General features: G+C 45.1%; 353 protein-coding genes, 6 rRNA genes, 1 pseudogene and 3 riboswitches (2 of these 363 cut by a window edge). Of the genes and pseudogenes, 94 read left to right on the top strand and 266 right to left on the bottom strand.

The genetic code is table 11. The features are described from left to right. A protein-coding gene (locus tag MHI38_RS21655) for an ABC transporter ATP-binding protein (RefSeq protein WP_341181942.1) crosses the window boundary here: on the bottom strand, positions 1-806 show its start. Its footprint begins 1,015 nt before the window's first position; only the first 806 of its 1,821 coding nucleotides appear in the window; its start codon is at positions 804-806; its stop codon lies beyond the left edge, outside the window. Between the two features lie 260 nt (positions 807-1,066). Beyond that, positions 1,067-2,092, bottom strand: coding sequence for a CotH kinase family protein (locus MHI38_RS21650; protein ID WP_341181666.1), 1,026 nt, complete (start codon positions 2,090-2,092; stop codon positions 1,067-1,069). Between the two features lie 269 nt (positions 2,093-2,361). On the opposite strand from MHI38_RS21650, the gene MHI38_RS21645 reads away from it, so the two are divergent. From MHI38_RS21645 to MHI38_RS21630, 4 genes are read left to right on the top strand one after another with little or no spacing between them, the layout of a single operon-like run. Next, positions 2,362-3,144 carry a hypothetical protein gene (locus MHI38_RS21645; protein ID WP_341181665.1) on the top strand — a complete coding sequence of 261 codons (783 nt, stop codon included), beginning with the start codon at positions 2,362-2,364 and terminating at the stop codon, positions 3,142-3,144. Between the two features lie 52 nt (positions 3,145-3,196). Continuing rightward, on the top strand, positions 3,197-3,334 hold the full coding sequence (locus MHI38_RS21640) for a hypothetical protein (RefSeq protein WP_167375667.1): 138 nt from the start codon (positions 3,197-3,199) through the stop codon (positions 3,332-3,334). After that, positions 3,335-4,696: an arsenic transporter gene (locus MHI38_RS21635; protein WP_090917646.1), complete on the top strand. Its 1,362-nt coding sequence runs from the start codon at positions 3,335-3,337 to the stop codon at positions 4,694-4,696. Positions 4,697-4,709: 13 nt separating this feature from the next. Further along, positions 4,710-5,378, top strand: coding sequence for a DUF2642 domain-containing protein (locus tag MHI38_RS21630; RefSeq protein WP_341181664.1), 669 nt, complete (start codon positions 4,710-4,712; stop codon positions 5,376-5,378). Between the two features lie 140 nt (positions 5,379-5,518). On the opposite strand, the gene MHI38_RS21625 is transcribed toward MHI38_RS21630, so the two are convergent. Beyond that, complete coding sequence (locus tag MHI38_RS21625; RefSeq protein ID WP_341181663.1) at positions 5,519-6,259, bottom strand: nuclease-related domain-containing protein; 741 nt, start codon at positions 6,257-6,259, stop codon at positions 5,519-5,521. Positions 6,260-6,613: 354 nt separating this feature from the next. Next, a complete protein-coding gene (locus MHI38_RS21620) occupies positions 6,614-7,540 on the bottom strand; it encodes an NAD(P)-dependent oxidoreductase (RefSeq protein ID WP_341181662.1) in 927 nt (308 codons plus the stop codon). A gap of 567 nt (positions 7,541-8,107) precedes the next feature. On the opposite strand from MHI38_RS21620, the gene MHI38_RS21615 reads away from it, so the two are divergent. The 3 genes from MHI38_RS21615 to MHI38_RS21605 are packed head-to-tail and all read left to right on the top strand — an operon-like array spanning position 8,108 to position 11,878. Further along, positions 8,108-9,244 (top strand): endospore germination permease, encoded by a 1,137-nt coding sequence (locus MHI38_RS21615; RefSeq protein ID WP_186809784.1) that lies wholly within the window; start codon positions 8,108-8,110, stop codon positions 9,242-9,244. After that, positions 9,201-10,706, top strand: a complete 1,506-nt coding sequence (locus MHI38_RS21610; protein ID WP_341181661.1) for a spore germination protein — start codon at positions 9,201-9,203, stop codon at positions 10,704-10,706. The genes MHI38_RS21615 and MHI38_RS21610 overlap by 44 nt, the downstream gene beginning before the upstream one ends. After that, a complete protein-coding gene (locus MHI38_RS21605; RefSeq protein WP_154959766.1) occupies positions 10,703-11,878 on the top strand; it encodes a Ger(x)C family spore germination protein in 1,176 nt (391 codons plus the stop codon). Before MHI38_RS21610 ends, MHI38_RS21605 begins: the two co-directional genes overlap by 4 nt. Before the next feature lie 85 nt (positions 11,879-11,963). Here the strand turns inward: MHI38_RS21605 and MHI38_RS21600 are convergent, their stop codons facing one another. Further along, positions 11,964-12,467, bottom strand: coding sequence for a hypothetical protein (locus tag MHI38_RS21600; RefSeq protein WP_154959765.1), 504 nt, complete (start codon positions 12,465-12,467; stop codon positions 11,964-11,966). A gap of 26 nt (positions 12,468-12,493) precedes the next feature. Then, positions 12,494-12,856: a hypothetical protein gene (locus MHI38_RS21595; RefSeq protein ID WP_341181660.1), complete on the bottom strand. Its 363-nt coding sequence runs from the start codon at positions 12,854-12,856 to the stop codon at positions 12,494-12,496. 157 nt (positions 12,857-13,013) lie between these two features. On the opposite strand from MHI38_RS21595, the gene MHI38_RS21590 reads away from it, so the two are divergent. Beyond that, on the top strand, positions 13,014-13,541 hold the full coding sequence (locus tag MHI38_RS21590) for a hypothetical protein (RefSeq protein WP_154891238.1): 528 nt from the start codon (positions 13,014-13,016) through the stop codon (positions 13,539-13,541). 108 nt (positions 13,542-13,649) lie between these two features. On the opposite strand, the gene MHI38_RS21585 is transcribed toward MHI38_RS21590, so the two are convergent. Both MHI38_RS21585 and MHI38_RS21580 read right to left on the bottom strand, forming a co-directional pair. Next, positions 13,650-13,946, bottom strand: coding sequence for a WXG100 family type VII secretion target (locus tag MHI38_RS21585; protein ID WP_090917626.1), 297 nt, complete (start codon positions 13,944-13,946; stop codon positions 13,650-13,652). A 39-nt stretch (positions 13,947-13,985) separates the two neighbouring features. Beyond that, positions 13,986-15,326 carry a lipase family protein gene (locus tag MHI38_RS21580; RefSeq protein WP_341181659.1) on the bottom strand — a complete coding sequence of 447 codons (1,341 nt, stop codon included), beginning with the start codon at positions 15,324-15,326 and terminating at the stop codon, positions 13,986-13,988. Between the two features lie 175 nt (positions 15,327-15,501). Between MHI38_RS21580 and MHI38_RS21575 the strand changes: the two genes are divergently transcribed. Further along, positions 15,502-15,750 carry a DUF1433 domain-containing protein gene (locus tag MHI38_RS21575; protein WP_154891236.1) on the top strand — a complete coding sequence of 83 codons (249 nt, stop codon included), beginning with the start codon at positions 15,502-15,504 and terminating at the stop codon, positions 15,748-15,750. 301 nt (positions 15,751-16,051) lie between these two features. Here the strand turns inward: MHI38_RS21575 and MHI38_RS21570 are convergent, their stop codons facing one another. The 15 genes from MHI38_RS21570 to MHI38_RS21500 form a co-directional block, all read right to left on the bottom strand. Continuing rightward, entirely contained in the window at positions 16,052-16,339 is a 288-nt protein-coding gene (locus tag MHI38_RS21570; protein ID WP_154891235.1) for a hypothetical protein, read from the bottom strand. Positions 16,340-16,544: 205 nt separating this feature from the next. Then, positions 16,545-17,111 (bottom strand): hypothetical protein, encoded by a 567-nt coding sequence (locus tag MHI38_RS21565; protein WP_221789199.1) that lies wholly within the window; start codon positions 17,109-17,111, stop codon positions 16,545-16,547. A gap of 586 nt (positions 17,112-17,697) precedes the next feature. Continuing rightward, positions 17,698-18,801: a toxic anion resistance protein gene (locus MHI38_RS21560; RefSeq protein ID WP_341181658.1), complete on the bottom strand. Its 1,104-nt coding sequence runs from the start codon at positions 18,799-18,801 to the stop codon at positions 17,698-17,700. A 15-nt stretch (positions 18,802-18,816) separates the two neighbouring features. After that, a complete protein-coding gene (locus MHI38_RS21555; RefSeq protein WP_221789200.1) occupies positions 18,817-19,545 on the bottom strand; it encodes a hypothetical protein in 729 nt (242 codons plus the stop codon). Positions 19,546-19,699: 154 nt separating this feature from the next. After that, positions 19,700-20,740, bottom strand: coding sequence for an ATP-grasp domain-containing protein (locus tag MHI38_RS21550; protein ID WP_221789201.1), 1,041 nt, complete (start codon positions 20,738-20,740; stop codon positions 19,700-19,702). Then, the gene (locus tag MHI38_RS21545) at positions 20,737-21,564 is read right to left on the bottom strand and encodes an HAD family hydrolase (RefSeq protein ID WP_221789202.1); all 828 of its coding nucleotides are present in this window, start codon (positions 21,562-21,564) and stop codon (positions 20,737-20,739) included. The genes MHI38_RS21550 and MHI38_RS21545 overlap by 4 nt, the downstream gene beginning before the upstream one ends. After that, positions 21,561-22,712, bottom strand: a complete 1,152-nt coding sequence (locus MHI38_RS21540; protein WP_221789203.1) for a cysteine protease StiP family protein — start codon at positions 22,710-22,712, stop codon at positions 21,561-21,563. Before MHI38_RS21540 ends, MHI38_RS21545 begins: the two co-directional genes overlap by 4 nt. 11 nt (positions 22,713-22,723) lie before the next feature. Then, a complete protein-coding gene (locus MHI38_RS21535; protein WP_221789204.1) occupies positions 22,724-24,124 on the bottom strand; it encodes a phosphoribosyltransferase family protein in 1,401 nt (466 codons plus the stop codon). Further along, on the bottom strand, positions 24,060-25,256 hold the full coding sequence (locus tag MHI38_RS21530; RefSeq protein ID WP_260510944.1) for an HpcH/HpaI aldolase/citrate lyase family protein: 1,197 nt from the start codon (positions 25,254-25,256) through the stop codon (positions 24,060-24,062). The genes MHI38_RS21535 and MHI38_RS21530 overlap by 65 nt, the downstream gene beginning before the upstream one ends. 145 nt (positions 25,257-25,401) lie before the next feature. After that, entirely contained in the window at positions 25,402-26,136 is a 735-nt protein-coding gene (locus MHI38_RS21525; protein ID WP_221789206.1) for a TerC family protein, read from the bottom strand. Positions 26,137-26,165: 29 nt separating this feature from the next. Next, positions 26,166-27,410: a TerD family protein gene (locus MHI38_RS21520; protein WP_154891227.1), complete on the bottom strand. Its 1,245-nt coding sequence runs from the start codon at positions 27,408-27,410 to the stop codon at positions 26,166-26,168. Between the two features lie 22 nt (positions 27,411-27,432). Then, positions 27,433-28,014, bottom strand: coding sequence for a TerD family protein (locus tag MHI38_RS21515; RefSeq protein WP_154891226.1), 582 nt, complete (start codon positions 28,012-28,014; stop codon positions 27,433-27,435). Positions 28,015-28,135: 121 nt separating this feature from the next. After that, positions 28,136-28,711 carry a TerD family protein gene (locus MHI38_RS21510; RefSeq protein ID WP_154891225.1) on the bottom strand — a complete coding sequence of 192 codons (576 nt, stop codon included), beginning with the start codon at positions 28,709-28,711 and terminating at the stop codon, positions 28,136-28,138. A 63-nt stretch (positions 28,712-28,774) separates the two neighbouring features. Further along, entirely contained in the window at positions 28,775-29,368 is a 594-nt protein-coding gene (locus MHI38_RS21505) for a TerD family protein (RefSeq protein ID WP_341181657.1), read from the bottom strand. A gap of 39 nt (positions 29,369-29,407) precedes the next feature. Beyond that, positions 29,408-29,854 (bottom strand): TerB family tellurite resistance protein, encoded by a 447-nt coding sequence (locus tag MHI38_RS21500; RefSeq protein ID WP_154959756.1) that lies wholly within the window; start codon positions 29,852-29,854, stop codon positions 29,408-29,410. Positions 29,855-30,292: 438 nt separating this feature from the next. On the opposite strand from MHI38_RS21500, the gene MHI38_RS21495 reads away from it, so the two are divergent. Next, positions 30,293-31,546 (top strand): MFS transporter, encoded by a 1,254-nt coding sequence (locus tag MHI38_RS21495; RefSeq protein WP_186811758.1) that lies wholly within the window; start codon positions 30,293-30,295, stop codon positions 31,544-31,546. A gap of 195 nt (positions 31,547-31,741) precedes the next feature. On the opposite strand, the gene MHI38_RS21490 is transcribed toward MHI38_RS21495, so the two are convergent. The 17 genes from MHI38_RS21490 to MHI38_RS21410 all read right to left on the bottom strand — a co-directional run bounded on the left by MHI38_RS21490 (position 31,742) and on the right by MHI38_RS21410 (position 46,044). Next, complete coding sequence (locus MHI38_RS21490) at positions 31,742-33,031, bottom strand: galactokinase (RefSeq protein ID WP_341181656.1); 1,290 nt, start codon at positions 33,029-33,031, stop codon at positions 31,742-31,744. Between the two features lie 522 nt (positions 33,032-33,553). Next, complete coding sequence (locus MHI38_RS21485; protein WP_341181655.1) at positions 33,554-34,042, bottom strand: stalk domain-containing protein; 489 nt, start codon at positions 34,040-34,042, stop codon at positions 33,554-33,556. Between the two features lie 333 nt (positions 34,043-34,375). Then, the gene (locus tag MHI38_RS21480) at positions 34,376-34,975 is read right to left on the bottom strand and encodes a hypothetical protein (RefSeq protein WP_308722329.1); all 600 of its coding nucleotides are present in this window, start codon (positions 34,973-34,975) and stop codon (positions 34,376-34,378) included. 277 nt (positions 34,976-35,252) lie between these two features. Then, the gene (locus MHI38_RS21475; RefSeq protein ID WP_341181654.1) at positions 35,253-35,417 is read right to left on the bottom strand and encodes a hypothetical protein; all 165 of its coding nucleotides are present in this window, start codon (positions 35,415-35,417) and stop codon (positions 35,253-35,255) included. Between the two features lie 32 nt (positions 35,418-35,449). After that, positions 35,450-35,878: a hypothetical protein gene (locus MHI38_RS21470; RefSeq protein WP_154959751.1), complete on the bottom strand. Its 429-nt coding sequence runs from the start codon at positions 35,876-35,878 to the stop codon at positions 35,450-35,452. A 119-nt stretch (positions 35,879-35,997) separates the two neighbouring features. Further along, complete coding sequence (locus MHI38_RS21465; protein WP_154959750.1) at positions 35,998-36,483, bottom strand: hypothetical protein; 486 nt, start codon at positions 36,481-36,483, stop codon at positions 35,998-36,000. 77 nt (positions 36,484-36,560) lie between these two features. Then, positions 36,561-36,938, bottom strand: a complete 378-nt coding sequence (locus MHI38_RS21460; RefSeq protein WP_154959749.1) for a hypothetical protein — start codon at positions 36,936-36,938, stop codon at positions 36,561-36,563. Positions 36,939-37,041: 103 nt separating this feature from the next. Further along, positions 37,042-37,371 (bottom strand): hypothetical protein, encoded by a 330-nt coding sequence (locus tag MHI38_RS21455; RefSeq protein ID WP_154959748.1) that lies wholly within the window; start codon positions 37,369-37,371, stop codon positions 37,042-37,044. A 17-nt stretch (positions 37,372-37,388) separates the two neighbouring features. Next, entirely contained in the window at positions 37,389-37,859 is a 471-nt protein-coding gene (locus MHI38_RS21450; protein ID WP_341181653.1) for a hypothetical protein, read from the bottom strand. 56 nt (positions 37,860-37,915) lie between these two features. Beyond that, positions 37,916-38,551: a hypothetical protein gene (locus tag MHI38_RS21445; RefSeq protein ID WP_341181652.1), complete on the bottom strand. Its 636-nt coding sequence runs from the start codon at positions 38,549-38,551 to the stop codon at positions 37,916-37,918. A gap of 17 nt (positions 38,552-38,568) precedes the next feature. After that, entirely contained in the window at positions 38,569-38,880 is a 312-nt protein-coding gene (locus MHI38_RS21440; RefSeq protein ID WP_341181651.1) for a hypothetical protein, read from the bottom strand. A gap of 167 nt (positions 38,881-39,047) precedes the next feature. Further along, a complete protein-coding gene (locus MHI38_RS21435) occupies positions 39,048-41,486 on the bottom strand; it encodes a DEAD/DEAH box helicase family protein (RefSeq protein ID WP_154959744.1) in 2,439 nt (812 codons plus the stop codon). Next, positions 41,470-41,796, bottom strand: a complete 327-nt coding sequence (locus MHI38_RS21430; protein WP_154959743.1) for a nucleoside triphosphate pyrophosphohydrolase — start codon at positions 41,794-41,796, stop codon at positions 41,470-41,472. The genes MHI38_RS21435 and MHI38_RS21430 overlap by 17 nt, the downstream gene beginning before the upstream one ends. Before the next feature lie 358 nt (positions 41,797-42,154). Further along, positions 42,155-42,988: a hypothetical protein gene (locus MHI38_RS21425; RefSeq protein WP_154959742.1), complete on the bottom strand. Its 834-nt coding sequence runs from the start codon at positions 42,986-42,988 to the stop codon at positions 42,155-42,157. Between the two features lie 9 nt (positions 42,989-42,997). Then, complete coding sequence (locus tag MHI38_RS21420; RefSeq protein WP_154959741.1) at positions 42,998-44,254, bottom strand: DNA methyltransferase; 1,257 nt, start codon at positions 44,252-44,254, stop codon at positions 42,998-43,000. Positions 44,255-44,543: 289 nt separating this feature from the next. Further along, positions 44,544-45,224: a hypothetical protein gene (locus MHI38_RS21415; RefSeq protein WP_341181650.1), complete on the bottom strand. Its 681-nt coding sequence runs from the start codon at positions 45,222-45,224 to the stop codon at positions 44,544-44,546. Positions 45,225-45,522: 298 nt separating this feature from the next. Then, on the bottom strand, positions 45,523-46,044 hold the full coding sequence (locus MHI38_RS21410) for a hypothetical protein (RefSeq protein ID WP_154959739.1): 522 nt from the start codon (positions 46,042-46,044) through the stop codon (positions 45,523-45,525). A 141-nt stretch (positions 46,045-46,185) separates the two neighbouring features. Here MHI38_RS21410 and MHI38_RS21405 point away from each other — a divergent pair, with 141 nt between their 5' ends. After that, the gene (locus MHI38_RS21405) at positions 46,186-46,527 is read left to right on the top strand and encodes a helix-turn-helix domain-containing protein (RefSeq protein WP_154959738.1); all 342 of its coding nucleotides are present in this window, start codon (positions 46,186-46,188) and stop codon (positions 46,525-46,527) included. A 58-nt stretch (positions 46,528-46,585) separates the two neighbouring features. Here MHI38_RS21405 and MHI38_RS21400 read toward each other — a convergent pair whose 3' ends face one another. Genes MHI38_RS21400 through MHI38_RS21390 form a run of 3 tightly spaced genes read right to left on the bottom strand, consistent with a single transcriptional unit; the run spans position 46,586 to position 52,485 of the window. Further along, complete coding sequence (locus tag MHI38_RS21400) at positions 46,586-48,445, bottom strand: DNA/RNA helicase domain-containing protein (RefSeq protein ID WP_154959737.1); 1,860 nt, start codon at positions 48,443-48,445, stop codon at positions 46,586-46,588. Between the two features lie 40 nt (positions 48,446-48,485). Further along, positions 48,486-49,313 carry a hypothetical protein gene (locus MHI38_RS21395; RefSeq protein WP_341181649.1) on the bottom strand — a complete coding sequence of 276 codons (828 nt, stop codon included), beginning with the start codon at positions 49,311-49,313 and terminating at the stop codon, positions 48,486-48,488. 34 nt (positions 49,314-49,347) lie between these two features. Next, the gene (locus MHI38_RS21390) at positions 49,348-52,485 is read right to left on the bottom strand and encodes a DEAD/DEAH box helicase (RefSeq protein WP_341181648.1); all 3,138 of its coding nucleotides are present in this window, start codon (positions 52,483-52,485) and stop codon (positions 49,348-49,350) included. A gap of 245 nt (positions 52,486-52,730) precedes the next feature. Here MHI38_RS21390 and MHI38_RS21385 point away from each other — a divergent pair, with 245 nt between their 5' ends. Beyond that, positions 52,731-53,111: a hypothetical protein gene (locus MHI38_RS21385; protein ID WP_154891199.1), complete on the top strand. Its 381-nt coding sequence runs from the start codon at positions 52,731-52,733 to the stop codon at positions 53,109-53,111. A gap of 140 nt (positions 53,112-53,251) precedes the next feature. Here MHI38_RS21385 and MHI38_RS21380 read toward each other — a convergent pair whose 3' ends face one another. The 15 genes from MHI38_RS21380 to MHI38_RS21315 form a co-directional block, all read right to left on the bottom strand. Then, complete coding sequence (locus MHI38_RS21380; protein WP_154891198.1) at positions 53,252-53,536, bottom strand: DUF4183 domain-containing protein; 285 nt, start codon at positions 53,534-53,536, stop codon at positions 53,252-53,254. Positions 53,537-53,618: 82 nt separating this feature from the next. Beyond that, positions 53,619-54,440 carry a DUF4183 domain-containing protein gene (locus MHI38_RS21375; protein ID WP_341181647.1) on the bottom strand — a complete coding sequence of 274 codons (822 nt, stop codon included), beginning with the start codon at positions 54,438-54,440 and terminating at the stop codon, positions 53,619-53,621. Positions 54,441-54,840: 400 nt separating this feature from the next. Beyond that, a complete protein-coding gene (locus MHI38_RS21370; RefSeq protein WP_154891197.1) occupies positions 54,841-55,503 on the bottom strand; it encodes a hypothetical protein in 663 nt (220 codons plus the stop codon). A gap of 133 nt (positions 55,504-55,636) precedes the next feature. After that, on the bottom strand, positions 55,637-56,881 hold the full coding sequence (locus tag MHI38_RS21365; RefSeq protein ID WP_154959732.1) for a hypothetical protein: 1,245 nt from the start codon (positions 56,879-56,881) through the stop codon (positions 55,637-55,639). Positions 56,882-56,925: 44 nt separating this feature from the next. Beyond that, complete coding sequence (locus tag MHI38_RS21360) at positions 56,926-57,411, bottom strand: hypothetical protein (RefSeq protein WP_154959731.1); 486 nt, start codon at positions 57,409-57,411, stop codon at positions 56,926-56,928. Further along, complete coding sequence (locus tag MHI38_RS21355) at positions 57,408-58,628, bottom strand: WXG100 family type VII secretion target (RefSeq protein ID WP_341181646.1); 1,221 nt, start codon at positions 58,626-58,628, stop codon at positions 57,408-57,410. The genes MHI38_RS21360 and MHI38_RS21355 overlap by 4 nt, the downstream gene beginning before the upstream one ends. A 323-nt stretch (positions 58,629-58,951) precedes the next feature. Next, positions 58,952-59,428 carry a hypothetical protein gene (locus MHI38_RS21350; protein WP_154960824.1) on the bottom strand — a complete coding sequence of 159 codons (477 nt, stop codon included), beginning with the start codon at positions 59,426-59,428 and terminating at the stop codon, positions 58,952-58,954. 18 nt (positions 59,429-59,446) lie between these two features. Beyond that, positions 59,447-59,842, bottom strand: coding sequence for a hypothetical protein (locus tag MHI38_RS21345; RefSeq protein WP_154960823.1), 396 nt, complete (start codon positions 59,840-59,842; stop codon positions 59,447-59,449). 118 nt (positions 59,843-59,960) lie between these two features. After that, positions 59,961-60,251 carry a SitI3 family protein gene (locus tag MHI38_RS28795; protein ID WP_423246141.1) on the bottom strand — a complete coding sequence of 97 codons (291 nt, stop codon included), beginning with the start codon at positions 60,249-60,251 and terminating at the stop codon, positions 59,961-59,963. A gap of 206 nt (positions 60,252-60,457) precedes the next feature. Beyond that, positions 60,458-60,928, bottom strand: a complete 471-nt coding sequence (locus MHI38_RS21340; protein ID WP_154891196.1) for a hypothetical protein — start codon at positions 60,926-60,928, stop codon at positions 60,458-60,460. 18 nt (positions 60,929-60,946) lie between these two features. Beyond that, on the bottom strand, positions 60,947-61,360 hold the full coding sequence (locus MHI38_RS21335) for a CdiA C-terminal domain-containing protein (RefSeq protein ID WP_341181645.1): 414 nt from the start codon (positions 61,358-61,360) through the stop codon (positions 60,947-60,949). Then, positions 61,323-61,688, bottom strand: a complete 366-nt coding sequence (locus tag MHI38_RS21330) for a hypothetical protein (RefSeq protein ID WP_341181644.1) — start codon at positions 61,686-61,688, stop codon at positions 61,323-61,325. Before MHI38_RS21330 ends, MHI38_RS21335 begins: the two co-directional genes overlap by 38 nt. Then, positions 61,685-62,137: a WXG100 family type VII secretion target gene (locus tag MHI38_RS21325; protein WP_154891195.1), complete on the bottom strand. Its 453-nt coding sequence runs from the start codon at positions 62,135-62,137 to the stop codon at positions 61,685-61,687. Before MHI38_RS21325 ends, MHI38_RS21330 begins: the two co-directional genes overlap by 4 nt. A 208-nt stretch (positions 62,138-62,345) precedes the next feature. Then, the gene (locus MHI38_RS21320) at positions 62,346-63,800 is read right to left on the bottom strand and encodes a DUF2207 family protein (protein WP_154891194.1); all 1,455 of its coding nucleotides are present in this window, start codon (positions 63,798-63,800) and stop codon (positions 62,346-62,348) included. A gap of 195 nt (positions 63,801-63,995) precedes the next feature. Further along, positions 63,996-64,472, bottom strand: coding sequence for a DUF4362 domain-containing protein (locus MHI38_RS21315; RefSeq protein WP_341181643.1), 477 nt, complete (start codon positions 64,470-64,472; stop codon positions 63,996-63,998). A 196-nt stretch (positions 64,473-64,668) separates the two neighbouring features. Here MHI38_RS21315 and MHI38_RS21310 point away from each other — a divergent pair, with 196 nt between their 5' ends. Further along, positions 64,669-66,288, top strand: coding sequence for a stalk domain-containing protein (locus MHI38_RS21310; RefSeq protein ID WP_341181642.1), 1,620 nt, complete (start codon positions 64,669-64,671; stop codon positions 66,286-66,288). A 235-nt stretch (positions 66,289-66,523) separates the two neighbouring features. Here MHI38_RS21310 and MHI38_RS21305 read toward each other — a convergent pair whose 3' ends face one another. Then, positions 66,524-70,153 carry a glycoside hydrolase family 2 TIM barrel-domain containing protein gene (locus MHI38_RS21305; protein ID WP_341181641.1) on the bottom strand — a complete coding sequence of 1,210 codons (3,630 nt, stop codon included), beginning with the start codon at positions 70,151-70,153 and terminating at the stop codon, positions 66,524-66,526. A 556-nt stretch (positions 70,154-70,709) separates the two neighbouring features. Here MHI38_RS21305 and MHI38_RS21300 point away from each other — a divergent pair. Both MHI38_RS21300 and MHI38_RS21295 read left to right on the top strand, forming a co-directional pair. Continuing rightward, the gene (locus MHI38_RS21300; protein ID WP_090921784.1) at positions 70,710-71,027 is read left to right on the top strand and encodes a transposase; all 318 of its coding nucleotides are present in this window, start codon (positions 70,710-70,712) and stop codon (positions 71,025-71,027) included. Positions 71,028-71,038: 11 nt separating this feature from the next. Next, positions 71,039-71,902 (top strand): IS3 family transposase, encoded by an 864-nt coding sequence (locus MHI38_RS21295; protein ID WP_341181302.1) that lies wholly within the window; start codon positions 71,039-71,041, stop codon positions 71,900-71,902. Positions 71,903-72,100: 198 nt separating this feature from the next. On the opposite strand, the gene MHI38_RS21290 is transcribed toward MHI38_RS21295, so the two are convergent. From MHI38_RS21290 to MHI38_RS21235, 12 genes are all read right to left on the bottom strand, one after another. Then, the gene (locus MHI38_RS21290) at positions 72,101-74,092 is read right to left on the bottom strand and encodes an IucA/IucC family protein (RefSeq protein WP_341181640.1); all 1,992 of its coding nucleotides are present in this window, start codon (positions 74,090-74,092) and stop codon (positions 72,101-72,103) included. Continuing rightward, a complete protein-coding gene (locus tag MHI38_RS21285; protein ID WP_341181639.1) occupies positions 74,052-75,314 on the bottom strand; it encodes a type III PLP-dependent enzyme in 1,263 nt (420 codons plus the stop codon). Before MHI38_RS21285 ends, MHI38_RS21290 begins: the two co-directional genes overlap by 41 nt. Beyond that, positions 75,311-76,087: an aldolase/citrate lyase family protein gene (locus tag MHI38_RS21280; RefSeq protein ID WP_154891190.1), complete on the bottom strand. Its 777-nt coding sequence runs from the start codon at positions 76,085-76,087 to the stop codon at positions 75,311-75,313. Before MHI38_RS21280 ends, MHI38_RS21285 begins: the two co-directional genes overlap by 4 nt. Continuing rightward, positions 76,084-78,144 carry an IucA/IucC family protein gene (locus MHI38_RS21275; RefSeq protein WP_341181638.1) on the bottom strand — a complete coding sequence of 687 codons (2,061 nt, stop codon included), beginning with the start codon at positions 78,142-78,144 and terminating at the stop codon, positions 76,084-76,086. Before MHI38_RS21275 ends, MHI38_RS21280 begins: the two co-directional genes overlap by 4 nt. After that, complete coding sequence (locus MHI38_RS21270; protein WP_308722422.1) at positions 78,122-79,852, bottom strand: IucA/IucC family protein; 1,731 nt, start codon at positions 79,850-79,852, stop codon at positions 78,122-78,124. Before MHI38_RS21270 ends, MHI38_RS21275 begins: the two co-directional genes overlap by 23 nt. Then, complete coding sequence (locus MHI38_RS21265; protein ID WP_253496984.1) at positions 79,809-81,263, bottom strand: MFS transporter; 1,455 nt, start codon at positions 81,261-81,263, stop codon at positions 79,809-79,811. The genes MHI38_RS21270 and MHI38_RS21265 overlap by 44 nt, the downstream gene beginning before the upstream one ends. Continuing rightward, the gene (locus tag MHI38_RS21260; protein WP_154891187.1) at positions 81,257-82,612 is read right to left on the bottom strand and encodes a diaminobutyrate--2-oxoglutarate transaminase; all 1,356 of its coding nucleotides are present in this window, start codon (positions 82,610-82,612) and stop codon (positions 81,257-81,259) included. The genes MHI38_RS21265 and MHI38_RS21260 overlap by 7 nt, the downstream gene beginning before the upstream one ends. A gap of 72 nt (positions 82,613-82,684) precedes the next feature. Further along, entirely contained in the window at positions 82,685-83,707 is a 1,023-nt protein-coding gene (locus tag MHI38_RS21255) for a hypothetical protein (protein ID WP_154891186.1), read from the bottom strand. A 413-nt stretch (positions 83,708-84,120) separates the two neighbouring features. Further along, positions 84,121-84,945, bottom strand: a complete 825-nt coding sequence (locus tag MHI38_RS21250) for an ATP-binding cassette domain-containing protein (protein WP_154891185.1) — start codon at positions 84,943-84,945, stop codon at positions 84,121-84,123. A gap of 13 nt (positions 84,946-84,958) precedes the next feature. Continuing rightward, positions 84,959-86,002 carry a FecCD family ABC transporter permease gene (locus MHI38_RS21245; protein ID WP_154891184.1) on the bottom strand — a complete coding sequence of 348 codons (1,044 nt, stop codon included), beginning with the start codon at positions 86,000-86,002 and terminating at the stop codon, positions 84,959-84,961. Then, positions 85,999-87,012 (bottom strand): FecCD family ABC transporter permease, encoded by a 1,014-nt coding sequence (locus MHI38_RS21240; protein ID WP_154891183.1) that lies wholly within the window; start codon positions 87,010-87,012, stop codon positions 85,999-86,001. The genes MHI38_RS21245 and MHI38_RS21240 overlap by 4 nt, the downstream gene beginning before the upstream one ends. 96 nt (positions 87,013-87,108) lie before the next feature. Further along, a complete protein-coding gene (locus MHI38_RS21235) occupies positions 87,109-88,128 on the bottom strand; it encodes an ABC transporter substrate-binding protein (RefSeq protein WP_154891182.1) in 1,020 nt (339 codons plus the stop codon). Positions 88,129-88,607: 479 nt separating this feature from the next. Between MHI38_RS21235 and MHI38_RS21230 the strand changes: the two genes are divergently transcribed. Both MHI38_RS21230 and MHI38_RS21225 read left to right on the top strand, forming a co-directional pair. Further along, on the top strand, positions 88,608-89,183 hold the full coding sequence (locus MHI38_RS21230) for a hypothetical protein (RefSeq protein WP_090917504.1): 576 nt from the start codon (positions 88,608-88,610) through the stop codon (positions 89,181-89,183). A 217-nt stretch (positions 89,184-89,400) separates the two neighbouring features. Then, the gene (locus MHI38_RS21225; protein ID WP_308722305.1) at positions 89,401-91,173 is read left to right on the top strand and encodes a glycoside hydrolase family 13 protein; all 1,773 of its coding nucleotides are present in this window, start codon (positions 89,401-89,403) and stop codon (positions 91,171-91,173) included. Positions 91,174-91,392: 219 nt separating this feature from the next. On the opposite strand, the gene MHI38_RS21220 is transcribed toward MHI38_RS21225, so the two are convergent. The 3 genes from MHI38_RS21220 to MHI38_RS21210 are packed head-to-tail and all read right to left on the bottom strand — an operon-like array spanning position 91,393 to position 95,560. Further along, positions 91,393-92,745, bottom strand: coding sequence for an ANL family adenylate-forming protein (locus tag MHI38_RS21220; RefSeq protein ID WP_253497001.1), 1,353 nt, complete (start codon positions 92,743-92,745; stop codon positions 91,393-91,395). Then, positions 92,742-94,166 carry a hypothetical protein gene (locus tag MHI38_RS21215; protein ID WP_341181637.1) on the bottom strand — a complete coding sequence of 475 codons (1,425 nt, stop codon included), beginning with the start codon at positions 94,164-94,166 and terminating at the stop codon, positions 92,742-92,744. Before MHI38_RS21215 ends, MHI38_RS21220 begins: the two co-directional genes overlap by 4 nt. Then, a complete protein-coding gene (locus tag MHI38_RS21210; protein ID WP_261769426.1) occupies positions 94,163-95,560 on the bottom strand; it encodes an alpha/beta hydrolase in 1,398 nt (465 codons plus the stop codon). Before MHI38_RS21210 ends, MHI38_RS21215 begins: the two co-directional genes overlap by 4 nt. A gap of 500 nt (positions 95,561-96,060) precedes the next feature. Between MHI38_RS21210 and MHI38_RS21205 the strand changes: the two genes are divergently transcribed. After that, positions 96,061-98,217: an alpha-amylase family glycosyl hydrolase gene (locus MHI38_RS21205; RefSeq protein ID WP_341181636.1), complete on the top strand. Its 2,157-nt coding sequence runs from the start codon at positions 96,061-96,063 to the stop codon at positions 98,215-98,217. Positions 98,218-98,374: 157 nt separating this feature from the next. Here MHI38_RS21205 and MHI38_RS21200 read toward each other — a convergent pair whose 3' ends face one another. From MHI38_RS21200 to MHI38_RS21185, 4 genes are all read right to left on the bottom strand, one after another. After that, positions 98,375-99,661 (bottom strand): MFS transporter, encoded by a 1,287-nt coding sequence (locus MHI38_RS21200; protein ID WP_341181635.1) that lies wholly within the window; start codon positions 99,659-99,661, stop codon positions 98,375-98,377. Positions 99,662-99,890: 229 nt separating this feature from the next. Further along, positions 99,891-100,727: a sugar ABC transporter permease gene (locus MHI38_RS21195; protein ID WP_341181634.1), complete on the bottom strand. Its 837-nt coding sequence runs from the start codon at positions 100,725-100,727 to the stop codon at positions 99,891-99,893. After that, entirely contained in the window at positions 100,724-102,079 is a 1,356-nt protein-coding gene (locus MHI38_RS21190) for a carbohydrate ABC transporter permease (protein WP_090917488.1), read from the bottom strand. Before MHI38_RS21190 ends, MHI38_RS21195 begins: the two co-directional genes overlap by 4 nt. A gap of 68 nt (positions 102,080-102,147) precedes the next feature. Continuing rightward, positions 102,148-103,437, bottom strand: coding sequence for an extracellular solute-binding protein (locus tag MHI38_RS21185; protein WP_154984649.1), 1,290 nt, complete (start codon positions 103,435-103,437; stop codon positions 102,148-102,150). Between the two features lie 448 nt (positions 103,438-103,885). Between MHI38_RS21185 and MHI38_RS21180 the strand changes: the two genes are divergently transcribed. Continuing rightward, on the top strand, positions 103,886-104,920 hold the full coding sequence (locus MHI38_RS21180) for a LacI family DNA-binding transcriptional regulator (RefSeq protein ID WP_154891249.1): 1,035 nt from the start codon (positions 103,886-103,888) through the stop codon (positions 104,918-104,920). 183 nt (positions 104,921-105,103) lie between these two features. Here MHI38_RS21180 and MHI38_RS21175 read toward each other — a convergent pair whose 3' ends face one another. Next, the gene (locus tag MHI38_RS21175) at positions 105,104-105,862 is read right to left on the bottom strand and encodes an SDR family oxidoreductase (RefSeq protein ID WP_154891176.1); all 759 of its coding nucleotides are present in this window, start codon (positions 105,860-105,862) and stop codon (positions 105,104-105,106) included. Between the two features lie 195 nt (positions 105,863-106,057). Here MHI38_RS21175 and MHI38_RS21170 point away from each other — a divergent pair, with 195 nt between their 5' ends. From MHI38_RS21170 to MHI38_RS21155, 4 genes are all read left to right on the top strand, one after another. Next, positions 106,058-106,651: a TetR/AcrR family transcriptional regulator gene (locus MHI38_RS21170; protein ID WP_341181633.1), complete on the top strand. Its 594-nt coding sequence runs from the start codon at positions 106,058-106,060 to the stop codon at positions 106,649-106,651. 90 nt (positions 106,652-106,741) lie between these two features. After that, positions 106,742-107,779 carry a cupin domain-containing protein gene (locus tag MHI38_RS21165; RefSeq protein WP_090917478.1) on the top strand — a complete coding sequence of 346 codons (1,038 nt, stop codon included), beginning with the start codon at positions 106,742-106,744 and terminating at the stop codon, positions 107,777-107,779. A gap of 123 nt (positions 107,780-107,902) precedes the next feature. After that, the gene (locus MHI38_RS21160; protein ID WP_341181632.1) at positions 107,903-108,622 is read left to right on the top strand and encodes a YoaK family protein; all 720 of its coding nucleotides are present in this window, start codon (positions 107,903-107,905) and stop codon (positions 108,620-108,622) included. A gap of 112 nt (positions 108,623-108,734) precedes the next feature. Continuing rightward, the gene (locus MHI38_RS21155) at positions 108,735-109,349 is read left to right on the top strand and encodes a hypothetical protein (protein WP_154891173.1); all 615 of its coding nucleotides are present in this window, start codon (positions 108,735-108,737) and stop codon (positions 109,347-109,349) included. A 91-nt stretch (positions 109,350-109,440) separates the two neighbouring features. Here the strand turns inward: MHI38_RS21155 and MHI38_RS21150 are convergent, their stop codons facing one another. From MHI38_RS21150 to MHI38_RS21135, 4 genes are all read right to left on the bottom strand, one after another. Further along, complete coding sequence (locus MHI38_RS21150) at positions 109,441-110,580, bottom strand: toxic anion resistance protein (protein WP_090917471.1); 1,140 nt, start codon at positions 110,578-110,580, stop codon at positions 109,441-109,443. Positions 110,581-110,639: 59 nt separating this feature from the next. After that, on the bottom strand, positions 110,640-112,328 hold the full coding sequence (locus tag MHI38_RS21145; protein ID WP_341181631.1) for a vWA domain-containing protein: 1,689 nt from the start codon (positions 112,326-112,328) through the stop codon (positions 110,640-110,642). A 12-nt stretch (positions 112,329-112,340) separates the two neighbouring features. Further along, positions 112,341-113,072: a hypothetical protein gene (locus tag MHI38_RS21140; protein WP_154891171.1), complete on the bottom strand. Its 732-nt coding sequence runs from the start codon at positions 113,070-113,072 to the stop codon at positions 112,341-112,343. A 693-nt stretch (positions 113,073-113,765) separates the two neighbouring features. Next, complete coding sequence (locus MHI38_RS21135; protein WP_154891170.1) at positions 113,766-116,084, bottom strand: beta-L-arabinofuranosidase domain-containing protein; 2,319 nt, start codon at positions 116,082-116,084, stop codon at positions 113,766-113,768. A 207-nt stretch (positions 116,085-116,291) separates the two neighbouring features. On the opposite strand from MHI38_RS21135, the gene MHI38_RS21130 reads away from it, so the two are divergent. Together MHI38_RS21130 and MHI38_RS21125 are read left to right on the top strand one after the other, a co-directional pair. Next, on the top strand, positions 116,292-117,059 hold the full coding sequence (locus MHI38_RS21130; RefSeq protein ID WP_154891169.1) for a helix-turn-helix transcriptional regulator: 768 nt from the start codon (positions 116,292-116,294) through the stop codon (positions 117,057-117,059). Between the two features lie 123 nt (positions 117,060-117,182). Beyond that, positions 117,183-117,698 carry a GNAT family N-acetyltransferase gene (locus MHI38_RS21125; RefSeq protein WP_154891168.1) on the top strand — a complete coding sequence of 172 codons (516 nt, stop codon included), beginning with the start codon at positions 117,183-117,185 and terminating at the stop codon, positions 117,696-117,698. A 198-nt stretch (positions 117,699-117,896) separates the two neighbouring features. Here the strand turns inward: MHI38_RS21125 and MHI38_RS21120 are convergent, their stop codons facing one another. After that, positions 117,897-118,940 carry a 2,3-butanediol dehydrogenase gene (locus MHI38_RS21120; protein ID WP_154891167.1) on the bottom strand — a complete coding sequence of 348 codons (1,044 nt, stop codon included), beginning with the start codon at positions 118,938-118,940 and terminating at the stop codon, positions 117,897-117,899. 141 nt (positions 118,941-119,081) lie between these two features. Between MHI38_RS21120 and MHI38_RS21115 the strand changes: the two genes are divergently transcribed. After that, positions 119,082-119,987 (top strand): LysR family transcriptional regulator, encoded by a 906-nt coding sequence (locus MHI38_RS21115; RefSeq protein WP_154891166.1) that lies wholly within the window; start codon positions 119,082-119,084, stop codon positions 119,985-119,987. A 104-nt stretch (positions 119,988-120,091) separates the two neighbouring features. On the opposite strand, the gene MHI38_RS21110 is transcribed toward MHI38_RS21115, so the two are convergent. The 3 genes from MHI38_RS21110 to MHI38_RS21100 all read right to left on the bottom strand — a co-directional run bounded on the left by MHI38_RS21110 (position 120,092) and on the right by MHI38_RS21100 (position 124,069). After that, positions 120,092-121,846, bottom strand: coding sequence for a methyl-accepting chemotaxis protein (locus tag MHI38_RS21110; RefSeq protein ID WP_154891165.1), 1,755 nt, complete (start codon positions 121,844-121,846; stop codon positions 120,092-120,094). 529 nt (positions 121,847-122,375) lie between these two features. Then, on the bottom strand, positions 122,376-122,741 hold the full coding sequence (gene cdiI / locus MHI38_RS21105; protein ID WP_154891164.1) for a ribonuclease toxin immunity protein CdiI: 366 nt from the start codon (positions 122,739-122,741) through the stop codon (positions 122,376-122,378). A gap of 20 nt (positions 122,742-122,761) precedes the next feature. Next, complete coding sequence (locus tag MHI38_RS21100; protein ID WP_186809774.1) at positions 122,762-124,069, bottom strand: WXG100 family type VII secretion target; 1,308 nt, start codon at positions 124,067-124,069, stop codon at positions 122,762-122,764. Between the two features lie 330 nt (positions 124,070-124,399). On the opposite strand from MHI38_RS21100, the gene MHI38_RS21095 reads away from it, so the two are divergent. Both MHI38_RS21095 and MHI38_RS21090 read left to right on the top strand, forming a co-directional pair. Continuing rightward, the gene (locus MHI38_RS21095) at positions 124,400-125,014 is read left to right on the top strand and encodes a TetR family transcriptional regulator (RefSeq protein WP_154891163.1); all 615 of its coding nucleotides are present in this window, start codon (positions 124,400-124,402) and stop codon (positions 125,012-125,014) included. A gap of 16 nt (positions 125,015-125,030) precedes the next feature. Beyond that, positions 125,031-126,011, top strand: a complete 981-nt coding sequence (locus MHI38_RS21090) for an alpha/beta fold hydrolase (RefSeq protein WP_154891162.1) — start codon at positions 125,031-125,033, stop codon at positions 126,009-126,011. Positions 126,012-126,142: 131 nt separating this feature from the next. On the opposite strand, the gene MHI38_RS21085 is transcribed toward MHI38_RS21090, so the two are convergent. The 16 genes from MHI38_RS21085 to MHI38_RS21010 all read right to left on the bottom strand — a co-directional run bounded on the left by MHI38_RS21085 (position 126,143) and on the right by MHI38_RS21010 (position 165,297). After that, entirely contained in the window at positions 126,143-127,501 is a 1,359-nt protein-coding gene (locus MHI38_RS21085; protein ID WP_154891161.1) for an amino acid permease, read from the bottom strand. 623 nt (positions 127,502-128,124) lie between these two features. Then, on the bottom strand, positions 128,125-128,583 hold the full coding sequence (locus tag MHI38_RS21080) for a GNAT family N-acetyltransferase (protein WP_154891160.1): 459 nt from the start codon (positions 128,581-128,583) through the stop codon (positions 128,125-128,127). Positions 128,584-128,718: 135 nt separating this feature from the next. Further along, complete coding sequence (locus MHI38_RS21075) at positions 128,719-130,107, bottom strand: DUF1963 domain-containing protein (protein WP_341181630.1); 1,389 nt, start codon at positions 130,105-130,107, stop codon at positions 128,719-128,721. Positions 130,108-130,127: 20 nt separating this feature from the next. Further along, entirely contained in the window at positions 130,128-131,309 is a 1,182-nt protein-coding gene (locus tag MHI38_RS21070; protein ID WP_154891158.1) for an alanyl-tRNA editing protein, read from the bottom strand. Between the two features lie 225 nt (positions 131,310-131,534). Next, a complete protein-coding gene (locus tag MHI38_RS21065) occupies positions 131,535-132,386 on the bottom strand; it encodes a DUF2785 domain-containing protein (protein ID WP_341181629.1) in 852 nt (283 codons plus the stop codon). Next, positions 132,383-133,162 carry an alpha/beta fold hydrolase gene (locus tag MHI38_RS21060; protein WP_445667241.1) on the bottom strand — a complete coding sequence of 260 codons (780 nt, stop codon included), beginning with the start codon at positions 133,160-133,162 and terminating at the stop codon, positions 132,383-132,385. Before MHI38_RS21060 ends, MHI38_RS21065 begins: the two co-directional genes overlap by 4 nt. Further along, the gene (gntC, locus tag MHI38_RS21055) at positions 133,159-134,280 is read right to left on the bottom strand and encodes a guanitoxin biosynthesis PLP-dependent (S)-gamma-hydroxy-L-arginine cyclodehydratase GntC (protein ID WP_154891155.1); all 1,122 of its coding nucleotides are present in this window, start codon (positions 134,278-134,280) and stop codon (positions 133,159-133,161) included. Before gntC ends, MHI38_RS21060 begins: the two co-directional genes overlap by 4 nt. Before the next feature lie 20 nt (positions 134,281-134,300). Continuing rightward, positions 134,301-136,922, bottom strand: a complete 2,622-nt coding sequence (locus MHI38_RS21050; RefSeq protein ID WP_154891154.1) for an amino acid adenylation domain-containing protein — start codon at positions 136,920-136,922, stop codon at positions 134,301-134,303. 26 nt (positions 136,923-136,948) lie between these two features. Next, positions 136,949-150,838: a non-ribosomal peptide synthetase gene (locus MHI38_RS21045; protein ID WP_341181628.1), complete on the bottom strand. Its 13,890-nt coding sequence runs from the start codon at positions 150,836-150,838 to the stop codon at positions 136,949-136,951. A 17-nt stretch (positions 150,839-150,855) separates the two neighbouring features. Further along, positions 150,856-152,148, bottom strand: coding sequence for an MFS transporter (locus MHI38_RS21040; protein ID WP_154891152.1), 1,293 nt, complete (start codon positions 152,146-152,148; stop codon positions 150,856-150,858). Then, positions 152,136-153,680, bottom strand: coding sequence for a serine hydrolase domain-containing protein (locus MHI38_RS21035; RefSeq protein WP_154891151.1), 1,545 nt, complete (start codon positions 153,678-153,680; stop codon positions 152,136-152,138). The genes MHI38_RS21040 and MHI38_RS21035 overlap by 13 nt, the downstream gene beginning before the upstream one ends. Positions 153,681-153,709: 29 nt before the next feature. Continuing rightward, positions 153,710-154,729: a fatty acid desaturase family protein gene (locus MHI38_RS21030; protein WP_341181627.1), complete on the bottom strand. Its 1,020-nt coding sequence runs from the start codon at positions 154,727-154,729 to the stop codon at positions 153,710-153,712. 44 nt (positions 154,730-154,773) lie between these two features. Next, positions 154,774-159,222: a non-ribosomal peptide synthetase gene (locus MHI38_RS21025; RefSeq protein WP_154891149.1), complete on the bottom strand. Its 4,449-nt coding sequence runs from the start codon at positions 159,220-159,222 to the stop codon at positions 154,774-154,776. 525 nt (positions 159,223-159,747) lie between these two features. Beyond that, positions 159,748-161,895, bottom strand: a complete 2,148-nt coding sequence (locus MHI38_RS21020) for an alpha/beta hydrolase family protein (protein ID WP_154891148.1) — start codon at positions 161,893-161,895, stop codon at positions 159,748-159,750. 492 nt (positions 161,896-162,387) lie between these two features. Then, positions 162,388-164,157 carry a dihydroxyacetone kinase subunit DhaK gene (gene dhaK / locus MHI38_RS21015; RefSeq protein WP_154891147.1) on the bottom strand — a complete coding sequence of 590 codons (1,770 nt, stop codon included), beginning with the start codon at positions 164,155-164,157 and terminating at the stop codon, positions 162,388-162,390. Beyond that, positions 164,158-165,297, bottom strand: coding sequence for a glycerol dehydrogenase (locus tag MHI38_RS21010; protein ID WP_090917434.1), 1,140 nt, complete (start codon positions 165,295-165,297; stop codon positions 164,158-164,160). It abuts the gene before it with no gap. 367 nt (positions 165,298-165,664) lie between these two features. Between MHI38_RS21010 and MHI38_RS21005 the strand changes: the two genes are divergently transcribed. Both MHI38_RS21005 and MHI38_RS21000 read left to right on the top strand, forming a co-directional pair. Continuing rightward, positions 165,665-166,696 carry a PocR ligand-binding domain-containing protein gene (locus tag MHI38_RS21005; protein WP_308722289.1) on the top strand — a complete coding sequence of 344 codons (1,032 nt, stop codon included), beginning with the start codon at positions 165,665-165,667 and terminating at the stop codon, positions 166,694-166,696. A gap of 106 nt (positions 166,697-166,802) precedes the next feature. Next, positions 166,803-167,792, top strand: a complete 990-nt coding sequence (locus MHI38_RS21000; protein WP_308722288.1) for an aldo/keto reductase family protein — start codon at positions 166,803-166,805, stop codon at positions 167,790-167,792. Positions 167,793-167,798: 6 nt separating this feature from the next. On the opposite strand, the gene MHI38_RS20995 is transcribed toward MHI38_RS21000, so the two are convergent. The 4 genes from MHI38_RS20995 to MHI38_RS20980 are packed head-to-tail and all read right to left on the bottom strand — an operon-like array spanning position 167,799 to position 171,142. Then, positions 167,799-168,674 carry a LysR family transcriptional regulator gene (locus MHI38_RS20995; RefSeq protein WP_154891144.1) on the bottom strand — a complete coding sequence of 292 codons (876 nt, stop codon included), beginning with the start codon at positions 168,672-168,674 and terminating at the stop codon, positions 167,799-167,801. Positions 168,675-168,702: 28 nt separating this feature from the next. Beyond that, on the bottom strand, positions 168,703-169,176 hold the full coding sequence (locus MHI38_RS20990) for an SMI1/KNR4 family protein (RefSeq protein ID WP_339835719.1): 474 nt from the start codon (positions 169,174-169,176) through the stop codon (positions 168,703-168,705). Then, entirely contained in the window at positions 169,173-170,267 is a 1,095-nt protein-coding gene (locus tag MHI38_RS20985) for a threonine aldolase family protein (protein ID WP_341181626.1), read from the bottom strand. Before MHI38_RS20985 ends, MHI38_RS20990 begins: the two co-directional genes overlap by 4 nt. Before the next feature lie 14 nt (positions 170,268-170,281). Continuing rightward, a complete protein-coding gene (locus tag MHI38_RS20980) occupies positions 170,282-171,142 on the bottom strand; it encodes a LysR family transcriptional regulator (RefSeq protein WP_308722285.1) in 861 nt (286 codons plus the stop codon). Between the two features lie 268 nt (positions 171,143-171,410). On the opposite strand from MHI38_RS20980, the gene MHI38_RS20975 reads away from it, so the two are divergent. The 6 genes from MHI38_RS20975 to MHI38_RS20950 all read left to right on the top strand — a co-directional run bounded on the left by MHI38_RS20975 (position 171,411) and on the right by MHI38_RS20950 (position 175,144). After that, positions 171,411-172,403 (top strand): quinone oxidoreductase family protein, encoded by a 993-nt coding sequence (locus MHI38_RS20975; protein ID WP_308722421.1) that lies wholly within the window; start codon positions 171,411-171,413, stop codon positions 172,401-172,403. Between the two features lie 84 nt (positions 172,404-172,487). Continuing rightward, on the top strand, positions 172,488-172,790 hold the full coding sequence (locus MHI38_RS20970; protein ID WP_090917420.1) for a hypothetical protein: 303 nt from the start codon (positions 172,488-172,490) through the stop codon (positions 172,788-172,790). A gap of 60 nt (positions 172,791-172,850) precedes the next feature. Next, positions 172,851-173,069, top strand: a complete 219-nt coding sequence (locus tag MHI38_RS20965; RefSeq protein ID WP_154891140.1) for a bacteriocin immunity protein — start codon at positions 172,851-172,853, stop codon at positions 173,067-173,069. 26 nt (positions 173,070-173,095) lie between these two features. Then, entirely contained in the window at positions 173,096-173,617 is a 522-nt protein-coding gene (locus MHI38_RS20960; RefSeq protein ID WP_154891139.1) for a hypothetical protein, read from the top strand. Continuing rightward, complete coding sequence (locus tag MHI38_RS20955; RefSeq protein WP_154891138.1) at positions 173,617-174,030, top strand: hypothetical protein; 414 nt, start codon at positions 173,617-173,619, stop codon at positions 174,028-174,030. The genes MHI38_RS20960 and MHI38_RS20955 overlap by 1 nt, the downstream gene beginning before the upstream one ends. A 322-nt stretch (positions 174,031-174,352) precedes the next feature. Next, positions 174,353-175,144 (top strand): formate/nitrite transporter family protein, encoded by a 792-nt coding sequence (locus tag MHI38_RS20950; RefSeq protein WP_090917411.1) that lies wholly within the window; start codon positions 174,353-174,355, stop codon positions 175,142-175,144. A 174-nt stretch (positions 175,145-175,318) separates the two neighbouring features. On the opposite strand, the gene MHI38_RS20945 is transcribed toward MHI38_RS20950, so the two are convergent. The 5 genes from MHI38_RS20945 to MHI38_RS20925 all read right to left on the bottom strand — a co-directional run bounded on the left by MHI38_RS20945 (position 175,319) and on the right by MHI38_RS20925 (position 186,357). Beyond that, positions 175,319-175,771 (bottom strand): GNAT family N-acetyltransferase, encoded by a 453-nt coding sequence (locus MHI38_RS20945; RefSeq protein ID WP_154891137.1) that lies wholly within the window; start codon positions 175,769-175,771, stop codon positions 175,319-175,321. A gap of 267 nt (positions 175,772-176,038) precedes the next feature. Next, on the bottom strand, positions 176,039-181,012 hold the full coding sequence (locus tag MHI38_RS20940; protein WP_341181625.1) for a DUF5724 domain-containing protein: 4,974 nt from the start codon (positions 181,010-181,012) through the stop codon (positions 176,039-176,041). A gap of 36 nt (positions 181,013-181,048) precedes the next feature. Continuing rightward, positions 181,049-181,468 carry a hypothetical protein gene (locus MHI38_RS20935; RefSeq protein ID WP_341181624.1) on the bottom strand — a complete coding sequence of 140 codons (420 nt, stop codon included), beginning with the start codon at positions 181,466-181,468 and terminating at the stop codon, positions 181,049-181,051. 414 nt (positions 181,469-181,882) lie between these two features. Next, positions 181,883-184,015, bottom strand: coding sequence for an assimilatory nitrate reductase catalytic subunit NasC (gene nasC, locus MHI38_RS20930; protein WP_373323222.1), 2,133 nt, complete (start codon positions 184,013-184,015; stop codon positions 181,883-181,885). 35 nt (positions 184,016-184,050) lie between these two features. Then, positions 184,051-186,357: an FAD-dependent oxidoreductase gene (locus tag MHI38_RS20925; protein WP_154891134.1), complete on the bottom strand. Its 2,307-nt coding sequence runs from the start codon at positions 186,355-186,357 to the stop codon at positions 184,051-184,053. Positions 186,358-186,862: 505 nt separating this feature from the next. Here MHI38_RS20925 and MHI38_RS20920 point away from each other — a divergent pair. Then, positions 186,863-188,095 (top strand): nitrate/nitrite transporter, encoded by a 1,233-nt coding sequence (locus MHI38_RS20920; protein WP_154891132.1) that lies wholly within the window; start codon positions 186,863-186,865, stop codon positions 188,093-188,095. An 83-nt stretch (positions 188,096-188,178) separates the two neighbouring features. Here the strand turns inward: MHI38_RS20920 and fabF are convergent, their stop codons facing one another. After that, a complete protein-coding gene (fabF, locus tag MHI38_RS20915; RefSeq protein ID WP_154891246.1) occupies positions 188,179-189,417 on the bottom strand; it encodes a beta-ketoacyl-ACP synthase II in 1,239 nt (412 codons plus the stop codon). A 148-nt stretch (positions 189,418-189,565) separates the two neighbouring features. Here fabF and MHI38_RS20910 point away from each other — a divergent pair, with 148 nt between their 5' ends. Continuing rightward, on the top strand, positions 189,566-190,414 hold the full coding sequence (locus tag MHI38_RS20910; protein WP_145332942.1) for a helix-turn-helix transcriptional regulator: 849 nt from the start codon (positions 189,566-189,568) through the stop codon (positions 190,412-190,414). Positions 190,415-190,488: 74 nt separating this feature from the next. Further along, positions 190,489-191,163, top strand: coding sequence for a response regulator transcription factor (locus MHI38_RS20905; protein ID WP_341181623.1), 675 nt, complete (start codon positions 190,489-190,491; stop codon positions 191,161-191,163). 21 nt (positions 191,164-191,184) lie between these two features. On the opposite strand, the gene MHI38_RS20900 is transcribed toward MHI38_RS20905, so the two are convergent. From MHI38_RS20900 to MHI38_RS20875, 6 genes are all read right to left on the bottom strand, one after another. Then, the gene (locus MHI38_RS20900; protein ID WP_341181622.1) at positions 191,185-194,403 is read right to left on the bottom strand and encodes a response regulator; all 3,219 of its coding nucleotides are present in this window, start codon (positions 194,401-194,403) and stop codon (positions 191,185-191,187) included. A 242-nt stretch (positions 194,404-194,645) separates the two neighbouring features. Then, complete coding sequence (locus MHI38_RS20895; protein ID WP_341181621.1) at positions 194,646-196,634, bottom strand: methyl-accepting chemotaxis protein; 1,989 nt, start codon at positions 196,632-196,634, stop codon at positions 194,646-194,648. 199 nt (positions 196,635-196,833) lie between these two features. After that, positions 196,834-197,670 (bottom strand): MetQ/NlpA family ABC transporter substrate-binding protein, encoded by an 837-nt coding sequence (locus MHI38_RS20890; protein WP_154891129.1) that lies wholly within the window; start codon positions 197,668-197,670, stop codon positions 196,834-196,836. Between the two features lie 51 nt (positions 197,671-197,721). Continuing rightward, positions 197,722-198,393 carry a methionine ABC transporter permease gene (locus MHI38_RS20885; RefSeq protein WP_090917387.1) on the bottom strand — a complete coding sequence of 224 codons (672 nt, stop codon included), beginning with the start codon at positions 198,391-198,393 and terminating at the stop codon, positions 197,722-197,724. After that, positions 198,390-199,217: an ATP-binding cassette domain-containing protein gene (locus tag MHI38_RS20880; RefSeq protein ID WP_154891128.1), complete on the bottom strand. Its 828-nt coding sequence runs from the start codon at positions 199,215-199,217 to the stop codon at positions 198,390-198,392. Before MHI38_RS20880 ends, MHI38_RS20885 begins: the two co-directional genes overlap by 4 nt. A gap of 154 nt (positions 199,218-199,371) precedes the next feature. Further along, positions 199,372-201,705, bottom strand: coding sequence for an outer membrane protein assembly factor BamB family protein (locus MHI38_RS20875; protein ID WP_186809772.1), 2,334 nt, complete (start codon positions 201,703-201,705; stop codon positions 199,372-199,374). Positions 201,706-202,036: 331 nt separating this feature from the next. On the opposite strand from MHI38_RS20875, the gene MHI38_RS20870 reads away from it, so the two are divergent. Next, positions 202,037-202,999, top strand: coding sequence for a copper amine oxidase N-terminal domain-containing protein (locus MHI38_RS20870; RefSeq protein ID WP_341181620.1), 963 nt, complete (start codon positions 202,037-202,039; stop codon positions 202,997-202,999). Between the two features lie 169 nt (positions 203,000-203,168). Here the strand turns inward: MHI38_RS20870 and MHI38_RS20865 are convergent, their stop codons facing one another. The 7 genes from MHI38_RS20865 to MHI38_RS20835 all read right to left on the bottom strand — a co-directional run bounded on the left by MHI38_RS20865 (position 203,169) and on the right by MHI38_RS20835 (position 212,968). Next, positions 203,169-203,870 (bottom strand): ankyrin repeat domain-containing protein, encoded by a 702-nt coding sequence (locus tag MHI38_RS20865; protein WP_341181619.1) that lies wholly within the window; start codon positions 203,868-203,870, stop codon positions 203,169-203,171. 9 nt (positions 203,871-203,879) lie between these two features. After that, entirely contained in the window at positions 203,880-205,391 is a 1,512-nt protein-coding gene (locus tag MHI38_RS20860) for an S-layer homology domain-containing protein (protein WP_341181618.1), read from the bottom strand. Between the two features lie 120 nt (positions 205,392-205,511). Further along, the gene (locus tag MHI38_RS20855) at positions 205,512-206,204 is read right to left on the bottom strand and encodes a response regulator transcription factor (RefSeq protein ID WP_090917376.1); all 693 of its coding nucleotides are present in this window, start codon (positions 206,202-206,204) and stop codon (positions 205,512-205,514) included. Beyond that, positions 206,197-207,678 (bottom strand): sensor histidine kinase, encoded by a 1,482-nt coding sequence (locus tag MHI38_RS20850; RefSeq protein ID WP_308722274.1) that lies wholly within the window; start codon positions 207,676-207,678, stop codon positions 206,197-206,199. The genes MHI38_RS20855 and MHI38_RS20850 overlap by 8 nt, the downstream gene beginning before the upstream one ends. Before the next feature lie 319 nt (positions 207,679-207,997). Beyond that, on the bottom strand, positions 207,998-208,666 hold the full coding sequence (locus MHI38_RS20845; RefSeq protein ID WP_154960199.1) for a pectate lyase: 669 nt from the start codon (positions 208,664-208,666) through the stop codon (positions 207,998-208,000). A gap of 333 nt (positions 208,667-208,999) precedes the next feature. After that, positions 209,000-211,837 (bottom strand): S-layer homology domain-containing protein, encoded by a 2,838-nt coding sequence (locus MHI38_RS20840; protein ID WP_308722273.1) that lies wholly within the window; start codon positions 211,835-211,837, stop codon positions 209,000-209,002. Between the two features lie 249 nt (positions 211,838-212,086). After that, entirely contained in the window at positions 212,087-212,968 is an 882-nt protein-coding gene (locus MHI38_RS20835; RefSeq protein WP_090917367.1) for a radical SAM/SPASM domain-containing protein, read from the bottom strand. Positions 212,969-213,197: 229 nt separating this feature from the next. After that, positions 213,198-213,300, top strand: a riboswitch (TPP riboswitch). A gap of 156 nt (positions 213,301-213,456) precedes the next feature. On the opposite strand from MHI38_RS20835, the gene thiM reads away from it, so the two are divergent. From thiM to MHI38_RS20815, 4 genes are all read left to right on the top strand, one after another. Beyond that, positions 213,457-214,266 (top strand): hydroxyethylthiazole kinase, encoded by an 810-nt coding sequence (thiM, locus tag MHI38_RS20830; protein ID WP_253497137.1) that lies wholly within the window; start codon positions 213,457-213,459, stop codon positions 214,264-214,266. After that, positions 214,266-215,078 carry a bifunctional hydroxymethylpyrimidine kinase/phosphomethylpyrimidine kinase gene (thiD, locus tag MHI38_RS20825; RefSeq protein ID WP_341181617.1) on the top strand — a complete coding sequence of 271 codons (813 nt, stop codon included), beginning with the start codon at positions 214,266-214,268 and terminating at the stop codon, positions 215,076-215,078. Before thiM ends, thiD begins: the two co-directional genes overlap by 1 nt. Next, positions 215,078-215,743 (top strand): thiamine phosphate synthase, encoded by a 666-nt coding sequence (gene thiE / locus MHI38_RS20820; protein ID WP_341181616.1) that lies wholly within the window; start codon positions 215,078-215,080, stop codon positions 215,741-215,743. Before thiD ends, thiE begins: the two co-directional genes overlap by 1 nt. Positions 215,744-216,118: 375 nt before the next feature. Next, positions 216,119-216,574 (top strand): Lrp/AsnC family transcriptional regulator, encoded by a 456-nt coding sequence (locus MHI38_RS20815; protein ID WP_090917359.1) that lies wholly within the window; start codon positions 216,119-216,121, stop codon positions 216,572-216,574. A 33-nt stretch (positions 216,575-216,607) separates the two neighbouring features. Here MHI38_RS20815 and MHI38_RS20810 read toward each other — a convergent pair. Continuing rightward, positions 216,608-217,793: pseudogene (locus MHI38_RS20810) on the bottom strand (MFS transporter). Positions 217,794-218,056: 263 nt separating this feature from the next. On the opposite strand from MHI38_RS20810, the gene MHI38_RS20805 reads away from it, so the two are divergent. Beyond that, positions 218,057-218,800, top strand: coding sequence for a MerR family transcriptional regulator (locus tag MHI38_RS20805; RefSeq protein WP_341181615.1), 744 nt, complete (start codon positions 218,057-218,059; stop codon positions 218,798-218,800). 130 nt (positions 218,801-218,930) lie between these two features. On the opposite strand, the gene MHI38_RS20800 is transcribed toward MHI38_RS20805, so the two are convergent. The 12 genes from MHI38_RS20800 to MHI38_RS20745 form a co-directional block, all read right to left on the bottom strand. Next, the gene (locus MHI38_RS20800) at positions 218,931-219,341 is read right to left on the bottom strand and encodes a hypothetical protein (RefSeq protein WP_341181614.1); all 411 of its coding nucleotides are present in this window, start codon (positions 219,339-219,341) and stop codon (positions 218,931-218,933) included. Positions 219,342-219,686: 345 nt separating this feature from the next. Further along, positions 219,687-220,343: a deoxynucleoside kinase gene (locus MHI38_RS20795; RefSeq protein ID WP_341181613.1), complete on the bottom strand. Its 657-nt coding sequence runs from the start codon at positions 220,341-220,343 to the stop codon at positions 219,687-219,689. Further along, a complete protein-coding gene (locus tag MHI38_RS20790; RefSeq protein WP_090917349.1) occupies positions 220,340-220,963 on the bottom strand; it encodes a deoxynucleoside kinase in 624 nt (207 codons plus the stop codon). Before MHI38_RS20790 ends, MHI38_RS20795 begins: the two co-directional genes overlap by 4 nt. Before the next feature lie 236 nt (positions 220,964-221,199). Further along, positions 221,200-221,316: ribosomal RNA gene (gene rrf, locus MHI38_RS20785) — 5S ribosomal RNA — on the bottom strand. A gap of 138 nt (positions 221,317-221,454) precedes the next feature. Further along, positions 221,455-224,382 (bottom strand): 23S ribosomal RNA (locus MHI38_RS20780). Between the two features lie 340 nt (positions 224,383-224,722). Continuing rightward, a 16S ribosomal RNA gene (locus tag MHI38_RS20775) occupies positions 224,723-226,279 on the bottom strand. The 16S, 23S and 5S rRNA genes sit together here, the layout of an rRNA operon. A gap of 698 nt (positions 226,280-226,977) precedes the next feature. Next, on the bottom strand, positions 226,978-227,145 hold the full coding sequence (locus tag MHI38_RS20770; RefSeq protein ID WP_154891696.1) for a DUF3934 family protein: 168 nt from the start codon (positions 227,143-227,145) through the stop codon (positions 226,978-226,980). Positions 227,146-227,285: 140 nt separating this feature from the next. Continuing rightward, positions 227,286-228,506 carry an MFS transporter gene (locus MHI38_RS20765; RefSeq protein WP_090923097.1) on the bottom strand — a complete coding sequence of 407 codons (1,221 nt, stop codon included), beginning with the start codon at positions 228,504-228,506 and terminating at the stop codon, positions 227,286-227,288. Between the two features lie 21 nt (positions 228,507-228,527). Beyond that, entirely contained in the window at positions 228,528-229,133 is a 606-nt protein-coding gene (locus MHI38_RS20760; protein WP_154985244.1) for a TetR/AcrR family transcriptional regulator, read from the bottom strand. A 129-nt stretch (positions 229,134-229,262) separates the two neighbouring features. Next, on the bottom strand, positions 229,263-230,414 hold the full coding sequence (locus MHI38_RS20755) for a S1C family serine protease (protein ID WP_154891694.1): 1,152 nt from the start codon (positions 230,412-230,414) through the stop codon (positions 229,263-229,265). A 12-nt stretch (positions 230,415-230,426) separates the two neighbouring features. Continuing rightward, entirely contained in the window at positions 230,427-231,635 is a 1,209-nt protein-coding gene (locus MHI38_RS20750; protein ID WP_154891693.1) for a hypothetical protein, read from the bottom strand. A 347-nt stretch (positions 231,636-231,982) separates the two neighbouring features. Then, positions 231,983-232,408: a VOC family protein gene (locus tag MHI38_RS20745; RefSeq protein WP_145414606.1), complete on the bottom strand. Its 426-nt coding sequence runs from the start codon at positions 232,406-232,408 to the stop codon at positions 231,983-231,985. A 275-nt stretch (positions 232,409-232,683) separates the two neighbouring features. On the opposite strand from MHI38_RS20745, the gene MHI38_RS20740 reads away from it, so the two are divergent. Next, a complete protein-coding gene (locus MHI38_RS20740; RefSeq protein ID WP_154891692.1) occupies positions 232,684-233,439 on the top strand; it encodes a class I SAM-dependent methyltransferase in 756 nt (251 codons plus the stop codon). Positions 233,440-233,561: 122 nt separating this feature from the next. Here MHI38_RS20740 and MHI38_RS20735 read toward each other — a convergent pair whose 3' ends face one another. Further along, positions 233,562-235,727, bottom strand: a complete 2,166-nt coding sequence (locus MHI38_RS20735) for a penicillin-binding transpeptidase domain-containing protein (protein WP_308723278.1) — start codon at positions 235,725-235,727, stop codon at positions 233,562-233,564. 175 nt (positions 235,728-235,902) lie between these two features. Between MHI38_RS20735 and MHI38_RS20730 the strand changes: the two genes are divergently transcribed. The 5 genes from MHI38_RS20730 (at position 235,903) to MHI38_RS20710 (ending at position 242,890) form a co-directional block, all read left to right on the top strand. Next, positions 235,903-236,307, top strand: coding sequence for a CBS domain-containing protein (locus MHI38_RS20730; protein ID WP_090923108.1), 405 nt, complete (start codon positions 235,903-235,905; stop codon positions 236,305-236,307). 384 nt (positions 236,308-236,691) lie between these two features. Beyond that, positions 236,692-238,968 (top strand): glycosyltransferase, encoded by a 2,277-nt coding sequence (locus MHI38_RS20725; RefSeq protein ID WP_341181612.1) that lies wholly within the window; start codon positions 236,692-236,694, stop codon positions 238,966-238,968. A gap of 18 nt (positions 238,969-238,986) precedes the next feature. Beyond that, positions 238,987-240,174 (top strand): carbohydrate binding domain-containing protein, encoded by a 1,188-nt coding sequence (locus tag MHI38_RS20720; RefSeq protein ID WP_341181611.1) that lies wholly within the window; start codon positions 238,987-238,989, stop codon positions 240,172-240,174. Between the two features lie 41 nt (positions 240,175-240,215). Then, positions 240,216-241,637, top strand: a complete 1,422-nt coding sequence (locus MHI38_RS20715) for an MBOAT family O-acyltransferase (RefSeq protein ID WP_090923114.1) — start codon at positions 240,216-240,218, stop codon at positions 241,635-241,637. Between the two features lie 14 nt (positions 241,638-241,651). After that, the gene (locus MHI38_RS20710; RefSeq protein ID WP_341181610.1) at positions 241,652-242,890 is read left to right on the top strand and encodes an alginate O-acetyltransferase AlgX-related protein; all 1,239 of its coding nucleotides are present in this window, start codon (positions 241,652-241,654) and stop codon (positions 242,888-242,890) included. Between the two features lie 76 nt (positions 242,891-242,966). Here MHI38_RS20710 and MHI38_RS20705 read toward each other — a convergent pair whose 3' ends face one another. Next, positions 242,967-243,416: a hypothetical protein gene (locus MHI38_RS20705; RefSeq protein ID WP_154891686.1), complete on the bottom strand. Its 450-nt coding sequence runs from the start codon at positions 243,414-243,416 to the stop codon at positions 242,967-242,969. Between the two features lie 245 nt (positions 243,417-243,661). Here MHI38_RS20705 and MHI38_RS20700 point away from each other — a divergent pair, with 245 nt between their 5' ends. From MHI38_RS20700 to MHI38_RS20690, 3 genes are all read left to right on the top strand, one after another. Beyond that, complete coding sequence (locus MHI38_RS20700; RefSeq protein WP_222592197.1) at positions 243,662-244,228, top strand: hypothetical protein; 567 nt, start codon at positions 243,662-243,664, stop codon at positions 244,226-244,228. Between the two features lie 197 nt (positions 244,229-244,425). Then, positions 244,426-246,663 (top strand): S-layer homology domain-containing protein, encoded by a 2,238-nt coding sequence (locus MHI38_RS20695; RefSeq protein WP_341181609.1) that lies wholly within the window; start codon positions 244,426-244,428, stop codon positions 246,661-246,663. Between the two features lie 280 nt (positions 246,664-246,943). Then, the gene (locus MHI38_RS20690) at positions 246,944-248,395 is read left to right on the top strand and encodes a CAP domain-containing protein (RefSeq protein ID WP_341181608.1); all 1,452 of its coding nucleotides are present in this window, start codon (positions 246,944-246,946) and stop codon (positions 248,393-248,395) included. Between the two features lie 111 nt (positions 248,396-248,506). Here MHI38_RS20690 and MHI38_RS20685 read toward each other — a convergent pair whose 3' ends face one another. Together MHI38_RS20685 and MHI38_RS20680 are read right to left on the bottom strand one after the other, a co-directional pair. Next, positions 248,507-249,052, bottom strand: a complete 546-nt coding sequence (locus MHI38_RS20685) for an isochorismatase family protein (protein WP_154891682.1) — start codon at positions 249,050-249,052, stop codon at positions 248,507-248,509. Next, entirely contained in the window at positions 249,049-249,420 is a 372-nt protein-coding gene (locus MHI38_RS20680) for a DUF1801 domain-containing protein (protein ID WP_154891681.1), read from the bottom strand. The genes MHI38_RS20685 and MHI38_RS20680 overlap by 4 nt, the downstream gene beginning before the upstream one ends. 194 nt (positions 249,421-249,614) lie before the next feature. Here MHI38_RS20680 and MHI38_RS20675 point away from each other — a divergent pair, with 194 nt between their 5' ends. Continuing rightward, complete coding sequence (locus MHI38_RS20675) at positions 249,615-250,697, top strand: saccharopine dehydrogenase (protein WP_154891680.1); 1,083 nt, start codon at positions 249,615-249,617, stop codon at positions 250,695-250,697. Between the two features lies 1 nt (position 250,698). Here MHI38_RS20675 and MHI38_RS20670 read toward each other — a convergent pair whose 3' ends face one another. After that, positions 250,699-251,358 (bottom strand): M48 family metallopeptidase, encoded by a 660-nt coding sequence (locus MHI38_RS20670; RefSeq protein ID WP_373323306.1) that lies wholly within the window; start codon positions 251,356-251,358, stop codon positions 250,699-250,701. Between the two features lie 163 nt (positions 251,359-251,521). Here MHI38_RS20670 and MHI38_RS20665 point away from each other — a divergent pair, with 163 nt between their 5' ends. Then, the gene (locus MHI38_RS20665) at positions 251,522-252,280 is read left to right on the top strand and encodes a GNAT family N-acetyltransferase (RefSeq protein ID WP_154891679.1); all 759 of its coding nucleotides are present in this window, start codon (positions 251,522-251,524) and stop codon (positions 252,278-252,280) included. 121 nt (positions 252,281-252,401) lie between these two features. On the opposite strand, the gene MHI38_RS20660 is transcribed toward MHI38_RS20665, so the two are convergent. Beyond that, positions 252,402-253,304: an SDR family oxidoreductase gene (locus MHI38_RS20660; RefSeq protein WP_090923140.1), complete on the bottom strand. Its 903-nt coding sequence runs from the start codon at positions 253,302-253,304 to the stop codon at positions 252,402-252,404. A gap of 177 nt (positions 253,305-253,481) precedes the next feature. Continuing rightward, a complete protein-coding gene (locus MHI38_RS20655; RefSeq protein WP_154891678.1) occupies positions 253,482-254,858 on the bottom strand; it encodes an amino acid permease in 1,377 nt (458 codons plus the stop codon). 288 nt (positions 254,859-255,146) lie between these two features. On the opposite strand from MHI38_RS20655, the gene MHI38_RS20650 reads away from it, so the two are divergent. Together MHI38_RS20650 and MHI38_RS20645 are read left to right on the top strand one after the other, a co-directional pair. Further along, positions 255,147-255,509 carry a DUF6713 family protein gene (locus tag MHI38_RS20650; protein WP_341181607.1) on the top strand — a complete coding sequence of 121 codons (363 nt, stop codon included), beginning with the start codon at positions 255,147-255,149 and terminating at the stop codon, positions 255,507-255,509. 33 nt (positions 255,510-255,542) lie between these two features. After that, entirely contained in the window at positions 255,543-256,535 is a 993-nt protein-coding gene (locus MHI38_RS20645; protein ID WP_154891676.1) for a DUF4003 family protein, read from the top strand. A 145-nt stretch (positions 256,536-256,680) separates the two neighbouring features. Here the strand turns inward: MHI38_RS20645 and MHI38_RS20640 are convergent, their stop codons facing one another. The 3 genes from MHI38_RS20640 to MHI38_RS20630 all read right to left on the bottom strand — a co-directional run bounded on the left by MHI38_RS20640 (position 256,681) and on the right by MHI38_RS20630 (position 260,082). After that, positions 256,681-257,721: a phosphotransferase gene (locus tag MHI38_RS20640; protein WP_154891675.1), complete on the bottom strand. Its 1,041-nt coding sequence runs from the start codon at positions 257,719-257,721 to the stop codon at positions 256,681-256,683. Between the two features lie 75 nt (positions 257,722-257,796). Beyond that, positions 257,797-259,569: a sulfate permease gene (locus MHI38_RS20635; RefSeq protein WP_154891674.1), complete on the bottom strand. Its 1,773-nt coding sequence runs from the start codon at positions 259,567-259,569 to the stop codon at positions 257,797-257,799. 183 nt (positions 259,570-259,752) lie between these two features. Further along, positions 259,753-260,082, bottom strand: a complete 330-nt coding sequence (locus tag MHI38_RS20630; protein WP_154891673.1) for an ArsR/SmtB family transcription factor — start codon at positions 260,080-260,082, stop codon at positions 259,753-259,755. 132 nt (positions 260,083-260,214) lie between these two features. Between MHI38_RS20630 and MHI38_RS20625 the strand changes: the two genes are divergently transcribed. After that, positions 260,215-260,934: a suppressor of fused domain protein gene (locus MHI38_RS20625; RefSeq protein WP_154891672.1), complete on the top strand. Its 720-nt coding sequence runs from the start codon at positions 260,215-260,217 to the stop codon at positions 260,932-260,934. A 111-nt stretch (positions 260,935-261,045) separates the two neighbouring features. Here the strand turns inward: MHI38_RS20625 and MHI38_RS20620 are convergent, their stop codons facing one another. From MHI38_RS20620 to MHI38_RS20580, 9 genes are all read right to left on the bottom strand, one after another. Continuing rightward, complete coding sequence (locus MHI38_RS20620) at positions 261,046-262,623, bottom strand: glycoside hydrolase family 43 protein (protein WP_154891671.1); 1,578 nt, start codon at positions 262,621-262,623, stop codon at positions 261,046-261,048. Beyond that, positions 262,620-263,519 (bottom strand): carbohydrate ABC transporter permease, encoded by a 900-nt coding sequence (locus MHI38_RS20615; RefSeq protein ID WP_186375587.1) that lies wholly within the window; start codon positions 263,517-263,519, stop codon positions 262,620-262,622. Before MHI38_RS20615 ends, MHI38_RS20620 begins: the two co-directional genes overlap by 4 nt. A gap of 15 nt (positions 263,520-263,534) precedes the next feature. Then, entirely contained in the window at positions 263,535-264,509 is a 975-nt protein-coding gene (locus MHI38_RS20610; RefSeq protein WP_186811797.1) for an ABC transporter permease, read from the bottom strand. A gap of 305 nt (positions 264,510-264,814) precedes the next feature. Next, a complete protein-coding gene (locus MHI38_RS20605) occupies positions 264,815-266,485 on the bottom strand; it encodes an extracellular solute-binding protein (RefSeq protein WP_154891704.1) in 1,671 nt (556 codons plus the stop codon). A gap of 155 nt (positions 266,486-266,640) precedes the next feature. Continuing rightward, a complete protein-coding gene (locus MHI38_RS20600; RefSeq protein WP_154891670.1) occupies positions 266,641-268,245 on the bottom strand; it encodes a response regulator transcription factor in 1,605 nt (534 codons plus the stop codon). Positions 268,246-268,256: 11 nt separating this feature from the next. Further along, positions 268,257-270,059, bottom strand: coding sequence for a sensor histidine kinase (locus tag MHI38_RS20595; protein ID WP_186809824.1), 1,803 nt, complete (start codon positions 270,057-270,059; stop codon positions 268,257-268,259). An 81-nt stretch (positions 270,060-270,140) separates the two neighbouring features. After that, on the bottom strand, positions 270,141-270,848 hold the full coding sequence (locus MHI38_RS20590) for a DNA alkylation repair protein (protein ID WP_154891668.1): 708 nt from the start codon (positions 270,846-270,848) through the stop codon (positions 270,141-270,143). A 205-nt stretch (positions 270,849-271,053) separates the two neighbouring features. Beyond that, positions 271,054-273,231 carry a 1,3-beta-galactosyl-N-acetylhexosamine phosphorylase gene (gnpA, locus tag MHI38_RS20585; RefSeq protein WP_341181606.1) on the bottom strand — a complete coding sequence of 726 codons (2,178 nt, stop codon included), beginning with the start codon at positions 273,229-273,231 and terminating at the stop codon, positions 271,054-271,056. Between the two features lie 2 nt (positions 273,232-273,233). Beyond that, positions 273,234-274,262: a glycoside hydrolase family 88/105 protein gene (locus tag MHI38_RS20580; protein ID WP_090923166.1), complete on the bottom strand. Its 1,029-nt coding sequence runs from the start codon at positions 274,260-274,262 to the stop codon at positions 273,234-273,236. Positions 274,263-274,439: 177 nt separating this feature from the next. Between MHI38_RS20580 and MHI38_RS20575 the strand changes: the two genes are divergently transcribed. Beyond that, positions 274,440-275,414 (top strand): AraC family transcriptional regulator, encoded by a 975-nt coding sequence (locus tag MHI38_RS20575; protein WP_090923168.1) that lies wholly within the window; start codon positions 274,440-274,442, stop codon positions 275,412-275,414. 101 nt (positions 275,415-275,515) lie between these two features. Here MHI38_RS20575 and MHI38_RS20570 read toward each other — a convergent pair whose 3' ends face one another. Then, on the bottom strand, positions 275,516-279,406 hold the full coding sequence (locus MHI38_RS20570) for an S-layer homology domain-containing protein (protein WP_341181605.1): 3,891 nt from the start codon (positions 279,404-279,406) through the stop codon (positions 275,516-275,518). Positions 279,407-279,811: 405 nt separating this feature from the next. Here MHI38_RS20570 and MHI38_RS20565 point away from each other — a divergent pair, with 405 nt between their 5' ends. Further along, positions 279,812-282,949: an ATP-binding protein gene (locus MHI38_RS20565; protein ID WP_186809823.1), complete on the top strand. Its 3,138-nt coding sequence runs from the start codon at positions 279,812-279,814 to the stop codon at positions 282,947-282,949. Continuing rightward, the gene (locus tag MHI38_RS20560) at positions 282,946-284,064 is read left to right on the top strand and encodes a response regulator (RefSeq protein WP_154891665.1); all 1,119 of its coding nucleotides are present in this window, start codon (positions 282,946-282,948) and stop codon (positions 284,062-284,064) included. Before MHI38_RS20565 ends, MHI38_RS20560 begins: the two co-directional genes overlap by 4 nt. A gap of 95 nt (positions 284,065-284,159) precedes the next feature. Here MHI38_RS20560 and MHI38_RS20555 read toward each other — a convergent pair whose 3' ends face one another. After that, entirely contained in the window at positions 284,160-285,332 is a 1,173-nt protein-coding gene (locus tag MHI38_RS20555; protein WP_090923180.1) for a DUF4317 domain-containing protein, read from the bottom strand. A 204-nt stretch (positions 285,333-285,536) separates the two neighbouring features. On the opposite strand from MHI38_RS20555, the gene MHI38_RS28790 reads away from it, so the two are divergent. Together MHI38_RS28790 and MHI38_RS20550 are read left to right on the top strand one after the other, a co-directional pair. After that, positions 285,537-285,617: a putative holin-like toxin gene (locus MHI38_RS28790; protein ID WP_418792770.1), complete on the top strand. Its 81-nt coding sequence runs from the start codon at positions 285,537-285,539 to the stop codon at positions 285,615-285,617. 385 nt (positions 285,618-286,002) lie between these two features. Next, the gene (locus MHI38_RS20550; RefSeq protein WP_308723289.1) at positions 286,003-287,172 is read left to right on the top strand and encodes a glycoside hydrolase family 27 protein; all 1,170 of its coding nucleotides are present in this window, start codon (positions 286,003-286,005) and stop codon (positions 287,170-287,172) included. 200 nt (positions 287,173-287,372) lie between these two features. Here the strand turns inward: MHI38_RS20550 and MHI38_RS20545 are convergent, their stop codons facing one another. Then, positions 287,373-288,209, bottom strand: coding sequence for a helix-turn-helix domain-containing protein (locus MHI38_RS20545; protein ID WP_341181604.1), 837 nt, complete (start codon positions 288,207-288,209; stop codon positions 287,373-287,375). Between the two features lie 198 nt (positions 288,210-288,407). Between MHI38_RS20545 and MHI38_RS20540 the strand changes: the two genes are divergently transcribed. Then, a complete protein-coding gene (locus tag MHI38_RS20540; RefSeq protein WP_341181603.1) occupies positions 288,408-289,943 on the top strand; it encodes a carboxylesterase/lipase family protein in 1,536 nt (511 codons plus the stop codon). 207 nt (positions 289,944-290,150) lie between these two features. Here MHI38_RS20540 and MHI38_RS20535 read toward each other — a convergent pair whose 3' ends face one another. Together MHI38_RS20535 and MHI38_RS20530 are read right to left on the bottom strand one after the other, a co-directional pair. Next, complete coding sequence (locus tag MHI38_RS20535; RefSeq protein ID WP_090923190.1) at positions 290,151-291,968, bottom strand: ABC transporter ATP-binding protein; 1,818 nt, start codon at positions 291,966-291,968, stop codon at positions 290,151-290,153. Further along, positions 291,961-293,697 (bottom strand): ABC transporter ATP-binding protein, encoded by a 1,737-nt coding sequence (locus MHI38_RS20530; protein ID WP_341181602.1) that lies wholly within the window; start codon positions 293,695-293,697, stop codon positions 291,961-291,963. Before MHI38_RS20530 ends, MHI38_RS20535 begins: the two co-directional genes overlap by 8 nt. A gap of 130 nt (positions 293,698-293,827) precedes the next feature. Here MHI38_RS20530 and MHI38_RS20525 point away from each other — a divergent pair, with 130 nt between their 5' ends. Beyond that, positions 293,828-294,664, top strand: coding sequence for a MerR family transcriptional regulator (locus MHI38_RS20525; protein ID WP_090923194.1), 837 nt, complete (start codon positions 293,828-293,830; stop codon positions 294,662-294,664). Between the two features lie 121 nt (positions 294,665-294,785). Here the strand turns inward: MHI38_RS20525 and MHI38_RS20520 are convergent, their stop codons facing one another. From MHI38_RS20520 to MHI38_RS20505, 4 genes are all read right to left on the bottom strand, one after another. Beyond that, positions 294,786-295,364 carry a DUF4256 domain-containing protein gene (locus MHI38_RS20520; protein ID WP_154891659.1) on the bottom strand — a complete coding sequence of 193 codons (579 nt, stop codon included), beginning with the start codon at positions 295,362-295,364 and terminating at the stop codon, positions 294,786-294,788. Between the two features lie 77 nt (positions 295,365-295,441). After that, complete coding sequence (locus MHI38_RS20515; protein WP_341181601.1) at positions 295,442-298,822, bottom strand: HEAT repeat domain-containing protein; 3,381 nt, start codon at positions 298,820-298,822, stop codon at positions 295,442-295,444. Between the two features lie 177 nt (positions 298,823-298,999). Then, positions 299,000-300,325, bottom strand: coding sequence for a sensor histidine kinase (locus tag MHI38_RS20510; protein WP_341181600.1), 1,326 nt, complete (start codon positions 300,323-300,325; stop codon positions 299,000-299,002). Then, positions 300,318-301,016, bottom strand: a complete 699-nt coding sequence (locus tag MHI38_RS20505; RefSeq protein ID WP_154960339.1) for a response regulator transcription factor — start codon at positions 301,014-301,016, stop codon at positions 300,318-300,320. The genes MHI38_RS20510 and MHI38_RS20505 overlap by 8 nt, the downstream gene beginning before the upstream one ends. A gap of 159 nt (positions 301,017-301,175) precedes the next feature. Here MHI38_RS20505 and MHI38_RS20500 point away from each other — a divergent pair, with 159 nt between their 5' ends. Continuing rightward, positions 301,176-302,006 (top strand): TVP38/TMEM64 family protein, encoded by an 831-nt coding sequence (locus MHI38_RS20500; RefSeq protein WP_341181599.1) that lies wholly within the window; start codon positions 301,176-301,178, stop codon positions 302,004-302,006. A 115-nt stretch (positions 302,007-302,121) separates the two neighbouring features. Continuing rightward, positions 302,122-302,724 carry a GNAT family N-acetyltransferase gene (locus tag MHI38_RS20495; protein WP_253497256.1) on the top strand — a complete coding sequence of 201 codons (603 nt, stop codon included), beginning with the start codon at positions 302,122-302,124 and terminating at the stop codon, positions 302,722-302,724. A gap of 138 nt (positions 302,725-302,862) precedes the next feature. Here the strand turns inward: MHI38_RS20495 and hemG are convergent, their stop codons facing one another. From hemG to MHI38_RS20470, 5 genes are all read right to left on the bottom strand, one after another. Next, positions 302,863-304,419 (bottom strand): protoporphyrinogen oxidase, encoded by a 1,557-nt coding sequence (hemG, locus tag MHI38_RS20490; RefSeq protein WP_341181598.1) that lies wholly within the window; start codon positions 304,417-304,419, stop codon positions 302,863-302,865. 24 nt (positions 304,420-304,443) lie between these two features. After that, complete coding sequence (locus MHI38_RS20485; RefSeq protein ID WP_445667240.1) at positions 304,444-305,634, bottom strand: TIGR04053 family radical SAM/SPASM domain-containing protein; 1,191 nt, start codon at positions 305,632-305,634, stop codon at positions 304,444-304,446. Positions 305,635-305,822: 188 nt separating this feature from the next. Further along, positions 305,823-306,983, bottom strand: coding sequence for a 5-methyltetrahydropteroyltriglutamate--homocysteine methyltransferase (locus MHI38_RS20480; RefSeq protein WP_341181597.1), 1,161 nt, complete (start codon positions 306,981-306,983; stop codon positions 305,823-305,825). A gap of 147 nt (positions 306,984-307,130) precedes the next feature. After that, on the bottom strand, positions 307,131-308,240 hold the full coding sequence (locus MHI38_RS20475; protein ID WP_341181596.1) for a winged helix-turn-helix domain-containing protein: 1,110 nt from the start codon (positions 308,238-308,240) through the stop codon (positions 307,131-307,133). Positions 308,241-308,736: 496 nt separating this feature from the next. Continuing rightward, the gene (locus tag MHI38_RS20470; protein ID WP_090923218.1) at positions 308,737-309,306 is read right to left on the bottom strand and encodes an SF0329 family protein; all 570 of its coding nucleotides are present in this window, start codon (positions 309,304-309,306) and stop codon (positions 308,737-308,739) included. Between the two features lie 229 nt (positions 309,307-309,535). Here MHI38_RS20470 and MHI38_RS20465 point away from each other — a divergent pair, with 229 nt between their 5' ends. Then, on the top strand, positions 309,536-311,686 hold the full coding sequence (locus MHI38_RS20465; RefSeq protein WP_341181595.1) for an ATP-binding protein: 2,151 nt from the start codon (positions 309,536-309,538) through the stop codon (positions 311,684-311,686). Between the two features lie 4 nt (positions 311,687-311,690). Further along, entirely contained in the window at positions 311,691-312,377 is a 687-nt protein-coding gene (locus MHI38_RS20460; protein WP_090923222.1) for a response regulator transcription factor, read from the top strand. A gap of 94 nt (positions 312,378-312,471) precedes the next feature. Here the strand turns inward: MHI38_RS20460 and MHI38_RS20455 are convergent, their stop codons facing one another. From MHI38_RS20455 to MHI38_RS20440, 4 genes are all read right to left on the bottom strand, one after another. After that, positions 312,472-317,421: an S-layer homology domain-containing protein gene (locus MHI38_RS20455; RefSeq protein ID WP_341181594.1), complete on the bottom strand. Its 4,950-nt coding sequence runs from the start codon at positions 317,419-317,421 to the stop codon at positions 312,472-312,474. Between the two features lie 339 nt (positions 317,422-317,760). Beyond that, positions 317,761-318,876 carry a response regulator gene (locus tag MHI38_RS20450; RefSeq protein WP_339835494.1) on the bottom strand — a complete coding sequence of 372 codons (1,116 nt, stop codon included), beginning with the start codon at positions 318,874-318,876 and terminating at the stop codon, positions 317,761-317,763. Positions 318,877-318,910: 34 nt separating this feature from the next. Beyond that, positions 318,911-321,991, bottom strand: coding sequence for a hybrid sensor histidine kinase/response regulator (locus tag MHI38_RS20445; RefSeq protein WP_339835491.1), 3,081 nt, complete (start codon positions 321,989-321,991; stop codon positions 318,911-318,913). A gap of 314 nt (positions 321,992-322,305) precedes the next feature. Continuing rightward, positions 322,306-323,298, bottom strand: a complete 993-nt coding sequence (locus tag MHI38_RS20440) for a tRNA-dihydrouridine synthase (RefSeq protein ID WP_154985198.1) — start codon at positions 323,296-323,298, stop codon at positions 322,306-322,308. 212 nt (positions 323,299-323,510) lie between these two features. Here MHI38_RS20440 and MHI38_RS20435 point away from each other — a divergent pair, with 212 nt between their 5' ends. After that, positions 323,511-323,984, top strand: a complete 474-nt coding sequence (locus MHI38_RS20435; protein ID WP_154985197.1) for a DinB family protein — start codon at positions 323,511-323,513, stop codon at positions 323,982-323,984. Between the two features lie 110 nt (positions 323,985-324,094). Then, positions 324,095-324,301, top strand: coding sequence for a DUF2536 family protein (locus tag MHI38_RS20430; protein ID WP_154891643.1), 207 nt, complete (start codon positions 324,095-324,097; stop codon positions 324,299-324,301). Positions 324,302-324,526: 225 nt separating this feature from the next. Here MHI38_RS20430 and MHI38_RS20425 read toward each other — a convergent pair whose 3' ends face one another. After that, positions 324,527-326,491 carry an AarF/UbiB family protein gene (locus MHI38_RS20425; protein WP_154891642.1) on the bottom strand — a complete coding sequence of 655 codons (1,965 nt, stop codon included), beginning with the start codon at positions 326,489-326,491 and terminating at the stop codon, positions 324,527-324,529. Positions 326,492-326,736: 245 nt separating this feature from the next. Between MHI38_RS20425 and MHI38_RS20420 the strand changes: the two genes are divergently transcribed. Next, positions 326,737-327,621 carry a GNAT family N-acetyltransferase gene (locus MHI38_RS20420; RefSeq protein WP_341181593.1) on the top strand — a complete coding sequence of 295 codons (885 nt, stop codon included), beginning with the start codon at positions 326,737-326,739 and terminating at the stop codon, positions 327,619-327,621. Positions 327,622-328,102: 481 nt separating this feature from the next. After that, on the top strand, positions 328,103-329,758 hold the full coding sequence (locus tag MHI38_RS20415) for a leucine-rich repeat domain-containing protein (RefSeq protein ID WP_341181592.1): 1,656 nt from the start codon (positions 328,103-328,105) through the stop codon (positions 329,756-329,758). Between the two features lie 102 nt (positions 329,759-329,860). On the opposite strand, the gene MHI38_RS20410 is transcribed toward MHI38_RS20415, so the two are convergent. From MHI38_RS20410 to MHI38_RS20335, 16 genes are all read right to left on the bottom strand, one after another. Further along, complete coding sequence (locus tag MHI38_RS20410) at positions 329,861-331,003, bottom strand: LicD family protein (protein WP_341181591.1); 1,143 nt, start codon at positions 331,001-331,003, stop codon at positions 329,861-329,863. Between the two features lie 71 nt (positions 331,004-331,074). Further along, a complete protein-coding gene (locus MHI38_RS20405; protein ID WP_154891638.1) occupies positions 331,075-331,923 on the bottom strand; it encodes a TylF/MycF/NovP-related O-methyltransferase in 849 nt (282 codons plus the stop codon). A gap of 17 nt (positions 331,924-331,940) precedes the next feature. Beyond that, positions 331,941-332,789, bottom strand: a complete 849-nt coding sequence (locus MHI38_RS20400) for a LicD family protein (protein WP_154891637.1) — start codon at positions 332,787-332,789, stop codon at positions 331,941-331,943. Continuing rightward, positions 332,779-333,507 (bottom strand): glycerophosphodiester phosphodiesterase, encoded by a 729-nt coding sequence (locus MHI38_RS20395; protein ID WP_154891636.1) that lies wholly within the window; start codon positions 333,505-333,507, stop codon positions 332,779-332,781. The genes MHI38_RS20400 and MHI38_RS20395 overlap by 11 nt, the downstream gene beginning before the upstream one ends. Next, positions 333,504-334,817 carry a metallophosphoesterase family protein gene (locus MHI38_RS20390; RefSeq protein ID WP_154891635.1) on the bottom strand — a complete coding sequence of 438 codons (1,314 nt, stop codon included), beginning with the start codon at positions 334,815-334,817 and terminating at the stop codon, positions 333,504-333,506. The genes MHI38_RS20395 and MHI38_RS20390 overlap by 4 nt, the downstream gene beginning before the upstream one ends. Before the next feature lie 38 nt (positions 334,818-334,855). After that, positions 334,856-335,956: a UDP-galactopyranose mutase gene (gene glf, locus MHI38_RS20385; protein ID WP_154891634.1), complete on the bottom strand. Its 1,101-nt coding sequence runs from the start codon at positions 335,954-335,956 to the stop codon at positions 334,856-334,858. Positions 335,957-336,026: 70 nt separating this feature from the next. Then, positions 336,027-338,435: an adenylyltransferase/cytidyltransferase family protein gene (locus MHI38_RS20380; RefSeq protein ID WP_222592196.1), complete on the bottom strand. Its 2,409-nt coding sequence runs from the start codon at positions 338,433-338,435 to the stop codon at positions 336,027-336,029. Between the two features lie 42 nt (positions 338,436-338,477). Next, entirely contained in the window at positions 338,478-339,845 is a 1,368-nt protein-coding gene (locus MHI38_RS20375) for a glycosyltransferase family 2 protein (RefSeq protein WP_154891633.1), read from the bottom strand. A gap of 5 nt (positions 339,846-339,850) precedes the next feature. Beyond that, positions 339,851-341,416, bottom strand: a complete 1,566-nt coding sequence (locus MHI38_RS20370) for a CDP-glycerol glycerophosphotransferase family protein (protein ID WP_154891632.1) — start codon at positions 341,414-341,416, stop codon at positions 339,851-339,853. Positions 341,417-341,468: 52 nt separating this feature from the next. After that, complete coding sequence (locus tag MHI38_RS20365; RefSeq protein ID WP_186809819.1) at positions 341,469-342,713, bottom strand: rhamnan synthesis F family protein; 1,245 nt, start codon at positions 342,711-342,713, stop codon at positions 341,469-341,471. Between the two features lie 27 nt (positions 342,714-342,740). Beyond that, positions 342,741-343,889: a rhamnan synthesis F family protein gene (locus MHI38_RS20360; RefSeq protein WP_154891630.1), complete on the bottom strand. Its 1,149-nt coding sequence runs from the start codon at positions 343,887-343,889 to the stop codon at positions 342,741-342,743. Beyond that, positions 343,889-344,719: a hypothetical protein gene (locus MHI38_RS20355; protein ID WP_154891629.1), complete on the bottom strand. Its 831-nt coding sequence runs from the start codon at positions 344,717-344,719 to the stop codon at positions 343,889-343,891. Before MHI38_RS20355 ends, MHI38_RS20360 begins: the two co-directional genes overlap by 1 nt. Positions 344,720-344,806: 87 nt before the next feature. Next, positions 344,807-346,144, bottom strand: a complete 1,338-nt coding sequence (locus MHI38_RS20350; RefSeq protein ID WP_154891628.1) for a Gfo/Idh/MocA family oxidoreductase — start codon at positions 346,142-346,144, stop codon at positions 344,807-344,809. Positions 346,145-346,161: 17 nt separating this feature from the next. Continuing rightward, complete coding sequence (locus tag MHI38_RS20345; RefSeq protein WP_154891627.1) at positions 346,162-348,684, bottom strand: hypothetical protein; 2,523 nt, start codon at positions 348,682-348,684, stop codon at positions 346,162-346,164. Between the two features lie 339 nt (positions 348,685-349,023). Next, positions 349,024-349,281: a CPCC family cysteine-rich protein gene (locus MHI38_RS20340; protein WP_341181590.1), complete on the bottom strand. Its 258-nt coding sequence runs from the start codon at positions 349,279-349,281 to the stop codon at positions 349,024-349,026. An 83-nt stretch (positions 349,282-349,364) separates the two neighbouring features. Beyond that, the gene (locus MHI38_RS20335) at positions 349,365-349,940 is read right to left on the bottom strand and encodes a TetR/AcrR family transcriptional regulator (RefSeq protein ID WP_154891626.1); all 576 of its coding nucleotides are present in this window, start codon (positions 349,938-349,940) and stop codon (positions 349,365-349,367) included. Positions 349,941-350,098: 158 nt separating this feature from the next. Between MHI38_RS20335 and MHI38_RS20330 the strand changes: the two genes are divergently transcribed. Next, the gene (locus MHI38_RS20330; protein WP_341181589.1) at positions 350,099-351,034 is read left to right on the top strand and encodes a ketopantoate reductase family protein; all 936 of its coding nucleotides are present in this window, start codon (positions 350,099-350,101) and stop codon (positions 351,032-351,034) included. 156 nt (positions 351,035-351,190) lie between these two features. Here the strand turns inward: MHI38_RS20330 and MHI38_RS20325 are convergent, their stop codons facing one another. The 14 genes from MHI38_RS20325 to MHI38_RS20260 form a co-directional block, all read right to left on the bottom strand. After that, positions 351,191-352,225, bottom strand: a complete 1,035-nt coding sequence (locus tag MHI38_RS20325; RefSeq protein WP_308723308.1) for a hypothetical protein — start codon at positions 352,223-352,225, stop codon at positions 351,191-351,193. Positions 352,226-352,269: 44 nt separating this feature from the next. Beyond that, positions 352,270-353,223 carry a class I SAM-dependent methyltransferase gene (locus MHI38_RS20320; protein ID WP_154985776.1) on the bottom strand — a complete coding sequence of 318 codons (954 nt, stop codon included), beginning with the start codon at positions 353,221-353,223 and terminating at the stop codon, positions 352,270-352,272. A 5-nt stretch (positions 353,224-353,228) separates the two neighbouring features. Next, on the bottom strand, positions 353,229-354,077 hold the full coding sequence (locus MHI38_RS20315) for an FkbM family methyltransferase (RefSeq protein ID WP_186812440.1): 849 nt from the start codon (positions 354,075-354,077) through the stop codon (positions 353,229-353,231). A gap of 38 nt (positions 354,078-354,115) precedes the next feature. Next, on the bottom strand, positions 354,116-354,928 hold the full coding sequence (locus MHI38_RS20310) for an ABC transporter permease (protein ID WP_341181588.1): 813 nt from the start codon (positions 354,926-354,928) through the stop codon (positions 354,116-354,118). 4 nt (positions 354,929-354,932) lie between these two features. Then, positions 354,933-355,742, bottom strand: a complete 810-nt coding sequence (locus tag MHI38_RS20305; RefSeq protein ID WP_308723311.1) for an ABC transporter permease — start codon at positions 355,740-355,742, stop codon at positions 354,933-354,935. Continuing rightward, a complete protein-coding gene (locus MHI38_RS20300; protein ID WP_308723312.1) occupies positions 355,720-356,724 on the bottom strand; it encodes an ABC transporter ATP-binding protein in 1,005 nt (334 codons plus the stop codon). Before MHI38_RS20300 ends, MHI38_RS20305 begins: the two co-directional genes overlap by 23 nt. 32 nt (positions 356,725-356,756) lie before the next feature. Next, positions 356,757-357,935 carry a radical SAM/SPASM domain-containing protein gene (locus tag MHI38_RS20295; RefSeq protein ID WP_221788390.1) on the bottom strand — a complete coding sequence of 393 codons (1,179 nt, stop codon included), beginning with the start codon at positions 357,933-357,935 and terminating at the stop codon, positions 356,757-356,759. 42 nt (positions 357,936-357,977) lie between these two features. Further along, a complete protein-coding gene (locus tag MHI38_RS20290; protein ID WP_154891619.1) occupies positions 357,978-359,066 on the bottom strand; it encodes a radical SAM protein in 1,089 nt (362 codons plus the stop codon). Positions 359,067-359,093: 27 nt separating this feature from the next. Continuing rightward, positions 359,094-360,209: a UDP-glucuronosyltransferase gene (locus MHI38_RS20285; RefSeq protein ID WP_341181587.1), complete on the bottom strand. Its 1,116-nt coding sequence runs from the start codon at positions 360,207-360,209 to the stop codon at positions 359,094-359,096. A 44-nt stretch (positions 360,210-360,253) separates the two neighbouring features. After that, complete coding sequence (locus MHI38_RS20280) at positions 360,254-361,612, bottom strand: hypothetical protein (protein ID WP_341181586.1); 1,359 nt, start codon at positions 361,610-361,612, stop codon at positions 360,254-360,256. Beyond that, positions 361,609-361,860, bottom strand: coding sequence for an acyl carrier protein (locus tag MHI38_RS20275; protein WP_090923305.1), 252 nt, complete (start codon positions 361,858-361,860; stop codon positions 361,609-361,611). Before MHI38_RS20275 ends, MHI38_RS20280 begins: the two co-directional genes overlap by 4 nt. Positions 361,861-362,238: 378 nt before the next feature. Further along, on the bottom strand, positions 362,239-362,772 hold the full coding sequence (locus MHI38_RS20270; protein WP_341181585.1) for a hypothetical protein: 534 nt from the start codon (positions 362,770-362,772) through the stop codon (positions 362,239-362,241). Between the two features lie 568 nt (positions 362,773-363,340). Then, complete coding sequence (locus MHI38_RS20265; RefSeq protein ID WP_341181584.1) at positions 363,341-364,834, bottom strand: class I adenylate-forming enzyme family protein; 1,494 nt, start codon at positions 364,832-364,834, stop codon at positions 363,341-363,343. Continuing rightward, a complete protein-coding gene (locus tag MHI38_RS20260; RefSeq protein WP_336121145.1) occupies positions 364,831-365,070 on the bottom strand; it encodes a phosphopantetheine-binding protein in 240 nt (79 codons plus the stop codon). The genes MHI38_RS20265 and MHI38_RS20260 overlap by 4 nt, the downstream gene beginning before the upstream one ends. A 104-nt stretch (positions 365,071-365,174) precedes the next feature. On the opposite strand from MHI38_RS20260, the gene MHI38_RS20255 reads away from it, so the two are divergent. From MHI38_RS20255 to MHI38_RS20245, 3 genes are all read left to right on the top strand, one after another. Continuing rightward, positions 365,175-365,312, top strand: a complete 138-nt coding sequence (locus MHI38_RS20255; protein ID WP_341181583.1) for a hypothetical protein — start codon at positions 365,175-365,177, stop codon at positions 365,310-365,312. 645 nt (positions 365,313-365,957) lie between these two features. Continuing rightward, positions 365,958-367,313, top strand: coding sequence for an MFS transporter (locus MHI38_RS20250; RefSeq protein WP_341181582.1), 1,356 nt, complete (start codon positions 365,958-365,960; stop codon positions 367,311-367,313). Positions 367,314-367,318: 5 nt separating this feature from the next. After that, positions 367,319-367,675 carry a hypothetical protein gene (locus tag MHI38_RS20245; RefSeq protein ID WP_341181581.1) on the top strand — a complete coding sequence of 119 codons (357 nt, stop codon included), beginning with the start codon at positions 367,319-367,321 and terminating at the stop codon, positions 367,673-367,675. Between the two features lie 18 nt (positions 367,676-367,693). Here the strand turns inward: MHI38_RS20245 and rlmD are convergent, their stop codons facing one another. Then, positions 367,694-369,319, bottom strand: a complete 1,626-nt coding sequence (gene rlmD, locus MHI38_RS20240) for a 23S rRNA (uracil(1939)-C(5))-methyltransferase RlmD (RefSeq protein WP_341181580.1) — start codon at positions 369,317-369,319, stop codon at positions 367,694-367,696. 190 nt (positions 369,320-369,509) lie between these two features. Continuing rightward, entirely contained in the window at positions 369,510-370,394 is an 885-nt protein-coding gene (locus MHI38_RS20235; RefSeq protein WP_090923311.1) for a diacylglycerol kinase, read from the bottom strand. 573 nt (positions 370,395-370,967) lie between these two features. Between MHI38_RS20235 and MHI38_RS20230 the strand changes: the two genes are divergently transcribed. Then, entirely contained in the window at positions 370,968-371,660 is a 693-nt protein-coding gene (locus tag MHI38_RS20230) for an NPP1 family protein (protein ID WP_341181579.1), read from the top strand. Positions 371,661-371,757: 97 nt separating this feature from the next. On the opposite strand, the gene bioC is transcribed toward MHI38_RS20230, so the two are convergent. The 8 genes from bioC to MHI38_RS20190 all read right to left on the bottom strand — a co-directional run bounded on the left by bioC (position 371,758) and on the right by MHI38_RS20190 (position 379,157). Then, a complete protein-coding gene (bioC, locus tag MHI38_RS20225; RefSeq protein ID WP_221788381.1) occupies positions 371,758-372,654 on the bottom strand; it encodes a malonyl-ACP O-methyltransferase BioC in 897 nt (298 codons plus the stop codon). Continuing rightward, positions 372,629-373,501: an alpha/beta fold hydrolase gene (locus tag MHI38_RS20220; RefSeq protein WP_260510826.1), complete on the bottom strand. Its 873-nt coding sequence runs from the start codon at positions 373,499-373,501 to the stop codon at positions 372,629-372,631. Before MHI38_RS20220 ends, bioC begins: the two co-directional genes overlap by 26 nt. Then, positions 373,498-374,676: an 8-amino-7-oxononanoate synthase gene (gene bioF, locus MHI38_RS20215; RefSeq protein WP_341181940.1), complete on the bottom strand. Its 1,179-nt coding sequence runs from the start codon at positions 374,674-374,676 to the stop codon at positions 373,498-373,500. Before bioF ends, MHI38_RS20220 begins: the two co-directional genes overlap by 4 nt. Continuing rightward, entirely contained in the window at positions 374,657-375,691 is a 1,035-nt protein-coding gene (bioB, locus tag MHI38_RS20210; protein ID WP_341181939.1) for a biotin synthase BioB, read from the bottom strand. Before bioB ends, bioF begins: the two co-directional genes overlap by 20 nt. An 8-nt stretch (positions 375,692-375,699) precedes the next feature. Then, positions 375,700-376,431, bottom strand: coding sequence for a dethiobiotin synthase (bioD, locus tag MHI38_RS20205; protein ID WP_341181578.1), 732 nt, complete (start codon positions 376,429-376,431; stop codon positions 375,700-375,702). Between the two features lies 1 nt (position 376,432). After that, positions 376,433-377,785 (bottom strand): adenosylmethionine--8-amino-7-oxononanoate transaminase, encoded by a 1,353-nt coding sequence (gene bioA, locus MHI38_RS20200; RefSeq protein ID WP_261769589.1) that lies wholly within the window; start codon positions 377,783-377,785, stop codon positions 376,433-376,435. 295 nt (positions 377,786-378,080) lie between these two features. Beyond that, positions 378,081-378,863 (bottom strand): sirohydrochlorin chelatase, encoded by a 783-nt coding sequence (locus MHI38_RS20195; RefSeq protein WP_341181577.1) that lies wholly within the window; start codon positions 378,861-378,863, stop codon positions 378,081-378,083. Positions 378,864-378,866: 3 nt separating this feature from the next. Further along, complete coding sequence (locus tag MHI38_RS20190) at positions 378,867-379,157, bottom strand: YerC/YecD family TrpR-related protein (RefSeq protein ID WP_017690665.1); 291 nt, start codon at positions 379,155-379,157, stop codon at positions 378,867-378,869. 474 nt (positions 379,158-379,631) lie between these two features. On the opposite strand from MHI38_RS20190, the gene MHI38_RS20185 reads away from it, so the two are divergent. Beyond that, positions 379,632-380,267 carry a tyrosine protein kinase gene (locus MHI38_RS20185; protein WP_341181576.1) on the top strand — a complete coding sequence of 212 codons (636 nt, stop codon included), beginning with the start codon at positions 379,632-379,634 and terminating at the stop codon, positions 380,265-380,267. A gap of 126 nt (positions 380,268-380,393) precedes the next feature. Beyond that, positions 380,394-381,482, top strand: coding sequence for a DNA alkylation repair protein (locus MHI38_RS20180; RefSeq protein WP_341181575.1), 1,089 nt, complete (start codon positions 380,394-380,396; stop codon positions 381,480-381,482). 184 nt (positions 381,483-381,666) lie between these two features. Here MHI38_RS20180 and corA read toward each other — a convergent pair whose 3' ends face one another. From corA to MHI38_RS20160, 4 genes are all read right to left on the bottom strand, one after another. Then, positions 381,667-382,626: a magnesium/cobalt transporter CorA gene (corA, locus tag MHI38_RS20175; protein ID WP_154960613.1), complete on the bottom strand. Its 960-nt coding sequence runs from the start codon at positions 382,624-382,626 to the stop codon at positions 381,667-381,669. Between the two features lie 318 nt (positions 382,627-382,944). Continuing rightward, a complete protein-coding gene (locus tag MHI38_RS20170) occupies positions 382,945-383,934 on the bottom strand; it encodes an inorganic phosphate transporter (protein WP_090923317.1) in 990 nt (329 codons plus the stop codon). 14 nt (positions 383,935-383,948) lie between these two features. Next, positions 383,949-384,566 carry a DUF47 domain-containing protein gene (locus MHI38_RS20165; RefSeq protein WP_154891600.1) on the bottom strand — a complete coding sequence of 206 codons (618 nt, stop codon included), beginning with the start codon at positions 384,564-384,566 and terminating at the stop codon, positions 383,949-383,951. A 356-nt stretch (positions 384,567-384,922) separates the two neighbouring features. Continuing rightward, entirely contained in the window at positions 384,923-385,996 is a 1,074-nt protein-coding gene (locus MHI38_RS20160) for a DUF3048 domain-containing protein (RefSeq protein ID WP_154891599.1), read from the bottom strand. A 347-nt stretch (positions 385,997-386,343) separates the two neighbouring features. Here MHI38_RS20160 and MHI38_RS20155 point away from each other — a divergent pair, with 347 nt between their 5' ends. Together MHI38_RS20155 and MHI38_RS20150 are read left to right on the top strand one after the other, a co-directional pair. Continuing rightward, positions 386,344-386,883, top strand: a complete 540-nt coding sequence (locus MHI38_RS20155) for a DoxX family protein (RefSeq protein WP_154891598.1) — start codon at positions 386,344-386,346, stop codon at positions 386,881-386,883. 241 nt (positions 386,884-387,124) lie between these two features. Further along, complete coding sequence (locus tag MHI38_RS20150; RefSeq protein WP_090923324.1) at positions 387,125-387,337, top strand: hypothetical protein; 213 nt, start codon at positions 387,125-387,127, stop codon at positions 387,335-387,337. A 144-nt stretch (positions 387,338-387,481) separates the two neighbouring features. Here MHI38_RS20150 and MHI38_RS20145 read toward each other — a convergent pair whose 3' ends face one another. From MHI38_RS20145 to MHI38_RS20135, 3 genes are all read right to left on the bottom strand, one after another. Continuing rightward, the gene (locus MHI38_RS20145) at positions 387,482-388,267 is read right to left on the bottom strand and encodes a DODA-type extradiol aromatic ring-opening family dioxygenase (protein ID WP_090923325.1); all 786 of its coding nucleotides are present in this window, start codon (positions 388,265-388,267) and stop codon (positions 387,482-387,484) included. Between the two features lie 113 nt (positions 388,268-388,380). Next, complete coding sequence (locus MHI38_RS20140; RefSeq protein ID WP_090923326.1) at positions 388,381-389,211, bottom strand: alpha/beta hydrolase; 831 nt, start codon at positions 389,209-389,211, stop codon at positions 388,381-388,383. Between the two features lie 285 nt (positions 389,212-389,496). Beyond that, positions 389,497-389,730 carry a hypothetical protein gene (locus tag MHI38_RS20135; RefSeq protein WP_090923327.1) on the bottom strand — a complete coding sequence of 78 codons (234 nt, stop codon included), beginning with the start codon at positions 389,728-389,730 and terminating at the stop codon, positions 389,497-389,499. A 411-nt stretch (positions 389,731-390,141) separates the two neighbouring features. Here MHI38_RS20135 and MHI38_RS20130 point away from each other — a divergent pair, with 411 nt between their 5' ends. Next, a complete protein-coding gene (locus MHI38_RS20130) occupies positions 390,142-391,014 on the top strand; it encodes a hypothetical protein (protein WP_341181574.1) in 873 nt (290 codons plus the stop codon). 117 nt (positions 391,015-391,131) lie between these two features. On the opposite strand, the gene MHI38_RS20125 is transcribed toward MHI38_RS20130, so the two are convergent. Then, complete coding sequence (locus MHI38_RS20125) at positions 391,132-392,079, bottom strand: AraC family transcriptional regulator (RefSeq protein ID WP_341181573.1); 948 nt, start codon at positions 392,077-392,079, stop codon at positions 391,132-391,134. A gap of 248 nt (positions 392,080-392,327) precedes the next feature. Next, entirely contained in the window at positions 392,328-395,456 is a 3,129-nt protein-coding gene (locus MHI38_RS20120; protein ID WP_341181572.1) for a copper amine oxidase N-terminal domain-containing protein, read from the bottom strand. A gap of 306 nt (positions 395,457-395,762) precedes the next feature. Between MHI38_RS20120 and MHI38_RS20115 the strand changes: the two genes are divergently transcribed. Then, on the top strand, positions 395,763-396,737 hold the full coding sequence (locus MHI38_RS20115) for a hypothetical protein (protein ID WP_341181571.1): 975 nt from the start codon (positions 395,763-395,765) through the stop codon (positions 396,735-396,737). 545 nt (positions 396,738-397,282) lie between these two features. Here MHI38_RS20115 and MHI38_RS20110 read toward each other — a convergent pair. The 26 genes from MHI38_RS20110 to MHI38_RS19985 all read right to left on the bottom strand — a co-directional run bounded on the left by MHI38_RS20110 (position 397,283) and on the right by MHI38_RS19985 (position 426,169). Beyond that, positions 397,283-397,888 carry a GNAT family N-acetyltransferase gene (locus tag MHI38_RS20110; RefSeq protein ID WP_341181570.1) on the bottom strand — a complete coding sequence of 202 codons (606 nt, stop codon included), beginning with the start codon at positions 397,886-397,888 and terminating at the stop codon, positions 397,283-397,285. Positions 397,889-397,909: 21 nt separating this feature from the next. Beyond that, complete coding sequence (gene ilvA / locus MHI38_RS20105; RefSeq protein ID WP_090923415.1) at positions 397,910-399,142, bottom strand: threonine ammonia-lyase IlvA; 1,233 nt, start codon at positions 399,140-399,142, stop codon at positions 397,910-397,912. Positions 399,143-399,391: 249 nt separating this feature from the next. Further along, positions 399,392-400,258 carry an alpha/beta fold hydrolase gene (locus MHI38_RS20100; protein ID WP_154892163.1) on the bottom strand — a complete coding sequence of 289 codons (867 nt, stop codon included), beginning with the start codon at positions 400,256-400,258 and terminating at the stop codon, positions 399,392-399,394. Positions 400,259-400,522: 264 nt separating this feature from the next. Then, positions 400,523-402,823 (bottom strand): glycoside hydrolase family 3 C-terminal domain-containing protein, encoded by a 2,301-nt coding sequence (locus tag MHI38_RS20095; RefSeq protein WP_154892162.1) that lies wholly within the window; start codon positions 402,821-402,823, stop codon positions 400,523-400,525. A 247-nt stretch (positions 402,824-403,070) separates the two neighbouring features. Beyond that, positions 403,071-403,676, bottom strand: coding sequence for a dienelactone hydrolase family protein (locus MHI38_RS20090; protein ID WP_154892165.1), 606 nt, complete (start codon positions 403,674-403,676; stop codon positions 403,071-403,073). 14 nt (positions 403,677-403,690) lie between these two features. Continuing rightward, positions 403,691-404,638 (bottom strand): ring-cleaving dioxygenase, encoded by a 948-nt coding sequence (locus tag MHI38_RS20085; protein ID WP_445667217.1) that lies wholly within the window; start codon positions 404,636-404,638, stop codon positions 403,691-403,693. Positions 404,639-404,943: 305 nt separating this feature from the next. Next, the gene (locus MHI38_RS20080) at positions 404,944-406,026 is read right to left on the bottom strand and encodes a hemolysin family protein (protein ID WP_154892161.1); all 1,083 of its coding nucleotides are present in this window, start codon (positions 406,024-406,026) and stop codon (positions 404,944-404,946) included. A gap of 47 nt (positions 406,027-406,073) precedes the next feature. Next, on the bottom strand, positions 406,074-407,411 hold the full coding sequence (locus MHI38_RS20075; protein WP_341181569.1) for a hemolysin family protein: 1,338 nt from the start codon (positions 407,409-407,411) through the stop codon (positions 406,074-406,076). Positions 407,412-408,139: 728 nt separating this feature from the next. Next, positions 408,140-409,405 carry a phosphoribosylamine--glycine ligase gene (gene purD, locus MHI38_RS20070; RefSeq protein WP_341181568.1) on the bottom strand — a complete coding sequence of 422 codons (1,266 nt, stop codon included), beginning with the start codon at positions 409,403-409,405 and terminating at the stop codon, positions 408,140-408,142. Positions 409,406-409,626: 221 nt separating this feature from the next. After that, positions 409,627-411,174 (bottom strand): bifunctional phosphoribosylaminoimidazolecarboxamide formyltransferase/IMP cyclohydrolase, encoded by a 1,548-nt coding sequence (purH, locus tag MHI38_RS20065; RefSeq protein WP_154960740.1) that lies wholly within the window; start codon positions 411,172-411,174, stop codon positions 409,627-409,629. Between the two features lie 335 nt (positions 411,175-411,509). Next, positions 411,510-412,127, bottom strand: coding sequence for a phosphoribosylglycinamide formyltransferase (gene purN, locus MHI38_RS20060; protein WP_341181567.1), 618 nt, complete (start codon positions 412,125-412,127; stop codon positions 411,510-411,512). Next, entirely contained in the window at positions 412,127-413,167 is a 1,041-nt protein-coding gene (gene purM, locus MHI38_RS20055; RefSeq protein WP_253497490.1) for a phosphoribosylformylglycinamidine cyclo-ligase, read from the bottom strand. The genes purN and purM overlap by 1 nt, the downstream gene beginning before the upstream one ends. 247 nt (positions 413,168-413,414) lie before the next feature. Then, positions 413,415-413,858 carry an immunity 26/phosphotriesterase HocA family protein gene (locus MHI38_RS20050; RefSeq protein WP_154892155.1) on the bottom strand — a complete coding sequence of 148 codons (444 nt, stop codon included), beginning with the start codon at positions 413,856-413,858 and terminating at the stop codon, positions 413,415-413,417. A gap of 12 nt (positions 413,859-413,870) precedes the next feature. Continuing rightward, positions 413,871-415,349, bottom strand: a complete 1,479-nt coding sequence (gene purF / locus MHI38_RS20045) for an amidophosphoribosyltransferase (RefSeq protein WP_090923359.1) — start codon at positions 415,347-415,349, stop codon at positions 413,871-413,873. Then, on the bottom strand, positions 415,334-417,577 hold the full coding sequence (gene purL / locus MHI38_RS20040; RefSeq protein ID WP_154892154.1) for a phosphoribosylformylglycinamidine synthase subunit PurL: 2,244 nt from the start codon (positions 417,575-417,577) through the stop codon (positions 415,334-415,336). Before purL ends, purF begins: the two co-directional genes overlap by 16 nt. Continuing rightward, a complete protein-coding gene (gene purQ, locus MHI38_RS20035; RefSeq protein WP_090923362.1) occupies positions 417,555-418,244 on the bottom strand; it encodes a phosphoribosylformylglycinamidine synthase subunit PurQ in 690 nt (229 codons plus the stop codon). The genes purL and purQ overlap by 23 nt, the downstream gene beginning before the upstream one ends. A gap of 4 nt (positions 418,245-418,248) precedes the next feature. Next, entirely contained in the window at positions 418,249-418,494 is a 246-nt protein-coding gene (gene purS / locus MHI38_RS20030) for a phosphoribosylformylglycinamidine synthase subunit PurS (RefSeq protein ID WP_090923368.1), read from the bottom strand. Between the two features lie 449 nt (positions 418,495-418,943). After that, on the bottom strand, positions 418,944-419,258 hold the full coding sequence (locus MHI38_RS20025; protein ID WP_341181566.1) for a hypothetical protein: 315 nt from the start codon (positions 419,256-419,258) through the stop codon (positions 418,944-418,946). A gap of 74 nt (positions 419,259-419,332) precedes the next feature. Further along, positions 419,333-420,205 (bottom strand): phosphoribosylaminoimidazolesuccinocarboxamide synthase, encoded by an 873-nt coding sequence (locus MHI38_RS20020; RefSeq protein WP_154892153.1) that lies wholly within the window; start codon positions 420,203-420,205, stop codon positions 419,333-419,335. A gap of 301 nt (positions 420,206-420,506) precedes the next feature. Further along, on the bottom strand, positions 420,507-421,805 hold the full coding sequence (gene purB, locus MHI38_RS20015; protein ID WP_090923371.1) for an adenylosuccinate lyase: 1,299 nt from the start codon (positions 421,803-421,805) through the stop codon (positions 420,507-420,509). Beyond that, positions 421,802-423,007 (bottom strand): 5-(carboxyamino)imidazole ribonucleotide synthase, encoded by a 1,206-nt coding sequence (purK, locus tag MHI38_RS20010; protein WP_308723342.1) that lies wholly within the window; start codon positions 423,005-423,007, stop codon positions 421,802-421,804. The genes purB and purK overlap by 4 nt, the downstream gene beginning before the upstream one ends. Next, positions 423,004-423,489 carry a 5-(carboxyamino)imidazole ribonucleotide mutase gene (gene purE, locus MHI38_RS20005; protein ID WP_090923373.1) on the bottom strand — a complete coding sequence of 162 codons (486 nt, stop codon included), beginning with the start codon at positions 423,487-423,489 and terminating at the stop codon, positions 423,004-423,006. The genes purK and purE overlap by 4 nt, the downstream gene beginning before the upstream one ends. A 157-nt stretch (positions 423,490-423,646) precedes the next feature. Then, a riboswitch (purine riboswitch) is annotated at positions 423,647-423,748 on the bottom strand. A gap of 316 nt (positions 423,749-424,064) precedes the next feature. After that, positions 424,065-424,499 (bottom strand): universal stress protein, encoded by a 435-nt coding sequence (locus MHI38_RS20000; RefSeq protein WP_090923374.1) that lies wholly within the window; start codon positions 424,497-424,499, stop codon positions 424,065-424,067. Between the two features lie 168 nt (positions 424,500-424,667). Beyond that, positions 424,668-424,931, bottom strand: coding sequence for a DUF1294 domain-containing protein (locus MHI38_RS19995; RefSeq protein WP_308723343.1), 264 nt, complete (start codon positions 424,929-424,931; stop codon positions 424,668-424,670). A gap of 114 nt (positions 424,932-425,045) precedes the next feature. Further along, entirely contained in the window at positions 425,046-425,183 is a 138-nt protein-coding gene (locus MHI38_RS19990) for a hypothetical protein (protein ID WP_167375798.1), read from the bottom strand. A gap of 89 nt (positions 425,184-425,272) precedes the next feature. Further along, positions 425,273-426,169, bottom strand: coding sequence for an ROK family protein (locus MHI38_RS19985; RefSeq protein ID WP_308723344.1), 897 nt, complete (start codon positions 426,167-426,169; stop codon positions 425,273-425,275). Positions 426,170-426,302: 133 nt separating this feature from the next. On the opposite strand from MHI38_RS19985, the gene MHI38_RS19980 reads away from it, so the two are divergent. After that, positions 426,303-427,481 (top strand): helix-turn-helix domain-containing protein, encoded by a 1,179-nt coding sequence (locus MHI38_RS19980; RefSeq protein ID WP_253497504.1) that lies wholly within the window; start codon positions 426,303-426,305, stop codon positions 427,479-427,481. A 148-nt stretch (positions 427,482-427,629) separates the two neighbouring features. Here the strand turns inward: MHI38_RS19980 and MHI38_RS19975 are convergent, their stop codons facing one another. Next, a complete protein-coding gene (locus tag MHI38_RS19975; RefSeq protein WP_154892148.1) occupies positions 427,630-429,762 on the bottom strand; it encodes a DNA topoisomerase 3 in 2,133 nt (710 codons plus the stop codon). Positions 429,763-430,201: 439 nt separating this feature from the next. Between MHI38_RS19975 and MHI38_RS19970 the strand changes: the two genes are divergently transcribed. Further along, positions 430,202-432,139: an amidase family protein gene (locus MHI38_RS19970; protein ID WP_154892147.1), complete on the top strand. Its 1,938-nt coding sequence runs from the start codon at positions 430,202-430,204 to the stop codon at positions 432,137-432,139. 306 nt (positions 432,140-432,445) lie between these two features. After that, positions 432,446-433,702: an S-layer homology domain-containing protein gene (locus MHI38_RS19965; protein ID WP_186809872.1), complete on the top strand. Its 1,257-nt coding sequence runs from the start codon at positions 432,446-432,448 to the stop codon at positions 433,700-433,702. 137 nt (positions 433,703-433,839) lie between these two features. Here the strand turns inward: MHI38_RS19965 and MHI38_RS19960 are convergent, their stop codons facing one another. From MHI38_RS19960 to MHI38_RS19910, 11 genes are all read right to left on the bottom strand, one after another. Next, positions 433,840-434,838, bottom strand: coding sequence for a beta-ketoacyl-ACP synthase 3 (locus tag MHI38_RS19960; protein ID WP_154892145.1), 999 nt, complete (start codon positions 434,836-434,838; stop codon positions 433,840-433,842). A gap of 209 nt (positions 434,839-435,047) precedes the next feature. Further along, a 5S ribosomal RNA gene (rrf, locus tag MHI38_RS19955) occupies positions 435,048-435,164 on the bottom strand. A gap of 149 nt (positions 435,165-435,313) precedes the next feature. Further along, positions 435,314-438,242 (bottom strand): 23S ribosomal RNA (locus tag MHI38_RS19950). Positions 438,243-438,575: 333 nt separating this feature from the next. Next, a 16S ribosomal RNA gene (locus MHI38_RS19945) occupies positions 438,576-440,131 on the bottom strand. A 601-nt stretch (positions 440,132-440,732) separates the two neighbouring features. After that, positions 440,733-442,109, bottom strand: a complete 1,377-nt coding sequence (locus MHI38_RS19940; protein WP_154891961.1) for an NCS2 family permease — start codon at positions 442,107-442,109, stop codon at positions 440,733-440,735. Positions 442,110-442,296: 187 nt separating this feature from the next. After that, a riboswitch (purine riboswitch) is annotated at positions 442,297-442,396 on the bottom strand. A gap of 559 nt (positions 442,397-442,955) precedes the next feature. Continuing rightward, the gene (locus tag MHI38_RS19935; protein WP_341181937.1) at positions 442,956-444,836 is read right to left on the bottom strand and encodes a flagellin; all 1,881 of its coding nucleotides are present in this window, start codon (positions 444,834-444,836) and stop codon (positions 442,956-442,958) included. A 167-nt stretch (positions 444,837-445,003) separates the two neighbouring features. Further along, the gene (gene guaA, locus MHI38_RS19930; RefSeq protein ID WP_154891960.1) at positions 445,004-446,542 is read right to left on the bottom strand and encodes a glutamine-hydrolyzing GMP synthase; all 1,539 of its coding nucleotides are present in this window, start codon (positions 446,540-446,542) and stop codon (positions 445,004-445,006) included. Positions 446,543-447,263: 721 nt separating this feature from the next. Then, a complete protein-coding gene (locus tag MHI38_RS19925) occupies positions 447,264-449,924 on the bottom strand; it encodes a transglutaminase domain-containing protein (RefSeq protein ID WP_154891958.1) in 2,661 nt (886 codons plus the stop codon). Continuing rightward, positions 449,866-451,251 (bottom strand): DUF58 domain-containing protein, encoded by a 1,386-nt coding sequence (locus MHI38_RS19920; RefSeq protein ID WP_154891956.1) that lies wholly within the window; start codon positions 451,249-451,251, stop codon positions 449,866-449,868. Before MHI38_RS19920 ends, MHI38_RS19925 begins: the two co-directional genes overlap by 59 nt. Beyond that, complete coding sequence (locus MHI38_RS19915; RefSeq protein WP_090924527.1) at positions 451,248-452,240, bottom strand: AAA family ATPase; 993 nt, start codon at positions 452,238-452,240, stop codon at positions 451,248-451,250. The genes MHI38_RS19920 and MHI38_RS19915 overlap by 4 nt, the downstream gene beginning before the upstream one ends. A 104-nt stretch (positions 452,241-452,344) precedes the next feature. Continuing rightward, entirely contained in the window at positions 452,345-453,649 is a 1,305-nt protein-coding gene (locus MHI38_RS19910) for a polysaccharide deacetylase family protein (RefSeq protein WP_186809854.1), read from the bottom strand. Positions 453,650-453,901: 252 nt separating this feature from the next. Here MHI38_RS19910 and MHI38_RS19905 point away from each other — a divergent pair, with 252 nt between their 5' ends. The 6 genes from MHI38_RS19905 (at position 453,902) to MHI38_RS19880 (ending at position 459,997) form a co-directional block, all read left to right on the top strand. Next, entirely contained in the window at positions 453,902-454,558 is a 657-nt protein-coding gene (locus MHI38_RS19905; RefSeq protein WP_154891954.1) for a VTT domain-containing protein, read from the top strand. A gap of 176 nt (positions 454,559-454,734) precedes the next feature. Beyond that, a complete protein-coding gene (locus tag MHI38_RS19900; protein WP_154891952.1) occupies positions 454,735-456,255 on the top strand; it encodes a spore germination protein in 1,521 nt (506 codons plus the stop codon). 20 nt (positions 456,256-456,275) lie between these two features. Beyond that, positions 456,276-457,475, top strand: a complete 1,200-nt coding sequence (locus tag MHI38_RS19895) for a Ger(x)C family spore germination protein (protein WP_154891950.1) — start codon at positions 456,276-456,278, stop codon at positions 457,473-457,475. Positions 457,476-457,481: 6 nt separating this feature from the next. Beyond that, entirely contained in the window at positions 457,482-457,718 is a 237-nt protein-coding gene (locus MHI38_RS19890) for a hypothetical protein (protein ID WP_154891948.1), read from the top strand. A 19-nt stretch (positions 457,719-457,737) separates the two neighbouring features. Beyond that, a complete protein-coding gene (locus tag MHI38_RS19885) occupies positions 457,738-458,847 on the top strand; it encodes a GerAB/ArcD/ProY family transporter (RefSeq protein WP_154891947.1) in 1,110 nt (369 codons plus the stop codon). Positions 458,848-458,872: 25 nt separating this feature from the next. Next, positions 458,873-459,997, top strand: a complete 1,125-nt coding sequence (locus MHI38_RS19880; protein ID WP_341181565.1) for a GerAB/ArcD/ProY family transporter — start codon at positions 458,873-458,875, stop codon at positions 459,995-459,997. Between the two features lie 113 nt (positions 459,998-460,110). Here MHI38_RS19880 and bcp read toward each other — a convergent pair whose 3' ends face one another. Both bcp and MHI38_RS19870 read right to left on the bottom strand, forming a co-directional pair. After that, on the bottom strand, positions 460,111-460,575 hold the full coding sequence (gene bcp, locus MHI38_RS19875; RefSeq protein ID WP_154891945.1) for a thioredoxin-dependent thiol peroxidase: 465 nt from the start codon (positions 460,573-460,575) through the stop codon (positions 460,111-460,113). A gap of 71 nt (positions 460,576-460,646) precedes the next feature. Further along, positions 460,647-461,373, bottom strand: partial view of an ABC transporter permease gene (locus MHI38_RS19870; RefSeq protein ID WP_336121188.1) — the 3' portion only. 59 nt of this gene lie beyond the right edge of the window; the window shows 727 of its 786 coding nt (coding positions 60-786); its start codon lies beyond the right edge, outside the window — the gene reads right to left on this strand; its stop codon occupies positions 460,647-460,649.

Raw genomic sequence — 461,373 nt, 5'->3', positions numbered from 1 at the left:
GCCGAACCTGATACGATATCCTTCCGTCCAAACCAAAGCACGGCGATAATACAACCGTTCATCATCAGCAGCATGAATGGCATCGTGGTCTCCGTCAGGCGAAGCGCGGAGATCGTGCCTTTCATCAGCTTGCCGCTGAAGCTGGCAAAGCGTTCAATCTCGTGGCCCATCCGTACAAAAACACGGATCAGCCGGATGCCTGTCAGATTCTCCTGGATGACACCGTTCACGGCATCCAGTCTGCGCTGCACATTGCGGAACAGCAGCGCTGCCTTTTTAATCATCCAGATCACAACAACAAGCAACACCGGCACCATAACAACAAGCAACAATCCCAGCCTCGGACTGACCACCACTGCCATAATCATGCTCCCAATCACTACAAGCGGAACACGGGTCATGAAGCGAAGACTCATAAAGATGGTATCCTGAACCTGGGTCACATCCCCGGTTAATCGTGTGATGAGCGATGATGTCGCAAAACGGTTGAACACGGCATAGGAAAACGTTTGCATCTTGTCATACAACTTCTCTCGCAGATCATACCCGAATCCAAGACTCGCATGCGAGGCAAAAAATGAACTTGCAATCCCGGCGGCAAATGCGATGACCGCACTGCCAACCAGCACGCCCCCCCACATCCATACGACGGCCAGGTCTCCCTGCTGGATGCCATTATCAATGATTTTCGAGATCAGATAAGGCTGAGCCAGCTCCACCGTTAATTCAATCAGCATCATAACTAACGCTGCAATGGCGGCGACCCGGTATTTTTTCAAGTGAACGAACAGCTTGAGCATTCCCATTCCTCCGGCCCGGAGCACGTTACTGGCGATACCGCATTACAATCACACCATCAGCTCCGTTATTCTCTTTCTTTAAAGCTATGTAAAATTTCACGTAACCAATACGACTATTATATCGCATTTTCCATCTGCACACCGTTATGTTCTTCTCATTCTTAATATTAACCTCAAATTTCAAGCTGCAATCGACTGCTCAAAAACATGGTGGCTTATCAAAATAAAATACCCGAGGCAGCGTCGCCCGTTGCCTGGGCATCCTTTTACAGCTGTTTTAACGCGGTACCCACGTAATCACGGCGCTCTCTCACATACGTGCGAATCTTCTCCGGTTCATTCAGAAAGACATTCATGGGCCACTTCATATAAGGGTCGTTCCCTACATCTTCCCGAATTCCATCGTGTAATCGATACACTAACGGCATGATTTTTTTCTCCGTAAAAGCAACCTCCAAATGCTGTTTCATCAGCTTCTTATACTGCTCACGGAACGTGCGGAATGCAAGCATCCGCCCCGTAAGTTTATTGTACCCCTGAATGCGAACCAGATTCGGATTGACCTTGGCGCCGTAACAATTTCTCCCCCAAGTCCCTTCGTAATCCCAAGGTAGGATACCGTATTTTCCACTTTTCACTTTTTCGTACCATGTATAGTTCTGATGGAAGCCGTCGAAGTTGCCTGTCAGCACAGCCCCGCTCAACCATCGTAAATAGTTGTCAATATCCACACGGGATTGTAAAAAACGAAACAGATCCATCTTGGACTTCATATTCAATTGTTGAATAAACCTGCGTAGCCTTTGGCGGTCCTCTGTATTGCCGCGGATCAGGCTGTATCCAGATAACTGGCTGTTTTCTGAATGAGTTGATCCGGTTGATAATGCAAAATTGGCATTGTCGTTGACGGCATAGAAAATACTCCGGACAGGCATTCTCCGCTGGCGAAAATAAGAAGATTTCACGCCTTCAATTCTTACATACACCCCTGCGAGTTGATCATTGAGATAAAGTACACAGTGGCGCGTAGCAGGCGCCGGAACCCGAATGGATTCAAAGAACTGAAATGAGAGTGCGTTCCGTAACAGTGAAGGGTCATCATATTCCGCATTGAAGTGGAACGTACGGCTTGCCGTGCGAATCTCGAATGATTTTTTCTCATAAGCGCGTGTATGCCCACCCCGGTACCGAATTCGAATGGGAAGCTGCTTGCCGTCCATCTGCATCGTGCCGTTCACAAACGCTTCTGACCATATGTTCGATGTTAATCGCTGGTATTCATTCGTCGACACATGGATGTGGTAGACAGGTAGAGTCATTTCCATCCGCCTTTCGGTCACCTGTGAGTTAAGCCCGTAGGCTATTACATCATCCTATGCACAAGCACAGCAGACCGTAAGGGCGAATGCACAGCCCATTTATGGAACCATCCGCGAAGTCACAATGTAAATTTGCTGAAAACATATCACACTAATCTATAAATTACCATTTTCCTCATAGATTACTGCCAATTTGCTATACAAATGGTTGTCTGCTGGTTCCTCAGATGCTAGGTACACATATGATTAAACTACAGACAGACTCCAATGACGAGTGGCAGGGATTCAACAAACATCAACGAACAACCGTCAGCGGCCTATCTGAACTTATATCTGGGAAGGGGCAAAATACAATGTCTATGAATGGTCAGGGAATGAGAGGTTTGGTTGGAAGAGAAGTCAAGATTAATCGTGGTGGACCCGATTCAATCCAAGGCACATTAATGGATGTACGCTGGGACTACATGGCTGTGAGCTGCAAAGAAGGTATGGTGTATGTGAATGATGCTCATGTCAAAAGTATTACTGACACAGGTCGTTCCGGCGGAGCCAGAGGACCTATGGGGAATCCGATTCCGGCGAACACATTCCTTGGCGTTATGCAGGCACTTCGCTTCCGTCCTGTACAGATCAACCGCGGAGGCCCGGAAAAAGTGGAAGGCATTCTGGCCGATGCCAACCAGAGTCAATTAATTCTGACGATGAAAAATCAGGAGATCATCCGTATTCCTTTACAACATGTGAAATCCGTCTCTCTGGTTCGCGGAAGCAGCAACAATAACAATAACAGCGGCAACAACGGTAAAAACACAAGCCAAGGGAATAAAACACAAAATACGCAGTCTGGCGGCAATCGTTCCCAAGGGAATCGCAGTGCAGGCAACCAAGCGTGCGGAAACAAATCACAGGGAAATAAATCGGGCAACAACAAGTCGCGTGGCAACAAGTCTCACGGGAATAAATCGGGTGGTAACAAATCACGGGGAAATCAATCTCGCGGAAATAAGTCTGGTGGCAGACGGTAATTTGTAAACAACAACAAACGAAGTTACTACCAGTTTAAAGGGGGGAATGATCATGCTGATCTTTATCGCAATCGTCTTGACAGGTGTGCCTTTGTATTGGATTGTTATGCCGGGAAGGCCCACTTCGACTCACGAACATCTGAAACAGTCTTCACAAGGACTTCTCCCCCTGGGAGGTGAATCACAGTAAATGCCTGATTACCAGTTGTGGTTAACCTTCGGGGTATTTATCATCACTGTCATTTTCCTGATGTGGCGGCCTGGCGGATTAAATGAATCGATTCCCACTTCGCTTGGGGCGCTGCTTCTTATCCTGACCGGTGTAAGCAGTTTGGGGCATATCCTGGGCATTTTCGAAATTGTATCTGGCGCAGCGATTACGATTCTTTCCACCATTGTCATGTCCATTATTCTGGATAGCATCGGCTTCTTTCGCTGGATCGCTGTGAACATGATTGAAAAGGCACGAGGTTCCGGATTCCGATTGTTCTGGCTGATTCTATTACTTTGTTTTCTCATGACCATCTTCTTCAACAACGACGGTAGCATTCTGATCACTACCCCCATCATCATTCGAATCTGTTCTATGTTACGTCTCAAAATTCATCAGCAGTTGCCCTACCTCATCTCTGGTGCACTCATCGCTACAGCTTCCAGCGCTCCGATCGGACTCAGTAATCTCGCTAACCTGATTGCTTTAAAGATGGTTGGATTAAACCTGAACACCTATACTCAGATGATGTTTGTACCATCCATGCTCGGAATTATCGCTATGACTTTGCTGTTACTCTATTATTTTCGCAGAAGCATACCCAAAGTTATTCATCAGTTCCCCGTATCCATGCAAAGTTCATCTGGATCAGGCTATCACCCACTGCAGACCACAGAATCTGAATCGGATAACTCCAAAACGAATGTAGACTGGTGGTTGTTCCGTGTCTGTATCGGGATTGTCGTGTTCATCCGGGCAGGATACTTTCTGGCTGAGCAGATCGGTATACACATGGAAATCGTCGCCATTACCGGTGTGGTTCTGATGCTTGCTGTACGGTGGTATCGTACACGATCAGGACTGAAAGATGTCGTCACACAGACGCCGTGGCATATTCTTCTCTTTGCCTTCAGCATTTATATTATTGTGGACAGTCTTCACCGAGCCGGGATGACAACATGGATTACCGAATTTACAGGCCCGATTGCCGAAAGAGGCAATGCCAGTCTGATTGCCGTATCCGGGTTATTACTAACGGTGCTGTCTAATTTGTTCAACAACTTGCCCTCAGTCATGATCGGAACATTCGCCGTTACTGACCTTCATTTGAGTGATACTCAACTTCATCTAGCATATCTCGCTAATATACTAGGCAGTGACATCGGAGCATTATTAACACCCATAGGCACACTTGCCACCTTAATCTGGATGTATATATTACGGACCCACCATATTCGGGTCTCATGGAAACAGTATATGAAAGTAACCTTCATTGTGATACCCATCAGTTTAATTATCAGCCTATTTTCCTTATATATCTGGGTGGCTATGCTGTATTGAGAGGAGGTATACTGTGAAATTTGCAACGACATGGTTAGGTAAAACGATAGAGTTTGAATTATCCGGCTGTAAACTGCCTATTCAGGGCGAAGTCATTGATGCAGGAGAAGATATCATCGTTGTCTATGGGAATCAGCGCTACATTTATGTGCCGCTTCATCATATTCAAACGTTGCATTTTACAAAATCAGAGGAAACTTCAACTAGCCTGAACCTACCTGCACCTGATCCCGAAATGGACCATGACAACATCTCTTATCGAAAAGTACTCATGAATGCTCGCGGAAGATTTAGTGAAATTTCCATTGGCGGGCGAACGCTACACGGTTATATCACCAGCATCATGAACGATTATTTTATCTTCTATTCTCCGTTGCATCATTCGGTTTATGTTTCCATCCATCATCTGAAATATATAATCCCTTCTCCCTCCAATAGCAGACCATTCGCGATGGAAAATCAACATTTTCCCATACAGCCATCATCCATCTCACTCTCTCGCACACTCGATCAACAGCTGCAAAAAATGGTAGGAGAACTCGTCATCTTAAATCTGGGTTACAAGCCCGAACAGACAGGACTGCTCAAAAGTATCAACGACAAGTTGCTTGAAGTCATTGATGCTGAAGGTGGTGCACGGTTCATGCACACTAGCCATGTTCAAACGCTTCATTTACCTTAATGTTTAAAATAGAACGCAAACAGGGATATTCCGGAGAATAGCACTATGGCCTGGAATACCCCTGTTTCATGTTTTTTTGCGAACCTTTACTTGTTAATCGTTAATCTGTATGCTGGCGATTTAATTGTCTATATAATTGCTTATTTAATTCCTTTAGCCTTCGCCATGTGCTCGGCCCGAATCTGATGATCCGTTGAATTTACTGCGTTCAGCATGTTCCAGATCGCCTGGGTGTCCTGTTCTTGATATAAGGTCTCCGGAAGTTCTGTCTCCAGTCGTTCTGTTTTGCGCTGAATGGTCTCCACAATTTCATGATCATAAATAATCATTTCATCGGAATTGACATACCTTACGGCTGGATCAACACTGATCCGGCAACGATTCGTGAACGTCACCATGGAAACCAGCCGAACACGCTTGTAATCCCCGAGGTGTGCCTGAATCGCTTCAACATGGGCGCGGTGTTGCATGAGCGGATTATACATTTTGACCCTGCTGCTGCTCACGGACCAATTCGCTTCGCGGCGGCCCCCACGAATCTCTCCAGTTGTCAGGTTCCGGGTTTCGATGACAAAGATCGCCCGCGGGCCAATTACAACATGATCAATCTGGGAATATCCCGAACGTGACTTTGGATTGGTAACCAGCAGATCGTTCAACACTTTATATTCACTGGGCAAACCAAGCAGTAATTCGGAAGTTGTTGGTTCTTGCGGTGTGCTGATCCAATCGGGTTCGGACTTCTTCTTTTTGCGCCGACTACGAGCCAGACGGGGAGGAATTGCTGTAACTGGCGGCAGAGCCGAAGCTGCAACAGAATCGGTAAGCGGGCTCACAAGCTCTGGCTGCGTCTTGAACAGAGACCAAATTTTCTTGAACATGGGCAAGCTCCGTTCTATTTGAAATGGTTAATGAAATATGGCTTATGAATTATGGTTTATGTAGATGTTTAGTACCTTTTTACATGAAAACTTCTATACCTTATGTCGGATAAAGTCGAACAAAAATAAAGAGACATTGGCCAAATTCATTGTTTCGTTAAATGCGCACGACAGTATATACCCAAACCTGCGACTTTAGACGCACATCAAATCCACAGTAAGTCCATATCAAATCCCTATCAAGTTCATTTCAAATCCATATGAAGTTCCCTTCAATTCCAAAATATAAAGAAAAAGCAGCATCCCCTTTTCCCTAAGCAAAAGAGTCCGCTGCTGTCTTCCCATGTTCATCTTCTACGCCTGGAGATAGTACGTGTACAGTACTTGTGTACCTTTCTCATCCAAGCCATTCTTCGATATTTCCTGATAGAGCGATTCCGCCAGAGCCAGTCCCGGTGTGTTCATGCCCATCGCTTGAGCAGACTCCAGTGCAATCCCCATGTCTTTGATAAAATGTTTCACATAGAATCCAGGCTCATAATCGCCTGCGATCATGCGCGGACCCAGGTTGCTGAGGGACCAGCTTCCGGCTGCACCGGTCGCAATACTCTTCAGCACATTCTCCGCGTCCAGTCCCGACGTCTTGGCATAGGCGAGTGCTTCGCATACGCCGAGCATGCCAGAGGCGATGGCAATCTGGTTGCACATTTTGGTATGCTGCCCGGCGCCGGGCTTGCCTTGCAGCACAATATTGGTGCCCATCTGCTCAAAGATCGGACGCACCGCTTCAAAAGCTTGTGCGTCACCACCCACCATAATGGACAGCCTGCCGTCCCGTGCGCCGATATCGCCGCCGGATACAGGCGCGTCCAAGGCATGCAAACCTTTAGCCTCCGCAGCTTCGGCGATGCGCGCAGCCAGCAGCGGGCTGGAAGTGGTCATGTCAATCAGGGTTGAACCTGATTTGGCATGAGCAACAAGCCCGCCTTCCCCGAGATAAATCTCCTCGACATCCTTGGGATAACCGACCATGGTGATGATCACATCACAAGCAGCAGCCAGTTCTGCCGGCGTTCCATGCCAAACAGCTCCTTCCTTCACGAGCGCTTCTGCCTTAGCGGCAGTGCGCGTGTATACATGAAGCGGATAGCCTGCACGCTGAATGTGACCAGCCATGCTTTTTCCCATAACGCCTGTTCCAATAAAGCCTACTTTGATCTCTTCAGGTGATTTAGTTGATTGTGTCATCACAAGTTTCCTCCCTGTTCTTGAGTGATCCATAGTGAATTTGATTGAGTGATTGATCGATAGTGATATTGAGTGCTTCATAGTTCATATGAGTGCTACATAGCAATTTTGGGTGATGCAATTGCTTGTCCATACTCTGTTGAAGAGGATGCGGACAGGGACACCGATGCGAGTGAGTAAGTGGATACTGATGCTATCATTCTCTAACGATCACCAGGAACGCTATTTGAGCAATATCACACCTTTTTATATTCTAACGATCTCAGGAGACCTTATTTCGGAGAATTGGTTCAAAAATGGGCGTTAATCTTGTCTTTTCAGCAAAATAAGGCTTCTGGTGATCGTTAGAATTCGAGAACTCCCCATTTCGCTTAAATAAGCTCATCTGAGATCGTTAGAATATTAAAGTGGTGAGCGAGAGCTCACTTCTTACAGCTTATACCTCGTACCTTGACCTATACCTTATATGTATATGTTATAGCTTTCTTTCCCCTCCGTCCATCTCGGGCTGATTTTTCTGTGAAAAAATCTGAAAAACGAATCATTTTCTCATAGACTGTACAATCTAACGAAAACACATCGAAATGGGAGGGGATGGACATGGATCAGGAAAAAGGGCAGATCACCATCTGGTTATCCATCTCCATTATTTTGCTCAGTGCCGGGCTGGTCTGTCACGTCTTGTCTGTCCCCGCCATTCTGGATGTGGCCGGAAGAGATGGCTGGCTCTCTGTTCTCGCTGCAGCGCCATTGTTCATGCTGTTCCTGGGTATGATGTACATCATTATCCGCCGTATTCGCGGACAGCGCTTGACCGATTGGATCACGCGTGAGTTTGGCGTCGTTCCCTCCTGGATCTTTCGCATTACTGCGGTCTTGTTGCTCTTCTCGCTAGGGACACACACCTTATATGAAACCACCAACTGGACGGTATCCACCTATCTCCCTTTTACACCGACCTATGTGCTGGCTGGTGGAGGTGCTCTGGTTGCTGCCTGGTCAGCAGCCAAAGGCATTCGTTCGATTGCAATGACATCCAGTATTTTATTACCTCTGGTCATTCTGCTTGGCTACTTTGTTATGTCAGCCAATATGAAATACAAAGATTACAGTCAGCTCTTCCCCATTATGGAACATGGCTGGACTCCCGTCATCCGAGGAATGATCTACTCTCTAGCGGGACTCATGGAGATCTGGGTGTTGATGCTCTTTCAACATGACATTAAAGGCAAACTACGCTGGTGGCATGTGTTGTTGCTTGGCCTCTTCATGATCAGCATGGCGCTGGGGCCTACACTCGGAGCCATTGTTGAATTCGGGCCAGAAGAAGCGGCGAAACAGCGGAATAGTCCATACGAACAATGGAAACTCGTCAATATCGGCAAACTGTTTCAGCACGTTGATTTTCTCTCGATCTACCAATGGCTCAGTGGTTCATTTGCACGTGTTGCCATCTCCATGTACCTGATTGTTGATCTGCTGGATATCCGCAGACCTAAGAAACGCTACATTACCATCCTCTGTCTCACGCTGATCATGTGCGCTTTGGCCATTCAGTGGTGGCGCATTGATTACGTTGATTATTATGTCGATCACATTCAATTTCCAGCCATGCTCTCTTACGTGGCAATCATCACCACTCTTTTGACACTGGCCGCTCTTATTCATAAAAAGGACAAGGAGGCTCCTGCTCATGGCTCAAACGCCGCGAACGAAACCAACCCGTCCAGGGACTAAACCGTTCCGTATCGATCAGCATCATCTGGAAACTTTTTTTGCAGGCTCCGATGATGTTATTATCGACAGCCACCGGCTTGGTGACGGACAGATGAAGCTGATTGTCGCTTATTGCAGCGGCATGGTCGATACACAAATTATCCATGACATCATCTTGCCGGAAATGAAGCGAACCTACGAGATCACACATTTCATACGCAAGTCTGACATTGAAAAAAATATTAACCTGCAATGGAACAGCGTTGACCTTGATGATGCGCAGTATGGAACGGAACTGATCTCCCTTCGTGTTTTTGAAGGGCATCTGCTCCTAGGCCTCCCCTCCCTGCAGACCATGTGGAGCATCGATATCTCCAATATGGCTACACGGACACCAGAAGAGTCGACGACAGAAGTCTCGATCCGCGGAGCAAGGGATGGTTTTATTGAACCACTTGCTGTCAATGTATCCTTGATTCGCAGCCGGTTGCGTACGGCCGAACTTGCATGCAGTATCGAACTCATCGGATCACGTTCAGCAACCAAAGTGGCTCTGATGTATATGAAAAACATCGCCAATCCAGCGTTGATCAAGGATATAAAACATCGTCTCCATACCATTCAAACCGAACGTCTTATGACAGCGAATGATCTGGAAGAGTTGCTCTCACCTGCCAAGATCACCTTGTTTCCCTTAACGCATTACACGGGTCGACCTGATTTTGCATCGGAATGCTTGATGAGTGGCCGCTTCGTTCTGATTGTAGACGGTAATCCCAGTGTAATTATCGGGCCTGTAAACCTGTTTCTGTTGCTCAAATCACCAGAGGATGCCAGCTTCCCCTTCCTTCCGGTGAATATGGGGCGCTTGCTCCGATTCATCGGTCTATTTGTCACTATATTTTTGCCGGGTTTCTATATCGCGCTGACTTCTTTCCATATGGATCAAATTCCGTTTCCCCTCGTCGCAACGATATCTGTCGGTCGCATGGGGCTTCCTATGGAGTCTGGCATTGAGATGTTTCTCATTATGCTGCTTATGGAGCTGTTCCGGGAAGCAGGCGTCCGTTTGCCCAGCGCCATTGGACAGACGCTAACCGTCGTCGGTGGTCTGATTATCGGAGATGCAGCCATTCGGGCCGGTATGGTCTCTCCGCTCATGATTGTCGTCATCGCCGTTACCGTTGTAGCTGGAGCAACCATTGTCAATCAAGTCATGACCAGCTCCATACTTATCCTTCGCTTCCTTTGTTTTATTTTGGGAGCTACATTGGGGATTTACGGGTTCATTCTGTCCATGATCCTGTTTCTGATCTATCTGACGGACTTAAAATCGTTTGGAATCCCATACCTTACACCCTTAACACCGCTGAATTTCAAACAAGCCATTGCCTCTCTGTTCAAAGTCCCTACGGGTTTGGGAAAACGTAGACCTATTTACCTGGAGACACAAAAACCGCGTAAGGATGGCAAAGGTCGATGAGCAACATACTACCGTGCTGGTTACAACGCTGGTTATTAAGTTTATTGAGTCTTTTGCTTTGCATCATGACCACCGGATGTTGGAGTGCATACGAGATTCAGCAGGTGGATTATGCCAAGGCCATTGGCATTGAATATAAGGACGGCATGTATCATATCTACGTGCAAACTCTTGATTTTTCAAGTATAGCCAAAACGGATAATTCAGGGAAATCATCCGAAGCACCTCCCATCTGGGTCGGACACGCTCAAGGAAAAACAATGAGTCTTGCCATTAACGAGTTATGGCGTGCCTCACAGCTTCACATCGCCTGGGGGCATGTGACGGCCATCGTCATGGCAGAGAGCGTACTAAACAACCGGCACATCCAGGATGTGTTTGACATGCTCGGACGATTCCCAGAAGCACGATATACCACATGGGTATACGGTACACGGGAGCCTTTGTTGGATATTCTGAGCACCGCTTCAATCTACAATTTGTCTCCACTGGACAGCATCCTGCACAATCCGTTGCCCAGCTACATGGAAAATTCACTGTTTGCACCTGTACTCAGCTTCGAACTGATTGCCAAGCACAATGATCCCGCAACCACGACGTATCTGCCTGTCATTGCCTTGAACAAGGACTTATGGCTGCAAAATAAAAAGGAACATGACTTGTTTTTAATTGAAGGAGCTTATTTTGAAAGGATGGGTGAAAAGTTCAATTTTTTGTCGCGAGACGAATTGTCCGGCTATCACTGGTTGATTAAAGGTATGCGCCGGGCTCCTCTATTGGTTCAAAAAAATGGTGTAATCTACGGGGCACTAAGTGTCGGTCTGCCCACAATAAAAATAGAACCGATCATCCGAGGAGAGAAAGTTACCTTTCGGATTGATGCCAAATATCTGACTGCACTGTATGAATATCTCGTTCCCATGACATATGACGAAATGACCCAAGTAAGCGAGGATACGCTTAAAGAGCAGATCATGGAAACCTATCGAAATGGATTAAAACGGGGAGTCGATGTATACGGCCTACAAGAAAAACTGTATCGCAAAAACCCGAAACTGTGGCACAAGTTATCCGGGGATGGGGAAAACCTCATTCTCACGGAGGATTCCATTGAAACTTTAAATATCCACCTGACGATTCCGTATACCGGTAAATACAAGAGGAAAGTGTAAAGGAAGAAACCCTGCTGCTGATAACAAAACATGTTCAGCAGTAGGGCTTTTAGACATCATTTTTTCATCGTAAAAAACGTTGCCATCAAGACTTCGAGCGTAAACGCTGCACTAGCTCCAGCACCCAACCGATGATGACTGCAAAGGATACGCCAAACAGTAAAATCGGAAAGTTGTAGTATAGCGTATTCGTATATTGGTTCAGCCAGCCAAAACGATACACTGCCGATTCTGGGTCATGTGTATAACCGTTTAGCTGCACACGCAGGTCTTCAAAGATATAGATTTCCCAGAAGACAGATAATACACACAACGCTGCAGCAACAATACTGACCGCCGCATTGCCCCATTTGCCCCAGTACTCGCGTTGGTCATAGAACCACCATTTTGTGACATATGCCGTCCAGAAACATAAGATCAGAAAAGTAAGCACGGATGGAAATAAAGCAAGAATGCCCAAATTGCCATTCCCAGATACACCTTTACCCATTTCATGCTTGATCGTCATTCCATCTACGGCAAAAACCATGAGCACATTCCATATCAGGAAGATCAGATACGGCTTGTTAATGCGTTTGATTACCTTCATTTCACCCTCTCCTCTCCTATCCCGGCTCACTTCCAATAATAGTCCATCACTCGTAATCGAGTAACAAGAATCATAAGTTGTGGGATAAACACAAAGGCAATATACACCAGAATAATTAACCACAGATGAGCGGCAAAATGTTCAGCACCAAACGATGGCTTTGGTCGCTCCACAAAGTACCACCATATCGGAATAGCAACAACCCATGTTAGTATCGTCGAAGCCAGCATATCCTTGACGTCACTCCAGAGAAAGCAAAATATAGCCGCAAATAAGATTGGAATCGTCCATGAGTTTAAGATAGGGCCCCAGCTCTGAAAAATGAAAATAATGGCGGGATACAGAAGAATAGTCGTCCATCTCCAGATTGGATTTTTATACATCCTCATATTTGACCTTCCTCCTTGTTTAACCTGTGTTGAACATCGATGCCTAGCATTGTTACGTCCTAATCATTCCGAATAGGAATGTATCCTTAAAAGTCAGGCATGTTTTTGGAAAAAATAGCTCATACTACCTTCAGGAAAATATTGAAGGAGTGACAACATGAGTTTAAAACGCATCGTTGCTATTGGAGCGATTCTGGCATGTACATCTCTAGTTTGGGGATGCGGTAACGGCAACAACAGCAATAACATGCCTACTGCCGAGCAAACGAACCCGAACGAACAACAAACCCGAAGCTGGGGAGATCCCAAACGGTTAGAAGCTTCTCACCTGGAAGCTCTGGAAAGAATGGAGAAAGATCATATCCATCGCATGGTTTCTCTGAGCGTTAACACGGATGGCAATCAGGTCATGACAACGCTAGAGCGTTCAAGTCAAAAACTTGAAGAGATGAGACCACTCGCCGAGATGCTCCAATATGAAGGCCACCCTGCTTTGTTACAACGAATTCAGGAAATGTCAGGAGATATTGAGGGCTCCAAAAATGCAGTCACCGAAATGAAAAACAATCCTCCGTCCGGAAAAATTAAAATCCAGTCTGCGAAAACAGATGCCCTGCAACACATCAACAGTTTTCGTGACTACCATGAATATGTACAAGGTCAGGTCAAGGTGATGAATAAGTAACAACAAGCCTCCTTTATCTCAGGCCAGCCACATATATTATAAATAGTTAGACTCGGAGCCTTTGATCTGCCGATTCTAACTATTTCTTCGTTATCGTCATATCTATAGTTATTGAGACATTCGTCTTGCTCTGCGATCTTCCCGATCTGCTTCCTCCATCTTACGAATATATCGTTTGAGTTCCTCTTTATGGGCTTCAAGTTCGGCAAGTTTAGTGGAGGCTCCTTCTACAAAAGACTGCATTTTGGAGGTTAATTCGGTTGCCGATACCCCTACCCAATCCTGCTTTAATCTTCCATGGATCGTTCGCATTTTCTGTTCCTGTTGCATAAGCCGTTGTTGTAACTGTTCACATTGCTGAACTGCTCTTCTTAAGTCTGATAAGGATACGGAAATTCTGCCCATGTCCTTCCTCCTGTTAGTCTGAATAAGATGCCTTGTGCTTTACTGCTGGTCTGCAATGACAAAATCTTCTCGCTTACGCTCAATGTAATCTGCAATCTCACTAATCGATTCCTGGTACCAACGATTGATCCGTTGCAGAGTCGCTGTCGCGTTATACGCAATTGGGGTAAAAGACTGACTTTCGCTTGTGGAAATATGCGTCTGAAACATCTGAATCGAAGCTTGCGCATCACTGGAAAACCCAGTTAGACTCATTCTCATTTCACGAGCAGACTGTGCTAACTCTTCCGGTGTTAATTGTATCTTTCCTCCGCCTAGTCCCCCTTGATTCCCAGCAATAGCTGTTATCAGTGTGCCTACTGCTCCTGAGGTGATTTTAGAGAAGGCAGCAAGAGCCTCTTGGTGTGCAGTCCATCTTGGAGAGATATCCAGGGTAGCACCTGTTTTCCGATCAATTAATGGACCAATCAAATTCCCTTGTTCATCAAAACTATATTGTTTCATGGAGTGATATCCTTTCCCCTCATCCTTGGAAAAGGAATCCATGAGTCTAACAATGTTGCCCATTTGCAGTTTATCCAGATCAAAACCGAGTTTTAAATCATGCACCAGCATCGGTGATCCAGCCCCGAGAGGTTGAAACGGGATTTTAAGCTGTAACTGAAATTTCCAATCCTGATACATCGCATTGGCCGACTCGAAATCTTGCCCTTTATATACGGTAACACCGACATGTCTGTCATATTCGACTAATCCGCCCGCACCTACAGAGTCATTAGGATGAACAACATTAAGTATTTTGTTATCGAAGTATCCTTCGTTAACCTTGGCAATGCTGGCATCATCCAGCAGATTCATCACACTTGGGGCACTGTAGGTCATCCCGGATACATCATTCCGAGCGGCAACATATTGAACTAAGCCACCACCAAGAGAATGACCTGTCACCGTAATATCTGAGTCAGGATATGTCTTCTGTACCACCTCATATAGTTCCTCAGCTTGGTGAAACTGATTGTTCTCCCATCGTTCATTATCCACTATAGCTTTAAATGGACTATTCTTAAAAATGTTATAACGTTCCGGGTCGGTCACTGCATCTTCAAGTCTTCTTGTTCTACCACCTAGAACATCGAAGACGTCTGTTTCCCAATCCGCTGCCTTATCTGTAAGCTTGCCTGCCGGTTCTGTACCACGATAACCTATAATTACTTGATTCGTTTTTGGATTCTCAAGTACAACTGCATCAAATCCTGAATACTTTCTATGCAATTCTGCACCATCAGGTTCGACTGTAGTCCAATCTTTATATTCATCCTTATCTAAAACATTACTTCTTCCAGCAGGGACATTCGTATAAGCAAGTTCTGATATTTTCATATATAATTCGTCCGGCTTGTAAGAATTCAATCAAATCACCCTTTTCTCAATTTAGAAGAAGTTGTATAATGCACAATATCTAACGACAACATTAGGAATATGAGGTGAAATATTGAAAAAGTCATTATTTCTTTTTCTAATACTAGGCACGGTTGCACTTACTTTATTAGGTTGTATGTCCAGCGAAAAAAAGGAGATTATCCAAAAGGCCGAGGAAGTAAGCTTGGCTTATTTCAAAGAAACCTACGGCATTGACGTTGTGTTTACAGATCATAAGTTCATCCCCGCGGATCTATCTCATACGGTTTCACTGACAGGGTATGTACAAGGACACAAAGATCAGGAAATTTTTGCAATGGTTGATTATGATACGTATACGGTAAAAACCGGTTCAGTACCTGATGCGATCAAATCCTCTAAATAGAATATAATGTCACCAGCTTGACCCTGCGTAAGAGCCTGATACTCCATCAGGCTCTTTTTTGGTATAAACGTATAGGATTGAATCTATCCTGCATTTTCCAAAGAAGTAGAATCATTATAGATCATCTAATACATATCGTGTATAACATCGCTCATAAATGAGTAAAAGGTCATTATGCACATCCTAATCTAAACCTAGTTTATTTGATTTATTCATAGGACGTTGTTACCAGAATATTAATATCATATTGCATCTTTACACGTGCTCTATCAACACTTCTTCATCGACCACATCTTGCGCTTCACTCCACCCAAAGGGATGCCCAGATAAATAAGCAGAAAAATACAACGGGAGCCAGCGCTCCGGCAGCAATCCATATCCATAACTTAACCGGTCTAGCGTCTCTCCAATACTTTTTGACCCCATTCAAACGTCCATTGCGCCAGTTGGCGGACTTTAACTGACGAATCATTCGCTGCATCACTTGCTCCCGTTCTTTCCCTTGCGGCACGTCTTCCAGTGCACGACGAAGCTCCTCATATAAATGCGCCTCTTCCAGACTTGTTTCTTCTAGATGTGGATTACTCATCTTCTAACCTCCCATATCATGATCCCTATACCTACTCAACAAACGAACCCACCCTAAAGTTTGGTCCATTTCATAAAAAAGACAAGTCGATGACAATACGTTCAACATTTTAATAATAGAAAAAAGCCCAAGTGTTCCTGGGCTTGTTAACTTCTTTTCAGGCATATTGAAATTTTAGCGAATCCAAGTTAATTAACATCGGGTTCTACCATCTCTTACGCGGATGATCTCCAGATTGATGACCGTTAATATCACCCAGACTTTCTATGGTATCTTTATAAATTTTAATGAGAGACTGAACCTTGCGAAAGTCAGGATCTTCAGGCCCGATTCCCTCCATAAACATTCTCTGAATGATCTGTTGAAAAAAGTCCACCCTTGCACCCAGTTGCTGTTTCTCCAGTTCAAGCACCTCTTCAAAACTATGATTCTCTATGTAATCCATTAACTCATCGTTCTGTGATGATCGATCATCCCACCGCTGATCCCTCTCGAACTCTTCCGAATCATCTGATTGTAGATTAACCGTGGTTCGCAGACGCGATAATACGATTTTTTCTTTGGCAAGCATCACATGAAAGTCCTTGTTTTGTAACAGATCCGAAACGACCAGACGACACATCTCCCGGTTCTCAATCAGAATGCCATCAAACGGATGCAGCTTCCATTCTCCATTGGAACAGAACAGATTAAAGTTGAAAAACTGACTACCATACTTGTATTGAATGTTAATTTTGGCCTCATCAATGATTTCGAAAGTAAACTCCAGCATGTTAGGCGGCTCCTTCTTCGACTTCCAAGGTTTGCCTTAATTTTATCAAAGACTCCCCGGAAAATACAGCATATTAACGTTCATTTAATTCCGCAATAGACTCTGCTTTTTCACTGCTAGCTACGACGATCAGAACACCCACGATACCGGCAATAATGAGAGATAACATGCCCTGCCCCCTTCACGATGAAGATGTACATGTTCACATGTGTATGCCAACAAACTTCAATGTATGCCCAGTATCGTCCGCATGAGATTGGAATAAACCTGTGCCAATTTCGGACTTGAGAGTTTCTTCTCATCGATGCAACTACAGAAAAGCAAAAAGAGACGCCACGGCGCCTCTCTTTTCATAAACTCTGATAAATACATAAGTTAACTTACTAAATAAGTTGAACTATTCTTTTATACATTAACGGAGAGGACAGAAAAAACCTGGAAAAGCGGAGCGCTCGCCTTTATCACCGGATTTTTACCTTTGTGAAAGGAAATCCAAAAAATCTGGGGATAACCGCTACTCTCCAGGTTCTTCTGTCATCGGAGTGGACTGTGTAAACTCTCTAGTTCAACTTATATAAACATCGAACTAATCCAGATAAGAGCTTAACGCATTCGCACCCGGTTGCTTTTTAGTCTGGATACTGCCGGCTTTGGGAGCTTCCAGGCCTAACCGTTCACTCATGCCAGCATTGAGCGCAGTCATCTTGGCTGTATAATCATTGCAACTTTCAATAATACGGCGATTCGACTGCTCCGAGAGATCCAGAGCTGACATCAAATCTCCAATAGCCTGATTAACCGATTCCATCGACATCGCCGGTTTGGCTAACAGATCATTTGTCTTTTCGGTCGTGGTTCGCAGCAATCTTGCATTCTCCTTGAACTGTTCTTCAATCGTTCTATTGGTGGCTTCCACAGCCGAGATGACCTTCTCCTGATCATTCAAAGCCATCGCAATCATGGCCGATACCGTGATCAAATTAGCCGTTTTATCAATCGCATTGTTTACGGAATCAATCAGTTTATCATTGTTATCATTAATAATATCGGTAGCCGCAATCGCCTGATTATAGAGCATAATCATCTCGGTCATGGATTGTGTACGCGTAACGACCTTTCGCAATCCGCGCTCCAAGTGAGCCTTGCGGTTCTCATTTTCCGGCTTGGCAATCTCCGCCTCGAATAGTTCCTTCAACTGATTACCAAAAGCAATTTTGGTTTGCAAGTTATAGATTTCCTGAATCGAAGAGCGTTTTAACTGACGCATGCTTACAATGCTTTCTTCCAGATTGTCCTTACCATCTCTTAACCCATTAATGATACTATCAATGTTGGTTCTGACAGACTGGTAGCGATAGACATAGTTTTTCAGTGGGCTTTTGCGCAGTAATCGTCCTACAAAACTCACATTTTTGCTCTGTTGCAAGCTTTCGCACTCATCACGTAGCTTCAAGATCATCGTTGACACTTCTGCCCGATTACCAGACATCAGATCATTAACAGGTCGGTCCAGCATTTTTAACGTTTGACCCGCTTTTTCTTGCGTTTTGACACCCAGTTTGCCGATATCATCCATTAACAGATCTAGCTGAACAACATCCGTCTGTGATACTTTCTGGATTAATTGGCTTGCTTCCTGGTTAATTCGCTGCTGATCATCCTGCTTCAGTTGAATATATTCCGTTGCCATCTCTGACCATCCCTCCTATAATTCGGAGCTACTATACCTTTGATGAATAAGCTCTGCTTTATTCTGAAGCTCCATTAAATCCTTATGTTCAATGGTAGATACAATCTCTGAAACTTTGGAATCCACATCCTTCAAACCATTTAACAACATTCGGCGATTCGTGCGCTTCGCTTCTCCACTCAAACGCAGGAAGGGATTAATAAATCCATTGAGATCTTTCAAAATCAATCTGCGCATCGTATGGTTAATATCACCATTGTTTAACTCTTTCAACGCCGGAATGACTCGTTGCAATCTGGCAAACAGAGCTAACGACTTCTCCACGATTTCATTGTCCAGTTCATTTTTTTGCCCTTCGGAGATCACCATATCCTCCAGCACTTCAAGATACTCAATGACCGGGCCAAAAACAGGGTCCATATCCGTCTGTTTATGCTTTGAACCGACTTCGGAAGCGCTAGTCATCTCTGCTTGTCCAGTAGTAGGATGAATTCGCTGATTAGCTGTACGTTCAACGGTCCCCTGCTCGCTGGATGCACTATTCAACGCTGATGGTTCAGGGTGTCGATTTGAATCCAATGTTTTCACTGCAGGCTCATGCGGCCTGGATGGAATCAAGGCACCAACCATTGTCGCCAAAGCCGGGATGGCCCAGGTTACAAATTCAGGGACAAAAAAGCTGCTTACAGCGGCAAGTCCATATCCGATCAGTGCACCTAATCCGATTTTTGTTTTGCGTAACATCTGTTTTCCTCCTGCCTGTAACAACACTATCGTATACAATGAACAAATGAAGACTACACTTGATCACTTCGCTGCGGTGTACCTCTCAAGATCATCTATATAATCGTATTGTAAAAAAATCAGTCAGAAGGTGTCAATCTTTGGCAACGGTTCTTTAATGATTCCTAACCTTCTGCTCATCCATAATGAGTGGCTGCTCTACATGACTTCCCAGTATGCCATACTGTGGGTGTAGTGGCCCCACCTCATAACCTAAAGCCAGCTTTACTGCCAGATAAGGGAAGTTGATCCCTGAAAGACAAGACACATGTAGTCCTCCAGACATCCTTGGGTTAATCTCTAGCAGTTTGGGAGTATCATTCTGATATTTCATCTGAATATTGAAGTTATATGGGATGCGATATGCGCTGGCCACCTCACTCGCGATGTTCAACAGGTCTGCATTTTCCTCTAGTTTTCTTAAACGACCGCCTGCTTTACGTCGAGGCACAGCTGCCAGCAGCTTCCCTTCACTGTCAGCCAGACAATCGATACTGTACTCATACCCCTGAAGTCTCTCCATAACCATAAGATTCGGAAAAGATTCTACAGAAGAAAAGGCTCGAAATGCATCTTCGAATGATATGCGATTCTGCGTATGTCCAGACAGTTCTTCCAGCGGATTACGACTATTGTCAATCACCCTGAATCCCATACCGCCTTCACCGTTACAAGGCTTGAAGCATACTTCATGTCCTGCGTTAGTGAGTGCTTCATAAGCATGTTTGAATTGAGATGCATTGCTGACCGTAAAGTAATCTGGAATGCTCATGATCCCGAGTTCACGAACAGATTCATAGAAGTGATCCTTCTCCATCAATTTTTCCATTAAGTCTGTATCTCTGCAAACCAAAACCTTGGTTCCTACCTCTTCAAAGAGATGTATATTCCGACTGATATCCAGCATGTGGAGACGTGGGATAAATAGATCAATCTGATGTCTGCGGCAAAAATCAACACAGAAATCAATATACTCTTTTCCTGTCACCTTCGGCTCCAGTTCTGCATGATCACATGCCTGAAGCGCCATGTTGTTCGGATCAGAATGTGTGCCATAGATTTCGAACTGCATCCCGTCTTCGTTGTTCCGAATCATATTCATATAGTGATATGCCACCGAAAACCAGCGGTTAAAATATATACGAGTCTTGGTCATGAGACGACATCTCCTATCGCAGCGTGGTGTATAGAGCGGACATATTTCAATATCTCGTCTGCGGCAAAAATACCGGATTGTTCGGTGAACTGGTAGTGAACCGTTTCAGGATTCCGCTGTTTCTCCCGATATAACTCTCCATGCCGTGGAGCAATCGCATAATCTGCATAATCGAGCAGACAGCGATCCAGTAAAGAATCACCGGACGCAACAACGGGTACATCGCCAATCTGATGGCGAATATATTCTACCGCAGCTCGTTTATTCACCGCCGAGGGAACCAGATATAACTTACGGCCTTGTATGGAAGCCTCCCAGCCCAGGGATTCCACACGCTTGATCTTCTCTGTAACTTCTTCTACCGGCATGAGATCACGATGGATGACAAAAGCGAAAAACAACTCATCACATAGTCGCTCTCCTATAACCCATTCCTTGTTCAGTACATCGTCAAAGATCTGACGCACCTCGGCAGCCGTTGCTGCATGCTCTTGAAGCTTGGAACGAACATGTTCGTTCCAAGAGGGATCGACCTTGCCATTCATCAGAATGTTGCCACCATTGCTAGTTATCGCATAGGACGGAATAACCTCTTGCTGAAAGATCTGTATCCGCTGATACTGTGCCACTGTCCGTGTCGTTACTGGAATGAACAGGATATCTTTGGGGAGTGTCATCAGTTGATTCAACGTCTCGGCTGACATAAAGGCAGACAACTCACCACGAATCCATTCTGCAGGAACCAACCCGGGCGCATCCTCACCAACGCCCATAGAACGGCGAGAATAGACCAGTGTCTGATCCAAATCACTTGCATAGATCATTCGCCGCCCCCCTTTACAGATCGAATAATGCCACAACATGAATAACTTAGCCCAGGGAATATCTCAACGGGAACTCCACGATCTTGAGCAAGTAGCATGATATGTTTCAGGTTAGGATTGTTCGGACGGTCAATCAGTATTTTCCAAGGCACACGGCGAAGCAGTACCCGTGTCGTCTCTCCAATCCCTGGCTTGATCAGATTTACATCCTGGATATCAAACGCCTGTTGAATGGATTGAATATCCTTCATTCCCTGCCATGTGACTTCTGGAGGATCGGCTAGCGCATCCTCTGCTTGAAGCGAGGCCTCCGTCTCAACTTTGGTAAAATATTCTGAAATCTTGTCTACATACATCGTCGACAGATCAGAAGAAGCCCACTCCTTGTACCATTTGGCTCCATGGAAGTCATTCGGTCCAATAAGATCGTCCCGTAGCACAGTCCGACTCATCAAACCCGATACGGTCGAGTTGAGACAGGCACTTGGAATCAAATAATCTTCTCGGGTGCCATAGGTATCTGAGCAATGACCGGGGTCAGCGAGTACGGCCAGATTATCATTCAACCGAATACCATAACGCTGATCCAGACTGTCGCAGGCATCGACCAGCACCTTGCGAATGGCTCCTTTGCCTGTCCAGCCATCGATGAATTGGATTGGCATATCAACCCCATGCTGTTGCCAAATATATAAAATGGCATTCTCATCTATTCCTTTGCCACGGATAATCGAAATGCTGTAATGAGGCAAGTCCACATTATATTTCATGGAAATATAACGTTTCACCAGAATGCCAATGGGCGTTCCTGCACGAGCCAACGAGACAAGAACGGTGTTCAATCCCCGCTTGCGTACAATAATCTCCGCTACCGTTGCGGCGGCTCTGGCTACTTTTTCCGCAGATTGTGCTAAAGTCTCGTGAAATAGCTCAATATATTCATCCGAAGGGTGATACTCGACAGGCAGCATCTCTGAATAATGCACGCCCGACTGAATTGCGTGTTCACGTTCTCCGGTCTCTTTTTCTAATGAAATGTTACTTAGATCCTTCAACAAAAATATAACATCGGACGGGTCATAACTCCCCATTGGTTCAGGAGGTTTAATCTGTTTCTTGATTATGCTTTCCATAGCAGGTAAGTTCATCGCTTGTCTTCTCAGCCTTCCTGTGGAGCACCGCAGTACACCACATGTATTTGCTTACATCCGAGTTGTAACAACACATCAAGCATAGGCCGCATGCGTTCCTCCGGCATATGTCTTTCCATCAAAACAAAGATCTCATCATATTGCCCAGGCAATATATTGTAGATATAATTTCGGACAGCCGGATCTTCTGGAGAAGCATATCCTTCACCTGCAACAACAGCATATCCCGGGCGATTGACCGTATAGATCGGACTTCGAGTCGTAGACTGATAGAGAACACCGTCGCCCATCTCAGCTGCAATCCGCATCGGGATATGCATAAACTCACCCGTTCCCATGACAAGGGTTCGTTGTCCTTTTCTTTTTTCACGTAAAATGGATGCAATCCTTGAGATGCCTGCACTCAGCATTGAATTAAGGCCGGAATGAATGCCGAATCGTCCTGAATATTTCAGGTAGGGCAGTGAACAGCGATTCCCCTCGGAATCTGCGGACACTATAGCCCAAGGCTCCAGTTCACCTGCTACAGATATAACACTTATCAGAGATGTGGATTCAGGGATTTTCTTTTCCCCCGAGATATCAATGGCTGGCTCACCCGTGACCTGAATTTTTCCTTTTAACAAAGAGAGAGGGGTGATGGTTATTCCAAGTTCATCTTCTAATGAAGAAAATTTTTGCTCATCTGCATCCGTACGCCAATCCAGTAATGACGCAATATAATAATGTTTACGCGGATAATTACGCTGAATATCCCGAATGATGTTTAACGTGGTGTTGCCTGTTGTAATCTCATCATCCACGAGGACCAGCGGCCCACCCTCAGCAAGGGAGGCAGAGTCCACTGCATAACAGCGATGAGACATGGCATGGGAATGCTCCTCCTCGAACTGGATATCCGGCTCAATCTCGGGAAGGTATTCTCTCGTAGAATGAATGTACGTTGCACGGTTAGCAAATAGCTCGTACATGCTGTGTCCCAAAGCTGTGGCCGTCTCGGCAAAACCAACAAAGCGAACCTCTTCAGGCAAACTCATCTGCACACCCATTAGATATTCATAAGCCTCACGGGCCTGTTCTGGATCGATTAGTCCACGGACCATTTGTTGCTTCCACTCTATAGTACGCTTGTCCTCTCCGTGCGTTATATCCTCATACAATAGAACGGCCAGAGCAGCGCCGCTTAGTAGTGAAGTATATGGATTAACGGCAATATGCTTGCCCAGCAGCTTGCTGACAAAGAGAAAAGATCTCTTTTTATTCAGGCGTGCCGCCATAGAGAACAGATTTTCCAATGGGATTGCAAGCGGATTATGTGTAGCCTCGACGGTGACTTCAAACTGATCAAGAATAGGAAACGTAAGTCTGTTCGTGTTTGGGCAAGAGCCCGACAAAATGCTGCTGTTCATGTAACACCCCATATATTTGTGATCGGATCAAGATTCGTTTAGCCCAACTTAAATGCGGTTTAATTTCGTTCATTTTATTGGTATACGTGCTTTTAAAAACACCCAGGCTCCCATCATTTCGAGCGATAATTCCCTGTGCGTCCATGAATTCCTCATGCGTAACCACATACATCGCCTGAACAGGTTTGATCTGTGTCGGATGGATGATTGTTTTACCTACAATGCCGTTCTCCTTATCCATCATCACTTCACGCATGAGCCCGTCCATGGAGTTCGTAATATATTTCATTCTGAGGTTCCGCCCTGTCTTGCCCAGAGATTCCTCGAATGGCGTCTGCCTTAATTGGGGTTTGAATACACGTTCACGCTGGCTAAAATACTCCCAGACCGGCCCGGATATCACATATCCCTGATCTGCACGCCCGAATAAATTGACAATATCAGCTATGCAATCACGTATCGTTGCAATGTCGTAAATCGTAAGCTCCGGGCTTCGCCGCAGACCGAACAGGCTTGAGAAATCTGTGGCTCCGATTCGGACATTCAATACATATGGTGCATACTCATCCACAATCTGTTTCAGATCCATCAATGTCTGCCAACGTGACTCACGGTAAATAACTTCCGCCGTCTCCAAAATGGGCATCGCATATAAGAGTGGATGTGAATGATCTTTCTGCTGATTATACTGGTGAACAAGCTGCAGATAAGCACGTCCATTCTCACAGCTAAACTTCGGCAGTACAACACCTGTTAATAAAGAGATTCGTTCTCCCAACATTTCTATAAGGTGTTCCAACTGTTCAGGGGATCTCATCCGGACGAATAATAAAGGCATGTCATCGGTGTGCAATTTCCCTGCCTCCATGTAGTCGGTAATCAGTCCAAGTTGCTGAGACAGACATTGTTCCGCAAATTCGACTTGCTCGTCGCCTACCGCATCTTCCAGATCAATAACGATGGTTGTAAGTCCTTCATGTTTACGTTGTAGAATATCGTCTGCTATATGCGGACGTGTGGCTGGCATGTACAAAGCAGCCCCAACAGCGTATGCCAGCATTTCTTTGGAGGTTCGGTGACTAAACGATATGGGCGAAGAAAAAAATAAAGCTTCTTCTTCCTCTGCATTCAAAAAACTAAAATATTTCAGGTTATTCTCCTCCTTGCACTTCTGACTTGAAGTCAGTTCTGCATCATAAAATGAATGCTGTCGGGGGTATAAAAACCAATCCCTCCAAGATGCGGAGGGATTGGTAGTAGGTGTGGCGATTTTAAAGCTAAGCCTTACCTTGATTTTCTTTTTTCTTTCTTGCAGAACTTATCAGCATTGCTCCAACAAATACAACAATCAGTAACGAGAAGAAGAGTACGTTAGGGATATGGAAGCCAAAAGCACTCAACATCATTTTTACAGAAATGATCGCGATAAGAATAAACGCCGCTTTTTCCAATTCAGGAAATTTGTCAATGAGTTTGAGGAACACTTGTGCAACTCCACGCATCATGAGTACCCCGATAATACCTCCGAGGAACAACACCCAAATCTGCTCACTGATACCAAATGCAGCAATAACACTATCGATACTGAAAGCAATGTCCATCAGTTCCACCATAAGTACGGTTTTCCAGAACGAGTATTGCTTTCCTTCCTGATTCTCCTCTTCCTGAGGCTTGAATAGTCCCTTGTAAGCAATGTAGAGAAGGTACAACGCCCCGAGGACCTTGACCAAGGTAATCTTGACAAGGAATGTTCCGAGCCCAATGGCAATAAACCTGAAAATATACGCACCTAAAATACCATAGAACAACGCCCGTTTCTGTTGCTCCTTAGGTAGGTGTTTAACCATTACAGCAAGTACCAGCGCGTTATCTGCGGACAAAAGCCCTTCCAGCAAGATCAAACTGCCGATGATTCCCCAACTTACGGGGTCGGAGAGTGTGGCTACGATTTCGGTCCAAGAGAAAAAATGACCATAATTCTCACTAATACTTCTAAAGAAATCACTAAACATGAACAGAGAGCCTCCGCTAACTCAAATTGTTATTTACTGCCGGCAGTCCAGCGCATACCCCATCCATGGGCTTCATCCAGAGCGCGGTGTCCATTATAGAACTGAACAATCCTCTCAATACTAAATGTTTCATCATTCACGTTGCTGAACATAGCGATTCCACACATACCTAAGGAACTTCCATATTCATTCATTCGCACGATGATATCCGGGCCGTCCTTCTGGTTAATCGTAACGACGCCGTCCGCTTGCGACCAGTTCGTAACCCCTTCATAGATGTAGGTGAATACGAGGAGTCGTTTGATTTCCGAAATACGTGCACCATTAATACGCAGATTCTCTCCCGTTTTCACTGAACCTGTCCGGTCATCCCCATCCAAAGCAATATAAGGGTACCGATTCAAAGAACCAAACGATTCACCTAACGCCTGAATTACTCCTTTGCTACCATCCTTCATTTCGAAAAGGCAACCCAGATCCAGATCCACGCTCTTGTTTCGCCCGAACAATCCCTTGCTCGTCTGTTGATTCCAGTTCAGATTAATTAGAATCTCACCAAGTCCACCTGCATTTTTCTTCAGATTGATGGTATCGCCCTTTTTCTTCAGCTCAATCTTGCTCAGGTTCAACTCAATCTTGGGTTGAGGCGGTGGAACTGGTGGAGCAGGAGGTTTCGGCGCAGGTGGCTGAGGCACTGGAGGGACGGGCTGTGAAGAAGTCGTGTCGTTCTCCACACTCACGCCAAAGTTACTGCATAGTGCATCCAGTCCACCGGAAAAACCAGCCCCTACAGCGTTGAATTTCCATTCTCCGTTATGTCGGTATAACTCGCCAATAACGATCGCCGTTTCCACGGTAAAACCACTCGCTAAATCATACCGCAACGCTTCCTGTCCGCTATTCGCATGACCAAAACGAATATAGGTGTTCTGAACCTGGCTAAAACTCTGGTTTTTGGACTCCCCTTCATAGATCGTCAGACTGAACGCAATCTTTTCAATACGGGCAGGAATTTGGCTCAGATCGATATCGAACTGCTTTTTATCCGATTGCTGCGGTGTGTCTTTGTAGGTAATAAAACCGCCTGTGGGCTGGTTATAGAAGATAAAATCTTCATCACCCGATACCTTTCCGCTAGCACCAAGAAGAAAAGCAGATGTGTCTAGTTCAAGGGCAGGAGAAGAATCCCAGCCAATGCCCACCGTCAGCCGGGTCAGCCCGGGATTCGTTTTAGTGAGGTCCGTTTTTTGCCCTTTGACGACTGTTACAGCCATAACAGATTCACCTATCCTTCTCTTATTTCGCGTCTAGTCCATAATTCTGGCATAACGCGGCGAGCCCGCCTGCAAAACCACTGCCGATCGCCTGGAACTTCCAGTCTGCACCGGAACGATAAAATTCGCAGAACACAACAGCCGTCTCGGTAGAGAAGTCTTCGCCCAGGTCATAACGTAAAACTTCACGGTCACTAGAAGCATCGACAACACGAACAAAAGCGTTGGATACCTGACCAAAATTTTGTGCGCGTGCTTCATAATCGTAGATCGTTACTGTAATGCCGATTCTCGTGATGTTTGCAGGGACCTTGCTGAAATCTACGATGATCTGCTCATCATCGCCCTCTCCCTCACCTGTCCGGTTATCTCCTGTGTGAGTCAATGATCCTGCGCCGCCTGTTGGATTGTTATAAAAGACAAAATCATCTGTTCCTTTGGCTTTGCCATCCTCATGAAGCAGGAAAGCGGAAGCATCCAAGTCGAAATCGACTCCGCCACTATATTTGTTGGTATCCCATCCCAGGCCCACTACAACTTTAGTCAGACCAGGGTTTGTTTTCGTAAGGTCAATCCGCTGTCCTTTAGCCAAGCTAATCGTCATCTATTCGTCCGCCCTTCTTTTCAGCAAAAGATTTTAAAAGATCTTAATGTAATGAAAAGGAAAACCGTCAGATCGACGGCTTTCCGGTATTGCTATACATGCAGAGCTTGATTAAAAAGTTCTATTGCAAGCCATAATCCCGAGTCAGTCCAACCAGACCGTCTTGGTAACCGCTACCGATTGCGCTGAATTTCCACTCACCGCTATGACGGTACAACTCTCCAACGACAACACCTGTCTCAATAGAGAAATCTTCGCCCAAGTCAAAACGGATCAATTCTTCGGAATTCGCTTCGTTTACAATGCGTACGTAAGCACGTGATACTTGTCCAAAGTTTTGGCTGCGCTCCTGAGCTTCATAGATCGTAATGGTAAACGCGATTTTCTCAACGTCAGCCGGAACGTTAGGCAGGTCGATTTTAATTTGCTCATCATCGCCATCGCCTTCTCCAGTGCGGTTGTCCCCTGTATGCACGACAGAACCGTTTTCATTTTGCGGATTATTGAAGAAAATAAAGTTTTTCTCCCCGTTCACTTTACCGTCAGCGTTAGCGCAGAATACGGAGACATCGAGGTCAAAATCTTTACCGCCATCATATTTGTTCGTATCCCAACCCAAACCTACAGTGATTTTAGCAAGTCCCGGGTTTGTTTTTGTTAAGTCAATCTTTTGACCTTTAGACAGATTAATAGCCATTTAAGATTCATCTCCGCTCACTATAATTTTAGTTGCTGAATTCATTTCAGGTAATCCTCATTTTTACGTATAACGACGAGCAAGCTCATCGATATGTACAGCATGAGCACCTTCACCAATAGCTGAGAATTTCCATTCGCCACCATGTCGGTACAGTTCACCACAGATGAGGGCTGTCATCCCTGCATAGCTATCAGACAGGTTAAAACGAACCAATTCTTGCGAACTTCTACCATCCAGGATACGAATATAAGCACGTTCAATCATTCCAAAATCCTGTTTACGATTAACACAATCATATATGTTCACGACGATCAGAATTTTATGAACATCAGCAGGTACGACGGAGAGGTTAATTTTGATTTGCTCATCGTCCCCTTCACCTTCGCCCGTCAAATTATCTCCGGAGTGAACGACAGATCTACATAAACTCTGTTTGTTATGAAAACAAACCAGATTTGTTTCTTTGGTTAGCTTTCCATTTTCACCTAATAGCAAAGCTGAAGCATCACAATCGATATTGGCTTGTTTTTTTCTCCCGAAAAACCCTTTCGAGGCTACAGGGTCCCAACCCAAACCGGCGATCACATGGGTTAATCCAGCTTTACCTTTGGTTAAATCAATTTTCTGTCCCTTTACCAAGTTAATACCGGCCACTAATATTCACCTCCTTTCAACTTCCCTATCTAATAGACTCTAGAGACTGAACTCACCTGGATTCAGGCCCAGAACAGCACAAATTTCAGCCACTACTCTGCGCTCTTGATCATCAAAGTTACCATCAGCAGCACCAATGGCACTGCATACACCTACAATGACACGCCCTACTTCAGGTTTGGACTTGAACTTGGCAATCGCCTTCAAAGCTTCCTGCTTCCCGATCTCAGGGGAAAATTCGAAATTATTCACATAATGATTGAATCTTTCAATCACGGTTGTCATATCAAAAACCTTCAATTCCTGACTCAGGTTAATGTAACCCGCCATCTTGTTCTTCTCCGAGGCATCGACGGACCCATCAGCAAAAGCAACCAGGGCACAACCAGCTACTACAGCATCCATGAAATCTTTGTTCTTAAATCGCTTGACTTGATCCTCTAACCCTTGCTTGGTTGAATTGAGCCAATTCTTAAAAGCACTCATATGTACCCTCCGTTAACTTCATAATAAATGCATTTATTCTGGTCAATACACTGTAAAATTCCAGTATACTGTTTACAACCTAAATGTCAGAAATCAACAGTTAAATTCTTCCTCAACTATACTCTTTTCTGTGCCAATTTTCTACAATAAAAAACAAAAACCAATCTTTTATACCAATCCATACTTTTTTCTAATATAATTCGTAATTTATTCATTTCATCTACAATTTATTACAATATTCGACATCACAATTCGACAATAAATGCATGTATGAACAACATCTCTTGAAGAAAACAGGGATCATATAATCTCCAAAATTTGCAGGTTTCTACCAAATGGCATAAATTAGTACTAGAGAAAGCCTTTAAATTAATCTATTACATGAGAATCCTATTCACACGCTACATACCAGTACCATATCTACGAACGGAGGAATATATGAAATCAAAATCAAACTACTCCAAGCTGTTCGGTGCCTTTTCCCTTACTTTTCTAGGAGATGGATTAACTCTCGCTGCCGTACCCTGGCTTGTCTCCACCCTAACAACGGATACGTTATATGCATCCATTACGATGACTGCCCTGCGATTACCTTGGCTGATTTTTAGCCTGCCGGTTGGTGTACTGATCGACCGATATTCACGCAAACATATGCTGGTTGGAGCCAGCTTTACCCGGATGATATTTCTATTATTCCTGACAATCTGTATCTGGGGAGGCTGGATCAGTATACCTTTGCTTGCCTTGTTTATGTTCGGGATTGGTCTAAGCCGCGTTGTCTTTGACAGCACCGTGCAGACGATCATTCCTCAGGTTGTAGAGGAGAAAAAACTGGAAAAAGCCAACGGCCAATTTACTGCCGGGCAACTGATCACCAGTGATATTCTGGGCGTAGCGCTTGGCGGATTCATTATTACGATGCATATCGTATACCCTTTTGCCATTGACACCGTGACGGCCATACTCTCGTTGTTACTCATTAGTGGCTTGCGAGGCAGCTTTCATCCCGCGAAATCAAAAGAATCCCAAGTTGAAGAACAGGCGGAGAAGGAAACTCGCCCGATGAAAAATTGGAAACGCGAGATGTGGTCCGGCATTCAGTATGTGTTTCAAGACCGGTTTCTTCGCGGCCTGGCCATCTTGTCGGTGACTATCACGTTAATGTTCTCGATGATTCTGGTGACTCAAATTTTCTTTGTACGTGAAGTATTACAGCTGGAAGCGTATGCCTTCGGTATTCTGATTTCCATTGCGACCATCGGCAGTATTCTGGGGAGTCAGGCTGTAGCTTATATGCGGAAACGCTGGAGTTCCAAGCAGCTCATTCTGCTCTCCATCCTGTCGATGGGGCTACTCTATGGAGCTGTTGGTCTAACGTCCAATGCGTATGTGGTCGGTGGTCTATACTTCTGCGCAGCCTTCTTCATTGTTGTCTATAACGTGGTCCGTTCGTCGATTCTGCAGCGCTCCGTCCCGAATGAACTGCTCGGGCGTGTAGGCAGTGTGTTCCGTTTCCTGTCGTTTGGCATAAGCGCTATCGGCACCTTGCTGGGCGGATTGCTCGTTCGCGTGAGCGAAACGTTTTTCGACCGTCTGTTCTCACTGCAATTACCTTATCTTTTACTTAGCGTTGTTTACATCCTGGCCTGCTTCCTGTTTGCTTCCAAAATGCGAAATGTACCTGAGCAGTGACAGTAGCAATCGTCAATATACGCACATATCGTTGATTCGCTTGCTTCAAAAACAGTGACAATCTTAACTGTCGTTTCACCATGAGGCTATTGGTGGATCTCCATTTTCAAACAAAAAAGCGGACTCGGAAGGAATATCCTACCCGAGTCCGCTTTTGAATTTATTCTGTCTTTTTATAGCTATAATCAAGCCTGATTAATTCAGTTCTGCATTCAAGCAGATCGAACCGTGCTGACGCACGTTAACGACAATGACTGGTGTATCCAACATACCGCGCATCCAGTTCATATACTCTTCTGCCTTCTCGTTTGGCACAATCGCCAGAATAACACCTGCGAATCCACCACCATGCACACGACATGCACCATCGCCAAGGTTGCTCAGGTAGTTCTCAGTCAAGGCAAGCGCCACGGAAATCTCTTGTGCACGGGAAGCCCCGCCTTGATACACGTTCTGCAGCCATTTCCATGAAGAGTTACCTGATGCAGTGATCAGTGACAAGAAATCAGCAAAACGTCCTTCACGCAGAGCGGATACCTGTCCATCCACGCGTGTGTTCTCAGCCAGGAAGTGCAATGCACGTAATACCGCACGGTCTCCTGCTGCTTCACGAATCGCAGGCAATTTTGCATAAATATCTTCTTCTGAGATTTCACGCACGTATTCAGCGCCAAGTGCTTTCGCAACAGCTCTCATCTCGTTAGGTACAGAAGCATAATCTTCTGTCAGGTCGGCATGGTTGCCACCTGTATTCACGATGACCAGGGAATATCCGTTTTTTTGGAAATTCCACTCCACAGGCTCAATCACAGGTTCAGCCGGATTTGCAAAATCAATCGAGATCAAACCGCCATATGCACAAGCCATCTGATCCAGCAGGCCGGACGGTTTGTTCCAGTAGTGATTTTCGGCATATTGTCCGATTTTAGCCAGCGTTACGACATCCAGCTTGCCATCGTTATAGAAATGGTTCAGGATCGTACAGATCAACATTTCGAAAGATGCAGAAGAACTTACGCCCGAAGCCGCAAATACGTTACTGGAGATATCCGCTTTGAATCCGCCGATGTTGAATCCAAGCTCTACAAAGCCCGCCGCCATACCACGGATCAATCCGGTAGTACCGTCATCTTCCGTGTTAGGTTTCAAGTCCGCAAGGTTGATAACATACTTTTTGTCGTATCCCTCAGAATAGAATGTAATTACGTTATCGCCTGTTGGCACAGCCACTGCAATCGTGTCCAGCGTAATACTTCCCGCCAGCACTTTACCATGGTTATGATCCGTATGATTACCGCCGATCTCACTGCGGCCCGGGGAACTGAATAGATGCATGTGCTCCTGCTCACCAAAATGCTCACGGAACGAAGCGTCCAGCTTCTCGTAACGGGCACCCTGCTCCTCTACATGCTGTGGTCCGTACATTTGCGCAAGCAAAGCCTGTCCCTGTTTTGATTGAATGAGTTCTGTTACCTGTGTGGTCATCTCTATTCCTCCCATTTCATATGCAAGCGGTATGTAACCGCTATCCCTTATGTCGTCTAAAATCCTTCATCGGATTAGCCATCCCCATTATCTCAGCTTCTGAGCCGAAAAGGTAGGGCAGAATTGAAATTTTGGAAGCGTTTTTTGAAACATGTGTCCATTTGGGAAATGCATAATCCCTAACTTGCACGAGATTATGGAATATGAATCTTGATGGTGTATTTTCTTCCATATTTTCGTTGAAAAGTTGCGGTAATATACGTACTGACTACAGGAATTTATTTGAGTAATATACGAACTGATGTGCTTGTAGTCTTTTTGGTTGCATATCTGGTCTGATCTTATTTTGTTTTGTTGATTTGTTCGCCCGCCTGAAAAAAGAAAAAACCTTTAAGACTTATGCTCCGTTGTGGGGGCATGTCTTCAAAGGTAAGGTTCGGATGGATCGTACTTCCTTCCATGAACAGTCTGCAAACATCGACCCATATCGTATCTAACTCAAACATCGTTGTGGACATGAATCTATTGGATGCTCGACATTTGTGCCGAGATGGACACGTTCCCCTCTTTCACGATAACCTCGTTGAAAAAAGGTTCAAAGAATGAAGCAGGCACATACGTTATGCCTTTTCTGGATTGAACGGGTACAGGCAACTCCACATCCTGAGTCAGATTGATGACTTTCAGCTTTCCCGTAAACTTGGCTAGCGTGCTGCCATCTTTCACGATAACCGATTGGATGCTGTCTTCTACACGAATGGCCTTCTCTGCTACGAGCCAGCTGACCTTGTAGCCCAAAGACTCTGCCGTAGCGCGCAAAGGCACAAAAACCGTTCCCTTTTGCTCGAAAGGCATCAATTCCGTTTTACTCGTCTGTATCTCTTTGCCGTTCACGGTTAAGGTGTAGGCCGGTGTGGATGCCGCTGCACTGACTTTGGTGGCTGAAGCATACAGCGTACCAGCTACGGTGACAACGCATAGTGCGGTAGCAAACAGTATCCATTTTTTCATAAATGGGTGCTCCTTTCTCGCTTATCCTCGGTTTGGGATTTATGTTTCAGACGTGAGTCGTAGCTGTTTTGTTTCACAGCATACGTTATGATCCCCAGTCTAATTACAAGCCTTGTAGCTCATAATTATGTGTCATAGCCCTATTGCAAAAAAAGCTTATCTGCTTCGTTAATGATGAAGCACAGATAAGCTTTCTTAAAGGCCTATTTTAATCAGTCCAATTATATCTACATTTTATTGTAATTAAAAAATATGAATCTCCAACAAAATTAGCTGGACATTAAACAAATACTTCAGCGATTTCCCTATAACTACACGCTCTAATTTTAGTAGTTATCTGAACTCACCAGCTAAATCAACTCCATCGAATGTAGCTTTTGGATAGTAAAACACAAGAATAGGTAACCCTGTGAAAGAATCAGTCTTATTCAACGTCAGATAACTTACCTTACCAGATGAAGCCTGGCTCACTGTATTATTATAAATCTTCCCCATTGAACCATTTTCAAAGTTGACAATACCTACACAATCAATCTTGATTTCTGCTCGAATATTTCTTTTTATTGCACTAGTGTCCCATGCATCCATATATAGTTTCCAACTATTTTTACCAAAACTAGAGTCATACTCTACATATCCGGTCAAGGCTAATGTTTTATCATTTCCTGTGAAATATTTCTTTGATGTAGATAAAATTGAAACTTCACCTTTATTTTGATTATATGTTATATTATTGTTTAAAGATGAATACTTTATTAAAAATTGTGTGTCCTCCTCGGAGAAAGGTTCGTTTATATCATACTTGTCCAAAATATTTTGTATTTTAGATGTAATATCTTCTTCTCCAACACTTGCATATGCTGAATTTGTAAAAATAGTAGAAATAGATGTAGAAACAAAAAGTATAATTAAAAATATACTGATCTTCTTCATTGTACTTCCTCCTGAAATTTATATTATGAAAGGGGTTTAGAAATGGATATTGTTTGGAGCAATATAATATTCTTCATTCTTGGTCCTATAGGTTTAGGAGTATTAATCTTCGGAATAATTTATTTTAGTAAGAAAAAGTCTTAAATTTATCACCTCCTACAAATAAACCTCCTCCCATATAATATTAAATATTCTACAATTATCCATTTAATCCTCTTTATAATTTTATTTTCCTATAAAACAATTGTGAATATATGTTTTATTCATTCTTATAACTTCAACATACCAATAGTACCTTAAGCGAGAACACACCATTTTCAAACCGCGTCATACTTCCCTTTGCCCGGCTCCACTTAGACATGGGCATGTCAATGATTAGCTTCACGATCTCATTTTCTGTCTTCTCATTCCATTCCGTGAGTGTGACCTTAACTTTATCCAAGAAGTCCTTTCGTTTCCGATACTCTTTCTCTGTCAGATACGTATAGAAAAATTCAAAAGCTTGTCATTGGCTTGGAATTGCTTATGCTTCTTACTATGCTGGAGATTGGCCGCTGTATTCATCCCCTCCATTTTTACTGCTCTATAGTAAGTCTCATTATCTTCTACTGCAATATATTCGTCTGTCTCTACATTTTTCACTTTAAATAATTTTGTACCTTTTTTATATTTGTTGGAGAACAGATTGGGTAATTTATCGCTCTCATTTGTAGAGTGTTTTTTAATTGTTCCAATTTCGATTTCCACATCGGTTGTAGGAACAGTGTCAGTTGTCACCTTGTAAACTCCCTTTTCCCAAGTTACGACATCAAATGCCCAACTTTGAAGTTCATTATGCCCTGAGTTTGAGCATGCCACAAGTAACAACATTGAAGTGAGAATGAATACCCAAGTCCTTCTCATAAAATAATCCTCCTACTACAAAATAATGTTATATCATAATCCGGAAAATTAACATTATGCCAGAAGTATAGTCGTAGGATAGTTAAAAACTTAGAATAAGAACCTCCAAATTCTGTTACCTATAAGGAGTTCGGGTTCACATAACACCAATCAGACAGATTAGAAGTTTTCAAAGCTTTATCTAGATCAGACAATGTATACACCCAATCTTCCTCTATCCAAACTATCATCTGTGTGTATCTCGTAAGAAAATGATACAGAAAGGTTAACGTGACCTCTTCATTTTGATAAACCTCATCAATAATAAGCGTGTTAAAGTATATCTGTCCATCCTCTCTCCATTCCAACTCTCTGTATTGATGTAGGGCAGGTTCGTCATACACATCAACTCTGATCATATCAGTCGCCACACTATTGTCTGAATCTTGTTGGTTTGGACGTGAAATACCCAAGGCACAATGTTTCATGTTCTGTTCTGAATCTACATCTTGAATTCCAGAAACGATATGTAATCTCGCTTCCCTACAGGCTTGTTGTATATCTCTCACCAAACGATCTATCGGTATATTACTGTTCTCTTCTACTAACACAAAAGCGGATGCCATTCCTTCATTACCTTCAAACCAAAACAGTCCATCACTTCTCTACTAGAAGTTGAGGCGGGCCTTTGATTTATACTTATTTATTTGTTAAACACGATATTCTCCTGTTCACTTTCAAAAACTTTATTCTCATATATCTGCCAGCACAAATGATAGTCTCCATCATGATCATCTATCAAAAAATATCCTGTTATATCCTGAATGTTAGCCATCTCAGAAAGTTGATTTTTCATAAAATCAAGGTGATACTCTCTGACATCTGCCCCATAAAATACATAAGCTGTCCAGTTAATTTGCTTCTCCGGGAATGTCCAGCCCGACTGGTAAATTGCCAATTTATCTTCATCTAGTAAACCTTCATTGTACTTCGCTGTGAAGTCATCTCTTATCTTTTTCACTTCGCTAACTGTATTCTCATCACACTCCAACCAACCTCTGACAGATACATACTTTCCCATGTCCAAAACTCCTTTGGTCAGTAAAAATGCAGTGAAAATCATTGCGTCCAGAATGACTCTATATAAGTTTACAGGGTCCGGACTGAAATTCCGTGTTGTTAGATCAATCTCTCAATATCTCCATCCATTTGAATATTTCATCTTTTAAGGATTCATCACATTGTTCAAGAGCTCCATCTAACAATATGTTAAACATCTCTTTACGACTTCCCGTTGTCAGCCACTTATCTAATTCAATATCCTTTAATCCTGGTGGCAACTCTTCAAAATCACTCCACCACTCCTCTATTGCATGCAATAACCACCCGATTTCGTCAGGGAATTTCGTGGCATTTTGATCTACAACGATAAAAACACACTGAATCACTGCACCTAATTGAGCATCTTGTATATAACGTGTTCGCTGATTATAACGAATTGCACTTTGTGACAAACGAATCTCCCCCCTACTCACTGATTCGGTATGGTGGGTGGATAGAGTTGTTTATGCTCCAGCTCAAACCATTGCTCAATATGGTTGCATAATAGAGGAATATCTTGAATCGCCAGTTCACAGACGTCATTATATGACGCTTGAAGCACATCCCGCAGCTCCATATTTACCTGATATGTCTCGGCTTGTTTCGCATAATATACATCAGCAGGTTCAACAACATAATTTTGATGTCTGGTTACAGGACTTACATGAATTATCCATTTCAAGTTACCTTTGAACTCCTCAATACATGGCTTTAATTGTTCGTAAACCTGATCGGCATTGTGAAATCTGAAATAAAAACCTGCAGGTTGCTCATAGATCCGGTTTGGATTGTACATCTCTGTCCTATTCCATTCGTACGATCCCAATTTGGCCAATGTATAAGCCATAAGTTCCTCTGGTAATAACTCATCTTTGTTTTTTAGATAAATACTCTTTGACACACTCTCCACCAACCTCTAGTTGATTCACACTTCCCTATATCCACTTGCCTTTTATTTTAGGAAGCAAAGTAATTACTCACAATTTGGGTTAGTTTATCATTTCCAAGCTCAATATTGGTTAAGTAGTCTATAAAAAATGTGTGGATGTGTTCTTCTTTGAATAAACTCAAATACTCGAATGCAGCTATCAACAATTCATCCTCTGAATAGGTCTGCTCTACCAGCCTTGTTATGGCGAACTGAATTACTTCGTATATGAACGTGCCACACTTCGCGTGTATTAGCATATTAAAAACAAAGTCAATCTCATCTTCGTTGTTACTCTCCAGAATATTTTTTATTTCGGAAACTTCTAATTCTGCGAGATAAAATTTGGCCTTAACTTGTCTGAAAGCGCGTAGAGCCCTTGGATCATCAGTATAAAACTCTTCCCAAAATGGGATATAAGCGAGCTCTCCGGGAACTCTGGCAGATGATTGATTAGACTTGTTTAAGATCGTCCATTCACCATATAGCTTATCTGAAACTACATCAAAAAACATCGAATCATACGGAACAACCTGCTTCGCATCATTTTCAATTCTATAGTACGTATTTCCTGAAGCCGTAGATTCTATTTCATATACGATATAGCTTTGATCCAATGATAAATTGGTTTGTAATGTTACTGTATCTTTAAGCTGCACTCTCATCGTCTCACTCCAATCCGTTATTCTTCTATGGATTGAATCGCGTACTCGATATCTTGCTCCATATCCAGGTCGGGATATTTCTTTTGCAGCTCTAACAGACAATGTATGAATGCTTGACTCTGAAATTCGGCAGACAAATCTTCAAATATCTCACATAACCAATACAATTCCGTTTCCTTACTTTGCTCTAAAAATGCAATCGCACTTTCCTCATTGCTTTTTAGGAAATTCACCAAGTCATGCCACATTAACTGAATTGCCGGATCATCAGGATGTAAGTTCCCTCTCTTCTGTACTAACGCATTTACTTCTCTAAGGAAATCTGCCATGTTGCACTCTCCTTAATGGTTGCCTGGAGTTATTGAAGCAATTGTTCAGATATTGACTCAGATCAGTGTTCAATCAAGTTTTCATCATAAAAACATAAGCAGCAACGAAGCCCATTTTGTCCCCGCTTCACTGCCACTTATATCTCATCAATATATCTAATTAGAGTTTATCCCCGCTCAAAATACGCATGCAACCGATACAGACATATTTCCCGTGTCCAGCGATATAACAATGCTCGTTCCTCTGAATTCTGCACTTCTACATTCAGCGAGAACACGCCATTTTCGAATCGCGTCATACTTCCCTTTCCCCCGCTCCACTTAGACATGGGCATGTCAATGATTAGCTTCACTATCTCATTTTCTGTCTTCTCATTCCATTCCGTGAGTGTGACCTTACCTTTATCCGAGAAGTCCTTTCGTTTCCGATACTCTTTCTCTGTAAGATACGTATGGAAAAATTCAGCCATTTCACCCGGTGTGATTGGTTCCATCCAGTGCACTTCGCCTCGCTCCAGCATATAGAGCAGCACGACCATTTTATAGCTTTTGTTCATCAGCGTCTTCTCTACATCCCGCAGCCATGCCTCGTGCCGAACATAGATCTCTCCCTCAGCCGGGGATAATAATTCCGCCCAGTAAAGGAAACCGACATATGAGCCAAATTCGCTCCGGTATCCGATGCTTTTAGACTGCCCCATAAGATGAAGCTCCAGATAAGTCGGGATGCGACCAAGCTCACGTTTGACAGCCAGAAAATCCTGATGCAATTTCTCGCGGCGTGGCATCCGCTTGCGGCTTAGCTCCTGAAGCAGATTCACTACCCGGGTCTCCAAATGGATGCCGCAGTTATCCGGAACCTCCGGTATAGCTACGTCCAGCGCTTTTCCACCACGTTCCTCTTCTCCCCGTACATCAAACAGGCTAAGCTTCACATCCGCATTGCGATAATTCCCGATCAGGTCGATGATAACACAGTGTGACTTTCCTTCGGCTAACCTCAACCCGCGACCTACCTGCTGGGTGAATACGGTAAGTGACTCGGTTGGACGAACGAAGAGTAGCGTATCTACGCTTGGAATATCCGTTCCTTCATTAAATAGATCTACGGTCAGCACAACTTCGAGTTCTCCCGCACCCAGTCGCCGGATGGCTTCCTCGCGCGACATTTCCGATGTACGGGAATGCAGACTAAGCACCTCTACCCCCTGACTGCGGAAATACGTAGCCAAGTAGTCCGCTTGACGAATGGATGAGCAGAAACCGATGGTTCTCGTCTGCTTGTGCCGCATCCAGGCCGCATAGATCGTTTCCACATGCTCCTCTTGTAACTGAACGGACATAAGCTGTTCTTCATCATATTTGGTACCGATTAAGCGAATTTTGGAATAGTCGGTATCATCGAATACACCGTAATACTGAAATGGCGCCAGCCACCCACGCCGGATTGCTTCGATAAAATGCATCTGGTACGCGACATTCCCGTCACACAGTGCATATACATCCTTACCATCCAGTCGATCCGGGGTTGCCGTAATGCCAAGTAGAAACTGTGGACGGAAATACTCAATGACCTTCATATACGTCTTCGCCGCCGCATGATGGAACTCATCCACCACGATCAGATCAAAGGTATCAGCCGCAAACACATCCCGATGTCGTTGCAAACTCAGCGTATAGATCGAAGCATACACACAGTCTGCCTCTCCATCCTTATGCTTACCGTTAAATATCCCATGACTACGTTCTGGCATGATCTGTTGGAACGATTTTTTCGCCTGATTCAAAATCTCTTCCCGGTGCGCTATGAACAAAATCCGCTGAAACCTTTGGGAGAAAAAGCCCGCCAGATAGGTTTTACCAAGTCCAGTAGCCATCACCACCATGGCTCTTTCATACTGTTCTTCCATCGTGGCGTCCAATGCTTCGAGCGCATCTAACTGAGCAAATCGCGGCTGAATAGGCAAAAGAGACAAAACAGCGGACTCTTGTTCGGTCGCCTCATCTGGCAGCCTTGTACCGAACTCTGCTTCCTCCATCTCCATGATCCGCTGGATCATCTCCGGGTTCTTCTGGTGATACTGCCGATACTCTTCTTCATACAACGCGATGGAATCCGGGTTCACTGGCAAAGTTGTCTCGTGATAGAAACTCTGCATGAACTTCTCCAAAGCCGACTGAAACGTATACGGCTCTGCCTCCGCATTCATTGCCAAGTTCCATTCATACCCCGTCTTGAGGGCCGTGAATGAGAAGTTGGATGAGCCGACAATCAGCATACCTTCTCCATGTTCATGATCAAACAGATACGCTTTCGGGTGAAAAGAAGTACCCATGCTTCGCCATAGCCTTGCTTCAATTCGTGAATCAACTTCACATAGCGCCCGTAATCCCTCTGGCTGTGTGATATATAGATAATCTCCCGCGAGCATCCGTACCTCTGCCCCGCGTTCTGCCGCTTGCTTCAAATGCGGAGCAAGTAGCTTGACTCCAGATTGCATAATAAAAGACGTCATAATATAAATCCCGGACGCATGTTGCATCCGGGTAATAAGTTCATCGGCCAGATTGTCGGTAATCAATTTTACATTAAGCTTCGTCGACATCGATCAGATACACTCTCTCCTGAAATCCTCCACGTGCCTCGGCTTTATCTGCACGCAATTTGTCCAGTTGTGCAACGTTGGCTCCATGCACCTCTGCCAGCGCCCGGATCACTTCGAGCATATCTGCCAGTTCCTCTAGCGCTTCTTGATTGCTTCCTGCACTCATGTATTCTTCCGACTCTTCACTCAGCTTTGTTCTCAATTCTTGCTTATATTCCTCCGGGTCCAGAATGCGCGTCCGGCACTCCTTACCGCTGGATGTAATAATATGCGGAATCTTGTCCCGCACCAATTTGTTGTATGTAGGCATGTGGTATATCATCCTCTCTACTTGTGGAAAATCTCCAGTACCGCGCCAGAATCTCCCTTTTTGCCATTATACCATTTGCCATGGATGGGGAGAGGTGGAGTTTATAAATAAATAGAAGCAGGAAAGAAAAAAACCTATTTTCTGATTAAGAGAAAATAGGTTTTTTCATTAGTCAAACACATAACTTATAGGAATTAAATCATCACAAAAATAAGCGTGTAATATTTATCGAATTAAGGATCCTGTCTTCTTTTACCGATACACTTATTGCACATCTCAATTCATTTTTGCACAATTTTAAAATTCTTTAACAAGGGAATAAGATTAGATACAACCAATATATATCAGAAAACTAATATTATAATTCCTCTTCAACATCTGATTTATCTAATAATATTTCAGCGTCACCTAGTATAAACATAGCCTGTTGCTCAATACTAGAATAAGCTTCATTGGCGAAGTATATCCCATCTATGTTAGGATCGTCTAGTCTTTGTTGCACGCTTAAATGTTCTGTAGGAAAAGGGAAATATATAAAAGCGTAAAATTTTGTGTGTGGAAACACTTTTTTAAATTTAACAGCTTTATTGATTATTTCGTCTGCTCTTTTATGAATATCTCTTTTCGACTCTATTCTTTTAACATCAATCCCTACAGAAATTGCACCCGATATAGGTGTAGCAGCATCTAACTCGTATTCTTTCTCTTCATAGGTGAATTTCCTCTTAATAAAACCAACTTTTGAATTACTATTGATCGCATCAAGTACTGTCTTTTCCCAGTTACCTTTATTCTTCCTTATCTCCTTATCTACAAAGAACCAACGATCCAGCTCACATATTGCAGGAATTGCAAGCTCATTCGGTAACATAGGCATAATATATCCAGCTAGAATAGATGCACTAGATACTGTGAGCCTCCCTTTGTATGTGTCAACATTTATTCCTAAGTCTCGTACGATTGCTCTACCAGCAACATTTACAACAGTAATCAATGGTTTCACTAATATCGGAAAATTAATGAATACTTCAGCCAGTTCTTGTGCTGTAATGTTTCCAAAATTTATAAAAGGAACTTCTTTATATATAAGGTTAGCTTCAAAAGCCTTAATTAACGTGACCTCTATTTCTCCTTGTCGTTCTATAACACCTGCCACTTGTGCTACTTGTTCTCTATGACTACTATAGTCCATTAACTGAAGTCACACCTTTCTATAAACTACTGCATCTTCATAATATACTTTATTTTTAACATACACTGATGATTTTGAATTCACATGGGCTAAATGATTTTTAATCACTTCACGTTTAACAATGAAAGCTTCGAGACCCAAGTTTTCACCCATTTCGACGTACATTTCGCCTAATTTCCCTTCAACCTCCTTAAAATAAGAAGACTGCACTACAAGACAGGCTTGGCCCCCTGATCGTAGAACTCTTATAATTTCTTTTATTGATTTAAGTGCATCTCTAAAATACTGTAAGTAGATAGGTAGATAATAAGACTTTGCCGCCTTTGTATGGTGATTTTCAACTTTAGTTAAGAACATTTTACAGATATTTCCCCACAAAGGATCAACCTCTAGTCCTTTATCGCTAATTACAGGTGCTCCCATAGTCCTCCGCCTTAATGAGTCAAACCCTGTGTTCTCCTCATACCCCAAAAATAACAATTCAGGTTTTGTTGATACAGCATAGTCGATTCTTGTTAGATATGGTGGCGAAGTGATAATATAGTCAACGGAATTACTATCATAACTTAAATCCTTACTGTCCCCCTCCACTATCTTCGGAATAGGAATACTGTTAATCAAAAGATTGTTGAAAGTTTTTTTTAAATCCTCACTCATAGTAAAGACTGCTTCTCTGAATAAATTAATAACATTAATCTCGCCTATGGAGGGATTAAGCATATTCTTTGTAAGCCATGTAGGATTACTACCATTATTAAATGATCCTATCGAACGAATGCAACGGAAAAGAGCAGTGTAAAAGAAAGCTATCAAATAATCTGGATAATCTCCACTTCCTAAACAAATATCTATAGCCGTTCGAATAGATTGTAACTGTAGATTATATTTTTCTTCAATAAAAGCGTTATTAACAACATTGACACTAAATAAATCATTGAAATCTACATTATTTATAATCATTTCAGCATATTCTAATAAATTATAATCAAGTAATTTTGCTGATTTAGCTTTTGAAAAAAAAACCATTACAGGATTTATTTCGTTGCCCAGACACTGTATTCCCTTTTTTTGGCATACTAATGCTGTGGTTCCACTCCCCATCCATGGGTCTAATACAACTGATTCACTATTAACGCCTAAATAATTTAACATGTCTTCTACGAAAGCCTCTGAGTACCCCGCATAGTAAGGATGCCAACTGTGGACTCCTTCTCTTTCATTTTTTTGCCGCTTGGCACTTCGAATATTTTCAGCATCTATATTCATCTAAAACACCTTTCAGCTGTTATACAACTTTCAATCCATTGATGTAGTATAACATAACTTCGGTTGTATTCTCTTTCGAATATTCTTTGAAATAAATGTTACTAAGCATAGTTAATTTCAACAAAAAAAATTAAACTTTACTACTTTGTAAATAACTTAAAAATGGAAAACAAAAAAACTCCTTAATATTAAGAAGTTTTTTAAAGAATATATTTTTAGTGACTTCTAAATCTAATTGAACTTTAATTGCCTAGCGAACAATTAAATACGATTAAACCAATCCTAAAAGCTATATATCTCTTTTGGCTTCCATAAAATCTGAAATTGTTTTAACAACACTATCAAGTAGATATTTACACGCATTTATAATGAAATCTGATGACTTTTCAAGAAATAGGAGTTGATGGTAAGTATCTAATCTAAATGTTCGAGCATCAATTTTCTCAAAATACTTTAACTTATCAAATAACTCACTATAATCAACTGGATGAACTACTCCACGACTATGTACAACCCTATTACGTATTGCAAATAGTAATTGTAAGTCTTTCCAGTTGCTTGATTCGTACAATTCACTCAGAGGTATCACCTGATTAACGCTTTGCAAAGCCCTCTCAATTGTAGAACCACTTAATTGTTTGTTACCGATTGCCACGAATTCTAGATTTGAATTATCTTGAAGATCCTTATGAATCTTCAAAATTGTATCCTCAAGCTCTGTAATGACAGAAGTAAGTATCGATGATCGAAGTAAATTAGGATAATCAACAGTTAATTGCTTCACACGATCCATGTTGTACTCCCAAAATCCCTCTTGCTCCTCCAGACTATATTTTTCTGCTAACTTCTGCATTCTTTCAAGTTGTGAGGTTGATTGTTCCTTAATTAGATTCTCCATGTCATTAGAGTATTCTTCAAAAAGATCGAATTGAAACATGAAAAGTCTATAAAATAATTTAGTTCTAATCATCATGTATCCTCCTTTTTGAATCATGATTAATTCTGGATGTTAGATTAATCGTTGGATTCCAATGATATATGGTCCCAAAGAATATGTCCACATAGTACCAATTGAGTATTGCACTTGATTCGGTAATTTTACATTATGCCCCCCCTTTTCTTTCCTTCATAAAAGGAACCTTATAATTACAGTAACTTTTCACTAATAAAATACATATCAATATTGAAAAATTTGATGCCGATTGGAATAAAGTTGTTCCTTATTTTTTCAATTATTGTACTAATTCATACTGTTTAGCTGATTAATATTAGGATAACTGATTTGAATCTTTCATCAACCGTGCGGATAACTCGTTCAATATCTCTTCTGTTCTTAGAAAAAGCCTTTCGATATTCTTTAGTTCTAGTAGCTGCTCATATGGGTAATCCACTAGGGAGGACATATGTTGAATCGTACCGATAAACAAAGCAATATCCAGTCCGGGCTCAGTATCCGTATGCACTAAAGGTAAAATCTCATTCATGGTAAGCGTTTTCGGTGGATGTACTTCATGATACTTTTGGATATATAATGCCTTGACCATAGAAGCTAGTGCCCAATCACATAGGATCAGAAAAGCCTGAAACTGATTGTGACTATTCATGATCTCGGCAAGTTTGATGTGATATGTCGAAAGCTGGTGATAGTCCGATATTGTATTACGCAGTCTATAGTCATCTAGATTATGTCTGAACTCAGATTGTATAGAGTCATAATGTTCTTGAAAACGTGGAGTAAAATCTTCTTGGTGATTACAATGCGCTTCGATAATAGACCAATTTCTTGCCATTGTCATCCCTCCAATGAGTTAATACCAATATTATACAACAAAATGATACTCATAGTAATCAAATTATTATTTTGTATTCTTCGTTTGGTGTTTAGCTTTAGGAAACTTGACTACACTTTTTAACATAGAGAGGTGAATACCATGAACGAGGATAGAGAAGTTTTAAAATTGGTCGGAGCCAGAATTCGTGCACTACGCAAAGAAAGAGGGTATTCACAAGAATCCCTCGGAGAAAAAGGCGGATTTCATTTTTCATACATAGGTCAGATTGAACGTGGTGAAAAGAACGTTTCTTTGGTCAACTTGGCAAAGATCGCTGAGTCCCTTGAAGTGAACTTAATTCAATTATTTGCGTATGTGGAGGAAGAATTTGAAGTAACCGAAGATGAGAAACAAATCAAAGAAATTGTACAACTGTTAAGAGACTCTAATTCAGAACATATACGCACAGCTAAAAATGTTGTAAAAGGAATACTGATGTAAAGAAACCCTAGCATCTTATCAGAATGATAGGGTTTCTTCATTACGTGCAATCAACAATTCATTGTATTTTTGTTCCACTTTGTAAGTAACTCATCAATTCTTTATCCCGGCAGTAAACATAACAACCTTTCATCCCCCGAGACATCAAAATTTTATAAATGTTTTTCACCAGCTTAGTTAATTCCTCGTTTTTAAACTTAAGCCCTTTTTTCCCCATTCTATCCTTGTACTCATCGTATTCTGAATAAAGCTCCATCTTTTCTGAATCAAACTTTAGATCATTTCCTATAATTACGCCCACATAATCAAACTCAAGACCCTGAGACGTATGAACACATCCAATTTGATCTATACCACTTTCATCTATAGCCCAAGTGCTTGATATGGAACGAGCATTCCAAGGCATAGCAAATTGATGTTCTTCAATGTTCACATCAGGAATTTCTCCATTGCGATTCCCGTCTTTATCAGCAGTCCAATTCCAAGCAAATCCCGCTAGCATTCTTGCTTTATATCCCTGATCATTTTTACTTTTGATCAAATCGTACAATTCGTTTGGTGAGTCCATTAGTTTAAATTCAAAAGATTCTTGATCCCACCCATCGAAATTAGCAGTAGGACGAATTTGCAATGCATCATCAACCCAATTCAGAAAACCCTCTGCCCCAGAACAACGAAACTGGGCTGCTAGTGAGTATTCATGAACTTCCGAATTATAAACTTTTGCTAAACGTTTAATTTCTGCAACGGAACCTATATCTTCAGGTCGAATACGTTGAAAATCATCTATGAAAAATACATTCACTTTAGAAGCTTTAATGATATCCTCGATCTGATTCTCCCCAAAGTATTGATATGCTCCTTTGCCCTTCAATCGGTGTGCTTCATCCACAACAAGCACGTCATACATGTTAGCTGATTCTTTGTAAAATTGACTTGATCCCGAAAATAACATCTTTGTCCGTGTCTTGTTTTTAGCCTGTCGTTTTGTCAAAGTTTCTACCATAACTGTTCGGAATGATGAATTGGGGGCAATAAATTTAACATTCAACTTGTTTCGGAGTAATCCACCAAGAGCATTCATGGATATTACGGATTTACCTGTTCCAGGACCACCGTCCACAATAATGGTTCGTTTAATATCTGTTTGCTTGGCGAGACTCATTATAGCTTCATATGCAACCTTCTGCTCATCAAGCAATACAAAATCAGAGTTTCCCTGAAATAATCCATCAATATGATCAATTAGCTTTCTAGAGGGACGAATCTTACCATTTTCAATTAAATAAAGTAAGTTAACCCCCTGCCCTTGACCTACGTGCCGTTTTAGGAAATTTTGAAGTTTAGATGTATCATCAGCTAAAAACAAGGGAGCTTCACGTATAATATCTTGATATTGATCATATTTAAGGGGATCAGGATGAACTGTTCTGTAATTATGCAGATATGCACATGAGTATCCATTAATATCCTTGGAATAAACAGCCTCATTCATATCACTTAAATATTGTTTATATGACCATGCCTGGTACGAAGGGTGTGGTGTCTCCCTTGTTCTTCCTCCAATAAATGCCCTCACAATATCTTCACGATCCATAGCCTCGACTGCATCCCATTGTTTTAACTCCACAATCACAAAGTTATCATTCTTTTGTTCGTCCTGACCTGCAATGATAAAATCTATTCGCTTACTTGTAGAAGGAATATTATATTCAATCAATATACCGCAATCATCTGCAACCTTAGAATTGCGAATAATTTTCTCCATAAACTGCATCGAATTATTCCAAGCTCTCACCTCACCTTTGTTTGGTCTCTTCCCCATACCTTTAATATAAGCTTCCTCGATTTGAACTGTAATCTGATTATTATCAACTGATTCCCGGAAAGCTAATGCGTTACTGCTGTAGATAATCATGATGCACCACCTGAATAATATTAGTTTTTCAGCGTCACTTTTAAATATAGTACTCTATTGAATCTTCTTTGTTTTTTAGTATTCTCAAAAGATGTATTTTCTCAGAAAGTATCTTTGAACGTTCTTCTGTACGAAAGATTGTTGCATCATGTATATACTCATTATTACCAAGTAAAAAATTCTCTTTATCAATAAGATGATAAATGAACCATTTCATTTCTTGATCTTCTTGATCTAAAACGTAAAAACACTCATAATCGTACTTACTAAATTTTTCACGAAGTTGAAAGAATGTCATTATTATCAGTAATACAAACATTGAACTGGTAAATAATAACGATAGCAGACACAGAGTTATATTAATTAATAATTCTCCTGGCTTGTCTGTTGTTAACACTAAACTACCTTCTGATACACTACTGGCTATGAAGCCTGGCATCACAGAGAAAAAACAGAATGTTTGTAGCAAAAGTAGACTAACTGTAAAATTAAGATTTTTGGATCTTGAAAACCTTTTATCAAAAACACTCTTTTGGGTTAAGGTAATATATAAAACAACTAAATATAAAAAAGTTCCAATGATTGAGATAACAAATACGAGATATCCTTTCAAATCAATTAACATGTATATAATTGTAAGAAAAGTAGAAGCAATTAAACCTATTGTCACATAAAAAATGTAATTGGATATTTTTATCAAGGTCCTCTTTTCTTTTGATGAAATTAACCTTTCGATCTTGGATGAAGTTAACGAAGTTATTACCTGATTTTTCTTAAAAAAGGTCCACATAAAGCTAAGAATAGCAACAATCCCGCCCACTCCGCCTAATTTAGATAAAAATTGTCCATCCAAAATTCTATCCCACATGACCTTACCCCCATACAAATTATAAAATTACTTCTCAAACAATACACTTATTCGCCACCGCCACCATCTTCGCAGGCATCTCTTCCCGCAGTCGCCATACAAAGCTCATCGGCTTATTCCCCTCATGACTCACATAATCCGCTTCGCCCAGAAAGACAAATGGAGACGTATAACCATGCTCCTCCTTATACTCCCGCACGAACAGCGCGATACGATGCCCCGTCTCCCGATGATGAATATAACGCTGCGCGGTAGCCATATGCTCCGATACCCGACTCTGAGTCTGCCAGTGGAACAAGCGCTCATTGATCGCATAATCCTCATACAGCGTGGATGGAGAGAAATCTTTGTCCGATTTGTTCAGTGTAATGAAGAAGATATCGGTCTGTTCATCGGCAAAATATTTCACGCCTTCGCGAAAGGTTGGCGATTGCTCGGCATTCCAGTAGCCGAAGGCGGCGAGCACTTGGTCGATGGAGTACATACAGTGGATATCCAGTGGACAAGTGTACGGGAACGCATTGCTTTTATCCACAAATCGCAGATGAGCCAAGTTATATTTGAAAATATCCACAAGCTCGGCCCGGAATGCTTCGCAGGACAGGACGCGTGTAATCCCTTCTTGGATGCTGCTTAGACCCAGCTTCTCCGGTGCAGCCCGGTGGAAGGTATAATAGAACATGACCAACATGCGTTGTTCATCAGCATTGGTAGGCTCTTTCCCTTTTTCAATATACTCGATCAGGAAATTCAGCCAGCTTCGAGAGTTGATTGACAGCACAGATGGCAATCTGCGGATATATTCCTCCTGCTCATCCTCTACTGGCTCGGTTAGCCCCGCTTCGGCCAACAGGCCGCGGAAATATCTTTTACCTGTACGTCCACCATACAATTCATATAGTGTCATCCCGTGATGCTCTACAAAATGAGCCAGCGTCAGCGGCAGTCCAGTGTCCTGCTGGAACGTTTGCAGCTTCTGGATCAGCGCTCTGCGATTGCGGCTCATCTGTTTTAGATTACGCATAACGTAATCCTTGGCCTGTTTTTCCAACTGAATAAACGTGCCACGAGGCAGGTTCGAAAAGCCGTTCTCGACATAATACGAGATGGAATGTTTGGTCGCACCGATCAGGGCGCGGAATTTATCCTGGTATCTGTACTCCTGATGCGCTTGCCCCATGAAGTCGAGTACGGTCAAGCACTCTTTGCCTTCTGCCATCCGTAGTCCACGACCGAGTTGTTGCAGGAATACGGTTAAACTTTCGGTCGGACGCAGGAACAAAATCGTGTTCACTTCAGGAATATCCACACCCTCATTGTACAGATCGACAACAAAGATCAGGCGCAGTTCCCCGTTCACCAGTTTTCCTTTTGCAGAATGACGCTCCTGATCACTTGATCCGCCATGCAGCGCTATAGATGGAATGCCAGCTTCGTTGAAAACTTTAGCCATATACAGCGCATGATCCACCCCTACGCAGAAACCAAGTCCTTTCACATCATCCAGATCGGTAACGTATCGGTTCAGACTTTGCATGATCTGATTGGCACGGATTTTGTTATGGGTGTAGAGCTTCTCCAGCTCGTTCAGATCGTAGCCTTTACGTGACCACTTCACCTGAGACAGATCAACGGTATCGGTGACACCGAAATATTGAAACGGGCTAAGCAGCTTCCGGTCGATGGCTTCCGTCAGACGGATCTCGGCAGCAATCGTATGATCGAAGTACGCGGTTATGTCTTTGCCATCCATCCGTTCAGGCGTTGCTGTGAGTCCCAGCAAAATCTGGGGCTCGTAGTGAGACAGCAGTTTCTGGTAGGAAGGTGCAGCAGCATGGTGGAATTCATCCACAATGATATAGTCGTAATAGTCTGGGCTGGTGATTTCCGTTAACTTCATGGAGTTCAAGCTCTGTATGCTGACAAACAGATGCTCCAATGCCTCCGCCCGATGACTCCCGACGTGTAGCTCGCCAAAGTTCATGTCCTTCAGGATATACCGGAACGTGTCCCGGCTTTGCTTCAGAATCTCTTCCCGATGGGCGACAAAAAGAAGCTTGGCTCCCGCATGGCTTGCGCGGAATCGCTTGTAATCGAAGGCAGAGATGACCGTTTTGCCAACGCCTGTGGCGGCCACGATCAGGTTACGGTTTCGTCCATACAGCGTGCGCTCGGCGCTCAGCTGTTCCAGCACTTCCTTTTGATAATCGTAAGGCTGGATGTCGAGGTGGAATTGTCCGGTTTGGTCTTTTTTGCGGTTCAGAGCTGCTCTCAGTTGTGCCTCATGCTCCTGATCCTCAGGAATGTATCTCGTAAATTCGCGGTCATTCCAGTAACTCTCGAAGGTTGCTTCGATCTTGCGCAGCACATCTTGGGAATCCTTCTCCGTGACCTTGAGATTCCACTCCATGCCACTGGTTAGGGCGGGGTTGGACAGGTTCGAAGAGCCGACATAAGCAGTCGTGAATCCCGTATCGCGATGGAAGATATATGTTTTGGCGTGCAGTCGCGTGACTTTGGTATCATACGAAATCTGGATTTCGGTGTTCGGCAATTTGCTAAGTTCGGTGATCGCCTTGAGATCGGTTGCCTCCATATAGGTGGTTGTAATGATCCGTAGCTTTCCCCCACCTGATGTGAATTGCTGAAGCTGTTCCAACAGCAGGCGAAGCCCGCTGAATTTGATAAAAGACACCAGCCAATCGATCCGGTCGGCGGTCACGATCTCTTTTTGCAACTCCAGCAGCATACTTGGTTCAGACTTGGCACCTGTGAATAACGAGCTTTGAGCAATTGGCGTATCCGGGCGAATGATTTTGGTATCCCGAATGGCACGAATGCTGTTCAGCTTGGAATACACATGGGTCAGCACTTCCCCCTGCTCATCCAGTTGCAAGTCGTTATATTCCTCTTCCCCCAACGTGCCTTTCAGGGTTGCAATAATCTCATTGCAGGTTCGAATCTGCTCTAACACGGCCATCTTGTCTTCCGTCTGTTCCCGTACAATCTTAAGCGCTCGCCGTGTCACCGCCGCCAAATACGTGGACAGCAATTTACGCGCTTCCTCCGCATCCAGCTTCTCAGTCCCAATATGATACATATCCGGGTCAAGTGCTGAAATCTCCTGTCTGGTGATTGTGTTGATAAGCTGTTCATATATGCCTTGTTTCATGAATATACCTCGCGAGGGTTAGAATGGTTGTGGATATGTAGTTGCGCTCTATTGATATTGCTTGGTATTGGTAAATATGGTCTCTACTCTATTATCGTCCAGCACGTGAGAAATTTCATTAGTTGTTTGGATGGAATAGCAAACGGCACCTCTACTTGTGGTATGGTAACATATGTATATTACATTTATTCGAAGGTCAGAAGTTACACCAAGCATCACGGAAAAACGATACAAGGAGGATTGAAATGGTAACCAAAGTTATTTATTCATTTATATTATCTACTGTCATATTGTTTAGCATAGTTGGCTGTACAACAGAAACTAGCGCAACTCAAGAAATGGCTCAAACTTTAATGAAAGAGGACAAAAATAGTGATCTATTTTTAATCGAGTCGATTCTCTATAAGAAGGTCAAAAGCGTTAACGAAACAGAATTTAAATCTGTAAACACTACTCCATACGGTCAAATATCCATGAACTATAAAAAAAATGAAAAGTTTCAATCCGGTATGGCTTCTGTGTTGCCTCCAGGCACAAAATTGTATCGTTCAATAGAACATCCTGAGTATGTATATTCCAGTGAAGAAAACGGATATACAATGTATCAGTCTGTTCCTGAAGGCTAATCCAAATTTGTTGGATTTGTGGACCTTGTCATGCAATGAAGTATGCACAATCGCAAGCTGAATTAGTATTGAGCAAAAAAATGACTCCTATCAAAGATAGAAGCCACACATTAGTTTTCAGAAATCCCTTCAAGCAATCCTTATGACACTACAAATTGTACGACAATTGGAGTGCCATCATTTAATGCATCTCCACCGGGGATTGTAAGTGTAGTGGTGGTAACCGAGGATGTGTCTGCTGTTTGCATAAGGCCATTAATGTAGAGATTGTAGTAATTGAATGAGCCTGGAAAAGCTGTTGCGGCTGTACCTGCATCGTCCGTAAAAGCTGTCGCAGCAATGGCAAACGTTGCTCCGGTTCCTGTTCCATCACCAATAGTCGCAGCGAATCTTAAACTGTTCTGAAATGGTGTAACAAGTGGCATGTTTCTCACCTCCTACCTGACATAGTATATGTAGTAGATTTGAGAGTAGTGAAGGCAGAGGGATGAGATGATATAACCATTTTCAATTGTTTAGGATTACCGCTGTTAATTGAACAATCTCGATAATGACTGGTGTTTCAGCAAACAGAACACCGCTTTGAGATGGAATAAATAAATCATCTGTAGTTAACACATACGAATTACCAGGTTGTACGATCCCATTAATATAAAGATTGTAGTAACTCGTCATGCCGATCCCTGCAAATTGAGATATACTTCCTCCCTCATCATTAACAAATTCACCAGCAGCAACTGTAACCGAGTTCGATAAATCCAAATCCGTGTCAGGGAAATAAAAGTAGCGGTCTGATGTAGGAATGATCTGAATTCCGGGGACACTGCCCGGCGGACCTTGCTCACCTGGAGGCCCTGTTGGTCCCTGCACCCCGGGAGGCCCCTGCTCACCAGCCACACCCTGAGGACCAAGCGGACCTTGGGCTCCTGGATTTCCCGGCTCGCCTTGTTCACCACGAGAACCAGCAAGTCCCTGCACTCCAGGGGGGCCCTGCTCACCGCCAACACCTTGAGGGCCAACCGGACCTTGTGCTCCCGGACTTCCCGGTTCGCCCTGTTCACCACGTGGGCCAGCAAGTCCCTGCACTCCAGGGGGGCCCTGCTCACCGCCAACACCTTGAGGGCCAACCGGACCTTGTGCTCCCGGACTTCCCGGTTCACCGCGATCACCGCGAGAACCAGCGACACCTTGTGCCCCTGAACTGCCTGCTTCACCCTGCTCACCCCGAGGGCCTGCCAAGCCTTGGGAACCTTGTTGTGCGATCAGTCCCTGCGTTTCGGGAAGACTGACTGTTTTTATTTCCTCCATTTTAGCGGGGGTAGAATTCATAGTGGGCTCAGGACAGGCGAGAGGAACATTGCCTCTTCCAGAGAATGTACTATTTCTGTGTCTGCGGGATACTTTCTTTTGTCTCACGCGTTGCTTGCAAGCACATCTTTTTCTTCCCACAGCTTTACGTATCACATACCGTTTCTTACGTTTTCTCGGAATCTTGTTACAGCGTTTCGTTGAAGGATGTCTCTTTCTTACTGAGTGAAGAGTCGTTTTCACCTTGTTCGTATGCTTCAAATTCGCCACCCTCCTTAGGCCAGTAAACACAGTATATATGCCCTATACTATGTCTTCTGCACATGCGGAGAGTGTGCGAATAACTATGACCACAGCCCAATAAAAAAGAACTACAGCTTCTGCTATAGTCCTCCCTCTTACCTGTTACACCATTATTTTCTTAATCGTACCTGGGATTCAACGCATCTCTCCAAACGTCATCTTCCACGAAATCAACATTTTTCTCCTTAAAATAAGATCGTGTCTCTTGCTCCAGATCATTTAAGATTTGAGGCCAGTCCTTCTCTTCGATCACTGTCGTTTCAAAATCTCCGACGATATTCAACCACCGCTGATTTAACTCTTGGTACTGCTGTATTCTGGCTTTTAATTCAGCGGATACAAGATAATTGCTGATATCCAGCCTTTCGAATGTCATCTGCATCCGGCGAAGTGCCTGCGGCCATATGTCTCCTACTTCTATATGATTGATAAATAACGGCACAGGTTGAGCCAGCCAATTCGCTTCCTGACTTAAAGTGAGATTCATGAAGTTATATTTATCGATGATCTGCATTATATCTATTAGACCGTAATAGACTTGCCTTGCCTGCTCTCCGTCCTCAACCATCTCGTTTATGATTTTGCCATCCTCCAGTATGCGGTTAAAAATAAGATCATTCGTGATGATCGCACTTTTCATGTCAACGATATCTTGGCGGATATTCATAGTCAGGTACTGTTCATACATTCTTTTTTCTCTGTAGAAACTGTAGGTTAGAACAAGCAAGATCACAAACGCAAGGCAGCAACCGATCTTGAAAATCCGTTTTTTAAGGATCATAGCGAGATATTCTCCTTGGATTTTATAGTAAGAAGCACCTCTACGTTTATGTGGTAGAAGTGCCTTAAGTCTCTCATCGTTTTAGTTGTAAGATTTCATCTAGATCATTCCCCGGCCCATGTAACACGAACGATTACTTCGTTATCTTGTATTTGATCAGATGATATCGGCCGTCGCTAACCACGGTACGATAGACCACATTTTCAGATGCATCATATGTGAAGTTACTCTTATGCACATCATCTAAAACAAAGTATTTACTAAGCAACATTTCTCCATTATCTTTCATTAGTGTATACCGTTCTCCCCATTTGCCATTAATGGTTCCAAAGTCAATGTACTCAATATAGCCATCGTTACGATAGAAGCTCATTAAATAGTTAGCATTAAGCTCTCCTTCGTAATCATGAGAAAAAAGCTTTTTGAAGTTATGGTCGTATACCGTGAAATTGTGTTCAGTTTGGTTATCAATTAATAGTTTACTTCCGGTTGAATGCGTAGACATGCTCATGTTTCTATCCAGCACGGTGTCCCATTTGAGTTTACCATTCAATCCATAAGCCATTAATTTCTGTCCACCATCTGAATTGGATCTAGCATATTCTATAATCAGTGTGCCGCCACTTAATTGATGATACTTCGTAGCATAGAATCCACTAAACTTTTGAGTGTTTATCGTAAATAATGGCTTTTTCAACGATGTTACATCTTTGAAAACCTCGATTTTATTCTCACCTTTAAAATGAAGTACATAACCAGAATTCAATACCTTCGTATTAAAACCTAATACCGTTTCGCTTGTCACTATCCCATTGGAATTTAATGTAATAAAACGAGATTGATCTTTAAGACTATCCGTTTGTTGCAGAACAATTCCATTTTTATACGGATAGATATTGGAGAAACCTATATCCTTCTTCTCGAATAGACGCTTTCCTTTCCCATCTAAACTGAGAATGTTAAACGTTTTTCCGCGATTCGTAGAATACTGATAGAATATACTGCCGCTTTCGTTATAGAACCAAGTATGATTTAGGGGGTAAAAATTCTTCACTTTATTTTTAATGTCATACGTCCAAGCTAGTTTCCCTGTCTTCTTATTTATCGTGTATAGGCTGAAGTTATTACCAGATACCTTGGCGGGATTTAACATCACAAGCTGAGCAGCACGATTAATAATGTCTAGTGGAGTGTAACCCAGATCAAAGCTCAGATAATCAATTTCTTTCGGAAACGTATGTATCCACTCCTGCTGTAACCCTCCGTGCTCTTCTAAGCTTAATTCCTTAAACTCTGCATAAGTCTGATTTGTACTGGCTAAATACAATGTTAAAACTACAAAAATGGCTATTAATCTTTTGGATACTTTACCTTTCAATACGACACAGCCCTTCTCTTATTTTATGTCTCCATCCTCTTAACTCAAATAACCTTTTCGCTACACCAATTTGGGTTATAAGGTTCCTGACTTAGTCTAAAGATATCATCAGCCGTGTAGCACCACTCAGCATCATCAAACCACAAGTAATCTTCTGGATTATCTTTAAAATACTCCACTACAAACTTGTAAATGAATTCATAATCCTCATATTTTATATTTTCAATGTCTAATGCCCAAAAATAATTCTCGTCCTGTGTAAGCCATGTAAAACTGTCAAGCGAATCCTCTTCGATCGCATTAACGTTAAAAGTGAAATACTTCAAACCTTCTTTATTCTGTATACTTTTAAACGTGGATTCATCTACATCAGAAAGTGTTCCTTCCCCGGATAAAAAGAGTTGTCCATCATATTTAAGTTTTACTAAAATACAATACATATTTGCTTTATCAGCTGCCTTCTGAAAATCTTCAATAGCTTTCTCAGGGACGTAATGTTCTATGTTTTTCAAAATAATTAACGAACTCACTTTCTCATAACCTCCTCTAATTCACCGGTAGAACTTATTATTCTTATCCCTTTATCATGAATCATTTTAAGTATATTTTCCTGTGTTTTATTTTTTACAGTAGTATCTTCGATATAGTAAATAACCTCTCTATTATTGAAATTGAAAAATTTTTCGTCCATTGGATCAGTAAGTTTATTGAATTGTTTTTTGCTTACCGCGCTTAACGATTTCTTTACCTCAATAAGATGGGAATCGGTCAAAATATCAATGTCTCCTGCTTTTGTATCATCTTTCATATGCAATTGTATTGCCGTTCCTTGTAACCTTCCTGTAACTTTTACAGTTTGTGCTACTTTGCCCTCTAAGATATCACCATCGATCGAGCTTTTTAAATTCTTCTCAATAATTGCGTCTAAATCTTTTGGGCCTTGATTCGTCCAGGATATTTCATTCCCATATGAATTTGTATATATGGTTTTAATACCTTCCATTCTTATTTTACCGTTATGACTCAGGCCACTCTCCTTATCAGTCTCCTTCTTACCTCCCCCACCTCCACCCGATTCATGACGTTCCTTCGGGTGTAAGGCTCTGCCGAAGATCAAATAAGAGAGGGCTTGGCCGACCATCGCACCTTTAACATAACCTGACTCGTCCTCATCGAGTTGCTTCTTCTTTCCATCCACAAACTGCTCGATATCAGACCTTGCTGTTCCGTTGCCCCAGGCCGCATCCCAAGCAAAGGCGAGTCCACGTCCAGCGTCAACTACCTTACCTAGAGTCATCGCATAAGCCAAACTGCCTAATGTGCTTAACGGATTATAGATGAGTGCTTCGGCTGTCTCGCCCATACCTGTAACGGTGTCACCAATGGCTTTGTCCACGGCTCCAGTGAAAAAACTTGGTTTCAACTCATTAGGGATGTACAGAGCCACCTCACCTGTGCTGTCTGTCGTTCTGAAATTATTCGCAATGAAGGTAAACTCCTTCTGAATATTATCCAGCATGCCGAGTGTTGACGGGAAAACATGCTTGACCTCCATGAAATCCCAGAAGAACTTTTCTTGTGTAACCCCCGACCATTCAGAATGCAGCGTATTAAGAGATTTGTCCAGTTCACGAACCATTCGGTCCAAATCCAATTTACATTGCTGAACATAACGTGCCTTGGCATCCAATTCATCGGGGTGTACCTGAATCCGCAACATGCCGTTTTCACCACCAAACCTGATCATAGTCGTTATACCTAAATTTTAACAAATGGAATTTATCTTTGAAATTGAACAGAAGGATCATTTTCTCCCTCAAAGATTCAGTAATTAAGCAACTGCCTACACAACCAAGATTGCGCATTCAAACATACGTTCTATAATGATGAATCACTTCTATGTTTATGTGTAGAAGTGCCTTTGCCCCGTTTTATTTCAGTCGGTATTTCAATCCAATCAATGTTCCCTTGGAATGATTAGTTGGATTATGATTCAATTTATTATGGAAATCATTGAGCCTTCATATTACGCTCTCTTAATGAATTAGCAAATCATTCAAGTAAGTTCTCTTACAAATCTATGGGATTCTTATAGCACCATTCATTGTCCAATGGCTTATTTTTTATTTTTTCTAAATCCTCTATTGTATAAAACCAATTATCTTCAATCCATACTTTTGCAGAAGGATATATTTTTAGAATTCCATAAAGTACTTTAAATAATAAATCTTCATTCTCATAGAAATCTTCAGATACTAATGCCTTAAAATATTGGCTTTTAGAATCATCCCAATTAAAATCTACGGTTTGAAATTTATAAGGCTCATCATACAAATTCCAAGGTATTTGCCTTGAATAACTGTCTTCAAACGGAATGTCACTAATATATATTGAGCAAAACTTTAATTTCCCAGTTTCATCATACTTGTCATAATTGTTAGCAAAGTAGAGCCCGTAATTAATAGATATTTCTCTAATAATTTTTAATAAATCGCTTGCCGAGATACTTTCTCCTTGCCTAAATAATACAAAAGTTGAAATTCCCATTATTTCAGCCCTCTTAACTCAAATAACTTTTTCACTACACCACTTAGGATTATAAGGTCCCTGACTTAGTCTTAAGATATCATCAGCCGTGTAGTACCACTCGGCATCATCAAACCACAAGTAATCTTCTGGATTATCTTTAAAATACTCTACTACAAACTTGTAAATGAATTCATACTCATGATTGATATTCACAATATCCAATGCCCAAAAATAATCCGTTGATTGGGTGAGCCACGTGAAACTATCATATGAACTTTCAACAACCTTGTTTACGTTAAACGTAAAGTACCTAATTTTATCTTCATCTTCGGAACTCAACAGAGTCTCTTCGTCTACCTCGGATAGTGTGCCTTCTGCAGATTGAAAGTTCTGATCTGTATCAAGTTCAACTGTAATGTGAAAATAGTACAAAATATTCGCTCTCCGCGCTGCCTTCTTGAAGTTCTCAAGGGTCTGCTCTGGAGAATAATTTGATATTTTTTTTAGAATTATTACTGAGCTAATTTCCTTTAAGCCTCCTTGAAATTCTCTATATCTCCTGATATTTTCGATTTTGAATCAACGTTCTGTACTCTTCCCGATTCCAAAATCCCTCTTCGTTATTAATTCTCAGAATTCCGTCAATTCTGTAGAAGTATTCATTATCGTTATGGGAAAAAAGTAGATTACTATCTGTAGAATCAATGATTTCGAAGACGATCAATAGAATATTCTTGGTTGCTTCAATGCTATCCCACTCATTATCTAGGCGAAAATTTAAACTTTGAGTATATTCAAAAGTCACTAGAGAGGAATTTCGACTCGTATCCAAAGGGATCATCTGACGTATCAATTAAAGAATTAGAGAAGCCATATCTGCTAATCGTTTCATCAATCTCAATTCCTTAACTGGATCACCTCTTTACAAATAAACCCAATCTTATTTAATTTCTTTATTAGCGCTTCTACTATAAATACAACGTACAGACATTCAACACAAGAAGTCCCTCTTACATTTACATGGCAGAAGTGCCTTTAAATCTAACTTTAACGTTCCATAAAGTTCTCATATTCAATATGCTCAAGAAGCTCTCCATAATTCGTCTGAAGCATTTCAAGGTAAGTTATGTTGAACGTATACGTTCCTTCTGCATAAAAAAATATTTCCTCTCCCGATGTGTGATAGAATATTCCACTTACATGGAGCGATTCTAGAATTGCAAATGAGATTTCGTACATCATTTTATAACAGATTTCATAATGTTGATTGTTTTTTAATTCGTAAGATATAGTCTGTTCATATATAAAATCCTCTTCTTGGAACATCGTTTCATAAGAAGCGGCTGGATGATTTCGCGGGAAATGATTATCATATAAAGTTATTTTCAAACCGTTGCCCAGATCAAACTCATCATTGTTTTCATTTTTTTTATAACTCACCTTAAGATTTTTACTTATTAATAGATTCTTCATCCGTAAGGCATCCTGTTTTCCGTTTAGTTTAAGTGAATACTCCATAGACTTATCTCCCCTACTTTATGGATATACAGAAATTATCTTACCGTCCTTTTTTATTGCGATAACTTCTTCTAAACCTTCAATTTTCCAATCTCGGAATTGTTTCAGCAAAGAAGCGTCATCTCCAGCCCACTTTGACAAGTTAATTACCACATTCTTAGTTTGTTTTTTGGCTACGACTTTTTCTTCTACTTCACTCCAAATACCTCGGATACCTTTATTCTCAGTTGGTGAGTAGCAATCAAATATACGATCTTCAATTCGAAAATCTGGATCTCTATTAATATCAATACCATCGCTTTCGCGAACTTTTGGGTTTTGTTCAATTTGATAACCATTTTTCGCTAATACATCAGCAGCATCATTTTCAAGTTCTAAGGACTGTTTAGTTGCCTTATCTGCCATTATTGGGGATTTTTGTTCTGGTACCATTTGGCACAGCTTCTGGATTAGGTAGTCCACTTGGCTTAATCACACCAGATTTTGCATTGTTTTTTTCATTTCCCTTTTCCTTCTTACCTCCCCCACCTCCACCCGATTCATGACGTTCCTTCGGGTGTAAGGCTCTGCCGAAGATCAAATAAGAGAGGGCTTGGCCGACCATCGCACCTTTAACATAACCTGACTCGTCCTCATCGAGTTGCTTCTTCTTTCCATCCACAAACTGCTCGATCTCAGACCTTGCTGTTCCGTTGCCCCAGGCTGCATCCCAAGCAAATGCGAGTCCACGTCCAGCGTCAACTACCTTACCTAGAGTCATCGCAAAGCCAAACTGCCTAATGTGCTTAACGGATTATAGATGAGTGCTTCGGCTGTCTCGCCCAGACCTGTAACGGTGTCACCAATGGCTTTGTCCACTGCTCCAGTGAAAAAACTTGGTTTCAACTCATTGGGGATGTACAGAGCCACCTCACCTGTGCTGTCTGTCGTTCTGAAATTATTCGCAATGAAGGTAAACTCCTTCTGAATATTATCCAGCATGCCGAGTGTTGACGGGAAAACATGCTTGACCTCCATGAAATCCCAGAAAAACTTTTCTTGTGTAACCCCCGACCATTCGGATTGTAGCATATTAAGCGATTTATCCAGTTCACGAACCATTCGGTCCAAATCCAATTTACATTGCTGAACATAACGTGCCTTGGCATCCAATTCATCGGGGTGTACCTGAATCCGCAACATGCCGTTTTCACCACCAAACCTGATCATAGTCGTTATACCTAAATTTTAACAAATGGAATTTATCTTTGAAATTGAACAGAAGGATCATTTTCTCCCTCAAAGATTCAGTAATTAGGTAACTGCTCTACACAGCCAAGCTTGCACATGTACGCATACCCTATCTAATTTGATGTATTATTAGGCTCCCATATGAAGAACAGGCGTTCAGCGGAGGCATCATTTCAATCCATGATAATTAATCTCCACCACCGCCCGAGTCCCCGCCTCCGCCGGAATCCCCGCTGTCTGATCCGTGATGATGATCGTCCCCGCTGTAGCTATCCGTATTGACCGAAGTGTGACCGCTACTTCCACCCGAATCAGGGAATATCGTGGCGAAGACATAATTGGTGCGATCAAACGGAAACTCTGCCGCGAACATCGGCCTGAATATGCCTCGCAGATGCAAAGCTAGCACCAATAGAGGTGTATGTTTTAATGTTGTTGATCCAGGTACACTGTTATCTGATGCAGGTTCACGATCCGCAAGGCGTCTGAGCTCTGGATCATGGTGTTGCTGTAACACAGACCAATCTGTTTTGCGTACACATCGTGATCCAATGCCCAGCACCAGAGCGGTCTGAATGATCTGTTCCAACACTTCTGGCGACTCACTCAGGCGCTCGACTGGAATGCCCTTTCTGTATCGTTTACGCCAGTGACGCATAGAGGCCTCCCAATCCCTCTCAGATGGAGCCACTTCTCTAGCAGGCAAGAACAAACGAACAAAAATAGACAGAAATATAATACTATATAGCGATGAAGTAAACGCTGAATTGCCATTGATCGCCACGGTGAGGCTGATTATTAATCCTACACAAGCCGCCTGATAGAGCAAACGCACATGAATTTTCCGAATGACCAAGAACCAGATCACCACCGTAACTACCAGACCTATCACGCCCGGCACAGACACACGATCTACAAAACACACGATACCTGTCAGAAGCATCAGAACAGGAAACATGACATAGACAAGCAATCGCAAAAGCAACGGCGTTCGAATCAACTGTCCCCAATCTCTCGTCTCTACGACTTGTTCCTTCCACGACTGAACGCCTTCGCTCAGCGCCTTTTCTTTAAGCCGGTAGTACTGCATAGCTTCTCTCCGCTTGCTTTCCCCTTCGCTTGGTCCGGCCAAAGCATCGAGTCTCAGCCGTTGTTTACCGAAACCATAGGTAGAGAATAGCCATTGCAACAGACCCTGTTCATCCGGCGAACTGCTAGTAACCGAGGATTCCACACTGTACTCCAACGTTGTTTTGGGTCTAAGTTGAGGATTGCTTTCCCCCGGGTCATTCCGATATCGTCCTTTGGTTTTCACAACTCGCATCGACAATATGCCTTTACGAATTAACTGGAACATGGTCGCCTGCGTGTCCTTCAACTTCAGCCTGCCCTTACTTCGCAAATAGGCGAGAAACAGTGGGTCTGCTTGCTCCACTTCTTCGTCTGTGAAAGGTCCCTTGCTCAAGCGAGCCCTCACCCAGATCAGCAATTGAACGACAATGATACCCAGAAGCACCCACATGATCCCTTCCATAAGCTGCTTCAACCATGCCTCCTGCAAGATCGGGGCCAGCTGTCTCTGGACAAGAACCGAATGATAGAACTGAGATGAAGCTTGCCAATCTGTTAGTACATCTCTCATGTGATGACCCCTTTCATAGGAAAAAAAATAAAACTTCGGCAATCTAACCTACTCTATATAAACCTGTTCATATCCCAAAAGAATCCCACCAGAGCACCCTTTTTTCATCGCTGCGCCTTTCAGTGTTCATTCTTAAACATTCATCATTCATGCTTCATGTTTTATAATTCATCATTCGTAACTCTTATCTTTCTTCTACATCTTTGGAAAGTAGAAACTATTTTGCTTCTCACAATTGGTTAAAACGTACACTGATTCTCCTCGCTCCATTTTGGTCAGTTCCAATCCCTTGCAAGTATTCGTCATGATCTCTTCTCTGGAGCCATACTTATCTCTTGTGGCATCATAGGTGGATTGAAACAGCGTACCGTCATAGATTAGCTCATGGATGATGGGATCGCCTTCAATCGTATACATGGTGACCCGGACGTGATCCGGTTGATTCTGTTTCACATTTTGCAGAAAAGACTCCCACTTCTCTCGGTTTCGCATCTCCCCCAAAAGTAAGACAACATCTCCACTTTCTTCTGCTTGTTCCCCGTTATGCGGCTCAACTATAGCAGGAAAAGGATTTTTCTTCTCTACCGGATCGACAGTCTGCTGCGGATCATTCGAACTACACCCTGTTACAAGTACAGTTGCTAAACATAACATAATTAAATATTTTCCCATTGCAATCACCTCATATGTACAACGTGACCTGGACTGGATAAGTTACATTTTTTGAAAATGAGTGTCCGAACTTTGGAACATCCCCTGCAACTTTTTTAGTGAAATCTCTACATTTCATGTAACCTTCATCCCAGTTCCTACGTTTATTTAACAGCACATCCATTTTTACCATTAATCTTCCAAAAGAGGCGATCTTATGTATTCCGATAATCAAGCTAATCATGTAACAACAGAAAAAGCACCCTTTTCCTCGCTGGCCAATCTAGCCCGCAAGCAACAAAGTGCATCCCTTCGCCGCTTCAGTAGAATCATCATTTCAGCTAGTGTTGTCTCTACTCTGTTCATAGCTACGCTGCCTTCAGTGTCTACTACGTACGCAGCCAATGACGAGCAGGCTTTCACGGGGAGCGCTCCGGATCGAGCAGTCTCGGCTTCATCTCCGGGCTCCTCCCCTAAATCCTCTCTAACTACCAATACAGCTCAGGAGCTCCACTACACTCAAGTAGCAGGAGGTTACTATTACACGGTGGCGTTAAGAAGTGACGGTTCTGTCTGGACATGGGGACGAAATCTGTTAGGAGAGCTGGGAATCAGCGACACGGTGAGATATCGCCATACATTCAGTCCTGTCCGTATTCCGCACTTAACCAATGTCACAGCAATCTCTAACTCCGGTGGAGGATACAGTTTAGCTGTTCAAGCAGACGGAACCGTGTGGCAGTGGGGAGATGGCAGAACCCCCAGTCAAGTTCCTGGCATCACCGATGCTAGACATGTTACCGCAGGATCTTTCATGAGTGTAGCCCTCCTTCGGGATGGTACCGTTCAATCCTGGCAGACCCCACCTCAGAAGCTTTCTAACATGATGAACGAAGAGGCTGGGAAGAAGCCCACCCTGCACCGAATCAGCGGTTTGAAAAATGTCGTGCAAACGACGCTATCTGGTTACGATGGATATGCGTTGAAAAAAGACGGTTCTGTCTGGACATGGAAAGAAGCGGATGAAGCGGGCAGTACCCCTTCCAAAGCCAAGCCAGTCAAAGGCCTCACCAATATCACGTTCATCACGGGTAAAGGCGGACAACTGATGGCGCTCGATTCGAAAGGCAGAGTCTGGAGAATGGATGTGCAAGGAAAACGGATTCCATACCACCATGAGCTTAAAGTGAAAACGTTGGATGCAAGCTCCAATTATGTCCTTCTGGTGACTACAAAAGGCGAGGTATACAGCTTCGGGAACACCGTAACAGGCAAACAAGGGAAAATAAAGCAGTTATCGGATATCAAAGGTGTGTCTGCCGGGTACTACCATAGTCTTGCACTTTCCTCCGATGGAAACGTCTGGGGATGGGGTGGTGGCAAATATCAGGAGGCAGGTGCGCCGGCCACGTCTTCGGGAGGCATGGTGTACACCCCTGTTCAAGCTAAGCTAGGTACAGATATCTATGTGAATGGCAAGTTACTACAAACCGTATATCCTGCAGTAGAAACGAGCGGAACGCTCCAACTTCCGATCAAAACGATTGCGTTAGCACTTGGAGCAACATTTGAGGTGCATACCGCAGATGGATTAATAAGTCACTATACCTTAAAATATAACGATCGGATCATTACGATCAAGCCGAATGAACTGCAATACACGGTATCCACCTTAAATAAGCTTGACCCGCAGGAAGAACAGGTTATATCGCTACGTGAACCCATTGGCAACTACTCTGGAGCCACCACAGCACCTTATGACATGTTTCAGGGGCTTGGGCTGGACGTAACCTGGAATAGTAACACCGCCAAAGTAACGATTGATGAAGTGAAATGACGGAAGATACTACCCGCACATGGACAAATTAATTAACACTTGTAGCCAACTTAGAAAGCTAAGCATACACACGAACTGAAAAAATCCTCCTGAAATCAGTAGCTGTTAAGAAGCAGCATCTAAGATTTGAGGAGGATTTTTGTATCTATTTATGCAAGAGGCGGTTTCTGATATAAACTTGTATTTTTCGTACTTTCCTTGTGCATGGTACTTAGGTGTATGTGCTCTTCCTTATTTACTTCTCGAACCGGAACCAGCCAAAGTCAAACTGACTACCGGGCAGAAATATAAAAGTTACCTTTTGCTCCCCGTATACCGGTTCTAATTCAAATGTCCGTTCCTCGTAACCTACGGATTGAGTAAACTCCACCAGTTGGTTGCTCTGCCCGTCCGCACCCGAGAAGCGGATATGAATCGTGTTTTTATCTATCGCTGAAGCGCCATAGATCACTAGTTTTGACGTACCTTCAGTTGTGAAGTTCATCTGTTCAAACTCCAGCGAAACGTTATTCCCGATGCCTGCCACACGGTCGTCCTCAATCGTAAACGTATCTCCGTACAGATGATCGCAAGACGCAGCTGCATTGGTTTCAAAAGCCCTGCTTTGGCGTTCAAACGAGAAGCCCTTAATATGAATCTTCTGTTTCAGCACAAAGCAGATCGACGTAATGCCGCTGAGTCGTTTGGATAGGCGGTACGTCTCCTCCTGGTATACATTCCAAATCGATTCCTTGTCATATACGACATCGGCAATCATCACACTGCCCTCTTCACCCGGCATGCCTTCCCAGATTTGAATGAAATATGTTTCACTCGACAGCGCAAAAATGGGAATCGTGATCGTATCCGAGCCGTATAGGCCGAAGTCGATATTGCGAAAGCCCACATGAGTTTCGCTGTCCCTGCTGGTAGCTACGCCACGTTCATTACCGTTGCCCACATCACCTTTGGTATAGTCGTACAGGCCACCTGAGATAAATCCATACGGATCTTTGTAGGCTGTACCCAAACCTTCTGCCTTGAACTCCAGTTGGGAGATGAGTTTGGGTTTGTCTGTACCATTGTTGCTGGTTGCACGCAGGCGGAAATCCCCGTCGCCCATAGCTGATACTCTGACCCTATGCCTTTTCTCGTCTACGTCTATACTCTGTGAACCTGGCTCGTCGCTCGTTCCAGAAGTGATCACTTCTACCTTGGCAATATTGGACACGATGCCAGCATCATTTACAACAGACCATTGCACATCCCGATAGGAAGTATTTTCCGGGTACAGTTTGGCTGTAACTATCACTTCCGGGTTAGAGGCATCAAGAATCTGTCCTGATTCACTGATGATTTCAATTTTGCGCAGAGGGATCTCCTGAGCGTGACCCGTCAGTACCGGGCAATTTTCATTTTTCATGAAGACAGGTTTTGCATCCACTGTTATGGATTCTCGCTCCACATCCGCTACCTTAGATTCAAATGTAGCTGTTGCTCCTTCTAGTCCTTCCGAAGACACTTCGACCTGGATTGTTCCTGCCTCATTCGTCGATCCAATAATCGCCATCAGCTTACCACTGAAGAGTCTTCTACTAATACCTTTATACGGGTCATAGTCCGTGCTATCCCCGTTATCCAGACCGAGCAAACGTCCCGCACCAGACACCTTCACCTGCACACGGTTATTGGCATTGTGTACCGGATGACCTGCTTCGTCTTCAGTCGTAATTTCCACAAAAATAAGTTCTTTCCCGTTGGCTTGCATTTCCTGCCGATCCGCATGCAGAAGAACCTTCTTCGCATCGGTAAAAGAGTGCTGTACATCGGTAGCAATCACTGTACCATGCTCATCATAAGCGATGGCTCTCAGCTCACCTTCTTCAAACGGTACTTTCCACCAGCCGGATAACTGAGTTCCGTGAGCATGGTCGATATCATACGTGCCGATGGTTTCACCATTGAGCTGCAATTCAATTTTGGGTGCGTTACTGCAAACACGAACATCAATGATCTGACCAGGGCTAAAATCCCAGTACGGGAAAAGATGCACCATTGGACTTTTTTTATAATCCGTCCAGGCGGCTTGATAGATGTAATAAGAGTCTTTCGGGAACGTAGCCGTGTCCAGCTGTCCAAAATATGAATTCTTCGTATGATACGGCGTCGGTTCGCCAATATAGTCAAACCCTGTCCAAAGGAATTGCCCCAAGGAATACGGATGATCGCGCTCAGCGATGATACAATACTCGGGCGATTTCGCTCCCCAACTGGTCGTGCTGTTTCCAAGTGCCGAGCACTGCTCGTCATCATCGTCCAGAACGGGTTGTTCATAAGGGAAGTGATAAATGCCACGGCTTTGCACCACCGACGAGGTCTCACTGCCATAGATAATCCAGTCCGGATGCTCGGCATGGTGCTGGTCATAATATTTTTCCGCATAGTTGTAGCCAGCCAGCTTCACGATATCCGCACATTTCTGAGCATTCTCCCAAGGCATGTAGTTCGAACCAATCGTCACCCTTGCGTTTCCTTTCGGATCAAATTCCTGCACATACTCCATCAGCATGCGAGTCACTTCCTGCCCACGCTCATCCGCATGGGTATCATAGATTTCGTTCCCGATACTCCACATGATCAGACTGACGTGATTTCGATCACGTCTCACCCAACTTCTTACGTCGGTATGTGCCCACTCGGTGAAAAACCTGGCATAGTCATACGGCGTCTTCGCCCGTTCCCACATATCAAATGCTTCGGACACCACCAGCATGCCCATCTCATCGGCCAGTTCCATGAACTCTTTCGCCGGCATGTTATGCGCGGTTCGAATTGCATTGACTCCCATCTTTTTCAGTAAAACAACCCTTCTTCTCAGCGCTGCCACATTAAACGCAGACCCTAATGCGCCGAGATCATGGTGTTCGCAGACACCATTCAATTTCATTTTGACACCGTTGAGGTAGAAGCCTTCGCTGGCATCCAGTCTGACCTGTTTGAACCCGATCCGCTGTGGAACAGACTCGATAAGCTCCTCATGTTGCTCTCCCGAGATCAGACGTAGTTCTGTTACGAGATCATATAAATGGGGTTTATCCGGGCTCCATACGTTGGGATTAAGGACGTTAAGCTGCTGGCTGTTTGTAAACTGAATTGGGTGTTCATGTGCTTCAACACCTTCATCTATAGCGCTCGCCACTATCTCCGCCTGAGAGGATGCAATGACTTCACCGTTGTACAGAATCGTATGCAGCAACTGCGCACGCTGATTCTGTTCCAGACACAGCTCTGTATCTACCTCCACCTGCCAGCCATCGGGTTGCTGCTCTATGGAAACATAGATGCCGTCCGTTACGATGTGATTGCGACTCCTCGTTTTCAGCCACACATTACGATAGATACCCGCCCCGGAATACCATCTGCTGTTCGGACTCTGATGCACAACTTTGACCAAAATTTCGTTAACCCCGTCCAACAACGCATTCGTAATTTCGTGCTCAAACGCAGAGTAACCATACTTCCACTCCCCAACAAACTGCCCATTCACATATATGGATGAATCCATGTATATTCCGTCGAAACACAGAATCACCTGCTGCTCATCCTTCGTATATTCAAACGTCTTGCGATACCACCCAATACTGTTCTCATATAAATCCAGCGTATTGTAGATCAGCCAATCGTGAGGGAGCTCAACCGCATCGAAGGAAAGCTCAGTCAGATCAATAGGGCCAATACGACTCGTTGCCTCAGTGAGATTAGTTTGCTCGGTAGAATCCGCATCTTTAGTAAGATCAGTATCTGTATTAGACTCCGTCCGCTTTGTAACGCTTAAATCACTTTTGGCAAATTGCCATCCGTTATTAAAAAGTCTTTTCGCATTCATGCCATCTCTCACTCTCTTCTGGTTGAATAGTTATTACGTTAAACAGCCTAATTCCGCTTTCAAATCGAAAACCTTTTCGTAAAATGACAAAAAATTCTTGTCGCCAGTTAACAATGCAACAATTATACCATTTCTCTCATCTTTGTAACGTAATTTAATCTAACTAATCAAACAAAAAAGTGAACGTTTTCATATCTGGCATTAATCTTTTATCGTATGGCAACTTAACATAATCTCACGATCTACGACGAAACCAGTATCAAAAAAAGGCAAAAAAGAAGGTAACCCGCGCACGGGCCACCTCTAAATGGCTGATACCAGTTGAAATTCTGTTTTACGTTCCCCGTATTATCTCTCTAATCACGACTCTCTAATTAAGCCTCACTAACTTAAATCAATCCCCTTACCACCTGTCCCTTTTTCTAACGATCACCAGAGACGCTATTTGGGCAGAATCACACCGTTTTATTTTCTAACGATCACAGTGGAGCTAGAATAAAAAGTGGACACCCGTTAACGGACGGAAGGATAATAAGGCTAACGGAGGTGTGTCCACATGGGAGAACAACGGCAACGATACAATGAAGAATTCAAGAAACAAACGGTAAAATTTATTCAAGAACAGACCAAGACACTCGGAGACTTGGCAGAAGAACTCAACATTCCAAAAAGTACATTACACCAGTGGATGGGCAAGTATCGTGAACTTAAACATGAGCCCGTAGCTAGCGTAGATCGAGTGAAAGAACTGGAAGCAGAGCTTAAAGAAATGCGCCGGTTACTTCAAGAGAAAGAGCATACGCTTGCGGACACGCAAGAGGAACTGGCTATTGTAAAAAAAGCAGTGCACATCTTCAGCAAACCAAAGAATTAAGATTTCAGTTTGTGGAAGACCATCGCTCCCTGTTTTCTTTGGAGAAGATGTGCACTCTGTTACACGTGTCACGGAGCGGATATTACAAGTGGCGGATGGATCTAACCAGTAAGCAACAGCGCCGGAGAACTGAAATCATGAAGCGTATTCGGTTTCATTTCTACGACCACCAGAAGCGGTGTGGGAGTCCGAAAATTACGTATGCGCTCCATCTGGAAGGATACAAAATTTCTTCCCGTACCGTCAGTATATACATGCGTCAAATGAATCTTCGTTCCGTGCACAGTCCTCGGTATCGTGTCCAGACCACGGATTCTAACCATCATCATCCCATTGCACCCAATACGCTGAACCAGCAATTTCAAACGTCCAAACCGAACACTGCATGGGTCACCGATATCACCTACATTCCCTGCCGTGGAGGCCGGTTATATCTCGCCAGTGTTCTGGATTTGTGTACGCGTGAGATTGTGGGCTGGCGCCTGTACAACCATATGGAAACGAGCTTGGTGTTAGATGCATTGAAAGATGCTTACCAGGCCAAACGCCCCGCTCCAGGATTGCTCCATCACTCGGATCGTGGCTCACAGTACACGTCAAAAGAATACGTGGAGCAACTGAAATCGTATGGTATGGAGCTCAGTATGAGCCGCCGAGGAAACTGTTACGATAACGCATGTATCGAGTCTTGGCACAGTATTTTGAAGAAGGAACTCATTTACTGTAACCCTCGTTTTAAGAATCCAGAAGAGGCGTATAACGCCATTTACCAGTACATTGAGTTCTATTACAACCGCAAGCGAATGCATGGTGCGCTAGGTTATCTTTCCCCTACTCGTTTTGCGAAGAAGTTTACGGACAAATCCGTCGCGTAAGTGTCTACTTTCTTGACATTGGTCCACAGGGAACCCTATTTTGAGAAAAGGAAGCGAGAACAGGCAATAAACCTATGTTTTTTGCGAAATAAGCTCCCTGGTGATCGTTAGAATTCCAGAGGACCCTATATCACTCCAATAAGCTCATCTGAGATCGTTAGCGTTGTTAAGTTATCGGAGGAATACTCCCATCCAATCCTACGCCTTGTAAAAAGGGTTCCACCCTTGGCCTTTGCCCGATGGCATCGCGCCTGGCACACCGTCCGCCTCAAGCAGCGGACGGACAACTAACTTCACAGGCCACGCCTCGCTCTCGAAGATCACGCGCTCCAGCATGGACCGATCCGTCTCGGGAAGCTGCACCTGGTGCAGCGCTTCCCGCCAGGCCTGCTCCGTGATCTCCCAGAACTTCGTTTCCGGGATGTTATACACTTCGCTCATCGCTTCCATGATCGCAGCCAGATTCACCTGCGTCCCAAGGGACTGCACATAAAAGATCAGCTTCTGGATCGTCTCATTATAGAGACTGTTCGAATACCCCGGACGAATATGATATCCCGGATCAGCAATTCCATGTTTGTCCAGATACGGTTGATGCAAACGCACAGAGTCATGATCCCGGAATAATAGTCCCTTCACCTGATTATGCTCCAACACCAGACAGCAGTTCTGACCATGAATCTCCGGTACAACCCCCACCTTGAACAAACGCATTACGATATCATAGAATGTAGTCGCAATTTGATTGTAGAACTCCAGAACATCTTCTACACTCAGATTCCTGCCCATGATTTCGGTGAGCAGATGGTGCCCATCCAGATTTACGCCGAGTGCAGCCATCGGCACAATTTTGTAGGCATCATCCAGCAGTTCGGCGGGATAGACACGAATCTGTGCTGACAGATGCCGCGGGTGATCGTCGAACAATCCCATGGACTCCGGCATGAAACCCCACCAGTTCTGTTCCTCACACATGTACACGTTCTCTTTCAATGTCTCGTCACAAGCCACTGCCTGCCTTAACATCTTCTCTCCCACAAGTCCATTCAGCAGCTTAACAACCGGAAGATATCGCGCGGCACCGAGCGACAGCACACTAACGGGCAACTTGAGCATAAGTGCAGACTCAGCCGTTTGAGCCATAGACCGCAGAGATGACGTAGCAAATACATCTCCAATCTGCACATCCAGCACCACAATGCTGCCTTCTACGATTTCTTTCGTAAACCGCGGCAAAATGATGTGTTCCAGCTGCCACGGATGCACGGGCATAGGCAAGTACTCGTCCATCGACAAACCTCTGCGAGAGCATTCAGCCTGGACTTCCTCTCGCTGAGCATCATACAGCATATCCAGAATCGACAAGCCGTCCTCACATCCCTGCTGCACAGCATCCCGTTTGATCGCTACCCAGCGCAATCGAATCTCCTTACCGAACTCGGCTGCGTATGCCTTAACATCTTCGGCGCTGAATCCAACCTTTGCTTTGGAAGAAGGATGGAACGGGCGATCCCGGAGCGCAGCAATACGCTCACTTTTCACAAACCATTCATATGCGGACTTCGGATGATAAGCAGACAACGTCTGCACCTGATTCCAACCAAGTTCGTACTGTTCTACAGCTAGGTCCAAACTTGCCAGAAAATCTGCCACACCCGGCTGCTTAAATTCATCTTCGGATAATGCCCGTTGTAATACCGCCCGCCCCACGGCCGCCGGAGTATCCAGCATCGTCCAGTTTCCATCCGATTGTTGCTGATAGATCGGTGATCCCTGAACCCACTGAATGCCTTGCCTTACTCCGTTTTCAACCAGACAAAGTACTCCTGCGATATGCAAACCCAGACTGAAAGGCGGCGTAACAACGGACATATCCTGAGCACTAGCGTGATCCTCAGTAGGGTTACTCTCACTGAAATTATCCAGCGTAAAGTTATACTCATTGGAGTTATACCCACTCTTGTTCTGCTCATCGACAATGTGACCATGTACATGTTTCTTCGCGCTACCCTTTTCCCATTGAGCAAACCGCTGATATAACTGTCGAAGCTGTGCAGGTGCAGTAGCAAAATCAACAAAACGGTGACCTTGCAGTGGAAGTAACTGCTCAGCGAGCAGGCTATTCATCAGATCGGACATCACCTGCTGTTCAGCAGTTTGCCGACTGGAACGTTGCATTAACGTTGACATGTTCATCACCCTCCATCAAATAGTGGAATGCCGGGTGCGGATGCCCCAGAAAATCATGATGCGAGATCGTCCAGGCGTACGCACCGGATTTTTCGAACACAATCACATCGCCGACTCTTAAACAGTCAATCTCTGCATCGGAGTGCATCCGATCCTTCGGCGTACATAATTCACCTACAATATGGGCTCGCTCTCTCCGCACCTCGGGTCTTGTAAACTCATGCTTCCATCGATCCGTATATACAATGTGGAAGGGATGATTATGTCCCCATGACGCAGGCAGCCGATGATGATGTGTACCTCCCCTTAAAATGACAAACATCTGTCCGTGCGAACGTTTAATATCCGTTACCTCGGTTGCATAATAACCGTGATCTGCCACTAACAAGCGACCTGATTCAAAAAACAACTCTCCACCTCGGGTAGCCAGACGATTTCTAGCTTCACTCTGCTGCAAAAGCGTGGTAAACAACGACCAGTCAAAGCCCGGACTCCCGTCATATGTCACACCAAAGCCTCCGCCTGCATTGACCACGTCCACCTGCAAGTTATATTGCTGTTGCCAGTGCTCCACCTTTTGCAAATATAGCTCGATCATCTCGGCATGCAGTCTGGCGTCCATATTGTTCGACAGGGAGTGGAAATGGAATCCGCATAACCGAACCGAACCCGCGCCTTCCACACGAATCAGTTCAATCGCTTCGTCCACCGACTCTTCATCAATACCAAAAGGACTAGGGCCACCGCCCATGACAATTTTGGTCTGTGGCAAGGTGTTACTTCGCAAGTTGATGCGGAGCAACACACGCACCTCGGGCTTCTGTTGCGCTCTCTCTTTGGCAATCGCAATGATACGGCGCAACTCCAGCAGGCTCTCTACATGGATATAACTCACGTTATGCTCGATCGCCAGCTTCAGCTCGCTCTCCTTCTTACCCGGGCCGCCAAACAGGATCGGAACTTCCTGGCTCACCGCCCGAACCTTGAGCAGCTCGCCAATAGATGCCACCTCGAAACCCTTCACCAATGGAAGTAGCGCTTCAATAATGCGTGGATCGGGATTGGCTTTGATGGCATAAAATAACTTCGTATTCCATGGCATCGTTTGCAACATACCACGTACCTGCTCCTGCATACCTGCCAGATCGTAAATGTACGCGCAGATCGGCTCATGCTTTTCGCGTTGGATCACATCTAAGGCTTGCTGTACACTGGTTTTCATAACTGTCCACCTGCACTTCCATAGTCATTCCGCTTTTGGGCGTAGGCCCGAAATGCCGTATTCCGATCATCTCCAAGCACATAGATGTGCACACCACGCTCACGCCATACCGCCATATCTTCGATGCCTCTTGTGACTGTTGCATAAGGTACGCCGAATTGTTGCGCGTTCTCGTACAATACGCCTAATGCTTCTCTCACATCCGGGTGGTTGGTCTGCCAAGGCACACCAAGTGATTGTGATAAGTCCGCTGCACCTTCCAGCACAAAGCTCACCTGCGGATGAGATAAAATCTCCGAGCTCTGACGTACCCCTTTCACACTTTCAATCATCGGCACGATCATCACCTGCGAGTTGGCTTCCGTAATGTACTCCGTTAGCGGAAATTTACCGAATACACCTGGACGTCCACTGTTAAGACTGCGCATACCCAATGGATGGTAATAGGCATGATGTACGGCTTCTTTCACTTGCGAGAGCGTCTCCACATGAGGAATCACGATCCCCTGTGCCCCGCAGTCCAGTACCTTTAGAATTTCCGTGCGCTCGACCTTCGCAATACGTACAAGTGGTGTAATACCAACCAGTTCGGCGGCTCTTATCATCTCTTCTACCGATTCCATCGACGTTGCCGTATGCTCCAGATCAATGATGACAAAATCATAATTGGCATGACCAATCATCTCAATGACGATCGGGTGCGGAATCGATACAAATAGGCCAAATACCTGCTGTTTGCGAGCAATTTTTTCCTGAAGTGTATTCTTCCTCATCGCTTTGTTGCCTTCTGTTCGTCTTCATACTTCTGTTTGTGTTCATCCTTCTGTTCAAGCATATCCTTCGCCAGTCTGAGCGGATTGTTTGTTTTGCGGAAATATAACTCCCCATCCCCATACAAACGCCGTTTCGTCATCTCTTCAATCAGGGCATCCTCTGCCAAAAGATCAAACATATCAAACCGCTCGGCATACTCGGGATGCTGCTGCTGATAACCCATAATCACTCCGGCACACAGTTGCCAAAAGGCTTCTTCGGACAAACCGTATGGCTCCAGCGACAGCGCAATATCCGTCATGCAGATAAAAAAGAACGCATCGTACGTATAGTCACGTACCTCCGACACATCTCCGGCATAGATGAACGAATATCGATTGAATTTGCGATGAGTTTCCGGTTCAGGATGCAGCTTCGGTGCACGTTCCGGGTGTAGTAGCTGATCCGGGACATAACGAACGCCATCATGTAAATCTTTCAGGATGATGCGTTTCGGCAACTCATTTTCCAACACCAAAATGATATTCTGGGCATGGCATTCAAACGCAATTCCGTGCGCATACAAAAGATGAATAACAGGCAGTGTAAGTGTACGCACCAAGGCCTCTGCCCATGGCTGAACCCCATGTCGCTCGATCGCCTCCTGAATAAAAGGAACCCCGTTTCGTTGCACCAGCATAAGAGCATTCAGTGGCCAAGCCGTCTCGCCCTCATTCAGGTGAACGGATACATTCTCCCGCCAGATCGCTCCCAGGGTGCCGTAAGCGCGGCCGTACTGCGTAACAGGTAATTGTTCATAACGGAACGAAAGACCCATGATTTCTTTTAAAATGGCAAACTGCTCCCGCTGTAACACCTCATCCTCGCGTACCAGTTGATCCAGCCAGTCACTAATCAGGGGGGCGTTTTGCGTCGTATGTTGGGCGAGGATACGTGTGCTAGAAGTGTTCGTAATACTCAGAGCCAGCTTAATGTAAGGTGCTACTAAATTTTCCCGATTCGAGAGGGAACGAATGGATTGTTGCGCACGATAGGTTGAGGCCGAAGCCCCCAGATATATGATGTCTCCATCCATTAGTTGTTTGGCAAATATGGATTCGATCGCGTGCTCCCACTGCCACGGATGAATCGGAATGAATACGTAAGCATCCATATGTAAGGAAGCCGTTTTGTCCGAAATCACCTGACGAAATTGCTGCAAATCTTCCTTGGTCAGATGCTGTTCCAGCAGTGCTGCCATTTCGTATCCATCGGATGTAGCCGCTTGAGCCAATTCTTTTCTCACCGCAACCCAAATGAGTGGAACGTCGGCATTGAACTCGGGGCCATAGGCTAGATTGTCTTTCAGCGAGAATCCTAACCTGGACTTGTAGCTTGGATGATACAGATGGCCATCAGTCATGTGACTTTCCAGCGCATCGTAGTGACGATCCCCTGCCGGAATGCGAAGAGGCAACAAAGCCCGGCACTGACTGTCTTTAGCCATCGTTTCTTGCAATTCCTGAACAAATGCCGTCAGTTTCGCACCCTGCAAACGATTCAGCACCATCTCTTCCAAAAACACATCCAGATCCGTGCAGACCACGCCTTCGCGCTTGATCGACCCGGCCTTCACCTTCACCCGTGCAAACGAAAACTTCTGCTCTGCGTCACACGAATACACCACGGATTCACCAGTTGCAGTAACACCGCAGGTCGACCACTCACTCCCGCTCACCTGACGATCCAAGATGTCTTCGAACCACATCGCTTCCAGCGCCTGGCGTATGATCCTTTCCTGAACTTCCACGTACACAGGGACTGCGTTGTCATTTGGCATTCTACGTCCTTTACCCGCTATGTTTGGTTGATGTGATTCATTTGATTGGGGTGATTCGTGTGATTCATTAGGTTCGTTTTGTTCGTTTTGTTCTTTTTTTCCGCTTCGTTCACTCGTACTGTTAATCTTATTTGTTCCACTTGTTCCGCTTATTTCAGTTGTCTCTGTTTTTAACATTTCTGCTGGTTTACTTTCCTTCTTCTCTTCTGCCTCATTACCGATTTTCGCGAATCTCACGTGCTTCACTCCCTAAACGTTTCATGACGTTACCTACCGGCACATAAGCCGGAGTTTGACTAATGCCCGTGAGACAACTCACCAGATTTTGTTTGGCTAGAAAAGCATCTGCAGTCAGCAAATGTTCCACATAAGCGTTACCTGTTCGTGCTAATTCTTTCTCAAGCATCTCACGTACCTGCATCCAGAAGTATTCCTCCGATACGTTCACATCCCGAGCCAATACATGAATTAACGAACCCAGATGGTTCACGATAAAATAATACGAGGTTCGCGCCCATGCCTTCTCACGCGAATAACGTAACAGCTCAGACACTTCTGAACTTAGAATCTCCCTTTGCTCATGCCGCTGCCATCCATCCACTAGCTGCTCATCTACACTGACCCCTTCCAGATCACGTACGATAAATGCAACCGGCATGCCCTGCTCCAGCGTCACTAACGTATTCTGCAAATGGGCTTCAAAATGAATGCCTTTCTCTCCGGCCGCCCGCACAAGCGGCAACAGTGAACAGTCCAAGTATCGTGACAACCATTGCTCTACCTTGTCACGATCAACGACATCGGCATCATCCTGTCTACCACACAGCATGGTCACTAAGCGGGATGGTGCTCCTGGCAATGGCGACTCCACCAGACTGGACAATACATAGGTACTCGCAGCGTCGAACTCAATCGGACGATAAGCAACGGTGAATAATCGGGTAAGTTCTTCGTCCTCAAACTTACATGTCGCTACACCTGTCTCATATGCGATATGGGTACAAGGCTCCGCTTCGAAACAGCCCTGTTGCCACACATAATTGGACGCATCCAGTGTCCGCCGCATCTGCTCGGCACTATTGGTGCGAATCATATTCGTAATCTGCATATGCAGCGACAGCTTGATGTTGCAGTTCCAGTCCGGAATGTATACTGTACGTACGGAAGAAGTCGGATAGGCAAGAGGCCCTGCCTGGCCGAGCAACAATATCTTTTCTTCAACGATGTAGGACTGCACCTCGTCCAGACCGGAGATATACGCATACTGCCACGGATGGATTGGCACAATCCCATACATGGCCAGCTTTTCTTTGGAGACAGACCATTCATGGCTTCCCAGAAGCTGATGCAGATCCATTTTGTCCGCATGTTGTACCCATTCCTCTGTATACACATCCTGCCTTACGGCGATGTAACAGAGCTGAAAAGAGGTTCGAAGTTCTGGACTGTATCGCTGTACATCCGTGGCAGTGAAACCTCTGGAGTTTTTGGGAAAAGGATGAAACGGGTGACCGTACAGCAGGGATTGTTCAGAGGTAATATAGTCATATATCTCAAGATCGGACGCCTGCTCAATGTACAAGGTCATGTTAGCCACACTGTTCTCCACTTTTTGAGTAAATTCACGAACGCGTTCGGCTCCCCCACCTTGATCTCCACTAATTTCAGAAGCGATCCAGCGTACCAGATCCCGGCTATGCACGGCTTGTCCATTCCAGTTCATGCTGAGATATTCATGCTCCCCCATCGCCGAGTAGTAAGATAGCAACCCCATCACGCTTACACGGCTGGTTGGAAAAGCAATCGTATACGTCAGCGTATCCGGGTTAAGCTGCATATGTTCAGCTTTTTTCGGCCCAAGCTCACGGATATAACAGTTCAGCAGCAACTTGCAGGAATGCTCATCGGCCTGTTGCTCCGCCTTGGACCGGAGTTTGTTTTCCATTTTGAACAATGAAGCCAACCTTCTTTCGAGTTATAAGTAAGACTAGAGGTAACGTCAGCAGAATGGCACAACCAAGACCTACGCATATTTCTTTAACGGCTCCCCATTTCGCTAACTCAATCGATCTTCCATGTCCGGCGAGCCATTGCCAGCGCATATCGTAATACAGCGTCATGCCCATGACTGCAAACGATGAAGCCAGTCGTTCAATCGTTGTGGACAGCACCGATCCTTCATGCATGTCTTCCTCAGGTAACGCCTGCAGCCCAATTGCAGAAATGCTCATACCGGACAGTCCTACGCCAATGCCCCGGCACGCCATAAGCACCCCGATGATCCATATGGACGCCCCCATGGGCAGAAAGGCAAACGTCAGAATAGAGATCGATACCAGCAATGTGCCCCAAGCGATAAACTGAAGTGACCTCCCGCGATCCAGCAAGTTTCCTCCGATCCACATGAACAGACTCGTGGAGATCGAGAGCGGAATGAACAAGGCACCGGAAAGCGCTGGAGACAACTGAAATACCTCCTGAAAAAGCAGGGGAAGCGCAAAAATCACGCCAAACATGACACAATCCTGAATCGTAGAGATCAGAACCGTAAGAGGAAATACACCTTTTCTCCGCAGTAACGAATAACGGATCAGCGGTTCATCACGTTCATTCTCAACCTGGATAAAACGAATAAGAAGCACTAGGCCAAGCACAATCAGTGTCCATGATATCCATGGAGCTACTGCTGGGCTGGCGTACACCTGTACGCCCAGACTGAGTGCACCCACTGCGCCAACAAGCCGCATCACACTGGATGGATGCCACTTTTTCCTGCGAGCAGGTGTGTAGGCTTGAATCACTCGTCCACAGCCGATCAATGAAAAAACAGCCAAGGGTACATTCAACCAGAACAGCATCTCCAGCCTTCCATACTGAATGATAAATCCGCCAAGGGTCGGTCCAGCCGCAGGAGCTAGCATCAGCAGCAGTCCCCATGCACCCGTAATGCGTCCTCGAACCTCCGGGCCGTAGACATCGAACAGCAACACAAGGGATAAAGGAATCATCAGGCCAGCTGCCACACCATGCATGAACCTTACAAGTAGCAATACTTCAATATAGGAATGGAGCAATGCTCCGAGCACCGAAAATACTCCATAGATGCAAATACCGAGCATATACGTCTGCTTACGCCCCAGCCGATCTACGACCAGGGAAGCCAGCGGCATCGTTAATGTCATGGCGAGCATATACAGGGCAATGATCCAGCCCCCAGCCGTGGCGGAAATGTCATAATATTCGATAAAATACGGAAGCAGCAGGTTAAAGGCACTGTTGGTAAGCACAAGTGTGAAGGCTCCTAGTAGAATGGCGAGTAAAACCGCATGCCGCCGAAGCAGCGATACACTCAGCATAAAGCTGCCGTTAATGCAATGGCTTCCGATACCGATTGCTCAAAGATCGCGAGTACCTCGCCTGCTTCCTTCTCCGTAATATTCAGCGGCGGCAAGAAACGCACAACCGCAGAATGACGTCCGCCAACTTCCACAATGAGTCCATTACGGAAACATTGCTGCTGTATAGTGGACGCTAGTTCACCATGCTGTAGATAATGTCCAAGACGATCCTTACCCCCTTGCGGGTTAACCACTTCAACACCGATCATTAGCCCGCGGCCACGAACATCACCAATTTCGGCAAAACAGCTTTTCATCGCCTGTAACCTTGCCATGAACTGCTCACTACGCAGATGCACGTTCTGCATCACATTCTGCTCCCGAATATAACGGAGCGTGGCTAGACCTGCTGCCATGGCCAGCTGATTGCCACGAAATGTGCCCGTATGCGCACCGGGTTTCCACTGATCCAGCTCCTCCTTATAGATCACAACCGACATGGGAAGACTGCCACCTACGGCTTTTGAGCAAATAATGACATCAGGCACAATGCCCGCATGTTCAAACGAAAACATCCGCCCCGTACGTGCAATGCCGGTCTGCACTTCGTCAATAATGAGCGGAATATTTCGTTCCGCAGTGATTCGGCGTAACTCTTTCAGCCACTCAATATCTGCAGGAATCGCTCCACCCTCGCCCTGTACCGTTTCTACGATCACTCCGCACGGTGCAGCTATTCCGCTCTCGCAATCATCCAGTACATTCTCGATATACTGTGCACTTAATCGGGCAGTCATGCCTTCACCAACACCAAACGGACAACGATATTCATAGGGAAATGGCAAGAAATGCACATCCGGCAGGAGACTTTGCAGGTTTTCTTTTTTACTCAAATTGCCGCTCATGGACATCGTCGCTTGGGTTGAACCGTGATATCCACCTTGGAAAGCCAGAATGGACTTCCCGCCTGTAGCATGCTTCACCAGCTTAATTGCGGCTTCGACCGCATCCGCTCCCGTTGGGCCGCAGAACTGAATTTTGGATGTATTCCGCATCTCTTCGGGCAGTAAAGAGAATATCTCTTGCATAAACGAAAGCTTAAGTGGTGTGGCCAAATCGAGTGTATGTAATGGAATCTGCTGATCCAGAACATCCCGAATAGCGCCTACGACTGATTCATGGTTATGTCCAAGCGCGAGTGTGCCCGCACCTGCCAAACAATCGTAATACTCACGGCCTTCCGTATCCGTGATCTTGATGCCTTGAGCTTTGCTGATGACGAGCGGGAAATGCCGTGGGTACGCTCGTGCGTTGGACTCCTTCTCGTTCTGCAGCTTCAGGTATTCCGTCTGAACCTCTACTGACATAACTCTCTAACGCCCCTTATCATCGATTCAGGCCCAACTGCCTGTACATTCGTTATTGAATAATGCTAAGCGCTAACTCTGACTGAGATATTCCAGATACTGCCGAACAACGTCTCGTGTCGTGCCGCCATGTGGATACACATGGTGAGTGAGATCTGGCAAGGCGTTGACCTCCAGAATGCCTCCCTGTTCCGTTGTAATAGGTACTCGAATGTCCTTACAGCGAACATCGATACCTGCAACGTCAATCTGGAGCGCTCGGGCTGCCTGTATCATCATGCGGACATTATCCGGGTGAATGTCATCCGTACAATCCCTGTAAAATTCACTGATCTTTCCGGCCGCCGAATTACGGAGGTCATACAGTTCAATCTCCTGATCCACAGGAGACACGTCATTCAAAGCAAGTCCTTGCTTACGCAATGTATCCAGCAGATGAGTATTGTCTAGGTCAATCGCGGGGAAAGCTTCGTACATACCGATCTCTGTGTCCTGCATGCGGTTCCGGTTCAGCATTTCAATCCGTTCACGGACAGACGAACTGCCGTTACCCGTCACATACACAGGACGGTATTGGTTAACCGCCGCTACCTGTTCGTTGATAATTAACACCCGGTAGTCGGTTCCAATGACATATTGTTGTAGCAGAATGCTACTGCCATATTGGGTTGCGAGATGAATTGCCGCTTCCAGCTCAGCAACGGTGCGTACATCCAGGGTAACCCCCTGACTGCTGCTCGAATCCAGCGGTTTGACTACGATGGAACTGTATTGATGAAGGAAAACTTCGGCCTCTTCTCCCATGGCCGCTACAACGATATGAGGGGGAACTGGCATCCCCTGTTCATGCAGGATCAGATTACATGCCTGTTTATTCTTGGCAATCAGTCCTGCGATCAGCGGTAGCCGATGAGTTCTCGTTTTGTTAATGATGATCTGTTTGTGCTCCAAGGACAGTTTTAGAAAATCCTCACAACCATCCACCAGCAACTCGCACCCGATCCCCATCTCTCTTGCTTTGTTCAGAATCAGCCGATTCTGTAGATTCTCAAAACCTTCTGGAAATACGGAACATTTGGAACGAAGTAAATTCATATCCGACCTTCCTATCGGTTGATTTTATTGATAATGATTATCAGTATCATACAAAATCTATTTTATGGTAATTATTCACCCGTTGTCAATATGAAACTTTTAAGGAAAAAATATCTTTATTTCAGAAGGGTATTGGTATTGTAATCGTGGAGTATTGGCATACTTAGGCATAACAAACAAGGCAAGCTATGGAGTTTCCAAATCCTCTGCTTGCCTGTTTCGTTATCCCCATGACAATAAATTGATGGTACTGAGGAATAATTTTGGGGGTGGATGGCCGTAAGAACATGACGTATACGCCTGTGTCCATGATGCTATAAGAATCGTAGCATTTGCCAAAAAAGGCAAAGCAAACGTACCGATTCAGCATTACGGGTATTTTTGACCAACAGGTGCCTCGAAGCTCTTGTTTATCAAGCCATCTGTGTATAACGTTGCTGCGTTTCATGCAGCTTCCTGCCTCTTCCGTGCGGGATACAGGTGGGTGTACCGAATAACGGATCTACAGCAATGTCACACTCCATCTGAAAAACGTTTCGTACGAGATCACGAGTAATAATATCCTCCGGTTTGCCCTCTGCGTAGATGGACTTGTTGTGCACCGCAACGATATGATGTGCGTATCGACAAGCCAGATTCAGGTCGTGAAGCACCATCACGATGGTACGCCCTTCCCGTTCATTTAATTCAAACAGCAGGTCCAGAATATCAATCTGATGTGTCATATCCAGATACGTCGTAGGCTCGTCCAGCAGCAATGTTTCTGTACCTTGTGCCAAGGTCATCGCGATCCATGCACGTTGACGCTGACCACCGGATAACGCATCAACAGGACGATCTGCAAGTTCTGTCAGATGTGTGGACGCAAGAGCCAGTTCAACCATGCGCTCATCCTCACGCGACCATTGTTTAAGCCATGTCTGATGAGGATAGCGTCCTTGGCGAACCAGCTGATTCACGGTCAAACCTTCCGGTGCCGTCGGTCCTTGGGGCAGAATAGACATGCGTCTTGAGATTTCTTTGGTGGGTAGCTTTGCAATCTCTTCACCATCCAATAGCACAGTGCCTGAGCTGGACTTCAGCAGTCTTGCCAGCGTACGTAGCAGCGTCGATTTGCCGCAACCATTACTGCCGATCAGGACTGTAATCTCTCCCTTCGGAATGGTCAGGTTCAGGTTTTCAATAATCGGATCTGCTCCATAGGAGATGGTAAGCTCCTTGGCTTCCAGAATACTCACGGCTCTCTCCTCCTCAATAATGGTTTCGATTCTTAAATAATAGATACAGAAAAAACGGTGCACCAATTCCTGCGGTAAATACGCCTGCAGGGATATCCAGCGGCAGAAATACCGTTCGGGCAATGAGATCGGCTGTACATACCAATAAAGCACCTACAAAGCCGGATACCAGCAGCAAGCTGCCAAACATCCGCCCTACCAGTTTTCGTGCAATATGAGGAGCAATTAAACCCACAAAGCCAATCGTACCTGCGACAGACACCGCAATCCCGGCGAGAAGCACACTGCATAATAACAAGGCAGATCGATGCCACTGCACCGTAACGCCAAGCCCTGTGGCAAGGTCATCTCCGAACTCCTGCGCATTCAAACTGCGACCAAACCACATGGCGAGGGGCAGGACGATGATAATCACAGGTAATATCGTCTGAATATCTGTCCATGTGGCTCCATAGATGCTTCCAGTTAGCCAGATATAAGCCTGACTTGCTGTATAGAACGGGCTTAAAATCAACATAAAGGTCGTGCCAGCGCCCGTTATAGCCGATACGCCTATACCGATCAGCACCAGCCGGATCGGACTGACTCCTTTTTTCCAGGCCAAGATATAAATGATGAATGCTGTGACCATCGCACCCATGACCGCAAAGAGTGGTAGCAATTTAATGCTTACGGCTCCACCCAGTAATGTTACAAATCCTACAGCTGCCACTGCAGCACCACCCGTTATACCGATGACATCAGGTGAGGCAAGTGGATTACGGATAATTCCCTGGAGCAGTGCTCCCGACATTCCCAGTGCGGCCCCGACAAGCAGAGATAACAATACACGTGGAAGCCTGAGTGTCAGCACGACGAAATCATGCTCTCCTGCATTCAGTCCAAAGATGGTGCGAAGGACGTCCAGTGGAGAAATAAAGTCACTGCCTAAGCTTGTTCCGACTACCCCTGCTACCAGAAACAGAAGGACACATACAGCGATAACCATCACGGACTTACGTTCCACTTGAATGGAAACAGTATCTTTTTTATTCCGATACGTCAGCATCTTCCTCATATCTTCGTCACCCCCTTCCGGGCGATATAGATGAAGAAGGGTCCGCCGATTAATGCCGTCATTACACCCAGTGGAACTTCCTGCGGCATAATGACAAGCCTTGCTACGACATCAGCTGACATTAGCAATATCGCTCCACCCAAGAAGCAATACGGGACAAGCCAGCGGTAGTCATTACCAACAAATGCACGCATGATATGTGGTACGACCAGACCCACCAAACCTATGGAACCGGCAACTGCTACAGAACCACCCGCGAGTACTACCGTAACGATTCCCATCATCACTTTGACCAGTAGTACGTTCTGCCCCATCCCTTTTGCAATGTCATCCCCTGTTAATAACAAATTTATAGCTCTCCCCATAAATAACGACACCACTGCGGCTACCGCCATATAAGGTAAAACGGGATACAGCATTTCTAGTGTTCGCCCACTTACCGAACCGGCAAGCCAGAACAGAACATCCTGCAGTCCCGTGCCGTCCAGAACAAGAATCGCTTGCGTAAAAGAGGCAAACAAGGCTGAAATAGCGGTACCCGCTAATACAATTTTGATTGGCGTCAGACCATCACGCCCCAGTGAACCCAAACCATATACAATAGCTGCCGAGATTGCCGCTCCGGCAAATCCAAACCACATCATCGTGGTTAACGAAGACACGGACAATACGACAACAGCAATAACAATAAAGAAAATTGCACCTGCGTTGATCCCGAACACACTCGGGGAAGCGAGCGGATTACGCGTCAGTGCCTGCATCAGTCCGCCTGCAACAGCCAGACTTGCCCCTACAACAGCCGCAATAATCGTGCGTGGCAATCGCTCTGTCAGAAGCACCACATGCTCTACTGATGTTTCATCATAGGACTGAACCGCATCCCACAACATATGAAACGTAATAGGGGTGCGTCCCAGAATCATGCTGGCGGTTGCAGCGAGCAACATAAGAATGAACAACCCAACCAACCCGTATATTTTGGCACTCGCCTTGGTAAAAAGGGGAAACATACTCTCACTCTTTCATCTATGAAGTGAAACAGGACCTGCCTGCCCATACACTTTGCTAACGAAAGTTCTGGTGCATGGCGGATCCTGATCCGGTTATTATTTATTCAGGTTGAACAGCTTGTATAGATCGTCCAGCATCATGTTGGCTGATGTATATCCGCCTGCCATGTTCCAGGCTACCTCATCGACCTGGTACAGTTGATTGTTTTTCACAGCATCAAGGTTTTTCCAGAGCGGACTGCTCGTCCAATCTTTATAATTTTTCTCGATCGCAGCCGTATCCGTACCTGAATTGAAATTAAAAATCATGTCTGCATTCATATCCGGAATGGCCTCTTTGGATGTCAGTTCAACACCCCATTTATCTGCATCATGGCCCGCTGGTCTTGTAAATCCAAGTTCCTTCAGGATTTTACCTGCATAACCCATGTAGAAAATACGAACCTGATCTGCTCTGAAGTTAGTAATGGTTGCTTCAATCGGCAGACGGTCACCCATTTTCTCTTTGAAATCCGCTACGCGTGTCTCCCAATCGGCAAGTAGCTTATTCGATTGCTCTGTTTTGTTCATTGCTTCCCCGACCATCTTCAATGTTTCTTTCCAATCGAACAGCGTTTCGGTCACGACCGTTGGTGCGATCTGGGACAGCTGATCATAGATTTCTTCATCTCTAATTTTGGTAGCAATAATAAGATCGGGCTTCAACTTGTTGATTTCTTCCAGATTCGGCTGGGATTCCTGACCTACTTGCGGTACGCCATCCAGATCTTTACGCAGATATTCATATACCGGCTGCTGCACCCATGATTCCACGACACCTGCCGGTTTCACGCCAAGTGCAACAACGACATCATTCGCACCTTGGAACAGTGTCACGATTCGTTGCGGAGTTCCCGTGATTTTTGTTTCCCCCATGGCATGTTTGATTACCCGAGTCTCGTCTGTAGCTTTGACCGCTTGATCTCCATCCGTGCTACCTTCAGCACTTTTACCACTTGTTGCTGAGCTTGCTGTATTGGTTGTACCCGCACTTCCCCCTGAAGCACAGCCAGCCAGCAGCGAAATCATAAGAATAAGTGCTGCATAAATATATAACTTTTTGCTGAATCGAAACATGGAACCCGTCTCCCCTTTTCACTCTAAATGATATTGAATCTCATTATCAATTGTATTGTAATGGAGTTGGATGATTTAGACAAGCACTTATTTGGAAAAATATTTACGATTCATATCCAGCTTCATTTATTCTATAAACGCCGCTATAAAAGCAAATTTCAGGTGAATACATATAATATAAATCGATATTATCCAACGTTGGTGTAACCACTTATGCCAATTGTCACCTACTTCTTCTGGTCCAAATACAACTTGAACTATCCTTCTATTTCATGATGTGACGGTATACAAGTAAATTAATATTTATACATAAAAGTCTTATATTTATGAATAATTTGACCGTACTTTGTACTTTTCGTACTTAGAGTCGGCTCATATAACTCATCATTTATTCCTAAATTATTCCTGTAAATGAAACTCTTCTTATGTTAGATTATCCCTTGGAATAAAATCACATATAGAGACAGGGGACGGACATTATGAAAAAAAATTGGATTCTTTCGATCCTGATGAGTATGGCGTTGATCGGCGGCATAGTTCTTCCAACAGGGCATTACGCTGCGGCAGCAGACAATTCCACTGTGATTTCGGACGAGGTAAACACGGAAGAGACAATCAACCAGGAAGAACAGGAACTTACGGCGGATGACCAAGATTTTCTGGATTATTTAGATGCATTGGAAGCAGCGGCTGTTTATGAAACGAAAGCTATAAACGCCATAGGCGGAAACACATACATCACCTCTGCCAATCGCAAATCTTTCTTTTTGACGTTAAACAACACAGCTATCCCGAATTACACAAAGTATGTTTCCATGCTAAAGCAGATCAAACCGGAGAATACGGAGTTGAAAAAAATCCATGACAAATTGATTAGAGGCAGCTACGCACAACTGGAAGGTTATCAGTTGTTCAAAAAGGCCGTGTCTAAAACAACAATAAACCGTACGTTCCTCAAGCAGGGCAATGACAAGGTTGCTGCGGGTAAGAAGAGCATCGAGCAGTACCTCAAAGAAGTTAAGACATACGGAGAACAACTGGGATTCCAGATGTAGTATACTCGGCTCCATAATTAATTGATAATTAAGGAAAAAAAGTGTTTTCTTTTGCAAAAATAATTCGTATAATATCCGTATAATCAAAAGGCTATGCTGCCGAAAGGTACAACCTCGTGAACATGAGAGGTTGTGCCTTTTTTGCGTTTTCTACGCGTTTTTCACGGCATTCTCTAGCCCTATTTTGCATTTAACCATGTGCCAAGGAGTGATATCTATGATTTTAGAAGCCATTTATCATCGTCCCAAACTGAACTGGTCTTATGCGTATAATCGAACAACCATGCATCTTCGCTTGCGGTCCAAACGGGGAGATTTGGATGCCGTTATTGCGATTACAGGGGATAAATATGCCTGGGATCGGACGATCACACATATTCCTATGCAAATTTTCGCCCGGGACGAAATGTTTGATTACTGGGAAGCCGAGACATCTCCGCCTTACCGCAGACTTCGTTATGCCTTTCAGCTAATCCAGGGGGAAGATTCTGTGTGGATGACAGAGCGAGGATTTGAACAGGTACTGCCGGATCATCCGCTGGAAATGTTTGATTTTCCATTCATGAATCCGGTTGATATTTTTGAACCGCCTGCCTGGGTTAAAGATGCTGTATTTTATCAAATTTTCCCCGAACGTTTTGCGAATGGCGACCCATCTCTAACGCCAGCAAACGCTGAGTCTTGGGGCGGTACGCCTACACCTACCAATTTCTTTGGCGGAGACCTGCAAGGCGTGATGGATCATCTGGATCATTTTCATAAACTCGGGATCACAGCCATCTATTTCTGTCCATTGTTCGAGGCCACGACCAACCATAAATACAATACCGCGGATTACTTGAAAGTTGATCCTCAGTTTGGCACGAATGAACAATTGAGAATGCTAGTGGACGCATGTCATGCTCGCGGTATACGAGTCGTTCTGGATGCTGTATTTAACCATTCGGGAAAAGAGTTTCCTCCTTTTATCGACGTAATGAAAAATGGCGCTAATTCCCCTTATGCGGACTGGTTCTACATCAAGGATTGGCCGCCACGGGTTGAGGATGGCATCCCAACCTACGAAACCTTTGCCTTTGAGCCGCTCATGCCGAAGCTCAACACGGAGCACCCGGATGTCAAAGCGTACCTGCTTGAGGTTGCACGCTACTGGATAGAGGAGATGGATATTGACGGTTGGCGACTGGATGTGGCCAATGAGGTGGATCACCAGTTCTGGCGTGAATTCCGTCAGACGGTCAAAGCGATCAAGCCCGATGCTTATCTGCTCGGTGAAATCTGGCATGATTCATTAATGTGGCTGCAAGGCGACCAGTTCGATGCAGTCATGAACTACCCTTTTACCAACTCCGTACTGGATTATGCCGTGCACGGCAAGCTGGATGGACTCGGATTCGCCAACGAGATTGGCAAACTGCTTGCTGCGTACTCCCAACCCGTTACCGAAGCAGCGTTTAACCTGCTGGGCAGCCACGATACGCCGCGGTTACTGACGTTATGTGATGGCGATATACGCAAAATGAAATTGGCTGTCACGTTGCTTTTCTCCTATCCGGGTGCGCCTTGCGTCTATTATGGAGATGAGGTCGGACTGGACGGTGGATATGACCCGGGTTGCCGCAAATGTATGGAGTGGGACGTGGGCAAACAGAACCGGGAACTGCTTGAATTCTTCATCCATACGATTGAGGTACGTAAGAAACATCCAGCTTTGCGCAGCGCGGGGTTAAAGATTATGTATGCCGAAGCAGGTGATCCTTGCCTTGCTATGGAACGTGTGGATTCGGAGACGGGAGAACGTATGGTACTGGTGATCAATGCCAGTGATGAGCCTCGTAAACTGGAGCTTGGATGGGGAGATCATAACGTATGGCGTGACTTGTATACTGCGGCTTCGGTTGAGGCAAGACAGAACAAGTTGACCTTGGAGCTCGGCGCATACGGCTTCTCTTTGTTGCAATGTGAGGTGAAACAGCCAGCAGAAGCATGATTTTGGTAAAGGGTAAAATTCCGAAGGGCTGAACGTGAATAACGTCCGGCCCTTTTTTGTATAAAAAGCACACCCTTACGTCTTAAGCAACGTCTCTCCTGTATGAACAAAAAAAACGCACATCCCTTCGGATTTATGCGTTCTCCAGTTCATGGATTGTATTGGATTCATCAGCCTGATCATTCTCTGATTAAGCGGTTACGCATGATCCGGCGGCGATCATACCGGCTTTCTTACCTTTTTCATACGGGAGCTGACGAGTGCTTCCTCTGTAATCACAATTTTCTGCGGAATTTTGTATGCAGGCAGTTTGTCTTGGCAATAGGCCCATATAGCCCTGCGAAGCTCTTTCAGTGAACTAGGATTAGCGAGTCGCACTGTCGCTTTCACCTGCTGGCCTGTTATCCCGCTCACTTCTCCCGTAACTACCGCCGCTTCAATGCCATCCATCTCTTCAAGCACACTCTCCACTTCGGCAGGGTACACCTTCCAGCCACCTACGTTAATAATCTCGGAACGCCGACCCAGAATGCGGATATATCCTTCCTCCACCACTGCCTCATCTCCCGTTCGCAACCAACCGTCTTCTGTAAAAGGAGACGGAGCATTCAGGTAACCCATCATCGCCGTTGCGGTATAAATCTGTAACTCCCCATCTACAAGCCGACACTTCACCTCGTCATCCTGAATGGAAAATAACAGCGAACCCGGTTCTTTAGAACGTGTTGGTAAAATCCCCAATTCGGACATGCCGTAAGCTTGAATCGTCCTAATCCTCGGAAAGCGCCGAGTCCAGGCTTCCAAAACCGACTCAGGCATTACTTCCGAGCCATAAGAGACCACTTCCAGGCTGGAAAGGTCGTAATGCTCATCTTGTTTTCCCAAAAGCAGCAGATTCATAAATGTCGGGGATACGGGCAGTGCCTGTACACGATGTTTCTGAATGGTATGACACACTTCCTCCGGAGTACGGTTCATCACAATACACAGACACCCGCCGCTGGATAGCGATTGTAGCATGGTATTCACCCCGCCGATGTGGTCAAACATCATAAAAGGGATAGTACGTAGCGGACGCACCTGCCGTCGAAAGGCCTGTAACAACCGGTCTGCCCGGTGAACCGTCGCCTTACTTACTCCCGTCGAACCTGAGGAGAACAGAACTAATCCGCCCACCTGCTCCAGTCGCAATTCAGTCAAAATGGACGGCATCGCTTCTTCTTCATGAGTCTCGCTCATCTGTCTCACCAAAAGCTTGCCTGCGTCTACACCCAAGCGTACAGCTACATGTGCAAGCTTTACGTACTCGTCCCGTTTCGCTTCGACCAAATTACGGTCGATCGGAAGCACGATGCACCCTGCTCCAAGCAATGCCAGCATTGCCGATGCTGCATAGGGAGAATAGTCCTCTTCCAATGTGACAACCCGCCCCGATATCCTCTCTCTCTCGATCCATTCTCCCATGAGAAAAATCTGACGAACCAGCCAGTCGTAACTGTACTCTTGCTCCTCCCAAATAAACGCCGGGTGCTGCATGTGAGCGGTAAAGCGCTCTAGCAAAAAATCAATCACCTCACACCCTCCCCATCACTGCCCAAGGTCTGCTGCTGTGCAAGATAATTCACCAGCGAGCCGACCGTCTGATACGGACTTTCCGGCAAGGAAGCAGCAGCAATCTCGGCGAGAGCGTTCCCCAGGCCTCTTCCCCAATGCTCTTCAATGCCCTGCTCTACCACAGCCAGTAAAGACACCAGTTCCAGTGAATTCAGTCGTCCATCCCGACCATATAGTGGTGCATTACCGCCCTCATCCAAGGCAATGAATGTGTTATGATACGCATTCAGCTCCCGACAGCTATCCAGTACAATGCGTAGCAGGGCAGCCTTGTGTTCATTTTCGTTGTCTATATCTGTTTGGGATTGCCGCGGATATGTGGAAGCTTGAGGCAGTGCTTTTCTTAACGACGAATACCAGTTGTATTCATCTGCGGCTAGCTCTTGCACTACACCTGACAACTGAGCTTGCCACCCTTCACGCTGCTTCAACCTTGCCACCTGAAGCAAACTATTGGCCTTTTCCCATCGGAGAATGATGTTCTCATATTCCTTGGCGTATTGGTCAAGCGGCGCACCCAGCCACTCAGCAGACTCCTTGAGCACGTCCCGGAAATAATATCGACTCCACCGCATATCAAAAAGCAGACCCGATATTCGCGCTTCGCTCTCTGCATTCCCTCCTAAACTTCCTTCCAGTGCATCGATCAGACTGGTAGAGACAGCATGTCCAAAATAAAAACGCCGTGCTCCCTCCATGATCGTTCTACCTGTCAAAAATTCATGTACCTGAGTAGTCAATGCCTGGGCCAGCATCTCCCGGTACCCCTGCGAATCCAGCAGGACTTTGGCCTGAATATCCGTTGTTCCGTAGGTTCGTAGCGTCTCCTTCCGTTTAACCTCCGCAAGTTCAGGGATCGTCTGATGCCCTCTCCAAAAATCATGGAAAGCTGCATGCTCCACCTTGCCTTTAAACTTGTAAAACACAGGGTCGTAGACATACATATGGTCTTCATCCATGCCATACACGGCAAGCCAATGATCCATCAGGTAATGCCGTGAGCCTTGTTTGACATGTTTGTTAATATACTCGGGATTGTGATAGTCGTCGCAATAAGGCAGATGATAGCTGGTGCCTGTCGCCAAAAAAAGTCTGCCCGTTTCAAGCTGCTGCCGGATCAGCACTTTTCCTTCCTCAAAGCTGCCCAGCTCCCGCTGGTCATTGATCTTCCAGATCGGTTCCTCATAATCCAGCTTGTGAAAATAAGTCTTCACCAAGCCGTTATCTTCGCATGATGGCAGCGTATATAATCGGCTGGCAGCCAGCATGGCAAGACTTGAAACTGAGCCCTGCCGTTCAAGCACTTCATGAATCAAGGGGAAATTGCATGGATAATAGTAAGGGATGTCCAGTGTTGGAGCGAAGGAATGGATTATCATTTGAGGGAGCCTCCTATTTCTACTTTGGCAGATGCACTGCCCCAAGCCTGAATATGATAGTGGAGAGACATGTCTTCGGTTGCACGAAATACTCGGTTGGCTATGGGATTGCCTTCCTGATCCGTCTCGAATAACCGGAAACCACGGGTAAAACGAAAAGAGAAGCCACTGTCTCGCGGAATAAGATAACAGCCTTCATAGTGACCATCACCTGCATGCGTAAGCTTCATGCCCATCCCGCCGTAGATGAATTCTTCCCATGGCTCCGATGACCTGAAAGTTGGTGTAAGCTTTGCCTGCATACAGACCTGTACAACGGGGGTTAGTTCAGATATAACCCTGTAATCTCGTGTAGCCGTTAAATCACCCGATTCCAGCGTAATCGTAGCACTCCCTATGGCCTGAGGAATCAGCGTACCATCTGCAAGAACCTGAAGAACTTCGGGATGGCTTGAAACAAACTCTCCGCTTAGCAAGGTCTGACTCAGACCGTTATCACACTGGAGCCGCGCCTGAACCCTTACCTGCATTCCACCTTCTAGTCCGATGACATCTCTGCCATACAGCTCTAATGAAGTCGGTTGCCCTTCTTGGCCGAACATGTACAACAGGGGGAAATGTACTCGTGCTCCCCAATCCGCTTCCTGATGGCAAGCGTCTGCCTGTTCGAAGTAAGCCAGCTTTTTTGCATCCGCTCCCCGATCCAGCATCTTCTGTACAACCCTTCTTACCTGTTCAGGCAAGAACAGTCCTTCGGTGTCTCCAATATCCACCCACATGTTCACATCCGGAATGCTATCCGGCAGTCGGTACATGTTTTTCTCCCGCAGTCCATTCTCAGCTTGTTCATCCAATTGTGCATCCACAAAGTACGGAGACATCATGATCAGCTTGCCAAACACATTGGGATGACGCATCCCGATATGCAAGGTGCATAATGCGGCCGCCGAGGAACCGAGTAATCCCGTGTTATCTCTATCTCTCTTTGTCCGGTATCGCTGATCAATCATCGGTTTAAGCTCATCAATAATAAATTGCTCGTATTCAATTCCGGAGCCTCCTATGCCGATTGCTTCCTGCTCAGCATCAACGTAGTGGTAGAACTCGTTGCGGGTAACCGGACGAACGTGGGCAATGGCAACAATAATGATGGGTTCAATCCGACCAGCAGAGATGAGTTCATCTGCTGTCAGGTCCAGCTGCCACGTTTCGTTTCCCGGACTGGATGGCCCAAAAGCCCGCTGTCCTGCATGAACGTACAACACCGGGTAATGCCGTTCAATCTGCTCCTCGTAACCTGACGGAAGATATACGTAAATGTTTCTCTTATTGCCGAGCTGCGATGCCTGAATGTTTTTCAGACACGCTATAACCGATCCTGTGCTCACTGCCATCAACCGCCTCTCTGTTCCTTTTCCCTCAGGACAAACTAACTAAGCAAACCTCCCCCGGATTCTGCTGTGAATCCTAGGTGACAACAAACAACCCCGCCTCAGGAGAGACGGGGTTGTCCCGGATAGGTCAGCTGAATTACAAGCTGATCCGGAAAGCATAGCCCTTAATTTGATTGAATCTGCGAATAGTTTAAATCGAGCGGGATACTTTTGTAAATATAAAAATAGAAAAAAAATACTCAGAAAAAATTTATTGACATAAAAACCAAATTTTCTTAAGATAGCGTTGTGATCATAACTCGAGGGCTATGCTTTTAAACCCCAGTGGTTTAGGACAACCCCGGTAACTCCCCATGGAGATACCGGGGTTGCCTGCGTTTGCGCCTGGAAGGAGGAATCCAAACATCTCAGTGAATCAACCTGTACTATTGTAAGCGCTATAATTCAAAGTCCGTTGGTTGTTTATCAAAAACTACTACATTCACGAAGGGTGGATTACCATGTTTCAACTGGCCAAACGCGCATTCCTCAGCACTACACTGACCCTCGGCTTGCTTGCCGGCAGCGCCCTGCCGTTCTTGCCAGCTTCCGCTGTATACGCCGATCCGGACACCGCTGTGACCAACAAACAGAGCTTCAGTACTGATGTGATTTACCAAGTATTTACGGATCGCTTTTTGGATGGCAATCCCTCCAACAACCCCACCGGAGCCGCTTATGATGCCACATGCAGCAATTTGAAGCTGTACTGCGGAGGAGACTGGCAAGGGTTAATCAACAAAATCAACGATAACTATTTCAGTGATCTGGGTGTCACAGCGTTATGGATATCCCAGCCTGTCGAAAATATTTTTGCGACGATCAACTATAGCGGTGTAACCAATACTGCCTACCACGGCTACTGGGCTCGAGACTTCAAAAAGACCAATCCGTACTTCGGCACGATGGCGGATTTTCAGAACCTGATTACGACGGCTCATGCCAAAGGCATCAAGATTGTCATTGACTTTGCACCGAATCACACCTCTCCAGCGATGGAAACCGACACCTCTTTTGCCGAAAATGGCAGACTGTACGATAACGGTACACTGGTAGGCGGTTATACCAATGATACCAACGGGTACTTCCATCACAATGGCGGCTCCGACTTCTCTTCCCTAGAGAACGGCATCTACAAAAATCTGTATGACCTGGCCGACTTCAACCACAATAATGCGACCATCGACAAATACTTCAAAGATGCGATCAAACTGTGGCTTGATATGGGCGTTGACGGTATTCGGGTGGATGCGGTGAAACATATGCCTCTCGGCTGGCAAAAGAGCTGGATGTCCTCCATCTACGCACACAAACCCGTGTTCACTTTTGGAGAATGGTTCCTGGGATCAGCTGCATCCGATGCAGATAACACGGATTTTGCTAACAAGTCTGGTATGAGCCTGCTCGACTTCCGCTTTAACTCTGCGGTGCGTAATGTGTTCCGTGATAACACGTCCAACATGTACGCTCTGGATTCCATGATTAACAGTACAGCTACGGACTACAACCAAGTGAACGATCAGGTGACGTTTATCGACAACCATGATATGGATCGTTTCAAAACAAGTGCGGTCAACAATCGCCGTCTGGAACAGGCTTTGGCCTTCACATTGACTTCACGTGGTGTGCCTGCCATCTACTATGGTACTGAACAGTATTTGACGGGGAATGGCGATCCGGATAACCGTGCCAAAATGCCTTCGTTCTCCAAATCCACTACAGCTTTTAACGTCATCAGCAAACTCGCGCCTCTGCGCAAATCCAATCCAGCCATTGCCTACGGTTCCACACAGCAGCGCTGGATTAATAATGATGTATATGTTTATGAGCGTAAATTCGGCAAGAGCGTAGCCGTTGTCGCGGTAAACCGCAATCTTTCCACGTCAGCAAGCATTACAGGATTAAGCACTTCCCTGCCTACAGGCTCATACACGGATGTACTTGGCGGGGTGCTGAACGGAAATAACATCACCTCCACGAACGGTAGCATTAACAACTTCACCCTTGCTGCGGGTGCAACGGCAGTATGGCAATACACAACTGCCGAAACAACACCAACCATCGGTCATGTTGGTCCGGTTATGGGGAAACCCGGTAATGTGGTGACAATTGATGGCCGTGGATTCGGCTCGACGAAAGGCACGGTCTACTTCGGCACTACAGCGGTTACCGGAGCAGCGATTACGTCTTGGGAAGATACACAGATTAAAGTAACCATCCCTTCCGTTGCCGCTGGCAACTATGCAGTCAAAGTTGCCGCGAGCGGAGTAAACAGCAATGCTTACAACAACTTCACCATCCTGACTGGCGATCAGGTCACCGTTCGCTTCGTCGTAAACAATGCGTCCACAACGCTTGGACAGAACCTCTATCTGACAGGCAATGTAGCCGAGCTTGGCAACTGGAGCACCGGTTCCACTGCCATTGGACCAGCATTCAATCAGGTCATTCATCAATACCCAACCTGGTATTATGATGTCAGCGTACCGGCAGGCAAACAGCTGGAGTTCAAATTTTTCAAGAAAAACGGTTCAACGATTACATGGGAAACCGGTTCTAACCACACATTCACTACACCAGCAAGCGGAACAGCCACCGTTACGGTGAACTGGCAGTAAGAACTTCATATCATTGAATACACAAGCTAACCCGGAGTACGCGAATGCAGCAATGCAGCGTATGCTCCGGGTTTTTGCTATGTGATCGGATTTGTGACAGAGGATGTTCCGTTAATATCTTGTTAAAAGAACCGTCTGTCTTCATTTGTATGAATATCTAAGTATAGGTTCGAATGGACTTCAAGGTTGTGATGGCAACGATTCCTGTTGCAAGCAACATCATCCCTACGCCTTCCAATACGGCGGCGGCACCCCAGTGATCCGCAAAGATCGAGACTACTGTCAGCCCCAGAATCGGCGCTGTGCTTGTAATGGTGCCAACGATACCATAAACGCTACCCTGCATCTCATCTGGCACGGCGGTGCGAAGCATAATCTGGGTGAGCATCGTGCAACAGGCAAACATGGCTCCTCCACCTATGATAAGCGGCAAGGCCATGAGAGGCGAGGATACATTCGCTAGAAGCATATAAACAGGCCCTAACACAAGTAAGCCGATAAAGACCCAGCGCCCGCGATGTTTCAATCTTTTTCCCGAAGCAATCAATACCCCTGATCCAATCATGTATCCCAGAGGAATACAGGTCTCGATCAAACCAAATTGAACTGGAGTCGCCTTCCATACGTTAACAGCCATCACCTGAATGAGCATCATGGCTGACATAAAAAAGAGAAGTATCAGCGGATTGAGTAATACAATAGAACGAATGAGTCGACTCCGATAGATGTAAGCAAACGAACTGCGCCACGCCTGTGCAAAAGATTTCGGGTCACCACTGGCACGCATCACCTGTGGAAAACGCCCTGCCAGCAGCACACAGATTGCAGACAATAGGAAAGTTGCCCCCGTGATCAGGATGGCGACAAAACCGCCGAACACAGCTACAGCGACCCCGGCGGCCGCCAAACCACTTATACGAGCCAGATTGTCCACCAGATGAATGGTACCCGTTGCCTGCTGGATGTGCTCTTTACCCACGATGCTCGCAGCGGAAGCATGAAATGCTGGAGCCTGAAACAAACTGGAAAACATCGATAAAGAGAGCAATAACAGTAATACAGGAAAAGGTACATGCCAGCTGAACAGGCTAACTGCAACCAGCAAAGCGATCACACCGCGAAACACGTCTGAAGCCAGCATCAGCTTCCTTCGATCCAGCCGATCGGCCACCGTACCCGCTACTGATCCAAATAGAAAACTGACCACCATATTGCAGATCTGCACAGCAGCCATGCTCTTAGCACTGCCCGTTGTCTGAAGTACCCACAGGCTGATGGCAATACTATTAAAACAGTCACCAAAAACAGATATGCCATACCCGTACAGGATTCTGCGGAACGTCCTGTTACGCCATAGGGTGCGCGGAGCTTCACTGCTCTGCAGAGTAGCTTGTCCCCCTGGATAGACTGTAGCTTCAGGCTCACTGGAAGGGTTCATGCCCATACATCACCTTCCTCCTTTTTCTTCATTAGAAGCCCTCGACAAGCAAGCCTTAATCAGAAAGCCTGGATATAATTCTACATCCCCCTAAGCACAAGCAGACACTTCCGAAGCGTGGCCAGTCGACATAGACATGACGTTGCGTTGCGGAAGTGCCTGGTCGAATTGCCGCAAGTGCGGCTCATCTTGCCATTAATGCGGCTGACTATGCTGTTAAAGGCACGGTGTCTTCTTACCCTTTGGACGCCCCTGTGGTCAGCCCCTGAACGAGGAAACGTTGCAGGAATACAAACAACAAAGTAATTGGAATAGCAATCAGTACAGCTCCTGCAGCAAACATCGTGAAGTTACTGTCCTGATATCGATTCACGAGATCCCACATTCCTACAGCCAGAGTCCAATTTTCTTTGGTACGCAGCACGAGTCGGGCAAAAATAAAATCCATCCACGCCCCCGTGAAGCTGGTTAAGGCAACGTAAGTTAGCATCGGCTTGGATAATGGGAGGATGATGCTTGTGAACACACGCAGATGACTGGCACCATCGATACGAGCTGCTTCATCCAGACTGCGCGGGATGGTGTCAAAGAAACCTTTGACGATGAATCCGCCCAGCACTGCCCCTGAGGAATAGACCAGAATAAGCGCAGCATGCGTGTCGAGCAGTTTGATTTGCAGCAAAATAATATAGATGGCAATCATGCTCATGAAGCTTGGAAACATGCCCAGAATGAGCATGGTGGACAGAATCGTTTTACGCCCCCGAAAACGGAACCGGGATAACGCGTACATGCCCAGCGTCACCATCAATGTGGAGAAAATCATCGTGAAGAATGCGATTTTCAGCGTATTCATATACCATCTGCCGTACATAAAGGACGGATTGTTAAACAGCTCTCCATAATGGGATAGCGTGAATCTTTCCGGCCATAAGCGTTCACTGAACAATGCCGCGCCGGGACGCAGGGACGACAGAAAAATCCATAAAACCGGATATACGGATACGACGGCAATAATCACTAAAAGCACGTAACTGAGTGTCAAACGAATCGGATTGTTGCGTTTCTTCATTGGATCATGTCCTCCTCCTTGAATGATTTGGAGCGGCGGAAATTCCAGATGGAGAAGGTAGCAATAATCAGGAAGATGATGATACCTACCGCAGAAGCCATATTGAATTTATTATTGTCGAGTGTGAGTTTGTAGAGCCAGGTCACCAGCAAATCCGTTGCCCCAGCATACTGATAGTCTCCGCGAAGCGGATTACCGTTCGTTAGCAGGAAAATGACGTTGAAGTTGTTGAAGTTTCCGGCAAACTGCATAATCAGCACCGGTGTCGTGGCAAATAAAATAAACGGCATCGTAATAATCTTGAACTTCTGGAACGCAGAAGCGCCGTCTACTTCGGCTGCCTCATACAGATCACGCGGAATAGCGGTAAGCACACCCAAAATGAGCACCATGCTGACCGGAATACCGATCCACATGTTGACGACAATGACAGTAACTTTGGCCCAGAACGGGTCCGTCAGCCAAGGCAAGCCTTCCAGTCCGAATGCTCGCATGTACGTATTGATTGGTCCAAACTGACCGTTGAAGAGATTGCGCATCAGTAGCAACGAGATAATCTGTGGAATGGCATAAGGCAAAATAAAAATGGTACGCCACAACTTTTTGAAGCGGATGCCTTTCTGTTCAATTAACAAAGCTACAAGAACTCCGCCGAAGTACGTCGTTACGGTAGCCAAGACAGCCCAGATGACTGTCCAGGTGAGCACCCCGTAGAACGTCTGGCTCCAGGATTTGAGCTGGATCAGATCCGTAAATGTTTTGAACCCTACCCAGTCCACCAGTTTGGCTGGTGGAATATGATCCGGTGCCGCATAGTTCGTAAACGCAATCGTAACGGTGAACAGAATCGGCATGATTGTAAAAAACAGAATACCGAGTGCCGGGATGGACAGGAACAGATACGGAAAATTTTTGTCCATTACATTGCGCATCGTTGCCGCGGCTCCCAGCGTCGGTTTCCCTTGCTCTCTTGCAAGTCCGGTCATATACGCATCCCGGATATTCAGAATGTAAACAAGCACAAACACAAAAAAGACCAGCAGCACAATAATTCCGTCAAGCAACAAAAAGATAGAATGGTCGCCCTTTTGAAGCACCGTTGAACCATTCACTTTCACAAAACGCTGTGTATTCTCCCCCAGTGTCCATATTCCCCATACCGCTTGGGACAGCCGAGGAAGCAGGTATGCAAGCCCTGCTCCCTCCAGCAGCAATAGAATAATGCCTTTAATCCACTGCCGATTGTATAACTGTCCGAGACCTTGCAGTATGATGGAGCATATGGCTGCTGTCATCCGGTGCTGCTTTTCCCGATTGGGCTGGGCAGACACCGGGACATGCTGTTGCCGCATATGCTCCCTCCTCTCCGTTTGGTATCATTCATCGTTCACCGTTCATTCGTGTCATCGCTGTTTCGTCATTATTGTGTGGTTGCCAGGCTCTCCTTAATCTGTTTCACAGCATTGTCAAGGGAGGCTTTCACATCCTTGCCGCTATCCCAAATATCTGTAATAGCTGACGATATAGGTCCCCATACACTGTCCATGGCTGGAAGGGAAGGCATCGGTGTCGAGTTGTTGAATTGTTCAAGGAAGGCTTTGTTGATCGGATCTTCCTGTACTTTGGCGTCTGCCGCCACATTTTTGTTCGCCGGAAGTGTACCGTTCATGTCAAAGTTCTCCATCTGGGCTTCTTCGTTCGAGAGGAATGCAGCCAGCAACTTGGAAGCATTAGGATACTGGGTAAACGCATTGACGTAATAGGCTTTCACACCCGAGAAGGAAGTCATTGGCTTGCCATCAATAGCGGGAAGCGGAGCAACTCCAAAATCAATTCCGGCGTTGCGATAGTCGGCAATGGTCCAAGGTCCGTTAATATCCATGGCCAGCTTGCCGCTGGAGAACAATCCCTTTTTGATATCGTAGTTCACATCGCCCATCTTGAGCGGCAGCACCTCAGCCTTCAGCTTTTGGAGGAATTCTCCCCCCTTCTGCGCTCCTTCGTTGTTCAAACCGAGGTCACTGCTATCCATCCCGTTGTCCCCAAAGATATATCCACCCTGAGACGCTAGGAAAGCATAGTTATAATAGAATTGTTGTAATTCCCACATCAGCGCATACTGATTGGATTTGGTATTGTTAAACGTTTTGGCAAAATCGATAATTTCATCAAAGTTTTTCGGTGCTTCGGGGTACAAGGCTTTGTTGTAAAAGAGGGCATACGTCTCGACGCTGTACGGATATCCGTATAAAATGTCTTTGAACGTCACCGCTTTCAGCGCATTCTCGCTGGTATTAGCTGTGGTCTCAGCTTCGAAGATATCATTAGGCAAAATAAGTCCTGCTTCCGAGGCGCTTCCAATCTTGTCATGCGGGAACACAACGACATCCGCAGCAAGCCCGGCAGGGCCATCCGTCGTTAACTTGGTTACCTGATCTGTTGGCGGTAATTCCTCCATTTTGACCGTGACGCCATATTTTTCTTCGAATTTTTTGACTCGTTGCTGAATAAAGCTACTCTGGTTTTTATCCTCCCAGATGACCAGTGTTGCGCCCTCTTCTGGCTGGAGATTCTCAGCAGTCAGCTGCACGGTATCCTCTGGATTATCACTTGGCGCTGCAGGAGTAGAACTTCCTCCTCCTCCGGTTGAACATGCAGCTAGTGTAAAAGCCATTCCGATGGACAGAACTGTGCCTTGCCATTTTCTCATGTGAAATGTCCCCTTTCCCTCTGTGTAGTTCAAGAAAATTTTGCGCTTTTCACCCTTTAAACGCCGTAGATTGTCAGGATTTGTGTTCCATGTGAATCGTTGTACAAACGTTTGCCCAAAATGAAACACAATGTCACTGATGCATTCGATATGTAGGGGTAAATAAGTTAAAAGTATGTAAAAACAATGATGTAAGCGCTATAATATATACCACATCATACAATACCGAACTTTATTTGTACAAACGTTTGCACAAGCTGTATTCCTTCAAATTTAACCATATCCTGAATTTTGTTCACAGTAATTTCCTATTTCCTTGATCTAACTCTATCTTCCTTTATTTTGCTCCACTTGCATTCCGGGTTAACGAGTTAACAATTGATTTCTGGTACCCTTTGCATTACCATAGGAGAATGTTGAAATGATTGAATCAGAAGGGGTTTTTTACATGATTACGATCAAGGATATTGCCAAATTGGCGGGTGTTTCCCCTTCTACAGTGTCACGGGTGATTTCAGGCCATCCCAGAATCAGTACGGAAACATCTCTTAAAGTTAAACAAATTATGAAAGAACTTAATTATCATCCCAATATGATGGCTAAGAGCCTTGTATCCAAAACAACACAGACGCTTGGAATTATGCTGCCCCGTCCTGCGGAGGAGCTTTTTCAAAATTATTTCTTTGGAGAGTTGTTGCGCGGCATTATTACCCACGCGACTCGTAACAACTATGAGTTACTGCTGTCCACCGAGACGTCCTCCGATGATGAATTACAGGCCATTTCCCGTCTCGTGCATGGTCGCAGGGTCGACGGTATTCTGTTGCTCGGTTCCAAACGGGACGATCCCATCATCTCTTTTCTCGAAGAGGAAAAATTCCCGTTTGTTCTCATTGGCCGAAGTGAGACACATCCGAATGCCCCTATGGTCGACAACGATAATGTGCAGACCGCGTATGATGCAACGCAGCATCTTATTGCACAGGGACACACACGCATCGGCTTTGTGAGCGGCCCGCCTGATATTACGTTATCGCATGATCGCATGCGTGGATATCGGAAGGCTCTTGAAGAATCCGGATTAACGGCAACGAACGACTGGATCGTGGAGGGTGAATTCTTACAGGAAAGCGGCTTCCGGGCAATGTCCCTTTTTATGTCGCTGCCCGACAGGCCTACCGCCATTGTAGTTATCGATGACAATGTCGCTTTCGGTGTGTTAAGAGCACTTGCGGAGCTGGGATATCGAGTGCCTGAGGATATCAGTGTGGTCAGTTTTAACAATATCGCGTTGTCCGAACTTGCTTCACCTCCGCTCAGTTCCATTGATATTGGCACATACCAGCTCGGGTATACCGCAGTTCAGGTTTTACTAAAAATTCTTGGCAACGAGCCTCTCGCTCAGAACCCGGTTATTATCCCGCACCGCCTGATTGTACGTGAGTCCTCCCTATATTTGAAGGCAAAGCCCTTCCTGAGTTAAGCGCTCTACCTCATCTTTTGGGAAGTGCAAACGTTTGTCCTTTAACAACTCAGGCAAGATCTGTGATGAGCACAGATGCCAAAGAAGCCGCATTTCTGCGGCTTTTCTTTTGCTTTATTTCCCTATCCTTGCTAAGCGTCAGTACTATTTCCAGTTCCTAAGCACAATTAATTTACCAACAAATTAATACGAACTCCAGCCTGCATCAGCCGTAATGACAGTCCCATTTACAAAACTGGACTCGTCCGATCCAAGGAACAGAGCCACTTTGGCAATCTCTTCACTCGTTCCTACTCGCGGGTTGATCGCCATCCCCTGCTGCTGCCGTCCCGCACCGAACGGGTTAATACCTGTCATGGATGCCCCGATGTTAGTCGCAACCGCTCCGGGTGCAATGGCATTACAACGAATACCTTGCTCGGCATACATGTATCCTGTATTTTTGGTAAAGCCCACCACAGCGTGTTTGGAAGCGGTATATGCCGCTCCTGCCCGTCCACCGTGCAAGCCCCCTGCTGAAGCAATATTCACAATAACCCCTTGCTGTTTCTCTAGGAAAATTGGCAGCACTTTGCGTGTGGTTCGCATCACACTTGTTGTGTTCACCGCAAAAACCTTTTCCCACCGCTCATCGCTAATATCCGCAGCTGGCTCCATCCCATCCATAATCCCCGCATTGTTGACCAGAATGTCTACTGTACCGTATTTACTCACCGTTTGATCAATAAGTTGCTGTACATCTTCCTCTTTCGCTACATTAGCCAGAAGAACGAAGGCTTCTCCACCGTTCGCCTGAATCTCTTGAACGACAGCCTGAGCAGCTTCTTCGTTGATATCGGAAACAACGACCTGGGCTCCTTCTTGTGCATACAATGTGGCAATGGCTTTGCCCATTCCTGATCCTGCCCCTGTGACAATGGCCACTTTATTTTGAAGTTTCATTTGTCTATTCCTCCTTTAAAATGTATTCGTTTACATAAAGATAACAAACAAATGTTCATTATCTCTTATCCTTAGTATAATAAGTCATAGCTTTTCGATACAATCAGTAAAAGCCTGTCCAAATGTACGTTAAACAACAGGCTCTCACCTGTTTGTACGTTATCTTTTAATAAATATCACTCGGGAGGAATTCCAATGCCTGAAACATCAGACGCCATGGACCGACGAATCCGAAAATCCAAAGCCGTCCTGAAGGAAGCCCTCCTTCATTTGATGCAGAAGCGTAATTTCAAGGAAATCTCCATCTCGGATATTGTGCAGCAAGCTGATCTGAATCGGGGAACCTTTTACAGACATTATCAATACAAGGAAGACCTGTTCAACGAAATCCTGCATGATGTGACTCAGGATCTGGTGACTTCATTTCGCAAGCCTTATGAGGGAATGAAGGAATTTCAGGTGGGTCTTATGCCCTCTTCCGCTATTACCATCTTCGAACATGTGCATCAGCACGCCCAATTTTACACCCTCGTTGTGCAATCCGAAGCTTCTTCCAGCTTTCAGCGTATGATCTGTGATGTGCTGCGGGATCTGTCTTTACAGGATCTGAATCATATTTTCCCGCCCCATATTAACCCGGAACTGCTCGCAAGCTATCAGTCTCATGCCATATTTGGCATGATCATGGAGTGGATTAGACAGGATTTCAAGCACAGTCCCACCTACATGGCGGAAGAGTTATTCAAAATTATTCATTATACGCCCGCACAACGATTAAAAACTGAATAATTTCTCAAAATATGGGTATAATAATATAGTTATTATTCAATTATTTACACATTGTCTAGTGAATTCAAATTTGAAGCAGGAGGAATGATGATGAAATCTTTCAAGTATCGTCTTGAGCAAAAAGAACCTCGGACCGGTCCCGGCGGCATCACTCGCGGAGCCTCGGTTCATGACTTCCCCGCATCTATCGGTATTGCGGGAGTATCCATGCGCCTGGAACCAGGCGGCATGCGTGAACTGCACTGGCATGCCAATGCGGCCGAGTGGGCATATGTGATCAGCGGTTCCTGTCGTACCACCGTTATCCATCCGGACGGACACGCGTATACCGATACCTTTGAACCCGGAGATGTATGGTATTTCCCACGCGGATACGGTCATTCCATCCAGGGACTCGGGCCGGACGAATGCCATTTCATTTTGATTTTCGACAATGGGGATTTTTCGGAGGATCATACGTTCAGCATTACCGACTTTCTGACTCAGACACCGGATCATATCGTGGCACAGAACCTTGGTATCTCCCTCGAACAAGCAGCCAAGCTCAATCAGGGCGAAGCCTATTTTGCCAAAGGCCCGGTACCCGATGACAGTTCCTCCTCTGCGACTTATCGCCGTAACTCTGAACTGACCACGCCGCATCGTTATCCCTTGCATGCCAAACAGCCACGCCGCGCGCCAGGTGGCGGTACGCAGCGTACGGTAACCGTCGAAGATTTCCCCATCTCCACCACGATGGCGGGTTCTCTGATCGAGCTTCAACCAGGTGCTCTGCGGGAACTGCATTGGCATCCCAATGCGGATGAGTGGCAGTATTACATTAGTGGCAGTGCCGAAATGACGGTATTTCTCGCCGAAGGGCAGGCTGTCACTGAACAATTCGAAGCTGGAGATGTCGGGTACGCTCCGATGGGTGCGGGGCATTATATCAAAAACACGGGTGATGACGTCTGCCGTGTACTGATTGGATTCAACAGCGGACACTATGAAGCCATTGATCTTAGTGAATGGATCGCAGGCAACCCGGTAGACGTGCTCTCCACGAATCTCGGCATGTCCCGTGATGAGGCAGAACAGCTTCCTAACGATACGCTGTTTATTGCACCCGATCAGAACAAGGGAAAATAACCAAGAAGGCTATACGTGAGTGTCGCAAGGTTCATTCCCGGAGATTAGCTCAGTTAAGGGAATGGCGACTTAAGCGAGAAGAAGCGAACCTGACGGTTATCTGAAAATGGAGGACAGATGCCTATGCATTCCGTACATGACTCGTCTTCCCCGAACGTTAACAACGAGAGTATCGGACACACGGTAGAACGTTTAGAGCCGGGATTTTCCCGGCTTTTGTTATCTTCCGTTCTTGTATTGCTTGCCGGTTTCATCGATTCCATTGGATATTTGGGGCTGGGTAAAGTGTATTTATCCTTCATGAGCGGCAACAGCACCAAGCTGGGCATCGCTCTATTTGAAGCAGATTATGCGTTATGGGCAACGACAGGGACTGTCGTTCTTTTATTTATTGCAGGGGCATTTGTCGGCACTTTCATTACAGAGTCATGGAGGAAATGGCATCTGACCCTTATTTTGGGCATGGAGTGTGTATTGTTTCTCTTCGCAATCCTGTTGTCGCTCCTGTTCCACACGCATTATATTATATTCCCGCTCACTATGGCGATGGGCATGCAAAATACGATGCACCAGATGGTTGCACATGCAGATGTAGGCAAAGGCTTTGTATCGGGTACGCTTTTTGGGATCGGTCAGGCTCTGGCCAAAGCTGTACGTGGCAAAGCTCCCGCGTCCGAGTGGGCTGTGCTGGCACTGTCCTGGTTTATTTTTGTCATTGGCGCGGCACTGGGCGCCTGGATGCTCGTTAATGGCGGTCTGCTCCTATCCCTCATTGCGGCTCTGTTGTTTCTTGTCCTCGTTATCCCCTATGTCGTTTATATGCAACGTCTGAAAAACGGTTGACCCTGAATAAAAGGGCCAACCGTTTTTCACCTTTAGTTCTAGGAAATCCCACTCGGCTTCATGTATACTATAGAGGAGTGCAGAAATAAGATAAAAGGAGGTGACATTTCACATGAAAAAATCAAGTATTATCTCATTAATGACCAGTTTCATTTTGCTTGGCGGGGTGCTTCTCTTTCCTGCTCCTCAAGCCAATGCTGCCAAAGGAGAATTCTCTACATATTGGGAACAGGACGAGTTTGACGACGAATATCAATCTGAAGGAGATTTAATAGACGATACAGAAGAGCCTGAGGCAGAAGATGAGTTTATTCAGGAAAAAGCGGAATTAAAACAATATCTTGATCAGATTTTTGCTATCGGGTCCTATGAATCTAAAGCCATTGATTCCTTAAGTAGTGTAGGTGGCACCGTATCTTCAGCGAATCGAAAATCGATGTTTCTCAAGCTAACGAATACGGTAATTCCGAATTATACCAAATTCGTCTCCAAAGCAAAACTGATCCAATCCAACAACCCAGAAATCAAAAAAATTCATACCTCCTTCATCAAAGGAACTTATATGCAGCTTGAAGGTTATATGCTTTACAAACAAGCTGTTTCCAAAAACAAAGTGAACTACACGATCCTTCAACAAGGTAATGCTAAAGTTAAAGCTGCCGATGTTATTCTTGACCAAGTTACTGATTCATTGTTAGCGTATGCTGACAAAATTGGGTACGAGTAATACCTGCATGCGACTATTGCAAAAAAAAAGCAACCATCCTTAACTAGTTATTAGGGAATGGTTGCTTTTTCTAGTTATTCTCATGGATTAATTACAGACCAAGCTTCTGTCCTTTTTCTAATCGTTGAATCTGCTGTTCCCCGCTCTCCGCCAGTTCACGGAACTGACCAATGGTCTCTCGCATTCTTGGCAAAGCCTCTTGTTTGTAGACCGAAATCGAGTCCAGGGCAGACAGCACATCCGTGAAAGCCTGCTTCATCGTATCCACTGAGATACTTGCCTCGTAAGCCTGCTTCTGGATCGCTGTCCCCTGATCCTTCAGCATTTTGGATGTGCCAGCGATCAGATCATTCGTGGTACGGTTAAGCAATTCGATTTTCTGCAAGACGATCTTCTGGTTGTATAGTGCACTGGCAACGGTGACTGCAATCTTAAGCGCGGAGATCGTCACATTTTTCGCCCGATCCACACCACGAATTAACTCTTTGTTGTTGCGAATGACCACTTCAATCGCCATGATTCCCTGTTGGTTTACGACCAGCATCTGTTGCAAATCCATAACACGCTGACGGAGCGGGAACAATACTTCTTCGGTAATAAACCGCACCTTCTCAGGGTCTTCCCCGCGAACCTTGGCTGTCTCAATCTGTGTATCAATGGATTCATCCATTAACATACCAAGCTGGATCTCCTTCTGAAGCCGCTTGGTTAGTTCGCGCAGGCTCTGCTGCTCGATCTCAAGCGTGGTGTTGTCATTGCGCAGCGTGGCACGGCCCTTGTCGAGTGAAACGACAATGTCGGCGATGACGGCGTCGGCTTTCTGGTACTTGAGGAAATACGCGCGCAGCGGGTTGAACAGCTTGCCCAGAAAGCCTGTTTTGGCGAAATCGACCACGCTCGGGTCGAGATCCTTCAGTTGCATATGCAGCTCGGTCAAGCCTTTGGCGACCTGACCGCCCTCGTCTCCCGTCTTGGACAGATGTCCAACGGAGACTTGAAGCAGAGCGTTTTTCTCGGAAGAGGATCGCATGGTGTTCATGCCAAAGCCGTCGATGGATTGCAAAATTTCTTTGCGCTTCTCCAGAGATTCGAGGTCCAGGTTCATAATCATATCCACATTCGAAGTTGCTACCTGTTGCAGTTCCGCGACCTCGGCGGGCACCGGTTTGATCTCTTCTTCAATCACCTTCTGAATTTCCTTCTGGCTCGGTATTTCCATCGTAAACGACATTCACAGTTCCCCCTTTTAGTTACATCCGTATCTGCTTACATCTGAACATTAATATAGACTTACATCTGTACGTTAAACAGGTTTCCGATTTTGTAGACAACATCGTCGGTGTCCGCATTAATGCTCGCCGCCTCGTTAATGCTGGAGATGCTCTCCAGGGCTTTGATGTCGGCGTTATATCCAATCGTGTAGATCGGCACTTTGTACGTCTCCACCAGGTCTCGAATATCTTTGAGCGAATGTCCTTCGTTCGTCTCGCCATCACTCAGAACAAAAATCAGCGGTTTCACGTTAGGGTTGGCTGCTTTGTAATCCTCCAGCATTTTCATTGCAACCACGATGCCGTCGAATGTCGCTGTTCCCCCACTTGCTTGCAAACTATCCACCGTTCCGACAAACATGGATTGCTGGTTCGTATCATATTTGGCAATCGGCAGGTTCACGGTTACATCGCTGGAGTAAGAAACCAAGCCAATGCTGTTGTCGGTACCGAGATACTTCTGGCCTTTGCGCAAAGATTCTTTGAGACGGTTAAGCGGTTCCCCCGCCATACTCCCGGATACGTCCGTTACAAACACAGCGGCAATTGGATTACTGCCGTTCTTCTTCTCTTTCCAGACTTTCTGCGCGGACAGCAATGTTCCACCATCTACGGTAGCCAACTCGGATTTGTAATCTTGCAGGCCGTTGAATCCGAACTCTACTGCCTTTTTCTGATACTGCTCTTGCGTGACAAAATCAGCAAACTTCTGGATGATCTCCTGTTTGTTCTGCGGCAGTTGACCAAGAGCATATAGCGGGCTGTCATGTCTTACACCGAATGGGGTAAACACATATCCGCTCTTCAGATCAGCTGTATTCACATAGGTCTGATACTCCAGTACAAAGGCATCCAGTCTGCCCGACTTGGCCGCTTCCCTCATCTGAATCGTGGTGGATGCAGTGAATGGCACGTTCGCCTGGAATTTTTCAAAGCCTTGAATGGCTTTCTCGCCCAGCGGATTCGCGCTGTCATACGTATTTAATGCGGTAACCAGAAAGTTCAGTCCTGTAGAACTGGCAAACGGGTCGGTATAGCCCATCGTAAGCTCATTATTGGCAATAGCTTCGGTTATCGTTTTGACATTTACAGAGCCGTAGGTGTTCACCAGTGCATCATATTTGGCTTTGGAGATGACGATTCCCGGTACGTTGCCAACAAGCCGCTTCGAGATGAGCTTCGTCTTCACTCCGCTGGCTTCCACCATCTCGCCCCACAACTCATTGGACGGGGTGAAGGCATCGGGCACATACTTACCGGACTTGATGTAATCCGTTGCGGTACCGGAAGCAATATTACGGATTTTGACCGATACCTGTTTGCCGCCGGCCGTGATGTTCGCTTGGTTAAATGCCTTTGCGACCTCGGTTAACCATCCATCCACGCCACTACCCGACTTCTCGGTGGAGGAGAAAATTTCGACGAAATCATTGGTGGTGTTCTCCACTGTAACCGGGAATTTGGAAATGTCCGGAAGGGATTCTGCAACATCAACCGGATCAAGATCAATCTGTCCTTTCACCGGTTCCGCCGTAGCTGGTGCAATGTCCGCGTACAATTTGCCAAGTTCCTTACCTGCATTTTCGGTCGTGACCTGTGTGGTAGACTTGCCAAAGTTCGATGTCAGTGTGATTCCTCCATAAACGAGACCAAATACTAGGACTAACATGATCATGGATATGAGAAAAAACTTTCCCTTCTTTGCCATAGGTGCAACCCCTCACTGTCTATATAATTTGGTGTGCTTGATTAACTGATCAATCTCCTGCATACAAGGCATCTGCTCAATATCTCCAGCTTCAACACTGTCCAGGCGCGATATCTCCAGCAACAGCTGATCCAGCTTCAATAAAATCTCTTCATTCGTGTGAAGTGAATCCTTCACGTAGGTCAGGTAATCGTTGTACACTTTCGTTTTCTCCTGAAAAATCCTCTGCGGGATCGCAGGCGATTTGGCTTTCATCATGCTGGCATAATCGGCTTCATCGAAGACGTTCAGTCGATTCAGTATGCTGCGAATGTTCAGATATAACAGCTTCTCTACCTCTTCCGTGACCGAAGCGAATTTCTTAAAACTCAGCTCGCCGGGGTCAAAACGTTGATGAAGCACATTCATCAATGTCTCTTTCTTTTTTTTCATCCGGTTCAGTTGGGACAGCCCCAGCGTAATATCTTCTTCAAGGATTTTGATGCGTCTGTAAAAGGATAAAGCTTCTACATAATCTTCATGGGTTTCGATCTGTCTCACGGGTAAAACCACCGGCTGTTTGAACAATACATTGTAACTGCCATAGAAAAGTGCAAGTACGCTTCCGAAGAGTAGCGTCACGGAAAGTGAGGTCTGGAACGCATTCTCTCCGAATCCAAGTCCAGCAAAACCCGGGGAGAAGGCCAGAACATTCACGGCCACGATGCCGATGATGAGCCCAAACAATTGTATGTACCTGGTCATGGTCGATCCTAAGGCCTCCTTTCATGTTAGATATTAGGATTAAATGTCGTATATTCCCTGTCTCTCATCTTCTTATTGTACATGATGTGAACGCTCTCAGGTGGATAGGATTGGAAAATGGAAGGGATATTTACGTTAATATTAGAGCGCTATAAAGTAGATGTTTGACTTGAAGTTCGAGTGGTCTTCCAGTGGATTTGAAAGATCTTTTAATGATTCTTGCCAGATATTTAAAAGAGAACTCGCGCTGGTATTGGTACTGTACTCCATAAGCTATGATGTCGGAGCAGTATTCTTCATAGTAATATACGTGGATAGAGCTTATCCCATTATCCTTTTCACGGACAAAACAGAACGAGCTTCACAACTTGCTGTTTAGAAGAACTGCTGGACAACCAGGAACTACGGAGGCGCGTTAGTGGTAAATGAAATGTTATCCGGTAATACGTGGAAAATCAGGTTACGTGTCATTTTTTATATAGACTTGTCTTAGCGGGCTGGAGCATGATGGAGTGCGAGAAGGAGTTTTCGTCAGGGAATTGCATACCAAAAAGACGAAACGGCGATAACTCCCATTTCGTCTTGTGTATGTTATTGTTCCTCACATCTGAATCCACCTACTCACTTACTCAACAAGCTAATGATCACAGATGATGCTATTTGGTGTACAGATGATTTGTTGTTACTGGACGCTCACACGCAAAAATCCGGTCTGCTACGTGTTGTACGAACCTCTGTCACTTTTCCCGCACAGCCGTCGTCCCCGATTGCCTGGAATGTTACCTTCACACTCTCTTTATCTCTGGTGACCTCTTCCGGAATCTCATAGCTGACACGGAATACTTCGCCGATCTTGTTCATATGAATGCGCTGTTCCCCTACAACTACATCTTCCACCAAAATACTAAACTGCCTTTCATACCGGATACCCTCTCGGTCAAAATGTAGATAGTCCCCGCCCCAATAGGCTACGCACAAATGATTCAGAGCATCCGGCTCGACAGCCAAGCGGTAGCCGAATGCTGCTTCGTTTACTCCGTAAGCCTCACGCCACATATACAGCCTGCTGCGTCCGTCTGTACCGGAGCCATTATATTGCTCCCTGCGGCAGTTGCTCTCCAATTGATGCCCGATCTCATCCTGCTGACCATCCGGCTGCACGCTATCGATGGTGATATCATTTAACGCTTTCTCCAGCGCATCCCCTTCATCATTCAACGCCCAATACACCGTATAGAACTCATGATGCACATCATAAAACGGAATTAGTTTCACCGCTTCACCTGTAGATGTCACTTCCTCACTAAGCTCAAATGTAAGCTTCTCTTTATCGACAACCTTGATCCACTTGCTCACATCCTCTTCTTCCGTTTGGATAACGGGTACGGGAGCTGTTTTTGGATTCAGTGCAGTTTCGTCGATAATGGTATCCTCGGGAAGTCCTTCACTTCCAAGCGCACCAGCTAACACAATCGGGCCATACTGGAATGCCACCTTGTGGGCATCATCCCGTGCTGTATATTTACGCAGTGCCATCGGCAGCGTAATAGTAATCGTATCGCCCGCTGACCAAGCGCGATCGATGGACAGATAGCCGGGTTCCAGACGTGTATACGACTGGGCCGAATCCCCGCCTACGGTTGCCGTCATCGGCTCCTGAAGCCAGGACGGCACGCGTAGTCTTAGACAAGCCGAGGCGCTGCCTTCGGTGATTGTCAGGATTGCTTTTTCCGAATAGGGGAAGTCCGTTTCCAGCTTTAAGTTCAGTCCCTGTGATGCCCACTCCAGCTCGGAAGCGATGTAGAGGTTCACATACAAGTCTTGTTCATCCTCATAATAGATAGCTTCTGCATACTTGCCCGGGTTCTCCATGCCTGATCCGGTGCAGCACCACCAAGCCGTATCACGTGTGCCGTAGATTTTGTAATGCCCTTGCAGAGTGGAGGCAAAATAGGTTTTGTTGCCCGTAATCGGGTCTTGCGTGCCGAGGATATGGTTATAGACCGCGTTCTCATAATAGTCCATGTAGGCACTGTCCCGGTTCCAGGCAAACAGCTGCTTGGTCAGATGCATCATGTTGTGCGTACAGCAGCTCTCCCCGGTTTTGATGCCAAGGCTCTCCATGCCCTTTGCTTCATAATGCTCGGATATGCTTGTCGCGCCAAAGACATAAGAACGATGCTTCACGGTTGTATCCCAGAAAAATTGTGCCGCTGTCCGGTATGATGTCCGTGCAGGGTCTTGATTGTATATTTCGGCTGCGCCGATGACCTTGGGAATCTGCGTGTTGGCATGCCTTCCTTGCAACTCATCCCGCTCCTGCTCCAGCGGTTCCAGAATGAGTTGGTGCGTGAATTGACGGGCAGCCCTCAGATAGGCTGAGTTTCCTGTAATCCCGTACAATTGGGCAAACACTTCGTTCATCCCGCCATGCTCAGACATCAGCATCGTCTGGATCTGCTCCTCGGTCATGGCACTCAGTCCCGTCACTGCCCAATCCGCAAAACGTGCAACCACCTCAAGAGCCTGCTCATTGCCCGTCTTTTGATAGGCATCAATCAGACCACGATAGATTTTATGCACGCTGTACCACGGAACCCAATATTCACCGATGTTAAATCCGCCAATGTTCTCCGCGCGAAAAGCCATACGGAAAGCCTCCTCAGACAAACCCCCGACATATCCGCTGCCCGTCGTCTGTTGAATTGCCGCCAGTTCATTCACAGCATAATCGAGCGTTTGCTTTAAAGTAGAATTACCCGTCGCCTGATACGTCACCGCGAGAGCCGACATGTAATGTCCGAGGGAATGTCCGCTAATCGAGCGTGCCTCCCAGCCTGCATATCGTTCCTTGCGAGGTGTTAATCCGTGGGCTTCATAACATGGAGCCAGAAAGCGGTCAATCTCCAGTGATAACAAGTAACGTTCACCGATATGTTGTGACGTTTGAAATGGACCTTTCAGCAAGTTAACCTGTGAGGGGCCCAGAAATCCTTTTCTCGTATCGATCATGTGGCTCGCTCCTTTGGCATATGAAATAACTTCAAATGGTTTCTTTTAGTAGGGCTGTATTTAGAGATAAAGGATAAAATCCGTGTTCCACTCCGGCTAGAACTTATCTCTGCCATCTAGCTTTCACCCTTGAATGTCCTCATATTATCAAATAAACTACAGTTACAGCAGACTCAGAATCCAAGAAAAGGTGGATAAATCCGTCCTATGTCAAAACCATTGGAGCACTATTTATGTGGAAAATTCATATCAGAGGGCAACTGGAGCCATATGCGTCGAAGCATGCCGGTTCATGAGATCATTTTGATGCTGGAAGGTGAGATGTATATTGCGGAGGAGGACAAACGATACGTTGTTCGTGCGGATGATCTTTTATTTTTAAAGGCGGGCCGAACGCATTATGGTTACCAGATTAGTGACGCACCTGTGAGCTTCTACTGGATACATTACGGTACAGCACCTGGCTTATTCTGTGACTTTCCAACTCTTTCAACCATTCAGATTCCTTCTATGGCAAATCAACTGTTCAAGCAGTTATTGCATGTATCTTCCTTCTCGTCCGAAGAGGCGGATGCTGCTGCGCTATTACTTCTCAAAGAAATGGAACGTAACCTGCGCTCAGACTATCGCCAGCATAACGCCGTGGTGGATCATATCTGTAAGTGGGTCGATATCCATCTGCATCTGAATATTACGGTGAGTGAGATTGCGGAGAACTTTAATTTCAACAAGGACTACATTTCCAAAATGGTGAAGCGGGAAAAGGGAATCGGACTCAAAACGTATATCCTCACCGAACGCATGCGCCGTGCCAAACGACTGTTGCTCAACACCAATGCCAGTGTGAAAGAGATTGCAGCCCAATGCGGCTTTAGTGATTACAAGCTGTTTCTGCGTACCTTCAAACAACACGAGGCCAGTACGCCAACCGAATATCGCAACCATCTATACAGTACACAGCTGAATCGGTTGTAAAAAAGATATAGAAATGTTGAAATCACTTATAGAAGATTCTAATATATCGGTTTGAATTCACTGTGTTATAATGCAAGGAAATATCATTCCCCACTTTACTTATAAGAAAAGGAGAATTTAGACATGACGACGGCTGCCATTACGATTCATCCTGCTTCCCCAGCTGACCATGCTGAGATTGTTGACATTCTGGTTGCCAGTTACGCGGAATACCAGAGCTCGTTTGAGCAATCGGATCGTTGGGAAGCCTACCTGAAAGATATCCGCGAATCCGTGGACAATCCATACTTGACTGAATTATGGGTAGCCAAGATCGAAGATCGGATTGTCGGTACCGTTCAGTTATTTGAAACGGCACATAAAGCCTCTCCCAATTTTGATCTGCCGATTGATTATCCGTTTATTCGTCTGCTGGGTGTTGATCCCGAGTGGAGAGGACATGGCATTGCCCGTGAACTGCTTCAGCGGTGTGTGGAATCCACGAAGGAGCTGGGCAAAAATGCAGTTTATCTCTATACCGGTGGTCAGATGGTGAATGCCATTCGGTTATATGAGCGGTTTGGCTTTATTAAAGATCAGGAGCTTAGTCCCGTGGAGGGCGGAGGGCAGGTAATCTGTTATCGTTACGAGATAAAATAAAGTCTTAACGGACGACATATAATACGGACTTACCAGGCTTATCCAAAGTAATAGTGCATTCTGGAGAATGTTACGTCTCTTTATAAACATGAAACATAGGGCTGTTCTCCTGCCATCTGTAGATGACAAGAGGAACAGCCCTCTTTGTTTAAACTTGATATCATAACGTTACAAAAGATTAGCATCTTGAACCTGAGCTTAACCGCCAATCTCAATCAGAATTTTCGCATGACTCTTGTCGCTCATCAACAGCTCAAGTCCCTCCTGCACAACATCATGCAGCTTAATTTTCTTGGTGATTACCTGCTTCACATCGAGTGCGCCTTCAGCAATGAGTGAGATGACCTCAGGGAAGATATGTCGGTACGCCAATGTGGCGGTCAGATTCGCTTCTTTTACCAACATGTCGAAGAAGTTCACTTGAAGCGGGTTCGGAATCGCGGCGATCACCACAACTTCTCCACCTTTTTTAATCACGGACACAGCACTGTCCATCGTCGGTTGCACGCCAGCTGCTTCATACGCGACATCGATTCCACCGGATTGCTGCGTAATGACCTGTGTTGCATCCACCTTACTGCTATTTACCGGAATTGCGCCAAGTTTAGCCGCCAGTTCCAGACGATCTTCGAATACATCGACAGCGTACACTTCAGATGCCCCAGCTGCTTTGGCTGACAAGATGGTCAGCAAACCAATCGGCCCTGCACCGTATACAGCAACCTTATTTCCGACTTTTAACTTACTATGACGCACAGCATGAAAAGCAACGGCAGTCGGTTCTACAAGCGCCCCTTCTTCAAAAGAGACTTGATCTGGAATCGGGTGCACCATATACGCTTCCACGACTACATATTCGGCAAAACCGCCATCCGCGTTCAATCCGACAAAACCAAATTGAGTACACTGATTGTATCTACCTTGAATACAGTACTCACACGTTCCACAATGGTAGAGAGGTTCAACCACCACGCGATCACCAATATTGATACCGCTTACATGATCACCTAGAGCACTTACTGTTCCTGCAAACTCGTGTCCCAGTGTCAGCGGCGCTTTTTGTCCTGAAAGCGGATGATTCTCTCCCTCTTGAATACCTACACCATGATGATACGCATGTAAGTCACTACCGCAGATTCCGGCATACTCGACTTTGATCTGCACCTGGCCAGACTTTGCAACCGGAACCTCACGATCTTCCACACGCACGTCTTTATGACCATACCACACTGCTGCCTTCATTCTGTACATCCCCTTTTATCTAAACTGTTAATACAAGAATGTTCTGCTTGTCTATATATTATATCGCTATTCAACCATTATTCATATTTATAGATACTTATGTTAACATTACTTATACTAATGCTAAAAAGGGATGATCGCATGAATCTGGAACAACTCGAATACGTTGTCGAAATCGCCAAAACGCAATCGTTCTCCGCCGCATCGGAGCATCTTCATGTCACGCAATCTGCGATCAGCCAATCGGTTCATCGCCTGGAAAAAGAGCTGGGGCTGCTACTATTCGAGCGTTCCAGACAAGGCACTCATCCCACGCCGGAGGGTAAACAATTTATCGCCAAAGCGCTGGACATTTTGCAGCGAATTGATGAATTGAAATCACTAAATGCAACGACATCTACATTGACCGGTGATCTTCATGTGGCTACTTTCCCGAGTGTTATGCCTTACTTGGTGCAGTCGGCAGCAGATATGAAACGAGATCATTCACAACTGAGATTATCGATTGAAGAGAAAGGTTCCATGGAGATCATTGAGGACATCCGCAATAATAAAACCCATCTGGGCTTTATCGCCATTTACGCGAAACAACTGCGCGAATTGGATGGGTTACATTTTACACCGATGTATTCGAGCAAGCTTGTTGTATGCACCCATCAACTGTCTGAACTGGCTAAGCACGCACGCGTGACTCCAGAGCAACTAAAAGAGTATAATCTAGCGTTATATCGGGACGGTTTCATTGAAGATTTTCTGCAGGAGTTCACCTACGAATATGGGCCTTTATCCATCTTATTTAAGACCAATAATTCGGAGGCTATCAGCACTGTGTTAACCAGTAATATTGCCGCGACTATTGGGCATGATTTTTCCTTTCACCAACACCCGCTTTGGAAAGAGGGGTTAATTAAGATGGTCGAAATTACCGAGATCCAGCAGCCCAAAATGCAGATCGGCTTCGTGCAGACGGAATTCAGGGAGGCTGCAGCTGCGGCAGAACAATTTGCCCGTCGTTTCAAACAAGCGATAGAACTCGGTCATCTATAATCTGCTGTCCATGTATATAGGTTATATGCCCCTAGCAAAAAAAAAGCGCTTCGCCATGTGGCGGAGCACTTTACTTATTTCCTCTAAATTTAGTTGCGCTTCACTTACACCTTCACCTTTTTCACCGCTTCACTCATCTCATTCGTTTGCTGTTCCAGCATCGTAGACGTTTCGGCCACCTTACGGAACATCACCGATTGATCCTGCATCAAACGGTATATCTCATCCGAGTGATCCGACACGCCTGCGGAAATCTGTGAAATCGTGTTGACCGAAGCTGCCGCCTCTTCCGATCCGGCCGTAATTTCTTCAGCCGCAGCAGAGACCTCCTGTATACGCTGGGTAACTAGTTGGAACGCATCCACGACTTGTGAGAAGGCCTGCTCGGCTTCAGTTGTAAATACGACCCCCTGACCAATCTCCTGGGCAGTAACCCCCATTCGGGAACCTATCTGCTGTGACTCCTGTTCAATACGAAGTAATAAGTCCGAGATTCGTTCCATAGACGAACTGGAGGCTTCGGCAAGTTTCCTCACTTCTTCTGCCACAACCGCAAAACCCTTTCCATGCTCACCCGCATGTGCAGCCTCAATGGAGGCATTAAGCGCGAGCAGTTTGGTTTGACTTGCGAAGTCACGTACCGTATGCAGTGCACCACCAATTTCAGTAGAATAGTTGTTTAACACCTGCACCATCGTGGTAACCTCTCCAGATACTGCAGAGATGTTTTCCATCTGTTTCTTCATAATCGTCATGCGTTGCTGCCCCGATTCCGCCGTAGTCAGCGCCATTGTTGCCGCATCCGATACCACATTGGAGGATTCAGATATATCGTTGATGCCTTTTGCAATCTCTTCCATAGCATGCGCACTGTCACTTGCACTCTGCTTCTGTGTATGCGCACCTTGTCTTATTTCCTCAACGGCACGATCCACTGTTTTACTCATCGCGAGCATCTCTTCGGTACTCCGATTAAACTCTTTCGTGGATTCGGATAACAATTCGGTTGTTAAAGCTACTCCTCCAACCATGTCACTTACTATTTTATTTAAATTCCCAGACATATGTATCATCGCCTGATACGTTGTTCCGATCTCATCTCTGCTCTTCAAACGATAGGCTGTCAAAATGCGATTAGCTTCGGCAAGCTCACCTTGTGCCATCTTTTCCACACTTGATTTCAGCGGATGTAGAGGGCGCAGTCCTCTAACGATAAACCACATCACTATAGCAATACCTGCAAGAGTAGCGAGCAGTAGGATCACATACAACGGCAGACTTGATCTCAAAATATCGGTTTCGATACCTCCGATAACAGAAATCCCTGTATCGATACCAATTACACCCGCAAGAGTACCGTTGCTATTCAGAATTGGAGCGTAGGAAGAAATATAATTACCGTACTCTGGATTGTTAATGATCGGCGAACTTGCTGTTTCCCCTTGTAGCAACTTCTGCACCGCATCTGCAGGAATGTCCGTTACTTCGTTAATTGCTGAAGCTTTATCCGCATCCTTCATGCCATCCACCATGATCAGCGGCGTTCCTTTATCGTCAATTTTGACGAAATACACATACATGGCACCAATACGCACTCGAAAATCATCCAATTCATCCCGAATACGAAGATACTCCTCATTTTCCTTGGGGTCCTTGGCAAAGTCCACATATGATGCTGTATCCAATTGCTTCACATAACTCTCGGCAATCTGAATATTGTAGCTTGTGATAGCCCCCTGCGCAGCAAGTTTCACATTAGCGATCTGCGTCAGCATACTTCCCGCAGCTATAATCGTAATGACCAGTGTAACAATAGCCGCAATGCGCACAACCAGACGTTTCCTGAAAAAACCGATCATTTGCTCCCTCTTCCTCCCCACGAACCCAAGCCTTTTTGACTAGGCCGTACCCAAAAAACATATGTTTGAAGCACTAAGTATGGGAAAATAGTATACGAATATGTCGAATTACGCAAGAAAATATTGGATTTACATAAAAACGTTATCATTTCCGTATTCGCTTTGGTATTAGGGACTTTAAAAAGAGTTATTTAGCGAGGTTTTTAGAGGATTTCAGGCAAAGAAAAACTCCAACATGGTAGTTGGAGGTCTGTAGTTACTTTATCATCTTATGTGGGTCATGTTTCGAGAGAGTCTCTCTGTCTGAGATAACAATTGTATATTCATTTTCTACATAAAATGATTTGATCGGATAAAAGGTCAATCATGAAAAATATCTGACCATAATCAACCTGATAGATCTAAATCTTTTGCAATTTTGAGTATAAAATGAAAGTAATTATATCTATTCATAAAAAATCATAGAAAATAAGTTTAACTAGTTTATCTACCTAAGTAATGCTATGAGTTAGGTATGCTCCTACCCAGCTTATGCAATATTAAACTTTTGCTTGATTTCTATTAGTCGAACTTCAACCTCATCCTTAACATTTGGATTACTCTTTAAATAGTCAATACTGGCTTCCCATAGATACTGATAAAAAGTGGAGTAATCCAGTACAACTGTCTGATCTTTCTCTACCGCAGGATAATCAAAAAAATAACAAACCCCCGTATCTCCGAAATATTCTTCTTCCCACTCATCTATCTCACCAGCAAAAACACACCAAACACTTTCACTACCACCATACCCTTCTCCAACGCTATATTTTTTAAGTGCATCTAAAAAATATTTTCCCTCAAGATGTCGATAATACATATCTATTAACTCTTTTTCTGTTAATTTGGCATTCATCAAAATCATCCTCCTATACATTATTCTGATATCGTCGGAAAGAAGTTGGTTACTTTTCCACTTTCATTAAGATATCCTGTGAATTTTAGACCGTTCGATGCTGTTCCACGAATTTCCCTAACCACAATCTCTCCACTCGCCATCGCTTCTTTTCCCCATTGTATCATTTGTTCATTTGAAATTACTTTTGGATCATATACAGTCTTAGGACTTGGAATATTTTTATACTGATCAGCTATTACTTTCAATTCCCTATCAAGTGCCGGAATTCTATAATCAATCTCGAGGACTCCAGATATTGTAGGATGTGGTGTTTTCGAAACAATAAGTTCCTCAAGATTCCAACCTTGGTCTGTTAAAATCCTTTCGAAACTTTCTAAATTGTGACCTCCGACAATCCCTTTATTCTTTTTCCTTACAATACTTTGTGCATTTATTAGATGATCGTCAAAACCGTCCAAATACTCAAAATTATTTTTATTCACCCATGTAACATTATCATCACCATATTTTGAACGTAAGTACTCATCCCATTCTGCGCCTGTTCGAGTGATCTTACTATTTTCCGTCATCCGTCCCGCCTCAGGCAAACGATTAAACGCACTAACCTTGGCGCCGCCTCCTGACGAGGTCAGTAAATTATGCGGTTTGATCATCTTAGCGGTGAGGCCACCGCCGACCATCATGCCTCCCATGCCCATCATATTGGCCCAATGTTCGCTGGACCAGGCATTCGTGGGGAATATCGCTTCACGGATTGTACCATGGATGCCAAATGTCAACCAATTGGCTGTATCATTGGCAGAATTAAAGGCTTTATCCGCTCTATCCATGTAACCTTCCACCAGACCACTTGGGATACCAAACGTCCAATAGTCCAGAAATCCGCCGACACTGTCGTAACGCTTCTGGTAGCGGTCATCTGCAGCCTGCATAAAACCAGTACCCAGTTCTTTCAAACTATCCACCGATTTTTGAAAAGCATTACGATTGTCTACAGTGGGAGCCCGGCATTCATTCGGTGGAGGCGGCATACAATTTGCATCGTAGGATTGCGTAGTCTGCTGATCCGCCAGTCTGAACTTCTCCGCATGTCCTTCAAGCGTTTTGGCAATCGAGAGGGATAGTGAACTGAAGTTGTCCATCACTCGTTGCGCCGCGATGAAATCAGCATAAAATCTTTCCTTGGTGCTCCCGTTCCACTGCCTTTCAATTTCGAACAGCTGTTGTTTCAAGATGTGATTCATCTGAGCAATCTGACTTTGGGCTGAAGCGAACTGTTTTGAAACGGACAATAGCTGTTCCGGGGTTACTTTAATCGTTGTCATGGTGTACCTCGTTATCGATATCGTTCTAATTATGTATTTCGTTGTTACACGAAAATTCTGTGTTTCATATATGCCAGTTCATCCACCAGCACATGGGATTCAGTATAACTGGATTGAAATTCTTTTCGTAGAGACTCCTGACTTAATCCTTTAGTTCCTATTACCCCCAGTACGCCCTATTTGTAACTGTCTTTGTGACCTAGATGCCCCCCACTGCACCGATTCAAAACTTACTATTGTCATATAAGATAGATTAGGCTATATTATTAATTAATTGATCAGTTAATTAATAAATTAATTAATGTGCAGATAAGAGAAAGGAGAATTTTTGTGGCTAGAACTGTGAATGAACAGAAAAGGCTTGAGCGACGTAAGCGCATCTTGGAAGAAGCTGTCGTCTTGTTTGCGGAAAATGGATACTCAAACACCACAACGGCTCTTATTGCTAAAAATATCGGTGTGACTTCCGGAACCATATTTCAATACTTCCAAACTAAAGAAGCTTTGTTTCATGCGGCTGTCCTGGAACCGCTTGAAGATATCCAGAAGAAATCACTTGCTATGCTCCAACAAAACGGTACGCCAGCCGAATTACTTAAAAATATGGTCAAAGACCAATTCGACCATATTTACTTCTATACCAATGAGTTACGACTTGTTCAGTCTGTATTGGGACAGCGAATCCGGTTCCCAGAGCTTACTCAAAAGGTTCTGGGCAGTATAAAAGTAATGACGGACACGATTGAAGCTGTTTATGCAAAGGGGCAATCCCTGGGAGAATTCAACCCAGATTTCTCACCGGCTATGATCTCACGAAGTTATATCTCTTTCTTAAATGGGGTAGCGTTAACACTCGGAGAAGATATTGTTCATCATCCGGAATGGGAAAATCTAAAGGCACACGCCTATTATCTGTTTGCCCCCGTACAACACAGCAAGAACTAACACTGGAGGAAAGAAAATGAAGCAGCAACAACCGTCACTCGAACTCAATTCGACATTTAAAAATCGCATTAAAAAACATAAGAAACGATTATGGAGCCTGGCGATTGCACTCGTACTTATCTTAACTGTCGTATTCTTCATATCTTATAAAGTCGTAGACATCCTGTTACACCATCCACGAGATACCAATGTCAGTTATGAATTGAACATGGATAAAACCCCCTATGAGGTCGTTGAATTCAAGAGTTTAAAAAATGATAATACGATAAGAGGGACCTTCTTCCCGGCAAACACTTCTTCAGACAAACCAAGTAACAAAACGCTAATTGTCGTGCATGGATATACAAGTAATCGCCTCGTCAAAGGACGTACGCCAAAGTTGGCAGAGCATTTCATTCCGAAAGGTTATAATATATTGGCCTTTGATCTCAGCGCGCAAGGTAAATCCGATGGTGAGATGATCACACTCGGTCTGCGTGAGAAATATGATCTGCTTGCAGCTGTTGACTATTTGAAATCCAGAGGTCAGGTAGGCGAACATATTGGCGTCATTGGCTTCTCTATGGGAGCTGCTACGTCTCTGCTAGCTACAAGTGAAAGTGATGATATTGAAGCGGTTGTAGCGGATAGTCCGTTTCGGAATGCCGGTTTATTTTTAAGGGAGGGTCTGCCTGTATTCTCTGGATTACCTGCATTTCCATTCGGTTATACCTCCACATGGATGGCTAATTGGGCATTTGACGTTGATCTTGATTCTGTGTCGCCTATGGATGCGGTTAAGAAGATGCAAAATAAACCGGTTATGCTCATCCACGGTACTGGGGATCAACAGATCAGTTATACAAATTCAGAAAAGATCTATGAGAACTTGAAGAATAATCCTGATGCAGAGGTATGGTATCCAGCAAATACCGAACACATTGATGCTATTAATCATTATCCAACAGAGTATTTTGCAAGAGTGGACCGTTTTATGGATAAGTATGTAGGAAAATAATTTAATCTGTTAAAGTCAGCAGTATAATCAAAATCATCTTTTCTAAGAAACAACATAGATATGCTTATCAAAAAAGGTACAGACATCTCAACAATGTGAGATCATCTGTACCTTGTTTTTACTTAGCCTCTTTAAGCTGATTTGTTATTCATCTTGCGGAATCGAATCAAAGACCAGATCGTCAGCAATGCAAGTACACCGAGACAGATGCTAATACTGAACCGGTTGCCTTCATCAAACACAAACATCAGAGCAATGACGCTCAGGATCAAGACAACGACTCCGGTGATGTATGGAAATCCCCATACCTTGAATGTAGGCTGAACCGGATACTTTTTGCGCAATTTAAGCTGTGAAGCAGCGATGCAGATCCAGACCAAAATCACGACAAACCCCGGAACCGCAAGTAACACTCTAAACAGCTGATCTTGGGCAAACAGCCCTAACATGGAACCTGCCAGCAGCACAACGGTACACACCAGCAAGGTATTAATCGGGCTTCCGTTGCGGTTGGTCTTGGCAAGTGCTTTAGGAGCTTCCCCGCCAACAGCCATGGAATGCATCATACGAGATGCTCCGTAAATGCCCGAGTTCGCTGCGGACAGCACCGCGGTCACCAATATAAAGTTCATAATATGTGCAGCACCCGGCAGGCCAGTTGATGCCAGTACCTGTACAAACGGGCTGCTTTCCGGCCCAATCTCATTCCAAGGAATCAGGCCACAGATAATCAGAATCGGCAACGTGAAGAACAAGATGATTCTGAACATGAAATTGCCCACGATCTTTGGCATCACTTTCTCCGCATTTTCCGTTTCCGTCAAGGTCAGACCGATTAGCTCCGACCCTCCATACGAGAACATAACAACAAGAAGCGCCGAGAAGATCGATGTCCATCCGTTCGGGAAGAACCCGCCAGCTTGTGTATAGTTTTGCAGATATGGTGTGTTGTCACTTGGAATAATACCAAAGATCAGCCCTGCCCCGAGCACGATAAAAATAATGATCATCGCAATTTTGATTCCGGCCAGCCAAAACTCAAATTCCCCGAACACACCAACGCTGAGCAGATTAACCAGTATAATGAATGCCGCACATGCCAGACTGAGCATCCAGAGCGGCACGTCCGCGAACCAATATTGCAGGAAACTGCCCGCAGCGATGACCTCGATAACACATACAGATAACCACAAGAAGCAATACATCCATCCCATTATAAACGAAACTCTGCTTCCGAACGCTTCCTGTACGAAATCTTTCATATTTCTATTCTTGTACACCGTAGCCATCTCTGCCATCGCAGCCATAACCACAAGCAACAACAGTCCGGCAAAAATGTACGTTACAATAACACCTGGGCCTGCAAGTCCAATCGTGCCTGCACTGCCTTTAAAAATGCCTGTCCCAATGACACCCCCCATCGCCATAAAGGTAATGTGTCTGGGTTTTAATTTTTTCTGTAATGATTCTTCCGTCTGAGTCTGAGCCAATTGAAATCCTCCTGAGGTACAAAAACGTCTGTAATCCTTGTCTATTTTTGAGCAATATAAAGTCCAGTATACCCTATCCATGATGAAACAGCCCACCCAATCTGTATGGCCAATTCATCCCAAACTTATGACATGCCTATGATTTATACCCCATAACTGTACAAAGTAATCGATATGTTCCCCATGTAACCAGGCTATATCCCACTCCATACATCACCCACGCACCCAAATTGGCGGTGAAAGTTGCCCAGTTACTGGTGATGTACAATAAAGGTAACAAGAGAGACATACCTAATGCGACCGCCCTGCTGCACCATTTTGTAGCGTACCAGCAGACGCCCAGAACAAAAGCGATTAAGGGGCACAACACAAATACAACGAAAATGGGATTCAATCCTTCAAACCACCAGTAGAGCATGTTTTTGCCCCTCCATTTCATTGATGCGTCACAGCGTTCAAATCTCAAATGTAAGTTTACCACTTTTTGCGTTGTATGAACTGTATCAAATGTTTCATTTTTTCCTCAGAACCATAAACACTTCAACACATAAATAAACGTTAAAAACCAGCCCCCCTATACTAGAGAGACTGGCCGTTTCCGTTTAGATTCATCGTCTATAATGTTATCCGATAACTTTGGTCATAAATGTACTGTTTGGGTCTAGAACATAATCAGCAAACGGCTCGCAATATTCAAAACCAAAGTCTTCATACAACTTGCGTGCCGGGATAAACGAATCCATCGAACCCGTTTCCAGACTGATGCGCTGATATCCACGAGACATAGCCTCTTCAATGATGTGCGTCAAAATATGGCGGGCTACCCCTTTACGTAAATGAGCGGAAGCTGTACGCATCGATTTCAGTTCCCCATGCCCCGTGTTCAATTCTTTAATGGCTCCGCAGCCAAGTAGCTCATTGCCTTCCCATGCACACCAAAATGTGATCTCGGGCTTCTTCAGCCCATCCAGATTCAAAGCATGTATGCTCTCTGGTGGGGAATCCGCCGCCATACCTAACAAATGCTCCGCGATTAGTGCTTTTACTTGATGCCCACTCAAATCATCCACTCTAATTTCCATCGTTTCCACTCCTGCCGACATTTTGTGATTTATCTCTCCACGAAGCTGATCAATGATTATATATTACAACGATGTCAGGTTTTATAACAACAGTGGTTTCTTGCTGGAAAACGATAAGAAAGTGGGTGGATTATATTATGATTGCTGATACGATACTGCTGTCATCTGGCATGGCTCACACGCAAACATGTAATACACACCTTCACCATTCTCCTGAATCATCTCACCGTCCAACTGTCCGATAGCTTTCATCGTAGCAGAGCAGGCTGGACATACTGGATAATCTGCATCTTGCACCCAGCCGGGGTGACCCCCAACCTGTGATATAGAAGGTTCCATTGCCCACTCACTACCATGGAAAGGCTGACGCGGTTCCGGCGCGATACGGAACCAACGTCGCTGTACCTGCTCCTGCGCCCCTCCTGACCACTCTCCCTCGCCAGCAAGGCTACCTACATCTAAGCTACTTGAGCTAACTCCCGAAACATCTACGCTCATCTCTTCTACATCAATTTCATCAAATCCGTCCGGCTTCACATTATACTCACTCCAGATTGGTTTCCCTTCTGCATCCATTTCCATGTACACCACGCTGTAACTGCTGCATACCAAGCAGGTCTGCACATCAAGTTGTGGAGAGTTCCAGTGAACAGACCGAAGCGATGGATGTTTCACATGTAAATTCATTAAGCTGATAAATGAACTACCACACCAGGGACAAAGCTTGGAGCTTGGCACAAGTAAAGAAATCGGAGAACCATTCAGGTTCTCACTCTCGCCTGCCTCTACATCACTGTATTCTGCTTCATACAATGAATAACTCGGGGTGATGAACAATTCTCTGCGTTGACCTTCTTCGGTTAACTCCCAACCCGCCTGCAACGTGTAACGCTCAGGTGCGACATACAGCTCGCTGGCCCACAGGGGCGGAGCCTGCCTCCACTGCAAGAACTGTTGTACAACCACTTCGTCACCGATATAAGCCAGCATGATCAGAAAGTGGTTACGATTCTCCCCATCGTTGTTCACCTGCTGAATCAGATGATCTCGCGTCTCGCCAGAGGCGCTTTTGAATAAAACCGCTGGATAAACAATCTCCCGCTCCAAAAGTTCAGGAATTTCCGACGTCAAGGGCAGATCATGATAATAAACAAGATACTGCAAAATATCCTTACCGCCGTCCTCATCATCTGAGCGGATCAACTCCATTGCGTAACGCTTCATCTCATGTTGCTGCTCTGCTGTAAGGGACAGATACACTTGTTCCATAGAGTACCTATACGGTACATATCGAATAAGTTCGTTATATGTCCGAGGTTCATGCATGATTTTCAGAATCTGCACCGCATCCGTAACGCCCTCATACAGATCAACATCACGCCTATTCGCTGCAATATAACGTTGATGTGCCTCCCGTTCCATCTCCTGCTTACAAGGCATACAATACCCACCTGTTTTAGCCGCTGTTGCTGGCAAAATCATATGGTCGCATCCTTCACGTATACACGGAATACGTTCTGCCATGCTTCTGCCTCCTTCAATTTTTAGGAATGGTGTCCAAGTTGCTCCTTGGTGAATTCGTAAAACGCAAGCGCATCCTCACTGCTCTCGAATCCTGCCTGAGCTATTTTCTCGCTACCGCCGCCTTTGCCTTGGTAAGCCCCGAGATTTCCTTTGAAAAACGGCCCGCACGCCCATTCGGACGGCTGTCCATTCTGAGCCAGCACAACCTTCGCTTCCGAGATGCTGGCAAACAGCACCAAACCTTCATGTTCTTCCGTAAGTTTGGTAGCAAGACTTTGCATGTCCTTGAGTGATTTGTCCTCGAAAATCCGGGCAATGACCAGCCCTTCCCGTGCCGCAAGCAGTTCCTGTGCGTAGTAAGCGTCGTTGGCAGATTTGACAGCATTCAGCTCGCTTTGCAGCTGTTTCTGCTCCTGTTCCATTTTCCCAATACGCTCCAGAAGCTCGTCCCGGCTTGTCTTTAATTTGGTCGTAATACCGTTCAACACCTGCTGAACGGCCATGAACTCGTTTAAAGCTCTCGTACCGCATTTAAAATAAATTCGTGTGCTGCTCTTGATCTTCTCCGTTTTCAGCAGCTTAATGATGCCTACTTCGCCTGTAGCTGCCACATGTGTACCGCCACAAGCATTGTACTCTACATCTTCAATCTCCACGATGCGAATGTCCTCCGTCACTGTCGGTTGCTTCACTAAAGGTAAACGTGTCGCTTCCTCCGCGGTAACCCATGAACTACGAACCGGAGCATTGCGAACAATCTGCCGATTCACCTCTTGCTCGACTTCAGCCAGCTGTGCTGCGCTGAGATTCTCTGCAGCTACATCAATCGTAGCGTAGTCCATGCCCAGGTGAAAGCTGAGTGTCATGGCATCCGTCAGTTTTAGTGTAATTGCTGATAACAAATGCTGGCCCGTATGTTGCTGCATGTGGTCAAATCTTCGCTCCCAATCCAGCTCACAGTCCACATCATCCTGCTCCGGGGAACGCTCTAGCTTATGCCATACTTCTCCGTTTTCCAAGTTCACATCCAGAACAGCAATGCCGCCAATCTGTCCCAGATCACAGGGCTGTCCACCGCCGTGCGGATAAAATGCAGTCTCGGCGAGTGTAACGTATACGCCATCTTCTTTCGTCATTCGATTGGTAATATGTGTATGCCACTCGCGCGTGTAGGCAGAGTCATAGTAAATTTTTTGAGTCATTGAATGGATTCGTTCCCTTCTCGTTCAAGTAAGTTACCTCTACTCTCAGATTACACTATTTCCCATAGCGAAAGCCAATATTGCCACTTTTATTCCTCGCTTTTACATCAGGAATACCATTGGATAAACTGCACATTTGTATATTCCACTCTGCATCCTCCGTTTACAAAGATAAAAAAACCGTTTTGTAAGCTAGCCTACAAAACGGTCCCTATTATTATTCAACTAAACCCTAGACTTGGCGAATTTATTCACATTCATCTCAGCTGAACGGATTGCTTCAACAAGATTATTATCTCGTTCATCCTGGGACCTACGAAAATAGAGACTGCGTAAGAAGTTTTTAACATTCACTCTGGATATAACCTGACCTCGATTTCTAGGCCAGCTTGTACATCGAACCAATCCGTTAATCCATGATATGATATCCTTTTGCGAAAGCAAACTCTGTTCTATTATGGTATCCAGAATGGTTGTCATTCGCTCATCTTCTTCTTCACTGAAGATATGTGTTTTATTTTCCAGCATGTTCTGAATCGAATTTAGAATGTCTAACTGCAAATCTGAGTCACTCTCTGGACATTGTATCAGCTCCACTAACATATCCGCACCGTGAGCTGCACTATGAGCCCACCCTCCTTGAGGTACGTAACCCCTCAAATCTTTCTCTTCCTTATAGTAACGAAGAAGTCCATTCTTCAACTTTATAAAATCAAATGAATTCAGAAAAGGATTCTGACGATGGCTGCGAATAATTAAAGCAATTGGTAGGGCAGAGAATGTCCTTGTGAATACGGTTTCATCCCCTACATTGCCAATATGATAAAACAAATGCTGCTCATCTATTAGAGTATTTAGAAGATTACATAATTCTTCTCGAGAAAATAAATTCTCGGTTTGTATCCAATTATAAAACGTTGGATAAATTAACTCATCGCGAAGTTCGGGATGCGGATCTCCGATATATCGCAGCATTAGTGGTAATATATCATGCAGATATTCCCCTTCACGAAGGTGGTAATCCTCTGCTTCAATTCTCTGCAGATCCATGATAAGCTTTGCACGCAAATCGTTCATTTTTTCATCTCCTTTAATATGCCCATAATCTCTTCAATTACAATTTCCGGTTCATCATGATGGATATTATGTCCACTGCAACAAGCAATCCTATGTCTACTTGACGTTGACAACTTCTGAAAGTCAAATTGTAACTTTTGCTCAATTTCCAAAATGGCTTGAGCAGGCCAGGTGTCTTCCATCCGATCCGGCAAGCCTCTTGTAATAATTGCGAGAGGAATATCATATAACTGGGAGTGTTGAGTAATCTGTTCATAACTAGCTACCTTATCAATCAACTCATGATTTAAAAGTGGATTTTCGTAATATTCCCTATTACTTACACGCAGTGTTCCAGTCAATACCTTTTCATAGGCAAGTTCCTTATATTCCGGAACCCCATCAACTAAAACAATCCCTGATACAAGATTTGGATACAAGCTCCCGCATAATCTGGCTATTAAACCTCCAAAAGAATGGCCCACCAGTATAAATGGCGATTTCATATTGTGTACAAGTAACAATTCTAACATCTCGTTCACCAGATCTTTACAAGTCCGAGGTACTGAAGTTCCTTCACTTTTTCCTACCCCTGCGCGGTCATACGAGAACGTTGATGCTACTTCTGATATCTGATCCTGAATCAGATTCCATGTCTCACAGCTGTCGCCTAAGCCAGCAATAAAGACAACGCTTGGGGTCCCATTTCGTGAATATTTACAATACAATTTGCAATCCCCATATATATAATAAGCTTCGTCATACCTATTAAAAAAACCAGACCCATTAGTATTTATTCCCATGCTTTTGCTGTGAGGAATTGAGACATCCGTTCCATTGCGCCACGAAATTTGTCAGGATGGAGACCGAAACCAATCCGGAAATGACCTGGTCGCTCGAAGACTTCACCAGGCAGAACTGACACCTCAGTATTCTCAATTAACCTCTCTGCAAAATGCTGACTACTGATCGACTTATCTTTCAAAAAAGGAAATGCCACAATTCCTCCTTTTGGTTCAATCCAGTCTATGACGGAGTTGTGCCTGGCAACAAGTTTTCTAAATTCAGTTATATTTTCCAATACCCACGACTTGTGCTCCATACCAATTTTTTCCCAGTGAAGCAGAAGACGATAGGCCAGGAAGTCATTAATTGAACAAATCGTATGTGTCGTATAATCTTTAAAATCACGAATTTGATCAACCAGCGTTCTATCTGCAACCACCCAACCTACCCGAAGTCCAACACAGGCGAGACATTTTATCATCGACCCCACAGCGACAACACACTCCGACTTTCCATATAGAGATGGAATTAAATCTTCATCTCCATAAGGAATAAACCTGTAATGTTCATCAGCCAAGATTTCAATTCCATACTGTTCAGCAATCTGAATAATTTCCGCAACTTCACTATCTGTAAGAAGTGCCCCAGTAGGATTATGAGGATTGTTCAGCACGATGATCTTGGTGTTGTTATCAATCATGGATTTCAAACTTTCTATATTGATTTTAAATCCTTCCTCGGTCTTGAGATCTAATAATCTGACTTCATAACCTAAATACTTAGGAACTTCATATAAGGTCTGGAATGCAGGGAATGGAACAATAACATTTGCACCCGGCTCATAACGAAGATGATAATAAATAAAGACAGCTTCACTTACACCTGTTGTTACAATAATCTCTTCAGGGCTTACATTGTCATAAAATGAAGCAATACTTGTTCTCAATTGGAGGGAACCGTACGTATCATTGTTTTTAAAACTGCATTGAAGCAACTCTTCTATCTTCGTTTCAGTAAGCTCAAGGACTTCACCAAGTGTGCGATCTTCTATCCCACTTTCTCCTAGATTAAATTTCGTATATTGATTTTCGATCAACCAAGGTTCCATCAAGTGCAGTGCCATTTGCATAATTGAACTCTCCTTTTATATCATTTATTTTTCAATTCTTTCTGGAAGATTTCAACTAAACCTAGTAAATAGGGATCAGAAAACAGATTCCAATGATCTCCTGGAGTATCTATAATAGTTACTTTTCCTCGGGTCATCTTTTCCCAGTACGATTGAGTGAATCTTACCCATACCGAATCATTTGCTTTGATTGCTAAAATATCACTTTCAATTTTGGACCTGATTTTATACTTTTTTTCAATATATCTGAAGTTTTCTTGAACAGTCATTTGTGGGAAGTTACTTATATTTTTTTTAGAATGTTTTAGATAATAGTCGTGAGTCCAACTATTCGGTGATTTCTGAAATCTTCGAAGCATGGATCGTTTTACCACTTTATATGGTCTCGACAAAACAGAACGGAGCCACACATATTTAAGCTGGTTATCATTTAACCATGGCTGCTCATCGATAACAATCAGCTTTTCAACAGTTTCCCCCATATTCTCTAACATTTGCACAAGGCTATACGCAAACATAATTCCGAAGCAATGTCCCCCAATAATATAAGGCCCCTTAGGCTGCACCTGTTTAATCTCATGCATATAGAATGACACTAATTCATCCAGGTTCTGAGGCAATGAAGACCCTTCAATTAATCCTTTGCCCTGCACAGCATAAAAATTGCAATCCTGTTCAAGGCGCTTAGCTAATTCTTTATATCCGAATACTGTGCCATCAAGGCTGTGAAGAATAAAAATATTTTTTTTCTCACTTGAAACCCGATTCATTCTAACTACACATTCCATATGCGAGAACATGCCTTCCATCTCAATACTACTCGCTAAAGCAGATATCGTCGGATTGGAAAACAACTCGCCCAGTGAGATATTCACCTGGAATTCTTTTTTAATTTCACTCACAATCTTGAGAGAATTGATGGAATTACCACCAATCTCGAAGAAATTATAGTTAGTACCAATTTCTTTAATGTTCAGGACACGTTCCCAGATATGCACCAGCTTCTGCTCAACTTCGGTATTGGGTGCCTGATATTCAACACCAAGGTTCTGAACTGCTTGAGGCCTAGGAAGCGATTTGCGATCAACTTTCCCTGTTGGTGTAAGTGGTATATGTTCTAATTGAACAAAGTAAGATGGAACCATATACTCAGGCAGATTAGCGGACAGATGTTCTCTTAATTCAGGAACAGTAAGTTCTCTGTTGGCAACAATATAAGCACACAACAAGGCGTCCCCGCCTTTTTCTTCTTGGGCTGTTACAATAGCCTCACGAATATCGTCGTGTTTTAATAGCACATTCTCAATTTCTTCAGGTTCGATTCGAAATCCACGAATCTTGACCTGATGGTCAGCCCTGCCTATTAAATCCAAGTTGCCTCCATGCATCATCTTGCCCACGTCTCCCGTTTTGTAAATGATATCCTGAGGATTATCCGTAAACGGATTTTTCATGAAGACGGATGCAGTCAAATCACGGTCTTTGTAATAACCTGAAGATATGTAGGGTGTCCGAATGTAGATATTTCCTATGTTTCCCTCAGGACAAATCTGCATGTCACTGGTTAGAATCATCACATTTGTATCTGAAATAGGTCGTCCCACAGGAATCGTGATGCGATTGGCATCCTCTTCCTGTACTCTGTAGAAAAATTTTGCTAGCGTTGTTTCAGTTGGACCATACATATTCACCAGTTGTATTCTACTTCCAAATAATTCTATAAACGGTTTTACATCGCTTCCTCTCAGCATTTCACCAGCTAGAAGGATATAACGCAGATCCTTTAACCTATTTGAGTCTTTAATCTCTGTAGTTAAAGACCGAAATAGTGTGGGAACGAGATGCATCAAATGAACCTTATTCTGCTCCAGCCATTGTAAGAGATATGACGAGTCAGCAATCATCTCTCTACTATCAGGGATACAGAGTGTTGCACCGGAACACAAAGGGACAAATACATCTCTTAAAAATGGATCAAACGAAGGTGAGGTCAGTAGACTAATCCTAAAACTCTGATCCACACCAAATTCCTTGATCTCCCAATCAATAAAATGTTTCAGACTTCGGTGTCTTCCTAGGATCGCTTTCGGATTGCCCGTAGATCCAGAAGTGAAAATAATATAGCCATTTTTGTTTTCCTCAACTACAGTCATCTCTTGATCATGTTCAGCATTCGAATTCATGATAACTACGTTGATATGATCATAGCCTTTTCTAACCATCTCTTTATTATCTAGGAGGAGAACGTTAATTTTCCTGTTTGCATCCTTCATAATCAATTCGATCTTATCCAACCATTCAGTATCAGTAATCAGCCACTCACACTCCACTTTATTTATCATGTATTGGAGTCGCTTTTCAGGGAAGGAGGGATCCATTGGTGCATATATTAAACCGGCTTTGAATATTCCAAGAATGGATGAAACGAGAGTAATGCTGTTATCCAGCATTACTCCGATATTTTTTTGCTTTCCTACCTTCTCTCGCAAAAAATTTGAGATCAAATTCGACTGGTGCTCTAATTCAGCATAAGTGACCTTCCTGGTACCCCACTCGATTGCAATGTGATCAGGTGTATTACTTGCTACATAACTTACTGTCTCATGAACGTTTTTCAATTTTACGGTTGCTATTGATGTCATAGATTGTAGCCCCCCGCTTCAAATAGTCAGAAGAAATCATCATTATCAAATGCGTCGTCGAATTCCTCCAGAAATACATTCGGGCTCTCTTTTGGCGATAGGAAGACCCTACTAATCGGAATTTCGTTTTGTTCAACTACAACTTCAAGTACTGTTTTGAATCCTTCAGTCAAGTTCAGCATCATTGACTCATCGATGCTATTATTGAACAAGTAGTCCAATGTAATACTGTCCTCTGTCTCGGCCGCATAGAGTGTTAATCCATATTTTGGCTCTAACTCGTCAAATGTGAATGGCTGAACGTTAAACCCTTCAAAAGACCATACCTCGGCATCTTTTAGCGGTAAATAATTAAACAAGATTGAAAATAAAGATTCGTAACGAAAGTTTAATAGTTCCTTGGCATCAGCATATAGCGACTCATACGGATAATCTTGATGTTCCTGACCTTCCATCAATTTATTCTGTAGTTGGTGTAAATAATCAATGAATGTCTCCGCATGATGAAGGCTAGAACTGATCAACATCAGATTAAGGAATACTCCCGGCATATACTCTGTCTCTTCTCGTCTTCTACCTGCTACCGTTACGCCTAATGTAAGTTCACTTCGATCCATAACTCGTAGTAATGCCATCTGGAAAACACCCAATATAAAAACGGAACGAGTTATCTCATGTTTATGACAAAATTTATTTACATGTCCTATCCATTCAGATTCAATCACCATTTGTTTTACTATGCCCTTTGGTCGTTGTCCGACAGATGCCCTGGCAGCAGGTAACTCAGTATAAACAAAATCTCTAAGACTATCGATCCAGTACTTTCTGGATGCCTTAATCTCTTCCGATTGCATTAAAAGGTTATGCCAGACAGCATAATCCTTATAATGAAGTTTTGGGTCATCCAGTTCGATTCCTCCGTACAAACTAGCAAATTCCTGTAACATAATTGATAATGATATTCCATCCGATACAATATGGTGCACATCGAACAACATCAAATGCCTATTTTCTTCAAAAGTAATCAAAGCTGCTCTAAACAAAGGTGCAGCGGTTAAATCAAAAGGTTTAATGAAATGTAACGCACGTTCTCTAAGTTCTTCTTCTGTCCCTTTTAAGAATTGGATATCCGTGTCAACATGAGATTGAACAATCTGCACAGGTTCACCATCATTTAGATCAAACGAAGTTCTTAATATCTCATGCCGTTCGACCAGTTTCTTCACTGCATTCTCAAACTTCAATATATCCATTTCCCCTTCAAGAATCATTCCTGATGGCATATTGTATGCTGTGGAATGTTCATTCATCTTCCACATGATATAAATTCGTTTCTGAGATGAGGATACTGGATAATATGGCATGATCTCCGCAGACTGGATTGAAATATGCGGATTGTATTCAGCTGCCTGAATGAATGTTGTTAATTCTTGAATTGTAGGATGCCTGAATAGTTTAGCCAAAGGAACAACTGTATTTAATTCCTTGTGTATTTTGGATATAAGGATAGTTGCTTTCAACGAATGTCCACCTAATTCGAAGAAGTTATGATGGATGCCGATACCTGTTACATCAAGAACCTGTTCCCACATCTGTACTAAAATTTTTTGAGTCTCGTTAACTGGTGCAGTGTACTCGATACTCAGGCTCTGTAAGTTCTCTGGTTCCGGTAAAACTTTACTATTTACTTTTCCGTTAGAAGTTAATGGAAACTCCTCGATTCGCATGAAACGCGTAGGGATCATATACTCGGGAAGCTCCTTCGAAAGATATCTCTTTATCGCTTTAAGGTCGAGTTCCCCATCTGAAATCACGTAAGCACAAAGATACTTGCTTCCGGTCTTATCTATGCGATCAATGACTACCACTTCATTAATCCCAACATATTTCAGCAATTTCTCTTCAATCTCCCCTGGTTCAACTCGATATCCCCTAAGCTTGATTTGATTATCTTGACGCCCTAAAAATATGATGTCTCCGTCACTTGTCCAGGTTCCTAAGTCACCCGTTCTATAAATGACCTCACCAGGAGATATAGGATTATCTGAAAACTTTTTGGCTGTAAGTTCCTGATTGTTCAGATATCCGCGGGCAAGCCCATCTCCTGCAATACATAATTCTCCTGGAACCCCGATGGGGGAAATATTGTTATCCTTATCCAAAATGTAAACTCTTGTGTTTGCGATAGGCTTGCCGATCGTCGTAGACCACGGATTACATATTGCTACGATCGAATCTACTGTCGCTTCGGTAGGACCATAATGATTAGTTAATTGATAACCTTTGGAAAGAATATCTAGTTTAAGAGTATCGTCCAGCTTATCACCCGCAACAATAACAATATCTAGACTTTCAGGCTTCTCATCATAGCTCAAGAGCTCTTTCAACGTAACCGGTACAAACTGAGCGATCTGAATACTATTTTCCTTCACGAAATGAAGGAATGCCCTCCGATCAAGTGCCTGATCCTTCTCAAGAATAAATATCGTAGCCCCATATATAAGTGGTGGAAAAATTTCGACGATCGAAGCATCGAACGATACATTAGCCATATGAACAATATTCCGATGAAGTGACAAGTCGAACATTTCATGATAGTACATGGACAAATTATGAACGCTCTGATGTGTGATCATAACACCTTTCGGATTTCCAGTAGATCCTGATGTATACATGATATACGCTAAATCTTGTGCCTCATTTACGTTCTCAAGGTTATGAGAGACTCCCTTGTACAACGATTCGTCATCAAGATTTATTACTGCTCCATTATAATCATCTGGTGCCATCGTAATTCCCGTCGTCATCAAGAGCTTGGCTCTACTGTCCTTCAACATATAATTCTTACGTTCCTCTGGATAATCAGGATCAATAGGCATATAAGCTGCCCCCGCTTTTAGCACAGCAAGTATGGCTACAATGATGTCTATAGAACGCCCCGCCAGAATTCCAACGATATCATTTCTTGCTATTCCTTTATCTTTGAGAATATGCGCAACCTGATTTGCTCTCTTGTTTAACTGGTCGTAAGAAATTTTGACATCACCATAAACTAATGAAATTTCAAGAGGATTCAGCAATGAGCGCTTTTCGAACAGTGCATGCAATGTCTGTTCGCGATCGTAACTTCTCTCAGTTCTGTTAAACTCATGCAATATTCGGCTTGTTTCCTCTATTGTTAGCATGTTAAGTTCTTGAATCTTAATTTCAGAACGTTCAACTATTTCCTTAAGGATATTTACATAATGTTTCGCAAGGTTTCCTATCATTGTCTTGGAAAACAAGTCAGTACAGTATTCTATGCTAATTGACACTACATCTGGCTGTTCTAAAATATCCATAGATAAATCGTATTTCGCTGTACGACTCTCAAAATTGTGAAAATTAAGTTTCAAGTCTTCACCCATTGAAAAAACATCTTGAGTGATACTTTGTAAAGCAAAAACCACATCAAATAATGGATTTCTACTCAAATCTCTTTGCAAATGAAGTTGTTCAACCAGATCATCAAACGAATAATTTTGATTGTCATAAGCTGCAAGTGCAGTCAGTTTACATTCTTGGAGCAACTGGTTAAACGTTTGCCCACCAGATACTTTATTTCGTAGTGGTAGCATATTAACAAACATTCCAACAGTATTTTTTAATTCTTCCTGATCTCTTCCCGCGATAGGCGTCCCAATAACGAACTCTTCCTGACCGGTATATTTATACAACAAGACATAAAATGCTGACATCATAAGCATATGAAGCGTCGCTCCATTGTCAGTTGCAAACCTCTTCAAAGATAAACTTAGCTGTTGGTCAAGCTGGAGGTCTATGCTAGCCCCATTATAGCTCTGGATTGCAGGACGTACTCCTTCCGTTTGCATATCCAATACAGGGATATCTCTCGAAAAAAGCTCAAGCCAATACTCCCTTTGCTCAGCTATAGCTTCCTTATATTCACTACTGTTTTGCCATACAGCATAATCCTTATATTGAATACCAATTTCGGGTAACAACAGCCCTTGATACAAGCTACAAAACTCTTGAATTAGAATATTCATAGACAAACCATCCGAGATGATATGGTGCATATCCATCAGTAACATATGCTCATTGTCTGCAATTTTTACCAACCCGACTCTTAATAATGGGGCCTCAGACAGATCAAATGGCCGGACAAATGCTCTCTGAATTTCATGAATATGTCGTCCCGAATCTGTCAGAATGTCAATGGAACTAACTACATCTGTATGGATTCTCTGAACAATCTGATCGTCTACTATATCAAAAGTTGTACGCAATCCTTCATGTCGATCTATGAGCTTCTGAACTGCTTCCTTCAAACTGGTCATATTAAGGATACCCTTTAGAGACAATGCGACAGGCATATTGTAACTGGTATCTACTCCATTAAATTGGCACATCATGTATAATCTTTTTTGCGCGGAAGATACGGGATAATAATCCCTGAACTCTGCAGACTGAATGGGATTATAGGAAACACGCTTCTGGCTCTCAATATATTCAGCTAGCTGTTTAACAGTGGGGCTATTGAACATTTCACTCAATGGAATTTCAACCCTCAGCTGTTTGCGTACTTTGGATACCACAGCTGCAGCGCTTAAAGAGTTACCTCCGATTTCAAAAAAGTTGTCACACGCACCGATGGCATGCCCCGGTCCCATAATTTGATTCCATATTTCCGCAATTTTTATTTCAAGAAGAGTTGATGGGGCAATATATGGCGTTTGTGTAACGACTTCTTTGTCTAACACCGGAAGTGCCTTGCGATCTACTTTCCCATTCAGACTCAATGGAATGTTTTCAAGTTGCAGCATAAAACTCGGCACCATATAATCCGGAAGCTTCTTTAAGAGATATGTCCGTAGTTCGCTAATTGTTACCTCAGAAGAAACAGTAAAGTAAGCACATAGATATGGATTTCCTGCACGACTTCTTGCCACCACTACTGCTTCTTTGATTTGAGGATGTTGAACCAATTTCCTTTCAATTTCCTCTAACTCAATCCGAATCCCACGAATTTTGACTTGGTCATCAAGTCTTCCTAAATATGCGATCTCCCCATCAGGTAACCATTTAGCCATATCCCCGGTCTTATACATTCTGCTACCTGGCACATAGGGATTGAGTACAAATTTCTCTGCCGTAAGTTCAGTGCGATTCAGATAACCTCTTGCAAGGCCAGTGCCGCCAATGCATAGTTCTCCTGGAACCCCAATTGGTTTTAACTTATCCTCTGCATCAACAATATAGATTTGAATATTATCAATCGGTTTGCCAATGGGGACATTCTCCAGATCATCTCTCATTGAACAATCAAAATAGGTTACATCAATCGCCGCTTCCGTCGGTCCATAGAGATTAATCAGTTTGACCCCTATACTATCGCAAAGAAGTTCATTGAATTTAATTGCTTGTTTTCCGCTCAGTGCCTCTCCGCTAGTAAAAACTTGACGAAGACTTGTTAATTTGTTAACCGTCTCTGGCCTTTCAATTTCTTCAAGGAAGATTCCTAACATTGATGGTACGAAATGCATTGTGGTAATCTGATGATGATCAATACACTCAATGATTGCAGCAGGATCCTTTTCACCTCCGGGTTGTAGGAAACATACTTGAGCGCCTGTAATCGCCCACCAGAACATCTCCCATACTGACACGTCAAAAGTAAATGGAGTTTTTTGCATAATAATATCCTGTTCACCGATAGGATATTTCTTTTGCTGCCATAGAATTCGGTTCACCAAAGCTTGGTGTTCAATAATAACTCCCTTGGGTTGACCTGTAGACCCAGAAGTGTAGATGATATAAGCCGGATCTTGGGAAGTTCCCACACGAACCAGATTTGAGCTGTCACCTTGATATAAAGTTGAATCATTTAAACTCATCACTTTTAAATGGCACGCACTAAACTGAGCCATCCATATTTCTTGCGTCAATAAAATCTTAGAATTACTATCTTCTAGCATGAATTGAATACGTTCCAGCGGATAATGAGGATCAATTGGAAGATAAGCCCCTCCCGCTTTAACAATAGCCATAATAGCTACAATCATCTCAATTGAGCGTTCAGCGATTAATGCTACGACATCATCTCTTCCTATCCCATTATCCCTAAGCAATCTGGCCAATTGGTTGGATCGTTCGTGAAGTTCTTGATATGTTAGACTTTCATCACCAAACACGACAGCAATCCGCTCAGGTATTCTTTCTGCCTGCTCTTTGAACAATTCATGAATCATGATATCCTTCGGAAATTCAGCTTCTGTGTTATTGAAACCAAATAACAGTTGCTCTCTCTCATCAGATGATAACAGTTCGATCTCTGCAATTTTTAATTCAGAATGATCAACAATTTGTTCAAGAATGCATATAAAATGCTTACTAAAACGTTCCATTGTCTCATCCCTGAATAACTTCGTACTGTATTCCAAAAGAAATTGAACAACACCCTCGTTCTCCTCAACGTTAAGTGCAAGATCAAACTTCACTGCTTGGTGATCCACACGAAGGGGCTCGAACTGGAGTCCTTTAACTTCAAGCTTTTTCATATTCATATTTTGGAGTACGAACAAGACATCGAATAAGGGGTTCCTTCCCTTATCTCTTGGTATGTTCAGTTTCTCCACTAACTGTTCAAATGGATAGTCAGCGTTCTCCAGAGCTGTTAATGTCGTCTCTTCGACTTCACGAAGAAAATTCAAAAACGTCTTTTCACCGCAAGGCTTACTACGCATAGCAAGTGTATTCACAAACATCCCCAGCATAGATTTCACATTCGCATGTGATCTGCCAGCAATCGGAGAGCCGACAATAATGTCCTCTTGACTAGTATATTTATGGAGTAGCACATTAAAACTTGCTAGCAAGACCATGTAGAGCGTTGCACCCGTCTGTCTAACGAAAATGTTCAATCGGTCTGATAGCATTCTGTCTAGTTCAAACGAAAACCGCTTTCCCTGGAAACTTTGCATAGCTGGGCGAACATAGTCCGTTGGCAAATTCAGAACTGGAATTTCCCCGGCATATGTATCAAGCCAATATTGCTCTTGTTGTTGAATTCTATCACTCTCAAGTAACATGTTCTGCCAATATGCAAAATCTTTGTACTGAATACGACAAGGTGATAGCTCAATTCCCTCATACAATTGGATAAATTCCTCTATTAAAATGCCCATGGAGGTTCCGTCTGTTATCATATGATGCATATCAAACAGCAAAAGGTGTCTATCCTCTCGAATGTTAGCTATCCCTGCCTTTATTAAGGGAGCACTATGAACATTGAAAGGATGAATAAACCTTCTAAGAGTCTCTTCAATATATTCTTCCTTCGTCTCTAGTCGTTCTACTCTAAAATCAACTTTCTCGTGTACAATCTGTACGACCTTCCCATAAACCATTTCAAAAGATGTCCGCAACAGTTCATGTCTTTGAACCAATTGCTGGATAACCCGTTCAACTCTAGTATGATCCAGATTCCCTTTCACTATAAAGGCTGCTGGGACGTTATAGCTTACGCCAACTCCATCTAATTGACTAAGAACATACAACCTAGTTTGTCCTGCGGAAGCTGCATAGTAAGCGGCTTTTTCCAAGGGTTCGATAGGAACATATTGATTCAACTTCGTAGACGCAACAATATACTCTGCAAGCTGCTCAATAGTGGGGCTCTTGAACAACTCTCGCAGCGGCATCTCAACTTCAAATTCCTTATGAATTTGAGCCATTAATAACGTTGCGTTCAGGGAATGTCCTCCACATTCAAAGAAATTATGAGTTACTCCAATCTCCTCAAATCCTAAGAGTTCTTGCCATATACTGATTAGTTTCTCTTCCACATCATTGGAAGGAGCCTTATATCTTCCTTGCATTATTAGATTTTCCTCAATCTCCGGTAATGCATCGATATCAATCTTACCGCTGACTTTTAGAGGCAAGGTGTCCATAACGACAAAATAAGCAGGAATCATGTAACTTGGCAATTCTAATGATAGAAACTCTCGAATCACAGTCGTCTTTACTGTAGTATCCGCTGTTAGATATGCGCAAAGCTGTTTATTGGTTTCGCTGCCTTTAGGAACTACAACAACCGCTTTGACACCCTCATAGTTGAGAATCCGTTTCTCAATTTCAGGAATCTCAACAAGATATCCACGTATTTTCACTTGAGTGTCCATTCTGCCCATGAACTCTATGTTTCCATCAACCAGCCAACGCCCACGATCCCCTGAGCGGTACAACTTGATATCTGTCAACTCTCCAGACTGTTCCAAAGGAATAGATATGAACTTCTCTTCATTTAACTCTGGATTATTTAAATATCCCCTAGCTAAACCATCTCCACCAATATAAAGCTCACCAGGGACACCGATAGGACAAGGCATTTGATTCTTATCTACAATGTACACGCTAGTATTACTTATAGGCCTTCCAATCGGAATTGGTCCTTTAACGTAGCTTTCGATGGAGAAACATGTAGTAAATGTTGTATTTTCCGTCGGGCCATATCCATTAATAATCGTGACATTTTTACATTGATTTTTTACGGCTTGAATATGTGCAGGTGATAACACGTCACCACCAATCAACAAATATTTAAGCGTCTCAAACATCTCCGGTTTTGCTGAAGAAAGTTGATTAAATAAAGGGGCTGTTAACCACATCATATTTATCTCCAACGCAACTATCGCTTCATGCAATTTACGAGAAGACAAAATTACGTCCTCATCAACAAGACATAATTGTAATCCGTTTAAAAGAGCTCCCCATACTTCGAAAGTAGAAGCATCGAATACAAGTGATCCCGTCTGAAGAATTTTATCTCCCGCTTCAAAGGTAATATAATTCGTGTTTTTCACAAGTCTAATAACGCTTCTATGCTCAATCATTGTCCCCTTCGGTCTCCCTGTGGAACCCGAAGTATAGATTATATAAGCTAGATCCGATGACATATTGGTTCCCACAACAGGGTCTGCTTCCGAATTCCAAAGACGCTCATTTTCCCGACTTATATCCAGCCATTCTCCTGAATAACCAATATCTAAAGGTTGTTTGTTAGTTGTTAAGAGCAGTACACTTCTACTGTCTTCAATCATGTATTGTATACGATGTTCAGGATATTGCGAGTCTATTGGCATGTAAGCCCCACCCGACTTCACAATGGCAAGGATACCTATAATCATTTCCGGAGTGCGTTCCGCCAACACAGCGACAATGTCCTCCCGACCTACACCTCTCGATCTGAGTTCACAAGAAAGAATGTTAACCTTATCATTCAACTCTCTATATGTTAGCTGATAATTTTCATGTATAATCGCGCATTGATCCGGTGTTCGTTCGACCTGTTCTTCGAATAACTGACCTAAAGTCTTGTCTTTAGGATACACACTACGCGTATTATTAAAATCAAATAAAACTTGCTTTTCCTCAGAAAATGACATAATTTTCATCTCAGCTAGACGCTGGTTCAAAGATGTAGGGATATTTTGTAATAAATTCAGGAAGTGCTGTGCCATCCTTTCAACCGTAGGTCTATTAAAGAGATTAATACCATACTCGAATCGGAATAATATGCTACCTTTTTCTTCTTGGGCACTCAACGTTAGATCAAATTTGGAGATATTAGATTCGTAATCATATAATTGAAATGAAAGCCCATCTAAATCAATAGTGATGTTCTCTGTATTTTGAAGCACAAACATGGTATCAAACAACGGATTTCTACTGATTTCCCTAGTTTGTACTGTTTTTTCAACGAGAAGCTCAAAAGGATAATCCTGATTCTCGAATGCTAGCAGAGACTGTTGTTTTACCTGTTGAAGGAACTGCCCAAATGTTAATTCAGCCCGAGCGTGATTACGCATCGGAAGCGTGTTAACGAACATGCCCAAAATACGATCAGTCCCCGCATGATGCCGTCCTGCCACAGGCGATCCGATTATAATATCATCTTGTCCTGAATATTTGGAGAGTAAAAGATGATATGCGGCTAACAACACCATGTAGAGCGTCGTGCCAGTTTTATTCGCCAGAGAGAGTATCGCTTCAGCATCTCTTGCTTTTAACTCAAAAGTGAAGCTATCTCCCTCAAAACTTTGTGAAGTTGGTCGAACCCTATCCAAAGGCAATTCTAGAGTCGGTACGCCCCCTTTGAATGTATCCAACCAATATTTTTCCTGATTTAGGAATGCTTTTGATTCTATCATGGTATTTTGCCATACAGAATAATCTTTGTATTGTATTGCAAGTTCAGGGAGTTCGTTCCCCTTATAAATATCAATAAAATCCTGTATGAGAATATTCATTGAAACACCATCTGAGATGATATGATGCATATCAAGCAGCAATACATACTTCTCCGATTCAGATTCAATCAGTCGGCATCTAATCAACGGAGCTTGACTCAGATCAAATGGTTTTACAAATTGTTGCATAACTTTCGGAATTTCAAAATCATGCATTTTTACATGCTCCAGTTGAAATTCAGCATCGGGATGGACTTCTTGTACAATCTCGCCATTCTTCACCAAAAATGAAGTACGAAGGGCTTCATGCCTTTGTATCAAACGTTGTAGTGCAGTCTGCAGATGCTCACGATCCAGCCTGCCTTGTATGACTACTGTGCCTGACATGTTATAGTTCATAGAGCCATTTTCCAACTGGTTCAGAATATAAAGTCTTTTTTGAGCCGAGGAAACTGAATAATGATCCCTTATTCCTACAGGTTGTAGTTCGATATAACGACTTGTATCTAATTGTTCAATCATACTTGCCAATTCCCGAATCGTTGGATACTCAAAAATGTAACTTAACGGGATCTTTACATCCGTTTCTTTATGAATTCTAGATACAACTGACGTCGCTCGTAATGAATGTCCACCCATTTCAAAGAAATTGTAGTCAATTCCTACTTGTTGAATATTAAGTACCTGCTGCCATATTGCTACCAACTTTTCTTCTAGCATGGTAGACGGTGGTGTGTATTCAGTCGCTATTGTCGAAGTTGTATCGGGGTCCGGTAATACCTTACGGTCTAGTTTCCCATTAGATGATAAAGGAAGATGCTTTAATCGAACGATAAAACTAGGAATACTGTAGCTAGGCAAATTTGCAGCTAAATGTTTCTTAATATCCGTAATCAATACATCGTTGTCAGCTGTAAAATATGCACACAAGTAAGTACTGCCGCTCTCATCTGTTTTTGGAACAACCACTGCTTCCTTTATAGCCGGATAAACTGTAAGTTGCTTTTCGATCTCTCCTAGCTCAATTCTGACTCCACGAATCTTTACCTGATGATCCATTCTGCCAAGGTACTCAATATTACCATCTGGCAACCAACGTGCGAGATCCCCTGTTTTGTACATTTTCTTACCCGATACGAACGGGTTATCTACAAATTTTTCGGATGTCAATTCAGTTCGGTTCAAATATCCTCTCGCAAGGCCATCTCCAGCAATACAAAGTTCTCCCGTTATACCTACAGGCTGCAGTTTTCCAACCTGATCCAAAATATATAACTGAATATTATCTATTGGCTTTCCAATTGGAATGAGTTCCATACGATTATCTGCAGAACAATTATAATAAGATACATCAATAGTAGCCTCTGTCGGTCCATATAAATTTATTAATTCTACCTGCATTGTTTCATGTAAATAATCATTAAATTTCTTCGCCTGACTCACTCCAAGTGCTTCCCCACTGCAGAATACTCGTTTCAGACTGGAAATCATCTCTACTTCATCCATCACTTGAACATAATCTAGAAAACTGTTTAACATCGACGGTACGAAGTGCATCGTACTTACATTGTGTTGATGAATGCATTTTATAATCGCGTGTGGATCTTTTTCACCGCTTGGCTCCAAGAAACATACACTCGCACCATTCACCGTCCACCAAAACATTTCCCACACAGATACATCAAAAGTAAATGGGGTTTTCTGCATAATTACGTCAGACTCATTAATCGGATATTGTTTCTGCATCCAGTTTATCCGATTAACAAGAGAATAATGAGCAATCATCGCTCCCTTAGGCTTTCCAGTAGAACCCGAAGTGTAAATAACATAAGCCAAATCCTCTGAGGAGCCCATACGTTCCAGATTGGAGTATTCACCCTCATACCACTTGGGATCATCAGCATTTATCATCTGAATATTGAGAGTGTGACGCTCTACCAAATGCTTTTGTGTTAATAGCATCTTTGCTCCGCTGTCCTCAAGAATAAACTGGATACGATCCTGCGGATATTCTGGATCAATCGGCAAATAAGCACCGCCTGCCTTGACAATAGCCATAATAGCTGTAATCATCGTCAGTGATCGTTCAGCCATCAACGCCACGATCGAATCTCTTCCAACCCCCATGCTTCTCAGTTTCCGAGCAAGCTGATTGGAGCGTTCGTTAAGTTGCCTATAAGTCACCCTAGAATTACCATAGACAGCTGCTACATGATCTGGGGTCTTCTTTACTTGATTTTCAAACAGTTCATGAATCATCGCAAAATTAGGATAATCAGCTGTAGTTGAGTTAAACTCTATACTTAATTGCTTCTCTTCCTCTTTAGTCAACAGATCAATCTGAGTGATCGGCAAATTATAGTTCCAAATCATCTGTTCTAATATATTCACATAGTGCATAGACATCCTCTGAATCATTGCTTCGTCAAACAAATCACTCATATATGAGAATGTTAATCTTATTTCATCAAAAAGTTCAATTTCGACTGTAAGGTCAAAATTGGTTTGTTCAAATATGGAGTAGTCAGTTACCCTTAGTCCATCTTCCGATTTCATCATAGTCTTTTCAAGGGGGTAATTTTCAATGACTAGTATTGAATCAAACAAAGACTCTTGAATCCCAACTTCACTGCAAGCCTTAATATCTACAATAGAAGTACTTTCGTATTGCTCCCTCTCATAAATACCTGCCTCCACTCGTTTCAAAAGATCCTGGACACTATCGTTTAGCTCTGTTTTCACCCGTAGCGGAGGGGTGTTAATGAAAAGTCCAACCATATTATCAACACCTTCAACAGAGGCACTTCTCCCAGATACTGTCGTTCCGAGAACAGCATCCCATGTGTTACTATATCGCTGTAGTAAAATTCCCCATGCAGTATATAATAACGTTGCTGAGGTTGTCTTTAACTCCCTTACCGTTTGTGCCATCCGCTCTTTGAATTCATTTGGTAACGTCAAAGGGTAACTATGTGGATCAGTGACTTTTTTTGAAAATCTGCTACGCTTCGGCAAAAGATTTTTGGTGTCAAACCCTTTCAAGTACGAATCCCAAAATTTTTTTTGTTCCATACTGTCCTGCTGGCGATGCCACTCTATAAACTGTTTATACTTATTTTTTGTAATAATTCTAAATTCTTGTCCAGTTCGAAGCTGACCATAAAACCGGAAAAATTCTTTCAGCAAAATCCCGTTACTCCAACCATCCAGTATAATATGATGATTGGTTATTATCATTTGATAATGACCAACCTCCAACTTACAAAGTATAATCCGGAATGGTTCACTACTTATATCTATCGGATTAGCACGATCCTCTTCTAAAATAGATTGCAAAAGTCGTTCTCGTTCGTCCTCCCGCTCACTAGAGAGGTCATGCTCTTTTATAGATAGGAAGCATTCTTTCAATACAATTTGTATTGGCGCCGATAACTTATCCCATCGAAACACAGTTCTCAGCATCTCATTTGATTCTGCGACGAGCTGCCATGCTTTTCGGAATAAAGCACTGTCTACGTGACCATCTAAATCTAGAACAAGCTGTTCAAAATATAATTTACTGCCTGGGTGATTCAGGTAATGAAATAACATCCCTTCCTGCACAGGGCTGAGGGGATACATATCTTCTACACTTTCTTTTTGGAGCTTTTTCATTTCTATCATAGGAAAATCCCCCAACTTTATTTTTTGTCAATATTCCTTATAAAACTTGTAAAAACAGGATTTCGACTTAATATTAAGCACAATATTACGATAACTGCTCCAGAAACGATAACGACATACGTCCATGGGATATATTTGAAAATCAAACCATAGAACCAAATACCAATCGGTGTAGATATTAACAATGCCGTCTTCAACATACCAAACACCCGCGCACGTAGATCCTCTGGAATCTCGATTTGAAAGTAACCCAAAATAGGAATATTCTGTACTGTGTTTAGCATACTGATTAAGCCCAGCAGTACAATAAATACACCAGTAATAAGAAACGTGGAGGATTCCTTGAACATCGGAAAAGATGGAAATGACCAACATATTATGATGAAAGCTTGGATTTGCAATAAAATAAAAAACTTTTTGAACATTACGTGGCCTGACTTTAATCTAAATACATAAAGTGCACCAAGGATCGTCCCGACAGCTGCGGCCCCTCTTATTAAAGAAAGTTGAATTGCCGATACATTCATAACATCGTAAGCGATATAAGGTATCCCCAAATACAATAAGGGATTGTAAATAAAGTTTATTAATACAGCTACGAACAACAAAAGCTTTAAAATCTTTTGATCATTAATAAAAATGAATACCGCTTTCAAATCAGACCAATAGCTCTCTTCAGCTTGCCTCTCACCGTGGGATTTACTATCGAAAATGATAAAAATTACTGACAAAGCTCCAATTAAAAAAGTTATGGAGCTTAGAGAAAAAATCATTACCATCCCTAGTTTATTATAGATAATTGCACCTATGACTGGCCCCAGGATATTCATGACCGCCCAAATTCCTTCCAGACTAGCATTAGCCTTTGCAACTCTTTCTTCACCTACAATGTTAGGAATTGAAGAATTACCCGCTAGCCAGAACAGACTTTGAAATGCATTCAACAAGATAACAAGCACCGAAATTATAAAGATACTTTGGAGATTCTGTAAAAATAAAAATAAGAATAGAATGGAGATAAGTGCACTAGACACTTCAGCAAAAATCATAATCTTTTTTTTGTTGTACTTATCTACAAATACACCACCGAACATATTTACAGCAGCCTGCGGAAGGATTGCCAAGGCTAATATTGTAGAGAAAGCCGTTACCGAGCCTGTCAAGTCCAATACATATAAACTCAGAACAAAATCAAACACACTCGTGCCAACTACCGACAAACTTCTTCCAAATAAAAACCACAAAAAATTCTGGTTATATTTAATAGCTTGTTGAGGCTTAGTCTTCATCTGCAACTCTACATTTCCCATGTTCCGCCCCCTGCTCTTATATTTTGGTTAGGAGCACCATCTTCTTTTCTAAAAAGAAGAACTGCAATTCTATATAGAAAATACATTCCAACACCTGCTCCTAACTCAGCAACTGCTATCAGTATAGTTAACGGAGCCCATACCGATACAAACCCCCACCCTACACCATTAAATGCAAATTGAGGAATATAGTAGATTATCCATTCAAAAACGATTAATAAGAGAAGAAAAAATAAAATCATAAAGTTTGTACCGAACTTAGGTGCTACAAATCTTCTTTGTTTATTAATTATCTGTAATATTAACTTCCACATTGCAATCAACAAGGTAATAATAACCAGAGACATGATCACACACACTACAACGGAAACCTTGTCGGTAACTGAATATACATCAGAGATCACTGTATTCACATTTTGTCCCATCAGCATTTTTATAATGTCCTTGGCCGTAGAATACGTATAATCCGAGTTCATGTTAGCAAGCAAGGCCACGCCCAAACCTTCATTCGGCTGTAGAAAGATAGCTGATGAGAAGTTTGGATTATTTCCACCATGGTAGATACGTCTGCCCTGGTCATCGATATACCATCCGTCCCTATACATCCAATCTTCTCCGGTAGCTACATACGCCGGATCATATTGATGCGACTTTAATACTAGAGAGCTGTCAATTTGCCCTTCTCCGAGAAAGCCTAACTGGAATTTTAACCATTTTTCCATTTCTTCCGCGTTACTTAGAATATAACCAGCTGGCGTGTTGCCTCTATAGGTCGGTGCATCGTACAAGCGAGGTTTCAAAAAAAACATTTTGTATCCCTTAGAGACTTCATGTTGTGGAACATCCGATTTAAATAAATAGGTATGATTCATTCCAAGTGGTTTTAGAACATGATCTGTCATATATGCCTCATATGATTGACCTGTCACACGCTGAATAATTAAACCTAAAATATCGTAATTAATTGTTGCATAGGAGAACTCCTTACCGGGGGCGCTTTGTAGCTCTTGCCCCACTAATAACTGTACGGTTTTCTCTAATGCATCATTTTCTGTACTCTTTGGAATCTCATCTATGGTTTCGAAAGCAATCCCGCTTGTATGGTTCAGCAACTGTCTGATCGTAATATCAGCCTTTGCCCCGTTAAAATACATATTGAATTCAGGAATATACATTGTTACTGGGTCTTCAGACCGAACCTTTCCTTCTTGTTCTAATTTTAAAATTGCAAGAGCAGTAAATGCTTTAGTTGTAGAACCAAGTTCAAAGTAGGTACCAGCGTCTACCAATTGTTCAGCTTTCAGATCTTTGAATCCAAAGCCACCTTTATAGAGCAATTTATCTCCCTGAACAATAACAATTGCCGCGCCTGGTATATCTGCCCTTTTCATCTGATCTTCAAAATAGCTAACAACCCGTTCGATCTGTTGCTGTTCTATTTGAAAAGGTTGTGCATTCACGTTAGCGCTATTCATTGACATGTACAAAGTAAAAAAAATGACTATACATAATAGCTTGTTGAGCTTCTTCATTTCACGGCTCTCCTTTTTCTATATCGATGCTATTGTTGTTTAAAATTTAATTTTTTTACAACATCATCGATCACTGAACTGAATCCTGGCAGAAATGTTTTAAAGAAGCCCGTACAATGATGTGCCTTTGCGTATTCTGGATTTTTCATCAAAACAATATGTGCTTTTCTTAGATTATAATGAGGAATATATGCAAAAAGGTGATGTACAATATGATAACTGTCATGATGAGGAGATAAGATGAGTCTTTCTAGCCAATTTCCATAATTGTTTCTACTTGAATATAGGGGGTCTGCCCCTTCCAAACCCGAGTGGTCTGAAAGATCAGACCAAAACCGTATAATGGGGAAAACAGTAACCAGTGTCACAAACCAATACAATATAAGCTGCAACCAGAAATTGAATACAATGGATAGTGTAATTACAGTGAACCAAAATCCCAACTTAATTACATACTCCACCAAGCTTTGTTCTTCTTTAGAAAATAATCTAGCAATGCAGCCTCGAATGTTTTTGAAGATATGCTTGATAATAAAAGAACCGAGAATGTATTTGAACACGAAATCTTTCTTGGATATTGTTGACTGGCTAAGACCAAGAGATTTCAGTTCCGCAGTATCTGGGTCCTTCTCAGTCCATAAGTATTTATGGTGTTTATAATGCGAATTACAATACGCAGTGTAGTTTGTAAATGTAGGGAATGCCACAAAAATGGAAGCTACCCATTTATTCAATTTGCGATTTTTGAATAACATTCCATGACTTGCTTCATGCATGAGATTATCCAACCCCCTCATTCTTCCTCCAATCAATATAATTGAAAGAATATAAACGAGAAGATTAGGATATATCTGTGATACAGTAATGGCGGCAGCAATCAGTAGCCAGTCCAAGGCGATCGAAAAGAAGTTATACCAGTTATTTTTTTCCTGAAGAATTCGTATTTCCTGAAGTATTTCTTTATTGAAAGGAATACCCTTGTAGTATTGGACATCATGAATATCTCTTTCACTTTCATAAGTTATTTGTTGGACAGCCGATTCACTCATATGTCAGGCTCCTAATCCATTTTTTTATTAATATCCTGTCTTACCTATCGAAATAAATCATCCAATTCATCTTGTGAGATATCTAACTTAAAATCGGAAGGAGTGAACTCTTTATTGCTTTTCTCTTCGCAAAAATGGACAATTTCCTGTATTTTTTCTATAAAATTATTTAATAAATCTTGCATAGTTTCAGTGTAAAACCTGTTTTTGCTAAAGGTAATCTCGATATGAAATTTTTGGTTCACTACCATAGCTACTATGTCTATGATTGCAGTAAGATGATTGCTACTCCCAATGTTCAATCCGCAATCTATATTAGTGAGTTGTTGAAAATGGTTGTTAAACGTATTATCAAAATCCCCTAGGTAATTAAATCGAACTCTTTTAGAGGAACTATTTGGAATGGTTTGGTTTATGAATTGTAATATTCCAAAATCAAAGCCCTTGTTAGGTATGTTTTTCAATTGTTCTTTTAAACTCTTCAATTGAAAATCCAATCCCTGATCTTCTACGATAAAATATGCAGGATATATAGTGGTAAACCATCCGACAGTTCTAGACACATCCATTTGTTCATTAATCGTTTCTCTCCCATGTCCTTCTAAATCAATTACAATCAACTCTTGTTGAGTAATTGGCTTTAGCGTTAATAATAGGGCGATAATCAAACCTTCATGGAGAGTAAGTCCGTAAATCTCTTGAATTTTTCGGGAAAAATCATCAAGAGTTTGTTTATTCAACTGCCTTTTCACCATCACTGAAGAACTTATATCATCTGGTCCTTGTTCAAATTCAACAGGAAAATAACTTTCTTTTAATTGAACCTCTCTCCAGTATCCCATTACATTTTCAGAAATCCCTCGACTATAAGCTTTTAACTGGCTGGACCAATCCTTAAATGAATTTGTTTTTAGTGGTAAAGAAATCGTTTCCCCTTGTTCGAATTGTTCCATTAGGGTTATAAAATCCTCGATCAATATTCTCCAAGAAATACCATCAACAGCAAGGTGATGTGCAGTAAGCAAAATCAACTGCTCATCTTCGCCTAATTTGAACATACTTCCTTTGAGTAATGGACCATATTTCAAATCAAAACTTGACTTAACATGAAAACCAAGCTCTTTTATTTTCTTTTCCCTATTCAAATCCGTTTCATTTGAAAGATCAAAATATTCCAAATGACTAATATCGTTCCTAAAATCATTTCGATAAAACCACTCATTTTTGCTCTCATCATAGTTAAGCCGTAACATATCATGATGTTCGATAAGATAATCCATGCATTTCCGAACATGATCGAATTTCACAGCTTTCTTGCATGATAACAAAACAGACTGATTATAATGGTTGACCTCTTTAAAATCTTGTGAAAAGAACCATTGCATAATCGGTGTCATTTCTACAACTCCAGTACATCGATCTTGATCTACTGGACTAACATCCTCTCTTACAGTCATTGCCGCTGCAATTTCTTCAATGTGGCCTTTGCTAAGAATGTCTTTAACAGCGATATAAATATTGAAGTTTTTTAACTTGGAAGCAATTTGAATAGCTTTTATAGAATCCCCGCCAATTTCGTAAAAATCATCATCCATACTAATATCTTGAACTCCAAGAATCTCTTCCATAGCATGGATTAGCTGTTTTTCCTCGTAACTACGGTAACTGATAATATCTTTAACATCTGTATCTTCTATAGGCAATGAATTAAAATCAACTTTCCCATTCACCGTTAATGGTAGCTGTTTTAGAAAAACAAATTTATTTGGAATCATATACGTTGGGAGTTGTTTTAACAGCCAAGTCTTCAAGTCTCCAACATCTAACGCTTCCTCACTGACATAGTAAGCGTAGAGCAGTTTCCCCTTGACGGTTACAACGACATCTTTTATGAGCTTGTAATCCAAAAGAGACTTTTCTATCTCTCCAAGCTCAATACGATATCCTCTCAGCTTTACCTGATTATCTTCCCTTCCGATATACTCAATATTCCCATCAGAAAGATATCTAGCAATATCCCCTGTTTTGTACATTTTCTCTCCTGGTCTGAAAGGATTATCTATAAAGACTCTTTCAGTTAATTCTTGCCTATTCAGATAACCTCTGGCCACACCATCACCCGAGATATAGATTTCACCCAGTAATCCCGTAGGTATCGGACCCAAATACTTATTCAATAAATAAATTTGTGCATTGTCGATTGCTACACCAATTGGAACTGAAGCACGAGTATCTTTCTCTACATCGTACTTATAGATCATACAACCCACAGTAGCTTCTGTTGGCCCGTATTCATTGTAAATTTCGATATCACCACCAAAGCTGTCCACCACTTCTTTAGCGACTGTAACCTTGAGGTTATCCCCTCCCACGATCATTTTCTTTACGGAGGAGCTCCGATTATCCATATCCTTAATCAATATAAGATGCGCTGGTGTAAGCTTAATAAGCGTCGCCAGATTTTCCTTCATAATTTTGTGTAGAATAAACTCTCCGCCATCATCAGCATGAATAGAAATTTGATTACCAGCAATCAAAGGAGTAAAAATTGAAGTTACTGTTAAGTCAAAAGAAATTGAAGAATATAGTGCAAATATTTCATTCTCTCCCGCATACGTTTTGTTAGCCCACCAAATGTAGTTGATTAGATTTTGGTGTTCAATCATAACCCCCTTGGGATTGCCAGTTGACCCTGAAGTATAAATCATATAAACGAGATCATTGGAAGAGCAGCCTCGATCTACATTTTGGCTTTCCTCCGTGTAAACCCCTTCATGTCGGAGATCAAATGTTTGACCTCGAAATTCTAAGCCTGATGGTAATTCATCATTTGTTAACAAGATGATAGCTTCTGAATCCTTCAACATAAAATTCATTCTCTCTACCGGATAAGACGGTTCAATTGGCAAATAAGCTCCACCGGCTTTCAGCACGCCTAACATAGCAATGATAAGCTCGAAGGAATGAGATGCACGGATTGCTACAATTTTCTCTTTCTTCACTCCTTGCTTCTCAAGAAATGACCCCAGTCGGTTAGCTCTGCAGTTTAGCTCTCTGTATGAAAGTGTTTGACCCTCAAAATGCAGAGCCACGTGGTCTGGTGTTTTCTCAACTTGTGCCTCGAAAATCTCATGGACTGTTTTGTCACGTGGATAACTTGCCTCTGTCGCATTCAAGGCATAGATTCGCTCATGAAACTCATCCTCACTACAAAGATGAATATCCTTAATCTGCATTACTGGATCTATCAACATTTGATTTAAAATATGATTCATACTCTCATACATAATTTGAATTTCTTCTTCTGTATATTCGCTAATTTTGTAGTCGAAATTGAGAGTTATTTCATTGTTTGTCCATTCATTTACGATTAATTGCATAGAATAACTCTGATTTTGACCATGATATTCCCTTACTTCAGCCGGCAATCCAGCAACATGCTTAAAGTATTGGGTGTTATAATAATTTACGCAAATTTTGAAAAGACTGTCGTAACCTTTTTTATTCAATCCCAGATCAGCAATTAACAGATCATAGGGATATTTTTGATGTATATAACATCTTTTTAACTCCAGAATTACCGATTTGAAGAGTTCACTTACCGTCCAATCTGGATTTATATTCATTCTTACTGGGACCGTGCTCGTATACATACCAATTGTTTGCTTATCTTCTTTATCAGTCCGATTCATTACAGGAGTACCTAGGACCATATCTTCTAGATTCATTATTTTATGTAAATAAATAAACATCACTGTTATAAATAAAGTGTTTAGTGAAGTACCCTGATCTATAATGAATTTATTGATTTTTGCAGACATCTTTTGACTGATACGATATGACTGACGTTTAGCTTCCAGACTTGTGATACCTTTATATAAAAATAACTCCGGCACATCAATGAATTTCTCATGCCAATATGCTTTATTCTTCAGGAATCGTTCTGAATTAAGATACTTTTTTTCTTTCCCAATGTAATCTACATATGAGTATGAAACTGCAGGTATTTCCTCTTTTCCCTCCAATAAATTGGTATACTGATCACAGATTTCTTGTTGAATAATTGAAGTTGACCAACCATCAGATATTAGGTGATGCAATTTTAACAAAAAACCATATTCTGACTCACTTATTTTATAAATCGCGAGGTAATACAACACTTGATTTTCCAATTCAAATGGTTTATCGAACTGTTTTTGAGCCCAATTCTGCATAACCTTCTTAGGCTCTTCGTAACTACTAAAATCCACGAAGTCAATATTATACTGATTATCCACTTTGATATACTGATAAGGTTTTCCATTCTCCTCACCAAAACGCAAGTGCAATCCTTCATGACTTTGTATGACATTTTGTATTGCCCTAATAAAAAGGTCTGGATTAAGACGGCCATCTATATGTAAGCATCCTCCAATATTATGGAGTGAAGAGTTTGTATGTATTTTTTCAGTGTACCATATACGTTTCTGCGGATGTGTCAAATTCATCTTCATACTTCTACTCCCCTTAACTTCCCTTTTATATTGAATCACGAATTACCCATTGGTCAATTATTGCAGTGCAATAATTATTGTTCGTATTTAGACTTGATTTTCCCCAAAAAAACATATGAAGATATTATTTTCTACTTTGCTATTTTCGAATTAAAGCATGAGAATATCTATCCTAACCCCTTACTGTTTATTGATTCATTAAAAGGAATATTATTACTTTAAATGATATTGTTTTACATAAATAAAGTCAACAAAATTTTACATTTTATAAAAATATTAAGTTAAAATGTCGTATTTAGCTCAAACAAAATTCAAATGATCTCTTATCAATTTAAGAAACTTAATTCGGTAATTTTTTGTAAATGATTTTCTTATAAAAAAAGCACTCTATAAGATGGACTTTTTTCAAAGTTTCTATCTTATAGAGCGCTCTTTATAATTTGCAGATTGTTATTTAAGTATCATTTGTTAGTCACACATCGGAGTGGTCAGTGTAATCTACAAGCCACACCATATCTTCTTTAATTAAACCAAGTTCCAGAAGAGAACGGTATTCGCCACCGTCACCATCGTAAACAGCAACGTATTCACAAATGCCGCGAGCCATACATTGTTCGTTTTTTCAAACAATTTGCGTGCGTATACGGCAGCGATGATCAGACATGGCACCAGCGCGAACAACAGAATGCCGTTCAGTGCTTGAGTTGGATACAGGGCCACACCTGTCATAAAGTCTTTGCCATACTGTGCCAGCATCCACAATACCAATCCGCCAACATTCAGTACAATCGCAAGGAACATACCACCGCGTTTGCCGCGCGTATTGGCGTTCAGTGCAACGGCACTCACAAAGTAATAGATCAGGAACAGTGGTGCATAACGCAGTGCAGTAACGAAATGTGCCTGTTCGAACGTACGTACCGCAAATGTCCAGATCCGGAAGTCCGTTCCGAAGATCGCCTGTACCGCGAACAGTAGTGCATAGCCGATTACAATAGCCAGTACAGCTGTTACAAGGCTGGCAATGATGGTTCCGATATTCAAGCTAATGCCGTAATCACTGAAACGAGTGCCTGCATCCTTTTTGGAGAAATAGTGGAATGCAAAGGTCACCAGAATCATAATCAACGCCGATACCAACGCCCAGTATACGATCTGGTTCGTCGTTGGTTCATTGAAGTATGTGCCTGTAACGACAATTTTGCTCGCATAGTTAAACACAACCCACATGACCAGAGATACAATGGCCAGCAGCACGCTGCCTACGCCGATATTTTTCATCCGGCGGCTTGCCGCATAATCATTCTTTTTGCTTCCAGCCAAGATAAATCCAATGACTGCACCAAGCACACTTACGATCAACACGATCAGAGCAATGACACGCAATACATTCAATCCGTCTGCCGATTTATCCATTAGCGTTGGGAAAAGAATGGCGGGGATCAGCGTGCTGAACGCAATCGCGAGCCAGTAGATCGTTTTTTGCTTGCCACTTACGGCAGCGGAAACTGTTGCGATCTCGTTGCTAACCGCTTTACGCAGCAATGGCAGTCTGAGCAGCAACGTAATCAAAGGCACGATCATCAGGAAGAAACCGATCAATGCTACAAAGTTAAAAGCTTCCTTCGCCCACCAGATCTGATTTCCCGATCCCAGATTCACATTCGTCTGGTTCGGTGACGTTACCCCATTGAAAGCATGCGCGTAAAAGTCGATCAGATGTCCCGTCGTTGTTGGCGAGAAATGGTTCCACGGGTGAGTCTGATTCGGTGTGAACATGATGTGCTCACCTGTTTGCGAAGGACGTACCACTTTGCCATCAACCATCAGGTCACCAGACTGAACTTCAGTAAACTTGTCTGTTTCCGCTCTTGGCGCATCTGCAGCCAGTCCGAGGAATGCTTTACCCGAGATCGTTGCGGCAAGATCTTTGCGCATCACGGTACCTTTGATTTCTTTTTCAGCGGCTGTCTTCTCTTCGTCGGATTTATTGAAGAAAAACTCGTCATATTTACCAGCAATCATCCCTACTGTACGGCTTCCAAAAGCTGATTGTAGCTGATCTTGCGGAGCCACGGCTGCCGCATACGAATAATCCGCGCCTACAGAGATTCCTGTATAGATCATGCGGTGACCAGTTTGCAATGCAGTCATCTCATCCATGTACATGGAGAGCAGTGTCGAGAATCCGCCCATGGAGTGACCGCTCACAGCAACATATGCGTTACCTTTATCATCTTTTTTGGTGAAATCCTGATTATAGATATATTTAGCTGCATCGAATTGAGAATAAATCCAGAACGTGCCGAACATATCTTTCACCGGAATAGGAGCACTCCAGCGGGAATCCCCGTGATCATACATATCGAGTGCGAGCACGATGTAACCACGTCTGGACATCTCAATGGCAGGTGCATCCTGCATTTCTTTCGTGTTCAAATAACCATGCGTTGTAATGATGACCGGTCTTTTGTCATCAGCACCCGCGCCTTTTGGCATGTACAGCAGACCCGATAACGTTCCGTGATCGGCCTGGAATTTGATCTCTTTAACCTTGACGGAATAGAAGGATGTGTTGAACATGCCGGCAAACAAGCTGCCGAAAATAACCAGAACGAGTGATAAAACCAGCAACCCCTGCGGTTTTTTCAAGAATGATGTGACTGTTCTCATTGGTTGGCTCCTTTAAGTAATATAAAATGCGATATAAGTTGAACTATTCTTTTACACAATAACGGAGAGGACAGAAAAAACCTTGAAAAGCGAAGCGCTCGCCTTTATCACCGGATTTTTCCCTTTCGAAAAGGGAATCCAAAAAATCTGGGGATAACAGCGATTGGAAGGTTCTTCTGTCATCGGAGTGGACTGTGTAAAATCTTTAGTTCAAATTATATAGATAAATAGATATCACTATGCATACGCTTCCCTCAAGGAAATAAACGAAACAGCATGTCATAATGCAGTTAACAATACAAGCCAACAATAAACCCAAATTTAATAATTCAAATTCGATGTAAATGAGTACATGTAAATATTGACTCACTATGGCCTAAAAAAGGCACACATAACGACGCCGGACTCCGGCGCCGTCACCTGTGTCAATTCGGTTCTGTATAGTTCTGTATAATCTATATCGTCATTCAAGCTATTTTAATGAATTCTATCTTACTTCAAAGACTCGGACAGTTCGGTGAAAATAACACCCAGCGCATACGCACCAGCATCCGGATATCCCAAACTGCGGTCACCGACCGTACCTGCGCGTCCCATACGTGCTACGATATCTTCCGTTTTCTTCGCACCTTCTACCGCTGCGGCTGCACCTTTGGCAAACACAGCTTTGAAGTCATCTCCAGACTCTGCACTTTGCGTCCAGGCATCTGCACATGGGACGAGTGCGTCGATCAGTGTTTTATCCCCTACAACCGCACCGCGTCCGAAGGAACGCTCACCTGTTGATTGAATGCCTTGTACCGCTGCCTGCATCATTTCAGCAAACTCAGCGACATTCAAATGTTGCTTCTCACCTACCGCTTTGCCCGCTGCACGGAATGCCGAACCCCAGATTGGGCCGGATGCTCCGCCGCAATACTCCATGATGACGAGGGAGCACGCATCGAGGAATGAGCCGATATCTTTTTTCTCTTCGTTAACGATGTGGTTCCACTCACGCTTCAATTGACGGAAGCCTTTGGCTACACTCATCCCGAAGTCGCCGTCACCGGCATGGGAATCCAGTTCACAGAACGGCACTTCGTTCTTGATGATGATTTCGCCCATTTTATCGATCAGGTAAACCATGTTATCCAGTGAGAACTGATTATTTTCAACAACAGCTGCTGACGCATCCGTCTGCACCTCATAGGATACTGGAGCATCCTCCGTCACAACTGCTTCCAGCGCTTCGGAGTAAGCAACTTGTGCCACTGGAGGGCCAGACACCTTGAATGCAGGTGTGTCGCTTTCCTTAAACAACAAGGTTTTCAATTCATCATCCAGCTTCAGAATGGTAACCGATGCTCCCGCCATGTCGATACTGGTCATGTAGTTGCCCACGAAAGTCGTCGCTACGTTAAGACCTGTATGTCCTGCAAGCTCACGTTGCACCGAGTTGTTGAGCAGGTACAGCTCTTGCAGAGGTGTTGCACCAAAACCGTTCACAAGCACAGCGATCTCGGCAGACGCATCCTGATCCAGCTTCATATCTTTGAGCAATGCGGACACCATACGTCCTGCAAGTTCGTCTGCAGATACGATTTTCTCACGTCGAATACCTGGCTCACCATGGATCCCTACCCCGAACTCCATCTCGTCTTCCGCGATTTCGAAAGTTGGTGTTCCCTTGGCAGGAACCGTACAAGACGTGAATCCAAAACCGATACTGCGCACGTTCTGCGCCGCTTTCTCGGCAACAGCCTTCACTTCTTCCAGGCTACGTCCTTCTTCCGCTGCTGCGCCGGCAATTTTATGAACCAGAACCGTTCCAGCCACGCCGCGGCGTCCTACCGTATACAAGCTGTCTTGCACAGCAATGTCATCTTCCACACGTACATATTGCACGTTGATGCCATCTTCTTCAGCCAGATGTGCTGCGTTTTTGAAGTTCATCATGTCGCCGCTGTAGTTTTTGATGATAAGCAGTGTACCTTTGTTGCTTGCCGTTGCTTTGATCGCTTGATATACCTGGATTTGGGAAGGGGATGCAAATACATCTCCGCATACCGCTGCATCCAGCATACCTTTACCGACATAACCAGCATGTGCTGGCTCGTGACCGCTACCGCCGCCGCTAATCAGGCTGACTTTATCCGCCTGAATCTCTCTGCGTTTAATCACTTTATATTTTTTCAGAAATTCCAGCTCCGGGTGCGCAAGCGCAATCCCGTTGCACATTTCCATGACAACATGTTCAGCTTGGTTGATGATTTTTTTCATTTATTTTGCCTCCTGGCGTGCTTTGTACTCCCGTCCGATTCGGTCAGCTGCTGCAATCGCTGCGGCTACTTCAGGAACAGTAATCGGGAATGGCATCGCGTGGATAGATTCCTCTGGAATGCACGCAATCTCCGCTACTTTCAACAATTCTTCTTGTGTAATGGTTTCTACGCCGATATCTGCCAGACTTACAGGCAATCCTACGGAAAGACAGAAATCCATCACTTGGTGCAACTCTTCGGTTGGTGCATTTTCAAGAACGAGCTGCGCAATCGTACCGAAGGACACTTTTTCACCGTGGAAATAGTGGTGTGTGCCTTCCAGAACCGTCAGACCATTGTGGATCGCGTGAGCTGCAGCCAAACCGCCGCTTTCGAATCCAAGACCAGACAACAGGATGTTCGTTTCTACGATGTTTTCCAGGGCTTGAGTTACCACGTTGCTGTCACTCGCTACTTTTGCTTTGGCGCCGTCCGTAAGCAACATTTCGTAACACAATTTAGCAAGTGCCAGTGCTGCATTCGTTCCTACAGCAGAAGGTGTGTACCCTTCACGGGAACCCATTGGCAGACTTGCATTCACACGGGAGTAAGATTTTGCTGTTGCTCTTGCCTCGAAGTAAGTTGACAACGCATCTCCCATACCGGATACGAGGAAACGTGTTGGTGCATTTGCAATAACCGTTGTATCTACGAGCACCACGCTTGGGCTTTGTTTGAAGTATGCATAATCGTCAAAAGAACCTTCTGGTGTGTACAATACTGCCGAGTGGCTTGTCGGTGCGTCTGTTGCTGCAATCGTTGGGCAGATGATTAATGCATCACCTTCAGCAACACATTTTGCAGCATCAATGGCTTTACCGCCACCGAGACCGATCGTGCATGTACAGCCTTTTTCTTTCGCAATTTCTTGCAAACGAGCAACTTCCTCACGTGAACATTCGCCTCTAAAACCGCTTTCAACAAACGTGATATTGAATTTTTCTGCTGTTGCATCCAGCTTGGCTTTAACACGCTGTACATCGTCCGGGTGTGCAATCAACAACGCAGAATCTCCGAAGGATTTTACGAAATAACCCAGGTTCAACAATTCGTCTTCGCCTTGCACGTACTTGGTTGGGCTGATAAATGCTTTTCTCATAATATGATATGCCTCCTAAAAGTAGATTCGATAGAATGTTTTGCGCAGCAACGCTTGTCCTTCTTGACTTGAATTCAGAGGTTAAGGTGCCTCGCTCCGTGTTACATCAAATTTTAATTGTTGCAATTGACCTAAATATAACGCAGAAACAAGAGGTTTACAGTGGACTTTGATAACAAATTATTATAATTTGCAATCGTAATTTTTTGCTTTTTCGCATAATCGTGGTATGTTATTGTCATGAGATGGTTGAATTTTGACCTCCCATGTTCCATTACCCGTCCTGTTCACGTCTTAATATGTACAACTTTCAACTTTTTAACGACTCTCCGATCGATGAATTCGGTCTGCCACGGAGGTTTTTCACATGATTAAAGAATATCTGCACATCAATAAAATACTGGATCTGGACAAGTGGAAGCGCCTTCAGGATTCCCTCGCCACCGTCACCAAACTTGCTATTCTTACCGTTGATTATAAAGGTATACCCGTGACCAGCCACAGTAGCTGTCAGGCTTTCTGCCAGAACGTTCGCAAAGATCCTGAGCTTCTTCCCTACTGTCAAAAATGTGATTCTCGCGGCGGTTTGGAGGCTGTTCGCCTTAACGAACCTTACGTTTATCTCTGTCATTTCAATATCATTGATATTGCGATTCCGATTACGATAGATGGAAAATATATTGGCGCGGTCATGGCCGGACAAGTCAAACTGGCTGATCCCGAGAAAGGTACCGATCTGGAACAGATCGTGACGTCCAAAAACGTACCGATGCATGATGCGAAAATGAAGGAGTTGCAGGCAGATTACGACCAATTACCCGTCATGACGTATGAAGAGATCGTGAAGATTTCCAATATGTTATCCCTGCTCTGCAACTATATTGTCGAGGAAGCGCTGAACAAAAACTTGCTGGTGGAGATGTTTGAGAAAGCTTCAGGCAATCAGGAGTCCGTCAACTTGTCCACTATCCTGCCGGGTTACTCGATCCGTAACATCGAGTCGATCAAAAAGGAAATGACCAATGCCATTGCGGACGCTTATCTCAAAAATAGTCCAAGTGATACGGAGAGTCTCAATCCGGTACTCCAGCCTGCTTTTGAATATATCCATAACCATAAGAGCGAACAAGTGTCTCTTAAACAAGCAGCCGATCTGTGCCACCTGAGTCCAAGTTATTTCAGTAGACTGTTTGCCAAGGAGACGGGTGAAAACTTCACCACCTATCTCGCCAAGCTCAAAATCAAGTGGGCCAAGCAACTGCTGGAGGTCACAGACATGCCCGTTTCACAGATCAGCGATGAGCTGGGATTTAATGAATCGGGGTATTTTATTAAAATATTTAAAAAGTTCGAGGAAATCACACCTGCCCTCTATCGTAAATATATTCAGGAGAGCTGATTAACCTGTGATATGTTTTTCATATCAATCATGCGCTTAATAGATATTTCACCTAATTATCTGCACTTGCTACAATGGAGTCCAGATGAGTAAGGAGGCATGACAAATGGAATATCGCAAATTGGGAAACAGCGGTTTAACCGTCAGTGAGATTTCGCTGGGCAACTGGATTACACATGGATCACAAGTTGATGATCCAACAGCACAAGCTTGTGTCCAAGCTGCATTGGAGGCAGGTATTACGACATTTGATACGGCAGACGTATATTCGGATACCAAGGCGGAAACTGTGTTGGGACAGGCTATCAAGGGAGTCCCAAGAGAGAGTATTGAACTATGCACCAAAGTCTGTCATCCAACCGGCCCAGGTCACAATAACAGAGGACTTTCCCGCAAACATATTATGGAAGCCTGCAGTGCTTCATTACAACGATTGCAAACAGATTATATCGATGTCTATTACGCTCACCGCTATGATACACACACTCCACTGGAAGAGACATTCCTTGCGTTTGCTGATCTTGTTCGTCAAGGCAAGGTTCATTATATTGGGGTTAGTGAATGGACAGCTGCTCAGATTGAGCAAGGCTCCGCACTAGCTAAAGAGTTGCGTGTACCTTTCATCGCAAGTCAGCCGCAGTATTCGATGTTATGGCGTGTAATTGAGCAAGAAGTTGTGCCCGCAAGTGTACAGGCAGGTCTGGGACAGATTACATGGTCTCCACTCGCTCAAGGCATACTATCGGGTAAATACCTTCCGTATGAAGCAGTGCCACCCGGATCACGAGCAGCAGCCCAAGCAGGGAAACCCTTCTTCAACAAGCTCGCCGGTCGTTGGTTACACGATGATGTGCTGACTGCTGTACAACAGCTTCTTCCTCTAGCGAAGGAACTAGGTTTGACTCTTCCTCAACTCGCTGTTGCCTGGGTTCTTCATCATCCCTACGTCAGCTCAGTGATTATTGGGGCATCCGGGCCAGAACAAGTACTGGAAAATGTGAAAGCTTCCGGTGTGAAACTGGATCAGGATATCCTCACTCGAATTGATGAAATATTAGGAAAATGGATTGAGAGAAATCCTGTCCTGACGGGTTAATATAGTTTAGTCGCTCTTGTCCATGTGTATAAAACGGGTGACCACACCCTGATTCATGTCCGTCCGCCATGCCATGTATAAGGGCACGGAGGGCGGTTTTTCTATTAAAGGTAAAAATACCACACCTCTGCGCTGAAACACCTCCACCGAAGAAGGAACAATGGAAACTCCCATGCCTGCAGCAACGAGGTTCACAATCGTATACATCTGGATTGCTTCCTGCGTAATTCGCGGTTCTACCCCATGCTCCCTGCAAAACTCCCGAACGAGACGATGAAATGGTGAGCCCAAATGGCTAGGGAACAAAATAAAATCCTCTTCCGCCAAGTCAGTAATCGACACTTGAATCTGCTCTGCCAAAGGGTGATCGTCTGGAACCACCACCATTAACGTTTCTTCCTGGAAGATCCGGAAAGACACATTTGGCTTATGCTCCTGATATCGTAAAAATCCAATATGGATCTGTCCATCTTGCAGTGCCTGCAGCTGTTCAGAAGATGTCATCTCACGCAGTGTAATTTCGATCTGTGGGTACGCTACTCGAAATCGCCTTAGCATATCGACCATCATACTGCCTGAAGCCGAATCCACAAAAGCTATCGTTATATGACCAACGATGCCTTGGTCAACCTTCTGTGTGAGATGGATAGATCGTTCAAGCTGAGCCAAAATTAGTCTTGCCTGATCTAGAAATACGGCTCCCGCAGGTGTTAGCCTAACCATCTTTTTCGTACGTTCCAACAGCTTAACACCTAGTTCTTCTTCTAGATTTTGGATCTGTTGACTCAGCGGCGGCTGAGTCATATTTAATCTTTCGGCCGCACGATGGAAATGAAGTTCCTCCGCCACGGCGATAAAGTAGCGTAACTTTCGAATATCCATTACACCTGATACACCTCCCCTCTCCCCGTTACTTCATCTGCTCCTCCACCCAGATTGCAGTCTCTGCATGCATCGTCATGAGTGCACAAAAATCAGACTCGATCTCTACTAACGGAACATCCTCCCCGCTGTCATGAATGAGCATCATCACTTTGCCAGAGGTCTCATCCAGAACGGCTATGCTACCCTCACCAAATCCGCCGATTGGAAAAAGCTTCAGCCCGCCAGGCAGGTCGTATTCCTTCTCGTACTCTCGATATGCATCCAGAAACTCGGGATACGCCCAGTCTAGCTCTTTGACTGAATACAAAGCGGGGTCACCAAAGTTGCACGCCCCGAATTCTAGTAGCAGCGCACGGTACGCCGCAGGCAGCTTCACTTGGTACTTTTGCTCAAAATTGTTGATGTCCTGCTCGGTTTCAGGTTTACTGCCACTCCCCATCGATGTTCCATATGCCTGCACCAACAAATCCCGAATCGGGTCTAGCTCTACGAATTTCATCTGTTTTGCAACTCTCCGTCCAGCCAAGTCAGTGCATCTCGTAGCTTGTCCTGTGGTATCAGGTCATAACGATCTCCTGTCGACATTTCGTATGAGCAGCTGTTGCCTCCGGTTTTGTTCAGATACGATGTAATGCCGATATCAAACTTCTGCACCATCTGCACGAGCAAGGGTTCAACCTCGGAAGCTGCGAGTGTAAAGTGAACGTGAAACATATTGGATACAGGAGTTTCAGGGATCGTGTGAATCCCGTGGCATGCATTGAACAGCGAGGCAAGTTCCTTGGCCTGCTCGTAATAATGTCCCATTTTGCCGACACGTTCATTGTAATAATACTTGGAGCTGAGAATATACGGATACAGTCCGATCAGATCGCCGCCATGCCGCCGTTTCCACACCTTGGATTCCTGCATGATGTCCGTATCCCCAGCAAGAATAGCTCCTGCAATGCCGCCAATACCTTTGTAAAAAGAGATGTATACACTATCAAACAAACCGCAGATCTCCGCTGGTGTTTTCTCGTAATAAGGCGTGATCTCAAACAGGCGCGCTCCGTCCAGATGTAACTTGATCCCGTGCTCACGGCAGTATGCCGAGATCGCCTCCAGTTCCTCATAAGCCGGCAATTGCCCACCTATCTCTCGCTGTGGTAACTCAAGTAACAAACAGGCGTATTTCCCCTTAATTCCTTTCACATCATCAAGTGTAATCATACGATCCGCTTCTCCCAGCAAAATGCTTTCGATCTGATGCAGCTCCTTTAGTCCATCTTCTTCATGAATCTCCAGGTGAGACAGCGGATGATACGCAACTCGCTTGATGCCTGCCCGGTCACACCAGATGCGAAGTGCAATCTGCTGCGCCATCGTGCCGCTTGGGAAAAACACCGCCGATTCCTTCCCTAGCACATCTGCCATCTCCTGTTGAAACTCATCAATGATTGAGCCATTCCCGTAGTGGTCACTGAACGTTTCTCCATCCACCTGTTCCAGAGCCTCTTTCAACACTTTCACTTTGCGGCTACCGTGCCCGCCTACAATGTACGCCGCCTGACCGAATGCGTCGGCAAGTGTTAATTTGTTATTTGCCAAAATCAACCTCTCCTTTACTGTTCCTGTATCGTCATAATCTCCACTAGAGCCTGGAGCGCGTTAGAACGATGTTCACCATGAGCATAAACAAATCCTACTTCCAGACGAGAATATGGGTCAGGAAGTGATACAATGTCTACCTCACCTCTGGCTGCTGCTTGAGCCACCGAAGAACGAGGCAGCAAGGACACGCCTAAACCGACAGTAACACCATTAATAATGGTATCGAGTGTCCCATATTCCATGACATTTAGTGAATGAACCCCTTGGGTTTTCAAAAAATCCTCCGCCTGAGTTCGGTGGCTGCATCCAACCTCAAAAAATAACATCGGCCTGCTGAGTAGCACGGGCATATCAAGTTCACCCGGTTTAACGATCAGCACCAGCTCATCGTCGTACATTTTCATATAATTCAGCTTCTCATGTTTGACCGGACCATATACCAGAGCACCATGTAATTCATGGGCTATAACCTTCTGATTCAGCTCGTGTGTACCACCAGTGACAAGGGAATAACGTACCTTCGGATAACATGCGCAGTACTCGGCCAGAAGCGGTGTCAGAAAACGAGAAGCCGCAGTCTCAATCGAACCCAAACGAAGATTTCCTGTCGGTGGACTTCCTTCCTGTGCGGCCTGCTCTGCTTCATCTAATAATTCCAATATTCGATCTGCGTAGCCCAGCAGGTTCTCCCCTGCCGGAGTGAGCAGCATCCCCCGATTGGAGCGATGAAACAACGGCACTTGAAGCTGATCTTCCAATTGTTTGATTCGTGTGGTCACGTTGGACTGAACATAATTAAGTGCGGTGGCGGCTTTAGTGATACTGCCTTCGCGGGCAACCGCCTGGAATATTTTCAAATCCCCTGCATCCATTTTCTTCTCACCTGCTTGTCTTTATATCAGAGCATTCCGCCCTATTGAGATGTCGTACATCAGGCTAAACACTCTTCATTTCTTCACGTATTCTTATCTATCATTATTCCTGATACTGACCTTCATTTCTGTTTATTTTACGTGTTTCCATCTCGCCTGTACAATGACTCCGTAATGAGTCGTCCATCTACTCTATAAGAGCACTAAGCACGATGACAGAGTAACTATATTATACAGGGAGGTAACATCCATGAACGTATCCAAAACGATGAATGCAATCATCCATTCAGGTCATCGCGGCCTTGAAGGTCTTCAATATTCAACCTGTCCAACACCTGAAGCAGGCCCCGGACAAGTCGTTGTAGAGCTGAGCGCTGCTGGACTGAATCACCGGGATCTCTTCATTATGTCAGATCGTACGCCTCAAGACACTCCGCTTATTCCCGGATCGGACGGGGCAGGCATTGTGGTAGAAGTTGGCGAAGACGTGCAACATATCTCCATAGGCCAAGAAGTCATCATTCACCCGACGCTCGGCTGGGAACATACCGCAGACGTACCTGTGGTTCCAGGTATAGTCGGAGGCCCTTCGGATGGAACACTAGCGCAATATATTACACTGCCTGCCAGCAATGTGTTGCCCAAACCTGAACATCTCTCCTGGCTTGAAGCTGGTGTATTGTCTCTTTCTGCACTGACGGCGTATCGTGCGCTGTTCACTCGCGGGGGGCTGAAAGCAGGCGAACATCTTCTGATTCCCGGAATCGGAGGTGGTGTCGCAACGTATGCTTTTCTTATGGCTTTAGCTGCGGGAGCAAAGGTCACCGTAACATCTAGAAGTGAGGTTAAACGAGCTGAGGCATTACGTCTCGGGGCTCATCAAGCTTTGGACAGTCATGCCGATTGGAAGAGTACGATGAATATTCAAGAGCCTGTTGATATCATTCTGGACAGTATTGGACAAGTGATGTTCCCCAAATACGAAAGTGTCATCCGACCTGGCGGACGAATCGTCATGTTTGGCGCAAGTTCAGGCGATGACTTACATCTGCCGATTCGTTCGATCTTTTTTCCGCAGATCAGCTTGATCGGTACTTCTATGGGCAGCCGTGAAGAGTTTGTGCAGATGCTGGATTGGGTAGATAAACATAAGATCCACCCTGTAATAGACAGCATCTATCCACTGCAAAATACGGCACAGGCATTTGAACGATTGGAAAAAGGTGAGCAGTTCGGCAATATCGCGATTACGATGCGCTAAACAACGACCTTTTTACCATGAACTTTCCCCTTATCAATGATAGACTAATGCTTAGACATGGTCATCAGATAGGGGGATTTGTCTTTGACTCGTTTTCTAAAACGTCATATGAAACGCGCTATCCTTGTGCTGATTGTAATCATGCTTGCTGCTCAGATCCCTGTGATGAAGGAATTGCTGGCTAGAGGAGCTACAACATTATACGCAGCTGTCAAGTATCCAGATCAAACGATCACATTTGAACACTTTGAATATGAGCCGCACTTTGGGGACTATATCATTTCCTATAAGACTCAAAAGTCAGATGCGCTACATCTCACATTAGCACCAAAAATGCTACCCATTTTCGTAAAATATGATCCTTGGAGTGAGCCTATTTTAGACTAAACGGGCCTGCACCACCTTATTCATTCAATCCATTTCATTATTCAGGAGGAGGTACTAGCAATGTCCAATCATGAACATCTTGTCGTATTAGTTCGCAAAATTATGAACGCGGAAGGAACGGAGCAAGAATTGGATGATATGCTGACAGAAGTGCAAAAGGCTCTTCCTTATGCGGAGGTCAGTAATCTGATTTTCTGGGATGAACGTGAGTTAACTGCGGAGCAGATTGTAGAAGAAGCACTTCAAGCTCGCCCAATACAGCTCCCGCCCCAATCTTGAACTTATTCAGGAGGTGAATGATATACATGTCTAATGAAGATAAAGAAATACATTATGCAATTGGAGCTCATCATTTCGATTCAGCGACTTCAGAGGAAAAACAGGAAGCGCTTCGTCAGCTCATCGAATTACATGATGCAGAAACAACTCAGCAAGTCCTTGCTCTTGGTATGAATACACAGGAAGAAGATCTGGTGCGTATTGAAGCTTGGCGAGCCCTCGGTATGGCGGGAACTTCTCCACTTCTTACTGAAATTCTTGAAGCAGCAGGAAAACTGGTACGTAATCCGGAAGAAGACGAAGATGTTCAGATTTATGCTTTAATGGCGTTAGCCCTGCTCCCCGTTACCGAGGCTGAAATTGGGCTGGCTCTGGATGTCATTCAGTCAGATGCCTACATATTGGTGCAGAGTGCCGCTTTCGATATTGTAAAAGCAAACAAACACCGGCCGCATGCTGTGCTGGCGCTGGAATCACTGCAAACGCATCCTGAGTTCGGTACTGCGGCAGTACGGGAACTTCAATCTATCTCGGGACGTGATCATTAATGAATTCGAACGATAAACAGCAGTCACCAGAACAAGCCGGTGAACATTTAACAGAAGAAACGACTCAGGCGGTACATCTTACTCAAGGCGAGATTCATGCCATTCAGAAGGCACTTCTTTTTCTCAAGTTCGAATGTGAAGAGACCTCCTCTTTGTTGTATGCAGGCAGTCCCTTAATCAATAGTGCTCTTAGCAAACTGAGAGAGGCAGACATTCACGGCGATTTTTCCAAACAGTTTCACTCTCGCCCTAGTCCCCATGCAGAAGCGTTTATGCGCGATAAGCTGGAACGCTCTTATAGCGAAGAGCATGTTCCACATGAACGGACAGAAGCACAGCTGAATGACATCTGGCAGAGTTGCATGTTCCCCTTTCCTGCAACCTCCTACAAACAAGATTCTGATCCTAAATAATTTAAAGTTCTTCCCCTGCGAAAGGGCACACCAGCCCACGGCATTCTCGGGCGATCTATTGATGTATAGTTTAAATTCTTTCATTTCGGTCCACTATTGAAGCAAATTACAGGTATAATGTAGAAAAGTTAGGGCGTGTCTGAAAACGCTGAAGGAAGCAGATTTTGCTAATTTTTTGTTCCAAGCCAGGAAGTTTATCGCAGGCGTGCCGGGGCACGTCAAGGGAAAGTGACGCAGCAGGGGGCAAAAAGGCGGTATAAGATGCACTTCAGCGGATTTCAAGACACGCCCCAGTTGATCCATTACATACAGGAGGGAAATTATGGAAACGGAAGGTTTACGGGGCGTCGAGCAGCTTGCTCTGAAGAAACACAAAATTTACAAGCAAAGTTTGTTGCGATATCTGTCACGCTCTATGCTAGCCAGCATGTTCATCGGATTCGGGGTCATCGTAGCTTTTAAGACGGGCAATTTCTTCTATATGGAGAATTCCCCGTTCACATACCCTATGGCAGCCATTACGTTCGGTGCGGCAATTATTCTGATTGCCTATGGCGGCGGTGACTTGTTTACAGGCAATACGTTCTATTACACCTATGCGGCTTTACGCAAAAAACTGCGCTGGTTTGAAGTGGTTAAACTGTGGATTGCGAGCTACAGTGGAAACTTGATGGGCGCGGCGGTATTTGCCCTGTTGATTTATCTTACGGGACTGTTCGATTCGGCACAGGTGAACGGTTTCCTACTCAGTGTAGTCGAGCACAAAATGGAAGCTCCAGCGATGCAGCTCTTTTTCCGCGGAATCCTCTGTAACTGGCTCGTGTGTCTGGCGTTCTTTGTGCCGATGTTCATGAAAGAGAATGGCGCCAAGATGTTTGCCATGATGCTTTTTGTGTTTTGTTTTTTCATCTCGGGATATGAGCACAGCATTGCGAATATGTGTACGTTTGCAATTGCGCTTGTGTTAAACCACCCGGGCACGATCTCATTCGGTGGTGTGATTCACAACCTGGTGCCTGTGACGCTCGGTAATCTGGTAGGAGGCGTGTTGCTGATGGGCTTCATGTATTATGCGGTGAACAAACCTTTCCTGGACGATGAAGAGGCACATTAATTTTTTTGAAAATAGCCCCCTTCCTTCCCGGTTCAATGATCACGGTTTACCAGTAAGGAAAACATAGAACCCCGGTAGCGTCTCCCATACAGGAGTCACCGCCGGGGTTTTATCTTTACCTAGAGAAGCATCTTAAACCGTTCTCACTTAAGCCTGACAGATGATTTCTCCTAATCAAGCTCCTGTTCGTTTCATCTCCAGATGAAGCAACGGAAAAGGATTGCCTGAACTGTCCAGTTCGGATCGTCCTGTCTGTACAAATCCCAGCTTCTCATAAAATCGGGCCGCATCCTCATTCTGCTCATTCACATCTACTCTAAGCTCAGTGCCCTTCATTTTCATCGTTTGATGAACCAGAAATCTCCCAACGCCTTGTCCCTGAAAATACTCGTCTACAAACAACATCTCAATAAAGCTATTGTCCAGACCGATGAAGCCAATCGGCTCTTGCTCGGTATCCAGCACTTCCCAGACCTCGACTTGTTTGAATTCCAAAGCTTCACCGACCATCTTTTTATAAAACAGAATGTGATGCTCCTCCAGAAATGTATGTGTCGCTCGAACAGCACGCTCCCAGATGGCTACTAACTTGGCGTGGTCCTGCTCCCGATAAGGTACCATTAACATGTCTTATGCACTCTCCTCTGCTGAAAACATAATGTAGCGCAGAATCCCATCCGTACTTACTCATGTACCATTCGTATGTACCTTGATTCCTGCGTATATCTTAACATATTCTGTCATCCTCAACATCTGCAAACAACAGCATTATATAGCCAATCCAATCCATAGATTACACCACTGCTTCTCTCATTAGAAAGTGGTATGACCAATAGACCGCCCCAAGTGAGGCGGTCTATTGTCATTCGGTATATTAATGCTACACATATATTTTTATTGCTGAAGCTGTGCGAGAATCTGCGGATCTTTGATTTTCTTGTCCTCAGCCAGCAGTACGATTTTGGACAAAATCTCGGCGGTTCTTGGATCTTCATCCAGGAATGGCAGGAAGATTCTTCCCCGGTGCTGGCTATGCACAGGCACGATATACATTGCACCAGTGGCCTGCTTGAAGACATTACCGCTTCCCAAATGAACGGCATATTCACCCAGTTCACCTTCGATTCGTGCATAATTGCCGTCCAAACGCACATTATCCAGCTTGAGCAAACGCAAAGACTCATTCACAATAACATGTCGCATCTCTATGGTTGTAAGACTTGCCTCTGGGTCCACACCGCCAACGTGGGCAATGCTAACTACCAGATCAATATCACGCATGACCTCTGAGAAGAACACCTGTGGTACATCCTTCAATTCTACAGGTTTATACGTGCGACGATCATAGAATTGAACGGTCTCCAGCGTAGGTGCCTCTGTATCTGCTGGAGAGAACCAGTCCGCCATCGCATAGAGATTAGCGATCAAGTTATGCTCATAACTCACCTTTTGCAATCCCTCTTCATAACTTACCGTCCATTGACGGCTTTTCAACAAACTTACCGTTTTATTCGGCTGAATCTGATATCCTGCGTAGCGACGAGAGACCGTACCTTGAGCAAGTTCATCTTCATTCGGCAGGTAAAGTTCGCGGAAAACCTGTTTAAACGGCTGACGCTCCTGACGAGTAAAGAGATCGCGCTGGAATTCACTCCACTTGCCACTCTCATACAAATGTAGCGGATGTGCAATCAGCAACTGATCTTCTTCCTTCAATGTATAGGCAACTCCCTCTGCGACCGGGGCTAGCAAACCACCGGATGCAACATCAAATCTTCCAAGCTGCTCACCTGACTTGAAGATCAACGTCCTGAGTAGCGGATGAATGACCGGATTAAGCATCAGACTTGCAATCTCCTGACGTGTGAAGGCTGTGCCTGCGACCATGGAGCGCTCCAGTTCCTGTCTAGCCCGTCGATACTGATCGACCAGATCGGATTTTAGCTCCTTCAACTCTGCAATATATCCGTCCTTTTTGAGACGAGCAGGAACGGACTTCAGCACTTTGCCTTTACTAACAATGACGAGATCAGCCTGCCCCTCCTCATCAATGACGAGTTGAGCCGTCGTATCGTCATCCAGTGCATGCGGTTCGAAATACGATTTCACCTCATCCAGCTTACGCGCTTCCATATCCCACATGAGACGTGTTACATCAGCATAACCCGCGTTCCGCGCAAGGTTACCAAGCGCAATCTGTGAAGCTAATCCTTCACTCGCGCGCCGCTGCGCCCCGAACTGCTTGCTCTGCAACTGAAACTTCTGGATAAAGTCGTAACGCTCTCTTACATCCCGATCCCGTTCCTCTGCCAGCGGAATCAGACTATAGGTCAGTAAGTGATCCTTATTCCGCTTGTCTGCTACCGAATCATACATGTCCTTCAGACTGAGTTTGCCAAGGGCTGCATCTGCGAACAATTGTGATCTGCGATGGTTGGCTCCGCCCGAGATGTACTTCGCACAATCGTACAACAGGTTGAATCGCTCTTCTCCAACCTCAGCGTAAGCCTCTTCAAACCAGGCGATATCAAAGGCCCCATCATTAAAGTCCTGCGGCGTAATTGGGGAGTAATGCGCAACAATTGTTTCCTTCTCCGCACTGAATTGTTCATTAATGTGAGCATGGAAGTACCAAGCCGCACTACGAAGCCCCTTCCAGCCTAGATGTTTCGCCACAAGTTCCATCCATTGCGGTGCATACATGGCGGCTTCCAGCAGCTTTTTCTCCTTAACCGGATACTTCTGCAGCAATTCCGCCAGCAACTGTTCATCTTCCCCAGCCCGTGGATGACAGTGCTTAATCAGATAACTGAACATTTCTTTACGCGTTGTATTCCCTTCACCATAACTATAAATATACCCACGAACAAACGTATCCTGATCCATGGCAGCAACCAGATGCACCCAATGTTCCATGCCTTCAATGCGTTCCAGTTTCATAGCCAGATTACTCACTTCAGTAGATAGTTCCCCCCGGGTCAGTTCAATCTCCAGAATGCGATTGACCACCGTATCGCGCAGTTGAATCAGCTTTGGATCATCTTTGATCCGCTCTGTGCGAGCCGAGGTCATGTCACGGATGAACAGATAACGGAACGGTCCAACCATCAGTTGACGGTAAATCTCCTGATCATCAATCAGCTCTAATTGGTAGGCTCGCAGGAAATCGTCAAGTGACAGGAGAGACAACGGATGGTAAGGCTCTACCAGATGAGAGAATTGATAGGCTGTCTGGAAATATCGCTTAAAGCTCGCGTCGTCATACACGGCATTCCGGACAATATATTTCCACGGTTCAGTCAGAATCTGAAGCATTCCCATTTCCTTCTCCATATGCTCTGCAGGCATACTTAAAATAATGGAACCCCATGCCTTCTCTGCAATCTCGAAGATTTCAGCTGAATCACGATCCAGAAATGCAGCCGAGATCAATGCATGAACCTGATCTTTATATGGCAGTGTGCCCATCATCTCGTGCAGCTTCACTATCTCATTCAATGGATAGGTCTGTTCAGCAAATGTTTTGCGCCAACCCTCTAGTAATGGCATCTTTCTTAATTTGTCGTAATCATACTGCTCGCGATAAAAAGAGTAATGTTCATCCAATGTGCCATTCAGCTTGCCTAACTGCAGTTCGACATATAGCTGTAACAGTTCAATACTGCTCAGACCGTTTTGCTCGAAATATTGCTTCCACACTTCATCCAGCGGAAACTGATCCAGTTGTTTCATTTTCGACCGATCGCCATAAGGAACCTTGGAACGAAGGCTGGTTCCGACTAACAGGGTATCTTTGTAACCTGCATAGTACTCCACCACATATTCATGATCCCTGTGCTCATGAACCAGTTCATTTAATCCTTTCATGGAGGCACTGATCTTATCCAGTGATATATTAAATATATCCTTCGGTTTGTTGCCAGAAAGGTCACGTTCTTCATCGAGCAGCGTTTGCCGTTGATTCGGGTCAAATAGACCATAGCCATTGGAGGCCGTATAACGACTTCCTTCATTAAACAGTTTGTCGAGCAGCTTCTGTTCCTTGGCTGTAGGCTTCTCTAGTTCCTCTGCGAATGGCTTGAGCTGTTCCAGTTGCTCTGCACGTGCCGTATCCGTTTTAATCTCCGTTAACAGTTCAAGTGCACCCAGACGTTGCAGCTCATTCTTCGTTTTTAGTAATCGTTGAACTGAATCTTTCAACTTCTCAACAGGTTGCAACAACAGGGCTTGAATCACCTTTTGCCGGAGTGATCCCGTTTTGAGTTTTAACAGTACTTCCATCTGCTGTAGCTCATCTTCGGTTAGTACCAACTTTTTCACTTTTTGCAATGCACTCTCACGGTTACTCATGCTTTTGTCAGACAAACTTTCAAACACAAACTGGCGCTGCACCTCGTTATCAGGCTCTTGCACAAAATGCGACAGTAGCTCTCCGCGCATTTCGGGGCTTAATCGATCCTTGAGAGCAATAATCTCAGCAATCCAGTCCGCATCCATATCATAAGCAGCCAAATACAACATTTTTTTGATGACGTCATCACTATCGATCTGATAGTGCACAAAATCCAGCACACCTGAAGGCCCGCCTGCACCGCCCTTAGGAATGAAATCCAGCATCTGTTTGAATTGATCAAAATCATGGCGGCGTGCCTGTTTATCTTCAAGCACATCCCAGCGAGGCACATAGACACTGCGTTGGTGCTCCCCCTCTTCAAAGCTCCAATTGTGCGAATACGCCGCCGTATAATTTTTCACAACCCAGTGGATCAGTTCCGGATGCTGAACACCCAGATGATTACGCGCCATAGCAAGACGAAGCCCCAGGTACTGGCTGTTAGCCAGAACGTACTGAGCTACGATCTTCTGGTACATCTCACCCTGTTCCATGATCTCTGTAATCTTAGGTTGCAGGTCATTCTCTTCAATGACCGCCGTGGCCCAAAGACTGATGTATAGTTTATTAGCATTTTTCTCCTGTCTCCACGCCTCACGAATATCCTCATGTACTAGCGCTTCGTAGACCTGTTCAAGTAATTGTGTTGCCACACGCTGGTTGGCCGCTTCAATCCCGATCCCTGTCCATACGCCCAATGCTCTGACGACAGAGCTGAACCGTATCAGATTGTTGTCCAGAATGATTTTTAATATGTAAATATACGCTTCTAACGTGCCTTCGTCCATTCGTTCCACAATGCTCTGGCGAAGTCCTTCCTGCAGTCTGGCTGCAATCAAGAGTTCACCCACCATGTGATAGGCTTCGGCCTGTTCACTCATAAAAATGCCTTTAATCATCTCGTTTGTCAGTAACGCAGCCTGATTATCCCCATAGATAATATCGTGCAGTGCCTGCTTGACTTCAAGGTTCGAATGATCCAGTTCATAGGCAATACAGTCCGGCAATACCGCACGGAACTCATGCTGATGAAGCATGTTTGGCTCACGAATGGTTAAATACTCGTTCAAACTAAACCCTCTTGCCTCCATCCGGAATAAACCAAGCAACTTGCGCATCACATGAACAACATGTTGTCTTGGATCGGCGGTCCGGAAAGGTCTGCGCTCATAGCTTGTACTATATGGATACAGCGTCGCACCTTCAGCAATATAGCGGAATCTGGCAACAAACCCGTCAGAGGCCAAGTGCTCAAGCACCTCAAGGATCGGCTGGAATAATGGCTGTTGCTTCTCGATCGCAAGGTTGATAAGTTGTCTTTCTATATTAAAATAGTCTTCTTCATCCCCACGCAAGTAAGTTGATTCTGCCAACGTTATCACATATTTCGCTACGTCCAGCTTTGCCTCTGTAAGCGTAGCTGCTTTCTCCTGTAATCCCTCAATATACGCCTGTACCTGATCTTCCTGATTCATCCTGTTCTCCTCCTTGTCATACTACTTCTGCTCCCCTTACCACAGACGTCCGGCCAGCATCGTGAAGCGGATAAAGGTCACATGAGCTCCATCCTCTATGTTCAGTGGTTGATCCAAATCTTCCAATTCTTCATCATTCAGAAATACTTTGTACATTCCGTCTTCATAAGCAAGTATCGCGGCTTCCTTCGCCTCTCCAAGCTCAGGAACGCCCTCGCCATGTATTGTGCCAAAACCCACTTTTCCCGTAGCACCCTGCGCGTCGATGTCTTGAGGCATCAGATAAGCAAGCATCCCCGCTGCGTCCTTCCTCTCTCGAAAAGCTTGCACCTGTTGTTCAACCATGTTCTCGATAAGCAGTCGAAGTGTACTTGTTGTTTCCGGAATTTCAGCGGCTTGTTTCGCAAGAGCCGGTTTGCGTTTGCCCAGACTTTTCACTGTAATCCATAATTTCAATGCATCGTGTCTCCTTTCATAACTTCATGCATAGCTTCATTCATAACTCCACCCACAAAAAACCAATTTATTACAAATAGCTAAATCCCATTCAATTAAGAGTTAATACCCGAGAGCAATAGATTTCAAAACAGAACAAATACGTACATATGTACCCCTAATAAACATCATAACGAAATTGCTCACCTCTTTCATGGGCCAATATTCATGTTTCCATCGAACCAGCGAACTAGGGCGTGTCTTGAAACCCACTGAAGTGCACGTTTTACCCCCTTTTCGCCCCCTGTTACGTCACTTCCCCTTGACGTGCCCCGGCACGCCGTTGCACATATAACGCAAAAAGCTGCTACACCCCACGAAACATCATGAGATGTGCAGCTATTCCATATTTAAATAGTAAGTAAATATAATGTATCAGACCAGTCGCAAAGGCTGAATTTTCACGGCCGCTGTCTTGAATCCAGGCATTCGGCAGAAGGGATCCAGATCAGGCCTCGTTGCCCGGTTCACATTTTGGATTCCGCCCCAGTGCATGGGCACAAACAGCGTATCCTCGCGGATGGATGCCTTGATTCGCGAACGGACAGTGAAGCTTCCGTAGGCCGACTGGACCTCTACCCACTCTCCGTCACGGATGCGATGGCGAGCTGCCGTTGACGGGTGCAGTTCCACAAAGTTCTCTAACTCACGAGCAGCAAGTGCTGGGCTTCTGCGTGTTTGCACACCTGTTAGATAATGAGCGAGAATACGCCCATTCGTTAGAATCAAGGGAAAAGCTTCCGAAACATCATCCCACCCTAGACTGGCTCCCGGAGTAAACGTAGCTTTTCCGTCGACATGAGCAAATCGTTCATGAAACAACATTCCCTCGCCCTGCTCATCTAAAGAAGGACAAGGCCAGTACACTCCTTGTTCATTTCTCAGTCGTTCATAGGTGATTCCATAGTAATCCGCTACTCCGCCACGACTCGCAATTCGCAATTCATTGAAGATATCCTCAGCCTTCGCATATTGGAACAACGAACCTTTGCCCAGCTTCTCGGCAATGCGGCACAAAATGTCCCAATCGTCTAACGTTTCTCCAGGTGCAGACCTTCCTTGTTCCCGCAGGAGAACACGCCCTTCGAGATTGGTGAGTGTGCCTTCATTTTCCATATAAGCGGTTACGGGCAGTACAAGATCGGCCAATCTGGCCGTTTCAGACAGAAACATATCGGCTACGACGAGAAAATCAAGCTTTCGTAAACCTTCCTCTACCAAGCTTACATTCGGATTTGAAACGATCGGATTAGAACCCATCACAAGCAATGCGCGAATGTCCTGCTCATAGATACGTTCCATCATCTCATAAGCTGATACACCTTTGCCTGGCAAAAGAGTAGGGTCTACTCCCCAGACAGATGCTATATATGCACGGTCTTCCTCACTTTCAATAGAACGGTATCCTGGTAGCTGATCTGCCTTCTGTCCGTGCTCCCGTCCCCCCTGTCCATTTCCTTGTCCGGTAATTGCGCCATATCCGCAACCTGTTCTGCCGATCTTTCCGGTTGCCAGCACCATATTCAGAAAATGCCGGACAGCCATGTGTCCATCCGTCTGTTGTTCCACCCCGCGTGCCGTCATAATCATGCCAGTATGTGCTTCGCCATAAGCCATTGCCGCCTGACGGATCAAGTCCAGTTCGACCCCACATGCTTTTGCGGCCTGCTCAAGATTGAGACTTTCCATCTCCTGCACAAGCTGTTCATATCCGGTCGTACGTTTCTGAACAAAGCTGGAATCAGCCAAGCCCGCATCCATAATTACCTTCAGCATCGCATCGGCCAGCAGTGCATCCTTACCCGGCTTCACTTGGAGGTGAAGATCAGCAATGGCTGCCGTTGCTGTCTTACGAGGATCAATCACAATAATAAACGTTCCATTTTCCTTCGCTTCATTAAAATACGGTAAGAGCGTTGGCTGACACTCAGCTACATTCGTTCCTGCCAGTATGATACATGCTGCTTTAGGGATGTCCGAAAGCGGAAACGTTAATCCACGATCCATTCCGAAAACTTTGCTACCGGCAGAAGCTGCTGCTGACATGCAGAAGCGGCCGTTATAGTCGATGTACTTGCTGCCGAGTGCTACGCGGGTAAATTTTCCAAGCAGATATGCGGTTTCATTGGTCAACGATCCTCCGCCGTATACGCCTACGGTATCAGAACCATACGTCGTTTGTAGCTGTTGCAACCGATCAGCAATCGTCTGCATTGCTTCATCCCATGAGCACGGCTCCAATTCTCCCTGACGGCGAATGAGCGGATACATCAAACGCTCGGAACTGAACACTTGCTGATGAGCATTCATCCCTTTCACGCACAGGCGGCCCTGCGAAGCCTTATTGGGCATGCCTTGAACCATATACTCCGCTACTTTCTGACCTGCAACGGGAGCGGCAAGCTCTTCTACGGACATTTTGCATTGCACACTGCAATAAGGACATTGGGTCTCTTTTACATATAACCTCGACTTCGCTTGGTCTGTATTTACCGCGTCCATCATCATGCTCTCCTGCCTTTCCGGGTTATTCATGTAAGCTTTCAAGCTTTCACCTGAGCAATGAGGTTTTCAAAAAGGGTCTCCGTTCCACGCTCAACATCCTTCTCGCGCTCCTGTGCGCGATTAAACGTAAGTTCTCGCTGGAATTGTGTATTCAAAAGCGTTTCCCGAATCGACATCACTCCCAGACGTTCAGTCCACATCCATAAAGGTTCATCAAACCAAGCCGTTTGTCGATACCATTGCAGACAGGCCGATGCGAGAATGAACGCTTGCTGCTCTGATTCCGTTGTCCCGAGCAAGGAGCCCTCCTTTACCGGATGCCCGGCATGACCTCCGACGTAAATTTCCCATCCAGCCGGAGAAGCCTGCAGGCCTACATCGGAAACCAGTACATTCACCGGGGATCGAGAACCCCAAGCAATAGCGATGTTCACTTCGGAAGGCATCACTGCTGTTTTCCAATCGGTACGAAGTCTCGTCTCCAGATCGCTTGCAGTAATACTAGAAGCCAATGATGGTACATGTCGCTCCGAATAGATGTGAACCATCTGATCATGTCCCTGCACAAGTTCCCCTTGTAAATCTTCCGCTTCCAGTCCGTAAAGGTCTGTCTTCAGCACTGTTTTCGCATCATTTTCTGCGGAGGACTGCATTAATCCTGAAACACAAACATAATAGCGAATTGCAGGAAGGCATACCGGGCACCCGTGTTCCGAATGCCAGTTCAGCCCCCTCAACAGTGAATTGAACTGTTTGTCTTCCAATGGGAGGACTCCAGATCCAACGTTCGAAATGTCAGCTTCTTTTGCATATGACTCAAAGATAACGCTCACCCGATGCTTCAGCTCTGCGTGGCTCATCTCCGTACAGTGACATACAGGGAGCACGGCAGGTTTCTCCTTCGTACCGCCTGATTCAGCACTTGTGCTAACACCTCCATCAAGTTCCACACGTTTAGCGTGTTTCAACAGAGCGCCTACCATAGGTTTACAACCACCGCATGAACCTGAAGCTTTGGTTTGTTGCTTCACTTGTTCTTCCGTTTCCAGCCCTTGCTCCTGAATGGCTTTTAAGATCGCCGCTTTGGTTACATTGTTGCAAGCGCAGACCGTTTCCTGGCTTGGAAGCGCAGCTGCTGCTGTTACTGCAGGATCTGGCGTATCTTCCTTGGGGGCAAGCTCAGCCACATCGGCTCCACGTTGTACCAGACCAAGGAGGGCCGTGCCCTCAACCGTGTTGCCAAACAAAATAGCACCTCTAACCTTGCCAGCTTGCATCAGCACTTTTTTGTACGTGCCCTGAACACCATCCAAATGCTGAATGGCCGTCTGCAACCCTTCGTCACTGATGTCTCCTGCCGAGAAAACATCTACCCCCGAGACTTTCAGCTGTGAATACGGAACAGAACCTGCATAGCCCGGCACCTCCTGTCCGCACAATGTGCGCGCCAGCACCTTTCCCTGCTCATACAGCGGTGCTACCAGACCATAACTGATCCCCCGATGCTCTGCACATTCTCCCACGGCATATATATCTGGTACGCTGGTACGCATATGATCGTCAACCACAACAGCACGATGTGTAGCAATGCCGCTTCTCCTGGCCAGATCCACATTCGGGCGAATCCCGACAGCAACAATGACCAGTTGTGCCTCCAGTTTGGATCCATCTGTGAAAAGCAGACCCTGCGCTTGTGAACGTCCGGTAACTTTTTGCGTATTTTTATTCAAAAGAAAGGACATGCCCTGATCTTCAAGCTCACGTTGAAGCATCGCTGCAGCTTCGTAATCCAGTTGTCGATTCATAATATACGGTGCATTATGGACTACCACCGCTTCCATCCCTAGATGCAACAGTCCCCTTGCAGCCTCCAGCCCAAGTAATCCACCACCGATGACAGCTGCTTTGCGGTATTCTTTGGAGTAATCTGACATGCGAGTACAGTCATCAATGGACCGAAAAGACATTACACGCTCCTTATCAATGCCCGGAATTGGCGGAATAAACGGAGAGGACCCTGTCGCGAGGATCAATATGTCATAGGTTTCCTTTTTGCCAGCTTCCGTCTCAATGAACTTCGTACGGGTGTCAATCCGATGAACAGTCTCACCTGTGCACAGCCGGATATTACGCTCCGCATACCAGGTCCAGTCATTGATGATAATGTCCTGTATGGAATGCTCACCTTGGAGCACTTTGGATAACATAATTCGATTGTAATTAGGGCGAGGTTCCGTCCCGTAGATGACAATCTCATACCGATCCGGCTCCAGGTTAATAATCTCTTCTACACATTTCACTCCAGCCATACCATTGCCGATAACCACCAGTTTCTTTCTACTCATGGGCCGCCCCCTATCCCTTTCACATCTGCAAACTAAACCGAATTGCCTCTCTCTGATTTAAAACGCAAAGCCCCCTTCTCTGATTTAAAACACAATAACCCCTTTTCCGATTTAAAACAGAACAACCCCTTTTCCTTATGGGGAAAAGGGGCACCATTGCCTCCGAGCTCTACACGCCATTGTGTAGATTCTTATTAAATTCAGATTAATTGAATTTAAAATATATGTCAACTAAATTGACATGAAATAATGAAAAACGGGTTATGGAATAATTATTTTAAAATTTAATGTTATTTTTGTTGACATTACCTTTTTCCCTTTTTATAATTTGAATCAAAATCACAGCGATGTGATCATCTCAGAAGCGGGAACACAAAGACGTGTACCGCCTGTCGGCAACGGGGCCGCAAATCGTTCTAATTCAGGACGGCTTGCGGCCTTTTTCTGCCCGAACAAAAACATAGAGACATAACAAAGAACCTACTTGGATGAGGAGCGATGAGGAATGGTAGAGAGCAAAAGTTTTTGGAAAAGCGGGCATAAGCCCACACTGTTCGGAGCATTTATGTATTTTGACATCAGTTTTATGATCTGGGGTATGCTCGGTCCGCTCGCTGTTATTATTGCCATGGATTATCCGATGACCCCGTTGGAAAAAGCAAATCTGGTTGCCCTGCCCATTCTCGGGGGTTCCATCCTGCGGCTGGTGCTTGGCTTCATGTCCGACTATATTGGTCCCAAAGTAACCGCTCAGATCGGTATGTTATTCACCCTCGTTCCATTGTTACTGGGCTGGTTATGGGTGGATTCGCTCAGCCAACTCTATGTCGTAGCTCTTTTACTCGGCGTAGCGGGCGCCTCATTTGCAGCCGCGCTGCCGCTTGCAGGACAGTGGTATCCTAAAGAACATCAAGGTCTTGCCATGGGGATCGCCGGAGCAGGTAATAGCGGAACGGTTCTTGCTACCTTGTTTGCCAATCGTCTGGCCACTCATTTTGGTAGCTGGGAAGTTGTTTTCGGACTCGCGATCATCCCGATTGTTATCGTCTTTATCCTCTTTTCCATCTTCGCCAAAAACAGTCCGAATCGTCCAGAGCCTAAGAAGTTATCCCAGTACGGAACTTTGCTTAAACAAAAAGATGCCTGGGTCTTCTGTGCCTTCTATTGTGTCACCTTTGGCGGTTTCGTTGGACTGTGTAATTATCTGACTATTTTCTTTAATACCCAATATGGACTTTCTGCCGTTCATGCCGCTGACATTACGACGTTCTGTGTCATTGCAGGCAGCTTCTTCCGGCCTGTTGGTGGTTTTCTGGCGGATAAAATTGGCGGAACCCGGATGCTTACCTTCTTGTACTCCGGCGCCTGCATCATGCTTCTGGGTGTATCCTTCCTACCGCCGCTTCCGGTAGTCATCGTCATGTTGTTCCTCGGCATGATGTGCCTTGGGGCCGGGAATGGTTCTGTATTCCAGCTGGTTCCACAACGTTTTGGCAACGAGATTGGTCTGATGACAGGCATCGTAGGGGCTGCCGGAGGTTTGGGAGGTTACGCGTTGCCACTCATTCTGGGTCAACTGTACAGCTCTTATCAATCTTACACGCCAGGATTTGTTATTCTCAGTCTCATCGCTGCCGCTTCCATGTGCCTTGTTCTCTTCATGCAATCCCGCTGGCGGGTAAGCTGGCTGAGCAGAAGTGGCAAAGGCATTGCGGATTCAACTTCTCTGACGTCTTGATCCCTTGCCTACACATGAAAACAGCGCAGCCATATCGGCGGCGCTGTTTGTTTTATTCCTATCAATTATTCAATCCATTTTGCTCATGCTGAATACTTCTGAAGAATAATAACGGCATTATGTCCGCCGAAGCCGAAAGAATTGGACATGCCCGTCTGCAAGACCGCTTCTCTCGCGACATTTGGGACATAATCCAGATCACATTCGGCATCTTTCTGCTCCTGATTAATGGTTGGCGGTAGGATGCCTTGGCGCAGCGTTTGAACGAGAGATATCGCTTCTGCTCCCCCTGCAGCACCAAGCATATGCCCCGTCATGGACTTGTTCGCTGTTACGGGGATATGATAGGCCAATTCACCAAAAAGCTGTTTAATCGCTCTCGTTTCAGACAGATCACCCGCCTCTGTGCTGGTCGCATGAGCATTGATCACATCGATATCTCGAGGCTCCAGCTTTGCATCCCGCAACGCTGCCCGCATGGCAAGATAAGCTCCTCTACCTTCAGGATGAGTGGCTACCATGTGGTACGCGTCGGAAGTAGCCCCATATCCGATAACTTCAGCGAGAATATTTGCTCCCCTTGCCAGTGCATGAGACAGAGCTTCCACGACCAGAATCCCTGCCCCCTCGGCCATAACAAACCCATCTCTGCCTGCATCAAATGGTCGGCTTGCCGCTGTATAAGCTTCATTTCTGGTAGATAACGCTGTCGCATTGCCGAAACTAGCAAGCGATATTTCTGTGACTGCCGCTTCTGTACCTCCTGCAAAAATAACATCTGCTCCTCCGTGGCGAATCAGCCGGTAGGCTTCACCAATGGCTGTGTTTCCAATCGAACAGGCCGTTACCGGGGAGAGCGTTGGCCCCCAGCAGCCAAACCTCATACTGACTGTGGCTGCCGCCATATTGGATATCATCATCGGGACAAGCGTTGGACTGACCCGCGATGCTCCTCGTCCTGACAAGACACTGCCCTGATCCATCAAGGTCTGAATCCCACCTATACCTGAACCAATATATACACCTGTCCGCTCCCGGTCCAGCGATTCCAGCACTAGACCTGAATCCGATAACGCCTGGTCTGCTGCTGCAACAGCAAATTGTACAAACCGATCCATGCGTCTGGCTTCTTTGCGTCCAAATCTGGCTTCACCATCAAAATCATGAATCAATCCGCCCATTCTTGTTTTATACAATCCGCTGTCCAGATGTTCAATCGGAGAAATTCCCGATCTGCCTTCCTTCAAAGCGCCCCAGAATGTATCTACATCATTGCCGAGTGGAGAGATCACACCCATTCCTGTAATCACAACACGTTCCATACTCATCCCGGTTTGTCCTCCTTGTAACGTTCTTCATTCAGTTTCCTGATGCTTATGCATTCATAGTGCCATTTCTGTATATCCTATTACAAGTTGTCATTTATCATAGTATAATGACTACCATGATAAACAGATTGAAGGTGATCCATTGAGTGATGTTATTCGACTACAGGCGTTATCCACTTTTCTGAAAACACAGCGTTCGAAACTCTCTCCAGAATCCGTTGGCTTGCCTGCCGGAGGCCGGCGAAGAACACCTGGTTTAAGAAGGGAAGAAGTCGCCCAATTGGCTAACGTCAGCACGACCTGGTATACCTGGCTGGAACAAGGACGGAGCATTCAGGTTTCACATGCTGTACTGGACAGCATTTCTTCTGCTCTCAGACTCACTGCAGATGAACGAAAATACTTGTTTTCTCTAGCTACGGAGCATTATTCGGATCTGCCCGTGCCGGAACCAGACACGCTTCAGCTTCACCCGTCATTGCAGAAAATCTTGCAGGAATTGCGCTATTGTCCTACCATTATCTCTGATCGGCGCTGTTTCATCGTCGGCTGGAATGAAGCTGCAGCACAAGTTTTTATGAACTTTGAACAGATCCCCTTAGAGCAGCGGAATATGATTAGTCTGGTATTTGATCGAAAAGAGTTGCGCAGGCTTGCAGTGAACTGGGAGGACTTCGTCAGCGGATTTTTATCTATTTTTCGTGGCTATTATGGTCGTTATGTCGACGATGAATGGTATAATTTATTTTTGAATGATATGATGAATCGCCACCCTGATTTTCAAGCATTGTGGAAACAAAGCAGCGTAAGCAGTGCTCCTGACGTATGGATTGAATTCAGACATTCGAGAGCAGGAAAAATGTTGTTTGATCTGACCTCACTACAAATTCAAGGTAATTCTGATTTGCGATGCAGCATTTATACACCCGCACCAGAAACGGCAACAGAGCGTAAACTCATGCAACTGCTTGATCGAAGTAATGAATCCTGAATTGCTTACTTGCCAGGGAGAGCGACATCCATTACCTAACATACCTATATAACGTGGATTTAGAAAGGAACACCATGACTAAAGTGCTTATTATAGAGGACGACAACATGCTGGGCGACACTTTATCCCTGTATTTACAAGGTGAAGGCTACGAAGTAGATCGTGTGGACACCATCGGGTGTGCACTTTTGCAGCTTGAAACCAGACCAGATATCATTTTAATAGACCTGATGTTACCTGATTCAGGTGGGAAAAATCCATGCGCAATCATGCGTGAACATACCTCCCTTCCGATGATTGTCATTTCTTCGTTAACCGAGGTGTCTGAACGTATTCGCTCCTTAACCGACGGCGCAGATGATTTTGTCTGTAAACCGTTCAGCATGCAGGAACTGAAGGCTCGCATCGAGGCCGTTTTACGCCGCTATGCTTTATTGGAAAACTCTGTAGTGACCGAAACCGAAAATGGGTTAAGCCTCGATGTCGCACGCAGAACCATTTTGCTAAACAATCGCAGAGTCGAAACCACATTTTCCGAATTTGAGATCATGAAGCTGTTTGTGCTTAATCCTGACAAAGTGTTCAGTCGGTACGCTTTAATCGAGGCCATTCGCGGAATAGATGCGTATATTAATGATCGGACCATTGATGTACATATTACGAAACTTCGCAAAAAAATTGAAGATAACCCGAAAAACCCCCAATATATTCAAACCATATGGGGGGTCGGGTATAAATTCACACCTTAGCATGACCTCTGCTAGTCATATTTACCATGGTAGTGACTCTGAAATATGATCAATTTCTTGCTGCACTTGTTCCAGGATGGAGGTCCATTCCCCTTCGAAGGATGGAACCGACAGAAGGGATTCCAGATGCAGAAGGGCCTGCAGCAGTTTCGCAGCATGCAGGTGGGCTGCAACACCTTTGAGAGAATGTGTACTCCGTACAACTTCATTCATTTGCTTTTGCTCAAGATAAGTCTGAATTTTTTGCTCAAATCCGCTATATTCTAGAGCAAACTTATTCAACGCGTACTGCAAAATGTGCGGTTTGTTATCCATCTGTTTCAGGGCTTTATCCGTATCAATCCCCCTGATGTCATGCAAACCCTTCAGATCAATCCAGGCCGTCAATACATCTTGGAGCTGTTGTTCACCAATCGGTTTCGTCAGAACGGCATTCATACCCGCCTCTAAATATTCCTTATGATCTTTCTTCATGCTATTTGCCGTAAGTGCAATAACGGGTAATTGATCGTACTGCCTCATCTGACGAATGTGTTTAACAGCTTCTAATCCATCCATTCGCGGCATGAACAAATCCATCAAAATCAGCTTCCACGGCTGAACATGCAGCTCGCTCAGTACCTCTTCTCCATCCTTCACCACTTTCACTTCAAAGCCCAACTGCTGAAGCAGCGCCCGAATGGCGATCTGATTAATCTCATGATCCTCTGCCACTAAAATGGCTCCTTGATTTATTCGTTCTGAGGACTCATCCTGATTTGTAATTTGGTTCAAATTCTGCACTTCTCCATCCTGCAATGTCAACAAAGTCTCAAACAGCCCGACACGGGTAATCGGCTTAAACAAGACTGCCTTCGGATTAATAAAATTCTGCTTAGCTACAAGAGCATCCTCACTAATACCGCGCGTATACCCAAACACCTGAATCCGTGTACCCCGGAGCCTATTCATTAAATACTCCCAGTCCGGTTCATCATGTACATGTTTCATATCCATATCGAGCATGATCAGGAGTGAAAACGATTCATCCCTTTCGTAATCATAGTTATCATTGACAAGCGCTTCATGAAAAGAAGAATAGATTTTAGGTCTAAGACCAAATGAGCGCAACATCTGTTCCAGATTTTCTGCAACTCTTCTGTCACTTTCCACAATCATCACATCATTCACTGCATATAACAATGGATAGGTTGGCAGGAAAGAACGATCCTCTACTTCTGTCAGTTCATACACTAGCTCAAATGTAAACATGCTATATTCACCAAGTACACTTTCCACTTGCAGACTGCCGCCTAATGAAGTGATCAGGAGATAACAAATGACCAAGCCCAAGCCAGAGCCTCCATACTTTCGATAGGTCGATGGTTCGGCCTGACTGAAAGGTACAAATAAACGTTCCATCTGTTCAGGGGAGATACCAATCCCGGTATCCTCTACCTCGAATCGAACTTCAACATGTTGATCCTCAAGTGTGAGCACTTCTGCATGAAATATGACATACCCTTCGTCCGTAAATTTAATGGCGTTATTAAGCAGATTAATAAGAACCTGTTCCAAACGGAACGGATCACCAATGACCGTTAAAGGCAGCTCGGGATCGGTATGAAAAATGATCTCAATATCCTTGTTACCGATAGCTGTACTGATCTGATCCGCCACTCGTTTAAATACATCCTCCAGAGAAAAGGGAACGTTCTCCACATTAAACATTCCTGCTTCAATTCTCGAAAAATCTAGAATATCATTGACCAACGCAAGTAACGATTGTGAGGATACGGTGATCTTGCCTAGATAGTCCTGTTGCTGAGGCGTAAGAGGTGTTCGTTGCAACAAGGAACTGAAGCTGGTAATACTGTTCAGCGGCGTCCGCAACTCATGGCTCATCAAGGCCAAAAACTCACTCTTTGCCTGACTGGCTTTATCCGCTTTCACCCGTCGATACTGGTCGGTCATATCTTGAAAGACAGCCTTAATTTGTTCACTTGAACCGGATGACTTGATCGGATAAAGATGAACGCGAACATGCAATTCATCACTTTCACCGATCCGGAAGGTCAACTCCGCCTCATGATTGGTTTTAGACGAGATAACTTCTCGTAAAACGGTAGCCCAGCAATCTGATTTCTCCATCACAAGCAAGTCTGCAAGCGCACGACCAATGACCTGTTGCCGATCCGCCTGAAGGACATCCAGAAATTTATGGTTAACGGAAACGATGTTGCCTCTATTGTCCAATCCTGCAACCCAATTAGAGGACACTCGCTCCAGCAAACGATAGCGCTCCTCACTTTCCTGAATCCTTCGCCTGACAGCACGATGTTCTGTAATATCAAGTCCATACCCGATAACATACTTCACTACCTTGCCTTCCAGAAAAGGCCCGAGCTTAACCAGAGCATAGTATCCTTTATGCTCAATCTCGAAAAAAAAGTGTTCGCCTCTCCAGGCGCGGTTGAATTGTGTTTTCAAAAATTGAATTTTCTCCTGAGGTAGTGCATTAATAGTCCCGAGCTGGAAGCTTTGCTCCAGACTTCGCATGTCCATACCTAGATGAGACAACATTTCCCCTTCGAGCAAAAGAAATTCAAACTTCCCGTTCAGCTTGCGCAGTTTAAATGTAAACCCTGGCTGTCTGCGTAGCATCTCCAGCATTTCCTGCTCCTTTTGTACCACCAACTGTCTATATTGATGATTCTGATTCAGGAAATAGATGAACAATACAACCAGCAGCATACATACAATTTGAGACAGTAAAGTAATCCCGTGACTATAGGGTGTCGCCGGATATGTCAAAACCATCGTGAACTGGTAAACCGAAATGAACAGGAGCGATCCGGAGAACCACCGGAGATTAAATTGGTGTATATACTTAAAATTCAGGGATGCGAATAGAACAAATAAAAGTTCGTACAATGCATAATCAAAATTTTCAATGGACGGCCAAAAACCAGCATTAATTCTAAACATCCACAATCCCGCAAAGGTAATAAACGCTGTTCCGCCTCCCCCATAATAGGCAGCAAGAAGATATACGATGGATCTAAAGTTTAACATCGAGCCGTCATCCAATATAATGGAGAAGTAGTATAACGCAGTACCTAACATGCTCATCGCTATCCCAATGATCAAGCGAGAGGTAAATGATGGCTTATTCCGATTACTCGATTGATTCAGATAGTGATGAATAAGGAAGACGAAAATTAAAATTAATGTAAAATTTAAAACGAGATCGCGTAGCAAAGTTCACCATCCAAGTTACGACTTTAGCGTTGTTTAACATACGAAAAAACAGGCCAGATTGGCCGATTGTATCTCCGCATTAATCAAATCATATTACGCGTCTCCCCCTTATTCAATTGCGGATATTGGCTTATTTCTCCCCAATTCCTCCTCCTTTCTTCTAACATTTACCCTTCGATACACATTCCAGAAACTCCCACGAAATTGCCAGACTAAATGTAAAAAAGGAGCCTCTCGGCTCCCTAGTACTTGAACTGCTGTATCAGACTTTGCAGATGTTCTGCCATACTTGACAAACTTCTTGCAGAAGCTGATATCTCCTCCATCGAAGCCAGCTGTTCTTCCGATGAGGCTGCGACCTCTTCCGAAGTTGAGGCATTCGCTGAAGCAATGCCTGCCAGTTCGCTAGACACAGCCCCAACCTCCTGTACTCCAGCCGTAATCTGCTGTGAAGTGGCTGCGATCTCTTCAATCTGAGGTGTAGTCTCGCGCATACTCTCCAGAATACGTTGGAACTTCTGAATAGCTTCAGTGGAAACCTCCATGCCCTGCTCGACCTCTAATGCCACTTTCTTCATCATATCAACGGATTCCAATGTATCCTTCTGGACCGCAGAGGTCAGGGTAGTAATATCTTGAGCAGACTGCTGGGATTGTTCTGCGAGCTTGCGAACTTCTCCAGCTACTACGGCGAACCCACTCCCGTGTGCACCTGCACGTGCAGCCTCAATCGACGCATTCAGAGCTAGTAGATTCGTTTGTTTTGCCATATTTCCCATCAGCTCTGTGATGGCGGAGATTTGCTCAGAACGTTGATCCAATGTCTGAATGATACGACTCATCTGTAAGACGGTCTCTTGAATTGATCTCATCTGATCTACCGTCTGCTTAACCGTGTTGCCGCCTTCTTCTGCTTGTAACGTGGTCTGTTTGGCTAATTCGGACACATGAACCGATCTCTCCGCAATATTGGTTACACCAGACGTAATTTCGCGCATGGCCTCGTGATTATGCTCAATACCATGCATTTGTTTCTCGGCTCCCAGCGTAATTTCCTGAATAGCTCTGGCCACCTGTTCACTCGCAGCACTGGTCGCTTCTGCGCTCTGCGTCATCTCTTCTGATGAGGTAACTACCTGACTTGCGCTATGCTCTACATTCTGGATCAGCAAGCGCAGATTCGTCTGCATTTTGCCAAAAGCGTCGCTAAGTTCACCAAGCTCATCCGAACTTTTACTTACAATAGTCTGTGTCAGATCTCCTTCACTCACTTGTATCGCTTGATTTTTCAATTCTCTGATCGGTTTAATAATAGAGCGCATGACAAGCCAGATGATTACAGCCCCAACGCCAAGGCAAGATAACAGCACAATGATCATACGATGCAGAATCGGAGCTGTCGCCTCATGCACCTCGGAGGTAAACATCGTACCTGCGATTTTCCAATTGGTTGAACCATTCGTTAAATAATACATAACCTTGGGCTCATCATTATAGACATAATCAAATGTGCCTGATTCGTTATCAAATACCTCTGCCCAAAATGACTCTTTCGCGTCTGATCCAGCTGGGCTGTTCGGGTGATAGATATACTTTTTGCTACGATCCAGCAAGACCATATATCCCTGCTCCCCTACCTTGATCTTGCTTATACTATTGCTAATGTCGTTCAGATCCAGATCAAGACTGACTACACCAGAGCGATCGTCCAATGCCTTTGCAATTGAAACCGTAACTGAATTCGTTGATGTGGAGGTGTACGGGTCTGTGACGATAACCTGACCAGGTTGACTCATCGCTTCTGTATACCAAGGTCTGGTTCGCGGATCATAATCTTGCGGGGTAGCTGTATCCGAAGAACTTAAATATTTTCCATTTTCATTTCCTATACTGACCAAAACCACATCCGGGTTCTGCCCGATGAATCCCTTTATTTCCTCCAGCATGTTTGCTTCTGAATTTTTCATGGTGTCTGCAGTAAAAACTTTCGCATAATATTCAACCTGCTTGCGTTTCACATTGACTATTAAATCAATCGTACTATTAGCTAAATTCACGTTTTCCTCTGCACTATGTAGAATTTGCTTCGTTACTTCCTCTTTGGCATTGTTATAAGACAATACACCTATAGTGATGGAAGGGGCCGCCAAAAAGATAATGAAGGACATGATCAGTTTGACCTTAAAATCGGTTACAATCTTTCCTAACCAACCTGTTTTTTTGTTTTCCAACGACAATTCACTCTACCTCTTCCATATTAAATTGATATTTTCACTAACATACAAAAAAGTTATTAACTAAATTAAACGAATTTAACTCCGGTTCTATTAAGTTTCTAAATAGTTGTTAACAGAAGTAATATCACAAACAAAAAGACCCAAGCATATTTGCTCGGATCTCAATGTTCGAATCTCTATACTCACCTATACCTTAGAATGCTGGAATGGCAATATCTGCGTAATTTTTTTCGAAAAAGGCTTTCACTTCAGGGCCAGCCATACGTTTAGCCAGCTTCTGGATGGCTTCGGAGTCTTTGTTATCCTCACGGGCTACCAACGTGATCGCAAAATGGGAATCGTCCTTCTCGGTCAGCAAAGCATCCTTTTTGGGCGTCAGACCGAGCGGGCTCGCATAGGCAGGAGTCATAGCTACCAGATCTGCATCATCCATCATACGGGCAAGCATCAGCAAATCTACTTCTTTGAACTTGAAGTTCTTTTTATTCTCTGTGATGTCCGCTTGTGTCGCATTAAAACCTACACCCTCTTTGAGTTTAATCAGGCCGTTTTGTTCCAGCATGACGAGGGAGCGCCCGATGTTTGAAGGATCATTGGCAATCGCAATCGTTGCTCCTTCTGGCAGTTCATCGATGGATTTGTAGGTTTTGGAGTATCCACCATAGATCGCGTTGTAGATGGGCTGAACAGGAACCAGAGTTGCACTATTCGCCTCATTGTACTGTTTCATGTACGGCACGTGTTGGAAGAAGTTCGCATCCACTTCCTTGTTTGCTAGAGCCGTATTCGGCTGTACGTTATCTGACAGCACCACAACCTCCAAGTTTACGCCATCTTCTTTAAGAAGCGGTTTAACGATATCCAGTACATCCGTCATTGGCGGAATCAATGTCGCTACTTTTAGTGTAACTTCCTGTCCGGCTTGTGATTCTGGCTTCGCCCCCTCAGTAGCAGGCGTTTCTTCTTTTTTACCGCAGGCGGATACAACGAGCATAACCGTGAGTAGCATGAGCATCAATTTTACTTTCATTGAATATTTACCCCTTCTCTGTACATTCTGTAGTCATTTTTAGCGGGTTCCTCAGGATCTGCGATCCAACCAGCGAGACAGTCGGCTACCCGTGAATTGAATCATCTGTACCAGCACAATCATGATAACAATTGTAAATATCATAATTTCCGTTTCGAAGCGTTGGTAACCGTAACGAATAGCAAAATCACCAACGCCTCCACCGCCCACAATCCCCATTACCGTAGAATAGGAAACAAAACTGATCGTTGCTGTTGTAAGTCCCAGCACAAGACCAGACCTTGCCTCCACGTACAGGAATTTAAGGACAAGTTGCACGGTTGAGGCTCCCATAGAAGAGGCCGCTTCGATGACACCTTTAGGCACATCGAGTAGCGCCTGTTCGACAAGGCGGGCATAATAAGCAATAGCAATGACCGATAAAGGTACCGTTGCAGCTAACGTACCGATGGATGTGCCTACAACCAACCGAGTGAACGGGATCATGAAGACGACCAGCAGCAGGAATGGAAAGGAACGAATAATATTCACAAGACTGCCCAGAACCGTGAACAAGGCTCGATTCTGGTATCGTTGCCCTTTACGAAACAGATACAATAGCGTACCGAGAGGCAAACCGACCAGCACTGCTGCCGCGATGGATATTCCCACCATCACAAATGTTTCTCCAATGGCCTGCCAGATTTCATGCTGATATTTAAGCACCGACTCAGGTAACATCATCGCCCGTCCTCCTGTTCCGCCAGACGCTGGAGAGTGGTACCCGTTACCTTTTCCGTTCCTGTTCCACCCAAAGTGTCGTCTGCAAGCAGTGAAGTAAGGATATCCGGCTGTGGAACCGGGATACTGCGAACTTCTGATTCCGATAAGGTACGCACAATCTGACCCTCTTTCATCACCGTAATACGGTGACATAATCGACGAGCTACCTCCATCTCATGGGTAACAACGACAATCGTCACCCCCATCGTTTCGTTCACATGACGAAGCACATCCAATATTCCCCCTGTTGTCTGCGGATCAAGTGAAGACGTTGGTTCATCGCAGAGCAATACAGCTGGATGGCTGGCAAGCGCTCTGGCAATAGCAACGCGCTGCTTCTGTCCGCCGCTCAGCTGAGCCGGATACTGGTTCGCTTTGTCCTCCAGTCCTACGAATCGAAGTACTTCCAACCCTCGCTCTCGCCGCTGTGAACGTGATTTGCCGGCCAGTTCCAAGGGCATGCTCACATTGCTCAGCACCGTGCGATTGCTGACCAGATTGAAATGCTGGAAGATCATACCGATGGACCGACGTGCCTGACGCAAGTCTCGCTCGTTCATTCCGGTTAGTTGCTGACCATTGACGGTAACCTCTCCAGCATCAGGCTGTTCCAAACCGTTGAGCATCCGTAGCAAGGTCGACTTTCCTGCCCCGCTGGAACCAATAATGCCATGAATCTCACCTTTACCTATTTCAAGCGAGACGGATCGCAAGGCCTCAAATCCCTGATCCGCACGGGAACCGCGCTCGTTGAACCGTTTGCTCACACCATATAATGAAATCATGGAGATTCCTCCCGTGAATGATCATGTATGGTTCCCTCAAGTATCTCTCAAGAATCTTTCAAGAACACATGAAGAAAGCCCGCACAGCCGATAACCGGAGCGCGAGCAATCCTGTTCATTTATAATAAAACAACATGGCGACCCAGACAAGCTTTTAAAAAGAGATATCTCCTTCCAGCTGATCAACTGGAAAGACACGGAAACGTCCGTTAGCTGATCCGACATACACTTTATCGTCGATTCGGTTGATCATGCCATTCTTTGCATCCCGATCCCGATGCTCCGGAGTCCCCATGACTACATCATGCACGCGCCCTAGCAGAGTTCCATCCTTTTTATCCATCACAAGCAAGTTTTCATTTCGCGGAAGCAACAAACGATCTCCAATGATGAGGTAACTGCCCTGATTGGTCGAATATTGGTTTGTTCCAACAGATTCTTGTGCATCCCACCGTGTCTCCCCGGTATGGTAATCCACGGCGGCAGGATATCCATTTCTAATGACATACAGTTGATCCGCCTCTAGAAGTCCACGTTCAATTTTCGCATCAACCGTCCAGCGAATCTTGCCTGTATCTGGGTCAAATAAGGAGGTTGTATAATCTCCGTAATCACCGTACATATTTCCTTTTTTATTCTGACGAATCAGCACCATATCATCATTCAGTACTTCTATCTGCTGACCTATACGTGCGGGAATTAGAGATTGTTTCTTACCAGAATTCAAATCAAGCAGCACCCACTGATCATCCAGCAACATCCAACGCCCAAGGGGTGCTGAGCCAAACGGATCATAACGATGGATGCCGTCAAAATAGGAATCATTCTCGATATGATCTATCGCGGATGGTCCCGCCTCCACCTGCCAAACCGTTCGTCCCGTTAGAGGATCTGCGGCAACAAGCTGATTTTTCTCCTGATATAGAACATAAGGTTCGTCGGCATTCCGATTAAGCAATTGATATCCTGTCGTTAATTTCTTAGTCCATAACCGTTTACCGGTTGAACTATTAAGCACATGAATCCATCCATTACTGGAGCCTTCAGCCGCAGGGATATCTACAATAACTACGTTTCGGGCAGCTTTGATGCCGTTCAACCATACCATATCGTCAGGTGTATTCTTATTGTTTATACTGGTATTCCGCTTATCTTGTACCTCAGGTTTATATTCCCATAGAACCTTTCCGTCTTTCAGGTTGATATGGCGCAAACGATCCAGATATTGCTTGCGATCGGTGTCATAACTTGTATATAGTGTAACGGCATCCCGCTTGGTATTTAAAACCGCTTGAGCAGGACCATATCCGTTATGCACTCTCCAGAGCAATTTCCCTGTATGTCGATCCAGCGCGTAGAAGGAATCATCATAATGCATGCCGCTAAATCCGCCATCATCTCCCTTCATGAGGAGCACATCATCTGTACCCGCTTGTAAAAAGGTATAGTTCAGATCTCCCTGATTCACCCATTCCGGTTTCCACGGTAGCGTTTGCGGGAGCGACTTCCCCATAGCAACTTGAGTGAAATAAGTAAACCTGCCCATACGCTCATCACTTCGGAGATCTGCCTCATTATCCTGACTCGCTAGCATACTCCAATGAATCTCGGTCAGCTTGCCGTTGTTATTAAAGGTTAACAATAAATGTGCATCCTGCCGCTCATATCTCCAGGTCTGTCTAACTCGCATCGGATCACCTGGTTCATTCAGATTTCTGGACTGCTCCTTCCAATCCGGCTCCCCTAACCACTTGGCAACCTGCTTGGTGGTCGTCGTTTGATCCAGCTTGGTATCTACCAGATGGCGGAGCATAGAGATAGATAACGATGGCTCACTTACAAACCATCCATCGGAGACAGGAGTTTGACCTGTGATATCCTTTTTCTTGATCCAGAGCATTACATGGTGATAACCTGTCCATTCCTTGCTCCAAATACGGGGAGCAATGGACACGCCGACCCACTCCTTCCACTCAGCCACGATGAGCGCCTTCTTCAATAGCGCCTGATCGGAAGGCCAAGTTATCGTACTGTCAGGAGTGAGGTACAATTTGCTATCCGTTTGAACAGTGAATGTATGAGGATCAGTTTGCGTTATGTTGTTACTCTGCTTAAGCGCATACCAGGCAGGAAGCCAGTAGTTATCTTGCTGCTGGTTCTTGACTTGCATCCACTCCCCCTGAACCCCAGTCAAAATATACTTTTCCTTCGGTATAGTGAGATATGTAATCTTCATCTGATCTACTGCAACACGGTTATCCTTCCGCCCACTGAAAAGAGGCAAGCCCTCTCTGAGCGTTACTCGTTCACCCTTTTTGTAGGGGATCTTGGCGGAAATTTGCTGCGCTGAAAGCAAGGTTGATGAACCAGGCAACTGTAAATCGTTAAAAATTGTATCGTAGACTTGAATTGGAGCTTTCGTGTCAGTTGTCTGTGTTGCTGAAACCTGAGCCTGTCTGCCCGACACATCCGTTTGGGGATCTGGCATCATACATCCTGTTAGCAGTAGCACAGTTATTCCCGTTAAGGTAAAGCAGCGAGTATAACCCCATATGTTCTGATTAGGCTCCTTTTTCACACACATTCATCTCCCAATAGAAGTTATTTCCATATAAGACGCTCCCCATATCAAAAAGTTACCTGTTTTCCGAATGAATCTTGGAAAAATCATATCCTTTCTTCCCTCGAACACAGCTTTATTTTATGCCCTCAATTCACAGTTTAATATACAGGAATTAGGTTAATATCTTATGGATGTTCCATTAATATGCAACTTTTGGGATAACTGTTCCGTCTAGTGACTTGAAAGGAGAATGATCATGACAAACAAAACACAATCACACAACGCACGATGGAAGCAGAAAAAATGGAAGATGCTGCTGGCCGCCTCCATTCTGACCGCAGGAACAGCTCCTGCACTGTTCACGCCTACGGTGGCTGAGGCAGCCACTATAATAAAACCTACGGCTTACATTAACAATATGCCTGCAGAATACGATGTGGTCATCCGCCAAGGCGTCACGTACATTGCCCTGACTGAACTGCAATTTCTCGGAGATTATACCTTCGGTTACGATAATAAGAGCAAACAAATCAGTATCAAAACAGGCAGTGACCAATACGTGCTGACACCCAATAGTAAAACGATGAAAAAGAATGGACAGAATGCCACCCTGTCCTCGGCTCCAATTCTGGTAAAAGGAAAAGCGATGCTGCCACTTCGTGCCATTGGTGAAACGTTTGGAGCACAAGTACGCTGGAATCAGGCTGCCAAGGAAGCTTATATTTACACCACGAATACTTCCATAGTGAAGGATTACAACGGTTCCGATTTGACGGCAGCCCGTGAAGCAGCATTGCAACTGCCGCGGCTTTCAAATTTCGGCCAACCACGCCTACAGGTGAAAAATCCGCTCGGGCCAGTAGATTCATCAACAGCTTATATTTTTGAACAAGGACAAAAAAACAGCTTCTTCATGATTGAAGATAATGATCTGGTCAGCTATTATACAATTACAAACGGCAATGCCATGCTGAAATGGCAGGCTAATCTGGGTAAACAAGCCGGAACGATTGGTGATTTGTTCTTTATTAAAACCAAATCTGTGGCCGAAGCAGGAACCCGCCCTTCTGTCGCTGGTAAAACACTCGTATCCTTCAAGTACTCCCGCATGCTGGAGGAAACTACCTACGAGATATCAAACAAGGCAGGCTCTATAGCAAGCGGCTCTGCTGCTCCAGCCAAAGGCAAGATTATGGTTGAAGTGCCTGAGGAAAAATAGTTTGCATATAAAGAAGGCTAATAAAGGGATGTTCTATTCCCACTAAAAAATATAATTCACTACAAGAAAAACGGGATGAGGCAGCCAATGCTACTCCATCCCGTTTTTTCCTGTTTCTTCAGTTACTCCCTGGCAGATGCCAGCTTGCCCCATAGCACTAGCGTGTTCACTATTTTGCACCTGCTTGCAACAAAATAGCTTCGATCTCCTTAAAACCTTTTGCTCTGGCATGACGGAGGGGAGACACACCATCGCCATCAGCCAGATTAACATCAGCCCCATGTTGGATAAGCAATTCAATGGTCTCCTGTTGCCGTTCATTGCCATCGTTTAGAATGATCGCCTCCAGCAGTGCTGTCCATCCCAATTTATTCACATGGTTCACATCTACCGTGGTATTGGTCAGTAGCTCTCGCACCACGTCAACGTATCCATGCTCCGAAGCGGGGATGAGCGCCGTTCCTCCGTACCGGTTTGTGATAGCAGGGTCTGCCCCTGCCTGAATAGTAAGCTTCAAAATATCCAAATACCCTTCAGCGCCCGCATATAAAAACGGACTATTCAACATGTCATCCTGCTGGTTAACATCCGCACCTGCTTCAATCAGCTTTTGCACAGATGTTATATCCTGATTATATGTCGCAATCATCAGGGCCGTTCTCCCGCTCTGATCTTGAGCCTGAACTTCTGCCCCCTGCTGAAGGAGCTTTTCGATACTCTTGGTATCTTTTGCTTCAACTGCACTGAATAACTGCTGATTTAGTGAAGCCACGTGACTTCCCTCCTTTAGGTTACTTTTTTCGTTAAGCATACAGCCTTGAACGAACAGCACACTGCTGATCAGAATAATCAGCATCAGGGATTTGTTCATAGGTCCTCCTTACTGCTGTACCAACGTTACCGATGATGCAACACTCCAATCGCCAACCGGGTTCAGCGTATAGATTGTGCCGGAGATCAGCTTTTCTCCATTCGCAAGTTCAAATACACCTGTTGCACCTTTCCGGCTTGAATATTTATACGTCGCTGTCAGGACATGCCCATCTGTTGCTGTAAGGCTAATACTCCGTCCAGAGAATAGTTCATCTCCCGGATCTTGGGCAAGTGTCACTTCAATGGCACTATCACTCGCGACTTTAGCGCTCTCAACGACTAATGAATCAAATGATTTCGCAGTAAAGGAAGCATGTTCGATACTGGCCCATTCCGAAGTTACAGTGTAAGGTACCCCTGGTTTCAGAATCTGGCCTTCTGGCAATCGGAATTTGGGTTCTTGTCTGCCATCAGTGGATTGCGTAAACGGAACATATTTGGCAATGATCGGCTCGCCATTGTCCGGCGTAATGGTAACTTGTCTTGCCTGCATGGACGAAATAATTTGATATGTTTTGCCGTCTGCCTGCTCCTGATCGTTAAGAATGAAAGCATTAGCCCCGCGACCAGCGCTGTATGCCGAAATAATATAACCGTAATCCACCACACCTTTTTCCTTCAAAGCTTCAATCTCAAACGTATCATTCGTGACCTGACGCACTTGAGTCATATTTACTTTAACGTCACTGCCTTTGAATGAACCAGCATCTTGTCCTTTATATGTAAGGCTGTATGCTTCTCCAGCTTGTTGAACGGATGTCGGCACGATGTATGTAGCAACAGAGCCTGTTTTCAAACGTGGCATATTGGTTAAGGTTAGCCCCCCGCTGAATGCAAAGTCTGTCCGGGATTTGGCAAACACTTCATCTTCTGCCGTAAGCGGTTTGTCGAAGGTGATCACAAGAGTCATGTTATTCAACGGTTTAATACTCTCAATGCGAGCTTGATCCGATGGGATAGCTTGATAAGCCTTTTGCAGCAACACTGCCGTTTCGCCCCGTGTTACAGAGCCCGTTTCTTCATAGAAAGCACTCATCCAATGGTGTACGGACTTCACATCCCGTTTTAATGCTTTAGATACGACCTCTTCCAGCTCCGCATCCGTTACCAGACTTTGAGGATGGAACTCTCCATCGACGGACTGCATGATCCCTGTCTCCACCGCCTTAATAGCATAAGGCGCATACCAAGCGTTCGCCTGGATATCCGTTAACGTTACTGCACTGTCTCCTGTCTTGCTCTGCAAATCAAATGTTCTATATATCAATGAAGCTAACTCTGCGCGTGTGATCGCCCGAAGTTCACCCATCGTTTGATCGCTATATCCGTTCATGATACCCAGACGGTTCAGTTCCTTGATGGACGCCTGCACCTGTTGATTCGTAAGCTGTGTCGCTGTAGCGGACATAGAAGTTGTGAATCCAGCTGCCTGAGCTTGAGGTGTTGTGAATGGAAGTGTCGCTGTTCCCAATACGGTTATCGTTAATAGTGCTACTAGTTTACGAGCTGTAAGATTCATGAAATGTTCTTCCCCTCTGTAGGTAGTTGTTGCATCTATCTATAGCGTAGGGGATAAAAAGAAACTCCAACGGACAAATATATTAACAAAATATAAACTGCAACGAATCTTTCTCTAAACTTATATGGTGAAACGATACCCCGCACCCCAGACCGTTTCGATGTATTCGGGATGTTTCGGATCACTCTCCAGTTTCCCGCGCAGCTTGCGAACATGCACTGTTACCGTTGCAATATCGCCATTCGATTCCATGCCCCAGATCCGTTCGAACAGATCGGATTTGCTGAATACGCGGTTCGGATGACTCGCCAAAAATACAAGCAGATCAAATTCTTTGGTGGTGATGCCCACCTCTTCTCCGTTCAAAAATACACGGCGTGATCCCTTGTCGATGTGAAGTCCGCGAATGTGGATCTCATCCTGTTCAGCAGGTTTGCTCTTGCCGAGCAATCTCTCGTACCGGGTCAGGTGAGCCTTGGCTCTTGCGACCAATTCGCTTGGGCTGAACGGCTTCGTAATAAAATCGTCGACACCGAGATTAAACGTGCGGATTTTATCGATCTCCTCTTTTTTCGCGGAAACGACAAGGATGGGCACTTCCTTCTCCTCACGAATGAGCCTGCATAATTCGAAACCATCCATCCCGGGAAGCATCAAATCTACGATGACAAGTCGGTAATTCTCGTCCAGAGCACGGCGCAATCCTTCATCCCCGTTATGACACAGCTCTACCGTAAATCCATGGAGTTCGAAATAGTCCCGTTCCAGTTCGGCAATGGTCGTTTCATCCTCAATGATCAGAATATCAGTCATGCTTTTTCCCCCTTTCATCTATGAGCCTTTTCAATTGGATATGGATGCTCGTGCCTTCACCCAGCTTGCTTTCTGCCCAGATTAAACCACCATGTCCAGCTACAATCTGGTGGGCAATGGCCAGTCCAAGACCGCTTCCGCCCGTAGACGAGTTGCGTGAATGCTCGGCTCGGTAGAAACGCTCAAATATATGCGGCAGATCTTCCTCGGATATGCCTTTCCCATTATCCTGGAATGTAATGGTATTCCACTCTTGATTCGTTTCAAGAGTAATACGGAGTCGTTTATCATCATCATTCATATATTTCAGTGCATTATCAACAATGTTGACAACCGTGCGTTTCAGTTTATCCAGATCCACAGCAGACAGAACGGAGCCCGAAGTTCGGTTATGCCACTCGAGTCCTACTCCTTTGTCCTCCAGATCATATCGCAGTTCTTCAATGCTATCCTCCATAAAATCAACCAGATCCACTGGGCTGAACACAAACGGTTCCTGATTCAAGTCTAGTTTGGAGTACAAGAACAATTCATCCACCAGTTTATCCATGCTAACCGCTTTGGAATGAATAATGTTGACGTAAGTGTCCATCTTCTCCGGTGTGTTCGCTACCCCATCCCGAATGCCCTCGATATACCCTTTAATATTAGTAATCGGCGTGCGAAGATCATGCGAAATGTTGGAGACCAACTCTCTGCGGTTCATCTCATCTTGCTGTCGCAACTCATTGGATCGTTGCAACTGATTCCGCATACTTTCAAATGCCTCACTAAGCTGTCCCACTTCGTCATTGGAGGAAGGTTCAAGCTTGAAAGACAAATTACCGTTTTTGATCTGTTCGGCCGAACTTCGTAACTGATGCAACGGTTGAATGAAACTACGTGTAATCCAGCGGAACAGAAGCAGGTTAGCGATGATCAGGACACCAATCAACAGGAGAGACATCACAGGCAACAGCTTGCGTGTCAGTTCTGCAAACGGACTTCTCTCCCGAATAACAAAGATACTGCCTCGTTCTCCATCTGAATACTGAAAATCAAACTTGGCATACGCGTAGAAGCGCTCACCGATGTTAAACGTACTTCGAATCTGGTTGTTGTTCAGATCATAGGCGGGCAGTGCCTGTCCCAATCCGGGTTGGTGGAATGTCCGCGATTCAAAGATCGGACTGTCCTCACGCCTCACGTAGAGCCCGGATTTCTCGGCTCGAAGTTTCATATCGTATTCCCGAAGCAATACCTTGTCCTGCAGCTCGTCCGGATCACTTTTCGCTGTAAACTTCATCTCTTGAAAGATCGTCTCTCCCTGTTCCGTCAGTGGATTGATCTGATAATGGACTTTGTATATATCTCGGAAACTTTGCAAATCCCCTGTTGCCGCAATCGTATAGAGACTTGCTGTAAGCAATATAAAAAGGAGACTGATAACAAGCATGCCTGTAAACGAAAGCAACATTTTGATGCGAATTGACATAAATATCCCCTCTTAACCATGCGATTGGTACAGTTAGTGCACATGTTATCACAAGAAGCTTCATATTGCCCATATGCAAATCAAGTTGGCTAAATGTTGTCGTATGGCTATGAGCATAAAAAACAGGGTGAAGCAGCATTTGCTCTGCTCCACCCTGTATGGTGCATATGGCTTAGTTATATAAGCAACATGCTTATTCAAACGATTAATGGATAGATTATTCAATGGTTAGACTAGTGATTCCTACCGCACTGTTCGACAGATAAATTTGGTACACTGATCCAGTCTACCTAGTTTGGATAACTAAGCTCCGCACAGTTTAATACTGCGTATTACCGGACTGGCTCGTTTTACCTGAAGCGAAGCCTTTGAAAAGCGTTGGCACTTTGGAATAACGTGTATTGGTAATTTTGCCTTGGGAGCTACTACTATCTGTACGCATAATGGCATCTTTTACATTCGAGATGTTGGAATTATCAAGAGTCATGTTGACAGTGAATGTTGTGCCTCCATTTTGCCGCACCAGCTTGCCGATATCATCGGCACGGAAGTTTTTAATGTTAATTGTGCCTGCCGCATTGATCTGGAACACTTTATCATAAGCCTTGTATGCCGCACCGCCTGTAATGTTCACCGTTCCTGACGATTTCAATGTCAACGCGTCCTCGCCCACATCCTGCCATACTACATTCGAAATATTACAGTTACCATAACAATGTACACCGTCTGCCGCTGGCGCACCGATGATGACATTTTTCAGTGTAGCGCCTGCTTCCAGCCGGAAGACCGGCTTCTGATTCTCTGCTTGAGAACCGTCACCCAAGGTGGATGGATTAGCCACAAAGGTTTTCCCCTGTCCATCATACGTCGTGCCTTTAGGTACAACAATCGTTGAGTTTACAACCGTTGGCGCAGCCGCTGCGGGCATAACACCAAATATGGAAGCGACCAGACCGGCGGACAACAACAGCGTTAACATTTTTTTCATCAAGAACATCCTCCCTTAATATAAGTGAATTTGTCTCCAAGCACGCTAGCTTGTCTGACAGAACCGCAGAAGTAGATCACTGCTCGGAACCTGTCCTAATCCTACAAAAAAAGGGAGATTACAGGAATAATCTTAAGATCACATTTACATTTTTTAGCATTCCTTCTGCATTGTTCGCATATATACATTCTGTTTTTACATTGATATGTACCGATATCAACTTCAAATATGCCGTCTTTATTGTCTGGATATCATCGTTAACCTAAAAAGAACCCCCTGTTTTTAAAATAACAGGGAGTTCTCTAAATATACTACGTCTAACCAAAGATTATCCTATTCCTCTGCTCCATCTGTTCCTTGAGAAGAAGAATCTGGTGTTAACGTATAAAGCGGGTTAACATTAGTAAATTGATTCACAGTTTCATAAGTCACTGTACCGTTTTCAGCAACAATCATTTTCAGAACGATCCAGTACAATTCATTTCCGCTTCCTTCTTCAACCGTGTAGGTTGCACTTGGCGTTGGGACAGCTCCGTGGAATACATCAATTTTAGCACCAGACATCTTGATTGTACTTGTGCCTGAATAATGATGTACGTAGAAGGTATATGTTCCCGGAAGCAATTGGCGAATCGTCGTCGTCTCTGGTCCATAAGATGTAGTATCATCCAGATCCAGATCTACCATCAGTTCGTCATCATAATAATAACGTTTATCCACGTAGTAGGTATGGAACACTCCTCCATCACCTGCTGGGCCGATAAGATGTGAATCCAGATCTGCTGGATCTTTACCCCAGGTTAATACAAAACGTGTTTCATTAGCTGCCGGAATTTCAATCGCTGTTTGATTTTCATTTTGGTTTTTTACATTAACAGCCGATACACCAATAAGATATGTTCTAATGTACTTTGTATCTCCGCCTCCAAGCTCACCTGTATAGATGCCTGGTTGCAGATTAATGTAATAATCACCATAAGTGTCTGTCGTTACTGTACCAACAATATCACCCGTTTTGTTATCAAGACCTTTTCTAAAAGAAATCTGCAAATTGGCTACTGGTGCTCCAGCGACATCTTTAATATGTCCACCGAATCCTGTAAGTTTTACAGAAGCACTTTGGCTTCCTGCAAAATGAGTCTTTTCCGTATTGGAATCAACTGTAATGTATAATGTGGAACCGTAACTATCGATAGGGCTAAATGTAAATTCCCCATTGTGATACTGTAAATTATTCAATTCCCGCTCTTGACCGTTATAGTATGCATGTACCACAAAGTCTTCAGCAGTCAGTCCAGATGCATCCAGTCCATTGGTAAATGTCAGTTTAGCACTTCCATTTGTAACCTGAATCCCTTCAAGTCTTGGGTGTGTCAATTCATTATATACTGCAACAGTCACTGGAACTTGAATGTGATATTCTCCGTATTTAGCCTTCACAACGGTTGTACCGTTAGCTACAGCTTGAATTTTACCAGAGTTTACAGTGACAATGCTGTTATCTTCCACTTCCCAGTTTGCAAGAGAGGTAACATCTTTGTTCGCTGAGCCAGCTACACCTGTAAGTACAATTTGTTTCGTTGCATTTACAGCTGAAAGATCACCAATTTCAGGTAAGTATACCAAACTAGTCACTGTAGGATCTGCTTCAATTCTTGGATGCTGTTGCAACCCGCTAAAGTCACTTCCCTCTACATTGACTTGTGCAGAAGTTAACGCACCCGCTCCAGAGAATTGCACAATAGCATCCAGTATCGCACGATTTACGGTTGCACCTTGATTGATTTTGAAAACCGTATTCAGCGCTTGTTGGAACACCTCGAGATTTCCGATGCTGGAGTTGTCTCCAAACTCTACTGAAATCTGCTCTGCATGAACCATAATAGAGTCAAACGTTCCGTTCAACACTACCGCAGCATTATGTGGAATAGAGTCTGTCAATTCAATCGGACCAACATCACCTGTGGAATCATTCTTTACGATGGCTCCAGACTTGATCTCAATCTGTTGTACATCACTCGCACCTTCCAGAACCAAACGAACACTTCCATCTGCTTTATCCACAATTACAGTTGCAAGAACAGAGTTCAGTGCATGGATACTGTTGGGTCCTCCACCTTTAATGCTAGTTGTTCCTGTAACAGTAACATGATCAAGTGTAACATCACCATTAGCTACAGATTCAAGAACTTGAAGGTTACCATTGATCTTAGTGTCTTTCAGAATTACACCTTGAGAACCAATCGTGACATTACCGGTTACGTTACCCAAAGTGTATGTGCCTGGCGAAGTAAGGTTTTTGCTGGAAGTTTGTTGACCTCCTCCATTATTTCCACCAGTGTTGTTATTGTTTCCATTATCCCCGGTAGAGCTATTGTTGCTACTGTTACCTTTATTGCTGTTTTCAGAAGGCTTCGTTGTTTCTGGTTTTGTGGGGTTAGAGTTGTTTGTATCTTCGTCTGTCTTCGCAGGAATCATAGTATTATCATATGTAGACTTATTCATCACAAACTCATAAGCAAGTCTTGCCAATGCTTGTCGATCCGCTACACCCGTTGGATTAAACGTTGTTGTTCCGTCTTTCTGAACAATACCTTTAATAAATCCGGATTGATATGCGAGTGACACAGAATCCTTCGCCCAGTCTGATACTTTATCCAAATCAGCGAGCTGTGGCTTCGTTGTTTGAGCTGGTGCGTTCTTTGTTTCCCAGCCGAATGCTCTTACGAAGAATACAGCCAGTTCCTCTCTCGTAACTTTTTTATCTGGAGAAAACGTATCCTTAGAGGTTCCTTGGGCAATACCAGATTGAACGAGTGCAGATACATAGCCAGCATACCATTTGGATTGCTCCACATCTTTAAAGGAACTAGCTACAGTAGAGTCAGGCTTTAATTGAAGCGCACCCACCATAATCTTTGCCAATTGAGCACGTGTTACTGAATCTGAGGGTTTAAATGTTCCATCCGCAAATCCAGATAAAATGCCTTTTTCAATTAACTTCGTAATTTCTGTTTTGGCATACGATTGTTCAACATCCTTAAACGACGTTACAGATGATGAGGTCACTTCCGCCGAGGCTAGCAATTGCATAGAAAACATAGAGGCAATCAATGATGTAGAGAGTACTGCTGACAACTTTCGATTAAACTTTTTCCATTTTAAATTCAAAACTCGACACACTCCTCTTAAACGTCCGTTATTAACACAAAAGTGTAACTTTTGAACTACTCCCCCTTTTATAATCAGTAGGATAATAATACCATGTATATTTATAAAAACAAGATTAATAGACTATCATTTTACATAATAGTTGAAATCATGAATCAAATGGTGCCTATTCTTTCCTAATAATAAATAAAAAAATGTGCTACTCGGAATATTACCGAATAACACACTTGAGTTATCTGTCGTATGATTTTAGGCTCCTGCTCCAAAGCGCTGCCGGTATCCGCACTTGCGGCAAAGTTCTTCTACAGCTTCCCGTTTGGAAAAACCGTATACCAGATTGTTCGCACGCTCTCCGTCCACAATATCGGAAAAAGACTTTTCATGGATGTTTCCAAGGTTGATGACACCTTCTCCATCCAAACAGCATGGAACCACGGTTCCATCAACCAGCACAGCTGCCTGACTGCGTAATGCATGACAAAAACCTTTGCCGTCATCTTCAGGTGCATCGAGGCTTGGCCATTGGAATTCATGGTCCTGATTCAGGTATACGTTGGGTGCAATTTTCACGCCACTACCCGCAACCACCTTTTCTTCAATACGGAAGTCCAGATTGAATTCCTTTTCCAGCACCTCAAGCGTCTCCCGATTGCGATTCATCTGAGCATTGGTGAAGTTATCCTGAGTCAGATTCCATAGTCGGAACGAGACAATGACGTTATGTTTCACCGCTTCACGAACAAAAGACAAGATGTTATGCAAGTATCCGTCACGATCCGTAGAACCCTCATGACCGTCAAAACTGTGCAGCGAGAAATTCATCTGTCTCAGTGCAGGTTTGCCCAATAATTTATGCTGTGTCTTTGGCAGTAGCGTACCGTTGGTCGTAATGTTCACTTTAAATCCCTTGGCATGAGCCATATCCAGCAACAGGTCAATTTTGGGATGAAGCAGCGGTTCCCCTTTGACGTGCAGGTAAATATGTTTTGTGTGTGGTTTGATCTGATCCAATATATTATTAAAGACTTCAGGGTCGATGAATCCTTTGGCTCGCTTCGTTTGTGGACAAAAGCTGCATGCCAGATTACAGATGCTCGTAATTTCAATATATACTTTCTTGAACGTTTTCAACTCAGGGTCCCCATTCTGCCGGGAGGAACAACGGTCCTGCCCTCATTCGTAGTACGGCCATATGAGCCAATCCCCATTATATCGGGTTCACGAGCTAAGGTAAATCAGAATAGCGGATCAGTAACAAAGTCCAGTGTATTTTTCATCCCCATTTCAAGGCTTAAATCCTCGCCCTATTTACATTAAGTCAAGATGGATATATGCTGAGTACATAACTGCATATCTTGTACATTTGCACTGGGGGAGCCTTGCGGCTGAGACGAATACGACGATTCGGACCCTTTGAACCTGATCTGGATTATACCAGCGGAGGGAAGTGGAGCGGCTTTTATTGGCAGTAGGGGATCTCTATCCTAGATGGGGATCAACTTCAGTTCAAACGTATAGCTCCGTTCATTTCTCCGGAAATGGACGGGGCTTTTTTGTATTTCAGCAAGTCGTCTCGCTCATAACCATATCCATCATTTGAAAATAAGGAGGTCATTTGGATGTCTTATCTTGAACGTGTACGTTCACTCAATCCTTTGGTTCATAATATTACCAACCTTGTGGTTGCCCCTTTTACCGCAAATGGTCTGCTTGCCCTCGGAGCCTCTCCGTTTATGGCCTATGCTCATGAAGAAGTCGCTGACGTCGCTCGAATGGCTGGCGCGGTGGTTCTGAACATCGGCACATTGGATGAAAAGGTCGTTCAAGCGATACGTCTAGCCGGACAATCAGCCAATGCACATCATGTGCCTGTTGTCCTTGATCCTGTTGGTGCAGGAGCCACGACATATCGCACCGATACGGTACAAATGCTGGTTCGTGAGCTTCGTCTTACCGTATTAAGAGGCAATGTCGCCGAAGTGGCCCATGTCATTGGTGTGCCATGGAATATCAAAGGTGTGGACGCTGGGGTTGGCGAGGGTGATCGGATTAGCATTGCGGAGAAGGCCGCGCAACAACTTGACTGTATTGTCGTTATTACGGGCCAGTACGACATTATTACAGACGGATATCATACTTTCCTCACAAGCAACGGACATGCATTGCTCACCCAAGTTACCGGGGCAGGCTGTCTGCTAAGCTCAGTCATTGGTGCTTTTGCAGCGATTGCCGAGCCGGGGCGCGACATGCTGAACAGTGTGGTGGAAGCTGTCTCAACCTACGGTGTAGCCGCTGAACAGGCTGCAGCACGAACGGCTCATCAGGGGCCAGGCAGCTTCCAGATTGAATTGTTAAATCAACTGGCGCAGATTACACCTTCGCTGTTCTCCGAGCATGCACAAATCCGTCAGATTCGTGGAGGTGTGTGATGAATATTGCTCAAGCGTTAACGATTGCCGGGTCTGATAACGGCGGCGGTGCAGGAATTCAGGCAGATCTCAAAACCTTTCAAGAACTTGGTGTATACGGCATGACGGTCATTACTGCAATCGCCGCTCAGAACACTACAGGGGTTCAAGGCGTGTTTCCGATTGATTACGACGGCATTGCCCAGCAACTTGATTCAACGGGAGTCGACTTTCAGCCGCGTACCATCAAGACAGGTATGCTGTATAGTGCCGAGATTATTCGTCTTGTTGCGGCAAAATGTCAGCAATATGACTGGTCAAATCTGGTTATTGATCCCGTGATGGTTGCCAAAGGAGGTGCACCTCTGCTCCAGCAGGAGGCTGTGCAAGCACTTGTGGAAGATCTGCTGCCTCTTGCTTTGGTTATCACACCTAACATTCCCGAAGCCGAACTACTTATCGGGAGTTCGATTCGGAACCTGAGTGAGCGCGAGGAAGCCGCAAAGCAATTGGTGCAGATGGGTTCAACATATGCCTTGATTAAAGGAGGACATGATACGGGAAGCGGTACGGTTATCGATGTCCTGTATGACGGGCATTCCTTTCATTATTTGGAGAACCTTCGTGTTATGACACGTCATACCCATGGAACCGGCTGCACGTTCTCTGCTGCCATTACGGCGGAACTGGCGAAGGGTGCCCCTATTCTGGCTGCCGTTACGACCGCGCGAGCATTCATTCAGGCAGCCATTGAAGATGAGCTGGGATTCGGGACCGGGCACGGGCCAACGAATCACTTTGCGTACCAGCGCAGACAGCGGGGTGAACGCTGATGCGTAGATGGGATGCGGAAGCGGTGCGCCGTGCGCTGCAGTTGTATTTGGTGATGGGTAGCGTCAATACGACGCGAGACCCGGTGGAGGTGCTCCGCCAGGCGATCACTGGCGGCATCACGCTGTTCCAGTTCCGAGAGAAGGGAACTGGTGCACAGGCAGGCGAAGCCCGCAGAACGCTTGCGCTGCGGCTTCGTGAGGTGTGCAGCCAGCACGGGATACCGTTCATCGTGAACGATGATGTGGAGCTGGCTGTGGCGGTGGAGGCCGACGGTGTGCACGTCGGCCAGGACGATGCGGACGCGGCGCTGGTACGCGCCCGCATTGGAGAAGGGCGGATGCTTGGCGTATCCGCCCACTCCGCCCTTGAAGCCCGCCGTGCCGTGCAGGCGGGCGCAGACTATCTTGGCGTCGGGCCGATGTACCCGACGCGCTCCAAAGCGGATGCCCACGCTGTGCTGGGCCCCGCCGGGGTTGCGGAACTGCGCGCCGCAGGCATCGCAGTTCCGGTGGTCGGTATCGGCGGCATTACGCCCGATACCGCGGCCGCCGTGATGGCGGCTGGAGCCGACGGCGTAGCCGTCATCTCCGCCATCGCGGGCGCGGCCGATGTGCACGCGGCGACTGCACAGCTCGCTGCGATCACCCGCAGGAAGCAGGCATAGCCATGCTCCCTGCCCGATAATGCAAAGGCCGCAACCACTCGGTCTTCAGCCTCTGCATTCTTGTTTTATTCTTCGCCTCCTTTGCCTCGTTCTGCAACCTATACATCTTTTATCCTTATCCTTCCGCAAACTGGTCATCCTCTAGCGCCACATACCTCCTTCTGCATCCTTTAAATCCTTTCGCCTTTCTCACCTTCTTCCCACCTTGCATCACGCACATATCGATCTCATCCCCCTCCCTTCCATCCCAAACATATTTAATATATAAATCATTCCTACTATAAAGCTTCACATTTACAAATCATTATCTTTTAATTACTATGAATATAAAAACATCTCCGAAAAATCACCTATAGAATAAAAGGAAGTGAGTTTATGGATCAGATCGATAGAAACATCCTGTTTCATATGGAAAACCAAGCCAGATTGTCCATGACCGAATTAGGAAAATTGGTGGGACTTTCACAGCCAGCCGTCACGGAACGTGTAAAACGACTGGAGGAAAGTGGTGTTATTGAAGGGTACCGCACCATCATTAATCCGCAAAAATTAGGAAAACAGAGTACATCCTATCTACTATTTCAGACTAGAGAATGCACTGCTTTCCTTGATTTCTGCCGTATGTCGCCCGAAGTTGTAGAATGTTATCGCGTCAGTGGAGAACACAATTATTTATTGAAAGTCATGACAGATTCTATTGCAGACTTAGAGGCATTCGGAAATCAATGTGACAAATACGGAACCTATACTACACTTATCGCAATGTCCTCGCCTATTGCATCCAAAAACCTAATTGATGAACCCCAGTTCCTGATCTCAAAGGAATCCTAACCATTCATCTTTTCTATTTTAGATATCACCATTTCAAGGTGAACTAGGAAATCCGTGTTTTTTAGAGCACAACGTGATGAGAAGAGCGATAAACAACAATATCACCAAGGAACCCGGCAGGAATCTAGCTCCGCTCCAATGAAGCAGGATAGCACCAACCATACCTCCCGCACCGATCCCTAGATTCCATGCCGTTACCAACATCGATTGGGCGATATCGGCACTGCGGCCTCCTGCATGTGCAATAGCTGTTTGGAGTAACGTTGCCGCTCCGCCAAAGGTCAATCCCCATGCAATCACCCCTATAATGATAACAGCCGGCTGATTGCTCCAGATTGCCATCGCCGCTGAGGCAAAAGCAAATATCGCAACACTTAATAGCACCAGTATCCTTAAGTAGCGATCAATCAGCAGTCCAATAATCCAAATACCCACCACTGAAGTTACGCCAAATAGGAGTAAAATCAGATCAACTCTATGGGCCAGTGCTGTATTTTCCAGAAAAGGAGAAATGTAAGTATACAAAATATTATGGGCTAACACCCAGGCAAGCACCACAAATAAAATAGGCCGGATTCCAGGAAGAAACAGGATTTTATGCAGTGAGAGTTGATTCTGCTTGACCTCGCCTTCATAATCTGGAACTTTCCAGAACACCCATACGATAAGCGCGAGCGTCAATATAGATATCGTTCCAAAGATTAAACGCCAGCTTACATACGTTCAAAAAAAGTACCGATCGGAACACCAAGCGCTAATGCCAAAGGTGTACCTGCCATAGCAACGGCTATAGCTTTTCCTTTTAATGACTCTGGCACCATCCGACGTGCATATCCAGCGGTCATTCCCCATAGCACCCCCGCGCTACTCCTGCACAAAAACGTGCAATCAACGTTATAACATATACCGAAGATAAGGCAGTCACCGTGTTAAATAAGAGAAAGCCTATAATACATAGCAGCAAAAGAGGTCTACGTCTCCACCCGCGAGTTGCCACAGTCAGTGGAATTGCCGCCGCCAGAGAGCCTGCAGCATACAACGTAACAAGTTGTCCGGCTTTTGCCTGCGTTATGCCAAGACCCATGGCAATCTGAGGGAGTAGCCCAGCAGGCAGGCTTTCAGTAAGTATGCAGATAAATCCTGCCATAGCTAACGCCAGTAGAGCCGCCCATGGAAGACTTTGTTTTTGGACATATGTATCATCTTTAATGGAATACATCTCGTTTGAAATCACAATGAAAGCCCCTTTATTCTGTATTTTGGATAGCTCGAATGTTCACTTGCTATCTTTATTAAGCTTACAGAAATGAGCAGGGGTTTTGCATACAGCATTAAAGGTAATTAAGCTTGTTAACGAAGAAAAACCTTCTTTTTCACAAGCTTTGCTTTGAATTCCTATGATCCTCCTTTTTCACATCATTAACGTATTGACTCTCACGTAACGTGACATTGTACAATTCATGGTGTAAGGAGGTTTCACCCATGGCCATGAAAGTAAAAGAAGTCTCCGAACTGGCTTCAATCAGTGTGCGCACACTGCATCACTATGACGAGATCGGGCTACTTATTCCAGATCAGGTCACTGATGCCGGATATCGAATGTATTCGGATGCCAATCTGGAACGACTTCAGCAGATTTTATTTTTCAAAGAACTCGGCTTCTCGCTAAAAGAAATCAAAAACATTTTAGATGACCCCGCCTTTGATGCGGAGGAAGCATTAAATATGCACAAACTCATTCTGCTGGAAAAACGCCAGCGTCTGGATCAAATGATTACCACCATCGATAAAACCGTATTACATCTAAGAGGAGAGATTGAAATGACCCCTAAAGAACAATTTCAGGGTTTTGATTTTAGTCAAAATCCGTACGAACAGGAAGCACGCGAGCGCTGGGGTGACAACGCCGTCAATGAGGCAAACCAGAAATTAAATAACCAGCCGGCTGACAAACAAAAAGAACGATCTAATCAGATGAATGATATCTTCAGACGATTAGCGACCATTCGCAACACAGCACCCGAATCTGCCGAGGTACAGGGCGAGATTAAACAATGGTACATTTACCTGAATGAGATCGGGAACTATTCCCCAGAAGCCTTCAAAGGACTTGGTCAGATGTACGTAGACGATGAACGCTTCACCAAGAATATCGATCAGTTTGGTGAGGGACTGGCACAATTCATGTGTCATGCCATGGCTGTATTTGCCGATCAGAATCAATAACATCAAAAAGGACGTAACCCCTGAGGCGTTACGTCCTTTTGATAATCTCCACCGATCCCTCGATCGAAATCCCGGCCGCAATGTGAACCATCCTGATGTTGATGTCCACTCCGAGAACTTCATGTTTTGCTTACGCTCTTGGTGCTTGATCCGAGGTCGATGCTTCTGATGCCATACTTGTTTTCGCCATCCGGCCTGGAATTTGCCAAGCAGATACAATCGCCAAAACGATGAACAACCAGTCTGTAGGCTCGCTAAAGTATTCTTGGATCGTTTCTGCAAACGCACTAATCATTTCTCCGTCAAATACCAGAGTCAACATGCTCACATCGGTAAATAATTCAGATGTAAAATAAACCACCGTCAAGTATTTACCAAGCAAGATACCCACCATCGCGAAAACAACAGCAATAATCTTGTGCACCGTTGAGATTTTTTTGTTTGAGAACAACACGACAGCGTACCCGCAAAGCACGCCAACCAGTATCGCAATAAGTCCAACCTCATACTCCGTCATAGCTGCAATCGCAGCCCACACCACACCTCCCAGTATGGCAAAGCAATCAAACCACCGATAATCGGCATTCCAATCTTTACTCCTTGCTTTTCTTCCACGATGTCTTTCCCTCCTGAGTCATGCTTATACTATATTTCCAGAATTCACCTTCCCTATAAAACCACAAAAAGCTTCAAATTTCAACATTTTTCTGTATTTTAATAGCTATATACATACATATTCCAATAAAGCTTGATCAACTAAATCCCTTTTTTAGATTAACTTATAAAAAAAACAAAAAAAGACACCCCTTCCACAGCCTGTATCACTGTAAAAGAGGATGTCTATTTTCCCCTAATCCTTGTCCTATATAGGGTAAATATATTTAAATTATACCTGCGCTTCTTTGAAAGGCTTAATAACAGCTGCAATCTGCTCCAGAATAGCATCGACTGAAGCCGAATCATGCACATCATATTCATCAATGTTCAAGCGCAGTACTGGGCAAGCTGTAAACCGGTTAATCCATACGGAATAGCGCTCATGCATGTGCTCCCAATACGAGCGGTCTGTCTGAATCTCCATTTCACGACCACGTTCGTTAATCCGGTTCAGAATCGATGGTAAACTGCCTTCCAGATAGATCAGAACATCCGGGTGTGGAAAATAAGGCGTCATGACCATCGCTTCAAACAAGCTACTATACGTCTCAAAGTCGGTAGCAGACATCGTGCCCTGATCGGCATGCATCTGTGCAAAGATGCCCGTATCCTCATAGATGGAGCGATCCTGTACAAAACCACCGCCCAATTCAAAAATCTTTTTCTGTTCTTTAAAACGTTCAGCGAGGAAATAAATCTGCAGATGAAAACTCCAGCGTTCAAAGTCATGGTAAAACTTTTCCAAATACGGATTATGATCAACCTGCTCAAGCGATGTTTTGAAATTCAATCGATCTGCAAGTGCCGCCGTCAGTGTGGACTTCCCCACCCCTACCGTTCCTGCTACTGTAATTAATGCATTCGCTGGAATGCCATAGTTATTCATATGATAAGCTCCTTTACTTGATTAACAATCTGTCTGAAGTCCTCAGGATGTTCCACAAAGTCAAGTTGCTCTGCATCAATCTTGAGAATGACTGGCGGATTCGTTCCATTGGCCAAATACTCCATCCCTGTTTTGTAGTCGGCAATTAACTGCTCCATATACGCAGGGTCCATATCCTGCTCAAAGGAACGCCCGCGCTTATTAATCCGGTACATCAATGTATCCAGCTCAGCTTCAATGTAGAGCACCAGATTGGGTTTGGGCAGGTCATCCGTTAACAGATGATAGATTTGGCGGTATTTATCCCGCTTCGTTCCTTTTAAGGTACGTTCAGCGAAGATCAAATTTTTATAAATATGATAATCCGAAACGACTGGGCTGTTCTGTTTAATAAATTGTGCTCCGGTATCTTCTAGTTGCTTAAATCGGTTACACAGAAAAAACATTTCGAGTTGGAAGCTCCACTCGTCGATATCTTGATAAAAGGAGGCCAAAAATGGATTCTCCTCGACAATTTCTTTAACCAATGGGAGATTCAATTCTTGGGAAAGCATCGTAGCTAACGTTGTTTTCCCCGCTCCAATCGGACCTTCAACAGCTATAAACGGGGCTGATTTCATGGTGTTACGGTTCCTCCTCGTAATTATGCGTGTTCCGTTTCTATATAGACCTCACCTATTGTATCACAGCTTGGCACAATGGAAGGACAGTATTTTATGTATAAACCTAGTCAAAATAAGGGTATTTCGTCAACCTTGTTTCGTATCATAATGAAACTGTTTATTTCATTTAGCTTAAACTTAATCGTCTACACAAAAAAAACACACCTGATTTTCATCAAGTGTGCCTTTGCTTTGCTTGGCGGCGTCCTACTCTCCCAGGACCCTGCGGTCCAAGTACCATCGGCGCTAGAGGGCTTAACGGTCGTGTTCGGGATGGGTACGTGTGGAACCCCTCCGCCATCGCCACCAAACGAGCATTTGTGAAACAAATGCATTCGCGTTCCATTCGGTCCATCACAGCAGTGTGGATGAATGGTTCAGCGCATATTCAGAGTGTTGTTCTCTGAAAACCAGATTCGAAACGAAACGCACGCGATCAAAACTTGCTATTGGATAAGCCCTCGACCGATTAGTACTGGTCAGCTCCATGCATTGCTGCACTTCCACCCCCAGCCTATCTACCTCGTCGTCTTCAAGGGGTCTTACATACTGGGAAATCTCATCTTGAGGGGGCTTCACGCTTAGATGCTTTCAGCGCTTATCCCGTCCGTACATAGCTACCCAGCGGTGCTCCTGGCGGAACAACTGGTACACCAGCGGTACGTCCATCCCGGTCCTCTCGTACTAAGGACAGCTCCTCTCAAATTTCCTACGCCCACGACAGATAGGGACCGAACTGTCTCACGACGTTCTGAACCCAGCTCGCGTACCGCTTTAATGGGCGAACAGCCCAACCCTTGGGACCTACTTCAGCCCCAGGATGCGATGAGCCGACATCGAGGTGCCAAACCTCCCCGTCGATGTGGACTCTTGGGGGAGATAAGCCTGTTATCCCCAGGGTAGCTTTTATCCGTTGAGCGATGGCCCTTCCATGCGGTACCACCGGATCACTAAGCCCGACTTTCGTCCCTGCTCGACTTGTAGGTCTCGCAGTCAAGCTCCCTTATGCCTTTGCACTCTTCGAATGATTTCCAACCATTCTGAGGGAACCTTTGGGCGCCTCCGTTACTCTTTAGGAGGCGACCGCCCCAGTCAAACTGCCCACCTGACACTGTCCCCGCACCGGTTTACGGTACCAGGTTAGAACCTAGATACGATCAGGGTGGTATCCCAACGGTGCCTCCACGCAAGCTGGCGCTCACGCTTCAAAGGCTCCCACCTATCCTGTACAGATCGTACCCAAATTCAATATCAAGCTGCAGTAAAGCTCCATGGGGTCTTTCCGTCTTGTCGCGGGTAACCTGCATCTTCACAGGTATTAAAATTTCACCGGATCTCTCGTTGAGACAGCGCCCAAGTCGTTACGCCATTCGTGCGGGTCAGAATTTACCTGACAAGGAATTTCGCTACCTTAGGACCGTTATAGTTACGGCCGCCGTTTACTGGGGCTTCGGTTCACAGCTTCGGGATTGCTCCCTAACCACTCCCCTTAACCTTCCAGCACCGGGCAGGCGTCAGCCCGTATACTTCGCCTTACGGCTTCGCACAGACCTGTGTTTTTGCTAAACAGTCGCTTGGGCCTTTTCACTGCGGCCCCCTCGTGCTATTCACACTACCGGGGCACCCCTTCTCCCGAAGTTACGGGGTCATTTTGCCGAGTTCCTTAACGAGAGTTCTTCCGCGCGCCTTAGAATTCTCTTCTCGCCTACCTGTGTCGGTTTGCGGTACGGGCACCTTCATCTGGCTAGAGGCTTTTCTTGGCAGTGTGAGATCATGACCTTCGCTACTGTAATTTTCACTCCCCATCACAGCTCAGCCTTACGGTTAGCGGATTTGCCTACTAACCAGCCTCACTGCTTGGACAGGCATCCATCAGCCTGCGTCACTACCCTACTGCGTCCCCCCATCGCTCGTAACGATTTACGGTGGTACAGGAATTTCGACCTGTTGTCCTTCGACTACGCCTTTCGGCCTCGCCTTAGGTCCCGACTTACCCTGAGCGGACGAGCCTTCCTCAGGAACCCTTAGGCTTTCGGCGGATCAGATTCTCACTGATCTTTTCGTTACTCATACCGGCATTCTCACTTGTATAATGTCCAGCGCTCCTTACGGTACACCTTCAACCCTTATACAACGCTCCCCTACCCCTGATGCAAAGCATCAAGCCATAGCTTCGGTGGTGTGTTTAGCCCCGTTACATTTTCGGCGCAGAGTCACTCGACCAGTGAGCTATTACGCACTCTTTCAATGGTGGCTGCTTCTAAGCCAACATCCTGGTTGTCTGTGCAACTCCACATCCTTTCCCACTTAACACACACTTGGGGACCTTAGCTGATGGTCTGGGCTGTTTCCCTTTTGACAATGGATCTTAGCACTCACTGTCTGACTCCCGGAAGTAAGTCTATGGCATTCGGAGTTTGACTGAGCTTGGTAACCCTTGCGGGCCCCGCACCCAATCAGTGCTCTACCTCCACGACTCTGTTTTCCGAGGCTAGCCCTAAAGCTATTTCGGGGAGAACCAGCTATCTCCGAGTTCGATTGGAATTTCTCCGCTACCCCCACCTCATCCCCGCATTTTTCAACATGCGTGGGTTCGGGCCTCCAGTGCGTGTTACCGCACCTTCACCCTGGACAGGGGTAGATCACCCGGTTTCGGGTCTACGTCCACGTACTATAGTCGCCCTATTCAGACTCGCTTTCGCTGCGGCTCCGGCTCTTCACCTTAACCTTGCACGGGAACGTAACTCGCCGGTTCATTCTACAAAAGGCACGCCATCACCCCTAAAACGGGCTCTGACTTTTTGTAAGCACACGGTTTCAGGTTCTATTTCACTCCCCTTCCGGGGTGCTTTTCACCTTTCCCTCACGGTACTGCTTCACTATCGGTCGCTAGGAAGTATTTAGCCTTGGCAGATGGTCCTGCCGGATTCATACGGGGTTTCACGTGCCCCGCACTACTCGGGATCCGTCTCGGAGGGAACAGACTTTCAATTACAGGGCTTTTACCTTCTTTGGCGGGCCTTTCCAGACCTCTTCGCTTAACCGGTTCCTTTGTAACTCCATGTGAGACGTCCCACAACCCCAAAGAGCAAGCTCCTTGGTTTGGGCTTCTCCGCGTTCGCTCGCCGCTACTGACGGAATCACTATTGTTTTCTCTTCCTCAGGGTACTTAGATGTTTCAGTTCCCCTGGTATGCCTCTACATAACCTATGTATTCAGTTATGAGTAACTGGAAATTACCCCAGCTGGGTTTCCCCATTCGGACATCCCCGGATCAAAGCTTGCTTACAGCTCCCCGAGGCAGTTTCGTTGTTCGCCACGTCCTTCATCGGCTCCTAGCGCCTAGGCATCCTCCGTGTGCTCTTAGTAGCTTAACCATATGCTCCGGTTTCGTCTGCTCGCTTCCCTTGTTTTGGACTACGTCCAAAGCCAAAAGTCGCTCCCACCCGATACCATCGCAATTGCATTATCTACCGTTTTTATTGAAACTTGTTATACACAAGTTCAGCTAAAAAGGAATGTTCTAATTCGCGTTTGTTTCGTTTCGATATCTAGTTTTCAAAGAACAAATCGTTTGGTTCGGGCCGTTCACGGATGTGTCGGTCGAATCAACGAGAAGTTTTGAGAGTTTGAGCTCTCAAAACTGAGCAACGAGTGAGTGGTTTGCAGCTAAGCTGCATATTTGAATGTTTCCACGCGGGAAACGATTCTCCATAGAAAGGAGGTGATCCAGCCGCACCTTCCGATACGGCTACCTTGTTACGACTTCACCCCAATCATCTATCCCACCTTCGGCGGCTGGCTCCTTGCGGTTACCCCACCGACTTCGGGTGTTATAAACTCTCGTGGTGTGACGGGCGGTGTGTACAAGACCCGGGAACGTATTCACCGCGGCATGCTGATCCGCGATTACTAGCAATTCCGACTTCATGCAGGCGAGTTGCAGCCTGCAATCCGAACTGAGACCGGCTTTGTTGGGATTGGCTCCATCTCGCGATTTCGCAGCCCGTTGTACCGGCCATTGTAGTACGTGTGTAGCCCAGGTCATAAGGGGCATGATGATTTGACGTCATCCCCACCTTCCTCCGGTTTGTCACCGGCAGTCTATCTAGAGTGCCCACCCGAAGTGCTGGCAACTAAATATAAGGGTTGCGCTCGTTGCGGGACTTAACCCAACATCTCACGACACGAGCTGACGACAACCATGCACCACCTGTCTCAACTTTCCCCGAAGGGCACCTAACGCATCTCTGCCTCGTTAGTTGGATGTCAAGACCTGGTAAGGTTCTTCGCGTTGCTTCGAATTAAACCACATACTCCACTGCTTGTGCGGGTCCCCGTCAATTCCTTTGAGTTTCAGTCTTGCGACCGTACTCCCCAGGCGGAGTGCTTAATGTGTTAACTTCGGCACCAAGGGTATCGAAACCCCTAACACCTAGCACTCATCGTTTACGGCGTGGACTACCAGGGTATCTAATCCTGTTTGCTCCCCACGCTTTCGCGCCTCAGCGTCAGTTACAGCCCAGAGAGTCGCCTTCGCCACTGGTGTTCCTCCACATCTCTACGCATTTCACCGCTACACGTGGAATTCCACTCTCCTCTTCTGCACTCAAGTCACACAGTTTCCAGTGCGATCCGGGGTTGAGCCCCGGGATTAAACACCAGACTTACATGACCGCCTGCGCGCGCTTTACGCCCAATAATTCCGGACAACGCTTGCCCCCTACGTATTACCGCGGGCTGCTGGCACGTAGTTAGCCGGGGCTTTCTTCTCAGGTACCGTCACCTTGAGAGCAGTTACTCTCTCAAGCGTTCTTCCCTGGCAACAGAGCTTTACGATCCGAAAACCTTCATCACTCACGCGGCATTGCTCCGTCAGGCTTTCGCCCATTGCGGAAGATCCCCTACTGCTGCCTCCCGTAGGAGTCTGGGCCGTGTCTCAGTCCCAGTGTGGCCGATCACCCTCTCAGGTCGGCTACGCATCGTCGCCTTGGTGAGCCGTTACCTCACCAACTAGCTAATGCGCCGCAGGCCCATCCCCAAGTGACAGATTGCTCCGTCTTTCCAGTTCTCTTCAGGCGAAGAAAACAAGTATTCGGTATTAGCTACCGTTTCCGGTAGTTGTCCCAAGCTTGAGGGCAGGTTGCCTACGTGTTACTCACCCGTCCGCCGCTAACCATCAGAGAAGCAAGCTTCTCTTCAAGTCCGCTCGACTTGCATGTATTAGGCATGCCGCCAGCGTTCGTCCTGAGCCAGGATCAAACTCTCCAATAAAGATGAATTTCGTCAGCGTCGTTAAACGCGGTGAAACTCATCGGGGTATTGAAAAGAGCGATAAGCTCATTTTGAATCTGACGAGATTAAAAATCTCATTTGTGTTCCAGTTTCCATACAGCCAGATGGCATGTACCAAAAACCTTCACGTCATTCTGCAAGCAGAATGTTTACTCACTCGTTGTTCAGTTTTCAAAGATCAAACTTGTTTGCGCCACCGAAACCAGTTCGTTTCAGCAACTCTTATATAATATCATGTCCGAACCAACTTTGCAAGCTCTTTTTTTTCAATTTTCTTTCGAAGCTTGTTTTCAATGGCTTGCCGCACCGTGTAAGCTGTGTTTTCTTGGCCGGAATAAGAATATACCACGTATCGCCACCACATGTAAAGCATTATTTATTAAATTTAATTTTCCATATTTAGGATTAAATTTTGAGATGTTGTTTACTCAATATATAAACACTTTGTTTTTAAAGTCACATTGTCTTATGATACCAGCCGTTTACCTTAAGAACTAAACGAAGAGAAACTAATATTTATATCTCTCTCTATAATAAAAAGCCTTCTTAAAAATCTATTTCCCCTATGCCTTCATAAAAAAAACAACAGTTCTTCAGATATGAATACCACATCCAAAAACTGCTGTTTCTCTGAAAAACTACACACTTGATTCCACTCCGCCTCTTCCCCTGTCCATTTAGTTGGACTTATCCGTAGCAGACTCAGCGTTTTCCTTATTCTTGGTTCCCTTGCTTTTATAAGGCTTAGGAGCACTTTTCGCTCGGTTGGCACTGGCTTGCCAGCGATTCCAACCTTTTTTGCCCGTTCCGCGGCCTGTGCCGCCCTTACCTTTTGCTTTGCTCATGTTATCACTCCATTAATCCTGTCTATGTCTAAAAATGATCTTCCTCGGTAATGTTCCAATGTAACTCAGCCCATGTGATTCACTTCCAGCATTTCTTATTATACCAAACTTGAAGTGTTCACGTTTTATATTTAGAAGAATTACACTTGAACCTTTGGCTCTTGTACCGATTTAACACTTCTTAGCACACGTAAGGATAATAAGAAACAGATGCCAAGCACCGCCGCAGCCGATACATACGGATAGTTAATATTCACATCAAACAACGCTCCAGCTACGATGGGTCCAGCGATGTTGCCCAGACTTGTATACGCGGAATTCAGCCCAGCCACAAATCCCTGTTGTTCTTCAGCGAGCTTGGACATCTGCGTACTGATTGCAGGGCGTAAAATATCCATTCCCAAGAAGACGATAAACGTTACAACAACGATTAACCAGTACGTGTGAACGAACAAGGTTAGTAATACAAATACGGAGACAAACAGCAAACATACCGTAATAACCTTCTTTTCCCCAAATGTGTTCAGCAACCAGCCAATCAGGGATACTTGCACAACTGCTCCAGCAATGGAACCAAATGTAATGATAAACGCAATATCTTTGGTCGTGAAACCAAACTTGTGATCCACAAACAGGGAGAATACCGTCTCGTAGTTAGCCAAACCAAAAGCCATGACAAATACGATGATTAGACTGAAAAAGTAAGGTTCCCGGTAAGAATTGATAAGCTGAGATACCATACCTGGTGCTTTTACTTTTGCCCCGCTAGTTTCAGGTGTAGTCTGCTCACTCGCGCTCCGCTCGGATTCAGGCAAGATAATCAGTGTAATGATTGCAGCGAGCAAACCCGCAACCCCTGCCGCATAAAAAGGAACCCGTATGCCGAACTCGGCAATATAACCGCCAATTCCTGGCCCGATGATAAAACCTGTTGTAATGGCCGCATTAATAAGCCCCATGCCTTTACCGCGTTCTTCTTCCGTTGTGATATCAGCCGTATAGGCCATAACCGCAGGAAAGATCAACGCCGCGCCAATACCGCCCAGCATTCGGGCTGCGAAGAGCAGATAAGGCGCGTTCACCGCACCGAACATAAATTCTGATACCGCAAAGATCAGCATCCCGAATACGATAATCTTTTTGCGTCCCCACTGGTCTGACCAACGACCTGCTGCTGGAGAGAACAAAAACTGTGTGAAAGAGAACGCCGCGAACAGAAGTCCCATCGTAAAGCCCGTAATATGAAGCAAGTTCATGTAAGCAGGCATGATCGGCACAACCAGACCAATACCCATAAATACGAGAAAAATATTCAACATCAACAGCAGCAACGCGCCCCTGTTACGTGTCAGTAAAGCCATGATTCCATCCTCCATCGTTGTCTAATTATGCTGTTTATCCTTGGCAATCCCGTGCAGAAATACACTGGCGGCCTGACGATACAACGCAAGAGCCTCGCCCGGTTCCAGCTTACGCGACATTTGACTAAGCCCTATAATGGTACTTTCCAAAATCAACGCAAGATGCTCTACATTCTGATCATTGAACTCCCCGCTGTCTATTCCTTCTTGAATCAGCTGCTTATTGAATTGGATATGCCGCTCAAACAATACTGCGATTCGTTCTTCAATATCATTCTCTTTTTTCTCTCCAGTGAAGAACTCATCAGCCGCTTTTGTTAAAGGATGGTTGATATCATCCATAATGAGCTGTTCCGCCAGTCCATAGATTTTCTCGGTGGAAGTGTGATACAGATGAACTTTTGATTTCCAGCTTGCTTCCCACTCCCGATCCCATTCATCAATGAGATAGAGGAAGAGCCCTTCTTTGCTTTTGAAATGATAATATATATTTCCCTTGCTACTTCCAGTCGCCGCGACGATGTCCTCAATAGACGTTGCTTTATATCCTTTTTGTACAAAAAGGGCTTTGGATGCATCCGCAAGTTTTTTCTTGGTCTGCTCGGACTGGAGCTGCTTTTTATTCAAACTCACTCACTTCACTCCATTCTTATATACTGAACATTCGTTCTGTATTCTAGCAAATATATGTCTAATCCGCAATATAAAAAGGAGAACCCGCCATGTGGCAAGCCCTCCTTTTATTCACGAATCCATTTATTTCTTCTTTTTACCCTGTCCATGTAATATCTTTAATTGGCCATTCTCGTATCCGACCTGATATGTCACGTTATATTGAGTCGTTACGTATTCCCCATCCTTGCGCTCCTCGGCAGCGATCACACCGCTCACTTCCATCTCTTCCTTACTCGTACTCGCAGACGAAATTTTCTCCACACTAACATAGCTCGTATACGTATAGCCTTCACGAAATTTAGCGTAACTTGTGCCCTTCTGCCAATCACTTCCGAGCAACGCATAGGCCGATACATAATCACTCATGTTCAGGTAGTTGTAAAAATCAGCAACCAGTGCTTCCGCTTCAGATAAAGCAGCGGACGACGTCTGCGAAGATGAGTCCCTTACCGTTTGTGCCCCTTTGGTATCAGGTGAGCGCTCTGACCATTGTTGCACCTGCTTCAATACACTGGTGATAGGAATGCTGAACCCCAGTCCACCTTCCTGTTTAACCACCGTCGAATTAATCCCCAGCACTTCTCCCGTTTCCGCGTTGATCAGCGGACCGCCGCTGTTACCGTTAGTAATCGGAGCAGATATCTGATACAAGTTGGTATAAATATAAGGCGGGATTTCAAAACTGCGATCAAGCCCGCTAATAATGCCGGTAGTTACCGTATTTTCAAAACCCAGCGGACTGCCCAGTGCCAGAATTTCATCACCAACCTCCGCTTTGGCTGAAGCAATAGGCAGAGGTTCCATTTTCACAAGATCAGGGACTCTGACAACAGCAACATCCGTCTCTTCGCCAAAACCAATCACTGTACCCCGATATTCCTGATGATCCAAGGTGCGAATCGTCACTTCTTTGGAACCCTCGACGACATGCGCATTAGTGATGACATCGCCCTTGTTATTATATAAGAAGCCTGAGCCCAGACCATCGCTACTTTCAATCGTAACTACTTTTCGCTGACTATCTTCAATAATCTGTTTACGCGTTTTCTTTTCTGTGGTTTTAGATGTTGTTTTTACTTTGGGTTGATCCGCCTGTTTCGAGGAAGCCACAGCCAGTTTGGGAGCTAGCGCCATCTCATCTGCTGTATGCTGGTGAATCCAAAATACGCCTCCAGCACCAGCAACAATAATTATTGCACTGGAAATGATCGTTCCCCATACACGTTTGCTCATTTTGTCGTCCTCCTACTCCACATACCATGATGCATTCGTAACTGTCACATTCGCGGCTTCATATACCCCATAATAGTAGGTTTCAAAATATCCTTCTTCGCCTACATCCAATATAGCTGGGTATACATAAACATCTGTCTCACCGATGTAATCGCCATTGGAGGCATTGATGCTAACGATAAGCGCCACGGATGATATAGGGCGTGTTCCCTGATTAAACACCGACCCGCTGATATACAAGTCTCCATACTCATCCAGCTTAGCAGACAGATCCGTTACGTATACAGCCCCTGTACGATTGCGAAGTTCTTCTTCAGCTGCTTGCTGTTCTGCAAGTCGAATCCGTTCTTCCTCTGCCTGCTCAAAAGCTTTCTTCTCACGCAACACTTCATCCCGGTATTTAGTCAGCTTCTGATCCTCAGGCGCATAAGATAATCCGTTGTCCACGGTTTGCAGTGCTGCTGTAAAATCACGCTTCTTCACTTGCTGCTCCGCCTGCTTATAACTGATACCTGCCAGCTTATCGGTAATCTGCTTTTTCACAACTTCGGCTTCCTTACCGTTCAGATTGGAGATCGTTTTGAGTTTTTCAGCGAGTGCCTCGACGGTTGTTAACTGATCAATTTCCTTTTTCACTTTCAAAACAGCCAGGGTCACCTTTCGATTGTTCAACGCTGACCTTACCTTATCAAACACCGGCTCTTGGCGTTCGTTTAATGTTTTAGCCGCGGTTTGAATCATTTTGTCCGCTTCCGACAGCTTACCTGTTTTGAGCAGATTCGCGGCTTCGTCCATTTGTTTTAGTAAGTTGTTCGCTTGCTCTGTAATTTTACGATCCTGAACGAGTGCTCCTACATTCGGTCTTTGAGCGAGGGCTTTGTCCAGCAACTCCAGAGCTTCTGAATATTTCCCGTCCAGTGCAGCCTTCTCTGCCTCAAGATGCAGTGTCTTCACATGAGCGTTAATCAGATTCTCTTGATTATAATAATACGCTAACAGCGCCCCCATAATTGCTGCAAGTAGCAGTGGGATAATCCATACAAATGGACTGCTCTTGCGCTTGCTCACCGTTCCGGTTGCAGATGCATTACGTGGCTCCAGTCCTGATGGCTCCGACCAGATTTGCTCCTCTGTGGAGCTATCTTGTTTCAATCGGGTTCCACACTTCTGACAGTGGTCTTCCCCAGAGCTATTTTTCGTGCCGCATATGTGACAATACATCCTGATCCCTCCAGCCTAAACATATGTAAATTTATACATATTATATCTTTTGTTTTTCTGTTGTCGTTCTGTTACTTGATATCACTCCAGAATATGTGTTGCCTAATCTCGGGGTGAATCGACATTTATCATATAGCAAAAAGGTAAAATGCACCATATATTCTGAAGGAAAAATAAGATATGTAGTAAGGATTTATACTGATCATTTATTTTGTAGCCTAAAAAAAGACCTTCCTGTTTTCAAGGAAGGCCTTCATGTATATTCCGCAAGTCCATCTGATGCGGATCTATTTAGTTTCATTTATTTATCCATTCAGCGATAGTTAGAGGGCACAATTCATGCTGATCTATTCGGGCTGGTTCGAAGGGAACGCGCTCAAATTGATATAAGAGACTTCCCATAGATGGTTGTCCAGGTCTTGAAAACTCCGTCCATACATGAATCCATGATCTTGAGGTTCGTTATATTGCTTCGCTCCAGCATCAAGGGCAGCTTGTACAATCGCATCCACTTCTTCACGGGAAGCAACAGATAAAGCGACGATCACTTCTGTTGTCTCAGCCGCGTTCGCGATTTTTTTCGTGATAAAGGATTGGAAACGTTCCTCCACCAGAAGCATGGCAAAGATATTTTCTCCGACAATCATACAGGTAGCCTTATCGTCCGTAAACTGGGCATTGAATTCAAACCCTACTTTCGTAAAGAAATCAACCGATCTCTTCAAATCCTGGACTGGCAAGTTGACAAAAATCTGATTAGCACGAACAGCCACCATTGATCACCTCGGATTCCTAGAATAGATTCCACCCCAAAATATCACCTCGCGTATGCGCTGTCAATTATGTATAATGGGGCTATTCCAACATGTGAGGTGAAAGGGATGTTGTTTCCAATCGTTCGAAGTAATTAAATGTCGGGCTGGATCAAAACGCGTACCAGCTACCAAGGGGTAGGTCTGTCCTTTTGAGCCTGTTCGATGTGTAGATGAACGATGATTGAAAACAACAAATCCTAAATAACACATCACATACTGGAGGAAGAATTAATATGACAATACAGTGGGATTACAACACATTTTATGAACGTGTCGGTCAACAAAATGGATGGGATTTCAGCACGATGAAGGTGATCTCTGAACCCACCGACTGGGACTTCTATGATGAGGTGACTCGTTGCACACAAACATCCGATCTGCTGCTGGACATCGGCACAGGTGGAGGCGAAGCCGTGCTCGCCATTGCTGAACATGCTCATCTGCTTGTCGGCATCGATTTGGCTCATGGAATGATCGAGACAGCTCAGCGAAATTTAAAGCGAACTAAAAAATGCTCCAATGTGCGATTCACTCAGATGGATGCGGACAACTTACAGTTTCCAAAGTCATTCTTCAATATCGTTTCTTGCAGACATTCCGCATTCTCCGCGTCAGAAGTGTACAACGTTCTCGCAGAGGATGGCGTATTCCTGACCCAGCAGGTCAGCGAGCACGATAAATTGAATGTAAAGCAAGCATTTGGACGTGGACAACATCTCGGCATAGAGCCCGGAACACTCTTGGAAAAATACAAACAAGAGCTGCAACATGCAGGTTTCCAGCACATTGAGGTCCGTGAATATAACGTAACCGAGTATTACGCTACACCTGAGGATCTCTTGTTCCTGCTGACACACACACCTATCGTTCCTCAATTTGGAGAACTCGAGTCCGACCTGGATATCTTTGAACAGTTTGTTCTAGATCACCGCGATGAGAAAGGGATTCGCACCAACTCGGCGCGCTTCATGATTACAGCCAGAAAATGATCTTAAATCTATTATGAAATTTTAGTATATAAAGTAAAATGAAAAACGCGTCTTGGCGACCTGTATGGTTCAAGCCAAGAACGCGTTTTTTGGTTATTTCTTATCGTTGCCAGATTTCATAGTCACGGCTCAAGCTGAAGTTTCTCCAGGAATGGTTTCAAGCGATCCACCACATAATGGCTGCCACCGCGCCCGTTCACCTCTTCGATTACGGCTGCCAACAGGAACGACGGTGATTCGGTATCAAAGGTAACGAAAAATCCATTCTCCTGACCTTTCTCACCCTTCTTCGCTTTCAGTTCGGCCGTTCCTGTCTTGCCTGCAAGACCGCCAGCAATCGAGCTAAGGGCATGTGCCGTTCCGCCTTGACGAGACACCACCTGTTTCAGTGCGTCAGTAACGGTATTGGCTACATCCGGTGTGATAATCACCTCAGGATCAGGGGTCTCTTTTCCAACAATCAATACAGGTTTCACCAGCTTGCCTTCATTCACAAACGGCGTAAACGCAGTAGCCAGATGAATCGGCGACATTAACATCTCACCTTGACCATACGAAGTGTCGGCTAGCAGCACCTCGGAAGAAAGATCCCTGTGCGCCTCATTTGCATACTGACTAGGTTTCAAATAGAGTTCATCCAGCCCGAAATTGTCACCAAACCCGAACTTTTGAATGCCCTCGATAAACTTGGCGCTCCCCATCTCAGTCGCTTCCATTGCAAAATAAATATTGTCGGAGTATACGAGGGCATCCACCATATTTACGGGACTCAGGCTTTTCACCCGCTTGACGTAATATCCGCCCCAGCTATCATTCTTCCGCCATTGCAAACCAGAAATTTCATGGGTTTTGTCCGGTGTGGTCACCTTCTCCATCAACCCCGCAGCCGCAGTAATCGCCTTGAAGGTTGAGCCGGGAGCATATCGTGTCGTTACTCGGTTGATAAAAGGAAGCTTCTCGTTCGCCGAATAGGCATCCCACTCGGCCTGCGTCAGACCGGTAACCATTTTATTCGGATTGTAGGAAGGCGCACTCACCATAGCAAGCATATTTCCGTCCTTCGGATTCATCATCACCATCGCTCCGGCATCGCCGCCACCCGCCAGCGTCTGATACAATCTTTGTTGCTGTGCGGAGCTGATGGATAGTTGCACATCCTTACCGTCGACTGCATCTTTGCGGATCAATTCGGAACGCGTGTTGCCCGCTTCATCCGTAATTTCAATTAAACCGCCACGCTCTCCGCGTAGCTGCTTCTCCATAGACTGTTCCAGTCCGGCTTTGCCGATCCAATCTTCCGCACGGTAATACCCTTCGGTATCTTTGTCCAAGTCTTCCTTCGTGGCCTTACGCACATATCCGATCAGATGTGCCGCTGCTTCACCAAGCGGGTAATACCGAATTTCCTTACTTTGCAGAGCAACTCCGCTAAGAGAAGAAGGTACATCAAATTCCTCTGTCGAGCCCATTGGCACAAAAAATTCCGGTTTCACCCATGTCTGACCAAGTGTCTTCTGAATGGCTTCTACGGACACCTTGTAATGATCCGCGATGCGTGCAATCATCTGATCCGGGTTCTCTCCGAGCTTCTCGGGTACGATGCCCCACTCATTCATTGTGCCCTGGGTTGCAAGCGGCAACCCGTCACGATCTACAATATCTCCTCGATTCGGGAATAACGTCTTCACCCGAACTTTGCTACCTTTCACCATGTCACTGAGGATCAGGGACGGATTCCAGTTAATCTGCCAGACTTTGCTCCCGTCCTCCAACTCCTGTCGAACTAAATTAAGCGTATGTGTCTCGTTGACTTCCCCTAAAAACGTGGTCAGGTGTAGATCATAATCGGTCTGGTAGAGATCAGGGTTACTAGCCCCTTGTTCTGCCTGATTCGTCCCCTCTCTGTCCGTTGTTGCTTGTGATTCAACCTTAGTCTCGGTTCCACTTTCAGTCCCTGTTGTTTGAGCGCCAGAGTCAGCTTCCGTTCCTGTCGTATTCGCTGCTGTCAGCTCAGCTTTAACAGCAGAGACCTGCATACCCGAGTAGATTGCATTGTATTTCTCAATAAACTGTTCCTTAGACATGCCTGCCTCTGTCAACGAAGCAGGTGACATCAACGAATACAGCTGGCCGAACTCTTTCTTTTGTAAATGCTCTATGTACTGATTCACAGTTGTCTGCGGTTTCGGTTCCTCCGGTTTGCTATTCTGCATATAAAGATACATTCCAATACCGCCTGCAAATAGAATCGGCAAGAGTCCATATAATAATTTACGTTTCGATTTCATGTCACATCACCTCTACTCTATACTATAAATTTCCTGCGCCGATTAAACAATGTGACAAATCTGATGAATTTGTCATTAAAAATAGCCTTAAGCTCACATAATATGTTTAAATAAGAATAGTGAATTACATACTAAAGCTTTTTTGCGATGCAAAAGGCTGAAAAGGAGCCCGATGATGGAAATCAGCTATTTTTTACTCCCAAAAGCCGAAGTGGCCTATATCGAGTCTACCGCTTCCATGAAAGATGCTATTGAGCAGTTGGAATCGCACCACTACACCGCCATTCCCGTAATTGATCCGGATGGAAAATATGTTGCTACTCTGTCCGAAGGTGATCTGTTATGGAAAATGCGTAATACGCCTGGATTAACATTTGATAATATGGACCAAGTGCAGGTCGATGAGATTAGCCATCGTGTCTATAATGAGTGCGTGTACATCGAAGCAGAGATGGAGGATATGCTGACTCTTGCGGCAGACCAAAACTTTGTGCCCGTGGTGGATATAGATCGGGTCTTTCTTGGAATCATTCGTCGTAAGGATATCATTGAATATTACACCCGCAACATATCCGATTAATAAATCTCGGGTAGCATGGAAGTGCTACAGTGAGATTACGGTATCTGCAAAAGATCAATCAAAAAAGGCGAGCCCATAGGCTCGTCTTTTTTATGTAATCATTCCACTAACGCAACAATTTCCACATTATGGACTTAAAATAAAAATGTTGCTAATTTCGCATGAAATAAATACAATAATCTTCATTATTCGACATATTTCGTCATTACTAGACTGTATTTAAACACCAAAACATGTCGTTCCCATCACATATAATGGATTAATACACAATTTCATTCATTTCTTTTGTTCAGAATTCGTTCAGAACGCTATTGTACGATAGACATATGGTTAGACTTGATGAACGTTGATTACTTTCACCAATTATAGAGAGAGGTATGCACCTTGAATCGTTTAAGCACACGCAAAAAAATGCTGGTTACCGCAACGGTGATCATGTCTTGTATTTACGTCATATGGCGTACCTTCTTCACCATTCCTTTCGGCCATGGCCCGCTTGCCGTGACCGCCGGTCTTGCCCTCCTGATTGTCGAACTCATTGGTATGTTTGAACTCGCTGTGCATTTTTATAACATGACCCGGCTTGAATATCCTGAACTTCCTGTCGTTGATGAGTCATTGTATCCTGACGTTGATGTTTTTATAGCTACATATAACGAACCTGCATCCTTGCTTTTCAAAACGATTAACGGCTGCCTCAATATGGATTATCCGGACCGCTCCAAAGTACATATCTACCTGTGTGACGACTCCAATCGTCCCGAGATGCGAAAACTGGCTGATCATATGGGGATTAACTATCTGACCCGGACAGAGCACATCCACGCCAAAGCTGGAAACTTGAACAACGCCATGAAACATACTTCCTCCCCTCTAATCGCCACGTTTGATGCCGATATGATTCCGAAGCATGATTTTCTGACGTCCTGCGTGCCTTATTTTCTGACAGGAGAAAAGATCGGCTTCGTGCAAACTCCGCAAAGCTTCTATAATCCCGATCAGTTTCAATACAATCTGTATTCCGAAGCTCGAATTCCGAATGAACAGGACTACTTCTATCGCGATGTGCAGGTCGGACGGAACAAGTCCAACTCCGTTATCTACGGCGGAACCAACACGGTACTTTCGAGGCAGGCACTCGAAGATGTGGGCGGTTTCTATACTGGTTCCATTACAGAGGATTTTGCCACTGGCATTGAAATGCAGAGCAAAGGGTATCGCTGTTTTGCCACCAATAAAGTACTTGCTTCCGGACTTGCTCCCGGTGATCTGAAAAGCCTGATCAAACAGCGCCAGCGCTGGGCACGCGGATGTATTCAAACGGGCAGAAAAATGAATATCTTGTTCAAGCGCGGACTTACGTTTGCCCAAAGACTGAATTATATCTCTTCTATAACCTATTGGTATTCCGGTCTTAAACGAGTGCTGTATATCATGTCACCCATTCTGTTTGCTGTGTTCGGTGTGCTCGTGGTGAAGTGTACCATTTTGGAAATTCTCGTGTTCTGGCTACCGATGTATCTATTAACGAATATGTGTCTGCGTATGTTGTCAGGTAATATTCGAACTACGAAATGGACGAATGTATACGAAACTATTCTTTTTCCATCACTGCTACCTGCGGTCATTCTGGAAACACTGGGCATCACCATGAATAAATTTGCAGTGACTCGTAAAGACGGTGCTCATAACGATCGTAGCTACCAGCTCAAACAGATCATTCCGCATCTGATCTTGGCTGTGCTCTCTATAATCGGTATCGTCAACTGCATTCACTGGACATTTAGTCAGGGCACCATTGGTTTTCTCGTTGTTCTATACTGGCTGTTGATTAATTTCTACAACATTATGATGTCGATCTTTTTCCTCAGCGGACGTAAAGTGTTCCGCAACTATGAGCGTATTCTGGCTGCTGTGGACTGTACACTAACAACCGAAGGTGAAACGCTGTCCACGGTTACGCATGATATTTCGGAAGGCGGGATCGCTATCGTACTGGATACGCCGAGATACATCCCGAGCGAAGCCCAATTTGCTGTACGTCTGGTAACAGATCATTATTCAAGCGAGTTTACAGCCAAGGTAACTCACGTAACTTCATTCGGTAATAAGTGGAAGTACGCATTCAAAGTGCACGAGATTACAGAACAGGATCAGCGTCAGTTGTTACATATTGTGTATGACCGCGAGCCTACGCTTCCGCAGAAGCTGGATAAAGATATCAGTACGTTTGAGGACATCCGTCTGAATTTTGTAAAACGCGGACAAGTGGGCCTCATGTCCAACCGCAAGCTGGCACGCATTCCGCTGAACCATGAACTGGACACACCCGAATATGGAACCGTTATGCTGATGGACTTTAACTATGAATTTTTGCTTTTGAACATATCACGGCAGGAAATGGTCTATGAGCTTCGTTTGCCGCTTGCCGAGGGACTCGTTCTTGACTGTATGTGGGTGAAGTCGATGCGAAGCAAACATGGCATTCTGTACCAGATCAGAAATATTCAAGACATTGCCCGAAATGGACAAATGCCTGAACTGGAAGCTCTTCTGAAACAATGGAATGTGGCGTATACCGAGGCAGACAAACCAAAACGCCCAGAACAGAATAAAAGCTTCATCTCGAGTGATGAACTCGACGAGATGGCCTATTTATAACATGGAGGCATAGAAAGCATGAGCACGAAATGGCAGCAATGGCTGCTTGTCGCAATCCTCGCAAGTTTATCAGGTTTATCCCTCATCACTGCTACTGCTTCGGCTCAGCCGGATCAGATGCAGTGGAGCGAGAGTTCTATAAAGGTATGGAATAATGGAGCCAAAGTGCAGTCCAAGCTGAATCGTAACGGCAGTTTACAGATTAACACCTCGACACAGGGGCTACAAAAAGGCTATTACTCCGCCTATGTATATGAGCTGCAAAACAGAGATTGGTCGGGCTATAGCGAGTTAAGGTTCTCGATTCGCAGTGATTCCGATCAGACGCTGCCGCTAAACGTTGTCATCACACGAACGGATCAATCGGCACTAACAGTAGCGGATCAGCGCAATGTCATCCTCATTCCCAAAGCAACCAAAGAACCGAAGCTGGTTCATCCCGTAGATGGGTTGATAAGACTGGAGCCCGGGTACGAGGGGGAGGTTCGTGTTCCCTTTTCCAGCCTCATGGTTCGAAATCATGCAGCTACGGTTGGCCGTGTCACACCAGAGAAAATACTGAGCTGGGGCATCACAATGACCACGACTGAGAACGCACAGCTGAATTACCGCGTTGGAAATATCAAACTGGTACCTAGGAAAGAAGCTGTTGCAGAAAACCAATTATCTTCTGTAATGATCAAAGGTGATGAACGAGTCGTGAAACCGGTGGCCGGTGAATCGGTTGCAACGTATACCGTTAGTGGCCTGCAGGCGACAGCATCGAAAGCTTTGGAAACGCCAGAAGTAGAAGTGAATTTCCAGCTTGCTCATCCTGTACAGGGCGTAACAATCACAACGGGTGGCCTACTAACCATTGGAACGGACGCCGCAAAAACCGATTCGGTGACTATTCGAGCGCTGGTGGATCAAAAGTGGAATCTCGATTATACCGTTAAACTTGATCGTTCCACGGCGATGCAGATGAAGGAATCGGATGGAACACCGCGTTTCATCCCCTCCCCAGGCCAGGTTTCCAAAGTGTTGGAGCCTCAGTCCATATGGTTACAACCATGGATGGAATGGATGATCCGAATCGGCCTTCTTCTGATTGGACTCGCGGTGATTATTCCGTATTGGCTGTGGCGCAAACTTCAGCACGGCTCACAAGCGGGGAAGCAACGTTCGATGAATCATCGCAGGTCCAAACGGATATTTAAAATGTAGCTTTTTTATTTCATCATTAACATCATCAAGGAGGAAAGGCAGTGCTCTTTTCCAGTGTAGTCTTCTTATTTTATTTCTTGCCGCTTGTGCTGGGGCTGTATTATATATTGCGGTTTTCTGTGACGCTGAAAAATATGTTGTTGCTTGTGGCAAGCCTGTTCTTCTACGCATGGGGTGAACCACGCTTTGTGCTGGTTATGCTGGTCTCCATCGCACTGAATTACGTTTTCGCACTGCTCGTGGACAAGTACCGGGATCGGCGCACTGCCGCTTATACCGTTATCACCGTGATGCTAGTTGCCAATCTGGGTATGCTGTTTGTTTATAAATACCTGGCGTTTGCCCTGCGCATTGTCAATGAAAGTACAGGCTTTGGCTTCAGCATTCCGCATATTGCGTTGCCGCTCGGCATTTCCTTTTTCACCTTCCATGCGATCTCCTACGTCATTGACGTGTACCGCGGACATGGAAATGTGCAGAAAAATCCGTTTTATGTCGCCCTCTATATTTCCTTCTTCCCTCAGCTTGTAGCTGGGCCCATTCTGCGTTACAACATGATTGCGGATCAGATGATGCATCGGAAGGAAAGCTGGGACAAGTTCGCGGTCGGCTGTTGCCGGTTTATTGTGGGTTTGAGTAAAAAAGTGCTGTTATCTAACAGCATGGCCATTGTGGCCGATCATGCATTCAGCATGGGCGGAACAGGCGATATCGCTTCAAGTCTGGCTTGGCTGGGAGCGATTGCCTATACATTGCAGATTTATTTCGACTTCTCGGGTTATTCGGATATGGCGATTGGACTCGCGCTTATGTTTGGTTTCAAGTTTGAAGAAAACTTCCGGTACCCGTATATCTCACGCTCCATCACCGAATTTTGGCGCCGCTGGCACATCTCGCTCGGCACCTGGTTCAAGGAATATGTCTACTTCCCGCTGGGAGGATCACGCGTTAGCAACAAGGATAAAATGATACGCAATCTGCTGATTGTCTGGGGACTGACGGGCATCTGGCACGGGGCAGAATGGACATTTGTGATCTGGGGTCTAATCAACTTCGCGTTCATTGCACTGGAGAAAATATTCAACCTGGATAAGAGCACACGGTATGCTCCGCTCCGACATTTCTATGCCATGTTTATCGTAGTTATTGGATGGGTGATTTTCCGTTCACCGGACTTGTTACAGGCTGGCAACTACCTTGGCAATATGTTCGGACTGTATGGTAACGGGTTCTGGAGTGATACGACCTGGATGTTCATGAAGGAATATGCCCTTTTCTTCATTCTCGGCATTCTGTTCTCAACTCCACTTGCCTTACGGATGAACAAATGGATGGTGGATGGTGTACGCTTCGGTAAACCGCTTGAACTGCTTTACCCGGTGACCATTATTGCTCTGTTCCTTGTGTGTGTATCCTACTTGGTCAAAGGAACATACAACCCGTTCATATATTTTAATTTCTGAGAGAAGGATTTCATATGCATAACTTTTTTGCCAAAAAGAGAATGACCGCCTTCCTCTTCATTCTTGCGCTCGCCACGTTCTCGATCTTGAATATGATTCATTCTTTCGAGCCTTTGAAAAAAACACTGGCGTCAGCGGACTACCGCTTCTCCAATGCCAAAGGTATCATCAACGAACTGGATGCAGATATTAATGAGCACGTTTTTGAAAAGTTTGGATTCGTGGAAGCCTACGGATACTTGCAGTCGCTCATGTGGAAGAACGAAGAGAACAATTTCGAGGTCGTCAAAGATACGGAGGGTAAGCTTCACTATACGTATTTCGCCACGGGACCAACGGATACGAAAGAACTTTCTGATCGGGTTGCCGAGCTAGGGGCACAATTGGGGTCAAAAACCAAGCTTACGTATGTCATGACACCTGATAAATATGTACGTGGCTATACAACATTTCCGGAAGGCATCCCTTATAACTACAATAACGAAACGGCCGATGGTTTTCTGGATCATCTGAAGCAGAGCGGAATCGACACGCTGGATCTGCGCGAAGGATTATTGGAGAGTGGCATACCGGCGAAGGATTTGTTTTTCACAACCGATCATCACTGGAAAATCAAAACGTCCTTCTGGGCCTTCGGCCAGCTGGTTCAACATCTGGACGGGCTGTACCTTAAGCCGCTCGATCCCGAGCATTATTTTACAGACATGAATAACTACAATGTAATCCCTTATAAGGATTTCTTTATCGGCTCACAAGGCCGCAAAACCGGGAAATTGTACGCCGGTGATGATGATTTTGACCTGATTTATCCTAAATTCAAAACCAACTATTCTTTTTATTTTAAAACAGGTGAGACGGAAGCTACCTTAAATGGTCGATTTGAGGATGCGTTGCTTACGACATATCCCCTGAATGTGAAGGGTGCTCCCTACGACCTGACAGCGGACAAATACTTTACGTATCTGTATGGCAATCAGGGAATCGTACATCTGACGAATAAAGACAATCCAAACGGACTCAAGGTCATGTTTATCAAGGACTCCCTCGCCGTACCTATGATTTCTTTTCTCTCGACGGTTGTCTCGGATGTGTATCTGATTGATCCAAGGTATTATCCGGGTGACATTATAGATTTTGCGAAAAAGACCGATCTGGATCATGTCTTCGTATCGATCTCACCTCAAGATCTCGTCGATGAGTTTTTCCCTTACGGGAAGAACAACGTAGAAGGTCCATTCACCAGCTCTAAGTAAAATATCGTTCATCAAATTGGAACATGCAAAAGGGTACTGCCTTGGCCTTCATAGCCACGGGAGTACCCTTTTACTGTTACAGTGTGGTCACTTCCGCCAAACCGAAATACCACTCCAGAAAGGCATTGAAATCCGCCCATTGCGGCTTGCTCTCTCCATTCAGGAAACGTTCGATGGACTCCCCCAGTTCAACCAGCACAACCTCGTCGGTCTGGCGATTATAGAAAAATCCACCTTCCCCTTCAAAGCTGTCCAGCGGAATATATGCCTCTGGTAACCCCAGTGTAAGTTGCGATATATGCATATCCTGCAGATATACGGTATTCTCGATCACCCAGCAGATCTGGTAGAGCTCCTGATGCCGACTATAGAATGTCGGTCCATCCTCTGCATGAAGGTAGAATTGTGCAAAATCCGAGTTCAGATCCATGTCCAGCTTACGCAATGCTTCCTCATATTCAGCTGGCACATCTTCATGCCACCAGCCTTTTACGCGGCAATGTTCAATGACTTTAGTGGATAACATCAAAAGCCCCCTAATCCATGTTATACGTCGTTTAATATTACATTCTGACCCCAACGTTTTTCTATTTAGAGAGTAGCACGATTGTAGAGGACTGCACAAATGGGAGAGTTGGAATTAAGGATAAAGCTTTAGACCCTGAAACATATTGGTGAAACTTTCCTCCTGCATCTACGTCTTAAATACAAGAATATAACTCGAAGGAGATGACTATGCGAATAAGCTGCAGCCCCGGTTTTCCCGGAAGTATGATCGGTTCCATTGATCTGAGACCAACCAAGCATAACCAGCCCCCATCCACGACAAGTCAAATTTCACAGTATGTTGATTCTGGACTGATTTCTATTCCCTATGTGACCGATCCGGAATTTGGATCACACTTTGATATGATGAAGATTATGAAAGGTACATATCAGGAAAAGTTCCACGAAAGCTATGATGTTGAATTTACGATCGATGTGGATCAAAAAGGTTATATTACACAGTTTGAGCATACCTTCCCACTGGAACGTTACATCGATCTGATTCGAACCCAGTCGTACCGGGTCATTCAGACGAAATGGCGCGGCCAGTCCTTTCATGTGATGACCTACAGTTATATGGAAGAGGTTATTAATCCGAACAATGTTATTTTCCGCTGTACGAATGCAGAAGATGTCTTCGTTGTGGCTGAGCTTGTCCCTTTTCGAGCAGGTGGCGTTGTGGAGCAACCGAATAATCTGTATCTTCACTTCCGCGCATTGATATCAGCACGAGATGACCTATATCCCATTGATTATATGTGTCAGCCGGATTTCGACTTAAATCTGGAATGAACGAGTTGGATATGAGCGATATGAAAGAGGAGCATACGTTATCCTGCATCTAAGGATAGCCTGTGTTCTTTTTTTAATCCTTTCATTCTGGATTCACCCTAAGCAAAATCAACGAAACAGACGATAACATATATATAAAGTTACATTTGCGTATCCCTTTGGGTGTGTACTGAAGATGAGAGGAGTTTCACATAATTATGATGGGTACAAAAATGAAAATCAGTTCCCTGCTTGCACTGCCACTCGCCGGCCTGTTATTGCTTCTGGGCGGAACGCAGACCGCTCATGCAGAACAGATCGATAGCTTGCTTCCCGAGCGTAGTCAGCAAGAAATCGACCAAAAGTGGAATGAGTGGATGAGGGTTGATCAAACACTCCCTATGTTTACCGAAACACCTTCCACCGTTTTCCCTTATTCTGCCGGACTGCTCAATGAGAGATATCTGGAGCAAGGTCTGAATGCTGCCAACTTCTATCGCTTTATCGCAGGCATGTCTGGAGACCTGTTACTCGATCCGGCTTTGAATATGCAAGCCCAGCACGGAGCTGTTGTTGTCTCCACCGGAGGGCAGCTTAGCCATTCCCCTGAACAACCGGCAGATATGCCGAAGGATTTTTTTGATAAAGGCTATACCTCAGCTTCCTCATCTAACCTGCATGTCACCAGCAATGACAAATTCAATGTACTGGCTGGAAGCATCAAGGGCTACATGAATGACTCGCATGCATCCAATATTGATCGGGTAGGTCATCGCCGCTGGATTTTAAGCCCGAAGTTACAACGAATCGGATTTGGACTGGCTGCCCATCAAGAGGAAGAACAAACTCGTTATTATAGTGCCATGCAGGTTTTTGACAAAAGCAGAACTCAGGTGACACCGTATAACTACAGCCTGTTTCCCAACCAAGGCGACTTTCCCATTGAAGCCTTCGGCGCACTTCAAGCCTGGTCCGTTCAATTAAATAATGACGTGTTCGCAAAACCTGAATTGGAAAAGGTTCACGTCGAAATGATCCGAACCTCTGATCAGCGGAAATGGACGTTTAACCAGCAAGAGAACACGGAATTCCCTTTCCCTTTCGAATACTACAATGTAGACCCCTCAAACAAACGCTGGTTTGAGCAGGCCTATTTTAATGTCGAGACATCCAATTTCGGCGATAACAGCGCTATTATTTTTCGTCCTGACGATGTGCAGTTGTTGAAAAACGGTGATACCTTCCAAGTACATATTACAGGTCTGCAAAAGAAAGACGGCTCTCCCGCTGAAATCTCCTATACGACACGTTTCTTCCATGTAGACGGCGGGCAGGATCCGACTTTAACCAAGATTACACCTGCAAAATCAAATCTAACTTTGCGAGTAGGAGACACTGTAGACACCCCCTCCGTAACAGCGATTCTTGGGGATGGAACGTTATACTCTCCATTTTCCAACCTGACCTACACAACATCTTCGGATAAGATCGCGATCCAGAATGGCAAAATTGTCGGAACAAAGGTCGGTAAAACCGATTTACGAATCCGTTTTGCCGGGAAAGAAACGGTTGTCACGGTCATAGTCAAAAAAATGCTCCATTATACAGATATTCAGAATCATTGGGCCAAGAATGATATCCTGTGGGCTATTCAGCAAAATATGGTTACCGGGTATGAAAACGACACCTTCAGGCCCAATGCTCAGGTGAGCGAAGCCGAGTTTCTTTCCATGCTGTTTAATATGTATGCCAACTCCAAATACCTGCGGTATATGGATAAGACCGATGCTCCGGGTGCGAACTGGAGTGATCGTTACTATACCTATGCATCCAGACTCAATCTTCCTCTAGAGGCCAGCATTCGAAACCCCAAGCTACGCAATCATGCGCTGAATAGAACAGAGGTTGCTATTATTGTAGCCAGTCTTGGCGGTAGAAACTATGTTAAAGATGAGGACAATATTCAGTATTTGCTGAACATGGGATACTCCTCTGGCAAAACATCAGCTACAGTCGAAGGTTATGCTGGCAAGGAATTATTTACACGCGCAGAAGCTGTTGTATTTCTGAGGAACTTGAAGGGAAAAGGATTTCAGCCTTGGGGTAGACCTGAACAAGTCACAGCAACAGGCGACAATGAGAAACAAGGGAACCTCCCGGATGGTACAGTTCAGGCCGAATATACGGTTGATCACACCTTGACTTTGCGAGGTACGTTTAAAGCCTATGCCGGTCACACCATTCCGATTGATATCAACGGACCAGCACCAGAGGTACTGCCTATTCAGACCGAAAACGTAACGCTGGATGCAGACGGAAGCTTCAAACTAACGGTCAAGGTAAATGAACAAAACACCAAACATCTTAACCTGTACTTGAATGTAAAAGAAGATTACTCCTACTTTATTCGTGTAGAAGAAGGAAAAATGGCCATTAACGAATACACTGAGAATTAAGAACGTTAAGAACAGCATCGTTAAACCAGCATTAGACTTCGGGTTCCGGTTAAACTGAAACAGCACCTTACGAACAAGCAAGCATGGGAGATCGTTATCCGGCTTGTACGTTTCGAGAGGTGCTTTTTTCATGGAATCAACGGTTCATTTACGCATAACTTCATCCAATGGTACAAAAGGTTCATTTTATTAGAATCAACTAACTAATACATCCTCTACTGTCGATAAAACACAATGAAAGTATATTATTTACATTTTAGAAGTAGAAGGAGATTAGAAGATGTTTATTCGGAAAAAGGTTATTCGCACACTGCTTACGCTTCCTCTAGCTGGTCTAATGTTCGTACTACTCGGTGCACAGCAGACCTTAGCTGCCCCCGTCGACAGCTTGTTGCCTGAGCGAAGTCAGCAAGAAATTAATCAAAAATGGACGCAATGGATGTCGAACAAGGATCAACCCGCTACATATATCCAAACCCCTTCCACCACAGCACCTTATGTTGCTGGCGTATTAAGTGAATCGTCTCTGCAACAGGCACTAAATGCGGCCAACTTCTATCGTTTCCTTTCGGGACTGGAAGGCGATCTTGTGCTGGATGCTACGCTTAACGTTCAGGCTCAACACGGTGCAGTTCTTGTCTCTACCGGTCCTCTAAGCCATTTTCCGGCTCGACCTGCCGATATGCCAAAAGATTTTTTTGACTTGGGTGCCAAATCAGCCTCCAGTTCCAATTTATATGCTTCCTATGGCGCTGCCGGCAATCAGGCTGTTAAAAGTGTGGAAGCGTATATGGACGACTCCGACGCAAGTAACATTGGCGCACTAGGTCACCGTCGCTGGATTCTGAGTCCGCAGTTGAAAAAAGTCGGCTTCGGAATCGCATCCCGGGACAACAAAAATTATGCAAGTCATTTTAGCACCATGCAGGTGATGGATACCAGTCGGGCAGGAAAGCTGCGCTACAATTACAACCTGTATCCAAACAAAGGTGCGTTTCCGATTGAAGCTTTCAATGTGTCGCAGGCCTGGTCTGCACAGTTGAACCCGGATGTGTTTGCAAAACCTTCAGATTCGGAGGTTCAGGTAGAACTTACACGAACGTCGGATCAGAAAACCTGGAATTTCGGTGGGAAAACTCCTGCCAGCAGTGATCCTGCCAAAGCGTTTTTCAACGTCAATACCGATGGATATGGATATAGCTATGCTATCATCTTCCGTCCGGATAACTTAAACGCATTGAAGGATGGAGATACGTTTACCGTTCGAATTACCGGATTGAAGAAAAAAGATGGTTCCAACGCAGACATCGTTTATCAAACTCAATTTTTCACGGTTAGTCCCTCCGCAGAGGAACCTGTGACCGATCCAGAGAATCCTGGAACGCAGCCCCAAGATCCCGGAACACAGCCTGAAGAACCGGATACCGGTAATGAGGTAATTCTTGATGATCGTCATGTACAATTCGAATATACAGCGGAGCGCACCTTGAACGTACGAGGAACACTTACAGCATATGCGGGTCAAACGTTCTCCTTTCAGATTCATGGCACGTCACCAGAAGAAAAACATATCCGTACGGAAACCGTCACAGTGGGTGCAGATGGCCGTTTCAATCTAACGGTTCGCAGTCTCGGTGTGTCTGATCTGAACATCTACCTACAGGTGAGTCCCTACTTTATGTATCTGATCCCTGCGGCCGGCAACTCTGATGTTACTTATTACTTTGAGTAGAAACAGTTGGGGAAAGAGCAGGCATCAAAAAAATCCGGATGAATCATCATCCGGATTTTGTATACATTGGTTTAGCCAATAACGGAGTGGCATCCATATTATAAGCACATTCTACTTTTCAGCACCCTGGCAGTACACTTCACTAAATTCATCTGTATATAAAACTTCTATGCAGCCTGACCAATTGAGAATCGAACCAATAAAATCAGGTATATCCAGTCCCTCCATGTCATACGTCTCTTCTGTATTCACCGTACCGGATGCATCTTCAATCAGCGTTACTTTAAATCCCTCATGTTCAGCAGTAATTGCTGTAAAAAGACAACAATACTCCATGTTAAAGCCCACAATGAATATGTGCTCAACCTGCTGATCGCATAGCCATTTTTTCAATTCGCTATTACTGAAAGCACTCGGTTTGTTCTTTTCCAGAACAAGATGTTGCTTCGTATCCACAACAATTTCCAGATGCTCTGCTTTCCCGCGGTAGAGTGAGGACTCTTCATGCTGCTCATCAATATGTTTGGTAAAAACCATGGGCCAATTCATCTTCTCAAAAGTCGCCATGACCGATTCGATCTTTGACACGGTTGCCGATACATCTCGTTGCATGGTAAGCCCTCGTTGGACATCAAGTACAATTAGACCTTTATTCATCTCTGACTCCTCTCCACATTCTCCTTCACTCTGAATTCAACAATCTCGCGTATCAAGTTCTCTGGCAATGGCTCATCAAGCGGGAACTGAACGGAACCTTTCGCGCCCTTAAACCTGGAGAGCTGTTCCTTGAACGCCAGAATACCGCTGGGTGCAGGATAAAAGCCAATATGTTTCGTGTATGCCGCAAAATGAACCAGATTCCCATGCTGCGCATATGTAGGCATTTTGTAACTAATTTTCTCTTCAGCGAGCGGAGCCGCTTCCTGAATGATCTGCCGCAACCTCTGTAATTTTAGTTGCACATCTGCTGGAAATGAAGCGATATATTCATCCACCAGCTCCGAGTGTTGTCCGTTTTGATTCATTTTGCGATCCTTCCTCCATATCTGTTTAAGAGTGATTTGCAACGAGTACTATTGGCTCTATTGTACGTTATAAGCATGATCGAACAACAACTGTTTTTCTCCGGGAGAACACATCTACTTGATTTTAGAGATAGATAACCCTACAATATGTTTAAACGTTCGAACATTTAAACATTTAATGGAGGGTTAACTTTATGACTACCACATATCGGAAAATTCTTATCGCCGGCGGTTACGGCGCAGTTGGTGCACAGATTGCCCGCATCTTGCATGACAGACATACTGATCTAGAACTGTTACTCGGAGGCCGTTCTTCTGGCAAAACACCTCCGTTTGTTTCAAACCGTGTTCGCACTGTCATTGTGGATACAGCTGCACCTGATCCTCTAATCCACGTCCAAGACGACGTATTCCTAATCATCAATGCCGTAAATGATTTACAGGATTCATTGCTCGTATCTGCCATTCGGCGAGGCATCCCGCTCATTGACGTCACTCGCTGGACAGAGGTATTTCATCAGGCGCATCGCACGGCAAAACAAGAAGAGCTTCGCTCCCCTGTTATTTTATCTTCCGGCTGGATGGGCGGGACAGCTTCCTTGTTTGCGATGATGCTCGCAGAGAGTTTAAATCATGTGGAGATGAACATCAGTGCCTTATATTCGCTCCGGGACAAAGCAGGACCTGATTCCGTTACTTTTATGGACCGGATGAGCATTCCCTTTCAGATCACTGAATTGAACACTCAGCGTGATGTCTATCCAATGACTGATCCGATTCCTGTCACTTTTCCCGGAGGATATCAAACGCAATGTTACAGGCTCGATACACCTGATCACATTACGCTTCCCCAGCAAAGCCAAATCAATACTTCCAGCTTCCGTATTGCATTTGATCATAAGTTGTCTACCTACGCACTTGCAGGCCTAGTCAAGACTGGTATTTGGAATATGATTAGTGGTGAACGGTTTACGCCCCTCAGACGCAAGTTGCTCTACAACCCGGGGAATGGTGGCGCCCATCATCTCGTCATCGAACTGAAAGGTGTCGATCACTCGGGTAAACAGGTGCAGCGTAGATTAACCGTCTCCGATCCCCAGGGACAGTCCCATCTCACAGCACTCGGTGCTGCTATTCAGGCGGATAAGCTGCTTCGCTTGCCTGCTGACCAGCCGATGGCTGCAGGAATTTATTATCCTGAGCATTGGCTGGATCACCATACGAATCGGGATGCCGCTGTACAATTTTACACAGAACACGGTGTTCAACTCGGTTAATCTACAACGTCATGGCCCTTCCATTACGCATCAGATAATCTTCTTTGTCCTTGTAATCCGGCATAATACTACCTACCCGCCGCCAGAACGAGCGATCATGATTCATATGATGAATATGGCACAGCTCATGGATGATAACGTAATCAATGACCTCTGGTGGCGCCATGGCAAGGCGGTAATTAAACGTCAACTTTTTGTCCCAGCTACAGCTCCCCCATTTCGTAGGAGAATCTACGATATCAATAGACTTCGGCTTCACCTTCAGTTCCTGCTGATAACGTATAATTCGCTGCCCAATCATGCGTTTGCATTCTGCAAAATAAAACTTTTTCAAATTCGCACGCAGTTCTTCTTCTGTTAACCCCTCCACCGGAATTAATTGATGCAAGGCATGGGCTTTGCCAAAGAGCAAAAATGCCCCCTTACCCTCATTCTCATATTCCTTAGCTTGGGGACCATCCAGGACTTGCTGCATGCGAGCTGATTTTTGTACAATCTCAGTTCCATGTTGCATAACCAGTTGCCGGATCACTTCCTCACTCGTGCCATTCGGAGCCTTAATGGTGACCATGTAGGGCAGTTCCATGGTGATCGAGGCTTTTTTTCGTTTACCGAATTCGATATGACATGTAATCATGTGTCCCTGAATCTCTATGTTAATCATGTTTATTTGTACTCCATTCCACAAATTGATCTCTTTATCGATTATACCATTCAGAGGAATAACATCCGAACAATCTATATTGAATTTTTATACATTATTATGTATTATTATTTAATTCGATGTTATATCGTCTATATCCTATGTGAGGAGGATAAGCCACATGTATGCAACAGAAAACAAACTTCGTCTGATTGAAGAACTAACGCTCAACCACTGGCAACCTTTATCAACCTCATTGTATGACGGTTGGGTGCTACGTTTTGCCGAAGGATATTCCAAACGCGCCAACTCCGTTCAACCGCTCTACCCTTCTACTCTGGATGTGCATGAAAAGATCAAGACATGTGAGAATATCTACAGTTCGAACCAATTAAATACCATTTTTAAAATTACGCCGTTCATTCAACCTGAACAATTGGATCAACTTTTACAAGATAAAGGTTATTTCGTTGTAGATAAAACGCTTGTACAACTTCGAGATCTGAAGGATCTGAAAGTTCCTGAACATTTGGAGGCGCATATCAATGAACAGTTAACGGAGGAATGGTTAGATCATTTTTGCCGTTTAAATGCGGTCAGTGAAGAGTTTCGGGCAACCATGACACAGATGTTATTCAATGTCCGCGCAATGACGGGATTCATCACACTGTCTGTTGACGGCTGTATAGTGGCCTGTGGGCTAGGTGTGGTTGAACGTGGATTCATTGGACTGCATGACATCATTACAGATCCGGACTACCGTAACCGCGGTCTGGCGGAGCAGATGATTTTGCATTTGTTGCATTGGGGAAAAAGCCATGGTGCTACTTCAAGCTATCTGCAAGTGGTCGAGGGCAATGCGGCGGCACGGCGACTATATGCAAAATTGGGATATACCGACGCCTATTCGTATTGGTACCGGGTTAAGAATTATACATAGTCAAACAGGCCAAAGCAGAGGGACTCTGCCTTGGCCTGTTTATTTGAAATCTTCATCGAATGGATTGACATCCAATTCAAATAACGAAGTTATCACTATATCATATATAGCGTTCACCCTATTACGGACTAACCGTACCACCATTGGCATTCAATGTCTCTCCGCTCACATAACTGGATTCCTGACTCGCCAGGAATACGTATGCTGGAGCCATCTCGGCAGGCTGCCCTGCCCGGCCTAGCGGTGTGTTGTTTCCGAATTCAGCCAGTTTCTCTACAGGTTGTCCACCAACAATCTGTAGCGGTGTCCAAACTGGACCTGGCGCGACAACATTCACGCGAATACCTTTGCTCCCTACCTGCTGTGCGAGCGCTTTGCTGAACGTATTGATCGAAGCTTTTGTTGTTGCATAATCCAGCAAAATCGGAGACGGTTTATACGCCTGAATCGACGAAGTGTTGATAATCGAACCGCCTGCTTTCATATGTTTAATTGCTGCTTTGTTGAGCCAGAACATGGAATAGACATTTGTTTTGAACGTCGCATCGAATTGTTCTGTCGTCAGGTCTGCAATCTGCTCGACAAACTGCTGCTTCCCCGCCACATTAGCAAGAATATCAAGGCCACCGAGTTCTTTGACTGCCGTTTCAATCAACTGTTCACAGTATTTCTCATCCTTCAAATCGCCTGGAATGGCAATAGCTCTTCGGCCAGCTTCCTCAATCAGTTGCACCACTTCCTTGGCATCTGCTTCCTCTTCCGGCAGATAGGAAAGTACAACGTCCGCACCTTCACGTGCATAGGCGATTGCCACCGCTCGACCAATCCCGCTATCTGCACCGGTAACGACCGCTTTACGACCAGTGAGACGCCCGCTTCCTTTATACGTTTTTTCACCGCAATCTGGAACAGGAGTCATCTCACGCTGCAATCCCGGCTCATCCTGCTGTTGCTTCCACTCTTTCGTTGCCTTCGGATATTGTGTCGTTGGATCTTGAATCGAATGCTGATTTTGCGTAGCCATGTTTGGTTCCTCCTCGGTTCAAATATATGTGTTGTGAATTTCATCTGTGTAAAGGTTCACTCTTTCCTTTGTAACCGAGTTGCCCGGTATTTAAACTGAAAAAAAACACTCCTTCAACATACGGACTCTTTGCGAGTCACAGGGTATGTTCAAGAAGTGCGTCATCATTGTTGCCTTTTATTTGGAATCGTTAGCTTTGGACTGACGCCCGCCGATGCCAAATACGTAATAGCCAACCACTACAATCGCCATAAACGTTGCACCCACAATCAGCGGCAGACGTGTATCTGGGTTAAAGGCCATACCGATAATGACCAGAATAAGATACACAATAATAATGTAATTGCTGATGGGGAACCATTTCGACTTGAAGTTATGCTCGGCAAGGTCCTGCCCCCAACGCTTTCTGAATCTGAACTGACTGAACGCCAGTGCAAACCAAGGCACCATTCCTGGCAACACGCTTGCGCTGTAAATGTACAGGAACAGCTTCGAATCTGGCATCAGATAGTTAAGTACAACCCCGATCAGAAGAAGCGAGATGGTTACCACGATACTGTTGCGGGGAACCCCACCTTTGGACAGCTTTTTGAAAAAAGCAGGTGCTTGTCCGTTCTCTGCCAGTGTGTATAGCATCCGTCCTGCGCTGTAGATCCCGCTGTTACATCCCGACATCGCTGCTGTCAGGACCACGAAGTTAATAATTCCTGCCGCTGCAACAATGCCGACTTTGGCAAAGGTGAGCACGAATGGACTTCCGGTCTCTCCTACCTCGTTCCACGGATACAACGTAACGATCACAAATATCGCACCTACGTAGAAAATGAGAATACGCCACACAATATTTTTGATCGCTTTGCGCAGTGTATGTTTCGGATTTTCTGCTTCTCCAGCCGTAATTCCGACCATTTCAACGCCCTGATAAGCAGCCGTTACGATACATAGTGCAAACAGGAATCCTTTAATGCCTCCTGGGAAAAATCCTCCGTGACTAATCAGATTAGACAAACCGATCGGTTGTCCTCCATTACCCCATCCGAAGAAAATAAGACCTGTTCCGATAACAATCATCGCCACAATGGCGGTTACCTTGATCATCGCAAACCAGAACTCGAATTCGCCGTAGAACTTGACCGCTGCCAGATTGGCTGCCGCAATAATGAGAACACCTGCCAGTGCTGGAAGCCACTGTGGAATATCCGGGAACCAGTATCCCACGTAAATTCCAATCGCCGTAACTTCCGCCATGCCCACCGTAACCCACAGGAACCAATAGCTCCAGGCCGTGAGGAAACCGGCAAGCGGGCTGATATATTTGTGAGCAAATGTTGCAAACGAACCGGTCACCGGCTCCTGAATCAACATCTCACCCATAATACGCATCACAAAAAAGATAATAATCCCGGCAAGTAAATAGGCCAGTAATACGGACGGACCTGCCCATTTGATCGTGCTTGCCGATCCCATGAACAACCCCACGCCAATCGTACCGCCGAGCGCAATCAGCTCAACATGGCGGGGTTTTAGCCCTCTCGATAGTTCCTTTGATTCCAAGTGATTCTCCCCTTTTCTCATAAACAGCTTCCAATTATCATTCCATTTCAATCCGCTCACATTAACGCAATGCAGAATTACTTCATCAAATTGTACGAGATGTGAAGCAGAAATACAATATGGATTATGAGGAAGTAAGCACTCACAGGTACATATGTCAAAATTTGCTCAAATATCTAATCATTTCTTTGTGATGTGAATAGCGCTTTTGTTCATGTTACCGGAACTTTTCCAGTGTGAGTCACGTATGATTTTTAATGCCTTTGCCAACCGATCCATGAAAATTAAATGAGGAGGATAAAGATGCCAAGCTTGTTATTGATCTTATTTCTGTTTAATCTTTCCCTATTTCTACTACATGAAATGGATGCGATCCGACGATCCGAATGGAAATTGTTTATCGTATTAAAAGATATGGAAGCAGAAAAAGCATATACATATTTCACATGGATTCATCTTCCACTGTATACGATCATCTTCTCACTTCTTTTCAGTTCCTATCAGACCATAACATTCTGGGTACTAGATGTATTTTTTATCATACATACCGTGTTACACTTCTTTTTCGAAAAGCATCCTCAGAACGAATTTAAAAATAGGTTTTCCAGATCGTTGATCTATCCAATGGGATGCATTGCACTGATATGTTGAAATAAACATTACTAATCATTAGGAGGGTTGCACATGCAACCAAAACTGCTGGAAAAAGCCGAATTATTCGTTTCTAACACCCTGATGCTCAAGAAACCATTCAAATGGCAGAACCCCATCATGCGCCGTTTGGCGGCGTTGCTATATGTAGTGGAGAATAAAAGTATAGATCCAGAAGCCATTCAACAAAGCAACGACTTGATGAAGCAGCACACCAAACGTTTCTCTGCATTTAGGGGCCCTTCTTCCTTTCATTTTGCAGCTATGCTTTCTCTGACAACGGATCAACTTACAAGACTGCAACATACGATTCAAGTCCATGACTTGATGAAACAAATCAAGTTCCGCAACTCCGATTACCTGGTGATGGCTGCCTATCAGATCGCTGCTCAAGTGCCGCCTGATCAATATCAGCATACCGTGGAACGTGCCAAAGCATTCTATGACCGTATGAAACAAGAGCATCCCTTCCTCACAGGACATGATGACTATATTTTCACAGCGATGTTAGCCCTCTCGAATCTGGATGTGGACACTGCTGTCGCGCATATGGAGCAGCTCTATCGGGAGTTAAAACCTCATTTTTCCGCGAAAAACAGCGTGCAGACCTTAACACACATTCTCGTTATCGGGGATGGCGGATCTCAGGTCAGTGAACGTTTGCTGGCTTTAGGCGAGGCTTTCCGTTCAAGGAATCTTCGGATGGATAAAACGTACACATTGCCTTCACTCGCACTCTTTGCGCTATTGCCAGCAGAGATCGACTTGCTGGTGGATCAGGTTATTGAGACATATGACTGGTTAAGAACTCAAAATGGTTTTGGGGCGTGGTCTATAAACAAACAGGAGTTGCTGCTGTTCTCATCTGCATTGACTGCACTTCAACATGTGGAGAGTCTACAGAATGAGATCCTCACTTCTTCTATGTCTACAACGATTACTAACATTATCGTCGCTCAGCAAGCCGCCATGTCGGCAGCAGCTGCTGCTGCTGCTGCGACTGCTGTCTCTTCCACGCAATCATAGTTGATATCGGTAGTGCAAAATTGAATATTGCTATAATAATTGATTATATTAAGCATCAACAAGTAAATAAAAAACGATTATGCGAGTAAACCTGCATAATCGTTTTTTAAGAACAGTTACTTTTTATTTCATATGAATTAGTTCCCTATACAATACCTGTATCACGAAACTCCTCAATAAAGTCATTCAACCAATCTTCGCCATAATCCAGGGCGCCCATATCACTATCAATAAAGGCCACATCCAGACCCATCACCCAGAACCTGCGAGCGATAATAAACAAGTCGACCGCCTGTTCATCTGCATCTGTAAAGCTCCGAACAGATCGATATCCTTTCATCAACGCATCCCATAACTGCTGCTTCTTCTCCGCATCACCCGACTGCCGTTTCCGAACTTTCACTTGAGCCAGATCATACGCACGCCATCCCATAGCAGCCCATTCGAAATCATAATGGATGAAGCGTTCTTGCTGCTCAAACACATTGTTGTTTCCATGCATATCGCCATGACATAAGCCGTAGTCCAGACCTGAACTGGAGATGGTAGAGATCTTTTCTTTTAACACGGTGGTAAACGTTTGCAAAAATGCTGTTTCCTTATGACTTTCTCCAATGTAACGAATGATTCGCTCCAGTGGCTCATCGATGAGAAATTTCGTATCCAGCTTAAACCTTGTATTTACTGACTCCAACTCCGTTACTGATGCTGAAGCAAGTTCTCGCTCCTGTTCCAACTTAATCCCATCCATAGCTTGGTGCAGTTCAGCAGCAGAACGGCCAAAAGCGTAGCAGGAATCCTCATCTTCCAGATTATTTTCTGTCCCTTCAATATAGTGAAAGATCACAGCTGCCCGCTTTCCTTCAGCCGCATCCAGCATTGTATACCCGGTCTGATCTTTCGTTGGGATAAAGTCTCCCACCTCTGTATACTCACTTGAACTTAGACCTTCTTTTAGTGCAGTCAGAACACTCAGTTCATAACGAACATCTGCTTCCGCCACCTCAGTACGATATACACGCAAGATATATACTCCTGTACTTGTCTGTACCCGGTAAGTATCATTCAAACCTCGCAGCCAAAATCTACATTCTTTCCAAGTACCGATATCATAATGTGCCTTTAATGCCCACTCCAGATATGCCGGACTGAGCACCGAACGCAAAGCTGTTGGATGATTAAACATAGTCAAGTCCCTTCTTGTCTGATATTTTGTTAATATACTTAATATATACCATGCAGGGATTTATTGGAACGCTTATTATAGAGCTGTTTTCCCTGTAATCACTTTCCACTTTTTATGTTCCTCAGACTTAGAATCCAACCCACAACCAGACAAAGCTGCACACTCCCGAAACGCAAAATGTTTGCATCCCTTACACTTCTCTTGGTTCAGATGCCTTAATGCATAGGTTATAGCTTCTCCCGTATGTTCAAACCGATGGGCCGGATCTAATCGTTCCAGCAAACCTGTTCGTTTCAGCATTTCGAGCGGCTGCTCCTGAAGTCCCGACAATAGTACGATCCCGCCAGTACGTTCAAAATGCTTGATTAAACTAGCCAGGTTAGCCTCTCCTGTTGTATCGATAAAAGGAACTTTCCCCATGCGTAACAAGAGCATACCTGGACGCTCCGGAAGTGAATCCATAACCGATTTTTCAAACATATCCGCTGCACCAAAAAATAATGGCCCTTCGATCGTGTACAGGCTGATCTGTGGACAATCATGTCCCTCCCGTACCATGTGAGCCATGACCTTCTCATGTTTATGATCCGGATCAGGCAGTACCTTGGCCACTTTCAGCATCTCGCTCATTCGTTTCACAAATAGAATGACCGCCAGAATCAACCCCACCTCCACCGCAGTCGTAAGGCTCGTGAATACAGTAAGAAGAAAGGTCAAAAGCAGTACAAGCGAATCCCCCGTTCTGGTTCGCAGTACATAAGCAAAGGATTTTCGTTCACTCATATTCCAGGCTACCAACATCAGAACCGGCGCCATACTGGCAAGCGGTATATGGGATGCATACGGTGCAAATAAAATCAGAACAAGCAAAACAACAACACCATGAATTACGCCCGATAATGGAGACACTGCACCCGATTTAATATTTGTTGCTGTACGAGCAATGGCTCCTGTCGCCGGGATTCCACCGAACAATGGTGTGACAAGGTTGGCAATCCCCTGCCCAATCAGTTCCCGGTTGCTGTTATGGCGGCTGCCCGTCATACCATCAGCGACAACAGCGGACAACAGCGATTCAATACCACCGAGCATAGCAATGACAAAAGCAGGTTGCAGCAGATTCACGATACGCTCCCATGTGATCTCCGGCAAGTGGAATCCAGGTAAAGTTCCAGGAATAGTACCGAAAGATGAGCCAATCGTAGCCACCTGATCTTTGAAAAAGACGGCTGCAACAACGGTCGAGCATATCAGACCCAGCAGGGAAGCAGGCACTTTGGGTGCAAACTTCGGCACAAGCAGAAGAACAGCCAGGCACACCCCCGCTGTCAGAAAACTGTATATATTAATCGTCCCGATGTGCATCCCGATCTCTTTCATATTGGAGTAGAAATCCTCATGTTTCGTGACACCCGTAAGTCCCAGCACATTAACGATCTGTCCACTAAAAATCAAAACAGCGATGCCTGCTGTAAAGCCAATCGTCACGGGTCTTGGAATGAATTTAATTAATGCTCCGAGTTTGAATACCCCCATAACAATGAGCATCAGTCCAGCCATCATGCCAGCAATAAGCAAATTTTCATAACCATACTGCATGACTATAGCAAAAAGAATTGGAATAAATGCCCCTGTCGGCCCACCGATCTGAAATTTGGAACCGCCCAGCAGTGAAATCAAAATACCTGCAATAATGGTGGTATACAATCCATATTCCGGCTTGACTCCAGAGGCGATGGCAAAAGCCATACCCAGAGGAATCGCAATAATACCTACAATCAGCCCCGATATCAGATCCTTGCGAAAATCAGCTATTCGATACCCCGCATATCTCCCGATGCCTCTCATGCTCCATGACCTTCTTTTCTTCATATATTTGAATATTTGAATATAAAGTGAACACTACTCCTTGATATATGCTCTGTCAATCGCAAATATCACAATCCTATAAAATTGTGCTTCCGCTACCTGATCTTGCAAACATCAAAACAAGAGCTCCCTGCTAACTTCCGGTTGCTCTTGTTTCCTGTGTCAGCTGTCTTTACGCATATCCTCAAGCATCGAAATCGCATCGACTAGATGGTTATCAAAAATCTGCTTGGCAACGGCAAGCAGTTCCTTAATCAGCGGATCACGAAGGGAGTAGGTGACTGTAGTACCTTCTTTCATGCCCTGTACTACATTTTTGCTACGCAACACAGCCAGTTGCTGGGATACCGCAGATCCTTCCGTTCCAAGAATGCTTTGCAGTTCATTGACGCTTTTATCTCCTTCACTCAGCAGTTCCAGAATGCGAATTCGCATCGGATGTGCCAGTGCTTTGAAGAAATCGGCTTTGAACTGTTGTACGTTCTGATTCATACCCTTTTGCTCCTTCAATCGAACTCATCAACCTGACCCTATCATACCATAGAACGAAGTGAGGGCTTCCATTCACACGATATGATATGATGAAAAAGCGAATACATTATTTGGTGCAAAGGAGCAGTAAACATGTCTAATTCATCTGAATATTCGCCTTCTGGCGTTCCTATTATTCGTCATAAAGATTTGGATCGCGAGTGGCAATCTACTTCTTATGCAACAACCGAATGGCTGCAGCGGATTGAGAAACACGCGGATACATATCTTGGCGAAGCCGACTCTGTGTTCCATGAGCTGGTGTCCGATAGAGTTCATATCGATGTCCATATCATTCGTCCAACACCAGAACGTAATTATTATACGTTGTATACCACAGGTATGAGTGCCTTGCCAATGAATACGCCTGAAGATGCAGAGGACTATGAGTATGCAGAACTGATGATATGTTTACCTCCGGATTGGCCTCTATTAGAAGAAGAATTAGAAGAATCCGATAATTACTGGCCGATCCGATGGTTGAAAACGATGGCTCGACTGCCACATGACTATGATACCTGGCTGAGTTGGGGTCATACAGTACCCAATGGCGACCCGGCAACGCCATTTTCTAACAATACAGATATGTGCGCCTTAATCGTGTTACCTCCACTTGAGGTTGAAGAGGATTTCCTCACACTGGACATGGGGGGTGGGCAAACTGTGCACTTCTATGCGATCCTTCCCATTTATCCGGAGGAGCTTGAACACAAGCTGGAGTATGGCTTGGACGCTCTGCTTGATCAATTTGAAGCACATGACGTGAACGAAATTTTGGATGTAAACCGGGTCAATACCTGCGGGGAAACGTAGCATCCTCATCCAGATATGTTCACAACGAACATCAAAAAAGCTCAATCCTGTGCGCCTCTGCTACTGGACTGAGCTTTCTTGGATTGATATTTTGTTATTCGCCGTTACATATCAGTACGAACCATATTCGAACCAGTCAAAGTCCGCCACCTGATCGGAAGACTTACCATTACTGCTACTAAACATGCCGATACAGCACCCAACAAAACCACCAGCCACCTCCGTGCTCAAACTGGTCGTATCCACTTGCCCTGCAACCAGATGATACTTACTTCCATCGATGCTGTAGTAGAAGCTGAGTTGTTGTCCTAGCGCCACCATTTTAATGTAAACACGCGGAGTTTCTCCATCCAGCACAACTTGGCCAACCTGTGATTCCTCACCACCAAGCCACGTCATTACCCGCAGCACCTGCTGCTCGCCTTCACATGCACGTTCGATTCGCACGTGATACTGGTCATTCTGGATAACCACCAGACCCGCCGTCTCATATTCATGTTGCGGCACAAATTCCATCGCAGTCGCTGCAACATAATCCATATGCCGCTGCCGTACACAGACAAAGCTGGAATTCTCAAGTTCCTTCAATGTTTGCGGTTTCAGCTTCAAGCGCAGGTAACCTTTGCGTTCAGTCAACGAATACAGGTTCTCCTGAGGATTACGCAGGAACATCCACTGCAGGCCCAATTCATCATTGTCAAAATTTTCACAGCGCAGATCTGGTTCCACAGGTACTGCTGGCAGATTCAATACCCCCTGCTCCTCCAGTTTGCCCAGCCCTTGATTGACGACAGGCCAGCCATCTTCCCATTCCACTGAAGCAATGAATGTCTCACGACCAAGATTACTGAAAGCCCCACCATATGGTCTGGAAGCCAGCATCACCATGAACCATTGACCGTTAGGTGCCTGTACCAGGTCAGCATGTCCAACATTAATAACCGGATAATGCTTGCCCATATGACGATGCGTAATAATCGGATTATTCGGATTGCCGACGTAACCTTCGGTCAGACTGTTGCTACGTGCAATCGTAACCGCATGGTTCAGACCTGTGCCACCTTCGGCAATCATCAGGTAATAATACTCACCCATTTTGTACAGATGCGGTCCTTCCGGCCAAATCACATCTACCATCGCCCCACGCCACAGAACATAGCTGTCTCCGACCAGCTTCATGCTACCCAAATCCAGTTCACGAAGCCACACTTCCCAGTTTCCGTTGTAACGGACGCCTTCCGAGCAAGGCCGTGTACCTAAATAGTATGCTTTGCCGTCTTCATCGAAGAATATGGTTGGATCGATACCTTCCGCACCTTCAATAAAATAAGGATCAGACCATGGCCCAGCCGGATCGGTAGCGGTTACAACAAAGTTCCCACCATGAGATACATTCGTTGTGATCATATAAAAGAGTCCATCATGATGCCGAAGCGTCGGTGCAAAGATCCCCTGCGAATGCCCTGCGCCCTCCAGATTAAGCTGAGACTCACGATCCAGCACATTGCCGATCTGTTTCCAATGAACCAGATCACGGCTGTGAAAGATCGGAACGCCAGGAAAATAGGCAAACGTGGATGTGACCAGATAAAAATCTTCCCCTACCCGGCAGACAGACGGATCTGGATAAAATCCTGGCATGATCGGATTGTTAAACGTGCATTGCTCGCCTTGATTAACATTGTTCATTCTTTTACCCCTCCAATGGTGAGTCCAGTGACAAAGTATTTTTGCAAGAATGGATAAAGCACGACAATAGGCATGGCTGTCACAATAGTGATGGCTGCCCGAATGGATACGGGGGTGACCATATTCGTCACATTTTTGTATTGATCCACATTGACCGTTCCCCCTTGTGACGTTGCCGAAGATAACAGCTTCATCAGTTCATATTGCAAGGTGGTCAAATTGCGGTTACCTGCCGTATAGAGCATGGAGTCAAACCAGGAGTTCCACTGACCTACAGCAATAAAGAGAGCCACCGTAGCCAGCACCGGCTTAGAGAGCGGAAGCACAATACGCATAAAGATGCGGAAATCTCCTGCACCATCCATTTTCGCCGATTCAATCAGTCCTTCGGATAACCCCTGAATATAGGTACGGATGACAATCATGTTGAATACCCCGATGAGTCCGGGAATAATGTAAACCCAGAAGCTGTTCAGTAGCCCCACTTGTTTGATCAGCATGTATCCAGGAATCAAGCCGCCGCTGAAATACATCGTAATCACAAAGAGTGTCGTTACAAACTTGTTGAACATGTATTCCTTACGGCTCAGTACATAAGCCAGCATGGCTGTACAGAAGAGCTGTACCACAGTTCCAATGACCGTTCTGGCAACTGAAATAAATGCTGCTTGGGTCAGATGTGGATTTTGGAACACAGAAACATAGTTTTGCAGCGTCCACTCTCTCGGCCAGAGATAGATTCCCCCGCGAATCGTATCCAGACCGTTATTGAAAGATACGGCAATGGTGTTTAAAAAAGGATATAACGTAACAACCATAACAAGCAACATAAATATGCCATTGGTGATAGAGAAAATTGAGTCACCCAGGCTTCGTTTTCCGCTAATTCGATTCACAGCGCTGCCCCCTTATCATATCAACCGCTCTTCCCCAAGAGATTTGGCAATCCCGTTGGCGATAAAGATGAGCACTAGACTGACCACACTTTTGAAGATTCCTGCCGCGGTGGCAAGTGAGTAGTTTCCAAGATTAATCCCGTATTTTAGAACAAAGATATCAATCGTCTCGGATACATCCTGCACCAGTCCGTTCCCCAGCAAATATTGAATCTCAAAGCCTGCATTCAGTACGTTACCGACGTTGATAATCAGCAGGATAATGATGGTTGGTTTGATACTCGGAAGTGTGACATTCCACATTTTACGGAAACGGCCGGCTCCATCAATGGAGGCTGCCTCATACAGACTTGGATTAATGGAAGCCATGGATGCGAGATAGATAATCGTGCCCCATCCAATCTCTTTCCACATGCTCGACAGACCAACGATGCCCCAGAAGTATTTGGGTTCGGCAAAGAAATTAATCGGCGCATCAATCAGCCCCAGCTTGGTCATCAGCACATTCACAATCCCGTTTTCCGTCGACAATACATTCGCAACAATGCCTGTCACGATGATCCACGATAGAAAGTGCGGAAGATAAGAAACGGTCTGCACGACACGTTTAAATAAAACCAGCCGTAGTTCGTTGAGCAAGAGTGCCAGACCAATTGAACCGACAAATCCAAGAAACAGACTGATCAGACTCATCGCCAGTGTATTGCGAATGACACGCAAGAAAGTCGGGTCTGTAAATAACGTTCGGAAATGATCCAGTCCTGCCCAATCCTGCTCCATAAAACCAAGGCCTGGTCTATAGTTTTGAAAAGCCATGAGCCAGCCCCATAAAGGCCCATACGCAAAAATAGCAATAAACGCAATGAAGGGGAATGACATCCACATCAATTGGCGCTGACTTTTCATTCTGGACAAGTTATACCCGATCCAGCTCTTCCCCGAAGGAATATGACTGGTGTTGACCGAGGACTGTAGCTCCTTTTTAGCCATGCTTTTCTCTCTCCTTGATTCCGAGTTTTATCTATATCATCCGAAGCGGATGATTCGAATCCATTCCTGTCCAATGGGTACACGTTTATGTGTGGATTAAGAAAGGCTACAGGATGTCCTATAGCCTCTCTGCCTTGACCTTAGCTATTACCTACTGATACCGCTTCTCGTATTACTCTTCACACCACTTATCATGCTATTTGTCATATTTCTCTTACCGTAGTACTTTTCGTAAGGCTTATCGTATTGCTTATCTTGCTTCTTATCGTATAACCTGTCTTACTACTTGCATCTGTTTCACCTGTTTAACCCCATAGCTCTACACGTCTGCGAACCTCTTCGGTCAGTGCATCCTCATAGGCTTTGATATCCGCACTTTCTTTCAGTGTGGATTGATATTCTTCCCACGCCTGATCAAACTCTGCTGGTGAGGTCATGATCACTTTAGGCAACCATTTGCGTTTCACATCGTCCATCTTCTGTCTGGCAATTGTTTCTGGCTTATTCGGTTCAAAATTGAACGTGTAGATCGGGAACCATGGTTCGTTCTCTTCTGCAGGCTCCAGGAAATCCGTGAATTTGGTGTATCCGTAGGCCTTGAGCACTTTTTTATCAATGTCATTCAATGTAGCAAGGTATTCTTCAGGCTGTTCTTTCGGGTCCATCGCGTTTTTACCGTCTGCTGTCATGCCTTCATGGTGAGGGAAATATACCAGCGGGCTTCCAGTGTTGGCAAGTACCCAGTCCGGATCTTTCGAATTGGCACGTTGCTCCTCGTTACGGGAGAATACACCTTTGTCATCCACCTGATAATCTACATCTTTCTGTCCCCACGTTCTCAGAACTTCCGTCTCCGGATCAAGCAGGTCGTTAATGTATTGAAGCGCTCCTTCAACATCTTTACAGCTCTTCGTGATCGCTAGTCCGCCGTTGACGTTCAGAATCGGCTTATGCTGATAACGTCCTTTTACATCTTCGGACAACGTAATGGACAGTGGTACATACGTTCTTTCATACAGCTTTTGTTTGACCAGAGAAGCCTCTGCGTCGAGGAACTGCCATCCCTGGTCGACCATTCCCAGTACGCGTCCCGTTGAAATTTTGGAAATGTACTGATCGTAGTTGGCTGTGAACGTTTCATTGTCGACGAGCCCTTTATTGTAGACCTCATTGATCTTTTTAAAATAAGCCTTGGCTTCCGGAATCGTATTGTAGTTTTTCGCTGTTAACGTAGCCTTATCAACAATTGCGGCTCCTTCATTCGGATAGCCGGCCAGGAACAGCGGCGGGTTCTCCAAGGCGAAGTAACGCCAGTCGTAAGAAATGATCTCGAATCCGATGGTCGGCTGGCCGTTAATCGTTGGATTCGCTGCTTTGTACTTTTCGATCAAGTCAAAGTACTGATCCAGCGTTTTGATCGTTGGATAATTCGCCCACTCCAGCACCGCTTTTTGAATCCAGAACGCTTCCCCGTCATGGGATACTTTCATAGACTCGCCTTGTAAATTCCCGAATTGCGGAATGAAGTAGATATGACCATCCGTTGAATTCTTCATTTTCTTCCAATTGTCACCGAGATAGTTTTTGATATTCGGATATTTGTCGATGTAGTCTTCGAGTGGCACAAGCGCACCGGCAGATACTAATTGCTGTGTACCATCACTGCCATCAATAAAATCCGGATACTCTCCGCCTGCAATCATTACTCCAATTCGTTCTTTGGCGGTCTGGCCTGTGAGCCAATCCATCGTGACACGCACGCCTGTTTTTTCCTCAATAGCCTTCATTACGCGGTTATCATCAGGTGCGAGCTTGCCTGGTACAGCAAAAAATGCGGAAAACTGCTTCAGTTCTTTGCCATCTGCCGTTTTCTCCTCCGGTTTGGAAGCCCCTGGTGTACAACCGGCGAGCACAACCGTAAACATCAACGTGAGTAGAACGAGTTGCCTTAATCTTTTTCTGACATCCTTTTTCATCATGACCCCTCCAGCGAAGTATGTTGAGAGACACTCTTTAGAAAGCGCTTTCCAAAGGTTGATTTAAAATTATCATTGTTACTTGCTCTCCTCAACGGGACAAATTATAGACCTCATCCCAATAATTCCAGATATACAAAAAATCCTGCTCCCCCTCAAGGCGCGCAGGATGATGAATCCGAGTTATGCATCGTTTGTGCCCTTTTTCGATACTGGGCAGGCGTCTCTCCCCTGATTTTCTCAAACCGGTTAATGAAATAATCGGAGTCCCGATACCCGACCTTCGTTGCAATCTCATAGACTCTATAATCCGTTCTGCGTAACAATCGAATGGCCTCGTCAATACGAATCTGATTCAGGTAATCACTGAAACTCACGCCATAATGCTTTTTAAAAATCTGGCCCAGATAGGCGCTATTCATGAAAAAATGCTCTCCAAGCAGCTTCAAGCTGACATTTTCCATATAGTGCTCATGAATGTAAGCCTCGACTCGCGCCAGTACACCCATTGCATTCCACTTCTGACGCTCTTTCAGCTTCTCCGCACATGTGTATGAAAAGTCGCAGAGATTCTCGATATTCTCTTCCATGGACAGCATGGCATAGTTCGTCTGCAGAAATGTGGACTGCATCCATTCCTCATCTGAATTCAGATCCGTATCGTCCCTGTTCACTAATCCAAGCAACGTGTACGCCAAATAATGAAGATGAATGCCCACGATGCCCGGCTCAATGCGTTGCTCCAGAAAAAATTGAAAAATGGCCTGCGCATGACCGCGTATATCTTCAGTCTGTTGCTCCTCGATCGCTTGAATCAGTCCGTCAAAGAGCTGTTTTTCCCGTCCGGCTGGTTGATTGGTAAATACACTTGTGTCCATATGTTCAAAATAATAAATCGGCCCGTACGCACTAAAGAAACGCAAACTTTTAATCTTACCGCAAGAATAATAGGACTCGTGCAGTTCCTCCAGCCTGTGCACTTCCTTGCCGACATAGATGGCTATGGCTGCACCCTGTATCTGACTTAGCTCTGTATACAGCCTTGTAACGTATTGTTCCAGTGATAATGCCTCACGCTTCAGCAACAGGTCGGTCACAATATGCAGCACTCGGTTTTTCTCACCTGTAAAAGATTTCAGGACATAGCCTACATGATTCTGATTGATATGGGCTTCCACGAGCAGACTCCCATCGTTCTGCTGTTGTTCTCGCTCCGATTCCGTTTCAATCATCAAGCATCGCAACTTCGTCATTACATCCCCATATGAGACCTGGATACTGGCGAGTGTATCTTCATCTGCCGTTCCAAGCAAAATCGATTGCACCTGTTGAGTCATAACGATATGTTCCTGTTTTTCCTGATGCCGCTTTTCTTCCGTTCTTTCCATGAAAGCCTTGCGGAAGGCCACCAGCACTTGCAACAACTCATCCTTCACAATCGGTTTGAGTATATAATCGTTCACCTGATATTTGATCGCTTGTTTGGCGTACTCAAACTCATAGAAACCGCTAAGTAACACCATCTTCATCTCGCCGCCGTATTGTTCGTAGATGATTTTCGCGAGTTGCATGCCATCCATTTCCGGCATTTTAATGTCGGATATGATGAGGTCGGGCCGCATTGTTCGGATACATTCGAGTGCCTGTACCCCATTAGAAGCCTGACCACAAACTTGAAACCCAAGTGAATTCCAATCGATCAGCAAAAGCAGTCCTTGGCGAATAAATGGCTCATCGTCCACAATCAGCACGTTGATCATATTCTCGCTCCTTATCCCTGAGATGCTTGTACAAGCGGAATTTGTATGCGAATCGTAGTCCCCTTGTACCTTTCACTGTCAATGCTTACTTGCACACGTTCATCGAAATACATTCGAAGCCGAATATATGCATTCATCACTCCAATGCTGCTCAGTTCGCTAAGCCGTTCCAGACTCGGATCAAGCAACATCGTTCGAATGAGTTCCAGCTTGTCCTTCTCCATGCCAACTCCGGTATCTTGGATCACAATATGTAGTTGCTCGTTATACTTCTGGAATCTGACTTCCACGACTCCATCATTCAAACCACCTTCAATACCATGGATACAAGCATTTTCGACAAACGTTAACACGGTCAGCTTCGGAATCTTCATCTCCAATATCTCAGCATCGGTAACGTCAATAACGAACTGTAACTTCTCGCCAAACCGATATTGCTGGATCACCAGATAACTTTCGACAAAACGAATCTCATCTTGAATGCTTACGAGATCATTGCCCCAATTAATCGTTTGCCTGAGCAGCAACGCCAGCTTCTGAATGATATCAGAGGTCTCATGTTCATCCTTGATCAGACTACGCATGCGAATGGTTTCTAGTGTATTAAACATAAAGTGTGGATTGACCTGACTCTGTAGCGCCTTTAATTCAGCCTGTTTCTTGGAAAGTTCAAGCGCCTGCCGTTCGACCTGCCCTTTAAATACGATCTCGATCAGATTCCTGATTTTGATGACCATCATATTGTAACTATGGGTTAAGCTACCGATCTCATCCTTGCCCGCAGGTTCTACAATCACTTCAAATTTTTCCTGTTTAACTTGATCCAAATGCGTTGCAATTCGGCCTACCCTGTGAACAAGGGATCTGGAAATAAGCCAGATAAGTAGTGTTGGTACCAGCAGATTAACAATAATCAGCAGAAGCAGATTGAATCTGGAATCCACGATCTCCGTCAGAAAATCCAGCTTCTCTCCACGCACAATAATCTGCCAATTTTCCGATACGACAGGAATCAATTCTGTGGACTGTCCCTCATCCTTCGACATGCCAGACATGAGATGGAACGGCTTCCTTGCCTGATTCATCTGTGCATCATTAGAGAAAATAATCCGATCATTCGAAACGATATAGATTTTGCCGCCCGCTCCCTCATTTTTGAACGATTTGTTAATGAAGGCGTAGTCGAGATCTACCTTCAATACTTTTTCCACCTGCTGTTTCCCGAAATAATTGAGTTTGCGTATAATGCTAACCTTACGGCCGCCTTGAGTTTGCGACATCTCTGCCTGCTGCTTGTCAAAATAGGAATAAATCATCATCTGGTCGTCTGTGTTCATGAGCGCCTGATACCATTCACTTTTCCTTATGTCATCATTCAGCTTGATAAAGTTGCCGCCATTTACAAACGTATCGTTATCTACATAAAACGTCACCTGATTCACTTGCTGATAACTGTAATAATACCGAACCAGATTGTTGCCGCTCAGCATATCATAATATGCAAAATAATAGTCTTCCTGATTGTTGTATTTGGACTCCATAAACCGATTCAGCGTAGCATCCGTATATAAAAAATTGGATACGTACAGGCTGTTATCCAAGCTGTTCCGCAGATTAAAGCGAATCCGTTGCTGCATTTCGTTGATCCGGCTCTGTTCTTTGGCTTCAATCTGTCCTTTGATGCTTTGATAAAACACGGCATTAGTTGCCACCACAGGAACCAGCACACAAAAAATAAACATTATGTATAACTTCGTTCTAAGACTCCAATCATCCAGTAACTGAATACGCTTACACTTTAACTTGCGTTTCATGTCGTTGTTGTCTCCCCCACCCGTGTCATCCATTACCACCATTATAACGAGCCATGGTGATAATGGAATACACGTTTCGGACTAACATCTTACATATTTGCGTTTAAAACCAAGCTGATTGCGGTCCAGTGCCTTTTGAATATTGTCGAAAGCACTGATCTGCTTGCTTTTCGGCTTGTCCAGACCTACTTCAAGTGGGCCAACCCTTTTGGCCGTTTCCACCGCTAGCTCATGCAACGGAACGTAAGACATGGCGACCGTATAGATAAATAGATTCATGGCTATTTTGGCCCGTTCAGGCGCACTGTGAATCGTTTGTTCTACCTGCTCAAGCATCTGTCTAAGTTTACTTTCCTCAAACTCGGTATCCTTGCGGCTGCCCAAAAGCCAGCAGTAACAACTCCATCCGCCGGACATTCGCAACTCTTCTCCGCTCGCAATCCAGGTGTCTGCAACCTCCTGGGCAATATCCGTCTCCGCTAAAGTTACAGCAACGATATAATCGGACACCATATAGAAATACGCCGCATCCATCCAGCGATCAAAATCGGCGTGGGTCATCACTTTCGGGTCAGCGATCACACCTGCAAAATACATGGCATCATAGTTGCCTGTTGCATACAATTGCTCAGCGAGCGGCTGATTTTTCTTGATCTGCTTCGCCATCGGTTTCATCGCCCCTGTCGCAACTCCAAACAAGGGTTCATGCGCACCGTTGGATATATAGATCTTTTTTGTACGTTCTTTGCCCAGAGCCTCAAGCTCTTGCATAACCTCGTTTACATTCATGTGAGCAGCTCCTTTGTTTTTCAATAGTCTAGCACATCAGGTCGTATGTCCATACATGTAACGTATGACATCATTATAAATTTGTTTGCTCCACAAAAAGCCCAAGGCTTATAGCGTATGTGCTACGAACCCTGAGCTTTCTTGTGTCAAACGAATCATTTACATGACTACTCCGATAACATTACAACCTGGAGAGTAGCTTATGTTATACCGAAGCCTGCGCTCCAATCTGGGTAATCATTGTATCAAATGGTGCGATATCAAACCTCTGCATCCCCTGCTCCGTGTCAATCGTCGTCGTCTGCGCCTGATCCCTGTTGTTGATTACAACCAGCTTGCCGCTCTCGGGATAATACGCACACTCGGTATACACATTATCCGTAATATACTTGGTATTGTGTTGCTCATTACCTGCAAAGCGGATCAGATTCAGCAGCAGTCTGGCATTCGCCCAGTTGAATTCGAACGAAGACAGATAGATTCCCTTTCCTTTGCCAAACGCATGTACAGACAGTGCAATGTTCCCTTCCGTTTCCAGCACCACCTCGGCCGTTCCATCGGTCAGATAACGTTGCGGCTTGCCTTTGACTGTTGCACCTTCTGGCACAAGCTCATGCCGATCCTGCACCTCATAGGCCCATTTTCCATGCACTACACGCGCACCTGTATCCTCATCCACCCCAAGCACATGAGCCATTCGGAAAAAGGTATCATAACCTCCCACAGCCGACGGCTGGTTGATGCCAATAAATGTGCCTCCTTCGTGCACCCAACGGGTGAGCTGATCCACACAAGCCGTTTCATTCCAGTGCTCGCCACCGCTCCATGCAGAACCGGCTCTTCCAGCATTAATGACGACATCCACCTCGTTCAGCACGCCTTGGCGAATATCTTCAAAATCGATAAAGCGTACATCAACCGGCAACCCGGCTAACGCCTCATTCACATGAATCAAGTCATGCATGTAAGTCTCATGGAAGTGTCCCGACAACGTCCATGATCTTAATTGGCCCCAGCTATGGAGCACCGCCACACGCGTTTGAAGCTGCGCAGGTTTGCCTGCCTGGTGCAATGCTTTGATCTCCCTGAATTCATCTGCGACCTTCTCGATATATTCCACAAAATCAGGATAAGGCTCTACCAAATGCAGGTATCCGCCCAGGCCAATCCGGTCGATTTTCTCGCGCAATAACGCGCGCCGAATGTTGATCCAGTAATTTTTGGCATCAAGCGTTGGGTTCCCACCCTCCTTAAAGGTAGGTAATCCACCTAACCCAACGGGGAACAGATAGGGATGCAGGCGAATTTCATGTGTTTCAGCCTTGACGCCCGAACACATTCTGGCCTCATAGCCAGAGAACACACATTTGATCATGCCATCGAAGCCAAACTCTTCAAAGCGGTCATTGTAAGGCTCCATGCCCACCCAGCTATCGTCATAGAATACATAAGCCAACTTGCCATGGCGATGCACGATATCAATCAACTTTCTGCCAAAATCAATGACAAAATCATTGATAAATGCCATCCAGTCCAGCTTGCGCTGCCCCGCAGGCATATGGCTGACCTGGTACTTTCCGCCATTCACAAAATCCTCTGCGGTGAGTGCATAACCATATTTTTCAGCAAATAAATCAAGCCCTCTTGAACTCACCGTAAAATCGTAGGAACCCCAATCCGAGAAGAGATGGCGGTTGCGCTCTTCACTACCCCAAATCCAGGCAAAGTTATAGAAGAGTGACGTGAATCGAACAACCGTTGTTTCGGGGTGAGCAAGGCACCATTTTTCCATCCAATCCAATAGATACGTTTGCGTGTCTGCATAGATGGGGTCGATCTGCATCAGGTGTTCTTTGTCCCAGTTGTTGGTTGTGTGATTATACATAGATATTTCTTCCCAGATACGATAGACCATGAAACTTACCGTGTATTTATGCCAAGGGGTGATGCCAGTAATGACCACGTTGCCGGATTCTCTTTCGTAATTCCACTGTGTTCTCGGTACTTCCTGTCCGGTCGTCCGGTCGTACACCTGCCAATACTTCAACGCTTCCTTCGAATCGTTCACCTTGAATTGTTCGGCAAAAAAGTCCTCCATCAGATAGATGGAGATATAATCCTGAACGGCTACCTTCGGCTGAGTAATAAGAAAACATTGCTGGAGCTTATCCTGATTCCTTGATGCCCACTCATTATGATCCCGAATGATACAGATCGTCGAATAAATGCCGTATCCGGCCTGAATGATCTCACCCGACAACTTTGTCCCGTCACTATCTCTGATCACATCGGCTCCCCACCGCTCAGCCAGCTCCAGCGTCAGTGCTTCATAACCGGATTCTCCTGGTAACGTGAAAGAGCCTTTGGTTGATTTTGGCAACATGTTCACTCTCCTTGTCGTAACATATCCGACAGAAATGCCAGTGCCAGTCCCTGACCCCATCCTTGAATCCAGTCTTTCGGAATGTTGCGGTACCCATCGCGATCCTTCATCACAGCTGTTCCGCCGGAGACCCCGAGTACACGTCCATCCTCGCTGATATGGTGCAAAATGCCGCTAAGGGCCTTTTGTACATATTTCGTATGCAATGGGTTGCCGTTATTAATCATAGCCGCTGCAATACCGCATGATGCGGAAACTTCCTCATAAGATTCCGCATCATCCAGCACGGTACGCCATAAGCCATCTTCCGTCTGCAGCAACTTGATAGCCGCAAGCTGATCACGCAAGGAACATTCAACGTCCATACATTGCGGATACAAGTACCACTCTTTGAGTTGCGGTTTGACCTGTGACATCGTATAAGCTCCCCATGCATTCGCTCGTCCCCAGTAAAAGCCGGACATGTGATCCTTGTTCACGTTGTTATAACCGTGATACCACAGGCCGGTGCTTGGATCTTGCAGGTATTTGATATGCCAGTAATACTGATTCAGCGCATCCTGAATCATTGCTTCGTCCTTCAGCTTGCTACCCACTCGGAGCAGGAAAAAAGCCGCCATAAACAGCGTATCTGCCCAGGCCTGTTCAGGAAAATCATTCGCTGTTGATACAGTGTGCTGTAACACCCGATCGCCAAAGCGGAGCGCATGATTTTGCAAATAATCCACTTTACTCATGACGGTATCCCAATACTTCTGATCGCCTGTCTCTTCGTATAACGTGATCAATACATGTCCCATTGCACATGTATTCACCGTCCAGCTTGGCAAGCCTAGCTCTATATATTCATCCGCCCACTTCACCAGCCTGTCCAAAATCTCCGGATCACCTGTCGTTTGGTAAGCTCTCGCTACTCCGTAATAGGCTACGCCGCAGGGCCAATCCCAAGTCAAGTCCATATCCAGTGTTTTTCTCGTTACGTTCTGAATAACGTTTAAAATTTGTTCACGGTCGTATTTCACTTGCAGCATTGAAATTCCCCTCTCCTGCGCACACTCCTCAAATTGAGTTTAAGAAGTGACCGTCCTGTGATGTAAACGCTTTACTTATTTCATTGTACGCAGTAAAATAGTTTGCATCTAAGCATATTCGTAACAAAACTGCGCAATTTCGATCATTTATAATCCGACGAATAGGAGCAGCCGGACATGCCCAAACCGAAAAAACCTGTCATTGAATACCGCCATTACAGCCTGCCCATAGACTTTCCTGTTCTGCTACTCAGCGGGGAACGCTGGAAAATCTCTGATATGAAGAGTGAGCACCTACATTTCCATAATCATATGGAGATTGGCATCTGTTACTCCGATGGAGGTGTAATGGAGATCAAGGGAGAAAACGTTCCTTTTCGAGCCGGAGATGTTACATTCCTACCTCGTTACCTGCCCCATACAACATACAGTTCACCTAATACGGCAAGCAGGTGGGCCTATCTCTTTTTTTCGCCAGAGGAACTGTTCCAGCATTCATTAAAAACACCGCAGAGTAACATGGAGCCCAATCTCCGAGCTATTCAAGCAGGTCGTTGTGTGTTACATAAAGATCAATATCCGAAGGTGTATATGCTAGCCACATCGATTGTAGAGGAAATCCAGCGGCAAACCCCATTCTATCGAGAGAGTGCGTATGGATTATTAATGTCGCTGTATATTGAGTTGCTACGAATTCATGCGAGCGATGAGAACGGGCTTAGCCGAGAGCAGAAGCTGGAACTAGAACAGATGCGGGAAACGGAAAGGCAGAGCCGTCAGCCTGATCTGGTTATATCCCCTGCTCTGGAATTTATCACGAGGAATTACATGATGCCGGTGACGATTGATGAGCTTGCAGAACTGTGTCATCTAAGCACCACCCATTTTCGCCGCAAGTTCCATGAGATTATGGGTACGACCCCTCTTGATTTTCTAAACAGTACACGCGTAGAAGAGGCTTGCAAACGTTTAAAAAGTACCGATGCCTCGGTGCTCTCGATCTCTGAGCAAGTCGGGTTCAGGTCCATTTCCAGCTTCAACCGTTGCTTCGCCAGATTAATGGGTGAGTCGCCGAAGGCTTGGCGCACAGGTACTCACATGGAAGCTCAATCAGCCAAAGCATCTATTTTGGCATTCACAGGCTGGGTCTAAACTAAATAAAAAAATCCCGAAAGTCATTGCAGACTTCCGGGATTTTTTTATTTATTCCTATGACTGACTCCATTTCGCAACTCAAATATGCAAACGAATCTTTAGATCAGGTCAGACTGTTGCAATAGTCTTCTCAGGATGGTCGCTGTCTCGGCTCTTGTTATCGACTGCAATGGTGCAATCGTGTTCGAACCGCGACCCGTTACTAGTCCCGTATGGACACTGGCTGCGGCTGCTTCCTTCGCCCAGCTGGCTACTTGTTCTGCATCTGTGAAGCTGGACAACTGTTTCGCAGCATCAGCAGGCACCCGATCTTCCAATCCTGTCACTTTCATGGCTCTTGCGATCAGAGTCATCGCTTCCTGACGGGTAATCTCCTCTTGTGGACGGAATGTGCCGTCTTCATAGCCGCCGATCAAACCATATTTAGAAGCAGTCTTCACGACATCTGCAAACCAGTCTTTATCATTCACATCTCGGAAGCCATTGCTTCCTTCACCCGGCTTCAGACCCAGTGCACGTACGACGATGGCTGCAAATTCGGCTCGTGTAATGCTACGATCTGGTTCGAAATTGCTGTTTGATACGCCGCTCACGATCATACGTGAGCTCATATCGTTCACTGCTATATTACTCCAGTGGTTAGCCACATCCGTGAAGGATTTAGGAGAGTACACAATGCTATATGCACTGTTGGTCAAGCTGTTAATCTTCGCATAATATGCTCCGTTTATTATTGTAATCTTCGTTGGTACATGACGAACGCTGCCATCTTTATCAATGACGACACCTGTTGTCATTTGGTCTGGAGCAATGTTTGCCGGAAGAGCAATCGTACGCTCTACGTAGCTACTGAATTCATTTACAGGTGTAGTCTTACCGTTATAGCTGGCAATTACGTTGAATTCCACAGGTATTCCGACCAGCGTATATCCAGCTTGCTGTGAAACGGAATTCGCTGCTTGTACCGTAGTTGGATCTACTTGGGCAATCTCTACTTGAAGCTTGATGCTCTCAAGGGAGTCGTTACTATTCAACTTAAGCTGTTCAGCCACGCTGCCAATCCGAATCTGACTTGCTGGCAAAGTGTAGCTTGCTGTATCTGTCTGGAGTACCAACACCGCTTGCTTATCTTCCATAAGCTTCACCGTCTGTCCATTCAGCTCACCGATAATTACACCTGTATTCGCACTATTACTGCCCGTAACTGGAATCGTGATTACGCTGCCAGCGGCTTCGGTATTCAGCTTTTGGGCGATCGCTTCCGCATTCACAGAAATCGTCACGACCTGTTGCCCATTCACTGTCGAAGTCATTAAGGTTCCCGCAGATTGTGCCTGGCCGTTCACCAGTACCTTTACGTTACTGCTGGTATTATTATTGGTCACTGGTGAGGTAACGCCTCCACCTCCGTTACTTGCTCCACCAGTTCCAGAATTTCCAGTATTGCCAGTAGCGTTATCTTCATTACTGCGAGTAATGAGCAACGTATAAGTCTTCTTGGTGCTGCCATTCGGTGCAGTCACCTCGATCGTTACTGTATTCAGTCCGTTTGCGAGCGAAATATCTGCAATTTTTCCACTCGTACCATTGATTTTAACGCTCGCACCTTCTTGAACAGAAGTGACACTAACCACTAACGAGCGGATTGAACTGCTCACAGTTGCTGTATAATGTTCCACATTCGGGCTGAAGACCGGAGATAATATACCACTAGTCAATGTCAGACCACCCAGGTCGGCATTGTTACTAGGCTCGCTGAGACGTTTTACGATCAGATTGTAACTGTTGCTGTTGCCGTCCTCTCCCGTCACCTTGATCTGTACAGGATTCAATCCTGTCACCAGATTAGAAGCCGTATAGGAATACACATCATTGGTCACGGATTGCTCGGTTGCTCCAGTGACGCTTATTGTCTGGCTGGTCTCTGCCTTGGAGAAGGAGAAGTCCAGACTGGTTACTTCGGGAGCTACTTCCACTTGGTAATTCCGCTCTTCTGGCGAGAAGGCTGGAGATAATGTACCGCTATTCAGTGTAAGACCACCCAGCTGGGTATTGGTACTAGGTTCGCCGAGACGTTTGACGCTCAGGTTATACGTATTGCTGTTGCCATCCTCGGCCGTCACTTTGATCTGTACAGGGTTCAAGCCTGTTATCAGGTTAGAAGCCGTATAGGAATATACATCATCGGTAACGGATTGCTCGGTTGCTCCAGTGACACTGATTGTCTGACTGGTCTCTGCCTTGGAAAAGGAGAAGTCCAGACTGGTTACTTCAGGAGCTACTTCCACTTGGTAATTCATCTCTGCTGGCGAGAAGGCTCGATCCAGAGTGCCTTGACCTACACTCAGGCTGGACAGTGTAGCATTCTCGGACTGCCACTTGGCATATAGAGTCAGATTACTAGTCACAGGTGACTGAAAATCATAAGCTTGTGTCAGCTCGATATCTGTATACCAGCCTAAAAACTTGTATCCAGCTTTACTCGGTGGCGATGGCTCTGTTGCCATAAGATTATGGCCGACTGACTGCGACAAGATTGGGGTGCCTCCGTTCGTGACGAAGGTAACATCCGAATTCCCATTTACCCATTGCGCATAGAGTGTAACGTCAGCGCCGTTAATGTTGAAGGTGTCATTCGGACTGTAGTCCGTGCCTGTTCCGTCTGCTGCAGTATTCCAGTGTGAGAAGATGTAGCCTTCTTTCTCCATATTTCCGGTGTTTTCAGCTACTGTGACAAGGGGCGACAGCGTAGAATAGCCCTGCATGTCTACAGGCACACTACCTGACTCATGACCATTGCCATTGTAGCTGACGTTATACTGGGTAGTAAGAGACTTCACGGTTGTTTTCTTACTAGCGGATTGATCCTGATAAGCGACATATGGAATGTTATCGGATCCCAAGGCAAACGATACATACTGCACTTGATTAAGGGTGTTCGGTCCAGTGAAGTTACTTCCTCCAACAGGTTGCCACTGATTCCCGCTGAGCTTTTTGACAACTCCAAAAGGCCGCTGTCCGAACATGGTTCCATTGTCACTATAAGAAACATATGGAGTTCCTATAGAATCGAAAGCCAGTGTATTTTCTCTGGACGAGCCAACAGAAATGCCACCAGTGTTTCCAACGTTCTCCCACTGGGTACCTGTGAACTTCAATACGGTAGTTTTATAAGAATTGTCTTGATTTGAAAAAGCAATATAAGGAACGTCGCTGGGAGCGATTGCGATCGCATGGTTCGATGATTGACCAGTTGTAAGCTTGGTAGCTCCCACGTAACTCCACGCTGATCCGTCGAACTTCTTAACAGACAACCTATAGTTGTCTGTCCCGTCACTGTAGGCTACATAAGGGGTATCCTTTGAATCCAGGGCGAGAGCCATCTCATTGGCGTCGCCTGAAGTCACCCACGTTCCCACGGTAGACCATACATTATTCGTGAACTTCACAACTTTAGCTCTGTTCTGGTTTGGATAGTCTCTATAGAGAACATATGGATTATCTGCGGAGTCAAAGGCAATCATACCAATCGCTGATCCTGGTGAAATATTGCTCCCCCCCACATACTCCCATTGACCAGCAGTGAACCTCTTTACGCCTAGCCTACCTTCGTTAGCTTCATCCGTGTAAACAAGATATGGTGTACCTTGCTTATCAATGCCAAGGAACAATTCATAGGCTTTTCCTGACGAGATTTCAGGACTTCCTACAGTTTGCCACTGGCCGTTCACAAATTTCATGACCTTCGCCTTACCAGAGTTCCCTTTATCTGCAAAAGCAACATAAGGAGTATTTTGTGGGTCTAAGGCTACGGAATTGTATTCAGCTTCTCCAGTACTAATACCTGGAACTCCTAAAGAAGCCCAAGTCTCGGTGGCTGCGTAAGCATGGTCTCCTCCCCAATTATGAAATCCGGGGATACCGCTTAGGACTAATAAAAAGGTGAGAATCATAGATAAAGCTTTTTTGGCATTCAGATTCTTGCTCATGTTCTACTTCCTTTCTAAGTTTGATTTGTAAATCAAAAAGACTTAAAGATTTGCATAGATGGCCACTGAACAAAGCCATCTTATTAACACTGCTTCATAAGTAACTGCACTTTACAACCCCGGCTGCTGTAAGTACACCCAATCATTAAGTTCCGTCAACACCATGTTGTGATTTCCCTCTCCATACTCTCAGACCCATAAGTCCAGAGTTGCGCAAAGATAGGTCTTTGGATACTTTCACTAGATCCTTTCGACATATCACACATTCGAATTATACAAAATCACAATAAACAAAAAATAAACAAAGAATTTTGTCGATATTGAATTGCACCCTCTGGGGATATCCGCTACAATGCCGATAGAATACTAGAGATGATTGGTAATCTCCCAAAGGAGCAGCAAAACGTGTTCATACGAATTTCAGGTGTTGTTCTCACCGTGATACTTGCTGTTACGCTGCTGGTTCTATCCACGGCTAGAGAACCGCAAGCCGCCGCTCTCCATGCCCGTCAAGGCATTCTGGATCTATCGACCTGGAATCCGAAACTTGAGAATCGCATCAGGCTGGACGGTGAATGGGAATTTTATTGGAAGAAGCTACTGCCGGCTTCAGCTCATATCGCGGATCAAAAACAACAAGGATCACCAGCATCCCCTGATGCTTATGCAGAGGTTCCTGGTACTTGGGGACCCGTTCGGGTAGGGGATGAACGATTACCGTCCTACGGTTTTGCTACATACCGGCTTGTCCTAAAAAATACACCCGTTGAAGGCACTCTTGCCATCAAGAAAAGCAACATTCGCTTTGCCAGCGAAATTTACGTCAATGGCACCAAACTGATGGAAGACGGACAAGCCGTGGAAAAAAATGCAGGGTACAAGGCAGGCAATTCACCACAAATCGCATTTTTCCCGTATCATGGCGGTGATATTGAGATACTGGTTCGGGTCGCCAACTATGACTATCCGAATGCAGGCATCTCGGGTCCGCTTTTTTTTGGAGAACAGGCTGCCATGCTAAAAAGCCATCAGAACCGCACGGCCATTGAACTGGCAACTATGGCTGTATTGGCTACCATATCCATCATTTTTCTCATCAGTTATTTGGGATCTGCGCTATATCGAAACCGGGATGACTCTCTGTTACTGCTCGGCCTGGTATGCCTATTGTATGCCCTCTACAATGGCATGATCAGTGAACGAGTATTAGCAACAGCAAGCACAGATCTTACATTTAGTACGTTATATAAATTAAAAGATTTTTGCTCCGTTGCCTGTCTCGGCTTGTTGATCTTTTATTTCTACCGTTTCAGGACAGGCATGTTCTCGGGGGTAGTTACCTCTGTAACCCTATTTATTTTTGGCGCATATGTCAGTTTGCTCGTACTCTTTCCTATCTCCGTATACGTGTTAACCGCACCTTATGTTATCGGACTGTACACATTGATTCTGCTATGGCTTCTGGTGCAATGTGCTTTGCGGTTTGTGCTCAGCGAGAAGGGAGAACGATTATCAAGCTTTCTATGGTACGCAGCCATGCTCTGTATCACGCTGTACTGTCTGGACATCAACCTGTTCTCGATCTCACTAAAGGAAAACGTTAATATCGGACAGGTATGTATCGTACTGTTCAGCATCCTGATGTTATTTCTAGCCGTCCTGCGGCTCTTCGAGGCCTACCTTACCGTTCGATCTCTGAAGGATCAGCTTCTCCTGCTCGATCAGGTTAAGGATGATTTTCTATCCAACACATCGCATGAGCTCAAAACACCGCTCAACGCCATCGTTAATATTAGTGAAAGTCTGCTCAAGGGTTCGGAAGGCCCGCTCACCGATGAACAAGCACATAATCTGGCGATTGTGACGGGCAGTGGAAGACGTTTGACGTACCTAGTGGATGAGCTGCTGGACTATTCCAAAATGAAGCATGGGGACATCTCGCTGCACCGTTCAGCTACAGACCTGTCCTCCTATGTCGAATCGGTGTTGCGCATGCACTCCTTCCTGCTTGGTACCAAAAAGGTGGAACTGATCAATGACATCCCAGCCTATTTCCCGGCAATTTATGCAGACGGGAATCGTCTTGTTCAGATTCTGCACAACCTGATCGGCAATGCCATCAAATTCACGGAACAGGGTTCTGTCCGGATAAGTGCTACACTCGTTCAGGGAAAAGCAGCACTGCGCATTACCGATACGGGACGCGGCATCAGCCCCCACAAGTTGGAGCATATCTTCCTGCCTTTCGAACAGGAAGCAGACGCGGGGCCAATGGTTGCCGGAGGCACAGGTTTGGGTCTAAGCATCACGCGCAAACTTGTTGAGATGCACGGAGGAACCATTCACGCCGAATCAACGCTGGGTCAAGGCGCCACATTTATTTTGACGTTCCCACTGGCTGAAGGTAAAAAAGAGAAACGTGCCAACGTGACGCCTTTCAGCATGGCGCCTACGGTTTCGGGAAATCGAGAACTGAGGTATGAAGAACCTGTCATTATGCAAGGGGTACGGAATGAGTGGATTCTCGTGGTTGACGATGATGCGGCCAATCTGCAGACGATCGTGGGTCTGCTGAAGCTAGAAGGATACAGTTATGCCGTTACATCCCGTTCCCAATCGGTAATGATGCTGATGGACAAACTTCCTGCCGTGCATCTGGTGATTGCCGATATCATGATGCCAGGCATGTCAGGGTATGAACTGCTCGATCGGATTCGGGAGCGCTTCTCCCCTTCCGAACTCCCTGTGCTCATGCTAACCGCAGGCAATAAAGCTCATCAATTAAAGCTTGCGCTGGAGAAAGGTGCCAACGATTTTGTATCCAAGCCTTTTGAGTCGGAGGAATTGCTTGCACGGATCGGTGGTCTAACCCGGATGAAAACATCTGTTCAGGCTGCACGTAATGCCGAAATTTCCTTTTTGCGGTCCCAGATTAACCCGCATTTTCTGTATAACGCCTTGAATGCCATTGCCGAATTATGTGTGGATGCGCCAGATGAGGCAGAACGATTGATTTTACAATTATCCAGTTATTTGCGGGGCAGTGTTCACTTCAAACATCTGGATTCCAAGACCAGTCTGGAGAACGAACTGGGTATGATCGAGGCCTATGTAGCCATTGAACAGGCACGCTTCGGATCAAGACTCGAAGTCATTATCGATGTAGATGCTGATGTGGATCGAACTATGCAGATTCCGCCGCTGATTCTGCAGCCCTTGATCGAAAATGCTATTCGGCACGGTCTAATGTCCCGTGTTGGCGGCGGCCGTGTTATGCTATCTATTCGCAATCTCAGCGAAACAGAAACCAGATTTACCATTGAAGACAACGGCATAGGTATGACAAAACAGAAAATGAAAGAGCTCCGCCAGGTCGCCGATGGTAGCACAGGTGTCGGTTTATGGAATATATCCAGCAGACTCAAACTGCTGTATAACAGGGATTTTCGGATGGAAAGTCATGATGGTGAAGGAACCCGTATTACGCTCGATCTTCCCATTCAACACCAGAGTATGAAGGGTAACGGGGGGTACATTACATGATAAAAGTAATCATCGTAGACGATGAGGATCTATCGCTCAAACGACTAAAACGGATTTTGACTGAAAGTGGAGCCATTGAGGTATGCGAAGTATTCCATGATCCCGAGAAAGCTTGCGAATATGCAGCAAATCACAGTTTTGATGCTGCTTTCCTGGATATTACCATGCCACGAATCTCCGGGATGCAACTGATCGGCGAATTGCGCAAGCATCACCCCTCCCTGCCGATCGTGCTGGTGACAGGATATGAGGAATATGCCGTACAGGCTTTTGAAAAAGAAGTCATCGACTATATCATCAAACCTGTGACAGCCGAGCGTGTGAGTCGTACGATTCAGCGCTTGCAGCAACTTCTCCGAGACACAGCTATCTCATCGGAGCCGGTATCCCCATCCCCACGTCTGACTGTGCGGATGTTAGGCGAATTTACCGTGCTTGATGGAGCGAATGTGGACATCCCTGTGAAGCTACGAACGCCGAAAACAGAGGAGTTACTCGCATTTCTTTTATGTGCGAAGTCGACTAGCCGTGATGTACTGGCTGATACGTTATGGAAGGATCTCAGTCCGCAGAAAGCCTGGACTAATATCAACTCAACACTTTACTACGTCCGGCGTGCGGTTGGAGATAACAGCGATGTTCCACTTATCCAGAAGGATCGCAACGGGATTCGGATTGACCGGGATTCCATCGATTGTGATCTGTATGAGTTTGAAGCGTTATTTCGCCAGATCCGTCAAACTTCAACCTATTCACCTGAGATGTTCGAAAGAATAGACACCTTGTATCGTGGTGAGCTTTTGAAAGGACGGCATTATGAATGGGCACTTGCATGGTCAAGACAGCTCGAGAGGGACTTCATCACAATGATGGAAACGGCTGCTCAATATCATATCCAGCAAAAGCAACCCCTGCGTACACTGCATTATTTGGATCGAATTCTGCAGATCGATTCGATTCGGGAGGATATTCACCGTGAAAAAATCGTGATCTATCTTTCGCTGGGTCGGCGGACTGAAGCCCAGTGGCAATACCAGTTACTCGAGGAATCGCTTCACGAGGAGCTTGGCTCCCGCCCAGCAGCCGATATTCAGCTGTTGTTACGTCAATCTTAGCTGAGACAGAGACAAACAGACCTAAGACAACAAAGCCCAAGCCTGGCGGAATGACCGCAAGCTTGGGCTTTGTGAATGTTTAAGCTGAAGTTTATTTACAGATTCTCCGTAGCCAGTGTGAATCCCTCAATCACCGCATCTTCATCCACTTCAATCATAATACAGCGTCTTCCCTGATAGTTGACTTGTCTCACATATTTGAGATCCTGCGGACTGATCGAGATGGTCGCCACCTTGGTATCAATCTTGATTGATTTGGAAGTGTACTTCGGCATCACGCTGTTCGCCTTCAGTTCATAGTTTTTATTGTCGACGATTGTTTCGAATGCACGTTCCACTTTCTCGGTGGTCAGTTCTTCTACGCCGCTGGCTGTAAGCAGACGTTCTACGTCTTTGTAATCCAACTTCGGTGGCTCTTCCTCATGGGATTCCTCGTTCACTTCAATAACCCGGTTGATCTCTTCATATACATGAGCCAGGGTTGTGGCATCCATCTGCTCACCCGTGATCTCTTTGACGATATCCTCGAATATTGCGCGCTCCTCCAAGGCCGTCACAGAACGTTCCCCATTCAGCACATTTTCAACAAAATGAGGGTCCGGGAAATTGGATTTGCCCGTGCAGTACAGCACACGATTTACGTCGGAATAGTTGTCCGTAACGCTTGGATATAGGAAACCCTGCTCCGGCGTGCTTAATTTGATGATCGGATCAACGATGATGTTATACTTGAATTCCCGCTCTACATAGTCAAAGAGCAGCGTCTTCCGCTGTTTCTCCGTGGAATTCACACTACACAGGATGAAGGGATGAGCAAAGACCTCATTTTTCTCGCTTTCCTCTGTTGCCTCATTTCTCGCCTTCGTTGGCAGATAATACTGCCCTTTAATAAACGTAACCACCATATCCCGTTCATACTTGGCATCAGCCATCATACGATCGACAAGCAACAGCATCAGATCCTGCCACTCATCCGGGTCACCTGTGACGAGTGCCTGGTGAAGCATCACCTGTGCCGGCTCCTCCGCTTCTTCTTGGAACTTCAGTTCGAACAGTTTCTGATCCAGTTCACCTGTCAGCAATTTTTTGAAATTACCCATGTATAACTCTTGCTTCTCCCGATCCACCAGTTCAAACGGATGACGTTCCCAGTGATAGACTTCATTGGTTTCTTTCGTAATATAGACATTCAGGATGTCGTAAATGTTCAGCAGGTCATGATCCAGCTTGAATTGTTTGCGAATGTGCGCGACTTCTTTTTTATTCATGATTCGTTAGACAACTCCTCAAGTAAATTGGCTTTACAAGTATAAACGATAAAAAAAAGCTTCGCCAGAAGGAGGTTTAATGTTCGTGGTTTTGTACAGGACATAGCCCTGTAAAACAGCAAAAAACACGCCATTTCAGGCGCATGGCATTGGAAAGGGCTATATGGTCGGTCGGCTAATCTCCCGGAAGGGAGGTGATGCCTTGTGACAGTATTTGAATTCTTGATGCTGATGCTTACCTTTGGTTTGCTGATTACAGCAATACTGTCCAATAAAGACAAGTAGACCGCCCCTGAGCTAAGGATGCGGTTTACCAATGATTCGTACCTCTGCTTAAAAGCCTACCGCCCTTAAAAGCGGCTATTGCATGGGGAGTCGTGTTCGCGCACGGCTCCTTCTGCATTATAAGCTCTTTATGTCCTTATTATAACATGGTGATTTGATGTTTTAATTAGTACAACACAATTATTCCCAGATTACTCCTTTTAACCTAAACAACATTTGTCCATGTCCAAGCAACGTCAGACTATGGTTGAAATGCCCTTAATCCGTTAAGTTCATGATAGTTATACATGATAATTAATCCCCCTATTTGTAACATGGAGAAGATGGCATTAGGTTTTTTTTAAAAAATTTAGGAATCAGGACAAGGAAGGAAGCGAGTCAGATCATGAGTATTAACACCAATGCAATGATGGGATTTGCCCCTGCGCTGGGCTGGAATTCATGGAATACGTTTACGTGGGACATCAATGAGCAATTGATTCGGGATGTTGCCGATGTGTTTGTAACGGAAGGATATCGTGACGCCGGGTACGAGTACATTGTCATTGACGATTGCTGGAGCCTGAAGGAGCGGGATGCGGACGGCAATCTGGTCGTAGACCCTGCCAAATTCCCGAGTGGAATGAAGGCGCTTGCAGATTATATTCACGACAAAGGTTTGAAGTTTGGCATGTACTCCTGTGTCGGAACACATACTTGTGCCGGGTATCCAGGCAGCTTCGAGCATGAATTTCAGGATGCGGCATTATTCGCCGAGTGGGGCGTGGATTATTTAAAATATGACTACTGCTTCAAGCCGCGCCATATCTCTGGCGAATTGTTATACAAACGCATGAGTCTTGCGCTCAAAAACTGCGGCCGCGATATTCTTTTCTCTGCCTGCAACTGGGGAGAGGACAATGTCTATGAATGGATTCGTGAATCAGGGGCGCATATGTACCGTTCAACCGGGGATATTCGCGATAACTGGGATTCGGTCAAAGAACTGGCCCTTTCACAGCTCGGAAAACAAAGCTATACCGGTTCCTTCTGCCACAATGACATGGATATGCTCATCGTAGGCATGTACGGCGGAAGTAACAATGACTTTATCGGTAGCATTGGCGGCTGCAACGATATTGAGTACAAAACCCATTTCTCCCTCTGGTCGATGATGGGTTCACCGCTTATGATTGGATGTGATGTACGCAAGGCCAATCAGGTCACCAAGGACATTTTGCTGAACCCCGATCTGCTTGCCATTAATCAGGACGCAGAGGCACGCGGGGCTTACCGCATCAAACCTGAGCCGCAATGGTTCCATACCGATGATGTATTCATGCTGGTGAAGGTGCTTACGGACGGTGATCTGGCGATTGGTTTCTTCAATCTGAGCGACAGCCAGCGCGAACTATCCCTGCAATTTTGGGATATGGGACTGCCTTACGCATCAGGCTACTCCCTGTCTCTCTATGACTGCTGGGAGCACAAGGAACTCGGTGTATTCCGCGAGCGTTATGCTCCCGTCATAGCGGCCCATGATTGTCTCGTCGTGCGAGCCAAACTGGTGAAATAAATGGCACAAAGCCGGCTGTGCACCACCTGTCAGGTTCCGCTCACTTCCGACGATGTCGGCATCTACCTGAAATTAGTCTCATTAACAGCCCGGCAATTTGTCTGCATTGATTGTCTTGGGGTGAAGCTGAATTGCGGGCGGGAGCCGATTGAGAAGCTCATTCGTTACTTCCGTGAGTCCGGGAACTGTGCACTTTTTCGCTAAACGTTACTTGTAAATGTCTTACTAGTTATTTTTTTCTGGTGCAACATCATATATGCAGATGGCGTGTATGATGTTGCCTTTTTGAATACCCTAGAAAAATAAAGCGGATCATTATATCCTACCGAATATGCTATGGATTGAATGGACAATTGAGATGACTCAAGGAGCTCGCAGGCACGCCGGATACGACATGCCGTTATGTACGTTGACACCGATTCACCTGTAGCTTCCTTGAACTTGCGGAACAGGTAACTTCGCTCCAGATTTACGGCCTGTACAATCTCTGCTACCGTCAAGGATGATTGCCAGTAGTTTTGCTCGATATAAGTTTTCGCCATCCATACCTCATCTCTGGTTTCTGTCTGCTTCTCGCTCGGAAAAAATTCAATGTAATAGGACAGTAACAGCTGCAAACGTGCATCCGCTCTTAATACTTCACTTGGTGATGCACCTGCATTCCAGGCCAAATGAAACCACATCTCCATCGTTTCCGGTGCGGCCGGCAGTACAGGGTGCTTAACCGATAGTTGTGTCAAATCTACGATTTGCCCTGCGTTTCGTCCGTCGAACTCAATCCATACGTACTCCCACGGGTTCGCCGGATCGGGGTAGTAATAGATTTCTTTTTGCGGAAAAATGATAAAGCTCTCTTCGGCACCCAGCCGATAATGCTTGCCTCCGGTTTCCAGTGTACCCTGCCCTCGAATGATGTAGTGTAGCGCATAGACGTCACGTACACCTGGTCCCCACTGATGAAGGTTTACAGGTTTGTGTCCGCCGCTGATAAAAAAAATCTGGTTCGCCCTGCCCCCGTCTCGCCATAATGTGTCCACGTCAGCAACTCCTTTCGTGATCCCAGTCATTATATATCATTATGAGGGGTTATTGGTTTAATTTCGATGCTGGAAACAACGCTTCAAGTTGCTTATGATAGAAACAGAGGGCATATTGCCCAGCAGATTTGTAAGCGCAACCAAACATCTTGGATCGACATACATGAACGATGTTCAATTCAGAGAGGAGAATGTTGTGTGCTTAGAACTGTTACGGTCGAAAATGGTCAAGTTCAGGGACTGCCTGCCGCAGATCCACGTATTACAAGCTTTAAAGGTATTCCGTTCGCCGCGCCCCCTGTAGGCCGGAATCGCTGGCGTGCGCCACAGCCTGCTTCCGATTGGGATGGTGTACTGCAAGCCTTTGATTTTGCACCGACCTCCATGCAGGCACCAACCGTCATTGATGATAATAACATCTATACGCGAGAATGGGCGGTTGATCCTGATCTGCCGATGAATGAGGACTGTCTGTATCTAAATGTGTGGACACCTGCCAAACGAACCGATGAGAAACTACCGGTCTTTGTCTGGTACTTTGGTGGGGGGCTCCAAGTCGGTCACACGGCCGAGATGGAATTTGACGGTGAACGTATTGCGCGCAGAGGCATTGTGGTCGTGACCATCAATTACCGCTTGAATGCATTTGGTTTTCTGTGCCATCCAGAAATCAGTGCGGAGTCACCTCACGCACCGGCGAATTTTGGACATCTGGATCAGCAGGCAGGAACAGCCTGGGTGAAGCGTAATATTGCCGCGTTCGGCGGTGACCCGGATCAAATTACAATTGGGGGACAGTCTGCTGGCGGTGGCAGTGTTCTTAGTCAGATGACCTCTCCGCAAAATAAAGGCCTATTTCAGCGAGCTGTCATCATGAGCGGTATTGCAACAGAGTTATATCCAAACGTTCCTGTACCCGCTGTTCGCAGTACGCTGCGAGATGCCGAGCAGAAAGGCGTTGAATTTTTTCGTTTCCTTGGTGTATCTTCTCTGGATGAAGCCAGACAGCTGGATGCCGTCACACTACGGGATAAAATTCTGGAATATCGAAGCTTCTGGGGAACGGTCATTGATGATCAGTTCTGTATAGGTGATCCGTTCACTCGTTTCATGCAACATAAGCGTGAACTTGTTCCTGTCATGCTTGGGCATACGTCCTCCGAGTTCTGGACCCGGCCTGCGGTAAACAGTGTGGAGGAACTGAAACAGATGGCTACAGAGCTATTTGGCGAGGATGCTCCTGCCTTTTTAGAACGATGTGAAGCCGATACTGGCGATCTGGATCATGCCTTACAGCTGGCTTCTGTGCGCATGATTGAACATGCGATTCAGCTTGTAATCCGTTCTAATAGCGGTCATCCGTCGGAAACACCGCTCTATTATTATAATTTCGACGCAGACATTCCGGGCTGGGATCAACCAGGCACGTTCCATTCGGTCGATCTGTGGTTCTTTTTTGAAACACTCGCCAAATGCTGGCGTCCTTTCACGGGTAAACATTATGATCTGGCACGCCAGATGTGTAACTATCTCTCGAACTTCATTGCGACAGGTGATCCCAACGGCTTGGACTCCACCGGTAAACCACTTCCCTACTGGATTCCGAGCAGCACCGAGCAGCCGTATCGCATGGAATTAGGTGATCTGGCCCAGCTACAGCGTGCCGTACCGGAACCTGTGCTTGAATTGATCATTGAACAGTATTTTAAAAAGCAGACTGAACCTGTAGTTTGATGTAGTTGCTGTACACCACATCGTTCTTGAGCAAACTTCAGAATATCCGTCCTAAACGCATATCTGCTTCTTCCTTCAGCAAGTATCTGTCCGACAAAAAAGAGCCATGCAATATGCACGGCTCTTTTGGTGTTGTCTATCTTATATTTCGCTATTTTTCTATCTTACCATTTAGCTGTTTTACGAGCACTCTCTGGATCAGTCCCATTAATCCCACTCAAAAGCTCCAGTATACAATTGATAATACGTACCTTTCGCTGCTAACAGCTGTTCATGGTCGCCACGTTCCTTGATCTTACCATGCTCCAGCACCATAATGGCATCGGAATTCCGCACGGTAGACAAACGGTGGGCAATGACAAATACCGTTCTGCCCTGCATCAGATTATCCATCCCCTTCTGAACCAGCGCTTCGGTACGTGTATCGATAGATGAAGTGGCTTCATCCAGAATCATGACCGGCGGACTCGCAATCGCTGCTCTGGCAATCGCTAGCAACTGACTCTGTCCCTGTGACAGTCCATTGCCGTTACCATCCAGCCGGGTCTCATACCCGTCAGGCAGACGTTCAATAAAACTCGCCGCATACGACAGCTTTGCCGCCTGAATGACCTCATCGTCACTGGCCTCCAGCCTTCCGTAGCGAATATTCTCAGCGACCGTACCCGAGAACAGATGGGTATCCTGCAGTACAATTCCCAAGGAACGCCGCAAATCTGCTTTGCGAATACGCTGAATGTTGATGCCATCATAGATGATCTCACCTTCAGTTATATCGTAGAAACGATTGAGCAGGTTGGCTACAGTAGTCTTGCCTGCACCCGTTGCACCCACGAACGCAAGCTTCTGTCCAGGCTTGGCATATAACGTAATATTCTGGAGCACTTGTTTCTTTCCGTCATACGTAAAACTGACATCCTTAAACTCCACTTTGCCTTTCAGAACAACGCTTGTTCCGTCCTCCAGTTTCCAGACCCATCCGGCCTGATCCTTGTTTTTCTCTAAGGTCACGCGGCCTTCATCTGCTTCAAGCTGTTCATCCATCATGTTAAATATCCGCTGAGCCCCTGCAACAGCTACGACAAACATGCTGACCTGCGAGGAGATTTCGGCAATCGGCATTGTGAAATTACGGGATAAACTCAAAAAAGCTGCAATAATCCCCAGACTCAGACCGGCGTTCCAGCCCGATATGGACATAGCTCCGCCCGCAATAGCCACAAGCACGTAGATTAATGTCGACAGATTCTCATTGATTGGCATGAGAATATTCGAATATTTGTTAGCTGTCGCCGAGTCGTCAAACAATTTATCATTCAGATGTGCGAATTGTTCCATCGCTTTTTGCTCGCGACCAAACACTTGCACTACCTTTTGCCCATGAATGATCTCCTCGATATATCCATCCACAACCCCGATAGACTCCTGTTGCTGAAAAAAATGCTCGGTTGCCTTGGTACCGACGGTTTTGGTAACCCAAAGCATCGCGAGTGCACCTAGCACAACCACGATCGTTAAAGGCACATCAAGAAACAACATCGTACCGAGAACGACCACCACTGTCACGGCAGTGGACAACAGCTGGGGCAATCCATCCGTCAGCATCATGTTCAGCGTATCCACATCGTTCGTGTAATGACTCATAATATCCCCGTGGGCTTTACGGTCAAAATATTTAATCGGCAACTTCTGCATGTGATCGAATAAGCGGTCACGAATCCTCTTCATAATCTGCTGTGAGACGGTAATCATCAGCCGTTTCGAGACAAATGTACTGATGACTCCAGCAGCATAGATCACAGCCAGAATGATTAAAGCCTGTAACAAGGCATCAAATACTGGATTTTGATTTCCAAGTAGCGGCGTAATAAAGTCGTCGATCAGCAATCGCAGAAAGGCCGCTGAAGCAACAGAGACGGCAGAACTCACCAGCACCAGGATCAGCGCTAGTGTCGTTCTGAATTTGTAATACTTAAAGTAGGTTAGCAGACGTTTTATCGTCCGGCCATATTGAATGTTATCCATCCAGTGCTTCACCGCCTTTCGTCTGTGTATAATAAGCCTCTTGATAAATTGTATTTCGACCCAGCAGTTCCTCATGGGTTCCGATATCTACCATCTTGCCTTCATCCAGCACGACAATCTGATCGGCATCTTCCACAGATGCAATACGCTGGGCAATGATAATTTTGGTTGTATCCGGTATGCTTTCTTTGAAAATGTTGCGGATTAACGCGTCGGTCCGTGTATCTACTGCGCTGGTGGAATCATCCAGAATCAGAATCTTCGGTTTTTTGAGCAAAGCTCTGGCAATACATAGTCTCTGCTTCTGACCTCCCGAAACGTTCGTACCGCCTTGTGCCAAATGAGTGTCATATCCATCCGGAAACGTGGAAATAAACTCGTGTGCCTGTGCTGCTTTGCACGCTTCAATCAACTCTTCATCGGTAGCATGTTCATTGCCCCAACGCAGATTCTCCTTAATCGTGCCTTCAAACAGGACGTTTTTTTGCAATACCATCGCGACCTGGCTGCGAAGCAAACTTAGATCGTACTTCTTCACATTGACACCACTGACAAGCACTTCACCCTCACTGGCATCATATAGACGTGGAATCAACTGTACCAAGGTAGATTTTGCACTGCCCGCAGCTCCAATAATACCAATCGTCTGTCCCGAAGAAATTTGCAGATTGATGCCAGACAGGGCATAATTCTCGGCTTTGCCTGAGTAACGGAAGGACACATTGCGGAATTCGATCTCCCCGTTGTGTAGCTCTGTAACGGGTGACTCCGGACTGGTAATGTCCGGCTGTTCACTTAACAGGTCATTAATCCTTCCCGCCGAAGCCCGAGCAATGGCAACCATAATGACAACAATACCCAGCGTCATCAAACTCATTAGAATTTGCATGGAATACGCGAATACACTCGTAAGCTCCCCGGTAGTCATGTTTCCGCCCACAACCAGTTTGGCTCCAATCCATGAGATCATCAGCATCACGGCATACATCACAACTTGCATCAGTGGAAGTTCATACGACAGAATGCGTTCTGCCTTAGCCATCTGTGCAAATATTCGCTGGGATACGACCTGAAACTTGGATACCTCACGCTCTTCTCGCACATAGGATTTCACAACCCGGATACCGCGTACGTTTTCCTGCACAACTTTATTGAGATCATCGTAACTGTCAAAGGCACGCTCAAATATCGGAAAAGAATACTTCATGATAATCATCATGCCAATTGCCAGCACGGGTATAACAATCACGAACCATGTAGCGATGGACGGGCTGATACGATACGTCATAATCGTTGCAAAAATCATCATGACCGGGCTGCGGAAGGCAATCCGGATAATCATCAGAAATGCATTTTGCACATGCGTAATATCCGTAGTCAGCCTGGTGACGATCCCTGAGGTCGAGAATTTATCCATATTGGAGTACGACAGCTGCTGCACATGACGGAACAGGTCGTAACGCAAGTTTTTTCCGAACCCCGACATCGCAATCGCAGAATGCTTACCCGCCAGCGCTCCAAAGACCAGAGACACCAGGGCAAACAACACCAGAATCAAGCCATACTTGGTCACCTGATTCATCTGGCCCCCCGTGATCCCCTGATCGATCAATTCAGCCATAAACAGCGGAATAATGACTTCCATGGCCACTTCACCAAGTAAAAACAAGGGCGTCAGCCACGTATGCTTTTTATATTCGCGTACACTTTGCAGTAATTTCCTGACCATAAGCATTCTCCTCATCTAAAATAAACACCCTGATCTACGATCTAAAGGTAGATCGGCGGTCAGAACAGCTGTATTATAAACTGTATAGTAACTATACAGTCAATCTATTATTTTCGACCTGGAGGTACTTATGCATTCCAATGAAATGTTGTCCATTAGTGCTTTTTCCAAGCTATCCGAGGTTTCGCGTAAAACCCTCATTTACTACGACCGGATCGGTCTGTTCAAACCTGCCTATGTGGCGGATAACGGTTATCGCTATTACAGCCACAGCCAGTTTGAAACAATCGGCGTTATTCATATTTTCAAAGAGCTCGGCATGTCCCTGGAGGAAATTCAGCAACATCTCGGTGAGCGTTCTCCAGAAACGACTCTTCAACTTTTGCGCAAACAGGAGGAGAATCTACAGTTGCAGATTGCAAAACTGACTCAGGCCAAACAAATGATTATTCAACGTGCGGAAAATATAGAGCAATCCATGCACCTCGACACCAGCCAAATGCATGTCATCTGGCAACCTGAAACCCCCTTGCTGCTGAGCCGCCGTATCTACTCATCAAAAAAGGAGTTCCCTGAGGAACTTTGGGAGGATTTTCGAGTACGTTTGAACAAGGAACATGCCCCGCTTGGTTATCCCGGCGGCGTCATCATTCCTAAAGCGGATCTGCTACGCAAGGATGGAGATATGATCTCCCATATGTATAGCTATATGACCACAGAGCATCATGAACAGGCGTATATGCCGGAGGGATATTATCTTGTTTCTTATGCCAGAGCCGACTATGGAGATACCGAGAGGTTTTTTCCGCAAATCTTTGATCATATAGAGAAGAAACAGTATGTCATTAAGGGTGATGCTTACGAGGATTACATGCAGGATGAGATTGTGCTGCAACATGCGGAAGATTATCTGGTTCGGGTTATGGTGCATATTGAGGAGCCAAATGACAAAGGAGATATAGCTTAACTCACTTAACTTGGCTTAATTAAAACCAAAAAAGGAACAATTCGCAACCTGCCGAATTGTTCCTCTCTATCCCTGTTGGGACTGCCCTATTTCATCTAACCTAATCCAAACTATATTTCATTTACACCCTTAACAAACCACGGAAACCTCTTGCAGCGTAATAGGACTCTGCCCCGTTATGGTACATAAACACGGTATCGTAACGGCGGTCGCAAAAAATGGCTCCACCCCGCTGTCTAATATGTTCAGGTGTCACCACCCAGCTGGATGTTTTCAGATCAAAGTTCCCCAGTTGCTGAAGTTCACGATACTGGGTCTCATCCAAAAGCTCAATGCCCATCTCGATGCACATTTGAACAGCGCTATGCTTAGGTTTGTTCTCTTTACGTGCATCCAGTGCAGCCTGATCATAACATACACTACGGCGACCCTTGGGACTCTCTGGTGAACAGTCTATAAAGATATATTCACTTGCCTCACTGTCCAACTCCACAACATCCGGTTCGCCGCCCGTCTTCTCCATCTCGTGCAGTGACCATAGTTTGTCCGGGTTTGCTTCCAGTTTAGCCTCTACGTTAGCCCATTCCAGATCGGAATGACGACTCATATTCTTTTCAAAACGGGTCTTTAATGCCTTGAACAATTCATCACGTTGTTCCGGTGACAGATCTTTTTCATTTTCAATGGAGTTCATGGTCATCCTCATTCTCCCCCGGTTCATTAGCATATAGTGGTGCAGCGCACTTATTCTACTCGATTGTAGTGAAAACTATGATGTTATTCAAGTATTGTCCAACTGTCCAACGCCAGCAGACGAACCGCTTCTTGTTCATGCTGTCGGTAAGCTCTTAAGCGATTGCGGCAATCCTGATTCCATAGTAAGTCCTCACCAGCGACCTTGAGCAAAGATAGTCCAATCCATGAAGAAGCAATATCCGTCCGCGTTCTCAACACATCTACGATGTGGAGTAGCTGCTCCGGTTTCCAATATCCTTTCCCATCAAGCACCGTACGCTTAATCTGCCGATCGACCGATTCAAGTACATACGGATGCGCATTAACGATATCAATAACAGGGTGTAACCCTTCGACCGCCTGATCCGGCTGGCTCCAATCCATTGCAGCCAGGTGCAGACGAATCGCCGTGAGCTTCAGCGATTCATGATGCTGAAGAGTCCTGATAATGGATGCATATAATGGAGCAAGTCGCCTTTTCACCGATATAGAACCCGAGACAAGCTGATCAATTAACTCCAGCAAACGTTGACGATGAGGTAAATCCCGCTCTCTACCTGCGTTCCAGTCGTCCTGGGCCTCCACTTCAGCCAACTGCCGGATGACTTGTACGACCTCATCATTCACTTTCCCGTCCCTGCTAACCGTGACCAAGGCAAGAATCGCGGCTTTCCAGCGCGTACCATCCTGTAGATCGATTAGTGCTTTGCCAGCACATTGTGAAATGACCTCTGCACTTACATGTCCCCAGCGTGACATCGCATGAAAGGCTTCCATCGATACAATCGGGTCATCATGCCCCGCAATTTCGGTAATCCACTGTAAATATCGCAGTCGCGCTTCCACCGGAAGTTCATCCGGACGCTGATTCAGCAAACTGCGCGCGATGTCTCGATCCGAAGAGGACGCCATGATACTCATCATTGTCCAGCTTCGCTCATCGTCCAGACATTGCCTGGCCGCATGACCAATGGCAATAATGACATCCTTGTGCCGCTTCGGCTTCTCAAATTCACGGATGAGTAAGGTCACACTTTCACTACTTTTATAAGTTCCCAGCAACCGAACCGCTTCTTTCCGCACCGTAATCTTGAGTTTTTCCCGGTCCAACAGGCTCGAAAGCATGGACGTGAGCAACACCGGGTTCACCCTGCGTGCGCACCTCGGAATGGAGTACATCGCTACTCGTGCACGATCTCCATCCAGATTATTTAACAACACAGGTAGGGCGTCTTCCGGTTCCTCCGTTAACGAAAAAGCATGCAGGGCAGCCTCCACGACATGTACTTCCGGATCAGTTAGTAGCTTCTCTAGCAATGGATTCGAACGATAATCCGGCATACCCGCCAAACTCCGCATCGCATTTGCACGCTCATAGAAGTTTCGCTTGTTGTCTTGTGCCACTCGGTCAAGTAGCGAAGCCAGCGCTTGTTGCTGACGAGGCAACCAGCGATAAAAGCCATGATATGCTGGAACCAGATAGATGGTTTTCCCCGTTAAATGCTTGCCTTTGAGGACTTTGCCAGAGATAAACGGATCTAGCCACTCCTGACGTTTCCGGTGTAAATGCTCGAACACTTCATAAAATGAGATGAATGTCGGATCAAGATCCAACAGTTCCCTAACCCGTTTATCCCTGGTCTTGTAGGGAGCAAGCCAGTACCTGACGGCTGGAGCCGCTGACTTTTTACTCTTCACCAATTCCTCGAGCAGGTCGTGCAGTTTGGGCAGTCGATCAATCGCTTTGCCAAATGCACTAGCCATCTGTAGAACGACGTAGTCACTCTCCCGCTTGTTCGCTTCTACACCTATAGCATAGATCTCATCAAATAAGGTTTCGAGTGCGGCCTGCGGCAGACTGTTCCACTCTCTGGAAAATAACATAAACTGCCCATCACGCATCGCCATACGCTTGATCGCTCTAAGCGCAAATTGGAACAAGCGACGCCCAGGTTCACTTGCATGCTCCAGCAGCATGTCAAAAGCCAATTGCTCGACTCCCGTTCTGGTTCCATACGAAGTATCTCTGGCCTCAATGACACTGTCCACCAGGATCGTCAGATGTGGCACATGCTCTTCCTTAAACAACGTGACCGGACATCTCGATAGTTCTGTCATTACCATAAAACGTACCGGGTCCTGATCGTTTTTCACTCTCGTCAGGAACCGTAACGTGTCCTCCATCCCACTACGGGACAGAGCCGTGCTTTGAATCAGCCGGGAATAAGCCATAGCACGCTCATCCGCGTTCGATACCTGAACAGCCTGCTCCAGCGTCTCTCTAACTTGTGCAATCAGACGACGTGTTGTCATTTCGAACGTTCTGCCCCGGTCTTCCCGGACTTCTCGCAGGGTAAGCATGCGAACCGCTTCTTTGTCGCGTAACTGATGCGGCAGTACATCGAGCAGGGCCATAGGGAACATTCGATTCGTTCGCTCCTGCACCGGGTACGCTGCATTAAATAACGCTTCACGGCTTGAAGGCGCGAGCGTATCCAGCACCTTTGCCACTTGAAAAGGTGCTTCGGCAAGCATGGTCACCAGTGCAGTCCATTGTGCAGTGGTGAAGTATCTTCTCTTTTTCAACACACCCGCCGGAACTCCGTTATTCAGCAGATATGCCCTTGTCTCCTGCCTCGCGAGCAGTTCAAATACTTGCTCAGGGCCGGTCCGAATCAGGATACCCAGTTGATTTTTAATCACGGGATGAATCTGTTCTTTTGGACCATAAGACAATGCATATTCCAGGACTGCTGCTGGTCTCAATATACTCAGCTTCTCTACCGCCGTGCCCATCTCATACCACACACTGGACCTGTCGCTCTCCGATACTTGATTCAAGGCATTTTCTAAGTAAGCAGCGACCAGGTCCGGGTTCCGGGTTGTTATGGTTCGCCAATTATCAATTGCATATCCAAGCTGTGGCAATCGTGTGCGAACCGTTGCTTCACCACACATGGATAGCAGGAAAATAGCGTCATCTGCGCCCCAACGTTCCAATACGACCGGCAACAGCCGTTCTGCCCAGTCCTGTCTGGTATACTTCACAATGCTCCGCAACAGTTGCTGACGACAATGGTGCGACATCGAAACGATCTCGGTTTCAATGTCATAACCCGGATCAGTGACCACCTCTGCGAGCATCCGGGCAGCCCGGCCCCTGACCCCAGCCTTGGGATGATTTAACGCATGTATAACAGCTTGTGCATCCTTTACCGCGCCAGCTCCGGTTAACGCCAGATGTGCCTCGTACGCTGTCCCGCTGTCCAGTAGCTCAATCAGAAGCGTAGCGTAATCTTTCGCGCCCACAGCCAGATGATGCCGTCCCAGCCGTGCAATCTCTTTCATTCGGTTCGAATAACCAAGCGAGTCCAGTTCTTCTAAAATCCGAGTTTTACTCAGTGGAGTATGATTGTTCTTCATGAAGCCTCTCCCCTCAATCACATTGTGGCCCTTACTTTCACTTCATTTTCATTTACACTTTTTCCCCTTTTGCTACTCTCTTATATAACTCTTCCCGACACTTGGAAGTTACATCGAATAAGCAAAAATGTATTATTTCTAACTAGGGCGTGTCTTGAAACCATACGACTTCCGATCTCATTTACTGAGAATAACGGGCAGTTCGATCTGTAGGATAAATGTTTCCTCTTGCTCAGATATCTTCAATGTTCCGTTATGCTGTTCGATGATTTTCTGGCAACTGACGAGTCCGATCTCGTTACTGTCCTTCGTTTTGTCCACAGGTTTAATCTGGTTCCGAGCGGTCATGATTAAAGTGTGTTGCTCGATAGATAAATCGATATCCACTGGATGAGAACGTTCCGCATATTTCTTTATATTCGAGAAAATATTATCAAATACACGACGGATCGCTACAAGATTCAACTCGATCAAAAAGGTCTGTTCCCCGTATTTCTGCTTCAACTCAACATCGAAATTTTCCATTAAGGCCAGTTGCTCATCCAGAAGCTGATCAAGCAACTCTCGCCCATCATAGATTTCGGATTCCACATCCTCTTCCTCTGATGCAGAAGAGACCGTGAAGTACTCAAACAGCTTATCTGATAGAATCTTGATCTGATACGCCTTCTCTCGGCTATTGTGAATATACTGGTGCAGATCCTCCTGTGTCTTGTATTTACCCAGTTCAATGATGTCCATGTATCCAAGCAGAATCGTGAGCGGTGTGCGCAAATCATGAGAAATCGCCGTAATCAACTCTCGATTCGCACTTCTCACCCTCTCCTCGCTACCGAGCCGTTCCACAAAAGATTTTCGCATCTCGTCGATACTCCATGCCAGCGATGACAGCTCGTCTTTACCAGACACCGTAATCTTATAATCCAGATTGCCGCCTTCCAGTATTTTGATCTCACGCTCAAGCTTGCCAATATAGGATATTTTCCGATTAATCATGAGCAAGAATGCAACAATAAACACAATCAAAGCTGCGAATACCGTCAAAATCAAAAGCAAGTTATAGTACTGATATTCATAGAAACCAACCAAATAAATCTGAGCCGGCTGATCTGCAAACTGGACGGTTGTAATCGGTGTTCTGGACGGTAAGAACTGAGTTATTAGCTCTTTATTTATCGCAGGATCCGCTTCCGTGTTGGATGCATAAATCAATTTATCCTGTTCAAATATGAATAGCTCCAAGTACCGCTCCCCACGAATCCATTCCGAGAGTCTCTGATGATCCTGCGTGGACAAGTGCTCACTGCTTACCATGGTCTGGAATCGTTTCAGCGCATCCTGCTGCCTGTTTTCGATAAACGTCGATTTGCTGAGATAACTGTCCAGTGCCGTCTCACCAACCACCTGCAAGACGATGAATGTACCTACGGCAACGAACAGCGAGAGAATAATGGCAAGTACCAGCTTGAGCTTCAGTTTTTTTCCGATGAGCAGTTTATTCAATTTTGTACCCCTTCCCCCAAACGGTCTGCACATATTTAGGATGCTGCGGGTCGTCTTCCAGCTTGTTTCTCAAATTTCGAATGTGAACCATTACCGTGTTATTACAAGTATAAAAATAAGGCTGCTGCCACACGCTCTCATAGATATTTTCGGCTGAGAAAACCTTTCTTCGTTTGGACGCCAAGAGCAACAGAATCTGATACTCAATTTCCGTCAGCGAGATTTCTTTCTCACCGATATACACCGATTTGGCATCCTTGTGAATGGTCAGATCCTTCACCGCAATGTTCTCAGCCTCTTCGATCTTCTCCTTGCCCCGATATACATAATATCGGCGAAGCAGCGCTTTGACCCTTGCCACCAGTTCGGTATACGAGAATGGCTTGGACAAAAAGTCATCGCTCCCCGACGAAAAGGCTAGTTGTTTATCCGAATCCTGTGTTTTTGCTGTCAGGAACAGGATCGGCGCACTCGTTTTTTCACGAATCTCCAGACATGCCTTCAGTCCAGACTTATTGGGCATCATCATATCCAGAATAATAAGATCTGTCTCTTCCGTTACTTTATCTACCGCATCTTGGCCGTCGACGGCTTCAATGACTTCGTAGCTTTCACTTTCTAGTAAAATCTTCACGATCTCACGAATCTCACTATTATCATCTGCAATTAAAATCTGCTTGTTGTTGTTCATTTGAAATCCCTCCGTTCATTCCAGTATAGTCTGCGTGTTTTAACAGAGCCAGCGGATCAGGATCGCCTTAAGAATTCTTAAGAAGTTAAGTAGGTATCTCTTCATGATTTCGATTTATACTGTTAATAGTCAAAGTAATTAAAAAAGGAGTCTTCAGCTATGCCGCAAACTTCAAAACGTATCGTGATGAAAGTACTGCTGGGTCTGATCGCTGTCGTATCCACAGCTCTGCTGATCTATTATGCACCAGCTATCATTAAAATCATGTCGTCGATGGATAATTTCAGAGCTTATATTCATTCAACGGGACACTGGGGCCCGATCATGTTTATTTTATTTCAAATTCTACAGATCGTCGTTGCGCCTATTCCCGGAGAAGTCGTACAGATTGCCGGTGGATATATCTACGGCACTGCACTCGGTTCCTTCTATACTACGGTCGGTCTGATCATAGGATCAGCGATCGCATTCTATTTCACCCGTTTTATCGGTCGTGACTTTGTATCGCGCCTGCTACGGAAGCAAAATATGAAATGGATGTCATTCATGCATGATGAGCGAAAATTTGCTGCCTTTTTGTTTATCTTTTTCCTCGTTCCCGGGTTGCCCAAAGACATGCTCGTCTTTGTCGCTGCGCTGACATCCATCAGCTCTTTACGCTTCTTCACTATTCTGCTGATTGGACGTTTGCCCTGGATTATCGCTTCGGCCGTGGTAGGCTCCAACCTTCATATGCAACAATATACCATTGCCATCATCATATCGGTTATTGCTGTCGTTGGATTTATATTCGGATACATCTACAAGGACAAATTAATGAATCTGTTCTCCAAAGCGGATAAAACGAATCCGACAATTAAGAATATGGAGAACAATGAAGATAGTGAGATCAAGGAGATAAACGAGACAAAGGGAGTCCATACGACGTTAAAAACAAAAACTGCGCCTGCTTTAGTTAAGACGAGAGACTTGGCACCGAAAAAAGGATAAAGATGACAGAAGAGTTGAATACGTACGATGTCATCACACACACAACAAAATACGAAATACGGAATATGGATTAGATATGCATGATCTATTTCCGTCATCATTGGAGGAATCATATATGCAAAACATTGTAACGGATCGATTGATTTTACGTAATTTTGCCGCAACGGATGCGGCCGGATTGCTCGAGTATACCGCGAATCCACGAGTGAACTGCTTTATGGATCATCAGATGTCGACACTTGAGGAAGCAGTCGCTGAGGTAGAGAAACGAAGCAAGGACGACTCCCATATCGCCGTTTGTCTAAAAGACAGCAATGAAATCATTGGAGAATTGTTTGGGATGACAGAAGGCCATGATCCAGATTCAGATTCGGACTCGAAATCGAATTCAGACTCAAAATCAGACCCAGATACGTATAGTGTCGGCTGGAATTTTAACGGGAGGTTTGAGGGAAAAGGATACGCCAGTGAGAGTGCTCGTGCCTTCATGGAATACCTCTTTATGGAGCAGGGAATTCGGAGAATTTACGCTTACGTGGAAGACGATAACTTCCGGTCTCAGAAGCTATGTGAGAAACTCGGCATGCGCAGGGAAGGTCTGTTCCTTGAGTTTATTTCTTTTGTGAAAAATGAAGACGGTACGCCGAAATACGAGAATACGTATCAATATGCGATATTAAAAAAAGAATGGCTGGCGCAGCAGGCTACTGCGAAATAGCGTGATCCAAATTCCCGGATCGTGTGAATATATTCCTTGAGCCGATCATTACAGCGTAAGTAAATTCAGCGCCCTGCCAATAAAAAAAGCGGCAGCTTCCCCGATTGAATTTCGGGACAGGCTGCCGCTTCTTTATGTTTATCTAGTTCCCAACAACGTGCCAATGACTTTCTCCGCCATAGCCTTGCCCTGAGAGATACAATCCGGAACGCCAATTCCGCGGTAACCTCCGCCACCAACGTACACTCCAGGCATAACATCTTCCAGTAACTTCTCAACCTCTGCGATTCGTTTTAGATGCCCGACTTGATATTGGGGCATGGATAACGGTAATCGGTTGATCTCTGTAAAAACAGGCTCTGCGGAGATCCCCATGGTATCCTGTAATTCCCGGCGTACTTCAGCAATGATTTCTTCATCGGTAAGCTGATGACTCATCGGGTCACGGCCGTATTTCCCCACATATGCTCGCAAAAGAATGTGACCTTTCGGCGCTGTATGCTCCCACTTAGATGATGTCCAGGTGCAGGCTGTAATTTTGCGTTCTTCCTTGCGCGGTACAACAAAGCCGGATGCATTCAGGGAAACACCCACATCCTGCTCGCGATAAGCAAGTACGACGTTCATCACCGAAGCATACGGGATCGCACGCAGGTGTTCTGCAATCGCCTCATGCTCATGTGCAAGCATATCCGCTGCTGCATACGCTGGAGTCGCAATCACTACCGCATCCGCCGCAAGCGTCGTTCCATTGTTAAACTGAACCGTATAACGTATAGTGTCTTTTCCTTGCTCTTGTTCTGCTTTCGACACACGGGAAATTTCCGTGTTCCTGATCAAATGTGCTGTGGAAGAAAGTGTCTGTTCAAGTTGCGTTACCACACCTTCCAGTCCGCCCCGTGCACTCAAAAACATGCTTCGAGTGGCCGTGCCCGATGGTTTTGATGCGGGTTTGAGAGCTGGACGGGTTGCCGATATAGTTGTAGGTTGTGACGTAGACTCCGTTGTGGTTTGAGCCGTAGGCTTGACTGTTTGCTTCGGGGCGCGGCTTTTTCTCACACCCAGCATGCCCACGATCAGGCTACGGTATTTTTGCTCCGTTTCCTGTAGCATTGGGAACGTTGCTTGTACACTCAGTCCGTCCGCATTGCCAGCATATATGCCTGCCAAGAGCGGCTCGGCGATCTGCTCCAGTACTTCATCGCCAAGGCGTCTGCGTAGCAGTTGCCCCAGGGACTCATCCTCCCTGCTCGACCTCCGCGGCAAAACAAGATCTGCCGCTGCTCGCACCTTGCCCCGAAGGGACAATAAACGAGTTGTTACGAAGGGTTTCCACTTCGTAGGCACTCCGAGCATAAAGCCATCCGGAATCGGATGCAGTTTATTCCGATACGCGATATAGCTATGCGACACCCCTGGACGCGTACCAACGAGTTCTTCACCCATACCGAGCTCCTGCATAAGCTCAATGATGGAGGTTTTCCGTGCGAGAAAAGAATCGGGCCCCCGTTCGATCACGAATCCATTCCTTCTACCGGTGTGCACATGTCCACCGAATCGATCATTTTTTTCAACAATAATAAGTTCTGCTGCAACATCATTCGCTCTGCAAAACTGTTCGATATAATAAGCTGCGCTCAATCCGGTAATGCCACCGCCAGCGATGACAACTTGTTTCGTGCGTTGATTATCCATGCTACACTTCCCGCCATATAAACTTTAACGCAGCGCCGCCGGGATATAGGCACAGGAAGGATCACTGGCCATATAATCTCCCGTCATTGCATACGCTCTTGCTCTGGAGCCACCACACATCGTTTTGTACTCGCAGACTGCACATTTCCCGTTCAATTTCGACTTATCCCGCAAGGTCTGCATCACCGGTGAATTCCGGTACACCTCAATTAGCGACTCATTCTTCACATTACCGCAAACCACGGGCAAGAAACCGCTAGGATAGACGTCTCCCGTGTGACTGATAAACACAAACCCGTCCCCATCATTGACCCCTTGCGGTGCACGTCCCAGCATATCTGGGTGTTTGGCGAGACCCTTGGCAAGATCTGCATGATTTCCTGCGCTCTGCTCGGATTGAAGTTCTAAGCCTTGCTTGGAGTTCTGCTCTGAGGCCTGCTCTGCTCCTGCTGTCCGTTGCTGTATCATTACCCGTCTGTAGTGAGGTGCCTCCGTTGATTTCACGCCGTAAGGCATCTCATGAGCAAGCTGCACCATCCACTTCATGACCTGTTCATGCTCTTCCGCTGTGATCATATCTTTCTCCTGAGCTCTGCCTGTCGGAATGAGGAAAAACAGACTCCACAGCACAACGCCCATCTCTTTCACCTTACGGCTGATGGCTTCCAGATCGTGGAGGTTATAACGGGAAACGGTCGTGTTGATTTGAATCGGAATGGATGCTTCCTGCAAAAATCGAATGCCCCTCATCGTCATATCATAAGAACCTCTGGTTCCGCGAAAATGATCATGAATCTCGGCCGTTGACCCGTCCAGACTAAACGCCCAGCGGGATAAACCGACTTCCTTCGCTTGCATAATTGCCGCTTGAGTGACCTTCGGGGTGGCACTAGGCGTCATGGACACGGGTAGCCTCTTCTCCCGAATCGCATACTCCGCCAGTTCAAACAGATCTGGCCGCATTAGCGGGTCACCCCCCGTGAAAACAAATAACGGTTGTTCCTGCATAGCAGCAATATCATCTATCAACCTTTTTCCCTGTTCGGTGGTCAGTTGACGTGGATCAGCCCGATACTGGGCCTCTGCCCGACAATGCACACATTTCAGCGCACATGCCCGGGTCACTTCCCAGATCACGATGAACGGATATTGGGTATAATCACGTGGCTTCATCTGCGGCCTTAACTGCTGCATTTGCCCCTTGATCTGTGGCATCGTCATCCATTCTCCCCCTATCTACATGCCATTAAGTGTAGAGCAGATGTCGGGTCAGGAAAGTGAGAAGAATCACAAAACAGACATAACGATCACACGGTAACGAATCAGGCAAAATAAAAAAGCGACCTCTCCCGAATCCTGCTCGGAAAAGATCGCCCTATGAAAATATCTATATGTTATAGAAATTAGTTGCCCCAGTATTGCTTCGCAATCTGCTGACCCTGATGAATCTTCGCCCACTGCTGGGCTTCGCTCAGTTCGTTCCCGCTATCACAGGAGGCAAAACCACATTGGTGAGACAGAAGTAGCCTATCTTTGTCAATGATCTTGGAGGCTTCGTCCAGCAGACGAACCACGCGCTCCTCATCATCGAGCGTACTTGTTTTGGAGGACAGTAGACCCAGTACAATTTCTGTATCCGGTCTGTCTTTGAACACTTCCAGCGCTTCGATGGAACCCGCACGATCATCATCCCACTCCAGGAAGAAACGATCATACTTCAATTGCTTCAGGAACAGATTCGCAATCTTCACATACGATCCGCCGCCCATGTTACGGGAGTCATAGTTGCCGCGGCAGTTATGTGTCCACATTTTCAGACCCAGACTATGACCGAAGTCAATGACCGTATTGTTGATATCGATAAACTCCGTGGCGAGACCCTGTACTTCCTCTTGATTAATATGCTCTCCGGTAAAAGGCGAGTTCGGATTGTCATCGGCAAACAGCTCCCAGAGACAGTCATCCATTTGCAGAATTGTACCACCCGCAGTTGCAAACTCCTGCACAAATTCCTTATAAGCACTTACCAAGCCGGCTTTCAGCTCCTGTGTATTCTGGTATACGGCATCCTTGCCCCCAATGTTGTCCGACCACGATAATTCACCGAAAATATGGGACGGCGATGGAATGCAAAGTTTGGTCTGCTTGTCACCCGCTTGGTCTTGCAACTGCTTGAACAGTTGAATGAAATGATGATTCTTGCCGCTCAGTTGCCCCGTAATACGCAGCCCGATATCTTTACGCGTTTCATATTTAGAAGTGCCGTCCACATCCCGGAAAAAGTACCCATGATCCGCAATATACCGCTCCACTCCGCCAAATCCCCACACAAAGTCGAGATGCCACATCGATTTGGAAAATTCGCCGTCCGTGATAACGGACAGGTCGTTCTCAATCTCTTTTTGGATCACTTGTTCAATCGCTTTCGTCTCACATTGCTGGTATCCTTGAAAGTTTTCATAGAATGGATACTGGATATCATCCCGGTGTTCAATCTGTGTTTTATATGTCAGCAGCTCTTCCGGCCGCAATAAACTGCCTACGATCTGGAACTTGTCAGTCATGTAAATAACCCCCTCGTTGTATATGATTATCATATCACGCGGAGCGGGGTTAGAAGAGATACCAAAAATGTATGACTGGTTATAGCTTCAGGCTATAACAACTGGGGAACAAACACATGTATGCTCTTCAATTTTGATGTTTAGTTTTTAGTCTTTTCCCTCTACTGAAATCGTCTCACAGTCATTGAATATTGCGAACCGCTCGAAACATTCCTTCACCATGGCTACCAGTTCTTCGGTTGGCTGCATGTCTTTTTCGTACCAGACATGTTTAACAACAAGCCTTCCAGATTTCCGTTCCACGATAATCTCGGCTCTCCCAATGAACCGGTCTCCATACAGTAAAGGCAACACATAATAACCAAATTTCCGTTTGAGAGCTGGCGTATAGATCTCCCATTTGTAGTCGAACTCAAACAATGCATAAATAAGCTTTCTATCCCACATTAAATTATCCAGTGGAGCAATTAATTCGCAGCGCTCTTGTAACTCCGGATTTTGCAGTATGTGTTCAATCATAGGTAAGTCTTCTGTCCGGCAGTATAAACGTTCCTTGAGTTGTTCTACCTCCACAGCAATAATGCGATCTTCCAGCAATAGCTCATGAAAAGCCCTGTTCCGCTGCTCTGTCTTTAACCCCCATATATTAAGCCAGGCATCGGATGCACGATTCCACAGTAAACCAACCGCACCGATTCGGCGCAATACTCTCCACTTGTGATGATCTAATTCGTCCAATAACGGTTCCGGGGCGTGCAATAAATCAGATTGTATGTGCTTCTCAGCCAGATCATAATATTTACGTGTTCCTTTTTTATGATGGATAACCAGTTCACCTGTCGAATACATCTGCTCCAACACCGAGCGCGAAACATTGTTCCCACTACTCCAGTGAATGGCTGAACGCCAAGTGAAATCTCCTTCTAGTTGCAATGCATTTAATTCATTCGAACTTACCGGACCAACTTGCTGTATATAATCCCGTACTTGCCTTGTGAGCGTCTCCATCTGGGGATAGCTTTCGGCATGTTGCCTGGCCGCTTGTCTGTACCGTTCGAAATAAGGCCAGTCCTCAATAGAGATTATAGCGAGATTCTTATCGGGATAATCCATCAGTAATCGATCTTCATACAATAACTCTTCGAGCATGTTCTTGCTAAATCCACGAATGCGTGACTGCAATACTAACTCGGCATTTTTTCCACAGATATCGATAGGATCATATTGAAGGCAACCAACCTGTCTTGTAAATTCCATGACCCCTGACTTTCCGCCATATTGATGCTCCCCCAATAACCCATGCTTTAACAATAAAAATCGCCTGGCTTGCCGTCTGGTTAATTGTATCATTGGACGTATTCACCCCTTAACAAGTTCAACCACAGTAATCCCCCGAATATGTATAAAATATAGCATGGACAAAACATATGTTCTTATTATATCTTATCTTTGTTGAAGTATAAAAACAATATGTAGTACAACATATTTTGTTCTAAACCGCTCTACATTAGATTCTCTACCCTTTGAGCTTGCCGATAATAACCTTTGGTTGGCTAAGTTCCAGCGTTGCGGTCCGATAAACACAAGTAGACCGCCCCCTTACAAAGGTCGCGGTCTACTTGGTCGTGTATGCTCTTGTTTGAAGCCCACCGCTCTTGGAAGCGGCTATTTCGGCAAAGAGTCGTGTTACAGCACGGCTTTCTTTGCTTTATAAGCTGTTTGTAAGCTTGATTTAACATGCGAAATAACGATTTCACACTGTCCTGCGGCGCAGTTCGTAAAAATACTGCACGGCAGAATGCTTCATTTTAATCGAATCCGACATGTTCAGAATCCGCTTTTTGCCCACCCGTCTGTCGATCAGCGCCAAAATATTGAGCAGAATGTCATTGCTCTCCAGATTGTCCTCGATTGAAGTGGCCAGAAACGTTGTTGCTACCGACGTAAAATTCGATTTGCTCAATGCGGCTTGAGCCGCTAACAGTTCCTTAGCATGAGATGTGCTTTTTCTACCTCGCACCATGATCTCAAGTCGTTCTTCCGGTACAGCCCCTTTCGTTTCTTTACGAATGGCTTCAATCTCTTCCATACTTACAGGAATTACGATATTGGGATCATTCTTGATCTCCTGATCGGTCTGATACCACCGTATGGGTGTCGTCGTATCCGCCATATTAAGGATATTCTTCTGATCCACGGTCAGATAACCACTCCCTGATTTATCCGGTGAATAGCGGTAACTGGTTGCCCGGTACGCTACTGTGCCGGCCAGTGCGGGGCTAAGGAAACTCTCTAATTGTTGTTTTAATTTACTCCAGGACATAGTTCCTCCTATTCTCAGAAAAGCTTCAACAGAACATTTACATAAAGTATAGCACAGCACAACGATACGCCCCTCTAATAGCTACAGCACAAAAGAATAGTTCACCTTTGAAGTCATCTGGGTCTTTCTTGAAGTTTTTATCTCCATGACTCACACATTTTCTTTTGTTGATGCTATCATGAAGATATTCAGATATTTATAGCGAATTTTGTAGATTGGGGTCAACTTCATGTTCAGGGATATTCTGCGAGTCAGTTCTCGTACGATCTTGCTTCACATCACTTTTGTCGTTGTTATCGGTTTGGTCATAAGCTACGCCGTAATGTCTGCACCAGATTCCCCTCCCGTTAGAAGCGAACAAGGCATACTCGATTTAACTCAGGGTCATATTCGTACAAATCCTGTACAGTTAGAGGGAGAATGGACATTCTACTGGCATCAGTTGCTTTCGCCTGAGGATATACGAAGTCGTATGGAAATGGGTGGACAGTCTGACCGATATATCAATATACCTGGATCATGGCTAGGCTACCGATTGGATGGTCAAGAACTGACAGGAGAAGGCTTTGCCACTTTTCGTCTGCTCATTAAGCTTAGCGAGCAGGACAGAAATGAGCGACTTGCGCTGCGGTTACCTACCATTTTCCATGCTTATAAACTATGGGTGAATGGAGAACTGCTTGCAGAAGCAGGTAGGGTTGGTCAGGACAAAAGTAACATGACACCGCAATTGGCAACAAAACTGGTGTTCTTCCAGCCCGAGAGCGATACGGTAGAACTCGTGATGCAAGTATCCAATTTCTATCATAATCGTGGCGGTATCACCAAAGAAATAGAACTAGGTGGGAGTAACGTATTAACGGTCCAGACTAAACTGAAGGTTGCCACAGACATGTTTATAACAGCAAGTCTGCTCGTCATTGGCTTATATAATCTGATGTTGTTCTTGCTCCGCCGTCAGGACAGAGCACCATTATACTTTGGTCTGTTTACCTTGTTGTTTGGCATCCGATCCATGCTGAATGGCGAGCTGATGTTTACACAATTTTTTTCTGATTTCCCGTGGGAATTGCAGTTTAAAATGGAATATCTGACTCTTTGTCTTGGTGGGTATGTCATTACCAAGTATTATGAATGTATTTTCCCGAATTATGTCTCACGATGGTTCCGTCTTGGCAGCCGAATCGTAACGGGATTACTTTGCCTGGTTGTTGTCATAACCCCTGCACTGATCTATACCAAAATGTTAATGTTGATTGGTGCGGTCGTTGTTCTTCATATGGCATATCTGATGGTTGGGCTAGCCAAAGCGGCTATGCAGCATATGGAGGGAGCTCTGATTTTCCTGCTCGTATCCGTGGTTGCTTTGGTTACGGTGATTAACGACTTCTTATACTTCAATGAGTGGTCGCCAATCGGAAATACTTCTCCGGCAGGTCTGTTGATATTCACGATTGCACAGCTGATTCTGCTTTCTTCCAGATTTACAAGGGCAGCAACAAACGAGGTGCGGATTGCCCATGAGCTTCAGGAAGCGAATGACAGGCTTACCGATATGAATACCAATCTGGAGCAACTGGTGAAGGAACGTACACATGCATTATCTGCGGCTCACGAAGACCTGCGTACGTCGTATGAGCAGTTACTCCGCTCAGAGCATGGAAGAAAGAAGCTACTTGCCTACATTACGCATGATTTGCGTCTGCCGCTGTCCAGCATGCTTGGTTATGTCGAGGCGGTAAAAGATATGGTAAAGCCAGAACGCAATGAACAGTACCTAAAATATATTCGTGATAACACGATACGAATTAATCATATGATCGGGGAGTTGTCCTTCTTGTCTCATCTGGAGACAGGACAAGTGGAATACCACATGGAGCCGGTTCATGCAGCCGACTTCTTACATCGTTTTTTTGAACAATATGAGCTGGTTGTGCTTGACGCAGGATTGGATTTCACACTGGACATCGGCAGAGGGGAAGATCAACGGGCTGACTTTCCGCACATTGAGATTGATGAGCAAAGATTAGAGCAGGCTTTGTTTAATCTCGTATCCAACGCGATGAAGTTCACCTCTACTGGTGGAATCATACGTCTTGCTCTAGCCGTGGATGAGACAGAAGATCCCTCTAATGTGATCATTAGTGTACAAGACTCTGGCATGGGTATTCCCCCGGATCAACTCGAGCAAATCTTTGATCGCAATTACCGATATGATCGGCCAAGCACGGACATGAAAGTGGAGGGCAGTGGACTCGGACTCGCGATTTGCAGGGAAATTGTTCAGGCACATGGGGGAAGCGTTCATGCAGACAGCGACGGCGAGACGGGATCGATATTTTATATATCGCTGCCGCTCTATTCAATAGCAGGAAGGTGACCATATGAAGGACTCGTACAAAATTATGATCGTCGATGATGATCCCCATATATGTGAGATTGTTCAGGCGTATTGCGAACGTGAAGGTTTTAATTGCACTTATAGTCATACCGGGACAGAAGCCATGCAGCTGCTTACATCGTTTAATCCTGATTTGATTGTACTGGATGTGATGCTAGCCAATGAAAACGGCATTGACTGGTGCAGGAACGCAAGAGGCTACACTGATGCGCCGATCTTGTTTCTGAGCAGCCATGAGGAAGATGAGGTGAAGATCAGTGCATTAACGGATGGCGGCGACGATTATGTGACCAAGCCGTTCAGTCCAGGCGTACTCATGGCCAAAATCAAGGCTCATCTTCGCAGAGTATCGTCAAGCAGGCGGGAACAACTGCTGGAGTTACCAGGGTTGCAACTGGATTTCTATGCTCAGTCCGTCAACATAGGTAGTAAAACCATTTTTTTATCCAAAAAAGAATTCAGTCTCCTGTCCTATATGGCACAGAATGTGAATCGGGTGATCTCGGTCGATACGTTATTCAATCTTGTCTGGGGCATGGAAAGTCTGGAGGATACGAGAACGGTCGCTGTACACATCAGTAATTTACGCAAAAAGATAGAGGATGACCCTCTCCATCCAGAGAGAATTATTACGATTCGGGGAGCAGGATACATGCTGGCTTCGTCATAGCCATTCCGGTAACGTCTTTTTTATTATGCAAAATACACAAAAAGGGTTGCCCCTGATGCAGTTAGTTCTGCACGGAGCAACCCTTTGAATTTCATTAAATTAAACCGGATACCTTCAGTAACCGTTGTACAATCGTCGCAACTTCAGCACGGGTAATATTCGCATTCGGAGCCAGTTGTTCTGCTCCTCTGCCGCTCACGACACCTGCTTCCAAACTTGCTTCTACACCAGCTTTCGCCCATGCCGCAACAAGTGAAGCATCCGTGTAAGGTTTCAGCATTTCATCGCTGCCCTTACCTGCAAGCTTCTCTGTTAACCCGGTAATTACCATCGCTTTGGAGAGAATCACCATCGCTTGTTCACGGGTAATCTTCTCTTGCGGACGGAAAGTTCCGTCCTCGAAGCCATCGATCAGCTTGTAATCATAAGCCGTCAGCACGGCGGAATGATACCAATCGGAAGCTTTTACATCTGCAAAAGGTGAATTTCCTTCAATCGGTTTCAATCCCAAGCCCCGCATCATGATAGCTGCGAATTCAGCACGTGTCATATCCACATTCGGATTGTAAAGATCATTACCACTGCCATTTACAATTAAACGGGAACCCATGTCATTAACAGCATCCTTGGCCCAGTGACTTTCTACATCTTTGAACGTCAGCGGATGCCAAACTACCGAGTACAAGCTATTGGTCAAACTGTTAATGTGGGCAAAATACTTACCATTCTCCAGTGTTACTTTGGTTGGAACATGACGTACAGATCCATCTGGATCTGTTACGATCCCTGTTGTAATTTTGCTTGGATCAATGCCTTCGGGCAGAGCTATAGACCGTTCCACATACACATTAAACTTATTTATATCCACTGACTTTCCTGCATACTCTGCTTTGACTGTAAAGTCAATTGAAGGTGCTACCAGTGTAAATGCATTTTGTTTCGCCGTATCTTCGGCAACCTTCATCATTGTTGCTTCCGGAGAAGCGATACGCAATGACAGCTTGATGTCCTCCAGCGTCCCTGTAGAACCCAATTGCCTGGAGATCGAATCAATATCAAGCTGCTGCGCAGGAATCGAGTAGCTTGCATTTCCTGTTTTCACAACCAGAATCGCCTGTTTGTCTTCCATCTTCTTAATCATCTGTCCAGTGAGTTCACCTATAATGATATTGGACTCAGCAGAAACAGGGATTGTTACAACAGCGCCTTGCCCTTCTGCATTCAGCTTGGTATCGAGTTGCTTCTGATCAACAGTGATCGTCGTTACCGTACGTTCACCTTCTTTAGAAGCTACAGACTTACCAATGCGCTCCTCTTTGCCATTCACCAGTACTACAACCGCATCATTGGTCGGGGCTGGCGTGCCTGCAGGAGTTGCTCCTGCGCTAACACTGTTGTTGCTTCCTGCATTGCCAGCACTTCCACTGTTTCCACCAGCGTTGCCATTGCCAGTTCCACTACCGTTGCCGCCAGTGTTGCCACCTTGATCTGTTCCACCGCCGTTGCTAGTGGCAGTCCATTTTGCATATAAAGTAACATCGCTATTCACAACATCTGTATCGTTATTCCATTTTAATGTTCCTGCTGCATCCTTGTACCACCCTTCAAAGGTGTAACCTGCTCTTTCCTTAACAATCATTACTGGAATCTTGGAGCCTTGTGTTACCCCCATTGAGAATGGAGCAGTTCCATCCTGCCGATTAAAGAATACATTGTAAGCCGGAAGATTAGCTGAATTGACAGTCACCGCCACAACCAAACTATTGACCGTTGACGTTTGATTCTGAGCAGCCAAATCGTTTGTGTTCTTCACTTTCACATAATAGTACACCTTACCTGCTTGATCTGTAGGTACGGAATAACTACTCTCTGTTGCACCCTCAATCAATGTAGCGCCTTCAACGCTATCATTTGTGTTACTGTACCATTGATAGCTCAATGTACCACTGTCACTTACCGTGGCATTCACGCTCAATTGCGGGCTCTCGCTTCCCTGATCTACCTTTAAGTCCACCAGATCCGTATGAATTACCGGAGTTGCTGCGTTGATGATGAGCTTCTTAACCTTGCCGAGCTGATTATCAACAGCATACAAATTACCAAGGAAATCTAAAGCGAGCCCATACGGAATACTGAAATCGGCTTTTGTACTAATTGGCGTCGCTTCACCATTTGACAGTTTTTTCACGCCTTCACTGTCTGCAACATACACATTACCGTTCGCATCCGCTGTCATTCCTATTAACATGACAAACTGTACGCCAGATACGACTTCCTCCGAACTATCGTTCCACAACGTTTTGACCGTAACTCCATTACTATGACTAGCATACATTTTCCCACCAGTCACTACTAAACTAGAAATGTAACTATTAATTGAACCGAAGTTCTCCCAAGTACCATTAACCAGTTTTTTAATTACGTCGCCTCGATCTACCACATAGATCTGATCTTGCTCATCAACTGCCAAATGCGATGGATTGATAAGTCCAATACTATCAACGGATTCCCAAGCATCTCCAGCGTATTTCAAGATAGAACTGTTATTGTATCTGGATACATAAATCGTACCTTTGCTATCTGCTGCAATACCAGTATAAAAATCTTCTCTTGCCTCTCCATCAGCAGGAGTGATATCCTGCCAGTCACTGTCTATAGTACGCTTAACAATTTTCATTCCACTTATTACGTACACCGTACCATTCGGATCGACTGCAATACCATTTGCACCAACAAAAGATGCCTCTGGCCCCGTGATATCTTGCCAGCTCCCCTTACTTACAAGTACTGTAGCTACAGTGCTCGGCGTTGTTGTAGAAGTTTCACCTAACGTATTGGTTACCTCAACAAAATAATACGTTATTCCCACAGTTGATGCGGGCGCATCATACCTGCTTTCCGTTGCTCCTGCGATCTTTTCAATGTTTCCACTCTCGACACTTTTCTTTGTATTGCGATACCATTGATAGGATAGCTGACCCCCATCATTTACGGATGCAACGACTTTCAACTGTGGACTTGGATCATTCAGGCTTACACTTCTGTCCGCAGGTTGTCGGGTAATCTGAGGGGATTGTGCCTTTGCTGGTTCCGTAATCACTGGTCCTGTTCCACCACCAGTGTTGCCGCCGCTACTCACCGTCACTAGCGCAAGGGAACTATTGACTGATGCGGCTTGATTTTGGGCAGCAGAAGTATTCATATTTTTCACATTCACATAATAGTAGAGAATGCCAGGTTGAGTTGTCGGTGCGGAATAACTGCTCTCCGTTGCACCCTCAATCAATGAGGCTCCTTCCACGCTATTTTTCGTGTTGCTGTACCATTGATAGCTCAATGTACCACCATCGTTAACTGTGGCATTAATGCTCAATTTCGGTTGCTCAGCTCCCTGATCTACCGTATCGCCAATGGGCTGTGCATGAATAACCGGAATTGCTGCATTAACAATCAGCCTTTTAATATGTCCGCTCTCATAATCTGTGACATACACGTCTCCATTGTGACTTATGGCTACACCATAAGGAAGGCTGAAATCACTTACTTCACTGACCGTTGTCCATACGCCTGCAGACCGCTTCCTTACAACATGATTATATGAGTCTGCTACATACACATCCCCACTTGCATCGGCTGCAATTCCTTGTGGCATATTAAATTTTGTGCCAGCTGTGATACCTTCCCAGCTACCATCCATTAATGTTTTAACTCCAAATTCAACAAAGTTATCATATGTTACATAAACATTCCCATTACCTACTGCTAATCCAACAGGAGTAGAGACATTGAATTCACTGATACTTTCCCAGGTTCCATCGACCAGTCTTTTAACGTTTCTGAACTCTCTATCTGCTACAAAAATCTGGTTATTCTCATCCACTGCCACATCAACTGGCGTGGAGAGACCTTCATTAGTGCCATTAACAACTTCCCAAGTACCATCCATATATTTCAAAATAGAACTACTGCGGCTCCGCGACACATAGATTGCCCCTGTGCTATCTGCAGCCATACCCGAGATATATTCGAGACCTTCTTCTGGTGTTATATCGATCCAGTTACCATTGTTGGACCGCATCTTAATTGTTGTGGAACTAGCCACGTACACCGTACCATTCGGATCAACTGCGATATCAATTGGTCCATTAACAGGTATCTCTGGCCCCGTTATATCTTGCCAATGCCCTTCAGCCAATGGGGGTTTCACCGTTACACTGACTACTTGGCTAGAGTCTATCTTGGAACTGGCACCGAGTGTGTTCTTTACCTTAACGAAATAAAACGTTGTTCCTGCCGTCGTTGTCGGCACATCAAAGCTACTATCCGTAGCCCCATCAATGGCCCTCTCTCCAGTCGTAATTAAACTGTACCATTGATAGCTTAACACTCCGCCGTCACTTACCGTTGCATTTACACTCAACTGCACACTATCATTCAAATTCACTTCTTTATCCAAAGGTTGCTGGTTAATTTGAGGTGATTGTGCATCCTTTGGTTCCACGTCCCCCGTGCCTGTTCCAGAGGCAGGATTTATTGTGACAGAACCCGGAGTATTATGGTCAATACCTACTATGGATTCATTAGATCCAATGTATGTACCTGAATTCCAAATCACATGGGCTGAACCCTCACTCGCTGTTTCCTTTATTTTAAAATGTAAAACAAATATCTCTTGCTTCCCATCCTTAATGGGGTGTTCTTCTCCGAAACTGGAGTTCACATAAACTTCAGTACTGGCTGGAATTTCACCTTTATCAAAGGTAGATGTGTTCCATTTCGTACTTGCTACCCCTGGCATCGGCTCAAGTTTATTAGGATTATAGGTAAAATTAAGCTGATAGCCATATATACTATAATCCCCCGGATAGATATATACAGGAACGTCTACTATATCACCAGGAGATCCGGAAGCAGTTCCGATCTCAAGTGATGCTGGATCATCCGCAAAAGCAATGGATGGAAACGAACTCAAAAGTAAACTGAAAACAAGAACAACAGAAAACAAGGATCGAAGCTTGTTCCTGCCCATAACATGTTGCATCATTCTGTATTCCTCCCTGATTAAACATTCGTAATCTTCTTCATATCATTACTATCTAATTTTTCCGGTGCCATCTATGTACAGGTACACAGTCAAACATCTCAAGCCCGTCCTTCTCCGGCCTTTCCCTGCTCTCACCGCAGGTGCTCTCCTCTCAATATCGCTGTATTCACCTCAACACCAATAAGTCGCGTAATTCCCCTTCTTTCGACATTCGTGGGTCCCGAGAACTAATTTTACTTACGTACGCTTACAAAACACTTACAAAGAACCTCAGAAAACGCCACAAAAAAAGCTCCGCAGAATCCCATTTATCAGGGAGTACCGCAAAGCTTCTTCTAACTATGATTTTCCCATCATTTCCACATACATCTGCTCCATGAAGGCAGGCGGTTCCATTCCCATTTCCTGCTGGAACACCTCTTTCATTTTGTTAAAATGCATGGAAAAGGAAGTTCGATCCTGCCGGTGCATAAAGATCCTTAGCATCATTTCATGACCTTCTTCATCGTAAGGAACGATGGAGAGAAAGAATTGCAGAAAATCCTGTGCTTGCCGATACTCTCCTCTTTTCATATATAAGCGAGCCAGCGTTTTGGACATATCTCGAAAGCTTTGATTAGCCCGTTCCTTATCCGCTTCACACCAGGCGTAATCTTTCCAGCCAAAAAGTGCCCCCTTATACTGCCTTAAAACCTCTTCTGCATCCGCAGGATATCTATCAATCTGGGCAGATCCTCCCCTCCTCAGCTCTTCGAAGCGCACATAATCACAGGATTCGAGGAGTTGAAAATGATAAAAACCCTTTTTGGAGCTTAATTGAATATGGATGCCGTTATCCAGCAAGGTTTTCTTCATGCGAAATACGGTTGTATGCAGATTTTGTTCTGCTTTCTGCGGCTCATGCTCCGGCCATAGACTTTCACATATGCTCCATTTAGAAAGACTCGTATCCCTGTGAATCAGAAAATATGCGAGAAGCTCTTCTGTCTTTGCCGTCGGGAAATCGACCGGGCTCCCATCGTTTAAACGAGAGACAATATACTGACCGAAACATTGGATACGGGCATGCGTTTCTTTTTTCCTCATAGGAGCCCGTCTTTTACGCTTGAGAATTCGATGAATGGTATCACGCAGCGCTACTTCATCTACAGGTTTCAAAAGATAGTCCAGCGCATTCACCCGGAATGCATCCAGTGCATACTGATCGTAAGCTGTAATAAATACAATCTCCGTATCCAGCTCCATCCCCTGCAAGTTAGCAGCCAGTTCCAGACCGTTCATACCGGGCATATCAATATCCAAAAAAGCTGCATCCGGTTGCAGACGGGGGAAATCATTCAGCAACTCCATATAATTCGTGTATGTGCCGACGACCTCCACTTCCTCGATGCCCTCCAGGATGTGTTGCAGCCGCATAATAGCCAGTCGCTCATCATCCACGATGACAACTCTCATGAATATCATTCCCCTCTCTTCACAGTACACGAGTTTATATTTTGAACTGAAATCTGACGCTAGTCCATTCTCCTTCTACACTCGTCACCTTTATTTCTTCTTTACAGAAGTGTGCCAATCTCCGGCGGATATTCATCAGACCTACTCCCCTTCGTTGAGATGAAGAGTTACTCGCTACCCATAATTGTTGTAATTGATCCGGGGTCATGCCGACGCCATCATCCCATACTTCGATCTGAACCGTATCCTCATGCAGAGTAATGGACAAACGAACCGTTCCTCCAACGACCCTTCTCATGACACCGTGCCGGATCGCATTCTCCACCAAAGGCTGTATCGTTAACGGAAGGATTTTTTTCTCCAGCGTTGCTGGCTGTACATCATATATAACCGTCAGTCGATCCTCGAATCGGGCTTGTTCAATCGCCACATAGGCCTCAACCAGCTGAAGCTCGTCTCGTAGCGACACATAACGATCCGGTCTGGGATCAAAGCTCCTTCTTAAATAATGACTAAGATGTGTAATGAGATTCTCTGCTTGTATCGGATCTATACGGCATAAAGCCATAATGGAATTCAATGAATTAAACAAAAAGTGCGGCTTAATCTGTGACTGGAGAAAATCAAGCTCTGACCTCATGGCATCCTCAACGGACGTCTTTAACCGTAGTAGCGTTTCTGTTCTGGCTCTTATTTCGGAAGCGTCAAAGGGTTTGACTATAAAATCGTTCGCTCCCGCCTTTAACCCTCCCTCAATATCGCTGGAAGAATGAAGCACCGTCAGTAAAATAATTGGAAGCTCAAACAGACTGAACTGCTTTCGTATCTCTCTGCAGACCTCAAACCCGGACATTCTGGGCATCATCACATCCAGTAGAACTAAGTCGATATCCGAGCGGCTATGAAGCAACTCCAGTGCCTCTACTCCGTTATTTGCCCATAATATATGATAAGGTTCACTCGCGAACAACCGGGACAAAACATGGAGATTCGAGGTTTCATCATCCACTGCCAATATAGTGAACCTACTTTCAACAGACGGAGACTGATTAACCGAATGTTCTGGAATGGATGTAACTGCTGAGATCTGCTTCTGCTCTAGTATATCATTCTCATAAGTCGCAGCAGCTTCCGTACTGCCATCCCCATTCTCATCCGCTAGCGGGAGTGTAAAAGCAATCCCTGTTCCTTTGCCCTGCTCGGACCAATCAATATAAATGTCTCCATCCATCAGATGCAGCAGCTTCTTGCAAATAAACAATCCCAAGCCCGTTCCACTATACTCATACGGGGAGTGGGCTTGCTCGAAAGGTTGAAAGATCGTATCCCATTCCGACCTGGCAATTCCCACACCGCTGTCCTCAATCAAAATGGTCACTCGATCTGCTGTTACCCGGGCACTCACGGTGATGACGCCTTCCTGAGTGAACTTGGCCGCATTGCCCACCAGGTTGTAGATGATCTGTTTCAACCTGTTCTCATCTGCAGAAACGAGAGGCAGCCTATCCGGTACGGCGTTAACCAGCCTAATTTTTTTCCCTGTAATGAGATATTCGAACAAATGGAACACGAGAGATACCGTGACGCGTACATCCACTTTTGCAGGAAGGACAGTCAATTCGTTACGTTTAATTTTCTCCATATCCAAAATATCATGAACCAGCGCGGACAACCTTCTGGACGTATCCCGGATTAAGGACAGATTTTGCATCTGAATGTCGTTCAGCTCTTCTGCGCCTGCCTCCAGCATGTTCTGGGACAAATTGATGATGCCGTGCAGTGGTGTTTGGAACTCGTGCGAAGTCTGAAGCAGAAACTCATCCTTCTGCTTGTCCGCCTTTTGAAGCTTGGCTGCCATATTCTCGATAGTGTTATACGCTTCAGAAAAGCGGTAAGACATAATGAAGGATGCCAAGAAACAAAAAGCTAAAATCGCGTAATACCCCAATTGGTAACTTGTCGTCAGGCTGCTCAAATATAGAGCGTAATCGAATAGACCCACCAGGTAGCTACATAAGGCCATGATAAAGAGCGCCAGACTTTTTTTTCTGAACTCGCCATATCGTCCCTTCCGGTAGGAATAGAGCAGAACACCAATTATAATGACGTAAGCCCCAAGTTGAAAGGTGCTGGCGATGATATTGAAGTCGGAATACCATTGAAACGGGGTAACAAGAACAAAGGCGATATACAACGCCATCCCATATACAAGGCTTCTGGTAAACCAGCGAGCAATCAGTCCTTCGCACATGGATTGGATAAACATCACCATCGTAATTAAAGAAAGATATAACGATATGGCCTGAATTTTATAATAAAACTCGGTGGGCAGATCAAAGTATTCTACGATAATCCGTTCGCCGTTACTGGCAAAGGACCATGCGATTACAATACAGCTTAACCCGAAATAGAGAAGACCTTGTTCTTTTTTGCGAATAATGTATACACTTAATTGATAACATCCCAGCATCAGCAGGGATACAATTAGCGTTAAATTAAGGACGGTTGTATTGATGTTAAAAGCTTGAATGCCCTGCGCACTTCCAAAGTAAAGGCTATAGGGAATGCCGCCTTGCGTATTTTCAAAATTGGCTACATGAATCAAAATCTCTGCCGTATCCCCTTGTACTGTAAAAAAGGCATTATACGGCCTGTTCACATATTCATATGTATGTTGATCTAAAGTCGGGACACCGCTCTCTCCCACCTTCTCGCCATTTACATAAACGGTACTCGCCATTCGGATGTTCGAAATTCTTAGACCATATACCCTCGAAGAAGGCTCCAGCTTCACCTTCAAACGGTAGGTTCCACCACCCTTGGCCTGAAGAGTCCCATCTTGTGCTGTATGTCTCCAAAATCCGGGTACATGAATGAATTGTGCACTTGAAACGGGGTGAACTCCTGGACTCAGTAGTTCATTCCAGTAAAATTCCCATTGCCCGTCCAGTGGTGCTACTTCATCGGAATTAAAATTCCATGTGGTCATATCCAGAATTCCATTCTTGGATGGCTCTGGCTTCATGCCTTTATTCTCCGTTGCTTCCTGTAATCCAAATAACAAAAGATAACAACCAAGACTAACCGCAACCAATGCCACGAGCATTCTTCTCATCTAACCATCTACTCCGTTTCATATCCTAGCGTAAAGGCACGTGGGATCAGCCTATCCGGTTCATTATATCAGCTTATTCCAAGCTGCAGAAGGCAGATGTAAGGTCTCATGTCAAATGGTTAAACCATATAAAAAGCCCAAGCGATGGTTCCACTTGAGCGATTTATAGAGCTTATAGAAGTTAGATATCTGTTCATTTAGACATGGTTATCTTGCATACAAGCAGCCATCATCATTCTGAAATAGCGATCAAGCAGTTCCATTTTGTATCGAGGATTCACTTAACAGAACTTTACTGTGATCATGCAACTATTTTATATGCTGTTCCCCTCTGTAACTGACTGATCATTCCTTGCAAATTCGTCCAACAAATCACGTACTTTAGCGGTTGTTTTAGCATTCATCAGGTTACCTCTTAGCTCACTTGCACCGCGGAATCCACGAACGTATATTTTGAAAAAACGCGCCAAAGGACTGAACGAACGAGGTTCCAGCTCCGAGTATTGATCATGCAGATCCAGATGCAGCCGAAGCAGATGAAGGAACTCTTCCGTCGTGTGCTCACGCGGCTCCTTCTCAAATGCAAACGGATTTTGGAATATGCCCCGTCCAATCATTATGCCGTCCACACCATATTGCTCTGCCAGCTTCAGTCCAGCTTCACGGTCGAGAATATCCCCATTAATGGTTAGCAGTGTATTCGGTGCGATTTCATCCCGCAGTTTTTTGATCTCGGGAATCAATTCCCAGTGGGCATCCACCTTGCTCATTTCCTCTCTTGTGCGCAGGTGAATGGACAGATTTACGATGTCTTGCTGCAAAATATGAGTTAACCAGTCGCGCCATTCATCGACCTCGGTGAAACCAAGTCTTGTTTTGACGCTGACCGGCAAGCCTCCGGCTTTTGCCGCCTGGATAATCTCCGCGGCAAGAGCTGGCCTGCAGATCAAGCCGCTTCCTTTGCCATTTTCCGCTACATTCGCTACAGGACAGCCCATATTAATATCGATGCCTTTGAAACCTTCCTTCGCCATGCCAATGCTCATCTCACGGAAAAACTCCGGCTTGTCTCCCCAAATATGCGCCACGATCGGCTGCTCATCTTCGGTAAACGTTAACCGCCCGCGCACACTTTTGTTGCCCTCCGGGTGACAATAACTTTCCGTATTCGCAAACTCGGTAAAAAACACATCCGGTCTGCCCGCCTCACTGACGACATGCCGAAACACCACATCGGTCACATCTTCCATCGGCGCAAGTATAAAAAATGGTCGTGGCAATTCACGCCAAAAATTGTCTTTCGTCATATCCAAAACCTCTCTATACATACTAGGGAAATTATTTATCCCGAAATAGCCAATCAGTTGTAGCTCAATTATATCACACCCCTGAACGAAGCATACTTCTCCTGTAAACTTGAAAATATTTGACATTAATATATAATAAAGATATTATAGACACTTTTAGTCTTTAATTAAAAAAGCGAATCGTTATTCGCTTATAAAGGAGATTAATGAAAATGAATATACTAACGAATCAATATGAAATGATTAAACGAACGAGAGAGTCCCTCTTCCAAATGTGTGAGACGATGCCCCCTGCAGCTTACTCGCAAACGATTGATGCATTAGGTGGGGAATCCATCCGCAACCTGCATGTTCATGTCTCGGATTGTTATCGTGTATGGCTAGGTGTTCGTGGTCTTGGACAAAGCATTCCCAAGCTAAAGCCGGAATCCATCAGAGACGTACAGGAAATGCGTGCATTATTCGAGAAGACAGATTTACTGGTAGATGAATTTCTTCATCATTTCAAAGACAATTGGGACGCAGACATTCAAGCCAGTTGGATGAGTGAAACCGCTGAATTAAGCGAATTATGGCTTTTCACCCATTGCACCACCCATGAATTTCATCATCGAGGACAGATTACGAAAATCGCAAGAATGCTCGGAACCATTCCTCCCAAAATGAATTTATCTAAAATAAAATAATCACATTCAGCTTCACTGGTTTTCACTTGCTGATCCCCAGAGGCTCAACTACAATGAAACTCGGGTAGCTCATTATTAACATTCATATAAAGTGGAGGTCTACATCACATATGGAAATTTCATTAGATATCATGAAGGACAAGGTTGAATGCCTTCAAGCTTATGACTTTCAGGAACTGGAACGAGCGATCGATGAACGAATGGGCGTGAACAAAGCCCTCCTTTTACGTGTAAAGTTAGTTCAGCATCAAGTTACGTTTGATCCTGTTCGGAACAAAATGTTGTACAGTGCTGTGGTACATTTTACTGTAGATTAACGGGTTCATGTGAAGTTAACATATCTTTACGTGATGTCCGATTACGCACAAAAAACAGGTCATCTATAAGATGACCTGTTTTTTTATGGCATTTATATATAGAACGCCATCGATACAGGATTAACAAGTTACTAACCACTTTTCGCGGGGATACTTATGTGAGGCATTAGGATTCTTTAAAGAGCCATCTTCATTTCGATTGCGTTCAAGCCTATCCATCGTCTCCTACACCTTCGGTTTCAACTGTTTAATTACAGCCACGATCAATATGATCATGCCTACGCCAAAACCAGATATGGATAACGGAGCAAGTAAAAATCGCATCGCTTCCCCCTGCACCACAAAGCTAGCAAGCATGACGACCATACAGATTACCGTGAATATACCCACTGTCAATGTGCCCATAAAATCATGTAGTGAATGATTTTCCTCACGGGCAATCGTAATTTTATTTTCCTTCAGAATAGGCAGTTCCAATAACTTCGGAATGTAGTCCGTAATCTGCTCTTTGACCTTTGTCAAACGCTCTTTGACTACTTGTCCTTTATCCATATAAGTTGCGTAAGATTGACTGGTTGCGGATAAAGAGTACGTATCATCTACAGATGAGAGCGTGCCATCCAACGTAATGATGGCTCTGAATGCTCCGGCAATCGTAGGTTTTAATGACATCCCCATCTCTGTGATCATGGACATCATTCGTTTCATCATGACACTTGTCGGGTCAGGTGAGAAAGACGCTTCGGACAAAAGTCGGCTCAGACGCTGTTCAATCAACTTTTCATCCAGCAAATGCCCATCCTCACAAACTCGTGTCAAACCATCCGCCATCTCTTTCGTATCTCGACTGCTGTATCCCATCAGGAAGCTTAACATCCCACCTCGTTCTTCATCCGTTAAGTAGCCCACTGAACCGAAGTCGATCAGCGCAACCTCTCCATCAACGGTCAGCATCAGATTTCCGGGGTGCGGGTCTGCATGAAAGATACCTATCACTAGAATTTGATCCAAAAATGCGTGCATGACCCTCTCCGAAACATCGCTTGTCACCGCTCTCGTGAAGCTGGTTCCTTCGATATATTCCATAGTTAAAATCTGTTTTGTCGAATACTCCGAATAGATTTCGGGGACACGGATACGAATGTTGTGTTCTTCGAATGCTTTGCGAATCAGATTCGTATTCAAGGCTTCGATATCAAAATCCGTTTCCTCGATCAAATTCTGTTTGAACCCTTCAGCAAGCTGAATTAATCCAAGGCTTTTGATTTTGACAGAGCGCTCGGATAGCCATGATACAAACTGGATTAAAATATCCAAATCGACCGTCATTTTCTGCTTCACATCAGGTCTTAAAATTTTGACAACAACCTTCTCTCCCGCCAATTTCAGCTTCGCCAGATGAACTTGTCCAATCGAAGCGGCTGCGATGGGTTCCATGCCAAAGGATTCATACGTTTCATCCATATTGCCGATCTTGGTGTCGATAATCGCTTTCAGCTCCTGTGGGCTTAGCGGTTTCACCTGATCATGTAAACTGGAGAAGGCTTGGATGTAGTTTGCAGGTAACATGTCCTTTTTGGTCGATAAAACTTGGGCAAACTTCACGAATACACCACCCATGCTATCCAGTACCTCAGCAATAACATATGGCAGTTTGGCATGATCCTGCTGAATCAAATGAGCCAAACCTTTGCGTGAAATAATCCAGAACATGTACATCATCCGCCGCCACGCACGAACTTTATTCAAGATATACAGGAGCGGATTGGTTGCCTGCAATATTTTAAAATTAAACAGGTTAAGAAGCATATAGGCATAACACGCGATGAATATAATAAGCAACGGATAATAGATAAACATGACTCTAAGAATCTCGGCATCTGGTGGAGCTATCTTTTGATTAAAGTATGTAAAAGAAAGGACGAGCGTTACAATTGATGTACTGAATAATATCGCTAAGCTGAGCTTCAACTGGTTACTTTTGAACGTGCTGATATTTCCAATAATAAAATACACCAAAAACGCTGCCACCAAAATACTGCTCAGATAAAATTGCTCCAACACCTGAAGTAGCATGCTCACCACAAGAGCACTGGCGAACGAGATCAGCACTTTATGTTTCCTGTTGAAGAACGATGTAAGTAGCAGAAATACAATAAAACACACGAGTAATATAACAAAAAAGAACATCTTACATCCCACCTGTTATGTAATGGTAGTGACTCCCCCTCACTATAACATACCTGGTCATGCATAAAGGCCTGAGATTTTTGTGATTACAAACAGGAAGTTCTAACGCTTCTTCAAAGTTGTTGAATATCTCTATCAGTTAAAAGAAGGAATTTAGAAACTATTGCTGAATAATATCTGGTAGAAATGTAAGTGAAATTGCACCTATTAATATACATAAAGGAAAATGTTAAGGAGAACCTACCATGCAGGAATTAATCTTTATGAAGAATTATAAAAACAATGACACACTTCGGAACAGTTTTTTCGAACTCGCTGCGAGTACGTTTGATATCCATTTCGAAAAATGGTACCAACATGGTTGCTGGGGCGAAGGATACATCCCTTTTTCGTTTATAGATGGAAATCAGGTTGTTGCCAACGCATCTGTCAATATACTTGAACTGATTATCCACGGAGAGAAGAAAAAAGCAATTCAAATCGGAACGGTGATGACACATCCCGACTACCGCGGGAAAGGACTATCTGCACGTTTAATGAACAAGATTTTGGAGGAATACGAGAACAAGTACGACCTCATGTACCTCTTCGCCAATGACTCCGTTCTTGATTTCTACCCTAAGTTTGGGTTCAAACCCTTAGAAGAACATTTATTTTCAATCGACTTTCATTGTTCAGCTAACCCATTAGAATCTGCAAACCTGCGGAAACTAGATGTAACTGACGCAGAGGATTTACATCTTATTAGGCAATTCGCGTCGCAACGACTGCCTGTTTCCAAGCGGTTGGCTACCCACCACACTCCCGGCATTTTCATGTTTTATTGCTTGAATGTGTTTAATGATGATATTTATTATTTGGAAAACGAAAAGGTCATTGTCATTTATCAGAAGGAAAACAGCAATATCAACCTCTTCGATGTTGTCAGCTTAAATGAAAACAATATGAAAGATATTCTGAATAAAATTGCTGATGCAGATACCGAGAAGGTAACGTTTCATTTTACACCGGATGAAAATAAAGATATGGAATTAAAAAGTACGCTGACCAACGAAGGTCTTTTTGTAAAAACCCATGGCGATAACCTCTATCCTGTACATGTTAAACATCCAATCACATCCATTGCTTAGTGGACTATTAAATGATGGCTATCATCATAATAACTATCCCCGTTTAAATAAAAAAATAGACCACAAAGGAGCAGGTCCCCCCTGCTCTTTCTCTATGTGAAACTTCGTTATCTTATTGAACGTAACACTTCAGAACGATAAACTATAGTGTGAGCCAGTCACGCTACATCAGTAGTCACTAGGAAAGGACTCATCAAACATAAGCTCTAAATAAAATCAGATAACAGTTCAGTATGATCTTACAAACATCATCATGAAGGGGGAGGCATCCGTGGCATTTATTCCGTTAAACTGTCCCAATTGCAACGGAAGAATTGAATACAAGGAGGGGCAAGTTTTAAAATGTCCGTATTGTGAAACAGAGCTTTTATTGAAGCAAAACCATGTCTATTATGTAGACCAAACCATTAATCATTACCACGGAACGCCTCCTAAGGCAGCGCCGAAGCCAAACGTCTCCGTAAGGCTATTACTGATACTGATGTTAATCCTATCGGGTGCCATCGGTGCTTATTTTTACTCCAGTACGAGTTCCACGCTTCAAAAAACAGAAGCTAATCTGCCTGTACGCAAGATGCCGGAAAGCGAGGTTCTGCTCTCCTTTTTACGGGACATCTTTGATAAAGGATCTGCCTCGCCGACAGAAGAGGAACTCGCTCGTGTGCGCTATCTGACCGTAGATTATCTGGATAGTGACCAATGGCAGTTTACCTATAGCTTCTCCGATCCCTTCAGCGATGAAAAGGCTGAGAAGATCACTTATGTTACTCAGGACAAGAAATTGAACACACAGGAGATTGACCAGCGAGATTTTGAAGCCTTTACGGGACTGACGGCACTCGATCTGACGGGAACCTATGAAATTGCCCAGACGGATCAAACCACGTTTGCTCATATGTCTGGACTGAAAAGCTATGGTGGCGCTTTTAACGAATCCTTTAATTCGTTTTCCAGCTACTTTGGTGACAAGTCTAAAATTACGCACCTGACTACCCAGCTTCGTAGCAATCAGGAATTAGCCCTACTGCTGGAATTTCCTAACCTGAACTCTCTATCGATTACCTATGTCGATGAGTCTATAACGGATTTTCACTTGATAAATAAACTGCCTCTCAAGTCTTTGTCGCTCACTTTTGTCAATGAACTGGGATGGTTGTCATCCATGACCGGGCTGACATCCTTATCCATCAACTACAGTGAAGCCACAGACTTGCAGCCTTTATATGCCTTAACCCAGCTGCAAGAACTTCAGCTTTCCTATTTGAACAACGTAAAGTCTATCGACTTTGTGCAAAATATGCCTGCTCTACAGAAGCTAGACATCGAGAGTTTAAACTTTTCCAGTTTGAAACCGTTAGCCGGTAAAACCTCGATTACCAAACTGCGCCTGGCTTCGTTAAGCAAGCTCAGCTCGGTAAAGGCCATAAATAGTCTATCCTCATTGCGGGAATTAACGTTGTCCGGTTATTACGAGAATGCAGAAGCACTGACATTACCCAATGCAGGAAGGGTAGAAATCCCTGGCTCCTTCCTCTCCGGGCTGAAGGCACCGGCCGCAACTAGCCTGGCGCTTCGAGGCGGAAGCGGGGAGTTAAATCTGGCTGCCCTAGGCAAATTTCCAAAGCTGGAACAACTCTCCCTCTGGGAAATCAGTGAAATCACTCAACTCAGCTCGCTGAACAGTTTATCTCGCTTACAAAAACTAAACATTAATGATTCATCATTGTACAGTGAAAGTGATGCGTTATTTCGCTTGAAGCAGGTAAAATCGCTAGTATGCTCGGAGTGCAGGCTGAATTTCGAACAAAAGGCAGGAGCGGAGAACAAGGTGCTTGAACATTTAACCCTGGAGGAGCCCTATTTTAGCATAAAAAATGCATCTGTCAGTGAAGTGGATCAGATGATGCCTTACTTTTCCAAGCTATCCGCTCTTCGTTCCTTTACCATACAAGACAGTAACCTGGCTTCGCTTGATTTTATGAGCAACTGGCAAGCCATTGAAGAACTCCATCTCGAAAACAATGCCATTTCCGATGCGGAGACCTTAAGCAAGCTGCCCAAGCTGAAAAAAGTATATTTATCTGGTAATTCGGTGCAGAACAAGTCTGTGCTTGGAATAAACGTGAAGGTATATTAATACTTATGGCAAAAACCGCGCCAAGGATATGAACTGCACCCCAATTGTTAGACACAACTACCAATTGGAGGTGCAGTTTTTTTATAATCCTTATTCCAATTTCTAATATTTTAAGCCATCTATAAAAAAATAGTAATCAGATATATTCATTTCTTCAAGCTGCTCGGCTATTTCTTTATGATAGATACTTGCAATAATCAGCCGTGAATTCTCATCCATTAACGCACATAATTCGGAAGGAGACCGTACTGGTACACCATATGCTACACTCCCCCATGCGGCTTTACGGTTATCAAAAGCGCATACCACATTCAATCCTTTGCTGTAACGCTCCATCCATATCCGCAAGCTATCGCCAGCACCGAAGATATATACTTTTTTATTTTTAATATCGCGCAGCATGTCAGTATAGGGACGAACATATTCTTTGTAAGACCGGCCCATATCCACAATACTATGATCAATATGCTTCGGTTTGCGCTCCCTGGCATCTGGCTCGTATAATCCCCCAGGATAAGATGCAATAAGTATTTCCTTATAGCCCACAGGCACTGGAATTATTAAATCTTCAAAATTTAACTCTATGCTCTTTGAAAACCACTGCTTGTCGTATACTCTTCTGCCATGCTCACCCATTACTACGGGAACGGCATAATATAATTGATTTTCATATTTTGAACAGAAACGTTCATAACGATCTACTATAAAATCGTATTGACCAGCTATTCCGCCGGCAGCATAACAAAATTCCTCTTTACCCGGTGACATCTCTTCACCCTGACATTCATCAAGAGCAGCTGAAGCATATAACTGAACTTGCATCTTAAGTACAGTTTCTTGAACACGCTTTGCGACATCGCCACCTGGCATATCATCCAGAGGAAGAATATCAATGTAGGCTCCCATGTGACCACCACGTGTATAACCGTTAGGAAAGCCTGAGAGAACCGTCGTATCACTTCTTCTCAGCCTCATAAAATGTGGAGCGGCAGCCGGGTCATTTTGAGGCGTTTGCAAGAAATAAGGTTCATCAAACCAGTTTTGTGAAAGCCGAAGACGATCATATTCTTTACGTGGCAAAGCAATATCTACATCGTCGTCCCACGGGATGAATCCTTTATGACGCACTGCACCGAGAAGAGTTCCAAACATGGCGAACCACGTTAGCTCTTCACGCTGTGCAACCTTCATGAATTCTCTAAGGATATCCAGTTCAACGACTTGCAAATCATTAAGTTTATTCACTAATTAATCTCCTAAATAAGGAATAAGTTTATCTAATACGACTTAATAGTCTAACTTAACTAAATTAAATTTTAATGAATACCCTTTATAATTGCTACACTGGAATTATCACCGATAGCAATGGGAAATATAGAATTTTTATCACAAAACTCATCAACTGCTTGTTTAACTCCTTTAAAACGTGTGGAAAAGTAATCATGGACCAGTACAATTCCACCATTCACGAGATTTTGATAGAAAAACTCCAACCCTGCTAAAGTTGGTTTATATAAATCAAAGTCCAAATTTACAAATAAGAATGTATCTTCAATTCCTTCAATAGTTTCTGGAAAATATCCCTTTTTAATAATTATTTTATTCGGTATAGGCATAGATTTCATTACAGATTCAAGAGATGTAAGTCCGCCGAATGTACCCGCTAACGAACTGGAAAAACCGTTTGTTAATTCTACTCCTATATCCCTTTGGTCAAATCCTTCAAAGGTATCAAACAGATATAAAGACTGATTAGGAAACGTTTCATTAATTACTTTCGCGAAAGAACCACTCAACACGCCACACTCCGCACAGGAGCCTACTAGTCCTCTGTCTTTAAATATCTCAGCTTGTGACTTCAAAAAAGCGATTCGAGCCTTATACGAAAGCGATACTAAACTATCGTCGATTTGAGTTTCATTTACACCCATGCTTATAAGTTTTAGCTTTAATAATTCAATATCCATAATTGTACCAATATAGATTTTATCATAATCAAAGTTGACAATATCTTCTGGGGAAATAATTGGGATTCCATTGATAGTTTTTCCTTGTAAACTTACATCGTTATCAATAAAAGCCAAACAAGAAAGCCCCTTTTTCTTAATCTGCTCATATACAGACATTCCTGTGGCACCTGCACCATATATAATTGCTCTCTCCATGATGTTCCTGCACCTTCCTAATCTAAAAGTTTATAGTATGAAACAGGATGTGACTTTCTTTTGCTTTCGGGAGGAATTGATAAATAATCATCCCCATATTTGTGTTTTAAATATATAGCTGCACTATTCATACCTGATAAATTGAGATTCTCAAATTTATAGATTGTCGTTTTTTCATACCACTCACGCCTGCCCTCACTTATCTCATCTGGTGAGGGAAAGGTTATCACTCTTACACGGTCATAATTTCTCCGGTTAGTGCTCTCTGAGAAATGCTCTAAATGATTAGCTACGTAATTAAGTGGTATTTTGTTAATTAATTTATAGATCCAGCGGAGGATTAGATTTTTTTCTGTTAGCTTGCCTACTTCTGACCACAATATTTTACGGATTATCTTACAGTGAAGATTGTGCAATTTTGCAGCAAACTTCCCGTCAGGTACATTATCAAATGGAAAAATATCAATAAAAATACCCGACTCATAAGGCATATGGGATTGTCCTTCCCTTAAAAAATAAGTGTTTTTACGTCTGATTTTTCCATATCCCCATCTGTATCCTGGGGTTGTCCTCATATCTTGAAAATAAAAACGATCATGGTCTAATTCTGTCTCACAAATTTTGCGAAACTTCTCATATTCTTTCCGGAGCAAACCAATATCTGCATCATCATCCCAAGGTATGTAACCCTTATGACGGATGGCACCAAGCATGGTACCTCCAATCATCGTATAATTAATGTGATGCAATCGACAGATTCTGTCCACTTCCTCTAACATTTCAAGCTGGACAAGCTGAACTGCTCTTAAATCTTCTCGGGAAAGTGGCCCCTTTTTTTTCTTATCGGGTTGCTTATCATTTTCCATGTGTTAAAACATCCTTCGCCCAATCAATTCTATTAACTATTACTGCGTCTACACCTAAATCCCGTGCAAGCTGTAGTTCTTCATTGTTTATTACAGTCCAAGGACGGATTAGTATTCCCCGTTCGTGGCAATCTTTCACAAGCGATGGATGATGTAGCATATGAACACTCGGGTGCAATGCTTCTGCGCCAACTTTTTCGCATTGTTCTCCTGTAACTAATACTCCTCCGCCACATAACAACGCTGTCCTACTTAAAGGTTCAAGCTGTTTTATTTTTTGGACCGAGTAGTGATTAAATGACGACCATACTATTCTGTCACACATGCTGTAATTCTCAACAAGTTTTAATGAAATACGCTCAATGTCATTATAATAAATGATGCCTGTTTTCAGCTCAATATTAATAGTCAATCCTGTCGGGTACAATAATTTCAATACTTCTGCTAGTGTTGGTATTTCCATAAAGAGTGGCTTGCTTCTCTGACATTTATTGAAATTCAACTTTTTAATTTCAGATAGAGTATAGTCCTTTACCCATCCCCTTCCATCGCTAGTTCGATCAACGGTTTCGTCATGAATGACAACAACCTCGTTATCCTTGGTAAGCTGGATGTCGAGTTCTACTCCATTAATCCCCAGTTGGGCTGCAACTTGAAAACCAATGAGTGTATTCTCTGGTGCAGAAGAATAAGCTCCACGATGGCCCCATATTTTCATTTAGTCCACTCTGCCTTTCCATGTGCAACAATCCTATCTTTACCTGCACCAAACCTTACAAATTGGATCTGCTGTTGCTCTGGATTGACTAGCATGATATCAATAGCTTCTTGTGAAGCATTACCGAGTTTTCGATCAGGGGTGATGAAGCCAGTCGGCTTATATTCCAGAAATGCTTCACACTTAGAGTTCACTATGGATATAATAGGGAAACCTTCCTCATTATCAAGAAAATCACCATGGTTATGCCCATTAATAAAAGCTAAAATTTGATTCGCATTAGATTTTAATAGATCCATTAGCTCTTTCTCGCCTCGTATTTCTTTAGCCCAATACTGTAATCGTCTAGTAGGTGTAAGATGTGAAAAAATGATCGTTTTCCAATCTTCCGGTGTATGATCTAGTTGTGTCTTTAGCCATTGAATGCACGCTTCGTTATATCCGTAACGCAACGTCTCATTGGGGTCAAACGAATCTAAAAATATAAATCGGAGTTTGGGATGCTCAAAATCAACGGAATAACGTGGCTCATTTCGGCCTAAATAAAGATCACATTGTTCTTCAATTGAAAAGGGCTCGGGATTATTCCCAAAATAATTTGTGTCATGATTCCCTAGTGTCACCCATAAAGGTATCTCATTCTTCTTCAAGTCTCCAAGAACTTGTTCTACATAATGACGACTCACTTCACGAGAAGTCATGCCATCCGTGAAATCTCCGAGGTGAATAATCCCTCTGAGGCCTAAGGCTGCATGTAGTTGTTGGATCGAGGCAGAAGTGTCGTTCCAAGTACCATTTACCGTATAGTGTGTATCAGTCAGTAATAGGAAGGGAATATCCCCTTCTCCCCTTACATTGTTAACAGACTTTGAAACACGTTCAACTTCATTGTTGATCCACATTTTTGTTTCAGGTGGAGTAATCTCCGTTTTTATAAAAGAAAGGATACGATTGATATCCTCAAAATTTTCGAAATTTGCCCCATTCGTTTTCCTAAGACACACACGAAAATAAACGTGTTCCGTAAACTCGTAATTTTCTTGTCTATAACTGCTACCACTCAAATCTTTTTGGTAAACGGTCCAGCTCTCATCCGGTGCATAATCATACGTATATATCCAACGATCCTGTACGTCTGCTGCATAAGTAGCCACATTGAATTTATACTCGCAATCCTTTAGCAGCAATTTGTCTCCAGGCGCGGCCATATAAAAAAAAGGTGTGCTCAGCATTTCAGGATGTCCTAACTCTTGCAAACCATCACCGGCTCTTATCTTCAGTCCCGCAACCCCCGTTAATGATATCTCCAAGAAATCCACTCCCCTAGTACTATTCGAAACGTTGAGCTCTAAACCTCGTTTAATTCTTTTCTTACCGTATCCAGAGCATTCCTAACGATCTGCCACATGTCATAGTATTTATATTCAGCTAACCTGCCACCAAAAATCACATCTTCTTCTTGATCAGCCAGCTTCTTATAATTTAAATAACTTACATTATTTTTTTGATTATTAACCGGATAATAAGGCTCGTCTCCCGGTTTATACTCTTTGGAATACTCGCGTGTAACTATAGTTTTAGGCTGAGTACCAAACTCAAAGTGCTTGTGTTCAATAATGCGGGTAAAGGGTGTGGTCTCATCTGTGTAATTCACAACGGCATTACCTTGGAAATTAGGTTGATTCAATATGTCTGATTCAAAATGAAGTGTACGATACTCAAGTGCACCGAATCGATAATTATAGAACTCATCAAGCATACCCGTGTATACTGTCTTTGTAGCAATGCCTTCGAAGTATTCTCTTTGTGTAAAATAGTCCGTATTCAATCTAATTTCGCTACCTTCCAGTAACTTTTCAATGATTGGTGTATATCCACCCATAGGTATTCCTTGATACTGATCGTTAAAATAGTTGTTATCCCATGTAAAACGAACGGGCAAGCGCTTAATTATGAACGCGGGCAAATCCTTGCAAGCACGCCCCCATTGTTTTTCCGTATAACCTTTAATCAGCTTTTCATAAATATCACGGCCAACCAAGGATAACGCCTGCTCTTCTAGATTCTTAGGCTCGTCACATTTCAATCGTTGCTGCTCTATTATCTTTTCAGCTTCTAACGGATCAGCAACTCCCCATAACCGATAGAATGTATTCATATTAAAAGGCAGATTGTAAATCTCTCCATTAAAATTGGCTAATGGCGAATTCGTATAGCGATTAAATGTTGCAAAAAGATTAATATAGTCCCATACTTCCTTATCGTTAGTATGAAAGATATGTGCACCATATTTATGAACGTTAATACCTTCCACTTGTTCTGTGTACACATTTCCACCGATATGATCTCTTTTATCAATAACTAAACATGTTTTATTACACTTTGTGGCTTCATAAGCAAATACTGCACCAAAGGGGCCAGCACCAACAATCAGATAGTCATACTTCATAAAAATCACCGCCTTATTAAACTCGTATAGCTAGCTACTCATCCCTACTTCACTAGGGCTAATAGCCTCATCAGGACGGAGTCTTACCTGCGATTTGTTGCCTTATTGCTTTTTGCAGTATAGAGGAACTTGTACTCTGTGTATATGGGAAAAACTCTAAGTCCGATCCTAGACTACGAAGTTGCGATTGAAGCTTCGTCCAATGAAGCTCATGGTCGCTTCCCGAAAACAAACAACCGAAACGAAGCTCTTTCCAAGCATCAATTTTATTGGTATTGTTCTTATCAATCGGAATAACTCTATCTACATATTTGCATTGCTTAACAATCTCAATACGCTCTTCAAATGGAATGAACGGAGTCTTGAATTTCTCGTTTTCAATAATTTCGTCTGTTAAGACGCCTGCAATCAAGTAATGACTACGCTCCTTGCATCTTTTCAAGAGATTAAGATGACCAATATGAAACAAGTCAAACGCTCCTGTTACATATCCTATATTAAATTTCCCGTCAGATTGGGTATCCGCGATAGAAAATGGCAATAAGTCATCCATACTTTTCTGATAGATACGATAACTATCCTCATAAATACCCATAGCATTTAATTGCTCAACAATTGGTTGATAGTTTGCAACAGCTATAACAATTCGATATGTTCCATATATAAATCGACCAGCTTCATCGGGGGATTTAACAGGAATTCCTCGTTTGACAGTTCCCCATAAATCGGGATTGTTATCCACTATTAATTCTATTGCATACTGTTCTCCATACTTATCCAAAAAATAATCTGCATATTTACCAGAGCCGAATAATATGAGCTTTTTATCGTTTAGGTCGGAAATGGAATCATAAAGTTTAATTGAACGGTCACTGCTCAATTTGATTGTCCTCCTATTGCTTCTAAAAATATACTCTGGATCATTCATCCATGTTGAACGTCCTGTATATATATCTTTATTTACGATCTTTCTGCTCAACTCGTCTTCGGCTTTCAAATATAGATTCCATTGACTTGTTAACTTATATTTCTCCTTCATTTCTTCAAGTGGAATTAGTTTAACAATGTCTGGCATAAAATTATAAATATCATGTACAGCCCGGAACATCACATATCCTGCCGGACAATAATTCATGGTATATTCCTGATCAAAAAACAATAATTCCCCATCCAGAAAGAAACAATTCACTGGAATCATTTCAATATAGGCCTTCTTTAATACAGGTCCCCAGTCCTCATGAGGAGCCATAATTGCAAAAGAATTCTCCAAGGTATACTCCGATGAGTTAAGAATGTGATTGTATAACATGTCGAGGCAATTCAAGATTGCTTGTCTATTACGATCATTGATCAGTTTTCTTAAATGGTTTGATAATGTCGGAGCCTTGATCCGATCCATAACTGCCATGCCATTCTCAATTGTAATATTAAGCGAGGGTATTTTTCTCTCATGCTGCTCTTTTGCATTTTGTCTCAACTCTTCAAGCCCGGATAACCCTTCATTATATATAGGTATCTTTTTCACCTTATCGTCATTACAGATCACTGTCGCAAAAGCTCTATCCCGACTTCTTTCCGAAGAAATGGCAGAATATAGTATATCAGTGTGATTCATATAGTTACTACACTCAGCAATAAAATAATTTGAAAAAGTAGTCAGTACATTATTTTGAGCGAGCTTACGATACAAGATTCTCTCGCTTAGGACTCTCTCTTCGTTTTTGGAGATATATGACTTCAAACGTTCTGAAATATCCTCTGTTGGCGGATGGTCATCTGTGTAGATGAGTTGAGGGTTTCTATAGTCAGGAAAAGGATAATAAAGCTTTACAGATTTAAAACTCAGCTCATCAAGAAAATGAAGGAGTTCGCTACGGGTAAATCGATACGTACCAGAGTGATTATCAGTAATTCCTTCAAACGGCAAGTCTGATTCGGCGTCTCTTTCTCCACAAAAAAAACGAGCACCAAAGCGATTGGGAATTACAGCAAGGATCTTTCCGTTTGGAGAAAGCATACTTTTCATCGCTAAAAAATAAGCTTCATAGTCTTTTTCACGTAAACGATCAACGCTTTCGTCGATAGCCCAAATGATATAATCAAAGACTTGTTCGGATTCCTTTTTTTGAAAATCCATCACATCGCAATGTATTACACTGAGATTCATAATATCCTTCATACGCTTCTGAAGAAAGTACGCACGGTAACCGTCCTTTTCCACAACAATAGTGTTTTGAGTTCGTCTGCATATGTTCGTTAAAAAAGCACCAAATGAACCTCCGACCACCAATACGTTCGAAGTGCTCTCAAATGGGTACCATGCGAATAAACTATTTGGAATATCGCTTAGGTAGCGTGCTACCTCCAGACGCTGATCTTTTCGAATAACATCTACAAAATTATTATCAGGATTCGAATGGATGTATGCTCCTATATCCGCATCGATCTCATTTAACGGATGAGGAATGCCGTTAATCATAACGTAGCTCCGTTCGTTGAAAAATTTGAAATCATTATTAAATCAATAATTTTTTAAATACGCTTTACTTAATAATAAATTATCTACACCTAAGGTATATGCAAGAATATGATCATCGGCAATACCCATGCTTATTAATTGTTTCTCTATTTCTTTACGGTGAGCCTTGTTGGCAACAATATATACTGCCTGTGGGTAATCCCTAATAGATTGCTCCGGTGAGATTATAGGCTTACCATGTAAATAACTGCCCCACAAGTTAGAATTGTTATCACAGTATGCTTCGATAGTATCTATTTCATTTAATTCAAGCAAAAACGGAACGAATTCTCCTAAGTAACCCGATCCAAAAACGACAATTTGTTGAGCAACAGCCAACTTGCTCAATAAAAAGGAAAATTCATTACGCCTTTCAGTTTCGATCTTCGCATGATAATCATATAGTTCTATCGGATTTTTAATCAATAAATTCAACTCTAACCATTCATTACTTGTTAATTGTTGAGGGGCTGTACTATTTTGAAATATTTCTTGTTTCAATCGTTCAGAAATAACTTGCAGGTTTATTATTGCGGAATCCCAAACACTTCCCGAAATTGCCATTAATCTTATTCGTAGATTAGTTTGACGAAACAGTTTGCAGTAGCTCAATGTACGCCACATGTGTCCTTGATTTTGAAGCAAAAAATCTGCATATTGATACTCATCAATTAAGTATTGGTAAGCTTTGTGATTATATACCGAAGCATCTGGATTATCCTGACGATAATGATATAATATTTCATCTAGATAAACTGCTTTTTTTGCTTTACAAAATGTTTGAAAAAGAAAACCGATATCTTGATAAGCAGCCCCAGAAGTTTCATTTAATTTTATAGATTTAATAAAATTCTTTTCATATATACCTGTCCACAAGTAATAATCTTTAAGAATAAGCTCAGGTGTTACACTCGGATTAACAGAAATTCTGCCTTGATCATGTGCAAATTCTTTTTCAGTGAAAACCTCTATTTTTCTGCTGTAAGTTTCTCCTTCGCTCTTTTCAAAAAATTTCAGTGCCCCTCCCTTAACATAATCTGCCTTTGATTTTAAAGCCTGCTTATATAAAGATTCATACATATTTGACTCTATATAGTCATCTGTTTCTACAACTCCAATAAAGTTTCCATGAGCTATTGATATTCCCAGATTTAATTGGTAGCCGTAACTTCTTTTAGAGGAGTGTATGACACGGACTCTATTGTCTGTAGATTCATATTTTTCCAATATTTCAAGAGTTCCGTCTGTTGATCCTGCATCTACAGCAATAATTTCTATATCTCTTAATGTTTGGTTTATTACGCTTTCCATACATTGTTCTATATAATTGGCCACGTTTAATGACGGCATAATTACAGAAATTTTAGGCATATCACTTAACTCCTTGTACCATCAATTAAATCCAGTATAAATTTTGCTGAACGCTCGCTAGCATGTCCATCTTCATGAACACCGTACTTTTCCATAAATTCATCGACTTTAATTACATATTCTTCTCGATTAAAATTCTCAATATGATTGGTTAACTCTTCATTTGATTCCGCAATTGAGAATGGCAGAGTGTCATAATCAATTAGCAACTTACGTTCACCATTGATATACTCCTTACGATCTGGAGCAAACAAAAATACAGGCTTCCTAACATAAGCAGGCTCAAACATTATACTTGAATAGTCTGTAATCATGATATCTGCAGCAGCAACAAGTTCTTGACTGTCTGAATAATCGCTGGCATCAATAACATAATCCAATAATGTTATTGATTTGCTTGCATGTGAAACTAACGGATGTAATCTCAAAAGAACACACCACTCATCAGAAAATTTATTGACTAGTTTTTCGATTATTAATTCGTAATCAATATTTGTTTCATAAGGCTCTCGTATATTAGAACCGCCTAGTTTGTAGCGAAATGTCGGTGCATATAGTAGAATTTTTTTATTATCATCTAAACCATAGTGTTTTTTTACTTTTTGTCTGTATTTAGTCTCATTAAAGAGAACATCAGAACGCGACGATCCAGCCTGTACTATCTCACCTTTGAAGCCGAATCCACTTCTGCAAGTATCTGTGTCGAATTTACTACCTGTTATAATGTAATCCATCATTTTTGAATTGTGTCTGCACATTTCAATTTCCACATTGTCTTTGCGAAATGTTGTAAAGTCAAAACCAAACGTTTTTAATGTAATACTGGACCAATGTTTGACTTGTACATAGATTTGCTCCGATTGTTTTTGAATATATAATGGAACCATATCATCATGCACCCATATTTTCGCAGTTCTCATTTCATGAATATATTTCCTCTTATTTTTCCAGTAAACAAGTCGGATGCCTTTAGGAACTTCTATTTTCAAGTCGGTAACAACCCAAACAATATCCAGATTACGACGCTGCTTTAGCAACTGTTCCGCAATGTATTTACCATGCCCGAAATAACCACCCGTACTGTAAAAAATAAGTTTATTGGACTCAATTTCATCCGTACATTCTGTTAATAAACAATGGTTAACAATTTGATCTTTAGCTAAAACAATAGACTTTCTCTTTATGGCTTCCATGGCTAACAACGAGTAATAATTACTTATGCCTAAGCTATCAAGTTGCTCTGCAATTTGTTCAGCTGCGTTAAGATTTGCTATGAGGATAACTAAATTATCATTCTTATACTGCTTTAATACGGACACATCTAAAACTTTCTTTTCTTTACATCTCTTCAATGAAATTTCATCTACAAAAAAATCAATTCGATGTCCATGCTTACTTTCGTCATTATCAATTATACCGACAATATCATCTGAATGATTTTGGAAATAAAAATCAGCGCCATAGCCGGCACCGAATATAAATATCAATTTATTTGTTTTAATACTATTAAATTCTCCCCAAGTCTGAACATTAAATTTATTATTACTAAATCTATACTTTTTCTCATCCATGTTAAGTTAACATTCCTTTCGCTACTGCTCCAGGCAACTTTTCATAAATTAATTAATATGAAAACCAATTATAAATAGTATTGGCAGTCAGCTGATTCGTTTTAAATTTCTCAATAATTTCCACCTGATATTTCTTATTTGTAGCCACAATTACCAGTGTTTCTTTATCAAATTCCATTTCATTAAAAGCATATACTGGAATATTTTCAACTAATGTTTCATTCCCTCTCATTTCTGAAACAATAAAGCCATCTATTTTGATATCAATGAAATTCATAGAATGGAGGCAATCCCTTCCCAGAATTCCAGCACCATATATATATGTTCTTTTGTGTCTTTGATACAAACTTTTCAATTCTGATGCCTTAGTATCAAATTGATCTAAATCGTATAGATATCGAAGACCTAATGAATTTCGAAGTCTTTCGAATGCTTTTGATAGAGCAGATGTAAAATATCCCAATCTATCTTCAGCATATCTTTCTGTCATTACCCATTTACACTCATAACCAGAATCTTTAGCAACATATTCCAAAATTCGCTCAACTGCATGACTCAATGTGCCGTCATCTGCTAATGGCTCGACATCAAAATCTTCGTACTTCCAATCATGTTCAAAGAGCTTCCTTAACGCAGTCACCCTTGCCCAGAATACAGTTCCTATAGCCATAGGTGAGATTTCCTTATTGATATCACAATGCAAGTTCAAATCTTTTGCCAACCTAACAGTGTTCTCATAGTTGCTTTTCCAATTATTCATGTATGCAAAATTGATACGCTCACTAGCCGGAACTGGCGGGAGCAGTAAGCCTAGTTGGTCATTTTTATTAAAACAAGAAATCACATTATAAATATAAGTCTTACTACTCAACATATTTTCCCATTGACTATAAATCCACTTATCTACATCCAACTTACTTGAAGGATTTTTCTCCTTTTTGTCATGTAAAAAGCAAACCAACTCATGATCCAAGATATCTTTACGACAGGCTACTAAAAATGAACTAATATCTCTACCGCGATTTTTCTTCTCAATTAATCTGCAATTTTTCCTGTATGAAGAGAAGTTTTTTATTTTCTTATTTAACTCATCATTAGAAGTAGTAAAATAGATAGTAATTTCTTCAGGTATATTCCGGAAATATTCTTCATATTTTTTGAAGGTATCCGAATAATGCAGATGAATGACTACAGCAACTTTCTTTTTCAATATTTCATTTTCATAATTATCATTCAGATGACGAGTTGGAAGAATACAATGTGTGTTATCAGAATTTATATTAAGTGTATTATCCAAAAGGTCCACTCCCTGTCATGTAATGCCTCATTTTAAATCCCAAAAATAAAAAAAATGTTCATTCTTACCCAACCATGATAAGACTTCGACACTATGTTCATAATTTAAGGCAACAATTATTGAACTATTGGGTGGAACTTGTGAAGCTTGTATAACGGGATAGCCCCATATATCTCTATCCTTACTATTTTTTTCATCTGAGACAATAAACCCATAGAAATCCTCGATTTTATCAAGAAATACAAATGCTGTAGCCCTAGCAAAGGAACCTGCACCATATATATATATTTGTCTGTGATTCGAGACAAAATGATTAATATCATCATATGTTATCTGTGGGACACTGTATTTGATCTCTGGCTGATTAACATTGTCAGTCCCAATGAATTTCTTTTTTTCTGAACCAATTTCAACTCCATAAACTCTTTTTACATTTTGCTTCATTAAAGAAGTATCATATAATTTCTTGGATTCTAAATGTGCAACCAACTTATCGCAAATCTCATCAGTATAATTATCTTTCAAAAAAAACTTTTTTTTCCATATAGGAAGATTATATTCTAAAACACAAATATCAGGGTTCCTTTTACTTTGGTAACCATTTGAATACGTATATAACCCAGGCTTATATCCTTTTTGAGTTAATGTATAATATAACCCTACTTGCAATAGAGCAAAGGCATCTGCCATCTCGTTTACTTTGAATAATACATTACTTTTAAAATAATTAAATAAATCACCATTTTTGAGTAACTTCCCACGAAACACACAAAAATACATAACAATATAGCTTAAAAAATTTCTCTTTATCCCGTCTATACCCCAAAAATCATATTTTTCGTTTTTCATTGAAGTAAATATTTCTTCAAAACTTACGAATGGTCCATAAAAAGTATCATTGCACAATACTAGTTCATCGTATTGTGATAACTTCTCTTCCCCCAACAAATTAACAATAACATCTGCGTAAGCTCCAGCATCAAGCCCTGTATTGTCTCGTTTATAAAATTGGGTACTATAATTCTTTAATATACATTCTCCTGCCTCATTAATATCTCCATTTACAACTATGATTAGGTCATCCAATACCTTGTTTAATTGTGTAATGATATATTCAACGTAACCATCAACGATACCACTCTTATCATAAAATACAAATATCCCCAGTCTGCGCATTACTCCCCCCCTAGGTCAACATTTTGAGCCTTTAATATATTATCTGTCTCTTTGATTAGGAGAATTTCATCATGCGAAAAATATTTATTAAGTTGATTGTCAGTCATGGCCATATCCTGAGCATAAGCTTTATATTGTTTTAGATCACAACTATACATATCCGCTGTTATTTCACTCACGTTAAAGTAAAAGGCTAACATCAAGCGATGTGAACCATCAAGAACAATATCATGATTATGTGACAGCTTAATATTATAATTCTGCTGGACATTTCCTTGTTCATACTCGTATATTTTTTGGACAAAATCTTCCCATCTCTTCTTTGCTGCTTTTTCACTACTAAAAACACTCATAAATTTCAAATAAACTTCACGTCCAACTTTATTTTTTCCAAGTACATTTTCTATTGCCAGGTAATAAATAGCATTCACATAAAAACCATTTATTCTTTGGACAACTTCATCAACTTTCAGCACGACATCTCTATGTTTTGGTATTCCAAAACATAGATCAAATAAATGAGGATAAATCCAGAAAAACCTTTTAAAGCCTAGTTTTTTTAGCTTATCTATAATTTCATCAACAAAGATGTTATGCACAGCTATCATCACAATACTATCATTTGTAACATCCTTGATTTCTACGACTTTCTTCCCCTCAAAAAGAACCATGTCATCTTTCAATAAAGAAACTGAAAAATGACTCACATTATCCCAACATCCACAATACTTTAATTGCTCACCAAAACGTTTAGCAACGGATCCAGTTCCAAAAATTGTAAATTTATCACTATTAATAATAGTTTTTATTATTTCTAATTCTGTCTCCACTTAATTTTGTCTCGCTCCTTTCTCCTTCCGTAGTTTGTATCCAGATACTAGATATAAAAGCCACTACCTTCGTTTTAAAATACTTTATTAATCTTTTCTAAATTTCTGGATAAACAGCTCCATAATTTCTGCCATAGCTATGGATTCTCTAGTTGTAAGCTTAAATCCACTCTCATAATTCCCATTTATCACAGAAAGGAAATCATTAATCTCATATCTTAATCCATCACCCAAGAATCTGTCTGAATATTTTTCAACATCATTTGGATCTTCGAAGTGAACTTCAAAATAGGCTGTTTTCCACCATGGGGATTCAACTTTGATATAACCCTTTGTTCCTGAAATAATAAGATGTCCTTCGGACTTCACACCAAGGCCGCAAGTAGCAGTTCCAATGCCACTTGGATACGTGAAATGTGCTTTCGTAAATATATCAAGACCATTCTCATCTTTTATTGAATCAAATCGTATATCTTCAAACTCTGTGCCGAATATTTTAATAATTGGAAGTAAAGTGTAGCTTCCAAGCTCAGTGAAACTTCCTCCGAACTTCAAATTAGTTAGTTCACGACTTGAAGGGTTTTCAAGTTTTGTGAAACAAGCTTCTACATTTCTTATACTGCCAATAATTCCACTACACGCAATTCCCATTAGCTTACTGAAACCCGGAGAATAGGCTGTTTTAATTCCTTCAAAGAGTGTTAAATTATGTTCATTTGCATATCTCAAAAGTTCTTCTGCCTGTGCTTTTTCCAAAACCATAGGTTTTTCACAGAGAACATGCTTACCTTGTTCAAGTGACATTTTAATGTATTCGTAATGAGTTTCATGGGGTGATGCAATATAGACAGCATCAATTGCAAGGAAGAAATTCTCAAGTTCCGTATATGAATTAATGTTCCATTTCTCAGCAAACCTGCGAGAACTTTCTATGTTCGGATTATACACACCCTGCGTGCTTATACCACTAACAAGATTCACTTCTGGGATAAACCTCTCCGCGATGCGCCCTGTTCCAATTATTCCAATTCTCTGGATATGTTTATTTTGAGTGCGAAGCATTGTACTAGAAATATCCTTGGTTCGTTCAAGATATATAACCTTACAGTAATCATTAAGATAATCAAAATGACCGGTCCAGTCTGAACCTACAGTAAAAATATCAATATTATATTTTTTAATATCTCGGAACTTCTGTCCGGGTGACTCTTCAATGACAATCTCATCGGCAAAACCTGTTTTTCGTACATTTTCAACTCGGGTCATTAGTGAATCTATTACATTAAGCTTACCTCTAGTCTGGTCGTACCCCTCAGTGGTAACTCCAACAATAAGGTGATCACCAAGTTCTTTGGCTCTCTGTAGCAGTCTATAATGACCTTCATGGAATAAATCGAATGTACCGTAGGTTATTACTTTTGTCATACCGATGCCTCCTACCTTTAATTAAGACGCTCTTTTATAAACTCATGAATCTGCTCACCACATGTCCCATCATTGTTAGCGATTATTTCTCTATAAGCAGCAATCTGTTCTTCCCGGTTGAAGGGATTTCCAACTACATTTCCCTCCAGAAAACTAGTAATTGAATTAAAAGCAGTTTCCTCACAACAGTACTGCAGCCATTCAGAGTTTTTACTAAAGCCAGGTTCGTTTGCCTTTAGCTCTCCAACGTTGAATTCAACATTGATTTCTTCATAACTCCCAGTTTCCAAATTAACATGATATAACTTTCTATCGTAAAGCGAAAATAAATTATAATGCTTATTGACTTCCTCTGCCCGATCAAGAAACCAGCTTTCACCCCATGAGGCATAGTATCCGTTTTTAATCTTATCAAGAGTCTTGAACGGAGGTTTCCATTCAGTAGATTCACCTGTAATTCTATTAAGTTTAATGTACATATTAGACCAGTACGGTGCTAAATAGACATAGTCCCCAACAAATGTAGGACGACTAAATGGTCGTTCCATGCATTCAAATCCCAGATGTATATGTCTGCATTTCAGTTCCTCAGGAAAATCTACATATTCCCTGACATTACCATTCATCGGGTTCCAGCAAGTAATGTTTTTCCCTGAAAAAGGCATAAACCACAAATTAACACCGTCTGAGGTCAAAGAAATACATCCTGCATTATTATTTACGCCTGTGGTTAAAATTTGTTCTCTTCCACTCACGGCTTCGATTGCCAACACTCGACTATCTACAGGAGAAGCAATAAATAAAATTCCGTTTTGAACACAATATCCACCTATAGAACGTTCGCCGTTTCTAGTACCGATAAATACATCCAGATTAGATTTAAAATATTTAATTTCTCCATTCTCAGTGTCAAACCTTACAATAGCCGGATATAAATTCGGTATAAGAAAAATGTATTTCCCGCAATGTACGGCTCCAGCAAATGAGCCAGCCCGCTCAATATATCTTTCTAGTTTAACTCGTTTGTGAATTTTGTTGTCTAATATAACGATAATGTCCTGTGCGTTTCTAGGACAAATGTATGTTTTATTATTTACTGTCACTGCATATGAATAATAATCCCCATAAGCATATTCAGATAAATCACATAAATATTGATATCTATAATTGTTATCGGGAGAATGATATAGCTTGTTACCACGTGTAATTAACCATTGATCATCAGAGTAAATGTTAAACCCTCTGTTAATGATCTCACCACGCCAGTCGTCCTCAGTAGGTTCCTCAAGAATTTGATTATTTAAAATAAAGATTGGTTTTCCTGCGATACCGAAAAGTGAAACAACCGAAGTTCCTGAATCACCAATGTAAGCATCACTGAGGGCAATAGTATTGGTAATATCCGGCGTCTCATCGTAAATACCGATCTCATTTTCGATGAAGTATCTTTTCAATTCAAAATAAATCTGTGTATACTGCGATCTCATAGAATGAAGTGATGACTCTAGTAGTGGATGCGGTCTCCATAAGAGACACACATCATCATGAGCTGCAAATGTTTTAAATACATAGTGCATTTTCTTCAAAAATAGTGCAGTGTTATTTAATAAGCCACCAATACTCGTGTTATAGAAATATACCTTTTTCCCTGCCATTTTAGCTTTCCAAGCAGCTGGCGGCTCGGGTGGATTGTTGCATATTCTTATCACTCTATCAAATTTAGGTGAACCCAATGGCAGCAATTTTTCTGAAAAAGCTGGATCAAAAAACTCGCGATATCTTTCGGCCTGTGTAACAATATAATCCGCATGATAATACGCGGAGCTACTCTTCTGTCCCTCACTCATACTACCTGAAGTAGAATAATAAGGGATATAGACCAATTTATCGGTATTTTTTTTTATTTCATAGGAATAGAACCTTGGATCAACGGAAGTAATAAAATTATGGTTATCATACGGATTGTGGATATAAGCTACATCAGGTCTACGAACACTCAAATCGTAAGAATCATAATGAGTTATCGGAACATACTCAGGTAATTCCCCGGCTTCGTAATGAAGTTCACCGTATGAACCATCTGGATTGCGATCACGGTAAGCTATAGGAACAACATACACTTCACACTGTTCATCTTCATTTGCCGCCATCCATACACTTTCAAGTGAATCCCACATGGAGGCCTTGTAGGGGAAAAATACAACTTCGAATTTAAGCTTAAACTCGTTGTTCATGTTATTCTCAATCAGTCTAATTTCATTGGATAATTGCTCGACGAAACTCACATCAATAGTTTCAATTGCAACGGCAACATTATAAAGATTTGTATGATAATCCGTAAGCATCTGAACCGTATGTGTGCCTTCACCTTCTACTTTTTCTATATACTCACCTAAATGTACAACCATGTCTTGACAGCCACTTAAAAGTTCTATAACTGACGAGAGGTTCCTTTGCAAAAATTGTCGCTTCATCTCATCATTAGCCTCATAAAGTGTTCCTACAAATTCCCGAATTCGCTCTTGATGGTGCTTCCTCATTAATACTCCCGCCCCTATATGAATATCATTTCATTGATCATATCATTGTTTCACATATGCGAAATACACTTTTATATAATATCGGTTTTTTGCTCTTATTGATGAAGAGTCAGCAAAAATTGCCAATCATAAAAATGATATATTTTATATTATTAATAAAACTATTACTTTCTGGACAATGAAGAAGAACATGCTTCATTTTTCATGCTTCATTCTTATCATTTCAACTCTATTACGCACATTTCAATAGCATGTTCCCTACCTCACCTCATACAGACACTTACAGCAAAAACCGCGCCAACATCCCTGGCGCGGTTTTACAATCTTCATTCCAATTTCTCACCTGTTATACAGCCTGTAGAGGAACACCACAGCTTCTGCTTTGGTTGTGTTTCCTCGCGGATTGACAATGTAGTGTTTTTTGAAGTTCTCACGAGCCTCCGCAAGTGAATAGTCTTGATTAGGTCCGCCCCAAACTTCATCTGCATGCGGATCATCTTGCCCATCGTCTTCCCAATTACATAAACAACAAATCTCCCAACCTTGTCTTTCCTCCAGTGTGGGATAGCCACAACAAGGGCAATTAAATCTGTTCATATTGGTAGCTCCTTTTGATATCACCTATCACTATAATTGTTCGAGAGCCTTAATTAAAATGTTACAAGCCCCGTCCATACCCCTCATTGGCGCCGCGGATTGACCGATCCAAAAATGTGATATGGCGTTATCCCCTTTGTAAATAAGCTATCAATCAGTCCGACCAACTCTTCTGACGATAGATCTTTGCCGTTTCGTATCCAAAGGCGAAACATAGATATTAATGTTGATATGTAAAACTCAATGATATATGGCGCTAAAGCATCATCGGATGGAAAATCCACAATCAATCGTTCAAAGGGAATTTCCCTTTTTAGCCGTTCCACAAAATGAACAGAGCCATAGTCGCCCAAGAGAGCTTTCAGAATTGCAATGTCCTCTGCATTTTCCAAGCACTGAAGTGCATCTTGGAAAGTATGTGTAGAGAACTCTCTGCCTGCCATTTCCTCGTTAATGGAATTCAAAATACGTTCTTCAACCCAGTCCAACAAGTCATAGATATCTGTAAAGTATTGATAAAATGTACTGCGGTTATATCCTGATTGGTTAGCGATCTCTTGAATGGATATTTTTTCGATTGGTTTCCGGCTATATAAATCGCAGAATACATTTACAAACGTCTGCCTTGTTTTGTCCGTGATTTCAGGTTGCTTATGCATGATTTCCCTCCATTTTCTGTTCAATCTGTTCAACCCATGATACGACAGATATTAAAAATCTGATGGTTGATGACCATATAATGAATCCATACAATAACATTATACAACACGTTGTTGGATCATCAACAAGAGCTAAAATATATTTTTAGGGAGGCAATATGAGAATTTTATTCTTTGGTAGAGGTTTAATATCCACCCAATATGCTTGGTCTTTGGAAAAGGCAGGGCATACCGTTGAGTTCTATGTTAGGGAAGGGAGAAAAGCAACCTTCGGAGGCTATATTGAGCTTGAAATGTGGGACGCACGAAGGGGGAAACAGTTCATAAAGGAACGCTGGAACGTTCAACTTCATGAGGAGATACGTCCAAATTATGATCTCATTATTGTAAGTGTCAGTACGGAACAACTTCCAGAGGTAGCACAATTACTGTCGACTGTTACAGGAAACACCCCTGTCCTCATATTCAATAATATTTGGCAAGATTTGAAATCAGCTATCTCACCCTTGGTTATGAACAATGTTGTCTTTGGCTTCCCAGGAGCAGGAGGCGGCATCACGGACAATAGGCTTAGAGGCGGCTTTTTTAAAATGATATTTCTTGAAAAACCACGGGCAGGCACGGAACAAATAAGCAACATGGTCAAGGAACTATTTGAAAGTGCGCATTTTAAAATTAGTTGGATAAAGGATATGCAAAATTGGCTATGGAATCACTTTGCCATGAATGCAGCTATGGAAACCGAAGTGTTGAGACGGGGAAGTTTTCCAGCACTCTTGAATCATCGTGACTCATTCGCCAATGTAGGAAAAAATATGAGGGAAATTGTACCTGTACTTAGAGCAAGAGGTGCACAGATTGATATGATTTCTCTACTGCTGACTAAAATTCCACCACCACTTCTCAGTATGCTTTTTAACAAGGTTATCTTTGCAAAGGGCAGCTTAGCACGACTTTCCATTGAATACAACAATACCAAAGCAGGTTTTTCAGTAATTGAAGTTGTGAAAGAAGCCAAAAAGTTAGGGATATCTTTACCCCGTCTTACTGCAACTCTTGAAAACAATCAACGACACAACGTTATTGACAACTGATCCATCCGACGAACAGAGGCCACAACCAATACTTCGCGCTAAACATATTATTTTGGTAAAAATAACAATGGCCCGAACGCTAGAAGCTTCGGGCTAGGCAACTATTTAATCAGGTACATGCGGCTCATTTCTAGCAATATTAGATGTGATTTCACCTTACCTGAAAGCCTTTAACATTAAAAACAATTGATTATGAAAACGCACTTCATTCGTATAGATTTTTTTAATTAAACCAATGCACTTATCTATGATTTCCCCAGTGAACTTTTGGGACATGATGGCTTTATTCGAATAGATCCTTACTGTCTTCCAGTCATGAATAATTTGGTCCAATAACGGATCAAGCGTATGTTTTGCATGGATATGATCCATGTTGTACTTATAGAGCGTATTTAACCTGTATTTCTCAGAACACTTTCTATAAATCGTACTGCTCAGTGTTTCTATAATCGTTTCATTTTGTATAATGAGCTCATAATTTTCTGCGAGCAACAGTATATTATTCAAACTTTCCGTTATTTCATTTTGATACCTGCACATATTTTCTACGAATGTATCGATGGTTGTGTCTGCTGACTTCTTATTGTCCAAGATCTCATGATTACCGGGGGGCACTAGCGCATATTCCCAAAAGTAGTCTGGCATCTTTACGTGTTCCGAAGTCATGCATGACGATTTAAATTCTGAAAATGGCAGAGAATATTGTCTATATTCCGTAATATCATCAACCGTATATATTTCCTCGTTCATAACATTGAAGCCATAGACAAAAACAGGGTGCAGTCCATGTTTTTTGTTATAATAAAAGTCTCTCCCGCGTTGATAAAATAAATCAATAAATATGGAAATCGGATGACCACTAGAAATAGAGCTTATGATCTCATCTTGTAACGTATCTAGTGCAGGAGATTTTTTACGAATAGAGATCCCCATCGCCTCAAGGATCTGATCTCCCTCCTCAAGATCCAACACTTCTAACTTGAAATATCCTCTTGTTTGTATTTTTTGTTCATTAAATCTATAAATACTAATGACATTATTCAAAATCGGCAACTCATCTTTTTTGAAATATCTGGCTAGCGTTAACCACAAATTGTAGCCGCAATTAAAATAAGGAAAATTATGATGCGGAAACATTTTTGTCATGCCGTCGAAGGGCTGGAAGGTGTCCAGGGAAATAATTTCTTCCATACAATATTTCTCCTATACTGATTATTGTTGATATTACGGCTCTATTACCTCTTAACAAGGTTCATCATACGGTATTGCCGCGTTCCAGCCTTCATCTCTTCATATTTCTTCGAGCCGGGCAATGCGATGAAATCATTAATATCTCCAATATTCGTGCTCGCTTTGGCGTTGCTCGCAATCCCTTGTGTGCCAGTACGCTGCTTCGCACTCTCATCACATGATAGAAGAACATTCGAAGTCACATCCTGATTACGGATTACAGACAGGCCTGCTTCCTCTAACAGTCTGACGTTCTGCGCTACCTGATCTCCCAGCATCAACTCCGTATACAGAAATACGCCGCCAACTCTCAAGATCCGATACACCTCTTCATAGAATCGTGATCGGTTCGGATAGGCATGTGCGGATTCTATATTTAACACTACATCGAAGCTCTCGTCTGCAAACGGTATATTCTCCGCATCGCCGACGAGATAGAAAGATTCCCCCCCTCGGGATTTGGCATTACAATAGGCTATATTCGCTGGGCAGATGTCGAGACCGACAATAGACAGCGGCTTGAAATATTTAGACAGAGCTGCTATGTTCCCTCCCCTGCCGCATCCGATGTCGATCACCTGCCGCTCCCGAATCTCCGTCCTGCCCACTGTCTCAAGCAGCAGCTTGACTGAGTTTCTATTCCATGCATCGCCCGGCTCGATCACCGCATGTTGCTCATTCTCGTATGGGACGTAACCATAGTTTAAAAAGGTGGCGAATCGGCCTATACCGGACAGTGCAAGGGAGTCCGAAATCTCGCTATAATCCCGAATTTCAGCCTCTTTCCGGTTCCACTCGGAAGGGTGGGTAACCTGCTCACGCTGGTCAAGCATCGATACATAACGATCATCGATCGTATATACTGCGTTGCAGTTGCAGCATTGCAGCAACGCCTCCGACTGGACAAGCACACCCTTACAGCTGGAGCATACCAACTTTGCATGCAGATGCTGTATCATGACTATCACCCAGCCGATATATACATCTGATTCAACGCGTACACATTAAAGTAATTGGGGATATTCAAGTCTTCGTAGTAATCGATCACAACATTGAAGCCGTTGGTTCGGAAGATGTTCTCGAGCCTGCTGATCTGCTCTCCGTCCAGTCCGTGTACCTCCATTACAATTTGCCTGATTTTGCCCCAATCCTCCGGCTCTATTCCTTCCAGGACCTCAAATTCACTTTTTTCCACGTCGATTTTGAGCAGATCAATGGCGTTCATATCGTAATAATGGATCATTTCAGAGATCGTAGTTAGCTTACATCGATGGATTTGTTCATTCAGAAACTTCGGCGACATCAGTTGATCCACAAACCGGTTTAGCATGCGCGGGTCGTCGAAATGATCCCGGTAATGGTTGATTAACCCGTATCGGAGATCCTGATCGTGGTTCTCCCGGTATCTGATCTGGACAGAATCCGTGGACATCGTGGGGAAATAGGCAAACTCCGCTTCCTTGATCTCATTGGAAAGTCCGACGTTAACCGTTGTTACGCGAGGTAGCGAGTTCGTATTCATCTCCAAGAGCTTAAACGTCGGAGGCAGTGGCTCAAAGGCGTATACCCTGCAATTGCTCTTGCTGCTGACATACAGGGTGAACATGCCGATATTTGCCCCAACGTCCATGACCGTGCCATGATCCGGGAGCGTAATCCCGTGTTTGAAATACATCTCCTTCTGGAAAATCTCGTTGTAGAGGAACTCGGTCTCGCCTTCGTTGTTTTGATAGATTTCGATCCCGTTGTGCAGCCGCTTCTTGGCAGTAGTCTCTGTCTGCGGCGAAAAGCTCTTGAACTCCATCTTGCTCATGCACTTCACCCTCTCAACCATTTGTTATTGGCATTTCTCTAACTGCTGGCGCTCTCATAGTGTCTGACGGCCAGCTTCCAGAACAGCCTGACGACCAGAAGCGATATCACAGGAGCTACAAAAATCCATATCCCAAGGAAGAAGTCCAAACGGTCGATCAAATAAACCGACGGCATGTTGGTAATAAACAAGATAGGCACGACATACAGCCCTATCCTCTGTAGCCATTTGGGGTATATGTACATTGGCATATTGTTGAAATCCCAACACTTATCAATTATGTCGAAGATCGAACCGGACTTCACCGTCCAGAAAGCAAGGATTTGCGGAATCAGAAGCACCGAGTAGGTCACGATCGTGCTGCTCAAGATCACGCCGATATATCCGGCCACGTGCATGAAACTTGGCTCGATGCCAAGACGCCGCCAAGCCACTACGATCATCGTGATCCCGGCGATCAGGTTCGGAATCGGAAACGCGTAGTTAACGTTTCGGAATGAAATCATGAACTGCAGCGATAGCGGCTTCGTCATATACAAGTCCAACGTTCCGTTGCGGATATGGCCGGAAAATCTATAAAAGTTATCCATAAACAATCCGGTATAGATTGCGATCATAATCGTATAGGTCCCGGTGAAGATCATCATCTGGTCGGGAGAAATTCCATTAATTTCGATCCCCAGCTGGAAAACGAAGATGACATAGATCAGCTTGGAAAACAGAAATACGGTCTCCATGATCAAACCGGAGTAGAAATTCGCTTTGTATTCCATATAACCGACCAAACTGTTCTTTGCGAAAATAAAAAACATACGTACGTGCTTCCGAATCTCACTCAAGCGGATACTCACAGATCTAACCTCCAACGGCTACATATTTCTTCATCCCGGAATCCCAAGCCAACTTGGAAATGAGCAAAAGTACCGTTACCCAAACGGCCTGCAAGAGGAGCCCGCTCACGATCTCATGAACCTCCAAGCTCCCGAGGATGATCTTAACCGGGAAGAATACGACATACTGGAACGGTAAATAGCTGGAGATTGTGGCAAACGTATCTCCGAAAATATTAAGCGGAAAGATGGCGCCGCTGAGCAGATAGACGCCTTGGTTGAACGCGATATACACGCCCCAAACCTCAGTAATGATGAACGCGAGCGCACTAATCGAATAAAAAAGCAGAAAGTTGATGAGCATTCCAAACAAAATACTAACCAGGAACATAACGATCTGCCCCACTCTAAGCTGAAACCCCCAAATCTGAGTAAACACGGTCATCAGTATGACGAATAAGACAAGGACGACCCCGGTCTGAACCGTTTTCTCACCGAAGAAATTGCATATCCGATAGCTGAAATAATGAATGGGCTGAGCGATAAATTTGCTTAATCCGCCCGTCTTGATGTCATTCGCGATCTCCCCTTCGAAGCCGGCAGAAACCAGCTTGGAGACGACGCCGGACAACACGGAATAAATGATGATCTGTGAATACGTATAGCCGTTAATAATCTCTTGCGGCGAACTGCGGAACACAGCTGTCCAGAGGAAGCATTGGACGAGTATAATAAAGCCGCCGCTGATAATGCCCATCAGGAAATCGGTCCGGTACTCCATCGCGTTCTGAAGCGCAAGGATGTACGTCCTTTTATATTTCTGCAAGGCTTTCATGTCTGACCCCATCTTTCTGATATAAGCTTTCGATGCCTCGCTCGACAGGTATATCTTCAACTGTGAAATCGAGGATCGGGAACCGGTCCAGTATCATTTTGGAAAGCCGCTGGAGGTCATGCTTGTCAATTTCCATGACGGCATTCATGCCGTCATGTTGAGTAATCGTGCCATAGTCGCTTAGCGCTTGCCTCGGCACTTCATCCGTAAATTGCAGCTTGATAATCTTTTTGGCATGCAACAGCTCGTTCACACGCCGAAGATCGCCGTCGTATACGATCCTCCCCTGATTGATGATAATCGCTCGTTTGCATAGATCCTCAATATCCGCCATGTAGTGGCTTGTCAGAATGACCGTTGCCTTCGTCTGCTCGTTATAATCTTTCAGAAACTCCCGAATGCGTTTCTGCGAGATCAGATCGAGTCCGATTGTAGGCTCATCCAGGAAAATCACCTTGGGCCGGTGGATGAGCGACGCAATAAGTTCCATCTTCATCCGTTCCCCCAGCGAGAGTCTCCGCACCTGAATATTAAGCAGGTCTTTAACGTCAAGCATCTCCGTAAGCTCATCCAGGACAAGATTGTAGGGCTTATCCTCGACCTCATAAATGCATTTGTTCAGGTACAACGATTCGTTCGCCGGTAAATCCCACCACAACTGTGATTTCTGCCCCATCACGATTGAGAACTGCATCTTGAATTCTTTTTTTCGTTCCCAAGGGACATAACCTAATACCGTTGCTTGCCCGCTTGTCGGATACAAGATGCCGGACAGCATCTTAAGCGTAGTTGTTTTGCCAGAACCGTTCGGTCCTAAAAATCCGACCATCTCACCCTGCTCGATTACAAGGGATATTTCGCTAACCGCTTCTTTGATCAGTGATTTCCGCCTCACTAAATTTTTGAGCGATTTTTTGAGCCCCAGTTCTTTCTCGTAATACTTGAAGCTTTTGGATAACCCCTCCATCTGGATAATACTCACTTGTGCACCTCATTTATGTGAATTTAGAATCGTTATACACCGTGCAAATGCAAGACACTGCACTTGGAACAAGCCGGTGTCAGTCGTTCATCCATCATTTCCCTTATCCTTCTGTAGGTCATGCTATGCCATAATTCCTGTACAGACGTATCATGTAATTTGCCGATCTCGAACTCCTTGAAAAATTTGCATGCGATAATTGTTCCATCGGGCGTAATGTCCATCCGATTCGAGAGCGCCAGGCACTTCTTGTTCATCGTACCTTTGCCCTTCACCTCTTTGCCGAGCACGAAATCTTCAATCTGGTCATGATCCAGATTCGGCTGGTAGCGTAAACGCATTTTCCAGACCCGATTATTCACCCGATCCAACTCGCTCATCAAAGCAGGGATACGCTCCGGATTGAGCTTGTAGTTAAAGGCGTGCCAGCTTCGTTCGCCTTTGTGCTCGCTCGCCGGAAGGAAGTCGAACTTCTCGTCAAAGTAATTGTCCATTCCCTGCGTGCATTCGTCCGAGATGTACCACGGGAAGCAGACCATGACCATATCTACACCGACGCCCTCCAGAAAGTCCAGTAGATCGTAAAGCTTGTCAGTCATACCATCGTTAACGACGGTATGGATCGTAATTTTGCCCTTGAACCGGTTTTCCTTGCGCAGCTCGACCAGCTTCCGGATCGCATCTATCGCCTTGCTGAATACCCCTTTGCCGCGAAGCGCATCATTCTCTTCTTCGAATCCATCAAGCGCAATGAGCAGCTCCAGGTTGTCGGAGATTCTCAGCAAGGCGTCCAGCTTTCGCTCGATCAGCACCGCGTTCGTACAGATCGTCGTCTCACGAGGATGGGCTTCAAGCAAATCGGCTAAACGGTCGAAATGGCTGTATACGAGCGGCTCGCCGCCCCAGATATAGAGTCTCGACTTGGCTGGTTCCGTCTCAAGGATCAGCTTCTCCAGTAGCCCGTAGTCGAGCTGTTCGCGTTGCTGCTCCGGTGTCATGAAGTGATGGTAGCCGGTGTCATTCCATTGATAGCAATGTTTGCAGCGCAAGTTGCATTGGTTCGTCAGTTTAATCCCGACCGACTCTGGCAACGGTGTCGCGTAACCCGCTATTTTCTCCATGTTCCGCTTGGTTTCCACCGTATTCTTGATCGTACGTTTCAATATTTGCAGATCCTTAGCGGAATGCTTAATCTCAGATTTCGGATTCATATCAACACACCCTTCTTAAACGTAATAGGTCATTCACATGAATCAGTAGATATAATACCTTGAACAAGCCGTACAAATCGGAAGCATATTTTTTTTCATATACGCGCGATACTCTTTGTAATTGTCACTGCGCCAGATATCCAGCAAATTCTCTTCGTTCACGTTGCCGAAGGTCAAATCATAGAAAGCATGGCAGGGAGAAACGTCACCTCTTGCCGTAATCTCCGCATAAGTCCATGGAAGAGAGCAACGGTTTCGTTTATCCGCCATCTGATGGAAATGTCCCGAGAAATAGTTGTGCAAGTTCTGTTCATCTATCGTCTTCGGATAGGTAATCACATCGATACTGTTTTTCAAGCAATACTCTTTAACATTATTGAGCTGTCTCGTCAATTCGGGAATATCGATCTGGCTGAACGAACTATTGTCTTTCCAGACCATCCCCTTGGCATACGGAGCTTCATGCACGCCGAATTCCTCACGAAGAACCTCCACATATTGGGCATACTGCTCTTCCGTGGCATAGAGCTGCACTTCCATGCTGATATGGTCCAACATTGACAAGTCGATATGCTTAAAGAAAAATTCCTCGACGTACATATAGGTCAAGGGTGTGATGATAAAGGATACACCCATCTTCGGAAATTGCTTGCCTTTGCTTTGCCGGAGCTCATAGAGCTTCTCGATTCCTTTGATTACTTTCTTGAATACGCCTTTGCCCCTCTGCCTGTCGTTGATTTCCTCAGGGCCGTCGAGCGACACCCAGATCTTATTAGGCGGAGTCTCGACTAACATCTCGGCATGCTTCTCAAGCAGTGTGCCGTTCGTGGGGAAGTCCGCTATGCTTCCATAATGATTGATCATGGCGAGAATATCGCTCAGCCAAGGGTACATCAGCGGCTCGCCGCCGAAGAAATCGTAATATGGCTTGCCGGGGCTGCACTCGATAATGATCTTTTTGATCAGCTCCGGGTCCAGCTGCGCTAATGTTTTTTTGCTTTTGTAGGGCCCTTCGAGTCCCCATTCATAACACATCTTACATCGTAAATTGCACTCCTCTAGCAGCTGCAAGACGATCCATCTCGGATAGCTCACCGTATCCTTGGCAACACTCAATTTACTTAAGCTCATCGCATTACCCCTTCTGCCATTGATATCTTAGCTCTTCGTTAACGCAACCCTTGAACAATAGTGATCCACATAATTCGTCCGTTCACCGGGTCTGTTCTTGATCGCTTGATGCATCTCCTTAAGGATATCTACAGAAAAATCCATCTCTCGCCACTTCTCGTAGCGTATTCCAAATCCAAGCGACTCCCACAATTCCAGATTGCTAAGCTCATGACTGCCGAACGGCTCCAGAAGAATAAGAGGCGTTTCGGAGGCAAGCGAGTCGATCAATGTGCCCGCTCCCGGCTTGGCCACGATAGCCATCGCCTCAGAAGCGACATCATATAACCAATGATGATCAGCCTCAGCGGTATATGAATTCGTATCTTCTCCTGCTATTTCAATGTATGGCGGAAATTCGTGCAGACCGTTCGCGCTCTTCACCCAAGAACACCATTCCGGATCGTTCATCCAATATCGGTGATCGGGATCAGGCTTCGCTTCCTTCCAGTCGTAAGCTACAATATCAAGCCCATAGTTATGACTGGCAAGCTCTGGAATTGTACTTTGATAAGTGCCCATCCCCCAACCGCCGCCATGAACAACAAGCCGCCGCTTCCTTGATTCGAAAGGCAGTGTCGTACCAGGAAGAACCGGGATTTCGTATCGAATTGCCATCTTATCGGTGTCATAGAGACAAGCATTGTAATAATGCTCGTCATACCGGGGATGAAACTTCTTCAGGCTCTTCCAGGACGGAGCCAGATCTGAATCGACGTAGAGCAGGTCTACATGAATCGGATTCGGCAACATCTTCTCCCTATACAAATCCAGAATATAGATCCAGTGTCCGGATAGCGATATGAATTCGTAGCGTTCTTCCGCTTTCCAGGTCTCCAGCAATAGCTCAACCTGGGCATAATCTATACTATTGCGGATATCCATCGGCATTCGAGCCGAAATATTGGCAAGTGCGAAATTACTGTGGTAAGCCGTCCTGCTATCTGCAATATGCTCCCTCTTGTCGTGCTCCAAAAAGCTTTCGAACACGAGCACTTCCGCCTTGATATCCCTTTTCCCGAACTCGCTTGCAGCTAACAGGCCGGGAATATAGAACCCCAGACCGAAACCCGAGCATAGAATCGTTACTTTACGCTTCCCCATAAACTCTCTTCCTCCATCCATGGTTTCAAGCCCTTCGGAATGCATCAGGGGGCGATCTTGAAGGATAACGACAACAGAACCTCCTTAAGTTTCGCGGACAATCGTTCGTTATCCCCTGTCCCCTCGATCAGCGAATAATATAATCTGCCCTTCACTTGCTTATTCCGGATTCCCTTGCACTCGCTGACGACCTTGTTAATAAAGAGTGTATTCGCGCTTAACGGTAGCATGCCAAATCCTCGATCAGGCTTATATAGAACACCCTCGCGGTCCAGCGATTCCAGCAATCGATCAAATGATACATCCCCTGCAAACTGTAAGGTCGCATGTGTCATACTGCCGGCCGTATCGTGCTTCTCGAGATACCGGTCAACGTAATGCTTGATCAGACTCATTGATTTTCTTGCGTTGACCTCAACAATCGGAACGATACGGCCGTCTCTTAGTAGCATCGAATCGACGCATACGTCGCCGTGATAACCCGACTGATAAAGCTCGCGGGCTACCAGCTTCATTACACCAAAGTACTCTGCTTCGTGTAACGTATGAAGTAGCCTGTCATCGGCTGTATAGGAGCCTTGGTACGCGAAATTGTGATTGACCAATTGCTGCACAGAGACATGCCGGTACGTACCGTCCGGATCGATGTGGAATTGGCAAGAGAAATCCAGCTCTTTGAGGAGGAACGGCTCAATAATAAACCGAACCGTTCTTCCCTTTCTGCACTGATCGGCGAGATAAGAACTAACCCGTTGCAGAATCGCTTCCGACTCGATTAATAAATTCCCCTTCCCGGATACCCCAAACTCATCTTTGATCAGAAAGGGGCCTTGTTTCAGCAGAGCCAAGCCGCTTGATAGCAACTCTTCGTGGGAATAGACCGTCTGGCTGTCACACTGAAGCCCAAGGCGACGGTTCAATTCGGTTGAATACAGCTTAGAATTAACCGTCTGAACCGTCTCGACAGCTGGACAATCTTGTTCCAGCCCGAAACGCGCAGTAGCACGGTCCACTCCCGGAATGACCGCAAAGGGCGATAACCGGGCGCCGTTCAGCCAGTCTGGATCTATGTCACCCACTTGATCCGTTGAGGTGAGCAGGTCGAATATATTGGCGGTTCTGCCTGCGCTTCCTCCATCAGGACTCTCAAGATCGGTTGAATTGGACAGGAATTGGAATCCGATCTCATGCAAATACGCTTTATGAGAAGCGTTCATTCGATAACGGGTAATGAGCCTATCCTGCGCCCCGCAAAAAGGGAAGAGCAGCTCATCCATGGCCATCACGACATTCTCCATTACAGGATCGTGAACCGACGGCAGTTTGGCTTGATTAGGGTCGCGCCAGAAGCGTTCCGCGTCAAACATCCCGATAATGAGCTCGGACTTGCCTCTATCGTTCATACAGACGCCGTCTTCTGCAGCTCCGAAATATAATTACAGAAGATTGTAACCGATTCCATGCAATCGAAGTCGAATTGTTCAAAATCGATTTCAATGCCGAAGTTCTCCTCCACCTTCAATAAGAAAGTAATTAGCTGTAAAGAGTCCATTCCCCCGTCTTCCATGATGCTGGAATGCCCATTCAAGCTGTTCTCCAGCTGGGCGTCATCCTTGACTTCGCTTATCATCGCTATGATCTGTTCCTGCATAGGTACCTCCCGTTTAATGGATATATTGACCCTGGTAATAATGGATCGTTCTAGCGATTGCCTCCTGGAGCTCGTTCAAAATTTGGGAGAATATAAGGATGGCGACTTCCTGCAGATCCCCCTAATTGACAGGCTGTTCTTACGTGACGCCCAGAAGCTTATAATCCCTTCCAGCAAATCGTCTGAAAGCTTCTCGTCTGTCTGCCCCGCCATAAACCGTAAGGTTTGGCTTACGCAATACGCTGTATCGCAACGATTATAATCCCGGCATCACTCCCTCCATGAATATGCCCTGTTCACCACGGGCTTCGGGTTAAGGATTCTATTCGAGTGCAGAAGAGATATCCACAATTAACATCAGTGGCTCCCGCAACATTACTAACTGCCTACCTTCTTCAGCCATCGTTCAAAGAATATGGATTCTTCATTTTCTATATTCGTAATCAGCGTTTGTAAGTTTTCGGAAATACTCGTATCCCTTGTCAAATTATATTTAATCGCTAGATTCACAAGGATCTTTGCTTTAAGTTCAATGGCTGCGAATTCATCTATATGCTCTTGATTTAATTCAATCAAATGCCGATTATCGTACAAGTACTTGAGTCTTAGCGTCATGATCTTCTTATGATCATAGAGTAAATGAAAGGGCCTTATATCAAGCATAGCCTTATGTTCGGATATCTCTTTCGCATAATTAAATAGAGTTGTGTATATTTGCATGCCGAAGTCAAGATTATGCCTGTCGCCCCCATAGTTGAACATCTCCCAATACTCCGGCGTTTTGTTAGTGAAATAATTTCTTATCGAATTCACTAGGGTATCTGCACTGAATTTATCCTGATATTGATCATTGAATGTATACAGATAAACCATTTCTTTTAGATAATCATGATTCGTTGTTAGATGATTCATGTCGAACGCTAGATTGAAATCATTAAATGATATCTCAGCCTGACTATACACCCCGTTCTTAAAAAAATCGGAAACATACAATATCTCTCTATCCAAATCATAGCCGTATACAAATATGTCATGATGTAATTGAAGTTTATTGTAGCGATCGCTTAGGGGCACGTAGAAATAATTGATCATGGTATGGACATAGTTATTCGCATTAATATTTTCTATAATAAAATGAATAACGGAGTCCCATTTAGTTGTTACAGTATCTCTATGTATCTTTTGGGTAGTAATCCATTTGCACGAATCCGAAGGCCGCAGCTCATAAGTCACAGGGAAATAAAAATCTCCCCAATGATGTTTATAATCTTTGTTAATGAATAATTGGATATAATTGTTAAATATCCATGGGTGAGCGCACTCGTAATGGGTAAGTATGGACAAGAGATGAGCATGTTGCGTGTAGGTTGTAATCATCGGATAACTGACCGGCAATGTTTTTCTGCCTAACGTTTGAGTTGAATTCTTCAACCTTTCGTTCACCCCTGGTTATTTGGTTAAATGGCTTAAAGATTCCGAATCAGTATATCTCATTTAGCAATAAGTGCTTTGTACTTGCCCTGTCCAGTTTTCCTGTTTTTGTTTTTGGAATGTGATCAATAATCCTCCATTGCCTAGGCACTTTATACGAAGACAAATGCAATTTGCAATGTCGTGTCAGTGCATCTATATCAATCAGGCATTCATTAAAAACTTTCAGAAATGCGATGGGAACCTCGCCTAACAGATCATCGTGTACACCAACAACCATGACCTCCTCCACTTCTTTCAAGCCGTACAAAAATTCCTCGATTTCTTCCGGATAGATATTGATACCGCCAGATATAATGATATTCTTCTTTCGGCCTGTCAGTATAAGACACCCTGATTCATTCCAATATCCCAGATCCCCTGTCTTTAACCACCCCTCAACAATGGTAGCGTTCGTTAACTCCGGGTTTTTGTAATAACCGAGCATCACATTCGGGCCCTTGACCCAAATTTCTCCGATCGCTGCTCCTTCAACCTCATTCTCTTCTTCGTCAACAAGACGAATCGAAACGTCATTGATGGGTGTTCCACAGGATAAGTAGCGCTCTCCCCGTTCCATCATGCTCACCCGCGGAGAAGCTTCGGTCAATCCATAGGTTTGAATAATGTCCGCATGAGGAAATACAGTTTGAAGATGGTCTACTAATTTCGCGGGAGTCGCCGCGCCGCTAATTACAATACATTCAATGGAATCAAAGGCACTCCAGTTCTTTGTCTGATGAAAATCGGAAACAAAGTGCATCAATTGCGTAGGCACCGCCGAGAATGCCGTGACCGCCTTATTCTGAAACAGTTTAAACGCGGTGCGTGGCAGCATGGGCAAGCTGATAAGTTTAATTCGGGTTCCATATAACATGCAAGAAATCAATTGCGTGACAATCGTAGAACTGAAATGAACGGGCATCGTTACCAGAAACGAATCTTGATCCGTATACCCCACCTTTCCGCCATGTGCCAGCGCATTCGTTAATACATTCCGATGGGATAACATAACGATTTTAGATTTTCCGGTTGTGCCCGATGTAGGAAGGAGAACCGCACATTGATTGGGATCGGACTGATTGGTTAACGAGATCGATTCGAACGAAGGCATGGGTTCTTGCGATACATCCTGAGCGGTAACCCAAGGAATGTCACAATTTAAATAAGCAGGCTGTGCAGATTTGCTGATAACCAATTTGGCGTCACTGGCATTTAAAATATTTTCAATCTCAGTATTGGATGCCGAATAAGGCACCGGTACTAACACATAACCGCAGAATTGAATACCAAGCGCCGCAAAAATGAACAAGGGCTCATTATTTGTGTATAAAGCAATATGACTTCCAGGCTCAAGCTGAAAATTCTTGCGGATATATAAAGCAATCAAGTAAGCTTCTGTCATCATCTTCGCGTAAGTCCATTGCTGCTTTAGATCTTCAAGGATAATATGATTTTGGCGATTAGAGGCCTCCAGAAATAGACGCTCAATGATCGTCATCATAGCGTTTTCTCAGACAAATAATTAAGGATTAATCCAGCCGTGGAGAACTTCTCAAATAACAGATCTTCATCAGGGATCGAGATGTTAAACTTCGATTCCACTAAAACAATAAGCTTGACGAAGCCTACGGAATCGATCCCTTGGTCCAACAAACGGGTATCGTGGTCTTCCGGATACTCGATGTCCAGCTCAGCAAAAATTTCGTCTTTCAAGATCAATTCTATTGATTTAGACATCATGTTTCCCCCGTTAGATAATCTTTAGAAAAAGGCTAATTAAAGAGGAGCGTATACGTGATGAGCAAGTGAGAGTGATTGTGAAGAAAAATAAGTTCATAACGATGAACAAAAGTGAATTTGCACTGAAAGAGTTGTTTACAGAGTTGTTTGCAGGGATGCTGCAATTCATGTTGGAGGCGGAGTATGACACGATGCAAGACATAAAAAGCTTGGCGCGAAGAGCACAACGACGGAAATAATTGAGGGTTACCATCGTCAACATCGCAAAGACCAAAAAAAGCATTTTCCCAAGCCATGAAGCGTTGCTGAAAATGCTTTACAAAACGAAGAGGAATGTCACTCGTAAATGAACAAGGCGTGTACAAAACTGGGACTAAATCTCCCATCACCTCTTCATTTTCTCCCTCGACGAGATAGAACTATATTGTGTGAAATATTGCTTGGAGAGCGTTTACACTAGTGATTTACAGCACTAATTGATTGATATATTAAATATAATTACATATATGCCAATTGTCAACAGTTTTGAGAAAGCCCTTTGATGCCCTCTGGAATTTTGTCTTTGCTTGATGGGAGATCACCTTCGGTTAATGCAATCGTGTTTCTTTCGTTTGGCACTATCTACAACAATCTTCCATTAAAATCTTCGAAGAAACCGAGAGCTCGCTACGCTCAAAGACTTAAGCTATTATGCTCACCATATTGTGCTAACCTGCTACTACAATGAAAAATGTCTCGGATCACTATGATCGAATCACTAAAAGGGTTGGAATAGTTATCCCAACTTTGAGGGATTGAAGAGTGATTGCGTATATCACTATAATTCAGATATTGGATTAAAGTTAATTTAGATAGCGGCAAGGGTGCCGAAAAGGGGGATGCATATGAATAATCACACATCAGTGGCTCCGAAACGGCAAAAAAGCCGCTCTTACAGAGTAAAAGAGTACGTAAAATCGCCGGAGAAGCAGAAGAAGCTGTATAAAAAAACGTTATGGCTTGTTGTTGTTTCACAAATATTCGGAGGAGCGGGGCTGGCTGCCGGGCTTACTGTTGGAGCGTTGCTTGCGCAGGATATGCTAGGCAGCGACAGCCTTTCCGGTCTTCCCGCAGCTTTGTTTACGCTAGGCTCTGCGGCGGCGGCGCTGATCGTGGGAAGGTTGTCACAGCGGTTTGGTCGCAGAGTCGGGCTGGCTGCCGGATTTATAGCGGGTGGAGTTGGAGCAACTGGCGTTGTGTTTGCCGCGCTCTGGGATCAAATAGCGCTGCTATTTGTGTCTTTGTTGATTTATGGAGCTGGCACGGCAACCAATCTGCAAGCCCGATACGCGGGTACGGACCTGGCGCTGCCGAATCAGCGGGCCAAAGCAATCAGTACAGCGCTGGTGTTTACGACAATTGGCGCGGTGGCAGGTCCCAATCTGGTAGAGCCGACTGGTCGCATGGCGACCTCCATCGGTCTTCCTGCTTTGTCGGGGCCGTTTATTCTAGCGGCAGTTGCATATTTGATAGCAGGCCTGGTACTGCTGCTGTTTCTTCATCCTGATCCGTTTATCGTTGCCAAGGCGATTGACGAAGAGGAAAGATTGAATAAAGGTTCGCAAGTGAAAGACGGCAAAAGTCTTCAGGCAAGGGTAGACACAAGCCGCCCGGAGAGCTCTCATAACCGAAAAGGACTCATTGTGGGGGCAACGGTTATGGTGCTTACCCAAATCGTAATGGTGGGTATCATGGTCATGACGCCCGTTCATATGAAGCAGCATGGTCATGGGCTTGGAGATGCAGGTCTGGTGATTGGCATCCATATCGCATTCATGTATTTGCCTTCCCTGCTGACCGGCGTGCTGGTGGATAAGCTTGGCCGTACCTTTATGTCCTGTGCATCAGGCGTTACGCTGCTGCTGGCAGGTTTAACCGCGGCTTTTGCACCAGGCGAATCCATGGGTTTGCTTATTGTAGCGTTGGCGCTTCTCGGCCTAGGCTGGAACTTTGGACTAATTAGCGGAACGGCAGCCATTATCGACTCCACAACGCCGAAGGTTCGCGCGAAGACACAAGGCACGGTTGACGTTCTGATTGCGCTGGCTGGCGCGTCCGGCGGCGCTTTGTCAGGCATGGTTATGGCTGGCGTTGGCTACTCCATGCTTTCCCTTGCCGGAGGATTGATGTCCTTGCTGCTTATTCCGGTGGTGGCCTGGTCATGGAGGAAAAATTCAACCTCTCATTCTGAAAAGGGGTAAATGCTTTGTCATCCTTTTACAGAGCCAGCTGTAATGTCCTGATTGCTCAAGCTGCTTCTCAGTACCTGGCCCATCTATCAAACCCTACCGCAGACCGTGGCAAGGAGTTTGCCTGTACCCTAGCCTGCAAGCCATTCACGGTTGGAGAACCGTCTGAAACTAATATAAGACTGAACGAGTTAATAGAAAAGGAATGCAACATTGAAGAGTCTTTGAAAAACAACAATAATACTTCAGTGTTCACCGAATTAAAACAAATTCTCGAATCATTTTTATCCTTCAGGGAGTTGACTCCAGAGATCTTGCACCGACCCATTAATCGAATTGAAATTAAAGCAGAAGGGTTCGAGAATCTTTTATAAATTCTCGAACCCTTCTGCTTATTCTTTAATCCTAACCAACATCGCCACCGACTCCACATGCACCGTATGCGGGAACATATCCACCGGGGTGACCTCCACCGTGCGATAACCTCCATCTTCCAGCACGCGCAGATCGCGTGCCAGCGTACTCGGATTACAGCTCACGTATACCACACGTTCCGGCTTCATCTCAAGGATGGTATCCAGCAGACGCGGGTCGCAGCCTTTGCGCGGGGGATCAACGACGATGACATCAGCTTCGATGCCTTGTTCCTTCCAGCGAGGGATGACGTCCTCGGAAGCGCCAACTTCGAACTTCACGTTCTTCATCTCGTTCAGCATCGCATTGCTGCGTGCATCCTCAATCGCTTCGGGCACAATCTCTACCCCGTATACCTGATCCGCATGTTGCGCCAGGAAAAGAGAGATCGTTCCGATGCCACAATACGCATCGATAACCGTTTCTTTGCCGCTCAGCCCAGCGTATTCTACTGTTTTACCATACAGCACTTCTGTCTGCACCGGATTGACCTGGTAGAACGAACGCGGAGAGATTGCAAATTGCACATCCCCGATAAAATCATAAATTACATCCCGGCCCCACAGGACACGGGTCTCATCGCCGAAAATAACGTTTGTCTGCTTTTTGTTCACGTTCTGGCAGATGCTCGCCACCTGAGGAATCGCTTCGCGGATACTGCCGATCCACTCGTCTTTATGTTGAATATCCCGGCCATTCGTCACCAGAACGAGCATCATCTCGCCTGTACGGAACGCCTTTTTCACCACGACATGACGCAACAGACCACGGCCTGTTTCTTCGTTGTATGCACTGATGCCGAGGTGGCTGCCGATCTCCTTCACCTTCGCCACAACTTCATCATTATGCTCGTGCTGAATAAGACAGGTCTCCATATCAATGATTCGGTGACTTCCTTTGGCATAAAAACCACCTACCAAACCACCTTCGGTTACACCAATCGGCACCTGTGCCTTATTCCGGTAACGCCACGGCTCGTCCATGCCCATCGTTGGCAGTACACGAATCGCGTGTTCTGTATCTTCCTCGTTCGTGTCACTGTCCACCAACACGTTCAACTTCCCGATCCGCTGCAAATTATCGATCACAAGCTGACGTTTCCACGCCAGTTGGCCAGCGTAGCTCATATGCTGAATCTGACACCCGCCGCACTGATCGTAGATCGGGCATGGCGCGGATACACGATCTGGACTGGCTTTGACAATCTCCAGCAACTTGGCGTAGCCATATTGCTTCTTGGTTTTCATGACGCGAACGCGCACCGTTTCTCCTAGAAGAGCACCTTGCACGAATAGCGTGTACCCATCTGCACGACCTACACCCTCACCGTCATGGTTCATGCCAATGATCTCAATGACGGTTTCATCATTTTTGCTAACAGGTAATCCCTCGATTGGTGCGGATTCACGTGCTCTGCCTTTCGAACGCACACCAGAAAGAGATGCACCGTTTGGCCGCACCTCTTTACCTGACTGACTTGTAGATGGACGGCTTGATTGCATGGATTGACTTGGCTGACGGGAAGCTGAAGCATTCCCTTTCCCTTGAGGAGCAGCCGAATTCCGGCGGTTTTTTCCACGACCGCTGCGGTTCGTATTAGACAACGTACATTCACTTCTTTCTTATATAGTACACCGACTGACATGACGGTGAGTTAATCTAAACTTTTTTGAACTGTTCTGAGCTTTTCTGTAATTTTCGTAATCTTTATAAAAGAATTTCCTTCTTCACGCCAAAAATAACGTTCCAAAATTCTAACGAATCTCAGAAACGTTATTTCATTGTAACATTTATTTACCGATGGAACAGCTGCAGATGATGCTTTAGATTCGTAAACGTCGCAGGCAACGTGCCGCCTAGCTCACCGTCCAGATTCAGTTGTACATAACCTGGGGAATTGACTTCCATGTGATCCGTCTGGAAATGAACAACCTTTTTGTCGTTCAGATGCTCTCCGCGCAGCGCCAAAGTAACAAGACGAATCATATCCGCTAGATTACACTTGCGTACACCAATGACATCGAACAACCCATCATCAATGGTTGCCCCCGGAGCCAGCTTCTCGAAGCCGCCAACGGAGTTCGTATTAGCAATGAGGAACAGCATGAATTCATCATGAATTTCTTCCTGACCGTTCGCACGAATGATTAATTCCTGCGGGGACAGGCTAGCCATTTTCTCAATCCCCTTCATGTAATAGGCCAGTTGCCCGATCATCGTTTTCAAACGACTCGGTACTTCATAAGTCAATTCGGTTAACGATCCACCGCCGGCGATGTTGATAAAATACCTATCATTCGCCTTGCCCAGATCCAGAGGGCGCGTCTGCTGCTGAATAACCAGATCCACATAATCTTCCCATTGTCTCGGAATCCCGAGCGCACGCGCAAAGTCATTGGTCGTCCCCAGAGGAAATACACCCAGCGGAGGGCGATTGTCCCGCTCAGCCATACCATTAATGACCTCATATAACGTACCGTCTCCGCCAGCAGCGATAATCATGTCGTATCCGCGTTCAATCGCCAGTTCCGCTTCCCGGGTCGCATCGCCTTCCCCCGTTGTAGCATGACACGAAGCCTCAATACCGCCTTGATCCAAACGTTGCAAAATATCAGCTAGACGTTTCTTCATTTCTTCCCGGCCTGAAGTCGGATTATATATTAATCGAGCTCTTTTCATCTGATACGCCACCTATTCCACATTATCCATGAGTCCGAATGACCTCATCTTCTTACGCTGCATCAGTCCACCAAGGGGCATCATTATAATTAACACAACCATGAACTTTCGTTAATCCTGCCCAAACACTATATATAACTATGCCAGAGGAATGACGTCCCATTCCAAAAGCTATTGCTTCTATCATATCATCAAATGTAAAGATGTCCTAGCCTATTCCAGCCGTGATTTTTGCATAAATCCTAACGCCCGAAGTCCCTTACCCTAATAAACATGCCAAAGTCATCTTGAAACCGATCTTTCCATCTTCTTTTGCAAAAAAACCACTGATCTTCCATTCTGCCCGCTAGCACCGGAATTAATCTCCATACTATCTGCTGTCCGCAACTAATTATATTATGACAAAAATATACAGCAAATTTACAAATCTCAATATAAAAATATAACCTAAATCAATATTTTTCCAGTACCATGGATATACAGAACACATCCATACATAACTGACCTCACTCTACTACGTTTACAAAGGAGAATTGCACAATGCAAAAAACCAAAAAACTGGTACTGATGCTAATGGTTACCCTCCTCGCCTATTTACCGATAGGCACCGTTGCGGAAGCAGCCGTCATTAATCATGACCAGGTCGTCGGTTTTCAAGAAGTCACACCCGTAACAGCCACGCAAATCACAGACAAACGTTTCCAACCTTTCCTGAAGGTCTATCATGGATGCGTGCCTTTCCCAGCCGTTGATGCACAAGGTAACACCAGCGCAGGTTTGGCAACGTCCGGATCACACAATGGCGGATGCGGCTCCAACCTGGGTCAGGTCTATTCACGTTCTGCTTGGCATAATGGCGTCTGGGCGATCATGTACGCATGGTACTTCCCTAAAGACAACCCATCTCCGGGATTTGGACATCGGCATGATTGGGAAGGCATCGTCGTATGGGTAGACAACCCGGCGGTTGCCAACCCGAAAGTACTCTCGATCGCCTACTCAGGTCACGGGCAGTTCACCAAAGTGGCACCAAGCAACAGCAATATGCAGGGCGATCATCCGAAAATCTCCTATAATAGCACCTGGCCGCTCAACCACGAGCTTGGTGTAACCAACGTAGTTGGGGGAACTCAGCCGCTAATCGGTTGGGATGATCTGACTCCAGCTGCACGTAATGCCCTGAATACAACGGACTTTGGCAGCGCCAATGTACCATTTAACGATAACAACTTTGCGAACAATCTGAATAAAGCCTGGTTTAGATAATTGGTTAGATAAAAAAACAAATCCCCTTCATGGCTGGATAAGCCGCTTGGAGGGGATTTATCTGTATAATATGCCGCGTATATTGCTTCATATCTTACTAAATATCTGAAACGGAAGCTTCAATAAACAAGAGGTCATATGTCGCCTGAACCCCTCCTGCTGCCCCGACACTAAACCTATCTTCATACACCTTGTACATCCGGGTAAATAGAGTTCGTAGACTAACCTCGGGTACTTGAACCGCTTCCGAAGCGCTAGCCCCCATGCCTTTTACCGAGTGCAGAAAATCTCTTGCAGAAGCATATCTCTCGATATGAACCAAACGATTCTCCGAATAACTCGTAAAACCTGATCTCTCCAGCATAACTCTCCACTCTTCAGCCGAATGAAACGACAGTCCATGTCGCTGCGGTTGCATTCCGCAGGCTAGATATACCTCATGAAATGCCTCATGCATCTCCCGAAAAGTGTCTGTCCCAAAAGTGGTGAACAGAAGCCTGCCTCCAGGACGAAGTATACGTTTCAAGCCGGTCAAGGTCCGTTGAGGATCATGCAACCATTGAAAACAAGCATTGGAAACGATGATATCTACTGAGCATGACGGGACCTGATGAACCCACTTTTCAATGTCAGCCTGCATAAAACGAACCCCTTCTGCGGTACCTTTTCCATCTTCAGCATGCTGTACTCGCCTTGATGCCAGACGAATCATTTCGGGTGCAATGTCCACGGCCGTAATGCTGGCATCAGGCCAATCACGGGCAATCATTCGAGTCAAAACACCTGTACCGCAACCTACTTCAAGAAAATTCAGTGAATGGCTGAGCGTATTGTTCTTACCATGTGCAGCAATCTCTGCGAGCAGAGTAGCCATCTTTCGCTGTACGTGGGCATGTGCATCATAAGAGGATGCATTACGATTGAATCGTTGCTGAACATGGATGCTACTGTCGAAGCTTGCTCTGTTTTCATCCCATCTCCTGCTTATGCTCATGCCTCCATCTCCTCCACTCCTTCTCAATTCTGACTTCATCACCTAGAAAAGATGCATGTCCTCTATCGTACAGCGTCACCAACTTGGCTCGCGGTAACCGATCCAACAATTCCACCCCTGCATCATATGGACAAATTTTGTCCTCATACCCGTGGAATAAAAGGACTGGACAATCGATTCGAGCAAGATCGGGCAAATGATCCTCATAACGTAAAATCTGAAGCCCCGCCAGTAGAGCTTCTGGTGTCCAGTAGCCAACAGGAGGCAGGTGGTCAGCATACCCCATTTCCCACTCCCTTACCGTAAACATCATTTTGCGAAAACGAGTCTCCACGTCTGGCCGATCCTTGGCTATGCCTCGAATCATCTGCCTGACGTACGCATCGTGCACACCAAGGCTCAGTTCCTTCTTTTCCCGAACAAAACGTGCCGTTGCACTAAATAACACCAGCCCATCGGCATAACCTTTGGTTGCCAGTCCAAGAGCAAGTATCGCTCCCAAAGACCAGCCCGAGATGAGTAGTGGAGCGCGAGGCACCTTCCCTCCGCAACCCCCTTTCAGCACGTGGAACAGTTCTGGCATGCCGATATCGCCATGAGCGGCGACCTCATCCAATCGATCAGACCGAACTGCCCGAGATAAACGCTTGACGGTTGTTTCCACGAGCTCCAGCATGTCTGCGGAAGCACTCATAGTACTGTAATCCAGGGAGAGATGTTGATAATCAGGCAATCGCTGACGCAATGAGTCAAATACAGCATCTGTCATGCTCCAGCCAGTTAGCCATAATATCGTCCCTTTGTCATTTTGCTCTACTCGTCCCATGTATTCATTCTGTATGTTCATGATGTGAGTAAACCGAGCTGATTCCCGACTTTCTTAATGAGAACACTCGCCTGCCTCAACTCATCAAACGTATGCGCCGAAGATACAGAAAAGCGAATTCGCGCTGTACCAACTGGCACCGTTGGCGGCCTAATGGCAATCCCTGCAATGCCGGTTGCTTCCAGAGCTTCGCTGAAACGAAGTGCCTGTTCATTGTCACCAACCACGATCGGCACAATTGGCGAATCTCCTTCCCCCACATGGAATCCTGCATTCGTCAACGCGGAACGAAACCATTCACTGGTCGAACGCAGATGATTACGGCGCCAATGCTCTGTCTGTACCAAATGTAACGCCGCCATAATTCCTGCCAGAAGCGAAGGCGGGAGCGCCGTAGAATAGATAAGTGGTCTAACTTTATTCATAAGATATTGTATTAATACGTTGTTACCAGCTACATAAGCTCCATATATACCGAAGGCTTTGCTGAATGTCCCAATATGCACATCTACATGGCGATGCAGTCCCAACTCATGACACAGCCCTTCTCCCTTTTCCCCGTAGACACCTCCACTATGTGCCTCATCCACCATCAGCATGGCGTCATATCGCCGTTTGAGTTTCACCAGTTCATGCAACCGTGCCCGATCCCCATCCATGGAAAACAGTGCATCCGTGACAATCAGCTTGCGCCTTTTATCCCGATATTTGTGCAACAGGGCCTCCAGATGCTCCAGATCGTTATGACGATATCTGGCATGCTCCGCACGGCTTAACACAGCACCATCAACGATGCTGGCATGATTGTACTGATCGCTAAAAACCACATCTCCTCGCCCCATAAGTGCTACAATGACACCGGAATTCGCCATATAACCATTTGCCATAACAAGAGAGGCTTCCGCCTGCTGCCAAGATGCCAGCGCTGCTTCCAGACGGCCGTATACTGACCGATTGCCCGTGACAAAACGAGAAGCACCTGAGCCTGCACCTTCAACCTGAAGTGTTTCACAAATGGCTTGAATAATATCAGGATGCCCGGCAAGTCCCAGATAGTTATTGGAAGCCAGATCAAGCAAGCTATTCCCCCCTCTTACAATATGACCAGGACGTTCAGGAGACGTAGCACTATCGCGTAAATGGCGTTGATTTGAGGCGTGAGCCAGTTTCTCAAGTTCATTTTCCATCCAGTTCATAATTGTCGCCACCACCCTGCAAGGCATTGAGTTCAATCTCAAACCCCAAATCCTCAATCATCTGATGATCATTCGTAATGTCCTGACCTGCTGTCGTCAAATAATCGCCCACAAAGATCGAATTGGCCGCATACAGCGCCAAAGGCTGCAATGAACGCAAACTAATCTCACGTCCTCCTGCTACACGAATTTCTTTGGATGGACAGATCAATCGAAATAATGCCAGCACCTTAAGTGCTCTCATCGACGTTGTACGTGAAGCTCCTTCCATAGGTGTACCCGGGATTGCATTTAGAAAGTTAACCGGAATCGAATCTGCATCAAGCTCTCGCAATGCAAAAGCCATCCCTACAATGTCTCGCTGACTCTCGCCCATGCCGATAATAACACCCGAGCAAGGAGACATGCCGGAAGTCCTGGCCTTCTCTACAGTTTCAACCCGCTGGTCATACGTATGTGTTGTCGTGATAGACGGATAGTTATCTCGGCTTGTATTCAGATTGTGGTTGTAACGATGCACCCCTGCTTCAGCCAAACATTCGGCCTGCCCCTCCTTTAAGATGCCAAGGCAAGCACAGATTTTAAGTGGTAGCGTAGCACGGATTTCTTTTACAGCGTCGATGACCTGCTCCAGTTCGTGATTTGTCGGTCCTTTTCCTGATGCAACGATACAAAATGTACCAGCTTGGCGAGCCATTGCTTCCTGTGCACCCGCCAGCAGCGTTTCCTTATCCAGCAAACTGTATTTCGGGATAGATGCGCTGGATCGGATGGATTGAGAGCAGTACCCGCAATCTTCCGGGCACAACCCGCTCTTGGCGTTGATAATCATATTCAGCTTTACTTTATTGCCATAGAAGTGTCGTCTTACGAGATAAGCCGCATGCAGGAGTGGAAGTACCTCATCATTATCAGCATCCAGAACAGCGATCCCTTCCTCTACTGTCAGGCATTCGCCTTTCAAAGATTTTCTGGCAAGGGATCCCCAGTCTGTATCTTTAGGAGCTATGCTCATTTTCATTGCTATTCCTCCATTTTCTGAATGGTCAAAACATCTCTGAAGGGAGAAAGGTTGATCGATGTCTGAACCGCATGGATTAACCTCTTGGAATCAATCTCTCCTGTAAGCTTTGGAAAATGTCCCAGACAAGGAATGCCGCTGTATTGTTCAATGATTCTTCCGTTTGTCTCCCAGCTTGGGTCAAGGCGCAACTCACCTGAGAGGCCATCATTCAGAATGAAACCTAGAATTGAAATTCCGCGGCGCTCTAAGTATTCCAACGTAAGCAACGTATGATTGATCGTACCTAGCCCTGATCTCGCAACGATTAATACCGGAATCTGAAGCTCGACTATCAGATCAGTCGTCATGGCATCTTTCGTTATTGGAACAGCTACTCCGCCCGCACCTTCAATAAACACGGAGGCATATCGATTAAGTATTGATGCCCCAGCATCAAAGATATCCTGTAACGTAATGTTCAATCCCGCCTGTTTTGCAGCAAGCATGGGTGCAAGAGGAGCCTCCAAGGTGAACGAGGTAAAATCCTCCGCGTACGAATCCATCCCCGTGTATTTCAGCAGTAGTTCTGCATCGGTTGTGCCGTCACCCAGAAGTCCACCTGTCTGAACCGGTTTCCAGACGCCGACATGATGTCCTTCCGCACGAAGCGTAGCAACAAGCGCACCTGTAATTACCGTTTTGCCCACGCCTGTATCAGTACCTGTCACGAATAAACCTTGTGTTCCATTCATCTCACATATCCGCCTCAGTGACATCGATAATAGCTTTCATCAGAATATCGGTCATCGCATCAATCTCTGCATCGGTGCTAGCAAGCGGCGGCATGAACACCACAACATTGCCTAAGGGTCTCGTGAGCATCCCCAGTTCCCGGGCACGCCGGGTTACCCGAGCGCCGATGCGCTCTGCCCATGCATACGTTTGCCGGGTGGACTTGTCCTTCACCAGTTCAACGCCCACCATCAGTCCCTTTTGCCGGATCTCTCCGACATGCGGAGCATCTTGTATGCCACGAAGCTTGCGCTCAACCAACAGTGCTTTTCTCCTTACATTCTCTAACATATGGTGATCTTCAAATCGCTTCAGGCTTGCCAGCGCGACTGCACACCCGAGCGGATTACCTGTAAACGAATGACCGTGAAAAAAAGTTTTCTGCTCTTCATAATCCGCGTAAAAAGCACGATACACCTCTTCGGTTGCCAGCGTAGCTGCTACAGGCAAATAACCGCCAGTCAACCCCTTCCCAACTACCATCAGGTCAGGGGACACCTCTTCATGATCACAAGCAAACATCATACCTGTCCTTCCAAAGCCTGTAGCCACCTCATCGGCGATAAACAGTACGTCATATTCCCGGCATAATGTTGCCATCTCGCGCAGACAGCCTTCGGGCATAACGATGATGCCACTTGCGCCTTGAACGATCGGCTCGACAATCATCGCCGCAATTTCATGTGCATTCGTTTCAAGAATCTTGCGTAGCTCAGACAGGGTAGCTTCTTTTGCTCCATGTGCACCACGCTCATGTCGATAAGCATATGGATAGGGTACGACATAAGACGGAAATAGCATCGGTCGAAATACATCATGATACAACGGAATGGCACCTACGCTCACTGCGCCAATGGTGTCTCCGTGATAAGCCTGATTCATGGTGATGAATTTGGTTTTGGAGGTCTTCCCGAGATTCATCCAATATTGAAAAGCCATCTTGACTGCAATTTCCACTCCGGTTGCGCCTGCATCAGAATAAAACACTTTCGTCAACCCTTGAGGTGTAATCTCTACTAATTTCTCGGCCAGCTCAATTGCAGGGATATTAGCCATGCCAAGCAGTGTGGAATGTGCTACTCGTCCCAATTGTGCAGTGACGGCCTCATTCAGCTCCGGCACATTGTGCCCATGCACATTAAGCCAAACCGAAGAAAAACCATCGTAGTAAGCTCTCCCCTGTACGTCATACAGCATAACTCCTTCGCCTCGTTCAATGATTAGGGGATCAGACTGGTTATAATCCTTCATCTGAGTAAAAGGATGCCAGACATGAGCCCGGTCTATGGCTACAAGCCGTTCATATGGTGTCATCGTACAGCTCCTTCCCATTAAATCATCTAACAAATTTAATTGTTAACCAAATTTATTTTTAAGGTTAACAATTAAGACATGCACATCTTATCAAACAAATTCTTCGCTGTAAAGAGAGTTTTACATTCTCCATGTGGCCTATTTTTACTACACATTAAACACTTCAGATCATTTCGATTAGGTTCGAGGTACCTTTTGTAGAGCGAAATAAAGGCGCAATAAAACAAAAAAAACGGCATCTCTGCCGTTTTTTTATCATGAATGAATTTAAAGTGGAATCCCACTTTAATGCTATTTAACTTTGAACAGCCCTGTTACATTGCTCCAGCAAAAACTGAATCTGGCGCTCCAACCACTGCCCAAGCAAAGGATGAGGCAACAACGTTTCCCCACTATATGCATATTCCAACTCTTTAAGTCGACCTGGAATAACATGCTGGGTAAAATAACCGGCACTCAAAAATAGCGGTGCCACAATGACGCGACTGCCACGCTCTTCGGACCAGTATTTCGCCTTGTCATATACACTTTCCGGATTAAGCAATGCATAGTCTGTATGAGCGACTCCACTGATTTGCTGCACTCGTTTCGCAAGCGAAGAAATGCCTGCTTCCCAACGCTGGCGGAATCCATCATGGATACTGCCATGTCCGACAAGCAAAATCGTTTCCTGCTCAGGTTGCTGTGATAATGACCGAACCTTGTCCCATACCATCACCGCAATATCAGGATCATTATCCACCGGATAGCCAAAATGAACACGTGCCTTCACCTCAAAAGGTTCAAGATCGGTTTCACGCTCAGGTGCTTCCTTCGCCCCGATTGCATACTCGATCTCATCCACATGGGTGCTGCCAGAGGAAACAAATAACGGTACAACCAACAGGTCCGTTACACCTTGCGCTTCCAGTCGGTTAATACCGTCCTGAATTAAACGCCCGTCCACCAATTCCAGAAATCCAGCTTCAACAGGTAACGGATCAGGCAGATTCAACCGGGAAATCGCGTCATCGACGGATTCTACCCAGGTTTTCTCCTGAGAACCGTGACTAATGATGAGTACACCCGGCTTCTTCATGACTTAGCGCCCCAGGCGTTCCAACGTCATTTTATAACCGTCATTCCCGTAATTCAGACAACGCTTAACACGCGAAATTGTAGCCGTGCTCGCGCCCGTCTCTGCTTCAATCTGGTTATACGTGTTGCCTTTGCCAAGCATACGTGCAACTTCCAGCCGCTGGGACATGGATTGAATCTCGTTCACGGTGCAGAGGTCATCAAAAAAGACATAACACTCTTCAATATCCTTAAGTGTCAGGATTGCCTCAAATAGTTGTTCAATGCTTTTATCATTTAGCTTTTTCAGCTGCATTTTATCATCATCCCCTAGCGGTTACTGTGTACATCCATTGTACCTAGCCTGAGTTGGTATTTCAAGCGTTAACGATTTCACGCACTACAGAACAAAAACACATGTTACCGCTTACAAAACATACTATTGTCCTCCAGAGGCGGACAACGAGCATAAAAACTGCGATAATCGCCCCTTTAGGGGGAACATTTCCGATTATTTATCTAGGATTTTATACCTGTAAATTGTTACAAATTTGTGTCCGAAATTCATTTTTCTTCCTGAAAACCATCTTATAAACGCCGGCATGACTTGCGCCCATTTCCGCAAATATCCCGTTTTCCGTGATACCCGCCTACGCCGCCTCTCCGCGAATGACATACAGTATATCAAAAGGGAGTTCCACCCTGCTTGTTATACCATGATTTTTACAGGATTGATTTCTCGGTGGAACGCAATTCCGAAAAATCTAATATAGAAGGAACGTGATCGTTCATGCCACAGCATTACCATCATCGCCCGCCAGGAACACGGCAACGTCCGGCTCCTCAAGGCCAGCAGCAGGCTCGCACCTCAGCTTATGCACCGTATGGAAATGTGCCACGCTCTCTCAATGAAGCCCAGATCCAGCCGATGTACCCCGGAGTTCATCCGACTTACCCGGGATTCGCCGAAGTTGAAGCCTCCGGTCTTGTGCCCTATGGGCAGGGCGCACCCAGCGGAGGGCTTTATGGAAGCGAGGTCGTGCCCGTTACTCCAGTCGTTCCGGCTCAAACACCTGCCTCTTCAGGTAGCTCAGGCTTTTCCCTCGCCAACTTAGGTGAATTAAAAGGCATGATTGACCGCTTCGGCGGCATTGACGGCATTATGAGCGGCGTGGCCAAAATGCAAAAGGTCGTTGGCGGTATTCAGCAGATGGCCCCGATGATGAAACTGGTGATGGGCATTCTGCCTTTTGGAAAAAATAAAAACAGTAGCAGCGAAGCCGACGCTGATTATGAAGAATACTCGAAACCTCGCCCGCGCAAACGCCGCAAAAAAACGACTGGTACACAGCGGAAACGCACCTCTTCCCCAGCGCGCCGGAAAAACGCAACATCCAAACCGCGTCCCAAAAGACGCAAAAGTTAACTCTATTCAGGCACTCCCCTTACAAAGGCGGGTGCCTTAACCTTTTTGAACAACTAAAAAGCAAGAACTTATGTTCTTATTCTGGAAAATGGGGTATACTAGAGACTACATATAAGGAGGCAGACCATGGAACTGTTCAAAGATAAATATACACCTGCTCTCATTGATCGAACCGCCAATCAGTTGCATCAATTCTATCCAGAGTTACAAACACGGCGATTCCGCGAACTGGTTTTCGCTGAAGGCTGGGAAGCGCTGGAGTTCAAGGCAAGGATACGTCGGATTACGGAATCTTTGACCCATGTTCTGCCCGCCGATTACGAACAAGCCTTACATATCCTTGAACAGGCAGCTCCACAGTTGCGCGGGGTTGAGTACCTTTTTGTGCCTGATTTCATTGAAGTGAATGGACTTGCCCCAGAAAACTACGAGTTATCGATGAAATATCTTAAGGTATTCACACCTTATTCAAGTTCTGAATTTGCGGTGCGCCCGTTCATCCAGCGTTACCCGCTTAAGACGTTGAAACAGTTGATGGAATGGACAGAAAGCAGTGACGAGCATATTCGCAGGCTTGCTAGCGAAGGCAGTCGCCCTCGTTTGCCATGGGGAGCCAAGCTTGGGGATTTGATCGTTGATCCGACGCCCGCGCTTCCGATTCTGCATGCACTCAGGCAGGATGAATCCCTCTATGTACGAAAAAGTGTAGCGAACCACCTGAACGATATTTCCAAGGATCACCCTGATCTCGTTCTAGACTTAGCTCAAGCTTGGTACGGTCAGAACGCGTATACCGACTGGATCATCCGCCACGCAAGTCGTTCGCTGCTGAAGAAGGGGCACCCTGTTGCACTGAGCCTGTTCGGCTATCACAAGCAGGAGGCTGTTCATATTGAAAACCTGAAGCTGGATCGGGAGCAGATTGCTACGGGAGAGGATCTTCATTTTTCATTCGATGTGGTTAATACGAGCGGCGAACCGCAGATGCTGAGACTTGAATATGAGATTGGTTATATGAAGGCTAACGGCAAACAGGCACCCAAACGCTTTAAGTGCTCGGACAAGATGTATGCCAGTGGTCGCAGTACCGTCAATACCAAACAATCATTCAAACTCATTACGACACGGAAATATTACGAAGGGCTGCATACGCTCACGATCGTTGTGAACGGGCAAAATACGAAATCCGCTTCTTTTGTGCTTACGTTAGACTGAACTTCGAAATGGGAATTTCACTTTAGTTATGCACAAGTCTCTATGATTGAATCACTTATGCACATGTGGATAGAAGAATAGACAGAGAATAGCCGTCAGGCAACAAACAACCTTGGGAGCAACGGATTTCGTGTTCCACAAGGTTCGCCTGACGGCCTTTTCTCTTTATTATCAAGTTTCCCGTTTATTTAAACCATCCGCGCTTCACAAACCAGGCCACCATACAGCCTCCAAGAACAAACATCAGCAATAACACAGCACCGTAACCATACCTCCACTGAAGCTCCGGCATATGGGCGAAGTTCATGCCGTAGATACCTGCAATTAGAGTGAGTGGCATAAATACCGTCGTAATGACCGTCAGTGTTTTCATAATCTGATTCATTCGATTCGAATTCAGTGAGATATAGCTATCGCGCAAGTCTGCCGTCATCTCCCGATCGGCTTCAATCATATCCGTCAGTTTGAGCAGGTGGTCATAAATATCGGTGAAATATGCCGTATGTTCCCCTGTTCGCTGTACATGTTGCGAATTAATGACCCGGTAGAGCAGATCCCGCATAGGGACAACAGTGCGTCTAAGCTTCAGGAGTCGACTACGCAGGTCAAACACCTGATTCATCAATTCCTCTACAGACTCCTGACCGCCCCGATTTTCCAGTTCAGCCAGTTCATCCTCGATGGAAAATAGCGATGGAAAATAATGATCGACCAGTTTGTCCATCACTGTATAAGCTGCCGCCACCGGCCCTCTTGCCCAAATGGTACGCTCATGCGCGTGTTTCAGCAGTCTGTCCCAGGCTTCGTCCACTTCTTCCAATCTTCCATGATGGAACGACACCAGAAAGTTCTGTCCCAGGAACAGATCTACCTCTTCTGCCTCAAGCGTGGCTGGATTCAGCGCATGTAACACAAGAAACTGCAAATTCTCATAATAATCCAGCTTGGGACGTTGCAATACATGCAGACAGTCTTCAATGGCAAGTGGGTGAAAATGAAAATATGTATCCAGTAGCCGACTTTCTTCTTCGGTAGGCTGGTTGAAATCTGCCCATACCCAGGCAAAATCGTTTAAATCCAGCTGTTCGAGCGGCATATTCACCGTGACTTGATGATCCCGTGTAATCGCAAGTGTACGAATCATGGATTAGACCACGTCCTTGTCTCTTATCGAAGTTCTGATTTCATTGTACAGCCTGGACAACAAAAAAAGCCAACCCTGTTGGCTTCTCTCATTTCCCCTATCCACAGTTCCCTGTATCCACAGGAAGGTTTCTTTTGGTTTATCATTCCACGGATGGCTATCCACATATCCAGCCTGTCCACATCTTCGTGCACAGGCATTTCTTCAACTCATTGTATATTTATCCACATATCCCGATATTCACACGGTTATGAACAGGTTCGTCCTTCACTTACTGTATCCGATCGATGGATACCCGGCCCTTCTGTTGACAACTATTTAGAAAATAATCCAGTACAACAGACCTGCAAGTGCTCCGGTAATTGGAATCGTAATGAACCACGTAATGATGATACGTCCAGCCAGTCCCCATTTTACAGCCGAGAAACGTTTCGCCGAACCTACACCCAGAATCGCGGATGTGATTGCGTGTGTCGTACTTACCGGAAGGTGCAACAATGTTGCTGTGAAAATAACGGATGCAGCAGATAAATCGGCAGCAAAGCCGTTAATTGGTTCGATTTTGAAAATTTTAGTCCCCATCGTTTTGATGATTTTCCAACCACCCACCGATGTCCCCAGGGCCATAGCTGTTGCTGCTGAGATTTTAACCCACAGTGGTACTTCAAGATGATCCTGTACCTTGGCTGCGACGAGTGCAAATGTAATAATCCCCATCGCTTTCTGCGCATCGTTGGTACCATGAGTGAATGCCTGCAGGGCAGCCGTGAAGATCTGTACCGTACGGAAGCCTTTATTCACATTGTGCGGACTGCGTTTGGCAAACACATATTTAAGAATCGTCATGACGATATAACCAATGGCAAAAGCAATCAGAGGTGACAACAGCAAACCTCCGACGATATCAATGAATCCACTCCATTTCACTTTGTCCGAGCCTGCTCCAACGAGCACTGCACCTGCGAGCGCTCCGATTAACGCATGTGAAGAAGATGAAGGAATTCCAAACCACCAGGTAACCAAATTCCAGATGATCGCGGCAATCAAGGTGACGATGACAACCTCGATCCCGTTATCAAGCTTGGTGGGGTCCGTCACGCTCCCCCCAATCGTCTTCGCAACACCCGTAAACATCATCGCACCAACAAAATTCATCACGGCCGCCAAAATAATGGCGCGGCGCGGCGTCAGTGCACGTGTGGATACCGATGTGGCAATGGCATTAGCCGTGTCGTGGAAACCGTTGATGAAGTCAAACGCCAGTGCAAGGAAGACGACTATACCTAATACCCAAATCGTTGTTTCCATTATTCTCTGGCTCCTTAAGAATTACGCATGATGATGGATTCAAGAACGTTCGCAACATGCTCGCAAGCATCCGTTGTTGTTTCAAGCCGTTCATATATTTCTTTACGCTTGATCAATTCAATCGGATCAGACACCGTAGCGAAGAGATTCTTGATACAGTTACGCAATACTTCGTCGCCTTGGTTTTCCAAATCATTCAAACGAATCGTATATTCACGAATCGCCAGCAATTTTTTCTGGGACAGCAAATGAATCGCCTTCTGAATTTCGTAAGCCGATTGGCGCAAAATCTCTGCAAATTGAACGATATATTCGTCCGGGTCCACCAAATTGTACATATAGAAACGGGAAGCTGTAGCTTCAATGCCGTCCAATACGTCATCAAGAGTCGTTGTCAGTTCCATAATATCATCGCGTTCGATCGGCGTGATAAATGTTTTGTTGAGTTCTGTAATGATCGTGTGCACGTAGTCATCACATTGCGACTCGTACTTCTTCATTTCATTAGCAAAAAGAGTTACATCCTGAAGGTTGGAAACATGCTGGGAGAAATAATCTGCCGCTTGAACAACCGTATCTGCCATATTCTCCAGTGTTTCAAAAAATATGTCCTTCTTCTTCTTAATCTTCATAGCTCTATCCCCTCTTCGAGAAATTGCGCCGATAACCGATGAAACATGAAATGACAACCTTTGATATCTTATCATATTTGTTTCATGGTTTGTACAAAAGCTGCGATCCTTTTTTATATTCTTCTCATATTAACCTGAAATGAATCTTAATTATTTGGAATTATGGCAAAATCAGACTCCGATTTTACACTGCGTTTACAAAACTCCACATAAGTCGACGCGTGACCCCTAACAATTTTTATAAAAAGCGCTATAATACGACAACACACCATCACCAATCTTAACCTTTTCATCGCTCTCTTTCATTTCAGCCTGCAAAAGTGATTCATTTCGTTGTGCCGATCGTTGTATATGGCTTATTCTTGTTCTGCCAGCTTCACATGATCTGCAAACTGTGGATGGTTCGGCACAATGCTAATGAAAGTTTTCCCGGGCACCAGATTCATTTCACGCCCATCCTTCACAAAACGAATAATATCTCCCTCTTTTCTAACCCATTGTCCGCGAATCATCTTGCCCTTCTGAAACAGCATCGCTTCACCTCCATGATCCACGTTCACGGATAACCTGCCTACATCGTCGAGCACCTTATGGTCTGCCCCAGCAACAATGATATTGGCCGCACCTAACTGACTGCCGTTATCTTTGTCCTGATCTGGCTTCCCGTTCACCATTCTCATATATCGTCCGCTAACTTCATCATAATCATACGCAACTTTGTAACTATTCAATAAATAATGGAGTTCAAACTGCTTCACGCTTTCTCCAGTGGAGGTCGCTCCTGCCTCGTCATACTTGTACACAGGAGATTTAAATTCATGGCTGTATTCTTTCTTATCCGTACCTTCTCTAAGCTTGTCTACAGATGTATATAGATTGTGCGGGGCTTTGCGTTCTTTGGAACGCCAGAAGTATGGACCACCATTCGAAATTTCATCCATATGATGTTTCTGCTGTTTTTGCAAAATAGAATACGCCTCCGGACTGCCTCCGGCATGAATAAGAACCCCGTCATAACTTTCGCCAAGCTCTATCAGGTATGGACGAATACTACGTATTGGGCCGACGGTTTCTTCTCCACCTTCACTCTGAAATATAGCAATGAACCGCGTAATACCACCTTCGGCAAGCACCTCAATGATAATATCGGCTGCGCTGAGTCCCGATTGGGGACGGGCGGCAGGTGCATTGTTGATCATGACCGCTAGTGGCCGCTTCGTAGACGGTTTCTCCACGGCTAGTCCCGTGAAAGGAGCTGTAAAGCCAGAATGAACAGGCTCCTCCACAGGTTTCTCTTCTTGAACCGGTGCAGGTGTGGGCTCCGGCTGGGGAATTTGGGCTACCTCTTTATTCTGGCAAGCAATAAGACTAACGGTAAGAAGGCAAATTGATGCTGCTGATATAGCTTTGTTCCAAGAAAATAACTTCAATAATAGGACCTCCTGAACGATTTGGCTGACTTTCTTCTGCTCGTCATGTGATATTCCTCTCATGCAGGCAACCATCTCACGTATTTCTTTCCATTTAATCACAACGTTTCCGTTTTGTCTGCGCCTTCTAAGCCTTGTCTTATCTCACAAGTTATCTTTGAATCTTGAAATAAGCAAATAAATATGTCCTAAATGTGAACTTCTTAAACCTTACTTAAAATTTGAACTAGATTGTGATTTTAATCACAAACAAAACACCTTTCGGAATATACAATAAAGACATCAAAGGTGATCACTTAGAAAAACAAAAACAACACACACTAGATTCCATAAAAGGAGTGGTTTATATGTTCAGCTTCAATCAATGGCTTAGAGAAAACAAAGTGGCAATGTGGATTTTGACAGTACTTCGGGTGTATATCGGTTATGACTGGATGACTCACGGATGGAGCAAATTGACCGGCGGATTCCAAGCTGGCGGGTTCCTCACTGGGGCACTTGAAAAAGCAACAGGCGATCATCCAGCGGTTCAAGCTTGGTGGGCAACGTTCCTTGAAAAGTTCGCTATTCCAAATGCCGGATTATTCGACTTCGTGATCCCGCTCGGTGAATTCCTGGTAGGTTTGGGACTCATCCTTGGATGCTTCACAACGCTGGCAGCATTGATGGCGATGGTCATGAACTTCGCGTTCCTCTTCTCGGGTACAGTAAGCACGAACGCTCAACTGGTAGTGATGGAAATCTTCATCGTCGTAGCCGGTGCGAATGCAGGTAAAATCGGTCTGGATCACTGGGTACTTCCTTACCTTCGCGGATTGTTCAAAAAGGACAGAACCATTCAGCCAACAGACACACCAACCATTACACCCACTAAGAAAACGGCTTAATCATTAAAAATATAAGAAACTCAGCCCTGCTTCCCCCCTTGGAGCAGGGCTTTGTATTGCATTGTATTGCATTATTTTCATTCATTTGTTCAGAACCTGACGACCTATGCTGATCTGCTCTTATTGCCCACCACTCTTCCATCTTCTTCAACCATTGTGCATCCGATTCTCTACACTTGCTCACCAGTAGAATCCCATATTATGATGGTTATAAAGTCTAACAGTACAAAGGAGTATCCCTATGCCGACGCAGCGCCGTCTCGAAACCGACGCCGATTTTCAGGAAGCCATGACCTTAAAACATAAAATCCGGGTATTCAAAGATAACCACCAGATTGACTCTGGAGGTATCATCATTCGTTTTGACGAGAGAACCGTTGTTGTTCAATCCAGTGTCAGTGAACTGGCCTATCACTCACGTACCGAATGTGAGTTGTTCGAACTTCGCAAATAATCACCGCTGAACACCCAAACCCAAAAAAAGGTTCCACGCAGTCAATCAACTGACCGCAGGAACCTTTTTGCTTATTTATAATCTTACGACTGTATTCTTCATTTCGCTATCTGAATTGATGTTTCTGTTCTCATCTGCCCCAAGTTATATGCCGTCGCCAAACTGCCAGCAATTCAAACTTAACGTGCCGCAGGCATACGACTGAAATAATCGCTTCGCTGTGCGAGACATATCTGCTGTGCCCATTGCGTAGAACAATGGCGCAAGATGTTCCATGCCATAAGACGGAACAGCCGTCCGCGCATGAGGAGCTTTTTTTTCATACAGAAACAATTCTCTGGTATTCCATTGCTCTAAACGCTCTCCGAGCCAATCATCAAACTCGATAGCCCAGTCTTGTGGCTCATCATCCTGTGCCAGCATTCTTAAATTATGCACGGTTCCACCACTGCCGATGATAAGCACGTTATCATGTCTGAGTTGCTCCAGCATACGCCCGATATCATACTGCTCTTGCGGAGAACGTAGGGAATCCACCGATACAGCAATCACTGGAATGCTTGCTTCAGGGTACATATGCAGCAGTGGCACCCATACGCCATGATCCAGTCCACGCCCACGAACAGGTCGATGCGGCAAGTTACTACGGGAAAATAACGCACATATCTCGCTCGCGACATCGGTCTGCCCGACTGCAGGGTATTGTATGGTATACAACGCTGAAGGGTATCCGTAAAAATCATGCAGGGTCTGATGGGATTCATCCATCGTCACCGAAGGCTCGGGACAATCCCAGTGTGCGGTGAATACAACGATGGCCTTTGGAGCCGGCAGCCTGTCTCCAAGCTCGTTCAAAAATTGAGTGTAATCACTGCTCTCCAACGCCAGCGTAGGAGAACCATGCGCAATGAATAGTGCGGGTAATGTCATTGCTGCCAACCTCCAGACACGGATAGGATGCTTACCTCTCTATTTTACCCCGAAGCAAGCGCTTTTCCAAGTTAATACCCGTGACTTTTGATTGATGACGTAAGACTTATCGCTTAGATCATCCAGTGTTGCCAGTTCTCTTCAATCTTCTGACGCTCCCCGAGCCATTCTCTCGTACGTGTGATCAGTTGTTCGCGCTCTTTACCAGATGAGAAGGTATGATTGCCCTGGAAAATGATTTCCTTGTCGCAGCGCCCTTCCTGGCGCATCCAGAACACTTTTTGATACAAGAACGCATAGTCCACAGGGATGACTTCATCGGAAGTACCGTGCACAACCAGCACATCTCCGCTGAACTTCACAGCTTCCTGGAATGGTTGATGCTCCGCCAAAGAGTCAAAGAATTTAGGCGTAAATTTATAGCCAAGATAATCGGAAGCCCCTGCTCTCACACCCTCGTCATACACATCCCTGCCCGTAATCTTCACGATATCGTTGAACGGATAACCGACAGCCGACCACATGACAAGATTTTTAACCCGTTTGTCACGTACAGCAGTCAACAGCGCAACTGCTCCGCCCAAGCTATGTCCGATCAGAGTTACACGTGTAGGGTCGACATCACTGCAGTTCACAGCATAATCCAGCACAGAACGAGTCTGCAGTATCATCGACTCTAATCCTTCTGCTCCGTACTCCCCACTGCTCTCTCCGCAACCGATGTAATCAAAACGTAGCACCAGATATCCGTCTTCCGCGAGTTCACGAGCTGTCTTCACGAACAACCGATCCACTCCAATTCGGCTCCCCACAAAACCGTGGCATATGACAGCTAGAGGCACACGTTGCTGACGTGTCTCCTCTTTAATATCTTTGACAACCGGATAGTGAATGGTCGCAGTTAACTCCTCTTCCCCGTGACGAATGCTGATCTGACGTTCCATACGGATTTCCCCTTTCATGATGACCTTGCGCCTAATTCCTTGTTATATATTCAACGTATTTTAATTAATCATGTTTAATCCGATAAGTTTAGTAAGTATTAAGAAGATATTAGTATATTATCATTCCCTCACCCGCAAGTCAACGCGAGAAATGAACACCTTAGGTCATGTAAAGCTGTTCTCTTTTCGTAAGCATTATCCGTAAAAAAAGAGCCTCGCTATATTCAGCAGGGCTCCGAAAATTTCTGATTCATTCCTGTATTCTTGCGTTATATCTGCACGATCCTACTCATAGCTCCTGCGAAACATCGCATGAGTCTCAATACGTCCGTTCCACTCATGTTGCTGACCTGCTCCCTCGTTGTCCCAGAAGCTTCTTCCCTGCCAGTTATCATCATTCAACTCTTCGCCGAACTCAGTATCCTCCACTGCCTCTTCCATCGGTACCACTTCATCCATGGCACCACGGGAATTACTGTTGAGCAGCATCTTTCGTGTGAGATCTGATTGTTTATCCATGCTAACCACACTCCTATCCATCATTTCAGTTTGGAAATGCTACTATTGTGATGGATTGGGCAGCTCTTTATTCACGGTTCACAGAATCGTTGCTTCTTCCAAGCAAGCCATGTATATTCACAACTCCACAGGGGAAAATAAAACCAAAATCTCAGGCACGCCTGTCCCGGAAGCCTGTTACCGAAAGGAATGAACTCATGGCACATCTACTCGGATGGATTCAGCATCATGGAAAACTGGTGCTCTTATGCACCTGTGTTGTGTTAGCCTGTATCGGGCTATGGGTAAATCACAAGCAGTTGTTTTATAAGGAATGACTTTGCGAAACGAGAGCCCTTCCCGTATACTAAAATATCGTCAGGGTCTTCATGGAATGGAAGATCAGAACGTGTGAGACAGGGGGAGCAATCATTGGGGATTTCCTATAAAAAGCTGAAAGAAATACAAAATCGGCAAATCACAGAGATGAGCCGTATGACACCAGACAACGTACAATTGTATAACCAGATCAGCACCATCGCAAGGCAAGCGCCAGCAGACGAGAAAACACAGGAAGAATGGATTCTCGCTGCGGGAAAAGCCATCGTACAAGCACAGAAAGATAACAAATCGGCACGCGAATTGTACGGCTCTGATCTGGAAGAAGATATTTATACCCAACTTGGAGTAGGCTCAGCAGATACATATGCGCAATCAGGGGCAAGCACAGGGAAAGATTCAAGCAGGGAAAACCGTAGCGGAAGTGTCCCTCCCGAAAAAAAACAAGCTTATCCGAAACAACATGCCCGTTCTGCTGGAGATATTAAAAAGAACATCAAATCCAGCATCGCTCAGTCTGACGATCAATCGGATACACCAGAACCTGTGAAACGGACACCAAAATGGTATGTTATGATTGCCTGGGCAGCCATAGCCGTTGTCCTGTTCATTCAAGGCTGTGCAGGACTATTCTTCGGCCTAACAGACGGCGATACGGGGGCTTTCGAACATATCAGCTTGTTCTCTCTCATCATTAGCGCTGTAGGCGGAATTGCGCTCGTAGAGATGCTGCGCCGATTAGCAGAACGTCCAGACGATCAGGGGACAGACAAACATGTCATGCCCAAAGTTAACGTTCGAGGCATTATCATTTATATCGTGATCGTTGTACTTGTTCTTTTTGTAGGTTATCCACTTCGGGATAAACTTCCTGTGTTCTACATGGCTCCATGGGTTAGCGCCGTTATTGGTATTGTTGGTCTTGCTTTAATCCGGCCTATTTTCGGGCAAAAAAAGCAGGCATGATTGAAGGAGGCAATGTCGAATGTGGTTGTTTCGTGGTACACATAGATGTTCTTTTACTTTATAAGAAATTCCATTTAAGAGACCGTCAGGTCTCTTTTTTTATTGCAGATTCGTATTTTATTTTTGACGGGGGTGAAGGGTCTGCTCCAGTCTGAGCTGATTGCGTAGTTTCATACCTTTGCCTGGCGTTTCCCCGAATTCACGCTTGAACATACGAATAAAATAATTCACTTCCATGCCTACATTCTCCGCAGCTTCCTTCACACTAGCCTCAGGATGTTCATTAAGCCACTCCAGTCCCTTTTGTAAACGCCAGCGTTGCATATACTGATGTCCAGTCACGCCATAATGCTGATGAAATAAACGATTCAAATGCTGTACAGAGTACCCTACCGCCTCAGCTATATGTTTCAATAACAGATCGTCCTGATAATGAGCCTGCATCAAAACGATTGCCCGGCTGAGTCCCTCCAGACCAGCTTCGGAACTCCCATGTACATGTGAACTTGAACCGCTGCTTTCTCGCGCTGGATTGCCTGTCCTGACAGACAGTTGCCCACTATTTCCATCCCCTTCAGAAGAAACGGAACCGATTGGATCTAGTGCCTGAGCGATCTTCAAAATCAGCTGGTAAATCAAAATGGACATTTGCCACATCGACATCCCGCCCTGATCCAACCCCTTCCACAGTTCCGTCATCTGTGACCAAATCAGGTCAAACCCGGTTAATGTGCGAGGTCTTTCGCACATGATGCCTGTCGTCCGAAGCACTGATTCTGCTGATTCGCCGCCGATTCCTATAAACCCCAGCTCTCCACACGTTCTTTTATGCGGGATATATTCGTGAGCAATGCCCGGCTCCAGAGCAAACAGTTGCCCCGCGCCCACTATGATCGTTCCTTTGCCAGAAATGTTAAACAGTCCTCCACCATTACGCACCAAAAATAACTGATACACCGGAAATCCCCCTGGTCGATGCAGTCCTTTCTCTTCCTGTGTACCTACACCGTACAAGTATAGCGGCATCCGGGAATCCGGCTGCCCCGTCAAACGAAATGGTAACATTGCATCCTTCCTTTCGGCACATGAGCTAGTCACGCTCTATGACTCCTATTATCCATGGTTTGATCCAAGACCAGCAATGGCCTTAGGAACCTATTTGAGCGTGTCTAAATATGGAAAAATAAGGACATAGGTCGTGCCGAGAGCGGCTCCCTTTCCTCGGCATTAACGGATGCAAAGAAAAAACTCCCTTTCCAAGGAGGGAAAGGGAGTTATGCATTACAATTCTATTGCTAACTTTGTGCCGTAGTTTATTGTGTAGCTGCTGGAGCTTTTTCGAGCTTAAATGCTTCAGATGAATTAGAGATCGTACTTCTATTGGTTGTTGTATTAGACGCAACTGACACAATATATACGGTGTACTCTTCTCCTTCCACAAGACTAGCCCCTGTAGTATCTTTAGCATTGGTATTCAAAGTAACTTCAACCGCTTTGGGATCTCCTACTGAATAGTTACTGCTGGAAGTAGCTGTAGCCGGATCAACAGATCCTCTTCCCTTCACAATATACAATTGATATGAGGAAATGCCAGCTTCATTAGATGGTTTGGTGAAAGTCAACTTGTAGATTGCTTCAGTTACAGTACTTGATTTCTGTAGACCCGTAATAACGGCTGCTTGAACAGATTGTACTATGTTACTAATACTAAATTCGTCGGAAGCCACTGAAAGACTTGATGAACGAGTTGTACTGTCGGATACAGACATAATAAACACTCTATACTTTTTCCCGATCTCGATAGATCTGTTATTAATATCCCGGTATCCATCGCTCAATGCGAAAGTAGTGCCTGCACTGCTTTTATCCAAATCATTAAAATAATTTATATTCATCGCTGTATTTAGCGTAAAACCAGGTACCTGATCAGCCGGGACAATAAACAGACGATATTTGGCAATGCCTGTTTCATTCGATGCTTTGGCAAAATTTACGGTTACATCAGAAGCGTTACCCGCTTGTTGTCCCTGATTTTTAACCGCTACACTTACACTGCCCACTGCTACTACAGGAGAAGCACTACCTAATTTAACCACAGGCGATGCTGAGGACAGCGCGCTCGATTGAGATGAATTATTATTCACCGCCAGGACAAATACCCGATAATCAACATTATCGCCAATAAGGCTACCATCCGTTGCTCTAGCATCACTTGCTAATGTGAAAGCCTGATTACTCCCACTTTTACTTCTATACGTGTAGAAGCCGTTATTCAATGCAGCATTCAGATTAAAACTTCCTACAGCCGTATTTTTCACAACAAACACACGATAATGATTCACATTATTCTCATCCGTTGACCGGTTGAATGTTACACGCAGATCACTGCCATTCCCGTTATCCGCAACATCGGTTGCACTCACACTGGTCGGTGCGATAACCGTTGCATTCGGTGTTAGCGTAATTTGAGCCGAAGATGAGGAAAGTGCGTTCTGACTCCAGTTCCCGTTACTATTTACGGACAGAACAAATACACGATAAGCGTTGTAGTTCGCAATTCTATAGCCATTCGTATCCACCGAGTTACTCGAAAGTGTTACGGTCAGGTTACCACCTGTTTTATTCACTTGTGTATAATTGTTCGACGCATTCGCAGCATTCAGGTTGAAGCTTCCTACGTTATTGGCAGGTACGACGAATACTCGATAGTGAGAAACATTGGACTCATCGCTTGCTTTGCTAAACGACACGCGCATGTCAGTTCCATTTCCGTTATCCGCAATATCTGTAACAGACAGGTTCGTTGCCACACCTGCATTGCTATTGGAGGTCAGTCTCAAGACATTGGAGGAAGCTGACAACGCATGGGTATAGTTGTTCTGCTGAGTGCCTGCTGCCATGACAAAGATGCGATAATCCTGCAAGTTTGTGATGTTATAACCGCTGGTATCCCGCATATTCGATGGCAATGTAACCACGAGGTTATTACCTGTTTTGTTCACGGTATAATATAAACTGGAAGACAGATTACTTGCTGTAGGCAAGTTAAAGCTGCTGGCTACCGAGTTGCGTACAACAAACACACGATAGTTCGTTACCTTTGATTCATCCGATACACGGTTAAAGCTCACCTGAATATCGCGTCCATCTCCATAATCCGAGATGTCTCTCACTTGTGTAATGACCGGAGCCGGAGTTGAATTCAAGGACAACGTCAGGGAAGACGAAGCCGTAGACAGCTTGCTATCTGTTGCTGAATTCGCACTTACAGACATAATGTATACAACATACGCGGTTCCGTTTTTGATCAACTCGCCCGACGTATCCCGCGATGAAGAGTTCAGTATGCTTTTGACTGTGCTGGAATTCCCTTTATTGATGATCGTGTAATTCGCGCTGGATACCTTGCTCGCAGCAGCTTGGTTAAATGAGGATGCGTCCTTCGCCTTCACAACAAATGCACGGTAACTCGTAATATTCGAATTGGTGCTTGGCTGTGTGAAGTTGATCTCCAGATCCCTTCCGTCGCCATTATCGCTAACATCGGCAATGCGCAGTCCCGTCACAGCTTGAACAGAAGGTTTCACCTGGTTCAGCTTCAGAACCTGTGAAGACCAGCCTAGATAGTTTTGGTTGTTATTGTTGCTGTTACCTACGGTCAGTACATACAATCGATAGGATTCATTGCTATTCAGCAAATCCCCGTTAACGTCGCGTGTCTGAGCGTTAAGTGTCAGCTTCGGATTGGTGCCGTTTGGTGTAATTGAAGTGTAGTTCGCCGGAGATACGGCTGTAGCAACGGATTCTTTAAAGCTGTTGATATCCCCACTTTTGACCAGCATCACCCTGTAAGCTGACACTGTTCTCTCTGACTTTGCACGTGTGAAGCTTACCGTCAGGTCACGGCCATCTCCGTTACTGCCAGACACTGATCCATAAATATTCCAAGCAGAAAACTGTGTATCGTCAACCGGCGGTTCCGGTGTAGACGATGTTGTTTTAATATCAACACGTTGGCTGCGTGAGTTCCAGAATACTTTTTCCCCGAAAGCTTCGCTCACAAAACGAATGGGCACCATAGTACTGCCCTTGATCGTACTCGCAGGGACATCCAATACATTCAGTTGACCATCGATATATGCAGCCTTGGAACCAAGTGTTAATTTCACTTCCTGATCCCCACGGGTTGCTGTAATGGTTTTCGTTTTATTGTTGAACTGCACTTCCGCGTCAATTCCTTCAAAAATCGACCGGAGTGGAACGAGTACACGTCCAGCCTTCATCACAGGGGCTTGAACCGCCGGCACCTCAGTACCGTTAATATAAATGCTGATTCTTGCAGCTGCATCCATCACCGATGTTGGCAGTGCAGACATAAGCATGGCTGATACAGCCAGCGCTGACATCACTTTTTTGACTTGATTTCCTCCCGCTTTCCTCATAAACCTATCCCCATTCTCCTATAATTGGTACACTCTTATAGTTAGCTGTTCATTTCAGTAATTCCTGTATTTACCTATGCACAACTAAGACGTTCCGAATCGTTAAAAGGTTTCCGGTTCCCCAAAAATTATTTTCGCAGAAACATTGGCCTTGCATCCACCTGTAAAGGTTAAAATTAACAGAAGATTTTGTCATCATTCCGAAACCACTTCTTGTGCCAATTGCTTTAATCTGTGTGTAATAGTGAATCAAGTCTACTTTTCATCCTTATCTGTTCATTCCAAAATTACAGGAGGTTTATATCTATGGCATCATCTTTGTATTTTTATAAAAAGAAAGGTATGCGTACGCTGCTTACCGCTACGGCTATTACTCTATTGTTACAAACAGCGGTTTCACCAGTCGCAGGCATTGCTTTTGCTGCCCCTGCTGCGAATACCAAAGTAACATCAGCCAATTCGACAGCAATCTACAAATCCTTTCAGAACATGCTATACAAAAAAAATGGCCTACCCGCGGCAGACCGTTACCTAGAGTCTAAAATCAGCCAGGTGACTCCTTATCATGCAACCTTGATGGTGCTTCAATTGGAAAATGCCCGCTTCAAAGCGCTAACGGCCATAACGGATCGCATGCTTGTGCCCAATGTTCAGGATCAGATGCAGGAAATATACAAATGGAATGACAGCTTCACCCAGCTGATGTCCCGCACCAAGGACACGAGTCTCCGTTCACTGCTGCAACAGGCCAGAGACAGCGGTTATCGTCTTACGATGATCGAGGGTTATCTCTATCCAATCATGAATTATGCCGCATTTGAAAAATACACTTCTTATGTAAATGAAGATATCAAACAGTACATTCGCATCATGGCAGTCGAAACGAGCAATATCGCCTCTGAAGATGGGGGCCTCATGATCGGATATCAGGATATGCTGAACCGTGCGCTGAATCAAGAGCGGTTCCTGAATGATTTTCCTAAGTCTAACCGGAAAAACCAGGTACAGATGTTGATGAATCAATACACCTTGTACACCTTTTACGGGCTCGATAATACCCCGCTGTTCGATTACGACACCAACGTAATGGTGCCCAATGCTCAAAAAGGGTACAAAGCTGTCTTACAGCGGAATACTTCCGAGGACAGTGCTTTTTTGAAAAAACTGAATGCGTTCATGGATGTCGTCGCTGAATCCAAGTTTGAAAGAACAGAGGCTGTCGACAAATGGCTGGAACAGAACGTATCTAGGGATGAATATCTGCCGGAGTACGGTATATAAAAGTTTTAGATCAATCTAACGGTAACAATCAGCCAATGGCCTGGATAAGCTGGAGGTAGAGCAAGGGAGTTAGGTTAAATAGATGTGTGCATGCAATGGTAAGCTTGGAATAGTCAACATTTTTCATACACCGTTCCTTGTGCTAGTCGCGTAGAAGGTTGTACGGATGAAAAAAATTCTAACGATCACCATAGACGCTATTTCTTCTGAAATGAGCAAAAATCAATGATTTCTCGTCTGAAATGGGGAAATAACGTTTCTCCTGATCGTTAGAATTTTAAATGAGTTGAAATCGACCAAATAGCGTCATCTGAGATCGTTAGCCTGTCAGCTTATATTGCTCCACCGCCGCTTTATCCAAAAAAGACGAACCCACCGCCCTCGGCGTTGCTTCGTCTTTTTTGGCGTATCTGCTGTTAACTGACTAAATATAGTTGTTACGGGTTCACGATACAGATGGTGTCCCTCACTGTTACATACGTAAGCATCCATCACTCAAGCGTTGGCTCCTTTTGAGTGCGAAGCTCGAATGCATTCCAGCCAATCTATAGAACTGAGAGCTCTTTGACCATATGGTAATACTCATGTCCACCGATGAGAATCACTTCATCTTGAACATAGCCTTGCCGTTCATAGAGCTGCATGGCGCGGCCATTGTCCTGCTCCACGATCAGGGCAACCTGCGTGTGCCCGAGTTCTCTTCCCTGCTGCTCAAAAGCAGCCATCAGTGCACGGCCGATGCCCTGCCCCTGAAATGGCTCACTTACCGAAAGAGTATCGAGATAATACTCCCCAGGGCGGGTTTCTTTTACCAGAGCATATTTCTCATCGCCATAACGTCCGGGACGATTCAGAAGCGGCTGGTCCAGACGATCCACATCATCACCGGCGTACGCTACCAGCATGCCAGCAATCTCACCATCCTGCTCCATCACAGTTATATTTTGATAACTGATCCGGTTATTTTCCTGTGTAACAAACTCACGTAAGACGTCCATTGCCCGCTCATGGTCCGCCTCCCCCGCAAGTGCATAAGCGATATCCCCAATCGCCTGCACCAGCAGCGGGATGATCTGATCCACATCTTCCTTCCGTGCAGGTCGGATCTGAGGCACTTTCTTCTGTTGCTCTGACCCTATAGTAGGTTTCACTTGTAAAAAGACACCTCTCTCTCAGATCAACATGTTGAACAGATTTAAGTTTTTGTTCAGCTCAGTGTAGGCGATACCTTTGCGGTTCATACGTTCGATGAGTGGCTGGTAGTCTTCCTTGTACATGAGCTCGATGCCGACTAAGGCAGGGCCATTTTCCTTGTCATGTTTTTTCGTATATTCAAATCTGGCGATATCGTCATTCGGACCGAGCACTTCCTCCAGGAACTCACGTAGCGCCCCAGCACGTTGCGGGAAATTCACCATGAAATAATATTTCAGACCTTCGTAGATCAGGGAACGCTCTTTGATCTCCTGCATCCGGTCAATATCATTGTTACCGCCGCTGATGACACAGACCACCGTCTTGCCTGCGATCTGTTCGCGGTATTGCTCCAGTGCTGCTACAGCCAGCGAACCCGCAGGCTCCACCACGATCGCATTTTCGTTATATAATTCCAGAATGGTTGTGCAGGCTTTGCCTTCTGGCACCTTCACAATGTCATTCAGGATGTTGCTACAGATGTCATAAGTCAAATCACCGACCCGTTTCACCGCTGCCCCATCCACAAATTTATCGATATCATCCAGCGTAACCACTTGTTTGCGGAACATTGCTTCACTCATGGAAGCTGCTCCAAGCGGCTCAACGCCGATGATTTGTGTTTCAGGACTCACCGTTTTCATGTAGGTTCCTACCCCAGCCGCTAATCCGCCGCCGCCAATGGTGACAAATACATAGTCTGCATTCTCATCAAGGCTTTCCATGATCTCCATCGCAACTGTACCGTTCCCTGCAATAATCTTCGGTGAATCAAACGGATGGATAAAGGTCATGCCCTGCTCGTCACATGCCCGCATCGCTTCCGCATACGCATCATCATACGTATCACCGATCAGGACAACTTCTACATTATCGCCGCCAAAACGTCGTACCTGTTTCACTTTCTGGTTCGGTGTTGTGCTTGGCATAAAGATTTTGCCGTGAATGCCCAGTGCATTACAGCTAAAAGCTACACCCTGTGCGTGGTTGCCGGCACTGGCGCAGACGATGCCTTTCTCCATTTCGGCAGGGGTCAGACTGCGTATCATATTGTAAGCCCCTCGAATTTTAAAAGAACGCACCACTTGAAGGTCTTCCCGTTTCAGATACACATTACAGTTATATTTAGCCGAAAGTACAGCATCCCGCTGTAGCGGCGTTCTGACAATCACTTCACGCAGCACATGATGTGCGCGTACGATATCTTCCATGCCTACATGGACATTTCTAGAACCTTCGTTTCCGGCTCCCGTTCCTGTTGTTTCTTGATTCTCTGGTTTCATCTGTCTCCACACTCCGCTTATATGGTCTAACAATGTCATCCATTGCTTTTTTCTTTTTATTGTATCACTTTTGCTCTGTCCTTGCGCCCGACACAGGGAGGAACAATCTTCTACTCACTATGACGACCGTACTCAAATACTTCACATTTCCCACTTTCTTATCTCTTACTCTTACTCTTACTCCGCATCGCGTATCATCCGCATGATCTCATTGATGATCACTTCAGGATCTGTAAACATCACCATATGACCCGAACGCGCAGCTTCTACCCATCTCGCATTGGATAGCTTGCTTACCGTCTGACGGTGAGCTTCAACAATGGCAGGTCTGATTTTACGTTCTCCCTTGCCCGGCAACGTACCCGAAATAATGCTAACTTCCAAGTCTCCCAATTCGGGAGGTTGCTCCTGTAATCCCTTTAAATCTTGCAAAAAATTCTTTCCCTCCGCAGCCATCGTCCGAGCAGCTTGTACCGTAAAGTCCTCCCGGCGGTGATCTGCTACAACGTCATCAGGCTGACTAAGAAAGTCTTTGATGCCAAGAAACCGATACAGGCCCACACGAGCCAGAGCGGGAATAAGTGCCCCATTTATCGCAAAACCGACCTTCGCCATACGGGAAAAATATAACTCACAATGCTCATCCGACGGGTCAACAAGAATGATACCCTGCAGACGTGACAGATTACTAGCGGCCGCTACACGTACAATTGGCCCTCCCCAGCTATGCCCCACCAGAATAATCGGCCCCGGCCCCATCGCCGCTAGCAGTTCATTCAGGTCTTCTGCAATCCGGGCGAGCGTGCGTGGAGAAAAATCAACATCACTTCGTCCCGCTCCTGCCCTGTCGTACACAACGGTACGTGCATGCTCCGCAATCGTCGGCACAACCAGCCCCCATGTAGATCTGGAAACGCCCATCCCCGACTCAAAAACGACCGTCACTTCTCCAGCGCCCTTCGACATGTAATGCAACTTCCGGCCATCCCGGGTCTCGATATATGCACTTGAACCCAACGTATGTAATCCAGCATCATGACCCATTGCTTCACCTTCCCTCCCCACTGATCCACAGTATCCCGTCTCTCATCACGCTTCTAAATGAAAATGATTATCAATTACTAATTATACCTTTTCCCCTGTAAAAAAAGAACACCCAATCCATCACCGGATCGGGTATCCCTCTCAGCCTTGCAGTAGCTAAACGTACAATATAAAACTTACGGCCTCGCGCCCTTTTCCTCGCGCATAACCTGATTACTTCTTCACAGATCACAGGTCATGAAGCAGAATCGGGATGAAATTCTCTTATCCGCGAATGCCGTGCTCCTTATTGTTCATCTGATCCAGCAGCTGATTCATCGTATCCTCAGTCATCGCGCCACCGCTAAAAGCCACAAGGGCACGCAGCGGCATATATTTCATCATCGCGTTCATCATGTCCGCATGATCATGATCACCGGAATCGTCACCGCCACCAAAACCGCTCGCTTCCTGGAATTGCTGCAAAGCCTGCTCAATCAGCTTTTTATTCTCGGGGTCGCGCTGAATATCGCCAAGGGTACTATTGCGTGTATACGTTGGAATGAACGTGGCAGTAGACTCTACGCTTACCCGAGTCTGCATACGAATATCACGCGAAGAGCTACCGAGCTGTATACCGAACTCCCCCGTCTCGACATGCCAGTCTTTCATATCCACGTTGTAATACGCGAACGAACGCTTATTCAGCGTGAAATGAACTATTTTGGACTCGCCAGCCTCCAGTGCCACCTTCGCAAAAGCTTTCAGCTCCCGATCCGGACGAATCACTGTACTCTCAACATCACTAACGTACAACTGTACGATCTCTTTCCCTGCACGCTCCCCGGTATTGGTGACGCGTATTTGTACCTGCACCTCGTCCAGATCCGTTAGCGCTGTGCGATCTACTTGTAAATCGCTGTACTCAAACGTGGTATAACTGAGGCCGTATCCAAAAGGGAATAGCGGGTCCAGCTCTTTTTTATCATAATAACGGTAACCGACGAAGATCCCCTCACGGTAATCCACACGATCTGCCTCACCAGGGAAGTTCAGATAGGACGGATTGTGGCTAAGCTTAGCCGGGAAGGTCTCTGCCAGTTTACCGGACGGGTTCACCTCACCGTAGAGCAGATCGGCGATTGCGCCTCCTACGGCCTGTCCGCCAAGATAAGCTTCAAGCACAGCTTGGACCTGCGACAGCCAAGGCATCTCCACTGGAGAACCGTTGCTTAGCACAACCACTACACGGGACTGCACCTTGGCAACCTCTTCAATCAGTCGAATGTGGTTGTCCGGCAGACGCAGATGCGCACGGTCATACCCTTCGGATTCGTATCGATCCGGCAATCCAACAAATACAACAGCGGTATCTGCCGCTTGTGCAGCCTGAACAGCCTGCTGCAACATTGTCTCATCCACATCGTCCTCTTCAATCCGGTACCCTGGTGCATACGAGATGGTTACTCCATCGCCTGCCACAAGAGTCATCTCCTCCACAATATCATCGACCTTGGTCGGATTAATGTGGGAGCTTCCCCCTCCCTGAAAGCGAGGTTTACGCGCAAAAGCACCTACGATGGCTACGCTACCTTCACGCTTTAGCGGAAGAAGCCCGGCTTCATTTTTCAACAAAACCATACTCTCGGATGCCACTTTACGTGCAAGCTGATGATGTTCATCTTTATCGTACGAAGCGCCTTCTTTCTTATGATCCACCGCTTTGAAAATTAAGGTCAGCAAACGCTCCACCGCAAGATCCAGCTTGTCCATGGGCAGCTTTCCGCTCTCTACCGCATCGATCACCTTACGTTCTCCAATACCGCCGCTTGCTGGCATCTCCAGCTCCAGTCCAGCTGCAAGGGCATCCGCCCGCTCATTCACTGCACCCCAGTCCGAGACAACCAGACCTTCATGGCCCCATTCATCCTTCAATATGTCCGTCAGCAGCCACTCATTTTCACCCGCATACGTACCGTTCACTTTATTATAAGAACACATGACCGTCCAAGGCTGTGCATCCTTCACTACGCCTTCGAAGCTGGCCAGATAAATCTCGCGTAGCGTCCGTTCGTCTACCACCGCATCAATCGACATACGGCGCTCTTCCTGGTTATTCACCGCAAAGTGTTTGAGAGACGTACCCACGCCCTGGCTCTGCACGCCCTGAATATGAGCGGTAGCCATCTGAGTAGATAAGAGTGGGTCTTCAGAAAAGTATTCAAAGTTCCGTCCGCCCAAGGGAGAACGTTTAATATTTACACCCGGTCCAAGCAGTACCGCCACATCTTCGGCCTGACATTCTTCACCCAAAGCCAAGCCCACCTGACGCGCCAGCTCGGTATCCCACGAACTCGCCAGCCCTGCCGCAGACGGGAAACAGGTTGCAGGTACACTTGCGGTCAGACCCAAGTGATCTGCACTGCTGTCCTGTTTGCGCAATCCGTGAGGACCATCCGTTACCATAATAGATGGAATGCCGAGACGCTCCACCCCTTTCAGATGCCAAAAGTCGAGCCCTGAGCACATTCCCGCTTTTTCTTCCAGTGTCATCTGCTGTACCAAATCTTTGATGTTACGTTCCACATTAACCCCTCCAGTTCATGATATTCGTGTAGTGTCGAAGCTATATAACAAGCATACTGCGTGGACTCTCACTATTTCAAATCCTTACCCGGTTTGGCACGTTTACATAACAGATGTGCTCATTTTTCGTGAGGCAAATGAAAAAACAGCCCGATCTCAACGATCAGGCTGCCTGCGAACTTCTTATATATATGTCGATATGTGCTAGATCTCGTAATGCAATACATCCACAAGTACTGTACCTGTATTACACCTGTGTTGTATACCATGCTGCCGCGGCTTCTGCCTCGGTACGTGTCAGTTGATGCCCCTGACGTTCCCAATGCATATGCACATCGGCACCCGCCCCGTTCAGCAGTGAAGCCAGTTCCTCCGTTTCACGTCTTGGCACAATTGGATCATTCTCTCCTGCACCGATGAACACGGGCAGTCCTTTCAGATCAGGCAGTGTCAGTCCGCGAAGCGGCACCATCGGATGGTGCAGGATTGCTCCCTTGAATACATCTGCCTGATGGAACATCAGACTTGCGGCAATGTTGGCACCATTGGAATAGCCCAGCGCATACACGTTCGATCGATCGAATCCATATTCCACCGCAGCAGCATCGATAAAGGCTCCCAGCTCTGCTGTCCGTGCAATCAGATCCTCTTCATCAAAGACACCTTCTGCAAGGCGGCGGAAGAAACGTGGCATCCCATTCTCGGACACGTTACCTCGCACTCCAAGAATCGCCGCCCCCGGAGCAATCATCTCTGCCAGTCCGATCAGATCATTCTCCGTTCCACCTGTACCGTGGAGCAACAATATTGTCGCCGCATCTGCCTGCGCACCTGCTTTGTAGATATGTTTCATCGTCGCTGTACTCATCATTTAGACTCCCCTTTCCATTCCCGTACTTGAATTGGTGGCAACAATTGTTCGATCTGCTCACGCTGTGGTTCGTACCATTCAGGCAACATCAATTTCTCACCCATCGTCTCTTGCGGTTCATCCCGCGCGAAGCCTGGAGGGTCTGTGGCAATCTCGAACAAAATGCCGCCTGGTTCCCGGAAATATACCGCATTGAAGTACTGACGGTCAATCACGGGTGTTGGATGATACCCCGTTTGATCCAGGTCCTGTTGAATCTGTTCATGCTCCGTGTAATCTTTGGCACGCCATGCAATATGATGTACTGTTCCCGCACCACCGATACCGCGCTGGATACCTGTCGATTGAATATCGATGATCTGTCCCAGATCACCGCTCGCCTGCAGACGGATCAGGCCATTCTCTTCGCCAACCTGTTCCAGACCAAGCTTGCTGACAAGCACATCCATCGTTTTCTCAGGCACATGACTGTACAGTACCGCACCGCCAAAGCCTTTGATGGCATGCTCCGGTGTTACCCCGTTAAATGCCCACTGGCTTGGCTGACCACCTTCGCGCTCAACCAGTTCAAGGAGCAGTCCCCCTTTGTCGAAGAAACGAATATAGTTTTCACCGAATCTGGTTTTATTTTCATATGGAATATCGAAGGAAGCAAGACGTTCTTTCCAGAAGGACAAGCTGCCCATCGGTACGGCATAGACGGTAACCCCGGTCTGACCTGAGCCAATCACACCTCTTCTTGCATTCTTCTGCGGGAAAAAGGTAATGACCGTTCCTGGCGCGCCTTGCTCATTGCCGTAGTACAAGTGATACACATCCGGTGCATCAAAGTTGATCGTTTTTTTCACCAGTCTGAGTCCCAGTACACCTGCGTAGAAGTCTACATTTTTCTGTGCGTCGTCTACAAAAGCCGTAATATGATGAATGCCTGAAGTTCTGAACATAATCTCCACTCCCTTTGGTTTTGGTTTATGGTTCGTATCTTATCTTTGATGTTATCATTTATCTTTAATTTAAGATTCTTTAAATTCATATTAATCTATTCCTGATCCATATGCAAGCATTTATTTTAAAATTAAGATATTATCGTGATAAATCTCCGTTCTTTTTTCGATAGTTCTCAAAGAGAGCTGAATATACCTTAGACGTGTATGGAGCAAACCACTTTACATTTTACCCTAAAAAAGCAGGTCCAAGCACCGAAGTGCTTAAACCTGCCCTTTAATTCATATAAACCTTACGTCTTTGTTTACACCAATTTTAATTTCTTCGGTGGATTGACCAGATCCTTATGCTCATATTCATCCTTGATATCCCCGACAATCTCTTCGAGAATATCCTCCATAGTCACCATTCCGATCGTTGCGCCAGCTTCGTCTTTGACAGAAGCGATATGCACGCGGCTATGTTGCATCTGAACGAGCACATCCTTGATCGGTGAACGCTCCGAGAAGCTTGGCATTGGATGCATGAACGTGTTCATGCTGAACGTTCTGCCCGCAGCTACACTCGTTAACGTCTGTTTGGTATTGATAAACCCGACAAAATGGTTTGCATCCCCGTTTGCAATGACAGGATATCTCGTATACTCATGCTGATTCAGCACTTCAATAATCTGTTCCAGCGGCATTTCTTTATTCAGCGTAACGATTTTATTTCGGGGAATCATGATCTCCTGAAGCAAACGCTCATCAAAGGCAAAAATGTTTTTGAGGTAATCCAGCTCCGTCTGGTTAATCTCGCCACTCTCATAACTTTGTGCCATAATCAGCTTTAACTCCTCTTCGGAGTGAACCGTATCATGCCCAGCCGGTTTGATACCGAAAATACTAAGCAATAAACGTGCTGCACCATTCAGCGCATAAATGAACGGGTTCATGATTTTACCGAACCAGTAGAGCGGTGGTGCAAGCAACAACGTCATCTTTTCAGCAAACTGAATGGCAAGTGTCTTTGGTGCAAGCTCACCAATCACGACGTGCAGGAAGGTGATAAATGCCAATGCAATCGCGTAAGAGAGAACGGTGGACAGTGCAGCAGGCACTTCCAAACTCTGAAATAACGGATGCAACATCTTCTCTACGGTCGGTTCACCCAAGGCACCCAGTACGAGCGCTGTAATCGTAATACCCAGTTGACAGGCAGACAGATAATAATCCAGATTATGTGCCACTTTTTTGGCGACCACTGCTTTTTTGTTGCCTTCCGAGATCAATTGATCGATACGGGACATCCGCACTTTCAGAATAGCAAACTCGGCTCCTACGAAAAACGCGGTCAAACCGATAAATACAGCTACTAAAAATAAGTTTAAGGCTATTATTCCGTCCAATGATTTCCCTCAGGTGAGGGATTCACCTCCATTAAGTTTTGAAATGTTTAAGCCAGATCGCTTGCGGCTTCTTGGGCCTCAGTGCCGTTAACACGTTCAAGCAGCACCTGCTTGATGTGATAGTTCTCGGCATCCACTACCGTCCAGACATAGTCGCCGTGTTCAACGGTATCTCCTTTTTCCACACCGACACCCTTCTGGTACTGAATCCATCCGGCAACGGTATCCATCTCTTCATTACCATCAAATATAATTCCGAATTGACGCTCCAGTTCATCCAGCAGCACACGGCCGCTAATCAAATACTGGTTTTCACCAGTCTCCTGAATGTCCGCCACTTCATCGGCATCGAACTCATCCCGGATCTCGCCGACCAGTTCTTCGAGGATGTCCTCCATCGTAATGATTCCGGAAGTACCGCCGTACTCATCCACGACGACAGCCATATGCACACGTTCCTGTTGCATTTTGATCATCGCATCCTGAATGGAAGTCACTTCCGACACAAATGGAATCTCACGCACGAATTCACTCAATTGATGTGCCCGGGTCGCAACCATGTCCGGCAAAATCTTCTTCACATTCACAACACCGATAATACGGTCTTTATCTCCGTCCTCGATCACGGGATATCTGGAGTAGTTATGTTCATCCAAAATAGGAATAATATCGTCATACGTCATATCCTGATTCAGTGTAATCAGTTCGGTACGCGGAACCATGATGTCTTTGGCATCACGTTCGTCGAACACAAAAACATTTTCCAAATATGAAAGCTTGGTCTGATTACTCTCATCGCCTTCATAACTCTGGTTCATAATGATCTTAATCTCGTCCTCGGAATAGGCCTGATCATGCCCGGCAGGCTTTACACCGAATCCACGCAAAATTACACGCGATGCACCATTGAGTGCCCAGATGAACGGATACATAATTTTACCAAACCAGTACAGCGGCGGCGAGAGTAACAACGTCAATTTTTCGGAAAATTGAATCGCCAACGTTTTGGGTGCCATCTCTCCAACAACGACATGCAAAAACGTAACGAGAATAAAAGCTATCGCATAAGAAGCAATCGCCGAGGCAGAGGCAGGTACGTCAAAATAGCTGAACACCGGATACAATAATCTCTCCACGGTCGGTTTACCCAACGCCCCGAGTCCGAGAGCTGTAACGGTAATCCCCAGCTGACAGGCGGACAGATAATAATCCAGATCCGAGACGACCTTTTTAGCAAGCACTGCCTTTTTATTGCCTTCGGCAACCAGTTGATCTACCCTTGATGTACGAATCTTCACAACAGCAAACTCCGACGCAACGAAAAATGCAGTCAGTACAATCAAGATGATAAGTAATGCGATATTTAATATGGTAATTATGTCCAAAGACTTCCCCGATAGTCAGGGATTCACCTCCAAGATAGTTACAGCGTGATGCGTTAACGTTCATGCCGTTAACTGTTCATGCGCTGTTTGATGTATGATGCCAAGAGCCAGTGACGATTAAAAAATATATAAAAAAATCAGTTCATGATCACTTCTGTATAAGTCGCATAATGACCTTGTAAATCTAAAACAGGAATCCAAGATGAAGTCAATAACGCCAATGACGTGTAGAAACGACTTCAATCAAAACGGGTTACCCCTCATGCTGTCTATTGTTCCTTAATCAACTCCACCTAGATTCGCCATTTGGACAATTTACAATATCGCCTACCCAATAGATATCCACCTCCCAACGTATCGATTCCTGTTTCCGAAAAGTATATCATGTTTTGATCCAAACCATCCAGTTGCACGTTATGGTTTGGTACAAGCTTACAGTCTATTGTTCACAGAATAGTCTATATGTATGTTATCCTCTGGCTTTTTCCGTATCTATATATGAATCTTTCCACTTTATTAGAATAGTGCAGTTTACTGAAATACTACCCGTTCCAATTGGCCATTAAACAGATTCAGATGTTCACTTTCATAGCGGCTAAACGTTATGCTCGCGCAGGTTTGTAAAGGAATGTAACCGTCTTTTTTACACATGATATATTCTAATACGCGCAAAAAGCCCGCAGGATGCAAATACCTTACGGTACCGATCCTGGGGCTGATTTTAATTGTTACACCAAAGCTTTGGCTGCAATGTCGGAGCGTTGATGTTTGCCTTCAAATTGAATGTGCTCTGCCTGAGCATATGCTTTGGCTCTTGCTTCTGCAATGTCAGCGCCTAGGCCTACAACACCGAGAATACGTCCGCCGTTTGTCACCCAGTCTCCCGCTTCATTACGCGCAGTTCCTGCGTGGAACACAACAGCCTCTCGGGCTTGATCCAGTCCCTCAATCACAACACCTTTGGCATAAGGGCCGGGATATCCGCCTGAAGCAAGCACGACACATACCGCAGCCTCATCGCTCCATTCAATCTCCAGATCAGCCAGCTTTCCGTGAACGGTTGCCCAAAAGATGTCGAGCAGGTCCGTTTTAAGACGTGGCAACACCACCTGTGTTTCTGGGTCTCCAAAACGTGCGTTGAACTCAATTGTTTTGGGTTTGCCATCTGGGGAGATCATCAGACCCGCAAACAATACACCACTGAATGGACGTCCCTCGGATACCATTGCTTTGGCTGTTGGCTTAATGATGGTTTCCACCGCTTCTTCAATAATGGAGGCTGGAATATGTGGAAGTGGGGAGTACGTACCCATGCCGCCCGTATTAGGTCCCTGATCATTGTCGAACACAGGTTTGTGATCTTGCGCAGCAGCCATTGGACGAACCGTCTCTCCGTCAACAAAGGCCAGAATCGACATCTCCTGTCCGGCGAGGAATTCTTCGATAATCACTTTGGCCCCAGCTTCACCAAATACCTTATCAACCATAATACTGCGAAGGGCCTGATTCGCCTCCTCACGGGAGTATGCCACCGTAACCCCTTTACCTGCAGCAAGTCCGTCCGCTTTAATGACAATTGGAATCGCTTGCTCATCCAGATAGGTCTGAGCTTGCTCGTAGTTGTCGAACTTCTCATATGCAGCCGTAGGGATATTGTATTTGTGTAGCAAGTCTTTCATGAACGTTTTACTGCCTTCGATCTCCGCTGCATTACGGCGTGGACCGAAGACCGGAAGACCTGTCGAGTCAAATGCATCTACAATACCGTCTGCGAGCGGATCATCCGGTCCAATAACGACAAGTTCTACTTTTAGCTCAACAGCCAGTGCTTTGAGTTTGTCAAATTCATGTACCGCAATCGGGTGACACTCTGCCAGCTGTGCAATCCCCGCATTCCCGGGAGCACAATGAATCTTGCCTGCCTTTGGACTTTTTGCGAGTGCCCAGATAATTGCATGTTCGCGGCCGCCGCCGCCGACTACCAAAATATCCATTTCGTCTGTTCCCCTCCACGCTTTACTGGATTGTGATGTTCCTACACTTCGATAACATTAAGTGATCTATTTTTTATTGATCTATTTCCTGAAAAAAGGAGTGTCCCATACGTCATCAGCATGACAGGTGACACCCCTTTATAACACTTGCCACTTTTTGATGAAGAGTAATTTAATACTTCCGTTCGGACTTTAACTCTTCAACCTGCTTATTGCTTGTCCTAGTGTTTAAAATGACGTACGCCTGTGAATACCATTGCGATGCCGTATTCATTGGCTACTTTGATAGATTCTTCGTCTTTGATTGAGCCGCCTGGCTGAATAACTGCTGTAATACCAGCTTTTGCTGCCAACTCAAGTGTATCACCCATCGGGAAGAATGCATCGGAAGCGAGAATAGCACCTTTTGCCTGCTCGCCAGCTTGCTCAATTGCAATTTTGGCCGCACCGACACGGTTCATTTGCCCCGCACCTACACCTACCGTCATGTCGTTCGCAGCAAGTACAATCGCGTTGGATTTCACGTGTTTAACCACTTTCCAGCCAAACAATAGCTGTTTCATTTCTTCTTCGGAAGGTGCACGATCTGTAACCACATTAAGCTCGCTCGCTTCAATGGAATGTACGTCCGATTGTTGAACGATCATGCCTCCGTCAATCGATGTCACCACAAATTGGCTTTCACGGTTGCGAGCTGCATTCAGTTCACCCGTTTTGAGCAAACGAATGTTTTTCTTTTTCGTCAGGATATCCAGAGCTTCTTGGGTAAAATCAGGTGCGAGTACGATTTCCAGGAAAATCTCGCTCAGCTTGTTCGCCGTATCGCTGTCGATAATGCGGTTTGCCGCCACGATACCGCCGAAAATCGATGTTGGGTCAGCAGCATAAGCTTTGCTGTAGGCTTCATAGATGCTTTCGCCGATACCTACACCGCAAGGATTCATATGTTTCACGGCAACCACTGCTGGCTCTTCAAATTCTTTGACAATCTGCAGTGCTGCGTTGGCATCGTTGATATTGTTGTAGGACAGTTCTTTACCGTGCAATTGCTCGGCTGTAGTCAATGTATCCTGTGCAGCGAGTGGTTTGCGGTAGAATGCCGCTTGTTGGTGTGGATTTTCGCCGTAGCGTAGATCCTGGAGTTTTTCGTAAGTAACCGTCAGACGCTCTGGTAGTGGATCGCCATTAACGTTGGACAGATAGTCGGAGATCAGTGCATCGTAAGCCGCCGTATGACGGAACACTTTTGCCGCAAGCCGTTTGCGTGTTTCCAGCGTCGTATCACCGCCGCTGCGCACTTCCTCCAGCACTTGACTGTAGTCAGCCGCATCAACAACGACACTAACAAAAGCATGGTTTTTAGCTGCTGAACGAAGCATCGTTGGCCCACCAATATCGATGTTCTCAATCGCATCTTCATAGGCTACATCTGGCTTGGCGATGGTTTCCTGGAAAGGATACAGGTTTACAACGACCAGATCGATATACCCGAGACCAAGCTCTTGCATTTGGCGTGTATGCTCTTCGTTATCACGAACAGCGAGCAAACCGCTGTGAACTGCCGGATGCAAAGTTTTGACACGTCCGTCCATAATTTCCGGGAATCCGGTTACGTCCGAAATTCCGATGACAGGTACGCCTTCCTTCGACAACAGGCTACTTGTACCTCCTGTCGAAATAATCTCCACACCCATTTGCGACAGCTCGCGGCAAAAGTCCACGATGCCTGTTTTATCCGATACGCTGACCAGCGCTCTTTTGATACTCACAATATGCTCCTCCTTTATTATCCCATAAGCTTCGCGTTTTCTGACGAAACACAGCTGATTTATTTCCCGAGAAATATCACAAAATGCGTACCAATTTTCGACTTCTGTTATATAAGTTGAACAAGGATTTCCACACTGAGCCACTACGAGAACAGAATAATCTTTTGATCGCTGTTATTCCTGGATTTTTTGAACAATTTTGTAATGGTAAAAATCCAGTAATAAGCTTATGCTTCCGATGCAGCTTTTTTCCAGAAAGCTTTCAGCCGAACGCTCCGCTTCTCCAGCTTATTTCTGTTCTCTCCGTTCATGTGTGTGAAAAATTTCAACTTATATCAAACCGGTTTGGTAACGGTGACGTGGCGTCCGTTTAGTTGAACCAAGCCTTGCGCGAACCAGGACACCACTTCAGGGTATAACTGCTGTTCGGCAGCATGAATTTCTTTGCTAATCGTTTCCGCTGTATCCCCTGGTTGAACAGGCACAGGGTGCTGGGCAATGATCGGTCCTGTATCCATGCCTCCGTCCACAAAATGAACGGTTACACCTGTCACTTTCACACCATAATCAAGTGCTTGTCCAATGGCGTCTTTACCAGCAAAGGCCGGCAGGAGCGATGGATGAATGTTAATCAGTCGACCCGCATAACGATCCACCATCACTGAGGTTAGCAGTCTCATATAACCCGCCAGCACAACCAGATCGATCTGTTTGGATTCAAGCACTTCGATAATTTCTGCCTCGTACGCTTCGCGCGAAGCATAATCTTTAGGCGTAAACAGATGGCATTCTACCCCTGCGTCCTGTGCTCGCTGCACAACGCGTGCAGCAGGTTTGTCACAGACGAGTAATTCCACGGATGCACCCAGATCGCCATTCCGTGCTGCATCAACCAGAGACTGAAAGTTGCTTCCTGTCCCTGAGGCAAATACAGCAATACGGTAGTTCGTCATTAAACATCCGCTCCCGTGAAGGTTACTCGCGCATCTCCTTCAGTTACACGGCCAATGATGTACGCTTCTTCACCGGAAGCTTTTAGTTGCTCCAATGCTTTTGCTGCATCCGCTTCGTTCACAACCAACACAAGTCCGATCCCCATGTTAAACGTCGTGAACATATCACGGCTCGATACATCGCCTTTTTGCTGTAAAAGATTAAAGATTGGCAGGATCGGCCATGAACCATAATCGATATCTACGTTCACGTTGCTTGGCAGCATACGTGGGATATTTTCGATGAATCCACCGCCAGTAATATGCGCCATCCCTTTAACTTTGACATTCTCCAGCAGGGACAGTAATGGTTTTACATAAATTTTCGTTGGCTCCAGCAAGGCATCGCCCAGTTTGCCACCCAGCTCCGTCATTTCGGAGTGCAGATCCAGGCCAGCTTCTTCAAGCAGCAATCTGCGGACCAGAGAGAAGCCGTTGCTATGCACGCCGCTGGAAGCGAGACCGATGACCGTATCTCCAGGTGCGATGGTTGTGCCATTAATGATTTTTGCTTTGTCCACGATACCCACGGTGAAACCTGCGATATCATACTCACCTTCACTGTACATGCCTGGCATCTCAGCCGTTTCACCGCCGATGAGCGCACAGCCGGACTGATGACAGCCTTCCGCGATACCCGCAACGATCGCTTCAATCTTCTCCGGGATGACCTTATCGCAAGCGAGGTAGTCCAAGAAAAAGAGTGGCTCTGCACCTTGTACAACGATATCGTTGACACACATCGCTACAGCATCAATACCAATCGTATCATGACGATCCATGGCAAATGCTATTTTCAACTTGGTTCCCACACCATCTGTACCGGAAACCAGAACCGGCTCATTATATTTGTCTTTGTTCAATCCGAACAGGGCACCAAATCCACCTAAATCCGTCATCACTTCCGGACGAAAGGTACGCTTTACGTGTTTTTTCATCCGTTCAACCGCTTCGTTCCCTGCCGCGATATCGACGCCGGCCTTTTTATATGCTTCGGACACAACCCTCACACCCTTCGTATCTTATATAAATTGAGTTGAACATATTTACACCGTACACTCCGATGACAGAATAACCTGGAGAGTAGCGGTTATCCCCAGATTTTTTGATTCCCTTTTTTCAAAGGGAAAATCCGGTGATAAAGGCGCAGCCTATGCTTCCGATGTAGCTTTCTTTCAGAAAGCTTTTAGCTTCGCTTCTACAGGTTTTTTCTGTCCTCTCCGTTTATGTGTAAATGAAAAGTCTCACTCATTTACTGTTACTCATCTCTAGAAGATGAATCTGAACCAATTCAAATCCAGCTACACCCATTGTAATGTACTGACTGTACTCTTCTGGTGGAACCATTCGAATGAATTCGTCACCGTTGTATACCGCACCGGCACACTGGAATACTTGCAGTTCTTTTTTCGCCGGAGTCAGCGGAATGTTACCAACGATGCTCCATGTGCCATCTTTCAGCAGCTTCGGTGACGTGAAGATCACATTGCTCTTACGTTTGCCATAAGAATAGATAAGGAATTCGCCGTCTTCCAAACTTACAGTTTCGTCACGCTGAATGCTCATCACGCCGAATGAAAATGCCTTTTTGAAGCGGTCTCTCAGTGCACATATCACCTGACACACGGCAAACCGTCCATCATGCATTGGAATCAGAAAAACATCGCCCTCATTATAGCTTTTTCTTCCCATAAGCCTTGCCTCCTAACAACTGCAGCCGAACTTCTCCTCGCCGTCAAAGTCGAGTCGGGTCGGATAGTCATTATCGAAGCATGCCAGACACAGTCCGCCCTTATAGTCATCCTGATTATCTCCCTGAATGGAAGCAATCAGTCCGTCCGGGCTGAGGAATGCGAGAGAGTCTGCATTGATCTCACGGCAAATCTCTTCAACGGACAGAGCAGATGCAATCAATTCACGGCTATCCGGTGTATCAATACCATAGAAGCACGGATTCTTAAATGGCGGCGAAGTAATCCGCACATGCACTTCCGTTGCCCCTGCGTCACGCAACATATTCACAATCCGGCGGGATGTTGTCCCACGTACGATCGAGTCATCGATCATCACTACACGTTTACCTTCTACAACCCGGCGCACGGCACTTAGTTTCATCTTCACGCCCTGCTCACGCAGTTCCTGGCTTGGCTGGATAAATGTACGTCCGGTGTATTTATTTTTGATCATGCCCATCTCATATGGAATACCTGTTTGTTCAGCGTATCCAATCGCCGCCGAGATGCTGGAATCTGGTACCCCCGTAACCAAGTCCGCATCCACAAACGCCTCAATGGCCATCCGACTACCCATGCGTTTACGAGCAGCATGCTGATTAGCACCGTTCATATCACTATCAGGTCGGGCAAAATAAATATATTCCATTGCACAAAGTGCCTTGCGGTGTTTATGATCATCGAAACGATCTTCATGTAATCCGTCTGCATCCAGCACAAGCAGTTCCCCTGGCTCTATGTCACGGATCAACTCTGCGCCGATCGTCTCAAGTGCACACGTTTCAGACGCAAACAGGTACGCGTCCCCAAGCTTACCCATCGTTAGTGGACGAAGCCCATGCGGGTCAGAAGCAACCAACAACTTATCATTTGTCATAATCAGAAAGGCATAACCACCGACGATACGCTGGAATGCATCTTTTGCCGCCTCAACAAGACCTTTCGAAGAACGTGCGATCAAGTGAGCAATAACTTCAGTGTCGCTCGTCGTCTGAAAAATAGAACCGCTCTGCTCCAGCTCACGCCGAATCGTTGGTGCATTCACGATGTTGCCGTTCGTTGCAACGGCTAGGTCGCCATCGCGATATTTGAATACGAGCGGCTGTGCATTGGTCAATTTGCTATCTCCACTTGTCGAATAGCGTACATGACCAATCGAAATATCACCGGTGAGTGTCTGCATTAGATCTTTGGTGAAGACTTCTTTCACGAGTCCCATACCGCGGTGATAGTTAAACTGTGTGCCGTCGCTAACACACATGCCCGCACTTTCTTCCCCGCGATGTTGCAATGCGTGCAGGCCGTAGTAGGAAAGGGAAGCCGCATCAGGGTGCCGATACACCCCGAATACGCCGCATTCTTCCTTTAATTTGTCGAGTCCTTCCTTGCCGGACCCTTCGTTATAATAATCGCCTGTCCACAACGGTTCCGTCATCAGTTCATGAGACATGGAATCGCATCCTCCCAGACCTTAGCCAAACCTCCTACAGGTTCGTTCACGGCTGATGTTCCGTTCAATTCAATCGTCAGGTTACTTCCTTCAACACGTCCGATCACAGCTGCTGGCACTCCGCGTTCACGTACGAAAGCTTCCAGCTTACTCGCTTGCTCTGGAGAAGCCGACAACAGAATACGGGATTGGCTCTCACTGAACAGCGCATGATCTGCACGGAGTGCAGTCTCTACATTCACTTGCGCGCCTACGTTACCGCTGATGCAAGACTCTGCCAGTGCAACCGCCAGACCACCTTCGGACAAGTCATGCGCGGAGCGAACAAGTCCGGATTGGATGGCTTCAAGCACAGTACTGAGCAAAGCCTTCTCCGTGTTCAGGTCAAGCTCCGGCGGACGGCCTTCTGTCACGCCGTGTACGGCGTACTGCAGTTCGCTGCCGCCGAGTTCCGCTTTGGTTTCACCGAGGAGCATGATGACATCTCCTTCGGATTTGAAAGCCTGTGTCGTGATATGATCCGTATCATGAACGAGACCTACCATACCGACCACTGGCGTTGGATAGATGGAGCCTTTGGCGTTTTCATTGTACAAACTCACGTTACCGCCGATAACCGGAGTATCCAATACGCGGCAAGCTTCTGCCATACCGTCCACGGCTTTTTCCATTTGCCAGAAAATATCCGGTTTCTCCGGGTTACCGAAGTTCAGGTTATCCGTAATCGCGAGCGGCTCCGCACCGGAACATACGATATTACGCGCTGCTTCACTTACGGCAATACGTCCACCCACCTCAGGATCAAGATAAACGTAACGACCGTTACAGTCCGTTGTCATCGCAAGACCTTTGCGCGTGCCACGAATCGTCACCACTGCTGCATCCGAACCTGGACGAACGGCTGTGCTTGTACGCACCATGTAGTCATATTGGTCATAGACCCATTTTTTACTCGCCACCGTTGGGGAAGCCAGCACTTGTTTCAATGCACCGCCGAGATCCGACACTTCGTCATAACGAAGCGTGTCGATGGAAGCACTCGCTTCATAATACGCAGGTACGGAAGATGGCTTGTCATATACCGGGCACTCGTCAACCAAAGCCGTTACAGGCATATCGCCAACCACTTCGCCGTGGTGGATCAGTTTCAGACGACCATCGTCTGTAACTTTACCAACTTTGGCACAGATGACACCCCAACGTTCAAAGATTTCCATCGCCTGCGCCTCATCCTTCGGCTCAACGACAAACAGCATCCGCTCCTGAGACTCCGAAAGCATCATCTCGTAAGGTGTCATGCCTTCTTCACGCTGTGGCACCTGATCCAGATACAACTCCAGACCGTTACCTGCTTTACTTGCCATCTCCGCACTGGAGCATGTCAGACCTGCCGCACCCATATCTTGAATACCGAGCACGATGCCCGTATCGATCAATTCCAGACAGGATTCCATAACCAGCTTCTCCATGAATGGATCACCGACTTGGACCGCTGTACGCTGGGACTCGGATTCTTCGGTCAGCTCAACGGATGCAAACGTTGCACCGTGAATACCGTCACGACCTGTTGGTGGGCCAACGTAATAAACCGGGTTACCTACACCTTTGGCTACACCGCGCTGGATTTTGTCATGATCAATCAGACCCACACACATCGCATTCACGAGCGGATTGCCTTCATAGCTCTCATCGAACATCACTTCACCTGCAACGGTCGGAATCCCGATACAGTTACCGTATCCCGCAATACCCGCTACCACATGCTCGAACAGATATTTTACGCGATCGCTCTCCAGCTTACCGAAACGAAGGGAGTTCAAAAGCGCCACTGGTCTTGCACCCATGGAGAAAATATCACGGATAATGCCGCCTACACCTGTTGCCGCCCCTTGATAAGGTTCTACCGCGGAAGGGTGGTTATGGCTTTCAATTTTGAAAACAACGGCCTGGTTGTCACCGATATCTACGATCCCGGCACCTTCACCCGGTCCCATCAGGACACGTGGACCACTTGTCGGGAAACGACGCAAGAGTGGCTTGGAGTTTTTGTATGCGCAGTGCTCAGACCACATTACGCTGAATACACCAATTTCCGTGTAGTTTGGCTTGCGGCCCATGAACTCACAGATCAGCTCATACTCGCTGTCAGACACGCCCATCTGTGCGTATAGTTTATGTTCTGCGACCTGTTCTGCTGTTGGCTCCTTAGCGGATAGCTGCTGCGTCATGCCGATCCCTCCATGCTTTCAAAATTGATGTAAACATCCGTTTGCCGTCTTCCGAGCCGAACAGTGAATCCACTGCACGCTCTGGATGCGGCATCATGCCCACTACGTTGCCCGCCTCGTTGCAAACCCCTGCGATATCACCCAGGGAACCATTCGGGTTGTTGCCATATGTGAATACAATCTGATTGTTTGCTTGCAAACTTGCCAGTGTTTCTTCGTCACAGTAATAGTTACCTTCACCGTGAGCAATCGGAATGACAATCTCTTCGCCTGGTGCATAGTCACGTGTGAAAGGTGTGTCTGCGTTAGCCACTTTCAGCACCGTGTCATGGCAACGGAATTTCAGGGACGTGTTGCGGATCAATGCTCCCGGGAGCAGACCTGCTTCCGTCAGAATCTGGAATCCGTTACAGATGCCCAGTACATATTTGCCTTGCTCTGCAGCTTTAGCCACTTCGTTCATTACGGGTGCGAAACGGGAAATTGCTCCGCAACGCAGGTAGTCTCCGTACGAGAAACCACCCGGAACCAGAATGCAATCATACGCGGACAAGTCCGTAGCCGTATGCCATACATAATCAACCTCTTGTCCAATCGCGTCTTCTACCGCTTTGTAACAGTCGATGTCGCAGTTGGAGCCAGGGAACACGAGAACTGCAAATTTCATGAGATTAACCCTCCAATTCGTAGCGGTAATCTTCAACAACGGTGTTGGCGAGCAACTTCTCACACATCACTTTCAATCGTTTTTCCGCTTCCACACGATCTGTTGTATCCAGATTCAGTTCCATGACTTTACCGATCCGTACACTTTCCACTTCGTTAAATCCCATGGAGTGCAGGGCTCCTTGAACAGCTACGCCTTGCGGGTCGAGTACGCTTTGTTTAATAGTGACATATACGGTTGCTTTGATCATGATCTGTATGTTCCTCCTCAGTAATGAACGGGATAAATGCTTTATGCTGTTAAAAAAGTGCTGTGGCCTTGGGACGCTCGCTTCGGTGTGGATGGTTCCTCCGGCCGCTTGTTGTTCCCAGGTTTTCTGATTCGTTTTGGCCCGCGCTGCGGTCAAAACCCGGGAACAAAGGCGGACGCTCCGCTCCTTCGTGAACCATTCCACCCCTCCGCTTGTTCCTGCGGCGCTATTTTTTAAAGGCTTAAACCCTTTGCGTTGCTCGGCGGGTAGTAAAAGCGATGGCCTTGGGACGCTCGCTTCGCTGTGGATGGTTCCTCCGGCCGCTTGTTGTTCCCCGGTTTTCTGATTCGTTTTGGCCCGCGCTGCGGTCAAAACCCGGGAACAAAGGCGGACGCTTCCCTCCTTCGTGAACCATTCCACCTCTCCGCTTGTTCCTGCGGCGTTATTTTTTAAAGGCCTAAACCCTTTGCGTTGCTCAGTGGCAACTGTACAAGCGGTAAACCTGAACCAATCCATAGCTTTCCGCATACGCGGGACAGGTTTTCAAGTATTTGAGTAACCTTGCCTTTGATTCTTGTAATCTTTGCAGGCTTCATATCTAGTGAAGCCTGCGCCTTAATTACCTCATCCACCAGTTTGAACACTGGCGGAGGGAAAGATTTGAGCTGGAGAAACGAAGTGCTCGCCTTTGCAACCGGAATGTGTCCTTTTGAAAAAAGGATAGGAATCCAAACATTCCGGGGGCAACAGCGATCGAAAGCCAAACTTTCCCAGAGCCGCACGCAAAACGTTCCTTCTCAAGCTTTCCCGAAGCCCGTGCTCAAACGTCTTCCACTTATTATTTCGTTAAACGTTTATAAATATCGACGTATCTTGCCGTTGTCGCTTCCACGACCTCTTGCGGAAGCGGGTCGGGCTTGCTGTTCTTGTCCCAATCGGTGCCTGCAAGATAGGTACGGACAGGCTCTTTATCCATGCTGTCGATCTCAATGTCGAGAGCATAGTTTTCTTTTGCCCAGAAGCGGGAGGCATCCGGAGTGAAGATTTCATCAATCAGGATCACCTTGCCATCCACGATGCCAAACTCGAATTTGCAGTCTGCCAGGATGATACCGCGCTGATCACAGTAATCACGAGCAAACTCATAGAGGCGTAAGCTTTTCTCTTGAAGCTCGATAGCAAGCGCATCTCCCACAAGCTCTTTCATACGCTCCATCGGAATGTCCTCGTCATGACCAACGTCATTTTTGGCAGCTGGTGTGAAGATGGGCACTTCGAGCTTGGCATTTTTGCGCAGGCCTTCCGGCAGTTTAATTCCATTCACTTCTCCGGTTGTCTCGTACTGTCTCCAGCCACCACCAGTGATGTATCCGCGCACCACACATTCGATATCGATGCGCTCTGCTTTGCGTGTAACCATGATGCGGTTTTTGAGCAATTCAGGTTCGGTGACCAGATCACCCAGTTGATTCACATCGGTATGAACCACGTGGTTTTCCATCATGCTACCTGTCAGTTCAAACCAGAAGCTACTGAGTTGATTCAGCACATTACCTTTCTCTGGAACCGCCGGGTCGAGCACATAATCAAATGCCGAGATGCGATCCGTTACCACAATAAGAAAATGCTCACCCAGATCGTATAGCTCGCGTACTTTTCCTTTGTATAACAGAGGTGCTTTAACAAGATCTGCCGCCGTGGACAGTGCCATGGGGTCACCTTCTTTCAGGAGATGTAAATTATACGTCCAATTCCCCTCATCACGCGGGGCCACTCCAAATGCAGAAGAACCTTCCGATCGCTGTTATCCCCGAATTTTTCTGATCCAATTGTATGAGGGGAAAATTCGGTGATAAAGGCGAACGCTTCGCTTCTACAGGTTTTTTCTGCATTCTCCGTTCCAGCGTGAACACATAATCAACCTATACTTTTAGTGGGGTATTTCTGTCCTCTACGTTCCCTGCTAGCCCATCATTCGTTCTCTAACCTTATTAAGGGAATATATTAATCGATTAGTCGTTCAAGCCGAGTTTTTTGAAAATGGTGTCGACGTGTTTCAGGTGCCAGGACGGGTTAAAAGCATCTGCAATTTCCTCGTCGTTCAGCACAGCCGTAATTTCCGGTGTGGACTTCACGATGTCCTGGAATTGACGTTGTTCTTCCCATGCCTGCATGGCACGTGGTTGTACGGTATCATACGCTTGCTCACGGCTGAAGCCTTTGTCGATCAGTTTCGTCATAACGCGACCGGAGAATGGCACGCCGAAGGTACGTTCCATGTTGCGTTTCATGTTTTCCGGGAACACAGTCAGGTTCTTAACTATGTTACCGAAACGGTTCAACATGTAGTTCAGCAACATCGTTGCGTCCGGCAGAATGACACGTTCTACGGAAGAGTGCGAGATGTCGCGCTCATGCCACAGTGTTACGTTCTCGTATGCAGATACCATATGTCCGCGGATAACACGGGACAGACCGGAGATGTTTTCACTGCCGATCGGATTGCGCTTGTGCGGCATTGCGGAAGATCCTTTTTGACCTTTGGCAAACGCTTCTTCCACTTCACGGAACTCGCTCTTCTGCAGTGCACGTACTTCTGTAGCGAACTTGTCCAGAGAAGTTGCGATCAGTGCCAGCGTAGCCATGTACTCCGCATGACGGTCACGTTGCAACGTTTGCGTGGAGATTGGTGCAGGCTTGGTACCCAGCTTCTCACAGACAAACTCTTCAACAAATGGATCGATGTTGGCATACGTTCCAACGGCACCGGAGATTTTACCAAACTGTACGCCATCCGCCGCATGACGGAAACGCTCCAGGTTACGCTTCATCTCTTCATGCCACAACGCCATTTTCAATCCGAAAGTTGTTGGCTCCGCATGTACACCATGCGTACGTCCCATCATTGGCGTATGCTGGTATGTCAGTGCTTTTTCACGCAAAATTTCGATGAAATTAATGATGTCTTTTTCCAAAATTTCGTTCGCTTGACGCAGTACATATCCCAGTGCCGTATCCACCACGTCCGTGGAAGTCAGGCCGTAGTGTACCCATTTCCGCTCTGCACCCAGGCTCTCGGATACCGTACGTGTGAACGCAATAACGTCATGGCGTGTTTCCTTTTCAATCTCATAGATACGATCAATGTCAAAAGAAGCGTTCTGGCGAAGCAAAGCTGCTTCTTCCTTCGGGATAACTCCAAGCTCAGCCCATGCCTCGCATGCGCAAATTTCAACCTCCAGCCACGATTGGAATTTGTTTTCTTCTGTCCAGATGGCTCTCATTTCGGGTCTGCTATAACGTTCAATCATGAATTTGTATGCCTCCATAGATTAGTTTGTTCGATCCATTGCAATCCTTCTTCGACATCCTGACAGAGCAGGTTCACATGCCCCATCTTCCGTCCTGTCTTCGCTTCGCTCTTGCCATATATATGAAGCTTAGGGATAACACCGAGTTCCATCGCCTCTTCATCAGGTTGCCCTGTTCTTGCGATGATTCCTTCCAGATGCTCACCAAGCACATTGACCATAACGGCGGGACTTAACAGCGTTGTATCCCCCAGCGGTAATCCGCAGATGGCACGAACATGTTGCTCAAACTGTGATGTGGCGCAAGCCTCCATCGTGTAGTGTCCGGAATTATGCGGCCTTGGAGCCAGCTCGTTCACATACAGTCTGCCGTCAGCGGCTACAAACAGTTCCACCGCCAGTAATCCGACAGCTTTCAGGGATTCCGCAACTGCAGCGGCCAGTTTCTGTGCTTCCAGTTGAATGTCTGTAGCCACTCGCGCAGGTACGATGGAAGCATGCAAAATGTTATTCACATGAATGTTCTCCGCAGGCGGGAACGTTTTGATCTCTCCGCTCGTGCTACGAGCAACAATGACTGAAATCTCGCATTCGAACTTGATGAATTGCTCCAGCACCAGCTCTGCTCCTGTCGATGCAAGCTCTTGATAAGCCTCTTCAGCTTCCGCTGCGACACGAATCACCCGCTGACCTTTGCCGTCATATCCGCCAGTCACTGTTTTCAGCACACATGGAACTCCTAATTCACTCACCGCAGCATTCATCGTATCCAAACTGGTAATTTCGCGGTACGGGGCAACTCTTACACCAGCCGCTTCAATCGCACGTTTCTCACGCAAGCGATGCTGGGTCGTGTATAAAAGGGAACTCCCTTGCGGTACGGATGACTCACGCTCAAGTAAAGCCGCCACTTCTGCATCCACATTCTCGAATTCATACGTGATCACATCGCATTGCCGCGCGAGTTCTCTTGCTGCCTGTACATCGTCGTATCCAGCTTCAATCTGCTTCGCAATCTGGCCACAAGGTGAATCCGGTGTTGGATCAAGCGTAACGAAACGATACCCCATCGCCGTTCCAGCAAGCGTCATCATGCGTCCAAGCTGCCCGCCGCCAAGAATACCGATTGTTGTATGTCCGGGTAATAAGACGGGTTGTCCCTGCCCTGTTCCCTTATCCTGTCTGGTTACCTCGTTACTCATAGCTCATCACTGCTTTCCAGTACTTCTTGTTTAATCCGTTCTCTGCGAGCTTCGGAGCGGCGCTGCACCTCCGGGTCAAATGCGCCAATGATCTGTGCCGCGAGCAAGCCTGCATTTGTCGCACCCGCTTTGCCAATGGCAACCGTGGCTACCGGGATGCCGCCAGGCATCTGCACAATGGACAGCAAGGAATCGAGACCGTTCAATGCTTTGGATTGAACCGGAACACCGATGACGGGAAGCATCGTTTTGGATGCCACCATACCTGGAAGATGAGCCGCTCCGCCTGCACCAGCGATAATGACCTTGAATCCGCGGTCAATCGCCTGTTCTGCATATTCAAACATCAAATCCGGTGTACGATGTGCGGAGACGACCTTTTTTTCATAACCAATCTCAAGCTCGTCCAGCACCTCGCACGCATGTTTCATCGTTTCCCAATCAGACTTACTGCCCATAATTACAGCAACTTGCACTGACATGAATACATCCCACTCCCATCTGAGCATTTTAAAAAAAACAAAAAAGTCCGCTACCCGCGAAAATATTACATTTTCTCCGGACACCGGACTCCAAGAAATACGTATCCCTCATTTGGGCATGCCAAAAGGGGCTTGCTGTCCGCAATCAACCATGCGACTCTCAGCCGTATCTCCTCGTAGTCCGGAAATTTACGGTTTCCGGGTAGATACTTCCGGGCCCTATTCCCGGCGTTATACGAGCAAATATCTATTCGTTACATCTTCGTATACCATGTTCCACAATCATACAGCTTTCGTTCCTACTCGACCTTATTTTAACCTGATCGACACATCTAACATTCTAACAATCCCCTACAGCGTATGTCAACTTAAAGACGAACATTTAACATATTGACAAATCTAATGTTCGGGAATTAGTACAGTGTTATACAATAAACCCCAAATTCGCTTGAAATACCCCATCCTGTTGCTTCAAAATAAAATAAAGAAAGCCGGCTTCTCTTCAATTTCTCGAAGACAACCGGCTTGTTCACACGGGAATGGAGTACAAGTACATCCTCCCTCTTATTTCAATATCATTTTACGATCAATACAGGAATCTGAGCATGCTGTACTACGTTGTGACTGACACTGCCCAGCACGAATTCACGGATTCCGCCTAAACCTCGGGAACCAATGATAATGATATCCGAGCCGTTTTCTTTGGCATAGTCCAGCAACACCTCTGCTGCAGCTCCTTGGATCAGATCTACATTTGCCGTAACACCGGCAGCCTGAATACGCTCTTTGGCTTCATCCGTCGTTTGCACAGCCAGATTGTAGTAATCGTTGTTGAGTGAAGGCGGCAACGGCGCCAGACCTTCCCCAATAAATACGCGCGGAAAATCAAATGCATGAATGACATCAAGCACAGCCCCCGGCGATGCCTTGGCAAACTCGATTGCACGATCCAGTGCTTTATTTGAAGCTTTTGACCCATCATAAGCTACTAAGATTTTGGAAAATAACATGTAAATCCCGTCCCTTCCTTATATATGTAGAACCCGAAGCAAGCCTCGGTCTGACATCTAAATCCCTTACAGAGCCTGGAACCATGTAACTTCTTAAACCTTCACAGGTTAAAATGAACCACTTGATAAGAAACAATTTACATAATAAACTCATTCTTCCCTAAACCATCACTGCAAAAAGTAACCATACATCACTGCATTCAGAAACACGAGCAACGGAATGCCCGTCGTAAAGCTGGGATGTTTCGTTTTATGCCTTTTCCGATACATCGCAATCCAGACACCTAGCGCACCACCGATAAAGGCTAGCAAAAATAACGTTCGTTCAGGCGTGCGATCCCGCCGCTGCTGTGCACGTCTCTTGTCGTCAGACATGACCAGATATGCGACAACATTAATAAAGATAAACCATACGATAAGTCCGGTATGCATATGCGTTTAGCGGTCCCCCTGTCCCGGGACATCTCCCTGTCTCCATTATAATCCCAAGACAGGCAGATGATCAACGCGGGCAGAGAACCGCACTATTTTACATAAACGAGAATTTTACGATTCCTGTTTCGGAATCCCGTTCAGGCTCGGTACCCTTTTGGCTGATTTCTCCGGGGTCACTGCGATATTCTCTTCCCGAATGCTGTCCTTATTCTGCTGATTATTGCGTTTTTCCGGTTTGTTATGCGGCATCTCAGGCTCACCTCCTCCGCTTACGTTGCCTGAAAACGAAGCTTCTTATACGAAGGAGGCACCTGTATTTTAGGCTTTAGGGCCCACGTCTAGTTGTTCCGGTGACTGTTTAGAAAATGATATAACGCTCCGTACAGGTTGGCATCATTTCCAAACGTACAGGCTGTAATCTGTGGGCTCGCCTTATGCAATGGGTTAATTCGCTTCAGTTCATCTATTGCCCATTGGATTCGCTCCAGCACAACAGGCTGTGCACTAATGCCTCCTCCAATGGCAAACACTTCAGGGTCGAGAATGTATTGCAGATTCATGATCTGAACCGCAATCTGTGTGCAAAAGGTGTCAAATACACCGCACGCCTCCGCATCTCGCTGATTAATAAATTCAAACACGGCCTCACCATCGGCAGGGTCATCCAGCCCTTTTAACTTACCAATCTGTCTGACCATCTCTACAGCCGAGCTCTCCAGTCCAAAATAGGCCGCTTCCTTCGTTACCGGATCAATCCGGCTCATCACATAACTAACCTCTCCGGCTGACAAGTTTTTGCCACGTTGCAGTTTACCGCCCATGATGATTCCTCCCGCGATGCCGCTACCCAGCACCATAACGACGGAATCCTTGGTATCTTTGACACTGCCGAGCCATAGTTCGGCAAGCGCTGCGCACTTCCCATCATTTTCAATGGACACACGGATCGCATATCTGTCTTCAAGAAGTTTGGCTAAATTCACCTCATGCAAAAATGGAAAAGAACCACCGTGATACACCATTCCTGTCTCCACATCGATTGTTCCCGGACAACTCAGGGCAATGCCCTGAATCTGTGACAAATCTTGTGCATCCACGATGGCATAAAGCGCATCCTGCAGTTCCTGCAAGCCACTCCGCCCAACGCCACGTTTTCCCTTCGACAACAGCTCTCCGCTTTCGCTCATGATTCCGTATTTAATAAAAGTTCCACCAATATCAATAACTAAATACATGCTTTCAGCCCCCTGCTCTACATATCATTCGTCAACATCTTAATTGAAATATAGAGCGTTTCCATTTATATTTATGGTATTTATTTGCGATTAATAGTAATTAATTATGATCTTTAGGGAGATGGAGAGTTCAGTGCCAACGATAACCGAAACCAGACTTCAATGGATCTTACAAACGTTATATGATACCACCCGGGTTCCTGCGTTCTACCTTAAGCGAGGTATCGATCGTCATCCTACTTTGAGCCCGGAATTGGTGAACCAGCTTCTGTCCACTCCTGTTCATCTGAAAATCCAGCTCATGGATTACAATATACAAATGGATAAGATGATCCTGATGCCAGTCTCCACTCTTGAAGGACAAGGTTTGCTTGTTCTCTGGCCCAATGCACAGTCATATGTTGAGCATGTTCCGTTTGCATGGGATCAACAACTGAATTCAACCACATCCATTGAACCCAATGATCTCCATCAACTGCTGAGTGTGGCGATTATGGCCCATTATCTTTTACATCATGAAATATTGGATCGAAATCAAGTTCTTGAGGACAACAAACATGTCTTAAATATAAATAATCATGCGGAAGGTGTACTTGAACTATCTCTTCTGGAACAGAGAGAGCGGAGATTGTTTCACAAATCCTACCTGTCGGAGAAAAAGGTATTTGATCAGGTGCGTCTGGGGAACAAACATAAGATGCTTTTGTATCTGAAGCAGCATATGGAGTTGAACGGGGTCTACGGCACTTTATCGAAACAGAATAGTTTACGGAGCAAAAAGAATCTGATCATCGCGGCCATTACGCTCGGAACCCGTGCTGCAATTGATGGCGGATTGTATTCGGAGTCGGCACTTACGCTTAGCGACACCTATATTCAGCACATTGAAACGCTGTCCCGGATTGATTCGATTCATCCGATTCTGCATAAGATCCTTGGTGATTTTACCGAACGTGTAGCCAAAGTCCATCGGGCTCATAACTCCAAAGACATTCTGTTATGCCAGGAATATATATTCAATCACTTATACGATGACTTAAGTCTGTCCGTACTGTCCGCGCATCTGCAAATAAGCCCCTCCTATCTTTCCCGTAAATTCAAGGAAGAGACTGGAGAGGCACTTCGCATTTTTATACAAAGGCAACGGATTGAAGAAGCCAAAAATCTTATCGTTTTCTCAGACTATCGCCTGAGTGAGATTCATACGTTGCTTAACTTTCACGATCAGAGTTACTTCATCAAAGTGTTTCGAAAACATACGGGTTTTACACCAAAAGAGTATCGTAATCGATTTGTGGTCAAGCCTTCTTGAACATGACACCTGACTAGTAGGCTTCTCTCATTTCATCTCATAGAAATTTCAACTCACATAAGACTACCTGAGATGCGGTCGCCCCGATTAAATAGTCCGAGATCGTTTAACTCCTATTCTCTCACCTTATGTTGTCATTGCCGCATGCCTATTTTCCTTGTTTCTCCATAGCCGCCTTGAGTAAATCCCCCAGGTTGGAGCCAATGGACTCCTGCTTCGCGTATTGTTTCACCAGCTTTTGCTGCTCGCGTTTGTTCACGTGTTGCTTATCTTTATCCAGCGTTTCGGTGATTCCGCATGGCAGACACTGTACATACAGTCCAGCTTTGCCTTCCTTAATCTCCATCTTCTTATGACACTGCGCGCAGCGGCGATTTGACAACCGCTTCTCATTGGAGCGACGATAACCACAGTCCTCTGTAGGACATACGAGGAACTTGCCACGTTTCCCCTTTTTCTCAAGCAACTTGGCGTTACAGTCCGGGCAGTGGCTATTGGTTACATTATGCGGTTTGTACTCGGCTTTACTGCTTTTCACGGTGGATACAAGTTCCTTTGCCATGGAACGAATACCATCCAGGAACGGGCCTGGTTTACCCTGTCCACGTGCTATACGCTCCAGTTCAGCCTCCCAACGAGCGGTCAGTTCCGGTGTTCGCAGTTGCGGGGCAGCAAGCTCAATCAGCTGTTTGCCTTTGCCCGTTGGATGCAGACTGTTCCCTTGACGATCAATCGTATCCGAGCTGACCAGTTTCTCAATGATATCTGCACGTGTCGCAGGTGTGCCCAGTCCGTGCTTCTCCATCTGGGAGAGCAACGCTGCTTCCGTATACCTCTTCGGTGGCATCGTACGTCCACTCTTGATGTGGCAGCGCCCAAGTGTCACTGACTGACCTTGCTGTAAGTCTGGCAACAGTGCACGCTCATGGTCACCTGCATCATTGGAACGGTCATCATCTTCATCATCCGTGTAATCACCGCCGTACACTTCACGCCAGCCACTATCCTTGACCGTTTTGCCCTTCACATGGAAGGAATCCTTACCTACCTGTACCGTAACAGCTACTGAATCATACCTCGCTGCTGGATAGAACAGACTGATGAAACGGCGAACAATCAGATCGTAGAGTTTACGTTCCTCTGGACTAAGTTGATTTAAGAGCACCGTCTGCTCGGTTGGAATAATGGCATGGTGATCGGTAACCTTGCTATCATCAACAATCCGTTTGGTGACATTCAGGTTTTTGCGCAGTAAAGGGCGTGCAAGTGATGCATACGGGCCAACAGCTACACTCTCGAGTCGTTCTTTTAACGTTCCCGTCATGTCGGAAGTCAGATAACGGCTATCTGTCCGCGGATAGGTAACAAGCTTATGCTGCTCATACAGACGCTGGAGTACGTTAGAGGTCTGTTTAGCGGAAAAACCGTGTTTACGGTTCGCATCCCTTTGCAGTTCCGTAAGGTCGTAAGCCAGCGGATGCGGCTCGACTTTTTCACTTTTTTTCACCTGGGCAATCGAGCCTTTACGTCCTTCTACACGTGCCTTCAATTGCTGCATATCCTGTTTGTCAAAAATTCTGGAATCCCCGCCAGCTGCACGCCATACCGCCTGAAAATCTCCAAAGTCTGCGCTTAACGTCTCATATTCCTCTGAACGGAAGCCGTTAATTTCATTTTCCCGATCCATGATCATTCCCAAAGTTGGCGTCTGTACACGTCCAGCGGACAATTGGGCATTGAACCGTACGGTTAACGCACGTGTTACATTAAGACCAATCATCCAGTCTGCTTCGGCACGGCAGCGTGCGGATTCATAGAGACGGTCGAATTGACTTCCCGGCTTCAGCGAGGCGAATCCGTCCTTGATCGCTTTATCCGTTTGGGATGAAATCCACAGTCGTTTGAACGGCTTTTTCCACTGCGCCATCTGCATAATCCATCTTGCAAGCAGTTCCCCTTCACGGGCCGCATCGGTTGCGATGATAAGCTCACCCACATCCTGACGTTTCATCAGTTGCTGTACGGCTTTATACTGGTGATTCGTTTCCCGGAGCACCTTCAGCTTGGTTCGCTCTGGTAAAATCGGCAAATCTTCCAGATTCCACGTCGCGTACTTTTTGTCATAATCCTCAGGTTCAGCCAAACCTACCAAATGTCCCAAGGCCCACGTAACAATGTATTTTGGACCTTCCATATAACTTTTATGTTTATCACGCGCGCCCATCACCCTTGCAATCTCCCGGGCTACAGATGGCTTCTCTGCGAGTACCAATGTCTTCACTTCGTATCTCTTCCTTTCTTTCCAAACGCTAATATCGGAGACAACGGATCTGTCTTCCTTGTCTTCCTATATTTCCATCTTTACATTATATCATCTCAATCAGAATCATGTTTTCGACAAATGTATATTCAAACAGAACATGGTTTCAACGGCTTCCCTTTTCGCCAATACATTCAACTTATCATCCGACCAGGTAGTGTAATATCTATGTTAGATAATATCCCTTCTTAGACTTTCCAATAAAAAAATAGTCTTTCACTTCCAAGACTCAACGAGAAAACGTGAGATATCTTTACACAAAACCAATATGTATGCGTTTTTTTGAATAAATAATAGATTTGTAAGATTACCTCACACCAATATAAGATGTGCAAAAGCATTATACAAAGATTGCTAACACACACACATCATCTTAGACACAGGAAGGGAGCGTGGATGCATGACTTATCATGGATCTGTATTGAAAAAAGGCGGGGCCTTATTACTCGCGGGAACCGTGGTTGCCGCAACGTGGGGAGGAACTGCTGTACCTTCGGCTTTCGCCGCCGCTGCAACTCCTCCAAGCCAAACCTCCACCGTCGCCGCCCTTGCAGGGAAAGCGCCGGTCAGTGCCGCAACCTTCGTTCAGGCCATGGAAGAAGCTGCTACACTTGCAGGTGTACCTTTTACCATGGACAAGCTCTCCGGTGCGACAATATCACGCCAAGATGCTGCACTTGCCTTGCAGCAATGGCTCAAGCTGGACACTGCTCCGGCATCCTTCAAGGATGTGCCGAAGCAGTCCGAGTATGCCAGTGCCGTCGGCGCCCTGAATGCCGCCGGACTAATGAAAGGCTATACGGACTCTCTTTTCTTACCTAACGCTGTACTTACAGCGAACGACGTCTCTATTTTGAAAGATCGTATCTATATCTACATAAAACCGTTTGTGCCCGAAGAAGCCACGATCATGGATATGCAGAACGCCATGGCACAAGGTAAACTGACATCCAAAGAGCTAGTGCAACATTATCTGGATCGTATCGCGAAATACGATGATCAAGGTGTCAGCATTAATGCTGTCCTCAATCTGAACCCGGATGCGCTTAAAATCGCAGAGCAACTAGATGAAGAGCGCACAGCTCAGGGACCTCGAGGCCCGCTTCACGGTATCCCGATCCTGGTGAAGGATAACTTTGATACCAAAGACATGCCCACCACGGCTGGCTGTATCTGTCTGAAGGACTCTATTCCGGCCCATGATGCAGAGCAGGTGAAGAAGCTGAAAGCAGCGGGAGCCATTATTTTGGGCAAAACCAACCTGCATGAGTTTGCTTTTGGCATCACAACATCAAGCTCACTGGGAGGACAAACGCTTAACCCTTACGCTCTTGATCATTATCCGGGCGGATCGAGTGGTGGAACAGGTGCGGCCATTGCCGCGAACTTCGCTGCAGCAGGTATGGGCACCGATACAGGTGGGTCCATCCGCATACCGTCCAGCTTTAACAGCCTTGTTGGCATTCGTCCAACCATTGGCCTCTCCAGCCGAGAAGGCATTATTCCACTCGCACTGACACAAGACGTTGGTGGGCCGATGGCACGTACCGTAAGTGATGCGGCAATCATGCTGGATGCTACCGTTGGTTATGATAAAAAAGATGTTGCCACGGCTTACGCGGTAGGCAAAATCCCTTCCAGTTACACAGACTTCCTGGACGCGAACGGACTGAAGGGTGCTCGAATCGGTGTAGCTCCCGAACTCATCCCAAGCACCAAAGCGGAGGAAAAAGCGGTTGCCGACGTCATCAATGCCGCTGTTGAAGAACTGAAATCACTCGGCGCTACCGCGGTACCAATCTCCATTCCTAACTTTGCAGAGATCAATAAATATCCTAGCCTCAGTGGCTATGAGTTCAAATTCCAGCTGAATGACTATCTGGGTTCTCTAGGTGACAACGCGCCGTATCATAGCCTGTCCGAGATCATCGCATCCGGTCAATTTGATAAATCCCAAGAACAATCCATGAAAGCACGGGACGCACGGGATACGCTAGATACATCAGAGTACAAAGATATCGTCCTCAAGCGTACTCAAATTACTCGTGATTCCTTACTGAAAGTCATGGCGGATAACCATTTGGATGCAATCATCTATCCTACATCAACACAAGCTGCTGGCGTGATAGGCAAAGGACAAACTTCTGGTGCCAACAATCGTCTAAGCCCATTCTCCGGCTTCCCATCTATTACTGTACCGGCTGGCTTCACAACGGATGGCTTGCCTGTAGGCTTGGAATTCCTGGGCCGCGCCTTTGACGAAGGTACACTGATCAAGCTGGCTTACAGCTACGAACAAGGTACACACCATCGCCAAGCACCAAAGTTAACGCCTTAACTTCTTGATGACTGATGATATACGAGCAAGAGCACTCATACTTCTGTTGCTGATAACCAATTCGGTGATAAGCCTCATAAATCAAGCCAAGTTCTTATCAATCAAAACAAGTTCTCATATTTCAATCCTGTCCCTGTATTGAACATTCTTCATTAAACATGCACCCCCATTCACGATTCTGTGAATCGGGGTGTTTTTCGATCTATATTTTCAAATTGCCCAGATATTGATTTGTAGTCTACAATATGTATGAGGAAGTTTACTACTTATACATCGTTTGAACCACACAATAACAGGAGGTTTTGGATGAATTATTCAAGATGGCATATGCTACTTATTACCGTGCTCAGTTTCTCCCTTTTTGCCACATCAACGGCCAGTGCTGCCACAACTACTAATGCCAAGAAATATAAGTGGGCTAAGCCCGCTGTAGAATTCATGGCCTCTCACGGTGTCATGCAAAGCTACGAACAGGAAGCAGATCGTTTAAACCAAACGGTGTCCAAAGCCGAATTAACCCAAATGATACATACCTTATTCAAGGAATTTCGTGTTGAACCCGATAAAAAAATCGAAATTCCAGGCGTACCAGAAGGGAGCACCTATTATTCCATTTTTAGAGATGTGTACGGTAGCATTCCGAGTAATCCTTCGGGTATGATCGCAGCGGCAGACCAGATTAATTATCACAACTATACATTCACTTATCTACCCACGAAAGAATTGTCTCGCTGGGATTTGTTAATCGCCATGAGTACACTATTCCCTGAAACTGGGAACCATTTGGACGAAGTAAATGATAAAAAAGCATTAGCTCATATGAAATCATTTAAAGATATCCCGATAAAGAGTTTCTCTTCTTCTGAAGAATATGAAAAATGGGATTTTGCCCATCAACTGTTAGCTGCGCAATTTGGTTTAATTCAACCAAAAAAACAGAATCCATATATTGGGTCTGAGCTTGACTATGTAAAAATCCGTGCTTTACTCAACTTCGCCGAAGCAGGCATTATGAAACCCGATGCCAAAGGGAAATTTTATCCGAATCAAAAGGTAACGTTAGCTGAAACTGTGGTTATCCTGCAACGCATCTACAATTTTTATGGCGGGAAAGGCTACAAACATCAGCCTACCAAAGACGAACTGATTCCAAGAGAGTTAAATCGTGAGTACGTCTATAGAAATTCTGCGCATGGCAGTCTTATATCTGATAATGTGGCACTTGTTAGTACAGACAACATTTCTACCGCCTATCTGGCAATCAGCGCAACAGAACCGGTTGATCTGAAAGTCATTGTGAACGGCGAGAGTATAACCTACTCTTATGAACAATTAAGCGTACTTGATGCACCTATTATGATCGCGTTTGACGGGGCAGATTATGCAGAGGTATACCCCATTTTACGCAGGACAGGCAAACCCATTGTAGATCAGGGGGAAATTGAAGGTAATGAATTTTTCGAAAAGTTAGATTTGTTTTTTTATTTCTCGGGTAAATGGACTGATTTTAGTGTGTTCAATACATTATGGGAAGATGAAAGTTATGAAGAGTTTGAACAGTAACGTTGATGAGTAATAATTGGGAAATAGCAAATATAAGGTAGAGCTCAGATTACTGAGTTCTACCTTTTTTTCCTTTGATGCTAGCTATGAAAACTGAACTGAAGTCTAATTCATCAGATACCTTGGTAGATTTACATTTACGCCCTATCCGGCACACCCCATCGAACAACTAGACCCGAGTACGTTAGCCCGCCTCCAAAACCAAACAGCGCAACGTTGTGCCCATGTCTCAGCTTCCCTTCATCCACTGCAATCTGCAATGCAAGTGGAATTGAGGCCGCAGAAGTATTCCCCCGGTACTCCATACTCGTTAATGTACGTTCGAGCGGAATCGGCCCACGTTCACACATCGCTTCAATCATGCGCATATTGGCACTGTGCGGAACAAACCAATCGATCTGCTCAGGTGACATTTCAGCTCTCGTAATAAGCTCAGCTAATTGTTCCGGGACCATGCGGACTGCCCATTTGTAGACCTCTCTTCCGTTCTGCACCAAATTTCCTTCGGCATTCAACTGATGACCATCCATCTCTGTAGAAAGTCCACTTTTGTATAGGTGCATACCACCTTCCCCTTGTGTCCCAGAAATGACAGACTTAAAGTCACCCTGGTCAGAAGCACGTTCTACCAGAAACGCACCGGCTCCATCTCCAAACAACACGCACGTTGTTCGATCGGTATAGTCTGTTATTTTGGATAACGTCTCAGCCCCGATAACGAGTACCTTACGATACATCCCACTGGTCACCAGACTATCTGCCAATTGCATACCGTATGTGAAGCCGGCGCAAGCCGCGTTCAGATCAAGCACTCCCGTCTGGAGAATACCCAGGTTTGCCTGGACTCGTGAAGCCGAACTTGGGAAAGCATACTCGGGTGTACTTGTTGCAAAAAGAATCATATCAACATCGGTGATCTTCACCTCGTAACGACGCACCATATCCTCCACGGCTTTTGTAGCCAGGTCTGATACAAATTCATGTTCTCCTGCAATCCGGCGCTCTCTCATGCCTGTTCGCTGTACAATCCATTCATCACTTGTATCGACCATCTTTTCCAAATCTGCATTGCTTAGTATCCGATCAGGTACATATGTACCCATTGCTGTTATTGTTGCTTTAGATTGATGATTCATAGCAGAGATCACCTCGAATGTTTTTTTATTATTATAGCACTAAGTCTTAGTACTTGGTACTAATTTTATTCTGTAGGAGACTACTATTTATTAACCAGACGCTGACAATACAAAAAAACAGCCCAATTTCTTGAACTATTCAACAATTAAAGAGGATAAGTATGTAAAAAAAAGACACACCTGATTTTCATCAAGTGTGTCTTTGCTTTGCTTGGCGGCGTCCTACTCTCCCAGGACCCTGCGGTCCAAGTACCATCGGCGCTAGAGGGCTTAACGGTCGTGTTCGGGATGGGTACGTGTGGAACCCCTCCGCCATCGCCACCAAACGCGATTGGTCGAAGCATAGCTTCTTCCATATCAATCAGAACTGAAAATCATACACACATTCCGTGATGTACCGATTTTCACTTCATTCAGAGTGTTGTTCTCTGAAAACTAGATTCGAAACGAAACCTACGCGATTTAAAACTTGCTATTGGATAAGCCCTCGACCGATTAGTACTGGTCAGCTCCATGCATTGCTGCACTTCCACCCCCAGCCTATCTACCTCGTCGTCTTCAAGGGGTCTTACATACTGGGAAATCTCATCTTGAGGGGGGCTTCACGCTTAGATGCTTTCAGCGCTTATCCCGTCCGTACATAGCTACCCAGCGGTGCTCCTGGCGGAACAACTGGTACACCAGCGGTACGTCCATCCCGGTCCTCTCGTACTAAGGACAGCTCCTCTCAAATTTCCTACGCCCACGACAGATAGGGACCGAACTGTCTCACGACGTTCTGAACCCAGCTCGCGTACCGCTTTAATGGGCGAACAGCCCAACCCTTGGGACCTACTTCAGCCCCAGGATGCGATGAGCCGACATCGAGGTGCCAAACCTCCCCGTCGATGTGGACTCTTGGGGGAGATAAGCCTGTTATCCCCAGGGTAGCTTTTATCCGTTGAGCGATGGCCCTTCCATGCGGTACCACCGGATCACTAAGCCCGACTTTCGTCCCTGCTCGACTTGTAGGTCTCGCAGTCAAGCTCCCTTATGCCTTTGCACTCTTCGAATGATTTCCAACCATTCTGAGGGAACCTTTGGGCGCCTCCGTTACTCTTTAGGAGGCGACCGCCCCAGTCAAACTGCCCACCTGACACTGTCCCCGCACCGGTTTACGGTACCAGGTTAGAACCTAGATACGATCAGGGTGGTATCCCAACGGTGCCTCCACGCAAGCTGGCGCTCACGCTTCAAAGGCTCCCACCTATCCTGTACAGATCGTACCCAAATTCAATATCAAGCTGCAGTAAAGCTCCATGGGGTCTTTCCGTCTTGTCGCGGGTAACCTGCATCTTCACAGGTATTAAAATTTCACCGGATCTCTCGTTGAGACAGCGCCCAAGTCGTTACGCCATTCGTGCGGGTCAGAATTTACCTGACAAGGAATTTCGCTACCTTAGGACCGTTATAGTTACGGCCGCCGTTTACTGGGGCTTCGGTTCACAGCTTCGGGATTACTCCCTAACCACTCCCCTTAACCTTCCAGCACCGGGCAGGCGTCAGCCCGTATACTTCGCCTTACGGCTTCGCACAGACCTGTGTTTTTGCTAAACAGTCGCTTGGGCCTTTTCACTGCGGCCCCCTCGTGCTATTCACACTACCGGGGCACCCCTTCTCCCGAAGTTACGGGGTCATTTTGCCGAGTTCCTTAACGAGAGTTCTTCCGCGCGCCTTAGAATTCTCTTCTCGCCTACCTGTGTCGGTTTGCGGTACGGGCACCTTCATCTGGCTAGAGGCTTTTCTTGGCAGTGTGAGATCATGACCTTCGCTACTGTAATTTTCACTCCCCATCACAGCTCAGCCTTACGGTTAGCGGATTTGCCTACTAACCAGCCTTACTGCTTGGACAGGCATCCATCAGCCTGCGTCACTACCCTACTGCGTCCCCCCATCGCTCGTAACGATTTACGGTGGTACAGGAATTTCGACCTGTTGTCCTTCGACTACGCCTTTCGGCCTCGCCTTAGGTCCCGACTTACCCTGAGCGGACGAGCCTTCCTCAGGAACCCTTAGGCTTTCGGCGGATCAGATTCTCACTGATCTTTTCGTTACTCATACCGGCATTCTCACTTGTATAATGTCCAGCGCTCCTTACGGTACACCTTCAACCCTTATACAACGCTCCCCTACCCCTGATGCAAAGCATCAAGCCATAGCTTCGGTGGTGTGTTTAGCCCCGTTACATTTTCGGCGCAGAGTCACTCGACCAGTGAGCTATTACGCACTCTTTCAATGGTGGCTGCTTCTAAGCCAACATCCTGGTTGTCTGTGCAACTCCACATCCTTTCCCACTTAACACACACTTGGGGACCTTAGCTGATGGTCTGGGCTGTTTCCCTTTTGACAATGGATCTTAGCACTCACTGTCTGACTCCCGGAAGTAAGTCTATGGCATTCGGAGTTTGACTGAGCTTGGTAACCCTTGCGGGCCCCGCACCCAATCAGTGCTCTACCTCCACGACTCTGTTTTCCGAGGCTAGCCCTAAAGCTATTTCGGGGAGAACCAGCTATCTCCGAGTTCGATTGGAATTTCTCCGCTACCCCCACCTCATCCCCGCATTTTTCAACATGCGTGGGTTCGGGCCTCCAGTGCGTGTTACCGCACCTTCACCCTGGACAGGGGTAGATCACCCGGTTTCGGGTCTACGTCCACGTACTATAGTCGCCCTATTCAGACTCGCTTTCGCTGCGGCTCCGGCTCTTCACCTTAACCTTGCACGGGAACGTAACTCGCCGGTTCATTCTACAAAAGGCACGCCATCACCCCTAAAACGGGCTCTGACTTTTTGTAAGCACACGGTTTCAGGTTCTATTTCACTCCCCTTCCGGGGTGCTTTTCACCTTTCCCTCACGGTACTGCTTCACTATCGGTCGCTAGGAAGTATTTAGCCTTGGCAGATGGTCCTGCCGGATTCATACGGGGTTTCACGTGCCCCGCACTACTCGGGATCCGTCTCGGAGGGAACAGACTTTCAATTACAGGGCTTTTACCTTCTTTGGCGGGCCTTTCCAGACCTCTTCGCTTAACCGGTTCCTTTGTAACTCCATGTGAGACGTCCCACAACCCCAAAGAGCAAGCTCCTTGGTTTGGGCTTCTCCGCGTTCGCTCGCCGCTACTGACGGAATCACTATTGTTTTCTCTTCCTCAGGGTACTTAGATGTTTCAGTTCCCCTGGTATGCCTCTACATAACCTATGTATTCAGTTATGAGTAACTGGAAATTACCCCAGCTGGGTTTCCCCATTCGGACATCCCCGGATCAAAGCTTGCTTACAGCTCCCCGAGGCAGTTTCGTTGTTCGCCACGTCCTTCATCGGCTCCTAGCGCCTAGGCATCCTCCGTGTGCTCTTAGTAGCTTAACCATTGCGCTCGTGTTCGAGCTGTCACTTCCCTTGGTTTGCTTGCGCAAAGCCAAAAGTCGTTCCATTTCGATCACTCGCTCCAGCAATCTACCTTATAAAACACTTCACTTGTTTACACAAGATCAGCTTAAAGGAATGTTCTAATTCGCGTTTGTTTCGTTTCGATATCTAGTTTTCAAAGAACAAATCGTTTGGTTCGGGCCGTTCACAGAAGTGTCGGTCGAATAAACGAGAAGTTTGAGAGTTTGAGCTCTCAAAACTGAGCAACGAGTGAGTGGTTTGCAGCTAAGCTGCATATTTGAATGTTTCCACGCGGGAAACGATTCTCCATAGAAAGGAGGTGATCCAGCCGCACCTTCCGATACGGCTACCTTGTTACGACTTCACCCCAATCATCTATCCCACCTTCGGCGGCTGGCTCCTTGCGGTTACCCCACCGACTTCGGGTGTTATAAACTCTCGTGGTGTGACGGGCGGTGTGTACAAGACCCGGGAACGTATTCACCGCGGCATGCTGATCCGCGATTACTAGCAATTCCGACTTCATGCAGGCGAGTTGCAGCCTGCAATCCGAACTGAGACCGGCTTTGTTGGGATTGGCTCCATCTCGCGATTTCGCAGCCCGTTGTACCGGCCATTGTAGTACGTGTGTAGCCCAGGTCATAAGGGGCATGATGATTTGACGTCATCCCCACCTTCCTCCGGTTTGTCACCGGCAGTCTATCTAGAGTGCCCATCCGAAATGCTGGCAACTAAATATAAGGGTTGCGCTCGTTGCGGGACTTAACCCAACATCTCACGACACGAGCTGACGACAACCATGCACCACCTGTCTCAACTTTCCCCGAAGGGCACCTAACGCATCTCTGCCTCGTTAGTTGGATGTCAAGACCTGGTAAGGTTCTTCGCGTTGCTTCGAATTAAACCACATACTCCACTGCTTGTGCGGGTCCCCGTCAATTCCTTTGAGTTTCAGTCTTGCGACCGTACTCCCCAGGCGGAGTGCTTAATGTGTTAACTTCGGCACCAAGGGTATCGAAACCCCTAACACCTAGCACTCATCGTTTACGGCGTGGACTACCAGGGTATCTAATCCTGTTTGCTCCCCACGCTTTCGCGCCTCAGCGTCAGTTACAGCCCAGAGAGTCGCCTTCGCCACTGGTGTTCCTCCACATCTCTACGCATTTCACCGCTACACGTGGAATTCCACTCTCCTCTTCTGCACTCAAGTCACACAGTTTCCAGTGCGATCCGGGGTTGAGCCCCGGGATTAAACACCAGACTTACATGACCGCCTGCGCGCGCTTTACGCCCAATAATTCCGGACAACGCTTGCCCCCTACGTATTACCGCGGCTGCTGGCACGTAGTTAGCCGGGGCTTTCTTCTCAGGTACCGTCACCTTGAGAGCAGTTACTCTCTCAAGCGTTCTTCCCTGGCAACAGAGCTTTACGATCCGAAAACCTTCATCACTCACGCGGCATTGCTCCGTCAGGCTTTCGCCCATTGCGGAAGATTCCCTACTGCTGCCTCCCGTAGGAGTCTGGGCCGTGTCTCAGTCCCAGTGTGGCCGATCACCCTCTCAGGTCGGCTACGCATCGTCGCCTTGGTGAGCCGTTACCTCACCAACTAGCTAATGCGCCGCAGGCCCATCCCCAAGTGACAGATTGCTCCGTCTTTCCAGTTCTCTTCAGGCGAAGAAAACAAGTATTCGGTATTAGCTACCGTTTCCGGTAGTTGTCCCAAGCTTGAGGGCAGGTTGCCTACGTGTTACTCACCCGTCCGCCGCTAACCATCAGAGAAGCAAGCTTCTCTTCAAGTCCGCTCGACTTGCATGTATTAGGCATGCCGCCAGCGTTCGTCCTGAGCCAGGATCAAACTCTCCAATAAAGATGAATTTCGTCAGCGTCGTTAAACGCGGTGAAACTCATCGGGGTATTGAAAAGAGCGATAAGCTCATTTTGAATCTGACGAGATTAAAATCTCATTTGTTCATTCTGCAAGCAGAATGTATACTCACTCGTTGTTCAGTTTTCAAAGATCAAACTTGTTCTCGCCACCGAAACCAGTTCGTTTCAGCAACTCTTATATAATATCATGTCCGAACCAACTTTGCAAGCTCTTTTTTCAAGTTTCTTTCGAAGCCTGTTTTCAATGGCTTGCCGCACCGTGTAAACTGTGTTTTCTTGGCCGGAATAAGAATATACCACGTATCACTTCCACTTGTAAAGCATTATTTTAAAAACATCTGAACAATTTATCATTCTCACGAGAACATGCATTTCAGGTTAACTTTGTCTGAAATTATCTTATCCACCTGAATGACCATATCATTTCATACACGACTCTTTTTCTCTGAGTCGGAGCAACTAAAAGGTTCTGAACTGATCCGCTTTGCATCTCACGTTTCAAACCCTTATATAGAAGAAACAAAAAAAAGCGAAGCTCGATGTGATATCGTAGCTCCGCTTTCTTCATATATAAACCAGACTTATTCTCCACCGATAAACACGTAACGGCATATAACGATAACCGCCAGCACCCACATCAACCAATGCACTTTCACTTTACGCTCAGTAACCAAGTTACTGAACACAGCCAAAATAACATAGGATACGATACCTGCAGAGATCCCGTTCGCAATCCCGCCTGTAAATGGCATCAGTACAATAGTAAGGAATGCAGGGAAAGCCTGCAAAAAATCATCCCACTCAATACTACGAACTTGGCTCATCATAAGTACACCTACAATAATCAGAGCTGGAGCCGTTGCCGCAGAAGGAACAACCAAAGCAAGTGGCGCGATAAACAAAGCAAGAATGAACAACAGACCTGTCGTTACCGAGGTTAATCCTGTACGCCCACCAGCTTCAACACCCGAAGCACTTTCAACATAAGCCGTAATCGTACTTGTACCCAGTGCCGCACCTGCGCTGACACCGACAGCATCGACGAGCATGGCTTTACCAATCGTTTTCTCACCTTTAGCTTTATCCTTCATAATCCCCATGCGTGTTGCCGTCCCAACCATCGTACCGAAGGTATCAAACAGTTCAACGAATGTGAAAATGAAGATGATTTCGAACAATCCAAGGCTAATTGCACCTTTCAGATCAAGTTGCCCGACAGCTAGGTCACTGAAGTTAGGCAGCCAGCTTGCACTGGACAGACCACTCAAATTGGTTACCCCCATTGGAATACCAATCAGCGTTGTTGCTACGATACCAATCAACAAAGCACCTTTAACACGCATTACCATAAGGACCGCAATCAGTAGCAAACCAATCAAAGCGAGCAATGCATCATGATGTGTAATAAAGTTTCCAAGAGACAAGTTGAAGCTGCTACCTGGAATCGGCTGGCTCAAATCTGCATCCGGTGCAACATTCACGGTTACTGCCACCAGATTGGCGAGTTTAAAACCAATAATCGTAATAAAAAGACCGATACCTACGGTGATTGCCATTTTAATGGATTGTGGAACTGCAACAAGCAACATTTGCCGAACTCGAGTCACGGTCAGAATAATGAACACGATACCCGAAAGGAACACAGCACCGAGGGCTGCCTGCCAGCTAATTGCACCATTGGAGCTCAAAACCACAGTCATAAAGTATGCATTCAAACCCATACCCGGAGCAAGAGCGATCGGAACGTTCACGAACAACCCCATAATAATTGTCATCAATCCAGCGCCGACGGCTGTTGCAAAGAATACTGCATTGTCGGACATCCCTGCCCCATTTTGTCCTAAGAACAATGTGTTTACAAAAAGAATGTAAGCCATTGTCATGAAGGTGGTCAGACCCGCAACAATCTCCGTTCTAACATTTGTTCCGTTTTCTTTGAGTTTAAAGAAACGATCCATAATTCACTAACTCCTCCTTAGAGATGTTGAAGCCATAAGTTATATTGAAAAACGACAAATGACCCTGAGAAGTACTTTCCCCAGAGTTCAGCTTGACCAGAAGCAGGCAGACGGCCCGTTGACCAAGAACAAAAAAAATTCTAATGTGCACGGGTGATGTCCCGCCGCAGTCATGTAGAATTCATGTGCTTAGCCTGCTCCTCTTCGTAGCCAGATCATTAGGGTGATCTCGTAGAGACTCCCGGGCCAATCCCCAGGATTATACGAATTAGTATGCGCTATTTGTTTGTTTCCCATCATCATTTTAGGAGGGAGCTTCTATTTTGTCAATGACAAAAACGAATATTTGTATTAGATATCCAGATCAACGTTCGTTTTATATGCCAGATTGAACCAAATTAGCGATTTACAACCCAATTCCAAATACAATTGATTGTGAATTCTGACGAGATTATGTACATATTTTCAATATACCATTTAAGATCAGAGCTTCTGCTGAGAAACATCAAAAGCCACCCCATTTATTATCACAATACACAAGGTGGCTTCTTTAATATATTTTTTTATGATAAGGGAGGGCAACATTTTCAGTTCTTTAATTCTTTACAAGCTCACCCTTCATTCTGATTAAAAGAAAAGCCCTCGATTCTCAAGGTAAGCCGTAAATAGATATGTTAAACTCGGTATGACTATGACATGTTCAAAAGTGAAACTTTCTTTATCAAACCTATGCTGATTTGATCTCCAATCGGAGCAATTTCAGTTCGAAACGTAAACATTGTACGTTCATCGTTTATTTTGAAAATGAAAGAAGGTTTAGACGAAGTTAGAGCAGCGATGAACTCCTTATTTTAATAATTGTAAGATCTCCTGCGGTTGTGAATTAGCTTGTGCGAGCATAGCTTGCGCTGCTTGGGACAAAATATTTTTTTGCGTAAACTTTATCATTTCAGTAGCCACATCTGCATCTCTGATTCGGGACTCTGCCGAAGTAATGTTAAGTTCATAGTTCGATATATTATTGTATATATGTTCCAAGGTATTCTGGTAAGCTCCAAATTTTGAACGTTCTCTAGAAACGAGGTGCATCGCTTGATCAATTTTTAATAGTGCTGCATTTGCGTTATCCTTTGTATCAAGATTGATATCATCAATACCAAGTGCTTTTGTCCGAGCATCTGTTAAAGAAATATGAAACGTTTCCCCATGATTAGGACCTACTTGTAATTCAAGAGTTCTACGAGGTCCAGATATATTCTCCAAGTTAAAATTAATAATGTCGTTGCTAGCCAGTGTATCTAGACTGGACATTGTGTAACTTCCATCGGCATTGCTTATCAAACTGTAACTATGTGAATAGTCAGAGCCACCTTCAATAGCAAATACAGCAAGTTCCGTTCCACTAGAATTAAACATGGATATGTGATATTTCCCATCCATTCTTCCTGCGACTACGTAGTTGCCATCGGTTCCTTGTACAATACTATGTAACACACTATCTTGAGACGTTTGGTTAGACATGTTTTTTTGCCAAACAATATTCCCCGCTTGATCTACCTTGTATATTAATCCACTTCTTTTTGTGGAATCATTATATGAACCTACAATGATTGCCCCACCGTCACTTGTTGCAATTGCATCCAGTCCTTCATCATCCCCTGTAGATCCCACCCTTAGATCCCATTGCGTTCTTAAATCCTTATCATATTTCATAATCCAACTTGAGTCATCTGAATAAACACTTCCAATTTTCAGACTAGACTTACCGACAGCTAAAAATCCCCCATCAGCCGTTTCAATAATTTTACTAAACTCGTCTCCTCCATACCCCACAGGAACGGATTGAGATGATCCATTAACAGAAGTCGCTATTTGTACACCCATGCTATCAAATTTAGCAACAATACCGTCCCAATTTTGTATACCTGAACCAATTCCTGCAACAACAAACGATCCATCCTTGGTTTCAATAACTTCTTTTCCTTCAATCGTATATATTCCAGATATGCTAGAGTCCCATTGTCGGTTTAAATTTCTATCTAGTTTAATAATCTGTATTTTTTCATCATCAGGTGCCAATGATTTGTTAGCTAAAACAATATAACCTCCATCTCTAGTTTCCTTTATACTTTCTACTCTTAGGGAAGTAAACGATTCATACCATATGGGTACTCCTTCACCATTTATCTTGAAATAACTACCAGATCCACCAACTCCAACATAACCTCCATCCGCAGTTTTAGACAGTTCCCTGCTACCTGCATTATAAGTCCAATTAAGCTTTACCTCACCCTTTATTGGTTCGAGTATTTTAGCCTCATCGTTAAGCAAATTAATTCCATTAAAATATGTATTATTAGCGATTTCATTTATATCTTGCTTAATTTGTTCTGTCTCTAATTGGATCATTTTACGATCGGCGTCCGTTAATGTTCCATTTGCAGACTGGACAGCAAGTTCTTTAAGCCTTAGAAGATTAGGATCTTGGATACTACCAAGCGCACCTTCGGCCGTTTGAACCAAAGAAACACCATCCATTATATTTCTACTCGCTTGAGCTAATCCTCGGATCTGCGCGCGCATTTTTTCTGAGATTACAAGTCCAGCAGCATCATCTGCTGCTTGATTAATTTTCAAACCCGTTGACAATTTTGATAATGATTTTGAACTGGCTTTAGTATTGTTATTTAATTGATTCAGACTTTTCATTGCAGCAATATTGTGCATTATTCTCAATTAACATCCCCCTACTCAACAATATTATCGGTAAAAATCAAAGAAACTTGAATCGAAACTATAAAAAATTCCATTTACTAAATAAAATACTCTCTACATCCATTAATACTACAAGGATAGTAGAGAGCACAAGTTCAATGCAATAATATAATTTTATTCTATTCCCACTCGATCGTTGCAGGTGGTTTGGACGTTACGTCATAGACGATACGGTTTACGTTGTCCACTTCGTTAACGATCCGTACAGAGATTTTCTCCAGCACATCCCAAGGGATACGTGCCCAGTCTGCAGTCATACCATCGATGGATGTTACGGCACGAATACCTACAGTGTAGGAATAGGTACGCGCATCACCCATAACGCCAACACTCTTCATGTTAGGCAGGGCGGTGAAGTATTGCCAGATTTCACGGTCAAGACCGGCTTTGGCGATTTCCTCACGCAGGATGTAGTCGGAATCACGAACAATTTTCAGCTTCTCTTCCGTCACTTCCCCAAGTACACGGATCGCAAGACCCGGACCAGGGAAAGGCTGACGGTGTACGATTTCGTCTGGCAAGCCACACTCCGTACCTACTTTACGAACTTCATCCTTAAACAGGGTGTTCAATGGTTCGATCAGTTTGAAGTTCATGTCTTCTGGGAGACCGCCCACGTTGTGGTGGGATTTGATAGTTTGAGCTGTTGCTGTACCACTTTCCACGATGTCCGTGTACAGTGTACCTTGCGCCAGGAATTCGAAGTCATCGAATTGCTTGGACTCTTCATCAAATACGTAAATAAACTCGTTACCGATAATTTTACGTTTTTGCTCCGGATCATCCACGCCAGCCAGCTTGGACATGAAACGTTCTTGTGCATCGATTTTGACAACCTTCATATCGAACTTGCCAACAAATGTCTCCATTACGCTCTCTGCTTCACCTTTACGCAGCAGACCGTGGTCGATAAACATACATGTCAGCTGATCGCCGATTGCTTTGTGCAACAATGCTGCGACAACGGAAGAATCCACACCGCCGCTGAGCGCGCACAACACTTTGCCGTCGCCCACTTTTTCACGAATATCTCTAATCGTGTCATCAATGAAGGTTTCCATCGTCCAGTTGCCTTCGCAACCACAGATTTCGAACAGGAAGTTACGAATCATGTCGTTACCGCGAACGGAGTGACGTACTTCCGGGTGGAACTGCACTGCATACAATTTGCGCTCATCGTTACTCATCGCTGCGATTGGCGCACTTTCCGTTCCTGCATCCAGTTTGAAGCCCGGAGGCAATGTGACAACGTGGTCACCATGACTCATCCATACGGTATGTTCACCTTCGATACCTTGAGCAAGTGCTGCACCGGCAGCAAACTCAAGATCTGCTTTGCCGTACTCACGCTTCTCGGAACGTTCTACTTTCCCTTCAAGCTGCTGAGCCATTAGCTGCATACCATAACAGATACCAAAGATGGGCAAGCCCAGGTCATAGACACCCGGATCAACGTGTGGTGCATTTTCAGCATATACGCTGGATGGGCCGCCGGAGAATACAATTCCTTTTGGCGCAAGTTCCGCAATTTTCTCCGCTGGTGTGTTATACGGCAAAAGCTCGCTGTATACGCCAAGATCCCGGATTCTTCTGGCGATTAACTGGTTGTATTGGCCTCCAAAGTCAAGGACAACCACAATTTCATTTTGCTTATTCATTACCGTGCCTCCCTCAATTCAATGAAACTAATTATACGCAACGACAAAACCTACCGTCAAGGAAAGACGAAACTCCATTTTTCAGGCAAGTAACGGGAAGATGTGACATAAAGCGACAGTCGATGCCATTCTTTAAGGAGAGTGTACAGGATGAAATTTTGTTCAATATACCATGCACTTATGCTCCACCTCATGTGTACTCTTATAATTGGATAAAAGAACCGATTTCATCCGTCGGGTGCGTAGATTAAAAGCCATCGTAAAGTCATCGTTATCAGTGAAGATGGTAAGTTGGTATTAAAGTAGCAAAGCAAATGTGCCAAGAGGCAGCGGCAAAAGCATCTCAACACGCTAACGATCACAGCGAACCTTATTTCGCATCCTAAGCTGTGTTTGAAAATCTAACGATCCTCAGAAGCGCTATTTGGACTAAAACTACCAAAACCCTCCGAAAACCACATCATTTGAAGTAAATAAGGTTTCTGGTGATCGTTAGAATTTTAGAGTGGCAAAAAAGGACTACATAAGCGTCACTGGTGATCGTTAGAAATTGCGAAGTCCAATTGCGGCCCAACGAAGTTTGGAAATTGAAATATCGTAATCTTCCTGATTCACCTCCAACCAGGTTCGTTAGCATCCGCTCCGTGGCACCTCAATAGAGTATAGTGGTGTAAATTAAAAAATCTCGTTCACCCTTGGGCAAACGAGACTGGTCAGGAACTTAACGCTGGCGACTTGGGGGACGCCGGGCCAGGCGAAGTGCCCGGCGCAAGAAATCGAGACTGTCCGCACGCAGCGGACGGTCTGGCCCGTATAGCAGCCGCTCCCAGTCGGCTGCAAAGCGCGCGATGTCCGCACTGTCCGTGCCTGCGGCCACGGCGGGTGACGCTGCGTATTCCCGCAGCGTCATGCCCGGCGGCCGCGGGCCGTACCGGCGCGCAAGCGCGTGCCAGACCGGAGCGGCAGCCTGCAGCAGCCGCTCGCGGTCCGGGAAGCTGCTGCGCGGCCACGCCAGCAGCAGCCCAAGCCGCAGCGCGGGGCGAAGCCGCCGCGTGCAGGCCCATGCAGCGGCGCATAGCAGCGCCGCTGCCGCAAGTGCCGTCGCGGCCGGCCACGGCGCCGCGACAAGGGCACGTGCGTGCGCGGCAAGCCACGCGCCTGCACGCTCCAGCCCGCTGCCTGCACCCGGCAGCGGGGCTTCGTCGCCTGGCTGCGCCGAGGCGACCCCTGTGGCGCTGGCATCCAGAGCCTGCGCCGAATCAAACCCCGGCGTAGCCTCAAACGGCACCCAGCCCACGCCGGGAAAATACACCTCCACCCAGGAATGGGCATCCCCCTGGGTGACAACCACTTGACCCGGGTTCTGTGGGTCTGCTTGTCCCGGGGCATAGCCTTTCACCCAGCGTGCCGGTATCCCCTCGGCACGAAGTAACACGACCATGGCGGTGGAAAAATGGTTACAATACCCTGCACGGGTCACAAACAGAAAATCATCCACAAAATCCGTCCCCCGTGGCGGCATTCGGGTATCCAGCGAGTAACGAGCGTTCGCTTTCAGAAAACTGCGCACAGCCTGTACAGCATCGTACCGTGTTGTACTTGAACCGATGATCTCGGTAGCAAGATCCCTTACCCTTTGCGGAAGTGTATCCGGAAGCTGTAGATCCTTTCGGCGAATAGAGGCAGGATCGGATGTATTATTCCCGCCAGCATGATTCAGTTCGCTCACGTTAAAGTTCTTCTTGTCATCCTTACTATCCTGCCCATCGTTCCCAGCACTCTTTCCATCTATTCCTGCACGTTGCCGAAGCTGTTCCGGTGTCACATTCGGCACCATCACATCTACCGTATAATGCTGGACAAGCTCATTCCTGTCTCTTCCTCCAGCAAGCCACAAGGTGCCCGTATCTTCATTAGAGAGCAGTCGCTTTTCATTCTTTTTATTAAGGACATCGCCATCTTGAAAAGACAAACTTACCGGCAACCCTCCCGTAAAAAGCGGATTCGGACCACGCCACTCCCGTTCCATCGTGATGATCTGACGAACACGCTGCCAGTACGGATGCTCCTCCCATCCATCGGAACGTAGTAGATCCGATGAGTTGACATAACGGAAGCGCTGCTCCGTATCACTCCAGGCACTGCCATTATAGTAAGAACGAGTCTCCCCACGCCAATACGTAGAGACAGGCGTTTTTGCCACAAATACAGGTTCATTCCCTTGTACCAAGGGTGCCCCCATAGGCGCATCAACGGTGCTATATCCCGTCACACTCAGCGAAGCCGGTACACTGCCTGAAGGAATGTATCCTGCCCATCTAGCCAAACGTTCGACCGTATCCAAAACAGAGAGTTGTCCGGCAGGTGACACAACACTGAGCCGTGCAGGAAGTGTAGATATCAACACCACACAGACCGCCGTGCCCACAGATACAGCTATCCAATATAGATAAATCTTACTCCGTATCCGATGAGCGCTGTTCTTTTTACTTCGTGCCGCCTTTTTGTGAGAGCTTGGATATACACCCTGGGTTTCACTTTGGTTTTCACCCTGGTTTGCACCTCCGTTTATCCCTTGTTGTGTACCTCGAATTACACCTTGGATCATGTCTCGATTTTTACTTTCATGTGCAATTCCCTGATCCTGCGCATTTCGTTCATGACCTGTGCCTTCCGAAAGGCGCAGCAGGTGAAGCATGCCCTGAATGCACAGTAGCCAGCATACGGAACGAACCACCGAGCCATAAGCATCATATCCGACAACACTCTCCAGCAGGATCAGATACACTAACGTTCCCGTGCCAAACAGAGATATGCTGCGACGAAGTAATACCAGATATTGTACCGAGGCGAGCAGCATACTCCAGCCGCACAACATAAATAATCCTCTGGTTTCCCTGCTCATCACACGAAAACGTCCTGTATCGATCCACTGTCCCAGATCAGCATTAAGTATCCCCGGGTAGGATAAGCCCCATTCGATCGGATGACTGCCTCCGTACATTACACACAGTGCAACGTATATCATAGGGATGCGTAGCGCGATGCTGCCCATCCAGCCTGTACGCAGCAGGCCAACGGATAGAAGGATGGCTGAATAGCCAGCCATGACAGCCGAAAATCGCTCATTGCCTGCTTGACCATCAGATGTCACAGGATATATCCATTCCATACACAATACGAGCAATCCCGCTGTGATAAGCCATAGATATAACATAGGAGTTGTTAGATACATAGATGAAAATAACGGCGAATTTAATTCCGATCGCTGTGCCTGCACTGCCTGTCCAGACAGAACTGCAGATTCGGGCTGCTGTTTCATTTTACGCTCCCACATCAACAATCCCTGCCTTTCCGCCATGCCAAGACCCAACGGTTCCAATAGACTCCTGATAGACAATCTTTACCCCTTTGGATACAAGGCGCTCAGTCCACACTTGCGAACGATTTGCCTGTACTACTGACGGACTCAGCACAGCTGATGCACCAGATTGTTCCTTCCCGTCACCCGCCGTGCCCCTCATCTGTCTGTTCATGGTTAGATAGACTCTCGCCTGGAAGCCAAGTGCCGACGCATATTCAAGCCATGCAACCAAACGTTCATCCAGCTGTCCGGTAAAGACCAGAATACTTGACCCGTATGGAAGATGCTCCAGTCTGTCAACGCCAAGTTGCTCTCCAATCGATCGCTGTTCCTGATGTAAACGTGCATAAGCAAGCCGTCTTAACGCATGATCCAAACTGTTGGCTTGTTGCCCATGAACACTCCGGCTTCCACCAGCTTCATTACGACTACGGTTTGTTTGTGCTTCATGCCTTGCGTCCTTTTCTAACGGCATGTCCTGTTTACTTGCCAGCTCATCTCCACTCAACCAAAGCTCACAAGGCATTTGTGCATCTGTTGCCTCACGTACCCAACTCGCCGCACCGAGCACTGCTCGTTCGAACACTTCCTGACTTTCCTGACTACGTTCTCCCGCCCCAACCCCCTCATATCCTGAGTACTCTTCGTATACCATGATTGCGAGTGAGGTACTTTGCGGCATATCAGGAAGCAGCGTATGCAACTTTCCGCTTCTCGCTGAGCTTTTCCAATGAATTCGGTTAAACGAATCCCCCTGTTGATATTCACGAATTTCTGTTCCGGGTATACCTTGCAATGGATGTTGCACTCCCACGCCTTCGCCATGATCCGTCCAGACTTCTGGCCAGATTGATGTTGCAGCATTCCCGGTCCCGGGCACCACCACAACAGGCTCTTCACCCTTAATTGTGGCGTAGGCTCTACTCCACCCAAAAATATCCCCCCAGTATACTCGCCCTTCCTGCCAAACATGTACTCCTCGGGTAAGACCTGTTATCTCATACTGATAAGACCATCGTCTTTTCAAGCCTGGAAAAAGCAATTTACGATGTATACCTCCAGGGGTGTTATCACATACCACGAGCCATAATAATGGAAGCGGACATTTCATCTGTAACTCAACTCGAACGCGGATGCTTTCTCCTGCTGTGATCTGCCCTTGTCGTAAGTGTCTGTTGATAACAATCTGACGGGGACCAAACACACGTAGGAGTATTCCATATACCACAACAAGCACGGATACCGTTGCCAAGAACAACGCTGATTTTCCACCATGCCAGAAATAGAGACCACCCAGAAGAACAGCCATTAACATATGAGCTATACTTCCGCGAAACCCTCTCATGCGCGTCGTCCCCTTCCCTGCCCACTCATCTGCACGGGTACAGGCACAGACGACAATACTTCACGGATGACTTGCTCTTGCACTGCGCTTCCGTCCGCTCTGTTCATTGATTTCAACTGAATTCGGTGGGCGAGAACCGGTACAGCGAGGGATTGCACATCATCTGGCACAACGTAACTGCGACCTTGTAAGTAGGCATATGCCTGTACAGCTGTCATCCAGGCCAGCGTTCCACGGGGACTGATGCCCAGTCTTACGGCGTCATGACTTCTCGTAGCCACAGCGACAGCGACAAGATATTGCTTGATCACGGCATCCACATGTACCTGCCTCACTTCACGTTGCATGGCCACCACTTCTTCAGCCAGCATAATCGGACGCATGTTCTCTAACATATCCTTGCTACGCTCACGAGAAAGCAGTTCTACCTCCTGCTCCGGCTCGGGATATCCCAGTGTAATCCGCATCATGAAGCGATCCAACTGTGCTTCCGGCAAACGATAGGTGCCTTCAAACTGCAACGGGTTCTGTGTTGCAAGCAGCAGAAACGGCTTCGGCAATACGTGAGTTGTGCCGTCTACGGTCACACTGCGTTCCTCCATGGCTTCCAATAACGAAGACTGTGTACGGGGAGATGCCCGATTAATCTCATCCGCAAGCACGATATTGTTCATCAGCGGCCCCGGTCTGAAGCTGAACTCTCCTGTAGGAGCGTGATATATAGATACACCCGTCACATCGGCTGGCATGACATCGGATGTACATTGAATGCGCCCCATCGCACAGCTTAATGATGAAGCCACGGTCCGAATCAGCATCGTTTTTCCTGTACCCGGTACATCCTCCAACAGAACATGGCCTTCACTAAGCATTGCAGCAATGATATATTGAATTTCCTGTTTCTTGCCAATGATTACATCAGCAATTCGATTGCTGAGCCTTTTTAACAGTTCGGTAGCATGATCATGCTCTATTCGCACTCTGGTCATCTGAACCACACTCTCCTTCCTTGCCTATGAATCGTGATTATCATAATCTATGATTCATTGTTGCCCGGAAGTAGAGAGAATAGTCAGATAAACTTCTGTTTCTTTCAAATTATGCTATAAAAATGTCCATGCTCCATAGACGTCCAAGGTGGCTCCACGGTGATTACCCACTCACTGTCCTTGGATTGGACTGTATACTGCTTTGCTCCAAGCTGCTCTATCAAATCACCTGCTGATACCCAGATCGTGCCTTCACGGCTCTCCATCACAGCTTGAACCGTCAGGCCATCCTGATTATGCAATCGTTTGGACGTCAATGTACCCATCGCCGGATTAATTTGGACTTTGCGATCCTTCCACCATGTGGTTGCAGTACCTGAGGTTTGATCCCAGCTTATACTGCCTTCCAGCTTGTTCATATAACTTCGCAAGGGAACCATTATCGTCTGGTCTTTGAAGCGATATTCGTCCGGCTTGAGTTCGACGGTCATATATCCCAATTCAATTTTGAGCGGTTTGGCTACGATCCATTGCGCAGCGTTTGTGTTTACATGTTTGGTAATCCAGCTAGCAGATGGAGACTGGCGATACTTATATTTCACCGCAGGTTTGACCTGGAATTGAACAGGTTTGTCTGAAGCCTGCATCACTTCAAAACGGTACCCCTGCTGTTTGTAGTATTGAATGATATCCGGCAGTGCCTTTACTGTCTCGGCATGCGCACCTCCATCATGCATCAGCACAACAGCAGAAGACATTCCTGCTGGCACATCTGTTGCACGAGCGACAATGTCGCTAGCGGGCACATTTCTCCGCTTGGAATCACCGCTGTCTACGTTCCAGTCCATGACAGCGTATCCTCCCTTTTTCAACAGATCAAAATACGTTTGGTCAAAATGTCCGTATGTTCCACCAGGCGCTCTGAAAAGTGCAGGGCGAAAGCCTACAATGTTGTTAATGATATCTTCCGTGCGCTTAATCTGCTGCCAGAACGTTTCAAAGTTCCGGTACAACTCGTTATATTCATGGTTATATGTATGATTGCCGAGGGCATGTCCTTCACTTACGATTCGTTTGATCATTCCCGGCATACGTTCTGCATGCTCTCCCAGCACATAAAAAGTAGCAGGAACATCCTCATCGCGTAAAATATTCAATACCTCAGACGTATGTTTGCCCGGGCCATCGTCAAAGCTCAAATAGACAACCTTGTCTGATGTTTTACTTTTCCCCGCTGCTGCGGCAGACGGCACACTTGCTCCGAACATATCTGTCAGCAGTAATGTAGCGAGAGTGAACCATATGGATAAACACTTCCACATACGTACCTTCCCACAGGAACGAGTTGAAGTTTGCTGCTCCATAAGTTGCCCATTTCGTTGCATCATTTCGTGAGATTCCTGCGCCATTTGTAATTCACCCTCCAGCACTCTATTGAATTTGCTGATAGACTTCAGCAGATTTGTTAGAATTATATGGAGGCAGATCGCAAAAAAGACATCATTTTATCTATTATTTTGCAACAAATAACCTTGGCTTCGATATGGGATCATTGATTCTTAATCAGCAATTCGGTAGCATTAGGAAATAACGAACATGAAACGGGCAACCATCTACTTCTAAAGCCTGATTCATATGACACCATCAGGAGTGTGAATCTATTGGAATTACTTGAGAAGGTCCAGCAGCTATTTGGGTCTTACGGATACAGTGTATTGTTCTTCGGCCTGCTACTGGAGTTTATTGCACTTCCCTTCCCAGGCGAAACGACGATGGCATATGCGGGTTATTTGTCCTACAGAGGTCAGCTTGATTTCGGTACACTTGTCGTCTTAGCGTTTCTCGGGACAACGATTGGCATGACTATTACGTATTTCATCGGAGCCAAAGCCGGTCTACCTTTTATTGTGAAGTATGGAAGATGGTTTTTACTTAAACCGGACAAGCTGGACAAAACGCAAAAATGGTTTGCTAAGTATGGATACGGTCTGATTTTTATCGGATATTTCATTCCCGGTGTTCGCCATTTCACAGGGTATTTCTCTGGCATTGCTGCGATTCCGTTTCGCAAGTTTGCCCTATACGCATACTCCGGAGCCTTGTTCTGGGTTGTGTTATTCCTTGGGATCGGTAAGGTGTTCGGCCCTAGCTGGAGCGCTGTATTTACACTCGCCCATCAATACACAGCATACATTCTCGCCCTAGTTGCATTTCTTTTGATTGCTGGCATCGTCTATCGTTACCGCAACGCCTTGTTCGCTCGTTCCCGTCGCAAGCGTTCCCCCGCTCGTCAGCGTCAAAAACAAAATGCGGACTAATGATGAGTTCCATTTCCCCTTTGTAAATATAGAAGCCGTGAAAATACGGCTTCTTTTTGTTTGCTTTTATTGGAATATGAAGACCAAATCTCCTTTCATTCATATTTTTTTCATAAACTAAAACACTCCCGGTCATACTACTTGCAAATAAAGGATGTGTGAGGGAGGGAAACAAAATGGCTAACAATACGCAGACACAGATCACACATGAAACGCATCCTATTCATCCAAATCTGGCTGAAAATATTGCCTATTGCAAAAAGATCATGGGAAATAGTAACGACTTGATGATTCGTCCATTGCAGAGTTTGCACAAATGGCCTTCCATGCTGTTATACATTGATGGACTCGTCGATAATCAAGTGGTTAACCAGGCTGTCCTTCACCCCTTGATGCAAGTACGCAACTTGCCCGATTTCTCAGCGGATGATGAACACCTAAGCTATCTTCAGAATGATGTCCTCACCGCTAGTGAAGTACTATTCATCGATGATATGGATGCTGCGTTGAAATCGATGCTGGCAGGCGAAGCCATCCTGCTGCTGGACGGATCTACGCGAGGACTGAAGATTGGTGCTGCAGGTTGGGAAGACCGTCCTGTAGGTGAACCCGTTTCCCAGACCGTTGTGCGTGGTCCAATGGAAGGTTTTACGGAAAACTTGCGTACCAATACCGCTCTGATTCGCAAGCGGATTCGTGATCCGCAGCTCTGGATTGAGGAGCGGGAGATTGGACGTGTCACCAAAACCCGAGTGGCTGTCGTATATCTGGAGCAAACCGTAAACGAAGATGTCGTTAATGAGCTTCGCAGACGGCTGGGTGAGATTGATATCGATAGTATTCTGGAGAGCGGGTACATCGAAGAACTGATTCAGGACAAAACTACGACAATCTTTCCGACAGTTTACAATAGCGAACGTCCAGATACGGTTTCTGCAGCACTGCTCGAAGGACGTGTTGCTATCATTATAGACGGTACACCGTTTGTACTGCTTGTGCCTGCATTATTCATGCACTTTTTTCAATCTCCTGAAGATTATTATCAGCGTGCCGACATCAGCTCTCTTGTTCGCTTGTTGCGATATTTGTCGTTTCTGATTGCCATGCTAGCTCCATCCTTTTATATCGCTATTTCGACATTTCATCAGGAGATGTTACCAACTACCTTGTTGATCAGTCTGGCTGCACAACGGGAAGGTGTCCCCTTTCCAGCTTTTATTGAAGCCGTTCTGATGGAACTGACCTACGAAATTTTGCGAGAAGCGGGCATTCGAATTCCGAGAACGGTCGGACAGGCCGTATCCATCGTAGGCACACTTGTTATCGGGCAGGCCGCGGTAGAGGCAGGCGTTGTGTCTGCAGCGATGGTTATTATTGTTTCTATAACTGCCATTTCCAGCTATGTCATTCCGGAGAACGGATTATCTATTTCGGTTCGTATTTTGCGTTTTATTCTGATGATAGCGGCGGCGGCGTTTGGTTTCTATGGCATTCTGATTCTGCTGCTCATTACGCTGACTCACCTTTGCAGCTTGCGCTCTTTTGGGATCTCTTACATGTCTCCTTTTGCGCCCTTCATTCAGAATGATCTGAAAGATACGCTGTTCCGTGTTCCCTGGTCGCATATGAGAACTCGCCCATTATCCAACGGCACTTCAAACGTAACCAGGCAGAAACGTAAAAAAAACAAGCATTAGTGAAGGCAGGAGAAAAGGTTATGATGAAATGTTTACGTGTCATGCTATCCATCATCGTTATACTGCCGTTACTAAGCGGGTGTTGGGATCGCCAGGAGTTGAATCAACTCGGGATTATGCTGGGTCTGGGTGTAGATCGAGACGGTGACCAGATCAGGGTTAGTGCACAGGTTGTTGTGCCTCGTGAAGTCGCCAAAGGTCAAGGCGGCAATGGAACACCCGTTACCCAATATCAAGCCAGCGCCCGCACACTGCTGGAGGCTATTCAGAAGCTTACCCAGACAAGCCCGCGTGCCATTTTTATGGCTCATATCCGGGTGTTGGTTTTCGGAGAAGAGTTTGCACGCAAAAACGGTATATATGATGTGATCGAAGCTCTTTTAAGAGAGCCTGACGTGCGTCCGGACTATTATGTAATGATAGCTCGCAAAACAACGGCTTCTAACATTTTGAACGTACTCACACCACTAGAAAATCTTCCGTCAGAAAAACTGTTCAATGCACTCGATATTTCTGCTAAAAGCTGGGCTCCAACGACAACCGTGACCAGTGACAAGCTGATGCAGTATATTCTCACACCCAGCATGTCCCCTGTTATTACTGGTATTGAGCTTGTTGGAGATCAAGAGAAAAGCGGTGAGACCAAAAATGTCCAGAGTATCGAACCCCCGGCTACTCTTCAATTTGCCGGTCTCAGCGTGTTTCAAAAAGACAAACTGATCGGTTGGCTGAATCAGGATAACTCCAAAGGCTACAACTATATTCGGGACAACGTGAAATCAACGATTGGCCCAACCAAATGTCCAAAAGGAGGTTATGTCACCCTGAAAACGTTGCGTACCTCCACCGACCACAAAGTCAAACTGGTTCGGGGCGAACCCCAAATCAGTCTGAAAGTCAACACCGTCTCCGTTATTGGTTCCGTAGATTGTGATATGGAGATCGGCTCCATGGAAGCCATCAAACAATTGGAAGAACTGGCGCAAGATCGGATCGTTGAACTGATGAAAGGTACGGTAAGTCTCGTGCGTAGCAAATATAAAGTGGACATCTTCGGTTTTGGACAAGACATCTATCACAAGTACCCGAAAATCTACAAAAGAGAAGAAAAGAACTGGGATAAGTACTTTCAAAATTTAGACGTCACATATGAAGCAAACGTACAGATCCGCCGTATAGGGACGTTGGATAATTCATTTAATAAAAAAGCCAAGGAGTGAGCACGCTTGCTGCTATCGATTGCAGTTGTCATTGTGGGGTGCCTGATGGGGGTGATTGATCTACCCAAGTTATGGAAAAAGAAGGAATGGAAAGAAATCACCGTCTATTCCTGTTTACTGCTGACAGGCACCTTTTTTGGTGTTGTCGCGGTGAATCTATGGGAGTTTCCAAGCCCGCTATACATTATCATCTGGATTTACAAACCCGTGAATCAATTACTGGCCTATATTACAGGGAGTTAGCCAAAAGGGAGTTGACAACATGCTGGAACAAGGTCGCCTTGGCATTAGACAATTATGTATCTTGACCATTTTGATCATTGCCGGTGACATGATGATGATCTACCCCTCGGTTATCGCAACCTTTTCGGGGCAAAATGCTTGGCTTTATGCTTTTATCGGTGTTCCTCTTGGCATGGGGTTGATGTATCTTTTCGTCAAACTTGCAGACACGTATCCCAATGAAAATTTGATAGGCGTATTTCGCAAAATCCTTGGATTTTGGCCAGGTACGGTGTTAGCCCTGTTCTACCTGATGTATTTTATTTTTAGCTCTGCAGCACAATCACGGGTCGTTGGTGATTTCATGACCAGTCAGATTTTTTTGTATACGCCCATTCGGGTTGTGCTTCTTATTTTTGTAATCCCCATCGGTTGGGCTCTATATAACGGACTAGAGAATATTGGTCGAAGCAGTGAAATACTCGTACCTATTATTACTACTTTCATGTTTATTTTAGTGGTCTTTTTGTTGCCCGAGGTACAATTAAACCAACTTGTACCCTTTACGGACACCACCTTCAGCCAGTTTACGCATGGGATTGTGATCGGTTTTATCTATCCGGTTGGTGAAGCCCTTCCCATTCTGATGATCCTCCCCTATGCAAATCAAGAAGCCCATCGTACTCGTGATCTTATGATATCTGCCGGATTTGGCAATCTGCTCATGGCTATTCTGGTGACGATCTCCATGCTGGTTATGGGACTTTTTCTTACACAGCACACGATCTTTGGTTCATTTGTATTATCCCAAAAAATCAATATAGCCAACTTCTTTCAACGAATTGAAGTGCTCATGGCCTCGTCCTGGCTGATATCCACCTATTTTAAATCCACCGTTTATCTGTATGCCTTTGTTCTTGGTATCGCTGAACTTTTTCGCCTTAAGAGCTACCATTTTCTCATTCTGCCATGCGTACTGATTGTATATGCGCTATCTAACCTTGTGACACCCAATATCGTTTTTTTTAACACAACGGTCATTCCCTATTGGCTGGAGTGGGATTTAACGGTGAGTCTGATCTTACCTGTCCTGCTGTTAATCATTCATCAAATCAAGTCCAAATTATCATTTAATAAAGGCAGAACTTAAAGATAATCGAAGGAGGGTACAGATCATGCTCATCAAAGAGAGACTTACCGTGCGGCAATTTGCAGTCCTTGCCTTTATGGGCATGATTGGAGATATGATGCTAATCTACCCAACATTACTTACTTACTCTGGAAGACAGAATGCTTGGATCTGCTCGATCGTCTCCCAAGGTATCGGCATGTTGATCTTATGGCTTTCCTATAAGCTGCATGAAGCTTACCCCGGACTTACACTCATCGAGATCTGTTCCAAAGCACTTGGTAAATGGATAGGTGCAATTTTGGCTGCCGCATATCTGTTTTATTTTCTGATGGGTTCAGCTATATGTATCCGTGAAGTCGGAGATTTTATGACAACTCAGGTTTATCTCCATACCCCCATTCGGGCTATCATTCTTCTTTTTGTTATAACCCTAGGTTGGTCCGCACTGAAAGGATTGGGCACGTTCGGTAAAATGGCAGAGATTCTGGCCCCCTTTGTTATGATCAGCTTGATTATCCTAATGCTTTGTTTGCTTCCCAAAATGGAAGTTTCGAACATCCAGCCTTTCTTTGATACTCCCCTGTTTTCATTTATAAGCGGGAGCGTTCGAGGGGCTACAGCTTCATATGGAGAACTCATTATCATCACCATGATTTACCCCTATATTACTCACGGCGTGCATAAGCGGCGAGACCTGTTATTAGCCGCATTACTTGCAGGAATCATGCTAACCCTCATTCTCCTTACCTCGCTACTTGTACTTGGGGTTGAACTGACAGAGCATAATATTTATGTATCGTATATTCTTGCACAAAAGATTAACATTGGCGGCTTCGTTCAACGAATCGAAGCCATCTCTTCGACAGCTTGGCTCGTGTCTACTTACTTTAAAACTTCGCTATACACGTTTGGATTCATTCTTGGACTTGCACAACTGTGTCGTCTCAAATCTTACCAGCCGTTAATTCTGCCAACGATGCTCTTATTATTCGGTATGGCTATTGTGATTTCGCCGGATGTCCTCTTCTACACCCTCGGCATCATGTACGCCTGGTTCGATTGGGATTTTACGGTCAGTATTGTCATTCCAGCTTTCCTACTACTGATTCACCTTATGAAAAATCGATTTAAACAACGTAATAATGCAAGTACTCTTTCGCAGAAATAAACAGGCTACATCTCAATGGGAGTCGTGTCCATAGATGTAGCCTGTTTATTATTTTTGACCATGCCCGCTTCGTGCATGGCTCGTTTTATTTTCACAAGATCGGAACCGATGGATTACAGCCCTTTTACCGTCTCCAATGCCTCTTCGATATGTCCCTTCACGCGCACCTTTGTCCATTGTTTAATCAGCTTGCCCTCTTCATCCAGCAGGAAGGTGGAACGCACAATGCCCATGTACTCCTTGCCGTACATCTTCTTCAGTTGCCATACGCCGAACTGCTCTGCAACCGTGTGCTCCTCATCCGATAACAGGATAAAAGGCAGTCCGTATTTGGCAATAAACTTGTCATGTTGCTTCATCGGATCAGTGCTGATCCCCAGGATGACTGTATTCAGCCCTTGAAAATCCTCATGTCGATCCCGAAAGTCACAGGCTTGTTGCGTACAAGACGAGGTCATATCTTTCGGATAAAAGTAAATCAGAACTCGCTTGCCGCGAAAATCAGACAGCTTCACAGACTCACCCGTGCTTGATGGCAGTTCAAAATCCGGAACTTGTACACCTTCTGCTAAAGTCATTTTCATGTCCTCCTTGGAATTCAAGTTATATGATCCTTCAGATTTGCGTGAAGTAATCCTGTAAGCAGGGGTCAAGACCCCGCTCCCCGATACCGCTTCACACCGAAGTTCCACAGGGTAAGGCCAAGCGTTGCAAAGACCAGCCCCATGACCGGAGTGAGCAAAGCCATCCGATGCATCTCTGCTCGCTCTAGGAACAGCGCTGCCGGATAGATGCCAACAAAGGCAAACGGGATAATCCAGGTGAGCAGTACTTGAATGGCTCTGTTATAGATTGTTACCGGATAACGTCCATATCCTTGAATATTGTACATCAGCGGCAAAATACCTGTCGGCGCATCCGAGTAAAAGGATAGTGACGTCAATGTAGTATAGATACCCGCGTAGATTAGCACTGAACTTAGTGCCAATATAATCAATGCAGGGATGTGCCACCATTCCAGCACGAGCCCCATCTCTGCACCACTGAAGATCATAATGATTAACCCGATGAACGAACCTACGAGAGAGGGCGGGTCTACATTTTCCAGCAGAATCTGAAACAGGTTGTGTGCCGGTCTTGTCAGAATGCGATCCATCTCACCTTTGACAATGTAACGCTCGCTGAACCCCCACAGGTTGATAAAACAGCTAAAGATGCCGTATGGCACCATAAAGTACCCGTAAACAAACAATACTTCCGCCTCACTCCAGCCGCCGAGGTTATCGGTATGCCGGAAAACGACAAAGATAAAGATCAGATTGGTCGCCTGAAACAGCAGATCCGAGATAATTTCAACCCAGAAGTCGGCGCGGTAC

It is taken from the genome of Paenibacillus sp. FSL K6-1558 (genome assembly GCF_038002565.1).
Taxonomy (GTDB): domain Bacteria; phylum Bacillota; class Bacilli; order Paenibacillales; family Paenibacillaceae; genus Paenibacillus; species Paenibacillus polysaccharolyticus.
Note: the sequence above shows the minus strand (reverse complement) of the source record. Positions and strands in the feature narration are given on the sequence as shown.

What these genes read in the sequence shown, in the direction of transcription:
- MHI38_RS19915 (WP_090924527.1), bottom strand. Translation starts at nt 452,240, where the DNA reads ATGACCAGAGTGCGAATAGAGCATGATCATGCTACCGAACTGTTAAAA.
- MHI38_RS20790 (WP_090917349.1), bottom strand. Translation starts at nt 220,963, where the DNA reads ATGAAATCAGCCCCGTTTATAGCTGTTGAAGGTCCGATTGGAGCGGGG.
- MHI38_RS21385 (WP_154891199.1), top strand. Translation starts at nt 52,731, where the DNA reads ATGGTAACCAAAGTTATTTATTCATTTATATTATCTACTGTCATATTG.
- MHI38_RS20520 (WP_154891659.1), bottom strand. Translation starts at nt 295,364, where the DNA reads ATGACCATGAACTCCATTGAAAATGAAAAAGATCTGTCACCGGAACAA.
- MHI38_RS21560 (WP_341181658.1), bottom strand. Translation starts at nt 18,801, where the DNA reads ATGGCAACGGAATATATTCAACTGAAGCAGGATGATCAGCAGCGAATT.
- MHI38_RS20020 (WP_154892153.1), bottom strand. Translation starts at nt 420,205, where the DNA reads ATGGCACTGTCCACGGCGGCAGATCTTGTTAAAGCACCTCTGTTATAC.
- MHI38_RS21230 (WP_090917504.1), top strand. Translation starts at nt 88,608, where the DNA reads ATGAAAAAAAATTGGATTCTTTCGATCCTGATGAGTATGGCGTTGATC.
- MHI38_RS21325 (WP_154891195.1), bottom strand. Translation starts at nt 62,137, where the DNA reads ATGATCAGGTTTGGTGGTGAAAACGGCATGTTGCGGATTCAGGTACAC.
- MHI38_RS20350 (WP_154891628.1), bottom strand. Translation starts at nt 346,144, where the DNA reads ATGACAAAAGTAATAACCTACGGTACATTCGATTTATTCCATGAAGGT.
- MHI38_RS20170 (WP_090923317.1), bottom strand. Translation starts at nt 383,934, where the DNA reads ATGGAAACAACGATTTGGGTATTAGGTATAGTCGTCTTCCTTGCACTG.
- MHI38_RS19990 (WP_167375798.1), bottom strand. Translation starts at nt 425,183, where the DNA reads ATGCCGCATAACAAACCGGAAAAACGCAATAATCAGCAGAATAAGGAC.
- MHI38_RS21200 (WP_341181635.1), bottom strand. Translation starts at nt 99,661, where the DNA reads ATGGGCATGAACCCTTCCAGTGAGCCTGAAGCTACAGTCTATCCAGGG.
- MHI38_RS21410 (WP_154959739.1), bottom strand. Translation starts at nt 46,044, where the DNA reads ATGGCAAGAAATTGGTCTATTATCGAAGCGCATTGTAATCACCAAGAA.
- MHI38_RS20555 (WP_090923180.1), bottom strand. Translation starts at nt 285,332, where the DNA reads ATGAATAAAAAAGAAGTCGCGCACATTCGCAAACAATTCAAGCTGGAT.
- MHI38_RS21625 (WP_341181663.1), bottom strand. Translation starts at nt 6,259, where the DNA reads ATGTTCAAGAAAATTTGGTCTCTGTTCAAGACGCAGCCAGAGCTTGTG.
- MHI38_RS21350 (WP_154960824.1), bottom strand. Translation starts at nt 59,428, where the DNA reads ATGGGAATTTCAACTTTTGTATTATTTAGGCAAGGAGAAAGTATCTCG.
- MHI38_RS20470 (WP_090923218.1), bottom strand. Translation starts at nt 309,306, where the DNA reads ATGTCCTGGAGTAAATTAAAACAACAATTAGAGAGTTTCCTTAGCCCC.
- MHI38_RS20270 (WP_341181585.1), bottom strand. Translation starts at nt 362,772, where the DNA reads ATGAATCATCTAACAACGAATCATGATTATCTAAAAGAAATGGTTTAT.
- MHI38_RS21495 (WP_186811758.1), top strand. Translation starts at nt 30,293, where the DNA reads ATGAAATCAAAATCAAACTACTCCAAGCTGTTCGGTGCCTTTTCCCTT.
- cdiI (WP_154891164.1), bottom strand. Translation starts at nt 122,741, where the DNA reads ATGAATGCCAAATTAACAGAAAAAGAGTTAATAGATATGTATTATCGA.
- MHI38_RS21615 (WP_186809784.1), top strand. Translation starts at nt 8,108, where the DNA reads ATGGATCAGGAAAAAGGGCAGATCACCATCTGGTTATCCATCTCCATT.
- MHI38_RS20570 (WP_341181605.1), bottom strand. Translation starts at nt 279,406, where the DNA reads ATGAGCAAGAATCTGAATGCCAAAAAAGCTTTATCTATGATTCTCACC.
- MHI38_RS20805 (WP_341181615.1), top strand. Translation starts at nt 218,057, where the DNA reads ATGGCCATGAAAGTAAAAGAAGTCTCCGAACTGGCTTCAATCAGTGTG.
- MHI38_RS21240 (WP_154891183.1), bottom strand. Translation starts at nt 87,012, where the DNA reads ATGTTTCCCCTTTTTACCAAGGCGAGTGCCAAAATATACGGGTTGGTT.
- MHI38_RS21490 (WP_341181656.1), bottom strand. Translation starts at nt 33,031, where the DNA reads ATGACCACACAGGTAACAGAACTCATTCAATCAAAACAGGGACAGGCT.
- MHI38_RS20285 (WP_341181587.1), bottom strand. Translation starts at nt 360,209, where the DNA reads ATGGGGAAGCGTAAAGTAACGATTCTATGCTCGGGTTTCGGTCTGGGG.
- MHI38_RS20995 (WP_154891144.1), bottom strand. Translation starts at nt 168,674, where the DNA reads ATGGATATTCGAAAGTTACGCTACTTTATCGCCGTGGCGGAGGAACTT.
- corA (WP_154960613.1), bottom strand. Translation starts at nt 382,626, where the DNA reads ATGATTCGTACACTTGCGATTACACGGGATCATCAAGTCACGGTGAAT.
- gntC (WP_154891155.1), bottom strand. Translation starts at nt 134,280, where the DNA reads ATGCAAATGGCACTGCACTTGATGGAACCTTGGTTGATCGAAAATCAA.
- MHI38_RS20450 (WP_339835494.1), bottom strand. Translation starts at nt 318,876, where the DNA reads ATGAGAGTTGTCATCGTGGATGATGAGCGACTGGCTATTATGCGGCTG.
- MHI38_RS20265 (WP_341181584.1), bottom strand. Translation starts at nt 364,834, where the DNA reads ATGATGACGATCATTGAGCGTCTATTTCTGGAGGCCTCTAATCGCCAA.
- MHI38_RS21215 (WP_341181637.1), bottom strand. Translation starts at nt 94,166, where the DNA reads ATGATAATCCATTCCTTCGCTCCAACACTGGACATCCCTTACTATTAT.
- MHI38_RS21100 (WP_186809774.1), bottom strand. Translation starts at nt 124,069, where the DNA reads ATGACAACGATTAAAGTAACCCCGGAACAGCTATTGTCCGTTTCAAAA.
- MHI38_RS20590 (WP_154891668.1), bottom strand. Translation starts at nt 270,848, where the DNA reads ATGAATGTAAACGAGGTTATGCAAGAGCTTGAGGCTCTGGGCAAAGAA.
- MHI38_RS21045 (WP_341181628.1), bottom strand. Translation starts at nt 150,838, where the DNA reads ATGATAGAAATGAAAAAGCTCCAAAAAGAAAGTGTAGAAGATATGTAT.
- MHI38_RS21440 (WP_341181651.1), bottom strand. Translation starts at nt 38,880, where the DNA reads ATGGCAGATTTCCTTAGAGAAGTAAATGCGTTAGTACAGAAGAGAGGG.
- MHI38_RS20650 (WP_341181607.1), top strand. Translation starts at nt 255,147, where the DNA reads ATGAGGAGGATAAAGATGCCAAGCTTGTTATTGATCTTATTTCTGTTT.
- MHI38_RS20140 (WP_090923326.1), bottom strand. Translation starts at nt 389,211, where the DNA reads ATGGAACGTCAGATCAGCATTCGTCACGGGGAAGAGGAGTTAACTGCG.
- MHI38_RS20345 (WP_154891627.1), bottom strand. Translation starts at nt 348,684, where the DNA reads ATGAGGAAGCACCATCAAGAGCGAATTCGGGAATTTGTAGGAACACTT.
- dhaK (WP_154891147.1), bottom strand. Translation starts at nt 164,157, where the DNA reads ATGAAAAAAATCATCAACCAAGCTGAACATGTTGTCATGGAAATGTGC.
- MHI38_RS20000 (WP_090923374.1), bottom strand. Translation starts at nt 424,499, where the DNA reads ATGTTATTTTCCAAAATCTTAGTAGCTTATGATGGGTCAAAAGCTTCA.
- MHI38_RS21235 (WP_154891182.1), bottom strand. Translation starts at nt 88,128, where the DNA reads ATGTTTCGATTCAGCAAAAAGTTATATATTTATGCAGCACTTATTCTT.
- MHI38_RS21555 (WP_221789200.1), bottom strand. Translation starts at nt 19,545, where the DNA reads ATGTTACGCAAAACAAAAATCGGATTAGGTGCACTGATCGGATATGGA.
- MHI38_RS20515 (WP_341181601.1), bottom strand. Translation starts at nt 298,822, where the DNA reads ATGAAGAACAATCATACTCCACTGAGTAAAACTCGGATTTTAGAAGAA.
- MHI38_RS21190 (WP_090917488.1), bottom strand. Translation starts at nt 102,079, where the DNA reads ATGCGGCAACAGCATGTCCCGGTGTCTGCCCAGCCCAATCGGGAAAAG.
- MHI38_RS20865 (WP_341181619.1), bottom strand. Translation starts at nt 203,870, where the DNA reads ATGAACAAATCCCTGATGCTGATTATTCTGATCAGCAGTGTGCTGTTC.
- thiD (WP_341181617.1), top strand. Translation starts at nt 214,266, where the DNA reads ATGAATATTGCTCAAGCGTTAACGATTGCCGGGTCTGATAACGGCGGC.
- MHI38_RS21480 (WP_308722329.1), bottom strand. Translation starts at nt 34,975, where the DNA reads ATGAAGAAGATCAGTATATTTTTAATTATACTTTTTGTTTCTACATCT.
- MHI38_RS21620 (WP_341181662.1), bottom strand. Translation starts at nt 7,540, where the DNA reads ATGGATCACTCAAGAACAGGGAGGAAACTTGTGATGACACAATCAACT.
- MHI38_RS20735 (WP_308723278.1), bottom strand. Translation starts at nt 235,727, where the DNA reads ATGAAATCGAAACGTAAATTATTATATGGACTCTTGCCGATTCTATTT.
- MHI38_RS21380 (WP_154891198.1), bottom strand. Translation starts at nt 53,536, where the DNA reads ATGCCACTTGTTACACCATTTCAGAACAGTTTAAGATTCGCTGCGACT.
- MHI38_RS20185 (WP_341181576.1), top strand. Translation starts at nt 379,632, where the DNA reads ATGCCACAGCATTACCATCATCGCCCGCCAGGAACACGGCAACGTCCG.
- MHI38_RS20360 (WP_154891630.1), bottom strand. Translation starts at nt 343,889, where the DNA reads ATGCGCAGACTGGGGATATTTGTATTTTATGATAAGAGTGGTATCGTT.
- MHI38_RS20235 (WP_090923311.1), bottom strand. Translation starts at nt 370,394, where the DNA reads ATGAAAAGAGCTCGATTAATATATAATCCGACTTCAGGCCGGGAAGAA.
- MHI38_RS20335 (WP_154891626.1), bottom strand. Translation starts at nt 349,940, where the DNA reads ATGCATAAGCAACCTGAAATCACGGACAAAACAAGGCAGACGTTTGTA.
- MHI38_RS20485 (WP_445667240.1), bottom strand. Translation starts at nt 305,634, where the DNA reads ATGCCACAGATCAAGGGGCAAATGCAGCAGTTAAGGCCGCAGATGAAG.
- MHI38_RS21075 (WP_341181630.1), bottom strand. Translation starts at nt 130,107, where the DNA reads ATGGCAGAACGTATTCCGTGTATACGTGAAGGATGCGACCATATGATT.
- MHI38_RS20880 (WP_154891128.1), bottom strand. Translation starts at nt 199,217, where the DNA reads ATGATTTCATTATATGGTGTGAGCAAACGGTTCAACGAGCGCGGTTCC.
- MHI38_RS21445 (WP_341181652.1), bottom strand. Translation starts at nt 38,551, where the DNA reads ATGAGAGTGCAGCTTAAAGATACAGTAACATTACAAACCAATTTATCA.
- MHI38_RS20260 (WP_336121145.1), bottom strand. Translation starts at nt 365,070, where the DNA reads ATGTCTAAATCAATAGAATTGATCTTGAAAGACGAAATTTTTGCTGAG.
- MHI38_RS20960 (WP_154891139.1), top strand. Translation starts at nt 173,096, where the DNA reads ATGTCTAATGAAGATAAAGAAATACATTATGCAATTGGAGCTCATCAT.
- MHI38_RS20610 (WP_186811797.1), bottom strand. Translation starts at nt 264,509, where the DNA reads ATGGCTAAAAAGGAGCTACAGTCCTCGGTCAACACCAGTCATATTCCT.
- MHI38_RS19885 (WP_154891947.1), top strand. Translation starts at nt 457,738, where the DNA reads ATGCTGGAACAAGGTCGCCTTGGCATTAGACAATTATGTATCTTGACC.
- MHI38_RS20845 (WP_154960199.1), bottom strand. Translation starts at nt 208,666, where the DNA reads ATGAAAAAAATGTTAACGCTGTTGTTGTCCGCCGGTCTGGTCGCTTCC.
- MHI38_RS21020 (WP_154891148.1), bottom strand. Translation starts at nt 161,895, where the DNA reads ATGAGAACAGTCACATCATTCTTGAAAAAACCGCAGGGGTTGCTGGTT.
- MHI38_RS21035 (WP_154891151.1), bottom strand. Translation starts at nt 153,680, where the DNA reads ATGAAGAAGCTCAACAAGCTATTATGTATAGTCATTTTTTTTACTTTG.
- MHI38_RS20415 (WP_341181592.1), top strand. Translation starts at nt 328,103, where the DNA reads ATGTTAATCCTATCGGGTGCCATCGGTGCTTATTTTTACTCCAGTACG.
- MHI38_RS20750 (WP_154891693.1), bottom strand. Translation starts at nt 231,635, where the DNA reads ATGTATTGTCACATATGCGGCACGAAAAATAGCTCTGGGGAAGACCAC.
- MHI38_RS20120 (WP_341181572.1), bottom strand. Translation starts at nt 395,456, where the DNA reads ATGAGGAAAGCGGGAGGAAATCAAGTCAAAAAAGTGATGTCAGCGCTG.
- MHI38_RS20100 (WP_154892163.1), bottom strand. Translation starts at nt 400,258, where the DNA reads ATGGGTCATGATGCTGGATTACATACGTTGGGTTCAAGTGCATATATC.
- MHI38_RS20645 (WP_154891676.1), top strand. Translation starts at nt 255,543, where the DNA reads ATGCAACCAAAACTGCTGGAAAAAGCCGAATTATTCGTTTCTAACACC.
- MHI38_RS20685 (WP_154891682.1), bottom strand. Translation starts at nt 249,052, where the DNA reads ATGAATAAAGGTCTAATTGTACTTGATGTCCAACGAGGGCTTACCATG.
- MHI38_RS20050 (WP_154892155.1), bottom strand. Translation starts at nt 413,858, where the DNA reads ATGGGAAGAAAAAGCTATAATGAGGGCGATGTTTTTCTGATTCCAATG.
- MHI38_RS20595 (WP_186809824.1), bottom strand. Translation starts at nt 270,059, where the DNA reads ATGAAACGCAAGTTAAAGTGTAAGCGTATTCAGTTACTGGATGATTGG.
- MHI38_RS21485 (WP_341181655.1), bottom strand. Translation starts at nt 34,042, where the DNA reads ATGAAAAAATGGATACTGTTTGCTACCGCACTATGCGTTGTCACCGTA.
- guaA (WP_154891960.1), bottom strand. Translation starts at nt 446,542, where the DNA reads ATGAATAAGCAAAATGAAATTGTGGTTGTCCTTGACTTTGGAGGCCAA.
- MHI38_RS20250 (WP_341181582.1), top strand. Translation starts at nt 365,958, where the DNA reads ATGAATAATCACACATCAGTGGCTCCGAAACGGCAAAAAAGCCGCTCT.
- MHI38_RS21430 (WP_154959743.1), bottom strand. Translation starts at nt 41,796, where the DNA reads ATGCCTACATACAACAAATTGGTGCGGGACAAGATTCCGCATATTATT.
- hemG (WP_341181598.1), bottom strand. Translation starts at nt 304,419, where the DNA reads ATGGATAATCAACGCACGAAACAAGTTGTCATCGCTGGCGGTGGCATT.
- MHI38_RS20530 (WP_341181602.1), bottom strand. Translation starts at nt 293,697, where the DNA reads ATGGTCAGGAAATTACTGCAAAGTGTACGCGAATATAAAAAGCATACG.
- MHI38_RS21255 (WP_154891186.1), bottom strand. Translation starts at nt 83,707, where the DNA reads ATGAATTTACTTCGTTCCAAATGTTCCGTATTTCCAGAAGGTTTTGAG.
- MHI38_RS20230 (WP_341181579.1), top strand. Translation starts at nt 370,968, where the DNA reads ATGGTTACCCTCCTCGCCTATTTACCGATAGGCACCGTTGCGGAAGCA.
- MHI38_RS20495 (WP_253497256.1), top strand. Translation starts at nt 302,122, where the DNA reads ATGCAAAACATTGTAACGGATCGATTGATTTTACGTAATTTTGCCGCA.
- MHI38_RS28795 (WP_423246141.1), bottom strand. Translation starts at nt 60,251, where the DNA reads ATGATCCCTTTGGATACGAGTCGAAATTCCTCTCTAGTGACTTTTGAA.
- MHI38_RS21160 (WP_341181632.1), top strand. Translation starts at nt 107,903, where the DNA reads ATGCATTCCGTACATGACTCGTCTTCCCCGAACGTTAACAACGAGAGT.
- MHI38_RS20465 (WP_341181595.1), top strand. Translation starts at nt 309,536, where the DNA reads ATGTTCAGGGATATTCTGCGAGTCAGTTCTCGTACGATCTTGCTTCAC.
- MHI38_RS21285 (WP_341181639.1), bottom strand. Translation starts at nt 75,314, where the DNA reads ATGAAAACCAGTGTACAGCAAGCCTTAGATGTGATCCAACGCGAAAAG.
- MHI38_RS21185 (WP_154984649.1), bottom strand. Translation starts at nt 103,437, where the DNA reads ATGAGAAAATGGCAAGGCACAGTTCTGTCCATCGGAATGGCTTTTACA.
- MHI38_RS21575 (WP_154891236.1), top strand. Translation starts at nt 15,502, where the DNA reads ATGTCCAGCGAAAAAAAGGAGATTATCCAAAAGGCCGAGGAAGTAAGC.
- MHI38_RS20740 (WP_154891692.1), top strand. Translation starts at nt 232,684, where the DNA reads ATGACAATACAGTGGGATTACAACACATTTTATGAACGTGTCGGTCAA.
- bcp (WP_154891945.1), bottom strand. Translation starts at nt 460,575, where the DNA reads ATGACTTTAGCAGAAGGTGTACAAGTTCCGGATTTTGAACTGCCATCA.
- bioA (WP_261769589.1), bottom strand. Translation starts at nt 377,785, where the DNA reads ATGACACCATATGAACGGCTTGTAGCCATAGACCGGGCTCATGTCTGG.
- MHI38_RS20770 (WP_154891696.1), bottom strand. Translation starts at nt 227,145, where the DNA reads ATGAGCAAAGCAAAAGGTAAGGGCGGCACAGGCCGCGGAACGGGCAAA.
- purK (WP_308723342.1), bottom strand. Translation starts at nt 423,007, where the DNA reads ATGAGTAACGAGGTAACCAGACAGGATAAGGGAACAGGGCAGGGACAA.
- MHI38_RS21130 (WP_154891169.1), top strand. Translation starts at nt 116,292, where the DNA reads ATGTCAAAACCATTGGAGCACTATTTATGTGGAAAATTCATATCAGAG.
- MHI38_RS20690 (WP_341181608.1), top strand. Translation starts at nt 246,944, where the DNA reads ATGTTTATTCGGAAAAAGGTTATTCGCACACTGCTTACGCTTCCTCTA.
- MHI38_RS20475 (WP_341181596.1), bottom strand. Translation starts at nt 308,240, where the DNA reads ATGGAATTTACAAGACAGGTTGGTTGCCTTCAATATGATCCTATCGAT.
- purF (WP_090923359.1), bottom strand. Translation starts at nt 415,349, where the DNA reads ATGTCTCATGAACTGATGACGGAACCGTTGTGGACAGGCGATTATTAT.
- MHI38_RS20255 (WP_341181583.1), top strand. Translation starts at nt 365,175, where the DNA reads ATGAACAAAAGTGAATTTGCACTGAAAGAGTTGTTTACAGAGTTGTTT.
- MHI38_RS20940 (WP_341181625.1), bottom strand. Translation starts at nt 181,012, where the DNA reads ATGAATCAGGAAGATCAGGTACAGGCGTATATTGAGGGATTACAGGAG.
- MHI38_RS20905 (WP_341181623.1), top strand. Translation starts at nt 190,489, where the DNA reads ATGACTAAAGTGCTTATTATAGAGGACGACAACATGCTGGGCGACACT.
- MHI38_RS21050 (WP_154891154.1), bottom strand. Translation starts at nt 136,922, where the DNA reads ATGACATCAATAGCAACCGTAAAATTGAAAAACGTTCATGAGACAGTA.
- MHI38_RS20945 (WP_154891137.1), bottom strand. Translation starts at nt 175,771, where the DNA reads ATGTTAATGGTACCTTATCGGGAGCAGGACCACGCCAAGTTAGTAGCC.
- MHI38_RS21195 (WP_341181634.1), bottom strand. Translation starts at nt 100,727, where the DNA reads ATGAAGAAACGCAACAATCCGATTCGTTTGACACTCAGTTACGTGCTT.
- MHI38_RS20630 (WP_154891673.1), bottom strand. Translation starts at nt 260,082, where the DNA reads ATGAATCAGAACGTACAACAGTTCAAAGCCGATTTCTTCAAAGCACTG.
- MHI38_RS20375 (WP_154891633.1), bottom strand. Translation starts at nt 339,845, where the DNA reads ATGCCTAAAATTTCTGTAATTATGCCGTCATTAAACGTGGCCAATTAT.
- MHI38_RS21610 (WP_341181661.1), top strand. Translation starts at nt 9,201, where the DNA reads ATGGCTCAAACGCCGCGAACGAAACCAACCCGTCCAGGGACTAAACCG.
- MHI38_RS21590 (WP_154891238.1), top strand. Translation starts at nt 13,014, where the DNA reads ATGAGTTTAAAACGCATCGTTGCTATTGGAGCGATTCTGGCATGTACA.
- purQ (WP_090923362.1), bottom strand. Translation starts at nt 418,244, where the DNA reads ATGAAATTTGCAGTTCTCGTGTTCCCTGGCTCCAACTGCGACATCGAC.
- MHI38_RS20340 (WP_341181590.1), bottom strand. Translation starts at nt 349,281, where the DNA reads ATGAACAGATTTAATTGCCCTTGTTGTGGCTATCCCACACTGGAGGAA.
- MHI38_RS20815 (WP_090917359.1), top strand. Translation starts at nt 216,119, where the DNA reads ATGGATCAGATCGATAGAAACATCCTGTTTCATATGGAAAACCAAGCC.
- MHI38_RS21170 (WP_341181633.1), top strand. Translation starts at nt 106,058, where the DNA reads ATGCCTGAAACATCAGACGCCATGGACCGACGAATCCGAAAATCCAAA.
- thiE (WP_341181616.1), top strand. Translation starts at nt 215,078, where the DNA reads ATGCGTAGATGGGATGCGGAAGCGGTGCGCCGTGCGCTGCAGTTGTAT.
- MHI38_RS21300 (WP_090921784.1), top strand. Translation starts at nt 70,710, where the DNA reads ATGGGAGAACAACGGCAACGATACAATGAAGAATTCAAGAAACAAACG.
- MHI38_RS21460 (WP_154959749.1), bottom strand. Translation starts at nt 36,938, where the DNA reads ATGGGAAAGTATGTATCTGTCAGAGGTTGGTTGGAGTGTGATGAGAAT.
- MHI38_RS20280 (WP_341181586.1), bottom strand. Translation starts at nt 361,612, where the DNA reads ATGAACGATAGAGGCAAGTCCGAGCTCATTATCGGGATGTTTGACGCG.
- MHI38_RS19935 (WP_341181937.1), bottom strand. Translation starts at nt 444,836, where the DNA reads ATGCACAATATTGCTGCAATGAAAAGTCTGAATCAATTAAATAACAAT.
- MHI38_RS20090 (WP_154892165.1), bottom strand. Translation starts at nt 403,676, where the DNA reads ATGAAACATATCTACAAAGCAGGTGCGCAGGCAGATGCGGCGACAATA.
- MHI38_RS20455 (WP_341181594.1), bottom strand. Translation starts at nt 317,421, where the DNA reads ATGATGCAACATGTTATGGGCAGGAACAAGCTTCGATCCTTGTTTTCT.
- MHI38_RS20150 (WP_090923324.1), top strand. Translation starts at nt 387,125, where the DNA reads ATGCCGACGCAGCGCCGTCTCGAAACCGACGCCGATTTTCAGGAAGCC.
- MHI38_RS20605 (WP_154891704.1), bottom strand. Translation starts at nt 266,485, where the DNA reads ATGAAAAAGGATGTCAGAAAAAGATTAAGGCAACTCGTTCTACTCACG.
- MHI38_RS20885 (WP_090917387.1), bottom strand. Translation starts at nt 198,393, where the DNA reads ATGATGTTACCTGAGTCGGTGCTTAAATATCAGCATGAAATCTGGCAG.
- MHI38_RS20870 (WP_341181620.1), top strand. Translation starts at nt 202,037, where the DNA reads ATGACAAACAAAACACAATCACACAACGCACGATGGAAGCAGAAAAAA.
- MHI38_RS21515 (WP_154891226.1), bottom strand. Translation starts at nt 28,014, where the DNA reads ATGACGATTAGCTTGGCTAAAGGACAGCGGATTGACCTTACGAAAACA.
- MHI38_RS20720 (WP_341181611.1), top strand. Translation starts at nt 238,987, where the DNA reads ATGAGCACGAAATGGCAGCAATGGCTGCTTGTCGCAATCCTCGCAAGT.
- MHI38_RS21545 (WP_221789202.1), bottom strand. Translation starts at nt 21,564, where the DNA reads ATGATCTATGCAAGTGATTTGGATCAGACACTGGTCTATTCTCGCCGT.
- thiM (WP_253497137.1), top strand. Translation starts at nt 213,457, where the DNA reads ATGTCTTATCTTGAACGTGTACGTTCACTCAATCCTTTGGTTCATAAT.
- MHI38_RS21425 (WP_154959742.1), bottom strand. Translation starts at nt 42,988, where the DNA reads ATGGACTATAGTAGTCATAGAGAACAAGTAGCACAAGTGGCAGGTGTT.
- MHI38_RS21395 (WP_341181649.1), bottom strand. Translation starts at nt 49,313, where the DNA reads ATGTGGGATAGAATTTTGGATGGACAATTTTTATCTAAATTAGGCGGA.
- MHI38_RS20635 (WP_154891674.1), bottom strand. Translation starts at nt 259,569, where the DNA reads ATGAGAGGCATCGGGAGATATGCGGGGTATCGAATAGCTGATTTTCGC.
- MHI38_RS20085 (WP_445667217.1), bottom strand. Translation starts at nt 404,638, where the DNA reads ATGTTCAGAACTTCAGGCATTCATCATATTACGGCTTTTGTAGACGAC.
- MHI38_RS21390 (WP_341181648.1), bottom strand. Translation starts at nt 52,485, where the DNA reads ATGAAACAAGGCATATATGAACAGCTTATCAACACAATCACCAGACAG.
- MHI38_RS20440 (WP_154985198.1), bottom strand. Translation starts at nt 323,298, where the DNA reads ATGACGAAAGACAATTTTTGGCGTGAATTGCCACGACCATTTTTTATA.
- MHI38_RS20795 (WP_341181613.1), bottom strand. Translation starts at nt 220,343, where the DNA reads ATGAATAACTATGGCATTCCAGCGAATGCATTAATTACAGTAGCAGGA.
- MHI38_RS20855 (WP_090917376.1), bottom strand. Translation starts at nt 206,204, where the DNA reads ATGACTGATATTCTGATCATTGAGGATGAAACGACCATTGCCGAACTG.
- MHI38_RS21280 (WP_154891190.1), bottom strand. Translation starts at nt 76,087, where the DNA reads ATGAGGAAGAATACACTTCAGGAAAAAATTGCTCGCAAACAGCAGGTA.
- MHI38_RS20460 (WP_090923222.1), top strand. Translation starts at nt 311,691, where the DNA reads ATGAAGGACTCGTACAAAATTATGATCGTCGATGATGATCCCCATATA.
- MHI38_RS21150 (WP_090917471.1), bottom strand. Translation starts at nt 110,580, where the DNA reads ATGTCGTTTACGATGGAAATACCGAGCCAGAAGGAAATTCAGAAGGTG.
- MHI38_RS20445 (WP_339835491.1), bottom strand. Translation starts at nt 321,991, where the DNA reads ATGAGAAGAATGCTCGTGGCATTGGTTGCGGTTAGTCTTGGTTGTTAT.
- MHI38_RS21645 (WP_341181665.1), top strand. Translation starts at nt 2,362, where the DNA reads ATGATTAAACTACAGACAGACTCCAATGACGAGTGGCAGGGATTCAAC.
- MHI38_RS20640 (WP_154891675.1), bottom strand. Translation starts at nt 257,721, where the DNA reads ATGTTTAATCATCCAACAGCTTTGCGTTCGGTGCTCAGTCCGGCATAT.
- MHI38_RS20115 (WP_341181571.1), top strand. Translation starts at nt 395,763, where the DNA reads ATGGCATCATCTTTGTATTTTTATAAAAAGAAAGGTATGCGTACGCTG.
- MHI38_RS21400 (WP_154959737.1), bottom strand. Translation starts at nt 48,445, where the DNA reads ATGATTATCTACAGCAGTAACGCATTAGCTTTCCGGGAATCAGTTGAT.
- MHI38_RS20155 (WP_154891598.1), top strand. Translation starts at nt 386,344, where the DNA reads ATGTTCAGCTTCAATCAATGGCTTAGAGAAAACAAAGTGGCAATGTGG.
- MHI38_RS21375 (WP_341181647.1), bottom strand. Translation starts at nt 54,440, where the DNA reads ATGAATTCTACCCCCGCTAAAATGGAGGAAATAAAAACAGTCAGTCTT.
- MHI38_RS19960 (WP_154892145.1), bottom strand. Translation starts at nt 434,838, where the DNA reads ATGAATCATCAATCTAAAGCAACAATAACAGCAATGGGTACATATGTA.
- MHI38_RS21435 (WP_154959744.1), bottom strand. Translation starts at nt 41,486, where the DNA reads ATGTCGACGAAGCTTAATGTAAAATTGATTACCGACAATCTGGCCGAT.
- MHI38_RS21090 (WP_154891162.1), top strand. Translation starts at nt 125,031, where the DNA reads ATGAAGCAGCAACAACCGTCACTCGAACTCAATTCGACATTTAAAAAT.
- MHI38_RS20680 (WP_154891681.1), bottom strand. Translation starts at nt 249,420, where the DNA reads ATGAATCAAAACGGACAACACTCGGAGCTGGTGGATGAATATATCGCT.
- MHI38_RS21595 (WP_341181660.1), bottom strand. Translation starts at nt 12,856, where the DNA reads ATGAGGATGTATAAAAATCCAATCTGGAGATGGACGACTATTCTTCTG.
- MHI38_RS21500 (WP_154959756.1), bottom strand. Translation starts at nt 29,854, where the DNA reads ATGAGTGCTTTTAAGAATTGGCTCAATTCAACCAAGCAAGGGTTAGAG.
- MHI38_RS20330 (WP_341181589.1), top strand. Translation starts at nt 350,099, where the DNA reads ATGAGAATTTTATTCTTTGGTAGAGGTTTAATATCCACCCAATATGCT.
- MHI38_RS20420 (WP_341181593.1), top strand. Translation starts at nt 326,737, where the DNA reads ATGCAGGAATTAATCTTTATGAAGAATTATAAAAACAATGACACACTT.
- MHI38_RS20220 (WP_260510826.1), bottom strand. Translation starts at nt 373,501, where the DNA reads ATGAACATACAGAATGAATACATGGGACGAGTAGAGCAAAATGACAAA.
- MHI38_RS21065 (WP_341181629.1), bottom strand. Translation starts at nt 132,386, where the DNA reads ATGAACGATTTGCGTGCAAAGCTTATCATGGATCTGCAGAGAATTGAA.
- MHI38_RS21270 (WP_308722422.1), bottom strand. Translation starts at nt 79,852, where the DNA reads ATGGAAAACAAACTCCGGTCCAAGGCGGAGCAACAGGCCGATGAGCAT.
- MHI38_RS21635 (WP_090917646.1), top strand. Translation starts at nt 3,335, where the DNA reads ATGCCTGATTACCAGTTGTGGTTAACCTTCGGGGTATTTATCATCACT.
- MHI38_RS21520 (WP_154891227.1), bottom strand. Translation starts at nt 27,410, where the DNA reads ATGGCTGTAACAGTCGTCAAAGGGCAAAAAACGGACCTCACTAAAACG.
- bioD (WP_341181578.1), bottom strand. Translation starts at nt 376,431, where the DNA reads ATGAATGGAACACAAGGTTTATTCGTGACAGGTACTGATACAGGCGTG.
- MHI38_RS20990 (WP_339835719.1), bottom strand. Translation starts at nt 169,176, where the DNA reads ATGAAATTCGTAGAGCTAGACCCGATTCGGGATTTGTTGGTGCAGGCA.
- MHI38_RS21600 (WP_154959765.1), bottom strand. Translation starts at nt 12,467, where the DNA reads ATGAAGGTAATCAAACGCATTAACAAGCCGTATCTGATCTTCCTGATA.
- MHI38_RS20705 (WP_154891686.1), bottom strand. Translation starts at nt 243,416, where the DNA reads ATGTTATCCACTAAAGTCATTGAACATTGCCGCGTAAAAGGCTGGTGG.
- purS (WP_090923368.1), bottom strand. Translation starts at nt 418,494, where the DNA reads ATGATCAAAGCAACCGTATATGTCACTATTAAACAAAGCGTACTCGAC.
- bioC (WP_221788381.1), bottom strand. Translation starts at nt 372,654, where the DNA reads ATGAGCATAAGCAGGAGATGGGATGAAAACAGAGCAAGCTTCGACAGT.
- MHI38_RS21565 (WP_221789199.1), bottom strand. Translation starts at nt 17,111, where the DNA reads ATGCTGGAGTTTACTTTCGAAATCATTGATGAGGCCAAAATTAACATT.
- gnpA (WP_341181606.1), bottom strand. Translation starts at nt 273,231, where the DNA reads ATGTTGCCAAAATCAACCAAAGGCTCTTTCACGTTACCAGGAGAATCC.
- MHI38_RS19880 (WP_341181565.1), top strand. Translation starts at nt 458,873, where the DNA reads ATGCTCATCAAAGAGAGACTTACCGTGCGGCAATTTGCAGTCCTTGCC.
- MHI38_RS21010 (WP_090917434.1), bottom strand. Translation starts at nt 165,297, where the DNA reads ATGAGAAAAGCATTTATCAGCCCAACCAAGTACGTGCAAGGCGAAGAC.
- MHI38_RS20195 (WP_341181577.1), bottom strand. Translation starts at nt 378,863, where the DNA reads ATGAAGAAGCCGGGTGTACTCATCATTAGTCACGGTTCTCAGGAGAAA.
- MHI38_RS20135 (WP_090923327.1), bottom strand. Translation starts at nt 389,730, where the DNA reads ATGGATAAACAATCAGATCTCACACGAAAGATGCTGCTCAACAGTAAT.
- MHI38_RS20290 (WP_154891619.1), bottom strand. Translation starts at nt 359,066, where the DNA reads ATGAGCTTAAGTAAATTGAGTGTTGCCAAGGATACGGTGAGCTATCCG.
- bioB (WP_341181939.1), bottom strand. Translation starts at nt 375,691, where the DNA reads ATGAGCATAGCTCCTAAAGATACAGACTGGGGATCCCTTGCCAGAAAA.
- MHI38_RS19920 (WP_154891956.1), bottom strand. Translation starts at nt 451,251, where the DNA reads ATGAGAGGGTTTCGCGGAAGTATAGCTCATATGTTAATGGCTGTTCTT.
- MHI38_RS21180 (WP_154891249.1), top strand. Translation starts at nt 103,886, where the DNA reads ATGATTACGATCAAGGATATTGCCAAATTGGCGGGTGTTTCCCCTTCT.
- MHI38_RS20180 (WP_341181575.1), top strand. Translation starts at nt 380,394, where the DNA reads ATGGAACTGTTCAAAGATAAATATACACCTGCTCTCATTGATCGAACC.
- ilvA (WP_090923415.1), bottom strand. Translation starts at nt 399,142, where the DNA reads ATGGAAGATATCGTACGCGCACATCATGTGCTGCGTGAAGTGATTGTC.
- MHI38_RS19965 (WP_186809872.1), top strand. Translation starts at nt 432,446, where the DNA reads ATGAATTATTCAAGATGGCATATGCTACTTATTACCGTGCTCAGTTTC.
- MHI38_RS21355 (WP_341181646.1), bottom strand. Translation starts at nt 58,628, where the DNA reads ATGATCAGGTTTGGTGGTGAAAACGGCATGTTGCGGATTCAGGTACAC.
- bioF (WP_341181940.1), bottom strand. Translation starts at nt 374,676, where the DNA reads ATGAACTGGATGGAAAATGAACTTGAGAAACTGGCTCACGCCTCAAAT.
- MHI38_RS21265 (WP_253496984.1), bottom strand. Translation starts at nt 81,263, where the DNA reads ATGCTGAGTGTATCGCTGCTTCGGCGGCATGCGGTTTTACTCGCCATT.
- MHI38_RS20950 (WP_090917411.1), top strand. Translation starts at nt 174,353, where the DNA reads ATGGAAACGGAAGGTTTACGGGGCGTCGAGCAGCTTGCTCTGAAGAAA.
- MHI38_RS20295 (WP_221788390.1), bottom strand. Translation starts at nt 357,935, where the DNA reads ATGAATCCGAAATCTGAGATTAAGCATTCCGCTAAGGATCTGCAAATA.
- purL (WP_154892154.1), bottom strand. Translation starts at nt 417,577, where the DNA reads ATGACGCAGCAGCTATCCGCTAAGGAGCCAACAGCAGAACAGGTCGCA.
- MHI38_RS21330 (WP_341181644.1), bottom strand. Translation starts at nt 61,688, where the DNA reads ATGACTCTAGGTAAGGTAGTTGACGCTGGACGTGGACTCGCATTTGCT.
- MHI38_RS21415 (WP_341181650.1), bottom strand. Translation starts at nt 45,224, where the DNA reads ATGATTAGAACTAAATTATTTTATAGACTTTTCATGTTTCAATTCGAT.
- MHI38_RS21245 (WP_154891184.1), bottom strand. Translation starts at nt 86,002, where the DNA reads ATGAGGAAGATGCTGACGTATCGGAATAAAAAAGATACTGTTTCCATT.
- MHI38_RS21210 (WP_261769426.1), bottom strand. Translation starts at nt 95,560, where the DNA reads ATGGCAGTGAGCACAGGATCGGTTATAGCGTGTCTGAAAAACATTCAG.
- MHI38_RS21470 (WP_154959751.1), bottom strand. Translation starts at nt 35,878, where the DNA reads ATGAGAAGGACTTGGGTATTCATTCTCACTTCAATGTTGTTACTTGTG.
- MHI38_RS21145 (WP_341181631.1), bottom strand. Translation starts at nt 112,328, where the DNA reads ATGGCAAAGAAGGGAAAGTTTTTTCTCATATCCATGATCATGTTAGTC.
- MHI38_RS20435 (WP_154985197.1), top strand. Translation starts at nt 323,511, where the DNA reads ATGAATATACTAACGAATCAATATGAAATGATTAAACGAACGAGAGAG.
- MHI38_RS19985 (WP_308723344.1), bottom strand. Translation starts at nt 426,169, where the DNA reads ATGTATTTAGTTATTGATATTGGTGGAACTTTTATTAAATACGGAATC.
- MHI38_RS20575 (WP_090923168.1), top strand. Translation starts at nt 274,440, where the DNA reads ATGCCCAAACCGAAAAAACCTGTCATTGAATACCGCCATTACAGCCTG.
- MHI38_RS20400 (WP_154891637.1), bottom strand. Translation starts at nt 332,789, where the DNA reads ATGGAAAATGATAAGCAACCCGATAAGAAAAAAAAGGGGCCACTTTCC.
- MHI38_RS20925 (WP_154891134.1), bottom strand. Translation starts at nt 186,357, where the DNA reads ATGAGTAGAAAGAAACTGGTGGTTATCGGCAATGGTATGGCTGGAGTG.
- MHI38_RS20600 (WP_154891670.1), bottom strand. Translation starts at nt 268,245, where the DNA reads ATGATCAACGTGCTGATTGTGGACGATGAGCCATTTATTCGCCAAGGA.
- MHI38_RS21140 (WP_154891171.1), bottom strand. Translation starts at nt 113,072, where the DNA reads ATGACCAGGTACATACAATTGTTTGGGCTCATCATCGGCATCGTGGCC.
- MHI38_RS20665 (WP_154891679.1), top strand. Translation starts at nt 251,522, where the DNA reads ATGTATGCAACAGAAAACAAACTTCGTCTGATTGAAGAACTAACGCTC.
- MHI38_RS21030 (WP_341181627.1), bottom strand. Translation starts at nt 154,729, where the DNA reads ATGAGTGAATCGGCTGTCCAACAAATAACTTATGAAAGTGAAAGAGAT.
- nasC (WP_373323222.1), bottom strand. Translation starts at nt 184,015, where the DNA reads ATGATGATGGACGCGGTAAATACAGACCAAGCGAAGTCGAGGTTATAT.
- MHI38_RS20165 (WP_154891600.1), bottom strand. Translation starts at nt 384,566, where the DNA reads ATGAAGATTAAGAAGAAGAAGGACATATTTTTTGAAACACTGGAGAAT.
- MHI38_RS19895 (WP_154891950.1), top strand. Translation starts at nt 456,276, where the DNA reads ATGATGAAATGTTTACGTGTCATGCTATCCATCATCGTTATACTGCCG.
- MHI38_RS20730 (WP_090923108.1), top strand. Translation starts at nt 235,903, where the DNA reads ATGGAAATCAGCTATTTTTTACTCCCAAAAGCCGAAGTGGCCTATATC.
- MHI38_RS21585 (WP_090917626.1), bottom strand. Translation starts at nt 13,946, where the DNA reads ATGGGCAGAATTTCCGTATCCTTATCAGACTTAAGAAGAGCAGTTCAG.
- MHI38_RS20480 (WP_341181597.1), bottom strand. Translation starts at nt 306,983, where the DNA reads ATGACTGACAAGTTCCAGATCGTAGGCAGTTTATTGCGGCCGGAAGAG.
- MHI38_RS20145 (WP_090923325.1), bottom strand. Translation starts at nt 388,267, where the DNA reads ATGACATTACCCGCACTATTCATTGCGCATGGTTCTCCTACGCTGGCG.
- MHI38_RS20370 (WP_154891632.1), bottom strand. Translation starts at nt 341,416, where the DNA reads ATGGATGAGAAAAAGTATAGATTTAGTAATAATAAATTTAATGTTCAG.
- MHI38_RS21465 (WP_154959750.1), bottom strand. Translation starts at nt 36,483, where the DNA reads ATGGCATCCGCTTTTGTGTTAGTAGAAGAGAACAGTAATATACCGATA.
- MHI38_RS21155 (WP_154891173.1), top strand. Translation starts at nt 108,735, where the DNA reads ATGAAAAAATCAAGTATTATCTCATTAATGACCAGTTTCATTTTGCTT.
- MHI38_RS20275 (WP_090923305.1), bottom strand. Translation starts at nt 361,860, where the DNA reads ATGCAGGAACAGATCATAGCGATGATAAGCGAAGTCAAGGATGACGCC.
- MHI38_RS21405 (WP_154959738.1), top strand. Translation starts at nt 46,186, where the DNA reads ATGAACGAGGATAGAGAAGTTTTAAAATTGGTCGGAGCCAGAATTCGT.
- MHI38_RS21260 (WP_154891187.1), bottom strand. Translation starts at nt 82,612, where the DNA reads ATGTCAGTAGAGGTTCAGACGGAATACCTGAAGCTGCAGAACGAGAAG.
- purD (WP_341181568.1), bottom strand. Translation starts at nt 409,405, where the DNA reads ATGGATATTTTGGTAGTCGGCGGCGGCGGCCGCGAACATGCAATTATC.
- MHI38_RS21135 (WP_154891170.1), bottom strand. Translation starts at nt 116,084, where the DNA reads ATGATCGATACGAGAAAAGGATTTCTGGGCCCCTCACAGGTTAACTTG.
- MHI38_RS20890 (WP_154891129.1), bottom strand. Translation starts at nt 197,670, where the DNA reads ATGAAAGTAAAATTGATGCTCATGCTACTCACGGTTATGCTCGTTGTA.
- MHI38_RS20965 (WP_154891140.1), top strand. Translation starts at nt 172,851, where the DNA reads ATGTCCAATCATGAACATCTTGTCGTATTAGTTCGCAAAATTATGAAC.
- MHI38_RS21535 (WP_221789204.1), bottom strand. Translation starts at nt 24,124, where the DNA reads ATGAACAGCAGCATTTTGTCGGGCTCTTGCCCAAACACGAACAGACTT.
- MHI38_RS21570 (WP_154891235.1), bottom strand. Translation starts at nt 16,339, where the DNA reads ATGAGTAATCCACATCTAGAAGAAACAAGTCTGGAAGAGGCGCATTTA.
- MHI38_RS20325 (WP_308723308.1), bottom strand. Translation starts at nt 352,225, where the DNA reads ATGGAAGAAATTATTTCCCTGGACACCTTCCAGCCCTTCGACGGCATG.
- MHI38_RS20710 (WP_341181610.1), top strand. Translation starts at nt 241,652, where the DNA reads ATGCATAACTTTTTTGCCAAAAAGAGAATGACCGCCTTCCTCTTCATT.
- MHI38_RS20980 (WP_308722285.1), bottom strand. Translation starts at nt 171,142, where the DNA reads ATGGATGCAGGGGATTTGAAAATATTCCAGGCGGTTGCCCGCGAAGGC.
- MHI38_RS20975 (WP_308722421.1), top strand. Translation starts at nt 171,411, where the DNA reads ATGAATGCAATCATCCATTCAGGTCATCGCGGCCTTGAAGGTCTTCAA.
- MHI38_RS20620 (WP_154891671.1), bottom strand. Translation starts at nt 262,623, where the DNA reads ATGAACAATGTTAATCAAGGCGAGCAATGCACGTTTAACAATCCGATC.
- MHI38_RS21040 (WP_154891152.1), bottom strand. Translation starts at nt 152,148, where the DNA reads ATGGGAAATGTAGAGTTGCAGATGAAGACTAAGCCTCAACAAGCTATT.
- MHI38_RS20625 (WP_154891672.1), top strand. Translation starts at nt 260,215, where the DNA reads ATGTCTAATTCATCTGAATATTCGCCTTCTGGCGTTCCTATTATTCGT.
- MHI38_RS21605 (WP_154959766.1), top strand. Translation starts at nt 10,703, where the DNA reads ATGAGCAACATACTACCGTGCTGGTTACAACGCTGGTTATTAAGTTTA.
- MHI38_RS20505 (WP_154960339.1), bottom strand. Translation starts at nt 301,016, where the DNA reads ATGAACAACAACAAGCAGATTTTAATTGCAGATGATAATAGTGAGATT.
- purB (WP_090923371.1), bottom strand. Translation starts at nt 421,805, where the DNA reads ATGATTGAACGTTATAGCAGACCCGAAATGAGAGCCATCTGGACAGAA.
- MHI38_RS20955 (WP_154891138.1), top strand. Translation starts at nt 173,617, where the DNA reads ATGAATTCGAACGATAAACAGCAGTCACCAGAACAAGCCGGTGAACAT.
- MHI38_RS21005 (WP_308722289.1), top strand. Translation starts at nt 165,665, where the DNA reads ATGATTAAAGAATATCTGCACATCAATAAAATACTGGATCTGGACAAG.
- MHI38_RS21335 (WP_341181645.1), bottom strand. Translation starts at nt 61,360, where the DNA reads ATGGTACCAGAACAAAAATCCCCAATAATGGCAGATAAGGCAACTAAA.
- MHI38_RS20860 (WP_341181618.1), bottom strand. Translation starts at nt 205,391, where the DNA reads ATGAATCTTACAGCTCGTAAACTAGTAGCACTATTAACGATAACCGTA.
- MHI38_RS20305 (WP_308723311.1), bottom strand. Translation starts at nt 355,742, where the DNA reads ATGAAAGCCTTGCAGAAATATAAAAGGACGTACATCCTTGCGCTTCAG.
- MHI38_RS20535 (WP_090923190.1), bottom strand. Translation starts at nt 291,968, where the DNA reads ATGGATAACATTCAATATGGCCGGACGATAAAACGTCTGCTAACCTAC.
- MHI38_RS21540 (WP_221789203.1), bottom strand. Translation starts at nt 22,712, where the DNA reads ATGAACTTACCTGCTATGGAAAGCATAATCAAGAAACAGATTAAACCT.
- MHI38_RS21165 (WP_090917478.1), top strand. Translation starts at nt 106,742, where the DNA reads ATGAAATCTTTCAAGTATCGTCTTGAGCAAAAAGAACCTCGGACCGGT.
- MHI38_RS21550 (WP_221789201.1), bottom strand. Translation starts at nt 20,740, where the DNA reads ATGACCAAGACTCGTATATATTTTAACCGCTGGTTTTCGGTGGCATAT.
- fabF (WP_154891246.1), bottom strand. Translation starts at nt 189,417, where the DNA reads ATGGAACGTGTTGTGATTACAGGAATGGGTGTGATCTCTCCACTCGGC.
- MHI38_RS20315 (WP_186812440.1), bottom strand. Translation starts at nt 354,077, where the DNA reads ATGAGCAAGATGGAGTTCAAGAGCTTTTCGCCGCAGACAGAGACTACT.
- MHI38_RS20190 (WP_017690665.1), bottom strand. Translation starts at nt 379,157, where the DNA reads ATGCAGCTGAAAAAGCTAAATGATAAAAGCATTGAACAACTATTTGAG.
- MHI38_RS21510 (WP_154891225.1), bottom strand. Translation starts at nt 28,711, where the DNA reads ATGGCTATTAATCTGTCTAAAGGTCAAAAGATTGACTTAACAAAAACA.
- MHI38_RS19970 (WP_154892147.1), top strand. Translation starts at nt 430,202, where the DNA reads ATGACTTATCATGGATCTGTATTGAAAAAAGGCGGGGCCTTATTACTC.
- purN (WP_341181567.1), bottom strand. Translation starts at nt 412,127, where the DNA reads ATGACGAACTACCGTATTGCTGTATTTGCCTCAGGGACAGGAAGCAAC.
- MHI38_RS21320 (WP_154891194.1), bottom strand. Translation starts at nt 63,800, where the DNA reads ATGAGAGATGTACTAACAGATTGGCAAGCTTCATCTCAGTTCTATCAT.
- MHI38_RS20550 (WP_308723289.1), top strand. Translation starts at nt 286,003, where the DNA reads ATGAGTATTAACACCAATGCAATGATGGGATTTGCCCCTGCGCTGGGC.
- MHI38_RS21070 (WP_154891158.1), bottom strand. Translation starts at nt 131,309, where the DNA reads ATGACTCAAAAAATTTACTATGACTCTGCCTACACGCGCGAGTGGCAT.
- MHI38_RS21310 (WP_341181642.1), top strand. Translation starts at nt 64,669, where the DNA reads ATGTATTCCGATAATCAAGCTAATCATGTAACAACAGAAAAAGCACCC.
- MHI38_RS19900 (WP_154891952.1), top strand. Translation starts at nt 454,735, where the DNA reads ATGGCTAACAATACGCAGACACAGATCACACATGAAACGCATCCTATT.
- MHI38_RS20425 (WP_154891642.1), bottom strand. Translation starts at nt 326,491, where the DNA reads ATGTTCTTTTTTGTTATATTACTCGTGTGTTTTATTGTATTTCTGCTA.
- MHI38_RS21115 (WP_154891166.1), top strand. Translation starts at nt 119,082, where the DNA reads ATGAATCTGGAACAACTCGAATACGTTGTCGAAATCGCCAAAACGCAA.
- MHI38_RS20755 (WP_154891694.1), bottom strand. Translation starts at nt 230,414, where the DNA reads ATGAGCAAACGTGTATGGGGAACGATCATTTCCAGTGCAATAATTATT.
- MHI38_RS21125 (WP_154891168.1), top strand. Translation starts at nt 117,183, where the DNA reads ATGACGACGGCTGCCATTACGATTCATCCTGCTTCCCCAGCTGACCAT.
- MHI38_RS19910 (WP_186809854.1), bottom strand. Translation starts at nt 453,649, where the DNA reads ATGGCGCAGGAATCTCACGAAATGATGCAACGAAATGGGCAACTTATG.
- MHI38_RS20660 (WP_090923140.1), bottom strand. Translation starts at nt 253,304, where the DNA reads ATGGCTACGCAAAATCAGCATTCGATTCAAGATCCAACGACACAATAT.
- MHI38_RS20320 (WP_154985776.1), bottom strand. Translation starts at nt 353,223, where the DNA reads ATGATACAGCATCTGCATGCAAAGTTGGTATGCTCCAGCTGTAAGGGT.
- MHI38_RS19995 (WP_308723343.1), bottom strand. Translation starts at nt 424,931, where the DNA reads ATGCATACCGGACTTATCGTATGGTTTATCTTTATTAATGTTGTCGCA.
- MHI38_RS21120 (WP_154891167.1), bottom strand. Translation starts at nt 118,940, where the DNA reads ATGAAGGCAGCAGTGTGGTATGGTCATAAAGACGTGCGTGTGGAAGAT.
- MHI38_RS20560 (WP_154891665.1), top strand. Translation starts at nt 282,946, where the DNA reads ATGATAAAAGTAATCATCGTAGACGATGAGGATCTATCGCTCAAACGA.
- MHI38_RS20920 (WP_154891132.1), top strand. Translation starts at nt 186,863, where the DNA reads ATGGTAGAGAGCAAAAGTTTTTGGAAAAGCGGGCATAAGCCCACACTG.
- MHI38_RS21640 (WP_167375667.1), top strand. Translation starts at nt 3,197, where the DNA reads ATGCTGATCTTTATCGCAATCGTCTTGACAGGTGTGCCTTTGTATTGG.
- purE (WP_090923373.1), bottom strand. Translation starts at nt 423,489, where the DNA reads ATGTCAGTGCAAGTTGCTGTAATTATGGGCAGTAAGTCTGATTGGGAA.
- MHI38_RS21370 (WP_154891197.1), bottom strand. Translation starts at nt 55,503, where the DNA reads ATGATCCTTAAAAAACGGATTTTCAAGATCGGTTGCTGCCTTGCGTTT.
- MHI38_RS20850 (WP_308722274.1), bottom strand. Translation starts at nt 207,678, where the DNA reads ATGTCAATTCGCATCAAAATGTTGCTTTCGTTTACAGGCATGCTTGTT.
- MHI38_RS20405 (WP_154891638.1), bottom strand. Translation starts at nt 331,923, where the DNA reads ATGGAGAGAGCAATTATATATGGTGCAGGTGCCACAGGAATGTCTGTA.
- MHI38_RS21305 (WP_341181641.1), bottom strand. Translation starts at nt 70,153, where the DNA reads ATGAATGCGAAAAGACTTTTTAATAACGGATGGCAATTTGCCAAAAGT.
- MHI38_RS21175 (WP_154891176.1), bottom strand. Translation starts at nt 105,862, where the DNA reads ATGAAACTTCAAAATAAAGTGGCCATTGTCACAGGGGCAGGATCAGGA.
- MHI38_RS21225 (WP_308722305.1), top strand. Translation starts at nt 89,401, where the DNA reads ATGATTTTAGAAGCCATTTATCATCGTCCCAAACTGAACTGGTCTTAT.
- MHI38_RS20380 (WP_222592196.1), bottom strand. Translation starts at nt 338,435, where the DNA reads ATGATTAACGGCATTCCTCATCCGTTAAATGAGATCGATGCGGATATA.
- MHI38_RS21025 (WP_154891149.1), bottom strand. Translation starts at nt 159,222, where the DNA reads ATGAAGATGAATTTGACACATCCGCAGAAACGTATATGGTACACTGAA.
- MHI38_RS20525 (WP_090923194.1), top strand. Translation starts at nt 293,828, where the DNA reads ATGCATTCCAATGAAATGTTGTCCATTAGTGCTTTTTCCAAGCTATCC.
- MHI38_RS20675 (WP_154891680.1), top strand. Translation starts at nt 249,615, where the DNA reads ATGACTACCACATATCGGAAAATTCTTATCGCCGGCGGTTACGGCGCA.
- MHI38_RS21340 (WP_154891196.1), bottom strand. Translation starts at nt 60,928, where the DNA reads ATGGAGTATTCACTTAAACTAAACGGAAAACAGGATGCCTTACGGATG.
- MHI38_RS21110 (WP_154891165.1), bottom strand. Translation starts at nt 121,846, where the DNA reads ATGATCGGTTTTTTCAGGAAACGTCTGGTTGTGCGCATTGCGGCTATT.
- MHI38_RS20125 (WP_341181573.1), bottom strand. Translation starts at nt 392,079, where the DNA reads ATGTTACCATTTCGTTTGACGGGGCAGCCGGATTCCCGGATGCCGCTA.
- MHI38_RS20430 (WP_154891643.1), top strand. Translation starts at nt 324,095, where the DNA reads ATGGAAATTTCATTAGATATCATGAAGGACAAGGTTGAATGCCTTCAA.
- MHI38_RS21290 (WP_341181640.1), bottom strand. Translation starts at nt 74,092, where the DNA reads ATGTCAACGTTAATGCAACGTTCCAGTCGGCAAACTGCTGAACAGCAG.
- MHI38_RS20395 (WP_154891636.1), bottom strand. Translation starts at nt 333,507, where the DNA reads ATGAAAATATGGGGCCATCGTGGAGCTTATTCTTCTGCACCAGAGAAT.
- MHI38_RS21205 (WP_341181636.1), top strand. Translation starts at nt 96,061, where the DNA reads ATGTTTCAACTGGCCAAACGCGCATTCCTCAGCACTACACTGACCCTC.
- MHI38_RS21525 (WP_221789206.1), bottom strand. Translation starts at nt 26,136, where the DNA reads ATGTTTAGTGATTTCTTTAGAAGTATTAGTGAGAATTATGGTCATTTT.
- MHI38_RS20700 (WP_222592197.1), top strand. Translation starts at nt 243,662, where the DNA reads ATGATCGGTTCCATTGATCTGAGACCAACCAAGCATAACCAGCCCCCA.
- MHI38_RS20500 (WP_341181599.1), top strand. Translation starts at nt 301,176, where the DNA reads ATGCCGCAAACTTCAAAACGTATCGTGATGAAAGTACTGCTGGGTCTG.
- MHI38_RS21580 (WP_341181659.1), bottom strand. Translation starts at nt 15,326, where the DNA reads ATGAAAATATCAGAACTTGCTTATACGAATGTCCCTGCTGGAAGAAGT.
- MHI38_RS21315 (WP_341181643.1), bottom strand. Translation starts at nt 64,472, where the DNA reads ATGGGAAAATATTTAATTATGTTATGTTTAGCAACTGTACTTGTAACA.
- MHI38_RS21420 (WP_154959741.1), bottom strand. Translation starts at nt 44,254, where the DNA reads ATGAATATAGATGCTGAAAATATTCGAAGTGCCAAGCGGCAAAAAAAT.
- MHI38_RS20695 (WP_341181609.1), top strand. Translation starts at nt 244,426, where the DNA reads ATGATGGGTACAAAAATGAAAATCAGTTCCCTGCTTGCACTGCCACTC.
- MHI38_RS20580 (WP_090923166.1), bottom strand. Translation starts at nt 274,262, where the DNA reads ATGCTGCAAGTGAAATACGACCGTGAACAAATTTTAAACGTTATTCAG.
- MHI38_RS21000 (WP_308722288.1), top strand. Translation starts at nt 166,803, where the DNA reads ATGGAATATCGCAAATTGGGAAACAGCGGTTTAACCGTCAGTGAGATT.
- glf (WP_154891634.1), bottom strand. Translation starts at nt 335,956, where the DNA reads ATGAAGTATGACTATCTGATTGTTGGTGCTGGCCCCTTTGGTGCAGTA.
- MHI38_RS19940 (WP_154891961.1), bottom strand. Translation starts at nt 442,109, where the DNA reads ATGGATCGTTTCTTTAAACTCAAAGAAAACGGAACAAATGTTAGAACG.
- MHI38_RS20765 (WP_090923097.1), bottom strand. Translation starts at nt 228,506, where the DNA reads ATGGCTTTACTGACACGTAACAGGGGCGCGTTGCTGCTGTTGATGTTG.
- MHI38_RS21080 (WP_154891160.1), bottom strand. Translation starts at nt 128,583, where the DNA reads ATGGAAATTAGAGTGGATGATTTGAGTGGGCATCAAGTAAAAGCACTA.
- MHI38_RS20875 (WP_186809772.1), bottom strand. Translation starts at nt 201,705, where the DNA reads ATGCCAGATCCCCAAACGGATGTGTCGGGCAGACAGGCTCAGGTTTCA.